434 protein-coding genes, 5 tRNA genes, 1 other RNA gene, 7 pseudogenes, 1 riboswitch and 1 other annotated feature are annotated in these 456,434 nt (G+C 56.3%); of the genes and pseudogenes, 163 read left to right on the top strand and 284 right to left on the bottom strand.

Features of this window, described 5'->3' with window-relative positions; translation table 11 throughout:
- From B3X29_RS19450 to ycgZ, 6 genes are all read right to left on the bottom strand, one after another.
- On the bottom strand, nt 1–1,163 hold a 1,163-nt coding region (locus tag B3X29_RS19450), incomplete at its 3' end, for a Tar ligand binding domain-containing protein (RefSeq protein ID WP_290561755.1).
- 175 nt (nt 1,164–1,338) lie between these two features.
- Nucleotides 1,339–2,457 carry an S-(hydroxymethyl)glutathione dehydrogenase/class III alcohol dehydrogenase gene (locus B3X29_RS19445; protein ID WP_103179746.1) on the bottom strand — a complete coding sequence of 373 codons (1,119 nt, stop codon included), beginning with the start codon at nt 2,455–2,457 and terminating at the stop codon, nt 1,339–1,341.
- Between the two features lie 29 nt (nt 2,458–2,486).
- Nucleotides 2,487–2,762, bottom strand: coding sequence for a metal/formaldehyde-sensitive transcriptional repressor (locus tag B3X29_RS19440; protein ID WP_103179747.1), 276 nt, complete (start codon nt 2,760–2,762; stop codon nt 2,487–2,489).
- A 216-nt stretch (nt 2,763–2,978) separates the two neighbouring features.
- A complete protein-coding gene (locus B3X29_RS19435; RefSeq protein WP_156654579.1) occupies nt 2,979–3,257 on the bottom strand; it encodes a biofilm development regulator YmgB/AriR family protein in 279 nt (92 codons plus the stop codon).
- Nucleotides 3,258–3,273: 16 nt separating this feature from the next.
- Nucleotides 3,274–3,573 (bottom strand): hypothetical protein, encoded by a 300-nt coding sequence (locus B3X29_RS19430; protein ID WP_139156343.1) that lies wholly within the window; start codon nt 3,571–3,573, stop codon nt 3,274–3,276.
- A 134-nt stretch (nt 3,574–3,707) separates the two neighbouring features.
- A complete protein-coding gene (gene ycgZ, locus B3X29_RS19425; protein ID WP_103179748.1) occupies nt 3,708–3,947 on the bottom strand; it encodes a regulatory protein YcgZ in 240 nt (79 codons plus the stop codon).
- 476 nt (nt 3,948–4,423) lie between these two features.
- On the opposite strand from ycgZ, the gene B3X29_RS19420 reads away from it, so the two are divergent.
- The 4 genes from B3X29_RS19420 to B3X29_RS19405 all read left to right on the top strand — a co-directional run bounded on the left by B3X29_RS19420 (nt 4,424) and on the right by B3X29_RS19405 (nt 7,609).
- Nucleotides 4,424–4,621 carry a hypothetical protein gene (locus tag B3X29_RS19420; protein WP_103179749.1) on the top strand — a complete coding sequence of 66 codons (198 nt, stop codon included), beginning with the start codon at nt 4,424–4,426 and terminating at the stop codon, nt 4,619–4,621.
- A 1-nt stretch (nt 4,622) separates the two neighbouring features.
- Complete coding sequence (locus B3X29_RS19415) at nt 4,623–5,393, top strand: hypothetical protein (protein ID WP_103179750.1); 771 nt, start codon at nt 4,623–4,625, stop codon at nt 5,391–5,393.
- A gap of 172 nt (nt 5,394–5,565) precedes the next feature.
- The gene (locus B3X29_RS19410; protein WP_103181086.1) at nt 5,566–6,549 is read left to right on the top strand and encodes a DUF1852 domain-containing protein; all 984 of its coding nucleotides are present in this window, start codon (nt 5,566–5,568) and stop codon (nt 6,547–6,549) included.
- Nucleotides 6,550–6,577: 28 nt separating this feature from the next.
- Nucleotides 6,578–7,609 (top strand): methionine synthase, encoded by a 1,032-nt coding sequence (locus B3X29_RS19405; protein WP_103179751.1) that lies wholly within the window; start codon nt 6,578–6,580, stop codon nt 7,607–7,609.
- Between the two features lie 69 nt (nt 7,610–7,678).
- Here the strand turns inward: B3X29_RS19405 and B3X29_RS19400 are convergent, their stop codons facing one another.
- On the bottom strand, nt 7,679–8,161 hold the full coding sequence (locus B3X29_RS19400) for a glutathione peroxidase (RefSeq protein ID WP_103179752.1): 483 nt from the start codon (nt 8,159–8,161) through the stop codon (nt 7,679–7,681).
- A 526-nt stretch (nt 8,162–8,687) separates the two neighbouring features.
- On the opposite strand from B3X29_RS19400, the gene B3X29_RS19395 reads away from it, so the two are divergent.
- Nucleotides 8,688–9,365 (top strand): SOS response-associated peptidase, encoded by a 678-nt coding sequence (locus B3X29_RS19395; RefSeq protein ID WP_103179753.1) that lies wholly within the window; start codon nt 8,688–8,690, stop codon nt 9,363–9,365.
- Between the two features lie 418 nt (nt 9,366–9,783).
- Here the strand turns inward: B3X29_RS19395 and B3X29_RS19390 are convergent, their stop codons facing one another.
- From B3X29_RS19390 to B3X29_RS19365, 6 genes are all read right to left on the bottom strand, one after another.
- Complete coding sequence (locus B3X29_RS19390; protein WP_103179754.1) at nt 9,784–11,046, bottom strand: Y-family DNA polymerase; 1,263 nt, start codon at nt 11,044–11,046, stop codon at nt 9,784–9,786.
- A gap of 168 nt (nt 11,047–11,214) precedes the next feature.
- A complete protein-coding gene (gene dsbG, locus B3X29_RS19385) occupies nt 11,215–11,970 on the bottom strand; it encodes a thiol:disulfide interchange protein DsbG (protein WP_159339374.1) in 756 nt (251 codons plus the stop codon).
- The gene (locus B3X29_RS19380) at nt 11,970–13,994 is read right to left on the bottom strand and encodes a protein-disulfide reductase DsbD family protein (RefSeq protein WP_159339375.1); all 2,025 of its coding nucleotides are present in this window, start codon (nt 13,992–13,994) and stop codon (nt 11,970–11,972) included. Before B3X29_RS19380 ends, dsbG begins: the two co-directional genes overlap by 1 nt.
- 45 nt (nt 13,995–14,039) lie before the next feature.
- Entirely contained in the window at nt 14,040–14,429 is a 390-nt protein-coding gene (locus B3X29_RS19375; RefSeq protein WP_168192020.1) for a copper-binding protein, read from the bottom strand.
- Nucleotides 14,430–14,537: 108 nt separating this feature from the next.
- Nucleotides 14,538–15,014, bottom strand: a complete 477-nt coding sequence (locus tag B3X29_RS19370) for an SRPBCC family protein (protein ID WP_159339376.1) — start codon at nt 15,012–15,014, stop codon at nt 14,538–14,540.
- An 87-nt stretch (nt 15,015–15,101) separates the two neighbouring features.
- The gene (locus tag B3X29_RS19365) at nt 15,102–15,848 is read right to left on the bottom strand and encodes an SDR family oxidoreductase (protein WP_156654587.1); all 747 of its coding nucleotides are present in this window, start codon (nt 15,846–15,848) and stop codon (nt 15,102–15,104) included.
- Between the two features lie 98 nt (nt 15,849–15,946).
- On the opposite strand from B3X29_RS19365, the gene B3X29_RS19360 reads away from it, so the two are divergent.
- Complete coding sequence (locus tag B3X29_RS19360; protein WP_103179759.1) at nt 15,947–16,876, top strand: AraC family transcriptional regulator; 930 nt, start codon at nt 15,947–15,949, stop codon at nt 16,874–16,876.
- On the opposite strand, the gene B3X29_RS19355 is transcribed toward B3X29_RS19360, so the two are convergent.
- Nucleotides 16,873–17,703 (bottom strand): helix-turn-helix transcriptional regulator, encoded by an 831-nt coding sequence (locus B3X29_RS19355; RefSeq protein ID WP_159339377.1) that lies wholly within the window; start codon nt 17,701–17,703, stop codon nt 16,873–16,875. The genes B3X29_RS19360 and B3X29_RS19355 overlap by 4 nt on opposite strands.
- Before the next feature lie 100 nt (nt 17,704–17,803).
- Here B3X29_RS19355 and B3X29_RS19350 point away from each other — a divergent pair, with 100 nt between their 5' ends.
- The gene (locus B3X29_RS19350) at nt 17,804–18,709 is read left to right on the top strand and encodes an SDR family oxidoreductase (RefSeq protein WP_103179760.1); all 906 of its coding nucleotides are present in this window, start codon (nt 17,804–17,806) and stop codon (nt 18,707–18,709) included.
- Between the two features lie 64 nt (nt 18,710–18,773).
- Here the strand turns inward: B3X29_RS19350 and B3X29_RS19345 are convergent.
- Nucleotides 18,774–18,857: pseudogene (locus B3X29_RS19345) on the bottom strand (NmrA family NAD(P)-binding protein); the annotation flags it as partial.
- Entirely contained in the window at nt 18,854–19,720 is an 867-nt protein-coding gene (locus B3X29_RS19340; protein WP_159339378.1) for an MBL fold metallo-hydrolase, read from the bottom strand. The pseudogene B3X29_RS19345 and the gene B3X29_RS19340, both read right to left, overlap by 4 nt.
- 91 nt (nt 19,721–19,811) lie before the next feature.
- Between B3X29_RS19340 and B3X29_RS19335 the strand changes: the two genes are divergently transcribed.
- On the top strand, nt 19,812–20,735 hold the full coding sequence (locus tag B3X29_RS19335; protein ID WP_103179761.1) for a LysR family transcriptional regulator: 924 nt from the start codon (nt 19,812–19,814) through the stop codon (nt 20,733–20,735).
- Here the strand turns inward: B3X29_RS19335 and B3X29_RS19330 are convergent.
- Nucleotides 20,732–21,637: a LysR family transcriptional regulator gene (locus B3X29_RS19330; protein ID WP_159339379.1), complete on the bottom strand. Its 906-nt coding sequence runs from the start codon at nt 21,635–21,637 to the stop codon at nt 20,732–20,734. The two genes, B3X29_RS19335 and B3X29_RS19330, sit on opposite strands and share 4 nt — an antisense overlap.
- Before the next feature lie 138 nt (nt 21,638–21,775).
- Between B3X29_RS19330 and B3X29_RS19325 the strand changes: the two genes are divergently transcribed.
- The gene (locus B3X29_RS19325; RefSeq protein ID WP_159339380.1) at nt 21,776–22,705 is read left to right on the top strand and encodes an aromatic alcohol reductase; all 930 of its coding nucleotides are present in this window, start codon (nt 21,776–21,778) and stop codon (nt 22,703–22,705) included.
- A 16-nt stretch (nt 22,706–22,721) separates the two neighbouring features.
- Here B3X29_RS19325 and B3X29_RS19320 read toward each other — a convergent pair whose 3' ends face one another.
- The gene (locus B3X29_RS19320; protein ID WP_290561747.1) at nt 22,722–23,600 is read right to left on the bottom strand and encodes an AraC family transcriptional regulator; all 879 of its coding nucleotides are present in this window, start codon (nt 23,598–23,600) and stop codon (nt 22,722–22,724) included.
- Nucleotides 23,601–23,758: 158 nt separating this feature from the next.
- Here B3X29_RS19320 and B3X29_RS19315 point away from each other — a divergent pair, with 158 nt between their 5' ends.
- Nucleotides 23,759–24,514, top strand: a complete 756-nt coding sequence (locus B3X29_RS19315; protein WP_103179765.1) for an SDR family NAD(P)-dependent oxidoreductase — start codon at nt 23,759–23,761, stop codon at nt 24,512–24,514.
- A 29-nt stretch (nt 24,515–24,543) separates the two neighbouring features.
- Here the strand turns inward: B3X29_RS19315 and B3X29_RS19310 are convergent, their stop codons facing one another.
- On the bottom strand, nt 24,544–25,134 hold the full coding sequence (locus tag B3X29_RS19310; RefSeq protein ID WP_159339649.1) for a TetR/AcrR family transcriptional regulator: 591 nt from the start codon (nt 25,132–25,134) through the stop codon (nt 24,544–24,546).
- A 76-nt stretch (nt 25,135–25,210) separates the two neighbouring features.
- Here B3X29_RS19310 and bdcA point away from each other — a divergent pair, with 76 nt between their 5' ends.
- A complete protein-coding gene (gene bdcA, locus B3X29_RS19305; RefSeq protein ID WP_159339381.1) occupies nt 25,211–25,924 on the top strand; it encodes an SDR family oxidoreductase in 714 nt (237 codons plus the stop codon).
- Nucleotides 25,925–26,003: 79 nt separating this feature from the next.
- Here the strand turns inward: bdcA and B3X29_RS19300 are convergent, their stop codons facing one another.
- Nucleotides 26,004–26,495 carry a GNAT family N-acetyltransferase gene (locus tag B3X29_RS19300; RefSeq protein ID WP_103179767.1) on the bottom strand — a complete coding sequence of 164 codons (492 nt, stop codon included), beginning with the start codon at nt 26,493–26,495 and terminating at the stop codon, nt 26,004–26,006.
- 117 nt (nt 26,496–26,612) lie between these two features.
- Between B3X29_RS19300 and B3X29_RS19295 the strand changes: the two genes are divergently transcribed.
- Entirely contained in the window at nt 26,613–27,530 is a 918-nt protein-coding gene (locus B3X29_RS19295; protein WP_159339382.1) for a LysR family transcriptional regulator, read from the top strand.
- A gap of 17 nt (nt 27,531–27,547) precedes the next feature.
- Here the strand turns inward: B3X29_RS19295 and B3X29_RS19290 are convergent, their stop codons facing one another.
- From B3X29_RS19290 to B3X29_RS22620, 3 genes and pseudogenes are all read right to left on the bottom strand, one after another.
- Nucleotides 27,548–27,967: a translesion error-prone DNA polymerase V autoproteolytic subunit gene (locus tag B3X29_RS19290; protein WP_103179769.1), complete on the bottom strand. Its 420-nt coding sequence runs from the start codon at nt 27,965–27,967 to the stop codon at nt 27,548–27,550.
- 280 nt (nt 27,968–28,247) lie between these two features.
- Nucleotides 28,248–29,132, bottom strand: a complete 885-nt coding sequence (locus tag B3X29_RS19285; RefSeq protein WP_159339383.1) for a dihydrodipicolinate synthase family protein — start codon at nt 29,130–29,132, stop codon at nt 28,248–28,250.
- Nucleotides 29,133–29,150: 18 nt separating this feature from the next.
- Nucleotides 29,151–29,379, bottom strand: a pseudogene (locus B3X29_RS22620) (hypothetical protein); the annotation flags it as partial.
- A gap of 319 nt (nt 29,380–29,698) precedes the next feature.
- On the opposite strand from B3X29_RS22620, the gene B3X29_RS19280 reads away from it, so the two are divergent.
- The gene (locus B3X29_RS19280; RefSeq protein WP_103179772.1) at nt 29,699–29,881 is read left to right on the top strand and encodes a general stress protein; all 183 of its coding nucleotides are present in this window, start codon (nt 29,699–29,701) and stop codon (nt 29,879–29,881) included.
- Nucleotides 29,882–30,002: 121 nt separating this feature from the next.
- The gene (locus B3X29_RS19275) at nt 30,003–30,221 is read left to right on the top strand and encodes a hypothetical protein (protein ID WP_103179773.1); all 219 of its coding nucleotides are present in this window, start codon (nt 30,003–30,005) and stop codon (nt 30,219–30,221) included.
- Nucleotides 30,222–30,298: 77 nt separating this feature from the next.
- Here the strand turns inward: B3X29_RS19275 and B3X29_RS19270 are convergent, their stop codons facing one another.
- Both B3X29_RS19270 and cybB read right to left on the bottom strand, forming a co-directional pair.
- Nucleotides 30,299–31,567, bottom strand: a complete 1,269-nt coding sequence (locus B3X29_RS19270) for an MFS transporter (RefSeq protein ID WP_231736490.1) — start codon at nt 31,565–31,567, stop codon at nt 30,299–30,301.
- Nucleotides 31,568–31,576: 9 nt separating this feature from the next.
- On the bottom strand, nt 31,577–32,104 hold the full coding sequence (gene cybB, locus B3X29_RS19265; protein WP_103179774.1) for a cytochrome b561: 528 nt from the start codon (nt 32,102–32,104) through the stop codon (nt 31,577–31,579).
- 184 nt (nt 32,105–32,288) lie between these two features.
- Between cybB and gap the strand changes: the two genes are divergently transcribed.
- Both gap and B3X29_RS19255 read left to right on the top strand, forming a co-directional pair.
- Nucleotides 32,289–33,290 carry a type I glyceraldehyde-3-phosphate dehydrogenase gene (gene gap / locus B3X29_RS19260; protein ID WP_103179775.1) on the top strand — a complete coding sequence of 334 codons (1,002 nt, stop codon included), beginning with the start codon at nt 32,289–32,291 and terminating at the stop codon, nt 33,288–33,290.
- A 103-nt stretch (nt 33,291–33,393) separates the two neighbouring features.
- Nucleotides 33,394–34,320 (top strand): alpha/beta hydrolase, encoded by a 927-nt coding sequence (locus B3X29_RS19255; protein ID WP_156654597.1) that lies wholly within the window; start codon nt 33,394–33,396, stop codon nt 34,318–34,320.
- A 134-nt stretch (nt 34,321–34,454) separates the two neighbouring features.
- On the opposite strand, the gene aldA is transcribed toward B3X29_RS19255, so the two are convergent.
- Both aldA and B3X29_RS19245 read right to left on the bottom strand, forming a co-directional pair.
- Entirely contained in the window at nt 34,455–35,894 is a 1,440-nt protein-coding gene (aldA, locus tag B3X29_RS19250; RefSeq protein ID WP_159339384.1) for an aldehyde dehydrogenase, read from the bottom strand.
- 199 nt (nt 35,895–36,093) lie between these two features.
- The gene (locus B3X29_RS19245) at nt 36,094–36,897 is read right to left on the bottom strand and encodes a YdcF family protein (RefSeq protein ID WP_159339385.1); all 804 of its coding nucleotides are present in this window, start codon (nt 36,895–36,897) and stop codon (nt 36,094–36,096) included.
- Nucleotides 36,898–37,287: 390 nt separating this feature from the next.
- On the opposite strand from B3X29_RS19245, the gene B3X29_RS19240 reads away from it, so the two are divergent.
- The 5 genes from B3X29_RS19240 to B3X29_RS19220 all read left to right on the top strand — a co-directional run bounded on the left by B3X29_RS19240 (nt 37,288) and on the right by B3X29_RS19220 (nt 43,669).
- Nucleotides 37,288–38,610 (top strand): MFS transporter, encoded by a 1,323-nt coding sequence (locus tag B3X29_RS19240; RefSeq protein ID WP_159339386.1) that lies wholly within the window; start codon nt 37,288–37,290, stop codon nt 38,608–38,610.
- A 152-nt stretch (nt 38,611–38,762) separates the two neighbouring features.
- Nucleotides 38,763–40,415, top strand: coding sequence for an MFS transporter (locus tag B3X29_RS19235; protein WP_409454949.1), 1,653 nt, complete (start codon nt 38,763–38,765; stop codon nt 40,413–40,415).
- A gap of 43 nt (nt 40,416–40,458) precedes the next feature.
- Entirely contained in the window at nt 40,459–41,538 is a 1,080-nt protein-coding gene (locus tag B3X29_RS19230) for an HlyD family secretion protein (RefSeq protein WP_103179780.1), read from the top strand.
- Nucleotides 41,535–42,914 (top strand): efflux transporter outer membrane subunit, encoded by a 1,380-nt coding sequence (locus B3X29_RS19225; protein ID WP_103179781.1) that lies wholly within the window; start codon nt 41,535–41,537, stop codon nt 42,912–42,914. Before B3X29_RS19230 ends, B3X29_RS19225 begins: the two co-directional genes overlap by 4 nt.
- Before the next feature lie 95 nt (nt 42,915–43,009).
- Nucleotides 43,010–43,669, top strand: a complete 660-nt coding sequence (locus B3X29_RS19220) for an O-methyltransferase (RefSeq protein ID WP_159339387.1) — start codon at nt 43,010–43,012, stop codon at nt 43,667–43,669.
- A 91-nt stretch (nt 43,670–43,760) separates the two neighbouring features.
- Here B3X29_RS19220 and hrpA read toward each other — a convergent pair whose 3' ends face one another.
- Nucleotides 43,761–47,663, bottom strand: coding sequence for an ATP-dependent RNA helicase HrpA (gene hrpA, locus B3X29_RS19215; protein WP_159339388.1), 3,903 nt, complete (start codon nt 47,661–47,663; stop codon nt 43,761–43,763).
- A gap of 202 nt (nt 47,664–47,865) precedes the next feature.
- Here hrpA and azoR point away from each other — a divergent pair, with 202 nt between their 5' ends.
- Nucleotides 47,866–48,471 (top strand): FMN-dependent NADH-azoreductase, encoded by a 606-nt coding sequence (gene azoR / locus B3X29_RS19210; protein ID WP_103179784.1) that lies wholly within the window; start codon nt 47,866–47,868, stop codon nt 48,469–48,471.
- A 56-nt stretch (nt 48,472–48,527) separates the two neighbouring features.
- On the opposite strand, the gene B3X29_RS19205 is transcribed toward azoR, so the two are convergent.
- Nucleotides 48,528–49,781, bottom strand: a complete 1,254-nt coding sequence (locus tag B3X29_RS19205) for an MFS transporter (RefSeq protein ID WP_159339389.1) — start codon at nt 49,779–49,781, stop codon at nt 48,528–48,530.
- Between the two features lie 239 nt (nt 49,782–50,020).
- Here B3X29_RS19205 and B3X29_RS19200 point away from each other — a divergent pair, with 239 nt between their 5' ends.
- Entirely contained in the window at nt 50,021–50,584 is a 564-nt protein-coding gene (locus B3X29_RS19200; RefSeq protein ID WP_159339390.1) for a helix-turn-helix domain-containing protein, read from the top strand.
- On the top strand, nt 50,581–51,135 hold the full coding sequence (locus tag B3X29_RS19195) for a GNAT family N-acetyltransferase (protein WP_159339391.1): 555 nt from the start codon (nt 50,581–50,583) through the stop codon (nt 51,133–51,135). Before B3X29_RS19200 ends, B3X29_RS19195 begins: the two co-directional genes overlap by 4 nt.
- A 45-nt stretch (nt 51,136–51,180) precedes the next feature.
- Here B3X29_RS19195 and B3X29_RS19190 read toward each other — a convergent pair whose 3' ends face one another.
- The 5 genes from B3X29_RS19190 to opgC form a co-directional block, all read right to left on the bottom strand.
- A complete protein-coding gene (locus B3X29_RS19190; RefSeq protein ID WP_159339392.1) occupies nt 51,181–51,600 on the bottom strand; it encodes an ATP-binding protein in 420 nt (139 codons plus the stop codon).
- A gap of 1 nt (nt 51,601) precedes the next feature.
- Complete coding sequence (locus B3X29_RS19185) at nt 51,602–51,940, bottom strand: STAS domain-containing protein (RefSeq protein WP_103179789.1); 339 nt, start codon at nt 51,938–51,940, stop codon at nt 51,602–51,604.
- Nucleotides 51,937–53,082 (bottom strand): PP2C family protein-serine/threonine phosphatase, encoded by a 1,146-nt coding sequence (locus B3X29_RS19180; RefSeq protein WP_409454952.1) that lies wholly within the window; start codon nt 53,080–53,082, stop codon nt 51,937–51,939. Before B3X29_RS19180 ends, B3X29_RS19185 begins: the two co-directional genes overlap by 4 nt.
- Before the next feature lie 71 nt (nt 53,083–53,153).
- On the bottom strand, nt 53,154–54,053 hold the full coding sequence (locus B3X29_RS19175) for a hypothetical protein (protein ID WP_103179790.1): 900 nt from the start codon (nt 54,051–54,053) through the stop codon (nt 53,154–53,156).
- Nucleotides 54,054–54,063: 10 nt separating this feature from the next.
- Nucleotides 54,064–55,281, bottom strand: coding sequence for an OpgC domain-containing protein (opgC, locus tag B3X29_RS19170; protein ID WP_159339393.1), 1,218 nt, complete (start codon nt 55,279–55,281; stop codon nt 54,064–54,066).
- A gap of 284 nt (nt 55,282–55,565) precedes the next feature.
- On the opposite strand from opgC, the gene B3X29_RS19165 reads away from it, so the two are divergent.
- The 9 genes from B3X29_RS19165 (at nt 55,566) to nadS (ending at nt 67,784) form a co-directional block, all read left to right on the top strand.
- Nucleotides 55,566–57,380: a glycosyltransferase family 2 protein gene (locus B3X29_RS19165; protein WP_159339394.1), complete on the top strand. Its 1,815-nt coding sequence runs from the start codon at nt 55,566–55,568 to the stop codon at nt 57,378–57,380.
- On the top strand, nt 57,377–58,708 hold the full coding sequence (locus B3X29_RS19160) for a DUF3131 domain-containing protein (protein WP_103179793.1): 1,332 nt from the start codon (nt 57,377–57,379) through the stop codon (nt 58,706–58,708). The genes B3X29_RS19165 and B3X29_RS19160 overlap by 4 nt, the downstream gene beginning before the upstream one ends.
- A complete protein-coding gene (locus B3X29_RS19155) occupies nt 58,705–60,252 on the top strand; it encodes a DUF3131 domain-containing protein (RefSeq protein ID WP_103179794.1) in 1,548 nt (515 codons plus the stop codon). The genes B3X29_RS19160 and B3X29_RS19155 overlap by 4 nt, the downstream gene beginning before the upstream one ends.
- Nucleotides 60,237–61,631 carry a DUF3131 domain-containing protein gene (locus B3X29_RS19150; protein ID WP_159339395.1) on the top strand — a complete coding sequence of 465 codons (1,395 nt, stop codon included), beginning with the start codon at nt 60,237–60,239 and terminating at the stop codon, nt 61,629–61,631. The genes B3X29_RS19155 and B3X29_RS19150 overlap by 16 nt, the downstream gene beginning before the upstream one ends.
- Nucleotides 61,628–62,062, top strand: a complete 435-nt coding sequence (locus B3X29_RS19145) for a globin (protein ID WP_159339396.1) — start codon at nt 61,628–61,630, stop codon at nt 62,060–62,062. Before B3X29_RS19150 ends, B3X29_RS19145 begins: the two co-directional genes overlap by 4 nt.
- Before the next feature lie 2 nt (nt 62,063–62,064).
- Nucleotides 62,065–64,737: a response regulator gene (locus B3X29_RS19140; protein ID WP_159339397.1), complete on the top strand. Its 2,673-nt coding sequence runs from the start codon at nt 62,065–62,067 to the stop codon at nt 64,735–64,737.
- Nucleotides 64,727–66,925: a glycoside hydrolase family 2 protein gene (locus B3X29_RS19135; RefSeq protein ID WP_159339398.1), complete on the top strand. Its 2,199-nt coding sequence runs from the start codon at nt 64,727–64,729 to the stop codon at nt 66,923–66,925. Before B3X29_RS19140 ends, B3X29_RS19135 begins: the two co-directional genes overlap by 11 nt.
- A gap of 240 nt (nt 66,926–67,165) precedes the next feature.
- Nucleotides 67,166–67,498, top strand: a complete 333-nt coding sequence (locus tag B3X29_RS19130; protein WP_159339399.1) for a type II toxin-antitoxin system RelE/ParE family toxin — start codon at nt 67,166–67,168, stop codon at nt 67,496–67,498.
- A 1-nt stretch (nt 67,499) separates the two neighbouring features.
- Nucleotides 67,500–67,784 carry a NadS family protein gene (gene nadS / locus B3X29_RS19125; RefSeq protein ID WP_103179800.1) on the top strand — a complete coding sequence of 95 codons (285 nt, stop codon included), beginning with the start codon at nt 67,500–67,502 and terminating at the stop codon, nt 67,782–67,784.
- 161 nt (nt 67,785–67,945) lie between these two features.
- On the opposite strand, the gene paaY is transcribed toward nadS, so the two are convergent.
- From paaY to paaA, 13 genes are all read right to left on the bottom strand, one after another.
- The gene (gene paaY, locus B3X29_RS19120; RefSeq protein ID WP_156654613.1) at nt 67,946–68,542 is read right to left on the bottom strand and encodes a phenylacetic acid degradation protein PaaY; all 597 of its coding nucleotides are present in this window, start codon (nt 68,540–68,542) and stop codon (nt 67,946–67,948) included.
- 10 nt (nt 68,543–68,552) lie between these two features.
- Complete coding sequence (gene paaX, locus B3X29_RS19115; RefSeq protein WP_103179802.1) at nt 68,553–69,488, bottom strand: phenylacetic acid degradation operon negative regulatory protein PaaX; 936 nt, start codon at nt 69,486–69,488, stop codon at nt 68,553–68,555.
- A gap of 85 nt (nt 69,489–69,573) precedes the next feature.
- Nucleotides 69,574–70,926: a phenylacetate--CoA ligase PaaK gene (gene paaK / locus B3X29_RS19110; protein WP_159339400.1), complete on the bottom strand. Its 1,353-nt coding sequence runs from the start codon at nt 70,924–70,926 to the stop codon at nt 69,574–69,576.
- A gap of 39 nt (nt 70,927–70,965) precedes the next feature.
- Nucleotides 70,966–72,171, bottom strand: coding sequence for a 3-oxoadipyl-CoA thiolase (gene pcaF, locus B3X29_RS19105; protein ID WP_103179804.1), 1,206 nt, complete (start codon nt 72,169–72,171; stop codon nt 70,966–70,968).
- Nucleotides 72,171–72,593: a hydroxyphenylacetyl-CoA thioesterase PaaI gene (paaI, locus tag B3X29_RS19100; protein ID WP_103179805.1), complete on the bottom strand. Its 423-nt coding sequence runs from the start codon at nt 72,591–72,593 to the stop codon at nt 72,171–72,173. The genes pcaF and paaI overlap by 1 nt, the downstream gene beginning before the upstream one ends.
- On the bottom strand, nt 72,583–74,007 hold the full coding sequence (locus tag B3X29_RS19095; RefSeq protein WP_159339401.1) for a 3-hydroxyacyl-CoA dehydrogenase: 1,425 nt from the start codon (nt 74,005–74,007) through the stop codon (nt 72,583–72,585). Before B3X29_RS19095 ends, paaI begins: the two co-directional genes overlap by 11 nt.
- Nucleotide 74,008: 1 nt before the next feature.
- On the bottom strand, nt 74,009–74,794 hold the full coding sequence (gene paaG / locus B3X29_RS19090) for a 2-(1,2-epoxy-1,2-dihydrophenyl)acetyl-CoA isomerase PaaG (protein WP_159339402.1): 786 nt from the start codon (nt 74,792–74,794) through the stop codon (nt 74,009–74,011).
- Between the two features lie 2 nt (nt 74,795–74,796).
- On the bottom strand, nt 74,797–75,564 hold the full coding sequence (paaF, locus tag B3X29_RS19085) for a 2,3-dehydroadipyl-CoA hydratase PaaF (protein WP_159339403.1): 768 nt from the start codon (nt 75,562–75,564) through the stop codon (nt 74,797–74,799).
- Nucleotides 75,561–76,631 carry a 1,2-phenylacetyl-CoA epoxidase subunit PaaE gene (gene paaE, locus B3X29_RS19080; RefSeq protein ID WP_159339404.1) on the bottom strand — a complete coding sequence of 357 codons (1,071 nt, stop codon included), beginning with the start codon at nt 76,629–76,631 and terminating at the stop codon, nt 75,561–75,563. Before paaE ends, paaF begins: the two co-directional genes overlap by 4 nt.
- A 7-nt stretch (nt 76,632–76,638) precedes the next feature.
- Nucleotides 76,639–77,136: a 1,2-phenylacetyl-CoA epoxidase subunit PaaD gene (gene paaD, locus B3X29_RS19075; protein WP_114314794.1), complete on the bottom strand. Its 498-nt coding sequence runs from the start codon at nt 77,134–77,136 to the stop codon at nt 76,639–76,641.
- Between the two features lie 14 nt (nt 77,137–77,150).
- Complete coding sequence (gene paaC / locus B3X29_RS19070) at nt 77,151–77,897, bottom strand: 1,2-phenylacetyl-CoA epoxidase subunit PaaC (RefSeq protein WP_159339405.1); 747 nt, start codon at nt 77,895–77,897, stop codon at nt 77,151–77,153.
- Nucleotides 77,898–77,905: 8 nt separating this feature from the next.
- Nucleotides 77,906–78,193, bottom strand: coding sequence for a 1,2-phenylacetyl-CoA epoxidase subunit PaaB (paaB, locus tag B3X29_RS19065; RefSeq protein WP_103179812.1), 288 nt, complete (start codon nt 78,191–78,193; stop codon nt 77,906–77,908).
- Nucleotides 78,194–78,204: 11 nt separating this feature from the next.
- On the bottom strand, nt 78,205–79,134 hold the full coding sequence (paaA, locus tag B3X29_RS19060) for a 1,2-phenylacetyl-CoA epoxidase subunit PaaA (protein WP_103179813.1): 930 nt from the start codon (nt 79,132–79,134) through the stop codon (nt 78,205–78,207).
- A gap of 282 nt (nt 79,135–79,416) precedes the next feature.
- On the opposite strand from paaA, the gene paaZ reads away from it, so the two are divergent.
- The 4 genes from paaZ to B3X29_RS19040 all read left to right on the top strand — a co-directional run bounded on the left by paaZ (nt 79,417) and on the right by B3X29_RS19040 (nt 87,288).
- The gene (gene paaZ / locus B3X29_RS19055; RefSeq protein ID WP_159339406.1) at nt 79,417–81,462 is read left to right on the top strand and encodes a phenylacetic acid degradation bifunctional protein PaaZ; all 2,046 of its coding nucleotides are present in this window, start codon (nt 79,417–79,419) and stop codon (nt 81,460–81,462) included.
- Between the two features lie 176 nt (nt 81,463–81,638).
- Nucleotides 81,639–83,906, top strand: coding sequence for a primary-amine oxidase (tynA, locus tag B3X29_RS19050; RefSeq protein ID WP_159339407.1), 2,268 nt, complete (start codon nt 81,639–81,641; stop codon nt 83,904–83,906).
- A 315-nt stretch (nt 83,907–84,221) separates the two neighbouring features.
- Nucleotides 84,222–86,198, top strand: coding sequence for an alkyl/aryl-sulfatase (locus B3X29_RS19045; protein WP_290561730.1), 1,977 nt, complete (start codon nt 84,222–84,224; stop codon nt 86,196–86,198).
- 40 nt (nt 86,199–86,238) lie between these two features.
- Nucleotides 86,239–87,288 carry a GGDEF domain-containing protein gene (locus B3X29_RS19040; protein WP_159339651.1) on the top strand — a complete coding sequence of 350 codons (1,050 nt, stop codon included), beginning with the start codon at nt 86,239–86,241 and terminating at the stop codon, nt 87,286–87,288.
- Between the two features lie 124 nt (nt 87,289–87,412).
- On the opposite strand, the gene B3X29_RS19035 is transcribed toward B3X29_RS19040, so the two are convergent.
- Nucleotides 87,413–88,912 carry an aldehyde dehydrogenase family protein gene (locus B3X29_RS19035; RefSeq protein ID WP_159339409.1) on the bottom strand — a complete coding sequence of 500 codons (1,500 nt, stop codon included), beginning with the start codon at nt 88,910–88,912 and terminating at the stop codon, nt 87,413–87,415.
- Nucleotides 88,913–89,148: 236 nt separating this feature from the next.
- Between B3X29_RS19035 and feaR the strand changes: the two genes are divergently transcribed.
- Complete coding sequence (feaR, locus tag B3X29_RS19030; RefSeq protein ID WP_159339410.1) at nt 89,149–90,057, top strand: transcriptional regulator FeaR; 909 nt, start codon at nt 89,149–89,151, stop codon at nt 90,055–90,057.
- Here feaR and B3X29_RS19025 read toward each other — a convergent pair whose 3' ends face one another.
- Genes B3X29_RS19025 through B3X29_RS19015 form a run of 3 tightly spaced genes read right to left on the bottom strand, consistent with a single transcriptional unit; the run spans nt 90,058 to nt 93,213 of the window.
- Entirely contained in the window at nt 90,058–90,378 is a 321-nt protein-coding gene (locus B3X29_RS19025) for a YdbL family protein (protein ID WP_103179820.1), read from the bottom strand.
- A gap of 7 nt (nt 90,379–90,385) precedes the next feature.
- Entirely contained in the window at nt 90,386–90,577 is a 192-nt protein-coding gene (locus B3X29_RS19020; RefSeq protein WP_039028506.1) for a YnbE family lipoprotein, read from the bottom strand.
- Nucleotides 90,574–93,213 carry a YdbH family protein gene (locus B3X29_RS19015; protein ID WP_159339411.1) on the bottom strand — a complete coding sequence of 880 codons (2,640 nt, stop codon included), beginning with the start codon at nt 93,211–93,213 and terminating at the stop codon, nt 90,574–90,576. The genes B3X29_RS19020 and B3X29_RS19015 overlap by 4 nt, the downstream gene beginning before the upstream one ends.
- A gap of 209 nt (nt 93,214–93,422) precedes the next feature.
- On the opposite strand from B3X29_RS19015, the gene B3X29_RS19010 reads away from it, so the two are divergent.
- On the top strand, nt 93,423–94,412 hold the full coding sequence (locus B3X29_RS19010) for a 2-hydroxyacid dehydrogenase (RefSeq protein WP_103179822.1): 990 nt from the start codon (nt 93,423–93,425) through the stop codon (nt 94,410–94,412).
- Between the two features lie 586 nt (nt 94,413–94,998).
- The gene (gene hslJ / locus B3X29_RS19005) at nt 94,999–95,412 is read left to right on the top strand and encodes a heat shock protein HslJ (RefSeq protein ID WP_103179823.1); all 414 of its coding nucleotides are present in this window, start codon (nt 94,999–95,001) and stop codon (nt 95,410–95,412) included.
- Here the strand turns inward: hslJ and B3X29_RS19000 are convergent, their stop codons facing one another.
- Entirely contained in the window at nt 95,413–95,679 is a 267-nt protein-coding gene (locus B3X29_RS19000) for a DUF333 domain-containing protein (RefSeq protein ID WP_103179824.1), read from the bottom strand.
- A 267-nt stretch (nt 95,680–95,946) separates the two neighbouring features.
- On the opposite strand from B3X29_RS19000, the gene nifJ reads away from it, so the two are divergent.
- On the top strand, nt 95,947–99,471 hold the full coding sequence (gene nifJ, locus B3X29_RS18995) for a pyruvate:ferredoxin (flavodoxin) oxidoreductase (RefSeq protein WP_290561725.1): 3,525 nt from the start codon (nt 95,947–95,949) through the stop codon (nt 99,469–99,471).
- A gap of 399 nt (nt 99,472–99,870) precedes the next feature.
- The gene (gene ompC, locus B3X29_RS18990; protein WP_159339413.1) at nt 99,871–100,986 is read left to right on the top strand and encodes a porin OmpC; all 1,116 of its coding nucleotides are present in this window, start codon (nt 99,871–99,873) and stop codon (nt 100,984–100,986) included.
- 68 nt (nt 100,987–101,054) lie between these two features.
- On the opposite strand, the gene B3X29_RS18985 is transcribed toward ompC, so the two are convergent.
- The 3 genes from B3X29_RS18985 to B3X29_RS18975 all read right to left on the bottom strand — a co-directional run bounded on the left by B3X29_RS18985 (nt 101,055) and on the right by B3X29_RS18975 (nt 102,382).
- A complete protein-coding gene (locus B3X29_RS18985; RefSeq protein WP_159339414.1) occupies nt 101,055–101,477 on the bottom strand; it encodes a GFA family protein in 423 nt (140 codons plus the stop codon).
- Nucleotides 101,478–101,560: 83 nt separating this feature from the next.
- A complete protein-coding gene (locus B3X29_RS18980; RefSeq protein ID WP_103179828.1) occupies nt 101,561–102,067 on the bottom strand; it encodes a hypothetical protein in 507 nt (168 codons plus the stop codon).
- Between the two features lie 237 nt (nt 102,068–102,304).
- A complete protein-coding gene (locus B3X29_RS18975; RefSeq protein ID WP_225759512.1) occupies nt 102,305–102,382 on the bottom strand; it encodes a hypothetical protein in 78 nt (25 codons plus the stop codon).
- A gap of 246 nt (nt 102,383–102,628) precedes the next feature.
- Between B3X29_RS18975 and ttcA the strand changes: the two genes are divergently transcribed.
- Complete coding sequence (gene ttcA / locus B3X29_RS18970; RefSeq protein ID WP_103822179.1) at nt 102,629–103,564, top strand: tRNA 2-thiocytidine(32) synthetase TtcA; 936 nt, start codon at nt 102,629–102,631, stop codon at nt 103,562–103,564.
- Nucleotides 103,565–103,608: 44 nt separating this feature from the next.
- On the opposite strand, the gene dbpA is transcribed toward ttcA, so the two are convergent.
- The 4 genes from dbpA to B3X29_RS18950 form a co-directional block, all read right to left on the bottom strand.
- Nucleotides 103,609–104,982, bottom strand: a complete 1,374-nt coding sequence (dbpA, locus tag B3X29_RS18965) for an ATP-dependent RNA helicase DbpA (RefSeq protein ID WP_103179830.1) — start codon at nt 104,980–104,982, stop codon at nt 103,609–103,611.
- A 28-nt stretch (nt 104,983–105,010) separates the two neighbouring features.
- Nucleotides 105,011–105,187 carry a hypothetical protein gene (locus tag B3X29_RS18960; protein WP_269776161.1) on the bottom strand — a complete coding sequence of 59 codons (177 nt, stop codon included), beginning with the start codon at nt 105,185–105,187 and terminating at the stop codon, nt 105,011–105,013.
- A gap of 282 nt (nt 105,188–105,469) precedes the next feature.
- The gene (gene zntB, locus B3X29_RS18955; protein ID WP_103179832.1) at nt 105,470–106,453 is read right to left on the bottom strand and encodes a zinc transporter ZntB; all 984 of its coding nucleotides are present in this window, start codon (nt 106,451–106,453) and stop codon (nt 105,470–105,472) included.
- 154 nt (nt 106,454–106,607) lie between these two features.
- Nucleotides 106,608–107,576 carry a methyl-accepting chemotaxis protein gene (locus tag B3X29_RS18950; protein WP_409454948.1) on the bottom strand — a complete coding sequence of 323 codons (969 nt, stop codon included), beginning with the start codon at nt 107,574–107,576 and terminating at the stop codon, nt 106,608–106,610.
- Nucleotides 107,577–108,269: 693 nt separating this feature from the next.
- Between B3X29_RS18950 and B3X29_RS18945 the strand changes: the two genes are divergently transcribed.
- Nucleotides 108,270–109,502 carry a sensor domain-containing diguanylate cyclase gene (locus tag B3X29_RS18945; protein WP_159339416.1) on the top strand — a complete coding sequence of 411 codons (1,233 nt, stop codon included), beginning with the start codon at nt 108,270–108,272 and terminating at the stop codon, nt 109,500–109,502.
- Between the two features lie 53 nt (nt 109,503–109,555).
- Nucleotides 109,556–110,122, top strand: coding sequence for a DJ-1/PfpI family protein (locus tag B3X29_RS18940; RefSeq protein ID WP_159339652.1), 567 nt, complete (start codon nt 109,556–109,558; stop codon nt 110,120–110,122).
- A 79-nt stretch (nt 110,123–110,201) separates the two neighbouring features.
- Here B3X29_RS18940 and B3X29_RS18935 read toward each other — a convergent pair whose 3' ends face one another.
- The 24 genes from B3X29_RS18935 to B3X29_RS18820 all read right to left on the bottom strand — a co-directional run bounded on the left by B3X29_RS18935 (nt 110,202) and on the right by B3X29_RS18820 (nt 140,481).
- Nucleotides 110,202–111,437 carry a hypothetical protein gene (locus B3X29_RS18935; protein WP_231736498.1) on the bottom strand — a complete coding sequence of 412 codons (1,236 nt, stop codon included), beginning with the start codon at nt 111,435–111,437 and terminating at the stop codon, nt 110,202–110,204.
- A gap of 2 nt (nt 111,438–111,439) precedes the next feature.
- The gene (locus tag B3X29_RS18930; protein ID WP_103179835.1) at nt 111,440–111,703 is read right to left on the bottom strand and encodes a PAAR domain-containing protein; all 264 of its coding nucleotides are present in this window, start codon (nt 111,701–111,703) and stop codon (nt 111,440–111,442) included.
- A 169-nt stretch (nt 111,704–111,872) separates the two neighbouring features.
- Nucleotides 111,873–112,916 (bottom strand): SEL1-like repeat protein, encoded by a 1,044-nt coding sequence (locus B3X29_RS18925; protein ID WP_159339417.1) that lies wholly within the window; start codon nt 112,914–112,916, stop codon nt 111,873–111,875.
- Between the two features lie 66 nt (nt 112,917–112,982).
- Entirely contained in the window at nt 112,983–114,035 is a 1,053-nt protein-coding gene (locus B3X29_RS18920) for a DUF6396 domain-containing protein (protein ID WP_236560455.1), read from the bottom strand.
- 3 nt (nt 114,036–114,038) lie between these two features.
- Nucleotides 114,039–114,254 carry a hypothetical protein gene (locus B3X29_RS18915; RefSeq protein ID WP_231736501.1) on the bottom strand — a complete coding sequence of 72 codons (216 nt, stop codon included), beginning with the start codon at nt 114,252–114,254 and terminating at the stop codon, nt 114,039–114,041.
- Complete coding sequence (locus tag B3X29_RS18910) at nt 114,254–115,150, bottom strand: phospholipase D-like domain-containing protein (RefSeq protein WP_236560456.1); 897 nt, start codon at nt 115,148–115,150, stop codon at nt 114,254–114,256. The genes B3X29_RS18915 and B3X29_RS18910 overlap by 1 nt, the downstream gene beginning before the upstream one ends.
- A 127-nt stretch (nt 115,151–115,277) precedes the next feature.
- A complete protein-coding gene (locus B3X29_RS18905) occupies nt 115,278–118,670 on the bottom strand; it encodes an ImcF-related family protein (RefSeq protein WP_290561720.1) in 3,393 nt (1,130 codons plus the stop codon).
- Between the two features lie 21 nt (nt 118,671–118,691).
- Nucleotides 118,692–119,873 carry a hypothetical protein gene (locus B3X29_RS18900; protein ID WP_159339419.1) on the bottom strand — a complete coding sequence of 394 codons (1,182 nt, stop codon included), beginning with the start codon at nt 119,871–119,873 and terminating at the stop codon, nt 118,692–118,694.
- Between the two features lie 3 nt (nt 119,874–119,876).
- Nucleotides 119,877–120,134 (bottom strand): PAAR domain-containing protein, encoded by a 258-nt coding sequence (locus B3X29_RS18895; protein ID WP_103179839.1) that lies wholly within the window; start codon nt 120,132–120,134, stop codon nt 119,877–119,879.
- A 472-nt stretch (nt 120,135–120,606) separates the two neighbouring features.
- A complete protein-coding gene (locus B3X29_RS18890; protein ID WP_290561718.1) occupies nt 120,607–121,578 on the bottom strand; it encodes a formylglycine-generating enzyme family protein in 972 nt (323 codons plus the stop codon).
- 206 nt (nt 121,579–121,784) lie between these two features.
- Nucleotides 121,785–122,756: a formylglycine-generating enzyme family protein gene (locus B3X29_RS18885; RefSeq protein ID WP_236560457.1), complete on the bottom strand. Its 972-nt coding sequence runs from the start codon at nt 122,754–122,756 to the stop codon at nt 121,785–121,787.
- A 205-nt stretch (nt 122,757–122,961) separates the two neighbouring features.
- On the bottom strand, nt 122,962–123,930 hold the full coding sequence (locus B3X29_RS18880) for a formylglycine-generating enzyme family protein (protein WP_236560458.1): 969 nt from the start codon (nt 123,928–123,930) through the stop codon (nt 122,962–122,964).
- A 12-nt stretch (nt 123,931–123,942) separates the two neighbouring features.
- Nucleotides 123,943–126,189, bottom strand: a complete 2,247-nt coding sequence (locus B3X29_RS18875; protein ID WP_159339422.1) for an ATPase — start codon at nt 126,187–126,189, stop codon at nt 123,943–123,945.
- A 14-nt stretch (nt 126,190–126,203) separates the two neighbouring features.
- On the bottom strand, nt 126,204–128,726 hold the full coding sequence (locus tag B3X29_RS18870; RefSeq protein ID WP_159339423.1) for a type VI secretion system Vgr family protein: 2,523 nt from the start codon (nt 128,724–128,726) through the stop codon (nt 126,204–126,206).
- Between the two features lie 18 nt (nt 128,727–128,744).
- Entirely contained in the window at nt 128,745–129,269 is a 525-nt protein-coding gene (locus tag B3X29_RS18865) for a putative T6SS immunity periplasmic lipoprotein (RefSeq protein WP_199184420.1), read from the bottom strand.
- Nucleotides 129,263–129,823, bottom strand: a complete 561-nt coding sequence (locus tag B3X29_RS18860; RefSeq protein WP_156654632.1) for a type IV secretion protein Rhs — start codon at nt 129,821–129,823, stop codon at nt 129,263–129,265. Before B3X29_RS18860 ends, B3X29_RS18865 begins: the two co-directional genes overlap by 7 nt.
- Nucleotides 129,820–132,462, bottom strand: a complete 2,643-nt coding sequence (tssH, locus tag B3X29_RS18855) for a type VI secretion system ATPase TssH (protein ID WP_159339424.1) — start codon at nt 132,460–132,462, stop codon at nt 129,820–129,822. The genes B3X29_RS18860 and tssH overlap by 4 nt, the downstream gene beginning before the upstream one ends.
- Before the next feature lie 170 nt (nt 132,463–132,632).
- Nucleotides 132,633–133,124: a type VI secretion system effector Hcp gene (hcp, locus tag B3X29_RS18850; protein WP_103179849.1), complete on the bottom strand. Its 492-nt coding sequence runs from the start codon at nt 133,122–133,124 to the stop codon at nt 132,633–132,635.
- A gap of 5 nt (nt 133,125–133,129) precedes the next feature.
- Nucleotides 133,130–134,854, bottom strand: coding sequence for an OmpA family protein (locus B3X29_RS18845; RefSeq protein ID WP_159339425.1), 1,725 nt, complete (start codon nt 134,852–134,854; stop codon nt 133,130–133,132).
- Between the two features lie 3 nt (nt 134,855–134,857).
- Nucleotides 134,858–135,511 (bottom strand): type VI secretion system protein TssL, short form, encoded by a 654-nt coding sequence (gene tssL, locus B3X29_RS18840; protein WP_159339426.1) that lies wholly within the window; start codon nt 135,509–135,511, stop codon nt 134,858–134,860.
- Nucleotides 135,508–136,848, bottom strand: coding sequence for a type VI secretion system baseplate subunit TssK (gene tssK, locus B3X29_RS18835; RefSeq protein WP_159339427.1), 1,341 nt, complete (start codon nt 136,846–136,848; stop codon nt 135,508–135,510). Before tssK ends, tssL begins: the two co-directional genes overlap by 4 nt.
- Before the next feature lie 13 nt (nt 136,849–136,861).
- Nucleotides 136,862–138,397, bottom strand: coding sequence for a type VI secretion system contractile sheath large subunit (gene tssC, locus B3X29_RS18830; RefSeq protein WP_290561715.1), 1,536 nt, complete (start codon nt 138,395–138,397; stop codon nt 136,862–136,864).
- A 42-nt stretch (nt 138,398–138,439) separates the two neighbouring features.
- Nucleotides 138,440–138,928, bottom strand: coding sequence for a type VI secretion system contractile sheath small subunit (tssB, locus tag B3X29_RS18825; RefSeq protein ID WP_103179853.1), 489 nt, complete (start codon nt 138,926–138,928; stop codon nt 138,440–138,442).
- 524 nt (nt 138,929–139,452) lie between these two features.
- Nucleotides 139,453–140,481, bottom strand: coding sequence for an NADP-dependent oxidoreductase (locus B3X29_RS18820; protein WP_159339429.1), 1,029 nt, complete (start codon nt 140,479–140,481; stop codon nt 139,453–139,455).
- Between the two features lie 88 nt (nt 140,482–140,569).
- On the opposite strand from B3X29_RS18820, the gene B3X29_RS18815 reads away from it, so the two are divergent.
- Complete coding sequence (locus B3X29_RS18815; RefSeq protein WP_103179855.1) at nt 140,570–141,142, top strand: TetR/AcrR family transcriptional regulator; 573 nt, start codon at nt 140,570–140,572, stop codon at nt 141,140–141,142.
- A 2-nt stretch (nt 141,143–141,144) separates the two neighbouring features.
- On the opposite strand, the gene B3X29_RS18810 is transcribed toward B3X29_RS18815, so the two are convergent.
- Together B3X29_RS18810 and B3X29_RS18805 are read right to left on the bottom strand one after the other, a co-directional pair.
- Nucleotides 141,145–141,324 carry a hypothetical protein gene (locus B3X29_RS18810; protein WP_103179856.1) on the bottom strand — a complete coding sequence of 60 codons (180 nt, stop codon included), beginning with the start codon at nt 141,322–141,324 and terminating at the stop codon, nt 141,145–141,147.
- A 145-nt stretch (nt 141,325–141,469) separates the two neighbouring features.
- Nucleotides 141,470–143,086, bottom strand: coding sequence for a peptide ABC transporter substrate-binding protein (locus B3X29_RS18805; protein ID WP_159339430.1), 1,617 nt, complete (start codon nt 143,084–143,086; stop codon nt 141,470–141,472).
- 184 nt (nt 143,087–143,270) lie between these two features.
- Here B3X29_RS18805 and mpaA point away from each other — a divergent pair, with 184 nt between their 5' ends.
- Nucleotides 143,271–143,984: a murein tripeptide amidase MpaA gene (mpaA, locus tag B3X29_RS18800; RefSeq protein ID WP_103179858.1), complete on the top strand. Its 714-nt coding sequence runs from the start codon at nt 143,271–143,273 to the stop codon at nt 143,982–143,984.
- On the opposite strand, the gene ycjG is transcribed toward mpaA, so the two are convergent.
- On the bottom strand, nt 143,975–144,940 hold the full coding sequence (gene ycjG / locus B3X29_RS18795) for an L-Ala-D/L-Glu epimerase (protein WP_103179859.1): 966 nt from the start codon (nt 144,938–144,940) through the stop codon (nt 143,975–143,977). The two genes, mpaA and ycjG, sit on opposite strands and share 10 nt — an antisense overlap.
- A gap of 105 nt (nt 144,941–145,045) precedes the next feature.
- On the opposite strand from ycjG, the gene tpx reads away from it, so the two are divergent.
- Nucleotides 145,046–145,552 (top strand): thiol peroxidase, encoded by a 507-nt coding sequence (gene tpx, locus B3X29_RS18790; RefSeq protein WP_103179860.1) that lies wholly within the window; start codon nt 145,046–145,048, stop codon nt 145,550–145,552.
- 39 nt (nt 145,553–145,591) lie between these two features.
- Here the strand turns inward: tpx and B3X29_RS18785 are convergent, their stop codons facing one another.
- Nucleotides 145,592–146,797 (bottom strand): XylR family transcriptional regulator, encoded by a 1,206-nt coding sequence (locus B3X29_RS18785; RefSeq protein ID WP_290561714.1) that lies wholly within the window; start codon nt 146,795–146,797, stop codon nt 145,592–145,594.
- Nucleotides 146,798–147,008: 211 nt separating this feature from the next.
- Between B3X29_RS18785 and B3X29_RS18780 the strand changes: the two genes are divergently transcribed.
- Nucleotides 147,009–149,747: a nucleoside hydrolase-like domain-containing protein gene (locus B3X29_RS18780; protein WP_201304729.1), complete on the top strand. Its 2,739-nt coding sequence runs from the start codon at nt 147,009–147,011 to the stop codon at nt 149,745–149,747.
- 53 nt (nt 149,748–149,800) lie between these two features.
- Here B3X29_RS18780 and tyrR read toward each other — a convergent pair whose 3' ends face one another.
- The 7 genes from tyrR to pspA form a co-directional block, all read right to left on the bottom strand.
- A complete protein-coding gene (gene tyrR, locus B3X29_RS18775) occupies nt 149,801–151,342 on the bottom strand; it encodes a transcriptional regulator TyrR (RefSeq protein WP_103179861.1) in 1,542 nt (513 codons plus the stop codon).
- Nucleotides 151,343–151,470: 128 nt separating this feature from the next.
- The gene (locus tag B3X29_RS18770; RefSeq protein WP_103179862.1) at nt 151,471–152,520 is read right to left on the bottom strand and encodes a YcjF family protein; all 1,050 of its coding nucleotides are present in this window, start codon (nt 152,518–152,520) and stop codon (nt 151,471–151,473) included.
- Complete coding sequence (locus tag B3X29_RS18765) at nt 152,517–153,914, bottom strand: YcjX family protein (protein ID WP_103181094.1); 1,398 nt, start codon at nt 153,912–153,914, stop codon at nt 152,517–152,519. Before B3X29_RS18765 ends, B3X29_RS18770 begins: the two co-directional genes overlap by 4 nt.
- A 111-nt stretch (nt 153,915–154,025) precedes the next feature.
- Nucleotides 154,026–154,244, bottom strand: coding sequence for a phage shock protein PspD (pspD, locus tag B3X29_RS18760; protein ID WP_103179863.1), 219 nt, complete (start codon nt 154,242–154,244; stop codon nt 154,026–154,028).
- 14 nt (nt 154,245–154,258) lie between these two features.
- The gene (gene pspC, locus B3X29_RS18755; protein WP_103179864.1) at nt 154,259–154,615 is read right to left on the bottom strand and encodes an envelope stress response membrane protein PspC; all 357 of its coding nucleotides are present in this window, start codon (nt 154,613–154,615) and stop codon (nt 154,259–154,261) included.
- Nucleotides 154,615–154,839 (bottom strand): envelope stress response membrane protein PspB, encoded by a 225-nt coding sequence (gene pspB, locus B3X29_RS18750; protein ID WP_103179865.1) that lies wholly within the window; start codon nt 154,837–154,839, stop codon nt 154,615–154,617. Before pspB ends, pspC begins: the two co-directional genes overlap by 1 nt.
- A gap of 51 nt (nt 154,840–154,890) precedes the next feature.
- Nucleotides 154,891–155,559 carry a phage shock protein PspA gene (gene pspA, locus B3X29_RS18745; protein ID WP_156654643.1) on the bottom strand — a complete coding sequence of 223 codons (669 nt, stop codon included), beginning with the start codon at nt 155,557–155,559 and terminating at the stop codon, nt 154,891–154,893.
- A 167-nt stretch (nt 155,560–155,726) separates the two neighbouring features.
- On the opposite strand from pspA, the gene pspF reads away from it, so the two are divergent.
- The 10 genes from pspF (at nt 155,727) to pdeR (ending at nt 168,469) form a co-directional block, all read left to right on the top strand.
- Nucleotides 155,727–156,704 carry a phage shock protein operon transcriptional activator gene (pspF, locus tag B3X29_RS18740; RefSeq protein WP_159339432.1) on the top strand — a complete coding sequence of 326 codons (978 nt, stop codon included), beginning with the start codon at nt 155,727–155,729 and terminating at the stop codon, nt 156,702–156,704.
- Between the two features lie 88 nt (nt 156,705–156,792).
- Nucleotides 156,793–158,433, top strand: a complete 1,641-nt coding sequence (gene sapA / locus B3X29_RS18735) for an ABC transporter substrate-binding protein SapA (RefSeq protein ID WP_103179868.1) — start codon at nt 156,793–156,795, stop codon at nt 158,431–158,433.
- Nucleotides 158,430–159,395 (top strand): putrescine export ABC transporter permease SapB, encoded by a 966-nt coding sequence (gene sapB / locus B3X29_RS18730; protein WP_103179869.1) that lies wholly within the window; start codon nt 158,430–158,432, stop codon nt 159,393–159,395. The genes sapA and sapB overlap by 4 nt, the downstream gene beginning before the upstream one ends.
- Nucleotides 159,382–160,272 (top strand): putrescine export ABC transporter permease SapC, encoded by an 891-nt coding sequence (sapC, locus tag B3X29_RS18725; protein WP_103822232.1) that lies wholly within the window; start codon nt 159,382–159,384, stop codon nt 160,270–160,272. Before sapB ends, sapC begins: the two co-directional genes overlap by 14 nt.
- The gene (gene sapD, locus B3X29_RS18720; RefSeq protein WP_103179871.1) at nt 160,272–161,264 is read left to right on the top strand and encodes a putrescine export ABC transporter ATP-binding protein SapD; all 993 of its coding nucleotides are present in this window, start codon (nt 160,272–160,274) and stop codon (nt 161,262–161,264) included. Before sapC ends, sapD begins: the two co-directional genes overlap by 1 nt.
- A gap of 1 nt (nt 161,265) precedes the next feature.
- Nucleotides 161,266–162,072 carry a putrescine export ABC transporter ATP-binding protein SapF gene (sapF, locus tag B3X29_RS18715; protein WP_103179872.1) on the top strand — a complete coding sequence of 269 codons (807 nt, stop codon included), beginning with the start codon at nt 161,266–161,268 and terminating at the stop codon, nt 162,070–162,072.
- A 122-nt stretch (nt 162,073–162,194) separates the two neighbouring features.
- Nucleotides 162,195–162,983, top strand: coding sequence for an enoyl-ACP reductase FabI (fabI, locus tag B3X29_RS18710; RefSeq protein ID WP_103179873.1), 789 nt, complete (start codon nt 162,195–162,197; stop codon nt 162,981–162,983).
- A gap of 159 nt (nt 162,984–163,142) precedes the next feature.
- The gene (locus tag B3X29_RS18705; protein WP_159339434.1) at nt 163,143–164,135 is read left to right on the top strand and encodes a CMD domain-containing protein; all 993 of its coding nucleotides are present in this window, start codon (nt 163,143–163,145) and stop codon (nt 164,133–164,135) included.
- Nucleotides 164,136–164,223: 88 nt separating this feature from the next.
- The gene (locus B3X29_RS18700) at nt 164,224–166,158 is read left to right on the top strand and encodes an exoribonuclease II (RefSeq protein ID WP_103179875.1); all 1,935 of its coding nucleotides are present in this window, start codon (nt 164,224–164,226) and stop codon (nt 166,156–166,158) included.
- 319 nt (nt 166,159–166,477) lie between these two features.
- Nucleotides 166,478–168,469: a cyclic di-GMP phosphodiesterase gene (gene pdeR, locus B3X29_RS18695; protein ID WP_159339435.1), complete on the top strand. Its 1,992-nt coding sequence runs from the start codon at nt 166,478–166,480 to the stop codon at nt 168,467–168,469.
- Here pdeR and B3X29_RS18690 read toward each other — a convergent pair.
- A complete protein-coding gene (locus B3X29_RS18690; protein ID WP_103179876.1) occupies nt 168,466–169,335 on the bottom strand; it encodes a crotonase/enoyl-CoA hydratase family protein in 870 nt (289 codons plus the stop codon). The genes pdeR and B3X29_RS18690 overlap by 4 nt on opposite strands.
- 192 nt (nt 169,336–169,527) lie before the next feature.
- On the opposite strand from B3X29_RS18690, the gene B3X29_RS18685 reads away from it, so the two are divergent.
- From B3X29_RS18685 to osmB, 3 genes are all read left to right on the top strand, one after another.
- Nucleotides 169,528–169,710, top strand: a complete 183-nt coding sequence (locus B3X29_RS18685) for a hypothetical protein (protein ID WP_103179877.1) — start codon at nt 169,528–169,530, stop codon at nt 169,708–169,710.
- 68 nt (nt 169,711–169,778) lie between these two features.
- On the top strand, nt 169,779–170,534 hold the full coding sequence (locus B3X29_RS18680; RefSeq protein ID WP_103179878.1) for a DNA-binding transcriptional regulator YciT: 756 nt from the start codon (nt 169,779–169,781) through the stop codon (nt 170,532–170,534).
- Nucleotides 170,535–170,800: 266 nt separating this feature from the next.
- Nucleotides 170,801–171,016 carry an osmotically-inducible lipoprotein OsmB gene (gene osmB, locus B3X29_RS18675; protein ID WP_103179879.1) on the top strand — a complete coding sequence of 72 codons (216 nt, stop codon included), beginning with the start codon at nt 170,801–170,803 and terminating at the stop codon, nt 171,014–171,016.
- Between the two features lie 111 nt (nt 171,017–171,127).
- Here the strand turns inward: osmB and yciH are convergent, their stop codons facing one another.
- The 5 genes from yciH to pgpB form a co-directional block, all read right to left on the bottom strand.
- Nucleotides 171,128–171,454 (bottom strand): stress response translation initiation inhibitor YciH, encoded by a 327-nt coding sequence (yciH, locus tag B3X29_RS18670; protein ID WP_103179880.1) that lies wholly within the window; start codon nt 171,452–171,454, stop codon nt 171,128–171,130.
- A complete protein-coding gene (gene pyrF / locus B3X29_RS18665) occupies nt 171,454–172,191 on the bottom strand; it encodes an orotidine-5'-phosphate decarboxylase (protein WP_103179881.1) in 738 nt (245 codons plus the stop codon). The genes yciH and pyrF overlap by 1 nt, the downstream gene beginning before the upstream one ends.
- A 180-nt stretch (nt 172,192–172,371) precedes the next feature.
- Nucleotides 172,372–173,541: a lipopolysaccharide assembly protein LapB gene (lapB, locus tag B3X29_RS18660; RefSeq protein WP_103179882.1), complete on the bottom strand. Its 1,170-nt coding sequence runs from the start codon at nt 173,539–173,541 to the stop codon at nt 172,372–172,374.
- Between the two features lie 6 nt (nt 173,542–173,547).
- Nucleotides 173,548–173,856: a LapA family protein gene (locus B3X29_RS18655; RefSeq protein WP_103179883.1), complete on the bottom strand. Its 309-nt coding sequence runs from the start codon at nt 173,854–173,856 to the stop codon at nt 173,548–173,550.
- Nucleotides 173,857–174,007: 151 nt separating this feature from the next.
- Nucleotides 174,008–174,772 (bottom strand): phosphatidylglycerophosphatase B, encoded by a 765-nt coding sequence (gene pgpB, locus B3X29_RS18650; protein ID WP_159339436.1) that lies wholly within the window; start codon nt 174,770–174,772, stop codon nt 174,008–174,010.
- Between the two features lie 197 nt (nt 174,773–174,969).
- Here pgpB and ribA point away from each other — a divergent pair, with 197 nt between their 5' ends.
- Nucleotides 174,970–175,560 (top strand): GTP cyclohydrolase II, encoded by a 591-nt coding sequence (gene ribA / locus B3X29_RS18645; protein ID WP_168192025.1) that lies wholly within the window; start codon nt 174,970–174,972, stop codon nt 175,558–175,560.
- A 39-nt stretch (nt 175,561–175,599) separates the two neighbouring features.
- On the opposite strand, the gene acnA is transcribed toward ribA, so the two are convergent.
- From acnA to topA, 5 genes are all read right to left on the bottom strand, one after another.
- Nucleotides 175,600–178,275, bottom strand: a complete 2,676-nt coding sequence (acnA, locus tag B3X29_RS18640) for an aconitate hydratase AcnA (RefSeq protein WP_156654652.1) — start codon at nt 178,273–178,275, stop codon at nt 175,600–175,602.
- Nucleotides 178,276–178,438: 163 nt separating this feature from the next.
- The gene (gene ymiC / locus B3X29_RS18635; protein ID WP_231736514.1) at nt 178,439–178,540 is read right to left on the bottom strand and encodes a small membrane protein YmiC; all 102 of its coding nucleotides are present in this window, start codon (nt 178,538–178,540) and stop codon (nt 178,439–178,441) included.
- A gap of 298 nt (nt 178,541–178,838) precedes the next feature.
- Nucleotides 178,839–178,979: a YmiA family putative membrane protein gene (locus B3X29_RS18630; RefSeq protein ID WP_214422604.1), complete on the bottom strand. Its 141-nt coding sequence runs from the start codon at nt 178,977–178,979 to the stop codon at nt 178,839–178,841.
- 334 nt (nt 178,980–179,313) lie between these two features.
- Nucleotides 179,314–180,288 (bottom strand): HTH-type transcriptional regulator CysB, encoded by a 975-nt coding sequence (gene cysB / locus B3X29_RS18625; RefSeq protein ID WP_103179887.1) that lies wholly within the window; start codon nt 180,286–180,288, stop codon nt 179,314–179,316.
- A 186-nt stretch (nt 180,289–180,474) separates the two neighbouring features.
- Nucleotides 180,475–183,069, bottom strand: coding sequence for a type I DNA topoisomerase (gene topA, locus B3X29_RS18620; RefSeq protein ID WP_159339437.1), 2,595 nt, complete (start codon nt 183,067–183,069; stop codon nt 180,475–180,477).
- 396 nt (nt 183,070–183,465) lie between these two features.
- On the opposite strand from topA, the gene B3X29_RS18615 reads away from it, so the two are divergent.
- Complete coding sequence (locus B3X29_RS18615; protein WP_156654654.1) at nt 183,466–183,717, top strand: YciN family protein; 252 nt, start codon at nt 183,466–183,468, stop codon at nt 183,715–183,717.
- 35 nt (nt 183,718–183,752) lie between these two features.
- On the opposite strand, the gene sohB is transcribed toward B3X29_RS18615, so the two are convergent.
- Complete coding sequence (gene sohB / locus B3X29_RS18610; RefSeq protein WP_103179890.1) at nt 183,753–184,799, bottom strand: protease SohB; 1,047 nt, start codon at nt 184,797–184,799, stop codon at nt 183,753–183,755.
- Nucleotides 184,800–185,048: 249 nt separating this feature from the next.
- Here sohB and B3X29_RS18605 point away from each other — a divergent pair, with 249 nt between their 5' ends.
- Both B3X29_RS18605 and cobO read left to right on the top strand, forming a co-directional pair.
- Nucleotides 185,049–185,810, top strand: coding sequence for a YciK family oxidoreductase (locus B3X29_RS18605; RefSeq protein WP_159339438.1), 762 nt, complete (start codon nt 185,049–185,051; stop codon nt 185,808–185,810).
- On the top strand, nt 185,807–186,397 hold the full coding sequence (gene cobO / locus B3X29_RS18600) for a cob(I)yrinic acid a,c-diamide adenosyltransferase (RefSeq protein ID WP_103179892.1): 591 nt from the start codon (nt 185,807–185,809) through the stop codon (nt 186,395–186,397). Before B3X29_RS18605 ends, cobO begins: the two co-directional genes overlap by 4 nt.
- Nucleotides 186,398–186,430: 33 nt before the next feature.
- On the opposite strand, the gene rluB is transcribed toward cobO, so the two are convergent.
- The 6 genes from rluB to rnm form a co-directional block, all read right to left on the bottom strand.
- Nucleotides 186,431–187,306, bottom strand: a complete 876-nt coding sequence (gene rluB / locus B3X29_RS18595) for a 23S rRNA pseudouridine(2605) synthase RluB (RefSeq protein ID WP_103179893.1) — start codon at nt 187,304–187,306, stop codon at nt 186,431–186,433.
- Between the two features lie 257 nt (nt 187,307–187,563).
- On the bottom strand, nt 187,564–188,055 hold the full coding sequence (locus tag B3X29_RS18590; protein WP_159339439.1) for an Hcp family type VI secretion system effector: 492 nt from the start codon (nt 188,053–188,055) through the stop codon (nt 187,564–187,566).
- Nucleotide 188,056: 1 nt separating this feature from the next.
- Nucleotides 188,057–188,329 carry a hypothetical protein gene (locus B3X29_RS18585; RefSeq protein WP_103179895.1) on the bottom strand — a complete coding sequence of 91 codons (273 nt, stop codon included), beginning with the start codon at nt 188,327–188,329 and terminating at the stop codon, nt 188,057–188,059.
- Nucleotides 188,298–188,822, bottom strand: a complete 525-nt coding sequence (locus B3X29_RS18580) for a DUF2778 domain-containing protein (protein WP_103179896.1) — start codon at nt 188,820–188,822, stop codon at nt 188,298–188,300. The genes B3X29_RS18585 and B3X29_RS18580 overlap by 32 nt, the downstream gene beginning before the upstream one ends.
- Before the next feature lie 206 nt (nt 188,823–189,028).
- On the bottom strand, nt 189,029–189,649 hold the full coding sequence (locus tag B3X29_RS18575) for an L-threonylcarbamoyladenylate synthase (RefSeq protein WP_103179897.1): 621 nt from the start codon (nt 189,647–189,649) through the stop codon (nt 189,029–189,031).
- The gene (rnm, locus tag B3X29_RS18570) at nt 189,646–190,527 is read right to left on the bottom strand and encodes an RNase RNM (protein WP_290561710.1); all 882 of its coding nucleotides are present in this window, start codon (nt 190,525–190,527) and stop codon (nt 189,646–189,648) included. Before rnm ends, B3X29_RS18575 begins: the two co-directional genes overlap by 4 nt.
- Nucleotides 190,528–190,686: 159 nt before the next feature.
- Nucleotides 190,687–190,782, top strand: a sequence feature (Trp leader region).
- A gap of 24 nt (nt 190,783–190,806) precedes the next feature.
- Here rnm and B3X29_RS18565 point away from each other — a divergent pair.
- The 8 genes from B3X29_RS18565 (at nt 190,807) to B3X29_RS18530 (ending at nt 199,316) form a co-directional block, all read left to right on the top strand.
- On the top strand, nt 190,807–192,369 hold the full coding sequence (locus B3X29_RS18565; RefSeq protein ID WP_159339441.1) for an anthranilate synthase component 1: 1,563 nt from the start codon (nt 190,807–190,809) through the stop codon (nt 192,367–192,369).
- Nucleotides 192,369–193,964, top strand: coding sequence for a bifunctional anthranilate synthase glutamate amidotransferase component TrpG/anthranilate phosphoribosyltransferase TrpD (gene trpD / locus B3X29_RS18560; RefSeq protein WP_103179900.1), 1,596 nt, complete (start codon nt 192,369–192,371; stop codon nt 193,962–193,964). The genes B3X29_RS18565 and trpD overlap by 1 nt, the downstream gene beginning before the upstream one ends.
- A 3-nt stretch (nt 193,965–193,967) precedes the next feature.
- Complete coding sequence (trpCF, locus tag B3X29_RS18555; RefSeq protein WP_103179901.1) at nt 193,968–195,326, top strand: bifunctional indole-3-glycerol-phosphate synthase TrpC/phosphoribosylanthranilate isomerase TrpF; 1,359 nt, start codon at nt 193,968–193,970, stop codon at nt 195,324–195,326.
- Between the two features lie 10 nt (nt 195,327–195,336).
- Nucleotides 195,337–196,530 (top strand): tryptophan synthase subunit beta, encoded by a 1,194-nt coding sequence (gene trpB, locus B3X29_RS18550; RefSeq protein WP_103179902.1) that lies wholly within the window; start codon nt 195,337–195,339, stop codon nt 196,528–196,530.
- Nucleotides 196,530–197,339 carry a tryptophan synthase subunit alpha gene (gene trpA / locus B3X29_RS18545; protein WP_156654659.1) on the top strand — a complete coding sequence of 270 codons (810 nt, stop codon included), beginning with the start codon at nt 196,530–196,532 and terminating at the stop codon, nt 197,337–197,339. The genes trpB and trpA overlap by 1 nt, the downstream gene beginning before the upstream one ends.
- 158 nt (nt 197,340–197,497) lie before the next feature.
- Nucleotides 197,498–198,709 carry a selenium metabolism membrane protein YedE/FdhT gene (gene yedE / locus B3X29_RS18540; protein WP_103179904.1) on the top strand — a complete coding sequence of 404 codons (1,212 nt, stop codon included), beginning with the start codon at nt 197,498–197,500 and terminating at the stop codon, nt 198,707–198,709.
- A complete protein-coding gene (gene yedF, locus B3X29_RS18535) occupies nt 198,706–198,939 on the top strand; it encodes a sulfurtransferase-like selenium metabolism protein YedF (RefSeq protein ID WP_103179905.1) in 234 nt (77 codons plus the stop codon). The genes yedE and yedF overlap by 4 nt, the downstream gene beginning before the upstream one ends.
- 104 nt (nt 198,940–199,043) lie before the next feature.
- Nucleotides 199,044–199,316, top strand: coding sequence for a DUF883 family protein (locus B3X29_RS18530; protein WP_103179906.1), 273 nt, complete (start codon nt 199,044–199,046; stop codon nt 199,314–199,316).
- A 28-nt stretch (nt 199,317–199,344) separates the two neighbouring features.
- Here B3X29_RS18530 and ompW read toward each other — a convergent pair whose 3' ends face one another.
- On the bottom strand, nt 199,345–199,977 hold the full coding sequence (ompW, locus tag B3X29_RS18525; protein ID WP_290561707.1) for an outer membrane protein OmpW: 633 nt from the start codon (nt 199,975–199,977) through the stop codon (nt 199,345–199,347).
- 225 nt (nt 199,978–200,202) lie between these two features.
- Between ompW and B3X29_RS18520 the strand changes: the two are divergent.
- The 4 genes and pseudogenes from B3X29_RS18520 to yciA form a co-directional block, all read left to right on the top strand.
- Nucleotides 200,203–200,292 (top strand): annotated as a pseudogene (locus B3X29_RS18520) (YkgJ family cysteine cluster protein); the annotation flags it as partial.
- Nucleotides 200,293–200,317: 25 nt separating this feature from the next.
- Nucleotides 200,318–201,061, top strand: a complete 744-nt coding sequence (locus B3X29_RS18515; RefSeq protein ID WP_103179908.1) for a YciC family protein — start codon at nt 200,318–200,320, stop codon at nt 201,059–201,061.
- 57 nt (nt 201,062–201,118) lie between these two features.
- Nucleotides 201,119–201,658, top strand: a complete 540-nt coding sequence (locus tag B3X29_RS18510) for a septation protein A (RefSeq protein ID WP_103179909.1) — start codon at nt 201,119–201,121, stop codon at nt 201,656–201,658.
- Nucleotides 201,659–201,763: 105 nt separating this feature from the next.
- On the top strand, nt 201,764–202,159 hold the full coding sequence (gene yciA, locus B3X29_RS18505; RefSeq protein WP_103179910.1) for an acyl-CoA thioester hydrolase YciA: 396 nt from the start codon (nt 201,764–201,766) through the stop codon (nt 202,157–202,159).
- 31 nt (nt 202,160–202,190) lie between these two features.
- Here the strand turns inward: yciA and tonB are convergent, their stop codons facing one another.
- On the bottom strand, nt 202,191–202,922 hold the full coding sequence (tonB, locus tag B3X29_RS18500) for a TonB system transport protein TonB (RefSeq protein ID WP_103181096.1): 732 nt from the start codon (nt 202,920–202,922) through the stop codon (nt 202,191–202,193).
- 221 nt (nt 202,923–203,143) lie between these two features.
- On the opposite strand from tonB, the gene B3X29_RS18495 reads away from it, so the two are divergent.
- Nucleotides 203,144–203,440, top strand: a complete 297-nt coding sequence (locus B3X29_RS18495; protein ID WP_032611245.1) for a YciI family protein — start codon at nt 203,144–203,146, stop codon at nt 203,438–203,440.
- Between the two features lie 36 nt (nt 203,441–203,476).
- On the opposite strand, the gene leuE is transcribed toward B3X29_RS18495, so the two are convergent.
- Nucleotides 203,477–204,112 (bottom strand): leucine efflux protein LeuE, encoded by a 636-nt coding sequence (gene leuE / locus B3X29_RS18490; protein WP_103822506.1) that lies wholly within the window; start codon nt 204,110–204,112, stop codon nt 203,477–203,479.
- 66 nt (nt 204,113–204,178) lie between these two features.
- A complete protein-coding gene (locus B3X29_RS18485) occupies nt 204,179–204,352 on the bottom strand; it encodes a YciY family protein (RefSeq protein WP_139156347.1) in 174 nt (57 codons plus the stop codon).
- A gap of 142 nt (nt 204,353–204,494) precedes the next feature.
- Between B3X29_RS18485 and cls the strand changes: the two genes are divergently transcribed.
- Together cls and B3X29_RS18475 are read left to right on the top strand one after the other, a co-directional pair.
- On the top strand, nt 204,495–205,955 hold the full coding sequence (cls, locus tag B3X29_RS18480) for a cardiolipin synthase (protein ID WP_103179911.1): 1,461 nt from the start codon (nt 204,495–204,497) through the stop codon (nt 205,953–205,955).
- Nucleotides 205,956–205,988: 33 nt separating this feature from the next.
- Nucleotides 205,989–206,318 (top strand): HI1450 family dsDNA-mimic protein, encoded by a 330-nt coding sequence (locus B3X29_RS18475; RefSeq protein WP_103179912.1) that lies wholly within the window; start codon nt 205,989–205,991, stop codon nt 206,316–206,318.
- Between the two features lie 43 nt (nt 206,319–206,361).
- On the opposite strand, the gene oppF is transcribed toward B3X29_RS18475, so the two are convergent.
- The 6 genes from oppF to B3X29_RS18445 all read right to left on the bottom strand — a co-directional run bounded on the left by oppF (nt 206,362) and on the right by B3X29_RS18445 (nt 213,368).
- On the bottom strand, nt 206,362–207,366 hold the full coding sequence (oppF, locus tag B3X29_RS18470; protein WP_103179913.1) for a murein tripeptide/oligopeptide ABC transporter ATP-binding protein OppF: 1,005 nt from the start codon (nt 207,364–207,366) through the stop codon (nt 206,362–206,364).
- A complete protein-coding gene (locus B3X29_RS18465) occupies nt 207,363–208,376 on the bottom strand; it encodes an ABC transporter ATP-binding protein (protein WP_103179914.1) in 1,014 nt (337 codons plus the stop codon). The genes oppF and B3X29_RS18465 overlap by 4 nt, the downstream gene beginning before the upstream one ends.
- Nucleotides 208,377–208,387: 11 nt before the next feature.
- On the bottom strand, nt 208,388–209,296 hold the full coding sequence (gene oppC / locus B3X29_RS18460) for an oligopeptide ABC transporter permease OppC (protein WP_103179915.1): 909 nt from the start codon (nt 209,294–209,296) through the stop codon (nt 208,388–208,390).
- 14 nt (nt 209,297–209,310) lie between these two features.
- Nucleotides 209,311–210,231 (bottom strand): oligopeptide ABC transporter permease OppB, encoded by a 921-nt coding sequence (gene oppB, locus B3X29_RS18455; RefSeq protein ID WP_103179916.1) that lies wholly within the window; start codon nt 210,229–210,231, stop codon nt 209,311–209,313.
- Nucleotides 210,232–210,316: 85 nt separating this feature from the next.
- Nucleotides 210,317–211,948, bottom strand: coding sequence for an oligopeptide ABC transporter substrate-binding protein OppA (gene oppA / locus B3X29_RS18450; RefSeq protein WP_103179917.1), 1,632 nt, complete (start codon nt 211,946–211,948; stop codon nt 210,317–210,319).
- Nucleotides 211,949–212,720: 772 nt separating this feature from the next.
- On the bottom strand, nt 212,721–213,368 hold the full coding sequence (locus B3X29_RS18445) for a YchE family NAAT transporter (RefSeq protein ID WP_103179918.1): 648 nt from the start codon (nt 213,366–213,368) through the stop codon (nt 212,721–212,723).
- Nucleotides 213,369–213,844: 476 nt separating this feature from the next.
- Here B3X29_RS18445 and adhE point away from each other — a divergent pair, with 476 nt between their 5' ends.
- On the top strand, nt 213,845–216,523 hold the full coding sequence (gene adhE / locus B3X29_RS18440; protein WP_103179919.1) for a bifunctional acetaldehyde-CoA/alcohol dehydrogenase: 2,679 nt from the start codon (nt 213,845–213,847) through the stop codon (nt 216,521–216,523).
- Nucleotides 216,524–216,606: 83 nt separating this feature from the next.
- Here adhE and tdk read toward each other — a convergent pair whose 3' ends face one another.
- A complete protein-coding gene (gene tdk / locus B3X29_RS18435) occupies nt 216,607–217,221 on the bottom strand; it encodes a thymidine kinase (protein WP_103179920.1) in 615 nt (204 codons plus the stop codon).
- Between the two features lie 548 nt (nt 217,222–217,769).
- Here tdk and hns point away from each other — a divergent pair.
- On the top strand, nt 217,770–218,183 hold the full coding sequence (gene hns, locus B3X29_RS18430) for a histone-like nucleoid-structuring protein H-NS (protein ID WP_039030686.1): 414 nt from the start codon (nt 217,770–217,772) through the stop codon (nt 218,181–218,183).
- Nucleotides 218,184–218,386: 203 nt separating this feature from the next.
- Here hns and galU read toward each other — a convergent pair whose 3' ends face one another.
- The 3 genes from galU to rssA form a co-directional block, all read right to left on the bottom strand.
- On the bottom strand, nt 218,387–219,295 hold the full coding sequence (galU, locus tag B3X29_RS18425; RefSeq protein WP_103179921.1) for a UTP--glucose-1-phosphate uridylyltransferase GalU: 909 nt from the start codon (nt 219,293–219,295) through the stop codon (nt 218,387–218,389).
- Between the two features lie 201 nt (nt 219,296–219,496).
- Nucleotides 219,497–220,510, bottom strand: a complete 1,014-nt coding sequence (gene rssB / locus B3X29_RS18420) for a two-component system response regulator RssB (RefSeq protein WP_290561702.1) — start codon at nt 220,508–220,510, stop codon at nt 219,497–219,499.
- 92 nt (nt 220,511–220,602) lie between these two features.
- Complete coding sequence (gene rssA / locus B3X29_RS18415) at nt 220,603–221,502, bottom strand: patatin-like phospholipase RssA (RefSeq protein ID WP_103179923.1); 900 nt, start codon at nt 221,500–221,502, stop codon at nt 220,603–220,605.
- Nucleotides 221,503–221,616: 114 nt separating this feature from the next.
- On the opposite strand from rssA, the gene B3X29_RS18410 reads away from it, so the two are divergent.
- The 5 genes from B3X29_RS18410 (at nt 221,617) to B3X29_RS18390 (ending at nt 223,499) form a co-directional block, all read left to right on the top strand.
- A complete protein-coding gene (locus tag B3X29_RS18410; RefSeq protein WP_159339471.1) occupies nt 221,617–222,075 on the top strand; it encodes a YchJ family protein in 459 nt (152 codons plus the stop codon).
- Between the two features lie 45 nt (nt 222,076–222,120).
- Complete coding sequence (gene purU / locus B3X29_RS18405) at nt 222,121–222,963, top strand: formyltetrahydrofolate deformylase (RefSeq protein ID WP_103179925.1); 843 nt, start codon at nt 222,121–222,123, stop codon at nt 222,961–222,963.
- A gap of 156 nt (nt 222,964–223,119) precedes the next feature.
- Nucleotides 223,120–223,204, top strand: a tRNA-Tyr gene (locus tag B3X29_RS18400).
- A 43-nt stretch (nt 223,205–223,247) separates the two neighbouring features.
- Nucleotides 223,248–223,379, top strand: a non-coding RNA gene (locus B3X29_RS18395) — RtT sRNA.
- Between the two features lie 35 nt (nt 223,380–223,414).
- Nucleotides 223,415–223,499, top strand: a tRNA-Tyr gene (locus B3X29_RS18390).
- A 154-nt stretch (nt 223,500–223,653) separates the two neighbouring features.
- Here the strand turns inward: B3X29_RS18390 and B3X29_RS18385 are convergent.
- On the bottom strand, nt 223,654–224,097 hold the full coding sequence (locus B3X29_RS18385; RefSeq protein WP_159339472.1) for an Lrp/AsnC family transcriptional regulator: 444 nt from the start codon (nt 224,095–224,097) through the stop codon (nt 223,654–223,656).
- Nucleotides 224,098–224,204: 107 nt separating this feature from the next.
- Here B3X29_RS18385 and B3X29_RS18380 point away from each other — a divergent pair, with 107 nt between their 5' ends.
- Nucleotides 224,205–225,101 carry a DMT family transporter gene (locus B3X29_RS18380; protein WP_103179927.1) on the top strand — a complete coding sequence of 299 codons (897 nt, stop codon included), beginning with the start codon at nt 224,205–224,207 and terminating at the stop codon, nt 225,099–225,101.
- Here the strand turns inward: B3X29_RS18380 and narI are convergent.
- The 5 genes from narI to B3X29_RS18355 all read right to left on the bottom strand — a co-directional run bounded on the left by narI (nt 225,098) and on the right by B3X29_RS18355 (nt 233,530).
- Nucleotides 225,098–225,775 (bottom strand): respiratory nitrate reductase subunit gamma, encoded by a 678-nt coding sequence (gene narI / locus B3X29_RS18375; protein ID WP_103179928.1) that lies wholly within the window; start codon nt 225,773–225,775, stop codon nt 225,098–225,100. The two genes, B3X29_RS18380 and narI, sit on opposite strands and share 4 nt — an antisense overlap.
- On the bottom strand, nt 225,775–226,485 hold the full coding sequence (gene narJ, locus B3X29_RS18370; RefSeq protein WP_103179929.1) for a nitrate reductase molybdenum cofactor assembly chaperone: 711 nt from the start codon (nt 226,483–226,485) through the stop codon (nt 225,775–225,777). The genes narI and narJ overlap by 1 nt, the downstream gene beginning before the upstream one ends.
- Nucleotides 226,482–228,017 (bottom strand): nitrate reductase subunit beta, encoded by a 1,536-nt coding sequence (gene narH / locus B3X29_RS18365; protein ID WP_103179930.1) that lies wholly within the window; start codon nt 228,015–228,017, stop codon nt 226,482–226,484. The genes narJ and narH overlap by 4 nt, the downstream gene beginning before the upstream one ends.
- Nucleotides 228,014–231,757 (bottom strand): nitrate reductase subunit alpha, encoded by a 3,744-nt coding sequence (locus B3X29_RS18360; RefSeq protein WP_156654664.1) that lies wholly within the window; start codon nt 231,755–231,757, stop codon nt 228,014–228,016. The genes narH and B3X29_RS18360 overlap by 4 nt, the downstream gene beginning before the upstream one ends.
- Nucleotides 231,758–232,135: 378 nt before the next feature.
- The gene (locus B3X29_RS18355; RefSeq protein ID WP_103179932.1) at nt 232,136–233,530 is read right to left on the bottom strand and encodes a NarK family nitrate/nitrite MFS transporter; all 1,395 of its coding nucleotides are present in this window, start codon (nt 233,528–233,530) and stop codon (nt 232,136–232,138) included.
- Nucleotides 233,531–233,839: 309 nt separating this feature from the next.
- Here B3X29_RS18355 and narX point away from each other — a divergent pair, with 309 nt between their 5' ends.
- Nucleotides 233,840–235,636 carry a nitrate/nitrite two-component system sensor histidine kinase NarX gene (narX, locus tag B3X29_RS18350; protein ID WP_159339473.1) on the top strand — a complete coding sequence of 599 codons (1,797 nt, stop codon included), beginning with the start codon at nt 233,840–233,842 and terminating at the stop codon, nt 235,634–235,636.
- On the top strand, nt 235,629–236,279 hold the full coding sequence (gene narL / locus B3X29_RS18345) for a two-component system response regulator NarL (protein WP_032611305.1): 651 nt from the start codon (nt 235,629–235,631) through the stop codon (nt 236,277–236,279). The genes narX and narL overlap by 8 nt, the downstream gene beginning before the upstream one ends.
- 2 nt (nt 236,280–236,281) lie before the next feature.
- Here the strand turns inward: narL and B3X29_RS18340 are convergent, their stop codons facing one another.
- The 7 genes from B3X29_RS18340 to nasR all read right to left on the bottom strand — a co-directional run bounded on the left by B3X29_RS18340 (nt 236,282) and on the right by nasR (nt 248,696).
- Nucleotides 236,282–237,685 carry a YchO/YchP family invasin gene (locus tag B3X29_RS18340; protein WP_156654665.1) on the bottom strand — a complete coding sequence of 468 codons (1,404 nt, stop codon included), beginning with the start codon at nt 237,683–237,685 and terminating at the stop codon, nt 236,282–236,284.
- A gap of 181 nt (nt 237,686–237,866) precedes the next feature.
- Nucleotides 237,867–240,377, bottom strand: coding sequence for a nitrate reductase (locus B3X29_RS18335; RefSeq protein WP_159339474.1), 2,511 nt, complete (start codon nt 240,375–240,377; stop codon nt 237,867–237,869).
- Nucleotides 240,374–244,354 (bottom strand): nitrite reductase large subunit NirB, encoded by a 3,981-nt coding sequence (nirB, locus tag B3X29_RS18330; protein WP_159339475.1) that lies wholly within the window; start codon nt 244,352–244,354, stop codon nt 240,374–240,376. Before nirB ends, B3X29_RS18335 begins: the two co-directional genes overlap by 4 nt.
- 11 nt (nt 244,355–244,365) lie before the next feature.
- Nucleotides 244,366–245,154 carry an ABC transporter ATP-binding protein gene (locus B3X29_RS18325; RefSeq protein ID WP_103179937.1) on the bottom strand — a complete coding sequence of 263 codons (789 nt, stop codon included), beginning with the start codon at nt 245,152–245,154 and terminating at the stop codon, nt 244,366–244,368.
- Nucleotides 245,155–245,164: 10 nt separating this feature from the next.
- On the bottom strand, nt 245,165–246,052 hold the full coding sequence (gene ntrB, locus B3X29_RS18320; RefSeq protein ID WP_159339476.1) for a nitrate ABC transporter permease: 888 nt from the start codon (nt 246,050–246,052) through the stop codon (nt 245,165–245,167).
- Nucleotide 246,053: 1 nt separating this feature from the next.
- The gene (locus B3X29_RS18315) at nt 246,054–247,301 is read right to left on the bottom strand and encodes a CmpA/NrtA family ABC transporter substrate-binding protein (RefSeq protein WP_159339477.1); all 1,248 of its coding nucleotides are present in this window, start codon (nt 247,299–247,301) and stop codon (nt 246,054–246,056) included.
- Nucleotides 247,302–247,529: 228 nt separating this feature from the next.
- Complete coding sequence (gene nasR, locus B3X29_RS18310) at nt 247,530–248,696, bottom strand: nitrate regulatory protein NasR (protein ID WP_103179940.1); 1,167 nt, start codon at nt 248,694–248,696, stop codon at nt 247,530–247,532.
- A gap of 73 nt (nt 248,697–248,769) precedes the next feature.
- On the opposite strand from nasR, the gene ychN reads away from it, so the two are divergent.
- The 3 genes from ychN to B3X29_RS18295 all read left to right on the top strand — a co-directional run bounded on the left by ychN (nt 248,770) and on the right by B3X29_RS18295 (nt 251,468).
- Entirely contained in the window at nt 248,770–249,123 is a 354-nt protein-coding gene (ychN, locus tag B3X29_RS18305) for a DsrE/F sulfur relay family protein YchN (RefSeq protein WP_103179941.1), read from the top strand.
- A 106-nt stretch (nt 249,124–249,229) separates the two neighbouring features.
- Nucleotides 249,230–251,014 carry a methyl-accepting chemotaxis protein gene (locus B3X29_RS18300; protein ID WP_290561701.1) on the top strand — a complete coding sequence of 595 codons (1,785 nt, stop codon included), beginning with the start codon at nt 249,230–249,232 and terminating at the stop codon, nt 251,012–251,014.
- Nucleotides 251,015–251,225: 211 nt separating this feature from the next.
- Nucleotides 251,226–251,468, top strand: a complete 243-nt coding sequence (locus B3X29_RS18295; protein WP_039030709.1) for a DUF1883 domain-containing protein — start codon at nt 251,226–251,228, stop codon at nt 251,466–251,468.
- Between the two features lie 40 nt (nt 251,469–251,508).
- Here the strand turns inward: B3X29_RS18295 and B3X29_RS18290 are convergent, their stop codons facing one another.
- Nucleotides 251,509–252,204, bottom strand: a complete 696-nt coding sequence (locus tag B3X29_RS18290; RefSeq protein WP_159339479.1) for a gamma-glutamylcyclotransferase — start codon at nt 252,202–252,204, stop codon at nt 251,509–251,511.
- A 192-nt stretch (nt 252,205–252,396) separates the two neighbouring features.
- Nucleotides 252,397–252,627, bottom strand: coding sequence for a putative cation transport regulator ChaB (gene chaB / locus B3X29_RS18285; protein ID WP_159339480.1), 231 nt, complete (start codon nt 252,625–252,627; stop codon nt 252,397–252,399).
- A 268-nt stretch (nt 252,628–252,895) separates the two neighbouring features.
- Between chaB and chaA the strand changes: the two genes are divergently transcribed.
- A complete protein-coding gene (gene chaA / locus B3X29_RS18280) occupies nt 252,896–253,996 on the top strand; it encodes a sodium-potassium/proton antiporter ChaA (RefSeq protein WP_103179946.1) in 1,101 nt (366 codons plus the stop codon).
- Between the two features lie 113 nt (nt 253,997–254,109).
- On the opposite strand, the gene kdsA is transcribed toward chaA, so the two are convergent.
- Genes kdsA through hemA form a run of 6 tightly spaced genes read right to left on the bottom strand, consistent with a single transcriptional unit; the run spans nt 254,110 to nt 259,413 of the window.
- A complete protein-coding gene (gene kdsA, locus B3X29_RS18275; RefSeq protein ID WP_103179947.1) occupies nt 254,110–254,964 on the bottom strand; it encodes a 3-deoxy-8-phosphooctulonate synthase in 855 nt (284 codons plus the stop codon).
- A gap of 36 nt (nt 254,965–255,000) precedes the next feature.
- On the bottom strand, nt 255,001–255,810 hold the full coding sequence (gene sirB1 / locus B3X29_RS18270) for an invasion regulator SirB1 (protein WP_103179948.1): 810 nt from the start codon (nt 255,808–255,810) through the stop codon (nt 255,001–255,003).
- A 3-nt stretch (nt 255,811–255,813) separates the two neighbouring features.
- Nucleotides 255,814–256,206 carry an invasion regulator SirB2 gene (sirB2, locus tag B3X29_RS18265; RefSeq protein ID WP_103179949.1) on the bottom strand — a complete coding sequence of 131 codons (393 nt, stop codon included), beginning with the start codon at nt 256,204–256,206 and terminating at the stop codon, nt 255,814–255,816.
- Complete coding sequence (prmC, locus tag B3X29_RS18260) at nt 256,199–257,032, bottom strand: peptide chain release factor N(5)-glutamine methyltransferase (protein ID WP_103179950.1); 834 nt, start codon at nt 257,030–257,032, stop codon at nt 256,199–256,201. The genes sirB2 and prmC overlap by 8 nt, the downstream gene beginning before the upstream one ends.
- The gene (gene prfA / locus B3X29_RS18255; protein ID WP_103179951.1) at nt 257,032–258,114 is read right to left on the bottom strand and encodes a peptide chain release factor 1; all 1,083 of its coding nucleotides are present in this window, start codon (nt 258,112–258,114) and stop codon (nt 257,032–257,034) included. The genes prmC and prfA overlap by 1 nt, the downstream gene beginning before the upstream one ends.
- A gap of 42 nt (nt 258,115–258,156) precedes the next feature.
- The gene (hemA, locus tag B3X29_RS18250) at nt 258,157–259,413 is read right to left on the bottom strand and encodes a glutamyl-tRNA reductase (RefSeq protein WP_039030718.1); all 1,257 of its coding nucleotides are present in this window, start codon (nt 259,411–259,413) and stop codon (nt 258,157–258,159) included.
- A gap of 221 nt (nt 259,414–259,634) precedes the next feature.
- On the opposite strand from hemA, the gene lolB reads away from it, so the two are divergent.
- The 4 genes from lolB to dauA all read left to right on the top strand — a co-directional run bounded on the left by lolB (nt 259,635) and on the right by dauA (nt 263,981).
- Entirely contained in the window at nt 259,635–260,246 is a 612-nt protein-coding gene (lolB, locus tag B3X29_RS18245) for a lipoprotein insertase outer membrane protein LolB (RefSeq protein WP_103179953.1), read from the top strand.
- Nucleotides 260,243–261,112, top strand: a complete 870-nt coding sequence (gene ispE / locus B3X29_RS18240) for a 4-(cytidine 5'-diphospho)-2-C-methyl-D-erythritol kinase (RefSeq protein WP_290561700.1) — start codon at nt 260,243–260,245, stop codon at nt 261,110–261,112. The genes lolB and ispE overlap by 4 nt, the downstream gene beginning before the upstream one ends.
- Nucleotides 261,113–261,236: 124 nt before the next feature.
- Entirely contained in the window at nt 261,237–262,184 is a 948-nt protein-coding gene (prs, locus tag B3X29_RS18235; protein ID WP_003856663.1) for a ribose-phosphate diphosphokinase, read from the top strand.
- 120 nt (nt 262,185–262,304) lie between these two features.
- On the top strand, nt 262,305–263,981 hold the full coding sequence (dauA, locus tag B3X29_RS18230) for a C4-dicarboxylic acid transporter DauA (protein ID WP_197080164.1): 1,677 nt from the start codon (nt 262,305–262,307) through the stop codon (nt 263,979–263,981).
- Here the strand turns inward: dauA and B3X29_RS18225 are convergent.
- On the bottom strand, nt 263,967–265,010 hold the full coding sequence (locus B3X29_RS18225; RefSeq protein ID WP_103179955.1) for a MerR family transcriptional regulator: 1,044 nt from the start codon (nt 265,008–265,010) through the stop codon (nt 263,967–263,969). The two genes, dauA and B3X29_RS18225, sit on opposite strands and share 15 nt — an antisense overlap.
- A 117-nt stretch (nt 265,011–265,127) precedes the next feature.
- Nucleotides 265,128–265,403, bottom strand: coding sequence for a stress-induced protein YchH (gene ychH / locus B3X29_RS18220; protein WP_103179956.1), 276 nt, complete (start codon nt 265,401–265,403; stop codon nt 265,128–265,130).
- 274 nt (nt 265,404–265,677) lie between these two features.
- Here ychH and pth point away from each other — a divergent pair, with 274 nt between their 5' ends.
- Together pth and ychF are read left to right on the top strand one after the other, a co-directional pair.
- Nucleotides 265,678–266,262 (top strand): aminoacyl-tRNA hydrolase, encoded by a 585-nt coding sequence (gene pth / locus B3X29_RS18215; protein ID WP_103179957.1) that lies wholly within the window; start codon nt 265,678–265,680, stop codon nt 266,260–266,262.
- A 126-nt stretch (nt 266,263–266,388) separates the two neighbouring features.
- Nucleotides 266,389–267,483 carry a redox-regulated ATPase YchF gene (ychF, locus tag B3X29_RS18210; RefSeq protein ID WP_103179958.1) on the top strand — a complete coding sequence of 365 codons (1,095 nt, stop codon included), beginning with the start codon at nt 266,389–266,391 and terminating at the stop codon, nt 267,481–267,483.
- Nucleotides 267,484–267,597: 114 nt separating this feature from the next.
- On the opposite strand, the gene ftrA is transcribed toward ychF, so the two are convergent.
- Nucleotides 267,598–268,563 (bottom strand): transcriptional regulator FtrA, encoded by a 966-nt coding sequence (gene ftrA / locus B3X29_RS18205; protein WP_156654673.1) that lies wholly within the window; start codon nt 268,561–268,563, stop codon nt 267,598–267,600.
- Between the two features lie 108 nt (nt 268,564–268,671).
- Between ftrA and B3X29_RS18200 the strand changes: the two genes are divergently transcribed.
- Nucleotides 268,672–269,067, top strand: coding sequence for a rhodanese-like domain-containing protein (locus B3X29_RS18200; RefSeq protein WP_103179960.1), 396 nt, complete (start codon nt 268,672–268,674; stop codon nt 269,065–269,067).
- Between the two features lie 45 nt (nt 269,068–269,112).
- Here the strand turns inward: B3X29_RS18200 and B3X29_RS18195 are convergent, their stop codons facing one another.
- Nucleotides 269,113–270,498 (bottom strand): purine-cytosine permease family protein, encoded by a 1,386-nt coding sequence (locus B3X29_RS18195; RefSeq protein ID WP_201304737.1) that lies wholly within the window; start codon nt 270,496–270,498, stop codon nt 269,113–269,115.
- A 296-nt stretch (nt 270,499–270,794) separates the two neighbouring features.
- Here B3X29_RS18195 and B3X29_RS18190 point away from each other — a divergent pair, with 296 nt between their 5' ends.
- Nucleotides 270,795–273,068, top strand: a complete 2,274-nt coding sequence (locus B3X29_RS18190; protein ID WP_159339483.1) for an FdhF/YdeP family oxidoreductase — start codon at nt 270,795–270,797, stop codon at nt 273,066–273,068.
- Between the two features lie 90 nt (nt 273,069–273,158).
- Here B3X29_RS18190 and B3X29_RS18185 read toward each other — a convergent pair whose 3' ends face one another.
- A complete protein-coding gene (locus B3X29_RS18185; RefSeq protein ID WP_103179963.1) occupies nt 273,159–273,560 on the bottom strand; it encodes a YybH family protein in 402 nt (133 codons plus the stop codon).
- A 245-nt stretch (nt 273,561–273,805) separates the two neighbouring features.
- On the opposite strand from B3X29_RS18185, the gene B3X29_RS18180 reads away from it, so the two are divergent.
- Together B3X29_RS18180 and B3X29_RS18175 are read left to right on the top strand one after the other, a co-directional pair.
- Complete coding sequence (locus B3X29_RS18180) at nt 273,806–274,375, top strand: hypothetical protein (RefSeq protein ID WP_156654677.1); 570 nt, start codon at nt 273,806–273,808, stop codon at nt 274,373–274,375.
- Nucleotides 274,359–274,577, top strand: coding sequence for a hypothetical protein (locus tag B3X29_RS18175; protein WP_139156348.1), 219 nt, complete (start codon nt 274,359–274,361; stop codon nt 274,575–274,577). Before B3X29_RS18180 ends, B3X29_RS18175 begins: the two co-directional genes overlap by 17 nt.
- 61 nt (nt 274,578–274,638) lie before the next feature.
- Here B3X29_RS18175 and B3X29_RS18170 read toward each other — a convergent pair whose 3' ends face one another.
- The 3 genes from B3X29_RS18170 to B3X29_RS18160 all read right to left on the bottom strand — a co-directional run bounded on the left by B3X29_RS18170 (nt 274,639) and on the right by B3X29_RS18160 (nt 276,880).
- Entirely contained in the window at nt 274,639–274,962 is a 324-nt protein-coding gene (locus B3X29_RS18170) for an AzlD domain-containing protein (protein WP_103179964.1), read from the bottom strand.
- A 1-nt stretch (nt 274,963) separates the two neighbouring features.
- Nucleotides 274,964–275,698 (bottom strand): AzlC family ABC transporter permease, encoded by a 735-nt coding sequence (locus tag B3X29_RS18165; protein WP_103179965.1) that lies wholly within the window; start codon nt 275,696–275,698, stop codon nt 274,964–274,966.
- 114 nt (nt 275,699–275,812) lie between these two features.
- Entirely contained in the window at nt 275,813–276,880 is a 1,068-nt protein-coding gene (locus tag B3X29_RS18160) for an FUSC family protein (RefSeq protein WP_159339484.1), read from the bottom strand.
- A 394-nt stretch (nt 276,881–277,274) separates the two neighbouring features.
- On the opposite strand from B3X29_RS18160, the gene B3X29_RS18155 reads away from it, so the two are divergent.
- On the top strand, nt 277,275–277,730 hold the full coding sequence (locus tag B3X29_RS18155) for a hypothetical protein (protein ID WP_159339485.1): 456 nt from the start codon (nt 277,275–277,277) through the stop codon (nt 277,728–277,730).
- A 55-nt stretch (nt 277,731–277,785) separates the two neighbouring features.
- Here the strand turns inward: B3X29_RS18155 and B3X29_RS18150 are convergent, their stop codons facing one another.
- The 3 genes and pseudogenes from B3X29_RS18150 to B3X29_RS18140 form a co-directional block, all read right to left on the bottom strand.
- Entirely contained in the window at nt 277,786–278,028 is a 243-nt protein-coding gene (locus B3X29_RS18150) for a hypothetical protein (protein WP_103179968.1), read from the bottom strand.
- Between the two features lie 2 nt (nt 278,029–278,030).
- The gene (locus tag B3X29_RS18145; RefSeq protein WP_159339486.1) at nt 278,031–278,507 is read right to left on the bottom strand and encodes a DUF2778 domain-containing protein; all 477 of its coding nucleotides are present in this window, start codon (nt 278,505–278,507) and stop codon (nt 278,031–278,033) included.
- Nucleotides 278,504–278,985 (bottom strand): annotated as a pseudogene (locus B3X29_RS18140) (Hcp family type VI secretion system effector). Before B3X29_RS18140 ends, B3X29_RS18145 begins: the two are co-directional and overlap by 4 nt.
- Nucleotides 278,986–280,339: 1,354 nt before the next feature.
- Between B3X29_RS18140 and B3X29_RS18135 the strand changes: the two are divergent.
- Nucleotides 280,340–281,362 (top strand): NACHT domain-containing protein, encoded by a 1,023-nt coding sequence (locus tag B3X29_RS18135; protein WP_159339487.1) that lies wholly within the window; start codon nt 280,340–280,342, stop codon nt 281,360–281,362.
- 143 nt (nt 281,363–281,505) lie between these two features.
- Here B3X29_RS18135 and catA read toward each other — a convergent pair whose 3' ends face one another.
- The 17 genes from catA to B3X29_RS18050 all read right to left on the bottom strand — a co-directional run bounded on the left by catA (nt 281,506) and on the right by B3X29_RS18050 (nt 295,423).
- Entirely contained in the window at nt 281,506–282,432 is a 927-nt protein-coding gene (catA, locus tag B3X29_RS18130) for a catechol 1,2-dioxygenase (protein ID WP_159339488.1), read from the bottom strand.
- Between the two features lie 32 nt (nt 282,433–282,464).
- Nucleotides 282,465–282,752, bottom strand: a complete 288-nt coding sequence (gene catC / locus B3X29_RS18125) for a muconolactone Delta-isomerase (protein ID WP_103179973.1) — start codon at nt 282,750–282,752, stop codon at nt 282,465–282,467.
- Between the two features lie 12 nt (nt 282,753–282,764).
- Complete coding sequence (locus B3X29_RS18120) at nt 282,765–283,880, bottom strand: muconate/chloromuconate family cycloisomerase (protein WP_159339489.1); 1,116 nt, start codon at nt 283,878–283,880, stop codon at nt 282,765–282,767.
- A complete protein-coding gene (gene pcaD, locus B3X29_RS18115) occupies nt 283,877–284,644 on the bottom strand; it encodes a 3-oxoadipate enol-lactonase (protein WP_159339490.1) in 768 nt (255 codons plus the stop codon). Before pcaD ends, B3X29_RS18120 begins: the two co-directional genes overlap by 4 nt.
- Nucleotides 284,645–285,307, bottom strand: coding sequence for a 3-oxoacid CoA-transferase subunit B (locus B3X29_RS18110; RefSeq protein ID WP_159339491.1), 663 nt, complete (start codon nt 285,305–285,307; stop codon nt 284,645–284,647). It lies immediately after the preceding gene.
- A gap of 9 nt (nt 285,308–285,316) precedes the next feature.
- On the bottom strand, nt 285,317–286,003 hold the full coding sequence (locus tag B3X29_RS18105) for a 3-oxoacid CoA-transferase subunit A (RefSeq protein ID WP_159339492.1): 687 nt from the start codon (nt 286,001–286,003) through the stop codon (nt 285,317–285,319).
- Nucleotides 285,996–287,261 (bottom strand): MFS transporter, encoded by a 1,266-nt coding sequence (locus tag B3X29_RS18100; protein ID WP_201304738.1) that lies wholly within the window; start codon nt 287,259–287,261, stop codon nt 285,996–285,998. The genes B3X29_RS18105 and B3X29_RS18100 overlap by 8 nt, the downstream gene beginning before the upstream one ends.
- 86 nt (nt 287,262–287,347) lie before the next feature.
- The gene (locus B3X29_RS18095) at nt 287,348–287,842 is read right to left on the bottom strand and encodes a flavin reductase (protein WP_103179979.1); all 495 of its coding nucleotides are present in this window, start codon (nt 287,840–287,842) and stop codon (nt 287,348–287,350) included.
- Between the two features lie 10 nt (nt 287,843–287,852).
- The gene (locus B3X29_RS18090) at nt 287,853–288,785 is read right to left on the bottom strand and encodes a PDR/VanB family oxidoreductase (RefSeq protein ID WP_103179980.1); all 933 of its coding nucleotides are present in this window, start codon (nt 288,783–288,785) and stop codon (nt 287,853–287,855) included.
- A 9-nt stretch (nt 288,786–288,794) separates the two neighbouring features.
- Nucleotides 288,795–289,535 (bottom strand): SDR family NAD(P)-dependent oxidoreductase, encoded by a 741-nt coding sequence (locus B3X29_RS18085; protein WP_156654686.1) that lies wholly within the window; start codon nt 289,533–289,535, stop codon nt 288,795–288,797.
- A 10-nt stretch (nt 289,536–289,545) separates the two neighbouring features.
- Entirely contained in the window at nt 289,546–290,025 is a 480-nt protein-coding gene (locus B3X29_RS18080) for an aromatic-ring-hydroxylating dioxygenase subunit beta (RefSeq protein ID WP_156655492.1), read from the bottom strand.
- Nucleotides 290,025–291,338, bottom strand: a complete 1,314-nt coding sequence (locus B3X29_RS18075; protein WP_159339494.1) for an aromatic ring-hydroxylating oxygenase subunit alpha — start codon at nt 291,336–291,338, stop codon at nt 290,025–290,027. The genes B3X29_RS18080 and B3X29_RS18075 overlap by 1 nt, the downstream gene beginning before the upstream one ends.
- Nucleotides 291,339–291,366: 28 nt before the next feature.
- A complete protein-coding gene (locus B3X29_RS18070) occupies nt 291,367–291,879 on the bottom strand; it encodes a nuclear transport factor 2 family protein (protein ID WP_159339495.1) in 513 nt (170 codons plus the stop codon).
- An 11-nt stretch (nt 291,880–291,890) separates the two neighbouring features.
- Complete coding sequence (locus B3X29_RS18065; RefSeq protein WP_103179984.1) at nt 291,891–292,247, bottom strand: IacB protein; 357 nt, start codon at nt 292,245–292,247, stop codon at nt 291,891–291,893.
- 21 nt (nt 292,248–292,268) lie between these two features.
- The gene (locus B3X29_RS18060; RefSeq protein WP_103179985.1) at nt 292,269–293,396 is read right to left on the bottom strand and encodes an acyl-CoA dehydrogenase family protein; all 1,128 of its coding nucleotides are present in this window, start codon (nt 293,394–293,396) and stop codon (nt 292,269–292,271) included.
- Between the two features lie 102 nt (nt 293,397–293,498).
- Nucleotides 293,499–294,623 (bottom strand): amidase, encoded by a 1,125-nt coding sequence (locus tag B3X29_RS18055; protein WP_159339496.1) that lies wholly within the window; start codon nt 294,621–294,623, stop codon nt 293,499–293,501.
- A gap of 335 nt (nt 294,624–294,958) precedes the next feature.
- A complete protein-coding gene (locus B3X29_RS18050; protein WP_103179987.1) occupies nt 294,959–295,423 on the bottom strand; it encodes a MarR family winged helix-turn-helix transcriptional regulator in 465 nt (154 codons plus the stop codon).
- A 388-nt stretch (nt 295,424–295,811) separates the two neighbouring features.
- On the opposite strand from B3X29_RS18050, the gene hpaX reads away from it, so the two are divergent.
- From hpaX to B3X29_RS18035, 3 genes and pseudogenes are all read left to right on the top strand, one after another.
- Nucleotides 295,812–297,179 carry a 4-hydroxyphenylacetate permease gene (hpaX, locus tag B3X29_RS18045; protein WP_371816556.1) on the top strand — a complete coding sequence of 456 codons (1,368 nt, stop codon included), beginning with the start codon at nt 295,812–295,814 and terminating at the stop codon, nt 297,177–297,179.
- A 329-nt stretch (nt 297,180–297,508) separates the two neighbouring features.
- Entirely contained in the window at nt 297,509–298,309 is an 801-nt protein-coding gene (locus B3X29_RS18040) for a Zygote formation protein zyg1 (RefSeq protein WP_159339497.1), read from the top strand.
- 163 nt (nt 298,310–298,472) lie between these two features.
- A pseudogene (locus tag B3X29_RS18035) lies at nt 298,473–298,574 on the top strand (AraC family transcriptional regulator); the annotation flags it as partial.
- A 22-nt stretch (nt 298,575–298,596) separates the two neighbouring features.
- Here the strand turns inward: B3X29_RS18035 and B3X29_RS18030 are convergent.
- From B3X29_RS18030 to B3X29_RS18010, 5 genes are all read right to left on the bottom strand, one after another.
- A complete protein-coding gene (locus B3X29_RS18030) occupies nt 298,597–299,346 on the bottom strand; it encodes a phage antirepressor KilAC domain-containing protein (protein ID WP_103822326.1) in 750 nt (249 codons plus the stop codon).
- A 128-nt stretch (nt 299,347–299,474) separates the two neighbouring features.
- The gene (locus B3X29_RS18025; RefSeq protein WP_159339498.1) at nt 299,475–300,311 is read right to left on the bottom strand and encodes an MBL fold metallo-hydrolase; all 837 of its coding nucleotides are present in this window, start codon (nt 300,309–300,311) and stop codon (nt 299,475–299,477) included.
- A gap of 12 nt (nt 300,312–300,323) precedes the next feature.
- Nucleotides 300,324–301,121 (bottom strand): OBAP family protein, encoded by a 798-nt coding sequence (locus B3X29_RS18020; protein WP_159339499.1) that lies wholly within the window; start codon nt 301,119–301,121, stop codon nt 300,324–300,326.
- Between the two features lie 89 nt (nt 301,122–301,210).
- Entirely contained in the window at nt 301,211–302,554 is a 1,344-nt protein-coding gene (locus B3X29_RS18015; protein ID WP_159339500.1) for a carbohydrate porin, read from the bottom strand.
- A 41-nt stretch (nt 302,555–302,595) separates the two neighbouring features.
- The gene (locus B3X29_RS18010; protein ID WP_156654695.1) at nt 302,596–303,954 is read right to left on the bottom strand and encodes a glycoside-pentoside-hexuronide (GPH):cation symporter; all 1,359 of its coding nucleotides are present in this window, start codon (nt 303,952–303,954) and stop codon (nt 302,596–302,598) included.
- 332 nt (nt 303,955–304,286) lie between these two features.
- On the opposite strand from B3X29_RS18010, the gene B3X29_RS18005 reads away from it, so the two are divergent.
- On the top strand, nt 304,287–306,131 hold the full coding sequence (locus tag B3X29_RS18005; protein ID WP_290561614.1) for an alpha,alpha-trehalase: 1,845 nt from the start codon (nt 304,287–304,289) through the stop codon (nt 306,129–306,131).
- 95 nt (nt 306,132–306,226) lie between these two features.
- Here B3X29_RS18005 and B3X29_RS18000 read toward each other — a convergent pair whose 3' ends face one another.
- Nucleotides 306,227–306,481, bottom strand: coding sequence for a GlsB/YeaQ/YmgE family stress response membrane protein (locus B3X29_RS18000; RefSeq protein WP_103179996.1), 255 nt, complete (start codon nt 306,479–306,481; stop codon nt 306,227–306,229).
- 207 nt (nt 306,482–306,688) lie between these two features.
- Between B3X29_RS18000 and ycgR the strand changes: the two genes are divergently transcribed.
- Nucleotides 306,689–307,420, top strand: a complete 732-nt coding sequence (ycgR, locus tag B3X29_RS17995) for a flagellar brake protein YcgR (RefSeq protein ID WP_103179997.1) — start codon at nt 306,689–306,691, stop codon at nt 307,418–307,420.
- Nucleotides 307,421–307,456: 36 nt separating this feature from the next.
- Here the strand turns inward: ycgR and emtA are convergent, their stop codons facing one another.
- Entirely contained in the window at nt 307,457–308,068 is a 612-nt protein-coding gene (gene emtA / locus B3X29_RS17990; RefSeq protein WP_103179998.1) for a membrane-bound lytic murein transglycosylase EmtA, read from the bottom strand.
- Nucleotides 308,069–308,181: 113 nt separating this feature from the next.
- On the opposite strand from emtA, the gene ldcA reads away from it, so the two are divergent.
- Together ldcA and B3X29_RS17980 are read left to right on the top strand one after the other, a co-directional pair.
- Complete coding sequence (ldcA, locus tag B3X29_RS17985; protein ID WP_159339502.1) at nt 308,182–309,096, top strand: muramoyltetrapeptide carboxypeptidase; 915 nt, start codon at nt 308,182–308,184, stop codon at nt 309,094–309,096.
- A gap of 98 nt (nt 309,097–309,194) precedes the next feature.
- Nucleotides 309,195–310,862: pseudogene (locus tag B3X29_RS17980) on the top strand (potassium/proton antiporter); the annotation flags it as partial.
- 147 nt (nt 310,863–311,009) lie between these two features.
- On the opposite strand, the gene dadX reads toward B3X29_RS17980, so the two are convergent.
- Nucleotides 311,010–312,080 carry a catabolic alanine racemase DadX gene (gene dadX / locus B3X29_RS17975; RefSeq protein WP_103180001.1) on the bottom strand — a complete coding sequence of 357 codons (1,071 nt, stop codon included), beginning with the start codon at nt 312,078–312,080 and terminating at the stop codon, nt 311,010–311,012.
- 12 nt (nt 312,081–312,092) lie between these two features.
- Entirely contained in the window at nt 312,093–313,391 is a 1,299-nt protein-coding gene (locus tag B3X29_RS17970) for a D-amino acid dehydrogenase (protein ID WP_156654699.1), read from the bottom strand.
- Between the two features lie 323 nt (nt 313,392–313,714).
- Between B3X29_RS17970 and B3X29_RS17965 the strand changes: the two genes are divergently transcribed.
- Nucleotides 313,715–315,247, top strand: a complete 1,533-nt coding sequence (locus tag B3X29_RS17965; protein WP_103180003.1) for a SpoVR family protein — start codon at nt 313,715–313,717, stop codon at nt 315,245–315,247.
- 126 nt (nt 315,248–315,373) lie between these two features.
- Here B3X29_RS17965 and fadR read toward each other — a convergent pair whose 3' ends face one another.
- The gene (fadR, locus tag B3X29_RS17960; protein ID WP_103180004.1) at nt 315,374–316,093 is read right to left on the bottom strand and encodes a fatty acid metabolism transcriptional regulator FadR; all 720 of its coding nucleotides are present in this window, start codon (nt 316,091–316,093) and stop codon (nt 315,374–315,376) included.
- Between the two features lie 200 nt (nt 316,094–316,293).
- Here fadR and nhaB point away from each other — a divergent pair, with 200 nt between their 5' ends.
- On the top strand, nt 316,294–317,832 hold the full coding sequence (gene nhaB, locus B3X29_RS17955) for a sodium/proton antiporter NhaB (protein ID WP_103180005.1): 1,539 nt from the start codon (nt 316,294–316,296) through the stop codon (nt 317,830–317,832).
- A 141-nt stretch (nt 317,833–317,973) separates the two neighbouring features.
- Nucleotides 317,974–318,504 (top strand): disulfide bond formation protein DsbB, encoded by a 531-nt coding sequence (gene dsbB, locus B3X29_RS17950; protein WP_103180006.1) that lies wholly within the window; start codon nt 317,974–317,976, stop codon nt 318,502–318,504.
- A gap of 101 nt (nt 318,505–318,605) precedes the next feature.
- Here dsbB and B3X29_RS17945 read toward each other — a convergent pair whose 3' ends face one another.
- The 3 genes from B3X29_RS17945 to B3X29_RS17935 all read right to left on the bottom strand — a co-directional run bounded on the left by B3X29_RS17945 (nt 318,606) and on the right by B3X29_RS17935 (nt 320,121).
- The gene (locus B3X29_RS17945; protein ID WP_103180007.1) at nt 318,606–319,046 is read right to left on the bottom strand and encodes a YcgN family cysteine cluster protein; all 441 of its coding nucleotides are present in this window, start codon (nt 319,044–319,046) and stop codon (nt 318,606–318,608) included.
- Nucleotides 319,047–319,139: 93 nt separating this feature from the next.
- Nucleotides 319,140–319,799: a fumarylacetoacetate hydrolase family protein gene (locus tag B3X29_RS17940; protein ID WP_103180008.1), complete on the bottom strand. Its 660-nt coding sequence runs from the start codon at nt 319,797–319,799 to the stop codon at nt 319,140–319,142.
- A gap of 46 nt (nt 319,800–319,845) precedes the next feature.
- Nucleotides 319,846–320,121, bottom strand: a complete 276-nt coding sequence (locus tag B3X29_RS17935) for a YcgL domain-containing protein (RefSeq protein WP_103180009.1) — start codon at nt 320,119–320,121, stop codon at nt 319,846–319,848.
- Between the two features lie 126 nt (nt 320,122–320,247).
- Between B3X29_RS17935 and minC the strand changes: the two genes are divergently transcribed.
- From minC to minE, 3 genes are read left to right on the top strand one after another with little or no spacing between them, the layout of a single operon-like run.
- Complete coding sequence (minC, locus tag B3X29_RS17930; RefSeq protein ID WP_103180010.1) at nt 320,248–320,940, top strand: septum site-determining protein MinC; 693 nt, start codon at nt 320,248–320,250, stop codon at nt 320,938–320,940.
- Between the two features lie 23 nt (nt 320,941–320,963).
- Nucleotides 320,964–321,776, top strand: coding sequence for a septum site-determining protein MinD (minD, locus tag B3X29_RS17925; RefSeq protein WP_103180011.1), 813 nt, complete (start codon nt 320,964–320,966; stop codon nt 321,774–321,776).
- 3 nt (nt 321,777–321,779) lie between these two features.
- A complete protein-coding gene (minE, locus tag B3X29_RS17920) occupies nt 321,780–322,049 on the top strand; it encodes a cell division topological specificity factor MinE (RefSeq protein ID WP_103180012.1) in 270 nt (89 codons plus the stop codon).
- Between the two features lie 98 nt (nt 322,050–322,147).
- Here the strand turns inward: minE and rnd are convergent, their stop codons facing one another.
- The 5 genes from rnd to B3X29_RS17895 form a co-directional block, all read right to left on the bottom strand.
- The gene (gene rnd / locus B3X29_RS17915) at nt 322,148–323,275 is read right to left on the bottom strand and encodes a ribonuclease D (RefSeq protein WP_156655493.1); all 1,128 of its coding nucleotides are present in this window, start codon (nt 323,273–323,275) and stop codon (nt 322,148–322,150) included.
- A 74-nt stretch (nt 323,276–323,349) separates the two neighbouring features.
- Nucleotides 323,350–325,035, bottom strand: a complete 1,686-nt coding sequence (fadD, locus tag B3X29_RS17910; RefSeq protein ID WP_139156349.1) for a long-chain-fatty-acid--CoA ligase FadD — start codon at nt 325,033–325,035, stop codon at nt 323,350–323,352.
- 204 nt (nt 325,036–325,239) lie between these two features.
- A complete protein-coding gene (locus B3X29_RS17905; RefSeq protein ID WP_159339503.1) occupies nt 325,240–325,827 on the bottom strand; it encodes a Slp family lipoprotein in 588 nt (195 codons plus the stop codon).
- 37 nt (nt 325,828–325,864) lie between these two features.
- Nucleotides 325,865–326,560, bottom strand: a complete 696-nt coding sequence (tsaB, locus tag B3X29_RS17900; protein WP_156654702.1) for a tRNA (adenosine(37)-N6)-threonylcarbamoyltransferase complex dimerization subunit type 1 TsaB — start codon at nt 326,558–326,560, stop codon at nt 325,865–325,867.
- A 66-nt stretch (nt 326,561–326,626) separates the two neighbouring features.
- Nucleotides 326,627–328,537 carry an ATP-dependent DNA helicase gene (locus B3X29_RS17895; protein WP_103180016.1) on the bottom strand — a complete coding sequence of 637 codons (1,911 nt, stop codon included), beginning with the start codon at nt 328,535–328,537 and terminating at the stop codon, nt 326,627–326,629.
- Between the two features lie 126 nt (nt 328,538–328,663).
- On the opposite strand from B3X29_RS17895, the gene B3X29_RS17890 reads away from it, so the two are divergent.
- Complete coding sequence (locus B3X29_RS17890; RefSeq protein ID WP_103180017.1) at nt 328,664–329,008, top strand: RidA family protein; 345 nt, start codon at nt 328,664–328,666, stop codon at nt 329,006–329,008.
- Between the two features lie 5 nt (nt 329,009–329,013).
- On the opposite strand, the gene B3X29_RS17885 is transcribed toward B3X29_RS17890, so the two are convergent.
- Complete coding sequence (locus B3X29_RS17885) at nt 329,014–329,196, bottom strand: YoaH family protein (protein WP_039030781.1); 183 nt, start codon at nt 329,194–329,196, stop codon at nt 329,014–329,016.
- 61 nt (nt 329,197–329,257) lie between these two features.
- On the opposite strand from B3X29_RS17885, the gene pabB reads away from it, so the two are divergent.
- The 4 genes from pabB (at nt 329,258) to B3X29_RS17865 (ending at nt 334,497) form a co-directional block, all read left to right on the top strand.
- Nucleotides 329,258–330,610: an aminodeoxychorismate synthase component 1 gene (gene pabB / locus B3X29_RS17880; protein WP_159339504.1), complete on the top strand. Its 1,353-nt coding sequence runs from the start codon at nt 329,258–329,260 to the stop codon at nt 330,608–330,610.
- Nucleotides 330,611–330,613: 3 nt separating this feature from the next.
- Nucleotides 330,614–331,192, top strand: coding sequence for a CoA pyrophosphatase (locus tag B3X29_RS17875; protein ID WP_103822349.1), 579 nt, complete (start codon nt 330,614–330,616; stop codon nt 331,190–331,192).
- Nucleotides 331,193–331,375: 183 nt separating this feature from the next.
- Entirely contained in the window at nt 331,376–332,740 is a 1,365-nt protein-coding gene (gene sdaA / locus B3X29_RS17870; protein WP_159339505.1) for an L-serine ammonia-lyase, read from the top strand.
- Between the two features lie 164 nt (nt 332,741–332,904).
- Complete coding sequence (locus tag B3X29_RS17865; RefSeq protein WP_159339506.1) at nt 332,905–334,497, top strand: EAL domain-containing protein; 1,593 nt, start codon at nt 332,905–332,907, stop codon at nt 334,495–334,497.
- On the opposite strand, the gene yoaE is transcribed toward B3X29_RS17865, so the two are convergent.
- Together yoaE and B3X29_RS22615 are read right to left on the bottom strand one after the other, a co-directional pair.
- Nucleotides 334,498–336,057 carry a CNNM family cation transport protein YoaE gene (gene yoaE / locus B3X29_RS17860; RefSeq protein ID WP_103180023.1) on the bottom strand — a complete coding sequence of 520 codons (1,560 nt, stop codon included), beginning with the start codon at nt 336,055–336,057 and terminating at the stop codon, nt 334,498–334,500. It lies immediately after the preceding gene.
- Nucleotides 336,045–336,203 carry a protein YoaL gene (locus B3X29_RS22615; RefSeq protein ID WP_371413849.1) on the bottom strand — a complete coding sequence of 53 codons (159 nt, stop codon included), beginning with the start codon at nt 336,201–336,203 and terminating at the stop codon, nt 336,045–336,047. The genes yoaE and B3X29_RS22615 overlap by 13 nt, the downstream gene beginning before the upstream one ends.
- Before the next feature lie 317 nt (nt 336,204–336,520).
- Here B3X29_RS22615 and manX point away from each other — a divergent pair, with 317 nt between their 5' ends.
- The 5 genes from manX to mntP all read left to right on the top strand — a co-directional run bounded on the left by manX (nt 336,521) and on the right by mntP (nt 340,685).
- Entirely contained in the window at nt 336,521–337,498 is a 978-nt protein-coding gene (gene manX, locus B3X29_RS17855; protein ID WP_114314650.1) for a PTS mannose transporter subunit IIAB, read from the top strand.
- 58 nt (nt 337,499–337,556) lie between these two features.
- Complete coding sequence (locus B3X29_RS17850) at nt 337,557–338,354, top strand: PTS mannose/fructose/sorbose transporter subunit IIC (protein ID WP_103180025.1); 798 nt, start codon at nt 337,557–337,559, stop codon at nt 338,352–338,354.
- 12 nt (nt 338,355–338,366) lie between these two features.
- Nucleotides 338,367–339,218 carry a PTS mannose transporter subunit IID gene (locus tag B3X29_RS17845; RefSeq protein ID WP_168192027.1) on the top strand — a complete coding sequence of 284 codons (852 nt, stop codon included), beginning with the start codon at nt 338,367–338,369 and terminating at the stop codon, nt 339,216–339,218.
- A 57-nt stretch (nt 339,219–339,275) separates the two neighbouring features.
- Nucleotides 339,276–339,734 carry a DUF986 family protein gene (locus B3X29_RS17840; RefSeq protein ID WP_103180027.1) on the top strand — a complete coding sequence of 153 codons (459 nt, stop codon included), beginning with the start codon at nt 339,276–339,278 and terminating at the stop codon, nt 339,732–339,734.
- A 197-nt stretch (nt 339,735–339,931) separates the two neighbouring features.
- Nucleotides 339,932–340,040, top strand: a riboswitch (yybP-ykoY riboswitch).
- Nucleotides 340,041–340,121: 81 nt separating this feature from the next.
- Nucleotides 340,122–340,685 carry a manganese efflux pump MntP gene (gene mntP / locus B3X29_RS17835; RefSeq protein WP_139156373.1) on the top strand — a complete coding sequence of 188 codons (564 nt, stop codon included), beginning with the start codon at nt 340,122–340,124 and terminating at the stop codon, nt 340,683–340,685.
- Here the strand turns inward: mntP and rlmA are convergent.
- The 7 genes and pseudogenes from rlmA to mgrB all read right to left on the bottom strand — a co-directional run bounded on the left by rlmA (nt 340,682) and on the right by mgrB (nt 345,907).
- Nucleotides 340,682–341,497 carry a 23S rRNA (guanine(745)-N(1))-methyltransferase gene (gene rlmA / locus B3X29_RS17830; protein ID WP_159339507.1) on the bottom strand — a complete coding sequence of 272 codons (816 nt, stop codon included), beginning with the start codon at nt 341,495–341,497 and terminating at the stop codon, nt 340,682–340,684. The genes mntP and rlmA overlap by 4 nt on opposite strands.
- A gap of 63 nt (nt 341,498–341,560) precedes the next feature.
- Entirely contained in the window at nt 341,561–343,279 is a 1,719-nt protein-coding gene (gene ftsI, locus B3X29_RS17825; protein WP_159339508.1) for a peptidoglycan glycosyltransferase FtsI, read from the bottom strand.
- A gap of 219 nt (nt 343,280–343,498) precedes the next feature.
- Nucleotides 343,499–343,708: a transcription antiterminator/RNA stability regulator CspE gene (gene cspE / locus B3X29_RS17820; protein ID WP_001062678.1), complete on the bottom strand. Its 210-nt coding sequence runs from the start codon at nt 343,706–343,708 to the stop codon at nt 343,499–343,501.
- A gap of 12 nt (nt 343,709–343,720) precedes the next feature.
- A pseudogene (locus B3X29_RS17815) lies at nt 343,721–343,865 on the bottom strand (DUF2627 domain-containing protein).
- Nucleotides 343,866–344,390: 525 nt separating this feature from the next.
- Nucleotides 344,391–345,380: an MBL fold metallo-hydrolase gene (locus tag B3X29_RS17810; protein ID WP_159339510.1), complete on the bottom strand. Its 990-nt coding sequence runs from the start codon at nt 345,378–345,380 to the stop codon at nt 344,391–344,393.
- A 19-nt stretch (nt 345,381–345,399) separates the two neighbouring features.
- Nucleotides 345,400–345,690 (bottom strand): YebO family protein, encoded by a 291-nt coding sequence (locus tag B3X29_RS17805; protein ID WP_156654706.1) that lies wholly within the window; start codon nt 345,688–345,690, stop codon nt 345,400–345,402.
- Between the two features lie 73 nt (nt 345,691–345,763).
- The gene (gene mgrB, locus B3X29_RS17800) at nt 345,764–345,907 is read right to left on the bottom strand and encodes a PhoP/PhoQ regulator MgrB (protein ID WP_103180034.1); all 144 of its coding nucleotides are present in this window, start codon (nt 345,905–345,907) and stop codon (nt 345,764–345,766) included.
- A gap of 158 nt (nt 345,908–346,065) precedes the next feature.
- On the opposite strand from mgrB, the gene B3X29_RS17795 reads away from it, so the two are divergent.
- The gene (locus B3X29_RS17795) at nt 346,066–346,305 is read left to right on the top strand and encodes a YobH family protein (RefSeq protein ID WP_103180035.1); all 240 of its coding nucleotides are present in this window, start codon (nt 346,066–346,068) and stop codon (nt 346,303–346,305) included.
- Nucleotides 346,306–346,360: 55 nt separating this feature from the next.
- On the opposite strand, the gene kdgR is transcribed toward B3X29_RS17795, so the two are convergent.
- Complete coding sequence (kdgR, locus tag B3X29_RS17790) at nt 346,361–347,152, bottom strand: DNA-binding transcriptional regulator KdgR (RefSeq protein ID WP_039030796.1); 792 nt, start codon at nt 347,150–347,152, stop codon at nt 346,361–346,363.
- A gap of 178 nt (nt 347,153–347,330) precedes the next feature.
- Here kdgR and B3X29_RS17785 point away from each other — a divergent pair, with 178 nt between their 5' ends.
- Complete coding sequence (locus tag B3X29_RS17785; protein WP_103180036.1) at nt 347,331–348,704, top strand: MFS transporter; 1,374 nt, start codon at nt 347,331–347,333, stop codon at nt 348,702–348,704.
- A 47-nt stretch (nt 348,705–348,751) separates the two neighbouring features.
- On the opposite strand, the gene htpX is transcribed toward B3X29_RS17785, so the two are convergent.
- The 4 genes from htpX to B3X29_RS17765 form a co-directional block, all read right to left on the bottom strand.
- The gene (gene htpX / locus B3X29_RS17780; protein WP_103180037.1) at nt 348,752–349,633 is read right to left on the bottom strand and encodes a protease HtpX; all 882 of its coding nucleotides are present in this window, start codon (nt 349,631–349,633) and stop codon (nt 348,752–348,754) included.
- 195 nt (nt 349,634–349,828) lie between these two features.
- A complete protein-coding gene (prc, locus tag B3X29_RS17775; RefSeq protein ID WP_103180038.1) occupies nt 349,829–351,877 on the bottom strand; it encodes a carboxy terminal-processing peptidase in 2,049 nt (682 codons plus the stop codon).
- A 19-nt stretch (nt 351,878–351,896) separates the two neighbouring features.
- Complete coding sequence (gene proQ / locus B3X29_RS17770) at nt 351,897–352,580, bottom strand: RNA chaperone ProQ (protein ID WP_103180039.1); 684 nt, start codon at nt 352,578–352,580, stop codon at nt 351,897–351,899.
- 97 nt (nt 352,581–352,677) lie between these two features.
- Nucleotides 352,678–353,175 carry a GAF domain-containing protein gene (locus tag B3X29_RS17765; protein ID WP_103180040.1) on the bottom strand — a complete coding sequence of 166 codons (498 nt, stop codon included), beginning with the start codon at nt 353,173–353,175 and terminating at the stop codon, nt 352,678–352,680.
- 131 nt (nt 353,176–353,306) lie between these two features.
- Between B3X29_RS17765 and yebS the strand changes: the two genes are divergently transcribed.
- From yebS to B3X29_RS17740, 5 genes are all read left to right on the top strand, one after another.
- A complete protein-coding gene (gene yebS / locus B3X29_RS17760; RefSeq protein ID WP_103180041.1) occupies nt 353,307–354,590 on the top strand; it encodes a membrane integrity lipid transport subunit YebS in 1,284 nt (427 codons plus the stop codon).
- Nucleotides 354,559–357,192, top strand: coding sequence for a PqiB family protein (locus B3X29_RS17755; protein ID WP_156654707.1), 2,634 nt, complete (start codon nt 354,559–354,561; stop codon nt 357,190–357,192). The genes yebS and B3X29_RS17755 overlap by 32 nt, the downstream gene beginning before the upstream one ends.
- Nucleotides 357,193–357,268: 76 nt before the next feature.
- Entirely contained in the window at nt 357,269–358,711 is a 1,443-nt protein-coding gene (rsmF, locus tag B3X29_RS17750) for a 16S rRNA (cytosine(1407)-C(5))-methyltransferase RsmF (protein WP_103180043.1), read from the top strand.
- Nucleotides 358,712–358,814: 103 nt separating this feature from the next.
- Nucleotides 358,815–359,054: a YebV family protein gene (locus tag B3X29_RS17745; protein WP_103181101.1), complete on the top strand. Its 240-nt coding sequence runs from the start codon at nt 358,815–358,817 to the stop codon at nt 359,052–359,054.
- A gap of 104 nt (nt 359,055–359,158) precedes the next feature.
- A complete protein-coding gene (locus B3X29_RS17740) occupies nt 359,159–359,350 on the top strand; it encodes a YebW family protein (protein ID WP_039030805.1) in 192 nt (63 codons plus the stop codon).
- Here the strand turns inward: B3X29_RS17740 and pphA are convergent, their stop codons facing one another.
- Nucleotides 359,351–359,995 (bottom strand): protein-serine/threonine phosphatase, encoded by a 645-nt coding sequence (gene pphA, locus B3X29_RS17735; RefSeq protein ID WP_159339511.1) that lies wholly within the window; start codon nt 359,993–359,995, stop codon nt 359,351–359,353. It lies immediately after the preceding gene.
- Between the two features lie 176 nt (nt 359,996–360,171).
- On the opposite strand from pphA, the gene B3X29_RS17730 reads away from it, so the two are divergent.
- The gene (locus B3X29_RS17730) at nt 360,172–361,119 is read left to right on the top strand and encodes a VirK/YbjX family protein (protein WP_236560459.1); all 948 of its coding nucleotides are present in this window, start codon (nt 360,172–360,174) and stop codon (nt 361,117–361,119) included.
- A gap of 399 nt (nt 361,120–361,518) precedes the next feature.
- Here B3X29_RS17730 and B3X29_RS17725 read toward each other — a convergent pair whose 3' ends face one another.
- The 3 genes from B3X29_RS17725 to yobA are packed head-to-tail and all read right to left on the bottom strand — an operon-like array spanning nt 361,519 to nt 363,111.
- Nucleotides 361,519–361,857: a YebY family protein gene (locus tag B3X29_RS17725; RefSeq protein WP_103180045.1), complete on the bottom strand. Its 339-nt coding sequence runs from the start codon at nt 361,855–361,857 to the stop codon at nt 361,519–361,521.
- 14 nt (nt 361,858–361,871) lie between these two features.
- Complete coding sequence (gene copD / locus B3X29_RS17720; protein ID WP_159339512.1) at nt 361,872–362,744, bottom strand: copper homeostasis membrane protein CopD; 873 nt, start codon at nt 362,742–362,744, stop codon at nt 361,872–361,874.
- Nucleotide 362,745: 1 nt separating this feature from the next.
- The gene (gene yobA, locus B3X29_RS17715) at nt 362,746–363,111 is read right to left on the bottom strand and encodes a CopC domain-containing protein YobA (protein WP_103180047.1); all 366 of its coding nucleotides are present in this window, start codon (nt 363,109–363,111) and stop codon (nt 362,746–362,748) included.
- Between the two features lie 136 nt (nt 363,112–363,247).
- Here yobA and B3X29_RS17710 point away from each other — a divergent pair, with 136 nt between their 5' ends.
- The 3 genes from B3X29_RS17710 (at nt 363,248) to exoX (ending at nt 364,929) form a co-directional block, all read left to right on the top strand.
- Complete coding sequence (locus tag B3X29_RS17710; protein ID WP_103180048.1) at nt 363,248–363,478, top strand: DNA polymerase III subunit theta; 231 nt, start codon at nt 363,248–363,250, stop codon at nt 363,476–363,478.
- Between the two features lie 107 nt (nt 363,479–363,585).
- Nucleotides 363,586–364,242 carry a nitrilase-related carbon-nitrogen hydrolase gene (locus B3X29_RS17705; protein WP_103181103.1) on the top strand — a complete coding sequence of 219 codons (657 nt, stop codon included), beginning with the start codon at nt 363,586–363,588 and terminating at the stop codon, nt 364,240–364,242.
- A gap of 24 nt (nt 364,243–364,266) precedes the next feature.
- Nucleotides 364,267–364,929: an exodeoxyribonuclease X gene (exoX, locus tag B3X29_RS17700; protein ID WP_103180049.1), complete on the top strand. Its 663-nt coding sequence runs from the start codon at nt 364,267–364,269 to the stop codon at nt 364,927–364,929.
- Here exoX and ptrB read toward each other — a convergent pair.
- The 3 genes from ptrB to yebF form a co-directional block, all read right to left on the bottom strand.
- Entirely contained in the window at nt 364,911–366,992 is a 2,082-nt protein-coding gene (gene ptrB, locus B3X29_RS17695; RefSeq protein WP_159339513.1) for an oligopeptidase B, read from the bottom strand. The genes exoX and ptrB overlap by 19 nt on opposite strands.
- Nucleotides 366,993–367,082: 90 nt before the next feature.
- On the bottom strand, nt 367,083–367,730 hold the full coding sequence (locus tag B3X29_RS17690; RefSeq protein WP_156654754.1) for a tellurite resistance TerB family protein: 648 nt from the start codon (nt 367,728–367,730) through the stop codon (nt 367,083–367,085).
- A gap of 87 nt (nt 367,731–367,817) precedes the next feature.
- Nucleotides 367,818–368,165 (bottom strand): protein YebF, encoded by a 348-nt coding sequence (yebF, locus tag B3X29_RS17685; RefSeq protein ID WP_103180052.1) that lies wholly within the window; start codon nt 368,163–368,165, stop codon nt 367,818–367,820.
- Nucleotides 368,166–368,313: 148 nt separating this feature from the next.
- On the opposite strand from yebF, the gene purT reads away from it, so the two are divergent.
- Nucleotides 368,314–369,492: a formate-dependent phosphoribosylglycinamide formyltransferase gene (gene purT / locus B3X29_RS17680; RefSeq protein WP_103180053.1), complete on the top strand. Its 1,179-nt coding sequence runs from the start codon at nt 368,314–368,316 to the stop codon at nt 369,490–369,492.
- Between the two features lie 105 nt (nt 369,493–369,597).
- Here the strand turns inward: purT and B3X29_RS17675 are convergent, their stop codons facing one another.
- The 3 genes from B3X29_RS17675 to zwf form a co-directional block, all read right to left on the bottom strand.
- Nucleotides 369,598–370,239: a bifunctional 4-hydroxy-2-oxoglutarate aldolase/2-dehydro-3-deoxy-phosphogluconate aldolase gene (locus B3X29_RS17675; RefSeq protein ID WP_039030817.1), complete on the bottom strand. Its 642-nt coding sequence runs from the start codon at nt 370,237–370,239 to the stop codon at nt 369,598–369,600.
- Nucleotides 370,240–370,277: 38 nt separating this feature from the next.
- Nucleotides 370,278–372,089: a phosphogluconate dehydratase gene (gene edd, locus B3X29_RS17670; protein ID WP_159339514.1), complete on the bottom strand. Its 1,812-nt coding sequence runs from the start codon at nt 372,087–372,089 to the stop codon at nt 370,278–370,280.
- A gap of 234 nt (nt 372,090–372,323) precedes the next feature.
- A complete protein-coding gene (gene zwf / locus B3X29_RS17665) occupies nt 372,324–373,799 on the bottom strand; it encodes a glucose-6-phosphate dehydrogenase (protein WP_159339515.1) in 1,476 nt (491 codons plus the stop codon).
- Nucleotides 373,800–374,122: 323 nt separating this feature from the next.
- On the opposite strand from zwf, the gene B3X29_RS17660 reads away from it, so the two are divergent.
- Both B3X29_RS17660 and pyk read left to right on the top strand, forming a co-directional pair.
- Nucleotides 374,123–375,028, top strand: a complete 906-nt coding sequence (locus B3X29_RS17660; RefSeq protein WP_103180056.1) for a MurR/RpiR family transcriptional regulator — start codon at nt 374,123–374,125, stop codon at nt 375,026–375,028.
- A 123-nt stretch (nt 375,029–375,151) separates the two neighbouring features.
- Nucleotides 375,152–376,594, top strand: coding sequence for a pyruvate kinase (gene pyk / locus B3X29_RS17655; protein WP_103180057.1), 1,443 nt, complete (start codon nt 375,152–375,154; stop codon nt 376,592–376,594).
- 111 nt (nt 376,595–376,705) lie between these two features.
- Here the strand turns inward: pyk and lpxM are convergent, their stop codons facing one another.
- The 3 genes from lpxM to znuA form a co-directional block, all read right to left on the bottom strand.
- Nucleotides 376,706–377,677, bottom strand: a complete 972-nt coding sequence (lpxM, locus tag B3X29_RS17650) for a lauroyl-Kdo(2)-lipid IV(A) myristoyltransferase (protein ID WP_156654755.1) — start codon at nt 377,675–377,677, stop codon at nt 376,706–376,708.
- Between the two features lie 116 nt (nt 377,678–377,793).
- The gene (gene mepM / locus B3X29_RS17645; protein ID WP_103180059.1) at nt 377,794–379,116 is read right to left on the bottom strand and encodes a murein DD-endopeptidase MepM; all 1,323 of its coding nucleotides are present in this window, start codon (nt 379,114–379,116) and stop codon (nt 377,794–377,796) included.
- A 15-nt stretch (nt 379,117–379,131) separates the two neighbouring features.
- Nucleotides 379,132–380,076 carry a zinc ABC transporter substrate-binding protein ZnuA gene (znuA, locus tag B3X29_RS17640; RefSeq protein ID WP_159339660.1) on the bottom strand — a complete coding sequence of 315 codons (945 nt, stop codon included), beginning with the start codon at nt 380,074–380,076 and terminating at the stop codon, nt 379,132–379,134.
- 77 nt (nt 380,077–380,153) lie between these two features.
- Here znuA and znuC point away from each other — a divergent pair, with 77 nt between their 5' ends.
- Both znuC and znuB read left to right on the top strand, forming a co-directional pair.
- Nucleotides 380,154–380,909 carry a zinc ABC transporter ATP-binding protein ZnuC gene (gene znuC, locus B3X29_RS17635; protein ID WP_103180060.1) on the top strand — a complete coding sequence of 252 codons (756 nt, stop codon included), beginning with the start codon at nt 380,154–380,156 and terminating at the stop codon, nt 380,907–380,909.
- Nucleotides 380,906–381,691 (top strand): zinc ABC transporter permease subunit ZnuB, encoded by a 786-nt coding sequence (gene znuB / locus B3X29_RS17630; protein WP_159339516.1) that lies wholly within the window; start codon nt 380,906–380,908, stop codon nt 381,689–381,691. Before znuC ends, znuB begins: the two co-directional genes overlap by 4 nt.
- Before the next feature lie 101 nt (nt 381,692–381,792).
- On the opposite strand, the gene ruvB is transcribed toward znuB, so the two are convergent.
- From ruvB to aspS, 6 genes are all read right to left on the bottom strand, one after another.
- Nucleotides 381,793–382,803 (bottom strand): Holliday junction branch migration DNA helicase RuvB, encoded by a 1,011-nt coding sequence (gene ruvB / locus B3X29_RS17625; protein WP_103180062.1) that lies wholly within the window; start codon nt 382,801–382,803, stop codon nt 381,793–381,795.
- Nucleotides 382,804–382,811: 8 nt separating this feature from the next.
- Nucleotides 382,812–383,423 (bottom strand): Holliday junction branch migration protein RuvA, encoded by a 612-nt coding sequence (gene ruvA / locus B3X29_RS17620; protein ID WP_103180063.1) that lies wholly within the window; start codon nt 383,421–383,423, stop codon nt 382,812–382,814.
- A gap of 83 nt (nt 383,424–383,506) precedes the next feature.
- The gene (gene ruvC / locus B3X29_RS17615; protein WP_103180064.1) at nt 383,507–384,028 is read right to left on the bottom strand and encodes a crossover junction endodeoxyribonuclease RuvC; all 522 of its coding nucleotides are present in this window, start codon (nt 384,026–384,028) and stop codon (nt 383,507–383,509) included.
- Nucleotides 384,029–384,062: 34 nt separating this feature from the next.
- A complete protein-coding gene (locus B3X29_RS17610) occupies nt 384,063–384,803 on the bottom strand; it encodes a YebC/PmpR family DNA-binding transcriptional regulator (RefSeq protein ID WP_103180065.1) in 741 nt (246 codons plus the stop codon).
- Nucleotides 384,804–384,830: 27 nt separating this feature from the next.
- Entirely contained in the window at nt 384,831–385,274 is a 444-nt protein-coding gene (nudB, locus tag B3X29_RS17605) for a dihydroneopterin triphosphate diphosphatase (protein WP_103180066.1), read from the bottom strand.
- A 1-nt stretch (nt 385,275) separates the two neighbouring features.
- Nucleotides 385,276–387,048 (bottom strand): aspartate--tRNA ligase, encoded by a 1,773-nt coding sequence (aspS, locus tag B3X29_RS17600; RefSeq protein WP_159339517.1) that lies wholly within the window; start codon nt 387,046–387,048, stop codon nt 385,276–385,278.
- A 240-nt stretch (nt 387,049–387,288) separates the two neighbouring features.
- Here aspS and B3X29_RS17595 point away from each other — a divergent pair, with 240 nt between their 5' ends.
- The 5 genes from B3X29_RS17595 to cmoB are packed head-to-tail and all read left to right on the top strand — an operon-like array spanning nt 387,289 to nt 390,865.
- Complete coding sequence (locus tag B3X29_RS17595; protein WP_103180068.1) at nt 387,289–387,855, top strand: hydrolase; 567 nt, start codon at nt 387,289–387,291, stop codon at nt 387,853–387,855.
- Complete coding sequence (locus B3X29_RS17590; protein WP_103180069.1) at nt 387,852–388,670, top strand: DUF72 domain-containing protein; 819 nt, start codon at nt 387,852–387,854, stop codon at nt 388,668–388,670. Before B3X29_RS17595 ends, B3X29_RS17590 begins: the two co-directional genes overlap by 4 nt.
- A gap of 50 nt (nt 388,671–388,720) precedes the next feature.
- Nucleotides 388,721–389,116: an MAPEG family protein gene (locus B3X29_RS17585; RefSeq protein ID WP_159339518.1), complete on the top strand. Its 396-nt coding sequence runs from the start codon at nt 388,721–388,723 to the stop codon at nt 389,114–389,116.
- A gap of 40 nt (nt 389,117–389,156) precedes the next feature.
- On the top strand, nt 389,157–389,897 hold the full coding sequence (gene cmoA / locus B3X29_RS17580; protein WP_103180071.1) for a carboxy-S-adenosyl-L-methionine synthase CmoA: 741 nt from the start codon (nt 389,157–389,159) through the stop codon (nt 389,895–389,897).
- Nucleotides 389,894–390,865, top strand: a complete 972-nt coding sequence (gene cmoB, locus B3X29_RS17575) for a tRNA 5-methoxyuridine(34)/uridine 5-oxyacetic acid(34) synthase CmoB (protein ID WP_290560222.1) — start codon at nt 389,894–389,896, stop codon at nt 390,863–390,865. Before cmoA ends, cmoB begins: the two co-directional genes overlap by 4 nt.
- 151 nt (nt 390,866–391,016) lie before the next feature.
- On the opposite strand, the gene cutC is transcribed toward cmoB, so the two are convergent.
- Nucleotides 391,017–391,760, bottom strand: coding sequence for a copper homeostasis protein CutC (gene cutC / locus B3X29_RS17570; protein ID WP_290560219.1), 744 nt, complete (start codon nt 391,758–391,760; stop codon nt 391,017–391,019).
- Between the two features lie 84 nt (nt 391,761–391,844).
- Complete coding sequence (locus B3X29_RS17565) at nt 391,845–392,405, bottom strand: VOC family protein (RefSeq protein WP_156655500.1); 561 nt, start codon at nt 392,403–392,405, stop codon at nt 391,845–391,847.
- Nucleotides 392,406–392,579: 174 nt separating this feature from the next.
- Between B3X29_RS17565 and argS the strand changes: the two genes are divergently transcribed.
- Entirely contained in the window at nt 392,580–394,313 is a 1,734-nt protein-coding gene (gene argS / locus B3X29_RS17560) for an arginine--tRNA ligase (RefSeq protein ID WP_103180075.1), read from the top strand.
- A gap of 124 nt (nt 394,314–394,437) precedes the next feature.
- Here argS and B3X29_RS17555 read toward each other — a convergent pair whose 3' ends face one another.
- The 24 genes from B3X29_RS17555 to flhD all read right to left on the bottom strand — a co-directional run bounded on the left by B3X29_RS17555 (nt 394,438) and on the right by flhD (nt 420,017).
- Nucleotides 394,438–395,577: a glycoside hydrolase family 88/105 protein gene (locus tag B3X29_RS17555; protein ID WP_156654802.1), complete on the bottom strand. Its 1,140-nt coding sequence runs from the start codon at nt 395,575–395,577 to the stop codon at nt 394,438–394,440.
- A gap of 4 nt (nt 395,578–395,581) precedes the next feature.
- Entirely contained in the window at nt 395,582–397,165 is a 1,584-nt protein-coding gene (locus B3X29_RS17550) for an MFS transporter (RefSeq protein WP_159339520.1), read from the bottom strand.
- 259 nt (nt 397,166–397,424) lie between these two features.
- Entirely contained in the window at nt 397,425–397,937 is a 513-nt protein-coding gene (locus B3X29_RS17545) for a DUF805 domain-containing protein (protein WP_159339521.1), read from the bottom strand.
- A 42-nt stretch (nt 397,938–397,979) separates the two neighbouring features.
- Nucleotides 397,980–398,429 (bottom strand): hypothetical protein, encoded by a 450-nt coding sequence (locus B3X29_RS17540; protein ID WP_159339522.1) that lies wholly within the window; start codon nt 398,427–398,429, stop codon nt 397,980–397,982.
- Nucleotides 398,430–398,627: 198 nt separating this feature from the next.
- Entirely contained in the window at nt 398,628–399,020 is a 393-nt protein-coding gene (flhE, locus tag B3X29_RS17535; protein WP_103180080.1) for a flagellar protein FlhE, read from the bottom strand.
- Complete coding sequence (gene flhA / locus B3X29_RS17530) at nt 399,020–401,098, bottom strand: flagellar biosynthesis protein FlhA (RefSeq protein WP_103180081.1); 2,079 nt, start codon at nt 401,096–401,098, stop codon at nt 399,020–399,022. Before flhA ends, flhE begins: the two co-directional genes overlap by 1 nt.
- Nucleotides 401,091–402,239, bottom strand: a complete 1,149-nt coding sequence (gene flhB, locus B3X29_RS17525; RefSeq protein ID WP_159339523.1) for a flagellar biosynthesis protein FlhB — start codon at nt 402,237–402,239, stop codon at nt 401,091–401,093. The genes flhA and flhB overlap by 8 nt, the downstream gene beginning before the upstream one ends.
- 273 nt (nt 402,240–402,512) lie before the next feature.
- Nucleotides 402,513–403,157, bottom strand: a complete 645-nt coding sequence (gene cheZ, locus B3X29_RS17520) for a protein phosphatase CheZ (protein WP_103180082.1) — start codon at nt 403,155–403,157, stop codon at nt 402,513–402,515.
- Between the two features lie 10 nt (nt 403,158–403,167).
- Nucleotides 403,168–403,557 carry a chemotaxis response regulator CheY gene (gene cheY, locus B3X29_RS17515; protein WP_032611971.1) on the bottom strand — a complete coding sequence of 130 codons (390 nt, stop codon included), beginning with the start codon at nt 403,555–403,557 and terminating at the stop codon, nt 403,168–403,170.
- Nucleotides 403,558–403,573: 16 nt separating this feature from the next.
- Nucleotides 403,574–404,623, bottom strand: coding sequence for a protein-glutamate methylesterase/protein-glutamine glutaminase (locus B3X29_RS17510; protein WP_156654806.1), 1,050 nt, complete (start codon nt 404,621–404,623; stop codon nt 403,574–403,576).
- Nucleotides 404,620–405,489 carry a protein-glutamate O-methyltransferase CheR gene (gene cheR / locus B3X29_RS17505; protein WP_103180084.1) on the bottom strand — a complete coding sequence of 290 codons (870 nt, stop codon included), beginning with the start codon at nt 405,487–405,489 and terminating at the stop codon, nt 404,620–404,622. The genes B3X29_RS17510 and cheR overlap by 4 nt, the downstream gene beginning before the upstream one ends.
- A gap of 23 nt (nt 405,490–405,512) precedes the next feature.
- The gene (gene tap / locus B3X29_RS17500; RefSeq protein WP_159339524.1) at nt 405,513–407,114 is read right to left on the bottom strand and encodes a methyl-accepting chemotaxis protein IV; all 1,602 of its coding nucleotides are present in this window, start codon (nt 407,112–407,114) and stop codon (nt 405,513–405,515) included.
- Between the two features lie 44 nt (nt 407,115–407,158).
- Complete coding sequence (tar, locus tag B3X29_RS17495; RefSeq protein ID WP_159339525.1) at nt 407,159–408,814, bottom strand: methyl-accepting chemotaxis protein II; 1,656 nt, start codon at nt 408,812–408,814, stop codon at nt 407,159–407,161.
- Nucleotides 408,815–408,897: 83 nt separating this feature from the next.
- On the bottom strand, nt 408,898–409,860 hold the full coding sequence (locus B3X29_RS17490) for a Csu type fimbrial protein (protein WP_103180087.1): 963 nt from the start codon (nt 409,858–409,860) through the stop codon (nt 408,898–408,900).
- Nucleotides 409,857–412,238: a fimbria/pilus outer membrane usher protein gene (locus B3X29_RS17485; protein WP_159339526.1), complete on the bottom strand. Its 2,382-nt coding sequence runs from the start codon at nt 412,236–412,238 to the stop codon at nt 409,857–409,859. Before B3X29_RS17485 ends, B3X29_RS17490 begins: the two co-directional genes overlap by 4 nt.
- Nucleotides 412,214–412,969 carry a fimbrial biogenesis chaperone gene (locus tag B3X29_RS17480; RefSeq protein ID WP_159339527.1) on the bottom strand — a complete coding sequence of 252 codons (756 nt, stop codon included), beginning with the start codon at nt 412,967–412,969 and terminating at the stop codon, nt 412,214–412,216. The genes B3X29_RS17485 and B3X29_RS17480 overlap by 25 nt, the downstream gene beginning before the upstream one ends.
- Before the next feature lie 16 nt (nt 412,970–412,985).
- A complete protein-coding gene (locus B3X29_RS17475) occupies nt 412,986–413,459 on the bottom strand; it encodes a Csu type fimbrial protein (RefSeq protein WP_409454951.1) in 474 nt (157 codons plus the stop codon).
- A gap of 86 nt (nt 413,460–413,545) precedes the next feature.
- Nucleotides 413,546–414,115 carry a Csu type fimbrial protein gene (locus B3X29_RS17470; RefSeq protein ID WP_159339529.1) on the bottom strand — a complete coding sequence of 190 codons (570 nt, stop codon included), beginning with the start codon at nt 414,113–414,115 and terminating at the stop codon, nt 413,546–413,548.
- A gap of 477 nt (nt 414,116–414,592) precedes the next feature.
- Nucleotides 414,593–415,096, bottom strand: a complete 504-nt coding sequence (gene cheW, locus B3X29_RS17465; RefSeq protein ID WP_032611989.1) for a chemotaxis protein CheW — start codon at nt 415,094–415,096, stop codon at nt 414,593–414,595.
- A gap of 21 nt (nt 415,097–415,117) precedes the next feature.
- Nucleotides 415,118–417,145: a chemotaxis protein CheA gene (gene cheA / locus B3X29_RS17460; protein ID WP_159339530.1), complete on the bottom strand. Its 2,028-nt coding sequence runs from the start codon at nt 417,143–417,145 to the stop codon at nt 415,118–415,120.
- 4 nt (nt 417,146–417,149) lie between these two features.
- Nucleotides 417,150–418,079, bottom strand: coding sequence for a flagellar motor protein MotB (gene motB, locus B3X29_RS17455; protein ID WP_103180093.1), 930 nt, complete (start codon nt 418,077–418,079; stop codon nt 417,150–417,152).
- A complete protein-coding gene (motA, locus tag B3X29_RS17450) occupies nt 418,076–418,963 on the bottom strand; it encodes a flagellar motor stator protein MotA (protein WP_103180094.1) in 888 nt (295 codons plus the stop codon). Before motA ends, motB begins: the two co-directional genes overlap by 4 nt.
- 122 nt (nt 418,964–419,085) lie before the next feature.
- Nucleotides 419,086–419,664, bottom strand: a complete 579-nt coding sequence (gene flhC / locus B3X29_RS17445; protein ID WP_103180095.1) for a flagellar transcriptional regulator FlhC — start codon at nt 419,662–419,664, stop codon at nt 419,086–419,088.
- 2 nt (nt 419,665–419,666) lie between these two features.
- Complete coding sequence (gene flhD / locus B3X29_RS17440) at nt 419,667–420,017, bottom strand: flagellar transcriptional regulator FlhD (RefSeq protein ID WP_103180096.1); 351 nt, start codon at nt 420,015–420,017, stop codon at nt 419,667–419,669.
- Between the two features lie 790 nt (nt 420,018–420,807).
- Between flhD and uspC the strand changes: the two genes are divergently transcribed.
- Nucleotides 420,808–421,236: a universal stress protein UspC gene (uspC, locus tag B3X29_RS17435; RefSeq protein ID WP_103180097.1), complete on the top strand. Its 429-nt coding sequence runs from the start codon at nt 420,808–420,810 to the stop codon at nt 421,234–421,236.
- A 19-nt stretch (nt 421,237–421,255) separates the two neighbouring features.
- On the opposite strand, the gene otsA is transcribed toward uspC, so the two are convergent.
- From otsA to B3X29_RS17405, 6 genes are all read right to left on the bottom strand, one after another.
- The gene (otsA, locus tag B3X29_RS17430; protein ID WP_103180098.1) at nt 421,256–422,680 is read right to left on the bottom strand and encodes an alpha,alpha-trehalose-phosphate synthase; all 1,425 of its coding nucleotides are present in this window, start codon (nt 422,678–422,680) and stop codon (nt 421,256–421,258) included.
- On the bottom strand, nt 422,655–423,461 hold the full coding sequence (gene otsB / locus B3X29_RS17425; protein ID WP_103180099.1) for a trehalose-phosphatase: 807 nt from the start codon (nt 423,459–423,461) through the stop codon (nt 422,655–422,657). Before otsB ends, otsA begins: the two co-directional genes overlap by 26 nt.
- A 165-nt stretch (nt 423,462–423,626) precedes the next feature.
- Entirely contained in the window at nt 423,627–424,607 is a 981-nt protein-coding gene (gene araH, locus B3X29_RS17420; RefSeq protein ID WP_103180100.1) for an arabinose ABC transporter permease AraH, read from the bottom strand.
- A 14-nt stretch (nt 424,608–424,621) separates the two neighbouring features.
- On the bottom strand, nt 424,622–426,136 hold the full coding sequence (gene araG / locus B3X29_RS17415) for an L-arabinose ABC transporter ATP-binding protein AraG (RefSeq protein ID WP_159339531.1): 1,515 nt from the start codon (nt 426,134–426,136) through the stop codon (nt 424,622–424,624).
- 68 nt (nt 426,137–426,204) lie between these two features.
- A complete protein-coding gene (gene araF, locus B3X29_RS17410) occupies nt 426,205–427,194 on the bottom strand; it encodes an arabinose ABC transporter substrate-binding protein AraF (protein ID WP_103180102.1) in 990 nt (329 codons plus the stop codon).
- A gap of 315 nt (nt 427,195–427,509) precedes the next feature.
- Nucleotides 427,510–428,067, bottom strand: a complete 558-nt coding sequence (locus B3X29_RS17405) for a DJ-1 family glyoxalase III (RefSeq protein WP_103180103.1) — start codon at nt 428,065–428,067, stop codon at nt 427,510–427,512.
- A gap of 542 nt (nt 428,068–428,609) precedes the next feature.
- On the opposite strand from B3X29_RS17405, the gene B3X29_RS17400 reads away from it, so the two are divergent.
- Entirely contained in the window at nt 428,610–429,113 is a 504-nt protein-coding gene (locus B3X29_RS17400; RefSeq protein WP_103181106.1) for a non-heme ferritin-like protein, read from the top strand.
- A 166-nt stretch (nt 429,114–429,279) separates the two neighbouring features.
- Here B3X29_RS17400 and B3X29_RS17395 read toward each other — a convergent pair whose 3' ends face one another.
- Together B3X29_RS17395 and azuC are read right to left on the bottom strand one after the other, a co-directional pair.
- The gene (locus tag B3X29_RS17395) at nt 429,280–429,531 is read right to left on the bottom strand and encodes a DUF2766 family protein (protein ID WP_039030868.1); all 252 of its coding nucleotides are present in this window, start codon (nt 429,529–429,531) and stop codon (nt 429,280–429,282) included.
- A gap of 96 nt (nt 429,532–429,627) precedes the next feature.
- The gene (azuC, locus tag B3X29_RS17390) at nt 429,628–429,711 is read right to left on the bottom strand and encodes a stress response protein AzuC (RefSeq protein WP_098946254.1); all 84 of its coding nucleotides are present in this window, start codon (nt 429,709–429,711) and stop codon (nt 429,628–429,630) included.
- A 212-nt stretch (nt 429,712–429,923) separates the two neighbouring features.
- Here azuC and B3X29_RS17385 point away from each other — a divergent pair, with 212 nt between their 5' ends.
- Nucleotides 429,924–431,345 carry an MFS transporter gene (locus tag B3X29_RS17385; protein ID WP_159339532.1) on the top strand — a complete coding sequence of 474 codons (1,422 nt, stop codon included), beginning with the start codon at nt 429,924–429,926 and terminating at the stop codon, nt 431,343–431,345.
- A 41-nt stretch (nt 431,346–431,386) separates the two neighbouring features.
- Here B3X29_RS17385 and B3X29_RS17380 read toward each other — a convergent pair whose 3' ends face one another.
- Nucleotides 431,387–432,025 (bottom strand): RpiB/LacA/LacB family sugar-phosphate isomerase, encoded by a 639-nt coding sequence (locus B3X29_RS17380; protein ID WP_103180105.1) that lies wholly within the window; start codon nt 432,023–432,025, stop codon nt 431,387–431,389.
- Nucleotides 432,026–432,319: 294 nt separating this feature from the next.
- Here B3X29_RS17380 and yecR point away from each other — a divergent pair, with 294 nt between their 5' ends.
- Nucleotides 432,320–432,661 carry a YecR family lipoprotein gene (yecR, locus tag B3X29_RS17375; RefSeq protein ID WP_103180106.1) on the top strand — a complete coding sequence of 114 codons (342 nt, stop codon included), beginning with the start codon at nt 432,320–432,322 and terminating at the stop codon, nt 432,659–432,661.
- Nucleotides 432,662–432,867: 206 nt separating this feature from the next.
- On the top strand, nt 432,868–433,365 hold the full coding sequence (gene ftnA, locus B3X29_RS17370; protein WP_103180107.1) for a non-heme ferritin: 498 nt from the start codon (nt 432,868–432,870) through the stop codon (nt 433,363–433,365).
- Between the two features lie 34 nt (nt 433,366–433,399).
- Here ftnA and B3X29_RS17365 read toward each other — a convergent pair whose 3' ends face one another.
- Together B3X29_RS17365 and B3X29_RS17360 are read right to left on the bottom strand one after the other, a co-directional pair.
- Nucleotides 433,400–433,639 (bottom strand): YecH family metal-binding protein, encoded by a 240-nt coding sequence (locus tag B3X29_RS17365; protein WP_159339533.1) that lies wholly within the window; start codon nt 433,637–433,639, stop codon nt 433,400–433,402.
- A 67-nt stretch (nt 433,640–433,706) separates the two neighbouring features.
- Nucleotides 433,707–434,048 carry a hypothetical protein gene (locus B3X29_RS17360; RefSeq protein WP_103180109.1) on the bottom strand — a complete coding sequence of 114 codons (342 nt, stop codon included), beginning with the start codon at nt 434,046–434,048 and terminating at the stop codon, nt 433,707–433,709.
- A 249-nt stretch (nt 434,049–434,297) separates the two neighbouring features.
- Between B3X29_RS17360 and tyrP the strand changes: the two genes are divergently transcribed.
- A complete protein-coding gene (gene tyrP, locus B3X29_RS17355) occupies nt 434,298–435,509 on the top strand; it encodes a tyrosine transporter TyrP (protein ID WP_103180110.1) in 1,212 nt (403 codons plus the stop codon).
- 83 nt (nt 435,510–435,592) lie between these two features.
- Here the strand turns inward: tyrP and B3X29_RS17350 are convergent, their stop codons facing one another.
- The 5 genes from B3X29_RS17350 to B3X29_RS17330 form a co-directional block, all read right to left on the bottom strand.
- A complete protein-coding gene (locus tag B3X29_RS17350) occupies nt 435,593–436,261 on the bottom strand; it encodes a YecA family protein (protein ID WP_103180111.1) in 669 nt (222 codons plus the stop codon).
- A gap of 165 nt (nt 436,262–436,426) precedes the next feature.
- Nucleotides 436,427–438,001, bottom strand: coding sequence for a sulfatase-like hydrolase/transferase (locus B3X29_RS17345; RefSeq protein WP_159339534.1), 1,575 nt, complete (start codon nt 437,999–438,001; stop codon nt 436,427–436,429).
- 283 nt (nt 438,002–438,284) lie between these two features.
- On the bottom strand, nt 438,285–438,566 hold the full coding sequence (locus B3X29_RS17340) for a heavy-metal-associated domain-containing protein (RefSeq protein WP_103180113.1): 282 nt from the start codon (nt 438,564–438,566) through the stop codon (nt 438,285–438,287).
- Nucleotides 438,563–438,919, bottom strand: coding sequence for a mercuric transporter MerT family protein (locus tag B3X29_RS17335; RefSeq protein ID WP_156654822.1), 357 nt, complete (start codon nt 438,917–438,919; stop codon nt 438,563–438,565). Before B3X29_RS17335 ends, B3X29_RS17340 begins: the two co-directional genes overlap by 4 nt.
- Nucleotides 438,897–440,039: a transglutaminase-like domain-containing protein gene (locus tag B3X29_RS17330; protein ID WP_290560192.1), complete on the bottom strand. Its 1,143-nt coding sequence runs from the start codon at nt 440,037–440,039 to the stop codon at nt 438,897–438,899. The genes B3X29_RS17335 and B3X29_RS17330 overlap by 23 nt, the downstream gene beginning before the upstream one ends.
- Before the next feature lie 532 nt (nt 440,040–440,571).
- Here B3X29_RS17330 and B3X29_RS17325 point away from each other — a divergent pair.
- From B3X29_RS17325 to B3X29_RS17310, 4 genes are all read left to right on the top strand, one after another.
- Complete coding sequence (locus tag B3X29_RS17325) at nt 440,572–441,555, top strand: autoinducer 2 ABC transporter substrate-binding protein (protein ID WP_159339536.1); 984 nt, start codon at nt 440,572–440,574, stop codon at nt 441,553–441,555.
- A 72-nt stretch (nt 441,556–441,627) separates the two neighbouring features.
- Nucleotides 441,628–443,109, top strand: coding sequence for a sugar ABC transporter ATP-binding protein (locus tag B3X29_RS17320; protein ID WP_159339537.1), 1,482 nt, complete (start codon nt 441,628–441,630; stop codon nt 443,107–443,109).
- Entirely contained in the window at nt 443,102–444,082 is a 981-nt protein-coding gene (locus tag B3X29_RS17315) for an ABC transporter permease (RefSeq protein WP_103180118.1), read from the top strand. Before B3X29_RS17320 ends, B3X29_RS17315 begins: the two co-directional genes overlap by 8 nt.
- Nucleotides 444,079–445,044 carry an ABC transporter permease gene (locus B3X29_RS17310; protein ID WP_103822432.1) on the top strand — a complete coding sequence of 322 codons (966 nt, stop codon included), beginning with the start codon at nt 444,079–444,081 and terminating at the stop codon, nt 445,042–445,044. Before B3X29_RS17315 ends, B3X29_RS17310 begins: the two co-directional genes overlap by 4 nt.
- Before the next feature lie 6 nt (nt 445,045–445,050).
- Here B3X29_RS17310 and B3X29_RS17305 read toward each other — a convergent pair whose 3' ends face one another.
- The 7 genes from B3X29_RS17305 to uvrY form a co-directional block, all read right to left on the bottom strand.
- A complete protein-coding gene (locus B3X29_RS17305; RefSeq protein ID WP_159339538.1) occupies nt 445,051–445,233 on the bottom strand; it encodes a hypothetical protein in 183 nt (60 codons plus the stop codon).
- Between the two features lie 211 nt (nt 445,234–445,444).
- Nucleotides 445,445–445,531 (bottom strand) — tRNA-Leu (locus B3X29_RS17300).
- A 12-nt stretch (nt 445,532–445,543) separates the two neighbouring features.
- Nucleotides 445,544–445,617, bottom strand: a tRNA-Cys gene (locus B3X29_RS17295).
- 51 nt (nt 445,618–445,668) lie between these two features.
- A tRNA-Gly gene (locus B3X29_RS17290) sits at nt 445,669–445,744 on the bottom strand.
- A 152-nt stretch (nt 445,745–445,896) separates the two neighbouring features.
- Nucleotides 445,897–446,445 (bottom strand): CDP-diacylglycerol--glycerol-3-phosphate 3-phosphatidyltransferase, encoded by a 549-nt coding sequence (gene pgsA, locus B3X29_RS17285; RefSeq protein ID WP_032612063.1) that lies wholly within the window; start codon nt 446,443–446,445, stop codon nt 445,897–445,899.
- A gap of 56 nt (nt 446,446–446,501) precedes the next feature.
- Entirely contained in the window at nt 446,502–448,334 is a 1,833-nt protein-coding gene (gene uvrC / locus B3X29_RS17280; RefSeq protein ID WP_156654825.1) for an excinuclease ABC subunit UvrC, read from the bottom strand.
- Nucleotides 448,331–448,987, bottom strand: a complete 657-nt coding sequence (gene uvrY, locus B3X29_RS17275; RefSeq protein WP_103180122.1) for a UvrY/SirA/GacA family response regulator transcription factor — start codon at nt 448,985–448,987, stop codon at nt 448,331–448,333. The genes uvrC and uvrY overlap by 4 nt, the downstream gene beginning before the upstream one ends.
- Before the next feature lie 472 nt (nt 448,988–449,459).
- Between uvrY and B3X29_RS17270 the strand changes: the two genes are divergently transcribed.
- The gene (locus tag B3X29_RS17270) at nt 449,460–449,684 is read left to right on the top strand and encodes a DUF2594 family protein (protein ID WP_103180123.1); all 225 of its coding nucleotides are present in this window, start codon (nt 449,460–449,462) and stop codon (nt 449,682–449,684) included.
- A 66-nt stretch (nt 449,685–449,750) separates the two neighbouring features.
- On the opposite strand, the gene sdiA is transcribed toward B3X29_RS17270, so the two are convergent.
- The 8 genes from sdiA to B3X29_RS17230 form a co-directional block, all read right to left on the bottom strand.
- Complete coding sequence (gene sdiA, locus B3X29_RS17265; RefSeq protein WP_156654827.1) at nt 449,751–450,473, bottom strand: transcriptional regulator SdiA; 723 nt, start codon at nt 450,471–450,473, stop codon at nt 449,751–449,753.
- Nucleotides 450,474–450,693: 220 nt separating this feature from the next.
- Nucleotides 450,694–451,446 (bottom strand): L-cystine ABC transporter ATP-binding protein TcyN, encoded by a 753-nt coding sequence (tcyN, locus tag B3X29_RS17260; protein ID WP_103180125.1) that lies wholly within the window; start codon nt 451,444–451,446, stop codon nt 450,694–450,696.
- Nucleotides 451,443–452,111, bottom strand: a complete 669-nt coding sequence (gene tcyL, locus B3X29_RS17255) for a cystine ABC transporter permease (RefSeq protein WP_103180126.1) — start codon at nt 452,109–452,111, stop codon at nt 451,443–451,445. Before tcyL ends, tcyN begins: the two co-directional genes overlap by 4 nt.
- Nucleotides 452,112–452,132: 21 nt before the next feature.
- Complete coding sequence (gene dcyD / locus B3X29_RS17250) at nt 452,133–453,119, bottom strand: D-cysteine desulfhydrase (protein WP_159339539.1); 987 nt, start codon at nt 453,117–453,119, stop codon at nt 452,133–452,135.
- A 106-nt stretch (nt 453,120–453,225) separates the two neighbouring features.
- Nucleotides 453,226–454,026 (bottom strand): cystine ABC transporter substrate-binding protein, encoded by an 801-nt coding sequence (gene tcyJ / locus B3X29_RS17245; RefSeq protein WP_114314567.1) that lies wholly within the window; start codon nt 454,024–454,026, stop codon nt 453,226–453,228.
- Nucleotides 454,027–454,114: 88 nt separating this feature from the next.
- The gene (fliZ, locus tag B3X29_RS17240; RefSeq protein ID WP_156654828.1) at nt 454,115–454,666 is read right to left on the bottom strand and encodes a flagella biosynthesis regulatory protein FliZ; all 552 of its coding nucleotides are present in this window, start codon (nt 454,664–454,666) and stop codon (nt 454,115–454,117) included.
- Nucleotides 454,667–454,721: 55 nt separating this feature from the next.
- Nucleotides 454,722–455,441, bottom strand: a complete 720-nt coding sequence (gene fliA / locus B3X29_RS17235) for an RNA polymerase sigma factor FliA (protein WP_039030897.1) — start codon at nt 455,439–455,441, stop codon at nt 454,722–454,724.
- Nucleotides 455,442–455,599: 158 nt separating this feature from the next.
- Nucleotides 455,600–456,434, bottom strand: an 835-nt coding sequence (locus B3X29_RS17230; RefSeq protein ID WP_290560177.1) for a flagellin, incomplete at its 5' end; no start/stop codon positions are given.

Below are 456,434 nucleotides of genomic sequence, written 5' to 3'. Positions count from 1 at the left end.
TTGGTCTGGAAGGCGATGCTGTTGATCACCGCGGTGATTTCGGAGATTTTCTTCGAGCTGCTGGAGATGTTGCCCATGGTTTTCACCACCCCGGAGACCATCTGGCCGCCGCGGCTGGCTTTACCGGAGGCATCTTCCGCCAGCTTGCTGGCGTGGTGCGCGTTATCGGCGTTCTGCTTCACGGTGGCGGTCAGCTGTTCCATGCTGGCAGCGGTCTGCTCGATAGCGGCGGCCTGCTGTTCGGTACGTGATGAGAGATCGGTGTTACCGGCAGAGATTTCGCTGGTGCCGCGGTAGATCTCTTCCGCGCCCTGACGCACGGTGCCCACGGTATTCACCAGCGAGCGCTGCATGGTTTGCAGATCGTGGGTCAGACGGCCAATTTCACTGCGCCCGGTCTGCTCTTCTGGCAGCGTCAGATCGCCTTTCGCAATATGTTCAATGCGGGTTGCCGCACGTTGCAGCGGGTTAATCACCGTGCGACGCAGAACGATAAAGGTGATCACCGTCAGCACCAGGGCCAGACCAAAGGCACCGATCATAAACATTAGCCCCAGCTGGGTGCGGGTGTGCGCCTGTTCGGTGAGCATATTCGCGCGTTCGGTACGGATCTTGATCGCTTTCAGCAGCACCTCGTTATAAGCATCATCCAGCGGACGCGCCGTCTCATTTTCGTGGTTGATGATGGCTTCAAACATGCCGTTTTTGGCATATTTCAGCATCGGCTGCATGCCATCAATGTAGGCCTGGTAGTTGGTCTTCAGATCGCCATCCAGCGCTTCGTCCGCCGGGGTGCGAACGCCACGGCTCATGTAGGCGGCAAAACCGGCCTGGGACTGTTTAAGGCGCTGCTCTGCTTCCGCGATGTTCTTTTTCATCTCATCCATTTCGGCGATACGGCTGGCAGCGCCCGCATGGATCATGTTGATACGCGCCGTGCGCAGATGGTTTGAACTGTTTGACAACCCGGTACGGACCTGGATCTCAGCCGTTACATCCTGCTGATCTTTATCTGCCTGGAGTAAAAAATAACCTGCCAACCCCGCGCTCAGGGCAAACAGCAAAATAATGCCACCCAAAATCGAGGAGAAAAGCGGAAGCAGCCTGATGTGATGCAGGAAGCCCAGCTTATGTTGCGCCCGAACTGTTGTTGTTTTGTCCATAGCCGTAGACTCTCTCATAGGTAAGATGCGTGGAAACACGCCTGTAAAGTAGTCATCGGCACGACAGAGAATTTGATTACGGCTAAAATCGCAACACTGGTCACACTTTCGCAATGATTTTTAAAGAGATGTCGTCCCGCTGCCCATAAAGGCGCAGCGGGAGAGAGAAGGTTTATCAGTTATCGCCGAAATGGATAACGGTACGGATGGATTTCCCTTCGTGCATCAGATCGAAAGCCTCGTTGATCTGATCCAGCGGCAGGCGGTGGGTAATGAACGGATCGAGCTGAATTTTGCCCGCCATCGCGTCCTCTACCATACCCGGCAGTTGGGTGCGCCCTTTTACGCCGCCAAACGCGGAGCCACGCCATACGCGGCCAGTCACCAGCTGGAACGGACGGGTTTTGATCTCCTGACCCGCACCGGCCACGCCGATAATCACGCTTTCGCCCCAGCCCTTATGGCAGCACTCCAGCGCGGCACGCATGACGTTGACGTTACCAATGCACTCAAAGCTGAAGTCGACGCCGCCGTCGGTGAGTTCAACAATGACGTCCTGAACGGGCTTGTCGTAGTCGTTCGGGTTGATGAAGTCGGTCGCGCCCATTTCACCCGCCAGCTTGAATTTTTCCGGGTTGGTGTCCACCGCCAGAATGCGTCCGGCTTTCGCCTGTACCGCCCCCTGGATCACTGCCAGACCGATGCCGCCCAGACCGAATACCGCCACGGTATCGCCCTCTTTCACTTTGGCGGTGTTGTGGACGGCACCAATACCGGTGGTGACGCCGCAGCCCAGCAGACAGACCTTATCCAGCGGCGCCTGCGGGTTCACTTTTGCCAGCGAGATTTCAGCGCAGACGGTGTATTCGCTGAAGGTGCTGGTGCCCATGTAGTGATAGATCGGCTCACCGTTGTATGAGAAACGGGTGGTGCCGTCCGGCATCAGCCCTTTACCCTGGGTGGCGCGCACCGCCTGGCAGAGGTTGGTTTTGCCGGATTTACAGAACTTACACTCGCGACACTCAGCGGTGTACAGCGGGATGACGTGATCGCCCGGTTGCAGGCTGGTGACGCCCTCGCCGACTTCCACCACCACGCCACCGCCCTCATGACCGAGCACCGCCGGGAAAACGCCTTCCGGATCGTCACCCGACAGGGTAAACGCGTCGGTGTGACACACGCCGGTGTGGGTGATTTTGACCAGCACTTCACCCTTCTTTGGTGGCGCCACATCAATTTCAACGATTTTCAACGGCTGGCCTGGGCCAAATGCAACAGCAGCACGTGATTTCATCTTGCTTTCCTTTTAGTGATGTCAGGTGTTTATTTTAGATAAGAGCGCAGCAAATGGCCGACTTCCGCCATTCTTACAGCCCGCTGATCGGCGGTGGTATCGCCCGTCACCAGCTCATCTTTGAGGTGAATTTCAACCATCTCGCCCATCAGCCCGTTTGCGGCGCCGCGCACCGCGGCGATTTGCTGCAGGATAGCAAGGCAAGGTTCGCCGGACTCAAGCGCCCGCTCCAGGGCATCGACCTGTCCGCGAATGCGGCGCACGCGCGTCAGGACACGTTTTTTGTCTTCAGGTGAATGTGGCATCGGAGGGCTCCTGGATACTGTAGGGGGGTATACTATTTTATTTTACACGGAGCTGCAAACGGGAATGTTCAGAGAGGTGTCGCAATGAGACGGGGAAGTCAGGGTGGGGCAGGTGTGAGGATACTTCAGAAGATGCTGCTGCCCTGGTTAAGGGCAGTTTGCGTCGGCTATTTTACCAGACCTTTATTATGCGGGTGCCACCGGCGTAAGTGATGCTTAAATATCATCCTGCGTGAAACCCACAACAATTTCGAGCGTATTGCGTATGACGTCGGCAGCCTCTTGATCCGCTGTTTGTTCAAGCGCGTAAATTAGCTGAAGAATAATTTGCTTATTAGTGAGGTTATCACCACTGAGAATAATACATCTTATCGCTGAACCTAAGATGGCAGACTCCACGGACAAGGCACCGCCGGCTGAACGGAAGTAGGATGCCAGCGCCTGATCCTGAAGGGCATTGAAATGCGGTGTGTGCTGAGAAATATTAGGTTGCATATTATCCACCCAAAGATTAATGTTTTTTATCGTATTTATGCTGAGTATCATTCACCATAAGATGGTGCATTCTGTTGACATAACAATGACTTCTGTATTCTGTCTGTACGCCACGACTGGATTTAACCTTTTGCTCAACCTCTAATGCTGCCGCCGACAGTGCACTTCGTCGTTCAACATCACGCTCTGTGCTGGCCATAATTTTCAGTTTTACTGCCAGCGTCTTAAAATTTATCGGACCGTTGTCTTTTAAAATTAACAACACAGCTTCGCCAATAAGATCGTCCCTCAGCTTTTCAGATTTCGTTCTATGCATAACTGTTCTCACGCGACTGAACGTAGCCGGGCTACCTCTCATCGCTATCAATATACTATTTTGCGTAAGATGCTTTTCCACTTTGCGCAAACGCCTATATCGACTGCTTTAAGACACAGAAGCGCTAACACTCTCTATCGTTCAAAAAACAGTGCGATCAGCTCATTATAGTGGGCAATTTCTGCTTCATCTTCCGTCTCTTCTACCCGGCGTAATAACCTGGTACAGATAGCCAGTCGGCTCAGGTTACGTCCCTCATTCAGAATCTCACCGACAATGAGCCCCAGCGTCTCCTGCTGGCTACGCAGACTGGCTTTATTAAAATAGGCGGTGATTGCCTCAGCTGAACTTTGGCGCGAACTGTTACCTCGCATAGATGCTCCGGATTGACATTTAGGTTAGGAGTTAAAGTGATGTTAAAATAAACCAAACCGCTATAGTTGTACATGGTGCATGTACAAGTTTTTGCGATTTTACATAGCAACCTAAGTTAATTTTAAAAATATCAACGCCTTAAAAGGCATTAAAAATTATCTGGCGTTCAAAGCTTACAAAAAACTATTTTCAGTAAGCGATTAATTAATAAGACTTAAGAATCTTCCATTAATCATGGAACTCCGCTTGAAAACAGCGCTTCCCGCGCATCATAAACTGCCCTACTGACCGCTCAGTTCTACATCCAGGTTGTACAGCTTCGGCCACGTCAATGACACTTTAATGATTAACATGATTCCGGGAGCGTGGAGGGGGAAAAGGCTGAGCGTAACCTGACGCTTTTCAGCATAACCTTAAGGCAATATTTGCAATCCCCTACCATGCTTAGGCTTTTTGTCTATAAGGAGCCCACGCTATGAGACGCCTGTTTACCTCAATTTTCTCCAGCCCTGAGTCGCTGCTACAGGTGATGAGTCAGCAGGAGATTATTGAGGCCGTGGAGGACGGGGACCGCATCATTATCGATCAGGATGGTAACGCCTCGGTCAACTATAAAAGTAAAGAGGTGCGACAGGACTTCCTGCGCCATGTTAACGCGCTGAAGAGGGCCTGATATGGGAACAGCGATCTTTATGGTACTGATGGTGAGCGGATACTGGTACACGAGTCGCGACCTCTCCACCCGGTTTAAAATTAAGCGCTCCTTTGGCTGGGATGTCTATTTTCTGGTCGCGCTGTACGGCTGTATCTTCGTATTGCAGGGCGTGATCGCCACCGGCCTGCTTTGGCTGTTACTGCTCGGGCTCTCTTACACTGCCAATACCTTCCACTTAACCGCGCAGGACAACGCCAACTGGCAAGTGGATTTTATGAACTGGAGCTTCCTGGGCATCCAGGCGCCGGTAGTGGTGATGCTGGCTTTTGCCATCCTGTTTTGTCTCTACCGCTCGAACTGGGCGGGCAGCGCCAGGCTGGACGGCGAAGGTCGCAAGCAGCTTTACAAGCGCCTGTCACAAGCAAGCGGGATTGAGCAGTTGCTTTATCAGTGCATGGAGGAAGGCGAACTGGCGCTGGTGACGCTGAAATCGCGGCGGATTTATATCGGGATGATCCATACCGCAACCCTGGAATATGAAAAGACCGCTAACATCGTGCTGATCCCGATGCTGAGCGGCTACCGCGACGGCGAGACGCTGAGCCTGCGCATTGAGCATAACTACAGTAAATGGTATGCCGACCACGATATTACGCTCGATTCACAGCCTAAAAGCGCCATGGCGTTTCGCAAGGTCATCATGCTGGATCAAATTGAAAGCCTTTCACTTTTCGACCCCGCCAGCGCCAGTGCGCTGGATCTGGAACGGCATGCGGAGAGTGCAGAGTGAAATTTTTTCACCATCATGAAGATGACTCATGTTGCAATGAAATTTAGTCGCTTTCACTCCCTCCCCGGCTCTGGCATAACTTAAGCCATATTAACGTATTAGCAACATACAGACTGACTTCTGTAACCGCGAGGGGATTTCAGTCTTTATGTCAGAGCCGGGAAACATCACCATGAATAACGCTTTCACCTTCACGATTACCCACAGTCGTTTCGATGAAAATTACAACCCATCCGAAAACACGCGGATCACCACTAACTTTGCCAACCTCGCCCGCGGGGAAAGCCGTCAGCAGAACCTGCGCAATACGTTAGTGATGATTGACAATCGTTTCAACGCCTTAGCGCACTGGGACAACCCGAACGGCGATCGTTATTCCGTAGAGCTGGACATCATCTCCGTAGAGATGAATATCGCGGGAGAAGACAATCACGCCACCTTCCCGGCGATTGAAATCTTAAAAACCAACATCATTGATAAAAAAACCAACGAGCGCATTGAAGGGATCGTCGGGAATAACTTCTCCTCTTATGTCCGGGATTACGATTTCAGCGTTCTTCTGCCGGATCATAATAAACAGCAGACGACCTTCACCATTCCGGCTAATTTTGGCGAACTGCACGGCAATATCTTTAAGCACTTCGTTAATTCCGATGAATATAAGGCCAATTTCAGCAAGCCGCCGGTTATCTGCCTCAGCGTCTCCAATAAAAATGTCTATCACCGCATCGGTAATGCCCATCCTGTTTTAGGCATTGAGTACCAGCAACAGGGCTCTTCGTTAACGGAAGCGTACTTCAAAAAGATGGGTCTGCAGGTGCGCTACTTTATGCCGCCACACAGCGCCGCGCCGCTGGCGTTTTTCTTCACCGGCGATTTGCTGAGCGACTACACCTTCCTGGAGCTTATCGGCACCATCAGTACGATGGAGACATTCCAGAAGATTTATCGTCCGGAAATTTACAACGCGAATTCGGTCGCCGGGCACTGTTACCAGCCCAGCCTGACTAACGAGGATCACTCCCTGACCAAAATTGTTTACGACCGCGAAGAGCGTAGCCAGCTGGCCATTGAGCAGGGGAAATTTACCGAGAAACACTTTATCAAACCGTACAAAACTCTTCTTGAGCAATGGTCTGCTCAGTACGCGCGTTGATTCCATTAAAACGATAAGGTCACCTGTTATGAAAACATTGCTCCCCACCTCCACTGCCGGCAGCCTGCCGAAACCCTCCTGGCTGGCACAGCCGGAGACCCTCTGGTCGCCGTGGAAATTGCAGAACGAAGAACTGCTCGCCGGTAAACAGGATGCGCTGCGTTTGTCCCTCGACGATCAGCTGCGGGCTGGCATTGACATCGTCAGCGACGGTGAGCAAACGCGCCAGCACTTCGTCACTACCTTTATCGAGCACCTCAGCGGCGTCGATTTTGAGAAACGCGAGGTGGTTAAAATCCGTAACCGCTATGATGCGAGCGTACCGACCGTCGTCGGCGCCGTGGCCCGTCAGAAGCCAGTGTTCGTTGATGATGCGAAATATTTACGCCAGCTCACCACCCAGCCAATCAAATGGGCGCTGCCGGGTCCGATGACCATGATCGACACGCTCTATGACAACCACTACAAAAGCCGGGAAAAACTGGCCTGGGAGTTTGCAAAAATTCTCAACCAGGAGGCCAAAGAGCTGGAAGCGGCCGGGGTCGATATTATCCAGTTCGACGAACCCGCCTTTAACGTCTTTTTTGATGAGGTGAATGACTGGGGGATCGCCGCCCTGGAGCGCGCCATTGAAGGGCTGAAATGCGAAACCGCCGTCCACATCTGCTACGGCTATGGCATCAAAGCCAACACCGACTGGAAGAAAACGCTGGGTTCAGAGTGGCGCCAGTACGAAGAAGCGTTCCCCAAACTGCAGACCTCGAATATCGATATCATCTCGCTGGAGTGCCACAACTCGCGCGTACCGATGGATCTGCTGGAGCTAATCCGCGGTAAAAAGGTGATGGTCGGCGCCATTGATGTGGCAACCCATACCATTGAGACGCCAGAGGAAGTGGCCGCTACGCTGCGCAAAGCGTTGCAGTTTGTGGATGCAGACAAGCTCTACCCGTCGACCAACTGCGGAATGGCTCCCCTGTCCCGTCAGGTGGCTAACGGCAAGCTCCATGCGTTAAGCGCAGGGGCGGAGATTATCCGCCGGGAGCTGGCGGCGCGATAAGTTTTCAGGCCGGGCAAGCGCAGCGCGCCCGGCTTTTCCCCTCTCATCTCTCTGCTTCGCCTGCATTAATCAGCTTTCAAGTGCAGCGACGATAGCAGCCTCCATTTTCTCCGGGGTGGTCATCGGTGCAAAACGTTTGAGCGGTTTGCCGTCGCGTCCGATAAGGAACTTAGTGAAATTCCACTTGATTCGTCCCCCCAGTACGCCGGGCAACGCCTCTTTCAGATAACGAAACAGAGGATGCGCTGTTGCGCCATTGACCTCCACTTTCCCGAACATCGGGAAGCTGACGCCGTAATTGACGTGACAGGTCTGGGCAATGTCGTCCGCGCCGCCAGGCTCCTGCTTACCGAACTGATTGCAGGGGAAACCCAGCACCACCAGCCCCTGGTCGGCATACTTTTTGTAGAGTTTTTCAAGACCAGCGTACTGGGGTGTAAAGCCACACTGGCTGGCAGTGTTCACCACCAGCACCACCTTCCCCGCATAGTCGGCCATAGAGATGGGCTGACCGCGCAGGCTGGTGGCCGTAAGTTGATGAAAGGTCGTCATCGGGGATCCTCAGTGCAGAACGTTTTCAGGCGTGGAGGATTATAGGGCCTCATCCTGGATATGTCCGCTTCTGACCGGTATCGAATCTGCCAGCAATAAGAAAAATACCCGGAAGATAATGACAAATGAAAAATGCGATCTAAGATTTTTACCAAACAAAACTGAGAACATGGAGTCGAGGATGACGATTGTTTTATTCACCGCGCTGGCCTTTGTGCTGATTTTGGCCGGGCTTATTTGCCTTCTGAAGCAGTTAGTCGATGGATTTTGTCATCCGGAGGGGTCTTAAACCCGCCTGAGATGCCCGATGCTTGACGCAGCATCATCCCGGTAGATATTCCCGTCAATACGCCTGATTCTGGTGTTATTCCATCTACTCGTTTTTCGGTTACCGGGCAGCCAAATCGCTTCACCTTTACCGATGTGGTGGTGACGCGTTAATCGCTCTTAGCACAACCGTCCGCCGCAGAGGTTACGGTTCCGGGAAATTCACCCTCTATACTTAAGAAAACCACCGGAGGTAACTATGTGCGGACGTTTCGCCCAGGCGCAGACCCGGGAAGAATATCTTGCTTTTCTGGCGGATGAAGCAGACTGCGATATCCCCTACGACCCGGAACCCATCGGGCGCTATAACGTTGCGCCCGGCACCAAAGTGCTGCTGCTCAGCGAACGCGACGATCTGTTGCATCTCGACCCGGTATTCTGGGGTTACGCCCCTGGCTGGTGGGATAAAGCCCCGCTGATTAACGCCCGACAGGAGACCGCCGCCACCAGCCGGATGTTTAAACCGCTATGGAACCATGGCCGGGCGATTGTCTTTGCCGACGGCTGGTTCGAGTGGAAAAAAGAGGGGGAGAAAAAACAGCCCTACTTTATCTACCGTGCCGATGGACAGCCCATTTTTATGGCCGCGATCGGCAGTACGCCGTTCGAGCGCGGGGATGAAGCGGAAGGATTCCTGATTGTGACTGCGGCAGCGGACAAAGGGCTGGTGGATATTCACGACCGACGGCCGCTGGTGCTGACGCCGCAGGCGGCACGTGAATGGCTCCGCGAGACGGTAAGCAGCAAAGAAGCTGAAGAGATAGCGCAGAGCGGCGCCGTTCCCGCAGATGATTTCCACTGGCATCCTGTCACCCGGGCGGTGGGAAACGTAAAAAATCAGGGGCCAGAATTAATCAATAAAATAAGCGAGCCGTAAAAATAAAGCCCGCTATTTTTCAGAAATAACGAAACGGCAGTTAATATAAAAGCGTCGTCAACGTAGCGGCAAAATCATTTATCGGGAGGGCCAGCATTAGCCCCCCTTTAACACCTAAACCACCTGTTTTGGCCAGCGTCTTCTTTTTGGCATTGGCACGCATGAGTGTGCGGTGAGTCGGGTTCCACAGACGGAACAGACAGCACCATGAGGTTGGGTTTGCGTAGGGCTAAAAGAGGTAAAACGAAACCGCTTGCTCGTGCAAACCGGGCACTCAAATTTTATGTTAGGAATAGCCCCTCCGGGCAGGTGTGTGCTGAGCCACCACCATAGCGCAATTATTGATCGTCCAGGGATATATCTTTCCTGTTCGACAAATATTTACTTTCAGGCTTTGCACTATTTTGGTGAAAGCGATTTATTTAACGCGCAGTAAATCCGAAAAACGTGTGGTATATCGCGGAGACAACATCTCCCTTTTCATTTGCCACTGCTGCTCTATTCCCTGCCCCGCAAACCAGATTGTTCCGCGCCCTTGTTCATTTAATTTGTCGACGAGAGCCATCAGCTTTTCGCTATTGCGCCGCGGCGGATTTTCATCAAATAAATTAAGCTGCGCGACGCCAGAGCTGAAAAAGTCTCCCAGCATGACGCCCGCTTTTTGATAGCGTAGCCCCTCTCGCCAGATGAGATCCAGACAGCGCGTCGCCGCGTTAATGATGTCCCGGCTGTCTTCGGTTGGCGTCAGCAGTTTGACGGAGGCGCTATTGCCGTAGTAAGGCTCGTTCAGCGCAAACGGCGAAGTCTTCACGAAAGCCGAAATAAACCGGCAGTACTGGTGCTCGGCCCGCAGCTTCTCGGAGGCGCGAGCGGCGTAGCTACAGATGGCCTGGCGCATCGCCTCATAGTCTGAGATCCGCTCCCCGAACGAGCGGGAGCAGATGATCTCCTGCTTGTGCGGGGCAAACTCTTCAAACCCCAGGCAGGACTCGCCGCGCAGCTCGCGGACGGTGCGTTCCAGCACCACGCTGAAATGCTTGCGGATCAGGTCGGTGGGAGTGTTCGCCAGATCCAGCACGGTATGAATGCCCATCGCACTGAGCTTTTTACTCAACCGTCGCCCGACGCCCCATACCTCTTCGACGGGCAGCGCCGCCATCAGCTTGCGCTGACGCTCAACGCCGGATAAATCGACCACGCCCCCGGTCTGCCGCTGCCATTTTTTTGCCGCAAAGTTTGCCAGTTTGGCGAGGGTTTTGGTGGGCGCGATCCCTACCCCGACGGTGAGGTGTGTATGTTGCAGTACCGTTCGGCGGATTTCGCGGCCAAAGGCGTCCAGATTGTAGCAGTTACTGACTCCGGTAAGATCGCAAAACGCCTCATCAATCGAGTAGATCTCGACCCGCGGCGTGAGCTCTTCCAGGGTGGTCATCACCCGATGGCTCATGTCAGCATACAGTTCATAGTTACTGCTGAAGGCGACAATCCCGTGGCGGCGGAAGATCTCTTTCTGTTTGAAATAAGGCGCCCCCATCGTCACCAGCCCTTTCGCCTCGGCGCTGCGGGCAATCACGCAGCCATCGTTATTCGACAGCACCACCACCGGGCGCCCTTTCAGATCCGGGCGAAACACCGTCTCGCACGAAGCATAGAAACTGTTCACATCGACAAGCGCAAACATGATTATTTGCGCCCTTTAACGAACGCAGCAATGCGCGGGAAGGTGAATAGCATAGTCTCAAATCCGTTTAACTGTATATATATACAGTATCAGTGATTTTACGAACAAATCAAGGTGCTTACCGGCACAACGGTTGAGACTATGGTTCAGGTTAATAACCAGAGACGGTTATTTACAGGCCACCAGATCGGCCATCTGCTTAGCATCCGGCAAGCCGACGATCTGCTGCAGGGCGCGATCTTTATTCAGGTAATAGATGGCAGGCGTACCGCTGGCGCCGAGCTGCGTCATCAGCTGCTGGTTATGCTCTATCTGCTTAAACACCGCAGGCGGCGTATTACTCGTCAGCGCCGGTTTGGTTTTGCCGTTGCTGCTCTCCATCTCATACCAGACTTTAGCCGGATCCTTCGCGGAGAGGATGGCCGCCGCATACTGCGCGCTGTCCGGGCGGATCACGCCCACCAGCAGGGTTGTGGTGCTGATGCTTTTATCCTTGATAAACGGCTGCGCCTGATGCCAGAACTTATTGCAGTAGGGGCAGAAGGGATCGGCGAACACCACCACCTGACATTTCGCGTCCGCGCTGCCCTCTTTGATCCCCGGCGCGGCGGTGAGCTGTTTCCACATTTCGCGCCCGGCGGGAATATAGATCTCCTCGTTAATGATCTTCTCGCTCAGGTTATTGCCCTGGGCATCATACATATAGCCTGAAACAACATGTTTTTTATCCGGCGTGAGATAGAGCGTGACGCCCATGTCCTGATATTTGCCCAGCCAGCCTTCTACGCCGCCGGGCGCGCTGAACGGCTTGATGATTTCGATGCCCTGCTTCTGGATTTGCTTAACAGGTTCGGGTAAATCAGCGGGCTGCGCCTGCGTGGCGGCGCTGAACGTCAGAATCAACAGGGACAGGATCTTCTTCATTATTTTTCCTCAGTAAAATCAGATGGTGTAGCCGCCCCGGCCTTCGCCAGCGCGGTCAGTAAGGCCTCTTTGCTCAGCAGGGAGGGCAGAACATGCCCCTGCGGAAGTGAAGGACCAAAAATGGCGTTAAAGGGGATACCGCTGGCGCCGTAGCGCCTCAGGAACTGCTCGATTTCCGCCGAGGGCTGGCTCCAGTTACCCTGCAACAGGACCACGTCGTCGCGGTTTAAAGCCGCCACTACCTCAGGGCGATGAAGCACCATAACCTCATTAACCCGGCAGTTCAGACACCAGTCAGCGGTGATATCTACCAGCACGCGCTTTCTGGCAGTCAGGGCCTCGCTGAGCGCGGCCTCACTCAGCGGCTGCCAGTTGAGGGGAGAATCCTCCTTCCCCTGAGGTTGCGGCGCCAGAAACGCATACAGCCCGGCGCCAAACAGGACGCCAAACGCCAGGCTGCGCAGATTCTCTCTGTGATGCGGCATGGCCTTTGCGCAGCGGTAGAGGAACAACGCCACCATCAGGCCGCCGCCAATCAACACATAGCGTGCGCCCCACTCTTTGACCAGCAATGACATCAGCCAGATGCAGGAGCCCAGCATCAGGAGCACCAGCACCAGACGCAGTTTCCCCATCCAGGGGCCGGGCTTCGGCAGCCAGCGCGCCACGCCGGGGGCCATGGCGATCGCCAGCCAGGGAAGGCTCATCCCGATACCCAGCACCAAAAAGACCAGCCACAGTTGATGGACAGGTGCCGCCAGGGCGAAGGTGACGGCCGTGCCGAGGAACGGCGCCGTACAGGGCGTGGCGAGCAGGGTTGCAAACGCGCCTTCCAGGAAACTCCCACCGATGCCGTTCCCACCGGCGGTAGCCAGCCGGGTAGTGAGCGTGGAAGGCAGGCGGATTTCCAGCAGGCCCGCAAGGCTGAAACAAAAAATCCACGTCACCAGCACCATCGCGCCAATAAACCACGGATTCTGGAACTGAAAGCCCCAGCCAATCCAGGCCCCGGACAGCCGAAGACCGGTAACGACCGCCGCCAGCACCAGAAACGAGAAGATGATCCCGCCCGCCGTCGCCAGAAAACGCAGCCGTGTCTGGCGTCGTGTGCTCCCGGCCAGGGTCATCAGCGACGCGAGCTTGATCCCCAGCACCGGCAGCACGCAGGGCATCAGGTTGAGGATCAGGCCACCCACCAGCGCCACGGCCAGGATCTGCCAGAACGTGGTGGAGGGACCGGGGCTGAGCTCAACCGTAAGCTGCTGGCTCTGCGCACCGTCGCTGACCAGCAGTGCGATCTGCTGTAAACCGTCGGCCGCCAGCGGCTCTCCCTGGCTGTCGCTGACGCTAAACCGTGCGGTCAGGGTGTCGCCCTGAACCGCTGTCTGGAGCGGAGCAAGCGTCGCCTCCGTCGGGTTATCGGTGAAGAGTTCGGGCCGGGACCAGCCTTGCGGCGAGGTCAGTTTCACCGTCAGGGTGTCGCGGTCCGTGGCGACGGATTTAACCGCTATCGCGCCGTGTGTCGCAGGAACCGCCCGCATCGCCTCATCCCAGGCGCTGGCAAAGTCCGCCGACGGACCGGCGGCAAGATTGATATCCAGCGGGAACGTGTTAACCACGCAGAGGTTACTGCACAGCGAAAGCGTCAGTTTCCCGCGCAAACGCTGCACCTCATCGGTGGTGATTTCCAGCGGAAACACCACCCGACGGTCGTAGCCGACCGAACTAAAGCCAGCGGAAGTAAAGCGCACGGGACGCGGCCAGTGCCACTGGGTAGTGGCCCTGGACGCCCACTCTATTACAGGCCGAAAGCCGCCGTCGCCGGGGGTTCGCCAGTAGGTTTTCCACCCTTCATCAGGGGTAACATCCAGCAGCAGGCGAACTTTTCCCTCTGCTGGCGCATCGTGCCAGACCTGCACCTGAGCGTGGGCATTGTCAGGCGTCATCGGCCAGCCCGGTACCGCAGCGCAGGCCGCGGACAGGCTGAACAACAGGAACCACAGGCTCCTGAAAAGCGTTTTCATAGTTTTCTCCGTGAAAAATTGACTAAACAGGCACTGCCATGTCAGTCATTCACGGAAAACGCAGTTTTTGAGATGTATTCGAAGGAGCGGAGGACGGAACAGGATCACCGGCCTCGGCAGGACGCTGATTTTGATCAGCACCGCTAAAACGAGAACCAGCAGACCGGGTAACAGCAGAAGGTTATCAAAATGAAGAGGTTGGGCGGAGAGCAGCGAGTGGGCGCTCAACTCGCAGGGGGACAACCCAGGGGAGGAAAGTTCCTGCGGGCTATGTTCAGTACTCAACGAGAGCGTGGCGGCTTTGACCTGCATGTGATGCAGGATAGCGGCCCGCTGGGTCAGACAGATCAGCATGACAACACAGGCAACGAAAAGCAGCGCGAGGGCTCTCAGTTGCCTGTTTTTATATTGAGTCGGACCGGTCAGGATAGTCATGGGCAATGAGAATAGTGAGCGACGCCTCTGCGGGCAAGGGGCAATTTGTAAAGTAATGCCAACCGGCGCGCCGCTTCACCAGTAAGTCGCCCAACGCCTGACGCCCCTTTACCCGACCGACATCTCTACCCGCCTGCCCAATTTACGGGCTAACCCTTGTGCGCCGTCGCGCATTACCCGGTGATGATTCCAGCGAAAAACGGGAGCGGCCAGCGGCGCGAGCAGGTTCATCCAGCGGGTAGTGGTGCGGATATCCCAGTCATACCTGACGAGCGTGTTGCCCTCGTGCTCAGAAAAAGACCACACGCCGCGCCCTTCCACCTCACCGCTGGCTTCCCCTTCCAGCAGCGAGAGCGGCTGAATGGTGAGCACGTGGATATCAAAGGTTAACCGATACGGAAGCGCCCCCTTCCAGGTATAGCGATGCAGGGCGCCAATTCCCCGGGCATCCCCTCTCTTTAGCTCGATAACCTGCTCCAGGCTTTCCCACCATTCGGGCCAGACATCGGGATGCGATAAAATCGCCCAGACCTCCTGGAGCGAGGCCTCCACCCGCCAGAGTGTGGAAAAGGTATAATCAGCCATAGGGCACGCCTTCCAGTGATTGTCTCCTGCATTACGCTTCAGTATGTCGGATAACCGCTAAACGTGCAGGATTGACTGTGGCGGATTCTACATGAGATGCGCCGCCATCTGCCGGGCATCCTCTCCGGCCGGTAAACGGATCGGCGTATCCGGATCCGTTGCCATCTGCCAGATGGCTTTTGCCACATCCTCGGGTAAGGTTACGCTCGCATGCGCATCCTGCATGCCCTGAAAGACACGCTCGCTCAACGCGGCATACTCTGCAGGAATCGATCCCATGATCCGTTGCGCATTTTCGCCGAAACGGGTCGCAGGCGAACGCCCGGGCAGCACCAGGCCCACGCGGATATTAAACGGCGCAAGCTCAATTGCCAGAGATTCGGTGAACGCATTAACCGCCGCCTTACTGGCGGTATAGACCGCAAGCAGCGGCAGCGGTTGAAGGGTGACCGCAGACGTGACATTCACGATCACCCCTGAACGACGTTGTCTGAATTGTGGGAGTACGGCCCGGGTCATGGCGAGAGTGCCAAGCGTGTTGGTTTCAAAAATGTCTCTGACCGCCTCCGGGGAGACACCTTCCAGGGCGTTTAACATCCCCACCCCGGCGTTGTTGACCAGAACATCGATGTCGCCGGCGTCAGCGATCGCCCGATCTATGCTCGGCTGCGAAGTGACATCGAGGCTCAGGAGACGTAAACGCGCGCTCCCGGGAAGAAGATTCTCCTGCGGTGTGCGCATCGTCGCAATCACCTTCCAGCCCTGCTCAAGAAAATACCGTGCGGTTTCCAGACCAAAACCTGATGAACAGCCGGTAATCATAACCGTTTTCATAATCACTCCTGCGTGTGGTTTACCTGAGCACATAATAGACAGCGCCGGCTGGACGATATATATTCAAAAGTCCGTTATTCTTTAGCAGGAGTCCGGAAATGAGCGACCCGTTAGCCGAAGCCATCGCCATGTTAAAACTCAAAGCGGTGCTGACAAAAACGGTAACCGGCGCGGGCGCCTGGCGGGTCCGCCGTTCGGATGAGGGGTTGTCATTCTACTGCGCTGTGCTTGAAGGGGCGTGCCGCCTTGAGCGCGAAGGCGATGAGCCCCTCACGCTGCATGCCGGTGACTTTGTTTTAATACCCGCAGCCTACAACTTTGCGTTGACGAGCCTCGTCCCGCCTGCTTCGCCAGGTGTCGATACTATCCCCATCGAAGTGGCAGAGAGACATTTCCGGCTCGGCGATCCCCATGCTGACCCTGAAATGCTGGCGCTGGTTGGTCACTGCATGTCTGAATCACCCGATGCGGGTTTGCTGGTTTCATTGTTGCCCGGGCTTGTGTTTGTGCGTGATGAAAAGCGTCTTTCGCTGCTGGTCGGATTGTTAAAGGATGAAGCCCAGGCGCAACGCTCCGGAAAAGCGTTCATGCTGGCGCGCATGCTGGAACTGCTCTTTATCGAGGCTATCCGCTCTGGCACATCCCTCGCCACGCCCGGATTAGTGCGTGGTCTGGCCGATCCCCGTATCGCCCAGGCGATACGGCTGATACATCAGGAGCCTGCCAGAAAATGGACGGTGCAGGCGCTGGCCAGTCGCTGCGCCCTCTCCCGCTCGATGCTGTTTGAGCGCTTTACGGAGATGACCGGGGTCACGCCGATGGGATACCTGCTCTCCTGGCGCATGACCCTCGCCATGCAACTGCTGTGCGATACCGGCGTCACGGTCGCCGAAGTGGCAGAGCGCACGGGTTACGGCTCCGCCAGCGCATTCAGCGTGGCGTTTACCCGCTATGTCGGTGTGCCGCCGGGGAAATATGCGCAGCATCGCGCGGCGGTTAAACATGTCGGGCTCGCCGACACCGGTTAATCACAGAGCGGGGATTGTCTGAGCTGGGCATCAATTTTCAGGCGGCTCTCCTCTGTCGCCGGGTTAAACACCAGCATCGCCAGATCCGGCCGCCCCTCCACCGCAAAGGTTGAGAATTCAAGCTCTATCGCGCCGGCCTGGGGATGATAGATACGCTTCACCCCCTCACCGTGACTGGCGACATCGTTACTCTGCCACCAGGCAGCAAATTCCGGGCTCTGACGGGAAAGTTCGGCAATCAGGCTGGCGGTTTCCGGCGATGTTCCCGCGCGCGCCACGTCAGCACGAAACGCGTAAACCACCAACCGCGCCACCGCCTGCCAGTCATCCTGCGCCCGGCGTACTGCCGGATCGGTGAACAGGCGGCGCAGAACGTTACGCTCTGTTGCGGGCAGCCGCGCATAATCGGTTAAAACGCATGCGGCGGCGCGATTCCAGGCAATGACGTCCCAGGTAATGGTTTTGACGATGGCAGGGATGCTCAATGCATCCAGAACCCGCTGTAATCGTGGCGCGATTTCGGCAGAAACGGTGAAACGGGTGCCGGGCGGATGGCCGAATGCCAGCATAAACAGGTGCTCGCGTTCCGGTGAGGTCAGGCGTAGCCCGCTGGCGATACGGTTAAGTACCTCCCGCGACGGCGCGCCGCCGCGTCCCTGTTCAAGCCAGGTGTACCAGACCGGGCTGATACTGGCGAGCTGAGCAACCTCTTCCCGGCGCAATCCGGGCGTGCGTCGCCTGCCCGGGCTAAAGCCAAAGGTGGCCGGATCGAGGCGTAAACGTCGCGCCCGCAGAAAATCGCCCAGTGACTGCATAGCAGTGTGCATCGTCGTCATCCTGTTAAGGTTTATACCCTGATAATGTCTCTACTTTTCTCGTCTGACTATAGCGCTACTCTGTTCCGGAACCCTACTCTGGAGGTGTGTTATGCGAGTTTTTCTTACCGGCGCAAGTGGCTTTATTGGCTCCCGGATCCTCACTGAACTGCTGGCGGCCGGACATCAGGTTACCGCGCTCGCCCGCTCGGAGAGCAGCGCGCAGGCGCTCAGGAATACGGGGGCGGAGGTTCATCGCGGAACCCTGGATGACCCCGATACGTTAGCGGCGGGCGCACAGCATGCGGAAGCGGTGATCCATACGGCTTTTGATCATGATTTTCACCGTTTCGTCGAGAACTGTGAAAAGGATCGGCGGGCTATCCATGCCATGGGCCAGGCGCTGAAAGGCAGCGATCGCCCGTTGATTATCACGTCAGGAACCGGCATGGGCGATGACACCGCCACGGCATTAGCGCAGGAAAAGCACTTTAACGCCGGGAACAGCCATCCCCGGGTGGCAACAGAAACTGAAGGCAATGCGCTGCTTGCTGAAGGTGTTAATGTGCAGGTTGTGCGTCTGCCACAGGTGCATGATACCCGGCGCCAGGGCCTCATCACCTGGTATATTCAGCACGCGATTGAGAAAGGCGTTGTGGCCTGCATCGGTGAGGGCGATAACCGCTGGTCGGCGGCGCACGTCAGCGATGTCGCCGCGCTCTACCGACAGGTGCTGGAGCGTGGCGAAAGCGGTCAACGCTACCACGCTGTTGCCGAAGAAGGGGTGCCCCTCCGGCAGATCGCAGAAATCATTGCCCGCAAGCTCGATCTGCCGTACATCTCGCTCCCCTCCTCAGAGGCTGAAGCGCATTTTGGCTGGTTCGCTATTTTCGCCGCCATAAACCTGCGCGCATCCTCCGCCTGGACACGTCAGCAGTTGGGCTGGCATCCCACCGGCCCCGGCCTGCTCGAGGATCTGGAGAATATGGATTACGCGCCGCTGTTATCCTCCCGCTAGCCATCCCGCCCGGCGTCACCGTTGTGACGCCGGGAAAACGCCCTACCGGTTATACGCCCAGTCAGCCGTTGTTAAGCAGCGCATTCGCGACCGAGCCGCCCTGCTGACCCGTCGCGCCAAAAACCAGAATCACAGAAGCGTTGTTCATTGTTGCGTACTCCCGAAAAAGGTTGGCGTGTCATTCGCATCAGTCCAGCGATAGTGCCCATGTTCATCAACACTCAGCCAGCCGCAGGAGGAGCCAGCGAAATGGGCGCTACACCACAGGGCGTTATGTTCCGCACACCATGCCATCGCCCGACGCCGTGACTTTTCCGCCTCGTGATGGTCGCTGCAAAACACCGAATTCCATTCCGGGTGGCTAAACTGCCACGGTGAATGTGCAATATCCCCGGCAAAGAAGGCATATTCGCCGCCCGCGGAGAGGATCAACGCCGCATGATCGGGGCTGTGCCCGGGCATGGGGGTATAAGAAATTCTGCCGCTAAATACCGGCTGCGCGGCCACATCAACGGTTTCCAGCAGGCCCGCGTCAATCACCGGCAGCAGGCTGTCGAGCCATAAATTCCGGTAGCGTTCACTGTTTTGTACCCGAATAAGCTCTTTCTCAGAGCAGATATAACGCGCGTTGGGAAACATCGGCACCCAGCGGTTATCCCGCCAGAGAGTGTTCCAGCCAACATGGTCAGTGTGCAGGTGAGTCAGTAATACCAGGGTCACCTCTTCCGGCTTAATGCCCGAGGCCAGAAAATTCTCCAGGTAGCCTGTGTGCAATTGATGGTAAAACGGATTACCACCGCGTTCGCGACCATTACCGGTGCCGGTATCAATCACAATAATATCGTCGGGAGTACGTATGACCCAACTGTGGATCGACAGCGGTACGCTCTGACGGGCCCATTCTGCGTCTGCGGGCCGGAGATAATCAGGATATAACTCCGCTGTTGGTATTTTAATTTCTCGCTCCATGATCTTAAAAATAACCGTGTCGCCTATCCGGTAAGATTGCATAACGCCCTCCGCCTGTTCTCGGCATAGTTGATTTACCAGGTTGAGATTCACTATGCTGCTGGGATAAATAACATTCAAATTGATTAACATGATGAAGAAAATCATTGAAAATGATTTTAACCGGATAGATTTGAATCTCCTGACGGTGTTTCTGGTGTTATACCGGGAAGCGAGCGTCACCCGTACCGCAGAGGTGCTGCATCTTGGGCAACCGGCCATCAGCGGGGCGTTGAAAAGACTGCGGGAGATGTTTGATGACCCGCTGTTCGTTCGCGCGGCCCGGGGGATGCTGCCGACACCGCGCGCCGAAGCCTTGATGGTTCATATGCAACCGCTGATGGAAAACCTGCATACCGTCATTTTTGGCGCTCAGGACTTCTCTCCCGCCACGGCAAAACGGACCTTTCGCCTGGGCATAAGCGACTGGAGCGAGCACTGGCTGATGCCGGATCTCCTGCCCGCCATCGCCCATCAGGCACCTGGCGTGGCGCTGCATAGTCTCCCCGCCGATCCCTTTCAGGTACGTCGATTACTGGAGGAGGATGCCATTGATATTGCCGTTTCGCTGAACAAGCAGAGCACGGGAGAGATCGTGAGCGAGCCCGTCATGACAATGGGCGTTTCGACGCTCTGGTCAGCAGAGCAGATCCCCTGTGAAGGGCCCTTGTCGGTAAACGACTTTATCGCTTATGAACATGTTATGGTGTCGTATCGCGAATCAAGCCACAGTGAAATTGACCGGCAGCTTGCCAGCCAGGGGTTGCAGCGGCGCGTGCGTTACGTGACGGCCAATTTTTCCACCTTTCCTCTGCTGTTAACCACGATGCCCGTTTTCGCCACGGTTCCCGACGGACTGGCCCGACGATGGCAGCAGCATTTTGCTTTACGCACCAGCGCCACGCCCGTGAATTATCCCTCGTTTACGTTGTGTCTGTTGCGCCACAAGCGCCGGGCGCAGGATCCGGCGCTGAACTGGCTGGTGGAGCAGTTAAAAAGAGCCATACAGCGCGTTTAAGCCCCCCTCACAGGTTGTTGCAGCACCGCGCGGCTCCAGTCATAAAATGCGCGCACCGAAGGCGGTAAATACCTGTTTTGCGGATAGACCAGCGAAAGCGGCAAATCAAAAGAGAGGTTATCCATGCAGGCGATGAGCGCGCCGTTTTGCAGGTAAGGCGCAACCAGATAGCTGGCGACACGGATTACCCCAAGCCCCTGTATACCGGCCTGAATATAGGCGTCGGTATCATCGACAACCAGCGTCTCCTTCATCCGGATCGCGCAATCGCCCTCCTCAAGGGTAAAAAACCAGTCGGTGGTGCGTCCGGTGCGATGGTTGAGATAGCCAACGGCGTAATGCCTTTCCAGATCATCAATATTTTCCGGCTTACCATGGGCGGCAAGGTATGCCGGAGAGGCCAGAACCACCCACTTAAAGTTCGCGAGAGGTCGAGCCACCAGCGTGGTTGAATCGTCGATTCTGCCGGTACGAATCACGCAGTCATACCCTTCCTGAATGATATCTTCGACGTTATCGCTGGAACACAGCATCAACTCCAGCTCAGGATACAGCTGCAGAAACTCCGCTAGCCTCGGGAGAATGCAGTGCCGGGCCAGCGACTGCGGCATCCCCACCTTGAAACGCCCTTTGGGCTGCGCCGCCCGGCCAGGAAAAGAGGATTCTATGGCGGCAATATCAGCCAGCACGCGTTTGCAATCCTCATAGTACCGTCGGCCATCGGCGGTCACGCTGAGTGTGCGGGTGGTTCGCTGCAGAAGCTTGATCCCGAGCCAGGCTTCCAGATCCTTAATCACGCGGGATACCGTTGAACGCGGCAATCCCATCGCTTCGGCTGTCCTGGCGAAGCTATGGGTATCCACCACGCCGACATAGACCTGCATTGCTTCCAGCTTATCCATATTGCCCTCCAGACCGACTGATTATGCCATTTTCACGAACAGTTTAACCCGTCCTCAGCCTCTTATCGCATAAACCACCCTGCCATAAAATGGCCTTAATAGCAGCAAACAAGCTGCTGACAAAGATGAGGAATAAAAATGACAGAGCGCAATGTTAATCAGGGCGAAAAAGTATTGGTGCTGGGAGCGGGACAACTGGGCACCGCCGTACTGGATTTTCTGATCCCGGCAGTCACACGGCGAAACGGCAGCGTCTCGGTTATCGTCTCGCCCGGGTCACTGGATCAACAGGGCAACCTGCTGGCCGATGATCATCAGCGACTGGCTGATTCAGGCGCAACATTTATGGCCGTTGACGTTGCAGCCAGTACGATTGAATCGTTAAAACCCCACTTTGCTGGCTTTGATACGGTGATCAACTGCATGGGTTTTATCGCCGGTGCAGGCACCCAGATAAAAATTACCCGCGCGGTGCTGGAAGCGGGCGTGAGACGCTACTTCCCCTGGCAGTTTGGCGTTAATTACGATGTGGTCGGCAAAGGAAGCGGCCAACCCGTCTGGGACGAGCAGTATGAGGTCAGAACCCTGTTGCGGGAACAGCGCGCGACGGAGTGGGTGATTGTGTCAACCGGTATGTTTACCAGCTTTCTCTTCGAACCGGCGTTTGATGTGGTGAATTTAGCCAACAGAACCCTTCATGCTCTCGGAGGATGGGACACCCAGGTCACCGTGACCTCACCCGCGGATATTGGCCGGCTGACCACGGCGATCTATTTGCAGCAGCCGCGTATCGTCAACGAGGTGGTCTTTGTCGCGGGGGAAACGACCTCCTATGGCAAACTGGCGGAAACGGTTGAACGCGTCACAAAACAGACCTTCGCGAAAAGCGTATTCACGCTGCCCGCCTTACAGGAAGAACTGCGTTTACAGCCGGATGATCCGATGCTGCGCTATCGCGTCGCCTTTGCCCGGGGAGAGGGAGTGTGGTGGCCGATGAGTGAAACCTGGAATGCGCGGAACAATCTGCCCACGCAGGATATTGCCTCCTGGCTCAAAACGGCCATTTAACGTTTGTCTTCCGGCCTCAGGCGCTGGCTTTAGCCAGCCGCCTGTCACGCCCCGGCGGCACGCCATACATCCGGGCATAGTCCCGGGTGAACTGCGACACGCTGGCATAGCCTACCCTGTAGGCCGCCTGGGCAATGGCAGTTCCTTCTGTCAGCATCAGCCGACGGGCGTGGATCAGGCGCAGCTGTTTCTGAAACTGTAACGGCGAGGTGGTGGTGATAGCCCGGAAATGTTGATGGAACACGGAAACGCTCATTCCCGCCACGCCGGCAAGCTCTTCAACGCTTATCGTGCGGGTAAAATCCTTACGCAAAACCGCGACCGCGCGGCTGATGCGTGCGGAATAGCTCTCTGCTGCGCCAAGGGCACGGATAGCCGCCCCGTGTACGCTGCGAAGTAGCCAGTAATGCAGCTCTCTGCGTAATCCCTCACCCAGGACCGCCAGCGCAGGCGGGTCGTCAAACAGTCTTGCCAGCCGGTAAGCGGCATCCGCCACCCCGGCATTCATTGGTTCAATGCCGACGTAAGGCCCGTCACCCTGCCCTGCGGGTGCCAGCGCCTGAAGCTCACGCAGGATGGCAGTATCCAGCTCGAGCACCAGGGAATAGTAGGGATGGCGAAGGCTGGCCTGGGTAATCTGGCTGATCGTCGGCACATCCGCAGCAATCACCATCGCCTCGCCCGGGCCATAGTCAAAACGTTCAGTACCGGTCGTGACGCATTTGCGTCCCTGCAACAGCATCGCAATCAGCGGTTTGTTGATGGCCGCCTGCAAATCGCCGGGATGCAAAGCCCGGACAATCGTCAACCCCGGAACCGGCGTAGCAGCAACCCCGCTACGGTCAGCGTGCGTATCAGCATAGCGGCGGCAAAGCTCGAACAGTGCAGCAGGCATAGGATCCTTTCGGGCAAGTTTTTTAACGATAGTATGTGATAACTGGCGACAGAACACCCTCCTGGAAGAGAAATGGGCAAAACTTCACAAGGATCGGGCAATGGCCACAGAGGGGCTTCTCCTACTGTAGTGATACCACTCAACAGACAGGAGCTGTCATGAATAAAATCGCACTTATCACCGGCGCCAACCGTGGCCTCGGCCGTCGTACCGCCCTCGCCATTGCACAACAGGGGGGTGATGTCATTGTCGCTTACAGAGGAAACACCGAGCAGGCTGAAGCGGTTGTCGCGGAGATCCGCGCGCTGGGACGCAAAGCGATTGCCCTCCAGCTTGATATGGCGCAGACGGCAAGTTTCCCGCGCTTTGCTGAAACATTGCGCACGCAGCTTGCTGAAGTCTGGGCGCGCGACACCTTCGATCATCTGATTAACAACGCCGGTCACGGTGAGTTTGCTACCCTGGCCGATACCACCGAAGCGCAGTTCGACGGGTTGTTCGACGTTCACGTCAAAGGGGTGTTTTTCCTGGTGCAGGCGCTGCTGCCGATGCTGGCCGACGGCGGGCGGATCGTTAACTTTTCGTCCGGTTTGACCCGGGTTTCCTACCCGGGATTCTCGGCCTACGCCGCGGCAAAAGCGGCGGTTGAGATGCTGGGCGTGTATATGGCCCGCGAGCTGGGCGGGCGCGGTATCACCGTCAATACCGTCGCGCCAGGGGCCATTGAGACCGATTTCGGCGGCGGCCTGGTGCGCGACAACGCCGATGTTAACGCACAGTTTGCCGCCATGACCGCGCTCGGGCGTGTCGGCGTTCCCGATGATATCGGACCGATGGTCGCCAGCCTGCTGCGTGACGACAACCGGTGGGTGACTGCCCAGCGTATCGAGGTGTCGGGCGGACAGACCATCTGATCCCCACGCCATAAGAACCGGGTCTGGCCTCAGCGCGGAAGTAACGGCGCCAGGGCCAGCCTCGCCAGGCGCACGGTCTCCTGCAGACGCGCCAGACTATCCCCTGCCCGTGCTTTCGCCGACAGTCCCGCCATCAATGTGCTGATAAAGTCGGTCAGCCGAACGGCTTCGTGCGGATAGTATTGGGCAATATAGGCCCGGATAGTCTCTTCTGCGGCAGCGTGCAATTCGCTTGCCGCCTCGCGGGCAGGCCGATCGTTGCAATGGATCCCTTCCAGCACCAGGCACCCGGCCGCCGCCGGATCGTTCACATAGCGTTTTGCCGCGTCGTGCAGAACATCCATCAGGCACTGCACCACCGGGCGGTCGTGACGCAGGAGTTCAGTAAAGGGGATCGCGCCAGTATGGCTATACCGCTCCAGCACCCGGGTGTAAAGCCCCAACTTGCTGCCAAAAGCGGCATAGAAGCTGGGGGGATTAATGCCGAACGCCTTCGTCAGATCGGCCACACTCACCGCGTCATAACCCTGCGAGTGAAAGAGGTGTTGGGCAGTTTCAATGGCCTGCTCAGGATCGAACCGGCGAGGTCGTCCTGGGGTACGGCTCTTTTTTGTAGTGATCACTACATTACTCCTTGACGGCACATGTAGCCGACGCATATTGTAATGACCACTACAATATCATAAGGAACGTTTTATGGCTGCACTGCAAAAGAGATCGGTACTGGTTTTAGGCGGAAGTCGTGGCATTGGCGCGGCTATCGTCAGGCGCTTTGCCTCCGAGGGCGCATCGGTGGTGTTCAGCTATGCGGGATCGCCAGACGCCGCCGCGCAGCTGGCCGCTGAAACCGGAAGCGTGGCGGTACAGACCGACAGCGCCGACCGGGATGCGGTAATTAAACTCGTGCGTGACAGCGGGCCGCTGGATGTTCTGGTCGTCAACTCAGGCATTGCGCTCTTTGACGATGCGCTGGAGCAGGATAGCGACGCCGTCGATCGCCTCTTCCGGATCAACATTCACGCGCCTTACCATGCCGCGGTTGAGGCGGCCCGGCAAATGCCGGACGGCGGACGCATTATTGTCATCGGTTCCGTGAATGGCGATCGCATGCCCATTCCGGGGATGGCCTCTTATGCGGTCAGTAAATCGGCACTGCAAGGACTGGCGCGCGGCCTGGCGCGTGACTTTGGCCCACGCGGGATCACGGTTAACGTCGTACAGCCCGGCCCCATCGATACCGATGCGAATCCAGAGAATGGCCCCATGAAGGAGCTGATGCACAGCTTTATGGCAATTAAACGACACGGGCGTCCTGAGGAAGTGGCGGGCATGGTCGCCTGGCTGGCGAGCCCGGAGGCGTCATTCGTGACAGGCGCCATGCACACCATCGACGGCGCCTTTGGCGCATAATCTTTCAGAGGGAGGGGTCAGCGAGGCGCTTGACGAAGCGCTCGGAATAATGTTTGCCGGCGGTAATACGCAGGATAAATCAAAGCATCATCATCATTTCATGCCATGCCATCCCGCCGTGATCGGACTCCGACGGCCTGATATAGCGGTAGCCAAAATGGGCGTACAGATCGACATGGCGATCTTTACACATCAGGTGAATGGTCTTTTTATGCATCGCCTTCATGCGTGACACGAATTCACGCATCAGCAATGACGAATAGCCTTGTCCCTGAAAATCCGGATGTACCACCACGGACATGATTACTGCGTTTGGGGCATCCGGATCGTGGCCCACCAGTTCTTTAAACGCTTCGTCGGACATCACCACGTCCCATGCACAGCCCGCATTAATGAATCCAATGACTTCGCCCTCCAGCGTTATGCACAGAAAGCCTTCCGGGTAGCGATTAATGCGGGTTGCAATTTTTTCGCGCGTTGCCGCTTCATCCCCTTCATAGGACATCCTTTCAATCTCATGGCAACGATCAATGTCAGCTGCGGTTGCCTGGCGGAATACCGGGGTAGTCATATTTTTGCCTCTTCGTCATGTTGTGGGCGACAGAATACCTTGTTCCCGGCATGTTTGTGCTGCATGTTATGCAATAGTAAACTGTATAATATGCACTTAACCGGATTCCGGGAAAATATGTATTCACCCTTACGTAAGCTCGATATGAATCTACTGCTGGTTTTCGATTCTCTCTACCGGCACGGCAGCGTCACGGCTGCCGCCAATGAGCAAGCGCTTAGCCCTTCGGCGCTGAGCCATGCCCTGAACCGCCTGCGGGTCGCGCTTGCAGATCCGCTTTTCGTGCGTACCGGCGGTCGGATGGTGCCCACGGCCAAAGCGGAAAGCATCGCGGCGAAGGTTTCCGGGGCGTTAGGCAGCCTCTCTTCCTGCCTGCTCGAGTCTGGGGATTTCGAAGCGGAAAAAAGCCGGGAGACATTCACCTTTGCCGTAACGGACTACACCGCCGCGGTGATCCTGCCCGCGCTGGTGGCACGGGTCAATCAGCTGGCGCCAGGCATCACCCTTAAGCTTGTCTATTCGCGGGATTTTAATGCCGATGACGATCTGCTGTCGGGTAAGGTCGATTTTGCCCTGGGGTTCGAAGAGGAGCAAAAGCCCTCCCGACGCGGCATCGAATCCATGACCTGTTTTACCGATGACTATGTCGTTGCCGTGCGCCGTGGTCATCCGCATATCCAGGATTTGCTGACGCAGGAAGGTTACCTGAGTGCCGGGCATGTGGTGGTGCGCCCGTGGCTGGAAAGCCGCGGGATGATCGATCGTTATCTGGAAAGCCAGCAGGTACGTCGCCGGATCGTCGTGGAACTTCCCAGTCTGATGATCGCCCCTCTGATTGTTTCCCAGTCCGATCTGGCGATCACGCTGCCCAAAAGAGGAATAGCGTCGATCTTTGATATGAAAAACCTGATGGTTTTTGCTCCCCCTTTCCCGACACCGCAGTACATCCTGAAGGCCTATTACAGCCCTACGCTGGGTAACTCACCCGGACATGTGTGGATGAGGGAGCAAATTCTGGCGATATGCGATCGGTAAGATCCGGTGTATGCAGCCTAATCCGCCGACTTCACGATATAGGTCACCACGCCAAAGATATCGAGCGACTCTTCGCTGCTCACGAGGATGGGCGAATAAGCGCTGTTCATCGGGTTAAGCTGTACCCGGGGCCGGAGCTGCAGGCGTTTTACCGTAAATTCCCCCTCCACCGCGGCGATAACAATATCCCCGTGCTGCGCCGTTCTGGCGCTGTCGACAATCAGCAGATCGCCGTCGCCGATCCCGGCGTCAATCATCGAATCCCCGGCCGCCTTCACAAAGTAGGTCGAGTTGGGATGCTGAATAAGTAATTTGTTTAAATCGATACGCTGTTCAACATAGTCCTGGGCCGGACTGGGAAAACCGCACTGCACCACATCGCTGAAAAGGGGGAGCGCAATCACCTCGCGCAGCGCTGAAAGTTGGTAAAACTCCATGATTCGTTCCTCGAATACTGTTTTTATATACAGTAGTCGTGGCGCGAAGCGCAATCAAGTCGCAGGCCGACAACGGCGGTTTATTTCTTAACCGCTTCGCTTACAAGTGATTATTGCAATTAGAAATATTTGTTTTGTAAATGTTTTCTGGCCTGGAGGTCTTCAAACAGGCTGATGAAGGATACAGAGGGTGCGGGCACGCTCCCGCTCCTCTGCCATCAGTTCGGTGATATCGCCTGGCCGCCCGCGCATTGCCCGGCGGCGCTTCGCTTGCACGGGCCTACAAAACCCGCTCTGCCACCTCCTGCAACGCATCCCGCTCCGCCCCCGCCAGCGTCTGCAACGGAAAAGGCAAACACGGCGCCGCAGCCCTTCCCCGCAGCTCCGCCACCGTCGCGATCACCCGCAAACTCCCGTATCGACGGAAGAATCTCCATAACGGCTCCAGCGCGCCGTTAAGCCGCCGGGTCTCCTCCACATCCCCCCGCAGCGCCGCCTGCGTCAACCGCAGGCAATAATCCGGGAAAAGTCCGGCCAGCACCGAGTACCAGACGTCGCACCCTGCCAGCAGACCGGCAGCCGACTGCGCATCACCGCTGATGCCAATCGTCACCCCCGCCGCCACCTGGCTTTTCAGCTTCGCCACACGGGCTAAGGCGTCAGCCGGATCGGCAGGCAGATCGCCGAGCTTGATGGAACCCATGTTGGGTAAAAACGACAGCGCCTCCAGCAGTTCATCATTAAATTCAAAGCCGCTGGTCGCCGGGTTGTCGTAGATACAGAGCGGAACGGAAATTTCACCGCAGAGGCGCTCGTACAGACGGAACACTTCCTCCGCCGTCAGTTTCTGGTAACAGAGCGGGGCCAGCAGCAGACCGCTCACCCCGGCCTTTTGCGCATCCTCTGCCAGTCTCACGATCTCTTCTGCGTTGACGCTGCCGATACTGGTCATCACCGGCACGCCCGCGGCGGCACTCACCGCCAGCCTTGTGGCGGCGAAACGCTGCTCCCGGGTTAAGTAGGCGTAACTCCCCGTGGAGCCCAGCGCGCCGATGGAATTTACCCCCGCTGCCGCCAGCGCCTCAATCAGCGCAACAAAGGCGTTTTCATCAATCTCCCCCTTTACCAACGGCGTGAGAGGAAATGCGCTCAGACCTGTAAACATCCTGAATCCCTTATAAAATTAGCGGCCAAATTTTCGTGATTCCACGACATAAAGAATCACGTCAAAGATGATAAATACCATTAACGGGCTCACCCTCTCATGCAGCAGCGTGGCGGGAGCCCCAGCCCGAAAAGCCTGTCCCATGCAATGATGCAGGCATTGTCAGCAGAGCGGCAACCACCATGAAAGGTAGTGCGATAATCAGCGCCCGGCTGATCACCTGCCAGCCACCCGATTTACGGGCCATCGCGGGCATTGAGCCTGAGCAGAGCCGCTAAGACTTATCTTAAATTCCCTCAGAAAGGGAATTATTTTATGAATCTGCAAACACCCTTTACCACCCGGAAATTATTCGTCAGATATATAAGAAATGCTAACTTATTTATTAGCGAGGATATATTCCCTGGAGCCGGTGAAAAAATAAAATTTGTTAGCCATGAGCAAGGAAAAAACGCATCGGGAGGCTTATTGACGTTTGTTCCGTTCTGTCTAGATTTATTTGTGCACGCATTTGAGGAAGTTAATTTTCCTTAAAAGTATTCTCAACGAAAAACTGGAGACAAGTTATGGCTAATCATCGAGGCGGTTCCGGCAATTTCGCAGAAGACCGGGAGCGTGCATCCCAGGCGGGCCGTAAAGGCGGACAGAGTAGCGGCGGTAACTTTAAGAACGACCCGCAGCGGGCATCCGAAGCGGGAAAAAAAGGCGGACAAAATAGTCGCGGTGGCGGACGCAAACCCGCAGCGTAATCCGCTGCGATATATCTTCCGCTAACGGCGATATGTCAGACAATATATTCATGGACGTACCGAGCGGCAATTTTGCCACACCATGCAAACGCAGCCCGATATATTATACGGAGGTTAGAGTATGCATTTGAGACGAAGAGTTCGTAACGCACGCAATAATCATCGCACCCGTGATGATGTTGGCTGGATAATTCCGGAGGATGCAGAGTGTACGCGTTCGCCGGATAGCGGCGGCCCGGCGCTCAATATCATCAAGCGTGATGACGCTGACCGTGAAGTGAGGCTCAGTCAGCGTCAGTCGTACCTGGTCAACGCCATGGCGCACCGCGATCTGAAGTAATCAGCTGTTAAGTGATGCAAATTTGTTGTGTTTATTTTTTTGCCCGGCCTTCCCCGCCGGGCTTTTTTATGCCGCCCCTAGCGACGCAACGGCAATCCGGCGCTCTCTTTCGCCCGTAACACCGTCAGGAAGGTGATCAGGGCGGCCATCATGACAAACAGCGCGGGGGCGAGCGGATTGCCACTCTTCAGAACCAGCCAGGCCGAGAACCACGGCGTGATACCGCCAAAGAACGCCACCGCCACGTTATAGGCGATAGCGATACCGCCAAAGCGAATCCGGGTAGGAAACAGCTCCGCGATAGCCGCGCAGCAGGCCCCGTCAAAGGCGGCAATGCAGATCCCCAGCAACAGCATCGCCAGTAGCGCGGAGACGACATCGCCCTGCGCCATCAATCCCATGGCAGGCCAGCTCAGGAGGATAAACCCCATGCAGCCCGCCAGCATCAGCGGCCTGCGGCCAAACCTGTCCGACAGATACCCCATAAAGGGCACCATCACCGCCACAGCTAACAGCCCGAGCGTGGTAATAAGGTATGCCTGCTGCGTCGGAAAGCGCAGCGCCGTCGTCAGGTAGCCGGGAATAAAGGCCTGTAGCATCCAGTGCCCCACCGCCTTGATGACCACAAAACCGATGCAGAAGCCCAGCGCGCGCCGCTCGGTGGTGACCGCCACCTGCAGCGGGGCGGCCTCGGTTTTATGGCTTTGCTTCAGCGCCAGGAATTCGGGAGAGTCTTCAAGATGGGTGCGCAGGTAGAGGCCAATCCAGCCCAGCGGCCCGGCGAGCAGGAAGGGAATGCGCCAGCCCCACTCTTTCATTGCCGCCTCTCCCAGCACCGTGGTGAGCAGCAGCACCAGGCCAGAGGCGGCAACAAAAGCCAGAAAGCCGAAGTTATCGATCCAGCTGGTAAAGTAGCCCCGGCGGCGGGCGGGAGCATATTCCGCCAGAAAGGTGGTGGCTCCTGCGCTTTCGCCCCCGGCGGCAAATCCCTGAACCAGACGCACCAGCACCAGCAGCACCGTGGCGAGAAGCCCCACCTGCGAATAAGTGGGCAGCAGTCCGATCAGAAAGGTGGCGCCCGAGGTCAGCATGATCACCGACGCCAGCACCCTCCGGCGTCCGATGCGGTCCCCGAGGGAGCCAAACCACAGCCCGCCCAGCGGACGCATCACAAACCCGGCGCCAAAGACCGCGAACGACGACAGCAGCGCCAACGCCGGATCGTCAGCCTGGAAAAAGTGCAGGCCAATAAACGCGGCCAGCGTGCCGTAAAGCCCAAAATCGAACCATTCAACAAAATGGCCGACACCGGTGGCAAACAGCACTTTGCGCAGCTTACGGGACACAGGATCCCCTTAGCGTTTTTTCGGCATCATGCGCAGGAGGGTATTGTCTTTCCAGTAGTAGTGGTGAAGCAGCGCGGCAAAGGCGTGGATCCCGATAACGAAATAGCCCAGCTTCGCCAGGGTGACGTGCCACGCTTTCAGCGTGTCCACGAGATCAAAATTGGACTCGGCGGCGTGCGGCATCCCCAGCCCGAACGCAAACCAGGTATTGCCCCGGTTATACATCATCACCAGCCCAATCAGCGGCAGCGCAATAAACAGCAGATAGATGGCGAGGTGCCCCAGATGCGATAAGCCGATATACATCGGTTTTGGCTTAGGCACAATCGGCGGCGCGGGATACTTAAGACGCACCAGCAGACGCGCGACCATCAGCACCAGTACAGAGATGCCGCATGAAACGTGGACCATATTGATCAGTGGGCGGTCGCTGCGGGGGAACCAGCCGCGAAACTCCATGGCACAGTAGGCCACGATCACCAGCAGAAAAACCAGCCAGTGGATCGTGATTTGCAGGCCGGTGTATTTATTGCGCATAGTCTTTCCTGAACAGAAGGCTAAAAAACGTAAAATAACCCAGCTTCAGTTAAAAATTCATTATTTATTCTCCCCGACTTTTCAAAAACTTCCGTGCAGATGAGCCATCTTCAATTGCCTCGCTGGGCTTCATGGTCTAATCCTGGATGAGTTCAACGTCCCGTACATCACACAGGAGAAGATCATGAGTAAGATTGGCATTAACGGTTTTGGTCGTATTGGCCGACTGGTTCTCCGTCGGTTGCTGGAAACGCAGGACAGTAATAGCGTGGTGGCGATTAACGATTTGACGTCGCCAAAAGTGCTGGCCTACCTGTTAAAACATGACTCTAACTATGGCCCCTTCCCCTGGAGCGTCGACTTCACTGAAGACGCGCTGATCGTCGACGGGAAATCCATTTCGGTTTACGCCGAGAAAGAGGCGAAAAACATCCCGTGGCGATCTGCGGGCGTGGATCTGGTAGTGGAGTGCACCGGGTTCTACACCTCGCAGGAGAAATCCCAGGCCCATCTGGACGCGGGCGCCAAAAAAGTGCTGATCTCCGCCCCGGCCGGCGAGATGAAAACCATCGTCTTTAACGTTAACGACGACACCATCGAGGCCAGTGACACCATTATCTCTGTCGCCTCCTGCACCACCAACTGCCTGGCCCCGCTGGCGAAAGTGCTGCACGACGCCTTTGGCATCAAGGCGGGCACCATGACCACCATCCACGCCTATACCGGCACCCAGGCGCTGGTGGATGGGCCGCGCGGCAAGGATCTTCGCGCCTCCCGCGCCGCGGCGGAAAACATCATTCCGCACACCACCGGCGCGGCGAAGGCCATTGGGCTGGTGATCCCCGCCCTGAGCGGCAAGCTGAAAGGCCACGCCCAGCGCGTGCCGGTTAAAACCGGCTCCGTCACCGAGCTGGTCTCTATTCTGGATAAAAAAGTGAGCGTGGATGAGATCCATCAGGCGCTGAAAAAGGCCACTGAGGGCAACGAATCCTTCGGTTATACCGACGAAGAGATTGTCTCGTCCGATGTGATCGGCAGCCACTTTGGGTCGATATTCGATGCCACCCAGACCGAGGTCACCGAGGCGGGCGATGTCCAGCTGGTGAAAACCGTCGCCTGGTACGACAACGAATATGGTTTTGTCACCCAGCTGGTGCGGACCCTGGATAAGTTCGCGGCGCTGTAATCACCCTGCGGACAGCCAGGCTGCCCGCAACCTGTGAAACTGTTCAGGTTTTCATTCCGTTAACCCTGCTATAACAAACGCTTTCCAGAGAGGGAGCGTTAACATGGAAGCACTCAGCCGCGAAACACTCGAACAGAATATGGCCCACGCTGTTAGCCGTTCGGCCACCTTTACCATCTGGCCCGATAATGAAGCCCCGGGCGCGCAGACCAGCGACGCCGTCTTTACCCCGGAACCCCACCACACCGGTACCTCCCACTTTGATCGCGCCGTCACCGGCATCCGCGCCCCGGAGATAACCGTCTATACCCCGAGCAAACCTAACGGGGTGGGTATCCTGGTGACACCGGGCGGGTCATACCGCCGCGTGGTGCTGGATAAAGAGGGCAGCGCGCTGGCCTCCTTCTTTAACGCCCGCGGCTACACCCTGTTTGTGATGACCTACCGCATGCCGGGGGATGGTCATGAAGAGGGGGCCGACGCGCCGCTGGCCGACATCCAGCGCGCCATGCGGGTGATCCGCGCCAGTGCCGGGGAGTGGCAGCTGGATCCGGCGCGGATTGGAGTGCTGGGCTTCTCGGCGGGCGGTCACGTGGCGGCGAGCCTCGGTACCCGCCATGACGAAACGGTATACGCCCCGCTCGACGCCGCCGACGCGCTATCCGCCCGTCCGGCTTTTATGGCGCTGGTCTATCCGGTGATCACCATGCAGGGCGAACACTACCACCCGGGCTCGCGCCTTGAGCTGATGGGTGACAACCCTGGCGAAGAGCTGATCCGCCGCTATTCGCTGGAAGCGCGCGTCACCCGCGATGCCCCGCCGACCTTCCTGCTGCATGCCGCCGACGACCCGGCGGTGAAGGTCGAGAACAGCCTGGCGATGTTTACCGCCCTGCGCCGCGTTGGGGTGCCGGTTGAGATGCATCTGTTCGAGCGCGGGAAACATGGATTCGGCATCCGCGATGCCCAGGGGCTGCCGGTGGCCCTCTGGCCGGAGCTGATGATGAACTGGATTGCGACGAAGGTGTAAGCGGAAGGGTGCAGTCTGGATGCCGGGTGGCGCTGCGCTTACCCGGCCTACAAAACCGGCAAACGGCATCGGACACGTAGGCCGGGTAAGGCGAAGCCGCCACCCGGCAAGCCTCGCGCCACCCGGCGTCTCTATCACGACTGCAAATAGACCACCTGGGTCTGCAAATACTCGTGCAGACCGTGTTTGCCATCCGCTCCACCGATCCCCGATTTACGCCATCCCGCGTGGAAGCCCTGCATCGCTTCAAAGTTCTCGCGGTTGATGTAGGTTTCACCGAACTTCAGCCCTTTAATGGCCTTCATCGCCACGTTCAGATCCCGGGTATAAATCGAGGATGTCAGACCATAATCGCTGTCGTTGGCCATCTTCAGCGCCTCCTCCAGGGTGTCAAATACCACCACCGGCAGCACCGGTCCGAAGGTCTCTTCGTGCATGATGCTCATCTCCTGACGCACGTCCAGCAGCAGCGTTGGCGGATAGAAGTAGCCCTTCCCTTCCACCGCTTTGCCGCCCAGCACCACTTTCGCCCCCTGCTCTACCGCCAGCGCCACCTTCTGCTCAACACGCGCCAGCGCCGCGGCGTTGATCAGCGGGCCCATGGCGATGTCGTTACGCTCGGCCGGGTTGCCAAACTGCACCGCTTTCATCGCCTCGCCCAGACGGTTTGCAAAGCGGTCGTAGATGCCCTTCTGCACATAGACGCGCTCGGCGCAGTTACAGACCTGTCCGGTGTTGATCACCCGCGAGTCGACAATCGCCTTCACCGCCAGCTCAAGATCTGCGTCGTCCATCACGATAGCCGGGGCTTTACCGCCCAGCTCCAGGCATACTTTGGTGATGTTCTTCGCGGCGGCGGCCATGATTTTCTCACCTGCGGCCACGCTGCCGGTCATGCTGACCATCGCCACTTTCGGGTTGCCCGCCAGCTCCTGGCCCACGGTTTCCCCGCGTCCCAGCACCAGGTTAAAAACCCCTTTCGGCAGGCCGATCTCGTCGACGATTTTGGCGAAGGCGATGGCGTTGTTCGGAGTAAATTCGCTCGGCTTAATGACGATGGTGTTGCCGGTCACCAGCGCAGGTGCCAGCTTGCGGGCGATCAGGAAGAACGGGAAGTTCCACGGCAGAATACCGGTGGTGACGCCCAGGGCGCGTTTGAACAGCAGAATGTTTTCGCCCGGACGATCGCTCTGGATAATTTCGCCCTCGTAGCGGCGGGCCCACTCCGCCATGTAGTCGAGATAGTCGGCGGTGAAGGAGACCTCAACCTCCGCGAGCTGCTGGATCTTGCCGCCTTCGGCAACGATCAGGGCGCTGATCTCGCTGGCGCGCTCACGAATGCCTGCCGCGATTTTACGCAGCCAGCCTGCGCGCTGGATGGCAGGCAGTGCCTCCCAGGCCTCCTGGGCGCGTTCGGCTGCGTCAATCGCCTTGCGGGCATCTTCGGCACTGCCGTCGGGAATACGGGAAATGACCTCTTCGGTGGCCGGATTGATGACATCAATCCAGGCATCACCCTGCCAGGCTACAAACTGTCCATCGATATACATAGGATGTTGTACGGGTACTGTCATGACTCGCTCCTGTAATTACACTGTTTTTAACAAGTAAAATTATTGTTAAAAACTACAGTTCCCGATCCTCAATCCCAGCCTATCGCGCTGTTTTTGTGAGATATCTCATAAAAGAAACGGGTCAGCAGGAGGAAAACATTACATTCCGGCAACAGAGAGTTGCCCGTTTGCGTCAAACTCATCGCAAACGGGCAACGCGTTACAGCAGCGCGCGGCTGGCCAGCGCTTCGGTGAGCACCGCATCATGACGCAGGATCTGCCAGGCGGCCTCTACCTCGGCAGGAATATCCACATGCACGATAAAATCGCGGCCAAGCGGACCGTAGCCATTGATGTCATCCCGCAGGCGCGGGAGCTCGCCCAGCACCAGCGACAGATAGCGCTCGACGGGCCACAGCCCCTCGCCGCCGCCGCGGAACACCAGGCCCTCATCACTGTTTTGCAGTTGCGGCACAATGCCGGGATGGCTGGTCCACGACGGGGCATCTGGCTTATCGCGCCAGACGCGGGCAAAGGTCGCCATGGTCCGCCGCTGCATGGTCGGGTCCTGCACCACAATCCCGCGCGTCACCCTTAGCTGATGATGGAGGAACGTCGCGGCGCTGAAGCGGGCATTTTCACCGCAGTTGGTGGATTGATCTTCAACCAGCAACCGCTCCGGCGGAATATGCCAGAACTCCCGGGCAATCTCCGCCAGAATGGTGGCCTCGGCTTTGCCGGTAGTGCGCACCTTGTTATAACGCGGATGCTGCGCGATGGCGGCATATAAGAAGGTGGTGGAATGGCCTATCCCGCCGCTGATCAGCAGCGGCACGGCAAGCTCCGATGCCAGACGGCAGGCTGCGTCGATGGAGGGGATCACCGCATTACCGGCCAGCACCACCAGATCCGGCTGTAGCGCGGGCGGATTGTAAGGCAAATTATCTTCAGCGAGCCAGGCCCCGACGGTATTGACCGCGGCCAGCGTTTTATCCGGCAGAGACGGGAAGATTGTGAGACTCATCGTTACCTCCTTCCAGCAAGTAAGTTCAGGGTAACGCGCGGGCCGTCGGTTAACAGAGGATCCCTCTGAAAGCGAAATCGGCAGTTACCTTATAAGAATAGTCATTAAACTGAAATAACCAGAAACGTCCAAAAATCAGGCGGTTGCACCTGCATTATATGCTGTAACTTAGACCATAAAAAAAATTAAGCGCCAGAAATATCGCCATTAAAAGCAGTGATTGCTGCTTATTTCAGCGTGATCTGACCAGTTTTTACCTCGCCCTGCTTGCCAAAAGTAACAGCTCTCCCTAATTTGCTTAACAATTCGACAACCTTCTTCCTTTCTGGGTTGCACCCGAAGCGCGCCGGGTGTCACCCGCTTCATCATCCACTGGGCGGGATCACGGTTATGACACAACAACATGAAAGCAGTGCCGCAGTTTTACGAAAAAATAAAAAGGTGCTGGTTGCCAGCCTCACCGGCAGCGCCATTGAATGGTTTGACTATTTTCTCTACGGCACGGCCGCCGCGCTGGTGTTCAATAAAATCTTCTTCCCGATGGTCGACCCGGTTATCGGCCTGATTCTCTCCTATCTTTCGTTCTCATTAACCTTTTTTATTCGCCCCATTGGTGGCGTTCTTTTTGCCCATATCGGGGATCGCATTGGGCGCAAGAAAACGCTGGTCTTAACCCTGTCGCTGATGGGGGGTGCAACCGTGATGATTGGGCTGTTACCCACCTACGAGCAGATTGGCCTCTGGGCGCCGGCGCTGCTGATCCTGATGCGTATTATTCAGGGGATGGGGATCGGCGGCGAATGGGGCGGCGCCCTGCTGCTGGCTTATGAATATGCGCCTGAGAAGCGCAAAGGCTTCTTTGGCAGCATTCCTCAGGCGGGGGTCACCATCGGCATGCTGATGGCGACCTTTATCGTCTCGCTGATGACGCTCTTCAGCGAAGAGGATTTCCTCTCCTGGGGCTGGCGTATTCCGTTCCTGCTGAGTTCGGTGCTGGTGCTGCTCGGCCTGTGGATCCGTAAGGATATCGACGAAACGCCGGAGTTTAAAAAGGTGAAATCCTCCGGCAAGGTGGCCAAAGCCCCGCTGCGCGATACGCTGAAATACCACTGGCGCGAAGTGCTGATCGCCGCCGGGCTAAAAGTGGTTGAGACCGCGCCCTTCTACATCTTCTCCACCTTTGTGGTCAGCTACGCCACCACCACGCTCAGCTATCAAAAATCGCAGGCGCTGGAGGCCGTGACCCTCGGGGCGCTGGTCGCCACCATCATGATCCCGCTGATGGGGCTGCTGTCGGATAAGGTCGGTCGCCAGCGAATGTATGCCGTCAGCGTCTTTGTCCTCGGCCTGTTTATCGTGCCGTGGTTTATGCTGCTCAACACCGGCACCACCTGGGGCATTGTGCTGGCTACCGTCATCGCTTTCGGCGTGCTGTGGGCACCGGTCACCGCGGTACTCGGCACCCTCTGTTCAGAAATTTTCACCGCCAACGTGCGCTACACCGGCATCACCCTCGGCTATCAGCTGGGCGCAGCCCTGGCGGGCGGCACCGCGCCGCTGATTGCCACCGGCCTGCTGGCGAAATATAACGGCGACTGGGTGCCGGTGGCCTGGTATCTGGCGGTCACAGTGACCATCTCCCTGATTGCGATCTTCTGTGCCAGCCGGGTTAAACGCGCCCCGGTCATCAACGCACAAACCCACGAACTCTGATCCCCAGGCGGCCAGCACTTGCTGGCCGCTGTCATACTTACCGCTCACATTTGATTAACCCGCTATTATCATATTCACTTGAAACAGACTTTGCGTCAGACGTAGAATCATTAGCCCACTAACTATCATCAATGCGACAGGTAATAAACGCTATGCGCCTGCCCCAACGCGACCCCTATGCTCCTCGCGAGTGGCAGCCTCACGAAAAGCCGATGCTGTTAGGCTCCCCCTCCACTCCGATCCACAGCACGCCCAAACGGGTGGCCTACGGTGTGGTGGGACTGCTGGTATGCCTTACCGGCGCGCTGGGCAATGCCATGGTTTCGGCCAACCTGCAAAATCTGCAGGGCACCTTTGCCGCCTGGTCCACCGAGATCGCCTGGCTGCCCGCGGTGTACGTGATGACTAACGTGTCGATAAACCTGCTGCTGGTGAAGTTTCGCCAGCAGTTCGGCCTGCGCGCCTTTACCGAAGGGTTCCTGGTGCTCTATGTGCTGGTGACCTTCTTTCACCTCTTCGTCAACGATCTCAGCTCGGCCCTGATGGTGCGCGCCGCCCACGGCATGGTGGCCGCGGCGCTCAGCTCGCTTGGGATCTACTATCAGATCCAGGCCTGGCCGGCGAAACACCGCCTGAAGGCCCTGACCATTGGTATCACCGGTTCCTCGCTGGCGATCCCCATTGCGCGGCTCTTTTCCACCGAGCTGCTGCAGCTGGACGAGTGGCGCGGGCTCTACCTCTTTGAGCTGGGTCTGGCGCTGATCTCGCTGGGCTGCGTCATCGCCCTCAAGCTGCCTCCCGGCGACCGGCGCAAGGTGTTCGAGAAGAAAGATTTCATCACCTTTATCCTGCTGGCTCCGGGGATGGCGCTGCTCTGCGCGGTGCTCTCCCTTGGGCGGCTGGAGTGGTGGTTTGAAACGCCGTGGATCGGCTGGGCGCTGGCGGGTTCGTTGGTGCTGATTGTCTCGGCTATCGTCTTTGAGCATAACCGCAGCAACCCGCTGCTGAACACCCGCTGGCTCTCCAGCGGCAGCATTCTGCGCCTGGGGCTGATTATGCTGCTGATCCGCATCGTGCTGGCGGAGCAGAACACCGGGGTAATCGGCTGGTTACAATATGTTGGCCTGCAGAACGAGCAGATGACCCACCTGGCCTGGGCGATTTTTGCCGGCATCCTCTGCGGCATCGCCGCAAGCTGCCTGACCATCAAACCGACAAAGCTCGCCTGGCCGATTGTCACCTCGCTGGTGCTGATGATTATCGCCTCGCTGCTCGACAGCCAGTCCAGCAGCCTCACCCGCCCGGATCAGCTAATGCTGAGCCAGTTCCTGCTTGGCTTCGGCAGTGCATTCTTCCTGGCCCCGGCGATGCTGGCCGGGATTGGCGGGGTGATTGCCGATCCGCGCAACCTGGTCAGTTTTTCGGTGCTGTTCGGCATGAGCCAGAACATCGGCGGGCTGTTGGGTTCCGCCATTCTCGGCACCTTCCAGACCTGGCGTGAGAAGTACCACTCCAGCCTGCTGGCCGAACAGCTCACCAGCCTCAATCCGCTGGTGAACGAGCGCCTGCAGATCTACAGCCAGATGTACCGGAGCCTGATTGGCGACAGCGCCCAGCTGAGCGTGCAGTCCGCGCTCCAGCTCCAGAACGCCAGCACGCTACAGGCAAATATTCTGGCTTACAACGATACTTACCTGCTGACGGCAGGTATCGCCAGCGCCACGCTGGTGTGGATCCTGTGGCGTTTGCTGCGGCTTCGTATCACGGCCCGTCTGGCGCTGAGAAAGGCCACCGGCAGTAAATAATGGTTTATACAATAATGATGATTGTGCGTTTCCAGGAGTGGTTATGAGTCAGCAGGATGCCGCTAAAGAGCAGGCCAGTACCCGTAATAATCTGCGCGTGGTGTCAGTGTTCGCCGCTGCCGCCATCGGCATTGTTGGCGTGCTGGTGATCCTCTACGCCTGGCAGTTACCGCCGTTTACCCGCCATACCCAGTTTACCGATAACGCCTACGTGCGCGGCCAGACCACCTTTATCAGCCCGCAGGTGAACGGCTATATCACCGAGGTCAGGGTGCAGGATTTTGAGCGCGTCAGGAAGGGCGACCTGCTGCTGCAGATTGACGATCGCATCTACCGCCAGCGGGTGCACCAGGCTGAGGCCCAGCTGGCGATGAAAATTGCCGCGCTGAACAACAACCTGCAACAGCGCAAAAGCGCCGAGGCGGTGATCCAGCGTAACGAAGCGGCGCTGAAAAACGCCCGGGCCCAGAGCCAGAAGACTCAGGCCGACTTAAAGCGGGTGAAGGACTTAACCGCCGACGGCTCGCTCTCCATTCGTGAGCGGGATGCGGCGCTGGCGAGTGCCGCCCAGGGCAGCGCCGACATCGACCAGGCGAAGGCCACGCTGGAGATGTCGCGCCAGGATCTGCAAACCGCCATCGTTAACCGCGCCGCGCTGGAGGCTGACGTCGAAAACGCGAAGGCGGCCCTCGAGCTGGCGCAGATCGACCTGCAAAATACCCGTATCGTGGCGCCACGCGACGGCCAGCTCGGGCAAATTGCGGTGCGTTTAGGCGCCTATGTGACCGCCGGAACCCACCTCACTACCCTGGTGCCGCCGCAGCACTGGGTGATCGCCAATATCAAAGAGACCCAGCTGGCAAACCTGCGCGTTGGCCAGCCGGTGAAATTCACCGTCGATGCCCTGAACGACAAAGCCTATGAAGGCCGGGTGCAGAGCATCTCCCCCGCCACCGGGGTGGAGTTCAGCGCCATTACGCCCGATAACGCCACCGGGAACTTCGTCAAGATTGCCCAGCGTATTCCGGTGCGTATTGAAGTATTAGGCAAGCCGGAGGAGTCGGCCCTGCTGCGTCCTGGCATGTCGGTGCAGGTGACCATTGATACCCGGGAGGCAGAATGATCCGCCGCCCGCTAACCGCCCTGCTGATTGCCGCCGCCCTGAGCGCCTGCCAGTCGGTGGATGTTGAGCCAGCGAAGCCGACGCTACAGATCCCCGCCCAGTGGCGCGCCAGCACCGGCCCTGCCAGCCCGGCTGAGCAGATGTGGTGGCGCAATTTTCACGACAATCATCTCAACGCTTACGTTGACCAGGCCCTGCGTAACAACAGTGACGTGCTGATTGCCCGGGAGCGAATCAACGAGTACCAGGCGCGGGTCTACGCCAGCGAGGGTAACCTGTTTCCGACCCTGGATGCCGATCTCAATGCGGGTCGCGCCCGTTCTCAGTCGGCGGCAACCGGTCTGCCAACCTATGGGGCGCTCTACAAAGGCAGCCTGACTGCCAGCTACGACGTAGACATCTGGGGGGCGAACCGCCGCACCACCGATGCCGCCCGGGCGAGCCTCGAGGCGCAAAAGGCGGCCGCCGCCGCGGCCGATCTGACGGTGGCCTCCTCGGTGGCCTCGGGGTACGTCACCCTGCTGGCGCTGGACGAGCAGCTTAAGGTCACGCAGTCGACCCTCAAAGCGCGGGAAGAGGCCTTTAACCTGGCACAGCGGCAGTATCAGACCGGCTACAGTTCGCGCCTGGAGCTGATGCAGTCCGACTCCGAGTTGCGCTCGACGCGGGCGCAGATCCCGCAGGTGCAGAACCAGATTGCCCGTCAGGAGAATGCGCTCAGCCTGCTGCTGGGGGGTAATCCGGGGAGTATCGCCCGCAGTGACGATTTCGATGCTCTGACGCCGCTGCGTATCCCGTCGCAACTGCCCTCAACGCTGCTTAATCGCCGCCCGGATATTGTGCAGGCGGAACGCCAGCTCATTGCCGCCGATGCCTCGCTTGCGGCTTCGCGCGCCAGTCTGCTGCCATCGATCAACCTGACCGCGAGCGGATCGATCCAGGATCGCACCCTGCCCGGCCTGCTGGACAACCCGCTGGAGCTGTGGAGCATCGGCGGCAGTATTCTGGCCCCGCTGCTGAACCGTCAGGCGCTGAACGCCCAGGTGGATATCGGCCAGTCGCAGCGCAACCAGGCGCTCTACAGCTATGAAAAAACCGTGCGCAATGCCTTTAAAGAGGTGAACGATAGCCTGGATGCCATCGCCCGCTATGGCGAGCAGTTGACCGAGCTGGTGGCGCAGCAGGCGGTCGCCCAGGAGACGCTGCGCATCGCCCAGAATCGCTACCGCAACGGCTATTCATCCTATCTGGACGTGCTCGACGCCCAGCGCACGCTGTTCTCGGTGCAGACCAGCGTGGTGCAGGCGAAAAATAACCTGCTGCTGGCGCAGATCGATCTGTATAAGGCGCTGGGCGGCGGCTGGTCGGCATCGTAAACGCCGGGCGGCGCTACGCTTGCCCGGCCTACAGGTTTCATAGGCCCGTGCAAGCGTAGCGCCGCCGGGCAATATACGTACTAAGGGGTCAATCTATGCAACAACAGTGGTCTGCCGTAGATAATTACATGATTTCCGAGCTTATTCCTCAGGATGAGGTGCTGCAAAAGGTCCTTGATAATAACCAGCGAGCCGGGTTACCAGCCCACGACGTCGCCGCCAATCAGGGGCAGTTACTGGCGCTGTTTGTCCGCATGACCCAGGCGAGGCGCATTCTGGAGATTGGCACCCTCGGGGCTTACAGCAGTATCTGGATGGCGCGCGCCCTGCCCGCGGATGGCAAGCTGATCACGCTGGAGGCCGACCCGGTTCACGCTCAGGTCGCCCGGCAGAACATTCATCTGGCGGGACTGGAGCAGCGTATTGAGCTGATCGAAGGTCCGGCCCTGCTCTCTCTTGAGCGCTTCGATGCGATCCCGCCTTTTGATCTGATCTTTATCGATGCCGATAAACCGAATAACCCGGGCTATCTGGAGTGGGCGCTGCATTACTCCCGACCGGGGACGGTGATCATCGGCGATAACGTGGTGCGGGACGGAGAAGTGGTTAACGGCCAGAGCGACGACGTCCGGGTACACGGGGTGCGGCGGTTTATTGAGATGATCGGCGATAATCCGCGCCTGACCGCCACCGCGTTACAGACGGTGGGTGTGAAAGGATGGGATGGGTTTACGCTGGCGATGGTGAACGGTTAAAGAAATGCCCGGTGGCGCTACGCCTACCGGGCCTACAACAACTTCATGGCAGGATTGTAGGCCGGGCAAGCGCATGCGCCGCCCGGCGATGTTAAGCCGAGATCTGCTCCATCGCCTGCAAAATCCGCTTATCGGAGATGGGGTATGGCGTTCCCAGCTGCTGGGCAAAGAAGCTGACGCGCAGCTCTTCAATCATCCAGCGGATCTCCTGTACATCTTCATCATCGCGGCGGGCCGGTGGCAGCTTGTTCAGCCACTGCTGCCAGCGCTGCTGCACCGCTTCCACCTTCAACATCTGCGCCCGGTCGCGGTGCGGATCGATCGCCATCTTCTCCAGACGTTTTTCAATCGCCTGCAAATAGCGCAGCGTATCGCCTAAACGCTTGTACCCGTTGCCGGTCACAAACCCGCGATAGACCAGCCCCGCCATCTGCGCTTTTACGTCCGAGAGCCCCAGCGCCATGGTCATATCCACCCGCCCTTTCAGGCGCTTGTTGATATTGAACACCGCAGTCAGGATCTGTTCGACCTGCTTCGCAATGTTGACCACCGTCTCGTTGAGTTCAGCGCGCACTTTTTCGTGCAGTTGTGCAAAGCCCTCTTCGGTCCAGACCGGGCCACCCGCGGCATGGATCAACTGGTCCACGCCGCAGGAGATGCAGTCATCGATCAGATCCAGCACCTTGCCGTACGGGTTAAAGTAGAGCCCCAGTTTGGCCTTGTTCGGCAGCTTCTCGTGCAGATATTTGATCGGCGACGGGATGTTCAACAGCAACAGGCGGCGCAACCCGCGCCACATCGCCTGCTGCTGCTCCTGCGGATTATCGAACAGCTTGATCGCCACGCTCTCGCGTTCGTCCACCAGCGCGGGCCAGGCTTTGACCTTGTAGTTGCCGCGCTTCTGCTCGTAGCTTTCCGGTAGCTGACCAAAGCTCCAGATATGCAGTCCGCTCTGTTCGATACCGTCGTCGGCCACGGCAGAGAGGGTCTCCTGCACCTTGCCTTTTAAGGCCTCTTTCAGCTCGGTCAGGGAGCGGCCTTCCTGCAGCTTTCTGTTTTTATCATCCACTACCCGGAAGCTAATTTTCAGGTGATCGGGCACCTGATCCCAGTGCCACTCTTCCCGGTCGATGGTGACGCCCGTCATGCGGCGCAGCTCGCGCTCCAGCGAATCCAGCAGCGGCAGCTCCAGCGGCGTGGCGCGGCCTAAAAACGCCTCGGCGTAGTTCGGCGCAGGCACAAAGTTGCGGCGCACCGGTTTTGGCAGCGATTTAATCAGGGCGATAACCAGCTCGCGGCGCAGGCCGGGGATCTGCCACTCAAACCCGCTCTCCTCTACCTGGTTGAGCAGCGGCAGCGGGATATGGACAGTCACGCCGTCGGCATCGGTGCCCGGTTCAAACTGGTAGCTCAGACGCAGCTTGAGGTTGCCCTGGTGCCAGAAGTTCGGGTAGTCGAGCTTGCTGACCTGCTCCGCCCCCTCTTTGATCAACATGCTCTTTTCAAAGTTGAGCAGGTCCGGGGTCTCGCGGCTGACTTTTTTCCACCAGCTGTCAAAGTGGCGGGCAGAAATCACGTCGTGGCTGATGCGCTGGTCGTAAAACTCAAACAGCGTCTCGTCATCCACCAGGATGTCGCGGCGACGGGTTTTGTGCTCCAGCTCTTCCACTTCGCTGCGCAGCTTGAGATTTTCCCGGAAGAAGGCGTGGCGCGTCTGCCAGTCCCCCTCCACCAGCGCGTGGCGGATAAACAGTTCGCGGCTGAGCGCCGGGTCGATCTGGCTGTAGTTGACCTTACGCGCCGCCACCACCGGCAGACCGTAGACGGTGACCTTCTCGGTCGCCATCACCGCCCCCTGCGCCCGCTCCCAGTGCGGCTCACTGTATGAGCGCTTCAGCAGATGCTGCGCCACCGGTTCGACCCACTCCGGATCGATGCGTGCGGCAATGCGGCCCCACAGACGGCTGGTCTCCACCAGCTCGGCCACCATCGTCCACTTCGGCGGCTTTTTGAACAGGCCGGAGCCGGGGAAGATGGCGAAGCGGGCGTTACGCGCCCCGGTAAATTCCTGCTTATCGGCATCTTTCATGCCGATATGCGACAGCAGACCGGTCAGCAGCGCGATATGAATTTCGCGGTACTCCGCCGGCTCGCTGTTGACCGGAATGCCCAGCTCTTTCACCACCTGGCGCAGCTGGGTGTAGATATCCTGCCACTCGCGCACCCGCAGGTAGTTAAGGAAATCGACCCGGCACTGACGGCGGAACTGGTTTGAGGACAGCGCTTTCTGCTGCTCGCCGATGTAATTCCACAGGTTTACAAAGGCAAGGAAGTCGGACTCTTTATCGTGGAAGCGGCGGTGCTTCTCGTCGGAGGCCTGCTGTTTGTCCATCGGACGCTCGCGCGGATCCTGGATGGAGAGCGCCGAGGTGATGATCATCGCCTCGCGCACGCAGCCATGTTTTTGCGCCTCCAGCACCATCCGCGCCAGGCGCGGGTCAACAGGCAGCTGGCTGAGCTGGCGGCCCATGGGGGTCAGCTTGTAGACCGTGGCCTGCTCGTCGGTGGTGATCGCCCCCAGCTCCTCCAGCAGGCGCACGCCGTCCTGGATGTTGCGCTTGTCCGGCGCTTCCACAAACGGGAAGGCGGCGATATCGCCCAGCCCGAGGGCAGTCATCTGCAGAATAACCGACGCCAGGTTGGTACGCAGAATTTCCGGGTCGGTAAACTCCGGGCGCGACAGGAAATCGTCTTCCGAATAGAGACGGATACAGATCCCTTCCGAGACACGTCCGCAGCGGCCCTTACGCTGGTTGGCGGAGGCCTGAGACACCGGCTCGATCGGCAGTCGCTGCACCTTGGTGCGGTAGCTGTAGCGGCTGATACGCGCCGTGCCGGGGTCGATCACATATTTAATGCCCGGCACGGTAAGGGACGTTTCCGCCACGTTGGTCGCCAGCACGATCCGGCGGCCGCTGTGGGCCTGGAAGACCCGATTCTGCTCGCTGTTGGAGAGACGTGCATACAGCGGCAGGATCTCGGTATGGCGCAGGTCGCGTTTGCTCAGCGCGTCGGCGGTGTCGCGGATTTCGCGCTCGCCGCTCATAAAGATCAGGATATCGCCCGGGCTTTCATTTCCCAGCTCATCCACCGCATCGAAAATGGCCTGGAGCTGATCGCGCTCGGTGTCGTCGGCGTCTTCCACCATCGGACGATAGCGGACCTCAACCGGATAGGTGCGCCCCGAGACTTCGATAATCGGCGCATTGTTGAAATGACGCGAAAAACGTTCCGGGTCGATGGTGGCCGAGGTGATGATCACTTTCAGATCCGGGCGACGCGGCAGCAGCTCCCGCAGGTAGCCCAGCAGGAAGTCGATGTTCAGGCTGCGCTCGTGCGCTTCATCGATGATGATGGTGTCATACTGCATCAGCAGCCGGTCCTGCTGGATCTCCGCCAGCAGAATGCCGTCGGTCATCAGCTTGACCATGGTGTTGTCGCTGACGTGATCGCTGAAGCGCACCTTATAGCCGATGCAGCCGCCCGGCTCGGTTTGCAGCTCTTCGGCAATACGGTTCGCCACCGTTCGCGCCGCCAGACGACGCGGCTGGGTGTGGCCGATCAGGCCCTTGATCCCGCGCCCCAGCTCCATACAAATTTTTGGCAGCTGGGTGGTTTTGCCGGAGCCGGTCTCCCCCGCCACAATCACCACCTGGTGATCGCGCACGGCTTCGAGGATCGCCTGTTTTTTCTGGCTGACGGGCAGGTTTTCCGGATAGGTAATGGCCGGGCGCGCGGCTTCGCGCAGCACAACCTTACCCGCCGCCTGTTCAATCTCTTTCGCCATCTCCTGGAAAATGGCCTGTTGTGCATCAGGATTTTTAACCTTCTTTACCCCATGCAAGCGGCGGGCAAAGCGCTGTTTGTCACGCAACATCAGCGGATCCAACTGTTGCATAAGCATCGGGAAGGTTAATTTCTGTTGTTCTGTCATAGCGTTAACGGGCAGTGCACTGCCGGATAAAATCTCTTTGTAATGATTGCTATAGAGTACCACATCGCGGGTTTTTACGCCTTATTCAAAAAATTCGAACATAGACTTCGATATATTGCGCTATCCCTGCGACAGGATTGTGAATAGAGTGTCAGCAAGCAACGGGGCAACCCCCTCATCAAATACAACAAAGGAATCACCCATGAGCAAAGTATTAGTTCTTAAATCCAGTATTCTGGCAGGGTACTCTCAGTCTGGTCAGCTGTCTGATTATTTCGTTGAACAGTGGCGTGAACAGCACAGCGGTGACGAAATCACCGTCCGCGATCTGGCCGCTCAGCCTGTTCCGGTACTGGATGGTGAGCTGGTGGGTGCCCTGCGTCCGAGCGATGCGCCACTGACGCCACGTCAGCAGGAAGCGCTGGCGCTCTCCGATGAGCTGATTGCCGAGCTGAAAGCCCACGACGTGATCGTGATTAACGCGCCGATGTATAACTTCAACATCCCGACCCAGCTGAAGAACTACTTCGACCTGGTAGCACGTGCGGGCGTCACCTTCCGCTACACCGAGAAAGGACCAGAAGGTCTGGTCACCGGTAAACGTGCGATTGTGCTTTCAAGCCGTGGCGGTATTCACAAAGATACCCCAACTGACCTGGTAGCGCCGTATCTGACCCTGTTCCTGGGCTTCATCGGCATCACCGACGTGAACTTCGTCTTTGCTGAAGGTATCGCTTACGGTCCGGAAGTGGCGGCCAAAGCGCAGAACGACGCGAAAGCGGCTATCGACAGCCTGGTCGCGGCGTAAGATCCAACGCTGAAAATCTCGCCGGGGAGTGGTGCACGCATCACTCCCCGGCGCTTTTATGTCTCCTGCAAACGAGCCAGCATCCGTGCCCGGCTGAGATAAATAATCGCGCACAGCAGCAGGCTGAGCAAGGCCGTGCAGATAAATACCCCCGCCCCGGTCATGGCGAGCATCACCCCGCCGATTAACGGCCCGACCGCAACCCCCAGCGTCGATAACGTTGAAGCCCCCAGATAGGCACCCCGGTGCTCCGCCGGCGCGAGCTGATCGAGCAAAATATTCAGGTTTGGCATCAGAATCGCCTCCCCCATACTGAAGACGGCGGTAAAGGTCAGCCAGATCCACACCTCCGTTGAACGGGTGGCAAAAAAGCAGAGCTGCGATAAGGCGAAAATGACGCCGCCCAGAAGTATCCGTTTCGGCAGGTTAATCTGCGCCATAAACCGCACAATCAGGCTCTGAAACACCAGCACGGTGCAGGCATTGGTGACCAGGATCAGGGTGATGAGCTTCACCGCCCCGTCGCCATCCAGTAGCATCAGATACTGCGGCAGGACGGCTTCATAATGGATAAAAACGATACTGCACAAGATGCTACACAGCAGCGCCGCAACATAGATTCGGTCTTTGGCGATAATCCCCATCATCTGATGCAGCCTGATGGCCGGCGCGCTGCCGGACTGCGGCTCGCCCACCAGCTTCCCTGCCGGGATAAACAGCAGTACGTAAACGAAAAATGGCAGATAGGTTAAGCCCGTGATCAGGAATGTCCCCTTCTGGGATGTCAGGCCAAAGACCAGCCCCACCAGCGGGCCAGACACCGCCGCGACGTTGATCAGGTAGTAGCGCATTTGCAGGGCCAGCGCCCGGCGACGGCGATCGCCCAGCAGATCGCTCATCAGCGCGCGCACCGGGGGATCGACCCAGGCAAAACAGACCCCGATGATCATCAGGCCGGTGATAAACAGCCCCATCCCGCTCGCCTGCGCCAGCGTGATATAGCCCACGGCGGAGAACCCGCACCCCAACAGAAGGATCACCCGCCGCCCCATGCGGTCCGAAATCTGCCCGCCGTACATGCCGAGCACCACCGAGATCAGGGCGCTGCTGGTCATCGCCACGCCAATGGCGATGGGAGACATATGGTAATTCTGGGTCATGATGACGGCGATAAAGGGCCATGCCATAAAATAGCTAAACCGTATGACGAAGGTAAAAAAGAGCAGCGCGTGTACGGTTGCAGGAAATGTTTTTAGCGTCTGAAAAAGCCCCGGTGCCGCGCAGATTTCAGCGGCGGGTTTGGTTGTCATAGGTTGTCCTGTTGGTTATTTTTAATTGTTCTGTTGGCCACGAAATATAGCTGGCTAACTAGTAATAAATTCAATTACCCGCAGGCGCAATAAAAAATTTAACAAAAATTTAATAGGTTTTTTGATCTTGAAATTGTGAATTTTTCTTTTGCAGGATTTTTTCAGTGGTGCTTGACTCACGTTCAGCGTGCAGTATTATCTCTCATTAGAGAATTTTGTCTCATATACGGGAAGCCAGTATGAACAATCAGGACTACAGGGAAAAGCTGGCGGCACGTCTGGCCGCGCTACGCCTACAGCATAACCGTTCGCTGGAGGACCTCTCTGCGGCGTCGGGGATAAGCAGAGCCTCACTGTCACGCATTGAACGGGGTGAAGTCAGCCCCACCGCGGAAGTGCTCAACCAGCTCTGTAGCGTATACGGTATGACCATGTCCCGGCTGATCAGCGAGGTTGAGCAGGTCGCTGATAACCTGTTCCGGGCCGGAGAGCAGAGCCTGTGGCATGATGAGCTCAGCGGGTTTGAGCGACGCCTGTTAATACCGCCGTCTAACGCCTTCCGCTGCGAAATGATTGACGGGAAATTACGTCCGGGTGCTTATATTGAATATCTTCAGCCGCCGGTTCAGGGGCTGGAGCAATATATCTGGTTACATGCAGGGGAGTTGATTATTACCATGAATGCGGAAACATGGCATCTGAAAAAAGGTGACAGTTTACGTTTTCATTTATCGGGAACCTCATCATTCAGGGCACATGAAAATCTCGGCGCCCACTATATTCTGGTGGTATGTAAATCATGATTGAATATAAATGTCTTACTGCTGACGAGGCACGTCAACGCTTCTCAGAATTAGGTGATGTTTTGCAGGCGTGCGTAAAAGATGGCGCGAGTGTCGGTTTTATCGATCCCACCGACCGTCCTGCCATCGATCGTTTCTGGCAGGAAAACATAGATAGCCTTGCGCGCCGCGATTGCGATCTTTTCATCGCCCTGGATAACGGCACGGCAGCCGGTACCGTCATGGTTAACTATTGCGCCACACCTAATGGCCGCCACCGGGCAGAAATTACCAAGCTGCTGGTTCACCCTCAAGCACGTCGCCAGGGAATTGCAAGCGCGCTGATGATGCAGGCAGAACAGTTGGCCTGGGAAAAGGGACTCGTTTTACTGGTGCTGGATACACGCAGTGGTGACGTGGCCAGCGACCTCTACCGCTCGCTTGGCTGGCAGACCGCGGGGTCGATTCCGTTTTATGCGCAGTCGGTTGAAAACACCCTGGATTCGACCACATACATGTACAAAGTTAACGAAAACACCAAAGCCGCTATCGCCAGCCCGGCGATCGCGTAAGTTTGCCCCTCTCACCGCCCGGTGGGAGGTTTTGCTTTTCAGCCCTCACCACCCTTTTTCCAGCACCGCAATATTCTTTCCGTCCCGGCGTTCGAGGTCAAAACTGTCTACCGACAGCAGGATCAGTCTGAGCCCCCGGCCACTTTCTGCGAGCAGCGTGTCGTCATCAAACGCCTCATCACGCGCCGCAGCCAGGCGTTCAGCGGGAAAAGGCGTCCCTGCATCGGTAAAGCGCAGGGTCACGCCAGCGTCGGCGGCGATAAACGTCACGTTAAAAAGCTGGCGTTGATCTTCGTGCAGCGCATAGCGGATGATATTGGCCGCCGTCTCGCAGGCGGCGAGATCCAGCGCAAAGCGCCAGGTTTCGTCCACGGGCAGCGAGGCCATCTGCTGCGCCAGCCACTCCGCCAGCGGCGAGAGCGAGCTTAACGCGGCCGGAAGCGCAATCTCGTGAGCCACGGCCATATTATTGATTCAGCTGCGCCAGCGCTGCGGCGCGGTCCGGGCAGATGCGGAAAATGCGATCCATCCGGGTCAGGCTAAACATGTTGCGGATGCCGGGGTTCAGCGCGCAGAGCACCATATCGCCTTTACCGTTCATCATTTTCAGCAGGGAAACCAGGGTTCCCAGACCGCTACTGTCGATAAAATCGATTTTGCTGAAGTCGACGATCAGGGCTTTGCGATCTTCACCGATCTCGCGGGTAATCGCCTCCTTAAACGCCCCCGCCACCGAGGCATCCAGCCGACGCACCGCCGGGGTCATAATGTTCACATCGGGCTGCCGCTCTGTATCAATATTCATTGCTCTTCTCCTTTACGCTCAATCACTAAGAGTGAAACATCATCGGCCATCGTTGGCTGCTCCTGGTTTTCCCCGCTGCGCCAGTGAATAAGGTGCCGGGCAAACTGCGCCAGGAGATCGTTCAGTCCGAGGGCGGCCCCGTGCCGCAGCGCCTCCTGCAGCCGCTGCGGGCCAAACTGTTCCCCGGCGAGGTTTTCACATTCGGTAATGCCGTCGCTGAACAGGCAGAGCCGCTCGCCAGCCGCCAGCGTGAAGTCGACATCCGTCCAGCTGAGATCCGGCATCAGTCCCACCGGTGCTCCGCCGCTGCCAACGGCTCTGACCTCACCGTCCGGGCTGACGATAAAGGGGGTCGGGTGACCGGCCTGGCACAGTTTCCCCTCGCCGGTGTCAAGATCGATGACGCCGTAAATCATGGTGAAATAGCTGACTATCTCTACCTCATCGCTGCAAAAACGGCCGTTGAGGATGCGCACCACCTCGGCGGGGGACGCCACCTCGTCGTCGGCAGTAAAGAGAAAGCGCTCTACCGCCCTGCCGTGCAAAAACTGGCGGGCCACCGCAAGGGACATCATTGCCGCCCCCACGCCGTGGCCGGAGACGTCCACGCAGTAAAAGCCCAGATGGTTATCCAGCGGGAAGACGTTAAAGATATCCCCGGAAACCCAGGCCGAGGGCAGAAAGAGCCAGTCGGAAAAGTAGTCCCGGTAGCGCTGCTGGTGCGCGGGCAGCACCGACTGCTGGATACGCGCCGCCACCTCGAGATCTTGTTCAATCTGGCGCAGGGCCTCACTAAGGCGGGCGTTGCGGGCGGCGAGGGTCGCCTCCAGGGAGAGAATACGCGCCCCCGCATGCAGCCGCGCCCGCAGTTCGCTCTGCTCGACAGGCTTGCTGAGAAAGTCATCCGCGCCGGCGTCAAAACCCAGCGTCAGATCGTCTGGATTTTCACGGGCGGTAAGCAGAATGACATAGATATAGTGACCAATCTGGCGGCTGCGGATCTCCCGGCACAGCGTCAGGCCGTCCATCTCCGGCATTTCCCAGTCGCTGATGACCAGGCTGACCGGCTGGCTTTCGAGGATCTGCAGCGCGGCGAGGCCGTTTTCCGCCTCGCTGACCTTATAGCCCCACTGCGCCAGCATCCCGCTCAACAGCCGCCGATAGAGCCGTGAATCTTCCACAATCAGTACATGCTGCGTCACTCTCTCGCCCCCTAAAGCGGTAAGAACCAGATAAGGCTAACCGTTCCTTCACGAAACTTTCCGTTGCCGCTCTGGTGGCCGGGATAACGGGTGCCGGAATAGTTGGCATACTGAACGGAGAATGAGCCTGGCGTATAGCCCGCATAGCCGAAGCTGTAGCTGTAATCGCCGTTCCAGGGCTGCTGCTGGCTGCTGTCCGGGAACCAGAACGCCGTGGCGCGCACAAAGAAATGTTGTTTGAAGGTGTAACCGCATCCGCCCAGCATCACGTTTTTGTTTTTGCGGATATCGTTGCTCTCCAGATCGTAATAGCGCGGCACCCAGCTGTAGCCCACCTGGCAGATAATGGCGTCTCCTTTGTTGATCAACAGCGTATTCTCCACCGGTTTCGGCAGCGAGAATTTGTAGGCCAGGGTTACCGCCCCCTGCTCGAAGTAAGTGTGACGACCGCTGCCCGAGGTCCAGAAGCGGTTATCCCCGTAGTTGCTGTACACCAGGCTAAGGGTATTCGCGTGCCAGTCGTCGTAGCCAAAGCTGTAGCGGAAGTCAGCGGTGTAGCGGCTGGTGTCGGTGACCGGTAGACGCGACGTGACGTTGGCAAACCAGTAGCTGTAGGGGGAATATTGCAGGCTCAGGTTCAGCGTCTGGTTATATTTTCGCTTCTGCTCCGCGCTGTCTGAGCTGTTGGGGATAGTCATCCACTGCTCTTTCAGGCCCGAGCTAAAGCTCAGCGCGCCGGAAAAAACATCCTCATTGCCAGAGAAAAGCCGCCCCCAGCGGCTGGTAAATACCCCCGCCTGCACCGGCTCGCCGTTGTTGTCGCGCAGTGTCCCGGCATCCTCCTTCGGCGCCGCCTCTGCGCCGGTGGCAATGCACAAGAGTGCGCAGGCCAGCAAATATCTCTCCCGCATCTCCCCTTCCTTAGTTAGGTATCCAGCGTGCGGCGACGTTATATTTCGCCAGTAGCCACAGCACACCAAGCGCCGCTGCATGTACAACGGTGTTCACTATCCACTCCTGACGCCACAGATCGAAGGTCACAAACTGACTTACCGCGAGCACGACGTAGACGTGCAAAATAAAGGTATAAAGCGAGCGCTGGCCGAGCGGGATAAGAAACCAGCCCGCCAGCCGGTAAAGAGGTTGCCAGCACCAGGTCAGGAGGAGATAGACCGTCACCATCAGGCAGATATCGTTCAGCACCCTCACCGGGCCCAGACCGTTTTTTGCCGCCCAGGTATGGTAAAAAGCGTTAAAGTCCGCCGCGGGGAGGGTATGCATCAGGAGCGCGGGCGGCATAAAGGGGTTGGTATGATTCTGGGCGACAAAGCCGAGGACCAGCGCAACCACCACCAGCGCCGCGACCACCACTTTGCCGGCGGGAGTGCGAGCGAAAGAGAGCAACTCCTCTTTATACCAGCCGCAACTCATCCCCAGCACAAAAATAAACTGCCACGCCAGCAGCGGAAAGGCGAACTCAAACTGCGACGGGGTTATCCGTACCGGCCAGCGCTGCCAGCAGCAGTAAACCAGCAGCGAAAGGCCCAGTAGCCAGTACACCTTATCCCTTTGCAACATACCTAAAAACAGGGGGCTTAACAGCAGGAGAAAGATATAGAGCCCTAAAATTTGCGTCTGGTGAGGGCCAATTTGCAGATAGAGAACAATGTTAAACCAGGTCTCTTTTATCTGCGGCGTCACCGGATAAAGGGACCAGGTAGTGCCCGAAAAACGGTCGGTAAAATGGGTCACTTCAAAAACGTTTATAAAAGGCAAATACCCCAGCAACAGAAAAGATAAAATGATAATAATATTTACCCGATATATTTTCCACGCTCTGAGGTAAAGCCCCCAGGAAATAGTGAGCAAGACAGCTTTTTGTAATCTGGCACGATTTAACATCCCCAGCATAAATCCGGAAAGAATGACAAATCCTTCCGCACCGGTCGTCAGACCAAAACGCTCCCAGGTAAATATATTAAATATCGACATCACTTCTGTATGCGCCACCACCATCATTACCAGCGCAATTCCGCGCATAAAATCAATACGCAGATCGCGATTCCCGGCAAGAGAATAACGCCATGTTCTTGATTTTATGTTTTCTTCTTGCGGTATTGCAGGCGCAATCTGGCTCATAGGGAGTCCTGTTAATGATCCTGAAAAAGCATCGTGCTAATAATTTAGATAGCGTAAATGCCTTCATCTGGCAATTATTGCGGTACACAGGGTAAAACCTTATTAATAATTAACTTTTATTTAAGCGCCCCTAAACTGTTGCAATTTAACCTGCTGGAATATTTTTATCCGCGTTCTACACTTACCTTAAATTATGTTTTTGTGAGCGTTATTTCCGTGGCGTTCTCCCTGTCGGTAACAGGCTTTTAATTTATTGTCATCGTGGAATCAGGATATCCTTCGCTATGGATTTTTATTTTTCCCGTTTTGAACATCGTCGTCCGCCTGAACCGCTTAAAACGCCGCGCTGGGTCATGATGACCTGGCAGGTATTAGCGGTGGCCGCACTTATTCTTGGTGCCAACTATATTTACTGGCGCTGGACGGCCTCATTAAATACCGACGCGCTCTGGTACGCCATTCCGCTGGTGCTGGCGGAAACCCTGGCCTGGATCGGCACGGTGCTGTTCACCATTAACTTGTGGAAGGAAGAGGATCCGCCGCAAACGCCCCCGCCGTCTGAGATCAACGACTGCCTGCGGCCGGAAGATGCCGAGGAGACCAGGCCGATAAAGGTCGATCTCTTTATCGCCACCTACTCCGAAGATGTGGAGCTGGTGCGGCTCTCCATCCGCGACGCCATGAAAATGGCCTACCCTGTACCGCTGGATTACAAGGTACATGTGCTGGATGATGGCCGGCGTCCGGAGATGAAAGCCGTATGCGAAGAGGAAGGCGCTAACTACATTACCCGCCAGACCAATATCGGCTTTAAGGCGGGCAACCTGCGTAACGGACTTGAGCAGACCGACGGCGATTTCCTGATCATCTGCGACGCCGATACCCGCGTTTTCCCCACGCTGCTCAGCCATACGCTGGGTTATTTCCGCGATCCGGACGTCGCCTGGGTGCAGACGCCCCAGTGGTTCTTTGACCTGCCGGAAGGGGAGAATCTGGCGGACTGGCTCGGGCGCAGGGCGGGTAAAGCGGGATACGGCCTGGGCTGGCTCGCCCAGAAATTTATCGGCCCGGTGACCCTTGGCCGGGATCCCTTTTTCAACGATCCGCGCATGTTCTACGACGTGATTTTACGCCGCCGCAACTGGGCTAATGCCGCCTTCTGCTGCGGCGCGGCCTCGGTACATCGACGCGAGGCGGTGATGCAGGCGGCGCTGCGCAGCTACGTCTGGACCGTCGAAGAGGAGATCGACCGCCATACCCGGGACATACGCGATCCGGCGATGCGCGAAACCCTGCAGGAGGCCATGCGTCCCCATATAGCCTTCGATACGGAGCTGACCCCTTATAAATTCCACGTTTCCGAGGATATTTACACCTCTATCCTGCTGCACGGCGATGCCGCGCGCCGCTGGCGCTCGGTCATGCACCCGCGCATTGAATCCAAGATGCTCTCCCCGCAGGATATGCTGACCTGGATGATCCAGCGTTTTAAATATGCCGCCGGCTCGCTGGATATTCTGTTTCACGACAATATCTTCAGCCGCCGCCGCTTTAAGCTCTCCCTGCCGCAAACGCTGATGTATGCCACCACCTTCTGGTCCTACATGGCCTGCGTATGGAATACCATTTTCCTGATCTCGCCGATTATCTATCTCTTTACCGGTATTCCCCCGGTGTCGGCCTGGTCTGAGCCCTTTTATCTCCACTTTTTGCCCTTTTTCATCGTCTCCGAGCTGGCGTTTATGTTCGGCACCTGGGGCATATCAGCCTGGGATGGCAGGGCATCGTATCTCTCGTTTTTCTCCATGAATCTGCGGGCGCTCGATACGGTGCTGCGCGGCGAGCAGATAAAATTTCACGTCACCCCCAAAGAGCGGCAGACGGGGCGTTTTCTCTACCTGGTGAAGCCGCAGATCGCTATCGTCGTGCTCACCCTGGCGGGCCTCATCTGGGGCGGAATACAGGTAGCCCGCGGCCAGGTTGACGACCCTTCCGGCTACGTCATCAATATTTTCTGGGGTGCGGTGAATATTGCCGCCATGCTGCCGCTGATTCTGGCCGCCGTCTGGACCCCGGCCGAAGAGGAGGCGAGCCAATGAGAAAACGCGATGCGCTGCTGTCGGCCCGCAGCTACCTCACTATTCTGATCGGTTTCCTGCTGGGCTTCGCCATCGTCGTCTGGGTGGAGAAACAGATGCCTTCGCGCGTGGAGAGCAGCGCGGGCATGACCCTGAGTAAAGATTTCCCACCCCTGCCCGCCACGCGTGAACTCACCTTCGATGAGGCGATCTGGGCCCGGGTAGCCTGGCAATATTATGTCAACAATACCCAGCCGAACGGCCTGGCCAACGCCCACGATGGCGAGCCCTGGTTCAGCCTGTGGAGCATCGGCAGCTATCTTTTTGCCGTGGCGGCGGCAAAACAGCTCAATATCCTGACCACCGGCGAGTTTGATGAACGCATCACCGCGGCGCTGTTTACGCTGGGGCAGCTCCCGCTGAATCCCGAAGGGCTACCCGCCGCTTATTATCATGCGGACACGCTGCAAATGCTGGGCAAGCCAGACTCCTCCGCTATCGGCATGGGCCGCCTGCTCAATGCCCTGCAAACCCTGCTGTGGCGCTATCCCCAGCACGCCGCCGCCGTGCGCGACCTCTTTAACCAGTGGAAGGTCGGAGCCCTGATCGCCAGTAATCCCGCGACCCAGGCCGCAGCGCCGCTCCACCACTGGGCACTGGCGGCGGACGAGCCCAGAAACAGCTTCGGTTATCGTCTGTATGCCAGCCATACGCTTCGGCTGATCGACAGCGCGGCGGGGCTGGCGGTGACCAACCCGCCGGAGGGGCAGCAGATGATCGATATCGACGGCATTATGGTGCCCGACGAGGGGCTACGTACCCCCTGGGGCCGACAGCCATCGCTTATCAGCCTCCCCTACCTGTTAACCGGCCTTGAGCTGGGCTTCGACGCCCAGAGCGCGGAGATCGCCTGGCGCATTATGCAGATCCAGCAGCGCCGTCACGGGCTGCGCGTGAGCAAGCCGCCCATCAGCACCGACTACGCTGAGCCCGCGCCGGACTACGTAAACGATCTGCCCGATCGCCAGCCGCTGCAAACCAGCGCCCTGCGCGATGCCACCCCGGAACAGACCGCGATCACCTCCACCCGCTCCGCCTTCGCCTGGTACGCCCTGTTCCGCAACGGCTGGAGCGAAGCGCTGCGCCAGCAGGTTCAGACGCTGCAGGTGCCCGGCAAGGGGTGGCAGCGCGGACTTAACCTGAACAGCAGCGTGAATGACGTGATTGACGCTGATACCAACGCCATCGTGCTCGAAAGCCTGGCCTATATTGCCCACGGCCAGATGCTCTGTCTGGCCTGTCTGAGCCTGACGACTTCCCCTACTTCTTCAGCAGGAGCTACGCCATGAAGCTGAAATTTCTTCTCTTTTTTCCTCTTCTGGCCGGGCTTATGGCGTGCTGGCTCACGCTTTCCGCTGCACAGGCCGCCAGCGGGCTGCCGGCCTCGGAGTACGAACCGCGCAGCGGCGAGCTAACTCCCAGGGAGATGGCTATCGCCAAAAACGCCTGGCAATATTTTGTCGCCAACTTCCAGCCCACCACCGGGCTGGTCAATGCGGTAAATAAATACCCCTCCACCACTATGTGGGACAGCGCCTCCTATATGGCCGCCATGACGGCGGCGCGGGAACTGGGGATCATTGATAAAGCCGAGTTTGACCGCCGGATGCTGAAATTGCTCGCCACCCTGAACAAGCTGGATCTTTTCCGCAACGAGCTGCCCAACAAGGCCTACAACACCATTACCGGCCAGAAGGTGAACTACCAGAATAAACCGGGGGAGATTGGCTTCTCGGCGCTGGATATCGGCAGGATGCTGATCTGGCTAAAAGTGATCAAAGAGCGTTACCCGGAGTATGCCAACAGCATCGATAACGTGGTGCTGGGGTGGGACTTCAGCCACGTTATCGATCCTTGCGGCATGATGTACGGCGCCTACCTGGAGAACGGCCAGCCGAAATATGTGCAGGAAGGACGGCTGGGCTATGAAGAGTATGGCGCGGCAGGTTTCCAGCTCTGGGGGTTTAGCACCTGTCAGGCCAGCCGCCCGCAGCCTTACGAGCTGGCGGAGATCTACTGCGTGCTGGTGCCCTACGACTCGCGCGATCCGCGTCAAACCAGCCAGCATAACTACGTGGTGACCGAATCCTACGTGCTGTACGGCATGGAGTTTGGGTATGACAATCCGCTGGACCGGAATAACAGCCCGCGCGACTACTCCCATCCGTGGATGAAAAACTTTGCCGACCGGGTCTATCAGGCTCAGGAGAACCGCTACGCCATTACCGGGATACTGTCCGCCCGCTCCGAGCACCAGCTGGATAAGTCGCCCTACTTTGTGTATGACACCGTCTTTAGCGACGGCTTTAACTGGAACACCATCACCGACAAAGGCCAGTATGTCCCCAACACCGCCGCCGTATCCCTGAAGGCGGCGCTGGGGATGTGGGTACTCTGGAACTCGCCCTACACCGACCGCCTGCTGGACACCATTGAAAACGCCAACGAAGAGGGCAAAGGCTACTATGAGGGGCTTTATGAAAACGGCGACGGCCCGATTAAAGAGTTCACCGCCAATAACAACGGCATCATGCTGGAGGCGCTGCTGTTCAAGAAAGAGGGCAAGCTGCTGCGGTTTAATACCGACAACCCGAAAAACCGCGATTTCGCCCCTTCGCTCTGGGACAAAAAGCTGGTGGATCTTTTCGAGCCCAATAATACCCCGCGCAACCGCCCCTTCCTGAGCAGCACCCCGGCGGTTAAGAGCTGGTGTGAACAGACCGGGACCACCCAGCGCACGAAACCCGCCTGCCAGGCCTGCCAGTGCGCCGCCTGTAGTGCAGACGAGCCTGTCAAACTGCCGCCGGTGACCGCGCAATGCTTAAAACCGTAGCCCGCTGGCTGGCGGTCGCCCTCCTCCTGCTGCTTATTGCCCTCGCCCTCTTCAGCCGGGAGGGCGCAGGGTGGCGCTGGCTGACGAAGGGCGGCTGGCACACCACCGCGCGCATCGACAGCCTGACGCCGCAGGAGCAGGCGTGGGCCCGCATCGCCTGGCGCTATTTCGAAAATAACACCCAGCCGCAGACCGGGCTGGTGAACGGCAGCGACAAACAGCCGCGGGTCACCCTCTGGCAAATGGGCGACACCCTCATCGCCCTGCTCGCCGCCCGGGATCTGGGGCTGGTGCAGGAGCCTGAGTTTGACGCCCGCCTGACGCGCCTGCTCGGCACGCTTAACCGGCTGACCCTGACCGAAACCCGCACCCCGGGCAGGCTTTACTCCAGCCGGACGGCGACCCCCATCGACTTTACCGGTAAACCGGCAAAGAGCGGCTGGTCGGCAAAGGATATGGCCCGACTGATGCTGGCCCTGCGGCTTACTGCCGAACGCGCCCCCCAGTATCGCGAGTATCTGGATAAGATCATTCTGCGCTGGAACTTCTGCCGGGTGATGGATAACGAGGGGGAACTGTGGTCCGCCTCTGTTCAGAACGGCCAGCCGGTGCTGCGCGAGGAGCTGCGTCTGGGTGAGAGTGAGTACGCCGCCAGCGCGTTTCGCCTGTGGGGATTCCCGGCAGGAAAGGCGTTCACTCCCCCTTCGCGTAATGTGATCCTCTTTCAGCGCAGCCTCGCCGTAGATGCCCGGGATCCGCGCACCACCTGGCAACCTTCGCTGCTGACCACCCTCCCCGCGATGCTGCCGGGAGTGGAGTTCGGCTGGCAGCCGCCCGGCGTACCGTCCGATGTGCAAAAAGCGCTGCGCACCCGGGCAGAAGGGATATGGCTCTCTCAGAAATCGCGCTGGGAGCAGGACAAAGTGCTCACCGCGCGGGCCGATTTTTATCTCTCCCAGGCGCCCTGGCACGTTGAGGACACCGTCTGGGGAAACGGCTATGCCTGGAACACCCTGGGGGACGACGGCAAATACTACCCCCGGCTGGCGCAGGTCTCTACCAAAGCGGTCTTCCTGCTCTGGGCGCTGTGGGAAAACGACTATACCGATGCTCTGATGGCGGTCACCCGCCATCTCAACAACCCGCAGCAGGGCTGGTTTGAGGGTCGTGTTGAGGCGACCGGCGATATCAACCCGACCCTGACCCTCTCCACCAACGCCATGGTGCTGGAAGCCCTCTATTACAAACACAACGCCGGGCCGCTGTTTGAAAACGGCCTTGCGGATGAGAACAGCTATTTCTCCCGCCGCACGACGGATGAATTTAACCCGCCCGGCCTCTGTCTGCCCGGCGAACGGGCCACGAGGGGTGCACAATGAAGTTTTATCGCGATCTCTTTGAGGCAAGCCTGAACCGCGTTTTGCCGGAGAACGACAAAAAGCGCTTTTTTGAGGCCTTCCGGGAGACATTTATCCATATGTCTCCTGAAACGGAGCAGCACTTCGCCCGGCATCCGGAGGCGGAGGGCCAGCAGATGCTCTTTAAGAGCTTTTTCGCCATGCTGGCCGTCGATGGTGCGCTCTTCGTGCCGGACTTTCTGGAGCGGCTGGCGCGAGAGCAGAGCCATGAAGGGCTGCGCCTGCCGCCGCGGTTTTTCGCCCTCTGGCGGGAAGCGATGCTCAGAACCGTTCGCGCCTGCGATCCCCTCTGCGACGAGGAGATCCTCACCGCCTGGGCGATGGCGATCGCGCCCGGGCTGGAGTACCTGCGTCGCCAGGCGGAGCTGCACTATCAGGCGGGAGGCCAATAACCATGCAAGAGCGATCCTGTTTCGATCTTAACGCGCTGCCCATGGGTGTAATGATCTACGATCCGGCGGAGCGCCTGCTGGCCTGGAACGACCCGGTGACGCGCTTTTACCCGGTCATCACCCCCTGGCTGGCCGTCGGCGCCACCCTGGAGAGCCTGGCGGAAAAATTTATCGATGCGGGCTATAACATCGATCCTGGCCGCCGCCAGACCCTGCGCGAAGCGATTATCCGCAACTGCCGTCAGCCGAGCCATCGCGAAGTGCGGCAGTCGGGTCAGCGGCGGCTCTACGTCCAGCATCAGCGGCTGGCGGACGGCGGCATTATCAGCCTGCATACGGACATCACCGAGCTGGATGAGGCCCAGCGCTCGCGCAACCAGCTGCACGACGATTTTTTACTTACCGCGGAGTCGATCCAGATCGGCATCTGGGACTGGCAGGTCTCCCACGACAGCCTGCAGGTGAACGATACTCTGCTGGCGATGGTGGGCGAGTCGCGCACGCAGTTGCTCTATCCGCTGCGCTTTTTTCTTAACCTGGTGCACGAGGAGGATCGCGCCACCCTGCGCCAGGCGATGATCGCCTCTCGCCAGGCGCATATGCCGGTATTCGAATGCGAAATTCGCGTCCAGCACGCCGCCCGGGGCTGGCGCTGGATGTTGATTTCGGGCCAGGTGGTGACTCTCAACATGCAGCAGCAGGCCGAGCGGGTGATCGGCACCCTGCAGGATATTACCCGTCGTAAAGAGGCGGAACTGCTGGCCATAGAGGCGGCGAAGGTGGCCCGGGAGGCTAACGAGGCGAAGAGCGCCTTCCTCGCCAACATGAGCCACGAAATTCGCACCCCGATGAACGGCATTCTGGGCATGACCCAGCTCTGTCTGGACACCCCTCTTAACCCGGAGCAGCGGGAGTATCTTTCGCTGGTCATGAGTTCGGCCCAGTCGCTACTGCATATTATCAATGACATTCTCGACTTCTCCCGCATCGAGTCGGGCAAGATGTCGGTGGATGTGGAGCCGCTGGAGATCCGCCCCTTTATTCAGTCGCTGATCCGCCCCCACATGCCCGCCGCCAGCGAAAAAGGCATTGAGCTGCTGGTGGATATTGCCCCCGAGCTGCCGGAGGTGCTGGTAGCGGACGGTCCCCGGCTGCGCCAGATCCTTACCAACCTGATGGGCAACGCCCTTAAGTTTACCCACCAGGGTGAAGTGCTGCTGGCGATAGCGCCCGCTGACGATGAAGGTCGGTGGCGTTTTCGCATCCGCGACAGCGGCATCGGCATTCCGGCGGATAAGCAAAAAGCGATCTTCGAGGCCTTCAGCCAGGCCGACAGCTCCACCACCCGCCGTTACGGCGGCACCGGACTGGGGCTGACCATCTCGGCCCGGCTGGTGAGCCTGATGGGTGGGGAGCTGACGGTTGAGAGCCAGCCCGGCGTGGGGAGCGAATTTGCTTTCACCCTGCCGCTGGAGAGCCAGCAGGCCGCCGCGCCTGTGGGGCGCTTCAATGGCGAACGGGTGCTGGTGGTGGATGACAACAGCACCAACCTGCGCCTGCTTGATACCATGCTTCACCAGATGGGGCTGGCGCCAACCTGCGTTAATAACGCCGCCGAGGCGCTGCGGTGCGCAGCCGAAGAGAGGCGCTGGGCGCTGATCCTGCTGGACGCGCAAATGCCGGATATGGACGGCGTTTCGCTGGCGCTCGAACTCTCCGTGCTGCCCCAGACCGAACAAAGCCATATCATTATGCTCAGCTCCATGAGCCGCCATTTTGACGCCAACATGCTCAAGCGCATCGGCATTGCCCACTATTTGCATAAGCCCATTGCCCAGCGCGAGCTGCATCAGGTGATTGCCAGCGTGCTTGAACCTGCCCCAGTCCTGACCCCGGCCCCCGCGACGGCGCCCGCCGTGCCGCAGGCCGGGCTACGCATTCTGCTGGCCGAGGATAATCTGGTGAACCAGAAAGTCGCCCGGCGCCTGCTGGAGCGGCTCGGCCACCGGTGCGAAGTGGTCAATAACGGGCGCGAGGCGCTGGAGCGCTGGCGGGAACACGCCTGGGACATTCTGCTGATCGACCTGCAAATGCCGGAGATGGACGGCGAAACCGCTATCCGCCTGCTGCGGGAAGAGACGCAGGCCAGGGGGGGCGCCCACCAGCCCGCCATCGCCATGACCGCCCACGCCATGCAGGGAGATAAAGAACGCTGCCTGGCGATGGGGTTCGACGGCTATATTGCCAAGCCGGTGAGCCAGGAGGCATTGCAGCAAGAGATTGCGCGCGTCGGCCCGGAGAGTCATAACCCGCAGAGTGATAAAGGGCTGCCGGACGAAGCCCGGCTATTAAAACAGTGCGCGGACGATCCCGCTCTGGTACAGGAGCTGCTGGATCTGTTCGGCGAGGGGCTCGACGAGGCGGTAGCAACAATAGCCCGGGCGATCGACAGTGACGACCGCGAGGCTCTGGGCCGGGCGGCGCACCGGCTTCGCGGCGAAGCCGCCACCCTCGGCTTTACCGGACTGGCAGAGCGGCTCCAGCAGTTAGAGAGCCAGGCGACAACGCTGGACCCGGCCGGGCTTAAGGCGCTGCGCGGCGAGCTCTTCAACGAGGCCGGACGCGGTGCCGCCTGGCTGCACCACCGGGCGCAGGAGATAAATCATGATCCCTAAACTTATTCTGCCGCTGGTCGTCTGGCTTCCGCTGGCGCAAGCGGCGCCTGTGCCGGTCACCTGGTCGCTGGCCGGGCAGTGGCGCGTGCATGATGCCAACGACAACACTTTTAACGGGGCCAGCGCCCCTGACAGCAGCTGGCGCACGCTCCAGGTGCCCGCCAACTGGTACAGCGCCGGATACGATCATCAGGGCGCGCTCTGGTACCGTCACGAATTTACCCTGCCGGAGCGCGCGCCGGATACCATGGCTACCCTGGTGTTTGACGGCGTGGATTATTTCGCCGACGTGACGCTCAACGGCAAGGCGCTTGCCCGCCACGAAGGCTATTTCCAGCGCTTCCCGGTGGATATAAGCGACGCCCTGCGCCGCCATAACCGGCTCGCCGTTCGGGTGGAGAGCCCGTTCGAAGATCCGAAAACCATCTGGCCGCTGCACAAAACCCTGGTCAAAGGGGTGCTTAACCAGCACGACACCCGCCCCGGCGGCGCCTGGTCCGAGCACGGTCAGGATGCCAACTCCGGCGGCATCTGGGCGCCGGTGAAGCTGCACCTGAGCCGCGGCGTGACGATTGACGAGGTGATCCTGCGCCCGGACTGGCGCGAGGGGCTGCAAAACCCCATCTTGCGCGCCGAGATTCGCTACCGGGCGCTGGCGGATGGGCACGCCACCCTGCGCCTCTCCGCCGCGCCGGACAATTTCAGCGGCCCGGACTTTCAGCAGGACTTCCCGGTCACGCTCAACAGTACCGCCGGCACCCTGAACGTCTCGCTACCAATGCGCTCCGCCAGGCTCTGGTGGCCGGTGGGCGTCGGCAAGCCGAACCTCTACCGGGTGCGAGCCTCGCTGCGGGATGACCAGGGGCTGATGGATACCGCCCTCACCCGAACCGGGTTACGCAAGCTGGAGGAGCAGCCGGACAATAAAGGCTGGCTCATCAACGACCGTCGGCTGTTCATCAAGGGCAGTAACTATATTGGCTCCCCCTGGCTCGGCACCATGACGCGGGCAAAATACAGCCGGGATTTCGAACTGGTGGAGGCGATGAACGCCAACGCCATTCGCGTCCACGGGCATGTGGCAGGCCGCGCGCTCTATGATGTAGCGGATGAGATGGGGCTGATGATCTGGCAGGATGTGCCACTGCAGTGGGGCTATGATGACAGCGTCGCCTTTGCCGATAATGCGGTTCGCCAGACCCGTCAGATGGTTGAGCAGTTCGGTAACTCGCCGGCCATCATCGTCTGGGGCGGGCACAACGAGCCGCCCTGGAACTCACCGTGGATGGAAAAACGCTTCCCGGACTGGAACAAAAGCTTAAACCAGTCCCTGACGAAACGGGTGGGCGACACGCTCGCGGAAGATAGCTCCCGCATCGTGCACCGTTTTTCCGCCGTGGAGGAGCACTACTGGGCGGGCTGGTACTTCGGCACGATACGCGATCTGCTGGCGCCCGCCAAAACCGGGATTATCACCGAGTTTGGCGCCCAGGCGCTGCCGAGGCTCTCCACCCTGAAAACCTTCATCCCTGAGAGCCTGATGTGGCCGAAGAGTACGGCGGCGGACGATCCCGGCTGGACGCACTGGAAGTACCATAACTTCCAGCCCTTCCAGACCTTTAAATTCGCCAATATTCCCCGGGGCAATACTATCCAGGAGATGATTGCCAATACCCAGGCGTATCAGGCGCAGCTGGTGGCGACGGCGGCGGAGAGCTATCGCCGACAGCGCTATCAGCCGGTGACGGCCCTCTTCCACTTTATGTTTGTCGAAACCTGGCCCTCGATTAACTGGGGGGTGGTGGATTACCTGCGCAAACCGAAGGCGGGTTACTACGCCCTGAAGCGCGCCTACCAACCGATCCTCCCCTCCATCGAACCCGTTACAGATGTCTGGCGTCAGGGACGCGAGGCGACGGTCCGCCTTTGGGCGATCAACGATACCTGGTCAGCCTGCGAGGAATGCCGCCTGACGTGGCAGGTGAAGCAGAGCGGAAAACGGCTTGCTGAAGGCGAGACGATCATGACCCTACCGCCCGACTCGGGGACCAGGGTAAAGGAGATTACCGTCACGCCGACCAGCGTTGAACGAGTGACCATTGAGTATCGCATTGAGAATAACGCGCGAGAAACGGTGGGCAAAAACCGGCGTGAAGAGTCTGTCGAGGCGTCGCCCGCCGGGAAGTAAAGCATAAATTTCCTGATAACCCTCTCCTCTGAGAGGGTTTACCTTCTGATATACCCTGCAATTTTACGAGACGCCTCGTAGCGTCAGCACGCGTTTCAGCACACTCTCGCCATGCTCCTTACAATGCCGACCAGTGCCAGCGCGCATTTCAGTTCACGCGTTCCCTGGCAGCAAAATAATTCTGGATCTGTACTATGTACACCTTAAGGTGTACATGGTACCTTACATGGAGAGAGAATCGTGTGCCATGCGATAAAATTTATCGAGACGTCACTGTTTACGCGGCAAATCAAACAGATCGCGACTGATGATGAACTCCTGACGTTACAAAGAGAGCTCATTGCCTTTCCGGACAAAGGTGATGTTATTCAGAATACCGGCGGGCTGCGAAAAGTCAGGATGGCCACGGGTGGCCAGGGTAAAAGCAGCAGCGCCAGGGTAATTTACCTTCTGGCAACACGGGAGATTATCTGGCTGGTGCTCGCTTATCCGAAAAGCGCCAAAGAGAATCTCACTGATGCGGAAAAGGTTGAACTAAAAAAACTGACAACCTTACTGAAAAACGAGGTGTGAAATGCATTTTTTTGACGAACTCAAAACGTCCCTGGAAGAGGCGGTTGACATCAAAAACGGGACCAAAGCCCCTTCCCGAGTTACCCGCTATGAGATTGCCGATGTCAAAGCGATCAGAGAGCAGCTCAACGTCTCCCAGGCAGAAATGGCAAAAGCGCTGGGCACCAGCGTGGATACCATCAAAAGCTGGGAATCCAGAAGACGTAACCCCACCGGCCTGGCAGCAAAAGTGCTGGCCACGATTAAGGCGAACCCGGCATTCTTTTACGAACTGGCTGCGCATTAATAGGTCGTATTGGGGATGCCAACAGCGACAGGTAAAATAAAAACGCAGAAACAAAGCCCCAGCGACAGCGTGCCGGGGCTTTTAGGGTGCCACTAAATTAATCCTTAACATCCTTCAATCTACACAAAGATGGCCTCACGCAGGATTAAGGGGTTTGCCGCTCAGCGGGCCGACTTCGGCCGCAGATTCTCGTCAAACACCAGCCGCTTGCGATCCGGTTCCACCTCGTGTAACGGCTCCACCTGATGCATCGTCTGTTTGCAGCGCTCCACCAGCGTCTGGTACTCGCGGGTGCCCTGCTTTTTCCACGCCATCTCCTGCTCGCTCAACACGCGGATCGCTTTCGCCGGGCTGCCGATAATCAGATGGTCGGCAGGCATTTCCGCTTTCGCTTTCACAAATGCCGCCGCGCCGACGATGCTGTTCTCGCCGATCACGGCGCCATCCATGATCACCGCATTCATCCCCACCAGCGCATTGCGGCGGATCACGCAGCCGTGCAGAATGGCGCCGTGCCCGATATGTCCCTCTTCTTCCACCACCGTGTCCTGCTCGGGGAAGCCATGCATGATGCAGTTATCCTGAATATTGGCCCCGTCTTTCACCACGATACGGCCAAAATCCCCACGCAGGCTGGCGTTGGGGCCCACGTAGACGCCCTTACCGAGGATCACGTCGCCAATCAGGACCGCTGTCGGGTGGACATAACTCTCCTCAGGAACAACCGGTGTCAGACCATCAATTTGATATACAGGCACATAACCTCCGTTACGCGGGCGTCAGGCCGCCGAAGCGCTGCCAGTAGGAGGAGCCCGGCGACGGCAGTTCGCCGACCGAGGTCTCCCCTTTCTCACTGACAAACGCCAGCGCACCCGGCGCGACGCGCTGATAAATGTTAATGCACAGCTGGCGGGCCGTCTGGCCTGCCCAGTGCGACGGGAGTAACTCTTCCGGCAGGAGCGGATCCTTAAGCACCACCCGGCGATAAAAATGGATCAGCAAGAGCTGGATATGGAAACAGCGCGCCGGCGTCAGCTCCTCCGGCGTGGCCTCCCGCAGCAGGGGCAGCAGGGGCCGGAACGAGTCGATAAAGGTTTCATACATCAGGTTCTGCTCGCTGAGCTGCCAGCACTCCTCCACCCGGGCGCGCAGCGCGGCGCGGGAGAGCGCCAGCGGCGAATGCGCCTCAAAGCAGATGACGTTTTCCGCCACGCCCGCTTCATGCAACAGGGTTTGTACGTCTGCCAGCTGTTGCGACGGCGAGGCCATCAGGCTCGGCGCCAGGGTGCCGAAGCCCTGCCAGATCAGCTGCTTTTTCACATCCGCCAGCGTGGTTTTGTCCATTCCTTCAGAGAGCAGCAGCAGCCATTTGCCGTCCCAGGCCGGTAGCTCTGCGCGATAAATTTTGGTTTCGGCCCGGCGGGTTAAACGCAATCCTTTGTCGCTCAGGCGGTAGAAGCTGCGTCTGCCGATGCGAACCACATCCAGCCAGCCCTCTTTATTAAGACGGAACAGCGCGGTACGCACGAAGCGCTCGCCGAATCCCATCCCCTCCAGCAGGGCCGCCAGGCTTCCCAGCCAGACTTCACCGCCGCGATGGGACAGGGCATCACCGTACAGGGAGGAGATCAGCGAGGTGCCGCTGACGGGAACGGAGCTGACAGCGTGCTGGATAAAGGCGTCGAGTTTACTCATGTGATTCATTCTGTTGTGATTATTTTCGCGGATGAATCATAGCATAGCGCTAAAAGCGCGACCCTCCCTAATACGCAGAGGGTCGCGGACGGCCTTAGCTGTTGGCTGCGGCCTTACGCAGATCGAAGACGCGACAGGCTTTGCCTTCGGAACGCGGAATGCTGCCGCAGTTGACGATCGTCACGTCGGTAGAGATCCCCACCATCGACTTAATGCGGTGGCGCAGCTGGTGGCAGACGTTGCAGCGCTGTTCGTGGGTCAGCGACAGGCTACTCTCTTTCAGCTCCACCTTCACCGAAAGTGAATCAAGATGGCCCCGACGGTTCACCTCCAGCTGGTAGTGCGGCGACAGGTGCTCAAACTTGACGATCTCCTCTTCCAGCTGGGACGGGAAGACGTTGACGCCGCGGATGATCAGCATATCGTCGCTGCGGCCGCTGATCCTGTCCATACGGCGCATGGTGCGGGCGGTGCCCGGCAGCAGGCGGGTCAGGTCGCGGGTGCGGTAGCGGATCACCGGCAGCGCCTCTTTGGTGAGGGTGGTGAAGAGCAGTTCCCCCTGCTCGCCATCGGCCAGGGGCGTGCCGTCGTTCGGGTTGACGATCTCCGGGTAGAAGTGATCTTCCCAGATGGTCGGTCCGTCGGCGGTTTCGATGCACTCCATCGCCACCCCCGGCCCCATCACTTCGGAGAGCCCATAGATATCCAGAGCGGTAATACCGAGGCGTTTTTCAATTTCCCGGCGCATCGCCAGGGTCCAGGGCTCAGCGCCAAAAACGCCCACGCGCAGGGAGCACTGGCTGGCATCACCCCCCATCTGGCGCTCAAGCTCTTCGATCAGGTTGAGGCAGTAAGAAGGCGTCACCATAATCATGTCCGGCTGAAAATCGCGGATCAGCTGGGCCTGTTTCTCGGTCTGTCCGCCGGACATCGGGATCACCGTGGCGCCTAAACGCTCGGCGCCGTAGTGGGCGCCCAGCCCGCCGGTAAACAGGCCATAGCCGTAGGCGACATGAATTTTGTCCTTCGCGCTGCCCCCCGCGGCGCGCAGCGAGCGGGCCACGATGTTGGCCCAGTTATCAATGTCGTTCTGCGTGTAGCCGACCACGGTCGGTTTACCGGTGGTGCCCGAAGAGGCGTGAATACGCACCACCTGTTCCATCGGCACCGCAAAGGTATCAAACGGATAGTTGTCACGCAGATCCTGCTTGGTGGTGCACGGGAACTTGCGGATATCCGCTAACTCTTTGAAATCGTCAGGATGCACGCCCGCCGCATCAAACTTGCGTTTGTACATGGGGACGTTGTTATAAGCGTGTTCTAACGTCCACTTCATACGCTCGGTTTGCAGGGCCTGCAGCTCATCAAGGGAGGCGGTTTCGATGGGGTCAAGATGCTTTGCCGTCGTGGTTGCAGTTGACGTTGCGGTTGTCGCTGTATTTATCATTGTCGTAGTCATCGTAGGGTACTCGCTTTTTATAATTGTTCAGACACGCTCAAGGATCATGGCAATGCCCTGACCGACACCAATGCACATCGTACAGAGCGCATAGCGCCCTTTACGACGATGCAGCTCGTTGCTGGCGGCCAGCGCCAGGCGGGCCCCGCTCATACCCAGCGGATGGCCTAAGGCAATTGCCCCGCCGTTGGGGTTAACGTGCGGCGCATCATCCGGCAGCCCCAGCTCACGCAGCACCCCCAGCGCCTGGGAGGCGAAGGCTTCGTTCAGCTCGATAACGTCCATGTCGTTGATGCTCAGCCCGGCGCGCTCCAGCACCCGACGGGTGGCAGGCACCGGGCCCAGCCCCATCAGACGCGGCTCAACGCCAGCGGTCGCCATCGCCACGATGCGGGTACGCGGGATCAGGCCCTGGGCTGCCGCCATCTTCTCGCTGGCGACAATCAGCGCCGCAGCGCCATCGTTCACGCCGGAAGCGTTACCGGCGGTAACCACACCGCCCGCCCGGAAAGGGGCTTTCAGCCCGGCCAGCATTTCGAGGGTGGTGTCCGGGCGCAGATGCTCGTCATGCACCACTTCGGTGACCGCCCCTTTTTTGCCTTTAATGACGACCGGCACGATCTCCTGCGCCAGAATACCGTTAGCCTGGGCCTGAGCGGTACGCTGCTGGCTGCGCAGGGCGAAGGCGTCCTGATCCTCACGGGAAATCTTTAACAATTCCGCTACATTCTCTGCCGTTTCCGGCATGCTGTCAGAACCAAATTGCTGCGCCATGAGCGGGTTCACAAAACGCCAGCCGATAGTGGTATCGAAAATTTCATTCTGCCGCTGGAAGGCGCTGGTCGCTTTGCCCATCACGAAAGGCGCGCGGGACATCGACTCCACACCCCCGGCAATCATCAGGTCGCCATCACCGGCGCGAATCGCGCGGGCAGCAAAGCCCAGCGCATCCAGACCGGAGCCGCAAAGGCGGTTCAGGGTAGTGCCGGAGACGGTCTGCGGCAGCCCGGCTAACAGCAGGGACATTCGCGCCACGTTACGGTTGTCTTCCCCCGCCTGGTTCGCGCAGCCAAAGATCACATCGTCGATGCGCTCCGCATCCAGACCCGGGTTACGCGCCAGCAGTTCGCGCAGCGGGATAGCACCCAGGTCGTCCGCGCGCACACCGGACAGCGCACCGGCATAGCGACCGATTGGGGTTCTGATCCCGTCACAGATAAAGGCGTCACGCATTATGCTTCTCCTGTCACAGTGCCGCCGATGCGGTGGGATTTCCCACGGAACAGGGCAACCGTTTTCTGTTGTTGATTAACGATTTCAATGTCGTATACGCCGGTCTGTTTCCCCTGATGGCGCACCTGCGCCGTGGCGGTGAGCTTATCGTGGGCAAACGCCGGACGGACAAAATCGATGGTGCAACCCGAGGCCACCGCCGCCAGCCCCTGGCTGTTGCAGGCGTAGGCGAAAGCGGTATCGGCGAGGGTAAACAGCTGTCCGCCGTGACAGCTCTTGTGGCCGTTGAGCATCTGCGGCGTGACGGTCATGGTCAGTACTGCCATGCCCTCATCCATCTCAATAATGTCGATGCCATAAGCCTGGGCGCAGGCATCGTTTTCATACATGGCGCGGGCGTTGCGCCAGGCGTTATGACTCATAGCTACTCTCCAGAAGCGCGCGCTGGCGCAGCAGGGATGAAGGACGGTAACGCTCTTCGCCGTAATGGCGTTGCAGGTTTTCCAGCAGGCACAGCAGACGCTGCCAGCCAAGCTGTTCTCCCCAGGCCAGCGGGCCGCGCGGGTAGTTCACCCCGAGGCGCATGGCGGTATCGATATCCTCTTCACTGGCGACCCCTTTTTGCAGGGCGTCGAGGGCTTCGTTGACAATCATCGCCACCGTGCGCCAGATGAGCAGGCCCGGATAATCCGCCACCTGCAGCACGCGCTTGCCCTGCTGTTGGAAGTAGCGCACCACTTTCCGTGTCGCGGCTGTCGGGTTGCTGGCCGCGGCGGCAATCACCGCCACATCGCTCTCCTGTCTGTCGAACACCACCACCGGCTGTGCGTAGCGGTTCGCCAGCGCCTGGGCGGTCTCACCCCGGGTTTCGATCAGCAGTACGCCGTCAATTTCAGTGACACCGTCACTTTTTTTCTGCTGATGCGTGACACTGTAACTATCGTTCACCTCTGCCAGCCAGCTCACCGCTGGCTTTTCGTTACGCCAGTTGTAAACGCCCTGCCCACTCTTCTTGCCGAGACGCCCACCCAGCACCAGCTCCTGCTGCACCAGTGACGGCAGGAAACGGCGTTCCTGCCAGAAGGCGTTAAATACTGAGCAGGTCACGGCAAAGTTGACGTCCTGGCCGATCATGTCGGTCAGCTCCAGCGGCCCCATCGGGAAGCCTGCGCCTTCGCGCAGCGCCGCGTCGATGACTTCCGGGGCGGCAACCTGCTCTTCCAGCGCCCGCCAGGCTTCGGCATAGTACGGACGCGCCACGCGGTTAACGATAAAGCCCGGCGTGGACTGGCAGCGCACCGGCTGTTTGCCCCAGCGCGTCGCCAGCTCGCTCAGCTGTTCGACCACTTCCCCGGAGGTCGCCAGGCCGCTTACCACTTCCACCAGCTTCATCACCGGGGCCGGGTTAAAGAAGTGCAGCCCCGCTACGCGCTCAGGATGGCGCAGGTCGGCGGCAATGGCGGTAATGGAGATGGACGAGGTATTGCTGGTCAACAGCGTGTTAGCCGGGCAGATCTCCGCCAGTTGGGCAAAGAGCGCCTTTTTAACGGCCATTTGCTCAGAGGCGGCTTCAATCACCAGATCAGCCTTCGCCAGCGCGTGGATGTCGGTAACGGGCACCAGGCGCTGGAGCGTCTGTTCGGCGTCATGCGGGGCGAGCTTGCCGCGCGCCACGCGGGATTCGAGACGGCTGCGAATGGCGTCAATGGCGCGGGAGATGGCCTCAGCGTTGATGTCATAGATCAGCACCGGGTGGCCGTTGCTCGCCGCCACTTCGGCGATCCCGGCTCCCATGATGCCGCTGCCAATCACCGCCACGGTATGAATTGTCGTCATCTTATTTCCCCGTAAACTGCGGCGCGCGTTTGTTGAGGAAGGCGCTGACCCCTTCCCGGTAGTCGGCGCTGCGCCCGGCCAGGCGCTGATAGTCGCGCTCCAGATCCAGCTGCGCGTCCAGGGTATTGGTTTCGGCGGCATTGATCGCCCGCTTGATCAGCCCCAGGCCAAAGGTCGGCTGGGTGGCGAGATGCACGGCCAGCTGACGGGCGGTGTCGGTCAGTTCGGCATCATCCACGACCTGCCAGATCATCCCCCAGGCGTGTGCCTGCTCAGCGCTGATCTTCTCCCCCAGCAGGGCCAGGCCCATCGCCCGGGCGCGCCCGGTCAGACGCGGCAGCAGCCAGGTACCGCCGGAATCCGGCACCAGACCGAGCTTGCTGAAGGCCATCACAAAGTTCACCGAACGGGCGGCGATAACGATGTCGCAGCCCAGCGCCAGGGTCGCCCCCGCTCCGGCGGCCACGCCGTTCACCGCGCAGATCACCGGCTTGGGCAGTTTTGCCAGACGGCGTACCAGCGGGTTGTAAAATTTCTCCACCGACATGCCGAGATCCGGCGCGGGGCTGTTCGGGTCAACGTTACGGTCGTTAAGATCCTGCCCGGCACAAAAACCGCGTCCGGCGCCGGTAATCAGCAGACAACGCACGCTCTCGTCGCGCTCGGCCTGGGTCAGGCACGCCGCCAGCTGCTGATGCATCTCCTCATTGAAGCTGTTGAGCCGCTCCGGGCGGTTCAGGGTTAGGGTCATGACCCCCTGCTCAACGTGACTCAGAATAAAATCCATGGTTAGCGTCCTTTAAATTCAGGGGTGCGTTTTTGCAGGAAGGCGTCGATCCCTTCCCGGCGATCCTCGGTGGCCGCCAGCAGGGTGAAGAGCTGACGCTCCTGGGCCAGCCCGGCGGTGAGGGCCACCTCCTGAGACTGGCGTAACGCCTGCTTCGCCGCCTGCAACGCCAGCGGGGAGTGACGCGCCATCAGTGCCGCCTGCTTGAGAGCATATTCGAGGGTCAGGGCGTCGGGATGTACATCGCTTACCACCCCGGCCGCCAGCGCCTGACGGGCGGTGATACTTTCCCCGGTCAGCACCATTTTGCTGGCAAGGGATTTGCCGACGCTGCGGATCAGCCGTTGCGTGCCGCCCGCGCCGGGCATAATGCCTAAGGTGATTTCCGGCAGGCCGAAGCGGGCGTTTTCCCCGGCAATCGCCACATCGCAGAGCAGCGCCAGCTCACACCCTGCGCCCAGGGCGTAGCCATTGACGGCGGCAATAAGCGGCTTACTGAAGGCGTTGATGCGCGCCCACAGCTGCGGGCGAATGTCGTTGAGGGTGGCGGCCAGATCTTTTTCCGCCATCTCGTTCAGATCGGCCCCGGCGGCAAAGAAGCGTGCGTTGCCGGTAATCACGCACACCGAAATCTCGCTGTCTACGGCGGCAGCTTCCAGGGCGGTTGCCAGCTCGCTCAGCAGGCCATTGTTCAGAGCGTTACGCGCCGCCGGGCGGTTAAGGGTCAGGAGCAATACCCGACCGTGACGGGTGACAATCAGGTCGCTCATGCCATCCCCTTCGCATCAAAGTCCACCACCACGTCGCCGGTCAGCGGCAGGGCCTGGCAGCTCAGCACGTAGCCTGCCGCCAGTTCATCCGGCTCCAGACTGTAGTTGGTCACCATATCCACCTTGCCGCGCACCACTTTGCATTTGCAGGTGGCGCAGACCCCGCCTTTGCAGGCGTAAGGCAGGTCCGCCCCCTGGCGCAGCGCGGCATCCAGAATGCTTTCGTCTTCGGCGGTGAGGGTGATCTCGCGATCGCGCCCGTCCTGGCGCACCGTCACCTTTTGCCCCCCGGTCTGTACCGAATGGGTGCGTTTAATGGTTGTGCCCGGCGTGTTGAAGCGCTCAAGATGCAGCGATTTCTCCGGCATCCCCAGCGCCTTAAGGGTCTGTTCCGCCTGGTCCATCATCGCCGCCGGGCCGCAGATAAAGGCTTCATCAAACTGGCTGAAGTCAATTAAGTGCTTCGCCAGCGCCTGCAGTTTTTCGCCGTCGATACGCCCGTGCAGCAGCTCGCTGTCCAGCGTCTCCTGGCTGAAGATGTTGACCACCTGCAGGCGGGTCGGATAGCTGTCTTTCAGATCGGCCAGCGCCTGGCGGAACATCATGCTCTGGCTGCTGCGGTTGCCGTAAATCAGGGTGAACTGGCTTTTCGGTTCGGTTTTCAGAGTGCTGGAGATGATCGCCAGCATCGGGGTGATGCCGGAACCGGCGGCAATCGCCAGGTAGCAGCCTTCCCGTTCGGCCAGCGGCTGATAGCCAAAATGCCCCTGCGGCACCATCACCTCCAGCGCCATCCCCTGCTTGATCTCATCCCGGGCATAGCGCGAGAAGCGCCCGCCGTCGATGGCTTTTACCGCCACGCTGATTTCGCCCGGCTGAACGCTGCGGCAGATGGAGTAGCAGCGGCGCAGCTCTTCGCCAGCTAAATGGGCTTTCAGGGTCAGATGCTGGCCCGGACGGAAGCGATACGCCTCCTGCAAAGGCTGGGGAACCGCGAAGGTAATGGTCACCGCATCGCGGGTTTCGGGTTCCACTTTTGCCACCGTTAAGGAATGAAACGTTGTCATGGCGACCTCAGATACATTTGAAATAGTCGAAGGGTTCGCGGCAGCTGTCGCAGCGCCAGAGCGCTTTGCAGGCCGTGGAACCAAATTCACTGATCAGCGTGGTGCGGGTGCTGGCGCAGCGCGGACAGGTCACCTCGGCGGGAAGATGCGCATGGCAGCTGTGCCCGACCGGTGGGCTGATGCCATACTGGCGCAGACGCTCCCGGGCGTCCGGGGTCATCCAGTCGGTGGTCCACGCCGGGTCGAGCTGAAGGGTGATCTGCACCGGTCCATAGCCGTGGGCGGTCAGGGTGTCGCGGATCGCCCCCATCAGATGATCGGTGGCCGGACAGCCGGAATAGGTCGGCGTAAAACCGATGGCCCAGCCCTCATCCTGCGGCGTCACGCTGCGCACCATCCCTAAGTCGGTGATGGTCAGTACCGGGATCTCCGGGTCCGGGATCTGGCTTAACAGAGACCAGATCTGCGGGACGGCGGCGGGGGTGAGTTGGACGGCGTGTTGCATGGCGCTCTCCTGGATTACCACTGCTGGCCGGGATAGACGCGCTGCAGATATTGCATCTCTGCCAGCATCGGCCCCAGATGTTCGGTGTGTAGCCCTTTACGGCCACCGGTGCGGTAGGCGGACTCGCCCGGCACGCTCAGCGTCGCCTCGTTCAGCCCGGCAAAGACTTCCGCTTCCCACGCGTCGCGCAGGCTGCGCGGATCGACGGCGATACCTTCGGCAGCCAACGTCAGGTCAATCTCGTCCGCCTCGAACAGCTCGGCGGTGAAACGCCACAGGTCATTGACCGCCTGCTGCATTTTTTGCGCAGAGATCTCCGTGCCGTTGCCCAGGCGTTCCAGCCAGCCGCGGCTGAAGCGCAGGTGGTAGCGGGCTTCTTTGATGGATTTCGCGGCGATGGCGGCAAGCTGACCGTCGCGGCTCTGGGTCAGACGGGTAAAGAGCGCCACGTGCCAGGCGTCGATAAAGTACTGACGGGCGATGGTGTCGGCGAAGTTGCCGTTGGGCTGCTCCACCAGCAGAAGGTTGCTGAACTGGCGCTCGTCGCGCTGAAAGGCCAGCGTGTCTTCGTCGCCCTCGCCTTCCAGCTCGGCGGCGTAGGTTAAGAAGTTGCGCGCCTGGCCCAGCAGGTCGAGGCCGATATTGGCCAGCGCGAGGTCAATCTCCAGCTCCGGGGCGTGACCACACCACGCTCCCAGACGCTGGGAGAGCACCAGCCCGTTATCACCCAGGCGCAGAGCATATTGCGTTAACGTTTTCATCCGTGGCCTCACATGTGCTCGATGCCATCAGGGATGGTGTAGAAGGTCGGATGGCGGTAGACCTTGCTCTCCGCCGGGTCGAAAAACTCACCGCGCTCTTCTGGCTGGGAGGCGACGATTTCGCTCGCCTTCACCACCCAGATGGAACAGCCTTCATTACGGCGGGTGTAGGCGTCGCGCGCGTTTTCCAGCGCCATACGGTCATCGGCGGCATGCAGGCTGCCCACGTGACGGTGGGATAATCCCTGCTTGCTGCGGACAAAGACTTCGTACAACGGCCAGTATGTTTTGCTCATCTTGATTCCCCTTATGCGACCTTGCGGGCGTGTTGTTTTTCGGCGTGCGCCAGTGCGGCTTCGCGCACCCACGTTCCCTCTTCCCAGGCTTTACGCTTGGCGGCCAGACGTTCGTGATTGCAGACGCCGCGCCCGTTAATCACCTCGTCAAACTCCTGCCAGTCGATCTCGCCAAAACGGTAGTGACCGCTTTCGGCATCGAACTGCAGATCCGCATCCGGCACGGTCATGCCGAGCATTTCCACCTGCGGCACGGTGTTGTCGACAAAGCGCTGACGCAGCTCGTCATTGCCAAAACGTTTGATCTTCCAGGCCAGGCTGCGGGCGCTGTTCGGTGAGTTGTCGTCGTTCGGGCCAAACATCATCAGCGCTGGCCACCAGAAGCGGTTGATGGCGTCCTGCAACATCTGGCGCTGGGCTTCGCTACCCTGGGCCAGGGCCATGCAGGCCTCAAAGCCCTGACGCTGGTGGAAGCTCTCTTCTTTACAGATTTTCACCATCGCCCGGGCATAGGGGCCGTAGGAGGTCCGGCACAGCGCCACCTGGTTAACGATGGCCGCGCCATCCACCAGCCAGCCGATCACGCCGATATCCGCCCAGCTCAGGGTCGGGTAGTTGAAGATGGAGGAGTATTTCATCTTGCCGTCGAGCATCTTCTGGTAGATATCTTCCCGGGCGCAGCCCAGCGTTTCCGCCGCGCTATAGAGGTAGAGCCCGTGCCCGGCTTCGTCCTGCACTTTCGCCAGCAGGATGGCCTTACGGCGCAGCGTCGGGGCGCGGGTGATCCAGTTCCCTTCCGGCAGCATGCCGACAATTTCGGAGTGCGCATGCTGACCAATCTGGCGGATCAGCGTTTTACGGTACGCGTCAGGCATCCAGTCCTGCGGCTCGATGGCCGTCTCTTGCGCGATGCGCTGCTCAAAGCGTTGTTCTTCCGTCACGTCATCACCCTTTTGATTCGTTTAACTGCTAAATATCATTCAATGATGAATCACTTTTTTTTATAAAAGTTACACAAAGGTTAATGAATAACCCAAGAATCGTTTATTCGTTTTGTGATGAGGCTCGCAATAGATTTCCACACCCCAGATACGACGCGGCCTCCGGGAGTTAAGAAGATTAAGCGAGATCACAATGTTAATAAAACATTAACAAGTCACTTGCTTTTTATGATTCACAAACGAACTATTTATAGTGAAATCACGAACCATCTGGAGAGAAAGATGCAGCAGTTAGCCAGCTTCTTGTCCGGTACCTGGCAGTCAGGCCGGGGCCGTGAGCGCACCATTCAACACGCCATCAGCGGTGAATCCCTCTGGTCCGTTACCAGCGAAGGGCTGGATATGGCCACCGCACGTCGCTACGCCATTGAGAAAGGCGGCGAAGCGCTTCATGCCATGACCTTTATCGAACGTGCCGCCATGCTGAAAGCGGTGGCGAAACATCTGCTGAGCCAGAAAGAGACCTTTTATGCGCTGTCGGCACAGACCGGGGCGACCCGCGCCGACAGCTGGGTGGATATCGAGGGCGGGATCGGCACCCTCTTTACCTTCGCCAGCCTGGGCAGCCGCGAACTGCCGGACGATACCCTGTGGCCGGAAGATGAGCTGATCCCGCTTTCAAAAGAGGGCGGATTTGCCGCGCGCCACGTGCTGACCTCGAAGTCCGGCGTGGCCGTCCACATCAATGCGTTCAACTTCCCCTGCTGGGGAATGCTGGAAAAGCTGGCCCCGACCTGGCTGGCGGGGATGCCTGCCATTATTAAACCGGCCACCGCCACCGCCCAGGTGACCCAGGCGATGGTGAAAGCGATCGTCGACAGCGGCCTGGTGCCGGAGGGCGCCATCAGCCTGATCTGCGGCGGCGCGGGGGATCTGCTCGACCAGCTCGACAGCCAGGACGTGGTGACCTTTACCGGCTCCGCCGACACTGGCCAGAAGCTGCGCGTCCATCCGAACATCGTGGCAAAATCGATTCCCTTCACCATGGAAGCGGACTCCCTGAACTGCTGCGTGCTGGGGGATGACGTCACCCCGGAGCAGCCGGAGTTTGCCCTTTTCATTCGCGAAGTGGTGCGGGAGATGACCGCGAAAGCCGGGCAGAAATGTACCGCGATCCGCCGCATCATCGTTCCGCAGGCGCAGGTGGAGGCTGTCAGCCAGGCGCTGATCGCCCGGCTGGAAAAAGTGGCTGTAGGCGACCCGGCTCAGGAAGGGATCAAAATGGGCTCACTGGTCAACGCCGAGCAGCGCGCTGACGTGCAGGAGAAAGTGGATACTTTAGTCACGGCGGGCTGCCAGATTCGTCTGGGCGGGAAAGCCGACCTGAACGCTGCCGGGGCCTTCTTCCCGCCGACGCTGCTGTTCTGCCCGCAGCCGGATGAAACCCCTGCCGTCCATGCCACCGAAGCCTTTGGCCCGGTCGCCACTCTGATGCCGTATCAGGATCGCGAGCACGCCATGGCCCTTGCCCGCGCCGGGGAAGGCAGTCTCGCCGGGACGCTGGTCACCGCCGATCTGCGCCTTGCGCGTCAGTTTATCGCCGGCGCCGCCCGCGCCCACGGCCGTATCCAGATCCTCAACGAAGAGTCGGCCAAAGAGTCCACCGGCCACGGCTCCCCGCTGCCGCAGCTGGTGCACGGCGGCCCGGGCCGCGCCGGGGGTGGTGAGGAGCTGGGCGGCCTGCGGGCGGTAAAACACTACCTGCAACGCACCGCCATCCAGGGCAGCCCGAGCATGCTGGCCGCCATCAGCCAGCAGTGGGTACGCGGCGCGCAGGTGCAGGAGGATCGGGTTCATCCGTTCCGCAAATACTTCGAGGAGTTACAGCCGGGCGACAGCCTCCTGACCCCGCGCCGTACCCTGACCGAGACCGACATCGTTAACTTTGCCTGCCTGAGCGGGGATCATTTCTACGCCCATATGGACAAGATCGGCGCGGCGGAGTCGATTTTCGGCGAACGCGTGGTGCACGGCTACTTCCTGATCTCCGCTGCGGCGGGTCTGTTCGTCGATGCGGGCGTCGGGCCGGTGATTGCCAACTACGGTATGGAGAACCTGCGCTTTATTGAGCCGGTGAAGCCGGGCGACACCATCCAGGTGCGTCTGACCTGTAAGCGCAAGACGCTGAAGAAACAGCGCACGGCGGAAGAGAAACCGACCGGCGTGGTGGAATGGGCGGTTGAGATTTTCAACCAGCACCAGCAGCCGGTGGCGCTCTACTCGATCCTGACCCTCGTCTCCCGTCAGCGCGGAGATTTTGACGCCTGATCCCCCTCCATCCGGGTAACGTCGCGCACGTTACCCGGCTTCTGGCACATCTGACAAAACATCTGGCAAATGCAGGCAAACGGTACTTAACGCGTTATTGCTATGTTGGCAATGAATAAACCGCGCGCAGAACAGCGGTCCCGAGTGGATAACAACACATATAACAGAGGTTAATCATGGGAAGCTCCTCCATTTTTTCTCCACGTAAAACGGTGCTGGCGTTGGCCGTTGCCTGTCTCTTTTCCGGCCAGGTGCTGGCGCACGGTGGTGCAGCACATATGGTCGAAATGGATAAAACCCTGACCGAATTTGGCGCTGATGTGAAATGGGACGACTATGCCCAGATGTTCACCATCAGCAAAGATGGGGCCTTTATCAAAGTGAAGCCGGGTGCCACAACCGCTATGGTCAACGGTAAACCGCTCACCCTGCAGGCGCCGGTGGTCATGAAAGATAATAAGGCCTGGATCGCCGATACCTTTGTTAACGATGTGTTCCAGTCCGGCCTTGACCAGACCTTCCAGGTCGAGAAGACCCCGCACCCGCTGAACGCCCTCTCCGCGGATGAGATCAAAGAGGCCGTCGGGATTGTGAAAGCCTCGCCGGACTTTAAACCGAATACCCGCTTCACCCAGATCGCGCTGGCCGGGCCGGACAAAGCCAAAGTGTGGGATTTCGTGCTGAACGGCACCGCGGTAGATGCGCCGCGTCAGGCCAATATCACCCTGCTGGACGGCAAATTTATCGTTGAAGCGCTAGTGGATCTGCAGGAGAAGAAAATCCTGCACTGGGAGCCGATCAAGGACGCCCACGGCATGGTGCTGCTGGATGATTTTATGGCGGTGCAGAAGATCGTCACCGGCAGCCCGGAGTATGCCGAGGCGCTGAAAAAACGCGGCATCAACGACCCGGCAAAGGTGATGACCACCCCGCTGACCGTCGGCTACTTTGACGGTAAGGATGGTCTGAAGCAGGAAGATCGCCTGCTGAAGGTGGTGAGCTACCTGGATACCGGCGATGGCAACTACTGGGCGCACCCGATTGAGAACCTGGTGGCGGTGGTTGATCTGATCGAGAAGAAGATCGTCAAAATTGAAGAAGGCGCTGTCGTGCCAGTGCCGATGCAGTCCCGCCCCTATGATGGCCGCGACCGCGAACCGGTGGTGCACAAACCGCTGGAGATTGTGGAGCCGGAAGGCAAGAACTACACCATTACCGGCAATATGATCCACTGGCAGAACTGGGATTTCCACCTGAGCCTCGACTCCCGCGTCGGGCCGATCATCTCCACCGTCACCTTTAACGACAACGGCAAAAAACGCCAGGTGATGTACGAGGGATCGCTGGGCGGGATGATCGTTCCTTACGGCGACCCGGACGTGGGCTGGTACTTCAAAGCCTATCTGGACTCCGGCGACTACGGCATGGGCACCCTCACCTCGCCGCTGGTGCGCGGTAAAGATGTGCCCTCCAACGCCGTGCTGCTGAATCAGACTATCCCGGACTACACCGGTGCGCCAATGGAAATCCCGCGGGCGATGGCGATTTTTGAACGCTACGCCGGGCCGGAGTATAAGCACCAGGAGATGAATCAGCCGAACGTCAGCACCGAACGCCGCGAGCTGGTGGTACGCTGGATTAGCACCGTGGGCAACTATGACTACATCTTCGACTGGATCTTCCATGAAAACGGCACCATCGGCATCGATGCCGGGGCGACTGGTATCGAAGCGGTAAAAGGGGTGATGGCGAAAACCATGCATGACCCGAGCGCCAAAGAGGATACGAAGTACGGCACCCTGATTGACCACAACATTGTCGGCACCACCCACCAGCACATCTACAACTTCCGTCTGGATCTGGATGTGGATGGCACCAGCAACAGCCTGGTGGCGATGGATCCGGAGGTGAAGCCGAACACCGCTGGCGGCCCGCGCACCAGCACCATGCAGGTTAACCAGTACAACATCGACAGCGAGCAGCAGGCGGCACAGAAATTTGACCCGGGCACCATTCGTCTACTGAGCAACACCAGCAAAGAGAACCGCATGGGCAACCCGGTCTCTTACCAGATCATCCCCTATGCGGGCGGTACGCACCCGGTGGCAACCGGCGCGAAATTCGCCCCGGATGAGTGGATCTATCATCGCCTCAGCTTTATGGATAAACAGCTGTGGGTGACCCGCTACCATCCGAACGAGATGTACCCGGAGGGCAAATTCCCGAACCGCTCCTCCCATGACCAGGGGCTGGGCCAGTTCAGTAAAGATAACGAGTCGCTGAATAACCAGGATAACGTGGTGTGGATCACCACCGGTACCACCCACGTGGCCCGCGCCGAAGAGTGGCCGATCATGCCAACCGAGTGGGTGCATGCCCTGCTCAAACCGTGGAACTTCTTTGACGAGACGCCGTCGCTCGGCAAGAAGAAAGAGGGGCAGTGATAAACAGCCGGGCATATTGCCCGGCTTTTTCTTGTCGGTGCGGTTTGATGTCGGGTGGCGGCTGCGCCTTACCCGACCTACGGGACCGTAGGCCCGTGCAAGCGCAGCGCCGCCGGGCATTGTCGGGTGGCGCTGCGCTTATCCGACCTACACCGCCATTTAATTTCGCTTAAGTAGTTTATTTTCTGAACAGCTTTCCTTGCTTATAGTTAATCATACCCATGCCGTCCGGGTTGCCTTTCTTAAAACGTTTTTTATGGACATCACACGAAGTTCTCCCTTACGTCGTTGTATGAACATTGAGAGGTTTTTAGGATGAGATTCAACTTGATAGCAAGAAGCCTTGCGCTTGCAGGCGTTTTTATCTCTGCCGGCACTCCTGCATTTGCCGCAGAAGCGCCAAAGGAGGCCGCCGCCGCCACTCAGCAAGCCAATAATGCCCTCTTCAGCCAGCTGCCCTTCTCCGACAATGCCGATTTCACCGATGCCCATAAAGGCTTTATCGCTGCACTTCCGACCGAGGTGATCAAAGGCGAACAGGGCAATGTGGTCTGGGATCCCCAGCAGTACGCCTTTATTAAAGAGGGGGACAAAGCGCCGGATACCGTCAACCCCAGCCTGTGGCGTCAGGCGCAACTGATTAATATCAGCGGTCTGTTTGAGGTCACGGATGGGGTCTATCAGATCCGTAACCTTGACCTGTCAAACATGACCATTATCGAAGGGGCGACCGGTATCACCGTGGTCGACCCGCTGGTCTCTGCTGAAACGGCAAAAGTCGGGATGGATCTCTATTACAAAAACCGCGGGCAGAAACCGGTGGTAGCGGTGATCTACACCCACAGCCACGTTGACCACTACGGCGGCGTGCGCGGCGTGGTGGATGAGGCCGATGTCAAAGCCGGGAAAGTCAAAATCTACGCCCCGGTCGGCTTTATGGAAGCCGCCGTGGCAGAAAACATTATGGCCGGGAACGTCATGAGCCGCCGCGCCAGCTATATGTATGGCAACCTGCTGAAGCCGGATCCTAAAGGTCAGGTGGGCGCGGGGCTTGGCACCACGACCTCCGCCGGGACCGTAACCCTGCTTGCGCCGACCAATATCATTGAAAAAGATGGACAGAAAGAGACCATCGACGGCCTGACCTATGACTTTATGCTGGCGCCGGGCTCAGAAGCGCCGTCCGAAATGCTCTGGTACATCGAAGAGAAAAAACTGATCGAATCCGCCGAGGATGTCACCCACACCCTGCATAACACCTACTCCCTGCGCGGGGCGAAGATCCGCGAGCCGCTGCCGTGGTCAAAATATATCAACGAAGCCATTGTGCGCTGGGGTGATAAAGCCGAAGTGCTGATGGCTCAGCACCACTGGCCAACCTGGGGCAATGAAAACGTCAATAAATTGCTGAAAAGCCAGCGAGACCTGTATCGCTACATCAACGACCAGACCCTGCGCATGGCGAACCAGGGCATGACCCGGGATGAAATTGCGGCAAACTTCAGACTGCCGGATTCGCTGGCGCACACCTGGGCTAACCGGGGCTACTACGGGTCGGTCAGTCACGACGTGAAAGCCACCTACGTGCTCTATCTCGGCTGGTTCGACGGCAACCCGGCGACACTGGATGAGCTGCCGCCGGAAGAGGCTGCGAAGAAATATGTAGACTACATGGGCGGCGCAGACGCCATTCTGCAGAAGGCCAAAACCGACTTCGACCAGGGTAACTATCGCTGGGTGGCGCAGGTGGTGAGTAAGGTGGTCTTTGCCGATCCGAACAACCAGGCGGCGCGTAATCTGGAGGCGGACGCGCTTGAGCAGTTAGGCTATCAGGCGGAATCGGGCCCGTGGCGTAACTTCTACCTCACCGGCGCGCAGGAGCTGCGTAACGGCGTGGTGAAAGGGCCGACCCCGAACACCGCCAGCCCGGATACGGTGCGGGCGATGACCCCGGAGATGTTCTTCGACTATCTGGCGGTTCACATTAACGGTGAAAAAGCCGGAACCGCGAAATCGGTGTTTAACATCGACCTCGGCAGCGACGGCGGCAAGTACAAGCTCGAGCTGGAAAACGGGGTGATGAACCACACCGCCAATGCCGAAGCGACCGACGCCGACGCCACCATCACCCTGAGCCGCGACACGCTGAATAAAATCATCCTCAAGGAAACCACCCTGAAACAGGCTGAGGAGAGCGGCGCGGTGAAGGTTACCGGTGACGGGGCAAAACTTGATACCATGCTGGGCTATATGGATAAATTTGAGTTCTGGTTCAACATTGTTACACCGTAAACCCACCAGCCTGCGGGCGGAGCCTTTCGCCCGCAGGGATATGGTCACCCGCGGACTGACTCTCAGCATGCCGTGGCTGGCGCTCGTCAACATCGGCTTTGCGCTGATGGTCTTATTGCGTAATGGGCTGTTCGACGGCATTGACGCGCTTTATCAGGTGAACGCCTTCAGCGCCAGGATGATCGATTGGCTGATGCTGGCGGTCATCGTTCTGTTTAGCCTCTCCCTGCTGCTGGTCTGGCAAAAAAAACGCGGGCTGAGCCTGCTGTTGCTGCTGGCAGGCCTGATCTGGGCCTGCTGCGCCGTCTGGTTTATCGCCCATCTGAAACTGCCCTTCGCCTGGCCGCTCTGCACCACCCTGCTCCTGACGGCGCTGGCAGGGCTCTATTTTTTTCCGGTTGGGCTGATGAGCTATGCGCTGCCGCTGTGGGCGGCGATGCCGGCTGCCAGCCTGGTGCTGAACGAGGGCATCAGCCTGCGTTTCGTCGTGGTGTGGCTTATCTTTACGGTAGTGCTGGTTTACGGGCGGTTTATTTTAGTGCGCTGGTTTGATGAAGCCTGGCTGCGTCAGCAGCAGAACCAGGCGCTGATTGCCCGGCTGGATGCCCTTGCGCACCAGGATCCGCTCACCGGTACCGCTAACCGCCGGGCGATGGAGAACGTGCTGGAAAACGCGGTCAAACAGGGGAACAATTTTGCGCTGATTATGCTCGATGTCGATGAGTTCAAACGCTACAACGATCGTTACGGGCATCAGGCCGGGGATGAGTGTCTGGCGGCGGTGGCGCAGGCGCTGAAACAGGTGGTGCGCAGCCCGGACGATGTGGTCTCACGCTACGGTGGCGAGGAGTTTCTGCTGATCCTGTTTGATGCGACGGAAAAAGTGGCGGAACAGGTGGCGGCGCGCATTCAGGAGAGCCTGCGCGCTGCGGCTATTCCGCATGCTGCCTCAACGGTCAGCGACAGCGTTACGGTCAGCATGGGGATCGCCTCGCTGACCGCTGGTCAGACGGCCAGCGAGGTGATCGCCCAGGCCGATGCCGCGCTCTACCGGGCAAAAAATGCAGGACGAAATCGCTGGTCCTGCTAAGGGTGCGGTTTTGTTGGCACGGTGCGGTCTGATGTCGGGTGGCGGCTCTGCTTAACCGGACCTACGGTGCGGTGCGGCAAACCGACCAGACCGTAGGCCCGTGCAAGCGCAGCGCCGCCGGGCGTCAGTAGCGCACGCACACCGATTTGGTTTCACACCAGCCATCCAGCCAGTCCGGGCCGAAATCACGGCCTGTGCCGGACTGCTTCATCCCGCCAAACGGCAGGTTGGCGTCGATCAGGGTATGGCTGTTCACCCACACGGTTCCCGCCTGCAGGCGGTCGGTGTACTCCAGCGCTTTGCTGATGTTTTGCGTCCAGACGCTGGCGGTCAGGCCATATTCGGTATCGTTCGCCAGGCGCAGCGCCTCTTCGCCGTCAGCGACGCGCACCAGGTTGACCACCGGACCAAACACCTCTTCGCGGGTCAGGCGCAGGCTGGCGTCCGGGTTCACCACCAGCGTCGGCGACACGTAGTAACCCTGATCGTTCGGACCACGGTTGCCGGTAATCAGCTCCGCCTGGCGCGACTGCGCTTCATCAAGGAAGGTCTGCACTTTGTCGCAGTGGGCGCGGGAAACCAGCGGGTTGATGTGCGCCTCCTGGGACATCCCCGGCCCGACGCTGAGGGATTTCACCGCCTGCTCAAAACCGCTCACCACGGTATCAAACAGCGGCGCTTCGACGTAAATACGCGAGCTGGCGGCGCACACCTGGCCCTGGTTCAGGAAGCTGCCGGTCATCAGGCCTTCGATCACCCATGCCGGATCGGCATCTTTCAGGACAATCGCCGGGTTTTTACCGCCCAGCTCCAGCGTCACCCCCATCAGGCGATCGGCGGCGGCGCGCGCAATCTGTTTCCCGGTGGCGGTAGAACCGGTAAAGCTCACCCTGGCGATATGCGGATGGTTGGTGAGCGCAGCGCCACACACCGCCCCGCTGCCGGTCACTACGTTAAAGACGCCGTCCGGGACCCCGGCCTCGGTTGCCAGCTCCGCCACGCGCAGCAGGGTCAGGGGCGTGGTTTCGGACGGTTTGATCACGATAGAGCAGCCGGCCGCCAGGGCGGGCATCACTTTCCACATGCCAATCAGCAGCGGGAAGTTCCACGGCACGATCCCGGCCACCACGCCAATCGGCTCTTTGCGCGTCCACGCCTGGTAGCGCGCTCCCTGCGGCATCGGAATAGAGAGATCCAGCGTCTTACCGGCGATTTTGGTGGTCAGCCCCGCGGTGTAGCGCATCCAGTTCAGAGTGCAGCCCACTTCAAAGGCGCGGGAGATGTTAATGGATTTACCCTGCTCCAGGGTTTCGAGCTGGGCCAGCTCCTCGGTGTGCTGCTCCACCAGATCGGCGAAGCGCAGCAGAATACGTTCGCGCTCCGCCGGCAGTTTGCCGGACCAGCTGCGGGCCACAAAGGCGCGCCAGCCGGACATCACCGCGCGATCCACATCTTTCGCGCTGGCATCGGCGGTAGAGGCAATCACCTGACCGGTTGCCGGGTTAAAGATATCCAGACGCTTTTCGCTGTCGGAGGCGGACGGTTGTCCCTCGATCCAGAGGCCATGTTGGCGATCCAGAAATTGCTGCACGCTGTGCAGTACTGCGACCTGTGTATCAGACATAGCGATTCCTTATTATTCGCAGGGTGTCATCGCAGTCTAAGATGGGTTTGCGCAGTGCGCTTTTATCTCTGTGACATTCGCTTTGCCCCCTGTGACAGGTGCCGCAAAACGCGACAATAGTGCCGTTTCGCTCTGTTACACCGTGGTGTTCTTGCCTATATTTCGCCCCATGTCACGGGTAATTAGAAACATAAATGCAACAATGTTTAAACATTCACGACGTAGCAGGTCAGACGATGGCGAGTGCAAAGGAAACGGACAATTATCAGCAGTGGCTGGCGCAGATTAATCAGGCTTGCGGAAGTTTTGCGGCCCGGCCCATGAGCGGCGAGTTTTACGGCGAGCTGGAATCCACCTGGACCGGCACCCTGAAGCTCAGCACCGTCACCGCTGGCGGCGTGAATCTGTTTCGTACCCGCCAGGAGATTAAGACCAGCAACGATGCCTGGTTCTACACTGTCTTTCAGCTGGAAGGTGAAGCGGGACTGGAGCAGGACGACCGGCAAATTATGCTCAACGCGGGAGATATCACCCTGATCGACGCCTCCCGCCCCTGCTCGATCTACTGGCCGGAAAAATCCCGGCAGATCTCATTGCTGCTCCCGCGCCAGATCCTTGAGCAGCACTTTCGTTTTCAGGAAGTGAGCTGCGCGCAAAAACTCTCCCACAGCCTGCCTACCGTCCAGCTCAGCTATCGTCTGCTGCAGGAGAGCATGAACAATCCGCGATTGAGTGAAACCGAGAGCGAAGCCGCGCTGGAGGCGATGGTCTGTCTGCTGCGCCCGGTATTGCAGCAGCGTGAAAGCGTGCAGCCGCGCAAGGCGCGCCAGTTCAGCCACGTTCTGACGCTCATCGACGATCATATTCAGGCGGAACATTTGCGACCGGAGTGGATTGCGGCGGAGTGCGGGATGTCGGTGCGTAGCCTGTACCGGATGTTTGCCGAGAAAGGGCTGGTGGTGGCGCAGTACATCAAGAACCGTCGGCTGGATCTCTGCGCGCAGATGCTACGTAGCGCTCGTGACGATGAGAAACTGGCGGGCATTGGCTACAGCTGGGGCTTTACCGACCATAGCCACTTCTCCACGGCATTTAAGCAGCGCTTTGGGATCTCCCCTGGCGAATACCGCAAACGCCACCGCTAATCACTTCTGTAACCATCTGCCGTTAACGCCCTGGACATACTCGCCGGGGCGGGCGCGGGCAACCAGTTTGCTCCCTGCCATTTTGGCCACCTCATCGACCGGAAGGTTATTGCTGTCAGCAAGCCGCTGATAACTCTCGGTACGAGCCTTGTTGATCTGCTCCACCAGCGCCAGGGTTTCACGATCCTGGCTGCGCGGGGCGATATAGCCGCTCAGCGTTTCCCCCACGCGCCCCTCGGTGCGGGCTTCGTTGAGGGTCAGGGCGAACGCGGGCGCACAAAGCCCCAGCGTCAGCAGAATGAGCGTGAAGTATTTTCTCATGGCGGCCTCAGAAGAGATCGCTGCGCGATTTCAGCAGCGATTCCACATCTTTATCCACTTTGATGTGGATTTCATGTTCAATTTTGACGTTCATGTTGATGGTGATGGGCTCCTTCGACGCCGCCACTTCTATCCTCGGCGTGCAGCCTGTCAGCGTCAGTATCACAATCGCGGTGAAGCCACCGGCCAGCTTTTTCATGGTTGTTCCTTACATTCCTTGCCTGTCGGACAGCGGTTATCCGGTAGTGCCGCGTGCTCCTCCAGCCACGTCTGCAGCTTGTCGCCAAAACGCAGGCTGCGCCAGAGGGTAAACACGTTCTCCTGATGGGTATAGTTGAGGTTGACGGCCTGTGTCTGGCCCTCCACGCGGCTGGCGCCACGCAAGGTCGACGCCAGGGTTAATTCACCCAGATTATCTAAATTGAGTTTCGTCCACGACTGCGAAATTTCCATATAGCGAAGCCAGTTAATCGCGCCGCCCGCCGCCCCGTTCTCTTTCACCAGCGCATCGGCAGTCTCTTTATCGAGACGCAACGTCATCGGACCCGCGTTGGTCAGCCAGCCATCTTTGATGATCCACTTGTCGTTGTCCAGCCACAAGGGCAGCGCCCCGCTGAACGGCCCGGACAGGGCAAACTGTTTGGGATTTATCGCACTGATAAGCTCGCTGGCGGAGAGATTCTGCACCCGCAGCAGGGCCGCATCGTGCTGGGGCATGCGCAGCTGCTGCAGGGTCACTTTACCGCCCAACAGATCGACGCTGACGTCGCTCAGCAGCAGCGGACTGGCATCGCTCCAGGGGTAATCGCCCTGCAGATCGGCGGTGATGTTGCGGGCCGTGACCTGGTTTTTCACCTCGCCAATGCGCAGCGTCACCGGACCGCGGGTTCCCAGCGACCAGGTGCCCTGGCTGAAGCGGAACGGCAGGACAAAGTCGACCCCGTTGATTTTGTTGTCCGGCATCCAGACGCTACCGCTCTTCAGCACGCCGTGGCCTCCGGCCTCAAAGCCCTGATCCGCCGCTGCGGAATAAGCCACCTGGGCATAAAGCTCCCCCTCCCTGAGGGTCGTCTTCCAGTCCGGTGGGATCAGCGGCTGAAAAACGGTCAGGGATTGCTTCGGCCACCAGGCCTGGCCGCGCAGACGCTCCCCGTCCCAGCGCCCGTTCAGCTGCACCGGGCCGATGGCTCTGGCGTTAAGGGTGCCTTTGTACTGGAAAAATGTTGGATCGCTACCCTCCACGCTGAATTTGATCGTTGAGGGGGGTAATACACTGCCGCCGGTAAAGGTGGTCTCTCCGGCATCGAAGGAGAGCGCGCCGCTGAAGTGCGGATCGGCAGGGTCGCGCTGCCAGCGGATTGGGCGCTCAAGCACCATGCGCGGTGCGCTGGCATGCAGGGTGCCATATTTCAGCTGATCGAAGCCGGTGGAAAGCGCGCTCAGCTCAATCACGCTGTCGCGCCACTCCCCCCTGCCCGCCACGTCCCAGCGGGCCTGCATCGGGGTAAAGTTGCCCTCCCCCCAGTAGCGCCATTGCCACAATCCGTTATCCGGCAGAAAATTGCTGGCCCGGCCATCCAGGTGCAGGGTGAAATCCCCCATCTCCTGTTCATGGGCGCGTAAGATGGCCTGCAGGCGACCGTCGATGCCGTTAAGGGTGAGCGCCACGCCAGCCAGCGGCCAGCGCACCTCGTCGATATTCAGGGAGTCGATAACCCGCCCCCGGGAGCGCAGCAGCGCCCCCGGGGCAAATGCCAGCCGGGGCTCGGCAAGGCTGCCGGTCAGCGTGGCGGGTAGCTTCGCGTAGAGCGTCAGGTCGTTCTGTTTGGCAATGCCGGTGAGCTGCATCGGCATGGCGGTGTTGTCCATGCTTAGCTTGCCGGGGCCGAAGGTGAGCACCGCGTTGCCCTTCCCGGCATCGCCCTGAGTCAGCACGTTCATTCGCCCGCTGACGATAGCCTTCTCCGTGCCCTGTTGCCAGTTATCGATCTTAAGCCCCAGCCGTCCGCTCAGGGGAACACCGGCCTGAACCCAACGCCAGCGCCCGTCGCTGATGGTGAACTGTTCCGGGGTGATCTGCCAGGGGAGATCCAGCAGCGGCTCGCCGCTCTCCTGGGCAATCATCACCAGCTGGCCCTGGTTGTCCTGCCACTCAAGCTCGGCATCCACAAGGGTTGAGATCTGCGGCACGGTAAAGGTCGCCACCGTGTGCCCCTGCACCGGCAGGCCATCCGGCACCAGCGGCAGAGTAAATTCCCCCACCAGTTTTACCGGCTGGGGATTATCGGGGAGGTTAAGCGTGACATCGCTTACCGTCAGCGAGCGGCCGCGTAGTTTTCCCCGCAGGCTAAACTTATCTCCGTGGTAGACAATTTCTTGCAGGGACGGTGTCAACGAAGCGGTTAATTTCCCCTCCCACACCTGCCAGGGGGAGAGTGTCAGGCGGTCGATGTTAAGCCAGGTGTTGGGTAGCAGGGCTTGCCATTCGGCCAGGGAGCGCGGCGCGGTGGGCGTGGGCTCGCTGGCGGGGATTTTGCTCAGGCAGGCGCTGTTGAGATCTAGCGCGCCGATGTCAAGCTTCCAGCGGCTTGGGTGGCTGAGGGTAGCGTCTTTGACGCGGGCGATTTCGCACTCCTCCACCAGATAGCGCAGATCGGGGATGACCAGCGCGCTGCGGGTCAGGCGCGGGCTCTCTTCAAAGGCGATGCGGGTCCCGGCGGGGAGCCAGATCCCGGCAAGCGTAGGCACCCACTGCGCAAGCGTCAGTAGTAGCGTCAGCGGCAAAAGGACGATCAGAAGCAGTAGCGCGATCGCGGCTTTGTATGTACCCCTCATGGGCAGTTAATATCCTGATTTAGCGAAAAAAATAGCCGACAGTATCGAATATTGTGGCATGTTTAGCCGATCAGTTGAAGCGAACGCCACTTTTAAGGATAGTTGCTACATAATTATCCATAGAACTTATTGAATTCAATAAAATTTTATAAATTGTAAGATTATTTTAATCATGCTACCGTAATTGAAAACACACTGGAGAAAGTCTTATGAAACTCGCGGTATACAGTACAAAGCAATACGACAAAAAGTATCTGCAGCACGTTAACGAGGAGTATGGCTTCGAACTTGAATTTTTCGACTTTCTGCTTAATGAAAAAACAGCCAAAACCGCCCACGGGTGTGACGCGGTCTGTATTTTCGTTAACGACGACGGCAGTCGTCCGGTGCTGGAAGAGCTGAAAAAACAGGGTGTGAAGTACATCGCCCTGCGCTGCGCGGGCTTTAATAATGTGGATCTGGATGCGGCAAAAGAGCTGGGTCTGCAGGTGGTGCGCGTGCCCGCCTACTCCCCGGAAGCGGTGGCTGAACACGCCATCGGCATGATGATGTCCTTAAACCGCCGTATTCACCGTGCTTATCAGCGCACCCGTGATGCCAACTTCTCCCTGGAAGGGCTGACCGGTTTTACCATGTACGGCAAAACCGCCGGGGTGATCGGCACCGGTAAAATTGGCGTAGCGGCCCTGCGGATCCTGAAAGGGTTTGGTATGCGCCTGCTGGCGTTTGACCCGTACCCAAGCGCCGCCGCGCTGGATCTGGGGGTAGAGTATGTTGACCTGGCAACCTTGTACGCAGAGTCAGACGTGATCTCCCTGCACTGCCCGTTAACCGCTGACAACTACCATCTGCTGAACCAGAGCGCCTTCGACCAGATGAAAGATGGCGTGATGATTATCAACACCAGTCGCGGTGGGCTGATTGACTCTCAGGCCGCCATCGAAGCCCTGAAAACGCAAAAAATCGGCGCGCTGGGGATGGACGTCTACGAGAACGAACGCGATCTCTTCTTTGAAGACAAATCCAACGATGTGATTCAGGATGACGTCTTCCGCCGCCTCTCCGCCTGCCACAACGTGCTATTCACCGGGCATCAGGCGTTCCTGACCGCCGAGGCGCTGATCAGCATTTCGGAGACGACGCTGGGTAACCTGAGTCAGCTGGAGAAAGGCGAAGCCTGCCCGAACGCGTTGTTCTGAGGAAAGAGCCTTTAACTTAAAGCAGCTCATATCCTTAAGGGAATAATTAGCCTACAGCGGCTCCCTGGTCCGGCTGAAAATCGCCGAAGCGTTTCCGGAAGGCCGGGGCGAGGCGCATGGACGCGCCGAGAGGGCATAGCCTGCATGGATGCAGGCTGGTGCCCGACCCGAAAGCCTGGAGGAATAAGCTGAGGACAAAATTGCCGGGAGCAATTTTGGACAGCGCTTGCGCTGGCCCCGGAGGGGTGAGCCCCAGGGATGGGGCGAACAATCCGCGAAGCGGCGATTTTCTTGCCGGGAGCCGGGATTGTTAAGGGGGCGGCGATAGCCCCCTTAACACGTTCACCGGTGACGTGGTTTACAGAGAAGCAGCGAACGCAAGGTGAACGGAAACACCTCCACCGCCTCATGTTACCTGCCACAGGTGGCACCGAGCCACGCCCGGCGGCGCTTCGCTTGCACGGGCCTACAAAACCCAAACCCCAAACCCATCCCCCCACATTTCAGATTAACCCGCAAGACAATCTCATCCCCCGCAATACACTATCCAATAGCTATTTACGAAGTGAATATATTGAGAAGAAACATGAAAACGTTCGTCGCAGTAACGCTCCTCAGCATGGCGCTGACAGGCTGTGTTAACCCAGGGAAAGCCTCTGTCCAGGAAGAACAGCTCCAGCAGCACCGCTTTGTGCTGCAAAGCATCAACGGCGCCGCCGTCGCCCCGGTCACCACGCCGCCGGAAATCACCTTCGGCGAAAAAATGGCGGTCTCAGGGGTGATGTGCAACCGCTTCAGCGGCCAGGGCAAGCTCTCCGATGGCGAGCTGAAGGTCAACGATCTCGCCATGACGCGTAAGCTCTGCACCGAACCCCAGCTCAATGAACTGGATCACGCCATCGGAACGATGCTGCGCAGCGGCACAGAGGTAGATCTGACGGAAGATGTATTAACCCTGGCGACGGCTGAGACGACGCTGGTCTTCAAACGCGCAGAATAATCAGTAACTGCCGCACGATCCCACGGCAAGCGACTGTTCACTGCAGCGTTTGCCGTTGGGCAGCGCGCACATGCCGATGGCGGAGCCATCCAGCTGACGCGCAACGGACAGCGAACCGCCAATCATGGCGCAATTCGCCTGGCCGGAACTGGACATCGCCGCCTTCATCCCCGGCGCGACGTGCGCGGCGGTTGCCTGCTGAACAGGTTCATTGCTGCAGGCCGACAGTAACAAAGCGGCACACCCAACCCAAAATGCTGCGCGCATAATCTCTCCCCTCGTTGAATTGCAAAACCTATGCATAATAGGCACCCCGTCCGCGTCCGTCGAGAGCGAAACCACGATTTTCCACGTTGTAAAACGTTTTGTTCGCTATTTTTACGCAAAAGTTTGATCGAGCCATTGGTCGCGTCAATAAGCAGGACACAAAAGCGAAAATCGTTTCAGCGCCCCTTTGCTAAACTCACAAGATAATTACAGGACCCGCCGATGCGTTACGGGTCCCTCTTTCTTTGCGCAATGTAAGGGTGTCATATGCAAACTATTGACGGCAATGGCGCAGTCGCGTCCGTCGCGTTTCGCACCAGTGAAGTGATCGCCATCTACCCCATTACACCCAGCTCGACCATGGCGGAACAGGCCGATGCCTGGGCCGGTAACGGGCTGAAAAACGTCTGGGGTGATACCCCTCGCGTGGTTGAGATGCAGTCGGAGGCCGGGGCGATTGCCACCGTCCACGGCGCGCTGCAGACCGGCGCGCTCTCCACCTCGTTTACGTCGTCGCAGGGTCTGCTGCTGATGATCCCGACGCTCTACAAGCTGGCGGGACAACTCACGCCATTCGTGCTGCACGTCGCGGCGCGCACTATCGCCACCCATGCCCTGTCGATTTTTGGCGATCACTCTGACGTGATGGCCGTCCGCCAGACCGGTTGCGCCCTGCTCTGCTCTGGCAGCGTGCAGGAGGCGCAGGATCTGGCGCTAATTTCACATATGGCGACGCTGAAAAGCCGCGTGCCGTTTATCCACTTCTTCGACGGCTTCCGCACCTCCCACGAGATTAATAAAATTGTCTCGCTCTCAGATGAGACGATCCGCAACCTTCTTCCCCAGGCGGAGATCGATGCCCACCGCGCCCGGGCGCTGAACCCGGAGCATCCGGTGATCCGCGGCACCTCCGCTAACCCGGATACTTACTTCCAGTCCCGCGAGGCGACCAACCCGTGGTATGACGCGGTGTATGACCATGTGGACCAGGCGATGGCCGACTTTGCCGCCGCCACCGGGCGTGAGTACAAGCCGTTTGAGTATTACGGCCACCCGCAGGCAGAACGCGTCATCGTCATCATGGGGTCCGCCATCGGCACCTGTGAAGAGGTGGTGGATGAACTGCTGCGCCGGGGCGAGAAGGTGGGCGTACTGAAGGTGCGTCTCTACCGTCCGTTCTCGGCCAAACATCTGCTGGCGGTGCTGCCGGAAAGCGCGCGTTCTGTGGCGGTGCTGGACCGTACCAAAGAGCCCGGCGCGCAGGCCGAACCGCTCTATCTGGACGTGATGACCGCCCTGGCGGAAGCCTTTAACGGCGGCGAGCGCGAGACGTTGCCGCGGGTGATTGGCGGGCGCTACGGGCTGTCGTCGAAAGAATTTGGCCCGGATTGCGTGCTGGCCATCTTTAACGAGCTGAGCGCCGCGAAGCCGAAGCGGCGCTTTACCGTTGGTATCTATGACGATGTGACCAATCTGTCGCTGTCGCTACCGGAAAATACCCTGCCGTCAACCGCGAAGCTGGAAGCCCTCTTTTACGGGCTGGGTAGCGACGGCAGCGTGTCGGCGACCAAGAACAACATCAAGATCATCGGTAACTCCACGCCGTGGTATGCCCAGGGCTATTTCGTCTATGACTCGAAAAAAGCCGGGGGGCTGACGGTATCCCATCTGCGCGTCAGCGAACAGCCGATCCGTTCGGCATATCTGGTGTCGCAGGCCGATTTCGTCGGCTGTCATCAGCTGCAGTTTATCGACAAATACCAGATGGCCGAGCGCCTCAAACCGGGCGGGATTTTCCTGCTCAATACCCCCTACAGCGCCGATGAGGTCTGGGCGCGCCTGCCGCAGGAAGTGCAGGCGGTGCTGAACCAGAAAAAAGCGAAATTCTGGATCGTTAATGCGGCGAAAATCGCCCGTGAATGCGGCCTGGCGGCGCGGATTAACACCGTTATGCAGATGGCCTTTTTCCATCTGACCCACATCCTGCCCGGCGACAGCGCCCTGATGGAGCTGCAGGGGGCCATCGCCAAAAGCTACAGAAGCAAGGGCCAGGAGCTGGTGGAGCGTAACTGGCAGGCGCTGGCGCTGGCGCGGGAGTCGCTGGCGGAAGTGCCACTGCAGCCGGTCAACGCCCACAGCCCGAACCGCCCGCCGGTGGTGTCGGACGCCGCACCAGACTTTGTGAAAACCGTCACCGCCGCGATGCTGGCCGGGCTGGGCGATGCTCTGCCCGTCTCCGCCCTGCCGCCGGACGGCACCTGGCCGATGGGAACCACCCGCTGGGAAAAACGCAATATCGCTGAAGCGATCCCAATCTGGAAAGAGGAGCTGTGCACCCAGTGTAACCACTGCGTGGCGGCCTGCCCGCACTCCGCTATCCGCGCCAAAGTGGTCTCCCCTGAGGCCATGGAAGCTGCCCCCGCCAGCCTGCACTCGCTGGATGTGAAATCCCGCGACATGCGCGGCCAGAAATATGTTCTGCAGGTCGCCCCGGAAGACTGCACCGGCTGTAACCTCTGCGTGGAGGTCTGCCCGGCGAAAGACAGACAGAATCCGGAAATCAAGGCCATTAACATGATGTCGCGCCTTGAGCATGTGGAAGAGGAGAAAGTGAATTACGACTACTTCCTCGACCTGCCGGAGATCGATCGCAACAGCCTCGAGCGCATCGACATTCGCACCTCGCAGCTGATTACTCCGCTCTTCGAGTACTCCGGCGCCTGTTCCGGCTGCGGGGAGACGCCGTACATCAAGCTGCTGACCCAGCTCTATGGCGACCGGATGCTGATCGCCAATGCGACCGGCTGTTCGTCGATCTATGGCGGCAACCTGCCGTCAACGCCGTACACCACTGATGCCAACGGGCGCGGCCCGGCGTGGGCGAACTCGCTGTTCGAAGATAACGCCGAATTTGGCCTCGGCTTCCGCCTGACGGTGGATCAACACCGCGTACGGGTGATGCGTCTGCTGGAACAGTTTGCCGATACGATCCCGGCGGAGCTGAACAGCGCCCTGCACAGCGAGGCAACGCCTGATGTACGTCGTCAGCAGGTGGCCGAGCTGCGTCAGGCGCTGGCGGGCGTGGAAGGTGCAGAAGAGCTGTTAACCGATGCCGATGCGCTGGTCGAGAAATCGATCTGGCTGATTGGCGGCGACGGCTGGGCCTATGACATTGGCTTTGGCGGTCTGGACCATGTTCTCAGCCTGACCGAGAACGTGAACATTCTGGTGCTGGATACCCAGTGTTACTCCAATACCGGCGGCCAGGCCTCGAAGGCGACACCTCTGGGGGCGGTGACCAAGTTTGGCGAGCATGGCAAACGCAAGGCGCGTAAAGACCTGGGCGTCAGCATGATGATGTACGGTCATGTTTATGTGGCGCAGATCTCGCTGGGGGCACAGCTGAACCAGACGGTGAAAGCGATTCAGGAGGCGGAGGCCTATCCTGGCCCGTCGCTGATTATCGCCTACAGCCCTTGCGAAGAGCACGGATACGATCTGGCGCTGAGCCACGATCAGATGCGCCAGTTGACCGCGACGGGCTTCTGGCCGCTCTACCGCTTTGATCCGCGTCGTGCCGACGAGGGCAAACTGCCGCTGGCGCTGGATTCCCGCCCGCCGTCTGACGCGCTGGCAGAGACGCTGTTGCAGGAACAGCGGTTCCGCCGTCTCAATGCTCAGCAGCCCGAGGTGGCTGAGCAGCTGTGGAAAGACGCCGCCGCCGATCTGCAAAAACGCTATGACTTCCTGGCCCAGCTTGCCGGGAAAGCCGAAAAGTCGGCCAGCGAATAACCCGAAGCCCGGCCTGTCCGGGCTTTTCTTTACCGATAAAAAAAGCCCGCCAGAAAGTGTCTGGCGGGCGGCTCCTGTTTAGCGATAAATAACAGTACCTATATTAAAAAGTTATTTATGCGATAAACGGAAAAATAACTACAGGCATATAACACCGCTGATTTTACTGGTTTCAGGGGAGAATGGATAATTTTAGTTTTATATGGATTAATTAAACACATTCACCAAAATTATGACCATTTCTACAGCAGTAATTTCTTTAGATTTTACTTACCTGGTAACAATTATGTTTTATCGCTAAAAGAGAGAGTGATTTAGCATGGGACATCTTTCCAGCGCAGGAAGTTCCGTGGAAAGTTAAAAAATATTTAAATAAAAATAGCGTAAGGATTAGTCACAATGAAAAGAAAAGTACTGGCTCTCATGATTCCAGCTCTTTTAATGGCTGGCGCAGCAAATGCAGCAGAGGTTTATAATAAAGACGGCAATAAATTAGATCTGTACGGTAAAGTAGACGGTCTGCATTATTTCTCCGACAACAGCGGTGCTGACGGCGACCAGACCTATATCCGTATGGGCATTAAGGGCGAAACCCAGATTAACGATACCCTGACCGGCTACGGTCAGTGGGAATACAACGTCCAGGCAAACAACACGGAAGACTCTGGCAATCAGTCCTGGACCCGTCTGGCGTTTGCCGGTCTGAAAGTCGGCGATTACGGTTCATTTGATTATGGCCGTAACTACGGCGTGCTGTACGACGTGGAAGGCTGGACCGATATGCTGCCAGAGTTCGGCGGCGACTCCTACACCAAAGCCGATAACTTCATGACCGGCCGTGCGAACGGCGTTGCAACCTACCGTAACAGCGATTTCTTTGGCATGGTTGAAGGTCTGAACTTTGCCCTGCAGTACCAGGGTAACAACGAAGGCGATAATAACGGTAACGAAGGCACCAACAACGGCCGTGACGTGCGTTATGAGAACGGTGACGGCTTCGGTATCTCTACCTCCTACGACTTCGGCATGGGCCTCAGCGCAGCGGCGGCCTACACCTCTTCTGACCGTACCAACGACCAGGTGAGCAATACGACTGCGGGCGGCGACAAAGCGGATGCCTGGACCACTGGCCTGAAATATGACGCCAACAATATCTATCTGGCGGCCATCTATTCTGAAACCCGTAACATGACCCCTTATGGTGACGGTAAAAAAGCCAACACGGTAGCCAACAAAACCCAGAACTTTGAAGTTACCGCACAATACCAGTTCGATTCTGGCCTGCGTCCGGTAGTCTCTTACCTGCAGTCGAAAGGTAAAGATCTTGATAACGGCCAGGGCGATCAGGATCTGGTTAAATATGCTGAAGTGGGTGCGACTTACTACTTCAACAAAAATATGTCCACCTATGTGGATTATAAAATCAACCTGCTGGACGAAGATGACCAGTTCTACAAAGACAATGGCATCAGCACCGATGACATCGTCGCATTAGGTCTGGTTTACCAGTTCTGATGAAATGAGCCCGCGTTACGGCGCGGGCTACCTGAGACAAGATAAATGGCCTCTCTGCTGTATAGCGATCACTTCTCCGCTTTCCCCGTTGCGCTATAGCGCAGCACTCCGGCCACCCCTCCGCCGCCATCATTGGGATGAACGCGCCCTTCCATTACCAGAACCTCCGGGAAATCAAACGGCGAGACGCCTTCAATGTAGGCAACGTTAACACCATACTGATCCGGATTTGAGCGACGCTGGTGGAAAGTGTAAATCCCGCAGACAGAACAAAAATAGTGCACAGCCGTCTGGGTGTTGAAACGATACTCGGTCAGCAGCGACTCGCCCTGAATAATCGTGATACCGGATAACGGCGCCGAGACCGCAATCGCCCCACGCATCCGGCAGAATGAACAATTACAGCGGCGGATAGTATTGAACCCGTCAGAGAGCTCAACGGTGAACCGGACCGCACCGCAGTGACACTGAGCAGAAACTCTATTCGACATTACAGGCTCCTTGCGTTAACCATGCCCTCACAGGCGGCGTGACGGCACGCCGCGTCCTGGCTAAGTGTACGCCAGGCTTCCCGTCAGCGCCGGATATATTCCTCCGCGCTCTTTTTCAGATACGCCTCCTGAAAAATCTGTTCTGAATAGGTGAGCTTCATGACGGACGATAAATAGGGGGCGTCGAGTTCGATTAAATCTTCGTCATTCTGGTATTTGGCGTATTTATCACCGGCGAAAGAGATCTGTTTTTTCACCACCACATATTTATGCGCCAGCATACTTTCGACTTCATCAAAACGGCTCTTATCCAGCTCCAGCATAATGGCGGTAATTTTTCCGCTCTTATTGAAGATCACCGCGTTATTTTTCACCCCCTCTAAACCCAGCTCCCGGTTCGGAATGGAGAATATATCGCCGTCGCTCCACTTACTGCGCCCTTCATGCAGGGACGAGGGATAGGCTTTAATAAATTGTTGTAGCGTGGTTTTACCTAACGTCAGCCCCATTGCGGTGGTGTTCGCCCGGGCGACTGAAGACATTGCGATTAAAATGAATATACTCACGATCAGTTGCCACTGTTTGCCCATCGTTATCACCTCATCGTATTAGTCTGTTTTTGCTCACCATCGTCTCTGTTACCTGGCACTCCTCAATCGTACAGGGTCAATTATTAATGGCCTATGCCTCTTTCTGGTGAGTGCACGGCACAGATACAGTACGAGTTACTGAGCGGCAGTGAGACATGTCGCGAAGGTATGTGACGGGGAAAGGCGATAAAAAAGCCACCAGTAAATACTGGTGGCGCGGGTATTACTCACGGTCAGCTATTTTTTGACGGGTTGGGGTTTTTTATCACCCGATTCCGGCGCCTCGCGCGGGTCATCTTTTTCAACATACTGCATGAGTACCTCCCGTTGTTGTGGATGGACTACTACTATAGCGTTGGTTGCCAATATACAGCCAGGCGGCAAACGGTAAAAAAACCCAACGCGTGGAACAGGATGATTACGCGCTGTAAAACGTGCTGACATTCATCGCCGTAATCCGTACCATACACGCCATACTTTTTCATGTTGACCTGCTGCCCCCCTTTTAATGGGGGAGCCGCCTGAGCTGCTTTAGCCACAAACGAATTGAGCCACTATTAAATGTCGCAAAATCAAGATATTACCAAGAAAGAACAGTATAACCTTAACAAGCTTCAGAAGCGTCTTCGCCGCAATGTGGGTGAAGCCATTGCCGATTACAACATGATTGAAGAAGGCGACCGCATCATGGTCTGCCTGTCTGGCGGCAAAGACAGCTACACCTTGCTCGAAATTTTGCGCAATCTTCAGCAAAGCGCGCCGGTCAATTTTTCGTTAGTGGCCGTCAATCTGGATCAGAAGCAGCCGGGCTTCCCGGAGCATATCCTGCCGGAATATCTGGAGAAGCTGGGCGTCGAATATAAGATTGTTGAAGAGAACACCTACGGCATCGTTAAAGAGAAGATCCCGGAAGGGAAAACCACCTGCTCGCTCTGCTCTCGCCTGCGCCGCGGCATTCTTTACCGTACCGCGACAGAGCTGGGTGCAACCAAGATCGCTCTGGGTCACCACCGCGATGACATTTTACAGACGCTGTTCCTGAACATGTTCTACGGCGGCAAAATGAAGGGTATGCCACCGAAGCTGATGAGCGACGACGGGAAGCACATTGTGATCCGCCCGCTCGCCTACTGCCGCGAAAAGGATATCGAACGTTTTGCCGAGGCCAAAGCCTTCCCGATCATTCCGTGCAACCTGTGCGGCTCACAGCCAAACCTGCAGCGTCAGGTGATTGCCGACATGCTGCGTGACTGGGATAAACGCTATCCTGGCCGAATCGAAACCATGTTCAGCGCAATGCAGAATGTGGTGCCTTCGCACCTCTGCGATATCAACCTGTTTGATTTCAAAGGAATTCAGCACGGTTCTGAAGTGGTAAACGGCGGCGATCTGGCGTTTGACCGCGAAGAGATCCCGATGAAACCGGCGGGCTGGCAGCCTGAAGAGGATGACACCCAGCTTGATGAGATGCGCCTGAACGTTATCGAAGTGAAATGATTTTTAAGCGTCTCAGCATCCACGCTGAGACGCTTCCCGCCCGCTTATTTCAGCAGACGAACCCGGCAGCTTTTGCCTTTAATCTTGCCGTTTTGCAGCTGTTTCCACGCTTTCTGCGCCACAGACTGACGCACCGCCACATACACGTGCGCCGGATGCACCGCGATTTTACCAATGTCTGCCCCGTCCAGCCCGATATCACCGGTCAGCGCCCCCAGTACATCGCCGGGACGCATTTTGGCTTTTTTACCGCCGTCGATACAGAGCGTTGCCATCTCTGCCGCCAGCGGCGTAATGGTGACGTTAGCCGGGGCATCAACCCAGTTCAGTTTGATTTGCAGCATTTCCGCCAGGATGTTGGCACGCTGTGCCTCTTCCGGCGCGCAGAAACTGATCGCCAGGCCGCTGTTACCGGCTCGCGCGGTACGGCCAATACGATGAACATGTACTTCCGGGTCCCAGGCCAGCTCGAAGTTCACCACCAGCTCCAGGGATTTAATGTCCAGGCCGCGGGCGGCGACGTCGGTGGCGACCAGCACGCGGGCACTGCCGTTGGCGAAACGTACCAGGGTCTGGTCACGGTCGCGCTGCTCAAGATCGCCATGCAGCGCCAGGGCGCTCTGTCCCGCCTCGGCCAGCGCATCGCAGACCGCCTGGCAATCCTTTTTGGTGTTACAGAACACCACGCAGGAGGCAGGCTGGTGAATGCTGAGCAGTTTTTGCAGCAGCGGGATTTTGCCCCGCTGGGTGGTATCAAAAAACTGCTGCTCAATGGCGGGCAGCGCGTCCACAGAATCAATTTCAATGGCGAGCGGATTTTGCTGCACGCGTCCGCTAATGGCGGCGATCGCCTCCGGCCAGGTAGCGGAGAAGAGCAACGTCTGGCGCGTTGGCGGCGCAAAGCGGGTCACTTCATCAATGGCGTCGCTAAAGCCCATGTCGAGCATCCGGTCGGCTTCATCCAGCACCAGAGTTTGCAGCGCATCAAGCGAGACGGTGCCTTTCTGCAGGTGGTCGAGCAAACGCCCCGGCGTAGCAACAATAATGTGCGGGGCATGCTGCAAAGAGTCACGCTGTGCCCCGAACGGCTGTCCGCCGCAGAGGGTCAAAATTTTGGTGTTTGGCAGAAAACGCGCCAGACGACGTAACTCTCCTGCGACCTGATCCGCCAGCTCGCGCGTCGGGCAAAGTACCAGCGACTGCGTCTGGAACAGCGTGGCGTCAATCTGCTGTAACAGCCCAAGACCGAAGGCAGCCGTTTTACCGCTGCCGGTTTTGGCCTGTACACGGACGTCGCGTCCTTCCAGGATCGCTGGCAGCGCGGCAGCCTGTACAGGGGTCATGGTCAGATAACCCAACTCGTTCAGGTTATCGAGTTGGGCGGCAGGCAGTACGTTCAGCGTTGAAAAAGCAGTCACAGTTATTCTCGCGGTAAAAGACTCACAGTCAGCAGGCGCGTATCCTCGCAGATCTCCGCCTCTGATGCGACATTTTAATCGGCACTTCGTCCGGTGGTGGATCCGGCATCGGTTGTGGGCGTGGAATCGGATCGGGAACCGGCACCGGATCAGTAGGCACCGGGTCCGATTGCCGCAGGGGTTGCAGCAGCAGTGATAAAAGCATGGCCATATAACCCTCCAGAAGAACGCGTTTGTCTCTTTTAGGTTAGTCGCTGCTGAGTTGCAGGCAAAAAAAAGCCGACTTATTTAAGTCGGCGTCGTACGAATCAATTTTGCTATGCAGTAATTCAAAAAAGGAAGTAAGACAATATGGAGCGCAACGCCCATCGCTTGACGTTGCATTCACCTGCGGAAGAGATATTGCACCTTATGGGTAAATCGTTTTTTGACTTCGCTCAATTAAAATAGCGTTTTAAGAAATTCATGGCGTCGAAAAAATGTAAATTTACAACCATTTACTGCGATGCAACCACCATGCAACACCACCAATCAAAACGACTAACATGATGCAAAACAGTGAGAAGCCGAAGCGGAAATCGCCGCCGGGGATCCCCCCCAGGTTGACGCCAAACAGGCCTGTCAGGAAGGTGCTGGGAAGAAAGACCATCGCCATCAACGACATGGTGTAGGTTCTGCGCGAGAGCGACTCCTGCATCACCTGCGAAATTTCATCGGTCATGACTGCCGTTCGTGCGATACAGGCGTCAATTTCATCCAGCCCGCGCCCCAGTCGCTCGGCGATATCCTGCATTCTGCGACGGTGATCGTCACTCATCCAGGGAAACCGTTCGCTCGCCAGCCGGGCATAGACATCCCGCTGAGGCGCCATATAGCGGCGCATAACAATCAGCTGCTTTCTTAATAACGCCAGAAAACCGCGGGGGGGGATTTGCTGGTCGATGAGATTATCTTCCAGATCGATAATCTTATCGTGCAGCTCTTCGATAAACTCGCTGGCATGATCGGTCAGCGCGTCGCAGACGTCCACCAGCCAGCCTCCACAATCTTGCGGACCGGTGCCCTCTTTTAAATCGCCGACGACATCATCCAGCGCCAGCACTTTGCGCTGCCGGGTCGAGACAATAAGCCGCTCGTCCATATAGAGGCGCATCGCCACCAGCTGGTCCGGGCGCTCATCGGTGCTGCCGTTAATGCAGCGCAGCGTAATCAGTGTCCCCTCGCCCATGCGGGTGACGCGAGGCCGCAGGCTCTCCCCGGCCAGCGCGTCGCGCACGTTATTGGGTAACAACGGCGTAGAGGCCAGCCAGTTGGCGCTCTCCGGGTGGGTATAGTTCAGATGTAGCCAGCAGGGATGCTGCTGATCGATAGTATCGTCGTCGGTGAGCGGCCGCGCCCCGCCTTTTCCATCCAGTAACCACGCAAATACTGCGTCAGGAACGTTAACTTCCGATCCTTTTATGCCTTCCACAGCGCCTCCGCCAGTAGCCTTTCTTTGCTGTCAGTCTAGCCACCCTGCCAGCTTAAGCAATATTTTCTCCCGGCATCGCGCTGAATTTATTCATAAAAGAGATTAATCCGGTTCCCTGGACACGATGAGAAAGCCTGGCGAACCAGGCTTATTATCAGGCTCGTGCGGGTAAGGCTCCACCCTCGTACAGGGGCGCCGTGGATGCCGCTTCCAGACGGAAGTTACGGGTACGGGTTTGCAGTTCATCAACCTGATTTTTCAGCACGGCTGATGAACCCGACAGCTCTTCAACCATCACCACGTTACTCTGGGTCACCTGCTCCAGGTCGCTCAACGCCTGGGTGATCTGGACGATGCCCTTTTCCTGCTCGTCGGTAGAGGTGGAGATCTCATCCATCAGTTTGCTGACCTGCCCGGAGCCGCTGACGATGTCGTGCATGTTTTTCTCAGCCTCCGCTACCACCATCGCCCCCTGACTGACGTTGCTGCTGGTGACGTCAATGAGTGACTTGATATTTTTAGCCGCTTCGGCGCTGCGATGCGCCAGGCTACGAACCTCACCCGCCACGACGGAGAAGCCTTTACCATGATCCCCCGCGCGGGCGGCTTCAACCGCGGCATTCAGCGCCAGAATGTTGGTCTGGAAGGCGATGCCATCAATCAGCGTGATGATCTCCGTCATCTGCTGGGCACACTCAGTAATGGAGTGCATGTTGTTGGCAACCTGCCCCATCAGCGCGCCACCTTTTTTTGCCTGAAGCGTGGCGGCACTGGCCTTTTCATTGGCCAGTCGGGTGTTATCTGCCGTATTTTTAGTGGTGGCGGCCATCTGTTCCATGCTGGCGGAGGTCTGAATCAGGGACGCCGACTGTAGCTCGGTTTTAGCGGCCAGCGCCGTGCTGCGGGCGGCGAGCTGTTCCGACAGGGTCATTGCGGTATGGGAAGAAGAGCGGATCTCACGCACCAGCGTAGCGAGATTGCTGGACAACGTATTGATTCCCGGGATCAACCGGCCTGCACAGTTATTACCAAATTCAGGGATGCTCACCCCCAGGTTGCCCGAGATAACCTCTTCGATGCTCCTTTTCACGGTGTTGATTGGCACAACCAGATATTGCGTCATGTAAACCCACAGAAAAACCCACGCGACGAGAAATAAAGAGTTTAGCAAAATTAACAAAGATGTTTGCGGTGCTAAAAATATAACCAGGCCATCAATAACGATAAACACAACTAGCAGATAACTCAGAATAAAAGTCCTCACACTTATATTTCTAAGCATAATAGATCCTACAGCGGTATTTTCAGAAGGTAATCACTATATAGCATTCAGTTTTTATTTTTTCACTCTGATTTCGCAGAGGCAAAGTTTTAATATTTAACATTTTATAATTTGCGTTAGGGAGAAACTTAATTTCACAAACACTCCTGTAAACAAATACGCTTTCAAAATCAGCCTGCTCTTATGACCATTAGCGCTACAAATGGTTGGTATCGCTATTTAAACCTTTATACTTAAGCCACAAATCAGTTTCGACAGAGAATATTTAGCTATGCTTAAATAACGTAGCGTGAATAACAAAAATTGTATTAATGCTTTTAACAGCAGCGATCTGATAGTGAATTAAACAGTTGGTTTCACGTGACAGCGGCGAATGAAAATTTACCAGTTGGTAAATTTAATACGAAATTCATACGGATATCACAAAAAAAACCTGTCCGATCGGATGAACTAGAGTATGTTTCAGAGAAGCCCACGCGTACCGCTCCGTCGTGGTCCTCAGGTATTTGAAGTGCCAATAAATGAGACTGACCTATGTCGCCTTCAGGGTTTGATGCACTGGACATGCTTAGAACGCCCGTATGGTTGGTATCCCCGGTAACGGAGGATGTGCTGTTCGCCAATACGGCAGCCAAAATGCTCATGCAGAATGCGACGCTGGATGTCATGCGTAAAGGCGTTTGCTCGGCCCATGCGCAGGCGACGCTTGCGATGTATGTTCCCGATTTAAAGGCACGTCAGGAGATCGTCGAAGTCTGGAGCGTGCGGGTCGATGACCAGCCAACCAGCCTTACCTGTCACCTCTCGTTGGCCGTTTTTGACACGATCGGTGAGGTGATTGTCTTCGAAGGCGTCGCCCGACAGCCGGTAACGGGACTTAAAGCCACTCGCTCAGGCACCTATCAGCGCAAGAAACAGGGCTTCTACGCCCGCTTTTTCCAGACCAACAGCGCCCCGATGCTGTTAATCGACCCTGCCCGCGACGGCCTGATTGTGGATGCGAATCTCGCAGCCCTCAATTTTTATGGCTACTGCCACGAAGAGATGTGCAGCAAGCACACCTGGGAGATCAACACGCTGGGACGCAATATTATGCCGGTGATGATGGAGATCGCGCGCCTGCCCGGCGGCCATAAACCGCTCAACTTTATCCATCGCCTTGCCGACGGAACGACCCGGCACGTACAAACCTATGCCGGCCCCATTGAGATATACGGCGATAAGCTAATGCTCTGCATCATTCATGATATCACCGAGCAAAAACGGCTTGAGCAGGAGCTGGAACACGCCGCGCTGCGCGACTCGCTTACCGGGCTGCTCAACCGCCGCCAGTTTTATCACCTCACCGATCAAACCTCACCAAACCATCTGCCGGCACAGCAGGAGTTCAGTCTGTTGCTGGTGGATACCGATCATTTTAAGCGTATCAACGATCTGTTTGGGCATCAGAAAGGCGATGAGGTGTTGATTGCCCTCGCGCGGATGCTGGAAAGCGGTAGCCGTAAAGATGATTACGTGTTCCGCTGGGGCGGCGAGGAGTTTGTCCTGCTGCTGCCCCGCACGTCACTGGATGCGGCCATGCAGATCGCAGAGACCCTGCGCACGGCAATCGCCCGCATTGCCATTCCCGGTCTACCCCGCTTTACTGTAAGTATTGGCGTTGCGCGGCATAACCCGGACGAGAGTATCGACGATCTGTTTAAGCGCGTGGACGATGCGCTCTATCGCGCGAAAAATGATGGTCGTAACAAAGTGCTGGCGGCGTAACTGCGCCTGCTGGCGTCCTCTGTTTTTCACTTTATTTTTGAGGAGTGGTGATGATGAGCAAGAAGATCCTGATGCTGGTCGGCGATTACGCGGAAGATTATGAAACCATGGTCCCCTTTCAGGCTTTGCAGATGATTGGCCATCAGGTTGATGCGGTCTGCCCTGATAAAGCTAAAGGCGATTTTATCATGACGGCGATCCATGATTTTGACGGTGCCCAGACCTACAGCGAAAAGCCCGGCCACCGCTTTGTTCTCAATGCCGATTTTACTACGGCGAAAGAGGCAGATTACGATGCCCTGTTAATTCCCGGCGGACGCGCGCCGGAATATTTACGCCTGAATAAGAAGGTACTCGAACTGGTGCGGGCCTTTGACAAGGCAGGTAAGCCGATTGCCGCCGTTTGCCACGGCCCACAGCTGCTGGCTGCCGCTGGCGTTCTTAAAGGACGAACCTGTAGCGCCTACCCGGCCTGCGCGCCAGAGGTCCGCCTCAGCGGTGGCGAGTATGCCGATATTGGCATCGACCAGGCGCACGTCGACGGCAATCTGGTTACCGCGCCCGCCTGGCCTGCCCATCCGCAGTGGCTGGCAAAATTTGCTGAGGTATTGCAGCAGTAAGCGGCTAAAGAGAGCCGTGACAGGCTGGTGGTTTCAGGCCAGCCTGTCGATATAGTTATTAATTGCTGACATCCATTTTTTAGCTCTTTATTTCAGAAGCAGATGTCACCATCGTCACCCACAATGGTCGGTCAACGACGCCTTCGCCACTTATAGTAAGCTGCGGTTTACCCTCGGAAATGTGTTCAACTGCACACGCAATCACTGACCAGGGTGCAGCAGGACCAGGATAGCCCAGGCTAGTGTCCAGATTGTACAAATCCTGTCCTATGTTTACAGGGCTCGACATGGCCATCAGTCCTGTAGCGATAGCCTGACTCCACTTCGCATTAACCCCTACCAGCCAGCCCACTGAAACGTCTTTAGCCTGGATCGGAACCCAATCTAACGCGCGTTCAAGAGCATAATGAAAATCTTCGTTACTCATCCCATGCATACGCTCCGGGCGATGTAAGAGAGCTAGCGGCTTCAGGCTATCAGCTTCCTGTGGATGGCTTCTCAACAATAAACCAACCACAACCTCTGCTGTCCCTTCAATCTCTTCGGGAGCCACCTGCACTGCGACGATCAATAACATCGCCCGGCTATCCATATTACCGTCCAGCCATTCATCCACCACCTCAAGCCCTCTGCCTTCAATATACGTTACTGGTTGCCGGATCTGGCTTGCAGCCCAGCACCGGTGCCAGATTAACTGTATCTGACGTTGAGACAATCGACTGTTGCTCTCCACAAGCACTGTGAGGGGTATATCGGCTGGAACAGATGCGAGCGCGTGACTCATTTCCTCGAGGGTATCACTTAATTCTCTACTCAAAAGCTGTTCTGGCGTCTCGTCATCAATAAGAGCCAGCCGGCTATGACGTTTACCTTCATCACTTTGCCAGGAGGCTTGAGTTCTTAAAGCCTGATTCTTACCCTGCAGAGCCTTCCTTTGCATTTGGCCATCTCTATCGCCATGCTCACGCAGAGCAGTGCGCAGACTGACATCTAAAACAGCCAGGCAACGTCGCCCCCTTTGGATTTGGTGTTGAAGAATTTGTTCACGTACTTCATTACTCCCATCAGCCGTTGCTTGTACTCCTCTATACCAGACGATGCGTACCAACAGCAGGCTCATCCAAATCAGGGCTGGAAATACAAGCGCCGTTTCCCAAAACTCTGCTGCATCAATTACAGATTTCCCTTGGTTGTTCAGAATTGCCCAGGCCGTACCGACCAGGCATCCGCCCAGCAGTAATAACAGCCATAGCCACCATTTGGGCAATTCGGGCTGGGGAGCGGGTGCAGGAATTTGTTTCAGATTTACAGGCATATTTAACGTACCGCCGCTTGTGGCAAGCTGGAAATTAACTGGCAGCCACAAGCGCACCGGTGGCCATGGAATGCAACGGGTACACCGTGATCCATAAAAGTGGGATGCCCTTCAGCAATAACATTTTGTCCATGACCTATGATTGGGCAAAATACAGGATCCCCCAACCGCGCCACGCCGATGCCCCCAAATTTCATATTAAGGGAGCCACTTAGCACTTTACCGCCACCGGTATGCGTATCGCCTATACGAATGATTCCTTTCATGGGTTTACTCCCCTTAGTTGCGTTAACAACGCTGCGATCGCTTACTGCTCATAATAAAGAGCAGTAAGTGATGCATTTGTTTTGGATAAAAATCGATTAGCTGCAGAAACGCATAGCCGCTTATGGAGCTCAACTTGCCGCTGCGACACAGCAGCCGGGCTAGGCTGGTTTAGTCGAAATCAGGGGATTCGGGCAGCGGCCTGCCCGTCTCCGGGTTGAGCTGCTTCGCTTTCGCCAGCGCCGCTATCAGCGCCGCGCTGGGTTTTGGCGGTGGCACATTGGCCTTCCACGCTTCCAGCCATTTAAGTTTTCCGTCCCACTCAGGGAGCGGCGCAGGGGGGAGAGGTACGATATCATTGATTTCCGGAACCGTAGGGTGGGCCCAGGAGTATTTTGCCAGCACTTTGCCTATCTGCTCGTAACGCCGGGCACGCTCCGAATCTTTTTCTAACGCCAGATAGAACAGTCTGTCCGTTGGTTCGGGGCCGGCAAAACCGTGCCCCAGGAAACCCGCAGAACCTGAGTCTCCCGCTCTCACCCCCAACTGGAATGCCTCAACTGCCTCCGGATATTTTTTCTCAATCGCAAGCATATTGCCTAATGAATTAGCCGCTTTCCCCTCTTCCTGCTTAGCAGCACAGTAGAGCATCTGCATGGCTATCTGTGGTGCCATTTTTGCCGGAGAAAGTTTTTCACCGATATAAGCCTGTGCCTGAGGGTTACCCTCATCCGCCGCCTTGCGGTAATAGCGCAGCGCCATCTCCGGATCCTGCGCCAGTCCTGCCGCACCGTGCTCCAGATAGATGGCAATAAAGTAGTATCCGGTCGCTATTTTTGCATCGATCAGTTGCTGGCTCAGGCGCAGACGCTCAGGACTGCTCAGCGAAAAACGCCCGCGCAGTGCCCCGTTCTGCAGGTTGATACTGGCTTTGTAATGCCCGTTTTCTGCCGCGATACGATACAGGCGCGCAATTTCCGTATCCAAATCTTTATCCCGGTTGATCAGGTTGTTTTTCTGCAACCAGCGGGCATAGTTAAACAGCACATCTGCATCAGCATCTGCTTCAGGAATAATCTGGTGTTTACAGGTAAACGCCAGCCGGGGGTTAATATCGGTCAGCGGGTTCATGGGCGCATTCCTGTAGGTAATGCTCTGGTCACAGGCGACCAGTAACAGGCAGCCCAGCACTGTCTGTATGACTGTCCTTTTCATCCCTCTCACTCTCTTTCCCTAATGTCAGTGCATTAACGCCAGCGATAACTCGCTGCCGGAAGAGTCTTACGCCTCGCCCACCAGACGCCAGTCCACCGGTCTTTCCTCCCGGAGCCACTTATCCTGCAGCGGCCAGGGGCGTGAACGAAACATCTCCACCGCCTGTGTCGGCATCACAGTACCCTCGCGGAAGTAACGGATAGTGTTATCAGCGGAGCCATCATGGGGTATCCATGCCGGCTGCCAGTAGCCGCTTTTGGGGCACGGCTCACCGCTGCGGCACATCAGCTGCGCCACGCTGTCCTTCTCGAAATCCGGGGATTCGGGCAGCGGCCTGCCCGTCTCCGGGTTGAGCTGCTTCGCTTTCGCCAGCGCCGCTATCAGCGCCGCGCTGGGTTTTGGCGGTGGCACATTGGCCTTCCACGCTTCCAGCCATTTAAGTTTTCCGTCCCACTCAGGGAGCGGCGCAGGGGGGAGAGGTACGATATCATTGATTTCCGGAACCGTAGGGTGGGCCCAGGAGTATTTTGCCAGCACTTTGCCTATCTGCTCGTAACGCCGGGCACGCTCGTCGTCTTTTGGCAGGCCCAGATAGTACAGAGTATTTGTTGGTTCGGGGCCAGCAAAACCGTGCTCCATGAAACTGGCTGAACCTGAATCTCCTGCTGCAACTCCTAGCTGGAATGCCTCAACGGCTTCCGGATATTTATCATCAATTGCAAGCATTATTCCTAATGATTTAGCAGCTTTCCCTGCACCCTGCTTAGCAGCACAGTTGAGCATCTGCATGGCTACCTGCGGAGCCATTTTTGCCGGAGACAGTTTTTCACCTACATAAGCTTGGGCCAGGGGATTCCCCTCATCTGCCGCCTTGCGGTAATAGCGCAGCGCCATCTCCGGATCCTGCGCCAGTCCTGCCGCACCGTGCTCCAGATAGATGACAATAAAGTAGTAACCGGTCGCTATTTTTGCATCGATCAGTTGCTGACTCAGGCGCAGACGCTCAGGACTGCTCAGCGAAAAACGCCCGCGCAGTGCCCCGTTCTGCAGGTTGATACTGGCTTTGTAATGCCCGTTTTCTGCCGCAATACGGTACAGGCGCGCAATTTCTACATCCACCGTTTAATCCCGGTTAATCAGATTGTTTTTCTGCAACCAGCGGGCATAGTTAAACAGCACATCTGTATCAGCCGACGCCTCAGGAATAATCTGATGTTTACAGGTAAACGCCAGCCGGGCGTTAATATCGGTCAGCGGGTCCATGGGCGCATCCTTGTGGGTATTGTTCTGGTCACAGGCGACCAGAAGCAGGCAGAATAAAATTAAGAGTCGTTTCATCAGTCCAGGTCACTCAGCGTCGGTTTGTTATAGAAGAATTTAATCAGTGAAGCTTCGGGACGTTTTTTTCCTGAGCCCTGATATTTTTCATTTTTATCCAGAAGATCCCCCCATTCCTTAAATGCCTTCGCCGGATCATCCTGCCCCCCTTTCCCATTAGTATGCAGATTCCATAACCGCCGCCGTAAATCCCGCGTCACGCTAGCCCACTCATGAGCAATATTCATTTCACTGTCCACCTGCATACTGCGCGTATTGATATTGGCTGAGCCATGTGTGGTAAACACATCATTCACAATCATTAATTTGGAATGAATATAAACAGGCATCCATTCATCCGCCGGCGAGTCTGGTGCGACTAATGAACAGATATGAACCTTCAAGCCGGGGCGTTCTTCAGGCAGTATCTCACTGTTTTGAATTTCATCCGCCCTCTTTTTAAAATCAGCAATTCTCTCACTTACCTCGCGGTTATATTTATGTATTTCGCCCGGGTCGATATACCCAGGCGCACTACTGAACCTTTCTTTACTAAGTTGGCCGACCTTACGCAGTCTGGTCACTTCAGGAATAGTATTAGCCTGGCCGAGCGTCTCCAGCATGCGCTGGGTATTAACGGTTCCGGCGCCAATACCTTCATCTGTTACGTTAGTCACAACAAAAAGATATAATTCGCGTCCCGCTTTACTCTGTCTTTCCGCAATCTGATTAATCAGTTCCGCCAGCGGCGGCCAGCGGAAATACTGATTTTCGATATAGATAAATTGTGTCGCATTATTCACCGCCTTCAGATAGAGCGTCTCAATATCCTGTTTCCCTGCCTGCACCTGAGTTCGTAATAACTGTGCCAGTAATGGAGTGCCGTAATCAGGTCTTGGTTTAAGATTTTTAGCCACAACGGCAGCATTACGGATAGTCAGCAGATCCTGACCGGTTTCTTTACGCCACGCCGTGGCAAAATTATGGTGAAGATGCTCCAGAATCGGGCCGGTGACCTGGCTGGAAATATCCTGCCGCGGCAGTTTACCATTCTGTCTGTAAACCAGTTACTGATGCCCTGACGCTGAATATGGCTTTCGGAAGAGTGAAGTTACGTAACTTCAGCAGCGCCAACGGCCCTTCGCCAGCCTCGGTTCGCAGGGTATAGTTCAACGGCCTGCCGTCGTGCGCTCGCCAGCTCAGACTCCAGCTGCTACCCGATCCGGCATAACGACTTACGGTGGCCTGATCAAGCAGGCGAATCCAACCCCAGACGCCGGACATGTCAGCATACTGCCGTGTTCCGGCCTGGGTGCTTACCCAGCTGAGGGCCGCACCTGGCCCCTCTGTATCAGCAGGCCAGTTAATCCTTTTCCAGGTGGGCATCTGATTCATATAGGTGAGCTTCTGGCTGTCGATCACCAGCGTGGTTTGCATAATGCCATCGGCCGTACCGGGGCGAAGCTCAAACGACAGCCCGGCCTCCCCTCGAGTAAACACCACATCAGAAATGTGGCTCAGGGTATCCACTGCCTGTAAGAATTCCGGATTAAAGGTCAGGCCCTGAGCGTTGATGCTGTCCGGTACCCAGTGACTCCCCTCTTTATGGAGCACGCCATTAAGTCGGGTCTGCAAAAAGCGGGTGATACGCCCGGAATCGGCATTAAGGTATTTCGCCAACAAAGGAAGCGACACCTCGCCGCTCGCATCTTTAAACGGATATCGTCCACCAAAAGCCGTATTCCAGTCATTTACCACTGCACTTTGCCACTGCGAGTTAAGGCTTTCTGCTGCAGGCGTCAGTACCTGTTGCCAGGCCTGCTCCATCGGACGCACAAATACCGTCTGCCCGAAACCACTCCACTCCTGGCCGAGCCCCGCCGCCACCAGACTGCCGTAATCGCGGGTTTCGGTTAAATCCACCGCCTTACCCTGAAACACGGTCTGCGCCAGTGCCTGGGTCATCGCCTGCGGGTCAGCAGCATTGGTCACCTGCTGAAGGCGCAGGCGAACCTGGGTAACGCGTGTGAGAAAAGTCTGTAGATTCAGGTTACTGGTTTGCGTTCCACCATCCCGGCTAACCATCAATGCCAGTACGGGGCCGAAAGTCGCATCCAGTGGACCGTGCGTACCCCCGCTCTGGTCAATGACTGGCTGTTTATCACTGCCCAGAAGGTGTTTAGCGGATTTCACCAGTGAATCCGCTATCGCTTCACCGGTCTCTCCGGCGCGTCCCTGAACGTTAAGAGTATTCATCAGCGCCACCAGTGGAGACTGACGGACATCCGCCATCAGGGTGAGTTGGTCAATGGCATCTGACAGGGTGGCAGTTTTTCGAAGCCGCAGGCTGTTGAGAAAATCCAGCCAGGCGCCGCTGTAATCCGCGAAATAGCGTGCCGTCAGGCGTTGTTTCAGCGCCTCCGGCGAGACCTGATGCGTCATGCGTTGCTGGCTGTCACTCAGCACCCAGTCCATTTCTTCTCGACGCTCCTTCACCACCTTATCGATGGCAGCTTGTACCGTTTCGTCCCAGGCCTGTCGGGTGAACATGCCCGGTACCACCTCATCGGTGGTGAACAGGCGCTCGGCGTCTGTGTCACCGGCCATGTCCGCCAGACGCATATCGGCATACTGGTTCGCCACCTGAGCGAGCATCTTCTGGTAGAGCGTGGACTCGCTGTTGCGCCTCCCCATCTGGCCTATTAACAGAGTGCGAGCCTGGCTCACCAGCATATCGTCGGCATGCAAACGCCACTGAGGATGTGACGCAAGGCTGGCACCGTAAAATGCCAGCAACGATGGCCCACTGCCCTGCCAGATACTGCTGGTTGAGCCTGAAGGCTGCGGCCAGTTACGCATCAGCGTGGCGGAGAACCACGCGGCGTCCATTTTTTCCGGACGTGCGAGCATCAGGTACAGCTTTAACTGATCGTAAGCGGATTTTGCCAGCCTTTCACGCAGCGGGCTTTCTGGAGGGAGTTGCACGAATGCATACAGCTCCTGGTGAAGATGCTTTGCAGCCGCATCGCGCAATAGCGGCTGTGCCAGTTCCCCGTAGCGCGGATAGAGTGCCGACAGCAGAGCATTGTTCTGGCTCAGGCCGCCACGGGTGTACCAGGGTACGCCGTGCTGTGATCGGTATTCCAGCCGGGCAAGGGTCTTCTGTAGTTCAGTCAGGGCCTGCAAATGTGCTACCGGCGGCTGCTTTTCTGCCGACGCCTTCTGCAGTTGCTCCTGTGCAGTTGCCACCAGACTGCGGTTGGCAATAAATGAGACAGCCATCGACGCGCCCCAAAGGAGGAGCAGAGCAGCAGCGGTGAGGGCATATGCCTTCGTCCAGGAAAACCCCGTTTTCTGCGCCTGTAGTCCGGCGGGTAAATAGAGAACAGAATCCTGAATGATATCCCAGCGGTTATCACGTCCCCAGTGATGTTTCACGCTGCGTTCACCGCCGACAGTCGCCGGGCTGAAGACCACGCCGGCCAGCGGTAGCGGACGGTACGGATTAACCAGCACTGATAACGGCTCCGCTACCGTTTCCGGTTTACGGGTAAGCTGGTCGGCCAGGCTGAGCAGGAAATGATATTGTGGGTCAGTGCATGCCTGCTGTATCCCCTGCCCGGTCAGGTGCGGTATCAATCCGGCCAGTTGTGCGGCAAGCGTCTGCGGAGAGCATTTTGCGGGCAACAGGCAGCCCACTGGCTGAGTGATGCGTCCCGGCTGGTCACCGGAACAGGAATGCAGCGACCAGACATACAGGGGAAGTTTCCAGCCCAAGACTACATAGCGGCGGCTCAGGGCATGGGATAGTAAATCCATGGTGTCCAGTGAGAGTGCGGGACTCGCGCTGCCCTCTATATCTGGCAGTCTGTCCAGACCTGACGTCACCCAAACCATACCGTCCGCGGGGCGACGGCGCAGTTTACGTAGAGCAATCAGCCAGTCGGAATCCAGATGGGTCGCCGGATCACCCCCCCACAGCAACAGTGTTCCCTGATCTTCCTGCCAGAGTTCCTGCGTGAGTTTTGGGGTGAGCCGCTCAATATCAGCCACGCTTCCGGTAACGAGCAAAATACGGGTTTTGCGTGACCATGTGCGACCGTAAATATGGCGAAGATACAGACGAATACTCTTGAGCTCCTCATTGTATTTGCCCACTTGAGCAGATAATAAATCGTCCCGATGAGGTCTTTTGCCTGACAATTCCCGGAGTTGCTGGATAAAGCTCTGTGAGATGAACCACTGCCCCAGCCGGGCAAATACATCGTCAAAGAACAGAATAAATAAACAAGCACCAGCTACAGCGAGCGATAAAGCCAGTTTTTCCTCTGTAGTAATAAGATGAACGAGAGGGTTTTCAATCCAGATAAGAAAGCCACCGACGACCACAATCAGCAGGATAATTAACCATGAACTGAGGCGCTTTTTCTTTTTCACATCGCTTTCCTTTGCGTAAGATTAAGCGGGACGGACAATCACCATTTGTATGGTTTTAGCGTCAGCTATCAGCCATTGAGCCAACCCTGAAACAGTAGCGTGCTCACAAGCGCAAATTAACATGATGTTGCCTACAGCCGTCCCCGGTTTGCCAAAAACATCATCCAAAATCATTTCTCCTTTCTTTCCTTTCAAATAGCCCTGCTTATCCATTGATTGAAGAAGGTTAACCAGCACATCGCCATTTACCTGCGAGCGCCATAAATACCAGGGTGAATCGGGGGTCATCTTTCCCCAGCAAGCCACATCAGTAACAGATTCGTCATTTCTATCAACAACAACCGGACGATGTATCCAAATTTGCGGCTTTGTGTGCTGCCGCTCCAGCCATGAGGGAGATGCCAGCAATAGGGCAGATACTGATTCCGCTTGTTGATTGCGGGGCTGGAGAAACAAATTGATCTCAATGGAAAGAACAAGCGATGCATCTTTCCTGTCAAGCCATTCATCTATCCACATCACTCCATCGTTATGCTTAACAATATTGACTCTATGTACAGCAACTGATGCCGGAAATATCTTTTGCCAGATATCGAGAATATGTTCATTGTCCAGCGTGCCATCATGAAGAAGGCGGACAGACAGATTACCGGTAAACTGAAGCAACTCAGCATTCAGTTGGCTGACAACATGTTTAAGTAATGGCTCAAGCCGTGACTGATATCCTGTTTCAAGGAATATTGTTAATGGAGGAGAAAGTGAGGCCGTAGTCAGCACAGACTGGTGGGTCAGAGAATACTGTGTCTGAAGGGCTGTCCCACCTCGTAAAAGCGCTACAACAAGTTTGTTACTGGCAATCGGTGTAACATAGCTCATTCCCAGTACGCCAACTGCTCGTTGACCCAGAATAATTTGCTCGTCATACTGTTTCTGATGTAAATGATTCCACCAAAGTATGCGATCGCGTTTGTTCTCATAGTGCCGCAACCGGATAATGTAACCTGCCAGCCCAAAAGCGAAAGGGGTCACCAGCGTACAGTACCAGAACCAGGCAGAATGCGTGGATAGCCCCCTGGGCCAGAGATAAAGCGCCAGTGTTGCCCCCGCAACCACACATAATGCAATTACAATTAACCAGCGCGACTTATCCGGAGGAAGAGGTAGCTGCTTCATCTTCGGGTTTTGTTTAAGATCAACTGGCATAAATTAGCGCTTTCCGGCATTGGGTAATGAAGAAATCAACGTACAACCACAGCCACAACGATGACCATGCAGAGCAACTGGCTTTCCATTAATCTTTGAGCCTTCATCACCCTCTATAATATAAGTCTCGCCATGTACGGGACAGAATACTTTATCCATTAGGCAGGCTACTTCCAGCCCCATAAATTTCACACCGGAACTACCTTCAAGTACGGTGCCACCATGGGTAGTTTTATCATAAATACGAATAACACCATGCATAATCCCTCCTTATGCCAGAAAATACATCGTCCCGAATAAGACTATCAATATAAGAATCGACCAAGCCAAATTGAAACAATACTTACCAACAAAGCTTTTTTCGATCCACCAACCGGATTTATTAATCACCTCAAAAACAGGGTTTTTCTATCTGCGTTACTAAATTCATCAGAGTGTTGTTCTCCAATCGTACCATCCGTTTTTATTCCCCATGATTTTCCGAAACTAAACTCCTTGCGCCTTCCCCATTGCGCTTGTTTCTTGAAACCAACTCGGCCTGTACTTATCCCCGCTTTGATTGTCGGGTATTGACTCAGATCACAGCTCGCGCAACTGATTAATAAACCAGAAAAACCACTGTTCAATAAAACAATTTTTAATGATCTGTCCCTGACACCCGAACTCGCTCAAGAACGGTTCCGCCAGGGGAGTTTTTTCATTAATACGAATGCATAAAAATCTACCTGCAAAATTAATGCTCGACTGGTTCAGAAAGGTTGACCACACAACGTGCTGTTTGGTTAGGTAAAACTATACTGTCTTCAGGAACACGCGGTGAACGAAAGGTTCGTCCCACTGTTGAACCAACTATTCCATTGTAGGTATCTGAAGACCTCGCCACTTTCTGATATCCCTTTCCTTTGTATTTGAACTCAGGTTTTTCAGGTCCCTGAGGATCCTTTGTGGGTGAGTTTTTATAATAATCAGGATCATACCAGTCACTGACCCATTCGAAGCCGTTTCCGGCCATGTCGTAGATACCAAGGGGGTTGGGTGGAAAAGCATCACCCGGTAAGCTGGAGTAAGACCTCAGATGGGTTCCACTTTTTAAGGCATATTGTTGCCTGTCAAATTCAGTACCAAGATTGATGCCCCTGTTTTTTCCGCCGCTGTGAAATTCAATGTCTGCTTTGCCCGTATTGGTGGGTAAAACCACAAATTGTCCGCGGCTTCGGGCGGCGTACTCCCACTGCGCTTCGGTTGGCAGGGAGAAAGGCAGGCCCGTCATTTTCCCCAGCCAGGCGCAGTAATCTGCCGCCTCATACCAGTCAATTCTGGCGGGTGTTTCGGGCGTACTGTTATATTCTGCCCATTTATCTTTTAATGCATCACGAACGTCTCTTACAGGCCGGTGATGGTAATCCAGAAACAGGTGATAATCCCGGTTGCTGATTTTGAATTTGCTCATTGAGTAGCTGGTCAGTTCCACCCTGTGCAGGGGTTTGCTGTCCGGATAAGGGTCAATCTGACCGCCATATAGCTTCTCGCCAAAGTCCCCCATTTCAAAACCACCGCCTTCGACAAAAACCAGGTTTGTTTTTATATTTTTAATAAAGTTATTTAGTTCTGCCTGTTTCACCTTTTTATCATTTTTCGATGATTCCGGTTTATCACAAGCAGTTAACAACAACACTGACGTTATTATGACAAGTAATTTATTCACAGATATCTCTCCTCAGACCAGTGCCTGATTATCAGAGAGTGGGCCAAATTCCCCCATCCGGGGATATAACGGGTTAGTGCCCTGCGCCAGTTTATAATCGTAGGTATTGTTCATTGCCAGAGCGTAGCCCCACGCAACCTGATCACGAATGCGGGACTTAATGATGTCCAGCTCATCATCACGGTTCAGGCCTTTCTGTAAAAACCTTAGTCATTGACGATAATAGGAGTGTTAACAACACATCTTGCAGTCATATCCCCCAGAAAATAATCATTTTCTGTAACTCTTGGATGTCTGAAGGATCTGTCTACAACAGAACCAACAATTCCGTTATAGCGTTCAGAGGAGCGAACAACTTTCTGATAGCCATCGTTTTTATATTTATAGGTCGGATGAGTCGGCCCTTGAGGATCCTTTGTTGGGGAATTTTTGTAATAATCTGGATCGTACCAGTCTTTAACCCATTCATAACCATTCGCGGACATATCATATACTCCTAGCGGGTTCGGAGGATAATTATCACCTGGCAAACTTGAAGCGGAACCAAGAATAGTTTTTACTTTCTTTGAGTACGATTCCCTGTCAAAGCTAGTAGCTATATTTATACCTTTGTCCTTTCCTCCAATACGATGTTCAACTTCCGCCTTTCCTGTATTTGTCGCTACACTAAGAAATTTTCCACGGCTTCTTGCAGCATATTCCCATTGAGCTTCGGTAGGTAAGGAAAATGGCTTTTTGGTAATTTCACCTAACCAATTACAATAACTTTCCGCTTCATACCAATCTATATGCGCAGGCGTATTTGGTGTTACATTTAAGTCATCATACCATTTTTGCAAGCTTTTTTTGACCTCCCTTCGCTTTAACCCCTTACTGGCTAGATAAAAATCATACTCTTTATTTGTGATTTTAAGCTTACTTATTGAAAATCCATTCAATTCAATTTTGTGCGAAGGCTTGCTATCAGAGTCAGGATCTATTTGCTGACCAAAAATCAGCCCGCCAAAGTCACCCATTTCAAAATCACCGCCTTCGACAAAAACGAGGTTTGTTTTTATACTTTTAATAAAGTTATTTAGTTCTGCCTGGCTCACCTTTTTATCATTTTCCGGCGATTCCGGTTTATCACAACCAGTTAACAACAACACAGATATTATTATGCTAAGTAATTTATTCACAGATATCACTCCTCAGGCCAGTGCCTGATTATCAGAGAGTGGGCCAAATTCCCCCATCCGGGGATATAACGGGTTAGTGCCCTGCGCCAGTTTATAATCGTAGGTATTGTTCATTGCCAGAGCATAGCCCCACGCGACCTGATCACGAATGCGGGACTTAATGATGTCCAGCTCATCATCACGGTTCAGGCCTTTCTGTAAAAAACTAGTTATTGACGGAAACGGGAGAGTTGACCACACAACGTGCTGTTTGACTGGGTGGAATACTGTCTTCAGGAACACGCGGAGAACGAAAGGTTCGTCCCACTGTAGAACCTGTTATTCCGTTATAGCTGTTTGAAGATCTCATGACTTTCTGATATCCCTTTCCGTCATATTCGAATTCAGGCTTTTCAGGTCCCTGAGGATCCTTGGTGGGTGAGTTTTTATAATAATCAGGATCATACCAGTCGCTGACCCATTCGAAGCCGTTTCCGGTCATATCGTAGATACCAAGGGGGTTGGGCGGATAAGCATCACCCGGTACATTTGATAATTCTTCAAGATGCGTATTATTCTTTCTTGCGAATAATTTTCGATCGTAACTGGTACTTATGTTTATTCCACGATCTTTTCCTCCGCTGTGAAATTCAATGTCTGCTTTGCCCGTATTGGTGGGTAAAACTATAAATTGTCCGCGGCTTCGGGCGGCGTACTCCCACTGCGCTTCAGTTGGCAGGGAGAAAGGCAGGCCCGTCATTTTCCCCAACCAGGCGCAGTAATCTGCCGCCTCATACCAGTCAATTCTGACGGGTGTTTCGGGCGTACTGTTATACTCTGTCCAATCATCCTTCAATGCAGCGCGCACTTCTCTTACTGAGTGGTGATGATAATCCAGAAACAGATGATAATCCCGGTTACTGATTTTGAATTTGCTCATTGAGTAGCTGGTCAGTTCCACCCTGTGCAGGGGTTTGCTGTCCGGATAAGGGTCAATCTGACCGCCATATAGCTTCTCGCCAAAGTCCCCCATTTCAAAACCACCGCCTTCGACAAAAACCAGGTTTGTTTTTATATTTTTAATAAAGTTATTTAGTTCTGCCTGGTTCACCTTTTTATCATTTTTCGAGGATTCCGGTTTATCACAAGCAGTTAACAACAACACAGATATTATTATGCTAAGTAATTTATTCACAGATATCACTCCTCAGGCCAGTGCCTGATTATCAGAGAGTGGGCCAAATTCCCCCATCCGGGGATATAACGGGTTAGTGCCCTGCGCCAGTTTATAATCGTAGGTATTGTTCATTGCCAGAGCATAGCCCCACGCGACCTGATCACGAATGCGGGACTTAATGATGTCCAGCTCATCATCACGGTTCAGGCCTTCCTGTAAAAAGGTCCGAAGCTCGGATTCCTGCCAGGATACCAGTGCGTCCTCACTCATCGGATGCGACAACGCCAGATCCGTTCCATCCTTCGAACAGTGGGTCATCACTTTTGTCCATTCACGTCTGGTCTGGATAGTAGACAGAATATTGATAATAGCTTTCTTGCGGTCATGATAAATATCCGGAATAAAGCCATCACCTCGATTGTTAATATCAACATGATCCCAGAACCCATGTCGTGTAAGCAAATACAATAAGTTCCCCTTTGCTTCGGGAGTAAAACTCAATAACCTTTCAGGAATGGTGTTTAATTCTTTTGCAAGTTGGTTTCGCTTTGAAGATGCATTGACTCCATCAGTCATATCTTCCTGGAACTCTTTAAAAGTAGTACGAATAGTGTCAACCATCGTGTCTATTTTATCAAGCAACTGTACAACCTTATCCTTCATATCAGAAATCAGCATGACACATATTTTGCTATACGCTTTAAATGCATCCTCGACAATCAATTCAAAGAAATGATAATCCAGCCCATATAGCTGATAGGCCAGCCAGGCACCGAAATCTGCCAGCTTTTCGTAACCCACCTCGCATAAAAAAGCCCCTTTGGCTCCAAGACCACAACACAAGCTGGCTGCGATTTTAAAGCAAAACTTACCGTTCAAGAATGTACAATAAAAGGTTGCCCCTCCCCCCAGGCCAGCCATACCGGTAATGCTGGAGCCTATGTTACAAAAATCAACGTATTCAGCGGCAGCCTTTGCCCCCTCTCCCATTTTTCCCTGGTATGCTGTCGCGGCAACAGGCTTTAACCACTGAACACCGCCCTTCAGACCAGCTTCTACTTTCGCCCCGCCAAACAGTTCGGCGCTGCTGGTTACACCTTCATCGCCTTCCTTCATCTTCTTGTGGAATGTCTTGCCGGAAATACGACGCTCATTAAAACGAGGAAGGGTATTCTCGGGATCGCGTTTTCCCATCAGAATCTGTTTCGCACCAATTGTGGTGACCTGTAACTGGCTTTCTATCTGGGCAGAGGCACCAACAAACCCAATCAGTTCAGTTTCTAAATACAGGCGAAGCATGCCCATATTCAGAATATCAGCATTTTCAGGTGTGTACGCCAGTGGCCAGCCCACGCGGTCAGGAAGGTAATAGGTTGCACTGGCAGAGCCTTGTGCAATAGCAAGAACAGCGGAAGCTTCTCCTTTTATAGATAACTTTCCATCTTTGGCATCCCATTCTCCACTGGCACCAGCATTGGCAGTAAAGCGCATGAATTGTGCACCGGCAGAAACATCAACATGATTACCAATTTCTTTCCCGTCAACAATCAGGCTGTTATTCCAGCAATCCGCCCAGTCTGTCAGCGTTTTATCGATTTCTCCGATATCTTCTTTATCCAGGCTGAATAACTCAATACTGGTATCAGGTTTCGGAAATTCTGTTTTCGTGAGCTGTGCTTTTAGCTTTTGGGTATCAATACCTTTCCGGTTACCGTTTTTGTCATAAATAAAAATGCTTTCAGCAGCAGAGGCTTTGTCTTTTGCCTTGAGTGAAACGGTATGTTTCTTTCCGGCTCCCAACTGGTCGTAGTATCCCTTTTTTACGTACACATATTTACTACCGGGGCCGGAGCGCCGCCCGTGCTTCTTCTTTGTAATAACCGGTATCAGTTCGACAACGGTCTCATAGCCTGCCGGAGTGAAGTCTCCCAGTTTATCCCGCAACGCAGCTTTTTTCTCATCCAGAATTTTTTGCTGCGTTGTAGCACTGTCCTCAAGCTCAAATTCCGCAGCGTTTTCGGAAGGGGTACTGAATGCATTGCCATAATTTTCAATAGCTGAAGAGTAGGCCTTACCAGCCTCATGCACATCATTCACTGCTGTCAGTAACTCACCCCAATGGCGATCAAAATCATCACAGGCCTCTTCAGCAAGGATTATCAGTTCTTCAGTATCCGGTCTGAAATAAACAGTGGCAGAAGCGTGGTACACATCCACAGCATTACCATTTTTCTTGCTTAGTGTATTTTGTGCTACAGGTTCACTTTTTCCGTTCATTTTTGTCAGTCCCTTTACTCAAAAAACAAATTAATTGAGTCTGGATCGAGGCCATAATGAGATTGTGTTATGCCATTTTCATCCGTCACTCCCCGGATAAGTTTTCCGTCCGCAGTTTCGATACGGTAAGGCACATAAGGCTTAGGCTGTTTAGTGGATGTATCCAGAATCCTGAACCCCCCATTCATCGGATTATGAAATTCAGGATCGCTAACCGATACTGGAGAAAGTGCCTGTTCTAATGAAGCACTGCCTCCCCATAAAATATTTGCACTTTTTAGATCTATTTTCCCTGGTGCACCAATTTCCACCGAGCCATCTTTGATTTTGATATACGCCCCACCTTTACTGGTCAGCGTAATACCCTGAGCAGCATTCAGTACAATTTCGCCACTAACGCTGTTAATGTTCATTTTTTTATCCGACTGAAGGCGCATGGCGTCCGTTTGCGCCTGAATATCAACTATTCCCCTTGCTGCAAATATCTTCATTCCCATTTTCTGGGCAAACAGACTGATAGTTTCACCTGCCGCAACAGTAAACTTCTTAATTATACTTATATCCGCATTCCCACCCGCTGTCGCGGTCAGAGTATGGCCTGCGGAAAGCTGAATAGTTTTCGGTGTAACCAGACCAATACCCGCCGGAGCGGAAGCCAGTAGCCCCGCATCTTTTAACTGTGCAAGCATATTGCCAAGCTGCTGTTGAGAAGCTGTATCGGCTTCCAGCGCACCTGATACACTCGCACTCTGCGCTAGCGCTGTCACCAGTTGCAACGCACCCTGTAATTGAGCGATCGCCGCGTTCATATCCAACATCTGTCCCTGTGCTTTCGGCTGAGCATCGGCACTGAGAAAGATCCCTTTCCCCCCTCTTATTGTGACCCAGTCATCGGTGCGCAGCTCAGCACCTTCTCCCCGTAATCCCCTCGACGCATCCACATTATGTCCCAGGTTCAGCTGCGTCTTGCCGCCATATTCGGTGCTGAGCTTGATATGCTCCTCGCCGCGCTTGTCCTCCATCCGCAGCTTATTATTGGTCGGCGTGCGGATTACATTGCGCGTGCTGTTCTTCTCCGTTACGTGGTCAACATGCCGCGAGTCGTGCAGCGCATGGGCGATATACGGCCTGTCAGGGTCGCCCTCATGGAACGCGATCGCCACCTCCGTTCCCTGGATCAGTGGAAAGTGGAAGCCGTACACGTCGCCACCGTAAGGTTTGGCGAGACGCACCGGCATGCTCTCCTGCCCCTGCGCCTTACCGTCCCGGTCAGCATCGAATTTCACCCGGTACAGGCCGGAGGCATCCTGCCAGGCATAGATATCATTGGCTTTAGCGCTGGTGACGCGCGCCGTCATGGTGCCCGTCACCTTGGGGCGCGGCAGCAGCGGCGGACGCCAGCACACCGTTTCGCTGTATGGCACGCCAAAAATATCTACCTGAAGAGCGCTCTTGCGGCTGGCGGTAAAATGCGTGCTGATAAGCAGCACCGGTTCCTGTAATAGAGCTGGCAGGGTTGGAGGCAAATTGTCGGTAATGGTCAGAACCTGAGCGGGAGCCAGCCACGCCGCAGTGCTGTGGCCTGTAATTTGCGACTGGTCTGCCAGAAAACGTTCATGATCGAGGCGGGCATAAAAGTTGGCAGTCTCCGCCTGCGGGTCGATTTTGTCGCCACGCGCAAGATGACGTAGACGGTAGTGATAGGCATCGCCATAAGTCACCCCTTCGCCGTCCCCACGGGTCATATCCGCAGGCGCAGACTGCAATATGCTCTGTGCATCGCGGTGGTTGTAATCCCGGGCTGTGACACTGGCTTCCACCACATTATGGGTAACATTCAGTCCCCACACCGATTCAGCACCGTTGTCGCTCATCCCTGACGGGCTGTTGACTGGCAGGGTTTTACCAAACATCAGCGACCGCTGCGCATCGGCAAAATGCACCACCTCGCTTTGTGCGTCTTCCTGCAAGGTGAAGAAATAAAAAATTCCCACCTCAGCCAGCAGACGCTGGATGAAAGCCAGATCGCTCTCCTGGTACTGGTTTATCTGCTCACGCTTCGGGTAGTTTTGTTTAAGATTAAATTCATATTCCCAGCCGTGCAGACCGTGCTCCTGCAGTATCAGCTCCACCACGTCCGGCACTGATTTATTGACAAAGAAACGGTGGGACCGGAACTGCCTGTCCAGCAAGGATATAAAAGGTTTCAGGGTGATGCGGTACAGCGTCTGGTCGGCAGAGCCGGAGATACGTCTGAAATCCGTGATGACGCCATGGACCTTTTTTTGCTCAGGCAACACCTCCAGTAACCCGGCCCCAATCGTCAGGGTTGACGGTTTACGTAAAAACTCGCTGGCGTCAAGCTGCTTGTTAGTGCTGGTAAATATGATGTCATAGGCGTATATCCGGCTCATCCCTTCCATACCACTGAACTCTTCAACATCCAGCGGCCAGGTACAGGAGGGAATATCAAGGCGATAACGGTTCAGGGTTCCCGGCGTCGCAAGAGCGTTTTGCAGAGAGTCTTTTAAAGTCATTATTTTCATTCCATGAATTTAATTAAGAGGATCTGAGGTATAGGGGTATTCACAGGATCCAGCATGGTTGCCCTGAACAGGCGTAATATCAGTATTTTTCATTTCGCTATAGGGCCGTATTATCTCCATATCCGTAAGAGGAATATTGAAAATGCACCCACGGCTAATTTCCACTCCAGAGACCATTCTTCGTGGCGTGTCTTTATGGCGTTTTGATTGCAGTACATAGGAAATGATGAACTGCCCTTTTTCCGGAAAATGATAGAAAGAGGGAGGAAGGCATAACTGACCCTTTTCTACCCTGAGGGGTGGGAGAAAGATAATTTTCTTTTCACGTGGTAGCGTCCCGCGCGGATTAATAGCAATATTTACCGGTTGATAATCCTCTGCATCCGGTATATCAAAACAGATATCTCCTCCTCTTGTACTGACTGTTGTTTCTTCGTCGAATCGCCATCGGTCTCCAGGACAACCAGTAAGCACAGGGAGACAGAATAATAAAAAAAAGGCTGAAAAATAATGTTGCCGGATCATGCTTACCATGGAAACCCCCGCAACGTATTTTCATACTGCTTCTCAAGCACCGGCTCACTGATATTCCCATCAAGTGTAATGACATGATGATCCCGGAGCCCACACCATTTTGTGTATCCCTCCGAAAGCAGAATAAAATGGTCAGAGATAATCTGTGCCTGCTGTTCCATAGGATATTCACTTAAGAGTCGTCCATCCAAAACATAACGATAACTCACCGCCCAGCTCACCAGTCCCCGACCGATGACATTCATTCCCTTTTCCCGCTGCCAGACATGAACCATTTCATGAATAAACATATGTTTATAGAAAGGAACACTGAGCGAATAATCTTCCCGGTAATGCTCACGGAAATAAATTTCTCCATTTGGTGCCATAGCCGTATTTTTGTTCTGTAGCCCAAAGGGAAGATAGCTGTCATGATGGATCCAAACCTTATGGTATGGGATCGTCGATCTGAATACCGACTTCGCCAGCGCAATCTCACCTGAAGTCAGTAACCGCAGCGTTCCTTCTTTCTCTTCTTTTTGATTAGCATTCTTTTTTTTATCATGGATGGTCATTGCTCACCTTCCTGTCGTAGCTCAATCACAATCCCCTCGTCTTCATCCCAGCCAAGGATCAGGTGCCGTGGCTTTTGCCCCGCCGCCATATGCGTTAGCAATTGCCGGCTCAGCACCGGCAGTATCTGCTGGTTAAGCAGGCTGTCGATATTGCGCGCCCCGGTGTCCGGCAGCAGGCAGGCGGCGGTCAGCGCGTCATACAGGCTTTCGCCGATCTCAGTCGTCATTCCGTAGTGTCGTTGCAGACGTGTGCTCACCTGTGCCAGCTTCATACCGACGATGCTGCGCATTGCGGCTTGTGCCAGCGGACGGTAAATCACGGTCTGGAAACGCGCCAGCAATGCGGGCTGGAAGTGGTCGCGCAGCAACGGGCGCAGCAGTTCATGCAGGTCACCTTCAGTGACCTCCGGCTGTTCGTCCAGCATCTGCATGATAGGGTCGCTGCCGAGGTTGGAAGTCATCAAAATCACCGTGTTACGGAAGTCGATTTCCCGCCCCTCGCCGTCACGCATAAAACCGCGGTCAAAGACCTGATAGAACAGGTTCATCACGTCCCGGTGCGCCTTTTCCACTTCGTCCAGCAGCACCACGCTGTATGGACGCTTGCGTACCGCTTCGGTGAGGATGCCGCCCTGGCCGTAGCCGACGTAGCCCGGAGGCGATCCCTTGAGCTGGGAGACGGTGTGCGGCTCCTGGTACTCGGAAAGGTTGATGGTGATAAGGGATTTCTCGCCGCCAAACAGTTCATCGGCAAGCGCTAAAGCGGTTTCGGTTTTGCCGGTGCCGCTTGGGCCGGTCAGCAGGAAAACACCCTGCGGGCCGTTCTCCGGCGCGAGGCCCGTTTTTGAGGCGCGCAGGCGCTGCGCAATAGCGTTCAGCGCCACATCCTGGCCCACCACACGTTTGCTCAGACTGGCTTCCAGACTCAGCAGTTCCGTCTGCTCATCCTTCATTAATGAAGAGAGCGGCACGCCGGTCCAGTCGGCAATGACGGTGGCGACAGTACGCGTGTCCACGTCCAGCCCAAGCAACGGGTTACCCTGCTGAACTTCTCTCAGTTGCTGTTGCAGGTCGGCAATCTCCGCCTGACGCGAGATATCCGCGCGGCAGGCGAGCAGTTCTTCTGTGAGTTTCAGCTCCTGGCCGTACTGCGTTTCCAGCGCGTCGAGCTGCAGGATAATGTTGATTTCGTCCTGTTCGATGGCGGCCAGGCGCTCTCCATGGGTGGCGTGACCCACCGCCATATCCTCCAGCAGGGCCTGCTTTTCCATCGCCAGGGCCGTGAGCTGCGCCTTCATCCGGGTTAGCGGTTCCGGCACAGTGTCAAGGCTCATGCGAATACGCGCCGAGGCGGTGTCCAGCAGGTCCACCGCCTTGTCCGGCAGCTGACGGCCGGTGAGGTAACGCCTGGAGAGGATAACGGCGGCTCTAACGGCTTCATCCGTAATGTGCACCCCGTGGTGATGCGCATAGCGGGATTTTAGCCCCCGGAGCATCAGGCAGGCGGTGTCGTCGTCCGGCTCGTCAACCTTAACCATCTGGAAGCGGCGCTCCAGGGCAGCATCGCGTTCGAAGTACTGCTTGTACTCGCTCCAGGTGGTGGCGGCGATGGTGCGCAGTTCACCGCGGGCCAGGGCCGGTTTCAGCAGGTTGGCTGCATCCGCCCCGCCCGCCTGATTGCCTGCGCCGATAATGGTGTGGGCCTCGTCAATGAAAAGGAGAACCGGCAGTGGCGATTGCTGCACCGCGTCTATGATGTTTTTCAGCCGCTGTTCGAACTCACCCTTCACACCTGCACCCGCCTGCAGCAGGCCAAGGTCAAGGGTGCGCACCGAAACAGGTTTAAGCGCATCCGGCACATTGCCTTCCGCAATGCGCAGCGCCAGCCCCTCCACCAGCGCGGTCTTGCCGACACCCGGCTCGCCTACCAGAATCGGGTTGTTCTTGCGGCGTCTTGAGAGAATGTCCACCATCTGGCGGATTTCATTATCCCGGCCAAACACCGGGTCGATTTTACCCTCGCGAGCGCGGGCGGTGACATCGAGGGTGAACTTATCCAACGCGTTCTGCAGGGCCGGATTCAGTTCCCCTTCTTTTACTCCGGCATCAACCGGCCGGCCGATAAATTCCACCTCACCGCCCTGCGTCATCTCAGCCTCCTGCTGCACCTCCGGTCGCTCGTCCGACTGCGCATCCAGCAATGGACGTAAACGCTCCAGCTGACTCTGGGCCAGCGTTAACAGCGGCCACAGACCATCGCAGCGGGCCAGACTCTGTTTTTCCACCAGCGCCATCAGCAGGTGAATGCTGCGAATGTGCTCCTCCCCTGCCAGCGAGGCGCGCAGCCAGGCATCCTGCATTAACAACTGCACCGCGTCCGAAAGCTGCGGACGGCTGCGCACTGAGCGCGGCAGTGAATCCATGAACACCAGCAAATCCTGCCAGATGGCGTCCATATCCCATTCATAGCGCCGCGCCAGTACCGTCAGATCGCCCTCGCCCTGCTCCAGCAGTTTCAGCAGCCAGTGCTCAGGCAAGATTTCCGCATGGGCCCGGGTCTGGCACAGGGAGGCAGCGCCCTCCATCGCACGGGCACAATAAGGATTAAGACGACGTAACAGGATGGCTGGATTTTCCATGAGATTCTCTCTTTATCAGTTCCGGACACGCTACCGCCCGTCGCTTTTCCTCATTTAAGGAACCCAAAGCGCATTCGGTCAGGCTGGCAGATTGTTTTTTTCTTTGCTGAATACCCGGAGGACCAGGTACTCAGCAAAAAAAGCAGACGGAGAACCGTCTGCTCAGGAAATCAGGCAGTAGCGCGTTCATTCCAGGAATCGGAATGAATGATGTTGCCGTCTTTATAGGTCCAGGTGATTTTTTCGTAGCGCAGCTCAATCTGTTCCAGATGGTTGTGTTTCTCTTTGGAGGGATCCTTGATGTCGTGCATCAGCGGGTTGACCTTCACCACCTTCACGTTCTCTAGTTTCGTGTTGAAGTACTCCACTTCCTGACCCGCATCGTTGATTTTGTACCACTTGAATTCCGCAGACTTCAGGGTCTGACCGGTGGTCACCGCCTTGTACAGGTACGGGCTGGAGGAGTCGATTTCCTTGGTGAACAGGAACGGGGTGTGGATACGCGTGCCGGTCAGCTTGCCGGTGTTATTGTCGGTCGGGATGTACAGATTGTGCTCCTGAGCGACCACCTCGATGCTGCCTTCACGGTCCTTCACGTCTACGGAACCTTTAATGTCCGCGCCGCCGTCATCCTTCAGCCACAGATAAACTGGAATTGCCATGTTAATTACTCCATTTCATTTTTTGATACGTCATCATCCTGAGATGACGCAGGGGTGTTGCCCGGTAACTGACAGGCATTTGCCTGCGGTACCAGACTGATTTCGACACGGCGATTAAGCGCGCGGCCTTCTGTCGTGTCGTTGGTGGCGACGGGTCGGCTTTCGCCGTAGCCCTGCACCGCAAAACAGCTCTCCGGCACGTCGCCGGTGTCGCGCATCCAGTCGCGAACAGATTCGGCGCGTTTCAAGGAAAGCGACTGGTTGGATTTTTCATCACCCACGCTGTCGGTATGGCCCGCCACCACGATAAGCCAGCCGGGCTTCGCCTTAATCCCGACCAGGGAGTTCACCAGTAGCCTGGTAGATCCGGGTTTCAGCGCCCATTTGCCGGTGTCAAAGAGAGACATACTGTCGAGGCGGATGGTCTGCGGCCCCTGCACTATTTTCTTTATCACCGGACGTGGCGGTGGCGGCGGCGCCCAGTCATTAATGGCCGCTTCCACAAGTGGTATCAGATGCATGCCCTGGTACAGTCCCAACCCGTAGCGCGGCGGTTCACCGCGACGCTGCCAGTCATCCAGCTGGTGGCTGTCGGCGCGAAGACGGTGTTGCGCCTGCTGTTTTGGCGCGACTGGCGTGCCGCTGAGGCGGTGATAAACGGCAAGATGGTCCCCGACGCTACGCACAAGGCGCTGGTTGTTAATAAAAGACGCCAGCATCGCCAGTACGATGAACACAAAACAGATACCAGCTGCCAGACCTATATCCTGCATTCGGCGGCTGATGCCCTGACGGTGCGGCAAATACGGTAGAAGAACATCCGGGAGGGAGAGAACCTCCGGCACAGGCTTAGGAACGCAAGCCGGAGAGAGCGTGGTGGTTTCCGTTATCTGTTGCTGCCAGAGATTGTTCGCAACGGCGGTGACTGGCGCCAGGCAGATACCGGCGGCACAGAGTTTCAAAGCCGGCAGCTCTCCCTGTCGGCTCCCGAGCGGACGGATCACATGACGCTCAGTCAGGGCCAGCACGCTGTCCAGCCAGAGCGCCTGACAGAAGCGCGAGGTGTTGTCTGACGCCTCCCGCTGCCAGTCATCAACCGGGAGCGGGACATGGTTGTTCTGCCGTACCCGGATACCCGGTAAGTCCGGTGTCACGGTAAACCAGCTCCCGTTTTCAGGAGACCCACCGTCCGGCGGTGATACCCAAACCACACTCCATACGGGTGGCAGTCCGTTCAGCCAGCCCCGGCACTGCGCAATGCTCCGTCGCCAGCCCGTCAGGGACTGCGCCAGTGTCTCTTCCGCATTGTGCTGTTCCGGTGTCACCGCCAGCAGTACGGAGACCTGTGGCACCAGTGCCGGGCGCATGGTAGACAGGCGCTGCGCCAGCAACGGCAGTTGTTCTATACTCTCTGCCCGCAGATACCAGCCCTGACGCGTTTCACGATATACCGTTTCCGCAGGAAACAGGGAAGCGGTATCACCACAGACCACTATCACCGCACCCTTAAACTCTTCCGGCGGCAGGAGGTTCTCTTCAGGATGTGGGCTGACTTCATTATCGTGCTGAAACCGTCGCCATTGACTCCACAGCATCGCAACGCAAATCAATGAAATACCGAGGCAAAATGCAAACCGGCTTCCACGGGAAAGTGGCCAGTAACCCATCACCAGCCACAGCGCCAGAACTGTTGCAAACATGGTCAGCAACACACGGGGAAATTCACGCATCCCTTATCCCCGCCCGGCTATTTGCGACACCATCTGCGCCAGCACAGAGGAGAGCGTCAGCCACAACGCCGCCAGCACCACAATGCCTGCCGCCCAACCGAGCCAGTAAATCCAGCGTCCGCTACGCAGGCCGGATGCCCTGACAATAACAGGCGCGTCCTGCGTAAGAGTAAACGGCGGAACCCGCTCGCTGAGCGCGCGCACCACATCCTCACGCCTTTCATCGTCCTGCGCCCGGTACTGACCGACAAAGCCCAGTTGCAGAGTGCGGTACAGGCAGGTCAGCACCGCCACGTCCGGCGCGGGCTCGCGCAGGATGGTCCGAATACGTTCCCACAGTTCTTCACCCGCATTCAGGGTGCTGAAAAAACGGGCCTGCAGCGGGTCCTTCCGCCATTTACGATAACCATCATCCTGTTTATCGCGGTTGAGCACGCTTTCATCAAGCAGAGCGCAGTAGGCATACAGCATCCGCTCACTGCTCGTTTCACTGTACCCGGCCTGCGCCAGAGACTCACGGGCATCGTTCACCCACCGGCAAGCGCGGCGGTAGAGCGCTTCGCCGTCCTTGATTTCCTGACCACTACGTAATTGACTGACCATCAGCCAGCCAGGATAAAAAGTTCTATTTATCAATTCGGTATCAGAGGTATTCATGAGCGCAGCACCGCAAACAGTTCAAGTTTTATCTCACCCAGCGATTCGGGTGTATAGAAGGTGCAGTTGCCTGCCTCCAGCATGGCGCGGGCCGCATCTGTGGACAGATCCAGCGCAAAATACTGGTTCTCAAGACGCAGCGGTATCGCCGCAGGGACGTGACTCAGCGGTTTAATCACCATTCCGCTCAGGGCGATATTCACCACCTCGGAAACATCATCGTGGCTACCAGCTTTACAAAGCTGCGGGAAGCGGGTCTGCAGTTCGTGGTTTGGCATGGAAGAGCGCACGGAGAGATAAAAATCCGCTCCTTCACGCAATCGCGCATCGAGCAGCTTGCCACGCCAGATCTCCCTGTCATCGCCCTGCTCCAGCGCGATAGCAACAACCCGCGACGGCAAACTGGCCTCAAGAAGTTTGTCCAACAGGGTAAACAGCGGCGGAAAGACTTGTTCTGGCGCATCATGCCGGTAAAGCGGAATATCGTCAGCGTTATGCTCAAGTGAAAAGGTCAGCAGACTGCCCGCCAGCCTCGCCAGCTCCCGGTACAACAGTTCAGGATGACGAGACGGTGACTGGTGCAACTCTGTCAGTACGGGTTCGGTACTGTTCAGGGCATGAAGTAGCCAGAACAGCGACACATCCGCCACGGCAAAGTCCGCCATCCGCTCATTACTTTCGCGTCGCATTGCCATCAGTCGCTTACGTCGGGCCGACAGGCGGTGCAGAAGATCCCTGAGATCACCGTTTAGCACGGGACTGGCATCCAGCGACAGCAGCGGCGGGATAAAGCTGGGATCGCGCACCCACTGTCCCTGGGCGTTGCGGATCAGCCTCGCCACCGGGCAGGTCAGATAAGCGCTGTTTTCCTGGGTGGACAGCCGCAGCGTCATCGAATGACGCAGTACAGCCAGATCGCTGCGCTCATGTCCGGCAAGCTCCTGTACCGTCACCCGTTCTGCCTGCCAGCGGCGCGGACGGGCACTGTCGCGCCCGTCATCCAGATTACCGCCGTTCGCGCTGAGCAATGGCAGGCACAGCAGCACCTCCATACTCTCCTGCACCACCGCGGATATATCACAGACCGGTGGCAGGTTATCCGCGAGATCCGTGTCGACCAGCGTCCCGTCAGCAAAGCGTACGATCAGACGGGTGGCATTGAGCCGGGAAAGCGCCAGTGCGCTGTCGTCAAACTCAGCGCACAGCACACCCCAGGGGTGCGCCAGCGCCATTCGTGCAACAGTATCTGCAACGTGTGCATCCCAGCGGGCCTGCTGCTGAAACTGTTGGGGGGCCAGGAAAGCCCCGTCGCTCCACAGCGGACGATAAATTTTCATCCCTGCTCCCGCCTTATGCTTTCGCTTTCGGCATCTGGCTCACCAGCGACAGATTCACGTCCATACCTTCCACCTGGAAGTGTGGTACGGCGTACAGTCGCACGCGGAAGAAGCCCGGGTTGTCCTCAATGTCTTCCACCACCACTTTTGCGTCGCGCAGCGGGTGAGAAGCCTGCAGTTCATCGCCCGGATCGGTCATTTCAGTGACCAGACCTTTCACCCAGGTGTTGAGCTCAAGCTCCAGCAGACGGCGATCTTTCGTGGTCCCGATGTTTTCGCGCTGAATCAGCTTCAGATAGTGGGCAATGCGTGACAACAGGAAGATGTACGGCAGGCGCGCGTTGATGCGGCTGTTGGCCGTCGCATCGGCAGTATCGTACAGGGCCGGTTTCTGGGCTGAGTTCGCCGAGAAGAAGCAGGCGTAGTCGCGGTTTTTGTAGTACGACAACGGGATGAAACCGAGATTCGCAAACTCAAATTCGCGGGTCTCCGGGATCATCACCTCAGACGGGATCTTCACCTGGTTGCCGGTGCCGAGATCGTACAGGTGGATCGGCAGATCTTTCACCGCCCCGCCCGCCTGCGGACCACGGATCTGCACGCACCAGCCGTTGTTGATAAAGCTCTTCACCATGTTGGAGGCGAAGGAGAATGACGCGCTGGTCCACAGGTATTTTTCGTGATCCGGGCCTTTCACCTGCTCAACGTAGTTGAAGCTGCGCACCGGTACGGTGTCCGGACCATACGGCAGACGCCCCAGCACCCGCGGCATGACCAGGCCAATATAGCGGGCGTCGTCGGTGTCGCGGAACGATTTCCACTTGATGTACTCGGCGCGGTCGAAGTAGTTGCCGATATCTTTGATCGCAGCCACCTCTTCCATCGACTCTTTCAGGAAGAACTTCGGACCGACGGAGCCGATAAACGGCATATGCGCTGCGGCAGATACTTTGGAGATGTTGCGTAGTAGCGCCACGTCCTGCGGGCTGGCGTCAAACTCATAAGCCGATATCACCGAGCCAATCGGTTCACCGCCCGGGGTGTCGTATTCAGCTGTATAGGTGTGCCAGTAAAGCCCGCTCTGAATGAGCTCCGGTGCGTCTTCAAAGTCCTGGCGCAGAGCGTCTTTTGAAACATCCAGAATTTCGGTTTTCACATTCTGGCGATAGTCTGTGTTATCCACCAGCTGCTTCAGGCCACGCCACAGGGATTCCACTTTCTGGAATTCGGTATGGTGCATCACCGCATCGAGCTGGCGGCTGATCTGAAAATCAAGTTCTGCGATATGGTGGTCAATCAACGTTTTGTCGAGCTTTTCCACCTGTTGTCCGGAACGGCGGATGCACTCCATAAACACCTGCATCGCCGCAGTCAGACGTTCACCTGCTGACGCATCAGCCAGCGCGGCGTCATCCAGAAACGTATTAATATCGCCCAGGCTGGAGGCTGGGGTCAGATTGATTTTTTCAAACAGAGAGGCGTAAACACCCTCTTTTTCCAGTACAGTCGTTTGCCCCTGAGCAGAGCCATTTTCAGTATTTAAAGACATCAGCATATTCCCGGTTAATCCATTAAAAGAGACTTCCACACATTATTTCGGGGCAAGCGCACTCATTTCGTCACGTAACTCCTGAGTTAGCGCCGGATCCTTAAGAATTTTCTCGAGCTCTTTTCTGAAAGTGGCGTTATCCAGCAGGTTAGATTTGAGGTCGCGTAATAAATTACGCATGGCCAGCATCGCGCGAAGTTGAGGAATTTGACGGGCAACCTGTTCTGGTTCGAAATCCTTCATGGAGGAAAACTGCAGGCGGATGTTTTCTTCACCGTCGCCAGAAAGCGTATTCTGTACGGCCAGATTAATCTCGGGGTTAAACTCTGCAAGTACGCTATCGAAGTTGTTTTTATTGATGTTTATTTTTTCCCGCTCCGATAACATGCGGGTCTCCTTACCGTTACTGAAATCGCCAACAGTAAGAATTTTAAGGGGTAATTCAACTTTCTTCTGTGCGCCTCCTGTGTGTAAAGCCAATTTTAAATTTATTCGTGCCTTAGGCACTTCATTCTGAAACGAATCAGCCATAGCGGTCCCTTTTCCTTAAGGAATAGTTGTCGAGTAAAACCACGTTTATTAACGGACAGATAGTAGAACAAAAAATTACACTGGATCAACTAACTATTAATCCAAAGCGAGACTTTACACATACTCTTGTCCTCAATTCGATTAGCAAGTACTGATATCTGACCTGCACATATTTAAAGGAGAATTCTCACGTAAATAAACAGAAGCGAATACATAACAAATATGCATATTATATTTATTTTAAATGATATATATAAATTAAATTAACTCAAACCATGAATTAATGATAATTACGCGTGAGAGCGAAAAAAATGGCGCCTCAATCAGCGCCATTTACAAGGTGGGCAATATTCATCGCACGAAACGCCACATACAGAGCATACACCGCCCATCCGGTAATCTTCGGGCAATTTTGCCGTACCATACGCCCTTCGGCGATAAGGCCTTCTTTCGGTGTTCAGGACCCAAAGCGAACAGGCGTGGTGATTAATTACACAGACTCTGGCCGTATCACTCCCGTCACATCAGTCCTGTTCAATGACCGAAAGCACGATTTTCCCCTGAATATGTCCTCGAGCCGCCCGCTCATGCGCTTGTTGCGCGTGCGCAAGCGGGAACGTACTGTCGACAGCTACCTGAATCACCCCCTTATCCATCAATTCGGCAAGCTGGGCGAGCTGTGCGCCGTTGGATCGCACCTGGGTAGCCGAGACGACAACGCCCAACTGCCGGGCCTCGTCAGCGCCTGAAAATCCCAGAGGATAAATCGGAAACAGCGCGCCGCCGCGCCTGAGAGCGCGCAAGAAGCGGCTTGCTGAAGGGCCGCCAACCGCATCGATGACGAGATCTGCATTGCGTACTACATCTTCGGCAGCCTGTTTCGTGTAATCAATAAATTCATCAGCGCCCAGGTTAAGCAGAAACATTTCATGTTCACCGGAGGCCACCGCGATAACATGCGCGCCCTGCCATTTCGCCAGTTGTAAGGCGAAATGGCCGACACCGCCTGCCGCGCCGTTAACCAGAACGGTTTGTCCCGCCAGCGGCACCGGCTTATGCGGGGTTGCCTGTAGCGGATTGGGCACATCATGCCCTTGATCAATCATAAATTGCCATGCGGTCAGCAGCGACATGGGTGCGGCAGCGGCGTGGATATGGTCAAGACGACGAGGTTTACGCGCCACCTCCGTTGCCGCTACGCTGACATATTCGGCATAGGCCCGGCTACCGCCAGCCGCCCCGTCGGGGAAGCGCACCATCGAATAGACTTCATCCCCGACAGAGAACGCCGTGACGTTGTCGCCCACCGCAACGATCACCCCCGAAATATCCGTTCCCAGGATCACGGGGAAAGTGACTTTGGGTTGCCATTCCGGCGGCAACATTCGGTAGCCATCGCGAAGATACCAGTCAGGAGGATTGAGGCCGACCGCATACACGCGGACAAGCACTTCGTTGGGCTGAAGATCTGGCACAGGAACCTCTTCATAGCGAAGTACCTCCGGCCCACCGAACGCGTACTGCTGCACTGCCTTCATCACTTTAATCGACATGGCTTTCTCCTCGGACGTAAATGCGGTATATTTAACGGAGCACTGCTCCGAATATATGGAGCACTGTTCCGCTTGTCAAGGAGACACCATGCGAGCCGATGCGAGAAAAAACTACGACCACCTGATTGCCGTCGCGCGCGACGTCTTTATTGAGCAAGGCGCCGATGCGTCATTGCGCGACATTGCCCGCAGAGCCGAAGTCGGCCTGGGTACACTCTACCGCCACTTCCCGAGCCGCGAAGCGTTGCTTGAAGTCCTGCTGCGTTCAAGCTTTGATGCACTGGCGACCAGAGCCGAAGCCCTTCAGACCAGGGCCGATTCAGCCGAAGCCCTGACGTTGTGGTTGCAAGAGATTATCGCCTTCACCTATGAACATCGTGGCGTTATTGAGCCGATGATGAGCGCCATCGAAGATCCCGATTCCGCGCTCCACACATCGTGCGTCGCCCTTCGCGCTGCCGGGGCAGCGCTCCTTGCCCGCGCTCAGGCCGATGGTAAGGCGCGGGCTAATCTTGATGGTGCGGAATTGTTTGATCTGATTGCTGCGCTGGCCTGGCTGCGTGGACATCCCTCGCACGCTCCCCGCGCCGAACGGATTTTCAGCGTGATTGCAGATGCTATCCTGGTGACAAAAACAGCCAACGCTACAGATAAAAAATGACTTCAATGAGCGCCGATGCCATTCAGAAACAGATCAACCAGATGGGTAATGCGCGGTTCAGGCTCATTATCCTGCTCAGTCGCAGTTAAAATCGCGGTGGCCACAAACACGATATCGTCAAAGGTACCTTTCCCCCTGACCGTCTGAGTATCCCCGGTACGCGCCAGTGCGGTGAAGAACACACCGATCTTTCGTTCGCTTAATGCCCGTTCTTTTGGACGAGGCTATCACGCATTTCTTCGTAAAGGGGGAGAAACTGGCGCTGCAAGTCGCGCCAGCTCTGGGTTTAGCGATGGTATCCTGCCGTCAGCAGGATGTCAGTACGCGTCAGTGCTTCACGATATACATCGTGCGGCTATACGCCACATCTTCCGGGTTGTTAATCGGATAGCCTTTCACCCACGGCTTGATTAACCGCCCGTTGGTGTACTGGTAGATCGGCGCAATCGGGGCTTTTTCCGCAATGATTTTTTCTGCGGTATTGTAATCCGCATTGCGGGCCTGCTCGGTGGTCTCCAGGGATGCCTGGTTAATCACCTTGTCATACGCCGGATCGTTGAAACGCGAGATGTTGCCAGTATGCGTTGAGGTCAGCAGGGAGAGGAAGGTCGAGGGCTCATTGTAGTCACCTACCCAGGAGGCGCGGATCACGTCAAAGTTGCCGGTATTACGGCTGTCGATATAGGTTTTCCACTCCTGGTTCTGCAACTTCACATCGACACCCAGGTTCTTTTTCCACATTGACGCCACCGCGATAGCAATCTTCTGGTGGTTCTCTGAGGTGTTATACAGCAGCGTCAGCTTCAGCGGTTTCTGCGCATTGTAGCCAGCCGCCTGCAACAGCGTTTTGGCCTGCGCGTTCATCTCTTCCTGGCTCATCTGCTCAAAAGGCGATTTCTCCGGCGTAAATCCTGCGGTCACGTCCGGGGTGAAGTGCCAGGCAGGTTTTTCGCCGGTACCCAGTACTTTTTCAGCCATGATGCGCCGGTCGATAGTCATGCTGAGCGCCAGACGCACTCTCGCATCCGCAGTCGGGCCTTTTTGGGTATTAAAGGCATAATAGTAGGTGCCCAGCTGCGGCGGGGTATAGACCTGGCCCGGGATCTCTTTCATTAACTTCTGGTAGAGGTTTTTCGGGAACGATTCGGTGATGTCGATATCATCTGCCAGATAGCGCTTGGTGGCTGAGGACTCCTGGTTGATCGGGATAAAGGTCACTTTCTGCAGAACGGTTTTGTCGTTATCCCAGTAATGGCTGTTACGCTCAACCACCAGCTTCTCGTTGACCACCCGGTCTTTGAGGATATACGCACCGTTACCTACCAGCGCCCCAGGACGAGTCCACTCCGGGCTGCTCTCCACATTCGCTTTTTGTACCGGATAGAAGGCGAAGCTCGCCGTCAGATTGGCAAACCACGGCAGGGGTTTATCGAGCTGCACGCGCAGGGTTCGGTTATCCACTGCCGTTACGCCCAGTTTATCCGGCGTTGCCTTACCGTCGATGATCGCCTGCGCGTTCACGATCCCGGCCAGGGCCGCAAACCAGGCGAAAGGCGAGGTCGTTTTGGGATCAACCAGACGCTGCCAGCTGTAGACAAAATCCTGGGCAGTGACGGGGGTGCCATCAGACCATTGCGCGTTCTCGCGCAGGGTGAAAGTCCAGACGCGGTTATCATTACTCTGCCAGCGGGTCGCCACGCCTGGCACCAGTTCGCCCTTTTCATTCTGATTCACGAGACCCTCGAACAGATCGCGGATCACCTGAATTTCAGGCAGACCCACCGCTTTAGCGGGATCAAGCGAGGCAGGTTCATCTTTGATATGACGCACCAGCTCCTGTTTGGATGCCAGCGTTGTCCCGGGGGGAACATCCGCCGCGAAGGCGTAAGAAGAGAGGCCACACAACAATAAGGCAGAACAGATCAACGAAACCGGATGCTTCATGAGATCCCCTTTAAAATGATGGGTAACGAGCAGATGGGTAATTATTTGTTTCGGAACAGTGAAATGCAAACAACTTCCGCCGGAAAGTTGATATCTGCCGGTTTTACCTTCTGGCTGAAACTATTTGATTAACCGTGTTTTTTGCACAACACTGCCAGTAATACAATCTGATTCAGGAACCTCTATGTCACTTACCCGCCCAAGAACGGAACGTGGCGCTTTCCCGCCCGGGACCGAACATTATGGCCGCTCATACCTCGGCGCCCCCTTAATCTGGTTCCCTGCCCCGCAGGCCGATCGCAACAGCGGCCTGATCATTGCCGGAACCCACGGAGATGAAAATTCTTCGATTGTGACCCTCTCCTGCGCCCTGCGTACCCTTTCCCCTCCGCTGCGCCGCCACCATGTGGTATTAACCGTTAACCCGGACGGCTGTCAGTTGGGTTTACGCGCCAATGCCCGTGGTGTGGATTTAAACCGTAACTTCCCGGCGGCCAACTGGCGGGAAGGCGAGACAGTCTACCGTTGGAACAGCTCCGCCGAAGATCGCGATGTGGTGTTGCTGACGGGCGACAAGCCCGGTTCAGAGCCAGAAACCCAGGCGCTGTGTCATCTGATCCACAAACTGCATCCGGCCTGGGTTGTCTCGTTTCACGATCCGCTGGCCTGCATTGAAGATCCCGCCCACACGGCTCTTGGGCGCTGGCTGGCAGATGCCTTTTCACTGCCGCTGGTCACCAGCGTCGGCTATGAGACGCCAGGCTCATTCGGCAGCTGGTGTGCCGATTTAAGCCTGCACTGCATCACCGCTGAATTCCCGCCGATCTCCTCCGACGAGGCCAGCGAGAAGTACCTGAAAGCGATGACCGATCTGTTGCGCTGGGAACCTCAGAGATGAACAACGCCGGTGCTGTAGTGCAGCGCCGGAGAGACATCCACGGCAAGCCAGGTAGGGCCGTCGAGATCGGCAAATTTCACCTCATTCGCCAGCGGCAGTGCGGCACCAATCGCTCGCGAGGTGCAGAGCATACAGCCGAGCATCAGGGCAAAACCGCGCCGACGTGCCTCGGCGGCCAGCGCCAGCGCTTCGGTGATACCGCCGGTTTTATCCAGCTTAATATTCACCATATCGTAGCGTCCCTGCAGGGCCGTGAGACTTTCCCGGGTATGGCAACTCTCATCGGCGCAGATGGGCAGCGGATGAATAAAGTTCGCCAGCGCGGCATCTTCCCCTGCGGGCAAAGGCTGTTCGAGCATGGCGACGTTCAGATCCGCCAGCAGCTGGCAGCGGGCAGCCAGTCCTTCGCTGTGCCAGGATTCGTTGGCGTCGACGATAAGCGTCGCCTGCGGCACGGCCCCGCGAATGGCGACCATCCGCTCGCTGATCAGACGATCGTCCAGCTTCACTTTCAACAGGCGCGCCCCGGCGTCATAGAGCGCTTTGGCGCTGGCGGCCATCTGAGCAGGCTCACCGATCACCACTGTTTGCGCGGTGACCACCGTTTGCGGCAGGGTCGTGCCCGCCAGCGTCGCCAGAGAGATCCCTTGCTGACGCGCGGCTAAATCCCACAGCGCGCAGTCCACCGCGTTACGTGCGGCACCGGCAGGGAGTAACCGCTGTAGCGCTTCCCGGGTAAGGCCGCGCTCCAGTTCAGGCGCCAGCGCCATGATCTGCGCCATTACCGAGGCGATGCTTTCGCCATACCGGGGATAAGGCGTACACTCCCCCACCCCTTTGACGCCCTCTTCTTCTATTTCTACCACCACCACACTGGCCTCGCTCCGGGTCCCCCGGGAGATCACAAACGGCGTATGCAGTGGCCAGGCTTCTTCGTAAACCTTGAGGGTTCTCATCACTCACTCCTGTATAGCGGCTTCGCGCAAATAGGGTTTGCTGTGCTATCGGCTGATGACATACACTAACGACGACGTTAACTATATGTAAACAGGAAGATAACTATGTCACAACTCGTTCATTTCCAGGGCAACCCGGTTTCTGTTGCAGGATCCATTCCTCAGAAAGGCAGCAAAGCGCAGGCGTTTACGCTCGTGGCAAAAGATCTGTCTGACGTCGTGCTGAGCCAGTTTGCCGGCAAGCGTAAAGTGCTGAACATTTTCCCAAGCATTGATACCGGCGTGTGCGCCGCGTCTGTGCGTAAATTCAACCAGCTGGCGACCGAAGTGGACAACACCGTTGTGCTGTGCATCTCAGCCGACCTGCCGTTCGCTCAGTCCCGTTTCTGCGGTGCTGAAGGTCTGAGCAACGTTATCACTCTCTCTACCCTGCGCAACCCGGAATTCCTGGAGCAATATGGCGTGGGCATCTCTGAAGGCGCACTGAAAGGTCTGGCGGCGCGTGCCGTTGTGGTGATCGACGAAAACGACACCGTCGTGTTCAGCCACCTGGTGAATGAAATCACCACCGAGCCAGATTACGCTGCCGCGCTGGAATCACTGAAGGCGTAACGGCAAAAATGACATGAGCCTGTACAGCATCGGCTCATGTCATTCATCTGACAAGTTCTCATATACCTCGTCACGTTCCTTCCGATACTCTACTGGCGTACACCCCATCTCCCGACGATAAACAGAATACATATACTGAAGTGACGTAAAACCGCTCTGCATAGCCACATCGGCATAACTCAGCTGCGTCTCTCGCAGCAAATTTTTTGAGCGATCGAGTCTGAAGCTCAGTAATTCGTCGTGCAACGTCTTTCCGAGGGTACGCATAAAGTGCATGTCGAGGGTCGCGCGGGAACAGCCTACGTGCTCTGCAACCTGGGCGGCCTTGATCCCCTGGGCGCCGAACTGACGGATGAAGTAGCGGGCGCGTAAAATATAGGTATTCATTATAACGCTATGCCGGGTAGACGCCTGGGCATTCACCCCTTCAGGCCCGACCATGACATGTTTTTCACGCAGCGGTGTGCCCGTCAGCTGCCGGTGCAGCATCTCCGCGGCGGTGCGTCCCATCTGATGAGTACCCTGCGCAACCGAACTGATGGCGATGCGACTAAGGCTGCGCAGCAACGGATCATCATCTATGCCGATAATAGCGATCTCTTCCGGCACGGCATAACCCGCGATGGAACACGCCTGCAGCACTTGTCTGGCGCGTGAGTCCGTCACGGCGATGATACCAACAGGCTTAGGTAGCGTCCCCAACCACCGGGCCAGATCCTCAAGGATGTTTTGCCACACCAGGGCGTGTGTCGGAATGCCTTCAAAGATCTCGGCCTGATGTCCGTCCGCCTCTACAAACTGGCGAAAGGCGTTTGCCCGTTCCACTGCCCAGGGGTTCATAATTGTCGGCTCGATGGAGTAACAGGCAAAGCGTGGCAGGCCCATGTCGATGAGATGTTGATACGCCTGCCTCACCAGCTCAACGTTATCCGACGCCACGTAAGGAAGAGAGCGGATCGTTGGGCTGCTCAGTTGCCAGGAGCCGCCAATCCCCACCACCGGCACCTCTACCTTCGTCAGTAGCGATGTCAACAGAGGATCGTCGAAATCCGCAATGACGCCATCCCCTTTCCATTCGAGCAGGCTGGCCGGGGATGAGCGGAAATCCTCTTCCAGCAGGAAATCCCAGTGGATGCGGGTCGATTTCATGTACTCGCATATTCCTTCAATGATACTCCTGCCATAGCGCCCTTTGGCTTTCAGCATCAGTGCCACCCGAAACATGTCATGCTTTCGCGACGCCATAGCGTGATCCCTGAACATAGAGAGAAACATCACCCTATCATAAGCCGATCAATGTCAGTAAAGATATTACTGCCCTTAACCTCATATTATTAAAGAATAATTTAACCATTTAGAAAAATCATAAACCGGTTTTGCAGCAGAGTTATGCCAGGCTGTTTTCCGTTCCTGAAGTGCAAAAAAATAAAAAACCTCTGGAGGAAATGTCTCTGCTATGAAATTGCAAATAAACGGAAAAACTCTTTTCCTGTCGCTGACGTTGCTCTTACTGGTTGTCACGCATGAATCGTTCAACCAGGTCCGCGCAGCAGTCAGCCCGGAAAATAACAGCGTGGCCGCTAAACCGCGGGTGATTGTCTCAACGGACATCGGCGGGACCGATTTTGACGATTACCAGTCGCTGGTCCACCTGCTGCTGTACGCAGATGCGATGGAGCTCGAAGGCCTGCTCTCCTCGCCGTGGGGGCCGGTAAGAAACCGTGCGACGGAAATCCTGAAGACAATCGATCGATATGAACAGGATTATCCGAATCTGAAAAGCTGGTCCAGTGATTACCCGACCCCGGATTACCTGCGCTCCATTACCCGACAAGGCGGGATGGATTCCGCGCCGCCCGAAGGCTTTAGTCAGCCCACTGATGCCTCAAAACTGATCATTGAAGCGGCAAAACGCCCCGATCCCCGACCGCTGTGGATCCTGATCTGGGGAGGCATTGACGACCTGGCGCAGGCGCTGCACGACGACCCAACCATCAAGCAAAAAATTCGCGTCTACTATATCGGTGGCCCGAACAAGAAGTGGTCAACCTCCGCATACAATTATATTGTTCGCCATCACCCGGACCTGCACATCATTGAAAACAATTCCACCTATCGGGGCTGGTTCACGGGAGGCGATCAAACCAACGGTCTCGACGGCGCGACCTTTGTGGCTACGCATGTAAAAGGCCACGGCGCGCTGGGCGATTTCTTTAATTCTTACGGAGAGGGTCAATTAAAGATGGGCGATACGCCGTCGGTGGCATATATCCTTGGGCCCAATCCCGACGATCCTCAACAAGAAAGCAAAGGCGGTGGACGGTTTGTGCGGGCATGGGATCGCCCCCTGTACACCTTCAACGGCAGGCCAACCGCCTCCGACGTGGTGGAAACCTATGGCCTGGTTGAGCTGATCGTTCATCCCAAAGGGCAGGCGCCGGCGGGGACCACCGCAAATCTGGTCGTGCCTGCCTCCGGGAGCAAAAGCGATCGTTTCCCGGGCTTTGCAGCAGCTGACGGGACGTGGCACTTCCGTTTCGTCCCAAAAGCATCCCAGACGTGGAAGTACACCATTGAATCCAACTGGGCCGGCCTGCAAGACCCGGTTGGAGGTAGCTTTACCTCAACGTCCCCAGCTGCTTTCCGGGCCACGCAGCCCTCTGGCCGCTATCCAAACTGGTGGACCGACAATCCCGATCCCGCTTTAAGCGAGGATGTGCCACCTTTTGGCCCGCAGCAGGGTATCAAAACCATTAATCAGTGGCGCGCGACCTACCTGGCTGACTTTGCTTCTCGTATCGAACGGCTGAAGCCACCAACACCTGATGTAAAAGAGAGCAAACAACGTCTGTTCGTGTTAACCGATATCGGTGACGATCCCGATGACCAGATGTCAATGGTGCGCCTGATGACCTACGCTAACCAGGTGAACATTGAAGGTCTTGTCGCCACCTCTACCGGCAAAAATAAAGATCAGGTAGAACCACAGCGCATCATCGATATCATTAAAGGTTACGGATTAGTCCGCGACAATCTGGAAAAACATGAGCCCGGATTTCCGCTTGCGGACGATCTGCTTAAGGTCGTGGCTCAGGGCTTGCCAGTCCACAATATGGCCGCGGTGGGTGAAGGCAAAGACTCGACAGGATCGGAACTGCTCATTAAGGCCGTTGACCGTCAGGACGATCGTCCATTATGGGTGACGGTCTGGGGTGGTCCGAATGTGCTTGCGCAGGCGCTATGGAAAGTACGTCAAACCCGTACGCCTGAAGAGCTTGAAAAGTTTGTTTCCAGACTTCGCGTCTACGCCATCTCCGATCAGGACGACAGCGGTCCCTGGATCCGCAAAATGTTCCCGTCACTGTTTTACATCGTCTCCCCGGGGCAAAACGCCGGGGGCGGTTTTCACCACGCCACCTGGATTGGCATCGGCGGTGACTATTTCCATGGCCGTTTCGCCGGGGCAGATTATCAGCTGGTAACCAACGAATGGCTGGATAAAAATGTGCGCAGCAAAGGCCCCTTAGGGGCAGAGTACCCGCGCTGGAAGTTTATGATGGAGGGGGACACGCCATCATTTTTGAATCTGATTCATAATGGTTTGTCCGATCCTGAACATCCTGACTGGGGTGGCTGGGGCGGTCGTTACGAGCTCTATACACCGCATAAAGAGCGTTGGTTTATGGCTCAGGAGACGCGACCGATTTGGACCAATGCGCAGGATGAAGTGCTGGGCTTTGATAATCGCTGGCACACCACTAACCATGCGACAATCTGGCGCTGGCGTGGGGCTTATCAAAATGACTTTGCCGCCCGAATGGACTGGACCATCAAGCCCTACAGTGAGGCCAATCATCCCCCGGTACCAAAACTCGATCACCCTGCCACCCTGACGGTGAAAAAAGGGCAACGGGTGGAGCTCAGCGCAATGGGCTCCACCGATCCCGACGGTGATGCCCTCTCCTATGAATGGTTTGTCTATGCAGAGGCGGGAACGCGCGTATTATCAAATGCGGCCACCGGGGTCATGTTAGACATTAAAAACGCTGACCAGCCAAAGGCCTGGTTCGATGTCACCGATGCCCGGGTGATGCCTCCGGGAACAGGTACGATGCATATCATTCTGGCCGTGACCGATCATGGCACGCCGCGCTTAACCCGCTACAAGCGCGTGATTGTCAATGTAGTGCCATAACCCCTCAAGCGGCGGGCCTGATGCCTGCCGCTTCACTTATGTACTGACAGGCGCTACTCGTCACCTTTCTTCTGACTCAGACCATACTCGCGCAGCTTGTTGGCGATGGCGGTGTGAGACACGCCCAACCGTTTCGCCAGCTTACGGGTGCTGGGATAGTTACGATACAACTGCGTCAGCACCGAGCGTTCAAAGCGGCTGGTAATGTCGTCCAGCGATCCTTCCATCGCCTCTTCGCCTACCGCCACCGTTCCGGCATCGTAATCCGGCAATAAAATATCCTGCGGCCGCAGCTCATAGCCTTCTAGCTGGGTCAGGGCACGATAGATCGCATTTTTCAGCTGACGAATATTCCCCGGCCAGCCGTAACGGGTAAGAACCGTATTCAGATCGGCTGAAAACTTCGGTCTTGGGATACCCTGCTCATCGGCAAAGCGCGCCACAAACAGCTCGGTCAACGGCATGATGTCCTGGGGGCAATCGCGCAGCGGCGGAATATTGAGGGTCAGAACGTTCAGGCGATAATAGAGATCTTCCCGGAACATCCCCTTCTGCACCAGTTCCACCAGGTTCTTCTGGGTGGCGCAGATGACGCGCACATCCACATGCACCTCATGATCTTCTCCCACCCGGCGGAAGGTGCCGTCATTGAGGAAACGCAGCAGTTTGGCCTGCATCCGCGGCGACATCTCGCCAATTTCATCCAGCAGCACCGAGCCGCCGTTGGCCTGCTCAAAGAAGCCTTTTTTGCCTTCCGGCGCGTGGCCAAACAGCTCGCTTTCAACGGCATCTTCCGGAATAGAAGCGCAGTTCAGGGCAAGATAAGGTTTGCTCGCCCGCGGCCCCGCCTGATGCACCGCATGGGCCAGCAGATCTTTGCCGGTACCGGTGTCGCCGGTGATCAGCAGCGGTGCGGCAAGGTTTGCCAGCTTGCGCGCCTGCTCCACCACGTGGCGCATTTTCGGGCTGACGGCAATAATCTGGCTGAAGGCGCCCGTATCCTGGCTCGACAGGTTTTGCAGTTGACGTCCCATACGGACCGTTGAGCGCAGCATGATCACTGAACCGGTCAGGGTTCTGTCGTCGTTGTCGCCCTGCAGATAGACCGGGGTGAGCTCCATCAGGAAATTTTGTCCGTTAATAACCACATGCTCGCTGTGAGTCGAGCGCGGGTTGCTCTCCAGCCAGCGCTGGAAATTGAAGCCGGGGATCAGCTGGGCGGCGTTGTGGTTGCTCAGTTTCTCCGGCTCCAGGGCAAACAGCTGGCAGCTCGCCTGATTAGCCCGATCGATTTTGCCTTTCAGATCCAGGGATAAAAAGGGTTCGGGCATCGCTTCCAGCAGCGCGCTGAGGGCCAGGTGCTCGCGCTCGGAGGGCATCCACGGCACGGTGCGCACATCCGTAACGCCAGCGATACGGCGGATTTCAGCCATTAAGCTGCTGAATGTTTCGAAAGCAATTTCAGCAAAATTCAGGTAAATCTTCCCGATTGGGTCAATCTCAATTCCACGCAGGTCAATACTCCGCAAAACAAGGAGATCGAGCAGCTCGCGAGTCAGGCCGAGACGGTCCTTACAAAACACTTCCAGACGCATGGGAAAATCACTCTATAAGCCATTAACCCTGAAATGATAAGCCAGATATCTGCAATCGGGAAGACGGCTGTCAACAAATATTGACAGCCTGTGAGCAGGGTGTCGGAATTATGTGCGAGGAAGCGAGCTTACTGCGGTTTTTTATTGAGGGTATCTTTCAGCTGGCCGATTAATTCCCGACGGAAATCCCCCAGCCGGGGTTTATCATCCTCTGTCCACGGCAGTGGACGGCACAATTCCATCGCTTTGATCCCCAGCCGCGCGGTGAGTAATCCCGCACCAATCCCCTGCGCCGCACGGGCCGAAAGGCGAGCGGCCAGATCCTGTGACATCCAGTCCATCCCCACCTCGCGGACCAGCTCACTGGCCCCGGCAAAGGCCATATTGAGTAGTACAAGGCGGAACAGGCGCAAGCGGCTGTAATAGCCCAGTTCGATACCGTACAGCGTGGCAATACGGTTGATCAGGCGCAGGTTGCGCCAGGCAATAAAAGCCATATCCACCAGCGCCAGCGGGCTGACGGCAATCATCAGCGTTGATTCGGCTGCCGAGCGGCTGATCTCCCGCCGCGCCTGGCTGTCCAACACCGGCTGCACGAGGTGGGCATACAGCGATACCACTTCGCGATCGTTTTGCGTTTCGTGAATGGCGGCGTACCAGCGCTGCAAGGCCGGATGAGACTGATCGAGCCCGGCCTGTTTCGCCAGTTTTTCACAAAATGCCCGCCCGTTACCGGTGCCGTGGCTGTGCAGCAGATCCCGGGCTTCATCGCGCTCGTGGGCGCGCTGGCGCAGTCGCCATAAACGGCGCCATTCTGTGGCAACAGAGCCGACGCCCGCGCCGACGATAAGCGCACCTGCCGCGCATCCTCCCAGCGCCACCCAGTCCTGGGTTTGCCAGGCATTGATTGCCCACTGCACGCCTTGCCCCACCACCGCAACGCCCGCCAGCATCAGGCCCGCGCTGACCATTTTGCGCCACAGGCTACGTTTAGGCCGCAAAGCGGCTTCGACGACGGCTTCGGCTTGTCCTTCTTCCGCAGGGAGCATATCGGTCACTACCGGGGCGAAGTTTCCGGCCTGGGTGTCATCAAATGTTTGTGCCGCTTTGAAGGCTTCGCGATCCGCTTCTTCCAGGGTGCCGGTAAAATCCATTCGCGGTTTTAAGGGTTCGGTCATCGCAATTTATCTCCAATCAAAAACTCCAGCGCGGCATCCAGGCGAATGTGCGGAAGCGGCTGGTCTACATTCATCGTCTGCGGGCGGAAGGCTTCAAACTGAAACCCCTGCTTCTGCCAGAATGCCTGGCCCGGCAATCGGGCGGGTACTTCGCCAGGGTAGACCGTCAGCGGGGCGCCGTCACTCAGACGGTGGCCGCGCAGCGCCGGGATCTTATCGCCATTAACGTCAATCAGGCCACTCTGGGTGGCCTGCACCGAGGCCAGCCCCAGGCAGTCCATGCTGATACCCTCAAAGGCGGCGTTTTGCCAGGCATCCTGCACCAGCTGCTGGAGGAGCGATACCATATTGGCGTGCTGATCCACCGTCACGTGATCCGCCTTGGTGGCGGCAAACAGCAGTTTGTCGATCACCGGAGAGAAGAGACGCCGGAACAGCGTGCGCTGCCCGTAGTGGAAGCTCTGCATCAGTTGGGTTAGCGCGAGGCGCATGTCGTTGAACGCCTGTGGCCCGCTGTTGAGCGGCTGAAGGCAGTCCACCAGCACAATCTGGCGGTCGAAGCGCAAAAAGTGGTTAGTGTAGAACCCCTTAACCACTTTCTCACAGTAGTAGTTAAAGCGTTCGCGCAGCATACCGGCGTTGGTATGTTTGTCCGCCTGGGCAAGCTTCGATTCACCAAAAGCCTCCACGTCCGGCCAGGGGAAAAATTGCAGGGCCGGGGCGCCCGCCATATCCCCAGGCAGCACAAAGCGACCCGGCTGGATAAAGTGCAGACCCTCTTTCTTACATTGATGCAGGTAATCGGTCCAGGCTTCCGAAATGGCCGCCAGCCGGTTTTCATCGGCGGGTGCCAGCGGATCCAGCCCCTCACACAGGGAACGCCAGCGGGCGGACCAGGCCGCGCGGGGCCCCTGTAACAGGCCGGTCATCTGCCGCGACCAGCTGAGATAGTCCTGGGTCAGCATCGGCAGGTCGAGCAGCCATTCGCCGGGATAATCGACAATCTCCAGATAGAGAGTGGAGGTCTCTTTAAAATGGCGAAGCAAAGAATCATTGGAACGGTACCGCAGCGCCAGGCGGATTTCACTCACCCCGCGGGTGGGCGTGGGCCAGGTTGGCGGCGTGCCGTAAAGCTGGGCCAGCCCTTCATCGTAGGTGAAACGGGGAATGCCAAAATCGCGCTGAGGGACGCGCTTCACGCCGAGCAGGCGCTCTTCGCGTACCGCGCTCAACAGCGGCAAGCGCGCCCCGGCATGCAGGTTAAGGAGCTGATTGACCATCGCCGTGATAAAGGCGGTTTTGCCGCTGCGGCTCAGTCCGGTAACCGCCAGGCGCAAATGTCGGTCAACCCCACGATTTACCAGAGAATTAAATTCATTTTTAAGTCGCTTCATCGCCATCCTGTTCTGCCTGAAGGAATTATTGTTCTGAGAAATATGACACGGGGGCAAGGAGAAAGGAATAAAAGCAGCGCAACGGCACATTGAACTTTGTGCCGTTGCGAATTATTTCAGTTTACTGGATAACCGGTTCGCGAGCTTTTTCAGCATCGGCTCCAGCGCGACGGCCAACAACATTCGTACCGGCTTGCGGGCAACCGATTTGATCGCCCACCCCGCCACGCCTGCCGGGCCGTAACGCAGTGCGGTGAGTAATACCAGCTTCCCTGCGATTTTCAGGCCCGGCTTGACGCGATGTCCGGCCTGTTGCCAGCGTTGATTCATATCAGTTCTCTCAGTTAAAGCTGACGAAAACGGCTTCGCAGCGTGAAGGTATCCGAGGTGACATACCGCTCCATTTCGCGCAAGCGTTTTTCGCCTGCCGACAGCTCAGCATCCACCGCGTCCAGTAATTCACTGCTGGTGGGGCTATTTTCATCGCCCATCGCGCCGTCCGGCATCGGGTCCAGCACGAAGGACAAAATGATATAGGCCACCAGGGTAATAAACGCCAGACCAAAGAAAATGGAGAGTACCGTTACCACACGCACCAGCTTCACCGGCACGTCGAGGTAGTGCGCCAGTCCGGCGCAGACGCCGCGCACCATCCCCTTCTGGGGGATACGCCACAATTTTTTATTCAGGTTCAGTGCCATTAGCGATCCCTCCAGTTCGGATGTTCTGCGTCCAGAATCGCCTCCAGCGCCTGAATACGTTCGCGCATTTTATTTGCGTCCTGAGTTAATTGCGCCAGGCGCTGCTGTTCGCTTTGCGACAGCTCTCCCCTTGAAGAACGGTTACTGTAGTGCAGCCACAACCAGATCGGCAGAACAAATAGCACGAAAATGGTCAGCGGAATGGCAAGAAAAAGCGCGCTCATGTCTACTCCTTGTGTGATGAGTGGCGGCGCCGGCGGGCGCCGCAGTTTTTATTATTGATTGTCTTGTTTCATTTTGGCCTTCAGCGCGGCCAGTTGCTCGCTGATTTCATCATCCGCTTTCAGATCGGCAAACTGCTGATCCAGCGTTTTCTGTTTGCCAAAGCTGTGGCTTTCCGCTTCCGCTTCCATCTGATCGATACGACGCTCAAACGACTCAAAACGGGCCATGGCTTCGTCAATCTTGCCGCTGTCGAGCTGACGGCGCACGTCACGGGATGAACTTGCCGCCTGGTGACGCAGCGTCAGGGCCTGCTGGCGGGCGCGGGTTTCGCTCAGCTTGTTCTCCAGCTCCGCAATCTCTTTTTTCATGCGGGCAAGGGTTTCATCCACCAGCGTCACCTCCTGATCAAGGGTGGCGACAATATCGGTCAGCTTCTGCTTTTCAATCAGCGCAGAGCGGGCCAGGTCCTCTTTATCTTTGCGCAGCGCCAGCTCCGCTTTTTCCTGCCATTCGGCCTGCTGGGCGGTCGCCTGTTCAATACGGCGGGAAAGCTGCTTTTTCTCAGCCAGCGCACGGGCGGAGTTAGAGCGCACTTCCACCAGCGTGTCTTCCATCTCCTGAATCATCAGACGAACCAGCTTCTGCGGATCCTCTGCTTTCTCCAGCAGTGAGTTGATGTTGGCGTTCACGATGTCGGCAAAACGAGAAAAAATACCCATAATTGAATCCTCATATTTTCTGTTATCGGGCTAAGCCCTGCTGCATAGTTAATACAATTCCCGTGCCAGTTTTATATCTTATTGATTTTATACGATGTGATTGCTTTTTCGCCCGCTACGCCCTACTCTCACTTAGTGAATTACACCAATAAGTGGTCAATTACGTCATGGCTGAATTTAAAGACACGTTACTCGGGGAAGCCAACAGTTTTCTCGAAGTGCTGGAGCAGGTATCCAGGCTGGCACCGCTGAATAAACCGGTGCTGATTATCGGCGAGCGCGGCACCGGCAAGGAGCTGATTGCCAACCGGCTACACTACCTCTCCGGGCGCTGGGATGGACCGTTTATCTCTCTGAACTGCGCCGCGCTGAACGAGAACCTGCTGGATACGGAACTGTTTGGTCACGAGGCGGGCGCCTTTACCGGGGCGCAGCGTCGCCATCCCGGTCGCTTCGAGCGCGCCGATGGCGGCACGTTGTTTCTTGATGAGCTGGCGACCGCGCCGATGCTGGTGCAGGAAAAACTGCTACGCGTCATTGAGTATGGCGAGCTGGAGCGCGTGGGCGGCAGCCAGCCTTTACAGGTAAACGTGCGGCTGGTGTGCGCCACTAACGCCAATCTGCCGGAGATGGTCGAGCAGGATAAGTTTCGCGCCGACCTGCTGGATCGGCTGGCGTTTGATGTGGTTAACCTGCCGCCGCTGCGCGAGCGGCGCAGCGATATCATGCTGCTGGCGGAGCAGTTTGCTATTCAGATGTGTCGCGAGCTTGGGCTGCCGCTGTTTCCCGGTTTTAGTCAGCACGCCCGTGAAACGCTGCTGGACTACCGCTGGCCGGGCAATATCCGCGAACTGAAAAACGTAGTGGAGCGCTCCGTCTACCGCCACGGTAGCAGCGAGACAGAGCTGGATGAAATTGTGATCGATCCCTTTCAGCGTCCCGCACAGCCCTCTGTCAGCAAACCGCTTACCACGGGTATACCTACCCTGCCCCTCGATTTGCGTCTGTTCCAGCTGGAGCAGGAGAAGCGGTTGCTGGAGCAGAGCCTGCGCGAGGCACAATTTAATCAGAAACGCGCGGCTGAACTGCTGGGGCTGACCTACCATCAGTTAAGGGCATTGCTCAAAAAGCATCAGATGCGATGACATAATCAGCACTTACCCGCAGACATTTTTACGAAGCAGGTGTAAGTGCGATACACTTTGCAGATCGTCTCTAAAAACCTTAAAAATTATGCGACTGGTTTTCTCGTCCCTGATTGCGCTCGGTCTGTTAAGCAGCCAGGCGTTTGCCGCGCCTGAGCTGGCGGATCGCGCGGATATTCGCGACAGCGGCTTTGTCTACTGCGTAAGTGGGCAGGTCAACACCTTCAACCCGCAAAAGGCGAGCAGCGGCCTGATCGTCGATACCCTCGCCGCCCAGATCTATGACCGCCTGCTGGATGTGGATCCCTATACCTATCGCCTGGTGCCTGAACTGGCCGAGAGCTGGCAAGTGCTGGACAACGGGGCCACATACCGTTTTCGCCTGCGCGACGACGTCAGCTTCCAGACCACGCCGTGGTTTAAGCCTACCCGTAAACTCAATGCGGATGACGTGGTCTTTACCTTCCAGCGCATTTTTAACCGCAACCATCCGTGGCACTACATCAACGGCGGTAATTTCCCCTACTTCGACAGTTTACAGTTTGCCGATACGGTGAAGTCCGTTCGCAAGCTGGATAACCGCACGGTGGAGTTCACCCTGGCGCGGCCAGATGCCTCCTTCCTGTGGCATCTGGCGACGCACTATGCTTCGGTGATGTCCGCGGAATATGCCACTCAACTCACCCTGAAGGACAAAATGGAGTTGATGGATCGCCAGCCCGTAGGAACCGGACCGTTCCAGGTTGAAGAGTATCGGGCGGGGCAGTACGTGCGCCTGCAACGCCATGAGAAATTCTGGCGCGGCACGCCGCTTATGCCGCAGGTTGTGGTCGATTTAGGCTCCGGCGGTACCGGGCGGCTGTCGAAACTGCTGACCGGCGAATGCGATGTCCTGGCCTGGCCCGCTGCCAGCCAGCTGACTATCCTGCGCGACGACCCGCGTCTGCGCCTGACCCTGCGCCCGGGCATGAATATCGCTTATCTGGCCTTTAACACCAACAAACCGCCGCTGGACAACCCGGCGGTACGCCATGCCCTGGCGCTGGCGATCAATAACCAGCGTCTGATGCAGTCCATTTATTACGGTACCGCAGAAACTGCCGCCTCAATCTTGCCCCGCGCCTCGTGGGCCTACGATAGCGAGGCTAAAATTACCGAATACAACCCGGAAAAATCACGCGAACAGCTCAAAGCGCTGGGGGCAGAAAACCTCACCCTGCAATTGTGGGTGCCTACCAGCTCCCAGGCCTGGAACCCCAGCCCGCTAAAAACCGCGGAGCTGCTCCAGGCTGACCTGGCCCAGGTGGGGGTTAATGTGGTGATTGTTCCGGTAGAAGGCCGTTTTCAGGAGGCGCGCCTGATGGACATGAACCACGATCTCACCCTGTCAGGTTGGGCGACAGACAGTAACGACCCGGACAGTTTCTTCCGTCCGCTCCTGAGCTGCGCGGCCATTGATTCGCAGACCAACTATGCCCACTGGTGCAACCGCGAGTTTGACAGCATTCTACGCAAGGCGCTGTCGACCCAGCAGCTGGCGGCACGTATCGATGCCTATGATGAAGCGCAGATTATTCTGGCCAAAGAGTTGCCGGTACTGCCGCTGGCCTCATCCCTGCGTCTGCAGGCGTACCGTTACGATATCAAAGGCCTGGTGCTCAGTCCGTTTGGAAATGCGTCGTTTGCGGGCGTCTCCCGCGAGAAACAAGAAGAGGTGAAAAAACCGTGATTATTTTTACCTTACGTCGGTTGCTGTTGCTGCTCATCACCCTCTTCTTTCTCACCTTAGTGGGTTTTAGCCTGAGCTATTTTACCCCGCACGCGCCGCTACAGGGTGCTTCGCTGTGGAATGCGTGGTGGTTCTGGTTTGAAGGCGTGCTGCACTGGGACTTTGGCGTCTCCAGCATTAACGGCCAGCCCATCTCCGAGCAACTGAAAGAGGTCTTCCCCGCCACCATGGAGCTCTGCATCCTGGCGTTCGGTTTTGCGCTGATTGTCGGGATCCCGGTCGGGATGCTCGCCGGGATCACCCGCAATAAATGGCAGGACAAGCTGATCAGCGCGATCGCCCTGCTCGGGTTTTCGGTTCCCGTCTTCTGGCTGGCGCTGCTGCTGACGCTCTTTTTCTCGCTGACGCTCGGCTGGCTGCCGGTTTCCGGACGTTTTGACCTGCTCTATGCGGTAAAAACTGTCACCGGATTCGCCATTATTGACGCCTGGCTCTCAGATTCGGTCTGGCGGCATGAGATGATCATCAGCGCCGTGCGCCACATGGTGTTGCCGGTGCTGGCCCTGGCCGTGGCACCAACCACGGAGGTGATTCGCCTGATGCGCATCAGTACCAGCGAGGTGTTTGACCAGAACTATGTTAAAGCGGCCGCCACACGCGGATTGTCACGGCTGACGATTTTACGTCGCCATGTGCTGCATAATGCGTTGCCGCCGGTGATCCCCCGTCTCGGGCTGCAGTTCTCAACCATGCTGACGCTGGCCATGATCACCGAAATGGTCTTTAGCTGGCCAGGCCTCGGGCGCTGGCTGATTAACGCCATTCGCCAGCAGGATTATGCCGCTATCTCTGCCGGCGTGATGGTGATTGGCGCGCTGGTGATTATTGTGAACGTGTTATCTGATATTTTGGGCGCTATGGCTAACCCACTGAAACATAAGGAATGGTATGCCTTACGATAGCGTATACAGTGAAAAGCGCACGCCCGGTGCGTTACGCACCGTGTGGCGAAATTTCTACGGCGACGCTATGGCGATGATCGGCCTGTACGGCTGTGGCGGCCTGGTGCTGCTGTGCATCCTGGGCTCGTGGTTTGCGCCGTATGGCATCGATCAGCAGTTCCTCGGCTATCAGCTGTTACCGCCATCCTGGTCCCGCTACGGTGAAGTCTCCTTCTTCCTGGGCACCGACGACCTCGGGCGCGATGTGTTAAGCCGTCTGTTGAGCGGCGCTGCGCCGACGGTGGGCGGCGCCTTTGTGGTCACCCTGGCCGCCACGCTGTGCGGCCTGGTACTGGGTATTGTCGCCGGGGCTACTCACGGCCTGCGCTCGGCGGTGATGAACCATATTCTCGATACGCTGCTGTCGATCCCGTCGCTGCTGCTGGCGATCATCGTGGTGGCCTTCGCCGGACCGCATCTGACGCACGCCATGTTTGCTGTCTGGCTGGCGCTACTGCCGCGCATGGTACGTTCGGTCTACAGCCTGGTGCATGATGAGCTGGAAAAAGAGTATGTGGTGGCCGCCCGTCTCGATGGCGCCACCACCATGAATATTCTGTGGTTTGCGGTGCTGCCCAATATCGCCTCGGGCATGGTTACGGAAATTACCCGTGCCCTGTCGATGGCGATCCTGGATATCGCCGCGCTCGGTTTTCTCGATCTGGGCGCGCAACTGCCCTCCCCGGAATGGGGCGCGATGCTGGGCGACGCGCTGGAACTGATCTATGTAGCCCCCTGGACGGTGATGCTGCCGGGTGCTGCAATTATGGTTAGCGTATTACTGGTGAACCTGCTTGGCGACGGGATCCGTCGCGCCATTGTGGCGGGGGTGGAATAATGCCGTTACTGGATATTCGCAATCTGACGATTGAGATTAAAACCGGCGAAGGCTGGGTCAAAGCGGTCGATCGCGTCAGTATTACCCTGAGCGAAGGCGAAATTCGCGGGCTGGTGGGGGAATCGGGATCAGGCAAAAGCCTGATTGCTAAAGCGATTTGCGGCGTGGCGAAGGATAACTGGCGCGTCACCGCTGACCGTATGCGCTTTGATGATATCGACCTGCTGCGCCTCTCCGTCCGCGAACGACGCAAGCTGGTGGGCCACAACGTGTCGATGATCTTTCAGGAGCCGCAATCCTGTCTCGATCCGTCGGAGCGGGTGGGCAAACAGCTGATGCAGAACATTCCCGCCTGGACCTATAAAGGCCGCTGGTGGCAACGTTTTGGCTGGCGTAAACGCCGGGCTATCGAGCTATTGCACCGGGTGGGGATCAAAGATCACAAAGACGCCATGCGCAGCTTCCCCTATGAGTTGACGGACGGTGAGTGTCAGAAAGTGATGATTGCCATCGCGCTGGCTAACCAGCCGCGCCTGCTGATCGCGGACGAACCGACCAACGCGATGGAGCCGACCACCCAGGCGCAAATCTTCCGCCTGCTGACCCGGCTTAATCAGAACAACAACACCACTATTTTGCTGATCAGCCATGACCTGCAGATGCTGAGTAAATGGGCAGATAAGATTGATGTGATGTACTGCGGCCAGACCGTGGAGACCGCCGGCAGCGAGGATCTGATCACCACGCCGCATCATCCGTATACCCAGGCGCTGATCCGTGCGATACCGGATTTTGGCAGCCCCATGCCGCATAAAAGTCGCCTGAATACCCTGCCGGGGGCTATCCCGCTGCTGGAGCACCTGCCCATTGGCTGTCGCCTGGGTCCGCGCTGTCCCTATGCCCAGCGTAAGTGCATTGAAACGCCGCGCCTGGCCGGGCCGAAGAACCATCTGTTTGCCTGCCATTTCCCGCTGAACATGGAGAAAGAGTGACATGGTCGAAACCCTGCTGGAAGTGCGCAACCTGAGTAAGACCTTTCGCTACCGTACCGGCTTATTCCGCCGACAGACCGTTGAAGCGGTAAAACCGCTGAGCTTTACCCTGCGTGAAAAGCAGACCCTGGCGATCATCGGTGAGAACGGTTCAGGGAAATCGACGCTGGCGAAGATGCTGGCCGGGATGATTGAACCCTCGGACGGTGAGGTCCTGATTGACGACCATCTGCTGAAATTTGGCGATTACTCGTTCCGCAGCCAGCGGATCAGGATGATTTTTCAGGATCCCTCCACCTCGCTGAACCCGCGCCAGCGTATCTCACAGATCCTCGATTTTCCGCTACGGCTCAATACCGATCTGGAACCTGAAGCGCGACGTAAGCAGATCATCGATACCCTGCGCATGGTCGGACTGCTGCCGGATCACGTCAGCTATTATCCGCATATGCTGGCGCCGGGGCAGAAGCAGCGTCTGGGTCTTGCCCGCGCGCTGATCCTGCGCCCGAAAGTGATCATCGCTGACGAAGCGCTGGCCTCGCTGGATATGTCGATGCGTTCACAACTTATCAACCTGATGCTGGAGTTGCAGGAGAAACAGGGTATCTCGTATATCTACGTCACCCAGCATCTGGGGATGATGAAGCACATCAGCGATCAGGTGCTGGTGATGCACGAAGGCTCAGTGGTGGAGCGCGGCAGCACCGCGTCGGTGCTGGCCGCCCCACTTCACGATCTGACCAAACGTTTAATTGCCGGGCATTTTGGCGAAGCCTTAACCGCCGATGCCTGGCGAAAAGATCGCTGACCTGCCCCGTATGGAGTGGTCGGATTAACACTGTACGCGACACATGCTATTATCGCCGCGTTTTAACGACGGTTGTCCAAAAATGACAGCCGCCACAACAATGAATATAAGGATTAAGAGCTATGGGTTTTCTTTCCGGTAAGCGCATTCTGGTCACTGGCCTTGCCAGCAAACTGTCCATCGCATACGGTATCGCACAGGCGATGCATCGCGAAGGTGCTGAGCTGGCATTCACCTACCAGAACGACAAGCTGAAAGGCCGCGTAGAGGAGTTCGCCGCGCAGCTGGGTTCCAGCATTGTTCTGGAATGCGACGTTGCTAAAGATGAAAGCATCGATGGCATGTTCGCCGAGCTGGCAAAAACCTGGCCGAAATTTGACGGTTTCGTTCACTCCATCGGTTTTGCACCAGGCGACCAGCTCGACGGCGACTATGTAAACGCGGTCACCCGTGAAGGCTTCAAAATCGCACACGACATCAGCTCCTACAGCTTTGTGGCGATGGCGAAATCCTGCCGCTCCATGCTTAACCCGGGCGCAGCTCTGCTGACCCTGTCCTATTTGGGCGCTGAGCGCGCTATCCCGAACTACAACGTAATGGGTCTGGCAAAAGCCTCTCTGGAAGCCAACGTGCGCTACATGGCGAACGCAATGGGTCCGGAAGGCGTGCGCGTAAACGGCATCTCTGCCGGTCCAATCCGTACTCTGGCGGCTTCCGGCATCAAAGACTTCCGTAAAATGCTGGCGCATTGCGAAGCGGTTACCCCAATCCGTCGCACCGTGACCATCGAAGATGTGGGTAACTCCGCAGCCTTCCTCTGCTCTGACCTCTCTGCTGGCATCTCCGGCGAAGTGGTTCACGTTGACGGCGGTTTCAGCATCGCTGCAATGAACGAGCTGGAACTCAAATAAGTTCATTACCTTCCCGCTCCGGCGGGAAGGTATCCCCACCGTTTCGCCCGCTTTCCCCGCGTTATTCCGTTCCGCTATTTGTTATCACTTAACAATATTTTTCCGCTTATCCGCCTTCCGCCAGGATATTGATCGCCATTTTGAGATCAAGGAACGCACATGGAACAACGCCGTATTTCTGGCAAAGGCCACTGGTATCATGAGACCCAGTCCAGTAGCAGCCCGACGGAAGTCCTGCCTTTGGTTCCCGAAGCCGCGCATGTCGCCGATCGCTTTTTGCTGAACATCGCGCTACCGGCAACGCTGCTGGCAGCCTGTGAACGCTGGTTAACCCCGGCCCGGGCGCTATGCGACCTTTTTTTCCCGCGCACCGTCACCGTAACCCGGCTGCGCACGCTGAGCGCCTACGATCGTTTCAGCACTGCTCTGACCGTCGCCCAGGTGTGCGGCGTGCAGCGTCTGTGTAATCACTACGCCGCCCTTCTCGCCCCGCTCCCCGGTCCCGACTCCTCCCGTGAAAGCAATCGCCGTCTCGCCCAGATCACCCAGTATGCCCGCCAGCTTGCCAGCTCGCCGGATGTGATTGACAGCAAAGCGCAGCAGGGGCTCGATGAGATGGGCCTGACGGTGTATGACATCGTGACCATCAATCAGATTATCGGCTTTGTGGGCTTTCAGGCGCGCGTGGTGGCGGTGTTTCAGGCCCTGCTCGGCCACCCGGTGCGCTGGCTGCCGGGGCACCATATCCCGCCTCACGCCCTGCCGGACGATAACGACCTGAACACATGGCAGCCTGCCATACCCGAGGTTGAGCGTTGTCAGGCCAGCCCACAGCAGCTGGCCTCGCTTGAACGCTGGCAGGACGAGCCGTTATTGCATCCCCTTACGCCGGTGCTCTGTCATGAACCGTTGATCCTCGATCAAACCGGTGAAATTCTCATCAGTGGCATTCACACGGCGTATAAAGACGATGAGGCGGTAAGGCGTGCGGTAGAACAGCTGGCGCGATCGCCGGATCAGTTCAGCGCCGCGCAGTTTACCCCGCTGACAGATGATGGCCAGTCGCCCGTACAGGCCATCAATCTCCTCACCTGGAGCGCTTTTTGCGGCTGGCTGAACCGTCTGAAAATCGCCATTGGCAGAAGCGAATAACCACACTAACGACCGAAAGAGCGCTTGCTGTAGCAGTGAGATTCGCGTAAAACTGTCAGCCGCTCAATGGCTACGAAAATAGATCACTATGCTCCAGGACAACCCGCTGCTAGCGCAGCTTAAACAGCAACTGCATTCCCAGACGCCACGTGCTGAAGGGGTCGTAAAAGCCACGGAAAAAGGCTTTGGCTTCCTTGAAGTCGATGCGCAGAAAAGTTACTTCATTCCGCCTCCGCAGATGAAGAAAGTGATGCACGGCGATCGCATTACGGCCGTGATCCATAGCGAAAAGGATCGTGAATCAGCCGAGCCTGAAGAATTAATTGAACCGTTCCTGACCCGTTTTGTGGGTAAGGTGCTGAGAAAAGATGACCGTCTGTCCATCATTCCGGACCATCCTCTGCTGAAAGACGCCATCCCCTGCCGCGCTGAGCGTGGCGTGACGCATGATTTTAAAGAAGGTGACTGGGCCGTAGCAGAAATGCGCCGTCACCCTCTGAAGGGCGATCGCGGTTTTTATGCCGAACTCACCCAGTTTATCACCTTCGGTGAAGACCATTTCGTACCGTGGTGGGTCACCCTTGCCCGCCATAATCTGGAAAAAGAGGCGCCAGAAGGCGCAGCGACTGACATGCTGGACGAAGGTCTTGAGCGTCGCGATCTGACTGCCCTGAATTTTGTCACCATCGACAGCGCCAGCACCGAAGATATGGACGATGCGCTGTATGTTGAAGAGCAGGCTGACGGTAAACTGCTGCTAACCGTAGCGATTGCCGATCCTACAGCCTGGATCGCGGAAGGTACCCCGCTGGATGACGCGGCGAAAATCCGTGCCTTTACCAACTATCTGCCAGGCTTCAACATCCCGATGCTGCCGCGCGAGCTGTCGGATAATCTCTGCTCGCTGCGCGCTAACGAAGTGCGCCCGGTACTGGCCTGCCGCATGTCCATCGCTGCCGATGGCACTATCGAAGAGAACATTGAGTTCTTTGCTGCGCTGATCGAGTCTAAAGCCAAGCTGGTGTACGACGAGGTCTCTGACTGGCTGGAAAACAGCGGTAGCTGGCAGCCTGAGCATGAGGCCATTGCCGACCAGATCCGCCTGCTGCACCGTGTCTGTCTGAGCCGTAGCGAATGGCGTAAGACCCATGCGCTGGTCTTTAAGGATCGCCCTGACTACCGTTTCATTCTCGGTGAGAAAGGCGAAGTGCTGGATATCGTGGCGGAGCCGCGTCGCATTGCTAACCGCATCGTTGAAGAGTCGATGATTGCGGCGAACATCTGCGCGGCCCGCGTACTGCGCGACAAACTCGGTTTCGGTATCTATAACGTGCATACCGGGTTTGATCCGGCTAACAGCGAAGCCCTGGCGGCCCTGCTGAAAACCCATGACGTGCATGTGGATCCGCAGGAAGTTCTGACCCTGAATGGCTTCTGCAAGCTGCGCCGTGAACTGGATGCCCAGCCATCTGGTTTCCTGGATAGCCGCATTCGTCGCTTCCAGTCTTTCGCTGAGATCAGCACCGAACCTGGCCCGCACTTTGGTCTGGGGCTGGAAGCCTACGCCACCTGGACCTCACCGATTCGTAAGTATGGCGATATGATTAACCACCGCCTGCTGAAAGCGATCGTTAAAGGCGAAACCATTGCCCGTCCACAGGACGAAGCCACGGTGCAGATGGCCGAGCGCCGTCGCCTTAACCGCATGGCGGAACGCGACGTCGGTGACTGGCTCTACGCCCGGTTCCTGAAAGACAAAGCCGGAACGGAGACCCGTTTCGCGGCGGAGATCATCGATGTCAGCCGTGGCGGCATGCGTGTGCGTCTGGTGGATAATGGCGCCGTGGCCTTTATTCCTGCGCCGTTCCTGCACGCCGTACGTGACGAGCTGGTCTGCAGCCAGGAAAACGGCACCGTGCAAATCAAGGGGGAAGTGGCCTATAAAGTGACCGAAGTTATCGACGTCACTATTGCTGAAGTGCGCATGGAAACACGCAGCATTATTGCCCGCCCTGCCGTCTGATTATTGAGTGCTTAAAAGTCGGTTCACCTCATTTGAGGGAACCGACTCTTTTTTGCGTTAACGTCAAATTCATCATTTTTACTTATCTTTTTCTCCCCTAAATTGCGAAAAGCGATCACACTTATTCATGACAGTCTGGTGAATGCTTTAACGTGTCACCAGAATATTCATTCGCCTGTATCCTTTTTTGCCGATCTCGTTCTAATATAAGAATACTGGGAAAAAACAATAAGTTTAGTTCGGGTTTACCGTTATTTAAGCACGGTAAAACCGACTGAAAATGCACAGTGTGTGCAATTAAGTGCGCCTGGGAGAGAGCATGATTGACGATCTGGAGCAAAATTTGCTGTTTCGTTACATGGGCACCCATAGTCCCTGGTGGCGACTGACGGCGGACAGTAACGCGCTCCATCTTGCGGCCAGCGAAAGCGCCGATACCACGCAGGTTGTGGCGCTGAATGACGAGCAGGCCAACAGCATTCGCCAGATGACGGTTATTACCTCCAGTATTACCATGACGCTCTCCCTCTACGGAACCGAGGTGCCAGTGCACCTGGTGGGACGTAAGATCAATAAAAAAGAGTGGACCGGTACCGCCTCCGCCTGGAACGACACCCCTTCCGTCGCCCGCGATCTGGCGCAGGGGTTATCCTTTGCCGAGCAGGTGGTTTCAGAGGCCAACTCGGTCATCGTTATTCTCGACCGGCACGGCAATATTCAACGCTTCAACCGCCTGAGCGAAGAATATACCGGGATGAAAGAGCACGAGGTTATCGGTCAGAACGTCTTTAAACTGTTTATGAGCCGCAGCGAGGCAGCGGCTTCCCGGCGTAATATCAGCGGTTTTTTTCGGGACGGCAGCTCCTATGAAGTGGAACGCTGGATTAAAACCCGCAAAGGGCAGCGTTTGTTTTTATTCCGTAATAAATTCGTGCACAGCGGCAGCGGAAAAAATGAAATATTCCTTATCTGTTCCGGTACGGATATCACTGAAGAACGCCGTGCCCAGGAACGTCTTCGTGTACTTGCCAATACCGACACCATTACCGGCCTGCCAAACCGCAACGCTATCCACGATCTGATCAGCGAAGCGATTGAAACCCGTGGCGATGGCCAGGTGGGCGTGGTCTATCTTGACCTCGATAATTTCAAAAAAGTGAATGATGCCTACGGGCATATGTTTGGCGATCAGCTGCTGCAGGCGGTGGCGCTGGCTATCCTCAGTTGCCTGGAGGACGGGCAGGTTCTTGCGCGTCTGGGTGGCGACGAGTTTATCGTGCTGGCAACCGGTACGTCACAGGGTGCGCTCGAGGCCATGGCTTCGCGGATCCTCACCCGCCTGCGTCAGCCTTTCCGGATTGGTTTAATTGAAGTCTACACCGGCTGTTCGCTGGGGATCTCCCTCGCGCCGCAGCACGGCACCGATCGGGAAAGCGTGATACGCAACGCCGATACGGCCATGTATACCGCGAAAGAGAACGGACGCGGCAAGTTCTGCGTTTTCTACCCGGAAATGAATCAGCGCGTATTTGAATATCTGTGGCTGGACACCAATCTGCGCAAGGCGCTGGAGAATGATCAGCTGGTGATCCACTACCAGCCCAAAATTACCTGGCGTGGCGAGGTGAGAACCCTCGAAGCGCTGGTGCGTTGGCAGTCTCCGGAGCGCGGACTGATCCCGCCGCTGGAGTTTATCTCCTACGCCGAAGAGTCCGGACTGATCGTTCCATTGGGGCGTTGGGTGATGCTGGATGTGGTTCGTCAGGTTGCCAAATGGCGCGATAAAGGCATCAATTTACGCGTGGCGGTCAACGTTTCGGCCCGCCAGCTGGCAGATCAGACGATTTTCAGCGATCTGAAACAGGCGCTGAAGGATCTCAATTTTGAATATTGCCCCATTGACGTTGAATTGACCGAAAGCTGCCTGATTGAAAACGAAGAGCTGGCGCTGTCGGTGATCCAGCAGTTCAGCCAGCTGGGGGCGCAGATCCACCTTGATGATTTCGGAACCGGTTATTCGTCGCTGTCGCAACTGGCGCGTTTTCCCATCGATGCCATTAAGCTCGACCAGGCATTTGTCCGGGATATCCATAAGCAGTCGGTGTCGCAATCGCTGGTGCGCGCGATCGTTGCAGTCGCTCAGGCGCTGAATTTGCAGGTTATTGCCGAAGGGGTCGAGAGTGCGAAAGAAGACGCCTTTCTGACGAAGAACGGCGTCAATGAACGACAGGGATTTCTGTTTGCTAAACCCATGCCCGCTGTCGCTTTCGAGCGATGGTTTAAACGCTATCAGTCACGCAATGCGCGCTAGCTGGCTTTACGCAGCCCCGATGCCGTGTGGCGGTCCTGCAACAGCACCAGCCGCTGCATATAGGCCACGTCCTTAGGTTGCAGGCAGAATGCGGCGTCTACCCAATCTTCCGTGATGTCCATCAGCTCACTGCGCGGCAGCTGCAATACCCGCTGGCGGGCGCGCAGCATCGCTCTGACGCCATTCATTTTGGGTTGTAACGTGTCTATGAAGGTCCGCGTCGCCACGTAGCCCTGACCGGGTTCGAACAGCACGTCCACCAGCCCCTGCTGCTCATACCATTCCGCAGTGTGCGACTCCCCTTTATAGATCAGCTCTTCTGCCAGTTTCATACCAGAGCGGCGGGCAACCAGCGAGTAGCCTCCCATCCCGGGGAACAGGTTAAAGGCGATTTCAGGAAACCCTAAGCGGGCATCCCGTTGCGCCAGTAAAAAGTGGTGCGCCAGCGCCGCTTCAAAGCCACCGCCAAGGGCACTGCCCTCTACCATCGACAGGGTGATCGCCCCGGTATCAAATCCCCGCGATGCGGCGTGGACACAGTCCACACAGGCGCGGGCATAGGCCCGAAGCGCTTCCCGACGACCGTTCTCAATGCACTCGACAAAGAAGCGTAAATCGCCGCCAGTATTATACATATCGGGCACCAGCGAACCGGTCACCCAGAAATCAACCTCAAACCCGGACTGACGCACCAGCCAGGACAGGTTCATAATCTCCTCTATAAGCGCATGATTGAAGCAGGGACGCGGCTGGGCCCGTAACATCATCCACACGGTACGTCTCTCCTCCTCGTAATAGCCGGCGAGCTGAGTGAATCGTGCAGAATCAGTGAACAGTTTACAGGTTGCCTGATTGATAATTGTCATAGTCTAATTCCTCATAGAAAAAAGCGCCTTGCGCGCAGAGTTAGACTAATCCACTACATAATTCCTACGTATAAAGAAGCATCAAAATATCACTACCATTAATGGGCTTTCGTTAGCTCACTTTTTCCCTTCTCTTTTGCCTTCAATTTCTGCATCATTGAATTTATTCACTTTTCATTTAGGGATGAGATTATGTCTGATATCGATGCACTGAAAGTGGCGCAACGTATTGATACTGTGCTGGATATTCTGGTCGCAGGCGATGTGAACTCTGCTCTTCGTAATCTCGAGATATTAAAATCAGAATTACTGACCCAGGCGGGCGAGCAGAAAAACCCCGAGGCAGTATCGCCTAAATCCCCCTGGGAAGTTTAAGGCTCGATCCATCTCTCGTGTTTATGTCAGTTTTCAACTAACGGCGATGCCGTTTTAATATGGATGCTATGAACTCCCGACAACAAGTAATATTACAGATGGTGATCGATACAGGGCGTGTGAGTGTCGTTGATCTGGCAAAAGCGACCGGCGTGTCAGAAGTCACCATCCGCCAGGATCTCAATCTTCTGGAAAAAATGAGCTACCTCCGTCGCGCGCATGGTTACGCCGTCCCGCTGGACAGCGAAGATGTTGAAACGCGGATGATGAACAACTATGCGCTGAAACGCGAGCTGGCGGAGTTTGCCGCGTCTCTGGTGAATAATGGCGAAACGGTGTTTATCGAGAACGGCAGCTGCAATGCCCTTCTCGCGCGCACGCTGGCCGACCAGAAAGAAGAGGTTACCATCGTGACGGTGAGCAGCTATATAGCGCATCTTCTGAAGGAGACGCGCAGCGAAGTGATTTTGCTCGGCGGCATTTACCAGAAAAAAAGCGAAAGCATGGTTGGCCCGCTTACCCGTCAGTATGTGCAGCAAGTCCATTTCAACAAGGCATTTATCGGCATTGATGGCTGGTTGCCTGATACCGGCTTTACCGGAAGGGACATGATGCGCTCGGATGTGGTAAATGCGGTGCTGGAGAAAGGCGGCGAGACCATTGTGCTCACCGACAGCTCAAAATTCGGTGCGGTTCACCCTTATACCATGGGCCCGGTCTCTCGCTTCAGCCGGGTTATTACCGACGAGGGCATTAAACAGGCGCACATCGCTAATCTGCAGCAAGACGGCTTAACCGTCGATATCGTCAAAAAACCTGCCTGACCCTCCCCTAACGCCCGAATATCGGGCGTCATTTTTCTGCCCCTTCGCTCTGAGACTTTTCTGAACCCCCGTTTAAGACTATTTACCTGTCGGATCAGTAATAAAGACGTAAAATTATTGTTAGCGATATAACAGGAAGTAAATATCACCTGCGTGATCTTGTAACGCCTGCGCAATCAAGTTTCATGGAATAACGCGCTTGAGGGGGATTGATAACCATTTAAGCGAAATGATTTCCGTGGATCAATACTTCAGGAGAATGAATTATGACTTTTAACAGCAAAAAATTATCCGCTGCTATGCTGGCCGTTACGCTGGCATTATCCCTGAGCGCGTGCTCCGGCATGAGCAGACAAGACCGTAATACCGCGATTGGTGCGGGTGCTGGCGCAATCGGTGGTTCCGTCTTAACTGACGGTAGCACGCTGGGTACCCTGGGTGGTGCTGCAGTGGGTGGGATCATCGGTCACCAGGTTAAATAACCTACCGATTGCCACCGCAGTCATTTGATAACGCCCTGCTGTTCTGGCGCTATCTCAAAATAAAAACAATAAGCCACGGTCTGACCGTGGCTTATTTGTTTTGGCGGTACGTTAACCGCCCGCTAATTTCACTTTCATCCCTTTTGCTTCCAGGAGGGATTTAATGAGATCCCGCTTGTCGCCCTGGATCTCAATAACGCCATCTTTAACTGAGCCGCCGCATCCGCATTTTTTCTTCAATTCTGCGGCAATCTGCGTAAGGGTGGCATCGTCGGCGTCAATTCCGGTGATCAGCGATACGCCCTTCCCTTTACGTCCGCTGGTCTGGCGTTGAATACGTACAATGCCATCACCTTTTGGTCGCTCCGCGACCTCTTTTGGCTCATCAATGCGCCCGGTTTCTGTCGAATAGACCAGGCGGCTGTTAGTGTCGCGCATTACGCCCCCTTCTGAAGTGATGCGTTGATAGCTTTCAGGGTTTGTGCCGGATCGGCTGACTGGGTGACCGGTCGACCAATAACCATATAGTCCACGCCCGCCGCCAGCGCCTGTTCCGGGGTCATAATGCGGCGCTGATCGCCGGCATCACTCCCCTGGGGACGGATACCCGGCGTGACAAGCTTGAAATCCTGTCCGATGGCACTTTTGAAGCGAACGGCTTCCTGAGCAGAGCAGACGACGCCATCAAGGCCACAGGAGTGCGTCAGGCGGGCCAGACGTTCGGCATGCTCTGCCGGTGACAACGTCACGCCAAGGTCCAGCAGATCGCTGGCTTCCATGCTGGTCAGCACGGTAACGGCAATCAGCAATGGGGCCTCTTTACCGAAGGGTAACAGCGCTTCGCGAGCGGCGGTCATCATACGCGCCCCGCCGGAGGCGTGAACGTTCACCATCCAGACTCCAAGCTCAGCCGCAGCCGCAACCGCATGGGCCGTGGTGTTGGGAATATCGTGGAATTTCAGATCCAGAAAGACATCGAATCCGCGCTGCTGCATATCCCGAACAATTTGCGGACCAAAAAGCGTGAACATCTCTTTACCGATTTTCAGGCGGCAGTCTTGCGGATCAATTCGATCAACGAACGCCAGGGCATTGTCGCGATTGTTGTAATCCAGAGCGACAACAACAGGAGATTCAGTAACTACGCGGGAGGAAGATGAAGCTACAGACGTCATGACCGGACCTTCTCGTCGATGGGCGCCGCATCGGCGCGGGAATGTTAAACGGCGAGCATTCTACCTGCGCACCACAAAAATTAACAGGTTACATTTTCTTTCCTGCCAGACTACAGCGCGCACGGACCCAGTGTTTCACTTTAATTAGTATGTTGTAACTAAATTAAGCCTTTTTAAAAATTACTGCCCATCGAGGCCGCGAATTGGCTTAATGGTGGACCAGGCGCGGCATGACGGACAGTGCCAGTAGAGGGTATAGGCCGTAAAACCACACTTCTGGCAGCGATAGCGCGGCTTGCTGCGCACCTGTTCGCCTACCATGTCGCGCAGCACCATCAGGCTCTCTTTGGCGCGCCCCTCTTCTGCCTCGTTCAGGTGATAATCCATCAACTTATGGAAGACGCGCATGGTGGGATGGCGCTGCAGCTGGCGGGTAATGTAGACCTGCGCCGTATCACTGCCTTCGTGTTCCTGAACCACATCCGCCAGCATCAGCTCCGCTGTCGCCCCGGTGTTCTCTTCCACGCAACGGCGCAGGAAAGCCACCCACTCTGAGGTCATGCCCAGCTGCTGATAGCAGGTTTGCAACATCTCCAGGGTTTCGCTGACCAGCTCTTTATCCTGATCGATAACCCGGAGCAGGCTCTCCACCGCCTTCTGGTAATCCCCTTTCGCCATATAGACGCGCCCCATCATGATGGAGACGCGCGCGCTGCTGCGATCCGCGGCGGCACCCTTGCGAAGAAGCGCCATGGCTTTGTCCATATCTTCGCTGCCCATCTGTTGCAGGGCGAGTTCACAGTAAAAGTGGCCAATTTCAACGCGCTGTTTATCTTTACCGAGCTTCACCAGACGTTCAGCAACGTCGATCGCTTTCTGCCATTCGCTGGTGGCCTGGTAAATCTGCAGCAACTGCTGCAGGGCGCTGATGCGAAAATCAGTTTCATCCACCAGCTGCTTGAACATCTCTTCGGCGCGATCGTAGAGGCCGGCCGCCATATAGTCACGGCCCAGCTGTTGTACCGCCAGCAAACGCTGCTCATAGGTTAATGATGCGCTCTCCATTAAGGTCTGGTGGATGCGGATGGCGCGGTCGACTTCACCGCGGGAGCGGAACAGATTACCGAGCGTAAGGTGGGCTTCAACGGTACCGGTATCCTCTTTCAACATCTCAAGGAACAGATCGACCGCTTTATCCTGTTGGTTGCTCAGAAGGAAGTTAACCCCGGCGACATAGTCGCGAGAAAGACGGTTCGCCTCATCCTGCTTTGTTTGTTGCGCACTTCTGCGGCCCATATACCAGCCATAGGCTGCGGCTACAGGCAAAAGCAGAAACAACAACTCCAGCATCTTAGATTATTCCTTCGCTACCGGCACACCTGAACTTACCGGAACGTCGGCCGGAGGCGCAATTTGGTTTTCAAGACGTTTAATCTTTCGTTCAGCCCGGGCGAGTGTTACCCGAACTTTAAGCCAGAACAGACCGCAAATCAGCCAGCCGATAACAAACCCGGCAGCAAACAGAACCGCCAGGAGGCTGGATATCCGATATTCGCCTTGCGCCAGCAGATAATTAAACGTTACCTGTTGATCGTTTTGCGCACCCAATGTGACGGAAATGACAAAAATCGCCAACACCAGTAAGAAAATGAGTAAATATTTCACATTACTTCCCGTTATGTGGTTTAAGCGAATAAAGAGTGTTCACCATAGCGTAACCAGCCTTATAAACTACCATTTTCAGGACGGGCGCGAAACGGAAAAAGCGTCGCGCCACGTCCAGATCTGCGGCTTAATATAATAATTTCAACCTTAGTCAGCTTTCTTGCTCTCTGTCGGCAATTTCCCGCTTCTCTTCAGCCGGAGGCGTGAGCGGGCCACAGAATCGCTGAGCAAGCCAGGTCGCACAGGTGATCAACAGCCAGGAAATCAATGTGGCGACCACCAGATCCCGCGGCCAGTGCATGCCAAGCAGCAAGCGGCTTCCCATCACGCCCGTCGCCCAGACCAGCAGTACCACAATAGTCACCGTGCGCCGACGCGGCCACAGCAACCCTATCCCCAGTAATGCCCAGCTTGCCGCGAACATGGTATGCCCGGACGGGAAAGCAAAACCGGTCTCTTTCTGCCAGTGTTTACGTAAAAAAGTGGGAATAGTCTTTTGTTCAGCAAGCTGTTCTTCTACCAGCTCACCGCGCGCTTTACGCTTTAAATTGTAGAAGTCGTTGACCGGGACATGGTGAGTTTTTTCCAGCCAGACCACGAAAGGACGCGGCTCCTGCACCCGATCTTTTACCAGAGATTTAACGCCCTGACCCACCAGAATGACCCCCGCAAGGATGGCAAAGAGCATGATGGCTGCCCGCAGGCGGAAACGCAGGCACCACAAAAACCAGCCGCAGAGTAGCGTATGCGTAATAATTCCCCAGGGCTGGGTGACGGTCTCCGTTATCCAGAACAGCACCTTCAACCATCCGCTATTCGTGCCTGGCTGCCACTGCCAGCCCGATATCCATAAGGCCGCAGGCATAATGAGCAATATCCCCGCGCCAACCGCCGTGCGGCGGGCAATTGAAAGCATGTCGTCTCCTTTTTCCGATAAGCCTCACAATCATAACCGAAAAATCAGAACTGCGTAAAAATGTCGGATTGTGCGTTTAACGTTCGTTAAGCCGGCAGTGATTAGGTGAACCCGTGCAGCTTGTGGCAAAATAAGAACATACCGACAGCCAAACAGGCGACAGACACAAGGCGTGTCAGCATTTTCTGGAGAATCACATGCAGCTTAAACGTGTGGCAGAAGCCAATCTGCCAACCCCCTGGGGCGATTTCCTGATGGTGGGCTTTGAAGAACTGGCAACCGGGCAGGATCATGTCGCGTTAGTCTTCGGCGATACGTCCGGGCAGACGCCGGTTCTGGCTCGCGTTCATTCTGAGTGTCTTACGGGTGATGCCCTGTTTAGCCTGCGCTGCGATTGTGGTTTTCAACTTGAAGCTGCCCTGTCGCGCATCGCCGAAGAGGGCCGGGGCATTCTGCTGTATCACCGTCAGGAGGGCCGCAACATCGGTCTGCTGAATAAGATCCGCGCCTATGCGTTGCAGGATCAAGGCTACGATACGGTTGAAGCTAATCACCAGTTGGGCTTTGCTGCCGATGAACGTGATTTCACCCTGTGCGCGGATATGTTCAAGCTGCTGGGCGTCGATGAAGTGCGTCTGCTGACCAACAACCCGCGGAAGGTGGAGATCCTGACCGAAGCCGGGATCAACATCGTAGAACGTGTGCCGCTGATTGTAGGGCGTAACCCGAAAAACGAACACTATCTGGATACCAAAGCGGCCAAGCTAGGTCATCTGCTTAATAAGTAAAAACAACAGCCCGGCAATTTATGCCGGGCTGATTTTCCTTTAGTTCAGCATATTACGAATGACATAGTGCAAAATGCCGTCGTTCTGGTAGTAGGTGAGCTCCGTCGCGGTATCGATACGACAGCGGCAGTTCACCACCTCGGTTTGCCCATCAGCTCGCGTCAGTTTGACCGGCACGGTGGCACCAGGCGTCAGGTTCTGCAGATCCGCAATGTCAATGCGCTCCTCACCCGTCAGCCCCAGGGTTTTACGCGATACCCCCTCCGGGAACTCCAGAGGTAAAATCCCCATCCCGATCAGGTTTGAACGGTGAATACGCTCAAACGATTCGGCGATAACGACGCGTACACCGAGCAATCTGGGTCCTTTTGCTGCCCAGTCGCGGCTTGATCCGGAGCCGTACTCTTTCCCGGCAATGACCGCCAGCGGGATGCCATCCTGCTGATATTTCATGGCGGCATCATAGATTGAGATCACTTCGGTTCCGGGCAGATAGCGAGTCATTCCGCCTTCCACCCCAGGCACCATCTCGTTGCGGATACGAATATTAGCGAAGGTGCCACGCATCATCACTTCATGGTTGCCGCGACGCGAACCGTAGGAGTTGAAGTCCCGTCGCTCTACGCCACGACTCTGGAGATAACGTCCTGCCGGGCTATCCGCTTTGATACTGCCTGCCGGGGAGATATGGTCGGTGGTCACCGAGTCACCGAGGATGGCCAGCACGCGCGCGCCGTGGATATCTTCCAGCGGTTTGGGTTCTGCCAGCATCTCGTCAAAGAACGGGGAGAGACGGATATAAGTGGAATCCTCCTGCCAGCTATAGGTATCTGAGCGCGCCACTTCAATGGTTTTCCACTCCGGCGTGCCTTCAAACACTTCGGCGTACTCTTTGCGGAACATGTCGGTAGACACTTTTTCAACCGCAAGGGCAATTTCCTGTGCCGATGGCCAGATATCTTTCAGATAAACCGGATCCCCTTTGCGATCGTATCCCAGCGGATCGGTTGCCAGATTGATATTCATGTTGCCCGCCAGCGCATAAGCCACCACCAGCGGCGGAGAGGCCAGCCAGTTGGTTTTAATCAGCGGATGGATACGTCCTTCAAAGTTACGGTTGCCCGAGAGCACCGCCCCTACCGTCAGATCGCCCTGCTTGATTGCTGTCTCGATAGGTTCCGGCAGCGGCCCGGAGTTGCCGATACAGGTGGTACACCCGTAGCCCACCAGGTTAAAGCCCAGCTCATCAAGATACGGCGTCAGGCGGGCCTGCGCCAGATAATCGGAGACCACTTTCGAGCCCGGGGCCAGCGAGGCTTTAACCCATGGCTGGCGTTTCAGGCCGAGAGTAACCGCTTTTTTCGCCAGCAGCCCCGCCGCCATCAGGACGCTGGGGTTCGAGGTGTTGGTGCAGGAGGTGATGGCCGCGATCGCAACCGCGCCGTCCGGGAGCTGGTACTGCTGGCCGTTCATGACGTAATCAATGGGGCGGCGATCCTTCTGTGCGGTGTTGACCTCCAGTTCAGTGCTGGCGGCAAACGCCTTAGGTACATCCGGCAAAGCCACCCGGTCCTGGGGACGTTTCGGCCCGGCGACGCTGGCCTCTACATCGCCCATATCCAGCGCCAGGGTGCTGGTGAACACCGGTTCATCGCCCGGATTACGCCACATCCCCTGTGCTTTGGCGTAGGCTTCCACCAGCGCGACCTGCTCGCTGCTGCGACCGCTAAGGCGCATATACTCCAGCGTCACGCCGTCAATGGGGAAGAAACCGCAGGTAGCGCCATATTCAGGCGCCATATTGGCGATAGTAGCCCGGTCTGCCAGCGGCAGAGAGTCGAGGCCGTCACCATAGAATTCTACAAATTTACCCACCACGCCGTGCTTACGCAGCATCTGGGTGACGGTGAGCACCAGGTCGGTGGCGGTAATGCCCTCGCGCAGCTTGCCGGTCAGCTTAAAGCCGACCACATCCGGGATCAGCATTGAGACCGGCTGGCCGAGCATCGCCGCTTCGGCTTCGATCCCCCCTACCCCCCAGCCCAGCACGCCGAGTCCGTTGATCATGGTGGTGTGGGAGTCCGTGCCGACCAGCGTATCGGGGTAGGCCACCCACTCCTTATCCTGCAGTTCACTCCACACCGCTTTGCCGAGATACTCCAGATTGACCTGGTGGCAGATACCGGTGCCAGGTGGGACGACGCTGAAGCGACTGAACGCCTGCTGGCCCCACTTCAGAAACACATAACGTTCGTGGTTACGCTCCATCTCCAGACGCACGTTCTCTTCAAACGCCTCATCATCGCCAAAATGGTCCACGGTCACCGAGTGGTCAATAACCAGGTCAACCGGGGAGAGCGGGTTCACTTTTGCGGTATCGCCCCCCAGGCGTTTTACCGCTTCACGCATTGCCGCCAGATCAACCACCGCCGGGACGCCGGTGAAATCCTGCATCAGCACCCTGGCCGGACGATAGGCGATCTCCCGGTCGGCGTGGGCGTTCTGCAACCATCCGGCCAGGGCGTGAATATCCTCAGCCGTAACGGAGAGGTCATCCTGCCAGCGCAGGAGGTTTTCCAGTAACACTTTAAGTGACTTGGGTAAGCGCGCAATATCCCCAAGTTCCTTTGCGGCCAGTGGCAGGCTGTAGTAGTGATAGGTTTTATTCTCAGCCTGCAATGTGTCCTTACTGGCTTCGCGTAGGGTTAACGACATAAGCTCCTCCTTAATTACCGGGATTGCGATGCCCTGACTTTTATCAGGGCCGTAATTAAAGATAACACATCGTCACCGTAACGATTTGATAACAACTCAAATGGACAAATTCAGTGCGAAAAGAAGGCATAAAAAAGCCCCGCGGGCGCGAGGCTTTCATCATTCACTGTAGGGTGAGCCAGAGTAGCTGACACCAGAAGAGGATCGAGAGGGAAAAGGCGGCCATCCACGACCAGTATTTAGCTCCGGATATATTATTCATCATTGCGGCACCACGCTTTATTAATTTATTGCTCGCTGAGTTTGTCTCAGTTCGGTATTGCTGATGTGTATTTATTAAAGAGTACAAAAGCGCATCGGATTATTATCGCCCGGGGCTGATAATAAGAATTATTGTTTTTTGTCTTCGTCTTCTGCGAAGAGATCAATGAAAGCTTGTTGTACAGGCGATAGCTTCCAGGATGCCGGGACGTTACCTGTAGATCCATTACGGACTTTGCGACGCGTGTCACGCTGCTGACATACAGGCTTCACTGCTTCACTACGCCCCTGAACCGCCATGCTTAACCCCAGAATTTCCAGATAAGTAAAGCCACCACTACCCAAAACAGGGTGGAGCCGAGAAACACCGCCAGCCAGGCTTTGCGCTTAAGTCCTGGGTCCCTTTGCGGCTCTTGACGTCCTGACGGCATTGCTAACCCCATACAATCGATTTCGCTTATCATTTGAATACCAAACAATTGGTATAAGTAATCGTAGTTGAGATAAATCCTAAAGAAACTTTAGTCGAAGATCCAGCGAATTTACGAATCGTCTGGCATGAAATAGTTAATCTTTTGAGCGGAAATATATAAATGAAACGTGGGATTTGCATAGCTGCAAAATATTTTCTATTTTTGTCACGTTTTTACAACTGACTCATGAAAAAAACGCCATAACGTTATGGTTATTGTGAGAAATGAACGCAGATCGGGGGATTTAATTCGGGTCTTAAGAGAAATAACGGTATCTCTCCCGAAGGAAAGATACCGGAGGTAATTATTTTTCAGGCAGCTTAATATCTTTAAACATCGCTTCGATATCGTCGTTAGAGCGCAGCGCCACCGCCGTATCTACCACGTCACGGGTCAGATGTGGCGCAAATCGTTGAATAAAATCATACATATAGCTACGCAGGAAGGTGCTACGGCGGAAACCAATTTTGGTCGTGCTGTGGCCGAATACGCCCTGGGTATCCAGACGCACTAAATCCGGATCGGCAACAGGATCCACCGCCATGCTGGCAATAACCCCGACGCCAAGACCCAGCCGCACATAGGTTTTGATCACATCGGCATCGGTGGCGGTAAAGACGATCCTCGGCGTAAGCCCCGCGCGATTAAAGGCGGTATCGAGTTCCGAGCGGCCCGTAAAGCCGAAGGTGTATGTTACCAGCGGATACTGCGCCAGCTCTTCAATGGACACCGACGTTTTTGCCGCCAGCGGATGTTCCGGCGTCACCACAATCGAACGGTTCCAGTGATAGCAAGGCAGCATCACCAGATCGTCATACAGGTGCAGCGCTTCGGTGGCGATGGCAAAGTCCGCATTGCCCTTTGAGACCGCTTCGGCAATCTGTGTTGGCGAGCCCTGATGCATATGCAACGACACGCGAGGGTAGCGCTCGATAAAGCCTTTGATTACCCCTGGCAACGCGTAGCGCGCCTGAGTGTGGGTGGTGGCAATATACAACGAGCCTTTATCCGGCCAGGTGTGCTCTCCGGCAACGGATTTAATGGCATCAACCTTCGACAGCACTTCGCGGGCGATGCGGATAATCTCCTGTCCTGCTGGCGTTACCTGGGTAAGATGCTTACCACTGCGGGCGAAAATCTGGATCCCCAGCTCATCTTCAAGCATGCGTACCTGCTTACTGATGCCGGGTTGCGAAGTGTAAAGACCTTCTGCGGTGGAGGAGACGTTAAGGTTGTGGTTGACCACCTCAACGATATAGCGGAGCTGCTGTAGTTTCATGCCAGACCATCCGATTTAGCGCACACGGGCAATCGCTTAAGACGATTTGATAATAAAGAAAGGGTTAACTATAACCACTATATCACTTATATCTTTGCTGTATAGCCCGGAACAAAAAATAATAACCCGGTAATAAAAAAGGGCCGGAATACCGGCCCTTACGAGGTAACTTAGCGTAAATTAAGGCTATTTCTTGCCTTCAACCCATCTGCCGTCAACATAAAATGCTGACCAGCCGGTGGCTTTACCCTCTTTCTCAGCAGCGACATATTGCTGCTTGGTTTTACGGCTAAAACGCACCACGGTCTTATTACCTTCTGCATCCTGCTGCGGTGCATCAGCCAGATAACGCAGTTTTTCTGGCAGGCGATCGCGGAAGCGGTAAAGCTCCTCAACCAGCGGCGCACGCGTTTCACGCGATTTCGGGAAGGTATTCGCCGCCAGGAAGACGCCCGCAGCACCGTCACGCAGTACAAAGTACGCATCGGATTTTTCACACGGCAGCTCCGGCAACGGAACCGGATCTTCCTTCGGCGGTGCCACTTCACCGTTACGCAGGATCTTACGCGTGTTTTTGCAGTCGTCATTGGTGCAGGCCATGTACTTACCAAAACGCCCCATTTTCAGGTGCATTTCAGAACCACACTTCTCGCATTCCACAATCGGACCGTCATAACCCTTGATGCGGAACTCACCCTCTTCAATCTCGTAACCGTCGCAGGTCGGGTTGTTACCGCAGACATGCAGCTTACGTTTTGGGTCGATGAGGTAGCTGTCCATCGCTGTGCCGCACTTATTGCAGCGGCGTTTGGCGCGTAATGCGTTGGTTTCCGCATCATCGCCTTCCAGCACGTTCAGCACTTCGTTTTCCGGCACCAGGTTGATGGTGGTTTTGCAGCGCTCCTTCGGCGACAACGCATAGCCTGAGCAGCCAAGGAAGACACCGGTCGTGGCGGTACGAATCCCCATCTTACGGCCGCAGGTCGGACAGTCGATGCTGGTCAGCACCATCTGGTTCGGCTGCATGCCACCCTCTTCCGGATCTTTTTCCGCTTTATCCAGCTGCTTGGTGAAGTCGCTGAAGAAGCTGTCCAGCACCTTCTTCCACTCGGCTTCATGGTTAGCCACCTGGTCCAGGCTATTTTCCATCTGCGCGGTAAAATCGTAGTTCATCAGCTCGCGGAAGTTATCTTCCAGGCGATCGGTGACGATTTCACCCATTTTCTCCGCATAGAAACGGCGGTTTTCCGTGCGCACATAGCCGCGATCCTGAATGGTCGAGATGATCGACGCATAGGTCGACGGACGACCGATACCACGTTTTTCCAGCTCTTTCACCAGCGAGGCTTCGCTGAAGCGTGCCGGCGGCTTGGTGAAGTGCTGAGCAGGCGTCAGCTCAACCAGGGAAAGTTCATCCCCGGCGTTGACCGCTGGCAGGGTTTTATCTTCATCGCCCTTACGCAGCGCAGGCATCACTTTGGTCCAGCCATCGAAACGCAGGATACGGCCACGCGCCTTGAGGCGGAAATCGCCCGCGCCGACGGTCAGCGTGGTGGAGTCATACTGCGCCGGGGTCATCTGACAGGCAACAAACTGGCGCCAGATCAGCTGATACAGTTTTTGCGCATCGGCTTCCATATCCTTGAGGGATTCCGCCAGCACAGAGACGTCAGAAGGACGAATCGCTTCGTGCGCTTCCTGGGAGTTCTCTTTGCTGTTGTACTGATTGGCGCTTTCCGGCAGGTATTTCTTACCGAAATTGTCGCCAATGTAATCACGCACCATGTTGACGGCGTCCTGGCTCAGGTTGGTAGAGTCAGTACGCATATAGGTGATGTGACCCGCTTCATACAGACGCTGCGCCATCATCATGGTTTTTTTCACGCCATAGCCCAGACGGGTGCTGGCCGCCTGCTGCAATGTGGAGGTGATAAACGGTGCGCCAGGCTTGCTGCTGGTCGGTTTGTCTTCACGATCCAGCACCTGATAGCGCGCTTTTTCCAGCAGCGCTACCGCGGCCATGGTCTGTTCGCGATTTTCAGGACGGAACGGCTTATCGTTCTGGTGCGACACTTCCAGCGGCAGGGTGTCGCCGCCCGGCGTGGTCACGCTGGCGTCAACTTCCCAGAACTCTTCTGGCACGAACGCTTTGATTTCGCGTTCCCGTTCAACCACCAGACGCACGGCAACAGATTGTACGCGGCCTGCGGAAAGTCCACGCGCAATCTTTTTCCACAGCAGTGGAGAAACCATGTAACCCACGACGCGGTCCATAAAGCGGCGCGCCTGCTGAGCGTTGACGCGGTCGATATTCAGCTCACCCGGCTTTTCAAAGGCCTGGCGGATCGCGTTTTTAGTAATTTCGTTAAACACTACGCGGCTGTAGCGTGTGTCATCGCCCCCGATCACTTCCCGCAGGTGCCATGCAATGGCCTCCCCTTCGCGGTCAAGGTCGGTTGCGAGATAGATGTGGTCGGCTTTTTCCGCCAGCTGTTTCAGCTCGGAGACGACTTTCTCTTTACCCGGCAGTACTTCGTACTGTGCCTGCCAGTTATCCCATGGGTTAACTCCCATGCGATTTACGAGCGCGCTACGTTCATCCTTTTTAGGCTTTTTGGCCCCTTTGGTGGAGGTAGAGTCGGCGCTCTTCTTGGCTGAGCCACTGGTCGGCAGATCGCGGATATGACCGACGCTGGACTTAACCACGTAGTCACTACCCAAATACTTATTGATCGTTTTGGCTTTTGCCGGGGACTCAACGATAACGAGAGCTTTACCCATATTCACCTTTACCTAATTTGTTTCTTCCAGGAATACGTCGCGTGAGTTCACCTTCCCCTGGCGACGAGACATTTATATAACGACGCCACGAGTGGATATCAACCCCGTTTGCCGTTCAGTCATAAAATCGACATCACATAAGCAGTTGAGTTGACGCGATTTTTCTCGCTCCAGTATAACCACACGACGAGATTTAGGTCGAATGTCAAGCAAATCTGTTGCCAGAATGACGAAAGCGCACACTCTACCTGATAAAATCCGTTACGCAACTTTATTAGCATGCAAAAGCAAATCACGCCAGCGCTGTACCTCTTGCCCTGGAGGGGGTAAAACGGGGAAAATTTGCTCCCGGCACCGCGGCGGCGTAGACTAATATCACTGTTTAAGGAGTGGATAATGCAGCAAAATACCCAACCCATTGACCGTGAAACGTTGCTTGTTGAAGCAAATAAACTCATTCGTGAACATGACGACACCATGGCCGGGATCGAAGCCACGGGCGTGGAACAGCGCAATGGTGTGCTGGTGTTCAGCGGTGAGTACTTTCTCGATGAGCAGGGGCTACCAACCCCTCGCAGCACGGCGGTATTTAATATGTTTAAATACCTCGCCCATGTCTTATCTGAAAAGTACCACCTGGTTGATTGATGCAAAAACGCGAGGCACTGGCCTCGCGTTTTTATTCACAGTAGCGGTTTCTGACCTCGCTGTAGCCAGCGCAGCAGCAGACGATCCGCGCTCTCTGCGGCGCTGTTGGTAAAGCGGTCCATCAGCTTTTTACGGCGCGTATAGCGCACACCCACCAGCTCGCGGCCCTCCATCAGCGAGAGCAGCAGATCGTCGCTGGTTCCCACCTGGTCCACTAGCCCTTTTTCCAGCGCCTGGGTACCGTACCAGTGCTCGCCGGTGGCGACCTCGTCGATATCGAGCGTGGGTCGCATCTGCTTCACAAATCCTTTAAACAGCTGATGGGTGTCATTGAGATCTTCGCGGAATTTCTGTCGCCCCTCTTCGGTGTTTTCACCCAACAGGGTCAGCGTGCGCTTGTACTGGCCCGCCGTGTGAAGCTCAACATCGATGTCTTTATTTTTCAGGAAACGATTGAAGTTAGGGATCTGCGCCACCACGCCAATCGAACCAATAATAGAGAAAGGCGCCGCGACAATTTTATCGGCCACGCAAGCCATCATATAACCGCCGCTGGCAGCGACTTTATCCACCGCCACCGTCAGCGGGATATGTTTGTCACGCAGACGTTGTAGCTGTGAAGAGGCCAGCCCGTAACCATGTACCACCCCACCCGGGCTTTCGAGACGCAGCACCACCTGATCTTCAGCTCTTGCCACCGCCAGCACAGCAGTGATCTCCTCGCGCAGGGAGGAGACTTCATGGGCGTCCATGCTGCCTTTAAAGTCCAGCACATAGACCCGTGGCTTTGCCACCTCCGGATGGAGTTCCTGCTTTGCTTTCTGCTTTGCCGCTTTCGCTTCAAGTTTGTGCTTTTTCTTCTGCGCTTTGTGCCACTGTTTTTGCTGATGCGCATCGAGCAGCGCCACTGACATCTCTTCCTTCATCTCAGTGTACTGCTCGCTTAAGCGGGTAATGCGCAACTCGCCGCGCTGACGTTTGCGCTGCGTCAGGTTAACAATCAGAACGGCGATCACCGCAATGGCAATCACCACCGTCGCAATTTTGGCCAGAAATAAACCGTACTCAGAAAGTAATTCCACGCGTCCACCTTGGTTTAACCACTTGTTTTCCCACCCAGTGTACAACAGCCTTCACCAGGCGTCTCTTACCTGACGATACCCTTGCGAGCCCTCTTCAGAAATGTTTATTTATGAATGAAATATTTGCAAATTGTTAATTTTACAGCGAACTCTCCGGTAGACTGATTGTAATCAACCGCGCTTTCGGGCATAAAGCCGAAAAGAGACCGCACAGCATGGGCCGCGCCAACGCGCGCCAGAGGAGTGACCTTGCACTATCAACCGAAAAAAGATCTACTGCAAAAACGTATTATTTTGGTCACGGGGGCCAGCGACGGTATTGGTCGCGAAGCGGCGCTGACTTACGCCCGCCACGGTGCGCGCCTGATTCTGCTGGGACGTAATGAAGATAAATTGCGTGACGTCGCTCAGGCGATCGCCAGTGAAGGTGGCGCGCCGACCCGCGAATATGTTCTCGACCTGTTAACCTGTACCCCCCAGAGCTGCAGGGAACTTGCTGAGCGTATTGCCGCTGAGTATCCCCGTCTGGACGGGGTACTGCATAATGCGGGCTTCCTTGGCGAAGTGCGGCCCATGGAAGAGCAAACGCCGGAGATCTGGCAGCAGGTGATGCAGGTCAACGTTAACGGTACCTTCTTCCTTACCCAGGCATTGCTTCCTTTATTACTGAAGTCTGATTCCGGCTCGCTGGTGTTTACCTCATCCAGCGTTGGGCGTCAGGGTCGGGCTAACTGGGGCGCCTATGCCGCCTCGAAATTTGCCACCGAAGGGATGATGCAGGTCCTGGCCGAGGAGTATCAGAACCGCCATCTGCGCGTAAACTGCATCAACCCCGGCGGGACCCGCACCAGCATGCGCGCCAGCGCGTTCCCGAGCGAAGATCCGCTTAAACTGAAAACCCCTGCCGATATCATGCCGCTTTATCTGTGGCTGATGGGCGATGACAGCCGCCGGAAAACCGGCATGACCTTTGATGCCCAACCCGGCCGTAAACCAGGAATATCGCAATGAGTGATGAACGTCATCAGCAGCGCCAGCAGCGCCTGAAAGAGCAGGTCGATGCCCGCGTTGCCGCAGCTCAGGATGAGCGCGGAATTATTATCGTCTTCACCGGCAACGGCAAAGGCAAAACCACTGCCGCTTTTGGGACCGCCACGCGCGCCGTCGGTCATGGACAAAAGGTGGGTGTGATCCAGTTCATCAAAGGCGAGTGGCCTAACGGCGAGCGTAATCTGCTGGAGCCGCAGGGTGTAGAGTTTCAGGTTATGGCGACCGGCTTTACCTGGGACACGCAAAACCGCGACACTGACACCGCGGCCTGCCTGGCGGTCTGGGAGCATGCAAAGCGCATGCTGGCGGATACCACGTTGAATATGGTTCTGCTCGATGAGATCACCTATATGGTGGCCTACGACTATTTACCGTTACAGGAAGTGGTTGATGCGCTGAACAACCGACCGGCGCACCAGACGGTGATTATTACCGGGCGCGGCTGTCATCGGGATCTTATGGAGATGGCGGATACGGTCAGCGAGTTACGCCCGGTGAAACACGCCTTTGATGCAGGCGTTAAAGCGCAAATCGGCATCGACTATTAACAAAAAACCCGGCCAGGCCGGGTTTTTTATTTTTTAGCCGTTGTTGTTACGGCTGCCAGAGCGGCGATTGCCGCTGACCTGGCTATGGCGTTTAACCGCACGACGGATCTGGTTCGCCTTCATGCGGCGACGATCTTTTTCTACCGCCACTTTCGAGGAGGTTTCCGGCGCCAGCTGCACCAGCTCACGCAGATAGTTGGTCTGGGTTAAATCCAGCTCGGTATAGCCGCCACGTGGCAGCCCCTTCGGCAGAAGAATGTCACCGTAGCGAACGCGGATCAGGCGGCTAACCTGCACGCCAACGGCTTCCCACAGGCGACGCACCTCGCGGTTACGGCCTTCGGTCAGGGTGACGTTGTACCACTGGTTAATACCTTCACCACCGGTAAACTTGATGGTTTTAAACGCAGCCGGGCCATCTTCAAGCTGCACGCCGCGGGAGAGCTCACGGATCTTATTGTCGTCAACTTCACCGAACACGCGGACCGCATATTCACGCTCCACTTCACGGCTTGGGTGCATCAGACGGTTTGCCAGTTCACCATCGGTAGTGAAGAGCAGCAGGCCACAGGTGTTAACATCCAGACGACCTACAGCGATCCAGCGCGCGCCGCGCAGTTTTGGCAGGCGGTCGAATACGGTTGGGCGACCTTCCGGATCGTTGCGGGTGCAGAGCTCGCCTTCCGGCTTATAGTAAGCCAGTACGCGGCAGATTTGCTCGGCGGACTCTTTCACCGAGATCAGGTGGCCATCGATACGGATTTTCAGGCCTGGTACGATTTCCACACGGTCGCCCAGCGTGGCGATTTTACCGTCCACACTGACACGACCTGCTTCGATAATGGTTTCGATTTCACGGCGTGAACCGTGGCCGGCGCGGGCCAGCACTTTCTGTAATTTCTCGCTCATTGAGCTTCCTTCAGGTGTCGCCTTCACAGGCGTCTGGTATACATTCGAAAACAAGGAGTTAAGCGCGATTCAACCTTAACTCAATGATCTGTAACTTTTTCACAGCACACATAATGGCAGACAATACGTCTCGCCCAGTGATTCATGGCCGCACATACTACATGAATTTTAGACTAAATGATTCAACAAGTTTTGCGCCGCGGCGAGCGGGTGCTGGTAACCTGAAGCAAACCCAACGATTTGGGCAGGCAGATTTCTCAGGCCGTAGGCCGCTCATTCCAGGCATCGGTGAACTGAATGTTGCCATCCACGATACGCCAGGTGATTTTTTCATACTGAATACTGACGCTTTCTACATGATTCATTTTATCGTTGCCCGATAATTTTACGTTAGGTACAGCGCAGTTAACGCCAGTGATCTTCACGTTTTCCATCAACACCGTGTAATAGCAGACTTCCTGTCCTGCGTCGTTAATGTGATAAAACCTGATCTCGGCACTTTTCAACGTCTGGCCTGTCGCGGCTGCTTTATAGAGGTAGGGCGTGGAGCTATCGACTTCCTTTTCAATCATCATGGATGAGTGTTGGCGTGTACCGGTAATTTTACCGTTGGCACTGTCAACAGGCAGGTTGATGCCATGACTCAGACCGATAATTTCGACGCTGCCTTCACGGTCCTGCACGTCTACAGAACCTTTAATATCGGCGCCACCATCGTCTTTGAGCCACATATACGGAGGAATTGGCATTTTATTTGCTCCTTAATTTTTTGATTAACTTCATTGTTATAAAATATATTGGCATTGCTATTGATATCATTATAGATAGATCTATATCGGTATAAGCGTCATACATGGATTCTGCGTCTTCACCCCCATAGAAAAACAACGCCCATTTTGTTGCAAAATCCTCATCAATATATAATTCGGCATATGGGAAAGTGTGACCAACACAATATAACAATAAAATAAAATAAATAAATTTAATGATTTTATGCGCAATTTTTTTTAGTATTGCCGCCATCAACCACCTCCACCCATCCCCGCGCCATTAACGACCGCATACAGGGAACCTGTATAAGTGAGGTATTCATAAGCGCATTGCGGATCATCGAAAAATCTGAATTATTGGCGATAGTTATACAACCTTTGGAAACTGTACCGGGATGCAACCGGAAGTTGCCGCGCTTGACATTTTCTATCCAGGTATCATCGTCGATATTCCAGTCATCGCGCCATAACGCAAACCAGTCCGACTTGCCAAAGGCACGTCGGCCAAAAAATCTATTAGCCTCATCGTGTATTTCCGTTAGCTTCTGAGAAAAGTAGTTGCCTTCTTTGCGATCTACAATCCAATATTTTCCGGGTGGGATAGGCCCTAATTTTGCAACAGCAGCACAGTTAATATTGTTCCGGTATGCCCCTAACCCCGAATGCGCCATAAATACACCCACGCCGTACAGATTAAAAGGCGCATAGTCTGCCCCGTTGAGGATTAACTTCCCTTGCAACGCCATAGATATCCTTTTTTCAATAAGCATATGTTCGCTTATCGTACATCAACATATTCAGGCAGGGGCGAGATTATTCCAGCAACGAACTATTTTCAGAAAATCACAAGATATTTACTACAGGAAGGAATAAGAAGACAGGCGGAGTGATAATATCAGGGTCATTATAGCGAGAATATCATGCCAAACAGATGACCCTGTACCCTATGAAATTACAGGAAAGGCTTCACGTCCCCCACCCCTTCACGCAGCACAACCGGGGCATCTTCCGTTAAATCGATCACCGTGGTCGGCTGTTGGCCGAGATAGCCGCCGTGAATCACCAGCTCAACCTGTTTCTCCAGGCGGTCTTTGATCTCATCGGGATCGGATTCCGTAAAGTCGCTGCCCGGTAACATCAGCGAGGTGGAGAGCATCGGCTCGCCCAGCGTCTCGAGAAGCGCCTGAGCAATCGGGTTTGACGGCACGCGCATCCCGATGGTTTTGCGTTTTTCCTGCAGCAGGCGGCGCGGCACCTCTTTCGTCCCCTTGAGGATAAAGGTGTAATTACCCGGCGTGTTATTTTTGATCAACCGAAACGCCACGTTATCCACGTAGGAGTAGGTCGATAACTCAGAGAGATCGCGGCACATCAGGGTAAAGTTATGCCCGTTAGGCAGGTTGCGGATCCGGCAGATACGCTCCATCGCGTTTTTGTCTTCGATCTTACAGCCCAGCGCATAGCCTGAGTCAGTTGGATAGACAATAACGCCACCCTTACGCACGATCTCCACGGCCTGATTAATCAAACGCGGCTGCGGATTGTCAGGATGGATATAAAAAAATTGGCTCATACTACCCTCTCTTCAATTGGCGTTGGCTGCTCCCAGAGGTGCCACACCGGCTCGACACCGGCGGGTAACCAGAGCTTGCGTCCCAGCTCTATCCACGGACAAGGCTGATGAAAATCAGAGCCCTGGGAGGCAAAGAGTCCATACTGGCGGGCATATTCAGCCAGCTGACTGCGCTCGTTGGGTGCCTGCTGACACTGAGCGACTTCCATCGCCTCTCCGCCGTGTTCGGCAAAGTATGCCAGCAGACGTTTCAGCCATTTGGCGGAAAGGTTATACCGCCCCGGATGGGCCAGTACCGCCTTACCACCAGAATGATTAATGACATCAATAGCTTGTTCTATTGTACACCACTGGGGAGGAACGTATCCGGTTTTCCCGCGGGCGAGATATTTTTTAAACACATCCGCAATGTTATTTGCTTTCCCGGCTTCAATCAGAAAACGGGCAAAGTGGGCGCGGGTCACCGCCCCGCCATTCGCCAGACGCAGGGCCCCTTCCCACGCGCCGGGAATATGCGCTTTCTCCAGACGTTCGGCGATCATCTCTGCCCGCTGTACGCGCCGCATCTTTTGTTCATCCAGGAACGCACAGAGGGTCGGGTTCTCAATATCGATGTTTAACCCGACGATATGGATCTCGTGATTTTCCCAGACGGTGGAAATCTCCACGCCGCTGATTAAGGTCAGGGGCAATCCGCTGCGGGCAATTTCCGCCCGCGCGGCCGCAATGGCCTCGGTGGTGTCGTGATCGGTAATGGCCAGCGTACCCACGCGCATCTCATGGGCACGATGGACAAGCTCTTCAGGCGTAAGCAGGCCATCGGAGGCCTGGGTATGGCTGTGTAAATCATAAATCACTGCGTAATTCGTGTCGCTCAAAGCGGCTCCCGTCACTGCTCGTCAATATCTGCGCCGCCATCATAACGGCATGTGGTGAAATTCTGAAATCGGGGGGTTGACATTAGGCTATCGAACTAGTTAACTAGTACGCAAGTTCACTCAACGAGGTATCTGGAAATGACCGCACATTTTTCTCTGCATAGCTGGTGGCGCACCTCCTGAATTGTCGGGCAGTGTCGTACGTCTGCGTCATGCATACAGATACCTGGCCCGCCACTGAGCGGGCTTTTTTATGAACAGAATAAAGAGAACAACATAATGCAAACAGCCAAACCGAACCTTGAACTGCTGACCCGTGAGGCGGCCTATCGCCACAATCCCACAGCCCTGTTCCATCAGGTGTGTGGCGCCCGTCCTGCCACGCTGCTGCTGGAGTCGGCGGATATCGACAGTAAAGACGATCTGAAAAGCCTGCTGCTGGTCGACAGCGCCCTGCGCATCACCGCCCTGGGCAACACCGTCACCCTGAAGGCGCTTTCTGAAAACGGTGCGGCCCTGCTGTCGCTGCTGGACGATGTCCTGCCCGCGGGCATTGAGAACGAACATCGCCCGGACCAGCGGATCCTGCACTTCCCGCCGGTGAGCCAGCTGCTGGATGAAGATGCCCGCCTCTGTTCTCTGTCGGTGTTTGATGCCTTCCGCCTGCTGCAAAATCTGGTAAACGTCCCGGAAAGCGAGCGCGAAGCGATGTTCTTTGGCGGACTGTTTGCCTACGATCTGGTGGCCGGTTTTGAAGATCTCCCCGAGCTGGAGCAGGGAAACCGCTGTCCGGACTACTGCTTCTATCTGGCGGAAACCTTACTGGTGATCGACCATCAGAAAAAGTACACCCGCATTCAGGCCAGCCTGTTTACTCCGTTACTGGCGGAGAAGCAGCGCCTGGATCAACGCATTGCCCAACTGCAGGCGCAAATGGACGAAGCCCCGCCGGCACTGCCGGTGCAGCGCGTGGAGCAGATGCGTTGCGACGTCAGCCAGACGGACGACGAATATGGCGTGGTGGTGCGCCAGATGCAGAAAGCCATTCGCGCAGGCGAGATCTTCCAGGTGGTGCCGTCCCGTCGTTTCTCCCTGCCCTGCCCGTCTCCTCTGGCGGCCTACGACGTGCTGAAGAAAAGCAACCCCAGCCCCTACATGTTCTTTATGCAGGATAACGATTTTACGCTGTTCGGCGCCTCGCCGGAGAGCTCCCTGAAGTACGACGCCACCAGCCGCCAGATTGAAATCTATCCCATTGCCGGAACCCGCCCGCGCGGTCGTCGCGCCGACGGCTCACTGGACCGCGATCTGGACAGCCGCATTGAGCTGGAGATGCGCACAGACCAGAAAGAGATGTCCGAACACCTGATGCTGGTGGACCTGGCCCGTAACGACCTGGCGCGCATCTGCACCCCGGGCAGCCGTTACGTCGCCGACTTAACCAAAGTGGACCGTTACTCCTTCGTGATGCATCTGGTCTCCCGCGTGGTGGGCGAGCTGCGTCAGGATCTGGACGTGCTACACGCCTACCGCGCCTGCATGAACATGGGCACCCTGAGCGGCGCGCCGAAAGTCCGTGCCATGCAGCTGATTGCCCAGGCCGAAGGCCGTCGTCGCGGCAGCTACGGCGGCGCGGTGGGTTACTTCACCGCCCACGGCGATCTGGATACCTGCATCGTGATCCGCTCCGCCTACGTTGAAGAAGGCATTGCCACCGTCCAGGCGGGTGCCGGCATCGTTCTCGACTCCGTTCCGCAGTCTGAAGCTGACGAAACCCGTAACAAGGCCCGCGCGGTACTGCGCGCCATTGCGACTGCCCATCACGCACAGGAGATTTTCTGATGGCTGACATTCTGCTGCTCGATAATATCGACTCCTTTACCTATAACCTGGCGGATCAGCTGCGTGCTAACGGTCACAACGTGGTGATTTACCGTAACCATGTCCCGGCTCAGACCTTAATCGACCGTCTGGCCACCATGCAAAACCCGGTGCTGATGCTCTCCCCGGGGCCTGGCGCGCCGAGCGAAGCAGGCTGTATGCCGGAGCTGCTGACCCGCCTGCGCGGCAAGCTGCCAATCATCGGCATCTGCCTGGGCCATCAGGCGATTGTTGAGGCTTACGGCGGCTACGTCGGCCAGGCCGGTGAGATCCTGCACGGGAAAGCCTCCAGCATTGAACACGACGGCCAGGCGATGTTTGCCGGGCTGATGAATCCCCTGCCGGTGGCGCGTTACCACTCGCTGGTGGGCAGCAACATCCCGGCGGGCCTGACGATCAACGCCCATTACAACGGGATGGTAATGGCGGTACGTCACGACGCGGACCGGGTTTGCGGGATGCAGTTCCACCCGGAATCCATTCTGACCTCCCAGGGCGCGCGCCTGCTGGAGCAGACCCTGAACTGGGCGCTGCAGAAACTGGAGCAGACCAACACTCTGCAGCCGATTCTGGAAAAACTCTACCAGGCGCAGACCCTGAGCCAGCAGGAGAGCCACCAGCTCTTCTCCGCCGTGGTACGCGGTGAGCTGAAGCCTGAGCAGCTGGCTGCCGCGCTGGTGAGCATGAAAGTGCGCGGTGAACAGCCGCAGGAGATTGCCGGTGCCGCCACCGCATTGCTGGAAAACGCCGCCCCGTTCCCGCGCCCGGACTACCTCTTCGCGGATATCGTCGGTACCGGCGGTGACGGCAGTAACAGCATCAACATCTCCACCGCCAGCGCCTTTGTCGCTGCCGCCTGTGGGCTGAAGGTGGCGAAGCACGGCAACCGCAGCGTCTCCAGCCGTTCCGGCTCGTCGGATCTGCTGGCCGCCTTCGGTATTAATCTGGACATGAATGCGGAGAAATCCCGCGATGCGCTGGACGAACTGGGCGTCTGCTTCCTGTTCGCGCCGAAGTATCACACTGGCTTCCGCCATGCCATGCCGGTGCGTCAGCAGCTGAAGACCCGCACCCTGTTTAATGTGCTTGGGCCGCTGATCAACCCGGCGCACCCGCCGCTGGCGCTGATTGGTGTCTACAGCCCTGAACTGGTGCTGCCGATCGCCGAAACCCTGCGGGTGCTCGGTTATCAGCGAGCGGCGGTGGTTCACAGCGGCGGAATGGACGAAGTCTCGCTCCATGCGCCGACGCTGGTGGCCGAACTGCACAACGGTGAAATCAAAAACTATCAGCTTGACGCAGCAGACTTTGGTTTAACCCCGTATCACCAGGAACAACTTGCGGGCGGCACCCCGGAAGAAAACCGTGACATTCTGACCCGCCTGTTACAAGGTAAAGGTGAACCAGCGCATGAGGCCGCTGTCGCCGCTAACGTCGCCATGCTGATGCGTCTGCACGGCGAAGAGGATTTACAGGTCAACGCGCAAAAAGTGATTGATGTGCTGCGCTCCGGCGCAGCCTACGACCGAGTGACCGCACTTGCGGCAAGAGGGTAAACAATGCAGACCGTATTAGCGAAAATCGTTGCCGATAAGGCCATCTGGGTTGAAGCGCGGAAACAGCAGCAGCCGCTCGCCAGTTTCCAGAATGACGTGGTACCGAGCAGCCGTCGTTTTTATGATGCCCTGCGGGGCGCGCGCACCGCATTTATCCTGGAGTGCAAAAAGGCCTCCCCGTCGAAAGGGGTGATCCGCGACGATTTCGACCCGGCGAAGATCGCCGCCATCTATAAGCACCACGCTTCGGCTATTTCGGTGCTGACCGATGAGAAATATTTTCAGGGAAGTTTTGATTTTCTGCCCATCGTCAGCGGCATCGCGCCGCAGCCGATTTTGTGCAAAGACTTTATCATCGACCCGTATCAAATCTGGCTGGCGCGTTTTTATCAGGCCGACGCCTGCCTGCTGATGCTCTCGGTCCTGGACGATGAACAGTACCGCCAGCTTGCTGCGGTCGCGCACAGCCTGAACATGGGTGTGCTGACAGAAGTGAGCAACGAAGAGGAGCTGGAGCGCGCTATCGCCCTCGAGGCCAAAGTGGTCGGGATCAATAACCGCGACCTGCGCGATCTCTCCATCGACCTGAACCGCACCCGCCAGCTGGCGCCGCGTCTGGGCGCAGGCGTAACGGTGATTAGCGAGTCCGGGATCAACAGTTATGCCCAGGTTCGCGAGCTGAGCCACTTCGCCAACGGCTTCCTGATTGGGTCGGCGATGATGGAGCAGGACGATCTCAGCGCCGCGGTACGTCGCGTGCTGCTGGGGGAGAACAAGGTCTGCGGCCTGACGCGTCCACAGGATGCCGCCGCGGCTTATGAAGCGGGCGCCATTTACGGCGGGCTGATCTTCGTTGATGCCTCCCCGCGCAACGTGACCGAGGCGCAGGCGCACGAGGTGATCGCCGCCGCCCCGTTACAGTATGTGGGCGTCTTCCGTAATGGTGCCATCGAACAGGTGGCTGCCACGGCAGAGTCGCTTTCCCTGACCGCCGTCCAGCTGCACGGCAGCGAAGATCAGGCGTATATCGATGCCCTGCGTGAAAGGCTAAAACCGCAGGTGCAAATCTGGAAAGCGCTGAGCGTGGCCGACACCCTGCCGCCGCGCACGCTGCAGCATGTTGATAAGTATGTGCTGGATAATGGCCAGGGCGGAACCGGGCAGCGTTTTGACTGGTCGCTGCTCCAGGGCGAGAAGCTGGATAACGTCCTGCTCGCCGGGGGCTTAAGCCCCGATAACTGCGTTGAGGCCGCCAAAGCGGGCTGCGCAGGTCTCGATTTTAATTCAGGCGTTGAGTCGCAGCCGGGCATAAAAGATGCCAGCAAACTGGCTTCGGTGTTCAAAACGCTGCGTGCATATTAAGGAAGAGAAGATGACCACATTATTAAATCCCTATTTTGGTGAGTTTGGCGGCATGTATGTGCCGCAAATCCTGATGCCCGCCCTGCGCCAGCTTGAAGAGGCGTTCGTGAGTGCGCAAAAAGATCCGCTCTTCCAGGCTGAGTTCACCGACCTGCTGAAAAACTACGCCGGACGCCCTACGGCCCTGACCAAATGCCGCAACCTGACAGAGGGGACGAATACCACCCTGTATCTGAAGCGTGAAGATCTGCTCCACGGCGGCGCACATAAAACCAACCAGGTGCTGGGGCAGGCGCTGCTGGCAAAACGGATGGGTAAAACCGAAATCATTGCCGAAACCGGGGCCGGTCAGCACGGCGTGGCGTCGGCGCTGGCCAGCGCCCTGCTCGGCCTGAAATGCCGTATCTACATGGGGGCAAAAGACGTTGAGCGTCAGTCGCCGAACGTCTTCCGTATGCGTCTGATGGGCGCGGAAGTGATCCCGGTGCACAGTGGCTCGGCCACCCTGAAAGATGCCTGTAACGAGGCGCTGCGCGACTGGTCCGGTAACTATGAAAACGCCCACTATATGCTCGGTACCGCCGCGGGCCCGCACCCGTTCCCGACCATCGTGCGTGAATTCCAGCGCATGATCGGCGAAGAGACCAAAGCGCAGATCCTCGAAAAAGAGGGTCGCCTGCCGGATGCGGTGATCGCCTGCGTGGGCGGCGGCTCTAACGCCATCGGCATGTTTGCTGACTTCATCGACGATACCCGTGTGGGGCTGATCGGCGTTGAACCTGCTGGTCACGGAATTGAAACCGGCGAGCACGGTGCGCCACTGAAGCATGGCCGCGTGGGCATCTACTTCGGCATGAAAGCGCCGATGATGCAGACCGACGAGGGCCAGATTGAAGAGTCGTACTCCATCTCTGCCGGGCTGGACTTCCCGTCCGTGGGGCCGCAGCACGCGCACCTGAACAGCATCGGTCGCGCCGAGTACGTCTCAATTACCGATGACGAAGCGCTGGAAGCGTTCAAGACCCTGTGCCGTAAGGAGGGGATTATCCCGGCGCTGGAATCTTCCCACGCCCTGGCCCATGCCCTGAAAATGATCAAAGAGAACCCGGAAAAAGAGCAACTGCTGGTGGTGAACCTGTCCGGTCGCGGTGATAAAGATATCTTCACCGTTCACGATATTCTGAAAGCACGAGGGGAAATCTGATGGAACGTTACGATAACGTGTTTGCTGAACTTAAGGCCCGCAAGGAAGGCGCGTTTGTTCCCTTCGTCACGCTGGGCGATCCCTCTCCGGAGCAGTCGCTGAAAATCATCGACGCCCTGGTTGAAGCGGGCGCCGACGCGCTGGAGCTGGGCATCCCCTTCTCCGATCCGTTGGCCGATGGCCCGACCATTCAGAGTGCCACCCTGCGCGCCTTTGCCGCAGGCGTGACCCCGACCCAGTGCTTCGAGATGCTGGCAACCATCCGTCAGAAATACCCGGCGATGCCCATCGGCCTGCTGATGTACGCTAACCTGGTCTTTAACCGCGGCATTGACGAGTTCTACGCCGAGTGCGCGCGCGTGGGCGTGGATTCGGTGCTGGTCGCCGATGTCCCGGTCGAGGAGTCTGCCCCGTTCCGCCAGGCGGCGATGCGTCACAACGTTGCGCCGATCTTTATCTGCCCACCGAATGCCGATGATAGCCTGCTGCGCCAGATCGCCTCCCACGGTCGCGGCTATACCTACCTGCTGTCCCGCGCCGGCGTTACCGGTGCGGAGAACAAAGCCGCCCTGCCGCTGCACCATCTGGTGGAAAAACTGACGGAGTACAATGCCGCACCGCCGCTGCAGGGCTTTGGTATTTCAGCGCCTGAGCAGGTGACCGCGGCGCTGGGCGCCGGGGCGGCCGGGGCGATTTCCGGCTCGGCGATCGTCAAAATTATCGAGAACAATGTCGATAAGCCTGAACAGATGTTGAGCGAACTGAAGGCCTTTGTCAGCGCCATGAAAGCCGCAACCCGTCCGCAGTAAAAGAGTCGCCGTCTGGTTTTTTACCAGGCGGCTTTACGCATAAATTGATCCCTTCGATCTTTAACGCAGTTAATCCTTTTCAAACGCGATTCCCGGCGTATCATCCTCACGTTTTATAACACTTCCTCCTTAAACCTTCTGAGTTCAGAGGCTTAACTATGTCATGGCAATACTTTAAGCAGACTTATTTAATTAAGTTCTGGTCACCTGTTCCTGCCGTTATCGCTGCCGGGATCCTCTCCACCTACTATTTTGGTATCACCGGCACCTTCTGGGCGGTTACGGGTGAATTTACCCGTTGGGGCGGGCAGTTGCTGCAACTGGCGGGCGTTCACACCGAAGCGTGGGGTTACTTCAAACTCATTCACCTTGATGGCTCCCCACTCACACGCATCGACGGCATGATGATCATCGGTATGTTCGGCGGCTGTTTTGCTGCCGCACTCTGGGCAAACAACGTCAAGCTGCGCATGCCGCACAGCCGGATCCGCATCGCCCAGGCGGTGGTTGGCGGTATCATCGCCGGGTTTGGTGCGCGCCTGGCGATGGGCTGTAACCTTGCGGCTTTCTTCACCGGGATCCCGCAGTTCTCCCTCCACGCCTGGTTTTTTGCTCTCGCCACCGCCGTCGGCTCGTACTTTGGCGCGCGCTTTACCCTGCTGCCCCTGTTCCGTATTCCGGTCAAAATGCAAAAAGTGAGCGCCGCCTCGCCGTTAACGCAGAAGCCGGATCAGGCCCGTCGTCGCTTTCGTCTCGGTATGCTGGTCTTCTTCGGCATGCTGGCCTGGGCGCTCTGTACCGCGCTGAACCAGCCGAAGCTCGGGCTGGCGATGCTGTTCGGTGTCGGATTTGGTCTGCTGATTGAACGGGCGCAGATCTGCTTTACCTCCGCGTTTCGCGATATGTGGATCACCGGACGCACCATGATGGCGAAGGCGATTATCGCCGGGATGGCGGTGAGCGCCATCGGGATCTTCAGCTACGTCCAGCTGGGTGTCGCGCCTAAAATCATGTGGGCCGGGCCAAACGCCGTGATCGGCGGGCTACTGTTTGGCTTTGGGATTGTGCTGGCGGGCGGCTGCGAGACCGGGTGGATGTACCGCGCGGTGGAAGGCCAGGTGCACTACTGGTGGGTTGGTCTGGGTAATGTGATTGGCTCGACCCTGCTGGCTTACTGGTGGGATGATTTATCCCCCGCGCTGGCGACCAACTGGGACAAGGTTAATCTTCTCAACACCTTTGGCCCGCTGGGTGGATTACTGGTGACCTACATTTTGCTGCTGGTCGCATTTTTGCTGGTGCTGGCGCAGGAGAAACGCTTCTTCCGCCGCGCTGCCATGAAAACTGACATTCGTGAGGAAGCCGCATGAAAGCGATCGTTCCCGACTACCGCCTCGATATGCTGGGTGAACCTTGCCCATACCCGGCGGTTGCCACGCTTGAGGCGATGCCGCAACTGAAAAAGGGCGAGATCCTGGAGGTGGTGAGCGACTGCCCTCAATCCATCAACAATATTCCCCTGGACGCCAGAAACCACGGCTATACGGTACTGGATATTCAACAGGATGGGCCGACCATCCGCTATCTCATCCAGAAATAATAAGAGGGTGGCGCCAGGCCACCCTTTCTTAAGTATTAATCCCATTTTCTCCAGGATATCCCTGTTGAGTCTATGCTTAACATTGACTACAAAAGGAGAACGTTATGTCAGACCAAAATCTTGATAATGATGCACAATATGCAGGTGAAAAAGCGAAGAACAAACTGGATGAATTCGCCGGCGCTGCGCAGCAGCAGTTTGGCGAGGCCGTTGATTCGCCAAAACATCAGCTGAAGGGTGCCGGGCGCAAATATGCTGCACAGGCAAGCGACGTTGTTACTGATGTTACCGACGCAGTAAAAAATAACCCTCTTACCGGCCTGATCGCCGCGGGTGCGGTGGGTATTGTTCTTGGCCTGCTGTTAGGGCGTAAATAAAAAAAGGCCCCTCGGGGCCTTCTTATTTTCAGAAGCGGTATCCCGCCGAGAACATAAACACCCACGGATCCAGACGGGTATTGATATTTTGCTGCTGATCCCTCGCCTTAAAGCGCACCTCGGTGTCGATATCCATGTACCAGACCGACATATTAATCAGCCAGTCGCGGTTGATGAGGTAATCCAGCCCCACCTGCCCCGCCATACCCCATGAATCTTTCAGGCTCAGATCGGAAAGGCCAGCCGCTTTACCGGTGTCGTTAAACTTCTCATCAAAGAAGGTGGTGTAGTTAACCCCGGCGCCAACGTAGGGGCGAACCTTGCTGCCTGCATCACCGAAATACCACTGGGCCATCAGGGTCGGCGGCAGATGGTGAACCGTGGCGATATCCCCGGTTGGGCCCGTACCGACTTTATGGCGAAACGGCGTGGCCGCCAGCAGTTCAACGCCGACGTTGTCGGTCGCCATCCAGGTAAAGGTCATCCCCGCCTGGGTATTGTTACTGACGTTAAAACCGCCCAGACCCAGAACATTGTCCGAGCCTTCCGTTGGACGTACCGTCGCCGTCCCGAGACGGAAAAAGAACTCACCTGCTTCGTGGGCCATTGCGCCGCCGGAAAGCGTACTCAGAATCAGTGCTGCCACCGCTGCTTTTTTCATATCCATTCCCTCGTTATGGTTTTATTCAGGAACGGAATATACCCACAAATGATTAATAAGTGATCTTGCATTGATCACACTAAATTCAGTGATTTAACATTCATTGATCTAAATTAATTTTTTTCACAACTGGCAAAAATTGGTAGGCAGGGTCTGGATCAATTTTGCCATTTCGGACACAAAACGCCCCGCTTGCCCACAACCGCGCAAAATGGCAGCGACGCATTACGGGCGCTTTACAAAGATATGCTTTTCCATACAAGGCTTGATACTGCCACCGTACACTTATCCAGGGTACAATTGCCCGCTAATTAACACCTGCAATACTCAAGGAGAGTGCATGTCTATCACGGCGAAGTCTGTCTACCGTGACACGGGGAATTTTTTCCGCAATCAGTTCGTTACCTTTTTACTGATCGCCTTGTTGTGCGCATTTATCACGGTGGTACTTGGTCATGCTTTTTCGCCGAGTGAGGAGCAAATTGCCAGCCTGAGCGAAGGCGATCAAATCGCCAGCAGCGTTGGTCTGTTTGAGATGGTGCAGAACATGACTCCGGAACAGCAGCAGATCCTGTTGCGGGCTTCTGCGGCCTCGACCTTTTCCGGTCTTATCGGCAATGCCATTCTGGCAGGCGGCGTGCTGCTGATGATCCAGCTGGTCTCTGCCGGGCAGCGCGTCAGCGCGCTGCGGGCGATAGGTGCCAGCGCGCCGCTGCTGCCCAGGCTGTTCATTCTGATCTTTTTAACCACCATGCTTGTGCAATTAGGGATTATGCTGGTTGTGGTGCCGGGCGTGCTGTTGGCGATTGTGCTCGCCTTCGCCCCCGTGATGCTGGTACAGGACCGCATGGGCATTTTTGTCGCCATGCGTAGCAGTATCCGGCTGGCATGGTCTAATATGCGTCTGGTCGCGCCAGCGGTAATGAGCTGGCTGCTGGCGAAAACCCTGCTGCTGCTGTTTGCACCCAATCTTGCCGTTCTGACGCCTAACGTTGGTGCTGTTGTGGCGAATACCCTGAGCAACCTCATCTCCGCTGTCTTGCTCGTTTATTTGTTCCGCCTGTACACGTTAATTCGCCAGTAATTTTTCTGATGGCCTGTTCAGAACGTACAGGCCGTCGCTGATAGATGGAATCGAAGAATGAAGCAGTTTCTTGATTTTTTACCCCTGGTTGTCTTTTTTGCTTTCTATAAGCTGTATGACATTTACGCCGCGACCACTGCCCTGATTGTCGCCACCGCAGTCGTGCTGATTTACAGCTGGGTGCGCTACCGCAAGGTTGAAAAAATGGCCCTGATCACCTTTGTGCTGGTGGCCGTCTTTGGCGGGCTGACCGTCTTTTTCCACAACGATGAGTTCATCAAGTGGAAAGTGACCGTCATTTATGTGCTGTTTGCCGGCGCCCTGCTGTTCAGCCAGTGGGTGATGAAAAAGCCGCTTATCCAGCGCATGCTGGGTAAAGAGCTGGCGCTGCCGCAGGCGGTCTGGTCGCGCCTGAATATCGCCTGGGCGGTATTCTTTATTCTCTGTGGTCTGGCGAATATCTATATCGCTTTCTGGCTGCCGCAGAATATCTGGGTCAACTTTAAAGTCTTTGGTCTGACCGCCCTAACGCTGATTTTCACCCTCCTGAGCGGCATCTACATCTATCGCCACATGCCACAGGATGACAAGCAGTAATCCTTCCGCCAGGCTTGATAAGCCTGGCGTTTTTCTTCTGTTCTCTCCGGCAGCAAATCATAGTAGCATCCCGCCTGAAGTCCTCCGTAATAAGTAGAGTTCATAATGACAACAACGAACGCCCCGCAGGGCGAACTGGTTTTACGCACACTTGCAATGCCCGCCGACACCAATGCGAACGGCGATATTTTTGGCGGCTGGTTAATGTCGCAGATGGATATGGGCGGGGCGATCCTCGCTAAAGAGATTGCCCATGGCCGCGTGGTGACGGTCCGGGTTGATGGTATGACCTTTCTGCGGCCTGTCGCGGTGGGTGATGTGGTCTGCTGTTACGCCCGTTGCGTGAAGCGGGGAAATACCTCGGTGTCGATCAATATTGAAGTATGGGTGAAGAAGGTCTCTTCGGAACCGATCGGCCAGCGCTATAAGGCCACCGAAGCGCTCTTTATTTACGTGGCGGTGGATAGCGAAGGTAAACCGCGTGCATTACCGCAGGCATAAAAAAAGCCTCCCGATTGGGAGGCTTTTTTCATTATTCCATCTGAGCCCCGCCGTTGAGGCGGAAAACAATATTGACGATGAGTCCACTGCCTGGCTTACCGGCTTCGTAGCGCCATTTACGCATCGCGTTTTTCACATCACGCTCGAACATGTTTGACGGCTGCGCGGAGAGGATCTGAACATTATCCACACGTCCGTCGGCGGTGACGTCAAATTTCACCCGCACACGCCCTTCAATACGCAGAGCCTGCGCGCGCGACGGATATTGCGGCTGGTTACGGCTCAACGCACGTGGACCCGGCGGCGCCGCCGGAACCGGCTTAGCGGTAACTGGCGCGGAGTTCATGACCGGGCGAGCCGGGGCTGCGCGCTCAACGGGCTGCGTGGTACGTGGCTCAACCGGGCGCTCTTGACGCTTCGGACGCTCTTCCACCTTTTTCACCGGCTTCGGTTTCGGCTTCGGTTTTGGCTTGGGCTCCGGTTTGTGGATCACCACAGGCGCTTCTTTTGGCGGCTCAGGAACAACTTCAGGTTCTGGTTCCGGCTCGGGTTCGGGCTCTGCAACAGGCTCCGGTGGAGGCGCGACCTGTACGGGCTCCAGCTCCGCAGGCGTTACCATGGTCACCGAAATCGGCTGCGCGGGCGCTGGCATTTCAATAACCTGATGTACCGATGTGTAAAGCAGACCCGCCACCACGGCTCCGTGAATTCCGACGGACAACAGCGTCGGCCAGGGAAAGCGGCGAGGTAAATCGAGGGTCATTGAAGTCATAATCGTTTCAGTTAAAAAGCCAGGCCCTGATTTTAAATGCAAATAGCAATCATATTCAATAAGCCAGTTAAACTTCGCCCGATTTTACCGTCCAGCTGGCGAAAAAAGGCACATCAGGCGCAAGGTTTTAACAATGTTGCCATCTTTACATTGCAGTCACCTGCACTTTCACATAACGTAATTCCCACTTTTATCGGTTAAGGAGCTCCGCTGTGCTTTACGTGATTTTTGCTGCAGATGTCGCTGATTCTCTGGAAAAACGTCTCTCCGTACGCCCTGCCCACCTTGCGCGCTTACAGCTGCTGCATGACGAAGGCAGATTATTGACCGCAGGCCCGATGCCTGCCGTCGACAGCAACGATCCGGGCGCGGCTGGCTTTACCGGCTCGACGGTGATTGCCGAATTTGAATCGCTCGAAGCGGCACAGGCCTGGGCGCAGGACGACCCGTATGTGGCGGCAGGCGTGTATGATAACGTCGTGGTGAAGCCGTTTAAAAAAGTTTTCTAGGATAAAAAAAGGCTCCGTACCAGGAGCCTTTTCTTATTAGTTCAGCGATGCCAGCCGCGCCGCAAAGCCAACAAACAGTAATCCAATTAAACCATTTCCCAGCTTCGCCAGTTTCTTTTTGGTTTTCAGGTAGCGCGTAACAAACGCGCCGGAGAAGATCAGGAAGCTCATATAGATAAAACTGATGATTTCCAGCGTGACCGCGAGGATCATAAAAGCGACGCCGGTGTGCTTCGCGTGAACGTCAATAAACTGCACAAAGAATGAGACATAAAACAAAATCGCCTTCGGGTTGGTCATACTCAGCACCAGCGAGCGTTTCATTATGGTTTTAGCCGGTTCGAGACCGCCAGCATCGCCCTGCTGTGTATGCCTTATTACCGACCAGAGCATTTTGCCGCCCAGCCATAACAGATAGAACGCCCCGAGATAGCGCACAATATTAAACAGCATTGGCGTGGTCTGGATCAGCGCCGCGACCCCCGCCCATGCCAGAAACATCAGTACCGCATCGCCAATAAATACGCCACTGGCGGCAAGATAGCCCTTTTTCACACCGTGACCAATACCGGTCTTTAAAACGAATAAGGTATTAGGCCCAGGAACCAGAACAATAAAAATAGCCCCGACAACATAGGTCCAGAAATTCAGTACACCCAAATCCGCAAACACCTCATCCTCCTTTTTGACGTAGCGAATAAAAAACATCGGGCACCTCTGTGGGTGCCCTTGTGTCATTCAGTAATCCTGAACGGCGAACAGCAACGCATTGCGATGACGGTTCATACTGCATTTTCTGATGGCGTGGATACGCATATTACGGCGGGATTGTGCTTCCAGCCAACGCGCTTTGCGACGACTTGTCTGTCGCAACATGCGCCAGCGCCCTACTTCTGTTCTACTGCGCTTCATGTTACCAACTCTTCACAAAACAGAGCGTTCATTATAGTCCCTTGCCTGCGGCAGACCAGCGCTTTTATCTGGCGTTTTTATTTGCCAGAAAAATCCTGACGCGTAAACTCTTAACAATACGCTTTCAAAAGGATTTTTTATTATGACAACCTTCTACACCGTGGTGAGTTGGCTGCTCATTCTGGGATACTGGCTGTTAATCGCAGGGGTGACATTACGCATCCTGATGAAGCGCCGAGCCGTTCCCTCTGCCATGGCATGGCTGTTGATTATTTATATCCTGCCGCTGGTCGGCATCATTGCGTATTTATCCTTTGGCGAGCTTCACCTCGGTAAACGCCGGGCCGAGCGTGCCCGGGCGATGTGGCCCTCCACGGCGAAATGGCTGAACGATCTGAAATCCTGCAAACATATTTTTGCCGAAGAGAACAGTGACGTCGCCGCGTCGTTATTTAAGCTCTGTGAACGCCGCCAGGGGATTGCCGGGGTGAAAGGCAATCAGCTGCAATTGATGACCACCTCTGATGACGTGATGAATGCCCTGATCCGCGATATTCAGCTGGCGCGGCATAATATCGAGATGGTGTTTTATATCTGGCAGCCCGGTGGCATGGCCGATCAGGTAGCTGAATCCCTGATGGCCGCGGCACGCCGGGGGATCCACTGCCGTCTGATGCTCGACTCCGCCGGTAGCGTGAATTTTTTCCGCAGCAACTGGGCATCCATGATGCGCAATGCCGGTGTGGAAGTGGTCGAAGCGTTAAAGGTTAACCTGATGCGTGTGTTTCTGCGCAGGATGGATCTGCGCCAGCACCGCAAAATGGTGCTCATCGACAACTACATCGCCTATACCGGCAGCATGAACATGGTCGACCCGCGCTTCTTTAAACAGGATGCCGGTGTGGGTCAGTGGATCGATCTGATGGCGCGCATGGAGGGCCCGGTCGCCACCGCGATGGGGATCGTCTACTCCTGTGACTGGGAGATTGAAACTGGCAAACGCATTCTGCCCCCGCCGCCGGATGCCAATATCATGCCGTTTGAACAGGCCAGCGGGCACACTATTCACACTATCGCCTCCGGACCGGGCTTCCCGGAAGATCTGATCCATCAGGCGTTATTGACCGCCGCCTATTCCGCCCGCGAATACCTGATCATGACCACCCCCTATTTCGTGCCGAGTGACGATCTGCTCCACGCTATCTGCACCGCCGCCCAGCGCGGGGTCGACGTCAGTATCATTCTGCCGCGCAAGAACGATTCAGTGCTGGTGGGCTGGGCAAGCCGGGCCTTTTTCAGCGAACTGCTGGCAGCCGGGGTGAAGATTTACCAGTTTGAAGGTGGGCTGTTGCATACCAAGAGCGTGCTGGTGGACGGTGAGCTCAGCCTGGTGGGAACAGTGAACCTCGATATGCGTAGTCTGTGGCTCAATTTTGAGATCACGCTGGTGATCGACGATACCGGTTTTGGGGGCGATCTGGCGGCCGTGCAGGATGATTATATCTCGCGCTCCCGCCTGCTGGATGCCCGTCTGTGGATGAAAAGGCCGCTATGGCAGCGAATTGCCGAACGACTGTTTTACTTCTTTAGTCCGTTGCTGTAAAACGTGCCCAACGATGTTAAACAGGTAGTCATCATGGAAATGGATCTGAACAATCGCCTGACCGAAGACGAAACGCTCGAGCAGGCCTACGATATCTTTCTGGAACTGGCCGTCGATAATCTCGACCCGGCTGACGTGATTCTCTTTAATTTACAGTTCGAAGAGCGTGGCGGCGCCGAGCTGTTCGATCCGTCTGAAGACTGGGCTGAACATGTCGATTACGACCTGAACCCGGACTTCTTCGCCGAGGTGGTAATTGGCCTGGCGGAGACCGACGGGGGCGAGATCAATGATATTTTTGCCCGCGTTCTGCTGTGTCGTGAGAAAGACCACAAGCTCTGCCACATACTCTGGCGCGAATAAAAAAAGGCTGCGATTGCAGCCTTTTTTATTGCCTTTTACCCGGTCAGAGCGGGTCAACCTTCAGGCAGGAGACCGCATGGCGGAAGCTGCCCTCCAGTACCGGACGCGTTTTCGCGCACTCCGGCCCGGCAATCGGGCAGCGGGTACGGAACACGCAGCCAGACGGCGGGTTGATGGGCGACGGCAGTTCCCCTTCCAGCAGCTGAATGGTCTTATTCTGCTCCAGGTCAGGATCCGGCACCGGCACGGCAGACATCAGCGCTCTGGTGTAAGGGTGTAACGGATTATGATACACCTCATCATAGGTGCCCAGCTCCACCGCATGGCCCAGATACATCACCAGTACGCGATCGGAGATGTGCTTCACCACCGCCAGGTCGTGGGCGATAAAGATCAGTGACAGCCCCATCTCACGCTGCAGTTTTTGCAGCAGGTTAACTACCTGCGCCTGAATCGACACGTCCAGCGCGGAGACCGGTTCGTCACAGATAATCAGCTTCGGCTCAAGGATCAGCGCGCGGGCAATGCCGATACGCTGGCACTGGCCGCCCGAGAACTCGTGCGGATAGCGGTTGATAAGGTTCGGCAGCAGACCGACCTTCATCATCATCGCCTTGACGCGGTCGCGCACTTCGGTACGCGGCATCTTCGGATGGTAGGTGCGCAGCGGCTCAGCGATGATCTCGCCAATGGTCATACGCGGGTTCAGTGACGCCAGCGGGTCCTGGAAAATCATCTGAATGTCGCTTCGGACCTCGCGCCACTCTTCCGGCTTCATCCCCAGCAGATCTTTACCCAGCCAGGCGACCTTGCCGCCAGTGGCTTTGACCAGGCCGATGATCGCGCGGGCAAAGGTGGATTTGCCGCAGCCCGACTCCCCCACCACGCCGAGGGTCTCCCCCTCGTAGAGACGCAGGGTGACGCCGTCAACCGCTTTCAGGGTTTTCGCCGGCTGCCAGAACCACTGCTTGCCGTCTTTGATGTCGAAGTGCACTTTCAGATCGGCGATTTCAAGCAGAACATTTCTTTTTTCGTCAATGGCTGTCATACCAGCTCCTCGTACGGCTTAAAGCAGGCACGCAGACGGCCTGGTGCAAACTCTTCCAGCGGCGGCGCGCTGTTGCAGATTTCCATCGCGTGCGGACAGCGCGGCTGGAACGGGCAGCCTTTCGGCAGACGCAGCAGGTTGGGCGGGTTGCCAGGAATGGTCAGCAGCGACTCCCCTTCCGCATCAAGACGCGGTACCGCATTCAGCAGGCCAATGGAGTACGGGTGCGCCGGATGATAGAAGACATCTCGCGCTTTACCGTACTCCATGGTACGCCCGGCATACATCACCAGCACTTTATCGCAGATCCCGGCCACGACGCCCAGATCGTGGGTAATCATGATGATCGCAGTATTAAACTCGCGCTTCAGCTCGTTCAGCAGGGTCATGATCTGCGCCTGAACGGTCACGTCCAGGGCGGTGGTCGGTTCATCGGCAATGAGCAGTTTTGGCCGGCACAGCAGCGCCATCGCGATCATCACGCGCTGGCGCATCCCGCCGGAGAACTCGTGCGGGAACATGCGCATACGCTTACGCGCTTCCGGCATTTTTACCGCATCCAGCATCTTAACCGACTCTTCAAACGCTTCGGCTTTGCCCATCCCCTTGTGCAGCATCAGCACTTCCATCAGCTGCTCGCCCACACGCATGTACGGGTTCAGGGAGGTCATCGGATCCTGGAAAATCATGGATATCTGCTCGGCACGCAGCTTGTTAAGCTCGTTTTCCGGCAGGTTAAGGATCTGCTTACCGTTAAAGGTGGCAGAGCCGCCGATAACGCCATTCTGTGCCAGCAGCCCCATCAGCGCGAACGCCGTCTGGGATTTACCGGAACCGGATTCACCCACGATACCCAGCGTTTCGCCAGCACGCAGGCTGAAGTTAAGATCGTTTACCGCAGTCACATCGCCATCAGGCGTTTTAAAGGTGACGCGCAGATCTTTCACATCCAGCAGGAGATTACCCTGCTGATGCGCTTGTGGGGCAGATGCCGTTTCAATAATAGTCATGGCGGCACTCCTTAACGGTCTTTCGGATCGAGGGCATCACGCAGGCCATCGCCGATAAAGTTGAAACAAAACAGTGTTACCACCAGGAAACCCGCCGGGAACAGCAGCAGCCACGGTGAAACTTCCATAGAGTTGGCGCCATCGCTCAGCAGCGCACCCCAGCTGCTCAGCGGCTCCTGGGTACCCAGGCCGAGGAAGCTCAGGAAAGATTCAAACAGGATCATGCTAGGTACCAGCAGGGAAGCATACACCACCACCACACCCAGCACGTTTGGCACGATATGACGGACCACGATATTACCGGTCGAAACCCCGCCCACCTGCGCCGCTTCGATAAACTCTTTCCGCTTCAGGCTCAGGGTCTGGCCGCGCACGATACGCGCCATATCGAGCCAGGAGACCATGCCGATAGCCACAAAGATCAGCAAAATGTTCTGGCCAAAGAAGGTCACCAGCAGAATGACGAAGAACATAAACGGGAAGGAGTTGAGGATCTCCAGAATACGCATCATCACCGAATCGACCTTGCCGCCGAGATAGCCGGAGAGCGATCCGTATAACGTACCCAGAATCACCGCAACAAAGGCTGCTGCGATCCCTACCATCAACGAAATGCGTCCACCGATGGCCACACGGACCAGCAGGTCACGTCCGGACGAGTCGGTACCAAAGTAGTGGCCCGATTCGGTATCCGGCGCGCTGGACATCATGCCCCAGTCGGTATCGAAGTAGGTGAACTGCGACAGCATCGGCGCGAGCGTTACAAACAGGGCGATAAGGACCAGGACAATCAGGCTGGCAACCGCAGCACGGTTATGCATGAAGCGACGGCGTGCATCCTGCCAGAGGCTACGCCCCTCCACTTCCAGTTTTTCACTGAAGTTTTCCAGCGCCTCGCTGTTTTTCTTACTTAACATCATGGCGAGCTCCAGTGTCAGTAGCGGATTTTCGGATCGATAACGGCATAGAGCACGTCGACGATCGCGTTAAAGAAGATGGTGAGCGCGCCAACGAGAATGGTCAGACTCAGTACCAGTGAATAGTCGCGGTTAAGGGCGCCGTTAACGAACAGCTGACCAATACCCGGCAGACCATAGATGGTTTCGATAACCATTGACCCGGTGATAATCCCGACGAACGCAGGGCCCAGATAAGAGAGCACCGGCAGCAGCGCAGGTTTTAACGCATGACGGAAGATGATGCGGCGCATCGGCAGCCCTTTGGCCCGGGCAGTACGGATGAAGTTCGAGTGCAGCACTTCAATCATTGAACCACGGGTGATACGCGAAATACTGGCGATATAGGCGAGAGACAACGCGACCATCGGCAGGATCATAAATTTCAGCGCCCCGCCATTCCAGCCGCCGCCGGGCAGCCATTTCAGGGTGATGGCAAATATCATGACCAGCAAAGGGGCCACGACAAAACTCGGTATGACGACACCGGTCATTGCCACCCCCATAACGGTGTAATCCCATTTCGTGTTCTGGTTAAGCGCGGCAATAACGCCCGCCGTGACGCCAAGAATAACGGCCAGTAAAAACGCCGCGGCGCCTAATTTCGCCGAAACGGGGAAGCTGGACGCCACCAGATCGTTTACGGAATAATCTTTATATTTAAACGACGGACCAAAATCACCGTGGGCCAGCTGTTTCAGATAGTTGAAATACTGGGTGGAGATAGGATCGTTTAAATGATATTTCGCTTCGATATTCGCCATAACTTCTGGCGGCAGCGTACGTTCACCGGTGAATGGACTTCCCGGCGCGAGACGCATCATAAAGAAGGAGATCGTGATAAGAATGAATAGCGTTGGGATCGCTTCAAGACAGCGACGTAGGATAAATTTCAACATTGCCCGTACCTTCTGGCGTGTGCCTATATAATATTACGATGAGTAGACACCGTGGGGCAGACAGCGCCCGCCCCACTCATTGCCATTAATGCTTGATAATATACAAGTTTTTAACGTAGATATTATCCATCGGGTCTTTCCCGGTATATCCACCTACCCACGGTTTCACCAGACGGGCGTTCACGTAGTAGTAAACCGGTACGATCGCAGAATCTTTGTCGAGCTGCTGTTCCGCTTTCGCGTAGAGCTCGGCGCGCTGCGCTTCGTCAGTCACTTTCAGGGTATCGCCGATCAGCTTATCGAACTCTGCGCTCTTATAGTGCGCGGTGTTGTTCGAGCTGTCGCTCAGCATGGTGTTCAGGAAAGAGGTCGGCTCGTTGTAGTCCGCACACCAGCCGGCACGCGCCACATCAAAGGTGCCCTGATGGCGGCTATCCAGGAAGGTTTTCCACTCCTGGTTTTCCAGCTTCACGTTCACACCCAGGTTTTTCTTCCAGATGGAAGAGACTGCGATAGCCAGTTTCTTATGCAGATCGGAGGTGTTATACAGCAGGCTGAAGGTCAGCGGCTTGTCTGCGGTATAACCCGCTTCGGCCAGCAGTTTCTTCGCTTCTGCATTACGCTGTTCCTGGGTCATTTTGAACCATTCTGGCTCGGTCAGCTTCGCACCATCGGTGTACGGTGGCGTGTAGCTGTACGCTGGCAGGTCGCCCTGGTTTTTCACTTTGTTGACGATGATATCGCGATCCAGCGCCAGCTTCAGGGCGGTACGAACGCGAACGTCAGTGAATGGCGCTTTCTGGTTGTTGATTTCGTAATAATAGGTGCAGAGGTACGGGTCAACGTGTACTTCAGCAGGGATCTCTTTCTTCAGCTTCTGGAACAGTTCAATCGGCATGTTGTTATAGGTCATGTCGATTTCGCCGCTGCGGTAGCGGTTAACGTCAGTCACTTCAGAAGAGATTGGCAGATAGGTGACCTGATTAATGACAGTTTTCGCGTTATCCCAGTAGTTGGTATTACGCTCCAGGTCGATACGTTCGTTAACGACCCAGGCTTTCAGCTTGTAGGCGCCGTTAGTCACGATATTGGCGGGCTGAGTCCACTTATCGCCAAATTTTTCAACCGCGGCTTTTGGAACCGGGGAGACGGACGGGTGAACCAGCAGCTTATAGAAATAAGGGACCGGCTCGCTCAGGGTAACTTCGAACGTATTGTCATCGATCGCTTTTACGCCGAGATCGGTAATCGGTTTTTTACCGGTGATGATGTCATCGATATTGGCGATGTGGCCATACTGCAGATAGCTCGCATACGGTGAGGCAGTATTAGGATCTGCCAGACGCTGCCAGCTATAAACGAAATCGTGGGCGGTAACCGGGGAACCATCGGACCATTTCGCGTCTTTACGCAGGTGGAAGGTCCAGACTTTAAAGTCTTTGTTTTCCCATTTTTCAGCTACACCCGCAACCGGGTGGCCGTTTACGTCAGTGACCAGCAGACCTTCGAACAGATCGCGGTTAACGTTAGACTCCGGTACACCTTCAATCTTGTGCGGATCCAGAGACTGAACCTCAGCACCGTTGTTACGCACCAGCGTTTGCTTCTCCGCCAGTTGAACTCCAGCAGGGACGTCAGCAGCCATTGCAACGTTGCCTGCGATTAGCGCAGTTAAAATCCCCGCAGCTACCAGACTTTTTTTTGTGATGATGGACATTGTGTTGATACTCCACTCTTTATAATTACTGGTTTTTACCAGCCTGTTTAATTCCCCTTTTTAGGGGTTCCCTGACAACGTAGGAGTTTATGCTGCCGTCAGGCGTTTTTTACTTCTCGCTATCACCGACTTTACTATTACTGGCGGCTCGTCTGGCCGCCTTGCGTCGATTTGTGACATGCCTCCCCTGCCGAGGCATGTATTAATTCTTATAGGTCAAAATCGTTAATGAAAAAGATTCTCAACTAGAAGAATTACGCTGAAATGGAATGGCCGGAAAGTACCAAATGAGTTACTTAGGTGCCAATACATTTTGCAAATTTGTTAACCAATTCTCTTTTACGGAAGGGACCGTCATGCCGTGGCCTGCTATGTCCCGCACCGAAAAAGAAAAAAGTGACCAATATTCAATGAGATGAAGAAAATGTTATGGATGAGCGCACCGCGATGCCAGAAGCGTTCTCTTTTTTGTACAAAAAATTAACAACTGTCTATTATTTAGCACATTCATCTAAATCATTCAGCAAATTACTAATATCATCTCAGTAATCTTGCAGCAAGCCCCAGAGTATTGTGTGAGTAAAATAACAGACGTATTGCGCGGTTTATGAGCAGGTGAGCGGCATGGGAACAGGCAAGTGATTGAAAATCAACAAAACAAAATTATTAATAAAATTAATTATAGTTAAAGCGATTTTCAACTTTCATTATATGATTTGCTGATAATGACAAAAAAAGCGGAGCCCAGGGCTCCGCTTTTTCATTTGAAGGATTAACCTAATAACCCCGGAAAGATTGATTTCAGACCGGTTACAATAAATTCAATCCCTAGCGCCATCAGCAGCAGACCCATTATACGGGTGATAACGTTAATACCCGTCTGTCCCAACAGGCGTACCAGCCATGGCGCAATACGGAATACCCCCCAGCAACAGAAGGCAAACAGAGCAATGGCGATCGAAAAGCCAATCAGATGCATCAGGTTATGGTAACGCGTTCCCCATACGATGGTAGAACTGATAGCCCCTGGCCCTGCCATCAAGGGCAACGCCAGCGGCACCACGCCAATGCTCTCGCGGATGGCGGTTTCTGATTTCTCCTGCTTGTTCTGTTTGTCCTCACCCAGCTTGCCGCTGATCATTGACATGGCAATGGTGACGACGAGGATCCCACCGGCAATTCTGAACGAATCGATTGAGATGCCAAAAATCTGCAATATTGAGTCCCCAAGATAGAGCGACGTCAGCAGGATGATGGCCACAGACAAATTTGCCGTCAGGTTGGTTTTATTCCTGGCAAGGGCGGTTTGATAGCTGGTCATACTGATGAAGACGGGAATAATACCCACCGGGTTCACCAGCGCGAACAGACCGATAAAAAACTTAAAATAGGTTGGGAAATCAAAGAGCGATAGGCTCACTGTTAGCTCCGCTGATTAGCAAGTCTCAATATAAAATGTGGCATCCACAGTAACCGCGCAGACGATACGCCTTTTATGCCGCCAGTTCACCACAATAATGCTAAATATGGTGATGTAACGCTGTAAAATATTTGTGTACTTTATACGTTGTTATGGTTCAATTAGTTTTGCAATTATTTAACAACTGACGAAATGCCCTAAAATACCCCTGCTGAAAGGTATCAGCTTATGGATAAATTGATACAGATCATGTTTTCGGTACTCAGAAGTGAGTAATCTTGATTACGCCACCAGGGAGACTCAGAGTCTGAACGTAGGCTACTGATGGGAGGCTCTTTTAGTAAATCAGGGGAACGATAAAAACATTAACACCTTGTTTTTACGTAAGTTAAGCAAGTGGCAATGACGCTGACTATACTGTTTTCGTGTCGAGCAGCTGATTTACTAAAAGAGTTTAACATTATCAGGAGAGCATTATGGCTGTTACTAATGTCGCTGAACTTAACGCACTTGTAGAGCGCGTAAAAAAAGCCCAGCGTGAATATGCCAATTTCACCCAAGAACAGGTTGATAAAATCTTCCGCGCCGCCGCTCTGGCTGCTGCAGATGCTCGAATCCCTCTCGCTAAAATGGCCGTTGCCGAATCTGGTATGGGTATCGTCGAAGATAAAGTGATCAAAAACCACTTTGCTTCCGAGTATATCTACAACGCCTATAAAGACGAGAAGACTTGTGGCGTTCTGTCTGAAGATGACACGTTCGGTACCATCACCATTGCTGAGCCAATCGGCATCATCTGCGGTATCGTTCCAACCACCAACCCAACGTCTACTGCTATCTTCAAATCGCTCATCAGCCTGAAGACGCGTAACGCGATCATTTTCTCTCCACACCCACGTGCTAAAGATGCCACCAACAAAGCTGCAGATATCGTTCTGCAAGCGGCGATCGCTGCGGGTGCACCAAAAGACCTGATCGGCTGGATCGATCAGCCTTCCGTGGAGCTGTCTAACGCTCTGATGCACCACCCAGACATTAACCTGATTCTGGCAACTGGTGGCCCAGGCATGGTTAAAGCGGCCTATAGCTCCGGTAAACCGGCTATCGGCGTAGGTGCGGGTAATACCCCTGTTGTTATCGACGAAACCGCCGATATCAAACGTGCTGTTGCCTCTGTACTGATGTCTAAAACCTTCGATAACGGCGTAATCTGTGCTTCCGAGCAGTCCGTTGTGGTTGTTGACTCCGTATACGATGCCGTTCGCGAACGTTTCGCCAGCCACGGCGGCTACCTGCTGCAGGGTAAAGAGCTGAAAGCGGTTCAGGACATCATCCTGAAAAATGGTGCACTGAACGCCGCCATCGTAGGTCAGCCAGCGTATAAAATTGCTGAACTGGCAGGTTTCACCGTTCCAGCCAGCACGAAGATCCTGATTGGCGAAGTGAATATCGTTGACGAAAGCGAGCCGTTTGCGCACGAAAAACTCTCTCCGACGCTGGCAATGTACCGCGCGAAAGATTTTGAAGAAGCGGTTGTTAAAGCGGAGAAACTGGTAGCTATGGGCGGTATCGGTCATACCTCCTGCCTGTATACCGACCAGGACAACCAGCCAGATCGTGTTGCTCACTTCGGTCAGATGATGAAAACAGCACGTATTCTGATTAACACCCCTGCTTCTCAGGGTGGTATCGGTGACCTGTATAACTTCAAACTCGCGCCTTCCCTGACTCTGGGTTGTGGTTCATGGGGTGGTAACTCCATCTCTGAGAACGTTGGTCCTAAGCACTTGATCAACAAGAAAACCGTTGCTAAGCGAGCTGAAAACATGTTGTGGCATAAACTTCCGAAATCTATCTACTTCCGCCGTGGCTCCCTGCCAATCGCGCTGGATGAAGTGATTACTGATGGCCACAAACGTGCGCTCATCGTGACTGACCGTTTCCTGTTCAACAACGGCTACGCAGACCAGATCACCTCTGTTCTGAAAGCGGCTGGCGTGGAAACTGAAGTCTTCTTCGAAGTTGAAGCTGACCCAACCCTGTCCGTTGTTCGCAAAGGCGCAGAGCTGGCAAACTCCTTCAAACCAGACGTGATCATCGCGCTGGGTGGCGGCTCCCCAATGGACGCAGCCAAAATTATGTGGGTAATGTACGAGCACCCAGAAACGCACTTCGAAGAGCTGGCGCTGCGCTTTATGGATATCCGTAAACGTATCTACAAGTTCCCGAAAATGGGCGTGAAAGCGAAAATGATCGCCGTCACCACCACTTCCGGTACCGGTTCTGAAGTGACGCCATTTGCTGTTGTTACCGACGATGCAACAGGTCAGAAATACCCATTGGCAGACTACGCTCTGACCCCGGACATGGCGATTGTTGACGCCAACCTGGTCATGGACATGCCGAAATCACTCTGTGCATTCGGTGGTCTGGATGCGGTAACTCACGCCCTGGAAGCTTATGTTTCTGTACTGGCGTCTGAGTTCTCTGACGGTCAGGCTCTGCAGGCACTGAAACTGCTGAAAGAGAACCTGCCAGCCTCTTATAACGAAGGCTCTAAAAACCCGGTTGCCCGTGAGCGTGTGCACAGTGCTGCCACCATCGCCGGTATCGCGTTTGCTAACGCCTTCCTGGGTGTGTGTCACTCCATGGCGCACAAGCTGGGCTCTCAGTTCCACATTCCTCACGGTCTGGCGAACGCCCTGCTGATTTCTAACGTTATCCGTTACAACGCTAACGATAACCCGACCAAGCAGACGGCATTCAGCCAGTACGACCGTCCGCAGGCTCGTCGTCGCTACGCAGAAATTGCTGACCACCTGGGCCTGAGCGCTCCTGGCGATCGTACTGCTGCGAAGATCGAGAAACTGCTGGCATGGCTGGAAAGCCTGAAAGCGGAACTGGGTATTCCTAAGTCTATCCGTGAAGCTGGCGTTCAGGAAGCTGACTTCCTGGCACACGTAGACAAGCTGTCTGAAGATGCCTTTGATGACCAGTGTACCGGTGCGAACCCGCGCTACCCATTGATCGCAGAGCTGAAACAGATCCTGCTGGATACCTTCTATGGCCGCGAATACACTGAAGGTGTGGTTGCTGCACCGGCAGCTGTAGAAACGCTGGTAAAAGCGGATAAGAAAGCGAAGAAAAGCGCTTAATTAATCGCTCAATAAAAAACCCGCTCCGGCGGGTTTTTTTATGTCTCTTTTCCAGCGCAAATAGCGACAGACGAACTGGACCGTTAACGACGACTGGCTTCCTGAATCGCCGTCAGAGAGCCTGTTACCAGCGCCTCTTTATAATGCTTACGACATACGGATACATAGCGCTCATTACCGCCAATCACCACCTGTTCGCCTTCCGCATAGGGTTTTCCTGCCTGATCAAGACGCAGCACCATACTCGCTTTACGCCCGCAGAAGCAGATGGTTTTTAATTCCACCAGCTTATCTGACCATGCCAGCAAATACTGGCTGCCGACAAACAGTTCGCCGCGAAAATCCGTTCGCAGCCCATAGCAAAGTACTGGAATATCCAGTTCATCAACGACTTCAGAAAGCTCATGAACCTGCTGACGCGTTAAAAACTGGCTCTCATCCACCAGCACGCAATGGACTGCCTGGTCAGCCGCCTGTGCACGAATTTCGTCCAGCAGATTAGTTTGTGGGTTAAATAACCTGGCTGGAGAAGAGAGGCCAATTCGCGAACTCACTTTTCCGGCACCAAAACGGTCATCGATTTCGGCGGTGTAAACCACCGTACGCATCCCACGCTCCTGGTAATTGTAGGAGGATTGCAGTAACGCGGTCGACTTACCTGCGTTCATTGCTGAATAGTAGAAATACAGTTGTGCCATTGGCCGTTAAACCCTAATCAATGTGTATTATTACCGATAGGCGATTGTACCATATTTTGTCGGGTCTTCCGTGCTGCAGCGCGGAAGACCCGCGTTACGAGAGATTTTATCCACCACCGGGATATAGGACACATCATGAAGGAGCATACGAAAAGAACATAAAAACCCATGGTTTTATAAACGCTAAGTTCCGGAAAAACCTGTTATTTTAATGTCGCCACCAGGCTGAAAATGATTCAGGCGTAATTAACGGTTTCATCGGGTAACCGTGTTTTCAGTACTAATACGAAAGGTTGATATTTATCCGGAGAAACAATAATCCCCATGAAAATTGCCTGTAAAAAAAGAGTTCACCGTCAGGTTTACAACGCATCTTTTGATAACGCCGCCCCCCTTTCTCCCCGCCAAATTTAAGTTCCGGTAATTAATAATAGTGCCGAATATTAGGTATTTTTGAATTCCTTACATTCTGGCCTATTGCACATATCAATTTATGCCTCTATTATTACCTCAACAAACCCCCACATTATAAGTTTGAGATTACTACAATGAGCGAAGCACTTAAAATTCTGAACAACATCCGCACTCTCCGTGCCCAGGCGAGAGAATGTACTCTGGAAACGCTTGAAGAAATGCTGGAGAAATTAGAAGTCGTTGTTAATGAGCGTCGTGAAGAAGAAAACGCCGCTGCTGCTGAAATCGAAGAACGTACACGTAAACTGCAGCAATATCGTGAAATGCTGATCGCTGATGGTATTGATCCTAACGAATTGCTGAACAGCATGGCTGCCGCTAAAACCGGTACTAAAGCTAAACGTGCTGCGCGTCCGGCTAAATATAGCTACATCGATGAGAACGGCGAATCTAAAACCTGGACCGGCCAGGGCCGTACTCCAGCTGTTATCAAAAAAGCAATGGATGAGCAAGGTAAACAACTGGACGACTTCCTGATCCAGGAATAAGCCAGTAAATATCCGAAAAATCCCGCTTAATGCGGGATTTTTTATGCCTTTATTTTATCTCGTGTGACATTCTGTTACACGTGCACATATAACGATTACATCACACTATTACCCTGCCCTACATGAGCGACACCCTAAAAAGGTTATAAAAAAACCGGCGTAGCATAGCTATCACCGGTTTTGCTTAGGGCGTTAACGCCGTATTAGTTTTTAATGTCCAGCGTCTCTTTCAGCCAGCCCTTAAATTCTTCGCCCAGGGACTGGTGACGAACACCATATTCAACGAAGGCCTGCATGTAACCGAGTTTATTACCGCAGTCATGGCTCTTACCTTTCATATGGTAAGCCTCGACGGTCTCTTTTTCGATCAGCATGTCGATGGCATCGGTCAGCTGGATCTCATCGCCGGCGCCTGGAGGCGTTTTCGCCAGCAGCGGCCAAATCTCTGCGCTCAGTACATAACGCCCTACTACAGCGAGGTTAGATGGCGCTACGTCGGCTTTTGGCTTCTCAACCACGCCAACCATTGGCACGCTGTCGCCTGGCTTCATATCGACGCCTTTGCAGTCCACAACGCCATAAGCGGTAACGTCTTCAACTGGCTCAACCATGATCTGGCTGCTGCCCGTTTCGTCGAAGCGTTTAATCATTTCAGCCAGGTTATCCTGGGAAAGATCGGATTCAAACTCGTCCAGAATAACGTCGGGTAAAATAACCGCTACCGGCTCGTTACCGACTACCGGGTGGGCACACAACACGGCGTGACCCAGACCTTTTGCCAGCCCCTGACGGACCTGCATAATAGTGACATGCGGCGGGCAAATAGACTGCACTTCCTGAAGAAGCTGACGCTTCACGCGTTTTTCCAGCATGGCTTCAAGTTCAAAACTGGTATCGAAATGGTTTTCGATAGAGTTTTTGGATGAATGTGTTACCAGCACAATTTCAGTGATGCCTGCAGCAATACATTCGTTGACCACATACTGGATTAATGGCTTATCAACGAGTGGCAGCATCTCTTTTGGAATTGCCTTCGTTGCTGGCAGCATCCTGGTTCCCAACCCGGCAACCGGGATAACGGCCTTTCTCACTTTCGAATTTACGGCAGCCATTGAAACTCTCCTGAACTGTTCATGTTTTGAACTTTAGTCTGCATTAATAACGCGTTCAGTATATCAGCCTGTGGATGGTGTCCGGGTCTGAAAAGGACGCGCTACCGCTTAATTAGGATAAATACGAATAAAAACAGGCACCGATAGTAGCATTGCCCGTAAAACGACGGTAAAGCTATCTACCGTTTAAATTCCAACTGACTATTCTGTGGACAACATTAAGCGCAACCGCCCCCCCGTCCCCCAAATTTGGCATTGCCATGAGGTACAGCGGTGGCTTATTTGATTCAGGTAAGTATTTCCTAAGGTTCCTAACGGGACGCCGTTACTGACCTGAATATGATGCTCCCCGGTATTTAGCGTGGCATTAAGTCCGGCAGAGACCAAAATCAAATTTTTCAGGCCGCTATGGTAATAACCGACCAGTAATGGGAATTGTCCTGGTAAACTGGCCTGGCGCAACAGCTGGTTGACCTGTTTCAACAGGCTGCCTAACTCAGGCAGACGCTGACCCTGATGAGAAAGTTGTTCCTGAAGCAATCCATTAAATAATGCCCGCAATAATAATGCCGCCAGCACACCATTATCGCCCGCCCGGGTAACATCCAGACAATAAAACGCCAGATCGTTTTCAGATAATGGTGCGATATCCAGCACCAGACCCGGTTGATCGGCAGCCATCAGCTGGCGGTAATTAACTTTGCACCCGGAAAATGTCTGCTGAACCGGCGGCTGAAGCTCCTGTAACAGTTTTGCCGCCGCAGAGGGGTTATTCACCAGCGCATCCCAGTCCTGAAAAAGCCGCTCTTCCTCTTCAACACGCGAATTAAACATATTGGGATAGAGGCAGGCGAAAACGGTTTCACGCAAGCGATTCAGATCTTTAACTGGCTTAAGCAATACGTCCTGGACACCCAGGCGTAACGCTTTTGCGATATCGGCCATATTTTCGGTCGCAGAGATGACCAGAATGGGGATCTGGTCGCCGGCATTACGTAAATGCTCCACCAGCTTCAGGCCATTCATCCGCGGCATGGCGATGTCGCAAATCATCAAATCGGGCTTAATGCCCACCATTTTTTCCAGGGCGTCGATCCCATCACCTGCAAGTGCAGTCGTCGCCCCCAGCGATGATAGCCATGAATCCAGTAAGGAGCGGAAAACAGGCTCGTCTTCAACTATCAGAATTTGTTTCCCGGCTAATGGCTGTGTCATGGTCTCTCCCGGCGCTGACAATAGATAAATAGTGGCATGCTATCGGCACTATCGCCTGTCAGATTTTGCTGAAGTAATCAAAAAAAGGGTGCTCAGGCTGTTGCCCGCACTAAAGGTAATAATTCGTCCATTTTCTTTTCGACTGCCTGCGCGCCTGCGGTAATGGCCGCTTCAGCACGATGGAAATCGAGCGTTGAAATTTGTGGACAAAAAGGTTGAATCAATATATCCGGCGGATCACCCGCCATTCGGTTGCGCTTCAGGCGATTTTCCAGCACCTGAATCGATGTCGTCATGATTTCCATGGCGGTTGGTGCAGCAACCAGTTTACGGGTGGTTCGCGTGAAGCGTCCTCGCAGGCGTTTATGCCATGCGAGATCGTCCAGAGCGGACTCATCCGACTGGGTGTTAACCGGCATCAGATCCTGTTGCATCAGGTGAGCATCGTGCTGGAGATCGACGGCAATGACGATATCAGCCCCCATCGCACGGGTCAGTGAAATAGGGACAGGATTAACAACGCCACCGTCAACCAGCCAGTAACCATTGTGCGGAACCGGTGCCATCAGGCCCGGCATACTGCAGGAGGCGCGGACGGCAAGATGAATATCGCCTTCGGTAAACCAGATCTCCCTGCCGGTGCTGAGGTTGGTCGCAACCGCACCGAAAGGCATCTGACAGCTGGAGAATTCGGTCAGGGGCATCACCTGGCGAAAACGGTTAAAGACGCGCTCTCCGCGTAATAACCCGCCACGTTGCCAGGAGAGATCCATCAGGCGCAGGACGTCCCAGTAGCTAAACGATCGTACCCAGGTTTCCAGCTCGGGAAGCTTGCCACACGAATAGGCGGCCCCCACCAGTGAACCTATTGAACAGCCTGCAACAATATCAATTTCGATACCCAAACGTTGTAAGGCGTTGATCACACCAATATGCGACCAGCCCCGGGCTGCACCTGAGCCCAATGCCAGTCCAATTTTTACTTTTCTCATTAGCCCTGTTTAGCGTCCCCTGGATTCCTGCATAGCGTCATTGCAACCGCTCAGTTAACATAGTGCCACCCTGGCGTTATACGTCATTCATTTTTTAATTTCAGGAAGAGAATCGTGTCTCAACTCTGTCCCTGCGGTAGCGCACTCGAGTATAGCCTATGTTGCCAACGATATCTTACCGGTGAGCAGGTTGCACCGGACCCGGCATCACTTATGCGCTCCCGATATGCCGCTTTTGTGACGCGGGACGCAGACTACCTGATTAAGACCTGGCATCCATCCTGCCATGCTACTGATTTTCGTCAGGAGATCGAGGCCGGATTTGCAAATATGCAGTGGCTCGGCCTCACTCAGTACGAAACGGCAGCAGGCCGGGATGAAAACGAGGGGTTCGTCAGTTTTGTTGCGCGCTTTACCGAGCAAGGAAGAGCGGGCGCGATCATCGAACGCTCGCGTTTCTTAAAGGAGGGCGGAGAGTGGTACTATATTGACGGCACGCGTCCACAGTTTGGTCGTAATGACCCCTGCCCTTGTGGTTCAGGCAAAAAATTTAAAAAGTGTTGCGGGCAATAAGGCCTGACAACACGATTCAAGCAAACACGTAAGGATTTTCCGGCAATGCAATCAACACAACGTAAAGTGCTGCGCACCATTTGTCCCGACCAGAAAGGGCTGATCGCCCGTATCACCAATATTTGCTACAAACATGAACTGAATATCGTGCAGAACAACGAGTTTGTTGATCACCGTACCGGCCGCTTCTTTATGCGTACCGAGCTGGAAGGGATCTTCAATGACGCGACGTTGCTGGCCGATCTGGACGGCGCGCTGCCGGAAGGTTCCGTGCGTGAACTGAACCCCGCCGGTCGCCGCCGGGTGGTGATCCTGGTTACCAAAGAGGCACACTGCCTTGGCGACCTGCTGATGAAAGCCAACTATGGCGGGTTGGATGTTGAGATCGCCGCGGTCATTGGTAACCACGAGACGCTGCGTACGCTGGTTGAGCGTTTTGATATTCCGTTTGAGCTGGTCAGCCATGAAGGCCATACCCGCGAAGAGCATGACAATTTAATGGCGCAGGCCATCGAAGCGCATAACCCGGATTACGTGGTGCTGGCGAAATATATGCGCGTCCTGACGCCGTCATTCGTTGCCCGCTTCCCGAATAAGATTATCAACATTCACCACTCGTTCCTGCCGGCCTTTATCGGCGCGCGTCCTTATCACCAGGCGTACGAACGCGGCGTGAAAATCATCGGCGCAACGGCACACTACGTGAATGACAATCTGGATGAAGGTCCAATCATCATGCAGGACGTGATTCATGTCGATCACACCTACACGGCGGAAGATATGATGCGTGCCGGCCGCGACGTTGAAAAAAATGTCTTAAGCCGCGCGCTCTATCAGGTGCTGGCGCAGCGCGTCTTTGTCTACGGTAACCGAACGATTATTCTTTAATCCTTTATAAAATGAATTGATTAGCTTTGCGTCTTTATGCGTAAAAATCAGGCAAACGATTCATTTATGCAAAGGAAGTCTTTACAGGGGCGCGTCATTTGATATGATGCGCCCCGCTTCCCACAAGGAAGCAGGCCAGTAAAAGCATTACCCCGTGGTGGGGTTCCCGAGCGGCCAAAGGGAGCAGACTGTAAATCTGCCGTCATCGACTTCGAAGGTTCGAATCCTTCCCCCACCACCATTATTCACCACAGCGATGTGGTAATACCGATGAGATATAGCGATGTTTGCACTTGTCGGGAAGGGTGAGAACCTTCGATTAAGGTTCGAGTCGAGCGCAAGCGAGACAACGTTGCCAGAGGCAACGGCCCGGAGGGTGAGGAGCGAAGCGACGAATAATCCTTCCCCCACCACCATCTTCAAGTTTCACCTCAAAATCTGAATTACCCCTGGTGGGGTTCCCGAGCGGCCAAAGGGAGCAGACTGTAAATCTGCCGTCACAGACTTCGAAGGTTCGAATCCTTCCCCCACCACCATCACTTCTAAATCGCTTTAAACTTCTCAGTTAAAAAATAAATAGTCTTGCTGTTACGCGCACCTTTTCCCCGGTGGCGCTGCGCTTACCGGGGCTACAAAACCGTACCATACTCGTAGGCCGGGTAAGGCGCAGCCGCCACCCGGCGAAATCCCTTACAACGGGGGCAACCGACGGGTCACCGGTGAACTCTTCACAATCGAGGTGTTGCACTGCGCATGTTCTGCCAGTCCATCCAGCAACGTATCCAGTTGTTCAATGGAGCGCACCACCAGGCGGATAACGAAACAGTCCTCGCCGGTCACTTTGTCGCTTTCAATACACTCGGGCATCTGCTGGATGTATTTATCCACTTTATGCAATAACCCCGGTAACGGTCGCACGCGCACCAGCGCCTGCAGCGTGTAACCCAGCGCGGCCAGGTTTACCCGCGCACCATACCCCTGAATGATGCCCCGCTCTTCCAGCCTTTTTAAGCGTTCTGCCGTACTGGGTGATGTGAGCCCAACCCGGGCGCTTAAGACTTTCAGCGACAAACGCGCATCCTCTACCAGACAACGCAGAATATGGCGGTCGATCTCATCGATAAGGTAATCCATAACATTCACCTAATTTATAAAAGCAAACCTCTCCTTTTACCTTAATTCAGCGCTGTTAAATCGGACACCGTTTTTTAACAATAGAGGCAATAATCAGGAGGTGTACGATGCGCGACATTCAACAAGGCGTCTGGCAGATGAGCCTGGCGATGCTGATATCCGGCTCTATCGGGGCTTTTGTGCTGCTTTCCGGCTTGCCGGTCACTGACGTAGTGTTCTGGCGCTGTCTGATCGGCGCCATGGCGCTGTTTCTTTTTATTCGTTTCAGTAAACGCCCTTTTAGCCCGTTAACCAAAGTAACCCTGGGTCTGGCCATTCTTGGCGGCATTGCGCTGGTCGTTAACTGGCTGCTGCTGTTTGCCGCGTTCGAACGTATCTCCATCGGACTTTCGACGGTGGTCTATAACACCCAGCCCTTTATGCTGGTGTTAATGGGTATGCTGATGGGCGAGCGGGTGAGTCTGGTGAAATGGGGCTGGCTGTTCCTCGCCTTTGGCGGGGTGGTGATTTTGCTCTCCAGCGAGCTGACCGGCGGACACAGCGCACAATGGCTTTCGGGGATCGGCCTCGCGCTGGGTGCCGCTTTCTTTTACGCCCTCACTGCCATTATCACGCGCAAATTACAGACCATTACACCGCAGCACATCGCCTTTATCCAGGTGTTAACCGGTGTGGTGATGCTGCTGCCGCTGGCGCATATGCCGACCTTCTCCCGCGATTTCCCGTGGGCGATTCTGCTGACGCTGGGCATCGTGCACACGGGGGTGATGTATCAACTGTTATACAGCGCCATTCAGAAGCTCCCTACTCCCATCATCGGCTCGCTGTCATTTATCTATCCGGTCGTCGCGCTCGTTGTCGATAACCTGCTGTTTGGGCATGCGCTCAGCCTCACCCAACTGGCTGGCGGAGCGCTGATCCTGTTTGCCGCTGCGGGTAACAACCTCGGCTGGGGCGAAAAAAAACCCCGCCAGAGCGGGGTTGAGATGAAAACGGCGGATTAGCGACGGGCGCGCACAATCTGGTATTTGCGCGTCATGTACTCCACCGGCGCGCTCCAGATATGCACCAGACGGGAGAACGGGAACAGCAGGAACAGCGTCATGCCCAGCACCAGGTGCACGCGGAAGATAAACGCCACGCCGTCCAGATGCTCAGACGCACCGCCATGGAAGGTCACCACCGACTGTGCCCAACCCACCAGCTTCAGCATTTCGCTGCCGTCCATGTGCTGAGCCGAGAACGGAATGGTCAGCAGACCCAGCGCGCACTGCACCATCAGCAAGGTGAGGATCAGGATATCCGCCCCGGTGGTGGTGGCGCGAACGCGCGGGCTGAACAGACGACGCTTCAGCAGCATCAGGCCGCCCACCAGGGTCATCAGGCCGCAGGCGCCGCCGGCAATCATCGCCATCTTCTGCTTCACGTCCATCGGCAGGAAGGATTCATACATCCAGTGCGGGGTGAGCATTCCGAGGAAGTGACCGGCAAAAATCCCCAGAATCCCGAAGTGGAACAGGTTGGATGCCATGTTCATCCCTTTGCGATCCAGCATCTGGCTGGAGGCGGCGCGCCAGGTGTATTGGCCGTAGTCGTAACGCAGCCAGCTACCAATCAGAAATACCGAACCCGCAATGTACGGATAGATATCGAAGAAGAACATATTCAGGAAGTGCATTATTGCTGTCCTCCGTTAGAGATATTCAAATATTGCGGGGCAACGGCACCGGCAAAACGACGCTGGTGAGCAGAGATTTCCGATTCACCGCAGCTCTGGTCAGCAAAGAACTTCACCTGCTCCTCTTCCCAGACCGCATCCAGCGCCTGTGGGGTGTCGTCGCGCGCTTCATCGGCGATTTTCTCCGCCACTTTTTCACTGTCGACCGAGGCGTTAGCCAGCTTCACCAGCAGTTCGAACAGCACCGCATAGCGGCTTTCACGCTGTTGCAGACGCGCGCTCAGTAACGCCAGGATCGGGGCGATATCCTGCAGGCCGCCCAGCGCCTCTTCTTTTGGCAGCTGTGCCAGATACTCCAGGTAGAGCGGCAGATGATCCGGCAGCTCGCGGCTGTCGAGATGCAGGCCGTGCTGCTCATACTGGGCCATTAAATCCACCATCGCCTGACCGCGATCGCGGGACTCGCCGTGAACATGTTCAAACAGGAGCAGCGAGGTGGCGCGGCCCCGGTCGAACAGCTGGCTGTAGTCAGACTGCGCATCCAGCAGATCGCGCGCTAACAGATCGCGGAGGAAAACGCCCAGTTTCTGGGCATCCTCTTTATCCAGGTTTTCCGATGACGCGAGTGCATCGAAGAGTTCCTGTTGATGCTGCGCCAGCGCAGCATCCGGGTACTCGAGCAGACGCGAAACAATGACGAGTTCAATCATTGGTGCGGCTCCGTTTTGCTGGTCACATCCATCGCGTCGATGCGGCGGCTGTTGAACAGGTTGAATTTGTTGTCTGAACCGTGGCAACCGTCGCCGAAGGTAAAGCCACACCCGCTTTTCTCCGGGAAGGCTTCACGCGCCAGCTCACGGTGGCTGCTCGGCACCACGAAACGGTCTTCGTAGTTGGCAATCGCCAGGTAGCGGTACATCTCCTGGGCCTGGGCTTCGCTTAAGCCCACCTCTTCCAGGGCGCGGGTATCGATGACGCCGTCAACGGTTTCCGCGCGTTTGAAGTGGCGCATCGCCAGCATACGTTTCAGGGCCAGCAGCACCGGCTGGGTATCCCCTGCGGTGAGCAGGTTCGCTAGGTACTGAACCGGGATACGCAGGCTTTCGACGTCCGGCAGGATTCCGTTGCTGCCGAGCTCACCGGCATCCGCCGCAGACTGGATTGGCGACAGAGGCGGCACGTACCAGACCATCGGCAATGTGCGGTATTCCGGATGCAGCGGCAGGGCCAGCTTCCAGTCCATCGCCATTTTGTAGACCGGCGACTGCTGCGCGGCGTCGATCACGCTCTGCGGAATACCGTCCTTCAGCGCCTGGGCGATCACCTTCGGATCGTTCGGATCGAGGAACACATCCAGCTGACGCTGATAGAGATCTTTCTCGTTCTCGGTGCTCGCCGCGTTCTCAATCGCGTCAGCGTCATAGAGCAGTACGCCGAGGTAGCGAATACGGCCTACACAGCTCTCGGAGCAGACGGTTGGCATCCCGGCTTCGATACGCGGGTAGCAGAAGATGCACTTCTCAGACTTACCGCTCTTCCAGTTAAAGTAGATCTTTTTGTACGGGCAGCCGGTGATGCACATACGCCAGCCGCGGCACTTGTCCTGGTCGATCAGCACGATGCCATCTTCTTCACGCTTGTAGATGGCGCCGCTCGGACAGGTGGCGACACACGCCGGGTTGAGGCAGTGTTCGCACAGGCGCGGCAGGTACATCATGAAGGTGTTTTCGAACTGGCCGTACATCGCCTTCTGCATGTTCTCGAAGTTCTGGTCTTTGGCGCGTTTTTCGAACTCGCCGCCCAGAATCTCTTCCCAGTTTGGCCCGCTGGTGATCTTGTCCATGCGCTGACCGGTGATCAGCGAGCGTGGACGGGCGATCGGCTGGTGTTTGCTCTCCGGCGCGTTGTGCAGGTTCTGGTAGTCAAAATCAAACGGCTCGTAGTAATCATCGATGCCCGGCAGATGCGGGTTAGCAAAGATTTTACCCAGCAGCAGCGCGCGGTTACCCATGCGCGGCTGCAGCTTGCCGTTGATTTTACGGATCCAGCCGCCCTTCCACTTCTCCTGGTTTTCCCAGTCGGTCGGGAAGCCGGTGCCCGGCTTGCTTTCCACGTTGTTGAACCAGGCGTACTCCATCCCTTCCCGGCTGGTCCAGACATTTTTACAGGTGACTGAGCAGGTGTGACAGCCGATGCATTTATCCAGATTCAGCACCATGCCGACTTGTGAACGAATTTTCATTTTACGCTCTCCTGTACCTGGTCACACCCTTCGCCGTCTAACCAGTTAATGTTCTTCATCTTACGTACCACCACGAACTCATCGCGGTTCGATCCTACGGTGCCGTAGTAGTTAAAGCCGTAGGCCAGCTGGGCATAACCGCCGATCATATGGGTTGGTTTCGGCGTAATACGGGTCACAGAGTTGTGGATCCCGCCGCGCTGCTCGGTGATCTCAGACCCCGGCAGGTTCACGATGCGTTCCTGCGCGTGGTACATCATGGTCATCCCGGCCGGTACGCGCTGGCTCACCACCGCACGCGCCGTCAGGGCGCCGTTACTGTTGAAGACTTCGATCCAGTCGTTATCTTCGATCCCCAGATCTTTGGCGTCCGCTTCACTCATCCAGACAATCGGACCACCACGGGACAGGGTCAGCATCAGCAGGTTGTCGCTGTAGGTGGAGTGGATACCCCACTTCTGGTGCGGCGTCAGGAAGTTCAGTGCCTTCTCCGGGTTGCCGTTCGATTTCGCGCCCATCACCGCTTTCACCGAGCGGGTGTCGATTGGCGGACGGTACACCAGCAGGCTTTCACCGAAGTCACGCATCCACTGGTGATCCTGATACAGGGACTGACGCCCGGAGAGGGTACGCCATGGGATCAGCTCGTGAACGTTGGTGTAACCCGCGTTGTAAGAGACATGTTCATCTTCCAGGCCAGACCAGGTCGGGCTGGAGATAATTTTGCGCGGCTGCGCCTGAATATCACGGAAGCGGATCTTCTCGTCTTCTTTGTTCAGCGCCAGATGGGTATGGTCGCGACCGGTAAACTCGCTCAGCGCCGCCCAGGCTTTCACCGACACCTGACCGTTGGTTTCCGGTGCCAGGGTGAGGATCATCTCTGCCGCATCAATCGCCGTGTTCAGCATCGGCTGGCCTTTCGCCGGGCCGTCTGCCTTGGTGTAATTGAGCTTACGCAGCAGATCCATCTCGCTCTGGGTATTCCAGGCGATCCCCTTCCCGCCGTTACCGATTTTCTCCATCAGCGGGCCGATAGAGGTAAAGCGTTCGTAAGTGGCCGGGTAGTCACGTTCAACCGGAATAATGTGCGGTGCAGTTACGCCCGGGATCAGGTCGCATTCGCCTTTTTTCCAGTCCTTCACGTCCAGCGGCTGCGCCAGTTCGGCGGCGGAGTCGTGCTGGATGGGCAGCGTCACCACGTCGGTCTCTTTGCCAAGGTGCCCTACGCAGACTTCAGAGAATTTCTTCGCGATCTCTTTGTAGATATCCCAGTCGCTTTTCGATTCCCACGCCGGGTCAACGGCCGCAGAGAGCGGATGAATAAACGGATGCATATCCGAGGTATTCATGTCGTCTTTTTCGTACCAGGTAGCGGTAGGCAGCACGATATCGGAGTACAGGCAGGTACTGGAGAGACGGAAGTCGAGGGTCACCACCAGATCCAGCTTGCCGTCGAGACCGTTGTCTTTCCACTCCACCTCTTCCGGCTTCACGCCGCCCTGCTTGCCGAGATCTTTGCCCTGGATGCCGTTTTCGGTACCGAGCAGGTATTTCAGCATGTACTCGTGACCTTTACCGGACGAGCCCAACAGGTTGGAGCGCCAGATGAACAGGTTACGCGGATGGTTTTTACCGTTTTCCGGCTGTTCTGCCGCGAAACGGATGGAACCCTCTTTCAGGGATTTGACGGTGTAATCCACCGGGGTCATGCCCGCTTTCTTCGCCGCTTCCGCAATGCGCAGCGGGTTAGTACCCAACTGAGGCGCGGAGGGCAGCCAGCCCATGCGTTCAGCGCGGACGTTGAAGTCGATCAGGTGACCGCTGTAGCGGGATTTATCCGCCATCGGCGACAGCAGCTCCTGCGCGGTAACCGTCTCGTAGCGCCACTGGCTGGAGTGGTTATAGAAATAAGAGGTGCTGTTCATGTGACGCGCCGGACGCTGCCAGTCAAGGGCAAACGCCAGCGGCTGCCAGCCGGTCTGCGGACGCAGTTTTTCCTGGCCCACGTAGTGTGCCCAGCCGCCGCCGCTCTGACCCACGCAGCCGCAGAAGATCAGCATGTTGATCAAACCGCGATAGTTCATATCGAGGTGATACCAGTGGTTCAGACCGGCACCGACGATGATCATTGAACGACCGTGGGTCTTATCGGCGTTATCGGCAAACTCACGTGCGGTACGGATAATCTGCGCCCGTGGAACGCCGGTGATCTGCTCCGCCCAGGCCGGGGTGTACGCTTTTACGTCGTCATAGCTGGTGGCGCAGTTTTCATCACCGAGACCGCGCTCCAGGCCGTAGTTGGCCAGGGTCAGGTCATACACGGTGGTCACCAGGGCGCTAGAGCCGTCGGCGAGCTGCAGGCGTTTCACCGGCAGTTTGTGCATCAGGACGTTCTGCAGCTCCACCTTGTTGAAGTGCTCGGAGCCTTCGCCGCCGAAATACGGGAAGCCAACATCGGCGATCTCGTCCTGGCTGCCCAGCATGCTGAGGCGCAGTTCGGTCTCTTCACCCGTCGTGCCGTTACGCTGCTCAAGGTTCCATTTACCTTTCTCGCCCCAGCGGAAACCGATAGAGCCGTTCGGTGCAACCAGCTCGCCATTGCTGTTACAGGCAACGGTTTTCCACTCCGGATTGTTTTCCTGGCCCAGCGCATCCACCAGATCGGCGGCACGCAGCATGCGGCCTGCGGCATAGTAGCCGTCACGCTCTTCGAGCATGACCAGCATTGGCATGTCGGTGTAACGACGCACGTAGTCGGTAAAGTACTGGCTTGGCTTGTCGACGTGGAACTCACGCAGCATGACGTGGCCCATCGCCAGCGCCATGGCCGCATCGGTACCCTGCTTCGGTGCCAGCCACAGGTCGCACAGCTTGGCGATTTCGGCGTAGTCCGGCGTCACGGCTACGGTTTTGGTGCCTTTGTAACGCACTTCGGTAAAGAAGTGGGCATCCGGGGTACGGGTCTGCGGAACGTTAGAGCCCCAGGCGATGATGTAGCTGGAGTTGTACCAGTCGGCGGATTCCGGAACGTCGGTCTGCTCACCCCAGGTCTGCGGAGAGGCAGGCGGCAGGTCGCAGTACCAGTCGTAGAAGCTCAGGCAGGTGCCGCCGATCAGCGACAGATAACGCGCGCCAGAGGCGTAGGAGACCATCGACATCGCCGGGATTGGCGAGAAGCCTGCCACGCGGTCCGGGCCGTAGGTTTTCACGGTATAGACGTTGGAAGCGGCAATCAGCTCATTCACTTCCTGCCAGGAGGAGCGTACAAAGCCGCCGCGACCGCGAGCCTGTTTGAAGCTCTTCGCTTTGTCGGCATCTTCGATAATAGAGGCCCAGGCCAGAACCGGATCGCTGTGCTGCGCTTTCGCTTCACGCCACATTTTCATCAGGCGTTTACGCATCAGCGGGTATTTCAGGCGGTTAGCGCTGTAGAGATACCAGGAGTAGCTGGCACCACGGGGACAGCCGCGCGGTTCGTGGTTTGGCATATCCGGGCGGGTGCGCGGGTAGTCGGTCTGCTGCATTTCCCAGGTCACCAGACCATTTTTGACGAAAATCTTCCAGCTACAGGAGCCGGTGCAGTTTACGCCGTGGGTCGAACGTACGACTTTGTCATGTTGCCAGCGCTGACGGTAACCGTCTTCCCAGTCCCGGTTAGTCTCCAGAACCTGGCCGTGCCCATCGGCAAATGTTTCGCCCTTCTGTTTGAAGTAGCGAAACCGGTCCAAAAATTTGCTCATCGGGTATCTCCTGTATGGAGCCTGTGGCTCTCTAAATCGACATTGCTGATTTGCAGCGAAGGTAACGCTCTGAAAGAGGAGGAGAATTGATAACGATCAAGGGGAGCTGGGGATGTTCAGAAGGGTAAATTTTCGACTACCACCAAAGCGGTACAGAATACAATAATGTAACTTACTGTTTTATATGGTCATTATTTATTTATCCTACAAAAGCGCGCGTAACATTTAACCCCAGCGGTATTAAGGGGTAGGTAAGCCTGTTTAGCGATGGCGATCACAGTGGCCGCATGCTAACGGCGGCTCCCCCTTCAAGTATGTTGTAACTAATTGCAGGTTAAAAAAAGCGCGGCACCAGGCCGCGCAAACGGATAATCAAACTTACTTTTTATTAGAATTCCGTCCGTATACCAGCCAGGTGACAAACACGCAGACGATATAGAAAATCAGGAACACCTTCATCGCACCCGCCGGCGAGCCGGTCAGATCCAGCGAGATACCAAAAGCTTTCGGAATAAAGAACCCGCCAATCGCGCCGATCGCTGAGATAAAGCCCAGTGCGGCTGCGGTGTCAGTAGCCGCCTCACGCATCGCCTGCTGCTCAGTGCCGCCCTGCGCTTTAACGCGATCCATCGTCAGTTTACGGAAGATCACCGAAATCATCTGGAAAGTAGAGGCACTCCCCAGCCCGGCGGTCAGGAACAGCACCATAAAGACCGCGAAGAAGGCGCCGAAGTTGCCGCCCACGCCGTTTACCGGCAGGGTCATAAACAGCAGGGCACAGAAGATAGCCATCACCACAAAGTTCACCAGCGTGACGCGGGTGCCGCCCAGACGGTCAGAGATCATCCCGCCGGTAGAGCGTGCCAGGGCACCAATAAACGGCCCGAAGAAGGCGTAGTGCAGGATCTGCACATCCGGGAACTGGGTTTTGGACAGCATCGCAAACCCGGCAGAGAAGCCGATAAAGGAGCCGAACGTTGCCAGATAGAGCAGCGCCATGATCCACAGGTGGGCGCGCTTCAGCACTGGCAGCTGTTCGCTGAGTGACGCTTTCGATGCCGCCAGGTCGTTCATGCCAAACCATGCGGCCAGGGTAAAGACCACCAGGAACGGTACCCAGATCCACGCCGCATTCTGCAGGAACAGGTACGAGCCATCAGCCTGCTCCACGCCTGCGCCACCAAAGGCCGCAAAGATAGAGACCGAGATCGCCAGCGGCGCAATCAGCTGCATTACGCTGACGCCCATGTTGCCCAGGCCGCCGTTGATCCCCAGCGCCCCGCCCTGCTTCTGTTTCGGGAAGAAGAAGCTGATGTTCGCCATGCTGGAGGCAAAGTTTGCCCCTGCAAAGCCGCACAGCAGAGAGATGATCACGAAGGTGCTAAACGGTGTAGAGGTATCCTGTACCGCAAAGCCGAGCCAGACGCACGGAATGATCATGATGCCGGTACTGAACGCGGTCCAGCGGCGTCCGCCGAACACCGGTACCATAAAGGCATAAGGGACACGCAGCAGTGCGCCGGAGAGCGCAGGCAGCGCGGTTAACATAAACAGCTGATCGGTGGTAAACGTGAAGCCCACTTTCGGCAGGTTAACGGCGACGGCGCTGAACAGCATCCAGACGCAGAACGCCAGCAGCAGACAGGGAACGGAAATCCACAGATTACGACTTGCTACACGTTTGCCGCGCTGTTGCCAGAACGCCGGATCTTCCGGACGCCACTCGGTAATGACTGCGCCAGAATCCCTTTCGGGGGTAGTAGAGTGACTCATAGACACCTCTGATTCTTAAAAGTTGCCACAAAGATCAGGGTTTTAAGCCGACAGGAAGTTGATATAAATCAATGGGAAGGTGGGCAATTTTATGGCCTGAAAATCGCTATCCTCCAAAGTGAGTAGCGCTTTTCAGTGAAAAAGGTGTGGTTTTTCACGGTACTGCTCCCCCCGCTTACCCCTCTCCTCCCATTCACCCCTCCAATGGCAATTAGTAGGTAATCCTTTTGGGGTATGGGTATACTCCAGGGGTTGCCTGAGAATAGAGTTCTTGCCGAGTCCAGGCATTGTCAGGAGCCAGACTGCCCTATGTTTAAACGCTGTTTTTCACCACTCACGCTGGTTAACCAACTGGTGCTGATTGTCATGCTGTCTACCGGGATCGGGGTGACAGGGATGGCGATCTCCGGCTGGCTGGTTCAGGGCGTTCAGGGCAGCGCGCACGCCATTAATAAGGCCGGTTCACTGCGCATGCAGAGTTATCGCCTGCTGGCGGCCATCCCACTGGAAGCCAAAGACCAGGCGTTACTCGACGAAATGGAAGCAACGGCGTTCAGCCCCGAACTGGAAATCGCCGCCCGCCGCGATCGTCAGCAGGCGCAGTTGAAGGCCCTGCAGACTTACTGGCATACCCAGTTAATGCCCGGGCTGCGACAGGCGCGTAATCCGGATGCGGTAGCCCAGGATGTCTCCGGCTTTGTCAGCCGTCTGGATACTCTGGTTTCGGCGTTCGATCACAGCACCGAGCTGCGTATCGGCCGGGTAGTATTGTTGCAGCAACTGATAGCGGTCTTCATGGGGTTGCTGCTGGTCTTCACCATCCTCTGGCTGCGCGCCCGGCTGTTGCACCCCTGGCGCCAGCTGCTGGCGATGGCCCGCGCCGTGACCCAGCGTGATTTTACCCAGCGCGCCCACATCAACGGACGCAATGAGATGGCGATGCTCGGCGAGGCGCTGAACACCATGTCCGGCGAGCTGGCCGAGAGTTATGCGGTGCTGGAGCAGCGCGTGCGTGAAAAAACCGCCGGGCTGGAGCAGAAAAACGAGATCCTCTCCTTCCTCTGGCAGGCCAACCGCCGCCTGCACTCCCAGGTGCCGCTGTGCGAGCGCCTCTCGCCGGTGCTTAACGGCCTGCAGAATCTGACCCAGCTGCACGACATCGAACTGCGCGTATACGACCTGGAAGATGAAGAGAATCATCAGGAATTTACCTGTCAGTCGGATGCCAGCTGCGATGAAATTGGCTGCCACCTCTGCCCGCGCGGCCTGCCGCCGCTGACCACCAGCGGGATAACCCTGAAGTGGCGCCTGGCAGATAACCTGACGCAATATGGCATCTTACTGGCAACGCTGCCCGCCGGACGTCATCTCAGCCACGATCAGCAGCAGCTGGTCGATACGCTGGTGGAGCAGCTGACCGCGACGTTAGCCCTCGACCGTCATCAGGAAAAACAGCAGCAGTTGATTGTGATGGAAGAGCGCGCCACCATTGCCCGCGAACTGCATGACTCTATCGCCCAGTCCCTCTCCTGCATGAAGATGCAGGTCAGCTGTCTACAGATGCAGGACACGGATCTGCCGGAGAGCAGCAAGCAGCTTCTGAGCCAGATCCGCAACGAGCTGAACACCTCCTGGATACAATTGCGTGAACTGCTGACCACCTTCCGCCTGCAATTGACGGAGCCCGGCCTGCGGCCTGCCCTGGAGGCCAGCTGTCAGGAGTTTAGCGCCCGGCTCGGCTTCACCGTCTCGCTGGACTATCAGCTACCACCCCGTTTCGTGCCCTCTCATCAGGCTATTCATCTGCTGCAGATCGCCCGGGAGGCGTTAAGCAACGCCCTGAAACACGCCGGGGCGACGGCGGTCTCGCTCACCGTGAGCCAGCACGAAAACCAGGTCAGGCTGGTGGTGCGTGACAACGGCTGCGGGATCCCGGAAAACGCCGAACGCAGTAACCACTATGGTCTGATTATTATGCGAGACCGCGCGCAAAGCCTGCGCGGAGATTGTCAGGTCCGCCGGAGCGAATCGGGCGGAACGGACGTTATCGTCACCTTTATTCCCGAAAAGCCTCTTTTCACTGCTCAAGGAGAACATCATGTCTAATCAGGAGCCCGCTACAATCCTGTTGATCGACGACCATCCGATGCTGCGCACCGGTGTTAAACAACTTATCAGCATGGCGTCGGATATCACCGTCGTGGGCGAAGCCAGCAACGGGGAACAGGGCATTGAACTGGCCGAGGCCCTCGATCCTGACTTGATCCTGCTCGACCTGAATATGCCCGGCATGAACGGCCTCGAAACCCTGGATAAGCTGCGCGAAAAATCGCTCTCCGGGCGCGTGGTGGTCTTCAGCGTCTCCAACCATGAAGAGGATGTGGTCACCGCCCTGAAACGTGGCGCCGACGGCTACCTGCTGAAAGACATGGAACCGGAAGATCTGCTGAAATCGCTGCAACAGGCGGCGGCTGGCGACATGGTGCTGAGCGAAGCGTTGACCCCGGTACTGGCGGCCAGCCTGCGCGCCAACCGTGCCACCTCCGATCGCGACGTCAGCCAGTTGACCCCGCGCGAGCGCGATATCCTCAAGCTCATTGCCCAGGGATTGCCAAACAAGATGATCGCCCGCCGTCTGGACATCACCGAAAGCACGGTCAAAGTCCATGTAAAGCATATGCTGAAGAAGATGAAGCTGAAGTCACGGGTGGAAGCGGCGGTCTGGGTACACCAGGAGCGCATTTTCTGAGTTTACTCCTCCGGCAGCAGCGTCCAGCGCGGATCCTCCTCTGGCAGCGCCAGTAGCGGCTCCGTCAGGGCAAGCGTGATCTCATTGGAAGAGACACGCTGCCCCGCTTCATCTTCCACCACCACCGACAGCCGCCAGCGGTTGCTCGCCCCCTCACTGCTGTCCCACGCCGGCAGGATAATACTCCAGCCTTCGCTGTCACTGGCCTTCGCCGGTGAGGTCAGGCTCAGCGCCTGCGTATCGCCCTGCCAGTGCAGGGAACGCACCCCGTGTCGGCTGCGAATATCCAGCTTCAGCATGACCGTTTCGCCAGGCTTAAGATCCCACGGCGGCGTCGCCAGCCACACCGAGAGCGTTTTACGCTGGCGGAACTCCAGCACCGGCAGGTTCTGACGCTCAGGCGGATCGTAGCGGCTACCCCGCAGGGAGCGGCTTTCAGCCACTTCGCTGGCGGAGAGTTGTTTTTTCAGCGGCACCCCGAAGCGGTAGTTGAGCTTCAGGCCAAGGTTGTTCTGGCTCACCCCACTCTCCCCCTGCTTATGCCCGGCGGAAAGGGTCACCAGCGGCACCGGGGTGTAGTTCAACCCGAGGTTGACCGCCAGCGGATTGTGATACCCGGTGCCGGTGTGAAACAGATCCACGCTGTCGCCAAAATATTGTTCAAAGCTGATGCTGGTGTTGAGGTGATGATAAAAGGGCAGCCTGGCGTTGGCGCTGATATCGTACCCGCGCGCCATGCGCTGCTCCTGCACCTCCGAGCTGTCACGCCAGCTGGCAAACGGCTGATAGTAGTTGGCCGACAGGCGCAGGTATTCGCCCCAGGCTTCGGCGCCGAGCCCGGCGCGCTGGAGGTTTTCATCGAGCAGATTGTCATAAAAGGTGTTGTAACCCAGCAGCCATTTGCCCGCCACCCAGCGCTGGCCGATGCCTGCATTGCTCACCAGGCCGTCCTCCTGCTGGGTCAGGCCGAGCTGACTCCAGGTGAGGTAGTGGTTGTTATCCTGCCAGGGTATAAACCAGCTCCCCTTGCTGCCGGTGAAGCGCCCCTCGTCATTGACCAGCAGATCGACGCTGGCATTGCCCCACGGCGAAAGCCAGGACTCAATGTGCTGGTTCACCTCCTGGCTGACGGCGTCCCGCACCTGGCCCAGGGCAAACTGCCGGGCCTGCTCCTCGGTGGTCAGGCCGTTGTCGGTCATGCTGGCTTCGCCGAACGCTTTCGCCATCTCCGCCAGATGCTTTTCGCTTTCCCCCGTCGGGGTCGCCATGCCTAAGTCCGGCAGGCTGTCGCCATTATTATCGAACGGATTTTGCGCCTGATGGATAAACGAATTCGGGGCAGCGTGAACGGCTCCGGCATAACAGAGGAGAAGAAACAGCGAACGAATACGGGGGGAAACAACCATCACCGTCGTGTAAGGGTGCCTGTGTTGAGAGAAAACGGAGTTAACACCTTAGCGTGCCTGAGAAAAAATTTCAGCCCTAAGGGAAATTTCAGGAATATCCTGAAGCCTGATTGCCGGGTGGCGCTGCGCTTACCCGGCCTACGCATCCTTTGGGCCTGATAAGCGCAGCGCCACCAGGCGTTTACACCCTCACAGAAAGCATCGCTTTCAGCTCCGGCACACAGGAGCCGCAGTTGGTGCCGCAGCGCAATTTTGCCCCCAGCGCCGCCGCAGAGTCGCATCCCCCCGCAATGGCCTCGCGGATAGCGTTTTCGCCAACGCTAAAGCAGCTACAGATGATGCGCCCCGGATCGCTGCGCTCGCCAGGATCCTGCCCGTTAAGCAGGGCGTGACGCTCCGCCAGCGCGACCGGCGCGGCGTGAAACGCGGCTTCGATAAAAGTATGCGCCAGCCCTGGCAAAGCAACATCCTGCCAGAAGCCGAGCATTAATGCTCCCTGATGCCAGGCCAGCAGGCTGCTGCGCTCGCCCGTCTGCGCGATTTGCAGCTGCCAGCCCTGGCCGGCGCAGTGTGCCAGCAGCCACTCCAGCAGCGGCTTGTCCCCCGCCAGGGTCAGGCGCGACACCCCCTTTGCCGCCTTGCGCCACCAGTGGACGTATGTAGGCAGGGTCAGTTCCTCCCGGCTGTAAAGCTCCCCCTGCCAGGCAGGCTGCCACGGCATGAGTCGCACCGCAGTCTGTTTGCTCTCCGGCTGGCCGGAGTGGGGATCGCAGCGCCCTTCTACCAGGGCATTCACTTTGCCCTGGCGTGAAAAACAGCTGTTCCAGTGCATCGGGACAAACAGCTCCCCGGGGCGCTGCCCGTCATTGATCCGCGCCCGGACCACCATCAGCCCGCGCTGGGCGCTGATGCGTGCCAGTTGTCCATCCTGCATCCCCAGCCGGGCGGCATCCTGCGGCGAGATCTCCACGGTCGGTTCATCGCGGTGCTGCATCAGGCGCGGCACGTAGCCGGTGCGGGTCATGGTGTGCCACTGATCGCGCATGCGTCCGCTGTTGAGGGTAAAGGGATAGAGCAGATTCGGCGTAGCGCCATGCGTCTGCGGGTTGACCGGCACCCGGTGCGCACGGGTGAATACTTCCCGGTTGACGGGCCACTGCCAGGGCGTCAGCCCATCCCACTGCGCGCGGGTCAACTGCGTCAAGGCCGCGAGGTTAAGCTGCCGTTCGCCATGGTTCTCAAAGGCGGTCAGGGCGGCGTGTTCGGTAAAGATGGCGTGAGGATGATCCCAGGCGAAGGCCGCGCCATGGCCCAGCCTCTGCGCGATACGGGCGATGATCCACCAGTCGGGTTTCGCCTCGCCGGGCGCGGGCAAAAAGGCGCGCTGACGGGAGATGCGCCGTTCGGAGTTGGTCACCGTCCCCTCTTTCTCTCCCCAGCCGAGCGCCGGAAAACGGATGTGGGCGAAGCGGCTGGTATCGGTGTCGCGCATCACTTCGGAGACCATCACCAGCGGACAGGCCGCCAGCGCCTGGCAGACTGCATGGCTGTCCGGAAGGGATACTGCCGGGTTAGTACCCATGATCCACACCGCCTTCACGTCACCGCGGGCGATGGCCTCAAACAGCTCCACCGCCATCAGTCCCGGCGTCTGCGCCAGCCGCTCCGTCCCCCAGAAGCGGGCCACGCGGCTCAAATCGTCCGGCGTGAAATTCATGTGCGCCGCCAGCTGATTCGCCAGCCCGCCCACCTCGCGCCCGCCCATCGCATTGGGCTGACCGGTCAGCGAAAAGGGTCCGCAGCCGGGGCGGCCGATTTTGCCGCTCGCCAGATGGACGTTGATTATGGCATTGCACTTGTCGCTGCCGCTGGTGGACTGGTTGATCCCCATGGTATAGAGCGTCACTGCACGCGGGGCAGCATTAAACCAGGCGTAAAAGGCGGCGACATCGTCGGGCGGCAGGCCGCAAAATTCGGCCACTCGCTCAGCCGGCCAGTCGCTGGCCTGGCCGGGGTCGACCGCGTTGAGCAGCCCCACGAACAGCCCGGCGTCGCTGCCCGGCGTCAGGGCCAGATGCAGATCGGCAATGTCACAGGTCGCGGTGCGTCGCGGGTCGATCACCACCACCTTCAGCGCCGGATTGTCGATTTTCGCCTGCGCCAGGCGCTGATAGAGCACCGGATGGGTCCAGGCGGCGTTCGAGCCCACCAGCACCACCAGATCGGTCTTTTCAATATCCTCGTAGCTGCACGGCACCACATCTTCGCCAAAGGCGCGCTTGTAGCCCACCACCGCCGAGGACATGCAGAGCCGGGAGTTGGTGTCGATATTGGCCGCCCCGATAAAGCCTTTCATCAGCTTGTTGGCGGCGTAGTAATCCTCGGTCAGCAGCTGGCCGGAGGCATAAAAGGCCACCGCCTGCGGCCCATGTTGCTCAATAATCTCCCGCAGCCGCGCACTCGCGGTATCCAGCGCCTGCTCCCAGCTCACCGGCTGGTTGTCCACCTCCGGGTGCAGCAGGCGGCCCGCTAAACCGGTGGTCTCCCCCAACGCCGAGCCTTTAACGCACAGCCGTCCGAAGTTGGCCGGATGGCTGTCGTCACCGCGCACGCTTACCTCGCCCTTTTCGACGCGGGCGATCACCCCGCAGCCCACGCCGCAGTAAGGACAGGTCGTTTGGGTTTCCGTCATGAGGCCTCCGCGCGCATCACCAGCTCTTCACTGCCCACCTGCACCCGGTCGCCATCGACTCTGACCGGCCAGGCGCGCACCGCCACTTCGCCGGTTTCAACATGGCGCCCGTCGCGCAGGCGGATCCGCGTTTTATACAGGGGCGAGATCACCACCGGCTCGCCCCCGGCATCGCCGAGAATGCCGCGCGACAATACGCTGGCACTGCCGCCCGGCTCGCGATCCTCCAGGGCATAAATCGCCTTACCAAAGCGGAACAGTGCAATGGGCTGTGTACCCAGACGCGCGCCAATGCCCGCCTGTTCCGGGATCTCGTCCAGGGTACAGATATCCTGCCAGCGTTTTGCGGATGCTGGCGCGACGTCGAGAGTGCGGAACTGCGCCAGACGGCCCGGGTCCTGCAAAGTGGTCTGCCATTCGCACTGATAGGTATCCACCACCCGCTGCATCTCCTGCTCCAGCTCGGCGGCAATGCCGAGGCTGTCGTCGATGATCACCTCGCGCAGGTACGCCAGCCCGCCCTCGAGGTTATCCCGCCAGGTGCTGGTGCGCTGCAGGCGGTCGGCGGTGCGAATATAGAACATCAGGAAGCGGTCGACGTAGCGCAGGAGCGTGGCGTCGTCGAGATCGCTGGCGAACAGATCCGCATGGCGGGGCTTCATCCCGCCGTTGCCGCAGAGATAGAGGTTCCACCCCTTGTCAGTAGCGATCACCCCCACGTCCTTGCTCTGGGCTTCGGCACACTCGCGGGTGCAGCCGGAAACGGCCATCTTGATCTTGTGCGGGGCGCGCAGCCCCTTGTAGCGGTTCTCCAGCGTCACCGCCAGCCCGGTGGAGTCCTGCACGCCGTAGCGGCACCAGGTGGAGCCGACGCAGGATTTTACCGTGCGCAGGGATTTGCCGTAGGCGTGGCCGGTTTCAAACCCGGCGTCGATCAGCTGCTGCCAGATCTCCGGGAGCTGCTCCAGCCGGGCGCCAAACAGGTCGATACGCTGCCCGCCGGTAATTTTGCTGTAGAGCTGGTAGCGTTTGGCGATCTGGCCGATGGCGATAAGCCCGTCGGCGGTGACCTCCCCGGCGGCCATGCGCGGCACAATGGAGTAGGTGCCATCTTTCTGGATATTGGCGAAGTAGCGGTCGTTGGTGTCCTGCAGGGGCAGATGGGCCGGTTTCAGCAGATATTCGTTCCAGCAGGAGGCCAGCACCGATCCCACCAGCGGCTTACAGATCTCACACCCATGCCCCTGGCCGTAGCGGCTGATAAGCTGATCAAAGGTGTGGATGCGGTTGACGCGCACCAGGTGGTAGATCTCCTGACGCGAGTACGCGAAGTGCTCGCAGATGTCCTTTTTCACCTCCACGCCCTGGGCCGCCAGCTGGAACTCCATCACCTGTTTCACCAGGGCGCTGCACCCGCCGCAGCCGGTGGCCGCTTTGGTGCACTGTTTCACCGCCCCGATGTCGGTGGCACCGCTGCTCACCGCCTGGCAGATGTCGCCTTTGCTGACGTTGTGGCAGGAGCAGATCTGCGCGCTCTCCGGCAGAGCCGCCACGCCCAGCGCTTTCGGGGCGCTGCCCGCCACCGCAGGCAGGATCAGGGTTTCTGGATCGTTGGGCAGGCGGATGTCGTTAAGCATCATCTGCACCAGGGTGGCATATTCGCTGGCATCCCCCACCAGCACGCCGCCAAGCAGGGTTTTATTGTCGGCACTGACCACGATCTTCTTGTAGATCTGCTGCGGGCCGTGAGTCCACTGGTAGCTCTGCGCCCCTGCGGTGCGGCCATGGGCATCGCCGAACGACGCGACATCTACGCCTAACAGTTTCAGCTTGGTGCTCATGTCCGCACCCATAAACGCGTTCTCTTCTCCCGCCAGCGCGGCGGAGGCCACCCGCGCCATCTGGTAGCCGGGCGCCACCAGACCGTAGATTTTTCCCTCCCAGAGGGCGCATTCGCCGATAGCAAAAACATCGCTATCCGAGGTGCGGCACTGGTTGTCGATGGCAATCCCCCCGCGTTCGCCCAACGTCAGGCCGCAACTCCGGGCCAGCGCATCCTGCGGGCGGATCCCGGCCGAGAAGACCACCATGTCGGTCGCCAGCTCGCTGCCGTCGGCGAAGCGCAGTACCATCCCGCTGTCGGTTTCTGCGATTTCGGTGGTGGCCTTACTGGTATGCACCCCCACGCCGAGGGCTTCAATTTTACGGCGCAGCATCGCGGCGCCGTCGTTATCAAGCTGCACCGCCATCAGGTTCGGGGCAAACTCCACCACGTGCGTATCCAGCCCAAGCTGTTTCAGGGCGTTGGCCGCCTCCAGCCCCAGCAGGCCGCCGCCAATCACCACCCCGGTGCGCGAATTTTTTGCATGGGCGGCGATGTTATCCAGGTCGTCGAGAGTACGGTAGACAAAACAGCCCGGCAGATCCCGGCCCGGCACCGGCGGCACAAAGGGGTACGAACCGGTGGCCAGCACCAGCTTGTCCCAGTGGGTTTCATGCCCTGATCCCGTGCGAATCACCCGGGCGTCGCGATCGATGGCGACCACCGGCTGGGAGAGGCGCAGCTCAATGCCGTTATCGGCAAAGAAATCTCCGGCCACCATCGACAGCGAGTCGGCGCTGCGTCCGGCAAAATATTCCGACAGATGGACGCGATCGTAGGCGGCATAGCGCTCTTCGCCGAAGACCACAATCTGATACTGCTGATGCAAACCGCGATTGACGCAGTCTTCAAGAAAATGGTGGCCGACCATACCGTGCCCAACCACAACCAGAGTAGGTTTTGTCATAGCGTTCTGTCCTGCAACCTGCGGCTGCGTAGTGAATCGATCGAACAGCCAGTCCGCCTGAGCGGGTTCTGACGTTGCCAGTAAATCGGTGAGGGTGGCCGCGCTGCGACACTCCCCCATCAGCAGCACGCCTGCCAGCGTGCCGTTGCGAACCAGTAGACGGCGGTAGTGGCGGGTCAGCGGGTCCCGGCTGGTCCACACCGCATCTTTTTCCTGCGCGATAACCTCGCCAGCGCTGAACAGCTCAATACCGGTCACCTTCAGGCGCATGCCGTTTTGGGTGGGGGTAAAGGGTGCGACGCACTCCCCGGCGAGACGGGCGGCGAGGATCTCCGCCTGGGCGAGGCACGGCGCCACCAGCCCCCAGGTCTCGCCGTTTAATTCACAGCACTCGCCGATGGCGCTGATGCCCTCCATTGCGGTGCGCATCTGGTTATCCACCAGGATCCCCCGGCCGCACGGCACGCGGCTTGCCTGCGCCAGGGCGATGTTGGGCAACACGCCCGTCGCAAGTACCACCCGGGTGGCGGCCAGGGTGCGTCCGTCGCTGAGGGTGACGCTGTCAGGGGCGATCTGCGACAACCCGGCGTTCAGCTCACAGCCGATACCTCGCTCGCCGAGCGCCTGCTCCAGCAGCAGACCCGCCTGCTGGTCGAGCTGCTGCTCCATCAGCCACGGACCGCGATGGACTAACGTGACATTGTCACCTTGCTGTCTTAATGCTGCGGCGGCTTCCACGCCGAGTACCCCGCCCCCCAGCACCACCGCCGGGCCGGGCATCGCCAGAATGGCGTTCACATCCTCCAGGGTGCGAAAGGTGAAGACGTGGGGCAGATGGCTGCCGGGGATGGGCGGCACAAACGGCCGGGAACCGGTGGCAAAGACCAGTTCATCCCATACGAACTGTCGGCTGTAAGTACGCAGCGTTCGGGCGCTGATATCCACTGCCCGCACCCGCTCGCCGCACACCACGGTGATGCCGCGCGTCCGATACCAGCTCTCATCATGAAGCTGTGTCGCCGCCGCCTCTTTCTCGCCCCCCAGCACCGGCGAAAGCTGTATGCGGTTGTAGGCGTGTACGCGCTCCTCGCCGATGAGGGTGATCTCAAAGCGGCCTGGCGCGCGCTCGGTCAATGACTCAACCAGCCGCGTTGCCGCCAGTCCGTTTCCAATGATGACCAGGCGCATGGTTATGCTCCTCAGGCCGCTTTCGGCTGTTTTTCATAGAGGAAGTGCAGGATCTGCTGGCGCATATGGTGATAGCGGCTCTCCTCCGCCAGCTGCACCCGGTTGCGCGGGCGCGGCAGGTCAACGCGCAGGATCTCGCCTACCGTTGCCGCCGGGCCGTTGGTCATCATCAGCACCCGATCCGAGAGCAGCACCGCTTCGTCCACGTCATGGGTGATCAGCACGATGGTGGTGTTCAGCTCCTGCTGAATGTGCATCACCGAATCCTGCAGATGGGCGCGGGTCAGGGCATCGAGGGCGCCGAACGGCTCATCCATCAGCAGCACTTTTGGCTTCATCGCCAGGGCGCGGGCAATCCCCACCCGCTGCTTCATGCCGCCGGAAATTTCCCCCGGCCGCTTGTGGATGGCGTGCCCCATCTGCACCCGCTCGAGGTTGTGTTCGATCCACTCCCGCCGCTCGGCTTTGCTCATGCTGCGGCGGAACACCTGATCCACCGCCAGCGCTACGTTGTCGAAGCAGGTGAGCCACGGCAGCAGGGAGTGGTTCTGGAACACCACCGCCCGCTCCGGCCCCGGTCCGGCGATCTCGCGGTTATCGCAGAGAAGCCCACCTTCCGTCGGCAGGGTGATGCCGGCGATCAGGTTCAGCAGCGTCGATTTGCCGCAGCCGGAGTGGCCGATCAGGCTGATGGTCTCCCCTTCGTGAATATCAAAAGAGACGTTCTGCAACGCCAGAAACTCGCCGCTGGCGGTGGAAAAACGCTGGCTGACGGCCTGGACCTGAATGAGAGGTTTCATCATGTGCTCCTTATTTTTCCTGCCAGCTGAAACGGCGGGCGATCAGCATCAGCCCCTGCTCCAGCAGCAAACCCACCACGCCGATAATGACGATGGCGATGAGAATGTTTTCGACGTTGAGATTGTTCCACTCGTTCCAGATCCAGAAGCCGATCCCCAGCCCCCCGGTGAGCATCTCGGCGGCGACGATCACCAGCCAGGCGATACCGATGGAGAGCCGCACCCCGGTCAGCACCGCAGGCAGCACGGCCGGGAAGAGAATGCGGCGCATCACCGTCCACTCGGAGAGCTGCAACACCCGCGCCACGTTGAGGTAATCTTCCGGGATACGGCGCACCCCTTCGGCGGTGTTGATGACCATCGGCCAGATCGAGCAGATAAAAATGGTCCAGCTGGAGGCAGGCTCCGCCTTCTGGAACAGCAGCAGGCCGATGGGCAGCCAGGCCAGCGGGCTGACCGGGCGCAGCAGCGCAATCAGCGGGGTGAACATGCGGGACATAAAGGTAAACCGGCCAATCATAAAGCCCAGCGGGATGCCGACGATCGCTGCCAGGCCAAAGCCGATAGCGACACGCTGCAACGAGGCCAGCACGTTCCAGCCCACTCCCATGTCATTGGGGCCATCGCGGTAGAACGGATCGGCAAACAGCGTGATGGCCGAGTCCAGGGTGCTGAGCGGCGTCGGGAACCCTTTGCTGTTGATAGCCGCCAGTTGCCAGGCGATCACCAGTAATCCCAGGCCAAGCAGCGCCGGAATGATGCGCTGGAGCAGATCGTTGGTCCGGCGGGCAAACCCCGGAGTACGGCGGCGGACCTGCACCGGCGGCAGGGCGATCACTTCCCCGCTGGCCGGCTCGGCGGGTATGGCGGGTGCGGCTTTAATGTTGACGTTTTTCATATCAGGCCCCTGTACGGTGAATGGCGAAACGGTTGGCGTAACCCTTCGGATCGGTGCCGTCCCAGACGGTGCCGTCCATTAAGGTGCTGGTGCGCAGCGGCGATGAAGGTGCGCGAATGCCGCCCACGGCAGTGGCGGCCTCCTGCCAGATGTCGGTGCGGTTGATGCGCTGGGCGATAGCGGCGTAATCCGGGTCGGTTTTCAGCAGTCCCCAGCGGCGGAACTGGGTCAGGAACCACATTCCGTCGGAGTGCCACGGGTAGCTCACCGCCCCCTCCTCAAAGAAGCGGATCGGGTTAGCATCCTGCCAGCGGTTGCCGGTTCCGCTGTCGTATTCGCCCAGCATCCGGCCAGTGAGGTACTGCTCTTTGGTGTTGAGCCAGGCGCGCCGGGCCAGCAGCTGCGCGGTCTCCTCTTTGTTCTGCGGTGAGGCGTCGATCCAGCGCTGGGCCTCCAGCAGGGCGCTGACCAGCGCCCGGGCCGTGTTCGGATATTGCTCTACCCACTCGTGGCGGGTGCCGAGCACTTTTTCCGGATGTTCCGGCCAGATGGACTGGGAGGTGGCGGCGGTAAAGCCGATGCGATCGTTAATAGCGCGGGCGTTCCACGGCTCGCCGACGCAGAAGCCAACCATATTGCCGATGCGCATGTTCATCACCATCTGCGGCGGCGGCACCACCACGGTGCGCACGTCGTCGAAGGGGTTGATGCCTGCGCCAGCCAGCCAGTAGTAGAGCCACATGGCATGGGTGCCGGTGGGAAAGGTGTGGGCGAAGGTGTAGGTGCCCGGTGCCTCCCGGGCGATGAGCTTCTTCAGCCCCTCGACGTCGCGCACGCCCTGCTGAGCCAGATCGCTCGACAGGGTGATCGCCTGCCCGTTCCGGTTGAGGGTCATCAGGTTGGCCATCGGTTTAGGTTTACCGGCGATCCCCAACTCCAGGCCATACAGCAGGCCATAGAGAATGTGCGCTGCGTCCAGCTCCCCGGCCACCAGCTTGTCGCGCACCGCCGCCCAGCTCGCCTCTTTGCTCGGCACCAGGGTGAAGCCATATTTCTTATCGAACCCTTTCCAGGCCGCGATCGCCAGCGGCGCGCAGTCGGTCAGCGGGATAAAGCCGACGCGCACCGTCTCCAGCTCCGGTTTATCGGAGCCCGCGGCCCATGCGCTCTGCATCAATCCCGGCACCATCAGCGTCCCGCCCGCCAGCGCACTGGCCTGTAAAAAACGCCGTCTTGTCCATTCCACCATGCTCACTCCTGAAAAAATGGCAAAAAAAAGCGCCCGGCAGTGCCGAAGCACCGCAGGACGCCTTTATCCTCAAAAACGACACACCGCCGTTGGCGCGTCGTCAGAATTGTTATGTTGATTAATGCAAGGGTGATGCCAGGTTTTAAAGGCTTAAATAACGGGGTTTTTCTGCCTGCCGACAGCGAGAACGCACCTCAACCATGCAGGCGTTGCCCATCCGGGGTGCATTTACTGCTGCCACAGAGCTTTGACCGTCAGCAACGCGCGGGCGATATCCACCATCCGTTGATTTTTATCCATCGCCATCTTGCGCAGCTGGCACCAGGCCTGCTCCTCACTCATCTGCTGATGGGTCATCAACACGCTTTTGGCCTTGTCGATCACCTTGCGCTCCTCCAGCGTGTCGCGCATCGAGGCCAGCTGGCGGGAGAGCTGCTCGATCTCCTGCGCCTGCTGGCGCACCAGCGGCAGCAGCGGTTTTTGCGGATAGAGGGCCAGCGGCTCCGCCGTCTGCGGCTCTGCGGGCGGCTCGTCGTCAGCCTGGCTAATCAGCGACTCCACCGCCAGCATCAGATCGGCGATCTGCATCTCCTCCAGGGTGCGCAGATGTTCGAGGCGTTCGGTTTGCAGCGAGAACCAGTGCAGCGCCAGCACCCCCTGATCCGCGGCGGGTTGCCGGGTACAGGCCAGCCGCCGCAGCTGTTCGACCTCCGCCCCCGGTACGCTGAGGTTGAAAGGATCGTGCAGGCTGGGAGGGGTCAGGGAGAGGAAGACCTCGAAACAGGTTTGCTGGCCGTCGATTCTGTCTACCAGCGTCTGGCGCATCTCATCGCTGAAAAAGCCCTGGGTAAAGCCAATCGCTCCCAGCGCCCGCTCCTGCCCCACCAGCTCTTTGCCCTGCATCAGGCTGTAGAGCGCAACAAATCTGCCCGCGATTTGCGGGTTATCAATGCTGTCATTGAGTTGCGGCACAATACTGAGCAGGTTTCGCAGCATACGGCTATAACGCTCCATCGCCGCCGTAGCGGGCAGCGCGCAAGCCGTAATGGCCTCACGCAGCGCGGGAAGCTGCTCCAGACTTTGCAGGGCGTTGGCCACCCGCTCGCACAGGGCACCGCTGGCCATCACCGGCGAGCCGAGCGCCTGATGCAGCGCCTGCACATGCTCGTCTACCAGCGCGCGGCTGGCTTTACACTCCAGGGCATAGAGCGCCCCTTCGGAACAGAGCCAGATGTTGGAGGCGCCCCGCTCGCACTGTAGCATGTGCGCAAGATGGCTGATCCGGCTCACCAGCGTGCCCAGTTGTGCCAGCTTGCACAGCTGCTGTTTACGCAGCAGCCTGGCCTGCTGGAACCATTCCGTGGCGCCGGGTGGACGGCCTCTGTTTATCGTCATGCTTACTCTCCCGGGTCAGTGTCTGCCGAAGAGAGAAGCAATTTTCATGCCTTTTCATTATTCAGGAGTCAACATGCAGAAGATTGTGATTGTCGCTAACGGTGCGGCCTATGGCAGCGAATCGCTGTTCAACAGCCTGCGACTGGCGATTGCCTTACGCGAGCAGGAGAGCGACCTGGATCTGCGCCTGTTTTTGATGTCCGACGCGGTCACAGCCGGACTGCGGGGGCAAAAACCGGCGGAGGGCTACAATATCCAGCAGATGCTGGAGATCCTGACGGCGCAGAACGTGCCGGTGAAGCTGTGCAAAACCTGCGCCGATGGCCGCGGTATCAGCGCCCTGCCGCTGATCGACGGGGTGGAGATTGGCACCCTGGTGGAGCTGGCGCAGTGGACGCTATCCGCGGATAAACTATTAACTTTCTAATAATGCATTAACAAAAATATTTTTTTCTTATGAGCGCGGTTCCAGCTTCAAGTTTGCCTGCCCGATGCCGATAGGCTTTTTACAACAACACAGCAGGTATTTCATTATGTTCAGGTCAATTCGCGCTCGTATTATTGCGGCGACGGTCGGATGTCTGATCGCCGCGCTTTTACTGAATACCGTGATTAATTTCCAGGTCACGCGTCAGGATAATCAACAGTCCCAACGTTCGATACTGGCCAGCACCAGCGCCAGCCACAGCATGGCGATTGCCGACTGGGTCAGCAGCAAGACGCTGATGATCAACTCCCTGCAGAACGTCGTCCTGACCGACGATCCGGTACCGATGTTTAAACAGCTGGCGCAGGCGGGCGGGTTTATCAACGTCTATGCCGGCTACGCCAGCAAAACCGCGAAGTTTTCCAATCCTGAAGGGGTACCTGCCGACTACGATCCAACGGTGCGTCCGTGGTATCAGCAGGCGGTGAGAGAGGATCGCGCCATCGTCACCGTCCCGTATGTGGATACCGGCACCAAAAAGCTGGTGGTCACTTTCGCCGTGCCGGTGAAAGAGAACGGCGAGCTGAAAGCGGTGCTGGCGGGCGATGTGGCGATGGACAGCGTGATCGCCAACGTGCGCGGCATCCATCCGACGCCAGCCAGCAGCGGGCTGCTGGTTGACAGCGAGGGTTCGGTCATTGCCGCCAGCGATCCCGAGCTGACCTTAAAGCCCTTTAAAGCGGTCATCAGCGGCGTCGATCTGGCTGCGCTAAAGAATGGCAACAGCGCCGAGGGGGAGTACAACGGCGTGGCGAAAACCTTCTCCGCAACCCCGATTGCCGGTACCCAGTGGCAGCTGATTGTCGCGCTTGACAGCGATGATGCGACGACAGGTATGCGTACCCTGTTGAAAGCCTCCTCCCTGTCGCTGGTTGTGCTGGTGCTGCTCAGCGCGGTGGTTGTGCATTTCGTGATTGCCCGCCTGCTGAAGCGCCTGTCAGATATTCGCGATGCGATGCACGCCATTGCCAACGGCACCAACGATCTCTCCCAGCGTCTGCCGGAGAAAGGTGATGATGAGGTGGCGCAGATCGCCCATGCCTTTAACGCCTTCAGCGATAAACTCGCGGTGGTGATGGTGCAGTTGCGCGACGCCAGCGCCTCAGTGAAGAACGCCGCCCAGGAGATTGCCGCCGGGAACCAGGATCTCTCTGGCCGCACCGAGCGGGCAGCCTCCAGCCTGCGTGAAACCGCCAGCGCCGTGGAGCAGATCACCGCCTCCGTGGCGCAGTCCACCGAATCTGCCGCCGTGGCGAACGAGCAGGCGGGCAAAGCTGTCGAGGCCGCGACGCGGGGCGGCAACGTGGTGTCGCAGGCGATCACCACCATGCAGTCCATCGAAGCCGCCTCGACCAAAATTGGCGATATCACCAGCGTGATTGACGGCATTGCTTTCCAGACCAACATTCTGGCGCTGAACGCCTCGGTTGAAGCGGCGCGTGCCGGTGAGCAAGGGCGCGGCTTTGCCGTGGTGGCGGGCGAAGTGCGCAATCTCGCCAGCCGCAGCGCCCAGGCGGCAAAAGAGATCAAAAGTCTGATCGACTCCACCACCGACAGCGTGGCGACCGGTTCGCGCTATGTGCATCTTGCCGGGCAGAGCATGAATGAGATCGTCACCAGCATTGGCAGCATGTCGGGGATCATGCGGGAGATCACCGTGGCGACCAGCGAGCAGATGAAAGGCATTCAGGAGATTAACCGCGCGGTGCTCAATCTGGACAGCATGGTGCAGCAAAACGCCGAACTGGTGGTGCAGTCGGCTGCCGCCGCCAGCGCCCTTCAGGGTCAGGCAGGCGACCTCGCTGAAACCGCCGGTCATTTCCGCATTTAATGTTAATCCGCTGCCTGAAAGCCGCGTAAAGCGATGTTCGCTGCGCGCTTTCAGGCATTTTGTCATTTTTGTTTAAGGCTTACGCCATTTTTTGATCAAAATCAGCACCCCGGCCCTTCCCCTTTGGTGTTATGCCATGAGTGAATTGTGAACAACATCACGCTCAGGATTAGCCGCAAGGAGAGCGTTGTTTCGGATACGGGGTAAAAAAATGGCACTGGTAAAAGCAAGTCTGAAGTTGTTTGGCGGGGATACGGTCGTGGTGCGCTGCTCAGAGCGCTGTCATATTCATCTGATGAGTAATAAAGCACCACGCAAAACGCAGGCAGATATTTTAAGCGTACAGGACAGAGACAACGCCTGGCTGACGGTGCCTTATACCGGAACCTGGGAGGTGCTCATCGACAGCCACAGCCAGTCGCTTGAGCACTCCATCAGCTACGTCGCAGCCTGATCATTCTTCGCCCGGTGGCGCACTGTCACCGGGCTTTTTTTCAGGCAAAGCCGGGGCGCAGCTGGCTTTCCGGCGATTCGTTATCCAGCAGTGCCCGCACCCGCGACACCAGCTCGTTCAGACAATCATCCTGCATGCCGAGACGCGTCAGCTCCTGATCGAGCGAGAAGAGATATTGTGCGTTGGTGCCAAGCGGGCCGCTGGCGGCGGCAATCAGCGGGGCGATGACCTGCGCGCGCGTGTCGGCCTCAAACAGCGGATGGCGCGGATCCATAATAAAGACCAGGGCGTTAACGGTGCGTCCATCATCCAGCTCCAGCCGACACCAGCTCGGCATATAGCAGCCAGTGATCATCTCACGCTTCCACAGCAGCGCCAGCTCCTCTTCCAGGGTCGCATCCGGCAGACGATAGGCCACGCCGGTGGTGCGTCCGCCCTCTTTCAGTGCAAGCATACGGCCTGGCTGGCAGGCGCTGCCGCGTCCGGCGGTCAGGCGCAAACAGAAGGCTCGATGCCAGCCCGTAAGCGTCCCGGTTGCCGATTCAACATACTCCAGCGCCGGGTTCCACATCAGGGAACCGTAGCCGAAAAGCCATACCGGACCGTTGTCCGGACGGCAGGCCAGGGTCGCAGCCAGCGACGCTGCGCGTTGCTCGGCTGACCACAGAAGCGACTCTTCGATCGCACCAAAGGCCGTTCTGCAGTCGGCCTTCATAAGAAAATCACGCGTTAACATATTGCACCTCCGCCACTGCCTGCATCCCTGCCCTCACTTTATGAACCTTCCGGGTCCTTTTACTGCTCAATTAGAAAGCAGTAGGGTGACGATATGCAATAATCTCGCCGGGTGCAACAGAGCGCGAGGCCGACCGCCTTAAAAGTCAAAGCCGACGGTGCAAACTATTAAGCACAGCCAACTAAGCAATGACTATTTCTTCTTGTGCCACTTATCATCGTCTCCCTTTTCGTAATCCTGCTTCACCGCCGCCCAGGCCACCTTGTGTGCGGTCTCCTCACGACTGTCATCGCCCCGGCGGTCCGCTTTATCTTTGTACTGATCCCAGGCGCTGTTAAAGGCTTCTTTGTAGATATCCTGCGCGTGGGCAGGCAGTACGTTCTTAACGTTATCCGGTAAATCAGTTTTCGATTTGTATGGCATAGCAACCCCCTCTTTTTATTCACTTAATAAGTGTGGTCGACAATGCCGAAGGCTTCCAGTCGAATCGATAATCCTGGATTTCAGTTTCTTAATCTACTGTTATTAAGACCCTATTTAACAAAAATATATTATTATGACGCTCTCGTGTAATAATTCCCCTGTACCGTAAAATTAAGTAAAAGATACTCAGAGATTAACGGCGATCTGTTAATTTAAGCTCCTCACTTTCTGTCTATAATTACAAGCACCTGCCAAAACGGAGAATTACATGACAACCGCACACGAGACGGTGAAAACCCGTCATAAGGAGACGTCTCTCATTTTCCCGGTGCTGGCCCTGGCCGTGCTGTTCTTCTGGGGAAGCGCGCAGTCACTGCCAGTGGTCATCGGGATTAATATTCTGGCCCTTGTGGGTATTCTGAGCAGTGCCTTTAGCGTTGTACGCCATGCCGACGTGCTGGCTCACCGCCTGGGCGAACCCTACGGTTCCCTGATTTTAAGTCTTTCCGTCGTTATTCTCGAAGTGAGCCTTATTTCCGCCCTGATGGCGACCGGTGACGCCGCACCTACCCTGATGCGCGATACGCTCTACTCCATCATTATGATTGTCACCGGCGGACTGGTCGGCTTCTCGCTGCTCCTGGGCGGGCGCAAATTCGCGACACAATATCTGAACCTGTTTGGTATTAAGCAGTATCTGATCGCCCTCTTTCCGCTGGCGATTATCGTGCTGGTATTCCCGATGGCGCTGCCGGGGGCCAATTTCACTACCGGCCAGGCCCTGCTTGTGGCGCTGATTTCTGCGGCGATGTACGGCGTGTTTCTGCTGATCCAGACCAAAACGCACCAGAGTCTCTTCGTGTATGAGCATGAAGATGAGAGCGACGACGATGACCCGCACCACGGCAAGCCGTCCGCGCACAGCAGCCTGTGGCATACGGTCTGGCTGGTGGTGCATCTGATTGCGGTCATTGCAGTCACCAAGATGAATGCCGCACCGCTGGAGACGCTGTTGACGGCGATGAACGCGCCGGTGGCCTTTACCGGCTTCCTGGTGGCGCTGCTGATCCTCTCCCCGGAAGGGCTGGGGGCATTACGCGCCGTGCTGAATAACCAGGTGCAGCGTGCCATGAACCTCTTCTTTGGCTCGGTGCTGGCGACCATCTCCCTGACCGTGCCGGTGGTGACGCTGATTGCCCTTCTTACCGGTAACGAGTTGATGTTTAGCCTTGGTGCACCGGAGATGATTGTGATGTTGGCGTCGCTACTGCTGTGCCAGATTTCATTTTCCACCGGGCGCACCAACGTGCTCAACGGTGCGGCGCACCTGGCATTGTTTGCGGCCTATCTGATGACGATATTTGCCTAGTCCTTTGCCCAGCGGCGCTTCGCTTGCAGGGCCTACGGGTTTTGTAGGCCGGGTAAGCGCAGCGCCACCCGGCAATAAGCGCATAAAAAAACCCGCCGAAGCGGGTTTTTTTATTAGTTGCTGGTATCCAGCTCTTCAAAGCTCTTGACCAGATCGTCAATCGCCTTAATCTGCTTCAGGAACGGCTCCAGCTTGTCCAGCGGCAGCGCGGATGGGCCGTCGCACTTGGCGTTGGCAGGATCCGGATGCGCTTCGATAAACAGACCCGCCAGACCGGTCGCCATACCGGCGCGCGCCAGTTCGGTAACCTGAGCACGACGGCCGCCTGAGGCTGCGCCAAACGGGTCGCGGCACTGCAGAGCGTGGGTCACGTCGAAGATGACCGGCGACTGGTTAGAGACATTTTTCATCACGCTGAAGCCCAGCATGTCCACCACCAGGTTGTCATAACCGAAGTTGGAACCACGGTCGCAGAGGATCACCTGGTCGTTACCGCCTTCGATAAACTTATCGACGATGTTCCCCATCTGGCCTGGGCTGACGAACTGTGGTTTTTTCACGTTGATGACGGCGCCGGTTTTCGCCATCGCTTCGACCAGATCGGTCTGACGGGCGAGGAACGCGGGCAGCTGGATCACGTCAACCACGTCTGCCACAGGCTGCGCCTGGCTTGCTTCATGGACGTCGGTGATCACTTTTACGCCAAAGGTCTGCTTCAGCTCCTGGAAAATTTTCATCCCCTCTTCGAGGCCCGGGCCACGGTAAGAGCGAATAGAGGAGCGGTTGGCTTTGTCAAAAGAGGCCTTAAACACATACGGGATACCCAGCTTCTGGGTCACGGTGACGTAGTGTTCGCAGATACGCATCGCGAGGTCGCGGGATTCCAGTACGTTCATGCCGCCGAACAGCACGAACGGCAGGTCGTTCGCCACGTTGATATCGCCAATGCTAACCACTTTTTGTTTCATAGGATCGCCTTATTCAGGTGTGAATCGGAATTAAGATTAATGCAGTGTAATCTGTTTGTGCGCGATGGAATTAATCTGCGCGCGGATCATTTCGCTGATCGGATCTTCCGGACACTGCTCAACAAAATAGCTCAAATCATTCAGCGCAACGTGGTCACACTCAAGCTGCACGTAGATCAGGCCGCGATCGCGGATCTCGTAAGGATCTTCCGGGTTAAACTGCAGCAACACCTCACTGGCACGCAAGGCCAGCTCCATCTGCCGCTCTTCCATCAACGCTGACTTCAGGGTGTCCAGCAGCTTGCGAACCACCTCGGCGTTATCCGCTTCGTCCAGATCTTCGTTGTAGAGCTCCGCCATCGGGCTGATGTTGCCCTTCAGCCAGACATCCAGCGTGTGATCGTCGAGCGTGTCGCCATTAAAGGGATTGATTAACCACATCTCGCCGTCCAGCCACTCGGCGCGCAGCAGCATCTGCGTCGGGAAGATGACCGGCACCAGCGGAATATCAAGACGGTGCGCCACCCATAATAAAATCGCCCCCAGGGAGACAGCGCTGCCCTGACGGTTTTTCAGTACCTGATCGAGCCACAGCGCGTCGGAGAGCCGATACACGCCACGCGTATCGCAAAAGCCCCACTCGCCATAAAAAAGCTCAATCAGTTTCTCCAGTTGCCAGTCCTGAGGGCGCGCCTGATTAATCTCTTCACGCGCCAGACTCACCAGTTTCTCCAGTTCATCGTAGACGTATTGTGAAATGAAATCATCGCGGATCATCTCTGATACCTTAATCATTCCATCGCACAGCGGCACTTTGTTAAATTCGAAATCGGCCAAGGACTCCATGACTTACCCCAGTATCGGTATTCTTGTGGTGGCGAGTTTAATGATGATGTACAGCACCACCAGCCCCAGCAGAAAGGCAACAAACCCGGCCTGCTGGCTGCGCGGACGATGACGCCCCAGCGCAATAAAACCCAAAACGATATAGATGATAACGCCAAACAGCTTTTCAGTCAGCCATGACCCTTCATCTGTAAACGGCAGATAACCGGTCACCCACATCAACCCTGCGCCGGAAAGAAACAGCACGGTGTCGATGCAGTGCGGCAGAACCCGCACCCAGCGCGCGTTGATAAGGGCGTTATTGCTGTAACGCCACCAGTAACGCAGCGCAAAAAACGTGACGGTCAGGACGACTGCCGTCAGGTGCAGGGCGATCAGTACAGAGAAGCTATTCATGCCACTTGCCCACGGTCAGGCGCTCGTTGCCGCCATAGTCGCGACAGGTTTCAACCTGGGCAAAACCGGCCTGCAGGAAGAGATTGCGCACCGCTTCGCCCTGCGTCCAGCCATGCTCGAGCAGCAGCCAGCCATTGCTGACCAGGTGTTGGCGAGACTGGATAATAATATGGCTGAGATCTGCCAGTCCGTGATCCGCCGCAACCAGCGCGCTGCGCGGTTCAAAGCGCACATCCCCTTCGCCGAGATGCGGATCGCACTCATCGATATAGGGCGGGTTACTGACGATCATCTCAAACTGCTGGTCAGCAAGAGCGGTAAACCAGCTGCTCTGCTGCACCGTCACATTCTTTAACGCCAGGCGCTCAAGGTTACGCTGTGCCAGCGCCACCGCATCGGGCATGAGATCTACTGCCGTCACCTGACAGTCCGGACGCTCGCTGGCCAGCGCCAGGGCGATGGCCCCGGTGCCGGTGCCGAGATCCAGAATGCGCGCGGGGGTGGCGGGCAATCTCGCCAGCGCCTGCTCCACCAGGCATTCGGTATCGGGACGGGGAATTAGCGTTGCAGCAGAGACATAGAGCGGCAGCGACCAGAACTCACGTTCGCCCACCAGGTGCGCCACCGGCTCGCCGGTTTTGCGCCGGGCGAGGAGTGCATCAAGCTCTCTTTGCTGATCGGCGGTAAGCGCTGTTTCGCCAAAGGCGAGAATCCAGGTGCGTGCTTTGCCCGTCACATGCTCCAGCAGGATCTCCGCATCGCGACGGGGGCTTTCGCTCCCCGCCAGCGTGCTTATCGCCTGCTGTAGCCAGTGCTGAAAATCCATTAATCCTGCTCTGCCAGCGCTGCCAGCTGGTCGGCCTGGTACTCCTGCACGATAGGTTCGATCAGCAGATCCAGTTTGCCTTCCATCGTCTCATCCAGACGATAGAGGGTCAGGTTGATGCGGTGATCGGTCACGCGACCCTGCGGGAAGTTATAGGTGCGGTTGCGATCGCTGCGATCGCCGCTGCCCAGCAGGTTGCGACGGGTTGAGGCTTCCGCCTGCTGGCGTTTCGCCATCTCTGCGGCATGGATACGGGCACCCAGCACCGAGAGCGCTTTGGCTTTGTTTTTATGCTGGGAACGTTCGTCCTGACACTCCACCACGATGCCGGTTGGCAGGTGGGTAATACGGATCGCGGAGTCGGTGGTGTTAACGTGCTGACCGCCCGCGCCGGAGGAGCGGAAAGTATCGATACGCAAATCCGCCGGGTTAATGTCCGGCAGCTCAGCTTCCGGCAGCTCGGGCATCACCGCCACGGTGCAGGCGGAGGTGTGGATACGCCCCTGGGATTCGGTGGCCGGGACGCGCTGGACGCGATGGCCGCCGGACTCAAACTTCAGGCGACCATATACGCCCTCGCCGCTGATTTTGGCGATCACTTCTTTATAGCCACCATGTTCGCCTTCGTTGGCGCTCATGATCTCCACACGCCAGCGACGCGACTCGGCGTAGCGGCTGTACATGCGGAACAGATCCCCGGCAAACAGGGCCGCTTCATCCCCGCCGGTTCCGGCGCGGACTTCGACAAAGGCGTTGCGTTCATCGTCCGGATCTTTTGGCAGCAGAAGCACCTGAAGCTGCTGTTCCATCTCTTCGGAGCGGACTTTCGCCTCCTGCAACTCTTCCTGCGCCATCTCGCGCATTTCCGGGTCGTCGAGCATCATCTGCGCGGTTTCAATATCTTCCTGAACCTGCTGCCAGTCGGTAAAGCAGCGCGCAACGTCACTTAATTGCGCATATTCGCGCGACAGGGCGCGAAAACGTTCCTGGTCGGCAATGGTCGCGGCATCGCCGAGCAGCGCCTGAACTTCTTCATGGCGCTCGTGCAGCGCTTCCAGTTTGGCGACAATAGAGGGCTTCATAGGCGTAAGTGCACCTTTTAATTATAAAATGGGTATGGCGCGCTATTCCAGCCCGAGGCTGTCGCGCAGAATATTCAGGCGTTCGTCGTCCCCGTCACGGGCAGCCTGTTGAAGTGATTTGGTTGGGGCATGGATCAAACGGTTGGTCAGTTTCCATGCCAGTTCCTGCATGATGACCTGCGGATCGCCGCCCTGCTCCAGGGCCGCCATCGCTTTGGCAGTCAGTTCATTACGTACCTGTTCCGCCTGACCGCGGTATTCGCGAATCGTCTCGCTGACGCTTTGCGCGCGCAGCCAGGCCATAAATTCGCTGGTTTCTTGCTCGACAATCGTTTCGGCCTGCACCGCCGCCGCTTTACGCTGGGCGAGATTGTGGGAAATGATGCTTTGCAGATCGTCCACGCTGTAGAGATAGGCGTTCGCCAGCTTGCCCACTTCCGGTTCAACATCACGCGGAACGGCGATGTCCACCAGCAGCATCGGCTGATTCCGGCGGGACTTAAGGGCGCGCTCGACCATACCTTTGCCGATAATCGGCAGCGGGCTGGCGGTGGAGCTGATGATGATATCCGCCTCGTTGAGACGGGCGTCGATGTCGCTGAGGGCAATCACTTCCGCGCCTACCTCATCCGCCAGCGCCTGGGCGCGTTCGCGGGTGCGGTTGGCGATAATCATCTTCTTCACTTTGTGTTCGCGCAGATGACGCGCGACCAGCTCGATGGTTTCGCCTGCGCCAACCAGCAGCACAGAGACCGTCGAGAGGGATTCAAAGATCTGGCGCGCCAGCGTACAGGCGGCAAACGCAACGGAAACGGCACTGGCGCCAATGTCGGTTTCGGTTCGCACTCGCTTAGCGACAGAGAAGGATTTCTGGAACATGCGCTCCAGCTCGCTGGCCTTAAGGTGGCCTTTTTGCGAGTCGGCAAACGCTTTTTTAACCTGTCCGAGGATCTGCGGCTCGCCGAGCACCAGCGAATCAAGGCCGCTGGCCACGCGCATCAGATGGCTGACCGCATCGTTATCCTGATGCCAGTAGAGGCTGTTACGCAGCTCTTCTTCGTTCAGGTTGTGGTATTCGCATAACCAGCGGATCAACGCTTCGTGCAGGTTGTCCTGCTCTTCCACGCTGAGATAGAGCTCAGTACGGTTGCACGTCGACAGCACCACGCCCCCCTGCACCATCGGCTGGGCAAGCAGACTTTCCAGCGCCTGGTCGAGCGTATCCGGCGAAAACGTGACGCGTTCTCGCAGTGAAACCGGGGCCGTTTTGTGGTTAATACCGAGTGCTAAAAGGGTCATATGAGCGGGAGTAGTACCAGCGTTAATAGGGTTAGCAGGGCGCATCATACAGGATGCGCGAGATCAATAAAAGAGACTGCCCCCTTTCGGAGTAATAGGTTATTAGTTGTTATTAACCGCTAATTTGATGATTTAGGACAACTTGAGCGTAGACGCTCCCGCTACCGGGCGCTAGCATTAAGGGTTATAACCGCCACGTATCTCAAGGATTTGTCATTATTATGACCAGACTGATTCGCCTCCTGCCTCTCGCCGCGCTGGTACTTACCGCATGTTCCATTACGCCGCCCAAAGGGCCAGGCAAAAGCCCTGACTCACCGCAGTGGCGTCAGCACCAGCAGGAGGTGCGTGGTTTAAGCCAGTACCAGACCCGCGGTGCCTTTGCATATCTGTCGGATCAGCAGAAAGTGTATGCCCGCTTCTTCTGGCAGCAGACCGGCCAGGATCGCTATCGCCTGCTGTTGCTCAACCCGGTGGGGAGCACCGAAATGGAGCTGATTGCCCAGCCAGGCAGCGCGCAAATCACCGATAATAAAGGGCAGAAATATACCGGTACCGATGCCGAAGAGATGATCGGCAAGCTGACCGGGATGCCGATTCCGATTACCAGCCTGCGCCAGTGGATCCTCGGCCTGCCGGGCGACGCCACCGATTACAAACTCGACGACCAGTATCGTCTGAGTGAAGTAAACTACAGCCAGAACGGTAAAAACTGGCACGTGGTCTATGGCGGCTACGACAGCAATACCAAACCGGCCCTGCCAACCAGCCTGGAACTGACCGAAGGCGGCCAGCGCATCAAGCTGAAGATGGATAACTGGATTGTCAAATGATGACCCACTGGCCTTCACCCGCAAAACTTAACCTGTTTTTATACATCACCGGCCAGCGTGCGGACGGCTATCACACCCTGCAGACGCTGTTTCAGTTTATCGACTACGGCGACACCATTTCGATTGAACCGCGTCAGGATGGGCAGCTTCGTCTGCTCACCCCGGTGGAGGGCGTGGCCGATGAAGATAACCTGATCGTCCGTGCTGCCCGGATGCTGATGGCGGCGGCACAGCAAAGCGGACGCCTGCCGGCGGGCAGCGGCGCGGATATCCGCGTGGAGAAAAGGTTGCCGATGGGCGGCGGGCTCGGCGGGGGCTCGTCAAATGCCGCTACCGTACTGGTGGTGCTCAATCACCTCTGGGGCTGCGATCTCTCGGTGGATGAACTGGCCGCGCTCGGGTTAACCCTCGGAGCCGACGTGCCGGTGTTTGTCCGGGGGCATTCGGCCTTTGCCGAAGGGGTGGGCGAGATCCTCTCCCCGGCCGAACCCGCGGAAAAATGGTACCTGGTCGCCCACCCGGGCGTCAGCATCCCTACCCCGGTTATCTTTAAAGATCCGGACCTTCCACGCGATACCCCCGTCCGGTCAATAGAAACGTTATTAAAATGTGAATTCAGCAACGATTGCGAGGATATCGCAAGAAAACGTTTTCGCGAGGTTGATGAAGCGCTTTCCTGGCTGTTAGAATACGCGCCGTCGCGCCTGACTGGCACAGGAGCCTGTGTCTTTGCTGAATTTGATACGGAATCCGCTGCACGTCAGGTGCTCGAGCTGGCTCCAGAGTGGCTGCATGGTTTCGTGGCGCGCGGTATGAATATCTCCCCGCTACAGCAGGCCATTCTGGCGCAACCTGAGTTTCGGTGACAACGTCACCCTGTTCCAGACGTTGCATCGCGCTCTTTAATACACCGCCTGGATAGCGTTCGCCTGGCCCGCACAGTTTACGGCGAAGCTATCCACCACTGGACGCATGCCTGAGGTTCTTCTCGTGCCTGATATGAAGCTTTTTGCTGGTAACGCCACCCCGGAACTAGCACAACGTATTGCCAACCGCCTGTACACTTCTCTTGGCGACGCCGCCGTAGGTCGCTTTAGCGATGGCGAAGTCAGCGTACAAATTAACGAAAATGTACGCGGTGGTGATATTTTCATCATCCAGTCCACCTGTGCTCCAACTAACGACAACCTGATGGAACTGGTTGTTATGGTCGATGCCCTGCGCCGTGCTTCCGCTGGCCGTATCACTGCTGTTATTCCTTACTTTGGCTATGCCCGTCAGGACCGTCGCGTCCGTTCCGCACGTGTGCCAATTACCGCAAAAGTTGTTGCTGACTTCCTCTCAAGCGTGGGTGTTGACCGCGTTCTGACGGTTGACCTGCATGCCGAGCAGATCCAGGGCTTCTTTGATGTTCCGGTTGATAACGTATTCGGCAGCCCAATCCTGCTGGAAGATATGCTGCAGCTGAACCTGGACAACCCGATTGTGGTTTCTCCGGACATCGGCGGGGTGGTTCGCGCTCGCGCTATCGCCAAACTGCTGAATGACACCGACATGGCGATCATCGATAAACGTCGTCCGCGCGCTAACGTTTCTCAGGTGATGCACATCATCGGTGACGTTGCTGGCCGTGACTGCGTGCTGGTTGACGACATGATCGACACCGGCGGCACTCTGTGCAAAGCCGCCGAAGCGCTGAAAGAGCGTGGTGCTAAACGCGTATTTGCCTACGCGACTCACCCGATCTTCTCCGGCAATGCCGTGAACAACCTGCGCAACTCCGTTATTGATGAAGTTGTGGTGTGCGACACCATCCCACTGAGCGACGAGATCAAAGCGCTGCCAAACGTGCGTACTTTGACCCTCTCCGGGATGCTGGCAGAAGCGATTCGTCGTATCAGCAACGAAGAGTCTATCTCTGCCATGTTCGAACACTAATCGGACGCAGTCAGAAAACCCGCTACGGCGGGTTTTTTTGTCTGCAAGATGTATTTGTATGATTAATGCCTCCTTCACCTGCCATTGATATGACAGATGATGCGCACACGGATGATGATTGTGAAAAACGCTTCCTCTCATGTTCTTCCCTTCCGCGCCCTCATCGACGCCTGCTGGAAAGAGAAATATACCCTGTCGCGGTTTACGCGCGATCTTATCGCCGGCATTACGGTCGGCATTATTGCCATTCCATTGGCGATGGCGCTGGCCATTGGCAGCGGCGTGGCGCCTCAGTATGGCCTCTACACCGCCGCCGTTGCCGGGATTGTGATTGCCCTGACCGGTGGGTCGCGCTTTAGCGTCTCCGGGCCCACCGCAGCCTTTGTGGTGATCCTCTATCCGGTTTCTCAGCAGTTTGGTCTGGGCGGATTGCTGGTGGCGACCCTGATGTCCGGGGTATTTTTGATTCTGTTCGGTCTGGCGCGCTTTGGCCGGCTGATTGAGTATATTCCCCTCTCCGTCACGCTGGGCTTCACCTCCGGGATCGGCATCACCATCGGCACCATGCAGATTAAGGACTTCCTGGGCTTACAGATGGCCCACGTGCCGGAGCATTACCTGCAAAAAGTGGGGGCGCTGGCGATGGCGCTGCCGACAACAAACCTGGGCGATGCGGCGATTGGCGTGGTGACCCTGGGCACGCTGATCCTCTGGCCACGGCTGGGCATCCGCCTGCCAGGACACCTGCCCGCCCTGCTGCTGGGCTGCGCGGTAATGGGGATAGTCAATCTGCTGGGCGGCCATGTCGCCACTATCGGCTCGCAGTTCCACTACGTGCTGGCGGATGGCTCCCAGGGTAACGGTATTCCGCAGCTTCTGCCCCAGCTGGTGCTGCCGTGGGATCTGCCCGGCTCCAGCTTTACCTTAAGCTGGGACTCCCTGCGCGCCCTGCTGCCAGCCGCTTTTTCGATGGCGATGTTAGGGGCGATTGAGTCGCTGCTCTGCGCCGTGGTGCTGGACGGCATGACCGGCACCAAACATAAAGCCAACAGCGAACTGGTCGGCCAGGGGCTGGGCAACATTATCGCCCCGTTCTTCGGCGGCATTACCGCCACAGCGGCCATCGCCCGTTCCGCGGCCAACGTGCGCGCGGGCGCCACGTCGCCGGTCTCGGCGGTGGTCCATTCGGTGCTGGTGATCCTCGCCCTGCTGGTGCTGGCGCCCTTGCTCTCCTGGTTGCCGCTCTCGGCCATGGCCGCCCTGCTGCTGATGGTGGCATGGAACATGAGCGAGGCGCATAAAGTCATCAACCTGCTGCGCCGCGCCCCCAAAGACGACATCATCGTAATGCTGATCTGCATGTCGCTGACGGTGCTGTTTGACATGGTCATTGCGATAAGCGTCGGGATTGTGCTGGCATCATTACTGTTTATGCGGCGCATTGCCCGTATGACCCGTCTGGCCAGCGTCAATGTCGCCACGCCGGAAGACGTGCTGGTGCTGCGAGTCATCGGCCCGCTGTTTTTTGCCGCCGCGGAAGGATTGTTCAGCGAACTGGAGTCGCGCATTGCGGGGAAACGTGTCGTGGTGCTGAAATGGGATGCGGTCCCGGTGCTGGATGCCGGCGGGCTGGACGCCTTCCAGCGTTTTGTCCAACGTCTGCCGGAAGGCTGTGAACTGCGGGTGACCAATCTCGAATTCCAGCCCCTGCGCACGATGGCGCGCGCAGGGGTTCAGCCCATTGCGGGCCGTCTGGCGTTCTATCCTGACCGTGAGGCCGCGTTAGCGGATCTGTGACATCCGGCGCTGCATCATGATGCCTATCGCCTGCTGAAGCCACTCGAGCACAGCAGGCGTCATCCAGGTCCCTTTCATCAGATGCGGCTCCTGCTGCATCGCCTCGCGGAATTTTTGCTGAGTTGCAGGATTATCCCCTGCGTAAGACTGGAACAGCGCCAGCCAGTTTTCCGCCAGCCGCTGTGCTTCCGGACTCTCTGCCTGCACCCCTTCCCGGCTTGCCTGATGCAGTTTTGCCACCAGTGCAGGCCACTCCATCATGCGATCAAAATAGTGCGCACGGGTAAACGCCATCTCCTCGGGCGTCAGGTAGCGCTGCCAGATAGCCAGCTTGCTCTCGGCGAAGGCCCGGGTGATGAAATCGAGGATATCAGCGTCGATCCCCGTCTGCTCACGCATTTGCGGCTCCACGCTGTGCATCTCATTCAGGCGGGTCAGGAAGTCGGGGTTGCCTGCGGTATCCTGCTCAAGCTGCGTCATCCAACGCGTAGCCAGCCCGGTAGCGCGTGGGTCGGCAACGTCCACCTTTTCCGCCAGCATGCGGCGGGCTTCGGCCACCAGCCCGGCCCAGATCTCTGCCAGGGCGTCACTCTGCTGCGCAAACGGTAATACCTGTAACTCTTCTTTACTGAACCAGCGATCGTACATCGTCATTAACTCCAGCGTCTGTAACCAGGATTCCAGATCGGGCTCGGTGCCTGCGGCCAGCGTGCTATGCAAACTCACGAGCTGCTCGCGCAGCGTCTGAATGCTGCGCATCTGTTTATCCAGCAGAGCGATTTGCGCGCCCAGGAGATCCACCATGGAGCGCGGATCCCGATCGAGAACCTCTTTAATTTCGGCAAGCTCCAGCCCCGCTCTGGCTAACACCTGGATACGGTGTAGCCGCTGTACATCCGCGAGGGTATAAAGACGGTAACCTGCCGCACTTCTGGCAGAGGGCAGCAGCAAGCCGGTTTGCTCATAATGGTGTAATGTCCGAACGGTGATCCCCGCTCTCTTCGCCAACAGGCCAACCTGAATTAACATCGCTGCTCCTTTTATCTCGCCATCACGGTCACTCTGGTGCCTTACGTTACGTGAGGGTCAAGAAAAAAGGCAAAAAAAAACGGCTTCCGAAGAAACCGCTTTTCGCGCTGTCACAGGTTAGCTGTGCTTATGCTGTTCGCGACGGCAGCGTTTATCATAATGGCGCACCCACCAGTAGCGGTCGCAGACCTGTTCGTGGCCGCTGACGCGCGCCCCGGCCAGCCAGAGCACCGCTCCCAGGAAGATGCTCAACACTGCGCCATGGGCGAAGTATTGTGGCAGGTCAAGTTGCGGAAGCTGGTTTAAAATGGAATAACCGACGCCGACAACCATGACGACTAATCCCAACCCCATCAACACGTTACCGAGTAGCGAAGCGTTTTTGCGTTTCATATAGCACCTCCGGAACTTTGGGTTGTTAGGGAATAATCTCCCTATTCCTTGTGTGTAAAGTATAGACACCACCCGTTTTGCGGATTGCGTCAACGATCACAAATATCTACTTCGGTGCAACAAAACTTTACAAATAAGCCTTTGAGTAGCATGAAATTCTAATGGTTCAACGCCGGGATTATTCAGTTTCTACGTGTCGCTTAGCAGAATTTTGTCAACCGACGCGGCAGACAGTACACTACGCGCCAGACTTAGCACTTTCAGGAATAAAAACGTGACGATTAAACTGATTGTCGGCCTGGCTAACCCCGGCGCGGAATATGCTGCCACCCGCCATAATGCTGGCGCCTGGTATGTTGATCTGCTGGCCGAGCGGTTACGCGCCCCTCTGCGTGAAGAACCTAAATTCTACGGGTTTACCTCTCGCGTTAACCTGGCTGGCGCCGATGTGCGTCTGCTGGTGCCCACGACGTTTATGAATTTAAGCGGTAAAGCGGTGGCCGCGATGGCGACCTTTTATCGCATCAATCCGGATGAGATCCTGGTGGCGCACGACGAACTGGATCTGCCGCCGGGCGTGGCAAAATTCAAACTTGGTGGCGGCCACGGCGGGCACAACGGCTTAAAAGACATCATCAGCAAACTGGGCAATAACCCTAACTTCCATCGCTTACGCGTGGGGATTGGTCATCCGGGCGATAAAAACAAAGTTGTTGGTTTTGTCCTGGGTAAGCCACCGGTTTCCGAGCAGAAACTGATCGACGAGGCGGTAGACGAAGCGGCGCGTTGCACCGAAATCTGGCTCCAGGATGGTTTAACCAAAGCCACCAACCGTCTTCACGCTTTCAAAGCGCAATAACCGGCGCGAAACGGCTTTTTTGCCCCGCAGGCTGCCGGTTACGTGTATAATAGGCGTAGTTATTTACTTTTCTTCGACTCGTTAATGTTAACGTGTTGAATATCAAGATATTAAGGTGATTCAGAAATGGGATTCAAATGCGGTATCGTTGGTCTGCCTAACGTTGGCAAATCCACCCTGTTTAACGCGCTGACTAAGGCGGGCATCGAAGCGGCTAACTTCCCGTTCTGTACCATTGAGCCAAACACCGGTGTTGTACCTATGCCCGATCCGCGTCTGGATCAGCTTGCGGAGATCGTAAAACCGCAGCGCATTCTGCCCACCACCATGGAGTTCGTGGACATCGCGGGCCTGGTAAAAGGCGCCTCGAAAGGTGAAGGCCTGGGTAACCAGTTCCTGACCAACATCCGTGAAACCGAAGCGATCGGCCACGTTGTGCGTTGCTTTGAGAACGACAATATCATCCACGTGAACAACAAAGTGGACCCGGCTGACGATATCGAGGTGATCAACACCGAGCTGGCACTGGCGGACCTGGATACCTGCGAGCGCGCCCTGCAGCGCGTGCAGAAGAAAGCCAAAGGCGGCGACAAAGACGCGAAAGCGGAACAGGCTGCGCTGGAAAAATGTCTGCCACAGCTCGAAAACGCGGGCATGCTGCGCGCGCTGAAAAACCTGACTGACGAAGACAAAGCGGCGATCAAATACCTGAGCTTCCTGACCCTGAAGCCGACCATGTACATTGCCAACGTCAATGAAGACGGTTTTGAAAACAACCCATACCTGGACAAAGTGCGTGAAATCGCAGCAGCGGAAGGTTCTGTGGTCGTGGCCGTGTGTGCGGCTGTTGAGTCTGATATCGCCGAGCTGGACGATGCCGACCGTGAAGAGTTCATGGCTGAGCTGGGTCTGGAAGAGCCAGGTCTGAACCGCGTGATCCGCGCCGGTTACCAACTGCTGAACCTGCAGACCTACTTCACCGCTGGCGTGAAAGAAGTGCGCGCCTGGACTATCCCTGTCGGCGCGACGGCACCACAGGCGGCGGGTAAAATCCACACCGACTTTGAAAAAGGCTTTATCCGTGCCCAGACCATCGCCTTTGAAGACTTTATTACCTACAAGGGTGAGCAAGGTGCGAAAGAAGCCGGCAAGATGCGTGCAGAAGGGAAAGACTACATCGTTAAAGATGGCGATGTGATGAACTTCCTGTTTAACGTTTAAGGGTCATGCATCTGCGGATGCGTTAACTGACCTGAAAAAATCCACGCCATGGCGTGGATTTTTTTATCAAAGGCACGTTGTCTCGCCTGGAGAATCATTAAACAACCTTGCCCATTATTGCTCTGCTGAAGTGTAAAACCCCTTCCTGTATGCCGCAGGCGTCGTCGACAGCTGATTTTTGAAGTGATGACGCATCGTCGCCACGCTGCCAAACCCCACCTCCTCCGCGATACGCTCAATCGACAACTGGCTATTCTCCAGCAAATCCTGGCTGCGGCTCAGGCGGGCGTGGAGCAACCACTGGGCGGGCGTCTTGCCGGTGGTGGCGGTGAAACGGCGCAAAAAGGTACGCGGGCTCATCCCGACAAATTTTGCCAGCGACTCAACGGTATGCGGCTCGGCAAGTCTGGCGTACAGGTAGTCGAAGAGTGCCCCAAGGCGATGGCCTTCATAGGCGACAGGCACCGCCTGCTGAATAAACTGAGCCTGGCCGCCGTCGCGATGGGGCGACACCACCAGCCGACGCGCGACGCGGTTGGCCGCCACGCTGCCATAATCCCGGCGCACCAGGTGCAGACAAAGATCGATACCCGCCGCGCTGCCTGCGGAGGTCAATACATCACCGTTATCAATATACAGCACGTCAGGTGTGACCTTGATGGCGGGATAACGCTGTTGCAGCAGGTCGGTATAACGCCAGTGGGTGGTCGCCTGCCGGTTGTCGAGTAACCCTGCGGCGGCCAGCACAAAGACTCCGGAACAGATAGAGAGGATCCTCGCCCCACGTTGATGTGCCGCGACAAGCTGCTCGCACAGCGCGGCGGGCACCGGAACTTCGGCCCCCCGCCAGCCGGGCACGATGATCGTTCCGGCCTCACTCAGCAGCTCCAGCCCGCCATCCACCACCAACCTGAAGCCGCCCGTTGCGCGTAACTCACCCGGATCAACGCCCGCCACCGCAAAGCGATACCACTCCTCGCCCATCTCGGGGCGGGGCAGCGCGAAAATTTCGACGGCAATACCGAATTCAAAGGTACAGAGGCCGTCATAGGCCAGTACAACCACCAGAGGATTATTCATCACCACACTCAATGGGTTTTGTCATGATCTTGATGTTATCTGGCATTTCTGCCAGCTGTCAAAGCCGCGTCTCCGCCGTAGAGTAAAGGCTCATTCCTGGAGGTGTTTATGAGCTATGTAACTGATTATCCTGCTGCGTCGCCAGATGTCGCAGCAAACCATTTTTTACAGCGACTGAGCGTGGAAACAGACTGTGACGATGTGCATACCGCGTTTAAAGAGGGTAATGTCGATTTTGTGTTGCTGCATGTGGTCGGTAGCCCGGAGGCATTCGCCCGCCGTCATATTCCTGGGGCGCTGCACCTGCGACATCGCGATATGACCGAGCAAAGAATGGCGGAGTGGCCCTCCGATACAGTGTTTGTGGTCTATTGCGCCGGGCCGCACTGCAACGGTGCGGATCGCGCCGCGCTGAAGCTGGCGCAGATGGGCCGCCCGGTGAAAATTATGATTGGCGGAATGACCGGCTGGGCCGACGAAGGTTTTGCTTTTAACCCCCAGTAAAAGAGCCGCGATCCCGTCTGACCTGCGGGATCGCTGACACCTCTTTCACCTGCCCGACGCCGGATAGATCGTCTCTGTCGGCAGCACCCGACGATCAAAACGCCGCAAGCTATAATAGAGCGCTGCGGTACAGAACCAGCCAATCACCCACGAGACATCGTTGTCGGCAAACAGCCAGGTCAGCGAGCCGTGGTAGAGCGGGTTTTCAATAAACGGCAGCTGGATCAACACGCCAACAACATAGACGCTGATGGCAAACATGTTCCAGTGCCCGTAGCGACCACGGGAATCGAACAGCGCCGGAATATCTACCGCTTTACGGGAGATAATAAAGTAATCGGTCAGGCTGATGGCGCTCCACGGTACGAAAAAGGCCAACAGGAACAGCAGGAAATGGGTGAAGTGCTTCAGGAACGCCGGTTCGCTCAGCAGCGCAATCACGCACGAAAGGGCCACCATCAGTACCACAAAGGTCACACGGCTTTTCTGGTTCAGCGTCGTCTGCCGGCGAAAGCCCGAGACAATGGTGGTCAGGGACATAAAACTGCCGTAGGCGTTGAGGGTGGTAAAGGTGATTTTGCCAAAGCAGATCGCAAAGTAGATCACCATCGCCATCGCCTCGCTTTTACCCAGTCCGACGATGTAACTCACCTCATGTCCCTTGAAGGCGCTGCCGGCGATTGCCGCGGTGATCACCCCGAGCGTCATGGACGCCTGGGTGCCCAGCACCGTACCGCTGAAGACGGAGAGGAAGGTCTTCACCCCTGAGACGTCGCGCGGCAGATAGCGGGAATAGTCGGAGACGTAGGGACAAAAGGCGATCTGCCATGAGGAGGAGAGCGATACCGCCAGCAGGAACATCGGCATCGAGAAGTGGTTATTCTGCATCACAGCGCCCACATCGCTGGCGATCAGCAGAGCGATAAACAGATAGACAAACGCCAGCACCCCCACCACGCTCGCTACCTTGCCGAGCTTGTGGATCACCTTATATCCCAGCACCGCAATCACGATAATGATCGCGCTGAACAGGATCATACCGGCCACGTTCGAGATCGACAGCAGCCTGGCCATCGCCTGTCCGGCCAGTACCGTCCCGCTGGCGGAGAAGCCGACATACATCACGCAGACCAGCGCCAGCGGGATCATCGCACCCAGCACACCAAACTGGGCGCGACTGATGATCATCTGCGGCAGACCGAGGCGCGGTCCCTGCAGGGCATGAAATGACATTACCACCGCGCCCAGCACCTGCCCCACCAGCAGGCCAATGATGGACCACACCACATCCCCGCCCAGCACCACTGCCAGCGCCCCGGTCACAATGGCGGTGATCTGCAGATTGCCGCCAAACCACAGCGTAAACTGACTGAAGGGGTGGCCGTGCCGTTCATTATCCGGGATGTAATCGATGGATCGTGTTTCCGATATTCGCGTCCCGCCGCGCTTTGACTGCGCTTCTGAAGATGAAAAAGACGACATAGTTTCCTCTCTGAGTGGATGATTAATGCCCGTCAGAAACCCTGCTATACCTATGCAACGCCATATGACAGAACATGTATATACAACCATTGACATCCACCCACACGCATCTGATGGTGGATTTGTGAACTGAACTGTGAATAATTTGTAATTAACATGAAAACTATATGTGATTGAGATGGGTTTCGATCGACAGTCAAATCAGGCATCGCCATCACATATACCCGCTTAAGACAGGAGTGCAGATGAGCAATAACAGACGAGCGGTACCCGGCATTCGCCATTACGCCGGCCCTGCGGGGGGCTGGGGAGCCTTAAAAGCCACGGCGATTGCCGTGCGTACGCAGATGGACACCTTTGACGCTCCCGCCACGCTGCTGCGCACCAACCAGCCCGACGGCTTCGACTGCCCGGGCTGCGCCTGGCCCGACAAAGAACACAAATCCACCTTTCAGTTTTGCGAGAACGGCGCCAAGGCGGTGACCTGGGAAGCGACCACAAAGCGTGTCACCCCTGAATTTTTCGCTGAGCACACCGTCAGTACCCTGTGGTCAAAAAGTGATTTTGAGCTGGAAGGCTATGGGCGCCTGACCCATCCCATGAAATACGATCCGCAGAGCGACACCTTTCGCCCGGTGGCGTGGGACGAAGCCTTTGCCCGTATCGGCGAAGTGCTGCGCGGGCTGGCCCCGGATGAGGTGGAGTTTTACACCTCCGGGCGCGCGTCAAACGAAGCCGCCTTCCTGTATCAGCTGTTTGCCCGCCAGCTGGGCACCAATAATTTCCCCGACTGCTCTAATATGTGCCACCAGGCCACCAGCGTCGGCCTGCCCCGCTCCATCGGGATTGGCAAAGGCACCGTCTCGCTGGAGGATTTCGACCATACTGAGCTGGTGATCTCCATCGGCCATAACCCGGGCACCAACCATCCACGGATGATGGGCACCCTGCACGAGCTCTCCCGCCGGGGCGTGCCGATTATCGTTTTTAACCCGCTGCGCGAAACGGCGCTGGAGCGCTTCGCCGATCCGCAAAATGTCAGAGAGATGGCGACATACAGCGCCACCGATATCGCCTCGACGTACTATCAGGTTAAAGCCGGGGGCGACGCCGCGGCGTTAAAAGGTATCGCAAAACATCTGCTGGTGCTGGATGCGCTGGATCATGACTTTATCGCCAGCCACACCCAGGGGTTTGCCGATTTTGCCGCCGATATCGCCGCCACGGGCTGGGAGGCCATCGAGCGCGAGTCTGGCCTGAAGCGCGCCGATCTGGAGAACGTGGCGCGCCTCTACGCTAAGTCCAGCGCCACCATCATCACCTACGGCATGGGGATCACCCAGCACAACAAGGGTACCGCCAATGTGCGTTTGATCGCCGATCTCCTGCTGCTGCGCGGCAATTTTGGCAAACCCGGCGCGGGCATCTGTCCGTTACGCGGCCACTCCAACGTGCAGGGCAACCGCACCGTGGGGATCACCGAAAAACCGACCGCGGCCTTTCTGGACCGGCTGGGCACGGTGTTCGGTTTTACCCCACCAGCCACCCACGGCCACGACGCGGTACAGGCGGCGCAGGCGATGATTAACGGCGAGGCCAAAGCGCTCCTCTGCCTCGGGGGGAATTTTGCGGTAGCGATGCCCGATCACGACAGGGCGTTTGCGGCGCTGAAACGTCTCGATCTCAGCGTACAAATCGCCACCAAGCTGAACCGCACCCACCTGCTGGTCGGGAAAGAGACATATCTTCTCCCCTGCCTGGGGCGCACTGAACTGGATATGCAGCAGAGCGGCCAGCAGTCAATCACCGTGGAAGACTCGATGTCGATGGTGCATGCCTCCCGCGGCAAGCTCAAACCGGCCTCTCTCTGGCTACGCTCGGAACCCGCCATTGTCGCCGGGATCGCCCACGCCACCCTGCCTCACAGCAAAACCGACTGGCTGGGCCTGGTGGAGGATTACGACCGCATTCGCGACGCTATCGAGCAGACGCTGCCGGGCTTTGAAAATTTCAACGCCCGCATCCGGGTGCCGGGCGGATTTCGTATGCCGCTGCCGCCCACGGAGCGCGTCTGGCCCACCGCCAGCGGCAAGGCGATGTTTTCGCTGTTTGAGGGTGTGAGCGAGAACAGTCCGGGCGAAGGTGAGCGCGTGCTGCGTCTGGTTACACTGCGTAGTCACGACCAGTACAACACCACCATCTATGCCCTGGATGACCGCTATCGCGGCGTGTTCGGCCGGCGCGACGTGCTGTTTATGAACGAAGAGGATATGCAGCAGTTGGGGCTGGAGCATGGCGATCGGGTAGATATTCATACCGCCCTCCCCGGCTCACAGCAGCGTCTGGATGACATCACCGTGGTGGCCTACAGCATTGCCCCTGGCACGGTTGCTGGCTACTACCCGGAAGCGAACGTGCTGGTACCGCTGGATTATCTCGATAAAGAGAGCGGTACGCCGTCGTACAAATCAGTGCCCGTCCGCCTGAGTCTGCGCTCAAAGGAGATCCGCGCCCTCTAATCTCTTCTCACGCCGTCACCGATCCGGTGTGTTGCCCGGATCGGTGATGCTCTCTCTGTTCAGTTTGACGCCGGTCAGCAAATAAAAAGGTCAGGTGGGTTCAGCATCTAACACTGACGTTCCGTAGGAATTGTCGATGGTGCACAGCCAGCGGTCATTTTCCAGACGGAATACATAGGTTGCACGCCGGGTGATCTCTGTTGTAGCGCCCTGTTCATCCGGGTAAAAAAGCTGGGATTCCATGATCACCAGCGCATCTCCTCCGCCTTCAATGATCTGGATATCGCCCTGCTTCACAACGAGCTGATCCTGGAAATAATCAGAAATGGAAATAAAGGCGCTGCGGATATTGTCTTTACCTTTAACGATCATACCGGGCTTAACCACCAGCGCGGCGTCGTCGGCGTAGTGCTCCATCAGCGAATCAAAATCTTTGGCTAAGATCGCCCTGTCACACGCCTTAATGATATTGCGAAGCGGGTGTTCGTACATGTGCATACTCCCTGTTCAGTGATTGCCTCTATTCACTGTATCACCCGTCGGCGCAAAGTGTTGGCCGGGCAAGCGAAAGTGCCCGGCTGGCCTTTCTGGAAGAGGTCTCGCAAAGCCAAAAGTAAATCCATGTAATACCCGGTTGTGGGTTTTCATACTTCAATCACGGTCATAAAGTGACCGCATTGCGGCACATTTGCCATTGTGCCAGGGAACTATCAGGCGTTGTATGCAGGGAGCAATAAGTGCGTATAGAAGAAGAGGTTTTTCTTGACGATTATGGTATGAGGAGAAAAAGATTCGTCTACGATCATCGGGTTCATCACAGCTACGTCTTTGTTGCTGGTCACGAGGTATATACCGTGATTGTGGGCAGTCTGTTAGATGAAGCGACATTTACTCGGATCGGATATGAAATGCCGCCAGCCATTCCATTCCCGATCAATGGAATGGCAGAAGTCTGTTTTGATACTTTCGACGGTATGGGGGGCCTGGCTGATTTTCGTCATATTAAATTCAAAGGATTAGGCAGCGCTGTTGTTTTGCAATCAGTTTCCCTGGCCTTAATCGCTCACGCAGAGAAACTTCACATCGGGGGATTTGTTTTTCAGGCGGCTTCTGGAGGCGTGGTGGATAAGGGGCGCCGCACCTCTCTGGAAGAGATCTATGACGTTCTGCTTGGGTTAAAAAATGTACCGCGCTACAATCCGCACACAGGGTTGCCAAAAAGAACGCCGCGACCACTGATACAGGGAGATGTCCATGCCTACAAGAGAGTTACAGAAGGGAGAGCCTGCTATGTCGTATTGCAATAAGCACGAACATTCCGCGCTTCTTGCCCCTGGTGACAGGGAAAAGAGAGTATTTCAGGCATTAGCATCTGCGGAGTTGCACACTCATGGCATCAGTGCAGAGGCATATATTCACGATCTTAAAGCCGAACTGGCTGCAGTTAAAAAACGATCTTCTGCCACCCTGCTTCGCAAAAAACTAAATGCATCATCTGGGCGAGAATAACCCGACATCTGAGCGTAGCTTCCAGCAACAGGCCCAACAATCGGGCCTTATTTTTTGCAGATTAAGTGCCTAAAAAATACCCCGCCGCGCAAAACGCTACCACTCCCGCGATCACCGTGGCAAAGAGTCCGCGGGTAAGAATGCCCACCAGAGTGGCAAACGCCGCCGCCAGCAGCGAGATGCTGATCCCCGAATCTGTCATTGCAGGTTTACTCATCAGTTCGGCGGCAACCAGGGCGGCCATGATGGCGGTGGGGATAAAGCTCAGCCACTGCAGCAACACCTCCGGCAGCCGAAAGCGGGATAACAGCAAAACCGGCACGGTACGCATCAGGGCAGTGACCAGCGCCGAGGCGAGGATCGCCAGCAGAATATTTCTTTCCATCTTATTTTCCTTTCCGGGCGCGTAACAGCAGCGTCGCCAGCGTGGCGGCAAGGGATGCGGCCAGAATGACCACCAGACTGAGCGAGCTACTCCCGGCAGTCAGCAGTGTGATCGCCACCGCGACGACAATATTGATGGTTTCGAGGATCTTCCTGCGGCTGGCAAACCACATCATCAGGATCAGGCCGATAAACATCGACACCAGGCTGAAGCCCAGCCCCTCCATCAGCGAGGCGGGCAGCGTGGTTGCCAGCCATGCTCCGGCCACACAGGCGATGATCCAGTTCAGCCAGGCGGTAATATTCAGCCCCAGCATCCAGGGGTAGCTGATTTTGCCCTGCGGGCTGGCGCGCTGCACCGCCACGCCAAAGGTTTCGTCGGTCAGCAACAGCCCGCTGACCACTTTCTGCAATGTGGTGTAGTCACGAAAAAAAACGCTCATGGAGGAGCTCATCAGCAGGTAGCGCAGGTTGACCAGCAGCACGCTCAGCACCACGGAGGCCATTTCCGCCCCTGCGGCCCAGAGTGAGTAAAACAGGAACTGCGCCGAACCGGCGTAGAGGGCGCTCGCCAACAGCGCGATTTGCCCGGTGGTAAACCCGGAGAGCGTGCCTATCGCCCCCGCCGCAAAGCCAATGCTCCAGTAGCCTGCAATGGTGGGGAGACAGGCAGCAATACCGGCCCGAAATTCGTCCGTGACGGACGCGGGATGTCCGGTATTTATCTTCATCAACATCGTTTCTTCCCTTATATTACTTAGCTCAATAACTATCTTAAGAATCAACAGCAAACGCTATAGTAAAATCCCGCTTAGCCGTGAAATTTCTTCAGGTTGTGGGAGCCAGAGAATTCAGACGCTTAGTTTTAGCGAGCGAAATACCACCATAACAATGCCAATGAAAATAATGGCGATCAGTATGCTGGCACAGCGCATAACGGCCTGGATCGGCTCGGCCAGCCATAACGTATCCTGTATAAAAACGATGATCCAGGCCACAGTAAACTGACGTCCGAAATAACTGATGGAAGATTTTCCCTGTTGCAGATGACACCCCAGCCATAATCCCGCGACCAGTATTGCTATATACACCGGGGGATAATGATGCATGAGAGGTAAAAGGATAAAACTCAGCAATGTAGCGGCAATGCACCCGTATAAACGTTGCTGCATTCGCTGGCCGATCTGCTGTTGTAGGGGCTGAGTCGAGGCAGGAAGAATAAAGACCGCCAGCACTGAAACCATCGCCTGCCAGAATCCCGTCAGCTGGAAAACGAGCAATATCGGCGTCACCAGTAATAGTGTAATCCCGGCCTGCAGGGGCAATAGCGGTCGATGAGCTGGCTCAGGGTGACTCTCCTGATGCGGCGGTGCAACCTGTCTGCGCCGGTTTAACGGATAAAAGAGCAAAGTAATCGCAATGCAAACTACGCAGCCCAACACCACCTCTTCGATACGGTTAAACGTAAAACGTAACAGATGACGAAGCTCACTGTTCTTCTGCGCTTCAGCCATCACCATCATGGATGTGACCGCCCCCAGCACCCAGGAATAGGACCAGCGGGAGATGTCCGCTTGCCATACCGCCACGCCCCCGACAACTGCGCAGAACAGGACCAGAAACGCCGAGTCCTGGACGAGATACGTGGTAAGCAAGAGTGCCAGCACACCGCCCAGCACGGTTCCTGTCACCCGGTTAAACGCCCGAACCGTGGAGGCCTTCACTGAATTATTCATCACCGCATAGCTACTCAGTGCTGCCCAGCCAGAGTAATCAAAACCCGCCAGATCGGACAACAGCACCGACACCAACACGGCTGAGATGACCTGAATTGCGAATAATTCTTTCAGCGTTGCTGCAGCCAGACGACTTAGCCAATTTTTGAGTTGAGCGGTCGGTGAATGAAAGCTGATGTTCACGATCTTCTCCCTCTATTTATGTGGCTAAAAGGGAGTGTAGTTATCCGCGCAGGGCAAGCAAATCACCCGGTATGACCTTTCTGGAAGCCGCCTCGCAAAGTCTCAAGTAACCTTATGTAATTCGGGGTTAACTCTTTTTATCAGGGGATCGGCGTCGTAGAGTGACTGCGTTGCGGCACATCCGCAATCGGGCGTAGGAACCCGTACTTTCACGACACGACAATATTTTTTGTCGCGACAGCGCTCATCCCGTTAAAATCACGGTGGCGCTGGCGGAGCAGCCGCGAGGCTGGCCGTTTTTGTCGTGTACGGCATTCCTACCTCCGTCAGCGCTACCACTCATGAGCGTAGGAACTCATGGGATGGTGAGGAGATTTTTAAAAAGGAACACGACATGACAACTCTCTCTAATCTGTATTATACCCCATCTGACGAAAGCGTTATTCATCAACTTACCGCCCTGCCCTTTCCGGCTGATGCGGATCTCTTCGAGACCGCCGAACATTGCGCCGCACTGGTGAGCGTGCTGGTTGAAACTGACGACGCAGCTATATTCAGTGCGCTTTGTGAGCGTTTACTGCATGGCCTTCGCCAGCTGCGAGAACTCTGCGATGCCGATCTGCCGCCGTACCTGGTCGCACAGCTTATCGTGGGGGAGAAAGTCGCCTCCTGCGTACCGGATTGCTGGCAGGAAACCGCGTTACAGGTGGATTATGCGCTGGCGTTAACAGAGGCGCTGCTGGCAGGCACTCTGCCGCCTGGCGTAACGAAGGAATTAACAGATTTGCTGCATGATATGGTGTGGTTGTTGGCGGAGTTTGTGAAGGAGCGGTATATTACGGCGCACTAAGCGCTGCTGAACGTCTGGGCACATAACCCGGTCAGTGAGACCGGGTTTGTGCTGGTTATAGGTGTCTTTCTTTCATCCTGGCGACAGTGAAAATCAATAGTGTATTGATGATTACTGACGCAGTGAGAACGGATAACATGAATAAATCATTCCACGCCTGCTCGGTAATAAATCCAAACCGATCGCTGAAGCGCTTGAACAAATATACTTCAGGCAGGAGCAGGTAAAATGCTGAAAAAATCACGAGAAATGACAAGAATTGAATAAGCCATAAACCTGCGTGTTTCGCTGGCGTCATCGTTAATACACCTGAATAGTGCCGTAAGCGTTAAGTGATGCGGATACCATCACTGTAGGGGTTCTTAGGAGTGCTTCCCGTAGTACTGCAAAATGACAACGAGAAGGAAGCGTAATGCAGCCGTTACTGATCCCTTTATATCCTGCAGGATGAAGTCTGAAGTTCCCTCTTTCCACTTGTTCAATAAATGTGTGATCATCGATATTCCCATCTACGCGATACAGAGCGAACCATATTGAGTGATCAGGGCCCGTCTCTTGCGTTGCAAAAACATCTTTTACGCGTGTACTTAAGCTACGGGGCCGGTCAACAATATAATATTTACCCGGCGGCAGTGGACCAATATCCTTTATGGCAACTGAATCAGGATTATTCCGGTGCTGTCCTGTATTACCCGAATACGCAGGGAAAAAACCAATACCCGTACAGCTCAGATTAGACAAAGCATTGCCGTTAAGCCGAAAGGTACAATGAATCATCGGTCGTTCCACGCATCAGTAAAAATGATATTTCCGTCGCAGTGCTTCCATGTAATCTTTTCATAGCGGAGCGAAACAGATTCAAGATGATTATGTTTTTCGGTGCTGGCATTTTTGAGTTATGCATCAGAGGACAGACCGAGACGACTTTGACACCTTCCAGCAGCATATTGAAGTATTCAACTTCCTGCCCGGCATCGTTGATGTGATACCACTTAAATTCGGCACTTTTTAGCGTCTGGCCTTTCGCTACTGCCTTGTACAAGTAGGGACTTGATGAATCGAATTCCTTTTCGAAGGTTAATGCACTATGCACTCGAGTTCCTGTAATTTTACCCGTCATGTTATCTGTGGGTAGATGTAGACCATGCGCGAAACTATGAATCTCAATGCTGCCCTCTCGAGCCCTTACATCTACAGAACCTTTAATATCTGCCCCACCGTCATCTTTAAGCCATAAGTAAGCTGGAATAGCCATGATCTTTAATCTCCATTTGACCTTAGAAACCATAATTATAATATGGTTATTTTCGACGGTATATAGATTAATTAACTGTGTAGATTGTCAAATGTCAAAAACCTAAAACCTCGACAAAGTAATTGGCTAGCTTATGAGTATTATTTAAATAATATATTTTATAAATGTTAATATCTATTCATTATGTTTTGCTTAGCACCAAAACCAGTATCTTCAAGCTTACTGTGCGCAGTACCACCAATAGTAAAGTGTAAGTGTTACAACACATCCATATGCAGACACAATACATCGTACTACACCGAGACAATTAACATGTTATAACAACACTCATCATGTTAAAACTACGTTCCCGCAGGCTGAACATCAGCTGCCTAAAGCTAACCGTTTTGTCTTGTTAATCACTCATGCCTCTGGCAGCGTTTCTGTGATGAGCGTCATAAGTTAGATGGCACTGGATTAATTTTGAGCAAGGACAATACCTGTTATGGTTACACTTTATTGATATAATGCAGACTGCAATTCACCAAACTGAGGTTTGAAAGTGTCTATGGGAGCAGTTACTAGTACGGTGTTGACCTCAACGGCTAATGAGGTCGCAAAAAAACAATAGCGTCCGTTTTCGATTTTTTAGCTAAAAAGCATGAACTTTTAGACATACTGAGATTCAAAGATCACTATTTAGAATATTGTGAAAGGAATTTAGAAATAAAAACCTTGATCTCTCAAGATAAATCTTTTCATGTTGATGACGTTTATATTCCGATTGATATAATGCAATCAGGTACACAGAGCAGATTAGAGGTCAACGATTCCACAGTTTTAGATAATGATAGATCTATATTAATAAAAGGATTAGCAGGCCAAGGAAAATCCATACTATTACGAAAATTATTATCTAATAACGCAAAAAATATAGTCGACTCCCTGTTTTCTATGAGCTAAAAAATATACTGGTGGAACTCTCGAACTCGCGATATCAAAATCGCAAGCCATTATGGAGTTAACATATCAGAGTATGCGCTGAAAAAATTATTTGCAGACAGTAATGTTAAGTTATATCTTGATGCGTTTGATGAGGTTAAGCCAGAGTTTAGAATAGATCTGCTTGATGAAATCAGACGCTTCATTAATTCTTTCAACTGTCATGTGATCTGTACAAGCAGACCCGATACTGAAATCGACTCTCTGTCAGAATTAAGAACATTTTCAGTGTGCGAATTAACTGAACAACAAATTTTTGGGATTATAAAAAAAAACTGCCATTGATGAAGAAAAATGTGATGAGCTATGTGGTGCATTAAAACGTAGTCCTTTACATACAAAGAAATATTCCATATTAAAGTCGCCAATTTTAGTGGTTTTATTTTGTATAAGTTATAACGTAGGTGAAGATATACCAAATACATTATCACAATTTTATTCAAATATTTTCAATACTGTTTTTCATAGACACGATAATATAAAAGGAAAAGTCTACAGAGAACGCCACTGGAATGATAATAGACGCATCTATAGAGAACTTTTTGATTGTTTGTGTTTTATTTCCTTGAGGGAGGGTTTAAATGGATTCAGTCATGAAAAGCTAGTAATCTTTGCCTCAATTGCACTTAAGCATATCAACGAGGACAAATCTATAGCTGAGAAAACATTAAGAGAGTTATCTTCTATTACTAACTTGATTATTGAGGATGGCTTTAATGAGTATCGCTTTATTCATAAGTCAATTCAAGAATTCTTCGCCGCATCTTTTATCATTTCATTGCAACATGATAAAAAAATAGCATTCTATAAAAAATGTTTTAACGATTATTCTTTTTATACCACATTTCATAACACCTTATTCTTCTTGGAAGAATTAGACTATTACAACTTCCATGAGCATGGATTTATACCAGCAATAACTAATTTCTTATCTTTATCCTCTCAGTATATCAAAAATGACAACTATGTAATACCGCCCTCTGTTAAAGAGATTTTCTTGAATGATATCTTTATCCGCGTCAAATTTACTACTTTCAAGGCTGGTCATAAAGAAAGCTATGAAATAGAGAAAACAAATTTCACTTTCGATAAATCCGATTTCTACCCAAGTTTATTTTCAAACTTATTTATATTCTCCCTTGACTTTATGAAAAAAGAGTTAACTGATAAAGAATTAATAAGTCTTATCAGAGAGAATGGTAATAGTTTAGAGGGTGATTGGTGTAAGTTAAGCATTCGTAAAATTCTTGATTTTAAAAGACTTCCAGAATCAATTGCCTTAGAAGCACTAAGACTAAGCATTGATGTGCTCATTAGACGACGATACAATAAAGCAGTAGATAAAATTAATAACAGAAAAGACTCATTAAACTCTACGGATTATTTTAATTTTTAGTGAGCGAAGTGATAGATATTATACTTAAAAGGGTTCAGTAAGTTTTTTAATGCTCAGCATAATAAAGGCTGTTATCTTTTGTTGAGTGGTCAAATAAAACGGGCCCGCTCACCGCGGACCCGGCCCTATCAACCTCTCAGCACTCACTCCTTAACCCGCGCTCGCTTCCCTCTCTCCTCTTCCCCGCTCTCCGCCGCTTCCACCAGCGTAAAGTTAAAGTTCACTTCCGTATGCTCCCCCCCGAGATCACGTGCCCGCGCTACCGCCGGGTCCGTAATCTTCACCGGATCCGCAATCAGCTCCGCCCTCGTCGCAAATGCAAAGTCATCCCACAGGTATTCATCCCCGTTGAGGTTGATCTGGGTGGTCAGGTGCTTGTACCCCGGTGCCGACACAAAAAAGTGTACGTGCGCCGGACGATTACCATGACGCCCCAACGCGGTCAGCAGCTTCTGTGTCGGCCCATCCGGTGGGCAGCCGTAGCCGCACGGCACGATGCTGCGCACGGCGTAGCGGCCATCATCCCCGGTGCGCACGCGGCGGCGCAGGTTATATTCGCTCTGGGACGGGTCGAAGAACGAGTAGCCGCCGAGGGTGTTGGCGTGCCAGATATCCACGATCGCGCCCGCCACCGGCTTACCGTTCAGATCGGTCACCTGGCCCTGCAACCATAGGGTTTCGCCCTGCTCTTTCCCGTCATCCATGCGGGCAAAGCCTTCGCTCAGCGGGGCGTTGGCGACATACAGCGGCCCTTCGATGGTGCGCGGGGTGCCCACCTCGTTGCCGGAGGCTGCCTCTTTCTCGTCGGCGCGCATATCGAGATAGTGCTCCAGACCCAGTCCCGCCGCCAGCAGCGCCGCTTCCTGACGTCCGCCGAGCTCGTTAAGGTAATTCACCGCAATCCAGAACTCTTCATCAGTCACGTCGAACTGCTTAATGGTTTTGCACAGGTCGCTCAGCAGCTGGTGCATGATGTTTTTGAGACGATCGTTACCGCCGGTGGAATTTAAGCCGCTGCTGATCGCGAGTAAGGATTCCAGTTCGGGTTGATGCGCAGGATTCACAGACATTGCATATTCCTCTTTGTAGGGTACGTTTGTTGTTATTGCGAGTGATGAATGGATGAGGGATGCGTACACAGAGGCTGCACGCTGATCTCCATCCACGGGTAGAGCGGCAGCGCGGTCAGGATGTCGTGCAGCTCCTGGTTGTCCGCCACATCGAAAATGCTGACGTTGGCGTACTGCCCGACCACGCGCCAGATGTGCGGCCACTTGCCTTCACGCTGTAAGCGCTGGGAGTAGGCTTTCTCTTTCGCCTTGATCGCTTCAACTTCTGCCGCAGGCAGCGACGACGGGATGTTGACGGTCATTTCCACTTTAAAAAGCATCGCGTTTTCCTTTTATTGACGTGCGTAATGGCGCAGCTTGTCTTCGTCGATCTCAATGCCTAACCCCGGCCCCTGCGGTAACGTCACCTCTCCCTGGCTGAAATCCAGCGGACGGACCACGATGTCATCCTTCAGCAGCAGCGGGCCGAACATCTCGGTGCCCCACTGCATCCTCACCGTGGACCAGGCGTGCAGCGAGGCGACGGTGCCGAGTGTCCCTTCCAGCATGGTGCCGCCGTACAGCGCCACGCCCGCCGCCTGCGCCACGTGCGCCAGCTTCAGGGCCTGCGCCGGGCCGCCCGCTTTGGCGATCTTCAGGGCATACGCCCCGGTAAAGCCGCCGCTCGCGAGGGCGTAGCCATCATGGCTGGTGGCCACCGCTTCGTCGGCGAGGATCGGCACCGCAAAACGCTGGCTGAGGGCAATAAGCCCTTGCCGATCCCACAGCGGGATCGGCTGCTCCACCAGGTCGATCCCGCCCGCCTGTAACTGCGTCATCCCTTTGATGGCAGTGGTCAGATCCCAGGCCTGGTTGACGTCCACCCGCACGCTCACCTCGTCGCCCAGCGCGGCCTTGATCGCCAGGGCGTGGCGGACATCCACCTCCAGCCCGCGGGCGCCGATTTTCAGCTTGAAGGTGTTGTGTCGCCCCTCTGCCAGCAGGCGTTTACCCTCTTCGATATCGTTCTGGGTGTCGCCACTCGCCAGGGTCCAGAGCACCGGCAGACGCGTGGTAAGCGCCCCGCCCAGGAGTGAACTCACCGGCAGCCCCAGCGCTTTGCCCTGGGCATCGAGGAAGGCGGTTTCGAGGGCGGATTTGGCAAAAGTGTTGCCCTTCACGCTGGCGTTCATCCTGTCGGCCAGCGCCGCCACGCCAGTAAATGACTGTCCGCACAGCAGCGGGGCCAGATAGGTTTCAATGGCGGATTTGATCGCCTCCGGGCTTTCCGGGCCGTAGCTCATGCCGCCGATGGTGGTGGCTTCGCCCCAGCCGGTAACGCCGTTCGCGCATTGCATCCGGACGATGGTGAGCGTCTGGCAACCCATGGTGGCCATCGACAGCTTGTGCGGGCGGATGGTGGGAATGTCCACCAGCCAGCAGGCCAGGGATTCTATGGTGAGGGTCATGTCATGCTCCTGCGGGTTAAAAAGGTCAGCACCTGCTGATTAAATGCGTCCGGGCAGGCGACGTTCGACAGGTGCGAGGCGGGTAACGCCACATATTCTGTCTGCTTCGCCTGGGCCGCGATCCACTGGGCGTCCTGCACCGTGGTGACCGGATCTTCCTCCCCTGCGATAGCCAGCATTGGGCGCAGCATGGCCGCCACCTCATCACGGAGATCCGCCGTTGCCAGCGCTTCGCAGCAGGCGGCGTAACCTTCGGCTGGGGTGTCGGCCAGACCGTCAACCAGCAGCTTCACCATGCCGGGATTGCTTTGGCGATATGCCGGGGTGAACCAGCGTTCCGCCGCGGTACCGGCGACCGGGGCCATCCCCTGCTGGCGCACCGCTGCGGCGCGCTGCTGCCAGCCTTTCGCTTCGCCGATTTTTGCCGCGGTGTTCGCCACCACGATGCGATCAAAACGCGACGGGGCGTGGCGGTTGAGCCACATCCCGGTCATCCCACCGAGCGAGATGCCGCAGAAAAAGGCGCGTTCAATATCCAGATGATCGAGCAGGGCAATCACGTCCTGCCCCAGCGAGTCGAGGGTGATACCCTCAGCCGAAACCGGAGAGCGGCCATGCCCGCGGGTGTTGTAGCGCAGCACGCGAAAATGGCGGGTAAAATCGGCCATCTGCCCCTGCCACATCTCCCAGGTGGTGCCGAGCGAGTTGGAGAGCACCAGCAGCGGGGCCGCTTCCAGGCCGTCGAGGCGATATTCAAGCTCCATTCACGCCTCCTCGGTTTCGGCGTTCAGGGCAAAGGTCAGCGCCACCGGGGTAACGGACTGGAGATACTCCGGCGTCACGTCGCCAAACAGTTCCCGTACCACAATGCCTTCGGCTGTGATATCCATCACCGCCATGTCGGTGTAGATGCGGTCGATACAGGCCATGCCGGTCAGCGGATAGGTGCAGGTTTTGACAATCTTGCAGTCGCCCTGACGGGTCAGATGTTCGGTCATCACATAGACGCGCTTCGCGCCAATCGCCAGGTCCATCGCCCCGCCGACGGCGGGAATCGAAGAGGGCTCGCCGGTGCTCCAGTTCGCCAGATCCCCGCGTTCGGAGACCTGATAGGCCCCCAGCACGCAGATATCCAGGTGGCCGCCGCGCATCATGGTGAAGGAGTCGCCATGATGGAAATAGCAGCCGCCCGCAAGCAGCGTCACCGGCTGTTTCCCGGCGTTAATCAGCTCCGGATCTTCACAGCCCGGTTCCGGCGCAGGCCCCATCCCGAGAATGCCGTTTTCGCTGTGAAGGAAGATCTCGCGGTCCGCAGGCAGATAGTTGGCAATCCGCGTCGGCAGGCCGATGCCGAGGTTGACGTAGGCCCCTTCCGGGATGTCGCGGGCAATACGTTCAGCCAGCTGTTGATGGGTCAGTTTATTCACGGGATCTCCTTATGCGCTCTGCTGCAGGCATTGCGGCGTGACCGTCACCACGCGCTGGACAAAAATCCCCGGGGTCACCACCGCCTCCGGATCGAGCTCGCCGAGGGCGACAATCTCGCTCACCTGGGCAATGGTGCAGCGGGCGGCGGCGGCCATGATCGGCCCGAAGTTACGCCCGGTTTTGTCATAGACCAGGTTGCCCCAGCGGTCGGCCTTCAGGGCTTTGATCAGGGCGAAATCGGCTTTTAACGGGTACTCGAGGACGTAATCTTTGCCGTCGATATGGCGGGTCTCTTTGCCTGCCGCCAGCTCGGTGCCAAACCCGGTGGGGGTGAAGATCGCCCCCAGCCCGGAGCCGCCCGCCTGAATACGCGCCGCGAGGTTGCCCTGCGGGACCAGCTCAAGCTCGACTTCGCCACGACGGTAGAGGTCGTCAAAGACCCAGGAGTCGGTCTGGCGTGGGAAAGAGCAGATCACTTTTTTCACGCAGCCAGCCTTCAGCAGCGCCGCCAGACCGTAGTCACCGTTCCCGGCATTGTTGCTGATCAGGGTGAGGTCCCGCGGCTGACGGCGGATCAGGGCGTCGAGGAGTTCAGCAGGTTGTCCGGCCGCGCCAAATCCGCCCACCATCACCACCGCGCCGTCAAAAATGTCCGCCACGGCATCCTCGGCGGTGGCAATCCGTTTATCAATCATTCGCTACCTCGTTATTTTTATGGGGGGACGGCAGGCTGCGCAGGGCGATCCACGCCAGCAGCGCATAGCCCATCAGCAGCAGGGAAACCGGCCAGGAGGCGTCGAAATGCATCAGCAGCGCCACCGCCAGCATCGGCCCCAGGCCGCCGGAGAAGATCGAGCCCACCTCGTGCCCCAGCGCCAGGCCGGAGTAGCGCACGCGCACCGGGAACAGGTCGCTCATGATGCAGGGCTGGGTGCCGATCATCGCCCCGTGGCAGAACGGCAGGCCGAGCAGCATCGCCAGCATGATCCAGCCGTAATCGCCGGTGGAGAGCAGCCAGAAGAACGGGAACGCCATCACCAGAAGCCCGATGACCCCGATGTAGTAGACCGGCTTCAGGCCGATGCGATCCGAGAGCGCGCCCCAGAACAGGATCGAGAAGAACTCCACCAGCATCGCCAGGGTTACGGCGCTGATGATCTCCCCGGTACCGATGCCGATGTGTTTGGCGTAGACCACCGAAAAGGTGAAGAAGATATAGGAGGCGCCGTTCTCCGGCAGGCGCAGGGCGATGGCCTGCATCAGCGCCTTAGGATGCTCGCGCACCAGCACCATCAGCGGGATCTTCTCGTGTTTTTCTTCCGGTCTGGCCTGAGTAAAGGCTTTGCTCTCGCGGATGTTTTTGCGGATATAGACCCCGACCAGGAAGATAACGATGCTCAGCAGGAAGGGCACGCGCCAGCCCCAGCTCATCAGCTCCGCTTCCGGCAGCTTCTGCACCAGGTAAAAGGCGAAGGCGGAGAGGACAAACCCGCCGGAGACCCCCATCTGGCTCCAGGCGGTAAAGTAGCCGCGACGGGACGCGGGCGCGTTCTCGCTCAGCATCAGCACCCCACCGCCCCACTCACCGCCCGATGCCACGCCTTGTAAAAAGCGCAGCGTGATCAGGGAGAGCGGCGCCCAGATGCCAATCTGCGCGTAGGTCGGCAGCAGGCCGATGACAAAGGTGGTGGCTCCCATTAGGGTCAGGGTCATGATCAGCGTCATCTTGCGACTGTAGCGATCCCCAAGATGACCGAAGACAATCCCGCCCAGCGGACGGGCGAGAAAGCCCACCGCAAAGCCGGAGAAGGCCAGCAGCGTGCCCTGCATCGGGTCGCCGACCACCGGGAAGAAGAGCGGGCCAAACACCAGCGCCGCGGCGGTGCCGTAGAGGAAGAAGTCATACCATTCCAGGGCATTACCCAGTACCGAGGCGAACACCAGCTTGCGCATCTGCCCGGCATCGTGTGGAACGGCGGCCGCAGCGTTGCGGTTTTCAGTCACGACATTGCTCATCAGCGTTACCCTTATGGTTGGTTTTACGCTTCCACATCATGCCCGATGGCATGGTAGCGACGGTTAAAGTAGACCAGCCCGCGCGGCGCTTCGCTGATGCGTATCGCCTGCACCTGGCAGTAGAAAACGGAGTGGCTGCCCACTTCATGACAGGTGTCGATCAGGCAGTCGAAGCTGGCGACCGACGAGCTGAGCACCGGCGCGCCGCTGGCCATCACCTGCCAGGAGTCATACGCAAAACGCTGCTCGGATCGCAGGCTGGCGTTGGCGAAGACCCCACAGAGATCCTGATGGTCGCTGGAGAGGACGTTGACGCACAGCGCTCCGTTCTGCTTGAAGTGCGCGTTGGCATAGGAGTTGCGGTTCATACAGACCAGCAGCGTCGGCGGCGAGTCCGTGACGCTGCAGACGGCGGAAGCGGTAAAACCAAATTTACCCGCCGGGCCGTCGGTGGTGATCACCGAGACCGCACTCCCCAGCTGTGCCATCGCGTTACGAAATTCGGTTTGCAGTGTCATAAGGGTTTCCTCACAGATCGATGACTAAACGGGCGCTTTTGGCCCGGGAGCAGCACAACAACATCTGATCGCCGTCAGCTTTCTCTTCGTCGGTCAGATAGCTGTCGCGATGGTCCGGCTCTCCCTCCAGCACGTCGGTCAGGCAGCTGCCGCAGATCCCCTGTTTGCAGGAGACGCAGACCTTCAGCCCGGCCTGGGCCAGCGCCTCGACGATGGTCTGGTTCTCCAGCACCTGGACGGTAATGCCGCTTGCGGCGGCGACCACCTCAAAGGCCGCACCACCGGTGACGACTTCGGCGCTGAAGCACTCCTGATGCACCTGCTCCGGGCGATAACCGAGGCGGCTTGCCTCGTCGGTGACCGCATCCATCAGCCGGGTCGGACCGCAGGTGTAGACGTGGGTATTGGCCGGGACGTCGCTCAGCACCGCCTTCAGATTGAGGCGTTGCGTGTCGCTGAAGTGCAGATGCACGCGGTCGGCCCAGGCCGCCTGCTCCAGTTGGGCAATAAACGCCGCCCCGGCCCGGGTACGGGCGCAGTAGTGCAGGCTGAAGGAGCGGCCGCTGGCGTGCAGTTCGGCGGCCATCGCCAGCATCGGGGTGATACCGATCCCGCCGCCAATCAGCAGGCAATGGCTGGCCGTCTCCTCCAGTGCAAAGAGGTTGCGCGGATCGCTGACCTGGATCCGATCCCCAACGTTGAGCGCATGCGCGGCAAGGGAGCCGCCCTGAGACTTTTTGTCTTTCAGAATGCCGAGCTGGTAGTGACGGCGATCCTGCGGGTCGCCGCAGAGGGAGTACGGACGCACCAGGCCGTCTGCAAGATGGAGATCGATATGCGCCCCCGCGCTGAATGCCGGAAGATCGTTCCCGTCAGCATGCGCCAGCGTCAGCAGGAGCACCTCGCCCTGCAACTCCCGCCTGATAACCTGTAATGTCAGCATGTTGGCTCCTTAACGCATAAACAGACCGCCGTTGATGTCCCAGGTCGCCCCGGTGACAAACGACGCCTGCTCTGATGCCAGCAAAGCCACCGCCTGGGCAACAAACCCGGCTTCCCCTAACTGGCCGACCGGGATCATCCCCAGCAGACCGGCCATCTTCTCTTCCGGCACCAGGGCGTGAACCATCGGCAGATCCAGCGGGCCCGGGGCGATGGCGTTCACCGTCACGCCGGATTTGCCGAGCTCCCGGGCAAAGATTTTGGTCAGGGTCAGAATGCCGCCCTTCGAGGCGGCGTAGTGGGCGCCGGAGGCGGTGCCGCCGTTCTGCCCCGCTAACGAGGCGAGGTTGATGATGCGGCCGTAGCCTGTACTTGCGAAGTAACGCCCCAGGGTCTGGCAGCCGACAAAGGTGCCGCGCAGGTTGGTGGCGATCACCCGGTCGAACTCCTCCACCGTAATCTCCATCACCGGGGTGGCGAGGGTCAGGGCAGCGTTGTTGACCAGCACCTCCAGGCTGCCGAAGCGTTTAATGGTCGCGTCGAGCGCCTGCGCAAAATCCTGCGGCTGGCAGATATCTAACCCCAGCGCCAGCACTCTGCCCTGGCCGTCATCAAGACGATCCGCAGCTTCCCGGGCGCGGGCCACATCAACGTCGGTCAGCACCACCTGATCCCCCTGCGCCAGCAGGTGAGCGGCAATCACGTTGCCCAGACCGGCGGCCGCGCCGGTCACTAATACGGTTTGCGTCATGGGGAGTTCCTCAGAGGATGTAGCCGATGCTGTGCAGCACATCGTCGCTGTTGACCAGGCGGATCACCTTCCGGGTAATCAGCAACCTGCCCTCCTGCGGTGTCAGGTGCCAGGTGATATCCGCGGCATAGTGGCGGCTGTGGCCTTTGCGGTGCTCCCACAGGGACTGCGCCCCGCGCACCACGATCAGATCCTCGCGGGACTCCAGCAGGCGGAAGCGCGACAGGGTGCGCAGGGTTCTGGCGCGGGGCGTGGTGGAGATGGACTCTCCGCTGTAGAGGCGCTTCACCCGCTTCTCGCGCATGTGGTGATCGTCGCAGGCGTAGTTAAGGGTGTTTTTAAAATCGGTTTCGTTCGGGTCGATGGGCACCACGTAAAGGCCGTCGCGCTGCCAGAGATCCAGCCAGGCGTTGAACTCGCCCTGGTCCAGCAGATCGCCTTCGAGGTTGATTACGGACATCGCCGCAAACAGCACAGAATCTGGCGTCATCATTTTTCGCTCTCCGTCATCAATTTTTTCCACTGCTGGTAGGCCGCGCGCATCCCGGTTTCGGCGCTGACGTCGCTGCGCAGGCCGTCATCGGTGCGGTACTCCCCCGCCAGGCCGCGGTTGAGCATGATCCACAGGTCATCCCCCGCGGTGGCTCCGCGCTGCACGCGCTCCCAGGCCTCGGAGTCGTCCGGGGTGCCAAAGCCCATCGGCCCCTGGAAGTGCTCGTGCAGACGCAGCCGCGCCTGGTTCGCGATCTCCGGCCCGCCGTCCATGGTGATCACCGCGTGATGAATTTCGGTTTCCATCACTGAGATGGGTTGCAGGACGCGGAAGAAAGCCATTGAACAGGCGATGTTCGGGAACAGGTTGAGGTTGAAGCCGGAGCCGCCCACCGCGCGCACGATGCGTCTGACCTGCGCTTCGTCGTGATCTTTTCGCAGTTCGTCCGCCAGCCCGATAAAGCGCTCCGGGATGGGCGCATCGAGGTTGGCCTCCAGATCCACCAGTTCCGGGATCATCACCATCACGCTGTGGCCGTTGCCGAGATCTTCGACATAGCCGCTGCCGTCCACGAAGTTGAGCATCTCTTCGGTCTGCTTATCGACGGAGCTCAGGAAAGAACGGTGCACCACCGGGAAGTGATAGCCGTCGGTGGTGTTCTCCAGCTGAATTTTCCAGTTGCCCGGGAAGCGGAAGCGGTGTGCCGGCCCGGTTTTGATCGGGTAGCCCGCCCCCTGCTTCATAAAGAGATCCATCCACTTCTTCGCCGCGCCGAGGAAATCCTCCAGCGGTTCGATCTGCTCGTTAAAGGTGGCGAAAACCATGCCCGCATACTGCTCGGTACGCAGCGACACCAGCCCCAGCTCGTTCTTCTCAAGCCTGTCGGCATAGCTTTCCGGGTGCGGCACGCCGCGCAGGCTGCCGTCCAGAGTGTAGCCCCAGCCGTGGTACGGGCAGACGAAGCTGTTGGTTTTGCCGCTGCGGTGTTCGCAGACGGTGGCCGCGCGATGGCGGCAGCGGTTCAGCAGGGTGTGGAGGGTGCCTTTGCGGTCGCGCACCACGATCACCGGCTGGGTGCCGATCTCGGTGGTTTTGAAGCTGCCGGTCTCCGGGATCTCGCTGACGTGCGCCACCCAGACCCAGGTTTTGCTGAAAATGCGCTCCAGCTCCAGCTGGAACAGCTCGTCAGAGGTGTAGAGCGACGTGTGGACACGATCCGCCTTCACCAGAGCCGCAATCGCTTCCCGGCTCGGGGCCGTCGGCGTCGTGGTATCGATATTTTTGACATTCATGATCTGGTCACACTGCATAATCTTTCTCCTGCTCGTGGTCGGCGTTTTAGTTTTTGTCCGGTACAGGTAGCGCATCCGCCGCATGCCAGTGGCTTACCGGCCTGCTGAACAGGTTGCGGGTGGTGAAATGGTGCATGGTCATCTCCCCGGCTTCGCGACGGAAAATAATCTGCAGCTCGGCAGCATTCAGGTGCGCGCCACCGGCGGTAAAGGCGGAGGTTTGCAGCATCTGCCAGCGGCCATGCAGCTCGCCGTCGGCCTCGTGCCAGAGCGCCTCGGAGCATAAAAAGTGGCCATTCAGGGCGAAGTGCGCGGGCGTGCGGACGTAGCTCGCCATCATCGCTTCAATCGCCTCGCGCCCCTGATGTCTGCCCAGCCGGGTGGCGTAAGGTTCACCCAACCCTTCCCAGCACGCGTCTGCGCTGAACAGCGCGCCGATGGCCTGTACCGTCTCCATGCTGTCGAGGCGATCGCACAGCCGCATGTAGGTGCTGATACAGACCCGGGCGGCCTGCTGATCCTCAAGCTGCTGTAAACGCAGCGCATCCTGTGGGCTCATGGTGTGCTCCGTTACTGAATGATCAGCTCACGCCCGACGCGGGCTTCGATCTTGCAGTACTTCCACAGCTTGCTCTCGCCGTCGCCCACCGGAGTGGTGCGGAACAGGTTGCAGGCGGCCACCACGCTGTCGAGGGTGTCGGCATCGGCCAGCACGTAGGTGGTCCAGGGCGATGTGATGGATGGGCCTACCATCAGGCGGTCATCGTCCATATTGCCGATGACGCGAATGCCCTGGGTTTCGTCGATGCCTTTCATCATCACGCCGAACGCGGCCCACACCTGTCTGGCTTCTGCCGGAGTGGCATCAAAGAAGTTCTGGTTCACGCCGATGCAAAACAGCACGCGTAAGGTTGTTGTCTGGCTCATCTGTTGCTCCTGTGGTGAAAATTACAAATAACCCGGCAGAGGCTGGCCACCGAAATAGACCGTACCGGCGTTGAGATAAGAGAGGTCACCCATAAAGGCGTGCTGGGTGATCACCATGGTGTCGCGGACGTAGCGTTGCAGGGGGCTTTTCAGGGTGATGCCGCCCATACCGTTCAGCGCCAGCGCCTGGCGGGTGACCTCAGCGGCCACGCGGGTGGCGTGGGTGGAGGAGAGCCGCAGGGCGTTGATCTGCGCGCAGGCAGGCTCATCCCCGGCGAGGATGCACTGCCACACCTCGTCGATGGCCTCATAAAACCAGGACCGGGCGGAGCGCAGTTCCGCTTCGCAGCGGGCTATCTGCATCTGCGCCTGCGGCCGTTCCGCCAGGCGCGGCGCGCCGGTCACCGACTGCTGGCGATGGGCAATGGCATAGATTTCATGGAGGGCCGCGCGGGCGACGCCGAGTGCCACCACCGAGAGCACCTGGGTGGCCAGGGAGAGCACCGGGTAGCGATAGAGCGCCCCCTCCAGGTTAAGGGCGCCGCCGCGCACAAAGGTCCACTCCTGCGGCACAAACGCATCGTTAACCACCAGATCGTGGCTGCCGGTTCCGGCCAGGCCGACGGTGTTCCAGACCGGATCGATCTGCACGCTGTCGCGGGGCAGCACCGCCATGCGCGGCAGCGGTTCGCCGCTCTCCGGCAGGATGCCGACGCCAAAGACCGAGGCGCCCATGCTGCCGCTGGCAAAGCCCCAGCGACCCGAGACGCGGTAGCCGCCATCCGCCAGCACCGCTTTCTGCGGCGGGAAAATACCGCCGGCGAAGACCACGTCCGGGCCGTCACGGTAGAGTTCTTTCAGGGTGTCCGGCGGCAGCGCCCCAAGGTAGAAGGGGCTCATGCCGAAGCTGGCGACCCAGCCTGCGGAGCCATCGGCGGTGGCAATCTGCTCGATCAGCTCACAGAACTGTGCCGGGGTACACTCCTCGCCGCCGTAGATTTTGGGGACTAACGCGCGGTAGACGCCGACCTGCTTAAAGCGGGCGATGATGTCGTCCGAGATATGACGCTGTTGCTCAAAATCGGCGCTGCGGGTGGCGACTTCATTCAGCAGTGGAACGAGTTCCTCACGAACATGAACGGCAGACATAGCTTCCTCCCAAAAGAGTGTGCGGCCCGCAGAGAGACGAGTGCTGCCGCAATGAGTGGTACTCACTGAGTTAGTGTTGAAACTGTCGGTAAAGCGGGATTGTTAGCGGCGTCGTCGCTCAGAGAGCCATTCAGCCGCCTGCACCAGCAGCCCCTCCTGCCCTTTGCCGGCAACGAGCTGTAGCGCCACCGGACGGCCATCAAGCGTACCCGCAGGCAGGGTCAGCGCCGGGTGGCCGCTGAGGTTGAACGGGCGCACCAGCCGGGTGAGGTTCACTACGCTGAGCGGATCTTTTGCCTCTTCCAGCGTGGGCGGCAGTTCCGGCAGGGTTGCCAGGGCCAGCAAGGGGGTTTTCGCCAGTTGGTCATCCACTTGGGCGGTAAATGTGCGGCGGATAGCCTCTGCGGCCTCAAGGGCATGGGCATCGATCCCGGCCCCGGCACGGATGCGGGTGCCAACGTCGGCAGAGACACTGTCGTCACGCAGTAGCGTTTTAAAAGCCTGCCAGTTTTCATGGCTGATGAGGGTCAACCCGGCGCGATGGGCATCCCCCAGCAGCGGCAATTCAGCCTGACGCGGTTGCAGGTCGGCCTGGGCGAGGAAGTTCAACAGCAGGGAATCGATGCTGATGAGCGCCGACGGGATAAAGCCGATGGCGGGCATCCTGTGCAGCGGCGCGTCAACCGGTAGCCCCAGTCGGGTCAGTACGTCACGCAGGACGCCCGGCTCTCGGGCGAAGATCCCCACGCAGTCCAGCGAGCTTTGCGCGGGCATCACCCCTGCCCGGCTCACGGCGCCGTAAGTCGGTTTTAAGCCGAGGATGCCGCAGCAGGCGGCAGGCATGCGCACCGAGCCACCGGTATCGGTGCCGAGCGCAAAATCCACCTCACCAGCAGCCACCACTGCGGCAGAGCCGCTGGAGGAGCCGCCGGGGATCAAGTCAGGAAACAGCGGGTTAACCGGCGTGCCGGCCCAGGGGTTGATTCCGGTGACACCAAACGCCAGCTCGTGCAGGGTGGTTTTTCCGGTCAGGATGCACTTCTGCCCGAGAAGGGTTGCGACCACGTCGGCATGTTGTTCCGCCGCCGGGTTTGCGGCCAGTGCCGGGCAGCCTGCACGGGTGGGAAAGCCTGCGATGTCGAGGGTGTCTTTTACCGCGAAGCGGAGATCGCCCTCGCCGAGGGTACATCGGGTGACAAAACCATTGCTCTCAGTAACAGGTTGCATAATTTGCACCTTAACCAGAAAAAACGAATCACATTTGGGTGACGCACTCTTCGCTGCGGTTCGACCCACGTTTGTTCTGGTCAATCATGGAAGATTTAGATGAATATTCAAGTAATATTTCACGTTAATTTTACGAAAAAATAACACTGAAACATTCTTCTAACAATCCATGAAGAGAGGCTTAGGATGATGATAAATAACAATAAACGCGGCGCGGAAATGAAAAAAGAGCCGCTCTGGTCATCAGAGCGGCTCTTTTATAATATTATACTTTACAGTGACTTACCTTGAATTTTTAAGGCTGTCACAAATCCGCAATTCTCTGCGGGAACGCTTCAGAGCGCGTTGAGGTTGTCGAGTACCTTCGACAGTGAGAGGTTCATTTTTTCCCGCTGGGCCGCGGTCATGCCCTTAAAACCCTTCTCGAAAACCTTGCGGGTAAGGCGGTGTGCCTCGGCCACTTTTTCGCGTCCGGCATCGGTGAGCATCACTTCGGTCACTCTGGCATCCTGCACGCTGCTGGCGGTGGTCACCAGGCCATCGTCGCGCAGGCGACCAACGATTTTGGTGACGGTGGGCATTTTGGCCATCGCGAATTCGGCGATCTGCGAAATGCTGGCCTTACCGTACTGCTCGGTAATCATCAGCACCCGAAAGCGGGACACATCAAGCTGCACCTTTTTCAGTGTGATTTCCATCACTTGCGTATAACGTGCGTAGACGTTAACTATCCAGTAGAACGGGAACTCTTCGCGGTGAAAAGTGGGGCCGCTGTCTGACGATGTGTTCGTATGACTCATGAAATGACGTTCCAGAAGTAATGCATTGACCGCAATTATACCCGCTATTTATCCCCCGCTATAGCCCGATCGCACCCTGCCCCCTGCGGTTAACCACTCGCTGCGCCGCAAAAGCCGATCGATATCGCATTATGATTCAAAAACGCTACGAGATTAACAATTACGTATCATTTTTTAAACAGAACATTGACGTCCATGCTCGCGATTTCCTATACGTTAGCGCACGTGTTTGCATCGCGTGCACCGGGTAGCTCCCCTTACCCGCTAGTTATCGGCTTTTATTAAAATTTACCTGCTTATCAACACATTATAAAAACACCCCGCGTCAAACGGGGCTAACACTACCTCTAACCGTTATGTGGAGCATTTCATGAATGAGAGCCCATCGATGGAGCAAACACGCGCTAGCGTGCTGGCTCCGCCTGCGTCTGCTGACGACACGCTCGATCCGCGTCAACAGCGGGTGATCAAAAAGTTATTCCGGCGATTGATCACCTTTTTGTTCATTCTGTTCGTCTTTTCGTATCTGGATCGCATCAACATCGGCTTTGCCGGTCTGACGATGGGCAAAGATCTGGGCCTCACCAGCACCATGTTCGGACTGGCAACCACGCTGTTTTACGTGATGTATGTCATCTGCGGGATCCCCAGCAACGTGATGCTGAGCAGAGTGGGCGCGCGCCGCTGGATTGCGATTCTGATGGTGGTGTGGGGGATCGCCTCCACCGCCACGATGTTCGCTACCGGCCCTAACAGCCTGTACGTGCTGCGTATGCTGGTGGGGATTGCCGAAGCGGGCTTCCTGCCGGGGCTGTTACTCTATTTAACGTTCTGGTTCCCGGCGCACTACCGCGCCCGCGCTAACGCCCTGTTTATGATTGCCATGCCGGTGACCATGGCGCTGGGTTCGCTGGCCTCCGGCTATATTCTCAACCTAGATGGGGTGATGAACCTGAAGGGCTGGCAGTGGCTGTTCCTGCTCGAAGGCTTCCCGTCGGTCATTCTGGGCTTTGTGGTCTGGTTCTGGCTGGACGACAGCCCGGATAAAGCGCGCTGGCTGACCCAGGATGATAAAGCCTGCCTGAAGGAGATGCTGGAAGCGGATCGCCTGAACGCCGAGAGTAAGCAGCTGCGGGAGCAGGCCGCCCTGGCGCCGCAGCAGCGTAGCCTGATGCGCGAGCTGTTCACGCCCACTATCATGCTTTACACCCTCGCCTACTTCTGCCTGACCAACACCCTGAGCGCCCTGAGCGTCTGGACGCCGCTGATCCTGCGCAGCATCAGCGAGGAGAGCAGTAACGTGACTATCGGTATCCTGAGCGCCATTCCACAGGTCTGTACCATTGTGGCAATGGTCTGGTGGAGTAAACGTTCCGACAAGCGCAACGAGCGTAAAGTCCACACCCTGCTGCCGTACCTCTTTGCCGCCGCAGGCTGGATCCTCACCGCCACCAGCACCGATCCGATGCTGCAGTTCACTGGCATCGTGATGGCCTCGGCCGGGGCCTTTGCCGCCATGGTGATCTTCTGGACCACCCCGGATCGTTCCATCTCTCTGCGTGCCCGCGCCTTAGGTATTGCAGTGATCAACGCCACCGGGATGACCGGCGCCGCGCTGGGCCCACTGCTGATGGGGATGATGAAAGATCTCACCGGGAACTTTAACGCCGGTATTTTTATGGTGGCCGGTTTCCTGGTGCTGGGTGCGGTAGTGATTGCATTGATTCCGATGAAACAGGCGGAACCGCAGCGATAGCCCTTCCTCTAAAAAGCCCGGAACAGCAGCCCTGTTCCGGGCTTTTTCCTCTCTGTCTCCGGCCTTGCCTCGTCCCAGCCCGCGCGGAAAAGATCATTTTGCGTGATACATCGTTCTATTAATATAGATAAAAGATATTAACAATATAAAATTGATCACTTTTAATTATATAAACCCAGGAATGACGACATTCATCACATTTTCCTTATTTTATTCAGCGCATATTTAACAGCATAGGATTTTACTCAAAAAATATAATGCCCATCATAAATTGAAATCATTCGCGCGTATTTTATTTCTACACTTAATAAGTATAAGAGAGTTATTTTATGAATATTGAACCAATTATCGATACCAATCTGGATACATATGTAGACGCAGGAAAAGCGCCCCTGGATAACTATCTCTTTGTATCACCGGAGCTGGAAGAAAAGCATCGGGGTCTGATGGTACTGGACTGTGCCATCGATACTGAAAAACATGCCCTGCTGCGAATAAATCAGAGTGGAAATATTCTCTTTGTCTTAACCTCTGCTGAATTAACCATACGCACCAAAAAATTATTTGCCAGCGTGGCGGTGTTGTTTGCAGCCATGTCCAGCGCGATGAATCAATCGGGTAGATCACTTTTTGACTATCAGGCATGGCGCTCCCTGATGGGTAAGTCTGCTTTTTTTGTTGAAGTGCAGAAAAACAGGAACATACTAACAATCAAAAACAGTGGGGTTAACGTTGATACACAAATCATACAGCAGCTCATCCCCGGCCTGAGTAGTGGCAGCGCGATGGCGATCGCCAACGGGGTGTTGAGTGCGGTAAAGGGAGAATTTCAGGCAACTGAACGCGATGAAAACGCGAAACGAGGCCACCTTCTTTTTATCTGTGAAGAGCTTTACGGGGCCCCGAGCGTAACGGTTCGTCTGTTTTACGCCTCGAAAAAATCTCACTGTGCCCTGTTCCAGCCTCCGTGCGATAAGTCGGTTAACGCCACGTTTGAGCAGTTACAGGAAGCCCATACCTTCCTGTTTGTTTCACCTGATACGATCGCGGAATATGACACTATTTTTACAGCGCAACCCGCCAGATATAAAAATCTTATTGAACGTTTTAAAAAATTGGTTAAAGAATAATACTCCACCCTTTATACAAAATTAAGCCAGTCATTTTTTATATTATTGTACGCTTGCACAACGTCGGCGTGGCGATAATGAAGCTGAAGTGTGCCAGTAATATTAATCTGGCTAACCTAAAGCCTCTGTGGTTAGCCAGTTTACGTCTTCGTTATGCGTCGGCGGCTACCGTACGCTGGCGGCATTCAGCCGGGCGTTTAAGCGGGTTGTCGGTAAGTCGCCGGGGGCATTGCGTGAAGCCAGTCAGACCCCAGAGGAGATCTGACCGGTTCGCTTTACAGGAGAGATTAAAGCCAGCTCTGCTGGACAGGGGCGCCTTCGGTGCGCTCCGTGCGAGGCATTTCAATTGCCAGCGTTGACAGGTGTTTAGCCCACAGGTCAGCCACCCATTTCACGCCGCGGGCGGTAAAGCGTGCCTGAGACCAGGTGCGCTCGTTTTCGCCCACGCCGCTGTGCAGGGTAAAATAGCCCGCATCGATGTGGTGCTGCGGCGGAACCAGGTTACCGCCGACGCGCTGCATGATATTCCGCTCAAGCAGGAACTCCCGGAACTGGGGCTCTTTCGCTTTGAGGATCTTACAGAGCTGACGGAAGCCCAGCGACTCTTTGACCTGAACAAACTGATCAAAGAACGCCGCCTTTGGTGCCCAGAGGGCTAGCTGCTCCTCAGCACGCTGGCGTTTTTCATACTGCTCGGCCCAGGCGCGCGCCGCCGCCGCCGGGTTGGTGAAGTCCGGAATATTGACGTTTCTCTCCTGCTCCTGCCAGCGATCGAGCATGGCGGCAGTAAAGCCCGGGGAGATACGCGAAACCGTCAGCAGGGAGTCCCGTTTGTTCAGCAAAAACTCCTGCCGCATTTCACCTTCGCGCTCATACAGGCTGGCCGTTACCGGCTGCGAAAGACGCTGCGCCGTTTCCAGGCTTTTTACCATGCGCTTCACCTCGGTATGAGCAATACCGGTCAGCTTCGCGATTTCGCGACTGCTGATGGTGGCAAGCTGGCCACTGGACTGGAAAGTTTCAACAGGAATTACCATAGGTTTCACCCCTCACTCATACATTACTCGGGTAATTTGCTCTAATAGTATACAAATACCTGTTCAAATATCCAGTATAATTTTTAAACGATCTTCTGCCAGAGCAGGCCACGCCTAAGTTGCGGTAATTAGAGCTGTTTTGCCTGTGTCATCAGGCTCTCCAGTTCCCGTGCGTCATGGCTACAGAAAAAAGTGATGTCGTGGGCATGCGCGCAGGAGAGCTCCCGCAGCCGCTGCTGGTTGTGCCGCCGGGTACCGTTGTCCATCGCCATCATCCACTGGTAAAACCGCAGCCCCGGCGTGCAATGGCGCTGCGGCTGGCGCATCTCATCCCGATAGAACCAGGCGTCGCCACCGTGCAGCAACCACCCGGACGGCTGGCTGATGGCGATCCCTGCATGCCCCGGCGTGTGCCCGGCCAGCGGCACCAGCAAAATTTCCGGCGGCAAGCCGCGTAACGCCGTCACCGCGTCGAAGCCAAACCAGCGTTCGCCCTGCACCTGGTATCCCTCCCAGCCAGAGATACCGCTCCACTGCCCGGGACGATAGCGCTCCCGTTGCAGCCAGCTATGGCGCCGTTGCGCCGTGTCGATCTCCTGCTGCATTAAATGGATGCGCGCGTGAGGGAAATCGCTCAGCCCACCCGCGTGGTCGAAATCGAGGTGCGTAAGCACAATATGGCGGACATCCGCCACGCTAAAGCCCAGCGCCTCGACGCGGGCGCGCGCCGTAAGGGACTCCCGACGCTGGATATTGTTTAGCGCCCGGAAAAAGCCCGACAGCCGGGAGGGATCGCGTACATCCCCTTGCCCAAAACCGGTATCCACCAGCACCAGTCCGTCACGGTCGGTTTCGATAAGCAGGCAGTGGCAGACCAGGTGCGCATGTAGACCCTTGCTGAAACCGTCGAACAACGCGCCGCCCAGCGGGCACATACAACCACAGTTAAGATGATGAATCTTCATATCGCCTCCTCATCAGGGTAGGTGTTTCTGCTGACTCTGCTCGGACGTGCCGAAATGGGTAGTGTCCCCATGCCCGTGTTCGCCGCTGCCCTGCACGCGTTTAAGCTGAATGACCTCGCCGCGCTGCCAGGCATTTGCCCCTTCCGCTACCGGATGGGCCACGATGTCGGCACGCTGGGCTTTGATCTGCTGCGTATCGATCCCCAGACGACGATCGCGATCCGCCAGCAGCCGGGGATCGAGCTGTCCCTCGCCGGTAAAGCCCATCATCAGCGCAGGTATGCCGAGCGGCAGGGTCTTATCCCTGTCGGTGTGCCAGGTATGCCAGGTTTTGCCGTAGGTGTTGACGATTTTATTCATCAGCGCCTTGTCAGCGACCACAGGCAGGCCAGGCGCCACCAGGCTGCCCGATTTCACTTCATACTGGTGGCTGTGCCAGAGCTTTTTCTCCTCCGGCGGCAGGCTGTTAAAGAGGCGTTCGCTGATGATGTACTCTACCCCCATCAGCCGGGCATCCTTTGTATTGCCGTCATAGATGACCGCCTGCATGACCTCTTCATTGAGTACCGTCACGTAGTGATGCGCCTCCATCTGCCCGTTTTTATCCCCGTTGTAAAAATGAAAACCGTCAAGATAGGCACTGATAGCCTTCACCGGCGGTCGGGACTGGATCACCTGGGCCCCCGTCTCCAGGGTACTAAGGGTAGTGGAGGTGGTTTTACCGGGAACAGGCACCTGCGGCGGGGTATTATTCGCTCCGCAGCCGACAAGCAGCAGAATGGCTGGAAGGATCTGAGGTAATGATTTCATTGGCACTCCCTTTCATTTGAACTCGTTATGAAGGTAGTGCAGATGTGGCAAGCCAGCCAGACCGTGCCGGAGGTCTGGCTGGGAGACGATCAGAAGTAATATTTAAAACGGAGGCGGCCACCGTAGCGGGCGTCGGTGTCGCCGTCACCCTCTTTCGGGTCAGCATCGATCCACGAGGCATAGGCTCCGAGATAAACATTGAAGTTTTTCATTTTCATTACGTCAGGGAACAGATACGACGCGTGAAGCGTATGGATATCGTAATCGCCCGGATGGGTGATCCAGCAGTCGCCATCGCAGTCGTCATTCAGCCCGGCAGCGCTGAATCTGTCGATCTCGTTATGGGCGTAGATATAGCCCAGCTCAATGTTCTTCCACAGACCATTCACCCCGGCGGTGAAATCAGTTTCGTCGCTGGCATCCATGTACGCGGTGTTGAGGTTGACGACCATGCCGTTATCCGGGTCGGTTTTTTGCCCGTTCCAGTTCATCGTCAGGCCATAGCCGGTGCGATCGGACTGATCGATCCAGTGGCCTTCTGCATCCCGATAACCGTAAGCGTTGTTCACCAGGTTGCTCTCCATAGCCAGCGCCGTGGTGAAGCGCCCCTCTGACCAGGCGATAACCGGGCGCACGTAGGCCACGTTTTTATCGTTATCCAGGTCCATGCCATGGTACTGCTTATCGACAAACAGCGAGCTGCCGTTTTCCAGCAGGGTGTTGACCTCAAAATACCAATTACCGAGGTTTTTACTCAGCAGGAAGTTACCGCCGCTGTCGCTGCGCCCGCGCCCCTCTTTCATCATGTAGATGTAGCCATAACCGTCACTGTAGAGATCGTTCGCCGTGTTGCCGGAGTATTCGATAAAGGTGTCCTGGTTGAGGGGAAACATGTCGTAGGCTTCGAAACGCCCGACTTTGATTTTCCAGTCGTTCTCCTGGCCGAAGAAGAAAACCGCGTCATCCAGATTCATCTTGCCGGTAAGATCCGCCAGCGGCTGCGCCGAGAAACCGGCAAACTGGCCGTTGTCCATTCGCCGATAGCCGTCAAACCCCAGCAGGAGACGGCCATTGATATCCCAGCGCTCGTTGTTTGATGGGGCCCAGTCCTTATTGGCGCTGGTGCGCATGGATGTCAGGCTGCCGCTGCGGCTGGCGGCGTCCATATTGAACTCCACATCGCCATAGAAGCGCAGATCGCCATAGCCTGACAGGGTTAACGTCGGCGCTGGCGACGTCGGGGGTTCAGCTGAGACCACATTCACCGCCGGAGTCTGTTGCGCCTGCGCTAAGCGCGCAATCTGGGCTTCGGCTTTTGCCAGACTGGCTTCCAGCCGGGCGATTTTCGCCTCCATGCTGTCCGTTTGGGTGGCCGCCAGCGTGGTCGCCGGAATAGAGGCGCTGATCAGCAGCGCAATATAATGAATACGCATAGATTCCATCCTGTGAGTTTATTGTTGATTCCACTGGTACATTAGGGCTTTGCAAATTTTCCGTTATTTAAATCCGTCACCACGGTATTCATTACCTGTTCATCGAGGCGGTAGAATTTAATTGCCAGCGCGGTCAACAGATAAAAGAGCGAGGGGATAAGGGTAAATAACCAGACAACCCCCTGCACCGCCTGAGGGGATTGCACTGCTGCGCTGGCTTGATATTCAAACCCGGCCAGAACCCAGCCCAGAATAGCGCCGCCGACAGCCACGCCTAATTTAATGACAAAAATATTGGCCGCGACATTCATGCCGGTAATTCGCCGCTGGGTTTTCCACTCGCCGTAATTATTGGCGTCGGTGATCATCGACCACTGCAGCGCGCCGTTTCCGCCCTGCACCGTCTGGATAAGAAAATGGGCCACCAGCGGAATTAGCCAGTATTGCACCGGCAACCAGAAGCAGACGATGCCCAGCCCGGCGTTGAGCAGGTTTATCCAGAATGAGAGTTTGATTTTGCAGAACCGGGACCCCAGCGGCTGCGCCAGCGCCGAGCCCAGCATTGAGGCGATCATTCCGCCCAGCATAAACAGCGAGATGATAGTTGAGCCCTGACGCAGCACGGTATTGACGTAATAGACCACCGCGCCGCCGCGGATCACCACCGCCACCAGCATCATAAAGTTGTAGATCGACAGAATGCGCCACTGCTCATTGCGAAACAGAATTTTGACGTCACGGACGACATTGAGGTTTTCTTCTTTGATGGGCTGAACGCGCTCTTTGGTGGTGGCGAAACAGATGATAAACATCAGGCAGCCAATCACCCCGAAAATGGCCATCGCCATCTGAATGCCGCTCGCGCGATCCTGAGGATAGAGATAATCCGCCAGCGGCAGAATGCAGGCGGTGCCCAGGGCGCCGCCCAATGGGGTGATGGCAAAACGCCAGGATTGCAAAGAGAGGTTTTCCCGCGGATCGGAAGTAAGTGCCGCGCCCAGCGAGCAGTAAGGAATATTGATGGCGGTATACATCAGGGTCATAAAGATATAGGCCGCCACGGCATAGACCACTTTACCGCTGTCAGAAAAGGATGGGATGGTATAGACCAGTACGCAGCTGACCGCGAACGGGGCGCAGATCGCCAGAAGCCACGGACGAAAGCGTCCCCAGCGTGAGGAGGTGGCATCTGCAATCGCCCCCATTATCGGGTCGGTGATGGCATCCAGCAGCCTGACCAGTAAAAACATTGTCCCCATCACTGCGGGCGGCAGCCCGTAGATATCTGTATAGAAATAGGCGAGGATCGCCACTGAGGAGTCAAAGACGATATGGCTGGCCGCATCGCCGAGGCTGTAGCCTATTTTTTCTTTTACCGTTAATTTTTCCGTTGCCGACATTTCAGGCCTCTCCCTGTATTTTTCAGTCCTTTCGTTGTAGCTGTCGACATAATTTCCATATCCCTTCCAGAGCAATCTATTATGTTTTCTCGCTAAGAAGTTATGATTTTCCCTTTATGTGATCTGCGTGATTAGTGGTTATTTATGCGATAAATAAATCGCGCCACTACTATATTTCTGACACTGCTTCAGGAGGCTAAATACTCAACGGTAAATAGTCTGGTTTTATGCAAAGTGTTACCTCCGACACGCGAAGTGACAAATATTCGTCTAAGGTTTTCAGGTGATTGATGGTAGCGGTCGCGCTGCCCAGAGAACCCAGGAGAACAACCATGATGAGACCTCAGCAGCAAACAGCATTGCGGCTGGCGATTGGCGGCATCCTGCTTGGGATAACTGCCTTTAGCTATGCGGAAGAACCGTCCGGCGCCCGGAAACAAGCCCCCGATATTCTGTTTGGCCCGCTGTTTAACGATGTGCAAACCGCCAAACTCTTCCCGGATCAAAAAACCTTCGCCGATGCGGTACCGAAAAACGATCCCCAGACGATCCTTGCCGACTACCACATGCAGCGGAAACAGTCCGGCTTTGACCTGCGCCACTTTGTAGAGGTGAACTTCACCCTGCCGACCGAGAAGGAAAAATATGTGCCGCCTGCCGGGCAGAGCCTGCGGGCGCACATTGATGGTCTGTGGCCGGTGCTGACGCGCACTACCTCCAGCGCCGGAAAGTGGGATTCCCTGCTGCCGCTGCCGAAGCCTTACGTGGTGCCGGGCGGACGTTTTCGTGAGATCTACTACTGGGACAGCTACTTCACCATGCTGGGGCTGGCCGAGAGCGGCCACTGGGACAAGGTCGCCAGTATGGTGGACAACTTCGCGTACGAACTGGACAGCTGGGGTCATATCCCTAACGGTAACCGCAGCTACTATCTGAGCCGCTCCCAGCCGCCCTTCTTTGCCATGATGGTGGAGCTGCTGGCGACGCACGATAAAGAGGCACTGAAAAAATACCGTCCACAGATGGAAAAAGAGTACGCCTACTGGATGGAGGGGGTAGATGCCCTTCAGCCGGGCCAGGCCAGCCAGCGGGTGGTGAAGCTCGACGATGGCGCCGTGCTTAACCGTTACTGGGACGATCGCGATACGCCGCGCCCGGAATCGTGGCTGGATGATATCAACACCGCGAAAAAATACCCCAGCCGTCCGGCAACCGAGATCTACCGGGATCTGCGCTCCGCCGCCGCCTCCGGCTGGGACTTCAGCTCACGCTGGATGGACGATCCGCAGCAGCTGGGAACGATCCGCACCACCAGTATCGTGCCGGTGGATCTGAACGCCCTGATGTTCAAGATGGAGAAACTGCTGGCGAAGGCCAGCCAGGAGGGCGGTGACAGCGCCGCAGCCAGCCGTTACGAGGGCCTGGCCTCCGATCGTCAGAAAGCGATGGAGCGCTATCTGTGGAACGAGAAAGAGGGCTGGTACGCCGATTACGATTTGAAAACCAAACAGGTCCGTAATCAGCTGACCGCCGCGGCGCTCTTCCCGCTCTACGTCAAGGCCGCCTCGCAGGAACGCGCGGACAAAACCGCCTCTGCTGCCGAAGCCCAGTTGCTGAAAGCGGGGGGCATTTCGACCACCACCGTTAACAGCGGCCAACAGTGGGATGCCCCTAACGGCTGGGCGCCGTTGCAGTGGGTCGCCACCGAAGGATTGCAGAATTACGGGCAGGATAAAGTGGCGATGGATGTGACGTGGCGCTTCCTCACCAACGTGCAGCACACCTACGATCGCGAGCAGAAGCTGGTAGAGAAATATGATGTTTCCACCACCGGCACTGGCGGCGGCGGCGGTGAATATCCGTTGCAGGATGGCTTCGGCTGGACTAACGGCGTGACGCTGAAAATGTTGGATCTGGTCTGTCCGCAGGCGAACCCGTGCGACAAAGTGCCCGCCACGCGACCCGCGGCCAATGAGGGTTCGGTAACTACCACCCCATCGACTACCGGCGCACAACCTGCGGCGAATGGCACATCCACCACCGGCGACCAGCCAGCGGCGACAAGCACCCCGTCGACAACTAACCCGTCAACGACGACCACAACGCCCCCGGCTACCACCGACCAGCCAGCGGCTAACGATGAAACAGAAACGCAGAAAAGTGTCGGACAGCAGTAACCTCCAGGCCGGGTAAGGCGTATCCGCCACCCGGCATGCCGTTCAGGCTCTGCCCATAAAAAAACGGCTCTTGTAAAAGAGCCGTTTTATCGGTTTCAGGCGCGTCGTACCATCCTGTAGATAAGCAGTACCAGAATGGCACCCACCACAGCCACCAGAAAACTTTGCAGGTTAAATCCGGATACACTGCCGCCGATGCCAAACATCGTCGCCAGCCAGCCGCCGACAACCGCACCGATGATCCCAAGGATACAGGTCACGATAAAGCCGCCGCCATCACGTCCCGGCATGATGAACTTTGCGATAACGCCAGCAATCAGACCAAATACAATCCAGGCGATGATACCCATAGTGTTGCCCTCTTGCAGAGTTAAGCTTGCGCAGGACACCCCCAGCGCAGGTAATAGTAAGTATAGGCAATCGCCGGAAAACCAGTTTTACTACACCGACTTAATTGCGGCTCAGGCGAAAAAAATAATTGCCGGTTTGTATTAAGTTCCGCGGCCCGCTGCCGATAACGCATCCACAGACTGTCATCTAACGAGGAGCCCCGGGGCGTGAGTAATTACAGTGAGCAGTTCCTGAAAACTAATCCGCTGGCTGTATTGGGTGTAGTACGCGATCTGCAAAAAAATGACGTTCCCGTACGTATCAGCTGGGGGAACAACCAGTTCATCAGCAAAATCCTGGATGCTACCCCGGAACGACTGATCATGGATTTGGGCAGTCAGGAGTTTGAAAACCGCTCGGTGTTACGTGCGGAGAATATCACCGTGGCCGCCGATACCCAGGGGGCCAAAGTCGAGTTCGACCTGCCGAAGGTGGAACAGGGTGACTACCAGGCGCTGCCTGCTTTTATCTCGCCGCTGCCGACCTCCGTATGGTGCATTCAGCGCCGGGAGTACTTCCGCATCAATGCCCCGCTGCATCCGGCCTACTTCTGCAAAGCCCGAATGCCTGATAAGAGCATCATTCGTTTCCGCCTGCACGATCTGTCGCTGGGCGGCATGGGTGCGCTGATGGATACCGCGAAACCCGAAGGCCTGGTCGAGGGAATGCGTTTTTCGCAGATCGAGCTGGATATGGGGGGCTGGGGCCGCTTCTTTTTCGATGCGCAGCTGATAACCGTCAGCGAACGTAAAGTGGTGGACAGCAAAAACGAGACCATCACCACGCCGCGTCTGAGTTTCCGGTTTCTTAACGTCGGGCCGGGTCCTGAGCGAGAACTGCAGAAAATCATCTACTCGCTGGAGCGTGAAGCGCGGGAACGTGCCAACAAAGTGCGTTAATCGCCACCGGGCAGCGCGTGGCTGCCCGGCAACCAATTACATAGCGTCCATCGCTTTCTGCACTTTCCAGATATAGCGTGGGGCCTGCGGGGCGGGATGGTTATTGACGACATGATCAAAGAACTCGTCTTTATCCATGTCATTGATTTCGGCGATCGCCTTTTTACGATCCGACGAGAAGGTACGCAACAGCGCGCCCGCGCCGTTCACGTAGGAGACCACCAGCGCATACTGCATCACTTCCGGGTCCTCAATACCGTTCAGGATCCCGTGCTCCAGAATGCTCAGGTAGGCGGTACCCATAGAGATATTGCGTTCCGGGTTCTTCAGCTCGCTGGTGGAGGGTTGCCCGCTCCAGCCCATGTGCCGGTAGACCTCACGCCCGGCGGTGGAGGCTTTCAGCTGCATCAGACCCACCGCGTTTGATTTACTCACCAGGTTCGGGTTCCCACCCGACTCCACCGCAATGATGGCGGTGATCAGCCGTGGGCTGACTCCCCACGCCTCACCTGCTTTTTCACTGATCGGCATCCACTGCATCGCCCGTTTAACCGGGACTTCCGGGTTCCATTCCGGCTTCTGGTAATCCTGCTTTGAACTACAGCCTGCAAGTAGCACAATCAAAAAAGCAAACCATCTTAATTTCACGTCATCTGTCCTTATGGTCATTCATCGCTGTTACCCTATCCTCCGCTTGATGAAGGACGCGCTCAGGCGGCATGATATATACATTCAGCTTTATAAGTCAGCAAGGAAATGCCATGTCTCAGTTTCATCTCATTGCACCATCAGGGTACTGCATTAATCAGGAGGCGGCGCAGCGGGGCGTGGCGCGATTACTGGACGAGGGTCACCAGGTACAAAATCAGACGATTATACCCCGCCGCCAGCAGCGATTTGCTGGTACCGAGGCGGAGCGGCTGAATGATATCAACGCCCTCGCCCGTCTGCCGGGCGCCGACCAGATAGTGCTGCCGGTGCGCGGTGGATACGGCGCCAGCCGCCTGCTGGAACAGATTGACTGGGAGGGCCTGGCGAAACGCCAGCAGCAGGATCCCTTGCTGATCTGCGGCCACAGTGATTTCACCGTGATCCAGCTCGGCCTGCTGGCGCTGCACAACGTCATCACCTTCAGCGGCCCGATGCTGGCGGGCAATTTTGGCGCCCCGGAGCTGAACGCCTTCACGGTAGACCATTTCTGGCGGGCGCTCAGCAACAGTACCTACTTCGTTGAGTGGCCGGGGGATGGCCCGTCGTGCGTGTGCGAAGGCCAGCTGTGGGGCGGCAATCTGGCGATGGTCGTGTCACTTATCGGCACCCGCTGGCTGCCCGCCATTGAGAACGGCATCCTGGTGCTGGAGGATATTAATGAGCATCCGTTCCGCGTAGAACGGATGCTGCTCCAGCTGCATCACGCGGGTATTCTCAACCGTCAGCAGGCGATTGTGCTCGGCAGCTTCAGCGGCGCGACCCCTAACGATTACGATGCCGGATACGATCTGGCAACCATGGTCGATTACCTGCGTTCCCGGATATCGGTGCCGGTTATCAGCGGACTCGACTTCGGCCACGAGCAACGGACCGTTACCCTGCCGCTCGGTGCGCAGGCAACGCTGGTTCACACCCCCGGCAACAGTCGTTTAACCCTGAGCGGGCATCCGGTGCTCCGGGCATAAAAAAAGCCCCTTAAGCGGCGGATTAACGCCCTGTAAGGGGCGTTAATATGATAGGGTTTTACTACTAGTCATCGCGTCAGGCAGGGAGTACGCACACATTGGATGCCGCAGCAATAATCAGTCTTTTTATCCTGGGTTCAGTTCTTGTAACCTGTAGTATTTTATTGAGTTCGTTTTCTTCGCGTCTCGGCATCCCCATTCTGGTTATTTTCCTCGCCATCGGCATGCTGGCGGGGGTTGATGGCATCGGGGGCATCCCCTTCGACAACTACCCGTTTGCGTACATGATCAGTAACCTCGCCCTGGCGGTGATCCTGCTGGATGGCGGGATGCGCACCCAGGCCAGTTCGTTTCGCGTGGCGCTGGGCCCGGCCCTGTCGCTGGCAACGGTCGGGGTGCTAATCACCTCCGGCCTCACCGGGATGATGGCGGCGTGGCTGTTCCACCTTGACCTGATGGAAGGGTTACTGATTGGCGCGATTGTCGGCTCTACCGATGCCGCGGCGGTCTTCTCCCTGCTGGGTGGCAAAGGGCTGAACGAACGTGTCGGCTCGACGCTGGAGATTGAATCCGGCAGTAACGATCCGATGGCGGTGTTTCTCACCATCACCCTGATTGAGATGATCCAGCAGCATGAAACCGGCCTGAGCTGGATGTTCGCCTGGCACATCATTCAACAGTTTGGTCTGGGTATCCTCTTTGGCCTTGGCGGCGGCTATCTGCTGCAACAGATGATCAACCGCATCTCGCTCCCGGGCGGGCTCTATCCGCTGCTGGCGCTGAGCGGCGGGATTTTGATTTTCGCCCTTACCACGGCGCTGGACGGCAGCGGCATTCTGGCGGTCTATCTCTGCGGTTTCCTGCTCGGCAACCGTCCAATCCGCAACCGCTTTGGCATTCTGCAAAACTTCGATGGCCTGGCCTGGCTGGCGCAGATTGGCATGTTCCTGGTGCTGGGGCTGCTGGTGACGCCGTCGGATCTGCTACCGATTGCCGTTCCGGCGCTGATGCTGTCACTGTGGATGATCTTCTTTGCCCGTCCGCTGTCGGTCTTCGCCGGACTGCTGCCTTTCAGAGGCTTTAACCTGCGCGAGCGGGTGTTTATCAGCTGGGTGGGACTGCGCGGTGCGGTGCCGATCATCCTCGCAGTGTTCCCGATGATGGCTGGGCTCGATAATTCCCGTCTCTTCTTCAACGTGGCGTTCTTCGTGGTGCTGGTGTCGCTGCTGTTCCAGGGCACGTCGCTGTCGTGGGCGGCGAAAAAAGCGAAGGTGGTGATCCCACCGGTGGGCTGGCCGGTCTCCCGCGTGGGGCTGGATCTTCACCCTGAAAACCCCTGGGAGCAGTTTGTGTACCAGCTCAGCGCCGATAAGTGGTGCGTGGGCGCCTCGCTGCGCGACCTCCATATGCCCGCCGAGACGCGCATTGCCGCCCTCTTCCGCGATAATGCCCTGCTGCATCCGACCGGCAGCACCCGGCTGCGCGAGGGAGATATTCTCTGTGTGATTGGTCGCGAGCATGACCTTCCTGCCCTTGGCAAGCTCTTCAGCCAGTCGCCGCCGGTGGCACTGGATCAGCGCTTCTTCGGGGACTTTATTCTGGAAGCCAGCGCCAAATTTGCCGACGTGGCGATGATTTACGGTCTGGATGTCGGGCTGGAGTATCGCGATAACCAGCAGACCCTGGGCGAGATCGTGCAGAAGCAGCTCGGTGCCGCGCCGGTCGTGGGTGACCAGGTGGAGTTTGCCGGGATGATCTGGACGGTGGCGGAGAAAGAGGATAACGCGGTGCTGAGGGTGGGCGTGCGCGTGGCGGAGGATGCCGAAGAGTAGGCCGGTTTGCCGGGTGGCGGCTACGCCTTACCCGGCCTACGGGTTTTGTAGGCCCGGCAAGCGTCGCGCCGCCGGGCGATGTTACACAACGACGATCGGTACTCGTGGCGCTAACGCCGTTAACAGCTCATACCCGACGGTGCCCGCGGCGGCGGCGACATCGTCCACTTTCACCTCGTTGCCCCACAGCTCAACCGGCGTACCGATCCCCGCATGCGGGCACGGCGTCAGGTCAATCGCCAGCATATCCATCGACACCGTGCCGACCGTGCCGGTGCGCACGCCGTCCACCCATACCGGGGTACCGGAAGGGGCAACGCGCGGATAGCCGTCGGCATAACCCCCGGCGACGATGCCGATCCGCTGTTCGCCCGACGCACGATAGCGGCTGCCGTAACCCACGGTATCCCCCGCTTTCAGGGTCTGGACGCCAATGATCTCACTGCGCAGGGTCATCACCGGCTTCAGGCCGCTGTTGGCGATATCCTGCCACTGACCCGACGGCGAGGCGCCGTAGAGGATGATCCCCGGACGCACCCAGTCAAAATGCGCCTCCGGATGCCAGAGCGTTGCCGCCGAGTTGGAAAGCGAACGCGGACAGGCCAGACCTTCTGCTGCCTGCTCGATGCGCTTCATCGGTTCGACAATGCCCTCCGTCTTTTCCGCATCGGCAAAATGGGCCATCAGGGTCATTTCGCCGACGTTCTTCAGCGCCCGCAGCTGTTGCCAGACGCTGTGCACGCGCTCCGGCTGGAAACCGAGCCGGTTCATACCGCTGTTCATTTTCAGGTAGATATCGAGCGGGGCATGCAGCTTCGCATTCTGTAGCGCCTTGACCTGCCAGTTGCTGTGCACGCTGGTAGTCAGGCGGTACTTATCGAACAGCGGCAGTTCATCGCTGTGGAAGAAGCCTTCGAGCATCAGAATCGGCCCTTTCCAGCCGCGCTCGCGCAGCAGGATCGCCTCTTCAAGGTTGAGCAGCGCAAAACCATCCGTTGCGCTTAACGCGCTCCAGATGCGGTCCAGACCGTGGCCGTAAGCATTGGCTTTGACCACGGTCCAGACGCGTGAAGCGGGCGCAGCGCGACGGACAATTTGCAGATTATCCTTCAGGGCCTGCAGATCCATCTGAGCCAGAACAGGACGGGACATGACGACTCCTTGTTAGTTATGCGCGCCGTGTAAATGTTGTGGACGTGACGGCGTGAATCCCGGACGGTAGCGCGCAACGCTTAAATCATCAAACGGAATAGCGGGTGTGCGCCCGGAGATCAAATCACTGAGTAGCTGCCCTGAACCGCAGGCCATTGTCCAGCCCAGCGTACCGTGTCCGGTGTTTAGCCACAGGTTTTTAAACGGTGTCCGCCCGACCACCGGGGTACCGTCCGGGGTCATTGGACGCAGCCCGGTCCAGAAGGTCGCCTGTTCGATAAAGCCGCCGCGCGGGAAGAGATCGCCAACGACCATCTCCAGCGTTTCCCGACGCGGTTTCAGCAGCTCAGTGTTAAAGCCGACGATTTCCGCCATTCCTCCCACGCGGATCCGGTTGTCAAAACGGGTGATCGCGATTTTGTAGGTTTCATCAAGGATAGTTGAAACCGGGGCACCGCTCTCCTCTTTGACCGGAATAGTGAGCGAATAACCTTTCAGCGGGTAGACCGGAATGTCCACAATCCCTTTCAGCATGGCGGTAGAGTAAGAGCCAAAAGCCATCACGTAAGCGTCGGCCTTCACCACCTCGTCGCCACACAGCACGCCATAGATGTTATCCCCTTCGTAGAGAAGTTTATCGACACCGGTGTTGTAGCGGAATTTGACGCCGGCCTGCTCGGCCATCTGCGCCAGATTCTGGGTAAAGAGCTGGCAGTCGCCGGTCTCGTCATTAGGCAGACGCAGACCGCCGGTCAGCTTATGCGCGACTTCCGCCAGGGCCGGTTCCACCTGCGCCAGCTGGCTCGCTTCCAGCAGCTGATACGGGACGCCCGCATCCTTGAGTACAGCGATATCACGGGTGGCGTTTTCGTACTGCTGGGCGGTGCGGAACAGCTGCAGGGTGCCTCCCTGACGGCCTTCATACTGGATACCGGTGGCGGCACGCAGCGCTTTCAGGCAGTCGCGGCTGTACTCTGCCAGACGCACCATCCGTCCTTTGTTTTCCATGTAGTGCGAAGTGTCGCAGTTGCGCAGCATCTGCCACATCCACTTCAGCTGGAACTGAGTGCCGTCGAGACTGATCGCCAGCGGCGCATGACGCTGGAACATCCACTTAATCGCCTTCAGCGGTACGCCCGGTGCCGCCCACGGCGCCGCGTAGCCCGGAGAGATTTGTCCGGCGTTCGCCGCGCTGGTCTCCAGTGCCGGACCCGGTTCCCGATCGATGACGGTTACATCATGCCCGGCCTGACTTAAATACCAGGCGCTGGTCACACCAACGACGCCACTTCCCAGTATGACAACACGCATAGCCACTCCATTTATAAGCAAAAGAACAATCTTCTGGTTACATATTGATAACCCAGATGAAAATATTATTCAACATAGGCATTTTTTATGGTGACTTACCTCACACCTTCCCCCTATGACGGGGCTGTGGCGTATTTGGCATCTCATGCTGCGCGGCATTTTTAACCAGCAGATTATGCTGTTACCCACCCCCTTTTCGTCATGCCCGCGACGGGAAATCGCAAAGAAAAAAATAGCGCACCAGCACGCTTTTGAATGGCGTGTTCTATGCTTGAAAAGAGGTTCTCCAGACAGAGAGAGCTACCAACAACGAGGGCGCGCTAATGGCTACTATTGATTCCATGAATAAGGACACCACTCGTCTGAGCGATGGACCCGACTGGACATTCGAGCTGCTGGACACCTATCTGGCGGAAATTGACCGGGTGGCAAAACTCTACCGTCTGGACGCCTATCCCCATCAAATCGAAGTGATCACCTCCGAACAGATGATGGACGCTTACTCCAGCGTCGGGATGCCCATTAACTATACCCACTGGTCGTTTGGTAAAAAATTCATTGAGACCGAACGGCTCTACAAGCACGGTCAGCAGGGGCTGGCCTATGAGATCGTCATTAACTCTAACCCCTGTATCGCCTACCTGATGGAAGAGAACACCATCACCATGCAGGCGCTGGTAATGGCGCACGCCTGCTACGGGCACAACTCGTTTTTCAAAAATAACTACCTGTTCCGCAGCTGGACCGACGCCAGCTCGATTGTCGATTACCTGATCTTCGCCCGAAACTACATTACCGAATGCGAAGAGCGCTACGGGGTGGAAGAGGTCGAGAAGCTGCTGGACTCCTGCCATGCGCTGATGAACTACGGCGTGGATCGCTACAAACGTCCGCAGAAGATCTCCTTGCAGGAGGAGAAAGCCCGGCAGAAAAGCCGTGAAGAGTATCTGCAAAGCCAGGTGAATACCCTGTGGCGTACCCTGCCGAAACGGGAAGAGGAGAAAGCGGTTCCCGAAGCACGCCGTTATCCCTCTGAGCCGCAGGAGAACCTGCTCTACTTTATGGAGAAGAACGCCCCGCTGCTGGAGCCGTGGCAGCGTGAGATCCTGCGCATCGTGCGCAAGGTGAGTCAGTACTTCTACCCGCAAAAGCAGACCCAGGTGATGAACGAGGGCTGGGCCACCTTCTGGCACTACACTATCCTCAATCACCTCTATGACGAAGGCAAAGTGACCGAACGCTTTATGCTGGAGTTCCTGCACAGCCACACCAACGTGGTGTTCCAGCCGCCTTACAACAGCCCGTGGTACAGCGGTATTAACCCTTATGCGCTGGGCTTTGCCATGTTCCAGGATATCAAGCGTATCTGCCAGAACCCGACGGACGAGGATAAATACTGGTTCCCGGATATCGCCGGTTCCGACTGGCTGGAGACGCTCCATTTTGCGATGCGCGACTTTAAAGATGAGAGCTTTATCAGCCAGTTCCTGTCGCCGAAGGTGATGCGTGATTTCCGCCTGTTTACGGTTCTGGATGACGATCACAACAACTATCTGGAAATTTCGGCTATCCACAATGAAGAGGGATACCGTGAGATCCGCTCCCGTCTCTCGGCCCAGTACAACTTAAGCAATCTGGAGCCGAATATTCAGGTCTGGAATGTGGATCTGCGCGGGGATCGCTCCCTGACGCTGCGCTATATCCCGCATAACCGCGCGCCGCTGGATAAAGGACGTAAAGAGGTGCTGAAGCACGTACATCGTCTGTGGGGCTTTGACATTCTGCTTGAACAGCAGAACGAAGATGGCAGCGTGGAGTTGCTGGAGCGCTGCCCACCTAAGGGTAATATCCTTTAGGCCGGTATCGCCTGTTTGCCGGGTGGCGTTCGCTTATCCGGCAAACATATATTGCGGATTTTGTTGGCCGGGTAAGGCTTAGCCGCCACCCGGCAAAAAAACCTCTCAGATGAGAGGTTTTTTATTTTATCGGCCGTGGATGGAGAGATCGCCCGGCAGGGTCTTCTGCATCCGATGCCAGATCTCGCCGCTGTCGCGACCGTAGCGACGCACGATGTCATACACCTGATCGTGCTGGCCTTCGGCACAGAGTTCGCTCAGCTTGTGATAGAAGCCCAGCGCGAGGCTGCGGGCTTCCGGATTGGCGAAGTAGTGACGACCGATGCGGGTATAGAGCCCTTTCATGCCGTTGAGGATCAGGCCGTAAATTGGGTTGCCGGAGGCAAACGCCAGCCCGCGGAAGACGTTGTAATCCAGCAGCGCAAAGGCGTCGGCGTGATCTTCCACCGCCGTAGCGCGGGCGAGCACCTCCTGCGCCTTATCCGGATGCTGGCGAAACGCCGTGCGGATAAAGATGGTAGCGATGTTGGTGCGCACGGAGAGCAGATTGTCGATCAGCTGCGGCACGCTCTCGTGATCGAGGCGCGCAAGCGTTTCAAGGATATTCAGACCCGACGTTTCCCAGAAGTTATTCACTTTGGTCGGTTTGCCGTGTTGGATCGTCAGCCAGCCGTCGCGTGCCAGTCGCTGCAACACTTCACGTAAGGTGGTACGTGTGACGCCAATCAGTTCAGAGAGTTCGCGTTCTGCGGGAAGAATCGAGCCTGGGGGGAAACGGTTGTTCCAGATGCTTTCGATAATATACTCTTCCGCGAAACCCGCCGGGCTTTGCGCCTTTATTACCATAGTGAGTTTTCCATTCCACTGCTTTTTACAAAATTCACTCATCATACCAGAGGCAGACAGAGGCAGATAGCGCAGCGAGGCGAGAAAAAAGGGATCGCCGTTTTATTTTTATCATTTAAAAAAACGCGGCCTGCGCTCCTTCCCCGGCGCCATTTGCGTATACTTAGTGCGTAATTATGTGACGGGCAAGGAAATCTGTTGTGAAAATGTCGTATCGTCGCGCCCTTTGGCGCAATTTTTTAGGCCAGTCTCCCGACTGGTACAAACTGGCTCTGGTTATCTTCCTGGTAATTAACCCGCTTATCTTTATGGTGAGTCCTTTTGCCGCAGGCTGGTTGCTGGTGGCAGAGTTCATCTTTACCCTGGCCATGGCGCTGAAGTGTTACCCCCTGCTGCCGGGCGGCCTGCTGGCCTTCGAGGCGGTAGCAATAGGGATGACCAGTGCGGAACACGTGAGAGAAGAGCTGGCGTCCAACCTGGAAGTGCTCCTGCTGCTGATGTTTATGGTGGCCGGGATCTATTTTATGAAGCAGCTGCTGCTGTTCATTTTTACCCGCCTGCTGTTGAGCATCCCCTCAAAAAGGCTGCTGTCGCTGGCCTTCTGTCTGGCGGCCGCTTTTTTATCGGCCTTCCTCGATGCATTGACCGTGGTGGCAGTGGTGATCAGCGTCGCCGTCGGCTTTTACGGGATTTATCACCGGGTGGCCTCTTCCCAGCCGGCATCGGGCATGCAGGATGACAGTCAGGTTGATGCCCACCAGCGCGACGTGCTGGAGCAGTTTCGCGCCTTTCTGCGCAGCCTGATGATGCATGCTGGCGTGGGGACTGCGCTGGGCGGCGTCATGACCATGGTCGGCGAGCCGCAGAACCTGATTATCGCCAAAGCCGCGGACTGGAATTTTATCGAATTTTTCCTGCGCGTTGCTCCCGTCAGCGTGCCGGTGCTGGTGTGCGGCCTGCTCACCTGCTGGCTGGTAGAGAAGTTCAGGTGGTTTGGTTACGGCACCCTGCTGCCGAATCAGGTGCGCGACGTGCTGCAACGCTTCGACGAAGAGAGCCGCAGCCAGCGTACCCGTCAGCAGCGGCTGGCGCTGATTTCCCAGGGCATCATTGGCGTCTGGCTGATTATCGCCCTGGCGTTTCATCTGGCGGAGGTGGGACTGATTGGTCTGTCGGTCATTATCCTGGCGACCACCTTCTCCGGCGTGACGGATGAACATGCCATCGGTAAAGCCTTTACCGAAGCGCTGCCGTTTACCGCGCTGCTGGCGGTCTTTTTCGCGGTAGTGGCGGTGATCGTCGATCAGCACCTGTTTGGGCCGATCATTAACTTCGTGCTGCAGGCGGCGCCCGATGCCCAGCTGTCGCTGTTTTATCTGTTTAACGGCCTGCTGTCGGCCATCTCCGATAACGTCTTTGTCGGTTCGGTCTATATCAACGAAGCGAAAGCGGCGATGGAGAGTGGTATCATCGACCGGGAGCAGTTTGAACTGCTGGCGGTGGCGATCAATACCGGCACCAACCTGCCTTCCGTGGCCACGCCAAACGGTCAGGCGGCCTTCCTGTTCTTACTGACCTCCACCCTCGCCCCACTTATCCGCCTCTCTTATGGCCGGATGGTATGGATGGCGCTGCCTTATAGCCTGGTGTTAACCGCTGTGGGTTTGCTGTGCGTCAAAATTACCCTCATTCCTTTTACCCAATGGATGCTGCAGGCAGGTATACTGGCGACGCATTAAATGAGTCAGCCGGGCGGTCATTGCCCGGCTGCACTTGTGCATGATAAGTATTCGATTACGTTATATTTTACGCGCTGAAGCTGGCGCGTAGATTGATTTCGTTTACACTGCGCTTTCTATACCTGCTCCAGGGAAATGATTATGTTGAAATTTTTGAACCAGTGCTCGCGCGGTCGCGGGGCGTGGTTGTTGTTGGCCCTGACCGCCTTCGTGTTAGAAATGGTGGCATTGTGGTTCCAGCACGTAATGCTGCTGAAGCCATGCGTACTCTGTATCTATGAACGCTGCGCGCTGTTTGGCGTCATGGGCGCGGGTCTGGTGGGCGCCATCGCCCCAAAAAGCCCGCTGCGCTATGGTGCCATTGCCATCTGGCTTTACAGTGCCGGTAAAGGCCTGCAACTGGCCTGGGAGCACACCATGATCCAGCTGCACCCGTCGCCGTTCCAGACCTGTGACTTTGCCGCCAGCTTTCCGAGCTGGTTGCCGCTGGACAAGTGGCTGCCGCAGGTCTTTGTGGCTACCGGTGACTGCGCCGTGCGTCAGTGGGAATTCCTGACCCTGGAGATGCCGCAGTGGCTGGTGGGCATTTTTGCCGCCTACCTGATCGTGGCGCTGCTGGTGCTGATTGCCCAGCCGTTTAAAGCGAAAAAACGCGATCTGTTTGGTCGTTGATGCCCGGCGGCGCTTCGCTTGCACGGGCCTACGGGTAAGCGCAGCGTCACCCGGCAAAAAAGCCGCACATTAAAAAACCCGCCTTGGCGGGTTTTTTATTATCAGCGGTTGGGATGATTCAGAATATGGTCTTCCCAGTCCCGCACCTCGGACTCTTTCACCGCGATATGACGCACGGAGATCCGCTCGCCGTGCATCGCCGCTTTTGAGCCGGTCAGCAGCGGGTGCCACGCCGGCAGATCTTTCCCTTCCGCCAGCAGGCGGTAGGCGCAGGTCGGGGGCAGCCATTCGAAGGTCGGCAGGTTATCCCGGGTCAGCTTGATGCAGTCCGGCTCCAGCTCGAAACGCCGCTCGTAGTTGCGGCACTGGCAGGTTTTGATATTCAGCTGATTACAGGCGACATTGGTGAAATAGATTTCGTCCGAGTCTTCATCCATCAGCTTATGCAGGCAGCACTGCCCGCAACCATCGCACAGCGATTCCCACTCGGCGTCGGTCATGTTGTCGAGAGTTTTGCTTTGCCAGAAAGGGATTTCGCTCATAAGGATGTCCACACGTCAAAATAAAGCGCACCTTATAACCAGTCTGGCACCTCGATGCAAGTTTTGCCGCCCGAAAAGCGCGGCAAGCGAGGATTACAGTACGCGTGTTTTCAGTGACAGGCCGTTGACGGATAGGTCCAGCTCATCGCCACTGTGCAGCGGCCCCACCCCTTCCGGGGTGCCGGTGAGGATCACATCGCCCGGTTTCAGGGTGAAGTAACGGCTCATATAGGCAATCAGCGGCACAATCTTATGGATCATGTCAGAGGTAGAGCCCTGCTGACGCACTTCGCCGTTAATTTTCAGGCTCAGGGTCGTATTCTGCGGATCGTCCTGGAACTCCGCCGCCGGTACAAACCCGGAGATGGGGCAGGAATTATCAAAACCTTTGGCTTTCTCCCACGGCTGGCCCGCTTTTTTCATTTTGCCCTGCACCTCGCGCAGGGTGAGATCCAGCGCCACACCATAACCGGCAATCGCCTTCTGCACATGATCTTCAGAGGCCTGGCGCAGCGTGGCGCCAATCAGCACCGCCAGCTCCACTTCGTGGTGCACCGACCCCAGCCCCTGCGGGATCACCAGCGGCTGGCGGATATCGCAGAGTGCGGTTTCGGGTTTAATAAACAGCACCGGCTCGTCCGGAACTGCACTGCCCATTTCCTGAATATGCTTTGCGTAATTACTGCCCACACAGACGACTTTACTGACCGGATAATCCAGCAAGGCGCCTTGCCAGTTATGATGCTGATACATAATGAGCCCCTAAAGGTTAATGTAACGCTGACAGATTAATCTCAAACTATTTTTTCCCCAGCGCCTCAAGATGCTGTTTGAGTAAATTCTCTTGCGGCGGAGGGAGTTGTAAATAATAGCCCTGTTCGGCTAACGCGCTTTTTACTTTTTCCAGATCGGCGTTCTTCAGCTGCTTACGCCCGTCAAGCGGCATGAGCATCACCAGTTGCGGCTTACCGAAGCTCTTCATCAGCGCCTCAGGCACACGGGAAAAATCGTCCTTTTTTTCGACATAAAGATAGGTCTGGTCGCGCTGGGTACTTCTGTAGATCACACAAAACATATATTTACTCAGAATTAACGGGGAGGGTGACTTGCCTCAATATAATTGTGACTATAACATGCCTGATACTCTTCGGAATATCACGACGCACACGCCGTGGTAAAAAGCAAATTGAGTAAGGCCAGGATGTCAAACACGCCAATCGAGCTTAAAGGCAGTAGCTTCACCTTATCAGTGGTTCATTTGCATGAAGCAAAACCCGAGGTTATTCGTCAGGCGTTAGAAGACAAAATCGCCCAGGCGCCCGCATTTCTGAAACATGCGCCCGTCGTCATTAACGTCAGCGATCTTGAAGCGCCGATTAACTGGCAGCAGCTGCAACAGGCGGTCTTAGCCACCGGGCTGCGGATTGTCGGCATCAGCGGCTGTAAAGATCCTGAACTGAAAGCCGAAATCGACGAGGCGGGTCTTCCGCTGCTCACCGAAGGTAAAGATAAAGCCCCGCGCGCAGAGCCCCCTGCCCCGCCTGAACTTCCTGTTACACCCGCCACAAAAACGCGTTTGATCGACCTGCCGGTACGTTCCGGACAGCGTATTTATGCGCCAAATTGTGACCTTATTGTAACAAACCACGTCAGCGCAGGAGCGGAGCTTATTGCCGATGGCAATATTCATATCTATGGCTCAATGCGAGGCCGGGCGCTGGCAGGCGCCAGTGGCGATCGCGATGCGCAAATTTTTTGTACCCACCTGGAGGCGGAGCTGGTCTCCATCGCAGGTGTTTACTGGCTGAGCGATAACATCCCGGCCGAATTTTCTGGCAAAGCAGCGCGTTTGCGTCTGGCAGACAACGCTTTGACCGTTCAACCGTTGAATTGATCCCTTTTTAACAAGGAATTTCTATGGCACGCATTATTGTTGTTACTTCGGGTAAAGGAGGCGTTGGCAAGACCACCTCCAGCGCGGCCATCGCTACTGGTTTGGCCCAGAAGGGAAAGAAAACTGTCGTTATCGACTTTGATATCGGCCTGCGTAACCTTGACCTGATTATGGGTTGTGAACGCCGCGTGGTTTACGACTTTGTAAACGTGATTCAGGGTGATGCCACGCTGAATCAGGCAATGATTAAAGATAAGCGTACCGACAATCTCTATATTCTTCCCGCTTCCCAGACGCGCGACAAAGACGCGCTGACCCGTGAAGGCGTGGAAAAAGTGCTCGATGAGCTGAACAAGATGGACTTCGATTTCGTGATCTGCGATTCACCTGCGGGCATCGAAACCGGTGCGCTGATGGCGCTCTACTTCGCCGATGAAGCGATCATCACCACCAACCCGGAAGTCTCATCCGTGCGCGACTCGGACCGTATTTTAGGTATCCTTGCCTCAAAATCCCGTCGAGCGGAAAATGGTCAGGAACCGATCAAAGAGCACCTGCTGCTGACCCGCTATAATCCGGGTCGTGTCAGCAAAGGTGATATGCTGAGTATGGAAGACGTGCTGGAGATCCTGCGCATCAAACTGGTTGGCGTTATCCCGGAAGATCAATCCGTGCTGCGCGCCTCTAACCAGGGTGAACCGGTTATCCTCGACGCCAACGCAGACGCGGGTAAAGCGTATGCGGACACTGTGGATCGTCTGCTCGGAGAAGAACGTCCTTTCCGCTTCATTGAAGAAGAGAAGAAAGGTTTCCTCAAACGCCTGTTCGGAGGATAAGTTATGGCATTACTGGACTTTTTTCTCTCGCGGAAAAAAAACACCGCCAACATCGCTAAAGAACGACTTCAGATCATCGTGGCGGAACGCCGCCGCAGCGACGCTGAACCGCACTATCTGCCGCAGCTGCGCAAAGACATCCTGGAAGTGATCTGCAAATACGTGCAGATCGACCCGGAAATGGTCACCGTGCAGCTGGAGCAAAAAGACGGAGATATCTCGATTCTGGAGCTCAACGTCACCCTGCCGGAAGCGGAAGAGTCGCGTTCATAAACGTGCGTATTGCCGGGCGGCACGTCGTTTGCCCGGCCTACGGTTTGTCGTTTTGTAGCCCCGGCAAGCGCAGCGCCGCCGGGGGTTACAGATCGCGCTTACTGCGGATACTCTTCCAGTAACGCATTCAGGCGATCGGCCATCAATTCCCCGCGCCATCCGGCAATCAGTTCCGGCGTGCCGTTTTGCGGTTTCAGCTTCCAGTGCGCGTTCAGCAGCTGGTTGATCTGACGGCGTGAGGCCAGCAGCTCGGCGCTGACTTTGCTCTCTGACGCCACCTCCTGCACCAGGGCCTTGATCGCCTTAAATGCTTTGCGATACCCTGGCATATCCATCAGATTCAGCAGCGGCTCCGGCAGCGCCTCATCCGGCAGTTGCTGAGCTTTCGCCACCAGCGCCAGCAGCGTTTTCCCGTGGAACCGGATCTCCGACCCCGAAAGCCCGATGCTGTCCAGCTCGCCCAGGCTGCCCGGCATGTACCGCGCCACGGCCCAGAGATGCTCCTCACGCACCACAAAATTCACCGCCAGGTCACGCTCGCGCGCCTTACGCAGACGCCAGTCTGCCAGCAGTTGCAGACAGGCCAGCTGACGGGTGCGCAGCTGCCAGGCGTTGGTGATGTCGCGCCACGCCTCTTTCGGGTCGGCGATCTCCTGACGACGCTGCTGCGTCATCTGGCACTCATTCAGCGCCGCAGCCAGCCAGCCGGAGGCTTCGGCCTCTTTCATCAATTGACTGGCGATGGGCAGCAGGTAGAACACATCCGCCGCCGCGTAGTCGAGCTGACGTTCGGTCAGCGGACGCGCCAGCCAGTCGGTGCGGGATTCGCTCTTGTCGATGACAAGGCCGGTATACTCTTCCACCATGGCAGCAAAGCCCCATGACAGTGGACGACCCGCAAACGCGGCGAGGATCTGGGTATCAATCAGCGGCTGCGGCATGATGCCGAAGGTGTTGAGGAAAACTTCCAGATCTTCACTGCCGGCATGCAGATATTTGGTGATGGCGGTGTCCAGCAGCAACTCACGCATCGGCGTCCAGTCGGTGATCCCCAGCGGATCGATAAGCGATACCCGTTTGCCGTCATACAGTTGGATGAGACCCAGCTGCGGGTAGTAAGTGCGGGTACGAACAAACTCGGTGTCCAGCGCGATGGCGGATGCATCGCGGGTGAGATCGCACAGCGAAGCCAGTTCGTCGTTGGTGGTGATCATCTGGTAATTCAAATCATTTTCTCTATGGTTTGCGCCCATAAAAAAACGCTGGCCAGGCCAGCGTTTCTGGGTGACTAACACGAAGCTCAGCCTTTATTGTCTACTTTGGCGCGCGCTTCGTCACGTAATTCTCGTCGTAATATCTTCCCGACGTTCGATTTTGGCAGTTCGTCGCGAAACTCCACCAGCTTCGGCACTTTGTAGCCGGTAAGATGGCGACGGCAGAAGGTGATCAGCGCGTCTTCGCTCAGGGCAGGATCTTTTTTCACCACAAAGATTTTTACCGTTTCGCCGCTGCTGCCTGCCGGTACCCCTACTGCGGCCACCTCCAGTACGCCGTTGTGCTGCATCACCACCTCTTCGATCTCGTTGGGATAGACGTTGAACCCGGAGACCAGGATCATATCTTTCTTACGATCGACGATGCGCAGGAAACCTTCGTCATCCATCACCGCGATGTCGCCGGTGTGCAGCCAGCCATCCTTGATGATTTCGTCGGTAGCGTCCGGGCGTTGCCAGTAACCCAGCATCACCTGCGGCCCTCTTACGCACAGCTCGCCAGGCTCGCCATGCGGCACTTCGTTATCGTCGTCATCCACCAGTTTAGCTTCGGTGGAGGGCACCGGCAGGCCAATGCTGCCGCTGTGATAGTCGATATCGTGCGGGTTTACGCTCACCAGCGGGGCGCACTCGGTCAGGCCATAGCCTTCAAGCAGGTACTGCCCGGTGAGCTTGACCCAGCGCTCGGCCACCGCCTGCTGCACCGGCATCCCGCCACCCGCTGACAGATGCAGGGTGGAGAAATCGAGCTGCTGGAACTCTTTATTATTGAGCAGCGCGTTAAACAGGGTGTTTACCCCGGTCATGGCGGTAAACGGATATTTCGCCAGCTCTTTCACCAGCCCCGGAATATCACGCGGGTTGGTGATTAGCACGTTCTGCCCGCCGAGTTCGATAAACAGCAGACAGTTCATGGTCAGGGCAAAAATGTGATACAGCGGCAGCGCAGTAATGACCAGCTCTTTGCCGCGATGCAGCAGCGGCCCGTAGGTGGCATTAACCTGTTCGAGGTTCGCCAGCATGTTGCGGTGGGTAAGCATCGCCCCTTTCGCCACGCCGGTTGTGCCGCCGGTATATTGCAGGAAGGCCAGATCCTGCGAGACGATCTCAGGCTTAACGTACTGCATCCGGTAGCCGGTGTGCAGCGCCTGGCGAAAAGAGATGGCATCCGGCAGGTGATATTTCGGCACCAGACGTTTGACATATTTGACGACGAAGTTAACCAGCGTCCCTTTGGCGGTGGAGAGCTGGTCGCCCATCCGCGTCAGGATGACGTGTTTGACCTGGGTCTTATCAACCACTTTTTCCAGCGTGTGGGCGAAGTTGGAGACAATCACAATCGCCGCGGCACCGCTGTCATTCAACTGATGTTCCAGCTCACGCGGAGTATAGAGCGGGTTGACGTTAACCACGATCATCCCGGCGCGCAGAATGCCGAACAGCGCCACCGGATACTGCAGCAGGTTGGGCATCATCAGCGCCACGCGATCGCCCTTCTGCAGGCCTAAGCCCTGTTGCAGATAGGCGGCAAAGGCCCGGCTGCGCTCTTCCAGTTTACGGAAGGTCATCACCTCGCCCATGTTCACAAACGCAGGCTGATCGGCGTAACGCGTTACGGAGTTTTCAAACAGTTCAACCAGGGATTGATAACGGTCAGGATTTATCTCTGCGGGAACATCCGCAGGATATCGGTTAAGCCAAACCTTCTTCACTACATCACCTCTGAAATGCGTGTTCGTCGTCATCACAACCCCGGTTAATAAACAAGTCGTTAACATAATATTAACTCAGCGTACCAGTTTATTTATTGTCCGGATTTAAGGTTGCGAAGCGCGTCACTATTTATTTTTCTTATTACCGTGGAAAAAACAAAACAGCGGACGGGCCGCTGTTTCTTAATTAAGAATAACAGTGACTTACTCTGTTACTATCGTTCGGACCTGAGCTTGACCGGGGCCATAGCCTGGCCATCCGCCGTAGCCGTAACCATAGCCATAACGCCATGGATGCGGTCCCCAGTACCAGGGGTCGGGTGGCGGCATCATCACCTGCTGCTGCACCCGCCAGCGTTTATAGCCGTTGGCCTGCATGGTCATGAATTTATAAGGCGTGTTGCCGACTTTACCCTGCTCTGCGCCGGTGATCGGTCCCACTACGGTGATCAGTTGTCCCCGGAAATCCACCGGATCGAGGAAGCCGTTAACATCGGCGTAGATACGGCCTCGTGAGGCTTCACCCAGCACCGGACGCGCACCGCTGTCGAGGGGAACGGTGGCAATCTCCAGACGGGTTTTCCCCTGCTGGTTGAGCACCTCCACGACTTTGCCGCCGAAACGCGCTTCCTGACCCACGTAGAGTTCCGGGGCGTTCATCACCCGGACCAGATCCTGCTGCGGCGTGGGGCTGCTGCCCTGGATGGCATCAGGTACGGATATACATCCCGTTAACGCCAGGGCCAGCGCCCCGACGGTCAGCAGACGAACGACATATTTTTGAACCGCCATGATGCGACTCCTTTTTCTCAGGCTCTTATACTGAGATTCACTCCCGGCCCGGAAGTTTCTTCCACGCTACGGTGTTTCGCAAATAAACCGGCTCGGCTTTCTCCACCGCCACGGTTTGCCCTGCCTCCAGCATCTGACAAGCGATGGGCAGCATATCTTCTGCGGCAGGTAACAGGACAGTGCCGTCCACCAGGGTCAGACCGCTCTCCTTTGCCATGTCAGGCCAGGCTGGCCAGCCGGTCCCGACGGTCGCCCACTCACCGGAAAGCTGCTTCATGCGCTCACCTGCCGCTTCCGGCGTGAGCACCGCTTCGCTCTCTTCCCCGTGCCAGACGCCCTGCTCATCACGGGTGTACTCCGCCCAGTAGACTTCGCCCATGCGGGCATCAATAGCCGCCAGCACGCGGGTCGCACCGGTACGGCGCCACGCCCCCTGCGCCATGGTCGCCAGGGTCGAGATGCCAATCATCGGCAGTTCAGCGCCCAGCGCCAGCCCCTGGGCAATGCCGATACCGATGCGAACGCCGGTAAAGCTGCCCGGACCACGGCCATAGGCCAGCGCATCGAGGTCGGTAAGAGAGGTATTGCCCTCGGTGAGGATCATCTTCACCAGAGGCAGGATACGTTGGGTGTGTTCCCGGGGGCACTCTTCGAAATGAGCAAAGGGAGTACCGTCATTCCACAGGGCAACGGAGCAAGCCTCCGTGGCGGTATCGATAGCCAGAATTCGCATGTATTGTCGCGCTCTCGCAGTGGTCAGTCACAAAAAGGGGCGCATTTTAGCACACCCACCAGCAAATTACTGCGTCTGCGACGCGGCAAGGAAACGCACGGCGCGATCGATATCCCGGGTACGTGGCGCCGGCGGCAGGCTGGCGATAAAGGTGGCGCCGTAAGGTCGCATGACCAGGCGGTTATCGCAGATCACCAGCACCCCGCGATCGTCCACGTCACGGATCAGGCGCCCCACTCCCTGCTTAAGAGTAATGACCGCATCCGGAAGCTGCACCTCATCAAACGGATCGCCTCCCCGCAGGCGGCAATCTTCCATCCGCGCCTTCAGCAACGGATCGTCCGGCGACGTAAAGGGCAGTTTGTCGATGATCACCAGCGACAGGGTATCGCCGCGCACGTCGACCCCTTCCCAGAAGCTACTCGTGGCCACCAGCAGGGCATTGCCGTGGCTGACAAACTGCTGCAGCAGCTGGCCTTTGCTGGTTTCACCCTGCAACAGTACCGGCAGCGTCATGGTGGCGCGGAACTGCTCCGCCAGATCGCGCATCATGGCGTGGGAGGTGCAGAGCATAAAGCAGCGACCATTGTTGGCCTCAATCATCGGCTTGAGCATCGCCGCCAGATGGCGGGCGGCGCCGGGCTGATTAGGCAGCGGCAGGTTGCGCGGCACGCAGAGCAGCGCCTGGGTGGCGTAATCAAACGGGCTCGGCAGCAGCAGGGATTTGGCCTCTGCGATGCCGAGACGTTCGGTGAAATGGTGCAGATCGTCGTTAACCGACAGCGTGGCGGAGGTAAAGATCCAGCTACCCGGCTTCTGCGCCATCACATCCTGGAATTTATCGGCCACGGTGAGCGGCGTCAGCGCGAGGGTGAAATGGCGCGAGTTGCATTCGTACCAGTAGCTGTAGCCGGGCTGGTTAAATTCTTTCAGCCGTTTCAGGCGCGCGCGGTAGAGCGTGGCGCGTTCAAAGGCGGCATCCAGCAGCGCCGAACGGCCGAGGGAGAGCTTCGCCACGTCGTAACAGAGCTCCAGGGCATCATCCAGCAGCAGCAGCGCGCGCTGAATATGCTGATCGGCCAGCAGTTCGCGCAGGTTGCCACGAAAACCCGGATCGCCAAGCTGCATGCGAAAATCCTGCGTACTCTGCGCCAGGCGGTCGGCGCACTTCTGTAGCTGCTGGGTATCTTTCAGTTCGGTGCGGTAGGCGATGGTAAAATCTTTCGCCAGATCCAGCAGCTGGCGGCTGGAGAGCGACTGGCCGAAATACTGGCTGGCGATATCGGGGAGCTGATGGGCTTCGTCGAAGATCAGCACCTCGGCTTCGGGGATCAGCTCACCAAAACCGCTCTCTTTCACCACCATGTCCGCCAGGAAGAGGTGATGGTTCACCACCACCACGTCGGCCTCCATCGCCGTTTTACGCGCTTTGACCACAAAACAGTCTTTATAGAGCGGACAGTCGCTGCCCAGACAGTTGTCGTTGGTGCTGGTGACCAGCGGCCAGGCAGGAGAGTCTTCGGCGACGCTGGCGCAGGTACTGATATCGCCATCCTGGGTCTGGTTGGCCCAGCTGCGCAGGATGATCACATCGCTGAGGGTCTGTACCGGAAGATCGCCGCCCGCGAGCGCCTGCTGTTCGAGCCGCTCAATACAGAGATAGTTGGAGCGCCCTTTCAGCAGGGCCAGACGGCCTTTATATTTCAGGGCTTTGGCGACGGTGGGCAGATCGCGGCTGTAGAGCTGATCCTGCAACGCTTTCGAACCGGTGGAGATGATCACCTTTTTCTTCGTGCGCAGCGCTGGCGCCAGATAGGCGTACGTTTTACCGGTGCCGGTCCCCGCCTCTACCACCAGTGGCTGGGCGCTGTCGATCGCCTCGGCTACCGCGTGCGCCATCTGGCGCTGCGGTTCGCGCGGCTTGAAGCCGGGAATTGCCTTTGCTAACTGTCCGTCTGCTGCGAAATCGTCTGCCACTCTGCCCCCTGTAATTTTGCACAGGGATTATGTCAGGCCGATCGTCCTGGCGCCAGTCGAGAGTGACGCAGGCAAAACAATATGGCAGTCTTGCCCGCAGAAAGTCACCATAACGAGGAAACGTGTATGACAATTGTGCGCATTGATGCCGAAGCCCGCTGGTCAGATGTAGTGATCCACAACCAGACCCTCTACTACACCGGCGTACCGGAAAACCTGGATGCCGACGCCTATGAGCAGACCGCCAATACCCTGGCGCAGATTGACGCAGTGCTGGAAAAACAGGGCAGCGACAAATCCCGCATTCTGGATGCGACCATTTTCCTTGCCAGTAAAGAGGATTTTGCGGCGATGAACAAAGCCTGGGACGAGTGGGTGGTGGCGGGTCACGCGCCTGTCCGCTGCACGGTACAGGCGACGCTGATGAAGCCGCAGTATAAGGTTGAGATTAAAATTATCGCTGCGGTGTAAGGGCGTTACTCCTCTTCATCATCCTCAAAACGCGCCACGATCCGCTCGCCGGTATGGGTGGCGCGAAGCTCTTCTGCCACCTGAGAAATTGCCTGCCCGCTGCTCATCCCCTGGGACATCAGCTCCTGTATGCGCTCGACGGCCTTTTGCTGCTGCTCGTGGCTCAGTGAAGGTAAACCTGCAAACATTGTCAACTCCTGCTAAATTATTGGCGCTAATTATTTCACGCTGCCCGGTTGTTTACCACCCATGAACTCGCTATCCCCCACTGTTATGACATTACCGTGGCGTCCTGACGCCGCAGAATTCTGGTTTGCTCCGCTCAGCCATCTGCCGTGGGCCATGCTGCTGCACTCGGGCCATGCGGATCACACCTACAGTCGCTTTGACATTCTGGTCGCTGACCCGCGCAGCACACTGGTGACGCACGGAGCGGATACGCTGATCGACGGGGTTCATTCTGACGCCTGCCCGCTGAGTTTGTTGCAGCAGGCCCTTGATGAGATGGGCCTGCCCTGCATGCCTGACCCGGACCTCCCCTTCCAGGGCGGCGCGCTGGGGCTGTTCGGCTATGACCTTGGCCGCCGCTTCGAAAAGCTACCGGAACGGGCCTTGCGTGATATCACCCTGGCGGATATGGCGGTGGGCCTGTATGACTGGGCGATAATCGTCGATCACCACAAAGAGCGGGTGTCGCTGGTCTGTCATGGCGATGTACAGGCGCGGCTGGCCTGGCTTGAAGCACAGCGCCCCCCTGAGAACGTACCTGCATTCCGGTTGACCTCCGGCTGGCAGGCCAATATGACCGCGGCGGAGTACAACGACAAATTTGAGCGCGTGCAGGCCTTCCTGCACAGCGGCGACTGCTATCAGGTGAATCTGGCCCAGCGTTTCCAGGCCCGCTACGAGGGCGACGAATGGCAGGCGTTTACCCGGCTGAACGCCAACAACCGCGCCCCCTTCAGCGCCTTTTTGCGTCTTGAAGAGGGGGCGATCCTGAGCCTCTCCCCGGAGCGTTTTATCCACCTTGCGGAAGGCACCATCCAGACCCGTCCCATTAAAGGCACCCTGCCGCGGCTGGCGGATGCCGAGGCGGATCGCCAGCAGGCTGAGAAGCTCGCCGCCTCGCCGAAAGACAGAGCCGAGAATCTGATGATTGTCGATCTGATGCGCAATGATATTGGCCGGGTGGCGGAGCCGGGAAGCGTGCGGGTGCCGGAGCTGTTCGTGGTGGAGCCCTTCCCCGCCGTGCATCATCTGGTGAGCACCATCACCGCCCGCCTGCCGCAAGCGCAGACCGCGTGCGATCTGCTGCGCGCCGCGTTTCCCGGCGGGTCGATCACCGGCGCGCCAAAAGTGCGGGCGATGGAGATCATCGACGAACTGGAGCCGCATCGCCGGAACGCATGGTGCGGCAGCATCGGCTATATCAGCCTCTGCGGCGGCATGGATACCAGCATCACCATTCGCACCCTGACGGCGGTGGAGGGGCAGCTCTACTGTTCCGCAGGCGGTGGCATTGTGGCTGACAGCCAGGCCGGGGCGGAATATCAGGAAACGTTTGATAAAGTAAATCGTATTCTGCAACAACTGGAGTGCTAACTGGTGAATACTCACGACCTGACCCTCGACCATTTTTTATCGCGTTTTCAGCTGTTGCGCCCGCAGGTGAACAGCACGTCGCTGAACCAGCGTCAGGCGGCAGTATTGATCCCGGTGGTGCGCCGGGAGCAGCCGGGCCTGCTGTTGACCCGGCGCTCGGCGAAGCTGCGTAAACATGCCGGTCAGGTGGCCTTTCCCGGCGGCGCGGTGGACAGCACCGACGCCTCATTAATTGCCGCCGCCCTGCGTGAAGCCGAGGAAGAGGTGGCGATCCCGCCGCACAAGGTCGAAGTGATTGGCGTCCTGCCGCCGGTGGACAGCGTTACTGGCTTTCAGGTCACGCCGGTGGTGGGGATTATTCCGCCGGATCTGCACTATCACGCCAGCGAGGACGAAGTGGAGTCGGTCTTTGAAATGCCGCTGGCGGAAGCCCTGCGTCTGGGCCGTTATCATCCGCTCGATATTCATCGCCGTGGCCACGATCATCGGGTGTGGCTCTCCTGGTATGAGCATTATTTTGTCTGGGGCATGACGGCGGGAATAATTCGTGAGCTGGCGCTGCAGATCGGCCTGAAACCTTGACTATACTTTACATTCGCCTCTTTTTTGCGCCTTTGCGATCGGCCTCCCGCTATTAGTTTATCAGGCGTTAATCATTAGTTTAATTCATGTGAATAGTTAAGCTGACGACAGGGTTCCCTCTTACACTATGCGAAGTTATTACATCGTTACTGGAAACCCGGTAACCCTGTCAGGAGTGTTAAAGTGATTAGTATATTCGACATGTTCAAAGTGGGGATTGGTCCCTCTTCTTCCCACACTGTCGGGCCGATGAAGGCCGGTAAACAGTTCGTCGATGACCTGGTCGAAAAAGGATTACTGGATAGCGTTACCCGCGTGGCTGTAGACGTTTACGGTTCACTGTCGCTTACGGGTAAAGGCCACCACACCGATATCGCCATTATTATGGGTCTGGCCGGGAATATGCCGGACACCGTAGATATTGACGCCATTCCGGCGTTTATTCGCGACGTGGAAACGCGCGGTCGTCTGCTGCTGGCGAATGGCCGGCATGAAGTCGATTTCCCGCAGGACGACGGCATGCGTTTTCGCAGCGACAACCTCTCCCTGCATGAAAACGGGATGCAGATCCACGCCTTTAGCGGCGAGAAACTGGTCTACAGCAAGACCTACTACTCCATCGGCGGCGGCTTCATCGTCGATGAAGAGCATTTCGGCCAGGACGTCACGGGCGACGTAAAGGTGCCTTACCCGTTCAAATCGGCGACAGAAATGCTGAATTACTGTAAGGAGACTGGCCTGTCCCTCTCCGGCATGGTGATGCAGAACGAGCTGGCGCTGCACAGCAAGAAAGAGATTGAAGACTATTTCGCCAACGTCTGGCAGACCATGCGCGCCTGTATCGATCGCGGTATGAATACGGAAGGGGTACTGCCTGGCCCACTGCGCGTGCCGCGTCGTGCCTCCGCCCTGCGCCGGATGCTGGTCACGACGGATAAGTACTCCAACGATCCGATGAACGTGGTGGACTGGGTCAACATGTTTGCCCTCGCGGTGAACGAAGAGAACGCTGCCGGTGGCCGCGTGGTGACCGCACCGACCAACGGTGCCTGCGGGATCGTTCCGGCAGTGCTGGCCTACTACGATCACTTTATCGAATCGGTAAGCCCGGATATCTATATTCGCTACTTCCTCGCCGCAGGCGCGGTGGGTGCGCTGTATAAGATGAATGCCTCCATTTCCGGCGCTGAGGTTGGCTGTCAGGGTGAAGTGGGCGTGGCCTGTTCCATGGCGGCAGCCGGTCTGGCTGAGCTGCTGGGCGCCAGCCCGGAGCAGGTATGCGTGGCCGCCGAGATCGGCATGGAACATAACCTCGGTCTGACCTGTGACCCGGTTGCCGGTCAGGTGCAGGTGCCATGTATTGAGCGTAACGCGATTGCCTCCGTAAAAGCGATCAACGCCTCCCGTATGGCGATGCGCCGTACCAGCGAACCGCGCGTCTCGCTGGATAAGGTGATCGAAACCATGTACGAAACCGGTAAAGATATGAACGCCAAATACCGCGAAACGTCCCGCGGCGGTCTGGCCATTAAGGTGCAGTGCGACTAAGACGCTGAAAGCGCTTCTGCGACTTTCGTCTTTCATGCTTTAAACGCCCATCTGATAGGGATGGGCGAATTTCATCCCCTTTCCTCGTTACCTGAAATAATGCCGACTACACTAGCCAGGTTGCCACGGGCATCTGCGCCAGTGGCTCTTCGGGTGACCGTGGCATGCAAACAACGCACAGGATAATTAAAAATTATCACCGCAAACGGGTAATCGTTTGCCTCCTGCTGTCCCTTTCCACTCTCGTTTGCACGCTAATTATCGGCTTTATTTCACAGCGCAATTTAAATCAGCAGACCACCGTGGCCTTTGTCTCCCATGCTGTCGATACGCTGGATAAGATCCTGCAACCGCTGGAGACGGGACGCGAGGTGGTACAACCGCTTATCGGCCTGCCCTGCGTGGAGGTCAACTTTTTACTGCGCAAGCACGCCGCCTCCCTGCAAACCGTGCGCTCAATCGGCCTGATTAAAGACGGCATTCTCTATTGCTCAAGCATGTTCGGTGACCGCGATATCCCCATCAGCCAGTTTCAGCCCCTGCTGCCCGCCGCGCAGCCCTTACTGCTCCTGACCACAGACCAGCCGCTGATGAAAGGCAGCCCGGTGCTGATCCAATGGTATCCGGCGCCCGGCCAGAGTGAGGATGGCATCATGGAGATTGTGAATATCGATCTTATCGCCCGGATGCTGCTGGAGCCCCAGCTGCCGCTCATCAGCGACGTTAACCTCAGCGTCGGCGGTAAGTACCTGAACCATGAGCGCCAGCTTTCGGACAGGCTGGTGACAGACGCTGGCGACAACGTTTACCAGCAGGCTTCCCTCAACTTTCCTTTCATCATCACCGTCAACGGCCCGGGGCTGACCGCGCTGGCGCTGAAAAATCTGCCGTCGCAGCTGCCGCTGGCGGTGATATTCAGCATGCTGGTGGGGTATATCGCCTGGCTTGCCACCGCCAGTCGCATGAGCTTTACCCGGGAGATCAACTTTGGCCTGGCCTCCGGTGAGTTTGAGCTCTTTTGCCAGCCGCTGATCGATGCCAAAAAACAGGATTGCGTCGGCGTGGAAATTCTTCTGCGCTGGAATAATCCGCGGCAGGGGTGGATCGCCCCGGATATTTTTATTCCACTGGCGGAGGAGCATAACCTGATTGTCCCCCTCACCCGCTACGTGCTTATCGAAACCGTCCGCCATCTGGCGATGTTTCCTACCGCGCCGGGCTTTCATATTGGGATCAACGTCGCGGCCAGCCATTTCCGTGACGGCACTCTGCTTCATGACCTGAACCGCGTCTGGTTCAGCGCCGAGCCCGCGCAGCAGCTAGTCATTGAATTAACCGAGCGCGATTCCCTGCTGGAGATGGACTACACCATGGTAGAGGCGTTACATCAGAAAGGGGTGAAGCTGGCGATTGACGATTTTGGTACCGGGAGCAGTTCGCTTTCGTGGCTGGAGAAACTCAATCCGGAAGTGCTGAAAATTGATAAATCTTTTACCGCCGCCATCGGCACGGATGCCGTCAACTCAACGGTGACAGACATTATTATCGCCCTGGCCCAGCGTCTGAATATTGAACTGGTGGCTGAAGGGGTGGAAAACAGCGACCAGGCGAGCCATCTGCGCCTGCACGGGGTGGATATCCTTCAGGGATTTTTGTACGCGCGGCCGATGCCACTGCGGGATTTCCCGCAGTGGCTGGCGGAGAGTTCACCTCCGCCAGCCTCTCATAACGGCGATATGATGCCGTCGGCTCCGTAATTACTCTTCTTCGTCGTGGGCGGACTGTTCTTTAACAATGCGCACCAGATCAACGCGGTAATCGTTGGCGGTCACGATGGTTATCTTCAGCGGCGGCAGCTCAAGCACATCACCGGCTCGCGGAATTTGACCGTTCACGGCAATCACCAGACCGGCCACCGTCGCGATATCTTCATCGTGGTTGGTCAGGTGTTCCAGCCCCAGCGTATGTTGCAGGGCATGCAGATCCGTGGTGCCTTTGACCAGCCAGCCATCATTATCGTTAACGATCTCCGGCGTTTCGTCGGCATCCGGGAACTCACCGGCAATCGCTTCAAGAACATCCAGCGGCGTAACCAGACCCTGCACCACGCCAAACTCGTTGGTCACGATAACAAAGCTACCCCGGGCACGGCGCAGTACGCCAAGCAGGTTGATCGGGTCGAGCGTTTCCGGCACCACGATAGCAGGCGATGCGGCGGCAATGGCCTCAACGTCCACGCCCTCTTCCAGTGCCACCAGCATCTCTTTGGCACGAACCACGCCAATGATCTCATCCAGCTCGCCGCGACACACCGGGAACAGGCTGTGCGGAGAGGAGAGCAGCTGCTGGCGGATTTCCGTCACGCTCAGTCTGGCATCGACCCAGCTGATTTCACCGCGCGGGGTCATGATGCCGCGCAGGGAACGCGAGGCCAGGGACAGCACGCCGTTAATCATATAGCGCTCTTCTTCAACAAAGGCGCCTTCCGGAACCGGCACCGGGACATGGTTATCGCTGTCCTGCTGTGCTTTGGCTTCGCGGCGGCCACCCATCAGACGCAAAATCGCATCAGCGGTCCGGGCACGCAGCGGCTGGTTCGACTGCTGGCGAATAAAGTTGCGACGGGCAATCTGGTTAAACAGCTCTATAATGATGGAGAAACCAATTGCGGCGTACAGATAGCCTTTCGGAATATGGAAGCCGAAACCTTCTGCCACCAGGCTCAAACCGATCATCAGCAGGAAGCTCAGACAGAGCACCACCACGGTCGGATGCTGGTTAACGAATCGCGTCAACGGCTTCGAGGCGAGTAGCATCACCGCCATCGCGATGATCACGGCCGCCATCATCACCGGCAGATGATTCACCATACCGACAGCGGTAATGACCGCGTCGAGGGAGAAGACCGCGTCCAGTACCACGATTTGCAGTACCACTACCCAGAAGCTGGCATAGCCTTTACCGTGTCCGTCGTCGTGCTGGCGGTTTTCCAGCCGTTCATGGAGCTCGGTTGTGGCTTTGAAGAGCAGGAATATCCCCCCCAGCAGCATGATCAGGTCGCGCCCTGAGAAGGTGAAGTTGAAGGCAGTGAACAGCGGTTGCGTAAGCGTAACCATCCATGAGATCACCGACAGCAGCGCAAGACGCATAATCAGCGCCAGCGACAGACCGATTAAACGTGCTTTATCACGTTGTTTAGGTGGAAGTTTATCCGCAAGGATCGCGATAAACACGAGGTTATCGATACCGAGAACGATCTCAAGTACCACCAGCGTGAGCAATCCTACCCAGATTTGCGGGTCCATTAAGAATTCCATGACAAGCTCCTGCTAAAGGAATGGCAAAACGGCGCCGCGAAAAGGTCGGGCGAAGCGGTAAAGAACGTAAACAGTGAGTGGCGCGAATCGCCGATAAGGCTGGCCAGAGCTGGCCGGGTGTGTGACTGGCGTCGGTGACGGTCCATACAGTGGGCTACTGCCCCATACTCCTGACAATTAAACGGATGGTAAACATATCAGAGACCTGAGCTCTTTGGCAAAGATTTACTTTCCTTTGCAAACAGATGTTTCCGTGCTTTTTTTGATCACAGAAATATCTCATTGGCTTAGGCTAAATTACGGATCTTCATCACATAAATTATTTTTTCGATGTCTAAAATAAATCGCGTAAGTCTTAGTTAATTGAACTCTAACCCTTATCTGAATCGATTCGTTCTTTCGAAGATGATCTCTAATGCTCCTCTCACCCGGGGGCATTAACGATAATAAAAGGAGGTAGCAAGTGACTATTGCTATTGTTATAGGCACACATGGTTGGGCTGCAGAGCAGTTACTTAAAACCGCAGAAATGCTTTTAGGCGAACAGGAAAACGTCGGTTGGATCGATTTCGTTCCCGGTGAAAATGCTGAGACGCTGATAGAAAAATATACCGCTCAACTGGCAAATCTGGATACCAGTAGCGGCGTGCTGTTCCTTGTTGATACCTGGGGCGGCAGTCCGTTTAACGCGGCAAGCCGCATTGTGGTTGATAAAGAGCAGCATGAGGTTGTTGCCGGGGTTAACATCCCCATGTTGGTCGAAACGCTGATGGCCCGCGATGACAACCCAAGCTTTGACGAGCTGGTTGCCCTGGCTGTCGAAACCGGTCGTGAAGGCGTGAAAGCGCTGAAAGCGAAACCTACAGAAAACGTCGCTCCGGCGGCGGCCCCTGCCCCGGCTGCTGCCCCGAAAGCCGCCGCCCCGCTTAAGCCGATGGGCCCGAACGATTACATGCAGATTGGCCTGGCGCGTATCGACGACCGTCTGATTCACGGCCAGGTGGCTACCCGCTGGACCAAAGAGACCAACGTCCAGCGCATCATTGTGGTCAGCGATGAAGTCGCCGCTGATACGGTTCGTAAAACTCTCCTTACCCAGGTGGCCCCGCCGGGCGTAACCGCGCACGTGGTGGATGTCGCCAAGATGATCCGCGTTTACAACAACCCGAAATATGCGGGTGAGCGTGTGATGCTGCTGTTTACCAACCCAACAGATGTCGAACGTATTGTTGAGGAAGGGGTAAAAATCACCTCCGTGAACATCGGTGGTATGGCTTACCGTCAGGGCAAAACGCAGGTGAACAATGCGGTGTCGGTGGACGAAAAAGATATCGAAGCGTTCAGGAAACTTAACGATCGCGGGATCGAGCTTGAAGTCCGTAAAGTCTCTACCGACCCGAAACTGAAAATGATGGATCTGATCAGCAAAGTGGCGAAATAAGCCGGCGCTGGTTGACAAATTTCACACTTAAGTCTGTTAAAGCTATAGGAGAAGTACAATGGAGATTACCACTCTTCAGATTGTGCTGGTGTTCATCGTCGCGTGTATAGCGGGTATGGAATCCGTACTAGATGAATTTCAGTTTCACCGTCCGCTGGTCGCCTGTACGTTAATCGGCGCCGTTCTCGGCGATATGAAAACCGGTATCATCATCGGTGGTACCCTGGAAATGATCGCCCTGGGCTGGATGAACATCGGTGCGGCCGTTGCGCCGGATGCGGCTCTCGCCTCCATCATCTCTACCGTGCTGGTCATCGCCGGCCATCAAAATATCGGTGCCGGTATCGCGCTGGCTATCCCACTGGCTGCAGCAGGCCAGGTTCTGACCATCATCGTGCGTACTATCACCGTTGCATTCCAGCATGCGGCAGATAAGGCGGCGGAGAATGGCAACCTGACGGCGCTGTCGTGGATCCATGTCTCGTCCCTGTTCCTGCAGGCCATGCGTATCGCTATCCCGGCGGTTATCGTGGCAATCTCCGTCGGTACCAGTGAAGTCCAGGGCATGCTGAACGCCATTCCTGAAGTGGTCACCAGCGGTCTGAACATTGCAGGCGGCATGATCGTGGTCGTCGGTTATGCGATGGTCATCAACATGATGCGCGCAGGCTACCTGATGCCGTTCTTCTATCTCGGCTTCGTTACCGCGGCATTCACCAACTTCAACCTGGTGGCACTGGGTGTGATTGGTGCGGTAATGGCTATCCTCTACATCCAGCTCAGCCCGAAATATAACCGCGTAGCCGGTAGTGCACAGGTTGCTGGTAATAACGATCTCGATAACGAACTGGACTAGCAGGTGAGCGAAATGGTTGATATGACTAAAACTACCCCTCAGAAAAAACTGACTTCGGGTGATATTCGTGGCGTGTTTATCCGTTCAAACCTGTTCCAGGGTTCATGGAACTTCGAACGTATGCAGGCGCTGGGCTTCTGCTTCTCTATGGTACCGGCAATCAAACGTCTGTATCCCGAGAACAACGAAGCGCGTCGTCAGGCGATTAAACGTCACCTGGAATTCTTCAACACCCATCCTTACGTTGCAGCGCCGGTTCTGGGCGTAACGCTGGCGATGGAAGAGCAGCGTGCTAACGGCGCAGAGATTGACGATGGTGCCATCAACGGTATCAAAGTGGGTCTGATGGGGCCGCTGGCGGGCGTAGGTGACCCGATCTTCTGGGGTACCGTGCGTCCGGTCTTCGCCGCGCTCGGTGCGGGTATCGCCATGAGCGGCAGCCTGCTGGGTCCTCTGCTCTTCTTTATCCTGTTTAACGTGGTACGTCTGGCAACCCGTTACTACGGCGTGGCCTATGGCTACCGTAAGGGCGTGGATATCGTCCAGGATATGGGCGGCGGCTTCCTGCAGAAACTGACTGAGGGGGCGTCAATCCTCGGCCTGTTTGTCATGGGGGCGCTGGTTAACAAGTGGACGCACGTTAACATCCCGCTGGTGGTGTCAACCATCACCGGTCAGGATGGCCAGACCCGTGTGACCACCGTGCAAACCATTCTTGACCAGCTGATGCCGGGCCTGGTGCCGCTGCTGCTGACCTTTGCCTGTATGTGGCTGCTGCGTAAAAAGGTCAATGCGCTGTGGATCATCGTCGGCTTCTTCGTTATCGGTATCGTCGGTTACGCTATCGGTCTGCTGGGTCTGTAATTTTTTTGTGAATACACCGGGGGCATGAACGTCCCCGTTTTTTTATCCGGAGGATGAATGACGGTCACGGACATCGTACTGGTTGTCTTTATTGTTGCCCTTCTGGCGTATGCCCTCTACGACGAATTGATCATGCCCCGCCGCAACGGCGCGACGTTGCTCTCAATCCCCCTTCTGCGCCGCGGTCGCGTTGATGCCATCATCTTTACCGGTCTGCTGCTGATCCTTATCTATAACAACGTGATGAGCCAGGGGGCATTACTGACCACATGGTTATTATCTGCCCTGGCATTAATGGGGTTTTACCTGTTCTGGATCCGGGCGCCGAAAATAATCTTCAAATCCACTGGATTCTTTTTCGCCAATGTCTGGATAGAATATAACCGCATTAAAGAGATGAATTTATCAGAAGACGGCGTGCTGGTGATGCAATTAGAGCAGCGACGTTTGCTTATCCGGGTAAGAAATATTGACGATCTGGAGAAGATATACAAATTATTGGTTAAGACTCAATAAGATACAAAAATAGCACTGGCTATATTTCGCTATGTTTTTCACAGTGTTATATAGCCAAAGCTATATTATTACGCGACATTTACGGGCTATTATTAACGTTATCTTCACATCAATTTCTAAATGAAAATCGTTATCAAAAACTAATCTGAATAATACTCCCCTGTAGTTGTTTTATATTCTCAAAATATGTTAAGGTTGCGCCCGTCGTTGGGGAGTAGCCGATTTCCGGTTTAACGGAAATGTACGTGTCAACATACTCGTTGCAAAACGTGGCACGTACGGATTTTTCTGCACAGCAGAAGGATCAGGCGAGACCATAGACGCATCGACTGCTGTTTACTGGGGGCAGTGATGTGTCATATGGATATCCCCGGTCTGGACGCGCTGATGAACCTCTCTGCAACACTTCTCCTGGCCTTTGGCATGTCGATGGATGCATTCGCCGCTTCCATGGGCAAAGGTGCCACGCTGCATAAACCTAAGTTCTCTGAAGCCCTGCGTACCGGTCTTATCTTTGGTGCTATCGAAACCCTGACCCCGCTGATTGGCTGGGGGCTGGGGATGCTCGCCAGCCAGTTCGTGCTGGAGTGGAACCACTGGATCGCCTTTATACTTCTGACCTTCCTCGGCGGACGTATGGTTATCGAAGGCATTCGGAATGATGTCGAGGACGATGAGCCGATTCAGCGTCACGGCTTCTGGCTGCTGGTGACAACCGCTATAGCTACCAGTCTGGATGCGATGGCGGTCGGCGTCGGCCTGGCTTTCCTGCAGGTCAACATCATTGCCACCGCGCTGGCGATTGGCTGCGCGACCTTTATTATGTCTACCCTGGGCATGATGATTGGCCGTTTTATTGGCCCGCTGTTAGGGAAACGCGCCGAGATCCTCGGCGGTATCGTCTTGATCGGCATTGGCGCACAAATTATGTGGAGCCACTTCGCCGGTTAACTGACTCGCTGCCAGCAGTGGATACTAAAATCGGTCTGGCAGCTGAAATGCGTCTGTTTTGCCAGCGCCTCCCACACCTCCGGCTTTGCCCGCCATGCAAACGGGGTCATCTGCAAAAGCGCTACCGCCTCTTTTCCAGTCACTGACATGTTATAGGCCAGCGACAGCGCCTCTTTCAGGGCAAAACCCTCCAGCTGCTCCGAATGCGGCGCATGCAGCAGAACTTCACTGTAAATCAGCTCTTTCAGCTCCATCAGGTGACGCGGTCCTGGCGTCACGGTGATCACCCAGCCGCCCTCTTTTACCACCCGCGCCAGCTCCTCGCCTTTGCAGGGGGCGTAGATGCGGACTACCGCATCCATACTGTTCTCTTCAAAAGGCAGACGATGGCTGGAGGCCACACAGAACGTCACCTCTGAATAGCGTTTAGCCGCCGCGCGGATGGCAGATTTTGAGACATCCAGACCAAAGGTGGTCGCGCCCTTTTCCTGCGCGGTTTGGGCAAAGGCCGATGTGTAATAGCCTTCGCCACAGCCAATATCAAGCAGCGAGGTCGCGCCATCCGGCAGCAAGGCCGCCAGCTTACCGGCTACCGCGTCACGCAGGGGCTGATAGTGTCCGGCATCGAGAAAGGCCCTGCGCGCCTGCATCATCTCTGCACTGTCGCCCGGATCGCGCGATCGCTTGTGCTGGACCGGCAGCAGATTGACATAGCCCTCTTTCGCCATATCGAACCGATGCCCCTGTGGGCAGGCGTAACTTTTATCCGTATGGGCGAGCGGCGCGTGGCAAAGAGGACAGCAGAATGTCATGGGAACTCCGGGCAATCATAAAGGGCGAAAGTGTACCGCTAATCGCCCTGCTATAAAACGGCCTTAACGCATTACGATGAGGTGGCTGGAATCGGCCGGGAGTCCATCCGGCTTGATGTTTTCGATGCGCAGCACGTCGCCCATAATCTGGCTGAAAACCGGTGCCGAAACCGCCCCGCCGTAATAGGCGCCGTTTTGCGGATCGTTAATCACCACCGCCAGGGCAAATACAGGGCGGCTGGCGGGCGCGACGCCGGCAGTATAGGCCACATATTTGTCGACATAATTACCGCCATCGTCGATTTTCTTCGCGGTGCCGGTTTTCACCGCCACCCGGTAGTCGCGCACCGCGGCTTTGATGCCGCCCCCACCCGGCAGCGCCACGCTTTCCATCATATGTTCCACCTCCTTCACAATCGACGCGGGCATCACCTGGGTACCGATAACCGGCGGATCGATGCGGGTGATAGAGAGTGGACGCTCCAGGCCATAGCTGCCGATGGTGGCGTAGACGTGGGCGAGCTGCAACGGCGTGACCATCAGGCCGTAGCCGAAGGCAAAGGTGGCGCGATCGAGCTGGCTCCAGAATTTACGCTCCGGCAGCAGGCCGCTGCTCTCCCCCGTCAATCCGAGACCGGTGGAACGACCAAAACCAAACCCGTGGTAGGTATCCAGCAGCCGCTGGATCGGCATCGCCAGCGACAGGCGCGACACACCCGTGTCGCTCGATTTTTGCAGAATGCCGGTCAGCGTCAGCTCCGGGTAGTAACCGACGTCGCGGATACGGTGTCCGGCCAGGGTATAAGGATGGGTGTCGATCACGCTGTCTGGCTGCACCAGCCCCTGCTGCAGGGCTGTCATTAGCACCAGCGGCTTAACGGTAGAGCCGGGTTCAAAGGTGTCGCTGATGGCACGATTACGAAAATCGTTCAGCGTGGCACCCTCGCGGTTATTGGGATTGAAATCCGGGTAGTTGGCCATCGCCAGGATCTCCCCAGTCTGGATGTTGATCAGCACCGCTGCCCCCGACTCCGCTTTATTCCAGGCGACAGCATTGTCCAGCGCATCTTCCGTAATCGTCTGCAGCCGTTCATCAATGCTTAACTGGATGTTGTGCGCCGGAACGGGCGGTACTTCGGTAATATTTTCGATCACGCGTCCGTAGCGATCCTCACGCACGCGGCGCAGACCGGGTTTGCCGGTGAGCTGGGCATTAAAACTTTTCTCGATCCCTTCGATGCCCTGACCGTCGATATTGGTAAAGCCGATCAGGTTAGCTGCCACGTGTCCGGCCGGGTAAAAACGGCGCGACTCATCACGCAGGCTGATACCAGGCAGCCGGAGTTTAGCGATCCACTGGGCCTGAGCCGGATCCACCTGGCGGGCCAGATAGATAAAACGGCCATATGGATTGCTGTTGATGCGCGCCGCAAGCGTGGGGAGCGACAGATGCAGCGCACTGGCTAATGCCTGCCAACGCGTGTCAAAACCCACTCCCCCTTTTGCCAGCACCGTTTTCGGATCCGCCCACACGGCCCGCACCGGCACACTCACGGCCAGCGGTCTCCCCTCCCTGTCCATAATCATCCCTCTGGGGGCATTGATGGCGACCTCGCGCAGGGAGCGCATATCCTCCTGCTTAACCAGCGGATCGGGTTTAACGATCTGCAACCAGGCGACACGACCAAGAAGAAAGAGAAGGCTGCCTAAAATCACCAGACAGAGGAGAGCAAAACGTAACGGGGTGAAGTTTGCTGCGGGATTGACGGGTTTCTTTTTCACCAGGGCTCCAGGGCTGAGTAACAACGCCCTGATTTAACGGCAAATTTGAGCCGCGAGGGTGAAAACAATGCTAATACTCTCGCAGCTTTGAAACAAACTGCTAACAGCGACGCATGTGGTAACACTTTGAAAAATATCCATTAAAAAGCCCCGCACAGGCGAGGCTTTATATCTCTGCAACTGAAACGTCGTGACGCTTCAGATCAGGCAGGGGTTCGATCAGATAGCGGTTACGTTAACAGCAGCCGGACCTTTCTGGCCGTCCTGAATTTCGAACTCAACGTTCTGGCCTTCAGCCAGAGTTTTGAAGCCGTTACCCTGGATTGCAGAGAAATGTACGAATACATCTTTGCTGCCGTCAGCAGGAGTAATGAAACCAAAACCTTTAGACTCGTTGAACCACTTAACTTGACCTTTGATCTTTGCCATTTGCAAAATTCCTTAGAATGTTTTCTTAGCCCGTGGGCATTAACTGAGATAAAACTGAGACATTACTGCATGAGGCACTAATATAAGGTTCGGCAGAGAAGCGGTATTCAACGACAACGTGTTTACTCAGGACTTCTTTACTGAAAATGCCACACATAAACAGAACTGTACCTCGTTTGACCCAAACCGTGTTATCACATACAACTTAAATAATGGCAAGCCATTTTTAAAGGTGTCTCGATCAGCCGCACAAATTCCGAGACTGACTTGCCACAATCTGCACAGTAATGCACGTTCAGTGTATACCAGACCAAAATGTTGCCTGCCCAGTCGCTGTCAGGATAAGCGCTGTTATCAAAGACTTTTTTACATTAGCTCAATAACTTCATATCGTCCAGCAAGCGCGCCAGAATTTCTGTGGTCGCTATTTCATTTAGAACTTTTCGTGAAAAGTTATGCTGAATTGATCGTAACGACAAGGGATTGTTTCAGGAAAAAAACATTGTATATCGGTTCGCTTGTTTAAGTTATATACACCTAAACCGGTAATCCGCTATGCACCAAAATAATGATATTTTTATGAACCTGCCTCAAAAAAAGGCAATCAAAACGTTTCGATTAAAATAAAATATGACAACCGTCGATTTAATAAAAAATATTCGCTAATTGAACAAGTATTCGTTTACAAGGATAAATATTGACCAATGCGCAGCGGATGAAAGTTATCGCTGCGCGGGGATAACTCTGCCAGTGCCTGCGCGAGCTCTCTGACAGGCTCATCCAGTGATTCATCCGCCAGTTCAAAGACACCCCAGTGGATCGGGATCGCCAGCGGCATGCCCAGCTGTTGCCAGAGCTTCACCGCCGCCTGCGGATCCATATGATGAATCGACATGAACCAACGTGGTGCATAGGCTCCGACAGGTATAGCGGCGGCATCCACTTTTCCCAGTCGCTCCGGAATGGTTAACAGTTCCGGAGTATAACCGGTATCGCCGCTAAACCAGAAGCGCTGCTGCCCGCTCTCAAAGACCCAGCCACACCATAACGAGCGATCGCGATCCCAGAGGCTACGCATGCTCCAGTGCTGTGCCGGCACGGCGGTAAACACCAGCCCTTCGAAAACATAGCTTTGCCACCAGTCCAGTTCAATAACCTGTTTCGCCCCGCGGCGGCGGCACCACGCCCCAAGACCTAAAGGCACAAAAAAGGTCAGCTGCGGAAAACGATGCACAAGCTGGCGCACCGTGGCCGAGTCCAGGTGATCGAAATGGTTATGGGAAATAACAACAGCATCAAGGACTGGAAGCGCCGCGACACTCATCACCGGAGGCGTTTTTCGTATCGGTCCGGCAAACAGCACCGGCGAGGCGCGCCGGGAAAAGACCGGATCGGTAAGGATATATTTTCCGTTCAGGCGTAGCAGCAGGCTGGCGTGGCCCAGCCACCAGACACCATCTTCTTCCAGGGTGTTGAGCGTAACGGGTTGCCACCACTGGCGGATAAAGGCGTCATAGCCTTCTGAAGGGGGTTTTGGCAACCCGGCGGCTTTTCGCGCCTTGCGCCAGCGTTCAACATCGCCGGGTTGACGAACAGGGGCATCCGGATTGCGGAAACCCTGCGGGGTATGGTGTGCAAGGGAGGGATTATACCAGGGATTACGCCAGGCCATACATACCTCCCCTGACCGATTAGCGTTCGGCCACCAGACGAATAAAGTCATCGTCCTGGCTCTTAGCCGTCTCTTCTGGCGCTTTTGGTACCTCTTTCTCTTCCGGCTCATTGGCTTCGCACAGGCGACGCAGCAGGACATTCTGTCGTTTCTGCAGGTCGACTAACTTCTCTAGCAGTTCGATCTGCTCGTTGGTACGGGAGCTCGCGCGATTGACAAAAAACCACAGCACCAGACCCGCAACCAGCAGTACGATCGAGATCGCCAGAGATGCCACGCTGAACATCCCGGAATTTACTAACTCACCCATTTCACTCCCCCATAAAAGCGCCTATTTTACCACTCGCGTTAAGGAAGGAAATCACTTGCGATAAAAATGACAACTACCAGGGGATAAACTTATTGATAGAACAAATACCGCTAAAGAACTGTACATCCTGGTCGCACATCACATTGATGGTCTGCGTCCAAAGTAAAACACAGGCCACTAACACTAAGACCAGAATAACCCAGCGTATTTTCTTCACTCCACTCTCCGTACCGTAACTGCCTGATGCCAGGTTATCATGCGCAACTTAAACCATGCCTAACTGTAACGCGAAGGCGATGCTTTCGGAATCATAGACTTGTTAAAGTAAGTGTATCGATTACGCTAAGCGGCAGTTATTCAAAAAATGAGGTAATGATGCGCTTTTTTATTCGCACATTGATTGTTATAGCACTGGTCTGGACGGGTATACTGCTCGCAGGCTACGGTGTCTTGATCGGCAGTAAAGAGAATGCGGGCGGGCTCGGGATCCAGTGCCAGTATCTCACCGCGCGCGGCGTCAGCACGGCGCAGTATATTCATTCAGACAGCGGTATTATCGGCCTCTCTCGCTGCCCGCTCCTGCGAAAGAGCGAGACAGTGATCGATAACGGCTGATCCCTTGCATAAAAAAACGCCGCCATAAGGCCGCGTTTTTTTATCGCGCTTTCAATCAGAACGGATAGTCGTTGTAACCCATCTGTTCAGAAATCTTACGCGCCGCTGTGTGCAGCATTTCAACATACTCGTGCAGATGCTCTTCAGAGAAACGCAGCGTCGGGAAGGAGATACTCAGGCCGGCAATGACCACACCGAAACGGTCAAATACCGGAACGCCGATGCAGCGCAAGCCTTCTTCCTGCTCCTGGTTATCTTCGCCATAACCTTGTTCACGGACTTTATCCAGCACCTGCAACAGCTCTTCGGTGGTGGTAATGGTGCGCTCAGTGCTGCGTTTGTACTCCACGTTCTCGAGGATCTGCTTCACTTCATCACGGTCGCGCCATGCCAGCAGAACTTTACCGATAGCGGTACTGTAGAGCGGGTTGCGGCGGCCAATGCGTGAGTACATACGCAGGTTATACATGGAATCAATTTTATGGATATAGACGATACTGTCTTCATCCAGCGCCCCCAGGTGCACCGTCTCTTTCGTCAGACGGGAGAGTTCGCGCATCTGAATATCCGCGCTGCGGATCAGATCGACGTTCTGCAGCGCACGAGCGCCCAGTTCAAATAACTTCAGGGTCAGGGAGTACTTTTCGGACTCGCCCTCCTGAGCAACATAACCCAGTGATTTCATGGTCTGTAAAAAGCGATAAACGGTGCTTTTTGACATCATTACACGCTGGGACAGCTCAGTAATACCGATTTCGCGCTCTTCACCAAGCGCCTGCAGGATGCCGAACACCTTTAACACGGATGAAACAGAATCTGGCTGTTTATCCAAATCCGCGATTGCCATTAATCACCTCAACGCAAGTGTTTTATAAAATTCAGAACCGGTTTTTATTATAAATTCGCTCCGGCGTTGCTGCAATCAATCCTGGCTTACCTGGTTACAAATCTGCGACACACAACAGAAATAACAGTGATAATATCCTTACCCTGTTAATAATAACCTCCAATGCTAATTAATTTTCATGACGACTCTCCCCAAAGACGGCCTGCCGCTGCCGCAACGTTATGGTGCCATTGCAACCATTATTATCGGTATTTCAATGGCTGTACTGGATGGCGCTATCGCCAATGTCGCCCTGCCAACCATTGCCAGCGACCTGAATGCCTCCCCGGCCAGCTCAATCTGGATTGTTAACGCCTACCAGATAGCCATTGTTATCTCGCTGCTCTCGTTCTCGTTCCTCGGGGATATGTTTGGCTACCGCCGGGTTTATCAGTGCGGGCTGGCGGTATTTACGCTGACCTCCCTTTTCTGCGCCCTTTCAGATACGCTGCACATGCTGACGCTGGCGCGTATCATGCAGGGGTTCGGCGGTGCGGCGCTGATGAGTGTGAATACCGCGTTGATCCGTCTTATCTATCCTCAGCGACATCTGGGCCGGGGGATGGGGATCAACTCCTTTATTGTTGCCGTGTCGTCTGCGGCGGGCCCAACTATCGCCGCAGCGATCCTCTCGGTCGCGTCCTGGCAGTGGCTATTTTTAATTAACGTTCCACTTGGGATCGTGGCGTTGCTGTTCGCCCTGCGTTTTTTACCGGCCAATGGCGCGAAAAGCAGCATGCCAAAATTCGATCTTCCGAGCGCGGTGATGAACGCCCTCACCTTTGGCCTGCTGATCACCGCCCTGAGCGGCTTCGCTCAGGGACAGTCGCTGATGCTGATTGCGGGCGAGGTCGTGGCGCTGCTGGTGGTAGGCTTCTTCTTCGTGCGTCGCCAGCTGGCACTGCCGGTGCCGTTACTGCCGGTAGATCTGCTGCGTATTCCGCTCTTCTCCCTCTCTATCTGCACCTCTATCTGCTCCTTCTGCGCACAGATGCTGGCGATGGTTTCTCTGCCCTTCTTCCTGCAAAGCGTGATTGGCCGCTCGGAAGTGGAAACGGGCCTGCTGTTAACGCCCTGGCCTCTGGCGACCATGGTAATGGCTCCGCTGGCGGGCCATCTGATTGAGCGGGTACATGCGGGGTTACTGGGCGCGCTGGGACTGGTGGTGATGGCGACAGGTCTTTTCGCTCTCGCCCTGCTGCCTGCGGCACCTCACGATCTGGATATTATCTGGCGGATGGTGCTGTGCGGGGCGGGCTTTGGCCTGTTTCAGTCACCGAATAACCATACCATTGTTACGGCAGCGCCTCGCCACCGCAGCGGCGGCGCCAGTGGGATGCTGGGCACTGCCCGCCTGCTGGGACAGAGTACCGGCGCGGCACTGGTGGCGTTGATGTTCAACCTGGCCGGACAAAGCGGCACGCATCTGGCGCTGTTGACCGCCGGCACGCTGGCCACCGTCGCGGCCATCATCAGCGGGTTGCGGGTGACCCAGCCTCATTCACAGCCATAAAAAAAGCGCGTCTTTGGACGCGCTTTTTTATTAGCAAACCGAGGCCGTTATTTCAGGTATTCACCGTTACGCAGCGCTGCGATACGCTTATCCAGCGGCGGGTGAGACATAAACAGCTCGCTCAGGGATTTTGATTTACCGTTGATGCAGAATGCCATCATGCTTGAGGCTTCCTGCGGTTCATAGCTGGTTTTCAGACGCTGCAGCGCAGCAATCATCTTCTCGCGTCCCACCAGTTTGGCTGAACCCGCATCCGCATGGAATTCACGGTGACGGGAGAACCACATGGTGATGATGCTTGCCAGAATACCAAATACCAGCTCCAGCACCATAGAGACCGCGAAGTAGATCAGTGGGTTACCGTTACTTGATTCGCCTTCCTCACGATCGCCCCCCATAAAGCCTGCGGCAATCTGGGCAATAATACGCGAGATAAAGATAACGAAGGTGTTCACGACACCCTGAATCAGGGTCATGGTCACCATATCGCCGTTCGCAATGTGGCTGATCTCGTGGGCGATAACCGCTTCGGCTTCATCACGGCTCATGTTCTGCAACAGGCCGGTACTCACCGCAACCAGAGAGGCGTCGCGACGCGCGCCGGTGGCGAAGGCGTTGATATCCGGCGCGTGATAGATCGCCACCTGCGGCATGGCGATACCCGCCTGACGGGACTGGTTAGCAACGGTGGTCATCAACCACTGTTCCATATCGTTACGCGGTTGCTCAATAACCTCGCCGCCAACGGACTTAAGTGCCATCCACTTGGACATCAGCAGTGAGATAAAGGAGCCACCAAAACCAAACAGCAGCGCCATAATTAACAAACCCTGAACGCTGCTCGACTGAATTCCTGTCAGGCTGAGCACCAGCCCGAATACCACCATGACCGCCAGGTTGGTGAGCAGGAAGAGCGCGATTCGCATCATAATATTCTTTTAACCTCAGTTTAACAAAACGCACTATGCGATTACCCACATCGTATGGGTATTCCGTATATTTTCAAGGATTGCAGCGGCGTAAGTCACCAGAAAGACACAACTTTACACAATAAAAGGAATGCCTGACGGCAGGATGCGGTTAACAAAAAAACAGGCACAATTTCTTGTGCCTGTCAGGGGAGATTATTTAGCCGGAGCGGGATTCCCGGCTGGCTTATCTTTTTCCAGTTTCGCCAGATCGATAGCGATTTTTACCGTCTCATCAAGATAGGGATCCGGCTCCTGATAATCCTTCGGCAGGTCATCCAGTTTTTTGAGGGCTGGCTTTCCTTCGCGTTTGAAGCGGTCGTTGATCCGCGCCAGACGCGTTGCATCATCCTCTTCGTTCTCTTTCAGACGCTGCGCGTAGTTCAGAGAGACGATATTGCGTTTCGCCTTCAGGGCGTTAAAGCGGGCAATATCTTTGATGATGTACTGGAACTCAGGATCTTTGGCAATGCGATCGTCGTGCTGCTTCAGCAGCGCCGGACCAAACGGAGTCATGTCGCCCGACTTCACGAAGGTGGCAGCGTTTACGCTATCCCACGGCAACGCGTTATCTTCAAACTTCTCACCTGTTTCGGTCTCTTCGTTGCCCGTCGGCATGATGATATCCGGAGTCACGCCTTTACGCTGGGTACTGCCGCCATTCACGCGGTAGAACTTCTGAATGGTGTACTGCACCGAGCCCAGCGCTGGCCATTCCGGACGCAGCATCTGATCGTAAATGCGGTTCAGGGAGCGATACTGCTGTACCGTACCCTTACCGAAGGTCGGTTCGCCAACAATCAGCGCGCGGCCATAATCCTGCATGGCGGCAGCAAAGATCTCTGAGGCCGAAGCACTGAAGCGATCGACCATCACCACCAGCGGCCCTTTGTAGTAGACAACGCCATCGGTATCCGCGTCTTCACGCACTTTACCGTTATTGTCGCGAACCTGTACCACCGGGCCGGACGGGATAAACAGGCCCGAAAGCGAAACCGCCTCGGTCAGGGCGCCACCGCCGTTGCTACGCAGATCGATAATTACGCTCTTAACGTTCTGTTTTTCCAGTTTCTGTAGTTGGACTTTGACGTCGTCCGTCAGGCCCACATAGAAACCAGGAATATCCAGCACGCCAACCTTGTCTTTACCCACGGTTTTCACCGACATTTTCACCGCGCGATCTTCCAGACGGATGCGCTCGCGGGTCAGGGTAACGATACGGGTCTTGGTGCCTTTACCCGCTGGCAGAATTTCCAGACGGACTTTACTGCCTTTCGGCCCTTTGATCAGGGCAACCACATCATCCAGACGCCAGCCGATGACATCGACCATGCTCTGACCAACCTGACCGACACCCACAATGCGATCGCCTACGCTTATCGCCTTGCTTTTGGCAGCCGGACCGCCGGCAACCATGGAGTTAATCACGGTGTAATCGTCGTCCATCTGCAGCACCGCGCCGATCCCTTCAAGGGAGAGGCTCATCTCGGTGTTGAACTGCTCGGTGTTGCGCGGAGAGAGATAGTTAGTATGCGGATCGATTTCGTGCGCGAAGGCGGTCATCGCCAGCGAGAAAACATCTTCACTGTTGGTCTGCGCCAGGCGACGAATAGCAAATTTGTAGCGGCGGGTCAGCGTTTCGCGGATCTCTTTCTCATCCTTACCGGTGAGTTTGAGGCTCAGCTCGTCATACTTAACTTTGCTGTCCCACAGCTGATTCAGCTCGGCTTCATCTTTTGGCCACGGCGACTTGCTGCGGTCAAGATTAAAGGTGTCGTTACCCGTGAAGTCCATTGGACGTTCAAGCACCTTAAGCGCGTATTGATAGCGCTCAAAACGGCGTTTCTGCGACAGATTATACAGGTCGTAGAACAGGTCCAGCTTGCCGCTGCGTAACTCATCGCCGACCTGGGTCTGCTTTTTGGCAAATTGTTCGACATCGCTCGCCAGCAGGACGTTATGGCTGTAGTCCAGCAGGTTCAGATAGCGGTCGAAAATTTTTGTCGAAAAAGCCTGGTCGAGATCGAACTGACGATAGTGCGAACGGGTGAAGCGCGACGTGACGCGCTCACTCACCGTCGCGTGCTGGGTCTCTTCCTTCAGAACCGGAATCTGATCGACACGCGTAATCTCGTCCACAGCGAAAGCGTGGCCTGTTATCGCAAACAGGCCAGCCAGCGCGGTGAGCTTAAAAAATGTGTTCATGCCGGGCTTGGCCTCCGTTTTAGAACAACAAGTGTTCTGCGCGTACAATCATTGACAGACCAGAAGTCAGCTGTACACGAACGCCATCTTTGGTGATTTCCTGTACGGTGGCATCCATAGCATTGTTACCCGCTTTTACCTTCAGAGACTGACCGACGCTCAGGGCGTTAATGTCAGAAACCGGAGTGTGGCGCGGCTCTTCACGAGGCGCACGCGGGGCTTTTGCCGGTTGCTCAGCACGAGGCTTACGCTCGGTATTCTCTTTGCGACGCGGTGCAGGACGTGGCTTGCGCTCACGGCGAGGCGCTTCTTCCTGGCCATTGGCCGCAGCCGCTTCGCGTTTTTTCGCCTGCTGTTCAGCACGCTGAGCCTGAACGCGCGCTTTGGCTTCTTCAAGCTGCTTACGCGCATGCTCTACGTGCTGCTCGTCCAGCACGCCGCACGGGTTGCCGTCGAGGTCAACACGCGTTGCGCCCGCTTTAATACCGTAAAGGTAACGCCAGCTCGAAGTATAAAGACGTAAGGCGGAGCGGAGTTGGGTTTTGCTGAGGTTCATCTCACCTTCAACACGCTCTACCAGATCCTGAAAAATACCAATTTTCAGGGGACGAGCTTCGCCCTCGGCACTAAAACATTGAGGAAAACGTTCGGCCAAAAACGCGATAACTTCTTTACTGCTATTCAACTTAGGTTGATTTTCCATGAAATTTCCTGATTACAACGGACGTTGCCGACAAGCCGCAGGCATGAACAGGCGTCATTATAATGACGCCATCCGTAAATGCTACGTTATCCGTTGATTATCCTGCGACGCTCGCAAAGAATTTATGATAATCGGTCGCGGCGAGAACCTGTTCCAGATTCCCTACCACCTCGCGCAGCCCCTGTTCGTCCTCGGGGGTAAAGCGATTGAAGACCGTGCTGTCGATGTCCAGAACACCAATAATCTGATTCTCCACAGTCAGTGGCAGCACGATTTCAGCGTTGCTGGCGCTGTCGCAGGCGATATGCCCGTCGAACGCATGAACGTCATCCACGCGCTGCACCTGGTTTTGTGCTACCGCCGTACCGCAAACCCCGCGCCCAACCGGGATACGGACGCAGGCCAGTTTGCCCTGAAACGGCCCCAGCACCAGCGTGTCGCCTTCCAGCAGATAAAAACCGGCCCAGTTCACATCGGACAGACGTTCAAAGAGTAACGCGCTGGTGTTCGCCAGGGTGGCCAGGAAACTGGTTTCACCTGCCATCAATGCCTGGAAATCGCGGTTTAAGTCCGCGTAGAATTCTGTTTTGTTCATTATTCAATCACTTGGTTGTCTTACAAAATTACAGCATAGCCTATTAAAATACGCATTATTTGCGTTCATGCTCAAGATGAATCAATTCATGAGTTAAGATAACTATTAACTATCCCTTTTTAGCGCGACCGATGGCTCTTAAATCACCGAAAATAATGCCGACGAAAAAGATCACTGTGCACACGGTCGGCGATGCGCTGCCTCGTGCACATTATCAGCGTTGCCCGCAATGCGATACGCTTTTTACGTTGCCAAAGATGAAATCATACCAAAGTGCTTTCTGCCCGCGCTGCAACGCAAAAATCCGCGATGGCCGCGACTGGTCGCTGACCCGGCTGGCGGCGATGGCCGTGACCATGATGCTGCTGATGCCCTTCGCCTGGAGCGAGCCCCTGCTTCAGCTGCACCTGCTGGGCGTGCGCATCGACGCGAATCTGTTGCAGGGGATCTGGCAGATGACCCGCCAGGGCGATCCCCTGACGGCCTCCATGGTGCTCTTCTGTACCGTCGGCGCGCCGGTGGTGCTGGTGGCGGCGATAGCCTATCTGTGGTTCGGCAATATTCTGGGTATGAACCTTCGCCCGGTGCTCCTGATGCTTGAGAAGCTCAAAGAGTGGGTGATGCTGGATATCTACCTGGTAGGGATCGTCGTGGCCTCAATCAAAGTGCAGGACTACGCTTATCTGCAGCCGGGCTCTGGCCTGTTCGCCTTTATCGCGCTGGTGATATTGAGCGTCCTGACCCTGATTCACCTCAACGTGGAGCAGCTCTGGGAGCGCTTCTACCCGCAGCGCCCCGCCACCCGCTACGATCCGGCACTGCGGGTCTGTCTGGGCTGCCACTATACCGGCCTGCCCGACGCGCGGGGCCGCTGTCCGCGCTGCCATATTCCCCTGCGCCTGCGGCGGCATAACAGCCTGCAGAAATGCTGGGCGGCGCTCATCGCCTCGCTGATATTTCTGATCCCGGCTAACCTGCTGCCGATTTCGGTGATTTATGTCAACGGCGCGCGGCAGGAGGATACCATTATGTCGGGCATCGTCTCGCTGGCCCACAGCAACATCGCCGTGGCTGCGATCGTCTTTATCGCCAGTATTCTGGTGCCCTTTACCAAAGTGGTGGTGATGTTTACTCTGCTCGTGAGCATTCATTTCAAATGTGAGCAGGGGCTGAGAACCCGCATACTGTTGTTGCGTTTCGTGACCTGGATTGGCCGCTGGTCAATGCTGGATCTGTTTGTTATTTCGTTGATGATGTCGCTGATCAATCGCGATCAGCTCCTTGCTTTTACTATGGGACCCGCAGCGTTCTATTTCGGCTCTGCGGTGATTTTGACTATTCTTGCAGTGGAATGGCTGGATAGCCGCTTACTTTGGGATGCACATGAGTCAGGAAACGCCAGCTTCGCCGACTGAAGCGCGAGTTAAAACAAAACGTCGTATTTCGCCATTCTGGTTATTGCCGGTTATCGCTCTGATGATCGCCGGCTGGTTAATCTGGACCAGCTACGAAGATCGCGGCAATACCATCACCATTGACTTCCAGAGCGCCGACGGCATCGTTGCAGGCCGAACGCCCGTCCGTTTTCAGGGGGTTGAGGTGGGCACCGTCCAGGATGTTTCCCTGGACAAGAACCTGAATAAAATTGAGGTTCGCGCCAGCATCAAATCCGATATGAAAGATGCCCTGCGCGATGAGACCCAGTTCTGGCTGGTTACGCCCAAAGCCTCGCTGGCGGGCGTCTCCGGGCTGGATGCGCTGGTCGGGGGTAACTATATCGGCATGATGCCGGGCAAAGGTGAGCCAAAGGATCACTTTACCGCCCTCGACACGCAGCCGAAATACCGGCTTAACAATGGCGATCTGATGATCCATCTGCATGCAGCGGATCTGGGCTCCTTAAACAGCGGCTCGGTGGTCTATTTCCGTAAGATCCCCGTTGGCCGCGTATATGACTACGCCATCACCCCTAACAAGCAGGGGGTGGTTATCGATGTGCTGATTGAGCGACGCTTTACCTCGCTGGTGAAAAAAGGCAGCCGGTTCTGGAACGTCTCCGGCGTGGATGCCGACCTGAGCCTGAGCGGGGCCAAAGTGAAGCTTGAGAGCCTGGCGGCGCTGGTGAACGGCGCAATCGCCTTCGATTCACCGGAAGGTTCTGAGCCCGCTACCCAGGAAGATGATTTCGGCCTGTATAAAGATCTGGCTCACAGCCAGCGCGGCGTGATTGTGAAGCTCACCCTCCCCTCGGCGGATGGCCTGAAGGAGGATTCCACCCCGCTGATGTACCAGGGGTTACAGGTCGGGCAGCTCACCAAAATGACGCTTAACCCTGGCGGGCTGGTAACCGGTGAGATGACCGTTGACCCCAGCGTGGTCGATCTGCTGCGTAAAAACACCCGCATAGAATTACGTACGCCGAAACTGACGCTCAGCAACCCCAGCGTCAGCAGCCTGCTGACCGGCAGTACGTTTGAGCTCATTCCCGGCGGCGGCGAACCGGTTAACCAGTTTGTCATCGCCCCGGCCGATAAGGCGCTGCTGCAAAAACCCGGCGTACTGACCGTGACCCTCAACGCACCGGAAAGCTACGGCATCGACGCCGGCCAGCCACTGATTCTGCACGGGGTGCAGATTGGCCAGGTGCTTGAGCGCAACTTAACCAGCAAAGGCGTCACCTTTGCGGTGGCGATTGATCCGCAGTACCGCGAGCTGGTGCATGGCGACAGTAAATTCGTGGTCAACAGCCGGGTGGACGTGAAAGTCGGACTCGACGGCGTCGAGTTCCTGGCGGCCAGCGCCAGCGAGTGGATCAGCGGCGGGATCCGTATCCTGCCGGGTGAGAAAGGCGCCATGCGCGACAGCTATCCGCTGTATGCCAATCTCGATAAAGCCCTGGAAAACAGCCTGAGCGATCTGCCGACCACCACCCTGACGCTGGTGGCCGACACCCTGCCGGATGTGCAGGCGGGCTCGGTGGTGCTGTATCGTAAATTTGAAGTGGGTGAAGTGATCCTGGTGCGCCCGCGCGCCAATGCCTTTGATATCGAACTGCATATCAAACCGGAATACCGCAAGCTGTTGACCAGCAACAGCGTGTTCTGGGCTGAGGGCGGGGCCAAAGTGCAGCTTAACGGCAGCGGCCTGACGGTGCAGGCCTCTCCGCTCTCCCGCGCCCTGCGCGGGGCCATCAGCTTCGACAACCTGAGCGGGGCCAGCGCCAGTCAGCGTAAAGGCGACAAGCGGATCCTCTATCCTTCTGAGACCGCAGCGCGTGCAGTCGGCAGTCAGATCACCCTGCATGCCTTTGACGCGGGCAAGCTCTCCGAAGGGATGCCGATACGCTATCTGGGGATCGATATCGGGCAGGTCCAGAGCCTGAAGCTGATCACCGCCCGCAATGAAGTGCAGGCCACGGCGGTGCTCTACCCGGAATATGTCGACAACTTCGCCCGCACCGGGACGCGCTTCTCGGTCATCACCCCGCAGATCTCCGCGGCGGGCGTTGAGCATCTCGATACCATTCTGCAGCCCTATATCAACGTGGAGCCCGGACAGGGTAAATCGCGCCGCGACTTCGAGCTGCAGGAGGCGACCATCACCGATTCACGCTATCTCGATGGCCTGAGCATTGTGGTGGAGGTCCCGGATGCAGCATCCCTTGATATCGGTACACCGGTGCTGTTCCGCGGTATGGAAGTGGGTACGGTCACCGGCCTGTCGCTGGGGACGCTCTCGGATCGGGTGATGGTAGCCCTGCGTATCAGCGATCGCTATCAGCACCTGGTGCGTAACAACTCCGTCTTCTGGCTGGCCTCCGGCTACTCGCTCGACTTCGGCCTGACCGGCGGGGTGGTGAAAACCGGGACCTTTAATCAGTTTATCCGCGGCGGTATCGCCTTTGCGACGCCGCCTGGCACCCCGCTCGCACCGAAATCTCAGCCTGGCAAGCACTTCCTGCTGCAGGAGAGCGAACCGAAAGAGTGGCGCACCTGGGGAACGGCCCTGCCACGATAACCCCTACGCTCCGGTGTCAACCCACCGGAGCGTTTGTGGTACACTGCGCGCCTCTTTGACTCCCTGTGGTGCGCTCGTGTCTCAACGTTCCGTCTATTTGCCAGAAGAATTTCTGGCACAAATGCGCCAGGCTCTGCCTGACCCTCTCTCTCTTGATGCGTTTATCGCTGCCTGCCAGCGCCCGCTGCGCCGCAGCCTGCGCGTCAATACCCTGAAAATCAGCGTGGCGGATTTTCTCACGCTTGTCGCCCCCTACGGCTGGCAGCTCACCCCTGTACCGTGGTGCGAAGAGGGATTCTGGATCGAGCGTGACGACGAAGAGGCGTTGCCGCTGGGCAGTACCGCAGAACATCTGAGCGGGCTCTTCTATATTCAGGAAGCCAGCTCCATGCTGCCGGTTGCTGCGCTGTTTGCCGATGGCAATATGCCCGCCCGGGTGATGGACGTGGCGGCCGCCCCCGGCTCCAAAACCACCCAGATCGCCGCGCGGATGAACAACCAGGGCGCGATCCTCGCCAACGAGTTCTCCGCCAGCCGCGTTAAGGTGCTGCACGCGAATATCAGCCGCTGCGGGATCAGCAACGTGGCGCTCACCCATTTCGATGGCCGCGTGTTTGGCGCCGCCCTGCCGGAAGCTTTCGATGCGATCCTGCTGGACGCCCCCTGCTCCGGCGAAGGGGTGGTGCGAAAAGATCCCGATGCGCTGAAAAACTGGTCCGTTGCCAGCAACCTTGAGATCGCCGCCACCCAGCGCGAGCTTATCGACAGCGCCTTCCACGCCCTGCGTCCGGGCGGCACGCTGGTCTACTCCACCTGCACCCTGAACCGCGATGAAAACGAAGCCGTTTGTCTGTGGCTTAAGGAGCAGTATCCGGATGCCGTTGAATTCCTGCCGCTCAACGACCTGTTCGCCAGCGCCGGGGACTGCGTTACGCCTGAAGGCTTCCTGCACGTCTTTCCGCATATTTACGATTGCGAAGGCTTTTTCGTGGCGCGCCTGCGTAAAAAGGCCGCCGTTGCACCGCTGCCCGCTCCCAAATATAAGGTCGGAAACTTCCCGTTCACGCCCCTTAAAACCCGCGAAGCCCAACAGATTACTGCCGCCGCTAACCAGGCGGGCCTGTTCTGGGACGACAGTCTGCGTCTGTGGCAGCGAGATAAAGAGGTGTGGTTATTCCCGACAGAGATTGAGCCGCTGATCGGCAAAGTGCGCTTCTCCCGTCTTGGCCTGCGCCTGGCGGAGACGCACAACAAAGGCTATCGCTGGCAGCATGAAGCGGTGATCGCGCTGGCAGGCCAGCACAACACCTTTGCCTTAACCCAGGCGGAAGCGGAAGAGTGGTATCGCGGACGCGATGTCTGGCCACAAACAACCCCGTCCGGGGATGATGCGGTAGTGACCTGGCAAGGCTTCCCAATAGGCATGGCGAAAAAAGTGGGCTCGCGGCTTAAAAACAGCTATCCGCGCGAGCTGGTTCGCGATGGCCGCTTGTTTACCGGTAACGGTGAAACGCGCTAAAAAAAGCACTTTTTTACTGGCGCTTTTGCTCTTCATTGTCCAGGCTGAAAAGTGGGCGACTATACTGGTCGTACCAGAACACAGCGTGATCATGGAGAGCATTATGACGAAAACCAATGTGCGCATTGGCGCATTCGAAATCGATGATGCCGAGTTAAGCGGCGATACGCAGGGCGAACGAACGTTAACCATCCCCTGCAAGTCCGATCCCGACCTTTGCATGCAGCTCGATGCATGGGATGCAGACACCAGCGTCCCGGCAATCCTCGATGGCGAACACTCAGTCCTTTACCGTGAGCATTACGATCAAAGTTCCGATGCCTGGATCATGCGCCTTGCCTGATTCAAAGAGAACCCGCCCGCAGGCGGGTTATTTATTCTCATAATCTCCTCTTCCCTGAATCATCCCCTACAATATCAATATGGTAGTAAATGCTGAGGGGCATGATGTACGCACTGGTGTTATTTATCTGTTATCTGGACGCAGGCTGTGAAGATCTGGTGGTGGATGTGTATCGCACCGAACCGCAGTGTGAGGCCTCGATGGACGATCAGCGTATTCGTCACGGCGGCTGTTATCCGGTTGAAGACTTCATCGACGGCTTCTGGCGTCCTGCGCAGGAGTATTCCGACCTGTAATCACTGTAGCTGCGCCAGGGTCAACGCGCCGCCAAATACCGCCCCGGTGTCGATATAGTGCAGGTTCTGGCAGTCATAACGTGTTTTGAGCGGTGTGTGCCCGAACCAGAAGTGATCCGCCCCAGCGATCCCCGCCTCGTTGCCGCTCATCAGTTCCCGCAAGCGTGCCCTGTCCCAGAGGACGCTTTGCTTGTTGACCGGCTTGTCCCGCACGTAGTGGGAGGACGGGTAATTGGCATGAGCAATAACATTCACGCCGTTGGCGCAGGCAATTTCGATAATCCACGGCAGGGTCTCACTGCGCCTGAGCAACGCCAGCGCCTGCGCCTGCTGTTCACCCTTTAATTGTGCTAACCAATTGCCGCCATTCATCATCCACAGGCCAAAATCATTATTCTGCAGCGCGTCCAGCGCCATCTGCTCATGGTTGCCCCGCACGGCATAAAACCACGCTTCATTTAATAACTGCAGGCATTTCACGCTATCCGGTCCGCGATCGATTAAATCGCCAACGCAAATAAGTAAATCCTCATACGGGTTAAAATGCCGCTGCCGCAGATCTGCCATAAGCATTTGATAACAACCGTGAAGATCGCTTACCACCCAGACGTGTCGCCAGTTGTGACCATCAAGATTGAGATACATAGCGCCCCCTCATGATCAGTATAGCCCCTGGAATGCTGACAATAAGATGAGCGGTAACTGGGGTTAGGAATAACCTCAATCGACATTAAACAAAGCGGAAATAAAGGTTTAGCAACGCTTAAATGATTATCCGATGGCCTTTAAGATAATTGCAGAAATATAAAGAGGTCTTCATCGTGTCTAATACCATCCTGCCTGCTGAGCTGTCTTTAACGCACCGTTCTTCTGTTATTTTCGCCCTGGCGAAGGGCGAGTTTATGCCCGGCCCGCTGTGGCATAAACGCGATTACAGGCTGAAATTTTTCCTGCGCTCCCTGCTATTCTGGTCCTCAACCACCCGCATGCTGGAGACGCTCTCCCGTCGCGATGATTTTCCGCTGTTGTTAAAAGCACAAACTACGCTACCGGTAAAAACCCAGCGTCAGTATCTCACTCGCGGATTTCGTGCCGGTGAGCGGGCTAACGCCATCCTGCACCATTACGCCTGGCTTGATGCGCTGCCGGACGCCAGCCTGGCGCGGAGCTTTAGCAGCCCGACTCCACTTTCGCTGCTGCAGTTCGCCACTAAAGACGATGCGCACTATACGATTTACGCCAGCAGCGCGGTGAAGGCCGAACGCGAGGGCGAAACCACGCTCTGGCTACGGGCCGGGGATAACACCCTGCTGGCGAGCCTGACCTTCAGCGTTGTTGAGGAGAAGGGCCAAAGTGCGCTGGTGATTGGCGGCCTGCAGGGGCCGCGTAAGGACGTAGGGCGGGAGACGATCAAAAATGCCACCCGCGCCTGTTATGGCCTGTTTCCAAAAAGGATCCTGCTGGAAGCGATCTTCAATCTGGCGAAGCAGTCAGGTATCAGCGCCATTTATGGTGTGAGCGATGAAGGCCATGTTTTTCGCGCCCTGCGCTATCGTCTGAGTAAAGGTCGTCATCTGCATGCCAGCTATGACGAATTCTGGCAATCGCTGGGCGCTAAGTCGTGCGGTGCATTTCGCTGGGCCCTGCCAGCAGGTATGGAGCGCAAAGCGATCGACAGCATTGCCAGTAAAAAACGCGCGGAATACCGCCGCCGTTTTCAACTGCTTGATGAGATTGAATGCGGCATCAGCGCACGTTTTTGCCGCTAATCTCTGCTTTCATCGGTAACAGCTAAAAATTTAACAAAACCGCTAAAAAGCACTGGACTTCCGCCGGGCGTAGTGTGGTATGGTTTAACGAAGAACAGAGAATGTTGCCCATCTGTTAAAGTCCGCAACGGGAAAAGGCGTTTACTTTCAACAGATAAAAAGAGACCGAATACGATTCCTGTATTCGGTCCAGGGAAATGGCTCTTGGGAGAGAGCCGTGCGCTAAAAGTTGGCATTAATGCAGGCTAAGTCGCCTTGCACTTTAAGAATAGATGACGACGCCAGGTTTTCCAGTCCGCAGCAAAAGTGGCCTGAAAAAAAGCGTTAGTCTCTCCTTAAACATAAAAACCGCAATGCTTCCGAAGAGAAGCCTGCGGTTTTTTTATTGGAAGCGGGAAGCTAGCAGAGCGTCTTCGCGCGCTCGATAAATGGCGCCAGGCTCATCTTTTGCCCCGGGTTTGCCGGATCGTCAATCTGAATAACCGAGATGGGCTGGCCGTTGCTTTTACCGCTGTCGACCTGCTGCTGCGCCACGTCGTTCAGGGGATACTGCACCAGGGTGCTGGGGTTAATGGCATAGAGCGCGTGTCCCGGACGGCAGGTCAGCATCACCTCTTCACGGTTGAACGCCCATTTGTCTTTACCCACTTCGAACCGGCTGACGGTGATCACCTGCGGAGCTGCCAGTGCCGCGCCGGAGCAGGCCAGCAATAAGAAAGAAAGTACTGTTTTTTTCATTGTATTCCACCTCGTCAGAAGGGTTCCCAGGTCGCGAACAGGCTGACTGCCGCCAGCACCAGCGCCCCCAGCACAACCTCACTCTGCGTCATCCTGATAAAATAGCGTTGCTCGCGTCCGTCGCCAGAACGAAACCGCGGCACCAGAACATACCGATTCACCAGGGCAATTACCACCATCATTACCACCAGCGCACATTTCACCAACAGCATTTTCCCCCAGGCCGAGTGCCACGGCAGCACCCACCCCTGGATCAGTACAATATTTGCCATTCCGGTGAGGATCACCCCCGCCACCGCCAGATGCCCGTAGCGCGAGAAGCGCATCATGGTGTGAACGGCGGCTCGCCGCCAGCGTCCACGGGACAGGCGCAGGCAAAACAGCAGCGGCGGCAGGCCCCCCAGCCAGCCTGCGGCACATAAAAGATGCAGGCCATGGTTGCTGCGCTGCATCAGGCCCGTTATCCCATCATGCAACGCCGCATGCCCGGTTCCTGCCAGCAGGAAAAACTGCGCAGCGGTAAAGAACAGCATCAGCAGCATGGTTTTTCCCGGCTGCATCCAGGCGACCCAGAGTGTAATCAGGGCCAGGATCATCTGCCATAACCAGATCCGTCCAAAATGGGTCGTGAGTACCGCCTGCCAGATAGATGGGCTGACCACATCTGGCCAGCCGTTACCCATCATCCCGCCCTGTAGCGCCAGCATCATCAGCGCCGCGAGCAGGCTGATAAACGCGATCTTTTTTTGCTGGCCGCGAAAGCGACGCACCATCAGCCGCCGCAGCGCAACGGGCGCCAGCCATGCACCGTACAGGGCATTGCCAAACAGCACCATCAGGGCAGCAAAATGCGCGAAGCGCAGCGTAACGTAGCAGAACGCCAGCATCTTACTTCACGCTAAAACGATAGCTGCCCTCGGTCTTATGACCATCTACGGAGACCACATGCCACTTCACCTGATAAGTACCCGCCGTCAGTGAAGAGGTCATCGGCACGATCAGCTGGGTCGGGTCTTTCTCGTTGCGTTTTACCGCCCCGAGTGCGACGGGCTGCTGTTTATCATCGGTGAGGGTGACGCCGCTAAAACGGGGTTCGATCCCCTCGGAGAAGTTCAGGGTCAACGCCTGAGGCGCCGCATCTACAGCAGCGTCTGCCGCGGGATATTGATGCTGTAAATGAGCATGAGCAAAAACAATGGGTGTCGTGAGCGTCGCCAGCAGCAACGTCAGGGTGCAGGTAAGGTGTTTAGTCATCACATATATTCCTTTTTGTTATGCCTGATTACCAGAGGATAACGCTGTATAATGGTCCAGTCGAGGATCATCCTGCCCGGGCTTGTCAACGCCCCGCCGTTTGGGTAACGTTGGCCCGCAAATGAAGGAGACGGTAATGCATATTAATCTCGCCACCCTCCCCCAGGAGGAGATGGACAAAGTGAATGTTGATTTGGCGGCCGCAGGTGTGGCGTTCAAAGAGCGCTATAACATGCCGGTGATCGCCGAAGTGGTGGAGCGTGAGCAACCGTCGCACCTGCGTGACTGGTTTCGGGAGCGCCTGATTGCCCATCGATTAAACTCCGTCAACCTCTCACGCCTGCCGTGGGAGCCAAAAGTTAAGTAAGCTTAACCAGCGTTACATTTCCTTACACCGTTTATGCCAGGATAGAAATCCATGTTATATTCATGGACTTTATGAATCTCTGCGACTCGGTGTATAAGGAAATCACGATGTCTCACTGGAATATTGCTGCCGCACAGTACCGCCTGAACCATCACCGCGTTGATGAACACATCGCGCATCACCTGCGTTTTATCTCCGCCGCCTCGAAGCTTGAGTGCAATTTAGTGCTTTTCCCGGAGCTCTCTTTAACGGGCCCTGCCCTGCCCGATGGCCAGCTTCCTGCCCCGCCCGACAGCCATCAGCTGGCGCCGCTTGTTGATGCCGCCTGCGCCCATAACGTCTCGGTGATTGCCGGAACGACCGTAGAAGTGAGGGGAGAGCGCCAGCCTGGCCTGGCCTGGTTTACCCCGGACCAGCCTGATGCCGCCCTTTATCCCCATGGCGCAGGGGCCTGCCTGGAGAGCAGGCATGGTGGTCTGAGTATCGTTGATTCTCACCCCGATTTGCCCAATATCGCTCCCGATGCCGCCCTGTTTACCCGCGGCATGGCGGTAAGTGAAACAGGCTGGTCAGCCACCTTTTCCCAGCTACAGCGTTTTGCCCATCGCTATGCTATCGCCGTATTGATGGCGAACCGTGATGGCGGGAGCGCGCTGTGGGATGCCCGTGGGCAATTAATCGTCCGCGCCGATCGGGGTGAGCTATTATTGACCGGGCGCTTTGTTGAGCAGGGTTGGCAAGGTGATATCATTCCATTACGCTAAGCCTTTTACGGCCAGGAGAGAGCCATGCTACGTGTCATCGACACCGAAACCTGTGACCTGCAGGGGGGGATTGTGGAAGTGGCATCTGTCGACGTTGTGAACGGGCAGATCGTCAATCCACGCAGCCATCTGGTACGTCCGGATCGCCCCATCAGCCCGCAGGCGATGGCTATCCACCGCATCACCGAGGCGATGGTCGCCGATAAACCCTGGATTGAAGAGGTGATCCCGCAGTACCACGGGAGCGCCTGGTATGTGGCGCACAATGCCAGCTTCGATCGCCGTGTACTGCCCGAGATGCCCGGAGAGTGGATCTGCACCATGAAGCTGGCGCGACGCTTATGGCCGGGCATTAAATACAGCAATATGGCGCTCTACAAATCGCGCAAACTGAGCGTCCGGACGCCGGAAGGGCTGCACCACCACCGGGCCCTGTATGACTGCTACATCACCGCCGCGTTGCTGATCGATATCATGAACACCACCGGCTGGACGCCGGATGAGATGGCCGACATCACCGGACGCCCGGCGCTGCTGACCACCTTTACCTTCGGCAAATACCGCGGCAAAGCGGTGGCGGAAGTGGCAGACAAGGATCCGGGCTATCTCCGTTGGCTGTACAATAACCTCGACAGGATGAGTCCCGAGCTGCGTCTGACGCTGAAGCACTATCTGGGCGGATCCTGATCGACCTCTGCCGCCTGGCTGGTTAACGTCTCCTGGGCCAGGCCAACCAGAAAGGCATACTCCAGGGCCACCCCTTCGTAGGATTTGAAGCGACCGGATTTCCCGCCATGCCCGGCATCCATATCGGTGCAGAGCAGCAGTAAATTATTGTCGGTCTTCATTTCCCGCAGCTTCGCCACCCACTTCGCTGGCTCCCAGTACTGAACCTGGGAGTCATGTAAACCGGTGGTAACCAGCATGTGAGGATAGGCTTTCGCGCCAACGTTATCGTAGGGGCTGTAACCTTTCATGTAGCGATAGTAGGTCTCATCCTGGGGATTGCCCCACTCTTCATATTCACCAATGGTCAGCGGGATAGATTCGTCCAGCATGGTGGTCAGGACATCCACAAAGGGCACCTGCGCTATCACCCCTTTAAAGAGTCCTGGACGTTCGTTAATCACGGTGCCCATCAGCATGCCGCCCGCGCTGCCGCCCATGGCAAAGCACTGTTTGCGATCGCCATAGCCCAGCTCCAGCAGTCCCTCGCAGACATCCAGGTAGTCATTGAAGGTGTTTTTCTTTTTCAGGAATTTGCCATCTTCGTACCATTTTTGCCCCAGCTCGCCGCCGCCGCGGATATGGGCGATGGCGAAGACAAACCCCCGGTCGAGCAGGCTCAGGCGGCTACCGCTGAAATCCGCGTCAATACTGGAGCCATACGAGCCATAGCCGTAGATGAGGATCGGGTTTTTACCTTTGCGAAAATGGTGCTTGTGATAGACCAGCGAGACGGGCACTTCGGTGCCGTCGCGGGCGACAATCCATACGTGCTCGCTGCGATAAAGATCGGCATTAAACCCTTTCACCTCAGCCTGCTTCAGCACCCGGCGCTGCCCGGTGTCCATGTCCAGTTCAAACAGGGTGTCCGGGGTGGTCATGGAGGAGTAACCGTAACGCAGGCGCGACGTTTCCGGCTCGGGGTTATAGCCAATCCAGGTGACATAGGCGGGATCGTCGAAGGCGATGCCAATCACTTCGCGGGTTTTACGGTTGATTTGCCGCAGGCTGGTGAGCCCGCGCTGGCGCTCTTCAACCACCAGCCAGTCGGTAAAGAGGGTGAAGCCTTCCAGCATCACCTGATCCCGCGGCGGGATCAGCACTTCCCATTTGCGTTCATCTCGTACCTTGGTCTTGTAGAGGCCAAAGTTTTTCCCCTCCCGGTTGGAGCGCAAATAGAAGGTGTGCTGGAAGTGATCGAGGCTGTACTCATGATCCTTGCGACGCGGCATAAAGCACAGCGGCTGAGCGTCCGGCAGCTCGGCGTCCAGCAGCAGCACCTCAGTAGTGGTGGCGCTGGCGAGAAAAATAATCACATAGTGTTTGGAGGTGGTTTTATGCAGGCTGACGTAAAAGGTTTCGTCTTTCTCCTCATATACCAGTTCATCACTTCTCGATGAAGTACCGACCGTATGCCGCCAGACCTGATAAGGATGCAGGGTAGTGGCGTGCTTTTTAATGTAGTAGACGGTTTCAGAGTCGTTGGCCCAGATAAAGTCGGGTGAAACGTTATCGAGCATCTCCGGATACCAGTTGCCGGTCTCCAGATTGCGGAAACGCAAACCATACTGTCGTCGGGAGAGGTAATCTTCCGCCAGCGCCATGATGGCGTTATCCGGCGATACCGCCATGCCGCCCAGGGTATAAAACTCGCTGTGCGCCGCACGCTGGTTGGCGTCCAGCAGCGTCTCCCACTCTTCCCACTCGGCGCAAAGTACCGACTGGCGCTGGTAGATGGCATATTCGTTTCCGGGCTCATAAATGTGCCGGTAACGATAGCCATTTCGACTCCAGGGGGCCGAGACGTCACGCTGCGGGACGCGCTCAACCATTTCGCTGAGCAGACGATCCTGCAGCGCCTGCTGCGTCGCCATGATCCTTCGGCCATAGTCGTTTTCGTCGTGGAGGTAGTCCAGCACCTCCGGCTTGGAGCGGGTATCGTCGCGCAACCAGTAATAGTTGTCGATACGCGTGTCACCGTGCATGGTGAGAGCGTGCGGTATGCGTTGGGCTTTAGGTGGCATGGCGTTATGATTCTTCTACGTTTAACACCCTATAAGGTTGGCAAAACATGCGCACGATGCAAGCGAAACGGCTCCGCAAGGCGTAAAAAACTAGCCGGGGAGCGCTTGTTTTTGCTGGCGAATATCCTGCTCGATCCCTTCCCGCACGTCTGCCGGGATTTTCAGCGCATCGCCCAGCGCATTAAGATAGCTGCGCTCCATAAAGTGATCGATATCGATAGCCGCACAGCTCAGGAAGTAAAGTTCGAGAGCCTCCTCTTCATTCTGGATCCCCTGGGCCAGACGTGCAGGATCGAGCGGCTCCTCGATAGCACGTGCCACCAGCGCCCTGCCCTGTTCTTCCACGCCCGCTTCGCGCAACTGCTGCTCGATGGCCGCCCGCTCTTTATCGTCGATGTGCCCGTCACTCTTTGCGGCAAAGACCAGCGCCAGGATCAGCCTTTCGCTGCGCACGTCCAGCGGCGACGCCTGCTGGCCAAACTGCGGCTCGCCCTGATGCGCGCTGCGAATCTTCTCTTTGTACTTGTTCCAGAGCACGGTACCGGCAACGGCACCGCCCCCGGCAAGCAGCGCGCCGGTGCCATATTTGCTCAGTAATTTACGCGAGGATTTATTCGCTACCAGTAATCCGGCCAGGCCGCCAAGCGCACCCGGCGTCAGCAGTTTGCTCAGGCCTTCACCGGATGACGACCCTTTCTGCCCGAGCAGAGACTGTAATTGATTCAGCCAGTTTGACATGTTTACCCTCACTTAACGGTGGATGAATTTCACAGCGTAAGCGAGGGGATGTCAGGAAATGTCTATGGCGACAAAAGAAGCGAAAATTCACCTCTTCGACGACTGATACTGCGCGCTACCCGCTTTACAGTCGATCTTCACCTGATAATGGATATCGGTGTTTTTGCCTCGCACCGTCAGCGGTACCGTCCAGCGATCTTTCTCGCCTTTCACCTGCTTAGGGTTGATCCAGGCCACCGGATCGGCCTGTCCCAGGGTTTTCTGATCGTCCGCCCAGCGCACGATGCGGTTTTGCAGATAATCCCGCTTCACGCTGGCGGCAATACCTTCGGCATTCTGCCCTTCGCAGGTGGGAAATTTCACGGTTTTCTCCTCTGCGGCCTGCGCCGTCAGGCTGGCGGCCAGCAGTGCTATCGCTACCCCTGTTTTTTTCATCATGCTCTCCTGTTTTGGTTCAACAAAAGCATGGTCGAAAAATGCCGCGATGCAAATAACCCTCCGTCAGCGCGACAGATTTTCGCAACACAAGACAGACGCAAACGTTTTCGTTTATACTGCGCGCAACTTTTTCAGGGGAATCATTATGACTCGTTTAGGAACTGCGCTGCGTCCGGCAGCAACGCGTGTGATGCTGCTGGGCTCAGGTGAACTGGGTAAAGAGGTGGCCATTGAGTGCCAGCGTTTAGGTATCGAAGTGATCGCCGTTGATCGTTATGCCGATGCGCCAGCGATGCACGTTGCGCATCGTGCCCACGTCATTAATATGCTCGACGGCGATGCCCTGCGCGCCCTGATCAATGAAGAAAAACCGCACTTCGTGGTGCCGGAAATCGAAGCCATCGCCACCGATACCCTGCTGGCGCTGGAAGCCGAAGGCCAGCGCGTGGTGCCCTGCGCCCGCGCTGCGAAGCTGACCATGAACCGGGAGGGTATCCGGCGTCTGGCGGCGGAAGAGCTCTCCCTGCCCACCTCACGCTATCGTTTCGCCGACAGCAAAGATGATTTTTTGCAGGCTGTCGCTGACATTGGCTACCCGTGCATCATTAAACCGGTGATGAGCTCCTCCGGTAAAGGACAGAGCTTTGTGCGCAGCGCCGAACAGCTGGATAACGCCTGGGATTACGCCCAACAGGGAGGGCGCGCCGGAGCCGGACGCGTGATCGTCGAGGGTGTGGTGCAGTTTGATTTTGAGATCACCCTGCTGACCGTCAGCGCCGTGGATGGGGTCCACTTCTGCGATCCGATTGGTCATCGCCAGGAAGATGGCGACTACCGTGAATCCTGGCAGCCGCAGCAGATGAGCCCGCTGGCCCGGGCGCGCGCCGAAGAGATCTCCCGTAAAGTGGTGCTGGCGCTGGGCGGCCATGGGCTGTTTGGCGTGGAGCTGTTCGTTTGCGGCGACGAGGTCATCTTCAGCGAGGTCTCCCCTCGCCCACACGACACCGGTATGGTGACCTTAATTTCGCAGGATCTCTCCGAGTTTGCCCTGCACGTTCGCGCTTTCCTTGGTCTGCCGGTTGGCGGCGTGCGTCAGTATGGCCCGGCAGCGTCGGCGGTGATCCTGCCGCAGCTGACCAGCCAGAACGTCACCTTCGATAATGTCGATGCCGCGGTGGGCGCTGGCCTGCAGCTGCGTCTGTTTGGTAAGCCAGAGATTGACGGCTCGCGTCGTCTGGGCGTGGCGCTGGCGACGGGCGACAGCGTGGAAGAGGCCGTTGAGCGGGCGAAAACCGCGGCCGCCAGCGTGCAGGTAGCAGGATAAAAAAAACGGGCCGATTGGCCCGTTTTTGTATGGCATTTGACGTTTATCGTAGGCCGGGTAAGGCGAAACCGCCACCCGGTAAAAAACGCGCACAATACCTGAATCTTACTGCTGCGCGCCTTCTACCGCTTCGCGCGCCAGCTTAGTGATGCGATCCCAGTCGCCCGCTTCCATGGCATCCGCCGGCACCAGCCAGGAGCCACCGATGCACAGCACGCTTTTCAGCGCCAGGTAGTCACGGTAGTTCGCCGGAGAGATACCGCCAGTCGGGCAGAAACGGACGTTCGCGAACGGACCTGCGATAGCCTGCAGCGCTTTGGTGCCGCCGTTCGCTTCCGCCGGGAAGAATTTGAACTCCTGCAGACCGTAGTCCAGACCCAGCATCAGTTCAGACACGGTGCTGATGCCCGGGATCAGAGGAATGGAGCCTTCGGTTGCGGCTTTCAGCAGAGGCTCGGTCAGGCCCGGGCTGATGGCGAACTGCGCACCGGCTTCGGTAACCTCAGCCAGCTGCTGCGGATTCAGTACGGTACCCGCACCGATAATCGCTTCCGGCACTTCTTTGGCGATGGCGCGAATAGCATCCATTGCACAGGCAGTACGCAGCGTGACTTCCAGTACGCGTACACCGCCCGCAACCAGCGCTTTCGCCATCGGGACTGCGTGTTCCAGCTTATTAATCACGATTACCGGCACTACCGGGCCAGTTTTCAGGATTGCTTCTGCACTTGTATTCCAGTTTTTCATCAGAGTTTTCTCTCGCCAGATCGATAATTCTTGTCGTCTTAAAACGTAATACAGGTCGCGCCCTGTTCTGCACCCGAGAGGTTCTCGCGTAACGCGCTGAACATTTCGCGTCCCGTTCCCACGCGCGATGCGCTCAGGTCAGGAATATGCGGCTTACGTGCGGCCAGGACCGCCTCATCCACCAGTAAGGTCAACTCGCCTGTCTGACCATTAACGCGGATGATGTCGCCATCGTACACTTTCGCCAGCAGGCCACCGTCGTAAGCTTCCGGGGTGACGTGGATGGCGGAAGGCACTTTACCCGATGCACCGGAGAGGCGTCCATCGGTAACTAATGCAATTTTGAAACAGCGGTCCAATAATACACCAAGTGGCGGCATTAGTTTATGTAATTCTGGCATTCCGTTCGCTTTTGGACCCTGATGACGGACAACAACGACGCAATCTTTGTCCAGCAGACCGGCTTCAAAAGCCGGCAGAACATCATGCTGGCTTTCGAAAACCACTGCCGGGGCTTCAATGATCTGGTTTTCCACCGGCACCGCGGAGGTCTTCATCACCGCCCGGCCCAGGTTGCCGGTCAGTACTTTGGTGCCGCCGTGGTGGGAGAAAGGCTTGTCGAAGGTGGCGATGACGCTGTCATCCAGCGAGGCCTGGGCCCCTTCACGCCAGTCCAGCTCGCCCTCGTTCAGCCACGGCTCCAGGGTGTAACGCTGCAGGCCGAAACCGGCCACAGTGTTGACATCTTCATGCAGCAGGCCGCCCTTCAGCAGCTCGCGCATCAGCACCGGTACACCGCCCGCCGCCTGGAAGTGGTTGATATCGGCCGGACCATTCGGGTAAAGACGGGTCAACAGCGGAACCACTTCAGACAGATCGGAGAAATCATCCCAGTTGATCTGGATCCCGGCGGCACGCGCCATCGCCACCATATGCATGGTGTGGTTAGTGGAACCGCCCGTCGCCAGCAGGGCCACGATACCGTTCACCACCACTTTTTCATCCACCATTTTACCGAGCGGCATCCACTCGTTGCCGTTACCGGTCAGGCGGGTCACCTGACGGGCAGCGGCCGCGGTCAGCGCTTCGCGCAGCGGGGCATCCGGATGGACAAACGACGAGCCCGGCAGCTGCATCCCCATAAACTCCACCACCATCTGGTTAGTGTTGGCGGTGCCGTAGAAGGTACAGGTACCCGGGGCATGGTAAGAGGCAGCCTCGGATTCCAGCAGCGCCATGCGGTCAACTTTGCCTTCGGCGTAAAGCTGACGAATACGGACTTTCTCTTTATTGGCGAGACCACTGGCCATTGGGCCTGACGGCACAAACAGCGCAGGCAGATGACCAAACGACAGCGCCGCCATGGTCAGGCCCGGGACAATCTTGTCGCACACGCCGAGGTAGAGCGCGCCGTCAAACATTTTATGCGACAGACCAACCGCCGTGGACATGGCGATCACTTCGCGGCTCAGCAGCGACAGCTCCATACCATCCTGCCCCTGAGTCACGCCGTCGCACATGGCGGGCACGCCCCCCGCTACCTGGCCTACCGCGTTGGCCTGATGCAGCGCCTTGCGGATGATATCCGGGTAGGTCTCATAGGGCTGATGTGCCGAGAGCATGTCATTATAGGAGGTGATGATCGCGATATTGTTACGCAGCATACTTTTCAGCGAGGCTTTATCTTCCGGCTTACAGGCGGCAAAACCGTGCGCCAGGTTGCCGCAGGCCAGCTGCGATCGATGGACCGTATCGGACTTCGCCTGCTGGATGCGCGCGAGGTAGGCAGAACGGGTCTGTTTCGAACGCTCAATAATGCGCTGTGTTACCCGTAACAAAGTCGAATTCATAGAAGCTCCTGTCATTTATCTGTCCGCGCTCTGGAATTAACAAAGTGTTTAGCAGGCGATAACATCGCTGAAACGCTTGATTGCCGGAGCCCTGGGGCAAAATCGCTGCTGGCAGTGTAATAAAAAAAGCCCCGGGTGGAAATCCACCCGGGGCTTAAATGATTAAAAATTGCACGCTGGCCTGAGCCAGATCATGTTACCGGTAAAATACCCCGTAGGGATTAGCGGTCAGCCTTACTCAAACTCGTTCCAGGAACGGCCATCACGGGTGATCATCGCCACCGAGGCGACCGGTCCCCAGGTGCCCGCCTGATACGGTTTCGGTGCATCCTGATCCGCTGCCCACGCTTCGGTGATGGAGTCGACCCACTTCCACGCCTCTTCCACTTCGTCACGACGGACGAACAGCGCCTGGATACCGCGCATGGTTTCCAGCAGCAGACGTTCGTACGCATCCGCCAGATGGGTCTGGTTGAAGGTTTCGGAGTAGCTCAGATCCAGCTTGGTGGTCTGGAGGTTGTGTTTGTGGTCCAGGCCCGGCACTTTGTTCAGCACCTGAATGTCCACACCCTCGTCCGGCTGCAGACGGATGGTCAGTTTGTTCTGCGGCAGCTCCTGCCAGGACTCTTTGAACAGGTTCAGTTCTGGATTTTTGAAATAGACAACCACTTCAGAGCATTTCGCAGGCAGACGTTTACCGGTACGCAGGTAGAACGGAACCCCCGCCCAGCGCCAGTCATCAATGTCCACGCGGATCGCCACAAACGTCTCGGTGTTGCTGGATTTGTTCGCGCCCTCTTCTTCCAGGTAGCCTGGCACTTTTTTGCCCTGGGCAAACCCGGCAGTGTACTGGCCGCGTACCGTCTTCTCACGCACGTTAGAGCGGTCGATACGGCGCAGCGATTTCAATACTTTTACTTTCGCGTCGCGGATGCTGTCCGCAGTGAGATCTGACGGCGGAGACATGGCGATCATGCAGAGCACCTGCAGGAGGTGGTTCTGGATCATGTCGCGCATCTGGCCGGCCTGGTCGAAGTAACCCCAGCGCCCTTCAATGCCCACCTCTTCTGCCACGGTGATCTCAACGTGATCGATGGTGCGGTTATCCCAGTTATTCACAAACAGGGAGTTGGCAAAGCGCAGCGCCAGCAGGTTCAGTACCGTCTCTTTGCCCAGATAGTGGTCGATACGGTAAACCTGGCACTCTTCGAAGTATTCGCCGACCTGGTCGTTGATTTCGCGGGAGGTGGCAAGGGAGGTGCCCAGCGGTTTTTCCATCACCACGCGCGCGGGCATGGCGTTGAGGTTCGCTTCACCCAGCCCTTTGCAGATGGCGCCGAAGGTGCTTGGCGGCATGGCGAAGTAGTTAATGGTAACGCGATTTTTTTGATCGAGCATTGCGCTCAGATTAGCAAATGCCGACGTGTCGTTAACGTCGAGGTTGCAGAAATCGAGACGCCCGCTCAGCTTGTCCCACAAACTTTCATCGATTTTCTCTTTCATGAAAGTTTCGAGTGCTTCGCGCACGACTTTGGTATACGCGTCTTTATCCCAGTCCGCACGACCCACGCCCAGAATGCGGGTCTCCGGGTGGATTTGACCCGCTTTTTCCAGTTGATACAGGGAAGGCAGCAATTTACGGCGTGCAAGATCGCCTTTCGCGCCGAAAATGACCAGGTCACATGCCTGGGCTGTTTGCGTTACCGCCATGTCATTCTCCTCAGTTGGATATCCTGGTGCTTTTGCCAGAATATCGTTGTAATTTTATTACAATGCACTCTACTGCTTTTACGTCATTCCCGAAACCATTTGCGCTTATCCTCCCGTGCGATACGGCGATATTTCGCCCGGAGCGCGCAGCAGCGAAGGTAAGGGCGATGAAACTGGTGAAACTTTGCTCAGTCACGCCGTTGCTAAAATCCGACAGCGATCAAGTAATGAAAAAAAACAACAACATTTTTTCCATGGTTTGTCCTTTTCGGACTATCACAGGCGTATATTCTTGCTAATTCGAATCGCGATTTCACCCATTTATGAAATCGCTTCCACCGATGAGCGCTGTGTTAATAATGAACATGCTGGAAAAAATCCAGTTTCAACTGGAACACCTTAGCAAATCCGAGCGAAAAGTGGCTGAAGTAATTCTCGCCGCGCCCGCTCAGGCCATTCATTCCAGCATTGCCGCCCTGGCACAGGAGTCCGGGGTCAGTGAACCGACCGTCAATCGGTTCTGCCGCAGCATGGAGACGCGCGGATTTCCCGATTTTAAACTGCATCTGGCGCAAAGTCTGGCGAACGGTACGCCCTATGTGAACCGCAATGTCGATGAAGACGACAGCGTGGAAGCCTATACGGGCAAAATTTTCGAATCGGCCATGGCGACGCTGGATCAGGTTCGCCAGTCGCTGGATATGACCTCGGTTAACCGCGCTGTCGATCTGCTGACCCAGGCGAAGAAAATTGCTTTCTTTGGCCTCGGTTCCTCCGCCGCTGTCGCTCACGATGCGATGAATAAATTTTTTCGCTTTAACGTCCCGGTTATCTATTCCGACGACATCGTGCTGCAACGCATGAGCTGTATGAATTGTAACGAAGATGACGTGGTGGTGCTGATATCACATACTGGCCGCACCAAAAGTCTGGTCGAACTGGCCCAGCTGGCGCGTGAAAACGATGCCATGGTGATCGCCCTCACCTCCACCGGGACGCCGCTGGCGCGTGAAGCGACGCTGGCGATCACGCTCGACGTGCCGGAAGACACCGATATCTACATGCCGATGGTGTCCCGTCTGGCGCAGCTCACCGTCATCGATGTGCTGGCGACCGGTTTTACCCTGCGCCGCGGGGCGAAATTCAGAGATAACTTGAAGCGTGTCAAAGAAGCGCTCAAGGAATCGCGTTTTGATAAAGAATTGTTCATCAAGGGTGACATTCCCTGATTTCAATTACAAAGTTGTTACTTTTTTCGGCATTCGGTAAGTTTGCTGTTGCTATTAAAGACGGACAACGTGCCGAATCATCGTTCACGCAACACCAGGTTGTTTTAGACAACGGAGTATTACATGTCCAGAAGGCTTCGCAGAACCAAGATCGTTACCACCTTAGGCCCGGCTACTGACCGCGATAATAACCTTGAGAAAATTATCGCCGCAGGGGCCAACGTCGTGCGTATGAACTTCTCTCACGGTACGCCAGAAGATCATAAATTACGTGCAGACAAGGTCCGTGAGATCGCGGCAAAACTGGGACGTCATGTCGCTATCCTCGGTGATCTGCAGGGTCCAAAAATCCGTGTATCCACCTTCAAAGAAGGCAAAGTTTTCCTCAATATCGGGGATAAGTTCCTGCTGGATGCCAACCTGAGCAAAGGCGAAGGCGATAAAGAGAAAGTGGGCATCGACTACAAGGGCCTGCCCGCTGACGTGGTGCCGGGCGATATCCTGCTGCTGGACGATGGTCGCGTTCAGCTGAAGGTGCTCGACGTTCAGGGCATGAAGGTCTTCACCGAAGTGACCGTTGGCGGCCCGCTCTCCAACAACAAAGGCATCAACAAGCTGGGCGGCGGTCTCTCTGCTGAAGCCCTGACCGAAAAAGACAAAGCTGACATCATCACCGCCGCGGATATCGGCGTGGATTATCTGGCCGTCTCCTTCCCGCGCTGTGGCGAAGATCTGAACTATGCCCGCCGTCTGGCGCGCGACGCTGGCTGCGATGCCAAAATCGTGGCGAAAGTAGAACGTGCTGAAGCGGTCTGCAGCCAGGATGCGATGGATGACATCATCCTGGCGTCTGATGTGGTGATGGTTGCCCGTGGTGACCTGGGCGTTGAGATTGGCGACCCGGAACTGGTCGGGATCCAGAAAGCGCTGATCCGCCGTGCGCGTCAGCTTAACCGCTCCGTGATCACCGCAACCCAGATGATGGAGTCGATGATCACCAACCCAATGCCGACCCGTGCGGAAGTGATGGACGTGGCGAACGCCGTCCTCGACGGCACCGATGCCGTGATGCTCTCTGCGGAAACCGCTGCCGGCCAGTACCCGGCGGAGACCGTGGCTGCAATGGCGCGCGTCTGCCTGGGTGCAGAGAAGATCCCAAGCATCAACGTTTCTAAACACCGTCTGGACATTCAGTTCGACAACGTCGAAGAAGCGATTGCGATGTCCGCCATGTACGCGGCGAACCACCTGAAGGGCGTGACGGCGATCATCACCATGACCGAATCGGGCCGTACTGCGCTGATGACCTCCCGTATCAGCTCCGGCCTGCCGATCTTCGCCATGTCCCGTCATGAGCGCACCCTGAACCTGACCGCGCTCTATCGCGGCGTGACGCCGGTGTTCTTCGACAGCAATAACGACGGTGTGGCCGCGGCGAACGACGCCGTGAACCTGCTGCGCGACAAAGGCTATCTTGTCTCCGGCGATATCGTTATCGTCACTCAGGGCGATGTGATGAGCACCATCGGCTCGACCAACACCACCCGCGTGATGACCGTCGAATAATCCGACGGTTTCGCCGGGTGGCGCTGCGCTTACCCGGCCTACAGGTCCGTAGGCCCGTGCAAGCGCAGCGCCGCCGGGCAATAAAAAAATCCCCCGTTTCCGGGGGATTTTTTATTTCTTCGGATAGAGCTCTTTACGCTTATAGGGCTCTTTCTCGCCGGGCTTGCGCGTCTTCAGCAGTTTCAGGATCCAGGTGTATTGCTCCGCGTGGGGCCCCACCAGAATCTCCACCTCTTCGTTCATCCGGCGTGCAATAGTGTTGTCGTCCGCGGTGAGCAGATCGTCCATCGGTGGGCGGACTTCAATCGTCAGGCGATGGGTTTTGCCGTCGTAAATGGGGAATAACGGGATCACCCGCGCCTGACACACCTTCATCAAGCGGCCAATGGCGGGTAACGTCGCTTTATAGGTGGCAAAGAAATCGACAAACTCGCTATGTTCCGGCCCGTGATCCTGGTCCGGCAGATAGTAGCCCCAGTAGCCCTGGCGTACGGACTTGATAAAGGGTTTGATCCCGTCGTTACGGGCATGCAGGCGTCCGCCGAAGCGACGACGCACGGTGTTCCAGACATAATCAAAGACCTTATTTCCCTGATTATGGAACATCGCCGCCATTTTTTGCCCTTGCGAGGCCATCAGCATCGCCGGAATATCCACGCCCCAGCCGTGCGGCACCAGGAAGATCACCTTTTCGTCGTTGCGACGCATCTCTTCGACGATCTCCAGCCCCTTCCAGTCGACCCGGCTGGTCACTTTTTCCGGCCCGCGTAAGGCCAGCTCAGCCATCATCGCCATCGCCTGCGGCGCGGTAGTAAACATCTCATCAATGATGGCTTCGCGTTCTGCCTCGCTCTTCTCCGGGAAGCAGTAAAACAGGTTTATCTGGGCGCGACGACGGGCGCTTTTGCCCAGTTTGCCCGCCAGGCGCCCCACTTTGCCGAGCAGCGGATCGCGCAGGGCGGGCGGCAGCATCGCAATACCTGCAAACGCATAGACACCCAGCCAGGCGCCCCAGAAGCGCGGATGACGAAACGATTTCTCAAATTCAGGAATGTATTCACTATTGTTCTTTTTGGTTTCCATGCTTTTTCCAGGGCGGGTGATGCTTTAAAGAGTGATGAGATAGTTTAGCGAGGCCATGTGCAACGCACAAAAGAAAAAGCCGGTGCAGGAGTGCACCGGCTTTTAACGCTGCTGAATTAATTCAGGGTCAGCTGGGGAATAACCTCTTTGACCTGCGCCAGATAATCGGTGCGGTCTTTACCGGTCAGCCCTTCGGTGCGCGGCAGCTTCGCCGTTAACGGGTTGACCGCCTGCTGGTTGATCCACACTTCATAGTGCAGATGCGGGCCGGTAGAACGCCCGGTATTGCCCGACAGCGCAATACGGTCGCCACGTTTCACTTTCTGGCCCGGCTTCACCAGCAGCTTACGCAGGTGCATATAGCGCGTGGTGTAGGTGCGCCCGTGACGTATGGCGACATAATAGCCCGCCGCGCCGCTGCGTTTTGCCATTACCACTTCGCCGTCACCGACAGCCAGAACCGGCGTACCCTGCGGCATGGCGAAATCCACCCCACGGTGCGGCGCAACACGGCCAGTGACCGGATTCAGACGACGCGGGTTAAAGTTCGAAGAGACGCGGAACTGTTTCGACGTCGGGAAGCGTAAAAAGCCTTTCGCCAGACCCGTACCGTTACGATCGTAGAATTTACCGTCTTCGGCGCGGATGGCGTAATAATCTTTACCATCCGTGCGTAGACGGACGCCCAGCAGCTGGCTCTGCTCGCGCTTGCCGTCCAGCATTTCGCGGGACATCAGCACCGAAAACGAATCGCCTTTTTTCAGCTTACGGAAGTCCATCTGCCACTGCATGGCTTTGATCACCGAGCTGATTTCACCGCTGGTCAGCCCCGCATCACGGGCGCTGGCAACAAAACTGCCGCCACTTAAGGTACCTTTGATGGCGCTGTTAACCCAGTCACCCTGCTGCATTTCGCTGCTCATCTTGAAACCGTTTTCAGTACGATCGTAAGTACGGGTTTCACGACGGGAGACTTCCCAGGTCAGGCGCTGCAAGTCACCGTTATCGGTGAGGGTCCAGGAGAGCTGTTGACCGATTTTCAGGTTCCGCAGATCTTTATCAGACGCAGCAAGCTGGCTGATTTCACCCATTTCAATGCCGTACTGGTTAAGAACGCTGCTTAATGTATCGCCCGTTGACACGACATATTCGTGTACGCCCACTTCGGCTTCGGTCTTTTCATCAAGCTCATCCTGCGGAATCGCTTCTTCTTCCTGCGGGGCCTGGTCGATAGGTTCACTGGCTTCCGGCAGCAAGGAGCGAATTTCACTCTTTTCCAGCTCAATGGTTCTGATAACTGGCGCGGAATTTGGGTGGTATACAAAGGGCCGCCAGACGGCGACCGCTAAGGTGAGAACTGTAAGCGACCCCAGCATGACGCGGTGGGGCCGGGGCAGATTGTTAAATGCCAGGGCGACAGAGCGGGCTATCTGTTGCACGTAATCACTTCCTCGTTAATCTCCTTTCAGGCAGCTCGCATACTGGTTCGCCAGTTGGCTGAGGAACTGTGAATAGCTCGCTTTGCTCAACTGGATAGAGGTTCCCAGTGGGTCAAGGGTGCCCATACGGACGGACGTTCCCCTTGCCACGGCTTCAACGACCGCTGGCCTGAACTGTGGCTCAGCAAAAACGCAGGTCGCTTTTTGCTCAACCAACTGTGTTCTGATTTCATGTAAACGCTGCGCACCAGGTTGAATTTCTGGATTCACGGTGAAGTGGCCAAGCGGCGTAAGACCGTAGTGTTTTTCGTAGTAGCCATAGGCATCATGAAAAACGAAATATCCCTTACCTTTCAATGGTGCGAGCTCGGTACCCACCTGCTTGTCGGTTGCGGCAAGTTGTGCCTCAAAATCCTTCAGGTTGGCGTCTAGTTTGGCTCGACTTTGCGGCATAAGTTCCACTAATTTTTCATGGATTGCAACCGCTGACAGCCGCGCTATTTCTGGTGAAAGCCAAAGGTGCATGTTGTAGTCACCGTGATGGTGATGCTCGTCACCTTTTTCCTCGGCACCGTGGCCATGATCGTGGTCGTGCTCGTCATCATCCGCCCCTTTCATGAGAAGCGGTTTCACACCTGCAAGGCCAGAGATGTTAACCTGTTTAGCGTCAGGCAACTGACTCGCTGACTTCTGCATGAAGGCTTCCATCTCCGGGCCAATCCATACAACTAAGTCCGCGTTTTGTAAACGTTTTACGTCCGAAGGGCGCAGGGAGTAGTCATGCTCTGACGCGCCATCAGGCAATAAAACCTGGGTTTCGGTGACGCCATCTGCGATAGCGGAAGCGATAAAACCGAGCGGTTTAAGCGAAGCGACAACGGCGGCGTTAACATCTTGTACTGCGGTACCCCAAAGAGCAGCGGATAATGCTGCGAAAAGAAGCGTATTTTTCTGTAACATAATGCGACTAATCATCGTAATGAACATGTGGAATGTGATATTATAACATTCGATGACTTCTGCAAGCATAAATTGATATGACGACTTTGGTTTCTCTCGAAAATATTTCGGTTTCATTTGGCCAGCGCCGCGTCCTCTCTGACGTTTCGCTGGATCTGAAGCCTGGCAAAATTCTGACGTTACTCGGCCCCAACGGCGCGGGTAAATCAACGCTGGTGCGGCTTGTACTCGGCCTGGTAGCACCCGATGCGGGCCTGATCAAGCGTGATCGGCAGCTACGTATTGGCTATGTCCCTCAGAAACTGCATCTGGACGCCACGCTGCCGCTGACGGTCAGCCGTTTCCTGCGTCTGCGTCCCGATACGCGTAAAGAGGATATTCTTCCGGCGCTCAAGCGGGTACAGGCCGGGCATCTTATCGACGCGCCCCTGCAAAAACTCTCCGGCGGCGAAACCCAGCGCGTGCTGCTGGCCCGCGCCCTGCTGAATAAGCCGCAGCTGCTGGTGCTCGACGAGCCGACTCAGGGCGTGGATGTCAACGGTCAGGTTGCCCTGTATGACCTCATCGATCAGCTACGTAAAGAGCTGGACTGCGCTGTGCTGATGGTGTCGCACGACCTGCATCTGGTCATGGCGAAAACGGACGAAGTGCTTTGTCTTAACCATCACATCTGCTGCTCCGGCACGCCGGAAGTGGTCTCCATGCATCCGGAGTTTATCTCGATGTTTGGTCCTCGCGGTGCCGAACAGCTGGGCATTTATCGCCACCATCACAACCACCGCCATGATTTGCAGGGACGCATTGTCCTTCGCCGGGGAAACGGTAACTCATGATTGAACTCTTACTGCCCGGCTGGCTGGCCGGGATGATGCTCGCCTGCGCGGCGGGTCCACTGGGCTCGTTTGTTGTCTGGCGCCGGATGTCCTACTTTGGCGATACGCTGGCGCACGCTTCCCTGCTGGGAGTGGCGTTTGGTTTGCTGCTGGATGTGAATCCATTCTACGCGGTGATTGTGGTTACGCTGCTGCTGGCCGCCGGCCTGGTCTGGCTGGAGAAGCGCCCGCACCTGGCGGTGGATACGCTGCTTGGGATCATGGCCCACAGCGCCCTGTCGCTGGGTCTGGTGGTGGTCAGCATGATGTCCAATATCCGCGTGGATCTAATGGCCTATCTGTTTGGCGATCTGCTGGCGGTGACACCTGACGATCTGATCGCCATTGCCATCGGGGTGGTGATTGTCCTCGCAATCCTGCTGTGGCAGTGGCGTAACCTGCTGGCTATGACCATCAGCCCGGATTTAGCCTTTGTAGATGGCGTGAAGCTGCAGCGCGTGAAGCTGCTGCTGATGCTGGTCACCGCCCTGACCATTGGCGTGGCGATGAAGTTTGTCGGGGCGCTGATCATCACCTCACTGCTGATTATCCCAGCCGCCACCGCCCGTCGTTTTGCCCGTACCCCGGAGCAGATGGCCGGTGTAGCCGTGGGTGTAGGGATGATTGCCGTCACCGGCGGGCTCACCTTCTCGGCGTTTTACGACACCCCTGCCGGACCGTCGGTCGTGCTGTGCGCGGCAGTGCTGTTTATCTTCAGCATGATGAAGAAACCAGCCAGCTAAGGTCATTAATTGCCCGGTGGCGCTACGCTTACCGGGCCTACAGGATCGCGCTTTTGTAGGCCGGATAAGGCGCAGCCGCCATCCGGCAACTTCCGCCGAGGTTACGGCATCTCCGGCGGCGTAATGCCAAAGTGATCCCAGGCCCGCACCGTCGCCATGCGCCCGCGCGGCGTACGCTGCAAAAAGCCCTGCTGGATCAGATAGGGCTCCAGCACATCTTCAATGGTCTCACGCTCTTCGCCAATCGCCGCCGCCAGGTTATCCAGCCCGACCGGCCCGCCAAAGAATTTATCCAGCACCGCCAGCAGCAGCTTGCGATCCATATAGTCGAACCCTTCAGCATCGACGTTCAGCATATCCAGCGCCTGGGCGGCGATCTCATGCGAAATCGTGCCGTCGTGCTTCACCTCGGCAAAATCACGCACCCTGCGCAGCAGCCGGTTGGCGATACGTGGCGTACCGCGGGAACGCTTCGCCACTTCAAAGGCCCCCTCTTCGCTCATATCCAGCCCCATAAAGCGCGCGCTGCGGCTGACGATATGCTGGAGATCGGGCACCTGATAAAACTCAAGACGCTGCACAATGCCGAAACGATCGCGCAGCGGTGACGTTAACGACCCGGCGCGGGTGGTGGCGCCAATCAACGTGAAAGGCGGCAGATCAATCTTAATCGAACGCGCAGCCGGACCTTCGCCAATCATGATATCCAGCTGGTAATCTTCCATCGCCGGATAGAGCACCTCTTCCACCACCGGTGACAGGCGGTGGATCTCATCGATAAACAGCACGTCGTGGGGTTCAAGGTTGGTCAGCATCGCCGCCAGATCCCCTGCCTTTTCCAGCACCGGGCCGGAGGTGGTGCGCAGGTTAACGCCCATCTCATTGGCGACGATATTTGCGAGGGTCGTTTTCCCGAGCCCCGGCGGGCCGAAAATCAACAGGTGATCGAGGGCATCGCCGCGAAGTTTCGCCGCCTGGATAAAGATCTCCATCTGCGAACGCACCTGTGGCTGGCCAATATACTCATCAAGCAGTTTCGGGCGGATCGCCCTGTCCACCAGATCTTCTGTCTGAACACTGCCTGCCGAGACCAGACGGTCTGCTTCAATCATCCTTTACCTCACAATGCGGCGCGCAGCGCTTCACGAATCAGGGTTTCACTGGTGGCGTCCGGTTTAGCCACTTTGCTAATCATCCGGCTCGCTTCCTGAGGTTTATAGCCCAGCGCCACCAGCGCGGCAACCGCTTCCTGTTCCGCATCGTCTGTTGCCGGGCCAGCCGGTGAGGTCAGCACCAGGTCGGCGGCAGGGGTAAACAGATCGCCATGCAGACCTTTAAAGCGATCTTTCATCTCGACAATCAGGCGCTCGGCCGTTTTCTTACCGATGCCAGGGAGCTTAACCAGAGCCGCGGGATCTTCACGCTCTACGGCGTTAACGAACTGCGGAGCCGACATCCCGGAGAGGATGGCCAGCGCCAGTTTTGGCCCCACGCCGTTGGTTTTAATCAGCTCTTTAAACAGGGTGCGCTCCTGCTTGTTGTTAAAGCCATACAGCAGCTGGGCATCTTCACGCACCACAAAGTGGGTAAAGACGATCGCTTCCTTGCCCGCGTCCGGCAATTCATAGAAACAGGTCATCGGCATATGGACTTCATAGCCCACGCCTCCGGTCTCAAGCAGCACTATCGGGGGTTGTTTTTCTAGAATGATGCCTCTGAGTCTGCCTATCACGTGACGCTCCTGCGTTAAGGGCTAAAAGTTACCGCTGCCATAATAAAAAAAGGCTGGATAAACATCCAGCCTGATTTTTACATTTAGCGCAATCGACCGCGCGCCAGATTGAGCCGCGATTCGCTCATCTGCACCGCATTCTGGCTGATGTGGCAATGGGTAATGGCGATCGCCAGGGCATCGGCAGCATCCGCCTGCGGATTGGCGGGCAGTTTAAGCAGGGTACGCACCATGTGCTGCACCTGGCTTTTTTCCGCACTGCCAATTCCCACCACGGTCTGCTTAACCTGCCGTGCGGCGTATTCAAACACCGGCAGATCCTGATTCACCGCCGCGACAATCGCCACGCCGCGCGCCTGGCCAAGCTTCAGCGCCGAGTCGGCGTTTTTCGCCATAAATACCTGTTCAATGGCGAAATAGTCCGGCTGGAACTGGGTGATGATCTCCGTCACGCCCGCATAGATCAGCTTCAGGCGCGACGGCAGATCGTCCACTTTGGTACGGATACAACCACTGCCCAGGTAGGTCAACTGTCGCCCGACCTGACGGATAACGCCATAACCGGTGATGCGTGAGCCCGGGTCAATACCGAGAATAATTGCCATCACGCCGCTCCGGTTATTGGTTTACGTTGGGCCATTACAGCGTAGCCGCAACCTCGTCGGAGATTTCACCGTTGTGGTAGACTTCCTGCACATCGTCGCAATCTTCGAGCATATCGATCAGACGCAGCAGTTTTGGTGCGGTTTCCGCATCCATATCCGCTTTGGTGGACGGGATCATGGAGACTTCAGCCGCGTCGGCTTTCAGGCCAGCGGCTTCCAGTGCATCACGCACCGCGCCCATCTCTTCCCATGCGGTATAGACGTCAATCGCGCCGTCGTCATAGGTCACCACATCTTCAGCACCCGCTTCCAGCGCCGCTTCCATGATCACATCTTCGTCGCCTTTCTCGAAGGAGATGACGCCTTTTTTGCTGAACAGGTAGGCAACGGAACCGTCGGTACCCAGGTTGCCACCGGTTTTGCTGAAGGCATGACGCACTTCCGCCACGGTACGGTTACGGTTGTCGGACAGACACTCAACCATGACCGCCGTACCGCCAGGACCGTAACCTTCATAAATGATGGTTTCCATGTTCGCGTCTTCATCGCCGCCTACGCCACGGGCGATAGCACGGTTCAGGGTGTCACGGGTCATGTTGTTGCTCAGCGCTTTATCGATCGCTGCGCGCAGACGCGGGTTGGAACCGGCATCGCCGCCACCCAGACGGGCTGCGGTAACCAGCTCACGAATGATTTTGGTAAAGATCTTACCGCGTTTGGCATCCTGTGCCGCTTTGCGGTGTTTGGTGTTGGCCCACTTACTATGACCTGCCATAAAAATATCCTCAAAGAGCGCGCCCTTTCAGGCGGCGTTAATTACAAATTCTTCAATCGCCTGCCGGTTGCTCCACGACTTGGTTAACGCCGCGGCTTCGGTCGCATTAACCCAGCGGTAGGTCAAATGTTCGGTGAACACGATCTCCCGTTCGTGGGGAAGCGCAAGGCAGAACCAGGATTCTGTATTGCGTTCAGTCCCCGGCGCATAGCGATGACGTAAATGACTAAAAATTTCAAACTCCACCGTGCGCTGACAGTCCTTCAGGGTCAGTTGCTCGCGAGCAACGTCAATGGTGACCTCTTCCTTTACTTCGCGCGCGGCGGCCTGCAACGCGGTTTCTCCCTCCTCCAGGCTGCCGGTTACCGACTGCCAGAAGGCGGGATCGTCGCGTCGCTGCAACATCAGCACCCGCTTCGTGTCTTCTGCATAAATGATCACTAACACGGAAACGGGAAGCTTATATGCCATATCAGTTTTTCTCTTCCTTTTTCACCACTTCGATACCCAGCTCGCTTAAGGAGGCAGGGTTAGCAAAGCTTGGCGCTTCGGTCATCAGACAGGCCGCGGCGGTGGTTTTCGGGAAGGCGATAACATCACGAATGTTGTCGGTACCGGTCAGCAGCATGGTCAGACGATCCAGACCAAACGCCAGGCCCGCGTGCGGTGGAGTACCGTACTTCAGCGCGTCCAGCAGGAAGCCAAACTTCTCGCGCTGCTCTTGTTCGTTAATGCCCAGAATACCAAACACGGTCTGCTGCATTTCACCGCTGTGAATACGCACGGAACCGCCACCCACTTCGTAGCCGTTGATGACCATATCGTAGGCGTTCGCCACGGCCTCTTCCGGCGCCGCTTTCAGCTCTGCCGCGCTCATATCTTTCGGCGAGGTGAACGGGTGGTGCATAGCGGTCAGGCCGCCTTCGCCGTCGTCTTCAAACATTGGGAAGTCGATAACCCACAGCGGCGCCCATTTGGCTTCGTCGGTCAGGTTCAGATCTTTACCCAGCTTCAGACGCAGTGCGCCCAGCGCGTCGGCAACCACTTTCTTGTTGTCTGCGCCGAAGAAGATCATGTCGCCGTCCTGGGCTTCGGTGCGCGCCAGGATGGATTCGACGATCTCAGCATTCAGGAATTTCGCCACCGGGCTGGTGATGCCTTCGATGCCTTTCGCGCGCTCGGTGACTTTGATGTAAGCCAGGCCTTTCGCGCCATAAATCTTGATGAAGTTACCGTAGTCGTCAATCTGCTTACGGCTCAGGCTCGCACCGCCCGGTACGCGCAGGGCAGCCACGCGGCCTTTCGGATCGTTAGCCGGGCCAGAGAAGACCGCAAACTCAACGCCTTTCAGCAGGTCGGCAACGTCCACCAGCTCCATCGGGTTACGCAGGTCTGGCTTGTCGGAACCGTAGCGGCGCTCGGCTTCGGCGAAGGTCATGATCGGGAAGTCGCCCAGATCCACACCCTTCACGTCCAGCCACAGGCTGCGCACCAGCGCTTCCATCACTTCACGCACCTGCCCGGCGGTCATGAAGGAGGTCTCGACGTCTATCTGGGTAAATTCTGGCTGACGGTCAGCACGCAGATCTTCGTCACGGAAGCATTTGACGATCTGATAGTAGCGATCGAAACCGGACATCATCAGCAGCTGTTTGAACAGCTGAGGAGACTGCGGCAGCGCGTAGAATTTGCCTTTATGAACGCGGGATGGCACGAGGTAGTCGCGCGCGCCTTCCGGGGTCGCTTTGGTCAGCATCGGGGTTTCGATATCGAGGAAACCGTGATCGTCCATAAAGCGGCGCACCAGGCTGGTGATTTTTGCACGGGTTTTCAGGCGCTGGGCCATTTCCGGGCGACGCAGATCGAGGTAGCGGAATTTCAGACGCGCTTCTTCGGTATTGACGTGGTTGGAGTCCAGCGGCAGCGATTCTGAACGGTTGATGATGGTCAGATCGGTCGCCAGCACTTCGATTGCGCCGGTCGCCATGTCGCTGTTGATGTTTTTCTCGTCACGCGCACGCACGGTACCGGTCACCTGGATGCAGAACTCGTTACGCAGTTCAGCTGCCAGCTTTAACGCATCGGCGCGGTCTGGATCGAAAAACACCTGCACGATGCCTTCACGGTCGCGCATATCGATAAAGATAAGGCTGCCAAGATCACGACGACGGTTGACCCAACCACACAAGGTCACCTGCTGTCCGACGTGGGACTGACGCAGCTGCCCGCAATATTCTGTACGCATGAGATATCCCTTAACTTAGCCGCAGGCTACTATGTCGCAGCTTTTTGTATGTCAAACTGGATGAAAAAAGGCGGCTATTATACTGGAAATTCCGCCAGACGATAAGAGAGAAGCGCGCCATGCGCGCGTTTGCTGCTCGCATCTTGCATATTCTCACAAAATTTAACAAAAATATCAGACCTGGAACAGGCTGGCTCAGCGTAAGGTATTAGCATGGCTCACTATTTAACAGGAAAAACCATGTTCACACTCGACGCTGCCCGTACCGCCCTTGTGGTGATTGATTTACAGGAAGGGATCCTGCCCTTTGCCGGTGGCCCGCATACCGCTCAGGATGTGGTCAGCCGCAGTGCTCGTCTGGCGGAAAAATGCCGCACCAGCGGTTCGCCGGTGGTGATGGTCCGCGTGGGCTGGTCCGCTGATTTCGCCGAGGCGCTGAAGCAGCCGGTAGATGCACAAGCCCCTGCCCATGCTCTGCCGGAAAACTGGTGGGACTACCCGCTGTCACTGGGTAAGCAAGAGAGCGATATCGAAGTGACCAAGCGCCAGTGGGGCGCGTTTTACGGCACCGATCTTGAGTTACAGCTGCGTCGTCGCGGCATCGATACGATCGTTCTGTGTGGGATCGCCACCAATATTGGCGTCGAATCCACCGCCCGTAACGCCTGGGAGCTGGGCTTTAACCTGGTGATCGCCGAAGATGCCTGCAGCGCAGCTTCGGCCGAGCAGCATCTCGGCAGTATGACCAATATCTTCCCGCGTATTGGCCGGGTACGCAGCACCGAAGAGATTATCAACGCACTATGATCTATCTGGGGTTACCCCAATGGTCGCACCCGAAATGGGTGCGGCTGGGCATAACGGGTCTTGAAGAGTACGCCCGCCACTTTAATTGCGTGGAAGGTAACACCACGCTCTATGCCCTGCCTAAACCTGAAGTGGTGGCGCGCTGGCGGGAGCAGACCGACGACGACTTTCGCTTCTGCTTTAAATTCCCGGCTACCATCTCCCATCAGGCTGCGCTGCGTAACTGTGACGATTTAACCGCAGAATTTTTTACCCGCCTGGCGCCGCTGGCCAACCGTATTGGCCAGTACTGGGTGCAGCTCCCCGCCACCTTTGGCCCACGCGATCTGCCCGCGCTATGGCAGTTTCTCGATGCCCTGCCCCGGGAGTTCACTTATGGCGTTGAGGTTCGTCATCCTGAATTCTTCATGAAAGGCGAGGCGGAGAAAGCGCTTAACCGCGGTCTGCATGAGCGCGGCGTCAATCGCACCGTTCTCGACAGCCGCCCGGTCCACGCCGCCGTGCCGCATAACGAGGCCATCATCGACGCCCAGCGTAAAAAACCGAAGGTGCCGGTACATGCGGTGATGACCGCCAGCAATCCGATGGTGCGTTTTATCGGTAGCGACAACATGCCGCAAAACCAGGCGCTGTTTGCTGTCTGGTTACAGACTCTGGCGAAGTGGGAACAGACCGCCACGCCATATCTTTTTTTGCATACCCCTGATATCGCCCAGGCGCCACAACTGGTCGATGCTCTCTGGCACGCCTTGCAGGCCGTGGCACCGTCCATCGGCGACGCCCCCGCAATTCCGCAGCAATCTTCTCTTTTCTGAGCTCACCCCCTATCATAGAAGTGCCATCTGCCAAAAAACAGGGAGTTTGTATGGTTTGCGCGCTGTATGCGGTACTGGGTGCGTTGCTGTTAATCAAGTTTTCGTTCGATATTGCGCGCCTGCGGATGTTGTACCGCGTCTCTTATGGCGACGGAGGTTTCTCTGAGTTGCAAACCGCAATCCGCATTCATGGCAATGCGGTGGAATATCTCCCGGCGGCACTGATCTTGATGTTATTTATGGAAATGAATGGCGCAGAGACCTGGATGGTGCACGTCTGCGGCCTGCTGCTGATCCTTGGGCGCCTGATGCACTACTATGGTCTCCATCAGCGTCTGTTCCGCTGGCGCCGCTCCGGCATGAGCGCGACCTGGTGTTCGCTTGTGCTAATGGTGCTGGCTAACCTGTGGTATATGCCCTGGGAGTTGGTTTTCTCCCTGCATTAGCGCACAATACGCCCCTTTATTTATCCCGGATTTTTACGTTATGTCAGATCGCGACACGCTTTTTTCTGCGCCTATCGCCAGTCTGGGCGACTGGACCTTTGATGAACGGGTGGCTGAAGTCTTCCCGGATATGATCCAGCGCTCGGTCCCCGGCTACTCTAATATCATCTCCATGATCGGCATGCTGGCGGAACGTTTTGTTCAGCCGGACACGCAGGTCTACGATCTGGGATGTTCGCTGGGCGCAGCCACGCTGTCGGTTCGTCGTAATATTAAGCACGACGGTTGCAAAATTATCGCCGTCGACAACTCACCGGCCATGGTTGAACGCTGCCGGCGCCATATTGACGCCTGGAAAGCCCCGACGCCGGTAGAAGTGGTCGAAGGCGATATCCGCCATATCGAGATTAAAAACGCCTCGATGGTGGTGCTGAATTTTACCCTGCAATTCCTGGTGCCCGAAGACCGTCAGCTGTTGCTGGACAAAATTTATCAGGGGCTGAACCCTGGCGGCGCCCTGGTGCTGTCGGAAAAATTCAGTTTCGAAGATGCCACCGTCGGCGAACTGCTGTTCAACATGCACCACGATTTCAAACGTGCCAACGGCTACAGCGAGCTGGAGATCAGCCAGAAGCGCAGCATGCTGGAAAATGTGATGCTGACCGATTCGGTTGAAACCCACAAAGCCCGTCTGCACAAGGCGGGTTTCCCGCACAGCGAGCTGTGGTTCCAGTGCTTCAACTTTGGCTCCCTGGTAGCGCTGAAAGGCGGTAACGCATGATTGATTTCGGTAACTTTTATCAGCTGATTGCCAAAAACCACCTCTCCCACTGGCTGGAAACCCTGCCCGCGCAGATTGCCGCCTGGCAGCGTGAATCCCTGCACGGCCAGTTTAAGCAGTGGAAAAATGCGGTGGAATTTCTGCCAGAGATGACGCCCTATAAGCTCGACCTGCTGCACAGCGTTACCGCCGAGAGCGAACAGCCGCTGAGCGAAGGCCAGATGCTGCGTCTCGAAAACCTGATGCGCAACCTGATGCCGTGGCGCAAAGGGCCGTTTTCTCTCTACGGCATGCAGATCGATACCGAATGGCGTTCAGACTGGAAGTGGGAGCGCGTGCTGCCGCACCTCTCTGATTTAACCGGACGCACCATTCTGGATGTCGGCTGCGGCAGCGGCTATCACATGTGGCGTATGATTGGCGCAGGCGCCCATCTGGCGGTAGGCATCGATCCGACCCAGCTGTTCCTCTGCCAGTTCGAAGCGGTGCGCAAACTGCTTGGCAACGACCAGCGCGCGCACCTGTTGCCGCTGGGGATTGAGCAACTCCCGGCGCTGGCCGCGTTCGACACTGTCTTCTCGATGGGCGTGCTTTACCATCGCCGCTCCCCGCTGGAACACCTCTGGCAGCTGAAAGATCAGCTGGTCAACGGCGGTGAGCTGGTGCTGGAGACGCTGGTGGTAGAAGGGGATGAGAACACCGTGCTGGTGCCAGGGGATCGCTATGCCCAGATGCGTAACGTCTACTTTATTCCGTCGGCGCTGGCGCTGAAAAACTGGCTGGCGAAGTGCGGTTTTATCGATATCCGCATCGCGGATGTCTGCCCTACCACTACCGACGAACAGCGCCGCACCGAGTGGATGACCACCGAATCTCTGGCCGAGTTCCTCGATCCGAATGACAGCAGCAAAACGATTGAGGGTTATCCGGCTCCGGTTCGCGCAGTGTTGATTGCTACCAAGCCGTAATTTATGCCGGGTGGCGGCTGCGCCTTACCCGGCCTACAAAAACGGTGCCGTGTCGCCGGAAAATGCATAAAAAAAGACCCCTGTTGAAATTGCAGGGGCCTGGTACAAACAAGCATCATATTGGGCGACATGATGCGCGGTAAAAACTGTTTTAGCGACAATAGCGTGCAATTATCGCCTTCATCTCTGCAACCGACTCTCCCTCGACGCCGTAGCGGGAATATTCATCCGCGTCGGCATCCGTCGACATCGACAAGCCTGTGTTGCGATAGCGCATGGGTGACGGTAGCCACTTCCCTGCCGAGCTGTGCAACTCTTCCACCCCTGCCCGTAAAAACGTCTCCAGATTGGCGGCGCGAACGCCAGCACCCGCCATTATTATTGGAACACCTGATTGGGCTTTTAGTTCCTTAATTAATGAAATACCTTTTTCGGCGGAGGCGTGTTGACCCGAAGTCAGCACGCGCGCAACCCCCAGTTCCGCGAGATTTTCAAAGGCTTGCCGCGGATTTACACACATATCGAAGGCGCGATGAAAAGTTACCGCCATTCCCTTCGCAGCAGCCATAATCTGGCGCATGCGCGGCATATCGATATGACCATCTTCATTCAGCAGGCCGATGACCAGCCCCGAGAAACCCAGCGCCTTAACGAGGGCGATATCCTCCAGCATGGCGTTAAATTCGCCGCTGCTGTAGCAAAAGTCCCCGCCGCGGGGTCGAATAATCGGGTGAACCGGAATGCTCACCGCCTGACGCACCGATTTCAGCACCCCATAAGAGGGAGTCAGCCCGCCCTCTTTCGGAGCGGCACAGAGTTCAATACGATCGGCGCCATGCGCCTGGGCGGTCACGGCGCACGCCATGCTGTAACAACAGATCTCCAGCAATGCCACGAAATCTCCTTATAACCTGTTGGGTTTTGCATCATGCCATGCCGCTTTCCCCGCGACACGGCGTTACCTCACAACTCTTTCGCTTTATTGTTCGCTGGCGACAATCTCTTCGATTGTCCAGGGGTGAAACTTCACCGTCACGCTGCCGTCGGTAACCGCCAGGGTCGGATTTGGCAGGCGCTCGCGCTCCCCTTTTGGCGAGCTGGTTTTCACAAAAATGCCAGGCTGGCTTAAGCCCTCATCAGAGAGCAGCGCCAGGGCGCGGGCATTCAGGGTATCCGGGTCGCCGGGGAGGACGATCTCAATATGCTCCCAGCCTTCGTGGGGGTAGCGTTTTTCACCCGGCCACGGCAGCTCAACCACCGTAAAGCGCCAGTGGGCGACGCAGACGGGTTCATGCAGCTTAAAGAGGCAGATAGGACGGCCATTGATGATGTTCTCCGAGAGCAGTTCGCCGCACTGCTCAAACCCTCGCCGCCAGCGCTCCGCCGTGGCATTCTGATGGCAGCGCAGGGAGATGTGGTCCGCCGCGAGCGGAGCGATATCCAGACCCAGGCGAGCGGAAAGCGCCGCAAAGGCGTCAGTGAAACGCGGTAAATCGGCTGCAATATCCTGCAGGTCGTCAATAGATTGCCAGTTCGCCATCATCAGTACTCTTATCGTCATGCAAAAGCGTTAATTTACTCTGTTGCTGGCCTGCGACCAACCGCTGTTTTGAGCCAGTGCTGACGGCAACGGGCAATTGCAGTATACTCCCGGCCTAAATTCGTTAACGGGCGCGGCAACGTGATGCGCGCGTCAAAAATGTAAGGTATCCCGGTGAATATTCAGGCTCTTCTCTCAGAAAAAGTCAGTCAGGCACTGATTGCTGCAGGCGCACCTGCAGACTGTGAACCGCAGGTTCGTCAGTCCGCGAAAGTACAGTTTGGCGACTATCAGGCTAATGGCGTGATGGCCGTAGCGAAAAAACTGGGCATGGCGCCACGACAACTCGCAGAGCAGGTTCTGTCCCATCTGGATCTCAGCGGTATTGCCAGCAAAACCGAAATCGCCGGACCGGGCTTTATCAACATTTTCCTCGATCCTGCCTTCCTGGCGCAGAACGTCGATGCCGCGTTGCAGTCCGATCGTCTGGGTGTGGCGCAGCCGCAGCCTCAGACCATCGTCGTTGACTACTCTGCCCCGAACGTGGCGAAAGAGATGCACGTCGGCCATCTGCGCTCCACCATCATCGGTGATGCCGCGGTACGCACCCTGGAGTTCCTCGGCCACAACGTAATCCGCGCGAACCACGTCGGCGACTGGGGCACCCAGTTCGGGATGCTGATCGCCTGGCTGGAAAAGCAGCAGCAGGAAAATGCCGGTGAAATGGCCCTGGCGGACCTCGAAGGCTTCTACCGCGATGCGAAAAAGCACTACGACGAAGATGAAGCCTTTGCCGAGCGCGCCCGTAGCTACGTAGTGAAACTGCAGGGTGGCGATGCGTACTTCCTTGAGATGTGGCGCAAGCTGGTGGACATCACCATGTCCCAGAACCAGATCACCTATGACCGCCTGAACGTCACCCTGACCCGTAAGGACGTGATGGGTGAAAGCCTTTATAACCCAATGCTGGCCGGTATCGTGGCCGATCTGAAGGCCAAAGGCCTGGCGGTCGAAAGCGAAGGCGCGACGGTGGTGTTCCTTGATGAGTACAAAAACAAGGAAGGCGAACCGATGGGCGTCATCATCCAGAAAAAGGATGGCGGCTTCCTCTACACCACCACCGATATCGCCTGCGCGAAATACCGCTACGAAACCCTGCATGCGGATCGCGTCCTCTATTACATCGACTCCCGTCAGCACCAGCACCTGATGCAGGCGTGGACCATCGTGCGTAAAGCGGGCTATGTACCGGACTCCGTACCGCTGGAGCACCACATGTTCGGCATGATGCTGGGTAAAGACGGCAAGCCGTTTAAAACCCGTGCGGGCGGCACCGTGAAGCTGGCGGATCTGCTGGACGAGGCGCTGGAGCGTGCCCGTCGTCTGGTAGCGGAGAAAAACCCGGATATGCCTGCCGATGAGCTGGAAAAACTGGCCAACGCCGTCGGCATCGGTGCAGTGAAATACGCGGATCTCTCCAAGAACCGGACCACCGACTACGTTTTCGACTGGGATAACATGCTGGCGTTCGAAGGTAACACCGCGCCGTACATGCAGTATGCCTACACTCGCGTGCTGTCTGTCTTCCGTAAGGCTGACATCGATGAAAGCGTACTGGCCCGGACGCAGGTGACCATCACCGAAGATCGTGAAGCGCAGCTGGCGGCGCGTCTGCTGCAGTTCGAAGAGACGCTCTCCGTGGTCGCCCGCGACGGCACCCCGCACGTGATGTGTGCCTACCTGTACGATCTGGCGGGCCTGTTCTCCGGCTTCTACGAGCACTGCCCTATCCTCTCTGCCGAGAGCGAAGCGGTGCGCAACAGTCGCCTGAAGCTGGCGCAGCTGACGGCGAAGACCCTGAAGCTGGGTCTGGATACCCTGGGTATCGAAACCGTCGAGCGTATGTAACATCGGTGCCTGGTTAACGCCTGATGGCGCTTCAACCGGTTATCGCAATAACACAAAACCCGGCGCAAGCCGGGTTTTGTGTTTGTAGCCCCGGTAAGCGTAGCGCCACCGGGGAGTGCAGTGGTCAAAAATACTTGCGCAGATACTCCGTCAGACAGAGGATTGCCATCGCCTGACCATACGGCATTGAGGTCAACGGGATCTGACGATAGAACGCCAGATCGCTGCCCATGCCGGTACCGAACGAGGTTTGCAGCAGTTCCCCTTCCGGGGAGATGTTCTTCACGATCCCGCGAATGGCTCTCTCCGCCACCTCCGCATATTCGGCTCCCACATAGCGCTTGCGTACCGCTTTCAGGATCCCGTAGCTGAACCCGGCGGTGGCTGAGGCCTCAAGATAGGAGTTGGGATCGTCGAGCAGCGTATGCCACAGGCCGCTCTCATCCTGACACTTCGCCAGGGCAGCAATCTGCGCGTTCAGCACCTGCACCAGATAGCGGCGCACGGCGTTATTTTCTGGCAGATCCACCAGCTCAAGGAAATCAGGAATAACGATCGTCAGCCAGCTGTTGCCGCGCGCCCAGCGGGCGTTGGCAAAGTTGTGGTGGCCATCGTAGTTCCAGCCGTGGAACCAGAGCCCGGTCTCCCGATCCATCAGGTTCTGCACGTGCAGCAGGAACTGATAGACCGCCTCCTCAACATAGTCGGGTTTATTGAGCAGTTTACCAATCTTCGCCAGCGGCAGGACGGTCATCATCAGGGTGTCGTCCCACATCTGCTGGTGGTTCTCCTCCGCCAGGGTGATGTGCTGCATACCGCCGTGATCGGTGCGCGGCATCTCGTTCATCGCCCACTCCGCCCAGCTCTCCAGCCACGGTAGCCAGGCCGGGTTGCGCGTCTCTTCATAGCGATATGCGAGGGTCAAAAACGGCGACATGGTGTTGACGTTTTTGGTGGTGGCCCCTTCGGCAAAACGCTCGGCAAACCAGCTGTCGATGATATCGCGCATCGCTTCATCCCCGGTCTGGCAGTAATACTGCCAGATACCGTAGAGACCAACGCCGTGAGTCCACTCCCAGCCCGCCCAGCCTTTGGTGTCGATTACCCGCCCGTCGTCCAGCCGCAGTAAAAACTCGCCGGTTTTATCGTGAATGTTCACCAGGTTATGCGTCACGTTTTGGATCAGCGTTTTCAGTTCATCTCTGGCGATAAAACGCTCTGGCTGACGCAGTAACGGGCTATGTTTGACAGGCCAAACCTTCATAATCTTAACCTCTGTTGTATGTCGAATTCAGTGGAGCACGTTCTTTCAGGGACGGTGCAGCGGGTTTATTGCGGTTCAGATAGCCGATGTTGTTGTTTCCCCACAGGCAGTCGTAAGGCATACCGGCCAGCATCTCAACCGTGGCGCGGGCCTGCGGCGTGGCGGCCTCCGGCATCGCGCGGCCAGATTCACGCATTTTGGCCGTCTCTTCACGCAGCGTACTGTGCGTCTGTAAATTCAGCTTAAAGCGCAGCGACACCAGGAAGCCGCAGGTCAGCACCAGGATAGTGCCCACGCTCAGGATCATCAGAATGGTGTGGCTTACCCCTTCCGGCTGCACCTTCTGGCCGCTGACAAAGCCAGACATCTGCATGACGATACCCACCAGCATGATGGCTCCCGCCTGGGACGCTTTACGGGTCAGAGTCATGATCCCGGCGAAGATCCCTTCGCGGCGCTGGCCGGTGATGACTTCATCCACGTCAGCGATATAGGTGTAGGTGTTCCACGGCACATAGTTGATCCCACCGCGACCCAGACCCGCCAGGGCAGAGACCAGCAGCAGCAGCGCGTAGATGTCGCTCATACCGGCGTAATACAAACCGGCATAGGAGAGCGACGCCAGACCAAACAGCACCACCACCATGCGGTACGACGGTGCCGGTCCAAAGCGGATGCAGAGCGGGATCATCGCGATAACGGCCAGGAACTGGAAGATAGCCATGGTGCCCAGCAGATTCGAGGCCATAGAAGCTTCCTGCATCAGCACAAAGACCACGTAGTAGGTAAAGACGGCGTTGAACACATCCTGGGCGATGTAGCCCCCAAGGTACATCCCCAGGTGCTGGCGGAAGATTTTGATCCGCAGGGTAGAGCTCAGCTCAACGAACAGACGGTTCAGGCTCTGGCCGAGGGTCAGTTTTTTCTTCTCCTCTTCGGCGCGCAGCGCGGCTTCGCTCCACTCTTCACGCGGACGTTCCCAGGTGAAGAACCAGACGAAGGTCAGCATCAGGGCGCACAGCACCGAGAAGACCAGGCTGGCATAGAAGAAGGAGATGGCGTTGTCTTTACCAAAGTGGGTTAACAGAATACCCGGCAGGAACGAGGCCAGAATCGCCGACATCTGCGCCATAGAGATACGCGCGCCGGAGAACTTGGTTTTCTGCTTGAAATCGTCGGTCATCTCCGGCACCAGCGTTTCGTATGGAACCAGGATCATGGTGTAGACGATATCGAAGATCAGATAGGTCAGCAGGTAGTACCAGAAGCCCATATCGCCGACCCACATCAGCGAGTAGCTGAAGACGCAGGGGATGCCGAGCAGAATAAAGAACTTGCGGCGGCCAAAGCGTTTGCCAAGCCAGGTGGTGCCAAAGTTATCGGTCAGGAAGCCCATCAGCGGACTGACGACGGCATCCAGAACCCTTGCCGCCGCAAAGATGAAGGTAGCCTCAATCGGCGTGAGGCCACAGAAGGTGGTGTAGAAATATAATAGCCAGGCAGCGGTCAGCGCTGTGGTCCCTGCCCCGAGAAAATCACCCGATCCGTAAGCAAGATAGTTCGCGAGTCCAATTTTACGTGTTTTCATTACCGTCGACCCTGTAAGTTTTAGATGACTCCCGGTTAACGCGACGCCAACGGGAGTGACTAGACGGTTACAGTAAGAGTATCGCTTACTGGATACCTTTCTGTTTCTGCCACCGCCAGGCGGCAACTGGCAAAAATGCAAAGAGAATTACTACGCGTGTCACTGTTTTATAAAACAGCGTTTCTTTTGCTTCAAAAGGAGGGGTCAGTTTTGCGAGCCAGTCATCAGAATAGCCTGATAACTGGCGAAAAAGCGATCACTAAACGGTCTGTTCAGAGGGTTGTGTTGGTAAGCAGCAAAGCCAGAGAATAGAGATAGCCGCTAATACATTTAGCGTAATCGTGATGAACGCCGTCACCTGCTCTGCAGAGTGATTATCTACCGGGATAAGCATAACCTGATGAATACCCGTCAGAATGAGCGGCAGGATCAGCAGAATGAAGAGTAGCGCCCCGCCAAACCACCACCCCGATTTTCCTGCATCGTGCATTCGGCGGATACGCAGTGAGACGACTGATACGAGCAAGATTACCGGGGCAAGCGCCCTGAGCGGAAGCCAGACAAACCAGGCCCACACCAGTATCATTCCCCCGCGGCCGGTACGATCGGCAATCAATGCTATGAGAAAGCAATAACTCAGTGCGGCAATAAAGAGAACAATCGCTATATTAATGACGATAAATAACCAAAACTCTCTTCTTGTCGCTCGCCCCTTATAGACGAACGCCTTTTTCCAGCCGTCGAAATAACAATCCTTAATACTTTTATGCATACCTTCATCCTTTTAAAACACTATCCCTGAGTGATTAAAGCATTACTTATTTAATTTTCCTGAGATGATTACCGAACTGACCTTTAGCGCCTCTGAAACCAGCAATAAAAATAACGCCACCGCGACGTTCCCCGGAGTAATCCATTTCATAATCCAGGGTAAAAAGGTGAGAGACGGCACAACCACCAGCAGGCGCAAGGGGGTCTGCGCAGCTACCAGGTAGCCGACCTTATTCCATGCGGTAAGGAGAAACAGGGCAGAAAAAACAATGGACAGGGTTGTTATCATTGACAAAACAAAGAGAATAAGAAGCCAGTAGCTGCCACCCTGTTCTGAATAAAGCGCGTTAAAATTGATAATATCATCAACGAAAGGAATACGCCCCTGGGTACTACTCTTCCAGACATAGGTTGCCAGATATAAAACATCCATACCCCCCCAAAACATGCATACTTGCCGAAAGCTCAATTTCATACCTGCTCCCTTTTGCATTATTGCGTTCCATCATTGATATGTATATTACATTATCTCAGCGCGTAGAGTATATTCTCCGGATGTTGACTTCCAGAGCTATTCTCTTAATGAAAAGAGTGAGGGAAAAATTAACAGGGCAAGAAGAGCAGGAAAAATAACGAAGCCTGTGGAATGACACCCCCATTCCGTTCGGGCGAACGGAATGGAGTCAGAGGGTTAGCGGTAGTTCACAATCACTTCGTTACGCTGGACCTTCAGGGCCGGGATGAGGCGACCACCGCCGGGGACTTCCCAGATAAAGCGCAGCGGCTCGACGGCGGGCACGTTGTTGAACGCATGGGTCGTGCCGCTGGCCCCATCCAGTTCGGTACAGCGCGTCTGGGAACAGAGCCGCACCCGCAGCCCAGCGGGGGTCGGGCCATTCAGCTCATAGCGCCAGGCCACCAGAGTCATCAGGCCCGATACCGGCTGCTGCGCCGACAGTGGGCGTGACGAAGCCGCCACGCCACGGTGGGCAAGGGTCAGGCCGATACTGCTGGCCTGCCATGCCCCCTCCCCTGCGGCCTGCGCCATCAGCGGCAGGGCCAGTAACCAGAGTAATTTACGCATTACTGGCCTCCGATGGTGGCGGTCATGCGGATATGGCGGTTGTCCGACAGTTCCATATTCGACAGCACGACCAGCTGCGACAGGCTGCGGCGCAGGAAGCGCGAGAGCAGCGGACGCAGGGCGTGATTCACCAGCAGCACCGGTGGCGCCCCCAGCATCTCCTGACGCTGCAACGCCTCCTGGGTTTGCGCCAGCAGACGATCCGCCAGCCCCGGCTCCAGCCCGCCGCCGCCCTGCAACGCCTGCAGCAGCAGACGCTCAAGCGGCGTGTCGAGTCCAATGACCTGCACCTCGCCGGTACCCGGGAACCACTGCTGAGTGATGGCGCGGCCTAACGCCACGCGCACCACCGCCGTCAGCTCGTGCGGATCGTTCTGCAGCGGTGCATGCTCGGCCAGAGTCTCCAGAATGGTGCGCATATCGCGAATCGGCACTTTCTCGTCGAGCAGATTTTGCAGCACCTTGTGCAGCGTGGTCAGGGTCAGGACACCCGGCACCAGATCTTCGGTGAGCTTCGGCATCTCCTGAGTGACGCGATCCAGCAGCTGCTGCGCCTCCTGGCGGCCGAACAGCTCTGCGGAGAACTGACCAATCAGGTGGTTAAGATGAGTTGCCACGACGGTACTGGCTTCCACCACGGTATAGCCCTGGATCTGCGCCTGCTCTTTCAGGGCACTTTCGATCCAGATGGCGGCCAGGCCAAAGGCCGGATCGATAGTTTGTTCACCCGGCAGCGTACCCGCCGCGGTGCCAGGGTTAATGGCCAGCCAGCGCCCCGGATAGGCATCTCCGCTGCCGATCTCCACCCCTTTCATCAGAATGCGATAGCGCGCAGGAGGCAGATCCATGTTGTCGCGGATATGCACCACCGGCGGCAGGAAGCCCATGTCCTGGGCGAATTTTTTACGAATACTGCGGATACGTCCCAGCAGTTCACCATCCTGCTGGAAATCGACCATCGGGATCAGGCGGTAGCCCACTTCCATGCCCAGCGAATCTTCCAGCTGGACGTCGTTCCAGGTGGCTTCCACCGCCTGGGTGTTTTCCGGCATTTTCACCGGAGCAGGCTCACTCTTCGGTTTGGCTTCGCGTCCGCGTAGCCACCAGGCCAGCCCCAGCAGTGCGGCGGTGAACAGCAGGAAGACGAAGTTCGGCATTCCCGGCACCATGCCCAGCAGGCCAAGTACCGCGGCAGAGAGCATCAGCACGTTCGGGTTGTTGAACAGCTGCCCGACCATCTGCTCGCCGACGTCCTGATCGGTGGCGACGCGGGTTACGATCACACCGGCTGCGGTGGAGATCACCAGCGCCGGGATCTGGGCGACCAGACCGTCACCAATGGTCAGCAGCGTGTAGCTCTCTGCTGCCTGGCCCATAGCCATTCCGTGTTGCAGCACGCCCACCAGCAGGCCGCCGATCACGTTGATCACCATGATCAGAATACCGGCAATGGCATCGCCGCGAACGAACTTACTCGCACCGTCCATCGAGCCGTAGAAGTCCGCTTCCTGGGTCACTTCGGCACGGCGTTTTTTCGCTTCATCTTCGCCAATCAGACCGGCGTTAAGATCGGCGTCAATCGCCATCTGTTTACCCGGCATCCCGTCCAGGACGAAACGCGCGCCAACTTCTGCGATACGCCCCGCACCTTTGGTGATAACCATGAAGTTGATGATCACGAGGATGATAAACACCACGATCCCGATGGCGAAGTTGCCGCCGACCAGGAAGTGGCCAAAGGCCTCAACCACCTTACCTGCCGCCGCGCCGCCGGTATGCCCTTCCATCAGAATGATACGGGTGGAGGCGACGTTCAGCGCCAGACGCAGCAGCGTGGTGAAGAGCAGGATGGTCGGAAACGCGGCGAACTCCAGGGTGCGCTGGGTGAACATCGCCACCAGCAGCACCATAATGGAGAGCGCAATGTTGAAAGTGAAAAGCAGGTCGAGGATGAATGCCGGCAGCGGCAACACCATCATCGACAGGATTAGCAGGATGAGGATCGGCCCGGCAAGGATCTGCCATTGAGTCGATTTCAGGTTGCCGGGGAGGCGCAACATTGCCACCAGATTAGCCATCAGAGTCCTTCTCGTTCATAAAATCCAGCGCGGCAGGCACCGGGAGATTCTCAGGTTTGACAGGCCGTTGACCACCGGCAAGACGCCAGCGTTTCAACTGCCATACCCACGCCAGCACTTCCGCGACTGCGGCATAGAGCTGGCCCGGGATCTGTTGTCCTATTTCCGCATGCCGGTAGAGCGCACGCGCCAGTGGCGGCGCTTCCAGCATCGGGATACGGTTTTCATTACCAATTTCGCGGATGCGCAGCGCGATAAGCCCCGCCCCTTTCGCCACCACTTTAGGCGCGCTCATTTTGTTTTCGTCATATTGCAGCGCAACGGAGTAGTGGGTTGGGTTGGTGACAATCACATCCGCTTTCGGTACATCTTCCATCATCCGGCGACGTGCGGCGGCACGCTGCATCTGGCGAATACGCCCTTTGACGTGCGGGTCACCTTCCATCTGCTTATGTTCATCCCGGATGTCCTGGCGGGACATGCGCAGTTTTTTAATGTGGCTGTAGATCTGGAAGAAGACGTCAAATCCGACCATCGGGATAATCGAGAGCACCACCAGCAGCGAACAGAGCCCCACCAGATTGAGCGCGTTGCGCATGGCGGTGAACGGCGACTCGCTGATCAGGCGCATCATCTCCGGCCAGTTATGCCAGATAAAAAATCCCGCCACGCTGCCCATCAGCGTCGCTTTCATCAACGCCTTTAGCAGTTCGGCGGCGGTCTGCGCGGAGAACATTCTCGCGATACCAGGCAAGGGGTTCAGCTTGGAGAATTTAAACTGCAGCGATTTCCCGCTGAACACCAGCCCGCCCAGCATCACCGGCGATACGATAGCCACCAGCACTACGCCGGTGATTAACGGCAGCAGCGCGACCATCGCGCTTTTGATCAGCAAGATAATCTGGCTGAGGATCAGGTTAGGGTCGTTGACCATGCTGTGATCGAAGCGCAACCCGGCCGAGAGCATGCCGGCCAGTCTGCGGGCAAGGGACTCCCCGCCTATCCAGATAATGCACACGCCAACCAATAAAATCAGCAGCGAGGTGAGTTCTCGGGATCGGGGTATTTGCCCGTCCTCACGCGCTTTTTCAAGTCGGTGGGGTGTGGGGGCTTCTGTTTTGTCGTCGCTGTCTTCTGCCACGGCAAGCATCTCGCAGGTAGAGGTCTGGACGATATGATGCCAAAGCCGCGCCTGACCAATGCGTTAATTAGGGGCGTGAAAAGGGCTGATTTAGGGCTTTCACCTGTGACAGGGAAAATGGAAGAACAAAACGCCACCTTTACAGGTAGCGTTTTTGCCTGGCGGCGCTTCGCTTGCACAGGCCTACCGGAACCGCGCAATATGATGATATTGCAGGTTTTGTAGGCCGGGTAAGCGCAGCGCCACCCGGCAATGCCAGCAAAACGCAGGTTATCAGAACCCTAAGCTGTCCAGCAGGTCGTCCACCTGGTCCTGGCTTGCCACGACACCGGCTTTGGTGGTGTCGAGCTGGGGGCCATTCAGCAGGCTTTCGTTTTCGCGTTGTGGACGTGCGGAAGGTTCCGGCATGTTCTCCAGCAGCACCATTAACAGCTGACGCTCAATCTCCTGGATCACGTCCATCATGCGCTTGATCACTTGACCCGTAAGGTCCTGAAAATCCTGCGCCATCATGATGTCCAGCAGTTGGGCATTAGTGAAGCTGGTATGGTCCGGCACCGCTTTCAGGTAGTGACGAGTATCGGTCACCAGTTCGCGGGCGTCGGAGAGTTCGATCGGATTTTCGAACCATTCGTCCCAGCGTTTGGTCAGCGCTTTTGCGCCCTTTTCCATCTCGTCCTGATGCGGCTGTGACGCTTCAACACTGTTCAGCGCACGCTCTGCCGCCTGGGCAGTCATCTGTACAACATAATCCAGACGGTCGCGGGCATCGGGAATCGCTTCCGCCGCTTCCGCAATCGCCTGATCCAGGCCCAGCTCACGCAGGCTGTCGCGCAACATACGCGTCAGGCTGCCGATGCGGGCAATTATGTCGCCGGGTGAATGCTCATCCGTAGGTTTAATCGAAGGCTGCATCATCTCCCGTACCTCACATGCCGAGTTTCTCGAAGATCTTACCGAGTTTTTCTTCCAGGGTTGCCGCGGTGAATGGTTTCACCACATATCCGCTTGCGCCAGCCTGTGCCGCAGCAATGATGTTCTCTTTCTTCGCTTCAGCCGTCACCATCAACACAGGCATAGAGGCCATCGCGGCATTCGCACGAATGGTTTTCAGCAGTTCCAGACCATCCATGTTCGGCATGTTCCAGTCGGAAATAACAAAACCAAAGCCGCCGGCATTCAGTTTGTTCAGCGCATCAACGCCGTCTTCTGCTTCTTCTACGTTATTAAAACCCAGCTCTTTAAGCAGGTTGCGCACGATGCGACGCATGGTGGAAAAGTCATCCACAACCAAAAACTTGAGCTCTTTGTCCGCCATAAAACTACACTCCTCGTTAAATACGTATTGCCTGTCCGGCACTGATTTTCGCCAGCATCTGCTGACTAACCTGACTAAGATCGACCACTTCGCTGACGCCACCCATATTGATGGCCTCGCGCGGCATGCCGAACACCACACAACTTGCTTCATTCTGCGCGATGGTCCAGGCGCCAGCCTGGTGCATCGCCAGCATTCCGGCGGCGCCATCGTTGCCCATCCCCGTCAGGATCACCCCAACGGCGTTGCGCCCCGCGTGTTTCGCCACCGAATGAAACAGCACATCCACCGACGGACGGTGCCGGTTAACCGGCGGCCCGTCATGAATTTTGATTTGATAGTTAGCGCCGCTGCGCGCCAGCTCCATATGCTTATCGCCCGGGGCGATATAGGCATGCCCCGGCAGAACGCGTTCGCCATCCTCCGCCTCTTTCACGCTAATCTGACACAGCTTGTTCAGACGCTCCGCAAACGAGCGGGTAAAGCCTGGCGGCATATGTTGAGTGATCAGAATACCTGGGCTTGAAAGCGGCAATGGCTGGAGTACATGACGAATTGCCTCTGTTCCGCCGGTAGAGGCGCCGATAACCAGCAGCTTTTCCGAGCTCAGCAGCGGACCGGCTTTCAGGGTGGCCGGGGCCGCCAGCGGCTTATGCGTAGCAACCCGCGCCCTTGCCGCGGTACGAATTTTTTCCGCGATCATCTCGCTATACGCCAGCATCCCCTCGCGAATGCCAAGCTGCGGTTTGGTGACGAAATCCACCGCCCCCAGCTCCAGCGCCCGCAGGGTAATTTCGGACCCTTTTCCGGTCAGTGAAGAGACCATCACCACCGGCATCGGCCGCAGACGCATTAACTTCTCGAGGAAGTCGATGCCGTCCATGCGCGGCATTTCGACATCCAGGGTCAGCACGTCGGGGTTATATTTTTTGATTAAATCCCGGGCTACCAACGGATCGGGGGCCGTCGCCACCATCTCCATGTCGCTGTGGCTGTTGATAATCTCAGTCATGATCTGGCGCATTAACGCTGAATCATCAACTGACAAGACCCTGATTTTACTCATGCTTTATCCTTACTCAGCGCATATACCGTCTGGCCACGCAGGCTAAACTCGCGCACAAGATTGCTGAAGTTCTCCGAGTGCCCGGCAAACAGTAAACCGTCAGGTTTGAGCAACGGCACAAAGCGGCGCAGGATCTCCTGCTGCGTCGTTTTGTCGAAATAGATCATCACGTTACGACAGAAAATGGCGTCAAAAGGCCCCGCCACGTTGTACTGCTTCTCCAGCAGGTTGACCATGGAGAACTCCACCGCATTTGCCAGTTCGCTACGCACCCGCACCAGCCCTTCGTGCGGACCGGTGCCACGCATGAAGTAGCGCTGAAGCTGCTGGGGTGACAGCGTTTTTAGCTCCTCCTGGCGATAGATCCCGCTCTGTGCTTTTTGCAGCACCTCGGTATCTATATCGCTGGCGATCACCTTCCAGCGGCCCGGGGCGGTACCCAGCGTGTCGGCCAGGGTGATGGCGAGCGAGTAAGGCTCTTCCCCGGTCGACGCCGCCGCGCTCCAGACGCGATATTCGCCGCCGCTGCGGCGGCGGGCATGCTCCGCCAGCACCGGGAAGTGGTGTGCTTCCCGGAAAAAGGCGGTCAGGTTGGTGGTCAGGGAGTTGATAAACGCCTGCCATTCCGCGCTGTTTGGATTTGCTTCCAGCATCCCCAGATAGCGACCAAAATCATCCAGTCCGAGCGTGCGCAGGCGACGCACAAGGCGGTTGTAGACCATGTCCCGCTTGTGATCGGCCAGCACAATCCCCGCGCGCTGGTAGATTAACTGACATATCCGACGGAAATGCGCGTCGGACAGCGCGAGGCGCTGTGTCATCTGTAACAATAATGACGATTGCCCTGAGGGCAGTGGTGATGTCATAGCGCCTTCTTACTTAATCACGTTCAGGTTCCGACTGGTACGGCCTGCGACCGCCCGACTTCTGTAACTGTTTCAACACGTTCATTCACATTAAATACTGCCACCAGCGAGGTAAGGTGATCCGCCTGGCCGGCTAACTGATCGGTGGCTGCCGCGGCCTCTTCCACCAGCGCGGCGTTCTGCTGAGTCACCTGATCCATCTGACTTACCGCCTGCGCCACCTGCTCAATACCGCGGCGCTGTTCATCGGATGCGGAGGCGATTTCGCCCATAATGTCGTTAACCCGGGTGACCGAGCTGACGATCTCGGTCATGGTTTTCGCCGCCGTATCCACCAGCGCCGAACCCTGCTGAACGCGGGACACCGACTCTTCAATCAGCACCTTAATCTCTTTCGCCGCGTTGGCGCTGCGGCTCGCCAGGTTACGGACCTCGCCGGCCACCACCGCAAAGCCACGCCCTTGCTCGCCCGCGCGGGCGGCTTCGACCGCGGCGTTCAGCGCCAGAATATTGGTCTGGAACGCGATGCCATCGATCACGCTGATGATGTCGCCAATCTTTTGCGAACTGGCGGCGATCTCATTCATGGTGTTCGCCACGTGGGATGCCTGTTCGCCCCCCTTCTTCGCCGTCTGCGCCGCGCTCTTTGCCAAACCAGAGGCCTGGCGGGCGTTGTCGGCGTTCTGCCCGACGGTGGCGGTTAACTGCTCCATGCTGGCTGCCGTTTGCGCCAGCGATGCCGCCTGCTGCTCGGTGCGCGAAGAGAGATCGTTATTGCCCTCGGCAATTTCGGCGATCCCGGTGTGCATGGCGTAACTGCCCTGACGCACCTCCGATACCGTTTCACGCAGCGAGCCCTGCATCGCCTTCAGGCTGGCGAAAATGGCCGAAATTTCATTTTTGCCGTATACCGCCACCGGCCGCGCCAGATCGCCTTTGGCAATGCTGTCGAAATGGCTGCTGATAATTGCCAGCGGCTGGACAATCATCTTGCGCGACCAGAACAGCGCGGCGCTGGTCAGCAACACCGCCAGCACAATCATGGTGGCGAAAATCACGCCGGACATGTGGTAGCTGTTGCGGCTGTCATTCCCCGCCGCCTGCACAAAGTTATTGATCTCCTGCTGCCAGGCGTCGGTGCTGGCGTCAAATGCCGCCTGCGATTCCTGCACTGGCGCGGTCAGAAAATCTGACAGCTGGTTGTTCTCAAGCCACGTCGCCTGATGCTCCAGATCGCCATACCACTGGCTGAACGCACCCTGCATCGCTTTTTTCAGCTCTGCGTCCTTCGCGCTAATCGCCGCCTGGCCGCTAAAGGTTTTGAACAGGCCTTCAGCCTGCTTCAGGCTACCGCGCGCGGTCACCATTAGCGCCTTAATGTCATCGGGCGGATAGCTCAGGGCGGTTAAGGTGCCCGCTTTATTCAGCGCCGTGCTGGCCTGCAACAAGACTGCCCGACTCTGGGTAAGCAGCTCACGCTGCTGATTACTGCCCTGCATCTCCTGTAAATTTTGATAACCATCGCGAAAAGCCCAAAATGACAAGCCGTTACTGCCAACCTGCAACACCCCACAGAGAATCAAAATCAAAAACAGGGTGGTCGAGATACGAATACGATTTAACATCCACGCTCCCATTTAGCGGCCAGCAGCCGCGATTTAACGTACAATCAAAATGTTTCCCAATTCTCATCTTTCCCGGTTGCCACTGCGCGTACGTAAGCCGGTGCGTTAACCGGCGCGGCCGGTTGCGGGCTGACGCGCGATGAAACCGTGCTTGCAGGTTCAGAGTTAAGACGAAACGCCGAGACGGCCATCTTCAGACGGCTCGCCTGCTCTTCCAGTTGCGCCGCAGCGGCTGCGGACTCCTGAACCAGCGAGGCGTTTTGTTGTGTGACGCGATCCATTTCCGATACCGCCAGGGCCACCTGGTCGATACCACGGCTCTGCTCATCGGAAGCGGAGGCAATTTCCCCCATAATGTCCGTGACGCGGGTAACGGCATTCACGATGTCATTCATGGTTTCGCCCGCGCTCTCCACCAGCACCGAGCCGGTGTCGACGCGCGCGACAGAGTCTTCAATCAGAGCTTTGATCTCTTTCGCCGCGTTGGCGCTGCGGCTGGCAAGGTTACGCACTTCACCGGCGACCACCGCAAAGCCGCGCCCCTGCTCACCGGCACGCGCCGCTTCTACCGCGGCGTTCAGCGCCAGGATATTGGTCTGGAAGGCGATACCGTCGATCACGCTGATAATGTCAGCGATCTTCTTCGAGCTTCCGGCGATGTCGTGCATGGTTTTCACCACGCCATCCACCACCTTGCCGCCGCGCTGTGCGGTTTCGGAGGCGCTGTTCGCCAGCTGTGAGGCCTGGCGGGCGTTATCCGCATTCTGTTTCACGGTGGCGGTGAGCTGCTCCATGCTGGCCGCGGTCTCTTCCAGCGCCGACGCCTGTTGCTCGGTACGGGAGGAGAGGTCGTTGTTACCCATTGCGATTTCGCTGGTGCCGGTATAGATGGCCTCCGAGCCCTGACGCACGTTCGCCACCGTCTCGCTCAGCGAGCGCTGCATGTGGTCAACGCTGATGGCCAGCTGGGTGATTTCGCTGCGCCCGGTGATGGTCAGGGACTGGGTCAGATCGCCGCTGGCAATGTGACGGATATGGTCGATGACACGGTTTAACGGGTTAAGCAGGGTATGGCGAATGCCGTACCAGACCCCCACCAGTACGATCGCCAGCGCCAGGGCCAGGATCCCCATCTGCCATTTGGCAAAGGTGTAATCCTTTACGCTGGCATTAAACGCCGCCTGGTTACGCGCGTCGGACGCGGAAACGTAATCCCGCAGAGCGGTCCCCAGCGCGTTCTGTTTTGACTGGGTTGCCTGGGCGAAATAGGCCTCCATGTTGCCGTTATCAAGGAACTGGATCAGTTCAGTGAGCGCCGCTGCATAGTCCCGGTATGCCTCATTGATGGTCTGGCTCACCTGCTCCATCGAAGGCTGTGGAGGGATGGCGCTGTAAGCTTTGAAGTGTTTATCCGCTTCCGCCAGCGTAGTGCGGGCGCTGTTCATCAGTTCCGTTTGCGGCTTAGCGGGATCGGTCACCATACGTGCGGAGGCGCGGCTCAGGTTGATGCGCGTTTGCAGCAGGTAATCCCAGGTGGAGGTGATTTCACTTTGTTGAACCCGGAACGCGTTAGAAACCGCGAAACTGTCCTGGTTGGCTTTAATGGAAGAGAAAAAGAGACTGCCGGAAACGAGCTGCAGCAGAGCGAAGACAGCCAGCACCAACATCAGCATTGTCACAACGCGCATACGGTTCAACATACAACACCTTCTCATTGTTTTGTTCTCGGTGTTATCGGCACAACTGAGAGGAACTTTACATTTGCGAAAGGGAAAAGCGCGGTTCAGAACGCGACGTCTACCACGAGGGTATCGCTGTAGTTGCCGGCAGGGGGCGTGGTCTGGTTGGGGAGGATGCGGGCAGTGTAGTTATAGGTGCGCAGCAGGCCGTCGGTACTCACCTGGGATGAGGCTCCGCTCGACCAGCGCTCGGTGCCGCTTACGCCCCAGCGGTTGGCGGTGGCCTCTTTATAGATCTCATAGCTCATGCGGTTGTTGCCGCTGGCCATGCGCCGGACATTATTCAGGGCGTTGAGGCCGTTATTGATGCCGATGGTATAGGCGCTGCCCTTGGTGCAGGTGACGGCGATGGACTGGGAGATGGTGGGGAAATTCTGTACCAGCGGCGCGCTGTTAAAGTTGATGTTCGGGGTGGTCATGGCGCTGCAATCATTGGTGACGTTCATATTGAGGGTGATGCTGGTCACCGCCGTACCGGTCTGGGGGGTCAGGCAGAGCCCCACGGCCCCTACCTGGCAGACGTTGTAATTAACGCTGAAGTTAAGCGTCACCTGATAGGGCCCGGCGCTGACGTTCTGCCCGGCGACGGTGCGGAAATAGAGCGGAATATTGTACTGTCTGGAACCGAGCAGCCCCAGCAGCGTGCTACCGCTCCAGGTGTAGGAGCGGGCGATCTGCACTTCGCTGGTGCCGGTGCAGCCCGACGCACCGCACAGTCGGGTGGGAATAACATCGGTGATGGTGGCGTTATCGGTGCGTTTCAGGGTGGCGCGGCTGGCGGCGCTTACGGTAGCCCCGGTGTAGTTGAGGGTGATGGAGTCGTTGGTCAGCAGGTTAAGCACCGCATCGCAGCTTACCACCAGGGTGCCGGTGGTCTGTACCTCGTTGCCCCCACTCAGGGCGAAAGAGGTCACGCTGCCAAAGCTGGCGTTGACGGTACTGACGGTACAGGCCCCCCAGCCGGTACCGGAGACCAACAGCAGCAGTAACAGCAGCAGGCGCCTCATGGTGCCAGCCTGCAGGTCAGCGGGCCGTAAGTTTGCAGCTTATGGTCCGGGTTAGGAGCAAGGGTCAGGGTCACCTGGCAATATTTGCCCTCCGGGGTGCGCACCTCCAGTGGGTTAACGTCATTCAGGTTCTCCAGCCAGGCGATGCCATCATAGCCCACGGTGGCCGGGGCGCGTGAGGCGCGTCGCACCTGGCTGCCGAGCGGAATATCCTGGCCCTCGCCGTCGTGCAGGATCACGCTGGCCACCCGCTCCTCCTCCATCGGGAAATCCACCAGATACCCGCTGTTGCGGCGCAGCGCCACCCGCCGCTCGGTCTCTTTTAGCCGGGTATCGGCGGGCAGGTTCAGGGTGTTGATGCTGTAGCTCGCCGGATAGTAGGCGGATACGCCGCTCACCAGCAGGTAGCCATTTTGGTTGGTTTTTCCCACCGGCTGGTTTTCGTAGCTTACCGGCACGTCGGGCTTGCCGTCGGTGCTGATGACCACGAAGGCGTCGTTGATCTTATTGGCGGCAAAGAGTTCGCCGTCCATCAGCACCAGCGAGCCCAGCGCCTCGCCCCACCAGGTCATCATGTCGCGCTCGCCGTAGGTGCCGCCCTGCACTTCAATATTGTTGTTACGCCAGCCCAGCGAGGCCTGCTGGTAGCTGCGGGATCGGGACTGGTTCGCCAGGGCCATGTTCCAGCTAAAGCCGCCGTCGGTGGGCATGGCGTGGTTGTAGTTGATGCGCTGGGTGCTGCCCGCGTCCGGGGTGTTTTCCAGGGTGACGGCGGCGCTGTCGCGTTCGCCGAGCGGAATTTGCAGCGACAGGGCGACCGTCCAGTCGCCCCGCTGCTGGTCCCGGCTGGCGGCAAGATAGATACTGCTGCTGCGCCACAGGTTGCGGCTCCAGGAGAGGTTGAGCAGCTCGGTTTTCTCGCTGTCGAAACTCTCCACCCCAATCCAGGCGGCGCCGATATTGCCATAATCACCCAGATTAAGGCTCAGGGAGTACTGGTCCGTATTGCGGCTAAGGCTGGCGATGGGCTGGTTGAATTCGTCGTATACCGTCGGCTGGTCGTAGAGGGCCAGATTGCCAAAGCCGCGATCCCGGCGGCTGTGCTGGGTAGCAATGCTGAATTCGCTGGTGCTGTACTGGTAGCCCCAGTTAATCTGCCCCCCCTCTTCACCATACATCCGGCTGCGGGTATATGCGGTATTGACCACGCCGAAACGCCCCATTTTTACCACCGTACCCACACCGCCCAGCGCCAGCTCTTCGGCCCCTTCGCCATGTCCTTCGAGGGTCAGCCAGTCGGTCAGCCCATAGCGGTAAGAGCCGCTCCCCGCCGCCGGGCCGTAATCAAAGCTTTCAATACCGTAGTTGCGGCGCAGGCTGCCGAGGGTCACCGCCCCGTCGCTCAGCCCCGCCTTCAGCAGTTCGCTGGTGACGTAAAACGGCAGCGTGGTGCTCACCTGGCGGCCCAACGCATCGGTGGTGACCAGCACCGCATCTCCGGCGCCGTTGATATAGGGTAGATTGGTGAGGGTGAACGGCCCCGGCTGCAGGCGGGTGGAGCCGGCGCGATAGCCGTTAACGAACAGGTCTACCGAGGTGGGCACCGCCGCTTCCCCGGAGAACTCCGGCAGCGGCCAGGTGACCAGATCCGGGCGGAGCGAAAAGTCGCGGCCATAGCTGATGCCCCCCATGCGCACGCTGCTGCTCCAGCTGACGGCATCGCTGATGACATCCCCGGCGGTCCAGGTGGTGGCATTATCTTCATTGGTGACCAGCAGCGTGGTGTCGTAACGCACGTATCCCTCCTGCATGCTGCCGCCGGAGAGGTTTTTGCGCACAAAGCCGGTGGAGGAGAGAGAACCCCGCTCGTCAAAGTAGCGGAACTCATGCCAGAGCGAGGCTTGCCCGCCCGCATGATCGGTCTTGCTGGTATAGAAGTCATAGTTGAGCAGCGCCCCTCTGCCGTAGTGGGGAGTGCTCTGGGTCAGCTCGCCGCCAAAGGGGGTGACCCGGGCGGAGATCCACTCCCGGGGCACGCTCAACAGCAGGCGCTGCCCGGCGCTGTCATACTCGCTGCGCACATCGGCGAGGGTCGTCAGATTAACCTCCCCCGGCGGGACATTTTCCGGCGGCAGGCCTGCGCGCAGCAGGTCAGCGCTGGAGACCAGATAATCGCCGTTGCGCCGGGTGACAGGCACCACCAGCCCGGTATCGTAGTGGTTGACGATCAGCGCCAGCTGAAAGACCGCTTCGTCGTTCAGGGACTGGGGCGCGGGCGGCGGCGGTAGCGCATCGTCGCCGGTGTTGGCCCAGCCTGCCGTGGAGACGCAAAGCAGGATCATCATCGTGGGTTTCAGTTGACGGGGGCCGACTGCCATTCGGTATCCCTGGCATTAATTTGCGCACTCATCTGGCCCGGCTGGGTGATGCCTGAGGGGAGAGGCCAGCTGCGTTCGCTGCCCGGCAAAACATACCCCAGCAGACCGTCCGCCATGGTCCTTTTCTGTCCGCCCTGAGTCAGGGAAACCTGACTGAGCCGAACGTGGACATCACCCCGGTTACGTACCTGCAGCGCGGGCTGGCCGTTTTCGCGGATAACCCGCCAGCTCAGGTTGCGCGGCTCGGCAAGGGCATGATGCTCCCCCTCTTTGATGGTTTCGATCCCCTGGCCGTAAACAAACAGCGGAATGGAGTAGCGCATCTGCAGCTTAAGGCCGTTCTGCGGCGTGGTGTTGTCCTGAGGCCGGGGAATTTCGTCGACGATGATGCGGTAGGCCTGCTCAACCCCCATCGGCACCTCGCCCTGTTTTATCAGGCGAATAAGCTGCTTGCTGCCTTTGGCAATAGTGACAATCGGCGGGCTGGCTACCACCTCCTGCTGGGCGGTGTAGCGCTCAAGGCCGCCCTCCTGGCGCCAGCGCACAATGCGCACCTGCATGGTGGTGGCGCTGTTGCCCTGGTTTTGCACCCACAGCTCGGTCGCTTTGGTATCGGCCGATAGCCAGGGATCGATGGGCCACAGCAGAATGGATGCCGCGCCCTGGGCGACGTGCGCCGTTATCCCCAGCGCCACCAGCAGCGCCAGCGGGCCGCTTGCAAATGCCTTCATGGTCGTTCTCCCTGTATCACCAGGACAAGGTCACGGTGAGTTGATCTGAATAGTTCCCGGCCGGGCTAAAGCCCGTCAGAAGCGCCACGCCAAACAGCGGCAGGGCGATGTTATTGCTATTGGTATAGGTTACGGGTATGGCCTGGTTAACGCCGATTTCGCTGTTTGCCCCCAGCGAACTGCTGCTGTAGAGCCGGTAGGCGACCCGTTGGGTGCCGCCGGCGCGCTGCATATTGCGCACCGAGGCGTAATACTGTCCGCCGTCGATGCTCATGCTCAGCGCCACCCCCGGCGTGCAGGCGATACTCAGCGAACCATTAGGCACAAAGCTGGTGCTGACCTGGCCGCTCTGCACCCCGCTGTAGCTGCCAAAATTGAGCGCCCCCAGGACTCCGCCGGTGCCGGAAGTCACCGAGCAGCCGGGAGTAATGGTGGCATTCACCTGAAACGACTGGCTGGTCACCGCCCGGGCACTGGTCGTCGTCAGCATCAGGGCGACCAGGCAAAAAATGGCATGCAGCCTCCCCTCACTCCACGACAGGAGTGATATGGTCACGCGCTTCATCAATCGCGCGGCTAGTAAGTGACGCTGACGTTTATGGTGTCGGTGTAGGTGCCAGGGACCACGGTGACGCTGTTGCCGCCGCCGGTAATACGGCCATAGAGCGTGTAGCTATTAACCCCGCCTGCGGTAGAGGCCACCGGGATCGGCGCGTTATTGGCGATCACGTTGTTAAAGCTGCTGTCGCTGAACAGGCTATATGCCACACCCTGAGCGGTATTCGCGGTGTTGACCAGATAGCGCGCTGGCGTGCCGGGCGTACCCACAACCGTTCCCGGCGAGGTGGAATTGGTATTGCCGGTAATGGCGACCGTGTAGCTGTCGGTGGTGCACTGGATGGTAAAGGTATTGCCCCCATTGGCTCCGGTGAGCTGGGTGGTGAGCGTGGAGAAGGTTGCCGGATGGGTACCGAAATCGAGGGTACCGAAGTTAATGCCGTTCTGGTTTGGCGATCCGTTGATCAGGCAGCCGTTGGTCAAGGTCAGGGTTGCGCCAATGGTCCCGCTGCTGGTTACCGCCTGTGCCGGAACTGCCGCCATCGCCAGGGCCGATCCCGCCAATAACACCAAAATTTTTCTGTTCATTTTCCACCCTCCAGAAAATGTCGCCGTCGTTATCCTCTATTTTTGATAACGCTCAAATTGTTAGCACCCATTACTATTGTTAATAGGTGGTTAAAATCAATTTAGATTAAGGCACCGCGAACAACCACTTTAGCCAGACGGCTAAGACAAACGGCGTATTGACAAAAATTATCTTTTAATAACAACAGGATAAATTTTTAAAACTCCTGAACATCGAAGCCAGACGAGATAAAAAATAGGAATAATGTGATACAGATCACAATATATCTTCTTGTTTTCATTGGTTATTTTAATAGCGGTTAAATAAGAGTTAAGCCAGAGAAACTATTACCTGGATTCGGATGATGAATATATTCACAATTTGAATAAATGACGGGCAGAAAATAAGAGCAGGTCGGTACATAACGGGAAAAATAAATAAGGGGACCAGCATGGTCCCCTTGAAGTGTTGTCCTGGCCGCCGCAGCGGTGATGGCGTCAGGCTACGTGGCTTGCCGCCACGTCCAGCAGCGCCATCTCATCACTGTTCAGCAGCTTCTCGATATTCACCAGAATCAGCATACGGTCACCGAGCGCCCCCAGACCGGTCAGGTATTCGGTGGACAGCGTAACCGCGAATTCCGGCGCCGGGCGGATCTGCTCGGCGGTCAGGGAGAGGACATCGGAAACCCCATCAACCACAATCCCGACCACGCGCTGGCCCAGATTGAGCACGATCACGACCGTATTGTCATCATACTCGACATCGCCCTGGCTGAACTTCACGCGCAGGTCGACGATTGGCACGATAACGCCACGCAGGTTGGTCACGCCTTTAATGAAATCTGGCGTGTTGGCGATGCGGGTCACCTGATCATAGCCACGGATCTCCTGCACCTTCAGAATATCGATACCGTACTCTTCGTCACCTAAGGTGAAAACCAGGAATTCCTGCCCTGATGGCTCGCCGGCCAGCTTGGTTACATTACTCATACCGGTCATTTTTTTACCTTCTTAACTGAATCAGGCGGCTGTGTGCGCCATACGTTGTTCACGATTTAATCCCTGAAGCGCCGAAACATCGACGATCAGCGCCACGCTGCCATCGCCGAGGATGGTGGCGGCTGAAATGCCAGGTACTTTGCGGTAGTTGCTCTCGAGGTTCTTCACCACCACCTGATGCTGACCAATCAGCTGATCGACCAGCAGAGCGTAACGGCGGCCTGCGCTTTGCAGAATAACCACAATCCCCTGCGTGGCTTCTGTTTTGGCGCCGTCCACGTCGAACACTTTCCACAGTTCCACCAGCGGCAGGTATTCGCCACGCACTTCCAGCACGCGCTCACCGCCTGCCAGCGGGTGCAGATCTTCTTCACGCGGCTGCAGCGATTCCATCACCGCGTTCAGCGGCAGGATGAACACTTCGTCCGCCACTTTGACCGACATGCCGTCGAGGATCGCCAGCGTCAGCGGCAGCAGAATGCGGATAGTGGTGCCTGAGCCCTGCTTCGACTTGATCTCAACGTGGCCGCCCATCTCCTGGATGTTACGTTTCACCACGTCCATACCCACGCCGCGCCCGGAGACGTCTGTGACCTGCTCCGCGGTGGAGAAGCCTGGGGCAAAGATCAGCATGCCCACCTCTTCGTCGGTCATGTTTTCGCTGACCGCCATCCCCTGCGACATCGCTTTCGCCAGGATACGCTCGCGATTCAGGCCTGCGCCGTCATCGGTCACTTCGATGCAGATGTTCCCGCCCTGGTGTTCCGCAGACAAAATCAGGTTACCCACCGGGGATTTCCCTGCGGCAACACGGTTTTCCGGCAGTTCGATCCCGTGGTCAAGGCTGTTACGCACCAGGTGCGTTAACGGGTCGATAATGCGCTCAATCAGGCTTTTATCCAGCTCGGTGGAGCTGCCCATCAGCGTCAGTTCGATTTGCTTATTGAGCTTGCCCGCCAGGTCGCGCACCAGACGCGGGAAGCGGCTGAAGACATACTCCATCGGCATCATACGGATGGACATCACCGATTCCTGCAGATCGCGGGCGTTACGTTGTAACTGGCCCATGCTGGTGATGAGATCGCCGTGGTTGACCGGGTCCAGCTCGTTGGAGCGCTGGGCCAGCATCGACTGGGTGATCACCAGTTCGCCCACCAGGTTAATCAGCTGATCCACTTTTTCCACAGCGACACGAATACTGGTCGATTCGCTGGAGCGGGCGGCCGGTTTTTCACGCTCGCCGCGGTTTGGCGCAGCGGATTCGCCCGGAACGGCTTTCAGCGCAGGCGCGGCAGGTGCCACGGCCGGTACCGCCGGTGCAGCCGCGACTTCGGCCACTTCCGCCGTTTCTGCAGCCGGTGCATCGGTCACGGCCTCAAAGTCAATCTGCTCAGGTTCAATGACAAAACAGAGCACGGCGATCACGTCATCTTTGCTGATGCCGCCATCGAGGTTAGCTGCCAGCGTGTCCTTGCCCTTCACCACGTTGCTCAGGGTGGCGAGATTGCTCAGCTCTTCTTCCAGAAGGTTAACTTCGCTCTCTTTCAGGCGGGACAGCACCACGCGCAGACGGTTGTCAGCGGCAGGCGCGGCCGCCGGAGCGGGCTCAACAACGCTCAGTTTTGCCGGGCTGACGGCAACGGCTGCCGTCTCGCCTTTGGCTTCCAGCGCTAACTGACGCAGCGCGTTGCAGATATATTCAAAGCTGGCAGCGTCCGGCTCTTCCGAGCTTTTATAGGCATCGAGCTGTTCCTGCATAATGTCTTTCGTTTCCAAAAACAGGTTAATAATGTCGGTATTGAGCTGCATCTCACCGCGTCGGGCCTCATCGAGCAGGTTCTCCATCAGATGAGTGGTTTCCTGCAAAATGGTAAAGCCAAACGTACCGGCGCCTCCTTTAATGGAGTGAGCTGCGCGAAATATGGCGTTGAGCTGCTCTGAATCCGGCGCCTCGGGCACCAGGTCCAGCAGGTGTTGCTCCATATCCGCCAACAACTCGTCGGCTTCATCAAAAAACGTCTGGTAAAAATCGCTAATATCCATGCTCACGCTATCACCTCGGATTGGCTGGTGGCGATGTTGGAACGGCAGCCGAAGGCGCAGGGCCTGGCTGTTTTAAATCATCCAGTGACTCATTCTGACTTTCGGCATTTTCGTGCAGGATGGCCTGCTCTGCCTGTTTGTTGAGCACTAAGAGACTAATACGGCGGTTGATGGCGTCATCCGGGCCGCGGTCGGTCACGCGCATGGTGGCGGCCATGCCGACGACGCGCAGCACTTTGCCATCGTCCAGCCCGCCGATCACCAGCTCACGACGGGATGCGTTTGCACGATCTGCCGAGAGCTCCCAGTTGCTGTACCCTTTTTCGCCACCGGCGTAAGGGAAGTCATCGGTGTGACCGGAAAGACTGATTCGGTTAGGGATTCCGTTCAGCACTGGCGCAATGGCGCGCAGGATGTCGCGCATATAGGGCTCCACATCGGCGCTGCCGGTTTTAAACATGGGACGGTTCTGGCTGTCGATAATCTGAATGCGCAGCCCCTCCTGAACGAGATCGATCTTCAGGTGCGGACGCAGGGCGCGCAGCTTCGGATCCGCTTCGATCAGCTGATCCAGATCGCCGCGCAGTTTTTTCAGGCGGCTCTGCTCCATGCGTCTTTTCAGCTCGTCGATGTTCGGCTCGCGCTTCACCTCACCCTGCTTTTGCGTGTAGTCATCTCCACCGCCCGGGATCGGGCTGTCGCTGTTGGAGATACGCGGCCCCCCCGACACCGCCGTTGCCAGCGGGGTACGGAAATACTCTGCGATCTGAATCAGCTCTTTCGGGCTGGAGATAGAGATCAGCCACATCACCAGGAAAAACGCCATCATCGCGGTCATGAAATCGGCGTAGGCGATTTTCCACGAGCCACCATGATGGCCTCCATGCCCTTTATGCTTGCGCTTTTTGACTATGACGATGGGATGGGACTGGTTTTTCATGCGTCCTCAGTGCTCGTCTGCTGGTTTGGGTTCTTCACAGCGCGCACGTGCTCTTCAAGCTCAATAAACGACGGACGCTCGCTGGAGTACAGGGTTTTACGGCCAAACTCTACCGCGATCGGCGGGGCATAACCGTTAAGATTCGAGAGCAGCGTGATTTTGACGCACTGCATCATTTTGGTGGTTTCAGCGCTCTTCTGACGCAATACGGTCGCCAGCGGAGAGATAAATCCGTACGCCAGCAGGATGCCGAGGAAGGTTCCCACCATGGCGTGCGCGATCAAGGCGCCCAGTTCAGCCGCCGGACGATCCGCCGAGGCCAGGGCGTGAACGACCCCCATGACCGCCGCAACGATACCGAATGCAGGCAGGGAGTCACCCACCATCGCCAGGCTGTTGGCCGGGACTTCAGCTTCGCTTTCATGCGTCTCAATCTCTTCATCCATCAACGCTTCGATTTCGAAGGTGTTCATGTTGCCGCTGATGATCAGACGCAGATAGTCGACGATAAACTCAAGCATCATCTTATCGGCGATAATGCGCGGGTAGCTGGCAAAGATCTCGCTCTCTTTCGGATTCTCAATATCGCGCTCCAGGGAGAACATCCCCTGTTGACGCGACTTGGCCATCAGGCGATAGAGCAGCGCCAGAAGGTCCATATACATACTTTTGGTGTATTTCGAACGACGGAACAGTAACGGCAACGCTTTTAACGTTCCCTTGATCGCCTTGCCGTTGTTGCCAACGATAAACGCCCCCACCCCTGCACCACCGATAATAATCAGTTCGGCCGGTTGATAGAGTGCCCCAAGGTGCCCGCCGGTCATCATGTAACCGCCGAAAACTGTACCGAGAACTACCAGGTAACCTAATACGATAAGCACGACATCATCCTTCCGCTAGTGACTGTAGCCAGGATGCGCAGGTCGGGGTTTATCCTTCTGCGTGGCAAAAAAAAGCAGCGGTAATCTCTTACCGCTGCTGGATCCTTGCCCACACGTTAGGGTTAAACAGCCTGTTCGATCTGTTCATCCAGCAGTTGTGGATTACTATCGGCAGCATCCCGGGAAAGTTTACGTCTTTTTACCGCACGAGACGGTGGTTGGCACAAACTGCAGGCGAAGCTGCCCGCGGGCTGATGTGCATGGGTGATAAAGTTGCCGCTGCAGCAGTTGCAGCGGGAGAGTTCCAGCAATCCGCTCTCAACAAAACGCACCAATGTCCATGCGCGGGTCAGGGCCAGCAAAGGGCCTTCTTCAGGCTGCGGGCACTGCTCGAGGTAAAGTTTGTACGCTTTAATGACCGCATCAACGCCGCTGCATAAGCCGGTCTTGAGCAGGTACTGCCAGGCATTACAGAACATGGAAGCATGAATATTCTGCTCCCAGGTCATAAACCAGTCGGTAGAGAATGGCAGCATCCCTTTTGGGGGTGGGCTGCCACGTAATTCTTTATACAACTTGATAAGACGGCCACGGCTCAGCTGGGTTTCGCTTTCCAGCATTTGCAAACGAGCACCTAGCGTAATCAGTTCCATGGCCAGTTGAATATCACGCGCTTCCTGAACAATGCTCTTCTCACTCATTTTTAGGCCCTTTTCTTACGGGCTACGTCATCAGGCTGGCTGATTTCGTTAAGCAAACGGGTAGAAAGCAGAATGCCGGTGTGAACCTGTTGCAGATCATCCACGCGGGATTCCTGCGTCAGCTGCGTGACGGTCTGGTGATTATCAAAGCGGAACTGGCAAACCAGTTGGTTTGTCTCGGCCAGTTTAACCATTTGCGGCAACGTTAAACCGCCAAGCGTGGTGGCCATTTCTTCCTGAATACCCAGACGAAACATTGCAGAGGCTTTATCCTGGCTAATCAAACGTTGTGCAAGTAATAAATATGACAGGTTGATGTCATAGATGTGTTTTAGCAATTCGGATGTGTTCATTTATTCCTTCCCGAATAACACTTTAATTTCTTGTGCGGTCAACCCGCACCCCGTGATGTCGCCGGGAAAACCCCGGTAAAAAAAAGAAAAGGCTAAAACGCATAGTTGAATTAAGTTTTGTATCGATGAATCACGTTAAGAAAAACAAAATCTGTCTCTTACACATTTATCGCTTCTTACAATTAACTAAGACTTTTCCTAATTCGCGGCAACTTTACCCGTCCGATGTACCACATACAATGTGGCTTCACCTGAAATTTAAAAAAAATGTGACGCAGATCACATAATATAAGTGAATTTTACCCAAAAATCCATCAGCACTCCTTCTAATTTGTTTGTTTTATGAGCAATTAAGCGCAGAATATATTCTTTCCGGGCGAATATTCATGCAGAAGTATGAACAAAGAGGGCATGTTAATTGCCTGTCGTTGTCATAGCGTAAACTGGCAACAAACCAGTCCATATCTATCACAGAAACACTTTGTTAATATGTTTTTAAAACAAAGGCTTACATGAAAAAGTGACAAAAATTATTACCTGGCGTTATCATTTTTAGTTGAAGCATTTAGGTGGATTTTTTGCGATTACAGCGGGCTCAAAGCGCATGATTTACGTTTAGGAAGCGGATTTTTGCCCTTTCGTCCAGTCCCCCTGCAATTCATTGCATAAGAATAATTAATGAATAATTATGACAACTGTCACACTAATGCCATCTTTGGCTATTGCGCAAAAAAAGCATTCGCGCTAATGCTGAAGTATGTGCAATAACCACACAATGAAGGTGGGTAAAATGAGCTATTCCCATATCCTTGTTTCTGTTTCAGTTTCTCCTGAAAGTCATCAATTGATCGCCAAAGCGGTTGCTATCGCCAGGCCAACGCAGGCGCGTATTACGGTGGTCACGTTAATGGCCGAACCAGAGATGTATAATCAACTGGCAGCACCGATGCTGGAAGATATTCGTGGTGTTCTTCAGGAGGAAACCAGGCAATTTCTTGACGAGCTCATTGCCCGCGCAGAATATCCCATCGCGCAAACTTTGTGCGCGACAGGAGAATTAAGTGAGCAGATAAGTGATATATGTCAAAAGCAAAAGGTAGACCTGGTGATATGCGGAAATCACAACCACAGCTTTTTTTCACGCGCAGCATGTTCTGCTAAAACAATCGTCAGCAACAGTCAGGTTGATGTGCTTTTAATTCCACTCGGCGCAGAATAAAACGCCGAGTGGAATATAATCAGGCTAATTTAGGAAAGGTTGCGACCTTTTTTTGCAGATTGCTCTCCACGCTGCGGGGAGTGATCTGGTTCAGGTCCTCAATGAAGCGCGCCTGCCAGCGGTCTATGTCATTTTCGCGGATCACTTTCATCATGTCGGCATGACGTGAAATACGCTCCGTGAGGGGCATATTCAGCGCACGGTGCAGAGCATTGGCCACATCGTCGCGATCGTACGGGTTAACGATCAGCGCCGAGGTGAGCTCGTTAGCGGCACCGGCAAACTGCGACAGCACCAGCACGCCCGGATCGGCCGGATCCTGCGCGGCGACATACTCCTTCGCCACCAGGTTCATCCCGTCACGCAGCGGCGTGACCAGGCCGACATCGGCATAGCGGAACACCTTCATCAGGATCTTGCGCTCAAAGTGCTGGTTGAGATAGAACAGCGGCGTCCAGCCCAACTGGCCGTAACGGCCGTTAATGCGACCGGCTTCGTTCTCAAGCTGATGTCGGATGTCCTGATAGGCCTGCACCTCGCCGCGCGAGGTCGGTGCGATTTGGGTATAGCGGATCTTACCGTGGTGCTCAGGATAATTCTCCAGCAGGGTCTCGTAAGCCTGGAAGCGTTCCGGCAGCCCTTTGGAGTAATCGAGACGCTCAACGGAAAAGATGTTTTTTACGTGCTTCAGCTCTTCTTTCAGCTGCGCCAGCTTAGGCGGTAGTGGCCCGGAGGCCTGCTCGATAATCTCGTCCGGCTCAATACCAATCGGATAGACCTCAGTGCGGAAGCGCTTGCCCCAGGCGGAGTGCGAGTCATCGTCATGCGCCGTCAGGCGCGTTTTGCTGGCCACGCTGTCAAGGAAGGCCAGGCGGTCATTTTCGGTCTGGAAGCCCAGCAGGTCGTAATCACAAAGCTCTTCAAGCAGCTCGTCGCTCGGCGGCAGCGCGTTGAAGATCTCCGGGGTCGGGAACGGAATATGCAGGAAGAAGCCAATCCGGTTGTTTACGCCGCGCTTGCGCAGCTCGCCGGCAAACGGCAGCAGATGATAATCGTGGATCCATAGCACGTCGTCCTGCTGGACTAACGGCAGCAGCTTATCGGCCAGCAGGCTATTGACCCGCGTGTACCCTTCCCAGGCCTCGCGCTTAAACTTTACCAGGTCGAGGCGATAGTGGAACGCAGGCCACAGCACGGCGTTGGAGAACTGGCTGTAATACTCATCGTAATTCTGTTCACTGAGATTAAATGAAGCCCAGGTGATATTCCCGCGCGTCACCTTTTTTAGCGGTTTGTCCTCATTACCAATCTCTCCACTCCAGCCAAACCAGAGCCCCCCCGTATTTTTTAACGCCCCCAGCACCCCAACAGCCAGGCCACCTGCGCTGGCTTTTTTATCATCCGGGGGAGCGATGCGATTAGAAACTACGATCAAGCGACCCATAAGGTTTTCTCCTGTTAATTTGCGCTATTTCTTGTTCTTGTTGATGGTTAGCGGCTTTAATTACCCATTGCCAGACATCAGGTACCGTAGCCAGCCGCCAGCTGGCTTTGGTCTCACCTGCGCCGACTTTCACTGATACCCCTTTAAGCTGATTCACCACTTCAAAGCCATGCTCATCGGTGAGGTCATCACCAAAGAAAACCGGCGTTCTGCCGAGGAAAGGCGCTTCATGCATAAAGGCTGAGATAGCCTCGCCTTTGTGGATCCCTCTCGGTTTGATTTCGACCACGCATTTACCAGGCTGGAGTGACAGCTGCGGATTGTCGTGCACGATCTGTTCCGCCAGGGCGAAAATATTCTTCTCATATTCCTGAGCCTGACGGTAGTGGATTGCAAATGCCATCCCTTTGGCTTCAAGTTCGGTGCCAGGCAGATATAAAAGCGCCGTTGTAAGCTGCGCATGCAGCGTCTGGATCAGATCCGGGGGAAGGGAAACGGATTGCGAATGACCATGGATGTCGCGGCGCTCCGCCCCGTGTACACCGGCAAGCGGGAAACGGTAGGGTCTGGCGAGCTGGTCCAGCTCGGCCATTGAACGCCCTGATATCAATGCCAGTGCCCCCTCATTCAGCTGTGCCAGCTGATTCAGTGCCTGTAATACTTCTGCGGGAACAACTACCTCATCGGGGTGTGGCTTGATGGTAGCAAGGGTCCCGTCGAGGTCGAAAAAGTACGCAAAGTTTTCTGATAGTAAAGGCGGTGAAGTTAACGTATCGGCCACCCTGATCCTCCTTACAGTTGGCGAGATGAAAAACGGCAAACATCTCAGTAGCCATGTAAGTATAGACAGTGTGACGGGGCTCGCCATTTGACATCCCCCTTCCCGCTGCGGCTGGGAAGGGGGGCTACACTTAAAAGTTAAGTCGGGAGGGGGTGGAAAAAAGGGTTAAACGGTGCGCTTTGCTTTTTGCTTGTAACGGTCGAAAATCACCGCCGCAAGCAGGATCAGGCCACGTACCACATACTGCGAGAACGGGGAGATGTTCAGCAGATTCATGGCGTTCTCAACCGTGCCAAGAATCAGTATCCCGGCCACCACATATGAGATTTTTCCGATGCCGCCCTTCAGCGATACGCCACCTAAAACGCAGGCTGAGATGACGATCAGCTCATAGCCGATAGAGGTCATTGGCTGGCCGCTGGTCATACGTGAAGCCAGAATAATCCCCGCCGCCGCCGACACCAGACCGGAAAGCACGAAGATGATGATCTTGGTCCGTACCACCGGCACACCCGCCAGACGCGCCGCCTCTTCATTACCACCAATCGCCAGGGTATTGCGGCCAAAAGTGGTTCTGTTGAGCAGGAAACCAAAGATGATCAGGCAGCCGACGGTCAGCCATATAGGGGCTGGCAGACCGAGCCAGTTGGCGTAGCCGAGAGTAAAGAAGCGCTCATCTTCAATCCCCACCGCTTTACCGTCAGAGATGATATAGGCCAGCCCGCGCACAATCTGCATGGTGGCGAGCGTGGTGATCAGGGCATTGATTTTCAGGCGCGCAATCACGAAGCCGTTCACCAGCCCGCTGAGCACACCGAGCAGCAGCCCGGCCGCCACACCAATCCACAGGCTTTCGGTCATGTTAATGACCACTGCAGTGGTGACACCCGCACAGGCGATAACCGAGGCGACCGACAGGTCGAAGTCGCCGGATGCCAGACAGAACAGCATCCCGCAGGCCACCATGCCCGACATGGAGATGGCGAGCCCCAGCCCTTTCATGTTAATGAAGGTGGCGAAGTTAGGCACAAAGATGGCGCAGCCGAGGAACAGTACGGCAAACACGACCAGCATGCCGTATTGATCCCAGATCCGCCCAAAGCTGAAGGCCGATTTTGGCGCTCCGGATGTAGTGACAGAGGACATCTTATTCTCCTTACTCAGGCGACAGCCTGGCTGACTTTAGGCATGGCGAGGCTTAACGCCTGCTGTTCATTCGCCTGTTCATGTAGCAATTCACCGGCAATGGCCCCTTCACGCATCACCACGATACGGTCGGCCACGCCCAGTACTTCCGGCAGATCGCTGGAGGCGAAGAGCACCGCCACGCCACGTTTTGCCAGGGCGTAAATGACGTTATAGATTTCGTGCTTGGCGCCCACGTCGATACCGCGCGTCGGTTCATCCAGCAGGATCACCTTCATCTCTTCCGACAGCCAGCGGCCCAGAATGGCCTTTTGCTGGTTGCCACCGGAGAGGTTCATGATCAGCTGTTCCGCGCCCGGGGTTTTGATGTTAAGTGAACGAATGTGGTGATCGGCGTTGCTAACCTCCCAGGTGTCGTTAATCAGGCATCCGGCACGGATGGTCTTCCGGCGGGCCGAGATATTGATGTTATCCCGTACCGAGTGCACCGGGATGATCCCTTCGGCCTTGCGGTCTTCCGGGCAGAGCATCATCCCTGCGCGAATGGCATGGGCCGGTTTCTGAATATCGACAGGCTGGCCGTCGATAAACACCTGGCCTGCGGTGATGCGGGTGCCGCCAAACAACCCTTTCATCAGCTCGCTGCGCCCTGCCCCTACCAGCCCGAAGAGGCCAACGATTTCACCGCTGCGCACCGTCAGGCTTATCGGGGTGCGTACGCCCGGGGCTTTAACCTCTTCAAGGCGCAGCAGTTCGCCGCCATACTGGCGCGGTTCCCAGTGATAGATATCACCCAGTTCGCGCCCCACCATCGCCTGCACCAGCAGGTCGTGGTTGACCTGCTGCATGTCGCTGAAGGTGCGGACATAGCGACCATCTTTAAACACGGTAATAGCGTCGCTGAGGGCGAAGATCTCTTCCATACGGTGCGACACATACAGAATGATGCGCCCCTCTTTGCGCAGCTCGCGGATCACCCGGAACAGGTTCTCGATTTCACGCGCCGACAGCGAGCTGGTGGGTTCGTCAAAAGCGATAATTTTGGCATTGCGCGCCAACGCCTTGGCAATCTCCACCATCTGCCACTGGCCGATGGAGAGATACTTCAGTGGGGTCTGGGGATCAATATCCAGCCCAAGGTGCTTCAGTTGCAGACCGGCCTCATAATTGAGCAGCGAACGGTTAACAAAACCGCCTTTATGCGGAAGCTGCCCAAGATAGATGTTCTCCGCCACGGTCATCTCCGGCACCAGATGCAGTTCCTGGTAGATGATGGCGACACCGGCATTCAGCGCGGCGGTGGTGTCCGCGAAGGCGACCTCTTTGCCCTGGATGGCGAGGGTGCCTGTCGTGGGGGTGTAGTTACCGCTGAGGATCTTCAACAGCGTGGATTTTCCGGCGCCGTTCTCACCCATCAGGGCATGAACCTGACCCGCATAGCAGTCAAAGCTGATGTCGGTCAGCGCGTTGACACCGGGAAAGGTTTTGCCGATGCCGCGAAAAGAGAGATACGGTTCAGACTGTTGCATAACGTCTCCGAGGATCGAGTAGTGAACGTCTGGCCCCCCGATGCCCGGGGGGCGCAATCACAGTGGAATTACTTACCGCCCAGTCCCTTTTTCTCCAGCTCTGCTTTGAAGTTGTCACGGGTGATCAGTACCACGTCGGTAACTTCAGTGAATTTCGCTGGCTCGGCACCTTTGGTGACCCAGTTGTAGAGCATTTCGCTGGATTTATAGCCATGTACGTCCGGGCTTGGCAGCAGAGAACCGTAGAAGCCGGTGGCCTGCGCTTTAGAAAGCTCGCTCACCGCATCAACGCCGTTGATGCCGATGCCGATAACATCTGCCGCTTTGAAGCCCTGGCCTTCGGTGGCGCGCACGCCGCCCAGGACGGTGTTGTCATTCATCCCCACCACCAGCCAGTGTTTCACTTCAGAGTGCTGCACCAGCATGGAGTTGGCCGCATCGAAAGCGCCCGGGATGTCGTTGGATTTGGTTGGCACTTTGTAGATCTGTTTTTCCGGGAAGCCGGCCGCTTTCAGGGCTTCCATCGAACCGGAGGTGCGACGGCGTGCGGTATCCAGTTCATCGGCGGTGATCGCCATAACCGCGGTGTCCTTCACGTCCCAGCCGCGTTTTTGCATCTCTTTATAGAGCTCCTGGCCCTGGCGCTCGCCGATTTTGGTCGCCGCCATCATCACCAGCGGCACGGTATCCATCGGCTTGCCCTTGGCGTTCACGAACTGATCGTCCACGGCGATGACTTTCATGTCGTAGCCACGCGCTTTCGCCACGATAGCCGAGCCCAGTTTTGGATCCGGAGTACAGATGACAAACCCTTTCGCGCCGCTGGCTGCCAGGCTGTCGATGGCGTTCAGCGTTTTTTCACCATCAGGCACAGCAATTTTAATGACTTCAAAACCCAAATCTTTCCCGGCTTTATCGGCAAATTTCCACTCTGTCTGGAACCATGGCTCTTCCGGTTGCTTCACCAGGAAACCGAGCTTCAGGTTCTCCGCCATAGCGGATTGTGACATAACGGCAGCCAGACCGATGGCCGCCAGCGCTTTAGTAAATTTGTGCATGGTTAACTCCAGCTTTAGCGTTTTAATTTGTAGGGGAATAACAACTAAAATGTTTTTAATCAGACTTAAAACAAGGCATTAGCGCCAGGCGTGTATGAAGCGCATTTGCTTGAGATAGTTTTAGCGGGAAATTAATCATCCATAAGAGAGCGCCATCACACCGCAGAATTACAGTAATTGCGTACATAGATTCAGCGGAAAAAGACATAAATATGCAGGTATTTGTCTGACAAATAGAAAGGGGTAAAGCAGATTAGTCCATAAGATTAGCTAAGATATCCTTGTGATCCGGGCGCGCGGGCGCCCGGCATAATATTACCAGGGATAGTAGATATGCTCGGCGTGATCGCGTACCGGTGCTTCCTCACCCAGCAGACGTGCTGAGAGCGTCAGCGCAAAGTCAAAGGCATGGCCCAGTCCCTTGCCGCTGATGAGGTTGCCATCTTCCACCACTGGCGCATCGACATATTCGCCGTCCTGAATCTCCTGCCAGAGCTCCCCCGAGCAGACATAGCGACGCCCTTTTAACAGGCCATTGCCGCCCAGCACACGCGCCGCAGCCGAACAAATTGGAGCGATAAATTTACCCGCTTCGTCATGCGCGGCGACAAAACGCACCACATCGGCACTGGCCGCCAGATTCACGCTGCCCTGCGGGCCGCCGGGTAATACGACCGCATCGTAGTAACTGTCGATTTTTTCGCTGAGGGTGCTGTCCGCCACCATCGGGATATTATGGTAGCTCACAACCGCCCGCGACTCGGCGCAGGCCAGGGTATCTACCTCAATGTTGAGACGGCGCAGGATATCAATAGTGATAATCGCCTCCGCCTCTTCAAATCCGGGTGCCAGCAGCACCGCTACTTTTGCCATAATGAACTCCGTTAGGGAATATAAAACAATGTTTCATTTTCGCAGCGTGTGTAGCGGAAAACTTCCAGCGGGATCACATATCGCACTATTTCCAGCAAAAATGATCTGACGCAATTTTAGCCAGGTGTAAAAATCCATTAATTACCAGAATTATCTGTATTCCACCTGACAGGAATAATTATCTTTTTTTTCGCTAAGCGCCTATTTCACCGCTCCTGAGAAAAACATAAAGTAATTTCACTTTTCGGATAGCATTAAATTTATACAAATCCTTATAATACAATCTCTTAATCATCTTCAACCTCGACCCTCCCCTCTCGAAATCCTCCATTTTTTTTAATTCCTGATGGGGGGTAAGGTTTAGTAAGAATATATTTATAAGGATTTTCTTATAATGGATTCGCTGTTATGATGAATTTTACCTGATGCCTGAAACGAATTTGGGATCACATACAGGGAAAACAGAATGCTTTTATTCTGTAGTGAACTATCGTTAATGATGATTATTTTTTGGTTACATAAACGAAGAAAAGGGAATGGATATGGCTGTCTCGGATATGATCACCAGGCTCAACACGCAGATGAACCTCGAGTTTCATGCGTCTAATCTCTCTTTGCACCTCAGCGAGTGGTGTTCAGAACATCAGCTAACCGGTTCCGCGACTTTCCTGCGCCTCCAGGCGCAGAGCAACGTTACGCAAATGATGCGCGTTTTCGATTTTTTAAAAGCATCAGGCGCTATGCCGGTTTTGAAACCCGTGGATATGACTGACGAAGAGTGCAATTGCCTGGAAGCAGTTTTCCAGCGCACGCTGGAAGAGTATGAGCAGCGCTGTCAGACGCTGAATCAATTAACGGATGAAGCGCGGAAAATGAAAGACACTTCTACGCTTAACTTCCTGCATGATATTGAGAAAGAACAGCAGCAGGATGGGGTATTACTCAAAACCATCCTTGATGAAGTTCGCAAGGCACGTCTCACCGGCATGGGTCTGGAACAGACCGATCGCCAGCTGCTTAACGTCGTCAGCCGTCAGCACCACTGATTCTGCGCGTTAACTGAATTACCCGGCCTGTGCCGGGTAATTTTTTGCAAAAGAGTCACTACCCTACTGGTGCAGAGCTTCATGTAACTCACATTTCGGGCGACCCTGGGTCGCCCGTTCACATTATTCTCACAAAACCGTTTATAAATCAAAACACCGGTTTATTTTAGTGAGACTCACCCTGCGGTGTGAATTTCAGCTCGATCAGCGCAATGGCTTTCTGCACGGCGCGCAGCGTAACAGGGTCGGCCGACGCAGGATTGCTGGCGAAATCGATGTTTTTCAGCTGACTGGACATTTTCTCGCGCACTTCTGCGGGAGCAATGATTTCAATCACATCAAGAATTTGTTTGATGACCAGCTGGCATGCAACGACGTCAGAGATCAGTTCCTGATCGGCACTCAGGTTTTGAGACATAGGCTTCTCCTGTTTGAAAGGCCGTCATAGTAGCAAAACGTCAGCCCTGATGCGGCGTACAGGCACAAAAAAACCTGCCGGAGCAGGTTTTTCTTATCAGAACATCGCGCCTGGCGGTACGTCCTTAAAGGTCTTGCAGTAGGATTCGAACATGCTTTTCAGGATTTTGCGCAATTTCATCGGTATGCTCCGGCTAAGTGTTATGCAGGTGTTAATGTTGATGCGGCTATAATATGACCTTCATCACAGAAATCAATGTTTTTGTGATATTCATCACGCCAGTTTATTTAAAACAAAACACCGTTCCGATTAAAATCTAATATTAATCAGCAAATTATCGCACCGCGGGTTACCGTAAATTTTTAAAAAAAATTTTAAGTGGCAGAGAAAAAATGACTGAAAATCACTCCGCTAAAGCGGCCAGCGGGATCTCTCCCGCCGCGCTGCTGGTGGCCGGCGCGTTCTTTATGGAGTTTCTGGACGGTACGGTGATCGCCACGGCATTACCCGATATGGCGAAAAGCTTTGGCGTACAGGCGGTCGATCTTAATCTCGGGATCAGCGCCTATCTGATCACCCTGGCGGTACTTATTCCGGCCAGCGGCTGGATCGCCGATCGCTTTGGCGCGCGTAAGGTGTTTACCCTTGCCCTGGCGATCTTCACTCTCGCCTCGGTGCTGTGCGGTCTCGCCACCAGCGTGGATCAGTTCATCGCCATGCGCGTACTGCAGGGAATGGGCGGTGCATTAATGGTGCCGGTAGGCCGCCTTGCCGTATTGCGCACCACGCCCAAGCACCTGTTGATTACCGCCATCGCCACCCTCACCTGGCCCGCGCTGGTGGCACCCATCATCGGCCCGCCGCTGGGGGGCTTTATTACCAGCTATGCCAACTGGCGCTGGATATTCTTTATTAACGTGCCGTTAGGGCTAATAGCTATCGTGCTGGCGCTGCGCATTATTCCCGATATCTATGAAGAGACCCGTCGCCCGTTCGATACGCCGGGCTTTATCGCCACCTCGGTGGCGATGGTGAGCCTGGTCTATGCCATGGAGATGATGGGGGCGCAGGAGGTGAATACAGGCGTGACCCTTGCACTACTGGCAACAGGGATGGTGACCATGATTTATGCCCTGCGTCATTTCCGGCGCACCGAGTGGCCAATGATCCGTCTTGATGCCCTGCAGGTGCCCACGTTTCGCGTAACGATGTTTGGCGGCTCGCTGTTTCGCGCCTCCATCAGCGCCGTGCCGTTTTTGCTGCCGCTGCTTTTTCAGGTGGGCTTTGGCATGGATGCCTTCCACTCCGGTTTGCTGGTGCTGGCGGTATTCGTCGGTAACCTGACCATCAAACCCGCCACCACGCCACTGCTGCGCGGGCTGGGTTTTAAAAAGTTGCTGCTGATCAACGGCGCGCTGAACGTGCTGGCCCTGCTGGCCTGCGCTTTCCTGACCCCGCAAACCCCGGTGTGGGTTATCATGCTGGTGCTCTATCTCGGCGGCGTGTTCCGTTCCATTCAGTTTACCGCCATCAGCACCCTTGCCTTTGCGGATGTGCCTTCGCCGCAAATGAGCTATGCCAACACCCTATTTTCCACCGCCACCCAGCTGGCAGTGGGGCTGGGGATCACCCTCGGCGCCATCGGGATCCGCATCGGCGAACTGTGTAGCGAATGGCTGGGGATGGCGTCGCTACCGGGCATCAGCTTCCGGCTGGCGTTTGTGGCGATTGCGCTGGTCTGTCTGGTGGGGATGGTCGATACCCTGCGGCTGGTAAAAGATGCCGGCAGTGCGGTATCCAGAAAAGAGGCATAAAAAAAGCCAGCGCAAGCTGGCTTTTTATCGGTGTTAGCAACTTAGCCGATAATACCGCGGACAAAGGCTTCGATCTCTTTATCCTGGCAGTTCTCGAAGAAGCACTGCTGGAAACGCTGACCGGTAACCGCAGTTTTAACCAGCTCCGGATCGATGGCGCGCAGGGTGTCGAGATAGTTCTCTTTCACCACAGCCGCTTTCACCTGATTCAGGATGCCCGCGTTGCGAACCTGAGGCTCTTTACGCTCTGGCGGATAACCTTCGCCTTTACGGCCAGTGAAGGCTTTTTCAAAGATAAAGCGCACGTTCAGCTCTGCACCCCAGCCGAAGCCTTTGGCAAATGGCAGGGCGAGTGCGTTACCGTTGTTGATCTGTGCAAACAGGAAGGCGTCAGCAGGATCGATGCAGTAGCCACACACCACGCCCGGGTGGATGTTCAGGGACATCAGCGCACCCTGGCCGGTACCGCAACCGGTCACCACGAAATCAACCGCTTTAGAGTTCAGCAGAATGCTCGCCATGATCCCCAGATGAATATAGGTCAGGTGGTGATCGTTTTCGTCGCTCATCCCAACGTTATAAACCGGGAAACCTTTCTCTTCAGCAACGGCGTTCAATTCCTTGAGGATGATGGCGTTTTTTTGCGCCTGGCTGTTTTCCATCATCAGTGCAATTTTCATACTTCGTCTCCTGAATGCGATGCGGGGCACCCCGCTGTGAATAGCTTACTCAATTCACCTTACTACTAAGCAAACGCACTTTCAAATTAAGTGAAAAATAGTTTCAAAAAACAAAGATGCGCTCACAATTTTGATGGAGAGGGATGTGAGCACCGGTTCGCAAAAGGATGGCTTATGATTGAAGGAGCCGGATGGTCGTGGCGAAGAGAAAAGAGAGAACAGGGGGGTTATTCCTGGCATTGCGCTTTACGTCTGGCGTTAGTATAGGTTATTTCAACGCATTCAGAGTGTTCTATGAAGAGATTATGCACGGTCGGTCTGGTGCTGTTACTGGCAGGTTGCGGTATTACCCGCAAAGCTGAAGTGAGCAGCGTCGATGTCACCTCGGGGGTCGTCAGGCTTGATTATGGTCAGCCACTATTCCAGACCTCTTATGATGATGCTTATGTAACAAGTGGCACTGCCACCCGCGAATGTCAGGCCATGGGATACAGTACGGCCCAGGCCTACGGTCAGCCGATCGAAACCTGTAGCGTGATCAGCGGCTCGTTGTGTCTGAACAAAACCGTCACTATCCAGTACCAGTGCCACGGTTACGCCCCCGCCCCTGCCGTCACGACCTCGGCTTATTACTAATTTCGTTGCCAGCTTTAGAGCTGGCAATAAAATTCTGAACACGAAACAGAATAATTCTCATTAATATATTTGAGTTGCGCGCAATGCGTTTTATTCCCATTCGTATTATGATTGCTTAAATATTTATTTTACTTTTTGCAAATAAATAAATAACAAATTATAGTGACGCTCACGTTGACCAGTTAATAATAAAACGGAGCCACACCATGCTTAAAAGTGAAATGATCGACAAGCTCAATGAGCAAATGAATCTGGAGCTTTACTCCTCCCTGCTCTATCAACAGATGAGTGCCTGGTGTAGCTATCACAGTTTTGAAGGCGCGGCGGCGTTTATGCGTCGTCACGCCCAGGAAGAGATGACACACATGCAGCGTCTCTTTGATTATCTTACGGATACCGGCAGCCTGCCGCGCATTAACCCGGTAGCATCGCCATTTGCAGAATATGCCTCATTAGATGAACTGTTCCGCGCTACCTACGAGCATGAACAGCTGATCACACAAAAAATTAACGAACTGGTACACGCGGCTATGACCAGCCAGGATTATCCCACCTTTAATTTCCTGCAGTGGTATGTGGCAGAACAGCACGAAGAAGAGAAGCTGTTTAAATCGGTTATCGATAAACTCACCCTGGCCGGAAAATCGGGTGAAGGTCTGTACTTTATTGATAAAGAGCTGTCGACGCTCGATGCCCAAAATTAATATTCATGCGGCGCTATCTGGCGCCGCGTTATTATTAATGGCCGCAGATTTTACTTTCATGAGTTGAAAAACCCGACGCCTGCGAAATGAATTTACCGCGCGCCGCCAGAAATGCCACCAGCTCTGCTGCCGTCATGTCCGCGGCTGAACAGGTGTGAAAACGCGCCTCGTCACCAAAACGCGCCGTAATCGCGGCAATCAGACTCTCTTCGCTGTATTGCTCGCCGGACTCGATCATCATCGTCAGCACATCGTGCCCATGAATGGATGCCATAAACCCTCCAGAAGAAAAGGCGCAGCCTAACCCTTTCCTCCCCACAACGCTTTGCGCTGGCGCAGGTTTACATGCAACCCGCACAGCTGGTGCAGCGCCAGTCCTGTTTATTGACCGCCTGATAAAACTGGCGATAGCTGGCCGTCTCCAGCGGAACGCCGTGGTCGAAAAAGAGATCGGTCAGCCATTCGACGTTTTCAATGATCCACTCATCTTCCTGCAACCCCTGGGCAAAGGTCTCATCTTCGGGATCGATAATCGAATAGATGGCCCAGGTACCCATATCCTTTTCCCGCCTTGCCTCCGGTAAGGTTAGCACCTGGCCCTGCCAGCTAATTATCCAGTGCCCGTGACACAATAAATTGCCTGAACGACTCCATTTCGCACAGAAGGGATTACTGGCCGTCATCGCCGTCTCACTTTTTTTGAATATTTATAAGAAACGTTTACGTTACGCCTGATTATCGGGCGAAAACATTGCTCTTATGAAGTAGGCAAACCTCCTCATTTTTACGGGCATATGACCAGAGCGACGCTTAAGTTAAATAACGTAAAGATTACATTACACTCGTTGTAACGCCGGTTTGACGAGTCCGTTCTTTTCCCTTACTCTGCGCCGCAGATTTTGTCGTCGTGTCGTAGGGTTTTAGAGGAAAACGTGAAGAACAGAACGCTGGGTAGTATTTTTATCGTCGCCGGAACGACGATTGGCGCCGGGATGCTGGCGATGCCGCTGGCGGCGGCAGGTGTCGGTTTTGGCGTTACGCTGGTGTTACTGGGCGTACTGTGGGCACTGATGTGTTACACCGCCCTGCTGCTGCTCGAAGTGTATCAACACGTTCCAGCCGATACCGGGCTGGGATCGCTGGCCGGGCGTTATCTGGGGCGATTCGGCCAGTGGATCGCCGGCTTTAGCATGATGTTCCTGATGTATGCCCTGACGGCAGCCTACATCAGCGGCGCCGGGGAGTTAATCGCCTCCAGCGTCAATGACGGGTTCAACGCTGATATCTCTCCCGCCACAGGGGTGATCTTATTTACCCTGATTGGTGGGGGCGTGGTCTGCGTGGGCACGTCGCTGGTCGATCTGTTCAACCGCCTCCTGTTCTCGGCAAAAATAGTCTTCCTGGTGGTGATGCTGGCCCTGCTGGTCCCGCACATTCATAAGGTCAACTTACTGACGCTGCCGCTGGAGAAAGGGCTGGCACTGTCGGCTATACCGGTCATTTTTACTTCGTTTGGTTTTCACGGCAGCGTGCCGAGCATTGTCAGCTATATGAATGGCAACGTGCGCAAGCTGCGCTGGATCTTTATCACTGGCAGCGCCATTCCGCTGGTGGCTTACATCTTCTGGCAGCTGGTCACCCTCGGCAGTATCAACTCGTCGAGCTTCATGGGAATGCTGGCAAACCATAGTGGGCTGAACGGGCTGTTGCAGGCCGTACGCGAAGTGGTTGCCTCGCCGCACGTTGAGCTGGCGGTGCATCTCTTTGCCGACCTCGCCCTGGCGACCTCGTTCCTGGGAGTGGCGCTGGGTCTGTTCGACTACCTCGCCGACCTGTTCCAGCGCAGCCGCACGTTCAGCGGACGTATCCAGACCGGGGCGATCACCTTTCTGCCGCCGCTGGCCTTCGCCCTGTTCTACCCACGGGGTTTTGTGATGGCGCTGGGATACGCGGGCGTGGCGCTGGCGGTGCTGGCGCTGCTGCTGCCCTCTCTGCTGGTCTGGCAAAGCCGTAAGCATCATCCTGAAGGGAACTACCGGGTACCAGGCGGTAAGCCTGTGCTCTGTCTGGTCTTCGCCTGCGGGATCGCGATAATCCTGGTGCAGTTCGGGATTACGGCGGGGTTGCTGCCAGAGGTGGGATAGCGTGCAATGATCCCAGGTGGCGCTGCGCTTACCCGGCCTACGAATAGTGTAGGCCCGCGCAAGCGAAACGCCGCCGGGCGCTGTTAATGCAGACAGCAGTTCTTGAATTTCTTGCCGCTGCCGCACGGACAGGGATCGTTGCGTCCCACTTTGGTGCCGTTGATCACCGGCTGCTGAGTAACCGGCTCTTGCGGGTTGGCAATCCAGTAGTTATACAGACGCAGCGCTGCCGGACGAATCCCCTCGATGCTCTGCTGGAACTCCTCTTCACTGAAGGAATCCAGGCGCTCAAAGTTCTCTTCGGAGCCGTGCAGGGCAATTAAATCCAGATCGGCACGCAGTGACTCCGGCAGGGATGACCAGTCGGTCAATGCCACGCCGCGCATATAGCCGAAGCACCACTCTTCCACCACGGTATAGGTTTCACCGTCGACATCGTTCATGCCGAACATCGGTTCAAACTGATCCGGGTAGTCGCTCAGGCGTTCGGCGATATCGTTCATATGCTTGAAGCAGAGATCGATGAAGCGGTTCATCTCGCGCTCGTTCTTCCAGCGCGGAATGTTCTTTTCACCGCCCCACACCGCCACCAGCCAGCGGTCCGGCTCCACCACCACGGGGCCGGAAAGCACCGCGGTCAACATACCGTCGAGTTCTGAGACATCCATAACGGACTCGTCATCATGACCGTAGGTCATTAAGGTCTCTTCCAGCCACTCCATTTCGGTTTCGTTTAACGGGCCTTCAGTCATGGGTCAATCTCCTGCAGAATAGAATGGCGTGCAGGGTAACACAGAAACGGTTCTCTTCCCTGTTTATCCGCGGTCTTAGCTGGTGCAAAAAAGGTTAAATCATGACCGTTGCACCGGGTATCTGTTTTGCTGTTAATGAGATGGACGGAGCGTAACCGGCGCCCCCTACGGGTGGAAATCGTCCGGCAACTGCGCGAAATCTACTTTCTGCATCTTAAAGTTGGTCACCCAGGCGCTGCCCGCCTCCTGTTCCGAGACAAATGCGTATTTCGGCGTCAGCTCCTTCGCCTGAATGCCGGTCCAGTCCGAGAAGAAATCGAGAAAATCATTGGCGGAACGCCGGGCTTTGATCAGGCGGTGCTCTTTATCGTCACTCGATACAATCATAAACGGCACCTGGTAGTTTTGCTGCCAGGCATCACCGTGAGCCATATATTGCCCGCCGGTCAGACGGGCTTTATAGGTCAGACCGTGATCGGAAAAGTAGACCATCGAGAAACTGTCGCCAGTGTTCTGCAATTGCTGATAAAGCTGTTTTAGCAGGGTATCGGTCTGGGTGATGCTGTAGATATAACAGGAGGTCTCTTTCGACTGCACAAACTCGGCGTATTTCCCCTGGGTGCGTTCGCAGGCCTGCGGATGGGAACCCATCAGGTGCAGGACAATCAGTCGCGTTTGTATGCGCGGGGTTGAGAGCACCTGCTGGGTCATCTGCAGTAAGGCTTCGTCCCGAGGATTACTCTCGTCTTCGTAATACCCCTTTCTGAGAAACTGCACCTCATCGGCCCGCTTCGCAATACTGGCAATGGCGGTATCGTACTCGCCAATCTGCCCCTGATTGGAGAACCACCAGGTCTGAAATCCGGCGCGATTCGCCAGCGTGACAACGTTATTTTGATACTCCGGCGTATCACCACTCACCCGGCTCAGGGAGTACCCCAGCGAGGTTTGGGTGGAGGCGCTGGCGGCAATGTAATCGGTAAACAGGATTCCCTTCACCGAGCTGGCGAACGGCGTATTATTCCACTGCCCGCCAAAGGCACCCAGCGCATCCCGGCGTGCGCTTTCACCGATCACCATCACGTAGTTATGGTAGCGGGGCTTCACCGCCAGAACGGTCCAGTTGTCCTTCACTTTGGCCAGCTCCAGCATGCGGGCTTTCTCCGTAACCACTTCCCGATTGTTGATCACCACATCTTTTACAAAGCGGAACACCGGATACCCCACGTCCATCAGGGTAAAGTGCCCCCAGTAAACCAGGTTTTTCAGGGGGGTTAAAAAGAAACAGAGGACGCTAAAGGCCAGACAGAGCATATCGAAACGGCGCCAGCCCTGTTTGGGCATAATCTTACGCCGGAGTGCAATGAGGCCGAATACCAGAATAATGAATGACACCAGGTAGCTGTGCCACGGAAATATCGTCAGGATCTCGACGGACTCATTAAAATTGGTGGAATGTAATGCTAACAGCGTATTGAAATTTGGCGCGCCATACGCTTGCTGAAAAGGAAAGTAGATCGCAGCCAGCAGACTGCACAGGATAATAACGCCTTTTTGCAGGCGGGGGGTGATTCGCCAGAGCACTAACAGCACGCAGCAAAATGCCACCGTATAGATTGCGCTGAATGAGTAGCCGAAAGAGTAATTTATTAGTACCGACTGAAGAAAATAAAAGGCGATCCAGGGATTGAGCGTAATATCGCGGATCCAGAGGGTATATTTGCTGGCTGTTATATTCATATTTACCATCACCAAAAATATAGTGTAAAAACGCTGAGAGCAAGGAGCGCTCCACCGCCGATAAAGAAAAGGCATGGATAAAAAGGATCGTTTTATGGAGAAACTTATCAAAAGATAGAGCGGACGAACGGGAAGATCAACGTTTCGTAACAATATATTTATAAAACTGAAGGCGTATCATCATTAATTATTAATAATTGTCTGAAATAACGCCTTTCCCTCATCCAGGGAAAGGCAAAAATACATTAAACAACAATTAATCCATCATGAGTTCGTATTATATTTACAGCTTTTCAATATGATTGAGCGTCGCCGTATAACCTGTTTTCGCCACCGCCTGTAATAATGTCTCGACAGGGAAACCTTCCGCGACGATAACGTCGGTTTGTCGGGTCTTTAATGACGCTTTCGCTTTCACTACCCCTTCGGTTTCCCGCAGCGCCTGGTTAACCGAAATGACGCACAGCGAACAGGTCATGCCCTGAACATCCAGCACCACTTTTTGATTCGCCGCCTGGGCAAACAGCGGAAGCAGCAGACACGCGCTTATCAACAGTCGTTTCATTCCATCACCTCATAAACCCAGGTCACCACCGTGGGGTAGAACAGCACCAGCAGCAGCACCGGCAGCGTGAGCCAGAACAGCAGACGCATCTGCCCCAGGGTTAAACGCCCGGTACACCACAGCCTTTTTGAAAAATAGAGCCGCCAGAACACCCGCAGCATCAGCCCGAGGGAGAGCACAATCATCGGCAGGCGCAGGAACTCAAGCTGGCTGAGCCCGGCAAACCCCGCCGCCGAGATGCCAAAGAGCAGGTAGAGCAGCGGACCGACGCAGCAGAGCCCGGCGGTAACGGCAGCCGCGGCTGCCGTCAGCAGGGTAAGGCCTGCCCCCTTAGCGTTGTTCGGTTGAGACATAGTGGTAAGTGAACACCTTTGGATCGTAGAAATTGAGTGGATCGCCGTCCACCTCGGCATAGGGGTAGCCAAAGTTATTTACCGCCCCCTGCTCCGTCGCCGGATAGAGTTCAAAATCGCGCCCATAGTTGAAGCCCACCCAGTTCATCTCCCAGTTGCCAAAGAGGTAAGCATTCACCGCCTGCACATCGGGATCCTGATGGGCTTTTTTCTCCGCCAGACGCATTTTGGTGACGTCCGCCGGGTCACACGGCAGCCAGCCGTAACCGGCCAGATAAAACTCCGCGCGGCAGTGCTGTCCGCCGCTGACATCGGCCACGCCCGCGCTATCGGCTTTGCCGAAGGCGCTGGCGGAGTAGCGCTCCAGTTTGTTGGCTCTGCCCAGACGGATGCCGAACAGTTCCCGCGCCGGGATCCCGCTGGCGCGCGCCAGCGCCACAAACACCGAGCTGATGTCGGTGCATTTGCCGCTGAGCTTGCCGCTTTGCAGAATGGTCGCCACGTCGCCGGTGCCACAGCCAATGACGTCGTTATCGCGTTCCATATGGCTGCTGACCCATTCGTAAATGAGGCGCGCTTTCTTCAGTGGATCGGTTTCGCCGCCGGTAATTTTTTGCGCCGTTTCGCGCACCAGGCCATCAACCGGTGTGTGCGTTGTTGGCAGCAGGTATGGCTTCACCGCCAGCGGATAAACAATCTGTTCCGGTGCCTGCCAGTTTTTCAGCGCGTCATGTTTCAGCGGCTCCCAGTCCGCCGTTTCGATCTCAAGATCGAGCTGAAGCAGCAGATCGCCTTCACTTTTTGGCCAGGTTGCGAACAGGGTTTTCGCGCCATAAGCGTTGTTGGTGGTGACATAGGCCTGCTGATAGTTGCCGGTAAACGCCATGCCGGTCATCTGCTGAAAGGCAGTATCCACCGGAAGCGGGAACCACAGCTTCACGACGCCGCTGGAGCCCTGTGGCGGCGCCAGTTTATAGGTTTGCGACAAGACAAAGCGGCGGCGCATCACCGGCGCTATGGGCGCCAGGCTGGTTTTTACCGTCTCGTTGGCCAGAGCCGGGCCTACTAAACCTGCGGCAGAAAGAAGAACGCTATTTTTAAGAAATTGTCGACGCTGCATGGCTATCTGTCCCTTGAAAATGAGTCTGGCGACGGCAAAACGGGCCGACAGCACAGAGGTTCATCACAGCAGACAGGCGCTGGCGCGAAGCGATGGGATTTATTCATCAATAACAGACCTGTTAACTGTGAATGATAAAAATTTTGGTGACGGTATTAGGCGCTTTTCAGCGCCGGTTGTACAGGCTTGAAGTCAAAAAAAAGCGGCAGTTTCTCTCAAACGCGCCAGACGGTTGCTTCAGCCCGGCGGATGGCGCAGTAAGCCTAATAAGTGATGGAAATCCCAAAACAGAGTATTGGCAAAATAGTCCATGCGATAAGCCAGTAGTTCCATAACATTATAAATATGAAAACCCTACTGTTAATTCTTTTAAACCAGCGGAGCTAACTTGCTATTTCCCCTGGCTTTATCTGGGATAAAGTCTGCGAGGAAAGGATTATTATCACCTAATATTAAAACGCACACGGGTAGGTCAAACAGCGAAACAACGTTATCACTATCATTTATTTTCACCACCATTCAGAGGTATGAGATGAGTAAAATGTGCTTAACAAAATTACTGTCGGCTGGTTTGCTCGGATTGATGGTCTGTTCCACTTCCGCAATGGCGAAAGAAATTGAAGTGGTAAATATTTCAAAAATAGATGGCATGCCCTGGTTTAATCGTATGGGGGAAGGTGTCACCAAAGCCGGCAGCGACCTCGGTATTAAAGCCTCTCAGGTAGGCCCTTCCAGCACTGATGCCCCGCAGCAGGTAAAAATTATTGAGGACTTAATCGCGAAAAAAGTATCGGCGATCGGGATTGTTCCCAACGATGCCGATGTGCTCGAGCCGGTATTTAAAAAGGCGCGGGATGCTGGCATCGTGGTATTAACCAACGAATCTCCCGGACAACCGAGCGCCAACTGGGACGTTGAAATTATTGATAACGAAAAATTTGCCGCCGATAACGTTGAAGAGATGGCCAAAGCCATGGGCGGTAAAGGAGGCTATGTTATTTATGTCGGCAGTCTGACCGTGCCGCAACATAACCTGTGGGCGGACTTGTTCGTTAAATATCAGAAAGAGCACTACCCGGATATGCATGAAGTCACCAGCCGTATGCCGGTGGCCGAGAATATCGACGATGCCCGCCGGACGACCATCGACCTGATGAAAGCTCACCCCGACCTGAAAGGGATTGTCTCCTTTGGCTCTCAGGGACCCATTGGCGCGGGCCGCGCGGTGAAAGAGAAACGGGCGAAAGGCAAAGTGTTCGTTTACGGCATGATGATCCCCTCTCAGGCCGCTTCCCTGATTAAGAGCGGTGATATCGCCATGGGCATCACCTACGACCCTGCCTCTGCGGGTTACGCCATTACCGCCGTGGCCGACAAGGTTCTGAAGGGAGAAGAGATTACTCAGGGTCTTGAGATCCCCAATCTCGGTAAAGCGGATGTGGATACCGAAAAACGCATCATCAAATTCCATAAAGTCCTGCGCGTGACGAAAGAAAATATCGACAGTCTGTATTAACCCGTTGGTTCTGCACGCCCTGCTGCGATCGTCGCAATACGGGCGTGCTGTGTGAGCCCCTGAGAGGTAATAATGGAGCCGTTTATTTCACTGGGTCATATCAGCAAAACGTTCTACGGTGTGAAAGCGCTGGATAACATCGCCCTGACGCTATTTCCCGGGGAGGTTCACTGTCTGGCCGGGCAGAACGGATGCGGTAAATCGACGCTGATTAAAATTATTTCTGGCGTCTATAAACCCGATCCCGGCTTTCAGATCGTCATTGACGGTAAGCCCCGCTCCCACCTCTCCCCCATCGACTCGGTGAAAGCCGGAATACAGGTTATTTATCAGGATCTCTCACTGTTCCCGAACCTCACCGTGGCGGAAAACATCGCGATCCAACAGCATCACCATAATCTGCTGGTGAATAAGAGCGAGATCCATCGCATCGCCGCGCGCACCGTGAAAAGCATTGAGGCGGAGCTGGATCTGGATGCCAATGTAGAATCCCTGCCCATTGCCCAGCGTCAGATTGTGGCGATCTGCCGGGCGCTGGCCCAGGAAGCCAGGCTGATTATTATGGATGAGCCCACCGCCTCTCTCACCATGCAGGAGGTAAAAGGACTGCTGCGGGTGATTGGCGATTTAAAGAAAAGAAACATTTGCGTCGTGTTTGTCAGCCACCGTCTGGATGAAGTGCTCTCTATTTCCGACCGTATCAGCGTGCTCAAAAATGGCACCCTGGTTGGCACCTGGCCTGCCAGCGACATCAATAATAAAAAACTCGCTTTCCTGATGACCGGTAAAGAGTTTTCGTATGCGTTATTACCGCCGATAGAAAAACTTGGCGACGTAGCGCTGAGCGTTAAGAACCTCACTAAGCATCACCAATACAAGAACATCTCATTTCAGGTGCATCAGGGTGAGATCCTCGCCATTACCGGATTACTCGGTGCGGGCAGAACAGAGCTTTGCCTGAGCCTGTTTGGGCTCACGCAGCCTGACTCCGGGGAGATAGTGCTGGCAGGCAAAGCGGTGCGCTTCGCCAGCAACCGGGATGCGATCAATGCCGGGATTGGCTATGTCTCTGAAGACCGGATGAGTACCGGCCTGGTGATGGAACAGTCCATCAACGACAACATTATCTCTACCGTGCTTCGACGGCTGAAAACCCCCTTTAAATTGTTAGACAGAGCCAAAGCGGACCGCGTTGTCGCCGATTTAGTCGGGCAGCTGAGCATTAAAATTGGCAGCGTCAATCTGCCGGTCAATACCCTCTCCGGGGGCAACGCCCAGCGTGTGGCGATAGCCAAATGGCTGGCGATCAATCCCAGGGTGCTGATCCTCGACTCCCCCACCGTCGGGGTGGACATTGCCAATAAAGCGGGGATCTATCAAATCATCTCTGCCCTGTCGCGCCAGGGGATCGCGGTGCTGATGATCACCGATGAGATCGATGAAGCCTACTTTAACAGTCATCGCATTTTAGTCATGCGCAAGGGTGAGATCGTCGCGGAACTCCTCCCGGAAAAGACCTCGGAAGCCGCGCTGGCGGAGGTGGTCAATGGTTAATAAATTCGGGATCAAAACCCACGAGCTGTTTTTAGGCCTGACCATTCTGGTGATTGGCGGCTATCTGTCGTTTGCCAGCAGCGATTTCCTGACGCTAGGCAATATCTATGATCTAATCAATAACTACGCCATGCTCACCATTCTGGCCTGCGGCTTGTTTATTGTGCTGATTTCCGGCGGGATCGATATCTCCTTTCCCGCCATGACCATCATTTCACAGTACGTGATGGTGACGCTGATTCAGGGTACCACCGGTAATTTTGCCCTCGCGTTTGCGCTGGCCGGGGGGCTGGGATTGCTGCTCGGGTTGATCAACGCCACGCTGGTCAACCGGCTCAACGTGCCTTCCATCATTATCACCATCTCAACCCTGAATATTTTTTACGGCCTGCTGCTCTACCTGACCAAAGGCGTCTGGCTCTACAGCTATCCTGAGTGGTTTGAAGAGGGGGTGATGCTATTCAAATTCACCGCCGCAGATGGCTACGATTATGGCTTAAGCCTGCCGATCCTCACCCTGCTGGCGGTGGTGGCGTTAACCGGCTTCATCATGAATAAAACCAGCGTCGGGCGGATGATTTATGCCATGGGCGGCAACCGGGAGGCGGCCTCCCGCATGGGATTTGGCATCTTTAAAATGCAGCTGTTTGTCTATGGCTACATGGGGCTGATGTCCGGGGTGGCAGGCGTAGTGCAATCCGCGACCGTCTTAACCGTCGCGCCCGACTCCCTGCTGGGCTACGAACTGACGGTGCTCGCCGCCGTGGTGTTAGGCGGAACCAGTATCGTCGGCGGGCGCGGCACCTTACTCGGCACCCTGTTAGGGGTGATTTTACTCGCCGTGTTGCAGAACGGTCTTAACCTGTTAGGGATCTCTTCGTACTGGCATACGGTCGTTACCGGGGTGGTGATCGTCACCAGTATCAGTATGACGGCATGGAGTCAGCGTAAAGGTCAGGGAGTCATAGTATGAGCGCCAACAAAACCCAGGATCGCGTCGAGATTTACCTGAGCGTGTTAATCGCGGTGGTGGTGATCGCGTTCAGCTTCCTGATACCCTCGGTCTTCTGGTCAGCCGCTAACTTCCAGTCCATTGCCTCGCAAATGCCGATCCTCGGCGTGCTGGCCCTCGCGATGGCGGTGACGATCCTCACCGGGGGGATCAACCTGTCCATCATCGCCACCATGAACGCCTGCGGGCTGGTGATGGCCTGGGTCGCTACCCATTATCCTCCAACCTTCAGCAGCATGCTGCTGGTGATTGCCGCCGGGTTAGTCATGGCCCTGGCGATCGGTTCGGTGATTGGATTTTTGGTTGCCGTGGTGCGGGTCTCGCCGATTTTAGCCACCCTTGGGATCATGACCCTGCTGAAAGGCATTAATATCCTCATCTCCAAAGGTTCGGCGATCTCTAACTTCCCGGACTATATTCTGGTGATTAACAGCACCAACATCCTCGGCATCCCGCTGCCGCTGCTGGTCTTTCTGGCGGTGGTGGTCGTACTGTGGGTGATCCTCGAAAAATCCGCCTTCGGGCGCACCCTCTACCTGATCGGCTCTAACGAGCAGGCGACCCACTACTCCGGGATTAACACCCGTAAAACCCTCATCTGGGTCTATGTGCTCTCCTCGGTGCTGTGCGTGATCGCCGCCCTGCTGATGATGTCGAAACTCAATTCAGCCAAGGCCTCTTACGGTGAATCTTATCTGCTGGTGTCGATTCTGGCGGCTGTACTGGGCGGGGTAAATCCGGATGGAGGCTTCGGTAAAGTCTTTGGCATGGTGATGGCGCTGATCCTGCTCCAGATGCTGGAGAGCGGCCTCAATATTCTGGGCGTAAGCAGCTACATCACCATGGCTCTGTGGGGCGGTTTGCTGTTAGCGTTTATTTTCCTGAAAGGGGCGCAGATCTCGCGTCTGTTTGGTAAACCCTGATTGCCGCTAATTGTGCTCGCTGCGCCGGTTGGTGTGGTCGTCACTGCGCTGTTTGCCCGGATCATCATCCTGCTTATCATGGCGGATGGGATGGCCCTGGCTGTCATAGATGATATCGTCATCACCCGCAGCCCAGGCGCATGATGCAGCGAATGTCACTAACGCGGTAATCAAGGTCAGTTTGTTCATTTTGAACCCCTCGCGAAATGGTCGTTATTAGCGAGTACTACCTTTTTACAGAATAGTTATCCGTAACGCGAAGCTGGTCGTAAAGAAAGGTGATTAATTCCGGTGAATACGAGGAAAGTTTGAGAGGGCGATGAAATTTCAGGCACAAAAAAACCACCTTTCGGTGGTTTCACGACACTGCTTATTGCTTTGATTATTCTTGTCTTTCCCATGGTAGCCGGAGTGGGACTTGAACCCACACAGCGCGAACGCCGAGGGATTTTAAATCCCTTGTGTCTACCGATTCCACCATCCGGCCTCGGGAAGAAAGTGGAGGCGCGTTCCGGAGTCGAACCGGACTAGACGGATTTGCAATCCGCTACATAACCGCTTTGCTAACGCGCCTTAAATCTTTTGTCTTACGACTGACACCCGCTATTGCGCATGCCTTAAATTTGGAGCGGGAAACGAGACTCGAACTCGCGACCCCGACCTTGGCAAGGTCGTGCTCTACCAACTGAGCTATTCCCGCATTTATCAAGTCATTATGCTAATCACTTGATTTTGCTATCGACTAACGGGCCGTGCCGTCGTTCGATGCGTTGCATTCTACTTACCTGACGTTTTGAGTCAACGTTAATTTTCGCAAGGATAGATCGTTTGCTGAAAATTGCGCCGAAACGATCACTGATCAAGCAAATCCCCACGCGCGGCGTTCAAATATTGCAACATTGACCACAGCGTCAGCACCGCCGCGACCATAAACAGGCCAATACCCGCCCACTCTACCCACTCGTTTGGACGCCACAGCATCCATACCAGCGCCGCCATCTGCGCGGTGGTTTTAACCTTACCGATCCAGGAGACGGCCACGCTGCTGCGTTTACCCAGCTCCGCCATCCACTCGCGCAGGGCAGAGATAATAATCTCACGGGCAATCATGGTTGCCGCAGGCAGTGTGACCCACCAGCTGTGATAGTGCTCAACCACCAGCACCATGGCGATGGCCACCATCACCTTGTCAGCCACCGGGTCGAGAAACGCGCCGAAACGGGTGCTTTGATTCCAGCGACGCGCCAGGTAGCCGTCGAACCAGTCAGTGACTGCCGCAACAAAAAAGATAAGTGCACATGCGAAAGGCGCCCAGACAAATGGCAGATAAAACGCCAGTACGAAGAAAGGAATGAGAACGACGCGGAAAAGCGTCAGCAATGTAGGGATATTTAATCGCATAGTGACGGTAACTGTTTGTTGTCAGTAATTATTAGCCCTATGTTGCTACAGAGCCCTCAATGTTTCAACGAGTAGTAGATCTTTTCTGCCAGCCCTTGCGAAATACCTGGCACTTTTGCAATTTCCTCTACGCTGGCGTTGAGTAATCCTTGCAAACCGCCCATATATTTCAGCAACATCTGGCGACGTTTTGGCCCGACCCCTTCGATCGTTTCCAGAGTGCTGGTATTTTTCACCTTTGCCCGTTTTTTACGGTGACCGCTAATGGCGTGATCGTGCGACTCATCGCGAATATGCTGGATCACATGGAGCGCAGGCGAGTCCGGCGGCAGGCTAAAGCCCTCCCCTTCCGGCTCAAGGAACAGCGTCTCCAGCCCGGCTTTACGATCGGTGCCTTTCGCCACGCCCAGCAGCAGCGGATGATGCTTATCCCAGCTTACGTCCAGTTCGGCAAAAACGGATTTTGCCTGGGCGAGCTGGCCTTTACCACCATCAATCAGGATAACGTCCGGGATCTTACTCTCTTCAATAGCTTTACCATAGCGACGGCGCAGCACCTGATTCATGGCTGCGTAATCGTCACCGGGAGTGATATCCGTAATGTTGTAGCGCCGGTACTCCGCCCGCAGCGGTCCGTTAGCATCGAATACCACACAGGAGGCCACCGTCTGCTCCCCCATCGTGTGGCTGATGTCGAAACACTCCATCCGTTTCACTTCCGGCAGCTTAAGCACGGTTGCCAGCGCGATAAGACGCTGATGGACAGTCGACTGCTGCGACAGTTTGGTGGTCAATGCCGTTGCCGCATTGGTGCGCGCCAGCTTGAGGTAGCGGGCACGATCGCCGCGCGGTTTAGTCTGGACGTTAACCCGGCGTCCCGCCAGCTCCGACAGCGAATCTGACAGCAGCGTTTTATCGCTGAGATTAAAATCGAGCAAAATTTCCGACGGCAGGGTTCGCATCTGGCTGCCCTGCAAATAGAACTGGCCGACAAAGGTCTCGACCACCTCACCCAGTTCGGTACCGCCCGGCACTTTCGGGAAATAGCTGCGGCTGCCCAGCACCTTACCCTGGCGGATAAAGAGTACATGCACGCAGGCCATACCCGCATCGAACGACACGCCAATCACGTCCAGATCATCGCCGGTATTAGAGACAAACTGTTTTTCCGTGACCCGTCGTACCGCCTGGATCTGATCGCGGATCCGCGCCGCCTCTTCAAAGTTCAGCGCCTGGCTGGCCTTCTCCATACGGGCGATAAGCTGGTTCAGCACCTGATCGTCTTTACCGGCCAGGAACAGGCGCACATATTCTACCTGCTGTGCGTACTCCTCTTCGCTGACCAGCCCTTCCACACAGGGCCCGAGGCAACGACCAATCTGATACTGCAGACAAGGGCGAGAGCGGTTGCGATAGACGCTGTTTTCGCACTGGCGAATCGGGAATATCTTCTGCAGCAGCGCCAGCGTTTCCCGCACGGCGTAGCCGTTAGGGAACGGGCCGAAATACTCACCTTTCGCATGTTTGGCACCGCGATGGGTAGCCAGACGTGGATGGGTATCGCTGCTGAGAAAAATAAACGGGTAGGATTTGTCATCGCGCAGCAGCACGTTATAACGCGGCTGGTATAGCTTGATGTAGTTATGCTCCAGCAACAGCGCTTCGGTCTCTGTGTGGGTCACAGTGACGTCGATCTGCTGGATCTGAGCGACCAGCGCTTCAGTTTTGCGGGAGGCAAGATTGCTGCGGAAATAGCTGGAAAGACGCTTCTTAAGATCTTTCGCTTTACCGACGTAGATAACCGTCCCGCCTGCGTCATACATCCGGTAGACGCCTGGCTGGCTGGTGACGGTTTTCAGGAAAGCACTGGAATCAAACACTTCACTCACTGACTAATTAGGGTCTCGGCATTGCACAGACCATGACGGATGGCCAGGTGAGTGAGTTCGACATCGCCATGAATGTTCAGCTTACTGAACATACGGTAGCGGTAGCTGTTCACCGTTTTTGGGCTGAGATTAAGCTGCTCAGAGATCTCATTCACCTTCTGGCCTTTGGTAATCATCAGCATAATCTGCAATTCGCGCTCAGACAAACTGGCAAACGGTGATTCGGTCTTTTCTGGTTCAATCTGGCTGAGCGCCATTTGCTGCGCGATATCAGAAGCGATATAGCGCTGCCCGGAATAGACAGAACGGATAGCATTAACCACTTCCTGAGGGGCAGCGCCCTTGCTCAGGTAGCCCGCGGCGCCCGCCTGCATCACTTTTGCAGGAAGAGGATTTTCAGTGTGAACCGTCAGCATGATCACTTTGGTATCAACCCAGGCGCGCGCGATTTTACGCGTTGCTTCAAGGCCGCCAATACCGGGCATGTTCATGTCCATCAGGACAACATCAGCACTATTCGTCCGGCACCATTTGACGGCATCTTCACCGCAGCAGGCCTCGCCAGCAACTTTTATACCTTTAATATCTTCAAGAATGCGTCGTATCCCTGCGCGCACCAGTTCGTGGTCATCAACAAGAAGGACGTTGATCAAAGGAAATTCTCCAGAATAGGGATAACGCTACAGACAGTTAATTCGGCTCATATTAACGTTTTTTATCGCAAACTGAAAACGTTAAAAAATGCAGGCCTTCGTTATAACTCTCTTTTTTGGAAATTAACTTGTACATCAACTGGAAACGGAAGCCTTGCGCCATGCGGCTTAGGCATCATTTTTTAGGCTAATGTTTTCAAAAATTTACAGATTTGAGAGGCTATTTTCTTATTGTTAAAATACCACACGTAATTTTGTAACAATAATTAACCTGTTAACTACCTTAGTTAAACAATTACCCTGCGCTTAACGCCTTAAAAGTGTAGGGCGAACGGTCATTCAATTAAATAACCAAACCGGCTAAAAGTACAAAAAACAAGCACTGCGTTTTTTTTTAAGGCTTGTGGTATACTCCGCCGCCTTGAACTTTGAACTATGCGCTCAAGCGCCGTTTTTATCATGAGGAAAATAAATGAGCACACCTGATTTTGCCACTGCTGAGAATAATCAAGAACTGGCACAGGAAGTCTCCTGTCTGAAATCTCTGTTGACCCTGATGCTGCAGGCAATGGGCCAGGCGGATGCCGGTCGTGTGATCATTAAGATGGAACGCCAGATTGCGCAGATGGAAGACCAGGCTCAGGCTGAGGTATTTTCCAGCACCGTTAAGCAAATCAAGCAAGCTTACCGTCAATAAAACAAAAACGGCTGAAAGCAGTGCATTCAGCCGTTTACTCGTCTGCCACGCAGAACTGAAGTGTAGTCAGATAATGCCCGTCGCTGCCGCATAGCAGGCTATTTGCGTTTTATTCGGCGCATTGAATTTCTTCTGCATATTCTTCTGGTGGAAGTTCACCGTGTTTTCAGAGATAGAGAGAATAATCGCTATTTCTGCTGAGGTTTTGCCTTCCGCTGTCCATTTCAGGATCTCCTTTTCGCGCTTGCTGAATTTCATCTCGGGTGGCATCACCATTTCATGCTCCAGGCGTAGCAGCGTGGTCAAGGCCATGTGCACCAGCATTTGCAGACGCAACTCAACCACTTCATTCGCCATCATATTAACCGACAGGCTGGTGCTGGAGACCGACAGGAACCCCATCGCATGATTAGGCAGCATCAGACACTGGGTGATCCCTTTGCGCAGGCCGTGGTCGCGCGCGCCGTCCCATAAGGATTGCGCTTCGGCGAATAAGGCGTCGTTCCAGGGTAAGTGCCCGTGGACGAAATTCTCGGGTTTCAGCACAGGATCGATGGTGAAATAATTTTCCGCCAGATAGTGCGCCATCCACTGTTGCGGATAGGTTGAATGCACCGAGACTTTCGGTCGGGTAAACGGTACCGGATGACGGACGCAGAGAGCGAAATACTCATAACCCAGGTTCTGAGTTTGACGCTGAAGTTCGGGATATACCTCGCTGGCGGATGTCATCTCCTGAAAACGGAGATAGCACTCCCGTCGCCATGTAAAAAAGTCTAAATCCTTCATACCAAGTGAATGAAGCCCCTGTAAAGATAATCATTATTATGATTTCTTAAATTAACACATAAATCTTATTTATATGTATAAAATATCGACCCTGAGGTAATTATCTACAGATTTTATGCACTTAGGGGGTTTGTGGCGGGATAAAATCGCGGGACCATTCATTTCAGGGATGAATATTTTGCTCCGGAGATTAATTCCGGAGCAATTAAAAGCAAATATGCTATTGCATCAGGAATTTCTCAAGGAATTGCCGGGTACGGGGCTGCTGAGGATCGGCAAACAGCGCTTTCGCCGGCCCCTGCTCCACAATACGCCCTTGATCCATAAAAATCGCCCTGTCTGCCACATCGCGGGCAAAGCTCATCTCATGGGTGACAATGACCATAGTACGTTTCTCCTGTGCCAGCTGGCGAATGGCATTCAGCACCTCCCCCACCAGCTCCGGATCCAGGGCTGAGGTCGGTTCATCAAACAGGATCACATCAGGACGCATTGCCAGCGCGCGGGCAATCGCCACACGCTGCTGCTGTCCACCGGAGAGACGGCGCGGGTAACTGCCCTCTTTCCCGGAAAGCCCCACTTTTGCCAGTAACTCCCGGGCACGGGCTGTGGCCTCCTCTTTGGGTTCGCCTTTGACAATTACCGGCCCTTCAATAATGTTTTCCAGCACCGTCCGATGGGGAAACAGATTGAAGCTCTGGAAGACAAAGCCGACGTGCTGACGCAGACGACGAATCAGCCCCTTTTGCTGACCCAGCGACTTACCGGTATCAATGGTGATATCACCCACGCGAATGGTGCCGGCTTCCGGATGCTCCAGCAGGTTGATACTGCGCAGCAGCGTGGTTTTACCGGACCCGCTGGGCCCGATAATCGCCACCACTTCTCCCTCCTGCACTTCCAGGTCGATACCGTGCAGCACCGTCTGGCCGTGAAATTTCTTCACCAGGTTTTTAACGTCGATAGCACTCATTTCGGATCACGCTCCTGGCGGTTAAGCTGGTTTTCAAAATAGTTTTGCAGCGCGGACAGCACGGTTGCCATGATCCAGTAGATCAGCGAGGCAGCCAGATACATGGTAAAGACCTCCAGCGTGCGCGAGGTGATCAGTTGCGCCTGGCGGAACAGCTCCGGCACCTGAATGGTGGCCGCCAGCGAGGTGTCTTTTACCAGACTGATAAAGCTGTTGCTGAGCGGTGGCAGGGCCACGCGCGCGGCCTGCGGCAGGATGGCCCGGCGCAGGGTCTGCCACGGCGTCATCCCGATACTGGCTGCAGCTTCCCACTGGCCTTTGTCGATGGAGGAGATGGCTGCACGCAGGGTTTCCGCCGCATAGGCAGCAGTATTAAGCGACAGGCCAATCATTGCCGCCGGGATGGGATCCAGCTCAATACCAAACTGCGGCAGGCCGTAGTAAATCATGAACAGCTGGGCAATTAGCGGCGTGCCGCGGAAGATGGAAATATAAAAACGCGCCAGCCAGCGCACGGGCAGCAGAGGCGACATGCGCATCAACGCCAGCACAAAGCCCAGCACCAGACCGAAAAACATCCCGCCAATACTCAGCTGCAGCGTAAATACGGCGCCTTTCAGCAGGAAGGGCAACGAATCAATCACCAGTTGGATACTTTCTTGCATTATGATTTTTCTGCCTGTGATTTAGACATGAGGATGGTAGGCAAAGAGAGCGGGCGCCCCGCCAGTATGAATAAACAGAATCGGGCCTTCATCTTTAAAGCGTTTCCGTTCGATTCCGTCAATAAGCCCGGCCATAGCTTTGCCGGTATAGACCGGATCCAGCAAAATCCCTTCAAGACGCGCCAGCAGTTTCACCGCCTCGGTCCCCTCATCATTAGGCGTGCCGTAGCCCGGCGCGAAATAGTCATCCCACAGCACGATATCCGCCTTTGCGCTCACCTCCAGCTGCTGTGCCACCGCCTGTTGCAAAGACACTACCTTCGGTTTTTGATCGGCTACGCTGCGCGATACGGTGACGCCAATCAGTTCAACCTCCGGCATCAGCTGCTCAAGCCCGACCGCCAGCCCGGCATGGGTGCCTGCACTGCCGGAGGCCACCACCACCGAGGAGAGACCGACCGTGCCCTCACACTGCTGGGCAATCTCCAGGGCGCTTTCGACGTAGCCCAGCGCACCCAGCGCATTCGAACCGCCAACCGGGATCACATACGGGCGAAAACCCTGGGCTTCAACGCGGGTCGCCAGCGCATTCAGCTGCGCCACGGGATCGGTCAGCGCATCGCACATCTCTATCTGCACGTTGAACAGATCCAGCAGTAGACGGTTGCCGTTGCTGAGGTAGTTGTCCGCCTTTGTGCCAATCGGGTTTTCCAGCAGGGCGATACAGTGCAGCCCCAGCTTTGCCGCGACGGCAGCGGTCTGGCGAACATGGTTCGACTGGATAGCGCCTGCGGTGATCAGCGTGTCGGCCCCTTCACGCAGCGCATCCGCCGCGAGGAACTCCAGCTTGCGCAGTTTGTTGCCCCCCATTGCTATGGGCGTCACGTCATCACGTTTGATAAGGATGTCGCGCCCCAGGTAATCCGATAAGCGCGGCAAATACTCCAGCGGCGTCGGCGCGCCGATAAATTCCAGGCGCGGAAAACGCGTCAGGTTCTGTAATGACATGAAAACCTCCATAACCCTGTCTAAGTCTGATTTTTTTATTATGCACGTTGATGGCGAGGAAATAAAAAAGGCGCTTATCAAAGCGCCTTTTTTTTCAGTCAACTGCTTACTTTGTGACGTCTGCCCCGAACCATTTTTCGGAGAGCGCCTTCAGGCTGCCGTCTTTCTGCATCTCGGCAATGGCACCGTCAACGGCTTTGACCAGATCCTCGTTGCCTTTGCGGATCGCAACGCCGGCTTCCTGACGGGAGAAGGCATCACCGGCAACGGCCAGGGTGTTGTTGGTCTTCTTCACCAAATCCAGCGCCGCCAGGCGGTCAACCAGAATGGCATCAATACGGCCTACGCGCAGATCCTGGTATTTGGTCGGGTCGTCGTCATAGGTGCGGATATCAACGCCCTGCACGTTCTGGCGCAGCCACTCTTCGTAGTTGGTCCCCAGACCGACGCCCACTTTTTTATCTTTCAGGTCGGCAGCAGATTTAATGGAGCCTTCGTTACCTTTTTTCACCAGCGCCTGGATACCGGAGACGGTATACGGGGTGGAGAAGTCATACTTTTTCTTACGTTCGTCAGAGATGGTGACCTGGTTAATCACCACATCAATACGTTTTGAGTCCAGCGAGGCCAGCATGCCGTCCCATTTGGTCGGCTTCAGCGACGCTTTAACACCGAGGTGTTTTGCCAGCTCTTCAGCAAACTCCACCTCAAAACCGGTCAGTTTACCGTCGTCACCCTGGAAGCTGAACGGAGGGTAGGTTCCTTCCAGCCCAACCAGCAGCGTGCCGCGCTCTTTAACTTTGTTTAAAAGACCCTCTGCAGCGAAGGTCTTGACGCTCATACCCGCAACCAGCGCAACGGCCATTACACCCATCAGCGCCTGACGACCCAGAAGTGCAAATTTCATACATACTCCGATATGATTGGAATTTTGGTTGTAGTGTAGGGCGTTCGGCCGCAAGGTCAAACACGACTGCGCTACATGTTATTCATTTTTAATATATATCAGAAGTTGTTTCGCGGTGGACTTTCTGCTTCACCGCCATCGGCATTTGCGACCTGTATTGCGCATATTTGCGCAGCGCGATCCGGTAGTTGTTGGTGCTGGTCGCAGGCAGCCACGGTTCAAGATTTTCATCCAGATAACCGTTGGTCAGAAGCTCACGGGAAATATTCAGCGAGGTCAGATGCTGGCCAAGACGACGCAGACGCACAACATACTCGCGCACCGTTCCGTGACTCATCTCTGTCTGTTCAAACAGGAACTGCTTGAAGCCAATAATATCGAAAAAGTCGCTCTGCTCTTTACAGTGCAGGTCGCCACAAAAACGACATAACGCCACCCACTCCTGCTGCTCTTGCTGCCATCCGGCTTCATCCAGCAGGGTATCGAGACGGGAGATCGCGATTTTATTGACGATCTCTCCACAACGGACCAGCGTGATGCGGTCAAGCAATTTATGGCAATGGGCGCAATGCGTCTGGCTGTGTTTAAAGTCTTTCAGGTAGCGGCTTAATGGCCGTCTTTTAGATTGCTGCACCGTCATGATAACTCCTGGTTGTCAATACGTTGTGCGGCACTTAACGGGTGACAAGGATCACCTATAACTTACCCAGCTTGGTACGTAAGCGTTTAATGGCCTGGCTGTGCAGCTGGCTAACCCGCGACTCCCCCACTTCCAGCACGGCACCAATCTCCTTGAGATTGAGCTCTTCCTGGTAATAAAGGGTCAGCACCAGTTGTTCGCGTTCCGGTAAAGCTTCAATAGCTTCCATTACGCGCTGGCGTACGTTGCCTTCCATTAACTGGTGCAACGGGTTTTCCTGCTGATGATCGTCCGTCACCAGTTCAATGCTATCGCCATGCTCTTCGCGCCACTCATCATAAGAGAAGAGCTGGCTGTTGTTGGTATCGAGCAACATCTGACGGTAGTCGGCAGTAGTGATCCCCAGACGATCCGCAACTTCGGTTTCCGTCGCGTTACGTCCAAGCTCCTGTTCCAGCTGCCCCATCGCTTGCGCTACTTCGCGTGCATTGCGGCGAACGCTGCGCGGCACCCAATCCCGGCTGCGCAGTTCATCCAGCATCGCACCACGAATACGCTGTACTGCGTAAGTCGTAAATGCCGTTCCTTGCAGAGCGTCGTATCGGTCAACTGCATTCAGTAACCCGATCCCGCCCGCTTGTAGCAGATCGTCCAGTTCCACACTCGCCGGCAGACGTACCTGAAGCCGCAATGCTTCATGACGCACCAGCGGAACATAACGCTGCCACAGCGAGTGTTTATCCATTACACCTTCAGCGGTATAGAGTGAATTCACGATAAACAGCCCTGCGTTAGTTGAGTTATCGGCATGATTATCCGATTCTGGAGGGGTTTTAATCGGGTGAAAAGGGGGAGAAATGGGGGGTTATTTGGAATTTACGAGTGAAGGTCATAATAAACAAACCCCGCTTTAGCGGGGTTTGTATTTAAAACTTAACGCAGCAGGGACAACATGGTCTGTGGAACCTGGTTGGCCTGCGCCAGTACAGAAGAGCCAGCCTGCTGCAGGATCTGCGCGCGGGACATGTTGGACACTTCGGTCGCGTAATCGGAATCCTGAATACGGCTGCGGGCTGCAGACAGGTTATTCACGGTGTTGTTCAGGTTAGTGATGGTGGATTCAAAACGGTTTTGAGAAGCACCTAAAGAGCTACGCTGGGTGTCCACTGCTTTGATAGCTGCATCAATATCGGTCAGCGGCGTTGTACCTGCAGCAACACCTGTTGCACCACCGGTAACTTTACCTTTAAGAACGTCAAAACCAACTGCCGCTACGGTACGCATTTGGCCATTAACAGCTTCTTTTTTAGTTTCAGCCGCTGCAAGAGTAGCTGCGCTTTCAGTAAACACATATTTGTTTTCTGTTGCAGTATCTACGCCCGCTGCGCCAGCAGTTGCCAGGTTCCAGCCAGAGCTTCCATTGATACCGATGCTGATTTTCTCGCCATCTTTTGAACCAACCTGGAAATCATAATTTTTAGCCGTCGCTGTACGGTTATCCAGAATTTTGATGCCGTTGAAGTCAGTTTCTTTAGTAACGCGGTTTACTTCCTGCATACGCTGGTTGACTTCAGACTGGATGGAGTCGATGTCAGACGCGGAGTTGGAGCTGTTCTGCGCCTGGACGGTCAGGTCACGGATACGCTGCAGGTTGTTGTTGATTTCGCTCAGCGCGCCTTCAGCAGTCTGCGCCAGGGAGATACCATCGTTGGCGTTACGTGCTGCCACGTTCAGGCCATTGATGTTAGAGGTGAAGCGGTTAGCAATC

The organism is Leclercia sp. UBA5076, from assembly GCF_002416465.1.
Taxonomy (GTDB): Bacteria; Pseudomonadota; Gammaproteobacteria; order Enterobacterales; family Enterobacteriaceae; genus Enterobacter.
This window is presented reverse-complemented; position numbering and strand designations above follow the sequence as displayed.

Coding starts and splice junctions, on each gene's coding strand:
- B3X29_RS18325 (WP_103179937.1), bottom strand. CDS start 245,154: ATGAAACCTCTCATTCAGGTCCAGGCCGTCAGCCAGCGTTTTTCCACC.
- B3X29_RS18060 (WP_103179985.1), bottom strand. CDS start 293,396: ATGTCTGCCGTTCATGTTCGTGAGGAACTCGTTCCACTGCTGAATGAA.
- tssL (WP_159339426.1), bottom strand. CDS start 135,511: ATGAATACCTCTGATACCGAATTGATAAATAGAACTTTTTATCCTGGC.
- B3X29_RS18080 (WP_156655492.1), bottom strand. CDS start 290,025: ATGACGCCAGATTCTGTGCTGTTTGCGGCGATGTCCGTAATCAACCTC.
- narJ (WP_103179929.1), bottom strand. CDS start 226,485: ATGATTGAACTCGTCATTGTTTCGCGTCTGCTCGAGTACCCGGATGCT.
- B3X29_RS17845 (WP_168192027.1), top strand. CDS start 338,367: ATGGTTGATATGACTAAAACTACCCCTCAGAAAAAACTGACTTCGGGT.
- catC (WP_103179973.1), bottom strand. CDS start 282,752: ATGCTTTTTAAAGTGGAAATGACCGTCAACATCCCGTCGTCGCTGCCT.
- tssH (WP_159339424.1), bottom strand. CDS start 132,462: ATGGAAAATCCAGCCATCCTGTTACGTCGTCTTAATCCTTATTGTGCC.
- sirB2 (WP_103179949.1), bottom strand. CDS start 256,206: ATGAATAGCTTCTCTGTACTGATCGCCCTGCACCTGACGGCAGTCGTC.
- sirB1 (WP_103179948.1), bottom strand. CDS start 255,810: ATGGAGTCCTTGGCCGATTTCGAATTTAACAAAGTGCCGCTGTGCGAT.
- B3X29_RS17330 (WP_290560192.1), bottom strand. CDS start 440,039: ATGCAGCGTCGACAATTTCTTAAAAATAGCGTTCTTCTTTCTGCCGCA.
- B3X29_RS18875 (WP_159339422.1), bottom strand. CDS start 126,189: ATGAACGGAAAAAGTGAACCTGTAGCACAAAATACACTAAGCAAGAAA.
- rssA (WP_103179923.1), bottom strand. CDS start 221,502: ATGAGAAAAGTAAAAATTGGACTGGCATTGGGCTCAGGTGCAGCCCGG.
- acnA (WP_156654652.1), bottom strand. CDS start 178,275: ATGTCGTTAACCCTACGCGAAGCCAGTAAGGACACATTGCAGGCTGAG.
- B3X29_RS17705 (WP_103181103.1), top strand. CDS start 363,586: ATGTCTCACTGGAATATTGCTGCCGCACAGTACCGCCTGAACCATCAC.
- B3X29_RS19410 (WP_103181086.1), top strand. CDS start 5,566: ATGAATAACGCTTTCACCTTCACGATTACCCACAGTCGTTTCGATGAA.
- B3X29_RS17365 (WP_159339533.1), bottom strand. CDS start 433,639: ATGGCATCCATTCATGGGCACGATGTGCTGACGATGATGATCGAGTCC.
- B3X29_RS18510 (WP_103179909.1), top strand. CDS start 201,119: ATGAAGCAGTTTCTTGATTTTTTACCCCTGGTTGTCTTTTTTGCTTTC.
- B3X29_RS17810 (WP_159339510.1), bottom strand. CDS start 345,380: ATGGCCTGGCGTAATCCCTGGTATAATCCCTCCCTTGCACACCATACC.
- B3X29_RS17740 (WP_039030805.1), top strand. CDS start 359,159: ATGTACGCACTGGTGTTATTTATCTGTTATCTGGACGCAGGCTGTGAA.
- B3X29_RS17865 (WP_159339506.1), top strand. CDS start 332,905: ATGCAAACAACGCACAGGATAATTAAAAATTATCACCGCAAACGGGTA.
- gap (WP_103179775.1), top strand. CDS start 32,289: ATGAGTAAGATTGGCATTAACGGTTTTGGTCGTATTGGCCGACTGGTT.
- nudB (WP_103180066.1), bottom strand. CDS start 385,274: ATGGCATATAAGCTTCCCGTTTCCGTGTTAGTGATCATTTATGCAGAA.
- nirB (WP_159339475.1), bottom strand. CDS start 244,354: ATGCGCCTGGTCATCATTGGAAACGGACTGGCGGCAACGCGGCTGGTT.
- B3X29_RS18485 (WP_139156347.1), bottom strand. CDS start 204,352: ATGAAGCGCAGTAGAACAGAAGTAGGGCGCTGGCGCATGTTGCGACAG.
- B3X29_RS19205 (WP_159339389.1), bottom strand. CDS start 49,781: ATGACAACCAAACCCGCCGCTGAAATCTGCGCGGCACCGGGGCTTTTT.
- paaZ (WP_159339406.1), top strand. CDS start 79,417: ATGCAGCAGTTAGCCAGCTTCTTGTCCGGTACCTGGCAGTCAGGCCGG.
- B3X29_RS17745 (WP_103181101.1), top strand. CDS start 358,815: ATGACGAAAACCAATGTGCGCATTGGCGCATTCGAAATCGATGATGCC.
- B3X29_RS19400 (WP_103179752.1), bottom strand. CDS start 8,161: ATGACGACCTTTCATCAACTTACGGCCACCAGCCTGCGCGGTCAGCCC.
- B3X29_RS19140 (WP_159339397.1), top strand. CDS start 62,065: ATGCAAGAGCGATCCTGTTTCGATCTTAACGCGCTGCCCATGGGTGTA.
- B3X29_RS19020 (WP_039028506.1), bottom strand. CDS start 90,577: ATGAAAAAGCTGGCCGGTGGCTTCACCGCGATTGTGATACTGACGCTG.
- copD (WP_159339512.1), bottom strand. CDS start 362,744: ATGCTGGCGTTCTGCTACGTTACGCTGCGCTTCGCGCATTTTGCTGCC.
- B3X29_RS18860 (WP_156654632.1), bottom strand. CDS start 129,823: ATGACCATCCATGATAAAAAAAAGAATGCTAATCAAAAAGAAGAGAAA.
- pspC (WP_103179864.1), bottom strand. CDS start 154,615: ATGGCACTGAACCTGAATAAAAAATTGTGGCGTATCCCCCAGAAGGGG.
- minC (WP_103180010.1), top strand. CDS start 320,248: ATGTCAAACACGCCAATCGAGCTTAAAGGCAGTAGCTTCACCTTATCA.
- B3X29_RS17345 (WP_159339534.1), bottom strand. CDS start 438,001: ATGAATATAACAGCCAGCAAATATACCCTCTGGATCCGCGATATTACG.
- B3X29_RS19290 (WP_103179769.1), bottom strand. CDS start 27,967: ATGGAGTTTTACCAACTTTCAGCGCTGCGCGAGGTGATTGCGCTCCCC.
- ispE (WP_290561700.1), top strand. CDS start 260,243: ATGATGACCCACTGGCCTTCACCCGCAAAACTTAACCTGTTTTTATAC.
- B3X29_RS18360 (WP_156654664.1), bottom strand. CDS start 231,757: ATGAGCAAATTTTTGGACCGGTTTCGCTACTTCAAACAGAAGGGCGAA.
- B3X29_RS18030 (WP_103822326.1), bottom strand. CDS start 299,346: ATGGTAATTCCTGTTGAAACTTTCCAGTCCAGTGGCCAGCTTGCCACC.
- narL (WP_032611305.1), top strand. CDS start 235,629: ATGTCTAATCAGGAGCCCGCTACAATCCTGTTGATCGACGACCATCCG.
- B3X29_RS18615 (WP_156654654.1), top strand. CDS start 183,466: ATGCAGCAAAATACCCAACCCATTGACCGTGAAACGTTGCTTGTTGAA.
- B3X29_RS19025 (WP_103179820.1), bottom strand. CDS start 90,378: ATGAGAAAATACTTCACGCTCATTCTGCTGACGCTGGGGCTTTGTGCG.
- cheW (WP_032611989.1), bottom strand. CDS start 415,096: ATGACCGGTATGAGTAATGTAACCAAGCTGGCCGGCGAGCCATCAGGG.
- ychH (WP_103179956.1), bottom strand. CDS start 265,403: ATGAAACGCAAAAACGCTTCGCTACTCGGTAACGTGTTGATGGGGTTG.
- B3X29_RS19360 (WP_103179759.1), top strand. CDS start 15,947: ATGAGCGACCCGTTAGCCGAAGCCATCGCCATGTTAAAACTCAAAGCG.
- B3X29_RS19375 (WP_168192020.1), bottom strand. CDS start 14,429: ATGACTATCCTGACCGGTCCGACTCAATATAAAAACAGGCAACTGAGA.
- B3X29_RS17405 (WP_103180103.1), bottom strand. CDS start 428,067: ATGGCAAAAGTAGCGGTGCTGCTGGCACCCGGATTTGAAGAGGCGGAG.
- B3X29_RS19145 (WP_159339396.1), top strand. CDS start 61,628: ATGAAGTTTTATCGCGATCTCTTTGAGGCAAGCCTGAACCGCGTTTTG.
- B3X29_RS18865 (WP_199184420.1), bottom strand. CDS start 129,269: ATGGTAAGCATGATCCGGCAACATTATTTTTCAGCCTTTTTTTTATTA.
- yebF (WP_103180052.1), bottom strand. CDS start 368,165: ATGAAAAAAACAGGGGTAGCGATAGCACTGCTGGCCGCCAGCCTGACG.
- pyrF (WP_103179881.1), bottom strand. CDS start 172,191: ATGACGTCTGTAGCTTCATCTTCCTCCCGCGTAGTTACTGAATCTCCT.
- B3X29_RS17380 (WP_103180105.1), bottom strand. CDS start 432,025: ATGAAAATTGCACTGATGATGGAAAACAGCCAGGCGCAAAAAAACGCC.
- tcyJ (WP_114314567.1), bottom strand. CDS start 454,026: ATGAAATTTGCACTTCTGGGTCGTCAGGCGCTGATGGGTGTAATGGCC.
- B3X29_RS17585 (WP_159339518.1), top strand. CDS start 388,721: ATGGTTTGCGCGCTGTATGCGGTACTGGGTGCGTTGCTGTTAATCAAG.
- B3X29_RS19355 (WP_159339377.1), bottom strand. CDS start 17,703: ATGCACACTGCTATGCAGTCACTGGGCGATTTTCTGCGGGCGCGACGT.
- B3X29_RS18070 (WP_159339495.1), bottom strand. CDS start 291,879: ATGAGCCCACAGGATGCGCTGCGTTTACAGCAGCTTGAGGATCAGCAG.
- aldA (WP_159339384.1), bottom strand. CDS start 35,894: ATGACAGTACCCGTACAACATCCTATGTATATCGATGGACAGTTTGTA.
- B3X29_RS19320 (WP_290561747.1), bottom strand. CDS start 23,600: ATGCCTGCTGCACTGTTCGAGCTTTGCCGCCGCTATGCTGATACGCAC.
- B3X29_RS19165 (WP_159339394.1), top strand. CDS start 55,566: ATGGATTTTTATTTTTCCCGTTTTGAACATCGTCGTCCGCCTGAACCG.
- B3X29_RS18105 (WP_159339492.1), bottom strand. CDS start 286,003: ATGATTGATAAACGGATTGCCACCGCCGAGGATGCCGTGGCGGACATT.
- B3X29_RS19220 (WP_159339387.1), top strand. CDS start 43,010: ATGCAACAACAGTGGTCTGCCGTAGATAATTACATGATTTCCGAGCTT.
- rlmA (WP_159339507.1), bottom strand. CDS start 341,497: ATGACATTCTGCTGTCCTCTTTGCCACGCGCCGCTCGCCCATACGGAT.
- B3X29_RS19160 (WP_103179793.1), top strand. CDS start 57,377: ATGAGAAAACGCGATGCGCTGCTGTCGGCCCGCAGCTACCTCACTATT.
- B3X29_RS18700 (WP_103179875.1), top strand. CDS start 164,224: ATGCTCCAGGACAACCCGCTGCTAGCGCAGCTTAAACAGCAACTGCAT.
- hcp (WP_103179849.1), bottom strand. CDS start 133,124: ATGGCAATTCCAGTTTATCTGTGGCTGAAGGATGACGGCGGCGCGGAC.
- B3X29_RS18120 (WP_159339489.1), bottom strand. CDS start 283,880: ATGACCCTCACCATAGAATCCCTGGCCTGCTGGCTGGTGGACATTCCC.
- tdk (WP_103179920.1), bottom strand. CDS start 217,221: ATGGCACAACTGTATTTCTACTATTCAGCAATGAACGCAGGTAAGTCG.
- ychN (WP_103179941.1), top strand. CDS start 248,770: ATGCAGAAGATTGTGATTGTCGCTAACGGTGCGGCCTATGGCAGCGAA.
- B3X29_RS19225 (WP_103179781.1), top strand. CDS start 41,535: ATGATCCGCCGCCCGCTAACCGCCCTGCTGATTGCCGCCGCCCTGAGC.
- B3X29_RS17805 (WP_156654706.1), bottom strand. CDS start 345,690: ATGGGTGAGTTAGTAAATTCCGGGATGTTCAGCGTGGCATCTCTGGCG.
- B3X29_RS17385 (WP_159339532.1), top strand. CDS start 429,924: ATGACTGAAAATCACTCCGCTAAAGCGGCCAGCGGGATCTCTCCCGCC.
- kdgR (WP_039030796.1), bottom strand. CDS start 347,152: ATGGCAATCGCGGATTTGGATAAACAGCCAGATTCTGTTTCATCCGTG.
- prc (WP_103180038.1), bottom strand. CDS start 351,877: ATGAACACATTTTTTAAGCTCACCGCGCTGGCTGGCCTGTTTGCGATA.
- narI (WP_103179928.1), bottom strand. CDS start 225,775: ATGCACTTCCTGAATATGTTCTTCTTCGATATCTATCCGTACATTGCG.
- lolB (WP_103179953.1), top strand. CDS start 259,635: ATGACCAGACTGATTCGCCTCCTGCCTCTCGCCGCGCTGGTACTTACC.
- B3X29_RS18020 (WP_159339499.1), bottom strand. CDS start 301,121: ATGAAATCATTACCTCAGATCCTTCCAGCCATTCTGCTGCTTGTCGGC.
- pphA (WP_159339511.1), bottom strand. CDS start 359,995: ATGTATCTCAATCTTGATGGTCACAACTGGCGACACGTCTGGGTGGTA.
- ycgZ (WP_103179748.1), bottom strand. CDS start 3,947: ATGCGAGGTAACAGTTCGCGCCAAAGTTCAGCTGAGGCAATCACCGCC.
- minD (WP_103180011.1), top strand. CDS start 320,964: ATGGCACGCATTATTGTTGTTACTTCGGGTAAAGGAGGCGTTGGCAAG.
- B3X29_RS18075 (WP_159339494.1), bottom strand. CDS start 291,338: ATGCAGTGTGACCAGATCATGAATGTCAAAAATATCGATACCACGACG.
- B3X29_RS18900 (WP_159339419.1), bottom strand. CDS start 119,873: ATGCCAGTTGATCTTAAACAAAACCCGAAGATGAAGCAGCTACCTCTT.
- B3X29_RS18295 (WP_039030709.1), top strand. CDS start 251,226: ATGGCACTGGTAAAAGCAAGTCTGAAGTTGTTTGGCGGGGATACGGTC.
- cheZ (WP_103180082.1), bottom strand. CDS start 403,157: ATGATGCAGCCTTCGATTAAACCTACGGATGAGCATTCACCCGGCGAC.
- ftnA (WP_103180107.1), top strand. CDS start 432,868: ATGCTTAAAAGTGAAATGATCGACAAGCTCAATGAGCAAATGAATCTG.
- B3X29_RS17340 (WP_103180113.1), bottom strand. CDS start 438,566: ATGAAACGACTGTTGATAAGCGCGTGTCTGCTGCTTCCGCTGTTTGCC.
- rssB (WP_290561702.1), bottom strand. CDS start 220,510: ATGACACAGCCATTAGCCGGGAAACAAATTCTGATAGTTGAAGACGAG.
- B3X29_RS18065 (WP_103179984.1), bottom strand. CDS start 292,247: ATGAGCCAGACAACAACCTTACGCGTGCTGTTTTGCATCGGCGTGAAC.
- chaB (WP_159339480.1), bottom strand. CDS start 252,627: ATGCCATACAAATCGAAAACTGATTTACCGGATAACGTTAAGAACGTA.
- B3X29_RS17965 (WP_103180003.1), top strand. CDS start 313,715: ATGGCTACTATTGATTCCATGAATAAGGACACCACTCGTCTGAGCGAT.
- B3X29_RS18175 (WP_139156348.1), top strand. CDS start 274,359: ATGTCGTATTGCAATAAGCACGAACATTCCGCGCTTCTTGCCCCTGGT.
- B3X29_RS18290 (WP_159339479.1), bottom strand. CDS start 252,204: ATGTTAACGCGTGATTTTCTTATGAAGGCCGACTGCAGAACGGCCTTT.
- B3X29_RS18765 (WP_103181094.1), bottom strand. CDS start 153,914: ATGAAGCGACTTAAAAATGAATTTAATTCTCTGGTAAATCGTGGGGTT.
- B3X29_RS18960 (WP_269776161.1), bottom strand. CDS start 105,187: ATGCTTTTATCACTGCTGCTGCAACCCCTGCGGCAATCGGACCCGGTG.
- B3X29_RS18985 (WP_159339414.1), bottom strand. CDS start 101,477: ATGTCGAATAGAGTTTCTGCTCAGTGTCACTGCGGTGCGGTCCGGTTC.
- hrpA (WP_159339388.1), bottom strand. CDS start 47,663: ATGACAGAACAACAGAAATTAACCTTCCCGATGCTTATGCAACAGTTG.
- B3X29_RS18385 (WP_159339472.1), bottom strand. CDS start 224,097: ATGGATTACCTTATCGATGAGATCGACCGCCATATTCTGCGTTGTCTG.
- trpCF (WP_103179901.1), top strand. CDS start 193,968: ATGCAGACCGTATTAGCGAAAATCGTTGCCGATAAGGCCATCTGGGTT.
- B3X29_RS17545 (WP_159339521.1), bottom strand. CDS start 397,937: ATGCATAAAAGTATTAAGGATTGTTATTTCGACGGCTGGAAAAAGGCG.
- B3X29_RS19335 (WP_103179761.1), top strand. CDS start 19,812: ATGAAGAAAATCATTGAAAATGATTTTAACCGGATAGATTTGAATCTC.
- zwf (WP_159339515.1), bottom strand. CDS start 373,799: ATGGCGGTAACGCAAACAGCCCAGGCATGTGACCTGGTCATTTTCGGC.
- htpX (WP_103180037.1), bottom strand. CDS start 349,633: ATGATGCGAATCGCGCTCTTCCTGCTCACCAACCTGGCGGTCATGGTG.
- B3X29_RS17270 (WP_103180123.1), top strand. CDS start 449,460: ATGAGCACACCTGATTTTGCCACTGCTGAGAATAATCAAGAACTGGCA.
- B3X29_RS18100 (WP_201304738.1), bottom strand. CDS start 287,261: ATGCGCAAGCTGGTGTTCGCCTCGGTACTGGGTAATGCCCTGGAATGG.
- tonB (WP_103181096.1), bottom strand. CDS start 202,922: ATGACCCTCGATTTACCTCGCCGCTTTCCCTGGCCGACGCTGTTGTCC.
- B3X29_RS17890 (WP_103180017.1), top strand. CDS start 328,664: ATGACAATTGTGCGCATTGATGCCGAAGCCCGCTGGTCAGATGTAGTG.
- B3X29_RS18580 (WP_103179896.1), bottom strand. CDS start 188,822: ATGGCGTTGCAAGGGAAGTTAATCCTCAACGGGGCAGACTATGCGCCT.
- B3X29_RS19195 (WP_159339391.1), top strand. CDS start 50,581: ATGATTGAATATAAATGTCTTACTGCTGACGAGGCACGTCAACGCTTC.
- B3X29_RS18590 (WP_159339439.1), bottom strand. CDS start 188,055: ATGCCAATTCCTCCGTATATGTGGCTCAAAGACGATGGTGGCGCCGAT.
- B3X29_RS18770 (WP_103179862.1), bottom strand. CDS start 152,520: ATGACCGAACCCTTAAAACCGCGAATGGATTTTACCGGCACCCTGGAA.
- nadS (WP_103179800.1), top strand. CDS start 67,500: ATGCATTTTTTTGACGAACTCAAAACGTCCCTGGAAGAGGCGGTTGAC.
- cybB (WP_103179774.1), bottom strand. CDS start 32,104: ATGCGCAATAAATACACCGGCCTGCAAATCACGATCCACTGGCTGGTT.
- ptrB (WP_159339513.1), bottom strand. CDS start 366,992: ATGCCACCTAAAGCCCAACGCATACCGCACGCTCTCACCATGCACGGT.
- B3X29_RS19415 (WP_103179750.1), top strand. CDS start 4,623: ATGGGAACAGCGATCTTTATGGTACTGATGGTGAGCGGATACTGGTAC.
- B3X29_RS19150 (WP_159339395.1), top strand. CDS start 60,237: ATGCTTAAAACCGTAGCCCGCTGGCTGGCGGTCGCCCTCCTCCTGCTG.
- B3X29_RS18170 (WP_103179964.1), bottom strand. CDS start 274,962: ATGGAAAGAAATATTCTGCTGGCGATCCTCGCCTCGGCGCTGGTCACT.
- araH (WP_103180100.1), bottom strand. CDS start 424,607: ATGTCCTCTGTCACTACATCCGGAGCGCCAAAATCGGCCTTCAGCTTT.
- B3X29_RS17595 (WP_103180068.1), top strand. CDS start 387,289: ATGTTCACACTCGACGCTGCCCGTACCGCCCTTGTGGTGATTGATTTA.
- B3X29_RS18950 (WP_409454948.1), bottom strand. CDS start 107,576: ATGACGCAATATCTGGTTGTGCCAATCAACACCGTGAAAAGGAGCATC.
- dsbB (WP_103180006.1), top strand. CDS start 317,974: ATGTTGAAATTTTTGAACCAGTGCTCGCGCGGTCGCGGGGCGTGGTTG.
- B3X29_RS17690 (WP_156654754.1), bottom strand. CDS start 367,730: ATGTCAAACTGGCTGAATCAATTACAGTCTCTGCTCGGGCAGAAAGGG.
- B3X29_RS17795 (WP_103180035.1), top strand. CDS start 346,066: ATGCGCTTTTTTATTCGCACATTGATTGTTATAGCACTGGTCTGGACG.
- B3X29_RS17940 (WP_103180008.1), bottom strand. CDS start 319,799: ATGTATCAGCATCATAACTGGCAAGGCGCCTTGCTGGATTATCCGGTC.
- trpD (WP_103179900.1), top strand. CDS start 192,369: ATGGCTGACATTCTGCTGCTCGATAATATCGACTCCTTTACCTATAAC.
- minE (WP_103180012.1), top strand. CDS start 321,780: ATGGCATTACTGGACTTTTTTCTCTCGCGGAAAAAAAACACCGCCAAC.
- prmC (WP_103179950.1), bottom strand. CDS start 257,032: ATGGATTTTCAGCACTGGCTACAGCAGGCGATAAGCACGCTGGCGGGG.
- aspS (WP_159339517.1), bottom strand. CDS start 387,048: ATGCGTACAGAATATTGCGGGCAGCTGCGTCAGTCCCACGTCGGACAG.
- B3X29_RS18530 (WP_103179906.1), top strand. CDS start 199,044: ATGTCAGACCAAAATCTTGATAATGATGCACAATATGCAGGTGAAAAA.
- cheR (WP_103180084.1), bottom strand. CDS start 405,489: ATGACATCACCACTGCCCTCAGGGCAATCGTCATTATTGTTACAGATG.
- paaF (WP_159339403.1), bottom strand. CDS start 75,564: ATGAGCGACCTGATTGTCACCCGTCACGGTCGGGTATTGCTCCTGACC.
- kdsA (WP_103179947.1), bottom strand. CDS start 254,964: ATGAAACAAAAAGTGGTTAGCATTGGCGATATCAACGTGGCGAACGAC.
- B3X29_RS17490 (WP_103180087.1), bottom strand. CDS start 409,860: ATGAGGCGCCTGCTGCTGTTACTGCTGCTGTTGGTCTCCGGTACCGGC.
- B3X29_RS19435 (WP_156654579.1), bottom strand. CDS start 3,257: ATGCAACCTAATATTTCTCAGCACACACCGCATTTCAATGCCCTTCAG.
- tssK (WP_159339427.1), bottom strand. CDS start 136,848: ATGAAAATTTATCGTCCGCTGTGGAGCGACGGGGCTTTCCTGGCCCCC.
- pcaD (WP_159339490.1), bottom strand. CDS start 284,644: ATGGAGCTTGAATATCGCCTCGACGGCCTGGAAGCGGCCCCGCTGCTG.
- B3X29_RS18930 (WP_103179835.1), bottom strand. CDS start 111,703: ATGAAAGGAATCATTCGTATAGGCGATACGCATACCGGTGGCGGTAAA.
- B3X29_RS19445 (WP_103179746.1), bottom strand. CDS start 2,457: ATGAAATCACGTGCTGCTGTTGCATTTGGCCCAGGCCAGCCGTTGAAA.
- B3X29_RS19015 (WP_159339411.1), bottom strand. CDS start 93,213: ATGAGGGGTACATACAAAGCCGCGATCGCGCTACTGCTTCTGATCGTC.
- B3X29_RS19295 (WP_159339382.1), top strand. CDS start 26,613: ATGTATTCACCCTTACGTAAGCTCGATATGAATCTACTGCTGGTTTTC.
- B3X29_RS18585 (WP_103179895.1), bottom strand. CDS start 188,329: ATGGCGGCAATACTAAAAAAAATTGCGCATAAAATCATTAAATTTATT.
- ribA (WP_168192025.1), top strand. CDS start 174,970: ATGCAGCTTAAACGTGTGGCAGAAGCCAATCTGCCAACCCCCTGGGGC.
- pgpB (WP_159339436.1), bottom strand. CDS start 174,772: ATGCTTTCAATTGCCCGCCGCACGGCGGTTGGCGCGGGGATATTGCTC.
- oppB (WP_103179916.1), bottom strand. CDS start 210,231: ATGTTGAAATTTATCCTACGTCGCTGTCTTGAAGCGATCCCAACGCTA.
- B3X29_RS18050 (WP_103179987.1), bottom strand. CDS start 295,423: ATGAGTCATACGAACACATCGTCAGACAGCGGCCCCACTTTTCACCGC.
- ntrB (WP_159339476.1), bottom strand. CDS start 246,052: ATGAAAAACGTCAACATTAAAGCCGCACCCGCCATACCCGCCGAGCCG.
- prfA (WP_103179951.1), bottom strand. CDS start 258,114: ATGAAGCCCTCTATTGTCGCCAAACTGGAAGCGCTGCACGAGCGCCAT.
- ompC (WP_159339413.1), top strand. CDS start 99,871: ATGAAAAGAAAAGTACTGGCTCTCATGATTCCAGCTCTTTTAATGGCT.
- B3X29_RS19340 (WP_159339378.1), bottom strand. CDS start 19,720: ATGCAATCTTACCGGATAGGCGACACGGTTATTTTTAAGATCATGGAG.
- B3X29_RS19430 (WP_139156343.1), bottom strand. CDS start 3,573: ATGCATAGAACGAAATCTGAAAAGCTGAGGGACGATCTTATTGGCGAA.
- B3X29_RS18090 (WP_103179980.1), bottom strand. CDS start 288,785: ATGCTGACATTACAGGTTATCAGGCGGGAGTTGCAGGGCGAGGTGCTC.
- B3X29_RS18975 (WP_225759512.1), bottom strand. CDS start 102,382: ATGCAGTATGTTGAAAAAGATGACCCGCGCGAGGCGCCGGAATCGGGT.
- dcyD (WP_159339539.1), bottom strand. CDS start 453,119: ATGTCATTACAGAACCTGACGCGTTTTCCGCGCCTGGAATTTATCGGC.
- tar (WP_159339525.1), bottom strand. CDS start 408,814: ATGTTGAACCGTATGCGCGTTGTGACAATGCTGATGTTGGTGCTGGCT.
- paaI (WP_103179805.1), bottom strand. CDS start 72,593: ATGAGTCATAACGCCTGGCGCAACGCCCGCGCCATGTATGAAAACGAT.
- paaG (WP_159339402.1), bottom strand. CDS start 74,794: ATGGATTTTATTCTGAGTCACGTTGAGCAGGGGGTCATGACCCTAACC.
- oppF (WP_103179913.1), bottom strand. CDS start 207,366: ATGACAGCCATTGACGAAAAAAGAAATGTTCTGCTTGAAATCGCCGAT.
- cmoB (WP_290560222.1), top strand. CDS start 389,894: ATGATTGATTTCGGTAACTTTTATCAGCTGATTGCCAAAAACCACCTC.
- B3X29_RS19350 (WP_103179760.1), top strand. CDS start 17,804: ATGCGAGTTTTTCTTACCGGCGCAAGTGGCTTTATTGGCTCCCGGATC.
- flhA (WP_103180081.1), bottom strand. CDS start 401,098: ATGGCTAATCTGGTGGCAATGTTGCGCCTCCCCGGCAACCTGAAATCG.
- tcyL (WP_103180126.1), bottom strand. CDS start 452,111: ATGCAAGAAAGTATCCAACTGGTGATTGATTCGTTGCCCTTCCTGCTG.
- B3X29_RS18005 (WP_290561614.1), top strand. CDS start 304,287: ATGATGAGACCTCAGCAGCAAACAGCATTGCGGCTGGCGATTGGCGGC.
- B3X29_RS17710 (WP_103180048.1), top strand. CDS start 363,248: ATGCATATTAATCTCGCCACCCTCCCCCAGGAGGAGATGGACAAAGTG.
- B3X29_RS17970 (WP_156654699.1), bottom strand. CDS start 313,391: ATGCGTGTTGTCATACTGGGAAGTGGCGTCGTTGGTGTGACCAGCGCC.
- B3X29_RS17395 (WP_039030868.1), bottom strand. CDS start 429,531: ATGTCTCAAAACCTGAGTGCCGATCAGGAACTGATCTCTGACGTCGTT.
- B3X29_RS17480 (WP_159339527.1), bottom strand. CDS start 412,969: ATGAAGGCATTTGCAAGCGGCCCGCTGGCGCTGCTGGTGGCGCTGGGG.
- B3X29_RS19380 (WP_159339375.1), bottom strand. CDS start 13,994: ATGAAAACGCTTTTCAGGAGCCTGTGGTTCCTGTTGTTCAGCCTGTCC.
- flhC (WP_103180095.1), bottom strand. CDS start 419,664: ATGAGTGAGAAGAGCATTGTTCAGGAAGCGCGTGATATTCAACTGGCC.
- nifJ (WP_290561725.1), top strand. CDS start 95,947: ATGCAAACTATTGACGGCAATGGCGCAGTCGCGTCCGTCGCGTTTCGC.
- B3X29_RS18815 (WP_103179855.1), top strand. CDS start 140,570: ATGCGAGCCGATGCGAGAAAAAACTACGACCACCTGATTGCCGTCGCG.
- B3X29_RS17485 (WP_159339526.1), bottom strand. CDS start 412,238: ATGGCAGTCGGCCCCCGTCAACTGAAACCCACGATGATGATCCTGCTT.
- B3X29_RS17310 (WP_103822432.1), top strand. CDS start 444,079: ATGAGCGCCAACAAAACCCAGGATCGCGTCGAGATTTACCTGAGCGTG.
- azoR (WP_103179784.1), top strand. CDS start 47,866: ATGAGCAAAGTATTAGTTCTTAAATCCAGTATTCTGGCAGGGTACTCT.
- B3X29_RS17315 (WP_103180118.1), top strand. CDS start 443,102: ATGGTTAATAAATTCGGGATCAAAACCCACGAGCTGTTTTTAGGCCTG.
- B3X29_RS17325 (WP_159339536.1), top strand. CDS start 440,572: ATGAGTAAAATGTGCTTAACAAAATTACTGTCGGCTGGTTTGCTCGGA.
- B3X29_RS17660 (WP_103180056.1), top strand. CDS start 374,123: ATGAAATCGCTTCCACCGATGAGCGCTGTGTTAATAATGAACATGCTG.
- dadX (WP_103180001.1), bottom strand. CDS start 312,080: ATGTCCCGTCCTGTTCTGGCTCAGATGGATCTGCAGGCCCTGAAGGAT.
- B3X29_RS18940 (WP_159339652.1), top strand. CDS start 109,556: ATGAGCAAGAAGATCCTGATGCTGGTCGGCGATTACGCGGAAGATTAT.
- sapF (WP_103179872.1), top strand. CDS start 161,266: ATGGTCGAAACCCTGCTGGAAGTGCGCAACCTGAGTAAGACCTTTCGC.
- B3X29_RS17945 (WP_103180007.1), bottom strand. CDS start 319,046: ATGAGCGAAATCCCTTTCTGGCAAAGCAAAACTCTCGACAACATGACC.
- B3X29_RS17675 (WP_039030817.1), bottom strand. CDS start 370,239: ATGAAAAACTGGAATACAAGTGCAGAAGCAATCCTGAAAACTGGCCCG.
- znuB (WP_159339516.1), top strand. CDS start 380,906: ATGATTGAACTCTTACTGCCCGGCTGGCTGGCCGGGATGATGCTCGCC.
- yciH (WP_103179880.1), bottom strand. CDS start 171,454: ATGCGCGACACTAACAGCCGCCTGGTCTATTCGACAGAAACCGGGCGC.
- B3X29_RS17470 (WP_159339529.1), bottom strand. CDS start 414,115: ATGAACAGAAAAATTTTGGTGTTATTGGCGGGATCGGCCCTGGCGATG.
- B3X29_RS18565 (WP_159339441.1), top strand. CDS start 190,807: ATGCAAACAGCCAAACCGAACCTTGAACTGCTGACCCGTGAGGCGGCC.
- B3X29_RS19405 (WP_103179751.1), top strand. CDS start 6,578: ATGAAAACATTGCTCCCCACCTCCACTGCCGGCAGCCTGCCGAAACCC.
- B3X29_RS18335 (WP_159339474.1), bottom strand. CDS start 240,377: ATGACGGAAACCCAAACGACCTGTCCTTACTGCGGCGTGGGCTGCGGG.
- B3X29_RS18780 (WP_201304729.1), top strand. CDS start 147,009: ATGAAATTGCAAATAAACGGAAAAACTCTTTTCCTGTCGCTGACGTTG.
- yebS (WP_103180041.1), top strand. CDS start 353,307: ATGGCTCTTAAATCACCGAAAATAATGCCGACGAAAAAGATCACTGTG.
- cysB (WP_103179887.1), bottom strand. CDS start 180,288: ATGAAACTACAGCAGCTCCGCTATATCGTTGAGGTGGTCAACCACAAC.
- B3X29_RS19420 (WP_103179749.1), top strand. CDS start 4,424: ATGAGACGCCTGTTTACCTCAATTTTCTCCAGCCCTGAGTCGCTGCTA.
- B3X29_RS17905 (WP_159339503.1), bottom strand. CDS start 325,827: ATGGCGGTTCAAAAATATGTCGTTCGTCTGCTGACCGTCGGGGCGCTG.
- B3X29_RS18340 (WP_156654665.1), bottom strand. CDS start 237,685: ATGGTTGTTTCCCCCCGTATTCGTTCGCTGTTTCTTCTCCTCTGTTAT.
- cmoA (WP_103180071.1), top strand. CDS start 389,157: ATGTCAGATCGCGACACGCTTTTTTCTGCGCCTATCGCCAGTCTGGGC.
- paaB (WP_103179812.1), bottom strand. CDS start 78,193: ATGAGCAAAACATACTGGCCGTTGTACGAAGTCTTTGTCCGCAGCAAG.
- B3X29_RS18805 (WP_159339430.1), bottom strand. CDS start 143,086: ATGAAGCATCCGGTTTCGTTGATCTGTTCTGCCTTATTGTTGTGTGGC.
- B3X29_RS19135 (WP_159339398.1), top strand. CDS start 64,727: ATGATCCCTAAACTTATTCTGCCGCTGGTCGTCTGGCTTCCGCTGGCG.
- pcaF (WP_103179804.1), bottom strand. CDS start 72,171: ATGCGTGACGCCTTTATCTGTGACGGGATCAGAACCCCAATCGGTCGC.
- B3X29_RS19000 (WP_103179824.1), bottom strand. CDS start 95,679: ATGCGCGCAGCATTTTGGGTTGGGTGTGCCGCTTTGTTACTGTCGGCC.
- sapC (WP_103822232.1), top strand. CDS start 159,382: ATGCCTTACGATAGCGTATACAGTGAAAAGCGCACGCCCGGTGCGTTA.
- B3X29_RS18190 (WP_159339483.1), top strand. CDS start 270,795: ATGAGCAATAACAGACGAGCGGTACCCGGCATTCGCCATTACGCCGGC.
- B3X29_RS19180 (WP_409454952.1), bottom strand. CDS start 53,082: ATGCTGGCGCAGTGGGGCTATAAGGTCAGCGAGGCGGAAAACGGCCTC.
- B3X29_RS18475 (WP_103179912.1), top strand. CDS start 205,989: ATGGAAATGGATCTGAACAATCGCCTGACCGAAGACGAAACGCTCGAG.
- ttcA (WP_103822179.1), top strand. CDS start 102,629: ATGTCGCAAAATCAAGATATTACCAAGAAAGAACAGTATAACCTTAAC.
- pabB (WP_159339504.1), top strand. CDS start 329,258: ATGAACTCGCTATCCCCCACTGTTATGACATTACCGTGGCGTCCTGAC.
- B3X29_RS18000 (WP_103179996.1), bottom strand. CDS start 306,481: ATGGGTATCATCGCCTGGATTGTATTTGGTCTGATTGCTGGCGTTATC.
- B3X29_RS19325 (WP_159339380.1), top strand. CDS start 21,776: ATGACAGAGCGCAATGTTAATCAGGGCGAAAAAGTATTGGTGCTGGGA.
- paaK (WP_159339400.1), bottom strand. CDS start 70,926: ATGATAAATACAGCGACAACCGCAACGTCAACTGCAACCACGACGGCA.
- znuA (WP_159339660.1), bottom strand. CDS start 380,076: ATGTTACAGAAAAATACGCTTCTTTTCGCAGCATTATCCGCTGCTCTT.
- B3X29_RS17320 (WP_159339537.1), top strand. CDS start 441,628: ATGGAGCCGTTTATTTCACTGGGTCATATCAGCAAAACGTTCTACGGT.
- B3X29_RS18690 (WP_103179876.1), bottom strand. CDS start 169,335: ATGACAATTATCAATCAGGCAACCTGTAAACTGTTCACTGATTCTGCA.
- tynA (WP_159339407.1), top strand. CDS start 81,639: ATGGGAAGCTCCTCCATTTTTTCTCCACGTAAAACGGTGCTGGCGTTG.
- B3X29_RS17765 (WP_103180040.1), bottom strand. CDS start 353,175: ATGAACAAAACAGAATTCTACGCGGACTTAAACCGCGATTTCCAGGCA.
- osmB (WP_103179879.1), top strand. CDS start 170,801: ATGACTTTTAACAGCAAAAAATTATCCGCTGCTATGCTGGCCGTTACG.
- B3X29_RS17510 (WP_156654806.1), bottom strand. CDS start 404,623: ATGAGTAAAATCAGGGTCTTGTCAGTTGATGATTCAGCGTTAATGCGC.
- pspB (WP_103179865.1), bottom strand. CDS start 154,839: ATGAGCGCGCTTTTTCTTGCCATTCCGCTGACCATTTTCGTGCTATTT.
- B3X29_RS19155 (WP_103179794.1), top strand. CDS start 58,705: ATGAAGCTGAAATTTCTTCTCTTTTTTCCTCTTCTGGCCGGGCTTATG.
- araG (WP_159339531.1), bottom strand. CDS start 426,136: ATGCAACAGTCTGAACCGTATCTCTCTTTTCGCGGCATCGGCAAAACC.
- narX (WP_159339473.1), top strand. CDS start 233,840: ATGTTTAAACGCTGTTTTTCACCACTCACGCTGGTTAACCAACTGGTG.
- mpaA (WP_103179858.1), top strand. CDS start 143,271: ATGTCACTTACCCGCCCAAGAACGGAACGTGGCGCTTTCCCGCCCGGG.
- B3X29_RS18845 (WP_159339425.1), bottom strand. CDS start 134,854: ATGCGTGAATTTCCCCGTGTGTTGCTGACCATGTTTGCAACAGTTCTG.
- B3X29_RS19190 (WP_159339392.1), bottom strand. CDS start 51,600: ATGGCCGTGGCTCACGAGATTGCGCTTCCGGCCGCGTTAAGCTCGCTC.
- B3X29_RS18915 (WP_231736501.1), bottom strand. CDS start 114,254: ATGAAACGACTCTTAATTTTATTCTGCCTGCTTCTGGTCGCCTGTGAC.
- purT (WP_103180053.1), top strand. CDS start 368,314: ATGACTCGTTTAGGAACTGCGCTGCGTCCGGCAGCAACGCGTGTGATG.
- ldcA (WP_159339502.1), top strand. CDS start 308,182: ATGTCTCAGTTTCATCTCATTGCACCATCAGGGTACTGCATTAATCAG.
- B3X29_RS19285 (WP_159339383.1), bottom strand. CDS start 29,132: ATGTTTACAGGTCTGAGCGCATTTCCTCTCACGCCGTTGGTAAAGGGG.
- rluB (WP_103179893.1), bottom strand. CDS start 187,306: ATGAGCGAGAAATTACAGAAAGTGCTGGCCCGCGCCGGCCACGGTTCA.
- motB (WP_103180093.1), bottom strand. CDS start 418,079: ATGAAAAACCAGTCCCATCCCATCGTCATAGTCAAAAAGCGCAAGCAT.
- B3X29_RS18155 (WP_159339485.1), top strand. CDS start 277,275: ATGACAACTCTCTCTAATCTGTATTATACCCCATCTGACGAAAGCGTT.
- ychF (WP_103179958.1), top strand. CDS start 266,389: ATGGGATTCAAATGCGGTATCGTTGGTCTGCCTAACGTTGGCAAATCC.
- B3X29_RS18225 (WP_103179955.1), bottom strand. CDS start 265,010: ATGTTAATTCAGGTTGGCCTGTTGGCGAAGAGAGCGGGGATCACCGTT.
- B3X29_RS18300 (WP_290561701.1), top strand. CDS start 249,230: ATGTTCAGGTCAATTCGCGCTCGTATTATTGCGGCGACGGTCGGATGT.
- B3X29_RS17360 (WP_103180109.1), bottom strand. CDS start 434,048: ATGACGGCCAGTAATCCCTTCTGTGCGAAATGGAGTCGTTCAGGCAAT.
- edd (WP_159339514.1), bottom strand. CDS start 372,089: ATGAATTCGACTTTGTTACGGGTAACACAGCGCATTATTGAGCGTTCG.
- B3X29_RS18820 (WP_159339429.1), bottom strand. CDS start 140,481: ATGTCGATTAAAGTGATGAAGGCAGTGCAGCAGTACGCGTTCGGTGGG.
- B3X29_RS19240 (WP_159339386.1), top strand. CDS start 37,288: ATGACACAACAACATGAAAGCAGTGCCGCAGTTTTACGAAAAAATAAA.
- sapD (WP_103179871.1), top strand. CDS start 160,272: ATGCCGTTACTGGATATTCGCAATCTGACGATTGAGATTAAAACCGGC.
- pyk (WP_103180057.1), top strand. CDS start 375,152: ATGTCCAGAAGGCTTCGCAGAACCAAGATCGTTACCACCTTAGGCCCG.
- B3X29_RS18630 (WP_214422604.1), bottom strand. CDS start 178,979: ATGGGGTTAGCAATGCCGTCAGGACGTCAAGAGCCGCAAAGGGACCCA.
- B3X29_RS19095 (WP_159339401.1), bottom strand. CDS start 74,007: ATGACGACAATTCATACCGTGGCGGTGATTGGCAGCGGCATCATGGGA.
- B3X29_RS19365 (WP_156654587.1), bottom strand. CDS start 15,848: ATGAAAACGGTTATGATTACCGGCTGTTCATCAGGTTTTGGTCTGGAA.
- dsbG (WP_159339374.1), bottom strand. CDS start 11,970: ATGAAGAAGATCCTGTCCCTGTTGATTCTGACGTTCAGCGCCGCCACG.
- cls (WP_103179911.1), top strand. CDS start 204,495: ATGACAACCTTCTACACCGTGGTGAGTTGGCTGCTCATTCTGGGATAC.
- B3X29_RS18315 (WP_159339477.1), bottom strand. CDS start 247,301: ATGGTGGAATGGACAAGACGGCGTTTTTTACAGGCCAGTGCGCTGGCG.
- hslJ (WP_103179823.1), top strand. CDS start 94,999: ATGAAAACGTTCGTCGCAGTAACGCTCCTCAGCATGGCGCTGACAGGC.
- B3X29_RS17590 (WP_103180069.1), top strand. CDS start 387,852: ATGATCTATCTGGGGTTACCCCAATGGTCGCACCCGAAATGGGTGCGG.
- chaA (WP_103179946.1), top strand. CDS start 252,896: ATGACAACCGCACACGAGACGGTGAAAACCCGTCATAAGGAGACGTCT.
- fabI (WP_103179873.1), top strand. CDS start 162,195: ATGGGTTTTCTTTCCGGTAAGCGCATTCTGGTCACTGGCCTTGCCAGC.
- B3X29_RS19280 (WP_103179772.1), top strand. CDS start 29,699: ATGGCTAATCATCGAGGCGGTTCCGGCAATTTCGCAGAAGACCGGGAG.
- purU (WP_103179925.1), top strand. CDS start 222,121: ATGCAATCAACACAACGTAAAGTGCTGCGCACCATTTGTCCCGACCAG.
- B3X29_RS18680 (WP_103179878.1), top strand. CDS start 169,779: ATGAACTCCCGACAACAAGTAATATTACAGATGGTGATCGATACAGGG.
- B3X29_RS19255 (WP_156654597.1), top strand. CDS start 33,394: ATGGAAGCACTCAGCCGCGAAACACTCGAACAGAATATGGCCCACGCT.
- sdiA (WP_156654827.1), bottom strand. CDS start 450,473: ATGAAGGATTTAGACTTTTTTACATGGCGACGGGAGTGCTATCTCCGT.
- B3X29_RS19395 (WP_103179753.1), top strand. CDS start 8,688: ATGTGCGGACGTTTCGCCCAGGCGCAGACCCGGGAAGAATATCTTGCT.
- B3X29_RS19330 (WP_159339379.1), bottom strand. CDS start 21,637: ATGGATAAGCTGGAAGCAATGCAGGTCTATGTCGGCGTGGTGGATACC.
- pgsA (WP_032612063.1), bottom strand. CDS start 446,445: ATGCGATTAAATATCCCTACATTGCTGACGCTTTTCCGCGTCGTTCTC.
- paaX (WP_103179802.1), bottom strand. CDS start 69,488: ATGAATCACATGAGTAAACTCGACGCCTTTATCCAGCACGCTGTCAGC.
- B3X29_RS19390 (WP_103179754.1), bottom strand. CDS start 11,046: ATGTTTGCGCTTGTCGATGTGAACAGTTTCTATGCTTCGTGCGAGACG.
- feaR (WP_159339410.1), top strand. CDS start 89,149: ATGGCGAGTGCAAAGGAAACGGACAATTATCAGCAGTGGCTGGCGCAG.
- B3X29_RS17475 (WP_409454951.1), bottom strand. CDS start 413,459: ATGCTGACGACGACCAGTGCCCGGGCGGTGACCAGCCAGTCGTTTCAG.
- pspD (WP_103179863.1), bottom strand. CDS start 154,244: ATGAATCAACGCTGGCAACAGGCCGGACATCGCGTCAAGCCGGGCCTG.
- azuC (WP_098946254.1), bottom strand. CDS start 429,711: ATGAAATTGCGCAAAATCCTGAAAAGCATGTTCGAATCCTACTGCAAG.
- B3X29_RS17850 (WP_103180025.1), top strand. CDS start 337,557: ATGGAGATTACCACTCTTCAGATTGTGCTGGTGTTCATCGTCGCGTGT.
- B3X29_RS18185 (WP_103179963.1), bottom strand. CDS start 273,560: ATGTACGAACACCCGCTTCGCAATATCATTAAGGCGTGTGACAGGGCG.
- B3X29_RS17755 (WP_156654707.1), top strand. CDS start 354,559: ATGAGTCAGGAAACGCCAGCTTCGCCGACTGAAGCGCGAGTTAAAACA.
- B3X29_RS18055 (WP_159339496.1), bottom strand. CDS start 294,623: ATGCAACCTGTTACTGAGAGCAATGGTTTTGTCACCCGATGTACCCTC.
- topA (WP_159339437.1), bottom strand. CDS start 183,069: ATGGGTAAAGCTCTCGTTATCGTTGAGTCCCCGGCAAAAGCCAAAACG.
- B3X29_RS17725 (WP_103180045.1), bottom strand. CDS start 361,857: ATGAAAAAAACAGTACTTTCTTTCTTATTGCTGGCCTGCTCCGGCGCG.
- B3X29_RS19230 (WP_103179780.1), top strand. CDS start 40,459: ATGAGTCAGCAGGATGCCGCTAAAGAGCAGGCCAGTACCCGTAATAAT.
- B3X29_RS18575 (WP_103179897.1), bottom strand. CDS start 189,649: ATGAGCCAATTTTTTTATATCCATCCTGACAATCCGCAGCCGCGTTTG.
- B3X29_RS18380 (WP_103179927.1), top strand. CDS start 224,205: ATGCGCGACATTCAACAAGGCGTCTGGCAGATGAGCCTGGCGATGCTG.
- ycjG (WP_103179859.1), bottom strand. CDS start 144,940: ATGAGAACCCTCAAGGTTTACGAAGAAGCCTGGCCACTGCATACGCCG.
- pspA (WP_156654643.1), bottom strand. CDS start 155,559: ATGGGTATTTTTTCTCGTTTTGCCGACATCGTGAACGCCAACATCAAC.
- B3X29_RS17540 (WP_159339522.1), bottom strand. CDS start 398,429: ATGCAAAAGGGAGCAGGTATGAAATTGAGCTTTCGGCAAGTATGCATG.
- yecR (WP_103180106.1), top strand. CDS start 432,320: ATGAAGAGATTATGCACGGTCGGTCTGGTGCTGTTACTGGCAGGTTGC.
- B3X29_RS18010 (WP_156654695.1), bottom strand. CDS start 303,954: ATGTCGGCAACGGAAAAATTAACGGTAAAAGAAAAAATAGGCTACAGC.
- B3X29_RS19175 (WP_103179790.1), bottom strand. CDS start 54,053: ATGCGGGAGAGATATTTGCTGGCCTGCGCACTCTTGTGCATTGCCACC.
- B3X29_RS18785 (WP_290561714.1), bottom strand. CDS start 146,797: ATGGCGTCGCGAAAGCATGACATGTTTCGGGTGGCACTGATGCTGAAA.
- yciA (WP_103179910.1), top strand. CDS start 201,764: ATGACAACAACGAACGCCCCGCAGGGCGAACTGGTTTTACGCACACTT.
- hpaX (WP_371816556.1), top strand. CDS start 295,812: ATGGAGCAAACACGCGCTAGCGTGCTGGCTCCGCCTGCGTCTGCTGAC.
- B3X29_RS19200 (WP_159339390.1), top strand. CDS start 50,021: ATGAACAATCAGGACTACAGGGAAAAGCTGGCGGCACGTCTGGCCGCG.
- B3X29_RS18165 (WP_103179965.1), bottom strand. CDS start 275,698: ATGTTGATGAAGATAAATACCGGACATCCCGCGTCCGTCACGGACGAA.
- B3X29_RS18085 (WP_156654686.1), bottom strand. CDS start 289,535: ATGACGCAAACCGTATTAGTGACCGGCGCGGCCGCCGGTCTGGGCAAC.
- B3X29_RS17785 (WP_103180036.1), top strand. CDS start 347,331: ATGACGACTCTCCCCAAAGACGGCCTGCCGCTGCCGCAACGTTATGGT.
- B3X29_RS18870 (WP_159339423.1), bottom strand. CDS start 128,726: ATGACTTTAAAAGACTCTCTGCAAAACGCTCTTGCGACGCCGGGAACC.
- B3X29_RS19010 (WP_103179822.1), top strand. CDS start 93,423: ATGAAACTCGCGGTATACAGTACAAAGCAATACGACAAAAAGTATCTG.
- B3X29_RS18515 (WP_103179908.1), top strand. CDS start 200,318: ATGTCTATCACGGCGAAGTCTGTCTACCGTGACACGGGGAATTTTTTC.
- B3X29_RS19185 (WP_103179789.1), bottom strand. CDS start 51,940: ATGAATATTGATACAGAGCGGCAGCCCGATGTGAACATTATGACCCCG.
- exoX (WP_103180049.1), top strand. CDS start 364,267: ATGCTACGTGTCATCGACACCGAAACCTGTGACCTGCAGGGGGGGATT.
- B3X29_RS19040 (WP_159339651.1), top strand. CDS start 86,239: ATGGTCACCCGCGGACTGACTCTCAGCATGCCGTGGCTGGCGCTCGTC.
- znuC (WP_103180060.1), top strand. CDS start 380,154: ATGACGACTTTGGTTTCTCTCGAAAATATTTCGGTTTCATTTGGCCAG.
- tcyN (WP_103180125.1), bottom strand. CDS start 451,446: ATGAGTGCTATCGACGTTAAAAACCTGGTGAAGAAATTTCACGGCCAG.
- B3X29_RS19315 (WP_103179765.1), top strand. CDS start 23,759: ATGAATAAAATCGCACTTATCACCGGCGCCAACCGTGGCCTCGGCCGT.
- B3X29_RS17885 (WP_039030781.1), bottom strand. CDS start 329,196: ATGTTTGCAGGTTTACCTTCACTGAGCCACGAGCAGCAGCAAAAGGCC.
- nasR (WP_103179940.1), bottom strand. CDS start 248,696: ATGACGATAAACAGAGGCCGTCCACCCGGCGCCACGGAATGGTTCCAG.
- B3X29_RS18465 (WP_103179914.1), bottom strand. CDS start 208,376: ATGACTATTATTGAAACGGCATCTGCCCCACAAGCGCATCAGCAGGGT.
- B3X29_RS17400 (WP_103181106.1), top strand. CDS start 428,610: ATGGCTGTCTCGGATATGATCACCAGGCTCAACACGCAGATGAACCTC.
- narH (WP_103179930.1), bottom strand. CDS start 228,017: ATGAAAATTCGTTCACAAGTCGGCATGGTGCTGAATCTGGATAAATGC.
- cobO (WP_103179892.1), top strand. CDS start 185,807: ATGAGTGATGAACGTCATCAGCAGCGCCAGCAGCGCCTGAAAGAGCAG.
- oppC (WP_103179915.1), bottom strand. CDS start 209,296: ATGATGTTAAGTAAGAAAAACAGCGAGGCGCTGGAAAACTTCAGTGAA.
- yedF (WP_103179905.1), top strand. CDS start 198,706: ATGAAAGCGATCGTTCCCGACTACCGCCTCGATATGCTGGGTGAACCT.
- yoaE (WP_103180023.1), bottom strand. CDS start 336,057: ATGGAATTCTTAATGGACCCGCAAATCTGGGTAGGATTGCTCACGCTG.
- ompW (WP_290561707.1), bottom strand. CDS start 199,977: ATGAAAAAAGCAGCGGTGGCAGCACTGATTCTGAGTACGCTTTCCGGC.
- B3X29_RS17565 (WP_156655500.1), bottom strand. CDS start 392,405: ATGGCGAACTGGCAATCTATTGACGACCTGCAGGATATTGCAGCCGAT.
- oppA (WP_103179917.1), bottom strand. CDS start 211,948: ATGTCCATCATCACAAAAAAAAGTCTGGTAGCTGCGGGGATTTTAACT.
- flhE (WP_103180080.1), bottom strand. CDS start 399,020: ATGCGTAAATTACTCTGGTTACTGGCCCTGCCGCTGATGGCGCAGGCC.
- opgC (WP_159339393.1), bottom strand. CDS start 55,281: ATGAGCCAGATTGCGCCTGCAATACCGCAAGAAGAAAACATAAAATCA.
- catA (WP_159339488.1), bottom strand. CDS start 282,432: ATGTCTGTGAATCCTGCGCATCAACCCGAACTGGAATCCTTACTCGCG.
- B3X29_RS18015 (WP_159339500.1), bottom strand. CDS start 302,554: ATGCGTATTCATTATATTGCGCTGCTGATCAGCGCCTCTATTCCGGCG.
- B3X29_RS18925 (WP_159339417.1), bottom strand. CDS start 112,916: ATGAAAAGGACAGTCATACAGACAGTGCTGGGCTGCCTGTTACTGGTC.
- pspF (WP_159339432.1), top strand. CDS start 155,727: ATGGCTGAATTTAAAGACACGTTACTCGGGGAAGCCAACAGTTTTCTC.
- pdeR (WP_159339435.1), top strand. CDS start 166,478: ATGATTGACGATCTGGAGCAAAATTTGCTGTTTCGTTACATGGGCACC.
- B3X29_RS17350 (WP_103180111.1), bottom strand. CDS start 436,261: ATGACTGAAGGCCCGTTAAACGAAACCGAAATGGAGTGGCTGGAAGAG.
- B3X29_RS19370 (WP_159339376.1), bottom strand. CDS start 15,014: ATGGCTGATTATACCTTTTCCACACTCTGGCGGGTGGAGGCCTCGCTC.
- B3X29_RS19245 (WP_159339385.1), bottom strand. CDS start 36,897: ATGAGTCTCACAATCTTCCCGTCTCTGCCGGATAAAACGCTGGCCGCG.
- B3X29_RS18025 (WP_159339498.1), bottom strand. CDS start 300,311: ATGAAGATTCATCATCTTAACTGTGGTTGTATGTGCCCGCTGGGCGGC.
- ftrA (WP_156654673.1), bottom strand. CDS start 268,563: ATGAATAATCCTCTGGTGGTTGTACTGGCCTATGACGGCCTCTGTACC.
- B3X29_RS19300 (WP_103179767.1), bottom strand. CDS start 26,495: ATGACTACCCCGGTATTCCGCCAGGCAACCGCAGCTGACATTGATCGT.
- bdcA (WP_159339381.1), top strand. CDS start 25,211: ATGGCTGCACTGCAAAAGAGATCGGTACTGGTTTTAGGCGGAAGTCGT.
- tyrR (WP_103179861.1), bottom strand. CDS start 151,342: ATGCGTCTGGAAGTGTTTTGTAAGGACCGTCTCGGCCTGACTCGCGAG.
- B3X29_RS17335 (WP_156654822.1), bottom strand. CDS start 438,919: ATGTCTCAACCGAACAACGCTAAGGGGGCAGGCCTTACCCTGCTGACG.
- B3X29_RS18685 (WP_103179877.1), top strand. CDS start 169,528: ATGTCTGATATCGATGCACTGAAAGTGGCGCAACGTATTGATACTGTG.
- tpx (WP_103179860.1), top strand. CDS start 145,046: ATGTCACAACTCGTTCATTTCCAGGGCAACCCGGTTTCTGTTGCAGGA.
- trpA (WP_156654659.1), top strand. CDS start 196,530: ATGGAACGTTACGATAACGTGTTTGCTGAACTTAAGGCCCGCAAGGAA.
- hns (WP_039030686.1), top strand. CDS start 217,770: ATGAGCGAAGCACTTAAAATTCTGAACAACATCCGCACTCTCCGTGCC.
- tssB (WP_103179853.1), bottom strand. CDS start 138,928: ATGGCTGATTCGTTTCAGAATGAAGTGCCTAAGGCACGAATAAATTTA.
- uspC (WP_103180097.1), top strand. CDS start 420,808: ATGAGCTATTCCCATATCCTTGTTTCTGTTTCAGTTTCTCCTGAAAGT.
- B3X29_RS17305 (WP_159339538.1), bottom strand. CDS start 445,233: ATGAACAAACTGACCTTGATTACCGCGTTAGTGACATTCGCTGCATCA.
- trpB (WP_103179902.1), top strand. CDS start 195,337: ATGACCACATTATTAAATCCCTATTTTGGTGAGTTTGGCGGCATGTAT.
- flhD (WP_103180096.1), bottom strand. CDS start 420,017: ATGAACACATCCGAATTGCTAAAACACATCTATGACATCAACCTGTCA.
- B3X29_RS17935 (WP_103180009.1), bottom strand. CDS start 320,121: ATGTTTTGTGTGATCTACAGAAGTACCCAGCGCGACCAGACCTATCTT.
- ruvB (WP_103180062.1), bottom strand. CDS start 382,803: ATGATTGAAGCAGACCGTCTGGTCTCGGCAGGCAGTGTTCAGACAGAA.
- tssC (WP_290561715.1), bottom strand. CDS start 138,397: ATGTCTTTAAATACTGAAAATGGCTCTGCTCAGGGGCAAACGACTGTA.
- B3X29_RS18895 (WP_103179839.1), bottom strand. CDS start 120,134: ATGCATGGTGTTATTCGTATTTATGATAAAACTACCCATGGTGGCACC.
- B3X29_RS17610 (WP_103180065.1), bottom strand. CDS start 384,803: ATGGCAGGTCATAGTAAGTGGGCCAACACCAAACACCGCAAAGCGGCA.
- fliZ (WP_156654828.1), bottom strand. CDS start 454,666: ATGACGGTGCAGCAATCTAAAAGACGGCCATTAAGCCGCTACCTGAAA.
- paaD (WP_114314794.1), bottom strand. CDS start 77,136: ATGCAACACGCCGTCCAACTCACCCCCGCCGCCGTCCCGCAGATCTGG.
- paaC (WP_159339405.1), bottom strand. CDS start 77,897: ATGAAAACGTTAACGCAATATGCTCTGCGCCTGGGTGATAACGGGCTG.
- lapB (WP_103179882.1), bottom strand. CDS start 173,541: ATGCTGGAGTTGTTGTTTCTGCTTTTGCCTGTAGCCGCAGCCTATGGC.
- B3X29_RS19045 (WP_290561730.1), top strand. CDS start 84,222: ATGAGATTCAACTTGATAGCAAGAAGCCTTGCGCTTGCAGGCGTTTTT.
- B3X29_RS18935 (WP_231736498.1), bottom strand. CDS start 111,437: ATGCCTGTAAATCTGAAACAAATTCCTGCACCCGCTCCCCAGCCCGAA.
- hemA (WP_039030718.1), bottom strand. CDS start 259,413: ATGACCCTTTTAGCACTCGGTATTAACCACAAAACGGCCCCGGTTTCA.
- sapA (WP_103179868.1), top strand. CDS start 156,793: ATGCGACTGGTTTTCTCGTCCCTGATTGCGCTCGGTCTGTTAAGCAGC.
- B3X29_RS18980 (WP_103179828.1), bottom strand. CDS start 102,067: ATGGGCAAACAGTGGCAACTGATCGTGAGTATATTCATTTTAATCGCA.
- B3X29_RS17550 (WP_159339520.1), bottom strand. CDS start 397,165: ATGAAAACACGTAAAATTGGACTCGCGAACTATCTTGCTTACGGATCG.
- B3X29_RS18095 (WP_103179979.1), bottom strand. CDS start 287,842: ATGACACTGCAAACCGAATTTCGTAACGCGATGGCACAGCTGGGGAGT.
- B3X29_RS18355 (WP_103179932.1), bottom strand. CDS start 233,530: ATGAGTCACTCTACTACCCCCGAAAGGGATTCTGGCGCAGTCATTACC.
- B3X29_RS22615 (WP_371413849.1), bottom strand. CDS start 336,203: ATGGACCGTCACCGACGCCAGTCACACACCCGGCCAGCTCTGGCCAGC.
- B3X29_RS18145 (WP_159339486.1), bottom strand. CDS start 278,507: ATGATTCATTGTACCTTTCGGCTTAACGGCAATGCTTTGTCTAATCTG.
- B3X29_RS18705 (WP_159339434.1), top strand. CDS start 163,143: ATGGAACAACGCCGTATTTCTGGCAAAGGCCACTGGTATCATGAGACC.
- B3X29_RS19235 (WP_409454949.1), top strand. CDS start 38,763: ATGCGCCTGCCCCAACGCGACCCCTATGCTCCTCGCGAGTGGCAGCCT.
- cheY (WP_032611971.1), bottom strand. CDS start 403,557: ATGGCGGACAAAGAGCTCAAGTTTTTGGTTGTGGATGACTTTTCCACC.
- B3X29_RS19035 (WP_159339409.1), bottom strand. CDS start 88,912: ATGTCTGATACACAGGTCGCAGTACTGCACAGCGTGCAGCAATTTCTG.
- B3X29_RS19440 (WP_103179747.1), bottom strand. CDS start 2,762: ATGCCACATTCACCTGAAGACAAAAAACGTGTCCTGACGCGCGTGCGC.
- B3X29_RS19275 (WP_103179773.1), top strand. CDS start 30,003: ATGCATTTGAGACGAAGAGTTCGTAACGCACGCAATAATCATCGCACC.
- galU (WP_103179921.1), bottom strand. CDS start 219,295: ATGGCTGCCGTAAATTCGAAAGTGAGAAAGGCCGTTATCCCGGTTGCC.
- adhE (WP_103179919.1), top strand. CDS start 213,845: ATGGCTGTTACTAATGTCGCTGAACTTAACGCACTTGTAGAGCGCGTA.
- cspE (WP_001062678.1), bottom strand. CDS start 343,708: ATGGCAAAGATCAAAGGTCAAGTTAAGTGGTTCAACGAGTCTAAAGGT.
- yedE (WP_103179904.1), top strand. CDS start 197,498: ATGTCATGGCAATACTTTAAGCAGACTTATTTAATTAAGTTCTGGTCA.
- B3X29_RS18200 (WP_103179960.1), top strand. CDS start 268,672: ATGAGCTATGTAACTGATTATCCTGCTGCGTCGCCAGATGTCGCAGCA.
- ruvC (WP_103180064.1), bottom strand. CDS start 384,028: ATGGCAATTATTCTCGGTATTGACCCGGGCTCACGCATCACCGGTTAT.
- araF (WP_103180102.1), bottom strand. CDS start 427,194: ATGCACAAATTTACTAAAGCGCTGGCGGCCATCGGTCTGGCTGCCGTT.
- proQ (WP_103180039.1), bottom strand. CDS start 352,580: ATGGAAAATCAACCTAAGTTGAATAGCAGTAAAGAAGTTATCGCGTTT.
- tap (WP_159339524.1), bottom strand. CDS start 407,114: ATGTTAAATCGTATTCGTATCTCGACCACCCTGTTTTTGATTTTGATT.
- fadR (WP_103180004.1), bottom strand. CDS start 316,093: ATGGTAATAAAGGCGCAAAGCCCGGCGGGTTTCGCGGAAGAGTATATT.
- B3X29_RS18040 (WP_159339497.1), top strand. CDS start 297,509: ATGAATATTGAACCAATTATCGATACCAATCTGGATACATATGTAGAC.
- B3X29_RS17555 (WP_156654802.1), bottom strand. CDS start 395,577: ATGAAGGTTTGGCCTGTCAAACATAGCCCGTTACTGCGTCAGCCAGAG.
- lpxM (WP_156654755.1), bottom strand. CDS start 377,677: ATGGAAACCAAAAAGAACAATAGTGAATACATTCCTGAATTTGAGAAA.
- B3X29_RS18150 (WP_103179968.1), bottom strand. CDS start 278,028: ATGACGCCAGCGAAACACGCAGGTTTATGGCTTATTCAATTCTTGTCA.
- B3X29_RS17840 (WP_103180027.1), top strand. CDS start 339,276: ATGACGGTCACGGACATCGTACTGGTTGTCTTTATTGTTGCCCTTCTG.
- mntP (WP_139156373.1), top strand. CDS start 340,122: ATGAACCTCTCTGCAACACTTCTCCTGGCCTTTGGCATGTCGATGGAT.
- yobA (WP_103180047.1), bottom strand. CDS start 363,111: ATGACTAAACACCTTACCTGCACCCTGACGTTGCTGCTGGCGACGCTC.
- B3X29_RS18945 (WP_159339416.1), top strand. CDS start 108,270: ATGTCGCCTTCAGGGTTTGATGCACTGGACATGCTTAGAACGCCCGTA.
- paaE (WP_159339404.1), bottom strand. CDS start 76,631: ATGACAACGTTTCATTCCTTAACGGTGGCAAAAGTGGAACCCGAAACC.
- ymiC (WP_231736514.1), bottom strand. CDS start 178,540: ATGATGAATAATATATCCGGAGCTAAATACTGGTCGTGGATGGCCGCC.
- tsaB (WP_156654702.1), bottom strand. CDS start 326,560: ATGCGAATTCTGGCTATCGATACCGCCACGGAGGCTTGCTCCGTTGCC.
- otsA (WP_103180098.1), bottom strand. CDS start 422,680: ATGGGTCGCTTGATCGTAGTTTCTAATCGCATCGCTCCCCCGGATGAT.